This window comes from Pseudomonas sp. St29 (genome assembly GCF_001547915.1).
Lineage (GTDB): Bacteria > Pseudomonadota > Gammaproteobacteria > Pseudomonadales > Pseudomonadaceae > Aquipseudomonas.
In genome coordinates this window covers 4,593,523-5,048,453 of the sequence record NZ_AP014628.1, presented here as the reverse complement: position 1 = coordinate 5,048,453, position 454,931 = coordinate 4,593,523, and the positions used below count along the sequence as shown (strand labels likewise).

Here is a 454,931-nt window from a genome sequence, read left to right as displayed (position 1 = left end):
ACGCAGAACCCTAACGAATGGCAGACCTACACCCTGATCGATGGTCGCAACCCGGATGGTACGGCTTTCACCATGGCCAACCAGGCGCCGATCACTATCAAGTTTGACTCCTCGGGCAAGCTGCAGACCCTGACGCCGCCTGCTGCACCGGCCGTCAGCCAGTTCACCGTCAATGGCAACAATATCGCCATGACTGCCTGGACTCCGGGTGATGTGGTCAACGGTGTCTTCGTTCCCAATGGTGCAGCGCCTGCGCCGGGCGGCGTGAAGATCGATATGACCAAGACCGGTTCGGTATTCGGCGATACCAACCGCTCGGTGATCGCGCAGAACGGTTACTCCACTGGTCAGATCTCCAGCCTGACCATCGACGGCACCGGCGTCATGCTGGCCAACTTCAGCAACGAGCAGACCAAGCCGATCGGCCAGATCTCCCTGGCCAGCTTCACCAACGAGCAAGGCCTGCAGCCGGTAGGCGGCACCCAGTGGAAAGAAACCTACTCGTCGGGTATTCCAGGTTATGACGCACCGAAGACCGGAACCCTGGGCGCGGTAGTGTCCAACTCCCTGGAAGAGTCCAACGTCAACCTGACCAACGAACTGGTGAACCTGATCAAGGCCCAGAGCAACTATCAGGCGAACGCCAAGACCATCTCCACCCAGAGCACCATCATGCAGACCATCATCCAGATGACCTGATGCGGGTTGGCTGACACGCTGTACGAAAAGCCCCTCCTTGAGGGGCTTTTTTGTGCCTGTTCGATGGCGCTGTTTACCCTGCAGGAGCCTCTGCCGTAGGGGCTGGCTTGCCAGCGAGGGCGCTCTCTGAAGCAGTGCAAGGCTTCGGAGCTGTTGGCCGGCAAGCCCGCTCCTGCAGCTGTGTTGCGGGCAAAAGAAAACCCCCGATAAACCGGAGGTCTATCGGGGGTTGTGGCAGGTGCCCGCAGGCACCTGTCAGCTCAGCTTATTGGCAAGCTTCGCAATCCGGCTCGTCGATGGCGCAAGCCTTCGGCACTGGAGCAGGACCGGCAGGAGCGGCCAGGACCGAGTCGTCACCGTGGTTGCCGCCGCTGGAAACAGCGTTCAGCTTGCCGGTGTTGATGGTCGACTTCTCGGTGCTGGTGGCGGCCAGGGCGCGGAGGTAGTAAGTGGTTTTCAGGCCACGGTACCAAGCCATGCGGTAGGTCACATCGAGTTTCTTGCCCGAAGCGCCGGCGATGTACAGGTTCAGCGACTGAGCCTGATCGATCCACTTCTGGCGACGGCTGGCGGCGTCGACGATCCACTTGGTTTCCACTTCGAATGCGGTCGCGTAGAGCTCCTTGAGCTCCTGCGGGATGCGCTCGATCTGTTGTACCGAACCGTCGTAGTACTTCAGGTCGTTGATCATCACCGAGTCCCACAGGCCGCGAGCTTTCAGATCGCGTACCAGGTACGGGTTGATCACGGTGAATTCGCCCGACAGGTTCGACTTCACATACAGGTTCTGATAAGTCGGCTCGATCGATTGCGATACGCCGGTGATGTTGGCGATGGTCGCGGTCGGTGCGATGGCCATGATGTTGGAGTTACGAATGCCTTTCTGCACGCGGGCACGTACCGGCGCCCAGTCCAGGGTTTCGTTGAGGTCCACATCGATGTACTTCTGGCCACGGGCCTCGATCAGGATCTGTTGCGAGTCCAGCGGCAGGATGCCCTTGGACCACAGCGAGCCCTGGAAGGTCTCGTAGGCGCCGCGCTCATCGGCCAGGTCGCAGGAAGCCTGGATCGCGTAGTAGCTGACCGCTTCCATGGACTTGTCGGCGAACTCGACGGCCGCGTCGGAACCGTAGGCGATGTGTTGCAGGTACAAAGCGTCCTGGAAGCCCATGATGCCCAGGCCTACTGGACGGTGCTTGAAGTTGGAGTTCTTCGCTTGCGGCACCGAGTAGTAGTTGATGTCGATCACGTTGTCGAGCATGCGCACGGCGGTGTTCACGGTGCGTTGCAGCTTGGCGGTGTCGAGCTTGCCGTCCTTGATGTGGTTCGGCAGGTTGATCGAGCCCAGGTTGCAGACCGCGATCTCGTCCTTGTTGGTGTTCAAGGTGATCTCGGTGCACAGGTTCGAACTGTGGACCACGCCCACGTGCTGTTGCGGGCTGCGCAGGTTGCATGGGTCCTTGAAGGTCAGCCATGGGTGGCCGGTTTCGAACAGCATGGACAGCATCTTGCGCCACAGGTCTTTGGCCTGGACGGTCTTGAACAGCTTGATCTTGTTGTATTCGGTCAGGGCTTCGTAGTACTCGTAGCGCTCTTCGAAGGCCTTGCCGGTCAGGTCGTGCAGATCCGGCACTTCCGATGGCGAGAACAGGGTCCACTTGCCGTCATCGAAGACGCGCTTCATGAACAGGTCGGGGATCCAGTTGGCGGTGTTCATGTCGTGGGTACGACGACGATCATCACCGGTGTTCTTGCGCAGCTCGATGAACTCTTCAATGTCCATGTGCCAGGTTTCCAGGTAGGCACAGACAGCGCCCTTGCGCTTGCCACCCTGGTTCACGGCGACGGCGGTGTCGTTGACCACTTTCAGGAAAGGCACGACGCCCTGGGATTTGCCGTTGGTGCCCTTGATGTAGGAACCCAGCGCACGCACCGGCGTCCAGTCGTTGCCCAGGCCGCCGGCGAATTTCGACAGCATGGCGTTGTCGTGGATGGCGCCGTAGATGCCCGACAGGTCGTCCGGAACGGTGGTCAGGTAGCAGCTCGACAGCTGTGGACGCAGGGTGCCGGCGTTGAACAGGGTCGGAGTCGAAGCCATGTAGTCGAAGGACGACAACAGGTTGTAGAACTCGATGGCGCGGTCTTCGCGCTGTTTCTCTTCGATCGCCAGGCCCATGGCCACGCGCATGAAGAAGATCTGCGGCAGTTCGAAACGCACGCCATCCTTGTGGATGAAGTAGCGGTCGTACAGGGTTTGCAGGCCCAGGTAGGTGAACTGCTGGTCGCGTTCGTGGTTGATCGCCTTGCCGAGTTTTTCCAGGTCGAATTCGGCCAGGACCGGGTTCAGCAATTCGAACTCGATACCCTTGGCGACGTAGGCCGGCAGTGCCTTGGCGTACAGGTCGGCCATTTCGTGGTGGGTGGCGCTTTCGGCGACTTCGAGGAAGCCCAGGCCTTCGGCACGCAGGGTGTCCATCAGCAGGCGGGCGGTGACGAACGAGTAGTTCGGCTCGCGCTCCACCAGGGTGCGAGCGGTCATCACCAGAGCGGTGTTGACGTCCTTCAGGGCTACGCCGTCGTAGAGGTTCTTCAGGGTTTCGCGCTGGATCAGGTCGCCGTCGACCTCTTCCAGGCCTTCGCAGGCTTCGCTGACGATGGTGTTCAGGCGGCCCATGTCCAGGGGCGCGAGGCTGCCATCGGCGCGAGTGATGCGGATCGATGGGTGGGCCTGTACCGGCGCTTCGCTGCTGGAGCGGGTGGCGCGTTCCTTGGCGCGGGAATCGCGGTAGATCACGTAGTCGCGGGCCACTTTCTGTTCGCCGGCACGCATCAGGGCCAGTTCGACCTGATCCTGGATCTCTTCGATGTGGATGGTGCCGCCCGAAGGCATGCGACGCTTGAAGGTTGCGGTGACCTGCTCGGTCAGGCGCGCCACGGTGTCGTGGATTCGCGACGAGGCAGCGGCGGTGCCGCCTTCAACTGCGAGGAACGCTTTGGTGATAGCGACGGTGATCTTGTCGTCGGTGTAGGCAACGACAGTGCCGTTACGCTTGATCACGCGCAATTGGCCAGGGGCGGTAGCAGACAGATCCAGGTTGGAATCGGCGGCCTGCGGCGCATTGGCCTGCGGGTTCTCGCGAGTTGTGTCGGTTTGCATGGGTGTCTCCACGTTCTCTATGTTTGTTTGGGCACCAATGAGGTGCCCACCGTTCCGTCCTGAAGCACTACAACCGGCAGAGGCCGGGCATAACGACTTCGGGACAGTTCAGGAAGGGGGCTATGGGCGCCGCTTCCATGCCGAAGTCTTGGGCGTCGAGCCAGTGGCTCGGCACCTTATTCCTGGTGGGTGACAGTATTGTGGCTGCAACACCCGTACCGCTTTCTCCTGGACAGGGTGGAAAACGATGCCATCCGCACGCGCGGTGTTGGTCTTTTGAAACAGCGATTGGTTCCACCAAACGGGGCAAGAAAAGGGCTTGAGTTTCTCGTCTGAATTGTGTTTGGTTTTTTGTGTAAAACCCTAGATATAGGGATTTTTAGCCGCCGGGCTACAAGATAATGCGTTTGGGGGACTGATTGCAACGTACTGCCTGTGGATAAGGTTGTGCGTAAATTGTGTATGGACTGGGGTAAAACTCATGCAGCCCGCAGTCCCAGTGCATGCAACCGTCCGTCACTGTTTTTTATCCCTGAAAATTGCCTTGGGCGGATTTTTGCGGGCGCGAACCCTATCACAAAAAATCGCCCCGACCGAGTCGTTTTAGTCGCTTGTGTGGGGGCGCATGCCGGTTGCTACAATCCGCCGCGGTCCATGCAGCGACGACTGCGTTTTCCACGACAGGTTATCCGCCTTTTTCATGACAAAAAGACGGGTGCCTTGTGTCCAATGAGTGCTGGCAATAAAGAGGTCGAGCGTGGAGCAAGAAGCCTGGCAGGTATTGATTGTCGAGGATGACCAGCGTCTGGCTGAGTTGACCCGTGAATATCTGGAGAGCAACGGACTGCAGGTGGCGATCGAAGGCAATGGCGCCCTGGCTGCCGACAGGATCATCGCCGAGCAGCCGGACCTGGTGATCCTCGACCTGATGCTGCCCGGCGAGGACGGCCTGAGCATCTGCCGCAAGGTCCGGGATCGCTACGATGGGCCGATCCTCATGCTCACCGCCCGCACCGATGATATGGATCAGGTCATGGGGCTGGACCTGGGGGCCGATGACTACGTGTGCAAGCCCGTGCGTCCCCGCCTATTGCTGGCCAGGATCCAGGCGCTGCTGCGGCGCAGCGAGACGCCCGAGCCTGCCCCGGAGAAAAGCCGGCGCCTGCGCTTCGGGCCCTTGGTGGTGGACAGCGCCCTGCGCGAAGCCTGGCTGAGCGACGTGGGAATCGAGTTGACCAGCGCCGAATTCGATCTGCTGTGGCTGCTGGTGGTGAATGCCGGGCGGATTCTGTCCCGCGAGGAAATCTTCAATGCCCTGCGGGGGATTGGTTATGACGGCCAGGACCGCTCCATCGACGTGCGCATCTCGCGCATCCGTCCCAAGATCGGCGATGACCCGGAGCACCCGCGGCTGATCAAGACCATTCGCAGCAAGGGTTATCTGTTCGTCCCCGAAGCCGCCGCCGACATGCCCTTGTGAACTCGATCTTCCTGCGTATCTACGGCGGCATGTGTGCCGCGCTGATTCTGGTGGCGCTGCTGGGGGTGCTGGCCTTGCACCTGCTCAACGAAGTGCGCAGCGAGCAATACCGCGAACGCTTGGCCCACGGCACCTTCTCGCTGATGGCGGACAATCTGCAGCCGATGAGCGAGATCGAGCGTCGCCGGGCCTTGCTGGTGTGGCAGCGCTTGCTGGGCATTCCCCTGAGCCTGAAGACCTTCAGCCAGACCGATCTGGACAGCAGCCAGCGTGGCCGGGTGCTGCGCGGGCAGGCGCTGGTGGAGCAGACCGGCCCCTTCGCGGCCCGGGTCTACCGCCTGGTCAGCGAGCGGGAGCAGTTGCTGCTCAGTGCCGAGGTGCAGCAGATCAGCGAACAACTGGCCCGGGCCACCATCTACCTGCTGGCGGACGAGCTGGTGCGCTACCCGGTGGCCGAGCAGCCACAGCGTCTGGCGGCGCTCAAGCAGGCCAAGGGGTTTGGCTTCGACATGCACCTGGCGACCCTGGATGCCGCGGATATGGATGAGGACCAGCGCCGCCGGGTGGCCGAGGGCGATACGGTGATGGCCCTGGGCAAGGGCGGTGACTCGATCCGGGTCTTCGCCGGTCTGGTGGGCACGCCCTGGGTGCTGGAAATCGGTCCCCTGTACCAGATGAACCCTTATCCGCCGCAATGGCTGGTGTTGATTGCCGTGCTCGGGCTGAGCCTGATCGGGTTGATCGTCTACCTGTTGGTGCGCCAGTTGGAGCGCCGCCTCAGCGGCCTGGAGTCGGCAGCCACGCGGATTGCCAAGGGCAGCCTGGAAACCCGGGTGCCGGCCCGGGGCGCGGATTCGGTGGGGCGTCTGGCGGCCGCCTTCAATGGCATGGCCGAACACCTGCAACGGCTGCTGGCGATCCAGCGTGAACTGGTGCGGGCGGTGTCCCACGAATTGCGTACCCCGGTGGCGCGCCTGCGTTTTGGCCTGGAGATGATCGCCTCGGCGAGCACCGACCAGGCTCGGCAAAAGTACCTGGACGGCATGGACAACGATATTCAGGACCTCGATCGGCTGGTGGACGAGATGCTCACCTATGCCCGCCTGGAGCAGGGCTCGCCGGCCCTGAACTTCCAGCGCATCGACCTCGATGCCCTGATCAATCAGGTGATCGACGAGTTGGCGCCGTTGCGGGCCAATCTCAAGGTCCATCGCGGCCTGTGCCTGTCTGCGGTCGAGTGCGATGGCGCCTGGGTCGAGGCCGAGCCGCGTTATCTGCACCGGGCGCTGCAGAATCTGGTGAGCAACGCCATGCGCCACGCACACTCCCAGGTGACCGTCAGTTATCAGGTGGGCCAGTTGCGCTGTCGGGTGGATGTGGAGGATGACGGGCCCGGTGTACCGGAAAGTGCCTGGGAAAAAATCTTCACGCCGTTCCTGCGTCTGGACGACAGTCGAACCCGGGCTTCCGGTGGACATGGACTGGGCCTGTCCATTGTGCGGCGGATCATTCACTGGCACGACGGTCGGGCGCTGATCAGCAAGAGCAACAGTCTCGGGGGCGCCTGCTTCAGCTTGAGCTGGCCGCGGCATCAGGAGCCCCGTTGAGGACGCGCGTGTTCAGGGTTTGATCGCGATCAGGCTCAGCAACTGGCCTGCCTCGACGACGAACTGACCCAGCAGTTCGCGGCCGTGGTGCCATTCCTCGGACAGGTCGGTGAGCAGGCGCATGCGCACCTGGCCCGCTGGCGACCACTCCAGCACTTCGGCATGTTCGAAATAGAAGCTTTTCTGCACCAGCGGATACAGGGCCTTGTACAGGCTTTCCTTGATCGAGAAGGTCAGGGTCACGGCCAGGGCGTGCTGCTCGGCCGGCAAGCGGTCGCGACGCAGCAGCTCCGCCGGGGTGAGGATCTGCCCGGCCAGATTGGCTGCACGTTCCTCGCCGAGGAGCTTTTCCAGATCCATGCCCAGGGCTCGCCAGTGCTGCTTGTCGGCGACGATGGCGGCCGCCCGGCCGGTGCTGTGGGTGATCGAGCCACAGATATGTTCCGGCCAGACCGGTGCCCGGTCGGCGCCGATCGGCGGCACCCAGTCCAGTTGTTGCAGTTGGCGCAGGGCCTCCCGGGCGCACAGGCGCCCGGCGAGAAATTCCGCCTGGCGCTTGGCAACTGAGCGCTGGATGCTGGGCGGTGCGGGAATGCCGCTGCGCTGGAAATCGTCCGCAGTCAGTTGCCCGGGGTCGAACCGGGTGCTCAGCCAGCGGGTGTGGGGCAAGGCTTCCGGCAAGGGCCAGGAGGCCTCCGGAGGGGTGCAGCAGAGGGGGAGAGAGGGGAGTGCATTCATGGCCGCTAGTTTGCCGGGTTGACGGGTTCGAGGGTAGCGCTGCGTGCTGCCCAGCGAGGGGGTGGCGCTCCGTACGGGAAGCTTGTTGGGGTTAAACGCCGGTAAAAACAATCATGTGGCTCTGGTTCAGGCGAGGTTAAGGAGGTGTTCAGGGGGAGTTCAGGGCGGGCTGGTTACTCTGGCCCGGCACCCAAAAAGCCAATAGCGCAAAGGAAACTTCCTATGACTTCATTGAAAAAACTGATCCTCGCCTTTACCGTGCTCGGCGCCAGCGCCGCCGTTCAAGCCGCTGACAGCAACTTCGCCAGCCTGACCTTCGGCCAGACCAGCGACAAGGTTAAAAAGTCCAGCCAGCTCAACAGCAACCTCGGTCATCCGAATGCCGATGGCGTGATCGGCAAGGACAACACCTGGGGCGTGCGCCTGGGGCAACAGAACGACCAGGGCCGCTACTACGCCACTTACGATTACGTTTCCGGCTCTCACAACGGCATTAAACTGCGCCAGCAGAACCTGCTGGGCAGTTACGATATGTTCCTGCCGGTGACCGGTACCACCAAGCTCTTTGGCGGCGGCACGGCCGGCCTGACCAAGCTGACCCAGGAGTCCCCGGGCTTCAGCCGCGACAGTGACATCGGCTACGCGGTCGGCGTGCAGGCCGGTGTCCTGCAGCAGATTTCACAGAACACCTCGGTGGAGCTCGGCTACCGTTACCTGCGCAGCAATGCCGGGACCGAGATGAGCGAACGGGGCGGCAGCAAGCAAGGTTCACTGAGCCTGACCAGCAGCGCCCAGACCTATCTTTCGGCCAACTACGCTTTCTGATAAGCGGCCTGGCCTGAACCGCGCCGGACTATGCCTTGGGCATGGTCCGGCGCGGGTGCATTGATCATCAGGGCGCAGGGGCGCCCCTGGAGATGTCGAATTTTGCCTGGGAGAGCGTTATGAAGTTGCTGGTCGTCGAAGATGAGGCGCTGTTGCGTCATCACTTGCAAACCCGCCTCACCGACAGCGGTCACGTGGTCGAGTCCGTGGCCAACGCCGAGGAGGCGTTGTACCAGACCGAGCAGTTCAATCACGACCTGGCGGTGATCGACCTGGGCTTGCCCGGCATGGGCGGACTGGACCTGATCCGCCAGCTGCGCGCCCGGGGCAAGGCATTTCCGATCCTCATCCTCACCGCTCGCGGCAACTGGCAGGACAAGGTCGAAGGCCTGGCCGCCGGTGCCGACGACTATGTGGTCAAGCCCTTTCAGTTCGAGGAACTGGATGCGCGGCTCAATGCGTTGCTGCGCCGCTCCAGCGGCTTTACCCAGTCGACCATCGTTGCCGGGCCGCTGTTGCTGGACCTGAACCGCAAACAGGCGTCCCTGGATGAGCAGCCCCTGGCGCTGACCGCCTATGAATACCGGATCCTCGAATACCTGATGCGCCATCACCAGCAGGTGGTGGCCAAGGACCGTTTGATGGAGCAACTGTATCCAGACGACGACGAGCGCGATCCGAATGTCATCGAGGTGCTGGTGGGGCGCCTGCGGCGCAAGCTTGAAGCGCCTTCGGGCTTCAAGCCCATCGATACGGTGCGTGGGCTGGGCTACCTGTTCAACGAGCGCTGCCGATGATTCGATCGCTGCGCCTGCGCCTGATGCTGGCCGCCACCACCCTGGCGGTGCTGTTCATGCTGGCGTTGCTGCCGGCCATGCAGGGCGCGTTCAGCCTGGCGCTGCAGGACTCCATCGAGCAGCGCCTGGCCTCCGACGTCACCACCCTGATTTCGGCGGCGCGGATCGAAAACAATCGCCTGCAGATGCCCGCACAGTTGCCCGACGAGCGCTTCAACCTCGCCGACAGTCGCCTGCTGGGCTACATCTACGATCGCGAGGGGCATCTGGTCTGGCGCTCCCGGGCCACCCAGGAAGAGAACATCAACTACCGTCCGCGGTACGACGGGCGTGGCAACGAGTTCGCCAGGATCCGCGAAGCCAATGGCCAGGAGTTCTTCGTCTACGACGTCGAGATCAAGCTGCTGGGAGGCAAGAATGCGGCCTTCAGTATTGTGGCGCTGCAGCCGGTGCGCGAGTACCAGCAGACCCTCGAAGGCGTGCGGGAGAACCTCTATCTGGGATTTGGCGCGGCATTGCTGGTGCTTCTGGCGCTGCTGTGGATGGGCCTGACCTGGGGCTTGCAGGCCCTGCGACGCCTGAGTCAGGAGCTGGACCAGATCGAAAGCGGCACCCGCCAGAGCCTGAGCGAGGAACACCCGCGGGAGCTGTTGCGGCTGACCGGCTCCTTGAACCGCCTGTTGCAAAGCGAGCGCGAACAGCGCAGCCGCTATCGGGACTCCCTGGATGACCTGGCCCACAGCCTGAAAACCCCGCTGACGGTGTTGCAAGGGGTGAGCGAGGATATGGCCCAGCGGCCTCAGGATCGGGAGCAGGCCTGGGTCCTGCAAGCGCAGATCGAGCGCATGAGCCAGCAGATCAGCTATCAGTTGCAGCGTGCCAGCCTGCGCAAGAGCGGTCTGGTACGCCATCAGGTGCGTCTGCGGCCGGTGTTGCAGAGCCTGTGTGACACCCTGGACAAGGTCTATCGCGACAAGCAGGTGCGGGTGTCTTTCGATTTGCCCGAGCGCTGCTATGTGCCGATCGAGCAGGGCGCCTTGCTGGAGTTGCTCGGCAACCTGCTGGAGAACGCCTACCGCCTGTGCCTGGGCTCGGTACGCATCAGCGTGCGCGAAACCCTCGACGGCGCTGAATTGTGCGTGGAGGACGACGGTCCCGGCGTGCCGCCGGATCAGCGAGCGCGGATTCTGCAGCGCGGTGAGCGCCTGGATCGCCAGCACCCGGGGCAGGGCATTGGCCTGGCGGTGGTCAAGGACATCATCGAGAGTTACGGCGCGCAGCTGACCCTGGGGGACTCGGCCCTGGGCGGTGCGGCATTCCGCATTCACTTCCCGGCCCTCTAGCGCTACACCCTGTGCTAGCGGTCCCGGGCTCGATAGGCGCCCGGGGTCAGGCCGGTCCATTTCTTGAACGCCCGGTGAAACGCCGACGGTTCGGAAAAGCCCAGGTGCTCGGCGATCTGTTGCAACGACAGGTCGGCGCGGCCCAGGTGGAAGATGGCAATGTCGCGGCGCAGTTCATCCTTCAAGCCCTGAAAGCTCGAGCCTTCCTCGCGCAAGTGGCGGCGCAGGGTCTGCGGGCTGACGTGCAGGTGCTGCGCGACGCTTTCCAGATCGGGCCAGCGCTCGCGGTCGTGGCTGAGCAGGCGGCGTAACTGGCTGCTGAGGCTGTCGCCTTCGTCCGGCCGCGACAGCAGGTCGGCGGGGGAGCGTTCGAGGAAGTGCTTGAGGGTGCGTTCATCCTGCAGCAGCGGCATGCCCAGGTAGCGGCTGTGGAACAACAGGCTGCTGCGTTGCTGTGCGAACTCCAGGGGGCAGGGGAAAAGCAGGTCGTATTCCGCGGCGTGTTCGGGTTTCGGATAGCTGAAGCCGGCCTGCTCCAGGCGAATGCGCTGGCCGATCAACCAGCTGCCCAGGCGGTGCCAGATCACCAGCAGGCTTTCGCTGAGAAAGTGCTCGGGGTCCCACAGTTCAGAATCATCCAGGCTCAGTCGAGCCATTTCTCCCTCACGCGTCAGACTCAGACGCGGAGCTTCCGGAAACAAGCTATAAAACAATAAGCCGCGCTGCAGTGCTTTTTCCAAGGTGCGGCAATGGATCAGGGCGTGGCACATCATGGCGAACGTCCCGCGTTTGCTGGGGCCATGGGCGAAGCCGAGGTATTCGTCGTCCAGCTCCAGCCACAGTTGTTGCAGCAGGCTGGTGAACTGCTCCGGAGCGATGCGCGCCTTGGGTTGGTTCAACAGCTCCGGGCTGATGCCCAGTCGCTGCAGGAGCGGCTCGCAATCGTGGCCGCGACGGCGCGCCCCGCCTAAGGCGGCGCGGGCAAAGTGGCTGGCGATGGTGCGTTCACGCATGAGGCTGGTCCGTCCATTGAGTGGCGGATGTTAGCCAGCCCCCTCACGAGGGAACAAGGCGGATATCCGCCAAATTGTAGGACGAGGCTCGATGAATGGGCGGATATCCGCCAGCTTCACCGGGCGCAACGAATGCAAGGATCGGCCCGCCCCCCTGATGTCTAAAGGCCTGCAGGGCTTTTGGGCAAGGTGGCACGGGCTTTGCGATAGAGCCGGAAGATCTGCCAGCACGCAGTTCGACACAACAAATCCCTCCAGTGCAGGAGGGTTCGCACTTTAGGCACCGCATGCATCGACGGAAGCTGTATGCCGGGGCTCTTGAGGAACTTTGCAATGACGACTCGTCAGCCACTGTACAAATCCCTGTATTTCCAGGTGATCGTTGCCATCGCCATCGGCATCCTGCTCGGTCACTTCTACCCTCAGACCGGCGTGGCCCTCAAGCCCCTGGGTGACGGGTTCATCAAACTGATCAAGATGGTCATTGCCCCCATCATTTTCTGCACCGTGGTGAGTGGCATCGCCGGCATGCAGAACATGAAATCGGTCGGCAAGACCGGCGGCTATGCGCTGCTGTACTTCGAAATCGTCTCCACCATCGCCCTGCTGATCGGCCTGATCGTGGTCAACGTGGTGCAGCCGGGTGCCGGCATGCATATCGACGCCTCGACCCTGGATGCCTCGAAAGTCGCGGCCTATGTGACCGCAGGCAATGACCAGAGCATCGTCGGCTTCATCCTCAATGTGATTCCGACCACCATCGTCGGTGCCTTTGCCAACGGCGACATCCTGCAAGTGCTGATGTTCTCGGTGATCTTCGGTTTCGCCCTGCATCGCCTGGGTGCCTATGGCAAGCCGGTGCTGGACTTCATCGACCGCTTCGCCCACGTGATGTTCAACATCATCAACATGATCATGAAGCTGGCGCCCCTGGGTGCGCTGGGTGCCATGGCGTTCACCATCGGTGCCTACGGCGTCGGCTCCCTGGTGCAACTGGGCCAGTTGATGATCTGCTTCTACATCACCTGCGTGGTGTTCGTGCTGGTGGTCCTGGGGGCCATCTGCCGTGCCCACGGCTTCAGCGTGATCAAGCTGATCCGCTACATCCGTGAAGAGTTGCTGATCGTGCTGGGCACTTCCTCCTCGGAGTCGGCCCTGCCGCGCATGCTGATCAAGATGGAGCGCCTGGGTGCCAAGAAGTCGGTGGTCGGCCTGGTGATTCCAACCGGTTACTCGTTCAACCTCGACGGTACGTCGATCTACCTGACCATGGCCGCGGTGTTCATCGCCCAGGCCACTGATACCCACATGGACATCACCCACCAGATCACCCTGCTGCTGGTGCTGCTGCTGTCCTCCAAAGGCGCCGCGGGCGTCACCGGCAGCGGCTTCATCGTCCTGGCGGCAACCCTGTCGGCCGTGGGGCACCTGCCGGTGGCCGGCCTGGCGCTGATCCTGGGCATCGACCGCTTCATGTCCGAGGCTCGCGCCCTGACCAACCTGGTAGGCAACGCGGTGGCCACCCTGGTGGTCGCCAAGTGGGTCAAGGAGCTGGACGAAGACAAGCTGCAAGTCGAACTGGCTTCCGGTGGTCGTGCCATCAGCGACACCCGCGAAACGGATGATCTGGGTGTGGCCGAAGGTCCGGCACCCACCATCAAGTAAGCCTGGCTGAACATAAGAAACCCGCTACGGCGGGTTTTTTATGGCCTGGTGGATGAGCGCAACGGTCAGTCCGGCTGAGCATTGTGGTAATTGTTGCAGTGCTTGCGGCTGCCTACTCTCTGGCGGTCGATCAAGAGGAGAGGGCACATGCAAGGGCCGTTGGCGTCACTCAAGGTACTGGATTTCTCCACCCTGCTGCCGGGGCCGTTCGCCTCGCTGCTGCTGGCGGACATGGGCGCCGAGGTGCTGCGCATCGAGTCGCCGACCCGCATGGACCTGTTGCGGGTGCTGCCGCCCCACGATCGGGGGGTGTCCGCCAGCCACGCCTACCTCAATCGCAACAAGCGCAGCCTGGCCCTGGACCTCAAGCGGCCCGAAGCACTGGAGGTGGTGCGGCAACTGCTGCAGGAGCATGACATTCTCCTCGAACAGTTTCGCCCGGGGGTGATGGAGCGCCTGGGGCTGGGCTACGAAGCCTTGAAGGCGATCAATCCGCGGCTGATCTACGTGTCCATTACCGGCTATGGCCAGACCGGGCCCTACAAGGACCGCGCCGGACACGACATTAATTACCTGGCCCTGGCCGGACTGGCCAGCCAGACCGGGCGTCGCGATCAGGGACCCTTGCCCCTGGGCATTCAGGCGGCCGACATCGCCGGTGGCTCGCTGCACGGGGTGATTGGCCTCTTGGCGGCGGTTATCGCCCGTCAGCACAGTGGTCAGGGCCAGCACCTGGATATCAGCATGACCGACTGTGTGTTCAGTCTGAACGCCATGGCCGGCGCCGGTTATCTGGCCTGCGGGGTCGAGCCGGGGATGGAGCAGCAGGCGCTCAACGGCGGCAGTTTCTACGACTACTACCGCAGTCGGGATGGTCGCTGGCTGTCGGTGGGCAGCCTGGAGCCGGTGTTCATGCAACAGTTGTGTCAGGCCCTGGGGCGTCCGGAGCTGGCGGCCCAGGGCTTGTCGCCTGTACCGGAGCAGCAACAGGCCCTCAAGCAGGCCTTGCAGATCGAGTTCGAAAAACACGACTTCGCCGAACTCTGCCAGCTGTTCGCCGGGCTCGACGCCTGTGTCGAGCCGGTCCTGAGTCTGGCCGAGGCGGTGCAGCATCCGCAGTTGCAGGCCCGGCAACTGGTCAGCCAGGTGCCCCGTGAGGACGGCAGCCTCCAGGCGCAGATCGCCTGTCCGCTGAAGTTCTCCCAGGGCTTGCCCGAGCCGCGGCATATCGGCGCCAGGCTGGGCGCCCATTGTGTTGAGGTGCTGACGGAGCTGGGCTACAGCGCCGAGCGCATTGAGGCACTTCGAAGCGAGGGGATCATCGGTTAGGAACCGGCCGGCGAAACGCTTTGGCTTCTGTCACTCGACCCTGGTTTCCCCGCTGTACACCAGGGTGTGCCGGCAGCGTCGGCACAGGTAGCGGCGACCTTGTGCCACCAGCTTGTGGCGCTGGGCCGAAAACGGGAAATCGCTCTCGGCGCAGGGGCAGCGATAGATGTAGCGGGTCACGCTGCGACGTTTGATCGCATAGGTGTGACAGCGATTGGGCGGCAGTTCATAGACCCCGCGCATGATCAGTTGCCATTCCTCGCCATGGGGCTGGATGCGCTCGCCAAACAGTTGGTGAGCGATCAGGTGGGCCACCTCATGGGCCACCGTCTGCTTGAGGAAGTCTTCGGTGTTTTCCCGGTACAGCTGGGGATTGAAGCGCAGCAGGTTTTCATGCAAATGAGCGACCCCGGCTTTCTGGCCGCGCAACTTGAGGCTGACCACCGGGCGTTTGAAAGGACGTTTGAAAAAGGATTCAGCGAGTAGGAAACAGTCTTCGACGCGGGTATTGAGTTGCTCGGGCATGCTTAACGGCTCTCCAGAGTGGCTGAGTATGCCGCAAAGACCGGCGAATCCGAATCGTTCAGGCGCCGAATGGTCGCAGGATCGGGCCCATTAAGAAGGCCGCCTTGCGGCGGCCTGTGCTGGCAGATGGAGGATTATTATTGGTGCGGCGTCAGTTGGTGTACACGGGGCCGACGCCCAGGCCCCAGACAATCACGGTGAAGGCCATGATCGCGACCAGCACCACCAGTCCCACCGCCAGGACCGAGCTGGAAAACAGGAAGCCCTCGTCAGACGGGATGTTCATGAAGGTCGGCAGTCCGACGTAGAGCAAGTACACGGTGTAGCAGATTGCCGCGGTGCCGATGATCATCCCCAGCCACATGTGTGGATACAGGGCCGCCAGGCCGCCGACGAACAGCGGGGTCGCGGTGTAGGTGGCAAAGGCTACGCAGCGCGCCAGACTCGGGCTGGCATCGTAGGTCCGGGCCATCCAGTGAATGAACGCGCCCATCACCGCCACGCCGCAGAGCATGGCCAGGTACGACATGATTGTCATCCACAGGGCGCTTTCCATGGTCAGCATCACCGGCGCGCGGTTGCCGATGACCCAGCCGACCTGGGTGGTGCCGATAAAGGCCGAGACAGCGGGGATCGCCGCCAGAATCAGCGTGTGAGTGAGGTACATGTGACTGATGCTTTCCTCGGCATCGCCACGGATTTCTCGCCATTCCTGATCGGGGTGGGTGAAGAGTCCTACGACATGATGAATCATGGTCAGTCACTCCTTAAATGTTGCCATCGCCCCCCAACGGAGCGCTTACAGCCAAGTGGCATGGTCAGTATAGGTCTATACGGGTGTGCGACCTTATGTCGCAGTATAGGAAGGAGTTTTCCTCAGATGTGCGCCGCTTTAGAGCAAATTGCGCTGTAAAACCCGTGGGTAATCGCGGTCGTGTCGGTTACCCCCGTCTGGCTGGATAGCACCTTGCGGCGCTTTCACGGGGCCGGGGTTTTGCTTAAAATGCTCGGCTTTTCGTCACACACCTCGCGGATTCCAAGCGCCATGGGCACTCTTACGGTCAACCAGAACAAACTGCAGAAACGCCTTCGTCGACAGGCGGGCGAAGCGGTCGCCGATTTCAACATGATCGAAGAGGGCGACAAGGTCATGGTCTGCCTGTCCGGCGGCAAGGACAGCTACACCATGCTCGACGTGCTGCTGCACCTGCAGAAGGTGGCGCCGATCAAGTTCGAGATCGTCGCGGTGAACATGGACCAGAAGCAGCCCGGCTTTCCCGAGCACGTGCTGCCGGCCTACCTCAAGGAATTGGGGATCGAGTACCACATCGTCGAGAAGGACACCTACTCGGTGGTCAAGGAACTGATCCCCGAAGGCAAGACCACCTGCTCGCTGTGCTCGCGCCTGCGTCGTGGCACCCTGTACACCTTCGCCGACGAAATCGGTGCCACCAAGATGGCCCTGGGTCACCACCGTGACGACATCGTCGAGACGTTCTTCCTCAACATGTTCTACAACGGCTCGCTCAAGGCCATGCCGCCCAAGCTGCTGGCCGACGACGGGCGCAACGTGGTGATCCGGCCGCTGGCCTACTGCAGCGAGAAGGACATCCAGGCCTATTCCGACCTCAAGCAGTTCCCGATCATTCCCTGCAACCTCTGCGGCTCCCAGGAGAACCTGCAGCGCCAGGTGGTCAAGGAGATGCTTCAGGAGTGGGAGCGCAAAAGCCCTGGGCGTACCGAGAGCATCTTCCGCGGCCTGCAGAACGTGATTCCGTCGCAACTGGCGGATCGCAACCTGTTCGACTTCACCAACCTGCGCATCGATGACAACGCCACGCCGCGCTTCGTCAATGTGGTGAACCTCTGATCGGCAATCGCTGAACCAGGGCCGCGGCGTCCCGAGTCCCGGGGCGCCGCGGCCTGCCTTCAGGTGCCCGGCACCTGCGGCACGAAGGCCACGCTGCCCTCTGCGGATTTCTTCGCCAGGCGCTCACCGTGGGTGGGCCGTGTGCGGATCAGCTGATGGTCGTTGCCCAGGTATTCCAGCATCAAGGGTTGATCCTTGCTCTGCTGCACGAATATCAAGGTGCGCTGAGGATCCCAGTGCTGGCCGCTGGTCTTGTCCAGCCAGGCCATGAAGTCGGCGCTCGTGCCCGTTCGAGGAAAATCCGCGGTTTGCGGCACGTAGTAGAACGCACCTCCCTGGTTCTGCAGGTACATCGGCAATTTGTTGTCCACTTCCACCAGCACCATGCGCCATTGATTCCAGGGGGCGATCCGGCTGGCCTCGGTTTTCACCTGGGCGCCGAACTGCATCACTCCGCCACCGCCATTGCTCCAGGGATAGGCGACTCCCAGTACCAACAGCAGCACCACGGCCGCGCCGGCAAAGCCCAGGGTCCAGCGCCGGTCAGCGGGTTTGCCGCTGGCGCGTTTTTGCTGCAGGTGCCGGTTCAGCCACCAGGCCCCCAAAAGCTGGGCGAAGGGCACCAGCGGCAAGACGTAATAGCTGCGTCGGCTGCCGCTGGCGGTGAAGAACAGGAACAGCAGGCCCAGGGCCCAGACCAGCCAGCGCTCGTTGGGCTGCAACTGGCGCCAGTGGCGCACCGCAATCCACAGACCGAGCAGCCAGCAGGGAACCCAGGGCAAGGTATAGGCCGGCAGGTAGATCAGGTAGGTATAGATCGGCCCCTGATGGTCGAACGGGTCGAAAAAGCGCACCACGTTTTCCCGAAACACCAGGTCCAGGCCGCTTTGGCTGTAGGTCGGTGTGCCGTACAGGTGCGAGAGCAGGAACGGCACCATGTACAGCAGGCCGGCCACCACCAGGGCCAGGCACAGGCGCAGATTCAGGTGGCGTTTCCAGCGGCCCTGGCTGAGCAGGTGAGGCAGCAGGGCCAGCCCCGGCAAGACGAAACCTATCAGCCCCTTGAGCAGCGATGTGGCCGCCAGCAGCAGGAAGAACACCGTGTAACGACTCAGGCGGGTGTCGTCCGGATCTCGCCAGTACCACCAGATAGAGGCCAGTACGCCGCATACCGTGAGAATGTCGGCGGTGGCTACCCGCGCCCAGAACGCGAAATAGAACGTGGTGGCCAGCATCCAGCCGGCGATCAGACCGGTGCCTTTGTGGAACAGTCGCTCACCGATCAGGTACACCAGCCAGATGCTCAGCCAGGCGGCGAGTACCGACGACAGGCGCAAGGACCAGTGACCCAGTCCGCCCATCAGCCAGGCACTGGCAGTGATCAGCCAGTAGGACGGCAGGGGCTTGTCGTAGTAGGGCGTGCCTTTGAGGTACGGGTCGAAGTAATTGCCGCTCTGCAGCATCTGCAGCGCGATGTTGGCCCAGCGGGTTTCCGGGCCCCACAGCTCGCGGGAGCCCAGGCCCAGCAACAGGATCAGGGCCGATACGCCCAGGAGCAGGATCAGGGCCTTGCGCTCGCTGTGATCGAGATTCATAGACGGATTTCCATGGACTGACTCGAAAAGACTGCACGGGCCCGCAGGGCCGGACAGGCAAAAAAAACGTCAGCGCCGAACGGCTCGACGCTGACGCTGGCTGGCTCACGGGGCAGGCTACGGCTGGCTCTGTGGCACGATCAGGATCAGCAGGTTGCCCTCTTCATAGCGCTTGCCTCCCGCTGGCAGCAGCGCGACTTCCTCGTTCTCCACCACGTTCTTGACCCGCATGACCACGCCCACGGAGCCCTGCTTGCGAGCCTCGGTCATCCATTGTCCGACGTCGGCCATGCTCACCTTGCGTTGTTCCGAGTCTGGATAAGCCAGGCCGTATTTCAGCTCGCCCTCGGTGTTGTACAGCGACACCTGCGGACGTTGCAGGCGCCAGGCCAGGGCCGAGGCCGCACCCAGGTCATTGCTGAGCAGGGTCTTGGTCTGCTTGAGCTCTTGCAGATGTTCCTTGATGAACTGGTCGGGCATCTCGTTGTGCACGATCAGTCCGGGCATGCCGGCGGGCAGCAGCGCCACCAGCAGCCAGATGCCCAGGGCCGGGGCGGGCCAGTATTGCAGCGGCCTGGAGGCCGGCAGCAGGTTGGCGATGATCCAGCCCATCAGCATGATGAACACCAGGGACAGGCTGAGCATTTCGTTGTGGCCATAAACCGGCCGGGTGAGCTGGATCACCAGCAACGCCACCAGTGCCCCCACGCCGATCAGCAGATTGAGCAGGCTGTTGAGGCGAATGGCTCGACCCTGGCGATCGCTGACGCGGTCGATCAGTGCGTTACCCATGAGCACCGCCAGTGGCAGCAGGCACGGCATGATGTAGGTCGGCAGCTTGCCCCGGCTCAGGCTGAAAAACACCAGCGGCAGCAGCAACCACAACAGCAGAAAACCGCTGTTGGCCTGGCGCTTGTCCTTCCAGGCCTGCATCAGTGTGCCGGGCAGTAGCAATGCCCAGGGCAGGCAGGAGACGACCAGCAGAGGCAGGTAGAACCACCAGGGCCGGGTGTGCTGGGCGTTTTCGGCGGCAAAGCGCCGAATATGCTCGTGCCAGAAGAAAAAGCGCCAGAAGTCCGGCTCATGGGCGTGCACGCTGAGCACCCAGGGCAGGCTGATACCGATGGCCACCACTACCGCCACCAGCCCGTAGCGCAGCAGTTCGCCCAGGCGACGTTGCCAAAGCATATAGGGCAGGGCGATCAGTACCGGCAGCAGCCACGCCAGGAAGCCCTTGGTCATGAAGCCCATGCCGCACGCCGCCCCGAGCACCGCCCAGGCCAGGAGGCGAGCGCGTGTGGCCTGGCTGTCCAGGGCGAACCACAGGGCCACCAGACTCAGGTTGACCCACAGCGTGAATTGCGGGTCGAGGTTGGAGTATCCGGCTTGCCCGGCAATCAGGCCGAAGCTCATGTACAGCAGCGCCGCGGCGAAGCTCTTGCGTGGATCGTTCCACATCCGGCGCGTGATGAGATAAGCCAGCAGCACGCTCAAACCGGTGCTCAGGGCCGAGGCGATGCGCACCCCGAACAGGTTGTCGCCGAACACTGCCTGGCCGATGGCGATCATCCAGTAACCGGCAATGGGTTTTTCGAAGTAACGGATACCCATGAAGTGCGGCGCGACCCAGTCGCCGCTGAGGAGCATTTCCTGGCTGATCTGCGCATAGCGGGTTTCATCGGGAATCCACAGGCCATGGCTGGCCAGCGGCAGCAGGTAGAACAGGCTGAAGGCCAACAGCAGAAATGGCAACGCCCAACGCTTGATCATGCCGTTGCTACTCCCACGCACAGTGTTGCCTGAAAGTGTGGCGCTCGTTCCATAAGCCGGGTGGGTAAAGTGCGGTGCATTTCTGTCCTCGAAGTCAGGTAAGGATTTCAACGTGCAAGTTGCATGGCCGGGGCGAGTTGAGGATCAGCGATGACGGCATCTACAAATCGCTTGAAACTCCGTGAGTGCTGCCCGGTTTTTAATGGCTGCATTTTTTATAGCGGTTTTTATGAAAAATGCTCTGCTCTCTAATAGTGCAACTTGCAATAAAGTCAATTAAATGTGGGCTGTTAGTCTGTCGATTCGCTGAATGAAGTCTGTTGTCTAGTTGTCAAAAAGAGTTACAAATTGTTCGGCGCTTCTTTAAGTACTTGTGGCCAGCTCTTGGCGTTCAGTATTCCCAGTATTTGCAGTTTTCCGTCTGCACCGAGCGTCAGGAACAAGGAGCTGGTGTACTCGGTGGCCAGGGCATGGGCGAAGCCCATGCGGCTCTCCAGATCGCTGATGCAGCCGCTGTGGGTGACCAGGATCAGGTTGCGCCCCTGAAGCTTGTGGGCCTTTATATCGTTCTCGAAGTTGTCGGCGCAGTTCAACAACCAATCCTGAGAGCTGGTGACCTGATTGAACATGGCCTGTGCGGTTTGCAGGGTACGGGTCATGGGGCTGCTGATGACGTCGGTACGGTCCATGCCGATGCTCCGGAAGGCCTTGCCCAGGTCGGTCGCGGTAGCACTGCCCAGGCGGGTGATGCCATCTGCGGGGCCCAGGCAGGGGTTGGCCGATCGGTCACAGCGCTCGGCGTGGCGCACCAGGGCGATGACTTCTCCGGCTTTCCAGTGTTGATAGATTCCGCTGCGTTGCATCTGATGATCGCCAGCGAGATCCAGAGGAGTCGCCGGCCAGAGTACAAAACCGCTTATCAGGGCGATCAGGGTAATAGTGAGCGCGCTGATGATGATCTTTCCGGAGCGCCGAATGCGGGCGGTGTCGGCCCGGGGTCTGGTTTGTTTGATGTTGTGCACGTCGCTTACCTGAATCTATTTTTGAGAAATACTTTTAATTCGGGTTGGAACTAGTGTTCTGCAGCAGACCGACATGCGCACCGGCACCAGCGTAGTCACTGGCCCCCAACTTAAGGGAGTCCAGGTCTCAGATTGGTGAAAGCGATGTGAAAAAAACGAATGGCGCGGCACGTGCCTGTTTAAGACCAGACAGCCGTTACTCAGCCTGTTGGCTTGAAAGAAACGTTGTTATTCGTTAACCGGCGGACGCAGGGAATCTGCGCGTGGCGGCTATTTAACGCTGCTGGTCCTGGTGTCTATGACAAGCCGGAGAAACTGTAGCCTGAGAAAAAGAACGGCGTGGAAAAACTGCGCATCAGTTCAGCGTTCTGTCAGCCAAAGGAGGGAGAGGGGCGATGCAAGACTGCTTCCAGCCACTGTCCGTGGCAGAAGCAGTCAAGAGGGAGCGGGGATCAGTGGTTGACGGTGTAGGCCAGCATCGCCGACAGCTGGCACAGGGGACGACCACTTTCCTCTTGCCACTGGTTGAACACCGCTTGCACCAGCGCCTGGTCGCGTTTGCTGCTGGGCACCTTGTCGATGATGTTCTGGGCATTGAGGGCGGCCACTACGTCCCAGGTGGGGATGAAGGTGTCCTTGCCCACCATGCGCAGGAAGCGTGGCGCCGACAGGCCGCCCATCTGGTTGCCGTGCTTGGCCAGGTACTGCCAGAGCCCGGTGATGTCCTGCACCGGCCAGTCGGCTATGAAGGCGCCGAAACTGCCGTGCTGCTGTTGCACGTCGAGGATCATCTGCGCATTGCGTGGCACGCTCTTGAGCTTGCCCAGGTGACGAATGATCCGCGTGTCTTGCATCAGCCGCTCCAGATGTTCGGCGCCCATGAGCACCACCTTGTCCGGATCGAAGCCGAAGAACACCTGTTCGAACGCTGGCCATTTGGCGTCCACCAGGCTGTGTTTCAGCCCCGCGCGAAAGACCCGCAATGCCAGTGTCGACAGGTAGCGATCAGCGCTCAAGGCACGCAGATACTCGTTGCTTGCCGGGGTTGGCAGTTGGGCTTCCAGGGCCGCGGCGGAACCGAAGCGGTTGAGACAGTATTCATTCAGCCATTTGTAATCGTGCATGCCTGCTCCTGGAGGGGCGGTCGGAGAGTCGGTTGAACAGGGTTGGGGCCTTGACTGGCGATACAAGTTCCCCGGGACCGGGGAACTTGCGTCAGGTTCAGGCCGGGGTGGCGCCTTCGCCGGCGAGCCGGCGGTTGAGCTGGAAGCGCCAGCGCACGTAGAGCAGCGCCGAAGTGAACACCGCCAGGCTGGCGAACATTTCCAGCAGGCCGAACAGCTGGCGATTCGGGTCATAGGCCGCCAGCGCGCCCTTGATGAAGTACAGGTTGACCACAAAGCACATCCACGCGTGTCCCCGGGCACTGCCGCTGAGCATGCCGGGTGCCATGAGCAGCAGGGGCACCAACTCGATCAGCAGGATCACCCAGGGCCGGGCACCGTGCAGGTCGGCCACCAGCAGGTAATACCCACACAGCAGGCCCACCAGGCCGAAGAAACAGATCAGGCTGGTGATCCGGGCCAGACGCACCCGGGGTTCCAGCCATTGCACCGTCGGCAGGATCTTCGGCTTCTTAGCCACGGCCGTTCTCCAACTGCAGGGCGGTTTTCGCCAGGCGCAGGCCCAGGGCCCGGCACAGGGCGATTTCATGCTCGTCCAGCGGGCTCTTGCCGTCAGCTCCGGCGTGATGGCTGGCGCCGTAGGGGGTGCCGCCGCCACGGGTCTCCAACAGGGCCGACTCGCTGTAGGGCAGGCCGGTGATCAGCATGCCGTGATGCAGCAGCGGCAGCATCATCGACAGCAGGGTGGCTTCCTGGCCGCCGTGCAGGCTGGCGGTGGAGGTAAACACACCGGCGGGCTTGCCCACCAGCGCGCCGGTCAGCCAGAGGTTGCTGGTGCCGTCGAGAAAGTACTTCAGGGGCGCCGCCATGTTGCCGAAGCGGGTCGGGCTGCCCAGGGCCAGGCCCGAGCAGTGCTTCAGGTCGTCGAGGCTGGCGTACAAGGCACCACTGTCGGGGATGCTCGGGGCCACGGCTTCGCATTCGGTGGAAATTCCCGGGACGGTGCGCAGGCGGGCTTCCAGGCCGGCCTGTTCGACGCCGCGGGCGATCTGCCGGGCCATCTCGTTGGTCGAACCGTTGCGGCTGTAATACAGGACCAGGATGTACGGCGCGCTCAAGGCAGAATCTCCAGCACATTTTCCGGTGGGCGACCGATGATGGCCTTGTCGGCGGTTTCGAGAATCGGGCGTTCCATGAGTTTCGGGTGCCCGGCGATGGCAGCGATCAGTTGCTCTTCGCTCAGGCTCTGGTCGGCCAGGTTGAGGCTCTTGTACTCGTCCTCGCCGGTGCGCAGCAGCTGGCGCGCGCTGATGCCGAGCTTGCCCAGCAGGCGTTGCAATTGGGCGGCATCCAGTGGGGTTTCCAGGTAGCGGACCACGGTCGGGGCCAGGCCGCGTTGTTCCAGGAGTTCCAGCGCACCGCGGGATTTCGAGCAGCGCGGGTTGTGATAAAGCGTCAGATCGGTCATGTGCGGGTCGCATCTTGCGTAAGGTGGCGGCTATTCTACCCGCGCGACGGGCTCTCCTGAACCTTGGGAGTCGATAGGTCGCAGCGACCCGGGGTCGGCAGTGTTATTCAAGACATCTTTCAATACAGGAAACAGCGCATGGCAAGGCAATTGGCGGCGGCATTGGCGATCATTACAACCCTGCTGCTGAGCGGCTGTGGCAATGACTACGGGGTCGACCAATATGGCCGGAAAGTCGCCGTCGAGCGTATCGACAAGCAGTGGCTGGTGCTCAATTACTGGGCCGAGTGGTGCGGCCCTTGCCGCACCGAGATCCCTGAATTGAACGCCCTGGACGAGCAGCTCAAGGGCCAGTCGGCCACCGTGCTGGGGGTCAATTTCGACAATGTGCAGGGTGAAGAACTCAAGAACGCCAGCGAGAAGCTGGGGATCAAGTTCACCGTGCTGGCGCAGAACCCGGCGGAACTCTTCGAACTGCCACGCAGCGAGGCGCTGCCGGTGACCTACATCATCGACGACAAGGGCAAGGTGCGTGAGCAGATGATGGGGGAGCAGACGGCTGCGGGCGTGCTGGCCAAGTTGCAGGCCCTGCGCGGGCATTGATGGCGCTTGGACGCTAGCGGCTGGCCAGGCTGCGAAGGTCCTGAAGGAATGCGGGGGCCTGAAGCTCGCTGGAGATTCAGGCCCCCGGATGTGGTTCGCCGTTTGCAGGCTCGGCAGCGGCTACAGGAATATCAGCCTTCTTCCAGCCACCAGCGCAACGGTTTGCCTTCGGCGGGCCAGAAACGCACTTGCTCGATCGGCGAGACATCCCAGCGTTCGACGTTTTCCAGGGCCTGCAGAAAGCGGCGTTCCTGCTCCATCAAGGCCGGGGCACAGAGTTTGCGGGTGCTGCCGACCTTGCCGAAGCTGAGCTTCTCGCCGTCCAGGGTGTAAGGCGCGAACCAATGGTTGCAGCCGCCATTGCCGTAGGCGCGACCATCCTCGCCCAGGGTGATGGTCAGGTGGCTGTAATCGATCAGCGGACGCTCACCGATCCATTCCAGAACATAGCTGCGGTCCTGCTGCAGCTTCAGCGGCTCGGCGGCGCAGCCCAGCAGGCCGGCCCCCAGCGCCGCGGTCAGCATCAGGCGTTTCATTGGCCGGCCTGCTGGCATTTCGGGCAGCGGTGCTGCTCACCTTCGCTGCGCCAGCCAAGTTCGGCGATCCGCGCGCTGGCGGCGGGCTTCTGGGCCTTGTTGCCCAGCTTGGCATCCACCGCGAACTCGAAGTCGAGGGTGGCGGCGCAGCTGTCGCAGTTGACCTGCCACTGGTGAATCGCCAGTTCGCCGAATACCGGGCCGCGGGCCACGGCGACCCATTGGCCGACGGGATTGATCAGGTGGCGCACAGTCTCCACCGTCAGGCGCATGGACAGGTCCTTGCTGCCTTTGAGGGTGACCAGCAGCACGTCGTCGGTGCGGATGGAGCCACCGTTGCCGGTGACTTGATAGCGGCCCGGCAACAGTGCGCGGCATTCGATCAGGGTGTGTTGCGGGTTCATCAGGTTGTAGCGGAAATCGTGTTCGACCATGGGTCCTCCAAATCTGCCGCGTATGCTAGCACGGGCCCCTGCGCCGCAGGTCGCGGGCAGGCGACCTTCGATCAGCCCGCGCGGATGTCACCCCAGGACCCGATTCTGCGCTTGCCCTGCGGCCCAACTGGCGATGTTGTGCAAGGTGGTCTCGGCGATGGCGGCCAGGGCTTCGTGGGTCAGGAACGCCTGGTGCGCAGTCACAATCACGTTGGGGAAGGTCAGCAGCCGGGCCAGCACGTCGTCCTGCAGGGGCAGGTCGGAGCGGTCCTCGAAGAACAGTTGCGCCTCCTCTTCGTAGACATCCAGCCCCAGGTAGCCCAGTTGCCCGCTTTTCAGGGCGTCGATCAGCGCCGGGGTATCCACCAGGCCGCCGCGCCCGGTATTGATCAGCATTGCCCCGGGCTGCATGTGGGCCAGGCTGTCCTGGTTGATCAGGTAGCGACTGTGGTCATTGAGCGGGCAATGCAGGCTGATGATCTGCGCCTGGGCCAGCAGTTGCGGCAGCTCCAGATAACGGGCGCCGAGGGCTTCCACGGCCGGATTGGGGAAGGGGTCGTAAGCCAGCAGTTGGCAGCCAAAACCCGCCATGATCCGGGCGAAGGTGGCGCCGATCTGCCCGGTGCCGACAATGCCCACGGTCTTGCCCACCAGGTCGAAGCCGGTCAGGCCGTGCAGGGTGAAGTCGCCCTCGCGGGTGCGGTTGTAGGCTCGATGCAGGCGCCGGTTCAGCGCCAGGATCAGGGCCACCGCGTGCTCGGCCACCGCATGCGGGGAATAGGCCGGGACTCGCACCACCTCCAGGCCCAGGCGCTGCGCCGCCGCCAGGTCGACGTGGTTGTAGCCGGCCGAGCGCAGGGCGATCAGGCGAGTGCCGCCGGCGGCCAGTTGTTCCAGCACCGGGGCGCTCAGGTCATCGTTGATGAAGGCGCAGACCACTTCATGGCGTTCGGCCAGGGCCACGGTGTCCAGGCTCAGGCGGGCGGCCTGGAACTGCAGTTCGATACCCGCCGGCAGGCTGGCGCCGAGAAAACTCTCGCGGTCGTAGTTCTGGCTGCTGAATAGAATCGTGCGCATGCTTGCATCCTTGTTCGGGGCGCCCAGCATGCCTGCCGGGCACTGTTCGGGTCTTGCCCTGGGTCAGGCGTTGATCCGCGCCTCCGCGGCCAGGCGACCGATTGCGTGGTCCAGCTCGTCAAGGGCGGCAAAGGCCTTGGCGTCCTCCTGCTTGAGCAGGGTTTCGCTGCGTTGGCAGGCGGCACGCAACTGCGGCACCCCGCAATAACGAGTGGCGCCGTGCAGACGGTGCACCCGCTCGATCAAGGCGCCATGGTCGTTGGCCGCCCGGGCGGCTTTGATCGCCTCACGATCGGCTTCCAGGGATGCCAGCAACATGGCCAGCATGTCCGCTGCCAGATCGGCCTTGCCGGCGGCCAGGCGCAGGCCTTCGTCCTGATCCAGCACTTGCAGTTCCAGGCTCACTTCAGAGCGTTCGCTGGCCCGTTCCGGGCCCTGGTTGCGCAGGGCCAGGCCGGTCCATTTCAGCACCACCTGGGCCAGTTGCCGTTCGCTGATGGGCTTGGTCAGGTAGTCGTCCATGCCGCTTTGCAGCAGGGCGCGCTTCTCGTTGGCCATGGCGTGGGCGGTCAGGGCGACGATCGGCAGCGGTGTCCCGTGGCGCTCGCTTTCCCATTGGCGGATCGCCTCGGTACTTTGCCGACCGTCCATGCCGGGCATCTGCACGTCCATCATCACCAAGTCGAAAGGCTCGTTCTGGATCGCGTTCAGCGCGGCGTAACCGTTGTCCACCGCCAGCACCTTGGCGCCCATGTCTTCCAGCAAGGTCTGGATCAGCAGCAGGTTGGCCGGGTTGTCATCGACACACAGCACCCGTGGTGCGCGGCTGGAGAGGGGTTCCTCCGGCTCGCTGCGGGGCCGGCGCGGAGTGACCAGATCGGACAGGGCCCGGCGCAGTTTGCGGGTGCAGGCCGGCTTGGCCTGCAACTGACTGTGGGGATTGGGCACCGAGAGGTGGAACAGCGTCTGTTCGGTGGTCGGGCACAGCACCAGGACCTTGCAGCCCAGATGCTCCAGGTCCCAGATGTGCTGGCTCAGGCGCTCGGGAGACATGTCGTTGCTGGTGATGCCCAGCACCGCCAGGTCAATCGCCTGATCGCTCTGGTGCACCCCGGTAATGCCATTGGTCAGGGCTTCCAGGGTGTTGAACGGGGTCACCTCCAGGCCGCAGTCTTCCAATTGGTGCAGCAGGGCCTGGCGGGCCAGTTCGTGATTTTCCAGGACCGCCACCCGTCGTCCCAGCAGCGGCGGGCCGGGCAGGTCCTCGGCATCGTCGCGGGTCTTGGGCAGGTTGAGGCTGATCCAGAACTCCGAACCTTCACCCGGCGTGCTGTCGACCCCGATCTCGCCGCCCATCTGCTCGATCAGGCGCTTGGAGATCACCAGCCCGAGCCCGGTGCCGCCGGGTTGGCGCGACAGCGAGTTGTCGGCCTGGCTGAAGGCCTGGAACAGGGCGCGTACATCCTGGTTCGACAGGCCGATGCCGGTGTCCTGGATGCTGATGCGCAGTTGCACGCTGTCTTCGTGCTCTTCTTCCAGCATGGCCCGGGCGACGATGGTGCCTTCGCGGGTGAACTTGATGGCGTTGCTCACCAGGTTGGTGAGGATCTGCTTGAGTCGCAGCGGGTCACCGACCAGCGACAACGGCGTGTCGCGATAGACCAGGCTCACCAGTTCCAGCTGCTTGGCGTGGGCGGCCGGGGCGAGGATGGTCAGGGTGTCCTGCAGCAAGTCCCGCAGATTGAACGGAATGCTGTCGAGCACCAGCTTGCCGGCTTCGATTTTCGAGAAGTCGAGGATTTCGTTGATGATCCCCAGCAGGCTGTCGGCGGATTTTTCGATGGTGCCCAGGTAATCCAGCTGGCGCGGTGTCAGCTCGCTTTTCTGCAGCAGGTGGGTGAAGCCGAGGATGCCGTTGAGGGGTGTGCGGATTTCATGGCTCATGTTGGCCAGGAACTCCGACTTGATGCGGCTGGCTTCCAGGGCTTCCTTGCGCGCCAGATCCAGTTCGATGTTCTGGATCTCGATGGTTTCCAGGTTCTGGCGCACGTCTTCGGTGGCCTGGTCGATGCTGTGCTGCAGTTCTTCCTGGGCGTTCTGCAGGGTGCTGGCCATGCGATTGATGCCGGAGGCCAGTTCATCCAGTTCGTGGCTGCCCAAGGGTGGCAGGCGGGTTTCCAGGTTGCCGTCCTTGAGTTGCGCCACCGCCTGCTTGATCTGGGTCAGCGGGTTGTTGATGGTGCGCCCCATGCGCACCGCCAGCAGGGCGGTACCGGCCAGGCCGGCGGCAATCAACAGCAGGCTGGCGAACAGGCTGCGGTAGCCACGCAGCAGCATGCCGCTGTGGGACAGCTCCAGTTCCACCCAGCCCAGCAGGCGGTCGGATTCATCGGGGATCAGGTCGCCGGCCAGGTTGCGATGGCGGCCGAATACCGGCAGTTGGTAGCGGGTCGCGTCATTGCCGCTGCGCTGCATCATCTGCGTGCCGTTGCCGCTGGGTGGCGGGTTGAGCATGCTCGGTCCCGCGTGGGCCACCAGCGTGCGATCAGGGGCCAGGAAAGACACCGCGCGCACGTCCTGCTGTTCCAGGGCCTGGGTGGCGATGCGCTCGAGCATCTGCGCGTTGTGGTTGCCCATCGCCGGTGCCACCAGCGAGGCCAGTTGTTCGGCAATCATTTCGCCGCGCTGCAGGAGCTGGGCCTGCAGTTCGGAGAGCTGCATCCAGGTGAAATAGCCGCCCAGCACCAGGGCCATGAGGCTGGTGGGCAACAAGGTCAGCAACAGTACGCGGCCTTTGATTCCCAGTTTCTTGAGCACGCCACTCTCCTGCTTCCACGCTGTTTTAAAAGGTCTACGGGCACGTCCGTGATGCGCCACCCGCGCAGTGTAACGATTTGCCGAAGGCTGATCTTGGCAAATTGCGCACTGGCGGTCGGTGGCTGGAATGCCTGCGACCAAGGCATTGGTTGCCGCGCTCCGGGCAATCTTGAATAATCGCCCAACTGAGAATGACTTGCAGAAGCTAATGACTCCCGTAGCTGTTGAGCCTCCCCGTATCCTGACCATTGAAGATGACCCGGTGCTTGGTGCCTATGTGCATGAGCAGTTGGGTCGCTGCGGCTTCGCCGTGACCTGGTGCCGCAACGGCCAGGAAGGCTTGGGGATCGCCCGCAGCCAGCGCTTCGATGTGGTGCTGATGGACATCCTGCTGCCCGGCATGGATGGGCTCACTCTGCTGACCCACTTGCGCCAGAGTCATTCCACTCCGGTGCTGCTGATGTCGGCCCTGGGGGCGGAGGCCGATCGCATCAGCGGTTTTCGCCTCGGAGCCGACGACTACTTGCCCAAACCCTTCAGCCTGACCGAGTTGCGGGTACGCATCGAGGCGATCCTGCGCCGGGTGGCCCTGGATCGGCGGCCGATGTCGCCGGTACCGAGCTGCAACGTGCAGAGCCTGAGTTTCGACGACGAGCTGTGCGACGTGCAGTTTGCCGGGCAATGGGCCGGGTTGACCCGCAGCGAATATCGCCTGCTGGAAACCCTGCATCGCAACGTCGATGAGGTGCTGAGCAAGGCTTTCCTTTATCAGCATGTCCTGCAGCGCGGCTACGCGGCCCATGACCGCAGCCTGGACATGCACGTCAGCCAGATCCGCCGCAAGCTCAAAACTCTGGGCTACAGCGAGCGGGAGTTGCGCACCGTGTGGGGCAAGGGCTACGTCTTGAGTGCCGCCGATGAGCTGGCCTGAACTGCCCGGCCGGCATTCGCTGTTCTGGAAACTGGCCTGCCTGCTGGTGGCGTTCTGTCTGCTGATGATCTGGCTGAGCTGGTCCTGGGGGCGCTATGTGGAGCAGAGGAACCTGTACCTGTCCGATGACGCCCGGGCGACCTTGGAGCATTACGCCGTTGAGGCCGAGCAAGCCTGGAACAGCGGCCAGAGTGCCGGTGTCGATGCCTGGCTTGTGCAGATGGCCGGCCGTGAGCAGACCTGGGTCGGCGTCATCGGCAGCGACCTGCAATCGCTGAGCAGTCAGCCGCTGACCCCGGCCGAGGCCCAGCGCCTGACCTTCCTGCGCGGTGCGCACTGGCCGGTGAGCCGGCATGTTCATGGTCTGCCGTGGCTGAAAATTCCATTCCCCGGGGATCCGTCCCTGGGCAGCCTGGTGATCGAGCTGCCGCAGCGCTTCATGCCCGGGCGCTATCGCGTGTTCTGGCAGGTGATCACCAACGGTGTGATCCCGGGCCTGTTCACGCTTTTGCTGTGTGTCGGTCTGTACCGTTTGCTGGTGGTGCCGCTCAAGCAACTGCGCGAGCAGGCCAATGCCTGGCGTGCCGGGCAACTGAATGTGCGTCTGTCCAGCGAGACCACTGAGCGCAAGGATGAGTTGGGAGAGCTGGGGCGGGCCTTCGATCAGATGTCCGAACGCTTGCAGAGCACCGTGGCCGTGCAGCAGCAATTGCTGCGCGATCTGTCCCACGAGTTGCGTACGCCCTTGAGTCGCCTGCGGGTGGCTTGCGACAGCGAGCAGAACCTGGGGGCGCTGCGCGAGCGCCTGGCCCGTGAGGTCGATGGCATGCAGCGCCTGGTGGAAGACAGCCTGCAACTGGCCTGGCTGGACACCGAGCGCGGACCATTGCCCGTGGAGCAGATCCAGGTCCAGGCGCTGTGGGAGATGCTCAGCGAGAACGCCTGCTTCGAAAGCGGCTGGTCGGCGGCGCAGTTGTGCTGTGAGCTGGACGCCGATTGCTGGGTGCGCGGCCACCTCAATACCCTGGCCCAGGCCCTGGAAAACATCCTGCGCAATGCCATCCGCCATTCCCCGGGCGGCGCCCGGATTACGCTGGCGGGACAACGGGAAGGCGAGTATTGGCACCTGTGGCTGGACGACCAGGGGCCGGGCGTGGCCGAAGAGGACCTGGAGCGGATCTTCGCGCCGTTCATCCGTCTGGATGGATCGCGGCCGGGGGATGGCGGCTTCGGCCTGGGCCTGAGCATCGCGCGCAATGCAGTGGTGCGTCAGGGCGGGCAGTTATGGGCGCAGAACCGCGAGCATGGCTTGCGCCTGCATCTGCGCTTGCCGGGAGCCTGAGCGCGGGCCCTGGCCGGCCTTAGATCAATAAGCCATAAGTCCCACACTTTGCGTGATATGGCGCTTGGACGTTTGCCGGTATGATAGGCGCCCCCGCAGTCTGGATTGCGAATACGCCATGACCTTGCAGTACCCAACCATCGCCGATTGCGTCGGCAACACCCCGCTGGTTCGTTTGCAGCGCCTGCCTGGCGCCACCAGCAATACCTTGCTGCTCAAGCTTGAGGGCAATAACCCGGCGGGTTCGGTCAAGGACCGTCCGGCACTGTCGATGATCACTCGCGCCGAGCTGCGCGGGCAGATCCAGGCCGGCGATACCCTGATCGAAGCGACCTCGGGCAATACCGGCATCGCCCTGGCCATGGCTGCGGCGATCAAGGGCTACAAAATGATCCTGATCATGCCCGACAACTCCAGCGCCGAGCGCAAGGCGGCGATGACCGCCTATGGCGCCGAGTTGATTCTGGTCAGCCAGGAAGAGGGCATGGAAGGCGCCCGCGACCTGGCCGAACGCATGCAGGCCGAAGGCCGTGGCAAGGTGCTCGATCAGTTCGCCAACGGCGACAACCCCGAGGCCCACTACACCGGCACCGGTCCGGAAATCTGGCGCCAGACCCAGGGCAGCATCACCCACTTCATCAGCTCGATGGGCACCACCGGCACCATCATGGGCACTTCGCGCTATCTGAAAGAGCAGAACCCCGAGGTACAGATCATCGGTCTGCAACCCATGGAAGGTTCGGCCATTCCCGGCATTCGCCGCTGGCCCGAGCAATACCTGCCGAAGATCTATCAGGCCAGTCGGGTCGACCGGATTGTCGACATGGCCCAGAGCGAAGCCGAAGACGTGACCCGGCGCCTGGCCCGGGAAGAAGGCATCTTCTGCGGCGTGTCCTCCGGTGGCGCGGTGGCGGCGATGCTGCGCCTGTCCCGGGAAGTGGAAAACGCGGTCATGGTCGCGATCATCTGTGACCGTGGCGATCGTTACTTGTCGACCGGCATCTTCGATGCGCCCAACTGATGGCTAAGCAAGAGAGAGGCCTGCGCTTCCAGCCTGCGGGCGGCAGTCGGGCCCCACAGATTCCGGTGGGCAAGAAGCAGCGCCTGAACATCCAGCGTCTGGCCAACGACGGTCGTGGCATCGCCTTTGTCGATGGCCGCACCTGGTTTGTCAGCGGAGCCCTGGCCGGCGAAGAAGTCGAAGCACGGGTACTGGGCAGCCATGGCAAGGTGGTGGAGGCCCGGACCGAGCGTCTGTTCAGCGCCAGCGAGCTGCGCCGCCCGGCAGCCTGTGCCCACGCCGGGCGTTGTGGCGGTTGCCGCGTGCAGCACCTGCCCCATGCCGAACAGCTTGCCCTGAAACAGCGCATGCTCGCCGAGCAGTTGTCCAAGGTCGCGGGGGTCGAACCCGAGGTCTGGGCGGCGCCGTTGAGCGGTCCCGAGTTCGGCTATCGGCGTCGCGCCCGGGTGGCGGTGCGCTGGGACGCCAAGGGCAAGCAACTGGAGGTAGGTTTCCGTGCTGCTGGTAGCCAGGACATTGTCGCCATCGACGATTGCCCGGTGCTGGTACAGGCCTTGCAACCCATCATGAGCCGCTTGCCGGCCATGTTGCGGCGCCTGAGCAAACCGCAGGCGCTGGGACATGTCGAGTTGTTCAGCGGTTCGGCCCTGGCCCTGCTGTTGCGGCACATGGCGCCACTGTCCGAAAGCGACCTGGCGATCCTCAAGGATTTTTGCGATTTCCATCAGGCGCAGTTGTGGTTGCAGGGTGAAGGCGAGCCTCAGCCCCTGGATCCCTCGCAGACCCTGGGCTACCGCCTGGAAACCTGGGATCTGCATCTGGCGTATCGGCCGGGGGACTTTGTCCAGGTCAATGCCGGGGTCAACGAGGCGATGGTGGCCCAGGCTCTGGAGTGGCTGGCGCCGCAACCGCAGGAGCGGGTGCTGGATCTGTTCTGCGGCCTGGGCAACTTTGCCTTGCCGCTGGCCCGGCAGGTGCGGGAAGTGGTGGCGGTGGAAGGCGTGGCGGCCATGGTGGCGCGCGCCGCTGACAACGCCGCCAGCAACAATTTGCATAACACACGCTTTTTTCAAGCCGATTTATCCCAGCCTCTGAGTGCTGCCGAGTGGGTTGATGAAGGCTTTTCTGCGGTACTCTTGGACCCACCCCGTGACGGTGCTTTCGAGGTGGTTCGCCACTTGGCGAGCCTGGGTGCCAAACGGTTGGTCTACGTGTCATGCAATCCGGCAACTTTGGCCCGTGACACGGTCGAATTGATCAAGCAGGGCTACAGGTTAAAACGTGCCGGGATCCTCGATATGTTTCCTCAGACGGCGCATGTCGAGGCCATGGCGTTATTCGAAGCGAGCTAGGATGGCTTGTCTAATCCGACTGATCTTTCAGGTGTGGTTCGCTGGCCCCGCGAGCTGCCCCTGAGCGTTGAAGGTCAGCGATTTGACGCATTGAATGTGCGTCGTAGGGAAGGTAAAGCAAGATGGTACAGGTGAGAGCGCACCAGCCGATCAACACCGACGGCAGTATCAATCTCGAGGCATGGCTCGATCATACGGTCAGCGTCGATATGGCATTGGACCGTGAGGCCTTGAAAGAAGCCTGCGAGTTCGCTCGCGAGGCAGAGTTGAAACACATTGCCGCCAAGGGTCTGAACGCCGAGGACGTGTCGAGTTTCAGCACGGGCCTGGAGATTGCGGAGATCCTTGCCGACCTCAAGCTGGATCAGGATTCCCTGGTCGCCGCCGTGCTGTACCGCGGTGTCCGCGAGGGCCAGATCCAGTTGCCGGCGGTCAGCCAGCGTTTTGGTCCGGTGGTGGCCAAGCTGATCGATGGCGTGCTGCGCATGGCCGCCATCTCGGCCAGTCTCAGCCCTCGTCAATCCCTGGTACTCGGCACTCAGGCTCAGGTGGAAAACCTGCGTAAGATGCTGGTGGCCATGGTCGATGACGTGCGCGTGGCGCTGATCAAACTGGCCGAGCGGACCTGCGCCATTCGGGCGGTGAAAAGCGCCGACGAAGAGAAGCGCAACCGGGTTGCCCGGGAAGTGTTCGATATCTATGCGCCTCTGGCTCACCGCCTGGGCATCGGCCATATCAAGTGGGAACTGGAGGACCTGTCCTTCCGTTATCTGGAGCCTGAGCAATACAAGCAGATCGCCAAGCTCCTGCACGAGCGGCGTCTGGATCGCGAGCGCTTCATCAGCGACGTGATGAACCAGCTGCAGAACGAACTGAAGGCCACCGGGGTCAACGCCGACATCAGTGGGCGGGCCAAGCACATCTATTCCATCTGGCGCAAAATGCAGCGCAAGGGCCTGGAGTTCAGCCAGATCTACGATGTGCGCGCCGTGCGGGTACTGGTGCCGGAAATGCGCGACTGCTACACCGCGCTGGGTATCGTGCACACCTTGTGGCGGCATATCCCCAAAGAGTTCGACGACTACATCGCCAACCCCAAGGAAAACGGCTATCGCTCGCTGCACACCGCAGTGATCGGCCCCGAGGGCAAGGTGCTGGAAGTGCAGATTCGCACCCACGCGATGCACGAGGAAGCGGAGCTGGGGGTGTGCGCCCACTGGAAATACAAGGGCACCGACGTCAAGTCCGGCTCCAACCATTACGAAGAGAAAATCTCCTGGCTGCGTCAGGTGCTGGAATGGCACGAGGAGCTGGGGGACATCGGCGGCCTGGCCGAACAGTTGCGGGTGGATATCGAGCCGGATCGGGTGTACATCTTCACCCCCGACGGCCATGCCATCGACCTGCCCAAGGGCGCCACGCCGCTGGACTTCGCTTATCGGGTGCACACCGAGATCGGCCACAACTGCCGGGGCGCGAAGATCAACGGGCGCATCGTACCGCTCAACTACAGCCTGCAGACCGGCGAGCAGGTGGAGATCATCACCAGCAAGCACGGTACGCCAAGCCGCGACTGGCTGAACCCGAACCTGGGCTATGTCACAACATCCCGGGCGCGGGCGAAGATCGTCCACTGGTTCAAGCTGCAGGCTCGCGATCAGAACGTCGCCGCCGGCAAGACCCTGCTGGAACGCGAGCTGAGCCGTCTCGACCTGCCTCAGGTGGACTTCGACAAGCTGGCCGACAAGGCCAACATGAGGACCGCGGAGGACATGTTCGCCGCCCTGGGCGCGGGTGACTTGCGCCTGGCGCAACTGGTCAACCTGGCCCAGCAGCTGGTGGAGCCGGAGCGTGGCAACGAACAGCTGGAGCTGATCCCGCGCAAGGCCGCCGGCTACAAGCCAGGCAAGCGCGGCGATATCCAGATCCAGGGCGTGGGCAACCTGATGACCCAGATGGCGGGCTGCTGCCAGCCGCTGCCGGGGGATGCGATCGTCGGCTACATCACCCAGGGTCGTGGCGTGAGCATTCACCGCCAGGACTGTGCATCGGTGCTGCAACTGGCCGGGCGCGAGCCGGAACGGATCATCCAGGTCAGCTGGGGGCCGGTGCCGGTGCTCACCTATCCGGTGGACATCATCATTCGCGCCTACGACCGTTCCGGCCTGCTGCGTGACGTGTCCCAGGTCCTGCTCAATGAGCGGATCAACGTACTGGCGGTCAATACGCGCTCGAACAAGGAGGACAACACTGCGTTGATGTCCCTGACCATCGAGATTCCGGGCCTGGACGCATTGGGACGTTTGCTGGGGCGCATATCCCAGTTGCCGAACATCATCGAGACCCGGCGCAATCGAACCCCGTGATGCCCGCATGAAATGGATGAACTGATGTACAGCCTTGAAGACCTGTTGCACCTGATGGCGCGCCTGCGGGACCCGCAATACGGTTGCCCGTGGGACATCAAGCAGACCTACGCCAGCATCGTTCCCCATACCCTGGAGGAGGCCTACGAGGTCGCCGACGCCATCGAACGCGGCGACTTCGACCACTTGCAGGGTGAGCTGGGCGATCTGTTGTTCCAGGTGGTGTATTACAGCCAGCTGGCCAGGGAGGAGGGGCGCTTCGAATTCGATGCGGTGGTGGACAGCATCACCCGCAAGCTGATCCGTCGGCATCCCCATGTGTTCCCCACTGGCGATCTGTACGCGCCGCTGGATATCCCGCGGCTCGATGAGGAGCAGGTCAAGGAGCGCTGGGAACAGATCAAGGCCGAGGAGCGCGCAGAGAAGTCCGACGCTCCGCAGCAGCTGTCCCTGCTCGATGATGTGCCGGTGGCCCTGCCGGCCCTGTCCCGCGCGGCCAAGTTGCAAAAGCGTGCGGCGCAGGTCGGCTTCGACTGGCCGGAAGCCCTGCCGGTGGTGGACAAGGTGCGTGAAGAACTGGACGAGGTGCTGGAGGCCATGGCCGACAACGACCCGGCGGCCATCACCGATGAAATCGGTGACTTGCTGTTTGTCGTGGTCAATCTGGCCAGGCACCTCAAGGTCGACCCGGAAACCGCCCTGCGTAGCGCCAATGCCAAGTTCGATCGGCGCTTCCGATTTATCGAGCAGGCATTGCGCGACACCGGTCGTCCCGTGGAAGATTGCACCCTCGAAGACTTGGATGCCCTGTGGGGTGAAGCCAAACGTCAGGAAAAGAATTTGCCCAGCTGCGGCTGAGGCCGTTGCCTAAGTGAGTAAGCACCATGAGCCTTTCCCTTCGCGACCAGTTGCTCAAAGCAGGGCTGGTCAACCAAAAGCAGGCCAAGCAGGTCAGCAAAGACAAGCAGAAGCAGCAGCGACTGGCCCATAAAGGCCAGATCGAACTCGATGATTCCCAGCAGCGCGCAGCCCAGGAAGCCATGGCCGAGAAGGTCAAGCGTGACCAGGAGCTCAACCGTCAGCAGCAGGAGAAGGCCGAGCAGAAGGCTCGTGCAGCGCAGATCAAGCAACTGATCGAAGTCTCGCGTCTGCCCAAGCTGAACACCGAGGACTACTACAACTTCGTCGACGACAAGAAGGTCAAGCGCCTGTCGGTGAACACCCTGATGCGCAACAAGCTCAGCAGTGGTTCTCTGGCCATCGTCCACCACGGTGGTAGCTATGAGGTGATTCCGCGGGAGGCGGCGCTGAAGATCCAGGAGCGTGACCCGCGGCGTATCGTGCAACTGAACACGCCTACCGAGGCGCCGGACGAGGACGATCCGTACGCGGCCTATCAGATCCCTGATGATCTGATGTGGTAAGCACCCAGTAACCACCAACCCCGCTCATGGCGGGGTTGGTGGTTTTTGCGTGGGGGGATTTGCGTGGAATCCCGGCGCCTCTGTGTCGAGGTTGAATCAGGAGCTCTGGGACGCTCGGTTCTGCTCGAGTTTTTCCAGTTCGGCCTTGTAGCTGTGGGCATCGCTCTCGGAGTGGAACATGCCCACCAGCATGTCTTGTTGATGCACATCCCAGATCCGTACACCCGCGGCTACGCCTTCATGGGACATATGTGAATCGTCGCGTTCAGTTACTTTTACAGTCATCTGCTGGCTCCAATCTCTGTTGATCTGCAGCAAGGCGTGTGCAGGCCTCTGTTATATGTTTTGTTAGCTTGCTAAGTAAATTGCCTGGATCTGCAACAGACCTTTGCAGGATTGGCGACAATCCTGCAGCCCGCGAAAACCGTGACATTTCGCCGCAGTGGCCGATCTTTCATGACAAAAGTTTCATCTTGGCCCCATTGCGCCAGGGCCTCCGGGCGGGCTTGGCGAGTCAATTCCGGGCAAAAAAAAGCCCCGCTTTCGCGAGGCTTCCAGGGTGCTGCGGCTTAACTGCCTTTGACTGTCTTGCCGTTGACGGTGCCGTTGAGGAGCATGATGTTGTACTCCTTGCCGTCGGTTTCCACCTGTTGCAGGCGTACCAGCAGGTAATCCCAGTCCTTGGCGAACCACATCACGGTGATGCGTTTGCTTTGTGTCGGGTCGCGGACGCGCTCGACCTTGATGGCATCGATCTGGCCGGCCTTGGTGTCGACTTTTTCCGAACCCAGGACGCGGAAATCGTAGGTATCGACTTCACCGCCGTCGACCACTTGATAGCTCATGGTCTTCTTGCCGGCGGCCACGTCGTGCTGCAGGGCCAACTGGTAGGTGGACTTGTCCACCATGCCGGTGTTCAGCGGCAGCTTGACCGCATCCCCACGGTCGGTGCCGGTGACCATCTTGGCGTTCCAGTCGAAATCCAGGTCGGCTTTCTTGGCCTTGCCCAGACCGCCACGCTCGAAGTGATAGGACTGGGGCACCAGAGTGTCCTTGTCCAGGGTCAGGGTGCTTTCCTCGCTCAGGCTGGCGATCATCATCGACGCCTTGAAGCTGAGTTTCCAGGCGCCATTGGCGGTTTTTTCCAGGCTGCGTTCAGCCGTGCCGCTCATGGGCAGTTGCTTCCAGTCGGCGGTGTAGCTGGCGGAGAACGGGTGAAGGTCTGCCGCCTGCACAACCGGCAGGGCAAACAGAGCACAAGCGAAGAGCAGGGCGCGACGCATAAAATCTCCTAGGTTCGAATCAAATAGCCGCTGGCGGCCAGTAATTGACCATCCAGTAAAGCACCCTGATCGCCGAGCATCAGCCGACCTTCGGCAAACCAGCGTACGGCCATGGGGTAAATCCGGTGTTCCTGGATGTGCACTCGCTGCGCCAGGCTTTGCGGCGAGTCGTGCAACTCTACCGGGATCACAGCCTGTACGACCAGTGGCCCGCCATCGAGTTCCTCGGTAACGAAGTGCACACTGCAGCCGTGCTCAGTATCCCCGGCCTCCAGCGCCCGCTGGTGAGTGTGTAACCCTTTGTATTTGGGCAGCAGCGAGGGATGGATATTCAGCAGTCGGCCCTGGTAGTGACGAACGAATCCGGCGCTGAGGATGCGCATGAATCCGGCCAGGACCACCAGTTTCGGTTGGAAGGTGTCGATCAGCTCGATCAGCGCCTGATCGAAGGTCTCGCGGCCTTCGAAAGCGGTGTGATCGAGGAAGCGGGTCGGGATGCCCGCTTCCTGGGCGCGCTGCAGCCCATAGGCGTCGGCACGGTTGGAGATCACGGCGGCAATGCGGACCGGACTGTCGTCGGTCCGCGCGTTGTCGATCAGGGCTTGCAGGTTACTGCCGGTGCCGGACAGCAGCACCACAACATCACAGGTCGGCGACATCCGCTCTTGCATCAGTGAGCCTTGAGGTTCTTCAGCTCGACCTGGGCCGCGCCTTCGGCTGCGGTGGCGATCTGGCCGATGACCCATGGCTGTTCGCCGGCTGCACGCAGGACGTTCAGGGCATTTTCAACCTGATCCTGAGCCACGCAGATGACCATGCCGACGCCGCAGTTCAGAACCCGGTGCATTTCGTGTTCGTCGACGTTGCCTTGCTCTTGCAGCCAGTCGAAGACCGCCGGGCGTTTCCAGCTCGCCACGTCGACCACCGCCTGGGCGCCTTTTGGCAGCACGCGGGGGATGTTGTCCAGCAGGCCGCCGCCGGTGATGTGAGCCATGGCCTTGACCGCACCGGTGTCCTTGATCAGCTTGAGCAGCGGCTTGACGTAGATGCGGGTCGGGGCCATCAGCAGATCGGTCAGTGGCTTGCCGTCCAGCTGGATGCTTTCGATGTCGGCGCCGGAGACTTCGATGATCTTGCGGATCAGCGAGTAGCCGTTGGAGTGCGGGCCGGAAGACGGCAGGGCCAGCAGGGCGTCACCGGTGGCCACTTTCGAGCCGTCGATGATTTCGGCCTTTTCCACCACGCCGACGCAGAAGCCGGCCAGGTCGTAGTCTTCACCTTCGTACATGCCGGGCATTTCAGCGGTTTCGCCGCCTACCAGGGAGCAGCCGGACAGTTCGCAGCCGGCGCCGATACCAGTGACCACCTGGGCGGCGGTATCCACGTTGAGCTTGCCGGTGGCGTAGTAGTCGAGGAAGAACAGCGGTTCGGCGCCGCAGACCACCAGGTCGTTGACGCACATGGCTACCAGGTCGATGCCGATGCTGTCGTGCTTGTTCAGGTTCAGGGCCAGGCGCAGCTTGGTGCCGACGCCGTCGGTGCCGGAGACCAGTACAGGCTGCTTGTAGCCGGCCGGGATTTCGCAGAGGGCGCCGAAACCGCCCAGGCCGCCCATGACTTCCGGGCGCGCAGTGCGCTTGGCGACGCTCTTGATGCGTTCGACCAATGCTTCACCGGCGTCGATGTCTACACCGGCGTCTTTGTAGCTCAGGGAGGGTTGCTTGCTCATGATCCAGGCCTTTAGGGGGGATTCAGGGGTATCGACCGAACCAGAGAGCCTGCCCGAGCACTGGGAAAGTGTTTCAGGGTGCCCAGCTGGTGCCGGTCTGCGAAGGCGCGCGATTTTATCAGGCTTGAGGGGCAGCGGCCATCCTCGGGCCGACGGGTAGAGGCATATCCGCTTAAAAAAACCGCGATTGGCCGTGTTGGTGGTCCTGCCCATGCCTGTATAAGGTATAGCGCTCAAGTGGCTATCGTTATGACAGCGTGAAAACAGTCGGGCGACGGGTGAATGTTTTACCGGGGTTTGTGGTCACAGCCTTGCTCGCAATGGTTCATGCGCGCTGTTTCAATCGTGTTTTTTGTCGTCGGGAATCTTCCATGCGTCTGGGTCAATTTCTGTTTGTGGGCTGTTTGTCATTGGTCAGCCTGGCGAGTCATGCCGAAACCCTCAATGGCCTGTATCAAGTACGCGAGCCGGTGAGCAGTCAGTCGCCCGAGGAGCGCGACCAGGCCACCCAGCGGGCCCTGGAGACCCTGGTACTGCGCCTGACCGGCGATGCCAAGGCAGCTCAGGGGCCGGGGCTGGCGGCCATCCGCAAGGACCCGCAGCAGATCATCAGCCAATACGGCTACGACGCCGGCCCGCCGGAAAGCCTGCAAGTGGACTTTGATCCGGTCAGCACCGATCGTGCCCTGCGCCAGGCGGGCCTGCCGTTGTGGGGCAGCAACCGGCCATCGATCCTGGGCTGGTGGTTGAGCGACTCCACCGAAGGTTCGAGTCTGGTCGGCGACGGTCAGGCCAGTGCCGCGCCTTTGCGGCGTGCAGCGCAGCATCGCGGCTTGCCGCTGCGCCTGCCTCTGGGCGATCTGGATGAGCAGATCGTTGCCACGGCGCCCAACCTTGAAGGTGCCGACCCGGCTCCGCTGCGCCAGGCATCGGAGCGTTACGGTGCCGATGCGCTGTTGGCGGTGCATGCCCGTGAAGAAGGGGGGCAGTGGCAGGCCAAGTGGCGTTTGTGGCTGGGCGATCAGAAAGAGCAGGGCACTGTTCAGGGCGCGGATACGGCGGCGCTGGCCGATGGCGTGCTGCTGGCGGTGAGTCAGCGCCTGGCGCCGCGCTTCGTCACGCGGCCTGGAGTCTCCAGCGAACAATTGCTGGAAGTGCAGGGCATGACCCTGGAGCACTACGCGGCGCTGGGGCATCTGTTGGAGCCGTTTGGCGCGCAGATTCAGAGCATCGACGGTGATCGCGTCATCTATCGGGTCAACGGCAGCGCGGAGCAACTGCGGGCGCAGTTGTCCCTGGCCAAGCTGCAGGAAATTCCCGCCGGCGAGGCGCAAGCCCCTGTGCAGGGTGCTGAAGGGGCGGCGCCGGCGGTGGCTGCGCCACAAGCCGCACAATTGCGTTTTCGCTGGTAGCAGATTGGTTTCCTTCTATATAGAAGCTGGAGTGGTTTATGGCTGATACGCGGCGTTGGGTCTGGTTGGGGGGCGTGCTCCTGGTCTGTGGGTTCATCTATCTGTTGCACCCCATCCTCAGTCCGTTCCTGGTGGCGCTATTGCTGGCCTATCTGTTCGACCCGCTGGTGGATCGTCTGGAGGCGTGGGGGCTCTCGCGTACCTGGGGCGTAGTAGCGGTGTTTGCCCTGTTCACGCTGATCATCATGGCGCTGTTGCTGGTGCTGGTGCCGATGCTGGCCAAGCAGTTGCTGCGCCTCTACGAGCTGGCGCCGCAGATGCTTGATTGGGTGCAGCACACCGCCATGCCCTGGGTTCAGGCCCGGTTGGGCCTGGCGGACGGCTTCTGGAAGTTCGACAAGGTCAAGGCTGCGATCAGCGAGCATATGGGCCAGACCACCGACATTGTTGGCGTGGTGCTGAGCCAGGCGACGGCGTCGGGGCTGGCGCTGATCGGTTGGCTGGCCAACCTGGTGCTGATTCCGGTGGTCAGCTTCTATCTGCTGCGGGACTGGGACCTGATGATGGCCAAGATCCGCAGTCTGCTGCCGCGCAATCGCGAAGAGCGGGTGGTGTCCCTGGCGGGAGAGTGCCATGAGGTGCTAGGGGCGTTTGTCCGTGGGCAATTGCTGGTGATGCTGGCCCTGGGAATGATCTACGCGGCGGGACTGATGCTGGTGGGGCTCGAGTTGGGGCTGTTGATCGGCCTGATTGCCGGCTTGGCGGCGATCGTGCCGTACATGGGCTTTGTCATAGGCATTGGTGCGGCGCTGACTGCCGGCCTGTTCCAGTTCGGCGGCGACCTGTACCCCATGATCGGCATCGTTGCCGTGTTCATGGTGGGGCAGGCGCTGGAGGGGATGGTGCTGACGCCGCTGTTGGTGGGCGACCGTATTGGCCTGCATCCGGTGGCGGTGATCTTTGCCATTCTCGCCGGCGGCGAGCTGTTCGGTTTTACCGGGGTACTGCTGGCCTTGCCAGTGGCGGCGGTGATCATGGTGCTGGTGCGGCACGTGCACGATCTGTACAAGGATTCAGACCTCTATAGCGGTGCCGAAGACCCAGATCTGTAGGCCGGTGCGCAACGAGTGGCGGCAATGAGCGCTCGCGGGCGTGCGCTGGCAGGCGCTCATTGGCTGTTGCCCGGGCTGTCAAAGTTGGCGCCTGAATGCTGTTTTGCTGACGCAAACCTTTGATTTTGCTTGTGGTCTGCTGCATTGTGCGCTCGGCGTCACGGGTATAAACTTTGCAAACTTTACACAGAGGCCACTAACGGTTCCTTTGGAACTGTTCAGTCAGCATGAAACCGATTCAGCTGCCCCTAGGTGTGCGTCTGCGTGACGACGCCACCTTCATCAACTACTACCCAGGCGCCAATGCCGCTGCACTCGGCTACGTCGAGCGCCTTTGCGAAGCCGACGCCGGCTGGACCGAAAGCCTGATCTATCTCTGGGGCAAGGACGGCGTGGGCCGTACGCACTTGCTGCAGGCGGCCTGTTTGCGTTTTGAGCAGTTGGGGGAGCCTGCGGTTTATCTGCCGCTGGCGGAGCTGCTGGATCGCGGTATCGAGATTCTCGACAACCTGGAGCAGTACGAGCTGGTGTGTCTGGATGACCTGCAGGCGGTAGCGGGCAAGGCTGATTGGGAGGAGGCGCTGTTCCATCTGTTCAATCGCTTGCGTGACAGTGGCCGGCGCTTGCTGATTGCCGCTTCGACCTCGCCCCGTGAGTTGCCGGTGAAGCTGGCGGATTTGAAATCCCGCCTGACCCTGGCGCTGATTTTTCAGATGCGCCCGCTCTCCGATGAAGACAAATTGCGTGCCCTGCAACTGCGCGCGTCTCGTCGTGGGCTGCACCTGACCGATGAAGTCGGGCATTTTATTCTGACCCGTGGAACCCGCAGCATGAGTGCTCTGTTCGAGCTGCTCGAACGTCTTGATCAGGCCTCGTTGCAAGCTCAGCGCAAGCTGACCATCCCCTTTCTGAAAGAGACCCTGGGCTGGTAAAACCAAGGCCTGCAGCCGTTTTCTTGCAGGGCCTTCGGCATATTTCAGGCGTCAGAAAACGCGCCTTTGGAAGGGTTTCCAAAGAGCGTCGGACTTAAAATGGGCTTAAAGCCTTAGATGTACGGAAGAAACTCATAAGTCACATTCTGATCGATTGAATTTGCAAATGAGGGCGATAGAAGGCATAGTCGCGTCTTCATTTATTTCAAGCCACGGTCGTGCCCATGCTAAATCGCTTCGCACCCCTCGTGCCTCTCGCACTCGTTACCCTGTTGTTTGGTTGCGCTTCCCACACTCCGGTGTCTCAGCAGCAAACTGCCCAGCAGGCTCAGGTCTCCGTCAAAAATCAGTCTTCCGCTGTTTACCAGGAAGAGCTGGCAACTGAAAAGGAACTGGCAGAGTTCTCTGACAGCAAGCCTTACCAGTTGCCAGTTCTGGCTGACAGCATCCTCGAGCGTGGCATGTCCCTGATCGGTACCCGCTACCGTTTCGGTGGTACCTCGGAAGCCGGCTTCGATTGCAGCGGTTTCATCGGCTATCTGTTTCGCGAAGAGGCGGGCATGAATCTGCCACGCTCCACTCGTGAAATGATCAACGTCAAGGCTCCTCTGGTGGCGCGCAACAACCTCAAGCCGGGTGATTTGCTGTTCTTCAGCACCAACGGTCGCGGGCGCGTCAGTCATGCCGGTATCTACTTGGGCGATGATCAGTTCATCCACTCCAGCAGCCGCCGCAGTGGCGGTGTGCGGGTCGATAGCCTGGGTGACAGCTACTGGAGCAAGACCTTCATCGAAGCCAAGCGGGCTCTCGCCATGGCGCCAACCGTGGTCACCGCACGCAAATAAACAGATAGTTAGTAGGGCGAACTTAAAGTCTTACTTGAAGTTTGGCGCGTAGACGCTAGAATCCTGATCTATTGTTGAAACTAACCGCGTAAGCCCTGCTTACGCGGTTTTGTTTTCAGTACCACGGCAGAGAAAGCCGCATCCCGATCAGGATTGTTCAGCTTATGTCGACCTCGGCCCGATTTGCCCTTATTGCCCTCGCCGCGCTGCTCAGCGCTTGCGCCAGTCGTACTCCGCCACCTGTGCCTGTGGTACGTGCACCGGTTTTCAATTCCTCCCAGGCTTTTTCTCCCGTTGCTGAAGATGTGCTGTTCCGCGCCTTGGGTCTGGTCGGCACGCCTTATCGTTGGGGCGGCAATACTCCGGATTCCGGGTTCGATTGCAGCGGCCTGATTGGCTATGTCTACCGCGATGCCGCGGGTATCTCCCTGCCACGTTCGACCCGGGAAATGATCGGCATGCAGGCGCCGGACGTGGGCAAGAACGCCTTGCAAACCGGTGACCTGATCTTCTTCGCCACCAATGGCGGCTCCCAGGTCAGCCATGCCGGGATCTATGTTGGTGAGGGGCGTTTTGTCCATGCTCCGGCCACCGGCGGTACGGTGAAGCTCGACAGCCTGTCCAAGGCCTACTGGCAGAAAGCCTACCTGAGCGCCAAGCGCGTGCTGCAGCCGGAACACCTGGCGCACAATCCATAATCCACTCTGGTCGAGGTGTTTGTGACTGCGCGTACGCTCAACCTCGACGATGCCCTGTATCAATACCTGCTGGATGTTTCCCTGCGCGAAACGCCGCTGCTGCGACGTCTGCGGGATGAAACCCAGGCCCTGCCCAATGCCCGTTGGCAGGTGGCGCCGGAGCAGGGGCAGTTTCTTGCGCTACTGATCAAGTTGACCGCTGCTCGCCAAGTGCTGGAAGTGGGAACCTTTACCGGCTACAGCGCCTTATGCATGGCGCAGGCCCTTCCCGCAGACGGCTCGTTGATCTGTTGCGACCTGCCCGGCGACTACAACGCTACGGCTCGTCGTTACTGGCAGGAGGCGGGGTTAGCGCAACGCATCGAACTGCGCCTGGCTCCGGCGCTGGACACCCTGGCCGGCCTGGAACTGGCCGGCCGGCTTGAGTCTTTCGATTTGATCTTCATCGACGCTGATAAAGCCAACTACCCGGCCTATCTGGAGTCCGCGTTGCGTCTGTTGCGAGTCGGTGGCCTGGCGGTGTTCGACAACACCTTGTGGAGCGGGCGTGTGCTGGAGGTGGAGCCCGCCAGCGAAGATACCCGAGCCATCCAGGCGCTCAATCGGGCCTTGAAGGACGACTCGCGCATCGATCTGTCGCTGCTGCCCCTGGGGGACGGCTTGACCCTGTGCCGCAAGCGCTGAATCAGGGGGCTTTGGCGGCCGATACCCGCCAGATCGTATTGCCGACGTCATCGGCCACCAGCAAGTCGCCTTGCTGATCGATCACAACCCCAACCGGGCGTCCGTAAGCCTTCTCATCGGCGCTGAGAAAGCCGCTGAGCACGTCCACGGGCGGCCCTTGGGGCTTGCCGGCGCTGAAGGGGACGAAGATGACTTTGTAGCCGCTATGGGGTTTGCGGTTCCACGAGCCATGCTGACCGATGAAGGCGCCTTCGGTGAATGGAGCGGGGAGCTTGCTGCCTTGGGCGAAGGTCAGCCCCAGGGAGGCTGTGTGCGGGCCAACGGCGTAGTCCGGGGCAATGGCCTTGCTCACCAGGTCGAGGTTCTGCGGTTTGACCCGGACATCCACATGCTGCCCGTAGTAGCTGAAGGGCCAGCCGTAGAAGGCGCCGTCCTTGACCGAGGTGATGTAGTCCGGCACCAGGTCGCTGCCGATCTCGTCGCGCTCGTTCACCGCGGTCCATAGCGCCCCGCTGACCGGCTCCCAGGCCAGGCCGTTGGGATTGCGCAAGCCGGTGGCGAACAGGCGGTGCTGTCCGCTGTTCCGATCCACCTCCCAGATCGCGGCGCGGCCTTGCTCCTGGTCCAGGCCATTTTCCCCAACGTTGCTGTTGGAGCCGACGGTGACGTAGAGCTTGCTCCCGTCCGGGCTGGCGATGACGTTCTTGGTCCAGTGGTGATTGAGCGTGCCGCCGGGCAGATCGACGACCTTGGTGCCGGCCGCGGTGATCCGGGTGTCGCCGGCCTGGTATGGAAAGCGCAGCAATTTGTCGGTGTCCGCCACATACAGGTCATTGCCGACCAGGGTCATGCCGAACGGCGAGTTCAGGTTGTCCAGGAGCACGCTGCGGGTTTCGGCCACGCCGTCGTGATCCTGATCCCTCAGCAGGGTAATGCGGTTGGCGCTGGGCACCGCAGCGCCGGCGCGGCCCATGATTTTCCCGGCGATCCAGCCGCGAATGCCCCGGCTGTCATCGGGTTTGGGCGGTGCATTGGTTTCCGCCACCAGTACGTCGCCGTTGGGCAGGACATAGAGCCAGCGTGGATGATCGAGGCCTTCGGCGAAGGCATTGACCTGGGTGCCGGCTGCCGCCAATGGCTTGCTGCCCTTGGGCCAGCCAATCGCCGGGGCGATGTTCACGGTGGGGATCAGCGTCGGATTGGGCTCCGGCAGCTTGGGGGTCGGGCCGGTGCCGTCGGAAACTTGCAGGCTGGAGGTTTCGCCACAGGCCGTAAGGCCGGCGGCGATCGCGATAAGCAAAGCGTGTCGAGACTTGAGCATGCTGATTTCCCTATGAATGCACGGACGTCCTAGTCATAGAGGAGCATAGCCGGCGTATGGTTCCGCCTGATCAGCGGGCTTCCTTGAACAGTACGGCGACCCCGGGATGGTAGAGGCCGGCCTCGTTGTGCAACTTGCGATAGGCGTAGGGAAAGTACCAGGCCACCGCGCAGCAGTGTTCCTTTTGCAGCTCGTCGAGCATGTCCTGGAGTTCTTCCGGGGTGGCGCTGTGCTGAGCCTTCTGTGGGCTGACAAACAGGCAGCCGAGCCGCAGGTCGCCGGGGTAGCTGATCTTTCTCGCGTCACCGGCGATGTCGAGCAAGGCCTGGGTCAGGTGCAGGCCGTTGACCTGGGGCCAGCGCTGGGTGGCCTGAATGTAGGCGCGTTCTTCCCGGGTGGCCAGGTACAGATCGGTGCGTGCGTTGCGGGCGCCTTCTTCCTGCTGCTTTTTGCTGGGGCTGTGTTCGAGGCTGACCATCTCCGCCATCCAGGCGGCGGCGGAAAGCAATCCCAGGTTGGCCTGCTCGTCGAACCAGTAAGGGGTTTCGCTATCGCCACGAACAGCGTTGTAGCGGTCAATGCAATCAAACCAGCGTTCCAGCATCGGGCGCAGGAATTCCAGCTTTGGATTGCTGATGATCATGCCTTGCATCGGGGTCCGTCCTTATTGTTGTCTGGCGGTGGGTGGGTTGAATTATGGCTATTTGATATCAACTCGCTGAGTGTGGCACAAGATTGGCGCCAGTTTGTTGATGCGGTGCAGTTTTGTGTGCCAAGCGACGCCTGGCTTTAATTGACGCTCCACCCCCAACCCTCTAACCTTCGCGACTTGTTTCAGGTGCTCTGTGGCCGCTGGTCGACAGAGTGAAACAGGGAAGCCGGTCAGGGCCTGTTCCAGCGATGGACATGGCGACGATTCCGGCGCTGCCCCCGCAACGGTAGATGAGTCAAGGCTGCGCCAGATGCCACTGTGTCCACGACATGGGAAGGCGCGCAGTCAGGCAGCAATGCCCCTCATGAGCCCGGAGACCGGCCTGATCCATCCAACGGCATCACGGTGGGCGATGCCAGGCTTGCGCCGTCTATTCCTTTTCCTGCCCGCCGTTCCCCAGCCCCAACGGAGAGCTGCCCCATGAGTGAATCCCCCGATCGTGACGAGCGCCATGTGGCGCGCATGTTGCGCAAGAAAGCCGTGATCGATGAGCGCATCGCCAACTCGCCCAACGAATGTGGCCTGTTGCTGGTGCTGACCGGCAATGGCAAGGGCAAGAGCAGTTCGGCTTTCGGCATGTTGGCGCGGTCCATGGGCCACGGCATGCAGTGCGGCGTGGTGCAGTTCATCAAGGGTCGTAACAGCACCGGTGAAGAACTGTTCTTCCGGCGTTTTCCAGAGCAGGTGCGCTTTCATGTGATGGGCGAGGGCTTTACCTGGGAAACCCAGGATCGCCAGCGCGATATCGCCGCGGCCGAAGCGGCCTGGGCGGTATCCAGGGAACTGCTGAGCGACCCGGAGATTGGTCTTGTTGTACTCGACGAGCTGAACATCGCCCTCAAGCACGGTTACCTGGATCTGGACCAGGTGCTCAGCGACCTGCAGGCCCGTCCGCCCATGCAGCATGTGGTGGTGACCGGTCGAGGGGCCAAGCCGGAGCTGATCGAACTGGCGGATACCGTCACCGAAATGGGCATGGTCAAGCATGCCTTCCAGGCCGGCATCAAGGCGCAGAAAGGTGTTGAGCTGTGAGTGTGACTTCATGACCGATGTTCGTCATTGCCCGGCGGTATTGATTGCCGCACCGGCTTCCGGCCAGGGCAAGACCACCGTGACCGCCGCCCTGGCTCGCCTGCACCGCAATCAGGGGCGCAAGGTGCGGGTGTTCAAATGCGGTCCGGACTTTCTCGACCCGATGATTCTCGAACGCGCCAGCGGCGCTCCGGTGTACCAGCTGGACATGTGGATGGTGGGCGAGCAGGAAAGCCGGCGCTTGCTCTGGGAAGCCGCGGCTGACGCCGACCTGATCCTGATCGAAGGGGTCATGGGGCTGTTCGACGGCACGCCCTCCAGTGCCGATCTGGCACGGCATTTCGGGGTGCCGGTGCTCGCAGTGATCGATGGCACCGCCATGGCCCAGACCTTCGGGGCGCTGGCCCTGGGCTTGGCCCGTTACCAGCCGGACCTGCCGTTCGCCGGGGTGCTGGCCAACCGGGTCGGCACCTTGCGCCACGCGCAGTTGCTCGAAGGCAGCCTCACCGAAGGCTTGCGCTGGTACGGCGCCCTGTCCCGGGAAACCGATATCGAACTGCCCAGCCGGCACCTGGGGCTGGTGCAGGCCCGTGAACTGAACGATCTCGACCTGCGCCTGGATGCCGCCGCCGAGGCGTTGGCCAGCAGCTGCCAGGTGGAGCTGCCGCCTGCGGTGAGTTTTGCCGCGCCAGCGCCAGTGGCCTGCGCGCCCTTGCTGGAGGGGGTGCGCATCGCCGTGGCCCGCGACGAGGCGTTTGCCTTCACCTACGGTGCCAGCCTCGATCTGTTGCGGGCCATGGGGGCGCAGTTGCATTTCTTCTCCCCTATCCATGACACGCAGTTGCCTGAGGCGGACAGCCTGTACCTGCCCGGTGGCTACCCAGAGTTGCACCACCAGGTCCTGGCGCAGAACCGCGCCATGCTCGACGCGATTCGTGCCCACCATGGTGCGGGCAAGCCATTGCTGGCCGAGTGTGGCGGCATGCTGTACCTGCTCGACTCCCTGACCGACGTCGAAGGCCGGTGCGCCGAGCTGCTGGGGCTGCTGCCCGGCGCGGCGGTGATGCAGAAGCGTCTGGCCGCCCTGGCCTTGCAGGCCGTGGAGTTGCCGGAGGGCGGCTTGCGTGGCCATACCTACCATCACTCCCTGACCACGACCGCCCTTGAGCCGATTGCCCGTGGCATCAGTCCCAACGGTGGGCGGGGGGCAGAGGCGGTGTATCGCGACGGGCGGATGACCGCTTCTTATGTGCATTTCTACTTTCCGTCCAATCCGGCAGCGGTAGCGGCGTTGTTCGCTCCGTCTCCTGCAGGGAGTGTGAGCGGTGAGTGAGCAGGGATTTTCTGCGGCGGAGCGTGAGGCCGTGTATCGCGCCATCGCCGAACGCCGGGACATGCGGCATTTCGCTGGCGGCAGTGTCGAGCCCGAGTTGCTGCGCCGTTTGCTGGAGGCGGCGCATCAGGCGCCCAGCGTGGGGCTGATGCAGCCCTGGCGTTTTATCCGCATCAGCGATCGCCCGTTGCGCGGGCGTATCCAGCAGTTGGTGGAGGAGGAGCGGGTGCGCACCGCCGAGGCGCTGGGCGAGCGTTCCGATGAGTTCATGCAGCTTAAGGTCGAAGGCATCCATGACTGTGCCGAGGTGCTGGTGGCGGCCCTGATGGATGGCCGCGAGCGGCATGTCTTCGGCCGGCGAACCCTGCCGGAAATGGACTTGGCCTCGCTGTCCTGTGCCATTCAGAACCTCTGGCTGGCGGCGCGCAGCGAAGGCCTGGGCATGGGCTGGGTGTCGCTGTTCGAGCCCCAGGCCCTGGCCGACCTGCTGGGGTTGCCCGCCGGTGCCAAGCCCCTGGCCGTGCTGTGCCTGGGACCGGTTACCGAGTTCTATCCGGCGCCGATGCTGGCGCTGCAGGGCTGGGCGCAGCCCCGGCCATTGAGTGAGTTGCTGTATGAGAATTACTGGGGAGTGAGTCAATGAGCGTGGCGTTGCTGAGTGTCGCCGCCGTGGCGCTGGACGCGCTGCTGGGCGAACCCAAGCGCTGGCATCCGCTGGTGGCCTTCGGTCGTATGGCGGATCGTATCGAGCAACGTTTCAACGCCGCGGGCCGGGGCTGGCGCAGTCATGGCGTCAGCGCCTGGGTGCTGGCGGTACTGCCCCTGACCCTGTTGGCCACCGCGCTGTCCTGGCTGCCCTATATCGGTTGGCTGGTGGAGATCCTGGCGCTGTATTGCGCCCTGGGCCTGCGCAGCCTCGGCGAGCACGTCGAGCCGGTGGCTCAGGCCTTGCGCAGCGATGATCTGCAGGAAGCACGGCACCGGGTGGGGTTTCTGGTGAGCCGCCAGACCAGCGAACTGGACGCCACCGCCGTGGCCCGTGCGGCTACTGAATCGGTGCTGGAGAACGGCAGCGACGCCGTGTTCGCCGCGTTGTTCTGGTTTGCCGTGGCCGGCGCACCGGGGGTGGTGCTCTATCGCCTGAGCAACACCCTGGATGCGATGTGGGGCTACCGTAACGAGCGTTTCGAGCGTTTCGGCTGGGCGGCGGCGAAGATCGACGACCTGCTCAACTACATTCCTGCGCGTCTGGTGGCCCTGACCTACGCCTTGCTCGGCAAGACTCGGCTGGCGCTGAAGTGCTGGCGCCGCCAGGGCCCGACCTGGGACAGCCCGAATGCCGGCCCGGTCATGGCGGCCGGAGCGGGAGCCCTGGGAGTGGAACTGGGCGGGGCGGCGATCTATCACGGTGAGTTGCATCAGCGTCCGCCTCTGGGCGAGGGCGAGCCGGCCAGTGCCGACTCCATTGATCGTGGCTGGCAGTTGGTGCAGCGAGGTGTCTGGCTGTGGTTGTTGATTCTGTGTCTGGGGGCGGAATTCTATGCTTGAGCACGGCGGAAGGTTGCGTAAGGCGGCCCAGGAATACGGGATTGCCGAAGAGGCCTGGCTGGATCTGTCCAGCGGATTGGCGCCTTGGCCGTTTCCCATTCCGGCCATTCCCTTGCGGGCCTGGGCGCGCCTGCCGGAAACCGATGACGGTCTGGAACAGGCGGCCTGTGCCTACTACGGTGCCGACGAAGTACTGCCGGTGGCCGGTTCCCAGGCCGCGATCCAATTGCTGCCGCGACTGCGGCGGGCGGGCAAGGTCGGGGTGTTGTCGCCCTGTTATGCCGAGCACGCCGAAGCCTGGCGCCGCAGTGGCTACCGGGTGCGAGAGGTGCTGGAGCAGGAAGTGGATTTCTTTCTCGACAGCCTCGATGTGCTGGTGGTGGTCAACCCCAACAACCCCACCGGCCTGAGCCTGACTCCGGAGCGCCTGCTGGACTGGCATGCCCGCCTGGCCCAGCGCGGCGGCTGGCTGGTGGTGGATGAAGCCTTCATGGACAACACCCCGGACCTGAGCCTGGCCCGGCATGCCCATCAGGTGGGGCTGATTGTCCTGCGCTCGTTTGGCAAGTTCTTCGGCCTGGCCGGCGTGCGCCTGGGGTTTGTCCTGGCCGAGCGTCGGCTGCTCAAGCTGCTGGCGGAGCAGGTGGGGCCCTGGGCGGTCAGTGGACCGACCCGGGTGCTGGGGCAGGCGTGCCTGCGGGATGTCGACGGGCATGTGCGGCAGCGCCGGCGTAGCGAGGTAGCCAGCCAGCGCCTGAGTCAGGTCCTGGAAGGGTTCGGCTTCAAGCCCCAGGGCGGCTGTGCCCTGTTCCAATGGCTGATCTCCGCCGAGGCTGAGCAGCTTTATCAATTCATGGCACGGCGCGGCATTCTGCTGCGGCTGTTCGCCCACAACAGCAGCCTGCGCTTCGGCCTGCCCGCCGACGATGCCGACTGGGCACGCCTGGAGCAGGCGCTGCAGGCCTATCGCAAGGATTACCCATGACCACCCTGATGGTGCAGGGCACCACCTCGGATGCCGGCAAGAGCACCCTGGTTACCGCGCTGTGTCGCTGGCTGTTGCGCCAGGGCGTCAGCGTGGTGCCGTTCAAGCCGCAGAACATGGCGCTCAACAGTGCGGTGACCGCCGACGGTGGCGAAATCGGTCGGGCCCAGGCGGTCCAGGCCCAGGCGGCCAACCTGGTGCCCCACACCGACATGAACCCGGTGTTGCTCAAGCCCAACAGCGACACCGGCTCCCAGGTGATCATTCACGGTCGCGCCGTGACCACCATGAATGCCGTGGCCTATCACGACTACAAGGCCATCGCCATGCAGGCGGTGCTGGCTTCCCATGAGCGCCTGCGGGGGGCTTATGAGGTGGTGATGGTGGAGGGTGCCGGCTCGCCGGCGGAGATCAATCTGCGTGCTGGCGACATCGCCAACATGGGCTTTGCCGAGGCGGTGGACTGCCCGGTGCTGCTGATCGCCGATATCAACCGCGGCGGGGTGTTCGCGCATCTGGTGGGCACCCTGGAACTGCTGTCGCCCAGTGAGCAGGCGCGGGTCAAGGGCTTCATCATCAACCGCTTCCGAGGCGACCTGGCCCTGCTGCAACCGGGACTGGACTGGCTGGAGGCCCGCACCGGCAAACCGGTGCTCGGGGTGCTGCCCTATGTGATGGACCTGCACCTGGAAGCCGAGGACGGCATCGATCAGCGTCAGGCCGGCAAGGTCGAGCAAGTGCTCAAAGTAGTGGTGCCGGTGTTGCCGCGGATCAGCAACCACACGGATTTCGATCCGCTGCGCTTGCATCCCCAGGTCGACTTGCAATTCATCGGGCCCGGGCAGGCGATTCCTGCCGCCGACCTGATCATCCTCCCCGGTTCGAAAAGCGTGCGCGGCGACCTGGCTTACCTGCGCAGCAACGGCTGGGAGCAGGCTCTTGCCCGGCACCTGCGCTACGGCGGCAAGGTGCTGGGTATTTGCGGCGGCCTGCAGATGCTCGGCGAGCAGTTGCATGACCCGCTGGGGCTCGAGGGCGCAGCCGGTTCCAGCCCGGGCCTGGGCCTGCTGGCCTTTGCAACCGTGCTTGAAGAGGAGAAGCAGCTGCGCAACGTCAGTGGCCGCCTGACCCTGGAGAATGCGGCGGTCAGTGGCTATGAGATTCACGCCGGGGTCACTCGTGGCCCGGCCCTGGAGCAGGCCGCCGTGCAGTTGGACGATGGGCGTAGCGACGGTGCCTTGAGCGCCGACGGGCAGATTCTCGGCACCTACCTGCACGGCTTGTTCGAAACCCCGGCGGCCTGCAGCGCGCTGCTGCGCTGGGCCGGCCTGGAGGCGGTGCAGGAGGTGGACTACCACGCCTTGCGCGAGCGCGATATCGAGCGGCTGGCGGATCTGGTGGAGCAGCATCTGGACACCCGCGCGCTGCTCACGCTCTGTGGTCGCTAGAACCGCGGTGAACATTCATTTCAAAGGTGCTCAAGCATGCTGCAACTGATTCTCGGCGGTGCCCGTTCCGGCAAGAGTCGCCTGGCGGAACAACTCGCCACCGACAGCGCCCTGGCGGTCACCTATATCGCTACCAGCCAGCCTCTGGATGGCGAGATGAACCAGCGTATCGCCCATCATCGCGAGCGTCGGCCGAGTCACTGGGGCTTGATCGAAGAACCTCTGGAGCTGGCCCGGGTGCTGCAGCAAGCCGCCGCCCCCGGGCATTGCCTGCTGGTGGATTGCCTGACCCTGTGGCTGACCAACCTGCTGATGCTGGATGACCGGGAGCGTTTGCTGGCCGAGCGCGACGCCTTGTTGCAGTGCCTGCCCGGTCTGCCGGGAACGATCATTTTTGTCAGCAACGAAACCGGAATGGGTGTCGTGCCGCTGGGCGAATTGACTCGCCGTTACGTGGATGAAGCCGGTTGGCTGCATCAAGCTCTGGCCGAGCGGTGTCAGCGTGTGGTGCTGACGGTGGCCGGCCTGCCCCTGACTTTGAAAGGAACTGCGTTATGAGTAACTCCTGGTGGCTGGATCCATGCAAGGCGATCGATGCGCAGATGGTCGAGCAAGCATTGGCGCGACAGCAGCAACTGACCAAGCCGGCCGGCTCTCTTGGCCAGCTGGAGCCCCTGGCGGTGCGCCTGGCCGGTTTGCAGGGCCAGCTCAAGCCTGGCCTTGAGCGGTTGTGGATCGCGATCTTCGCCGGTGATCACGGGGTGGTCGCCGAAGGGGTGTCCGCCTATCCGCAAGAGGTCACCGGGCAGATGCTGTTGAACTTTGTCAGTGGCGGGGCGGCGATCAGCGTGCTGGCGCGGCAACTGGGGGCGCAACTGGAAGTGGTGGACCTGGGAACGGTGGCGTCCGGTTTGAACCTGCCGGGGGTGCGCCACCTGAACCTGGGCGCGGGTACGCAAAATTTTGTCCAGGGACCGGCCATGACCCCGGATCAGGGCGAGCAGGCCCTGCAGGCCGGGCGTGACAGCGTGCTGCGGGCCCGTGCCGAGGGCGCCCAGCTGTTTATCGGCGGTGAAATGGGCATTGGCAACACCACGGCTGCCAGCGCCATTGCCTGTGCCTTGCTGGATATCCCGGTGGCCCGGTTGGCCGGTCCGGGCACCGGCCTGAATGCCGCCGGAGTCAGTCACAAGGCTCAAGTGATCGAACGGGCCCTGGCGCGGCATGCCGCCTCCCGTGGCGATGCCCTGCAAACCCTGTTCAACCTGGGCGGGTTTGAAGTGGCGGCGCTGGTGGGCGCCTATCTGGCGTGTGCCCAGGAAGGCATCGCGGTGCTGGTGGATGGTTTTATCTGCAGCGTCGCGGCACTGGTGGCGGTGCGTCTGAATCCGGTCTGTCGTCCCTGGCTGCTGTTTGCCCATCAGGGTGCGGAGCCGGGACACCGGCATGTGTTGCAGACCCTTGAGGCCGAGCCGCTGCTGGACCTGGGCTTGCGTCTGGGGGAGGGCAGCGGTGCGGCGCTGGCGGTGCCATTGCTGCGTCTGGCCTGCGATCTGCACGGGCAGATGGCGACCTTCGCCGAGGCGGCGGTGGCGGATCGCCCGGCATGACCTTGCACCTGGACCTGTTGCGCCACGGGGAAACCGAACTGGGCGGCGGCCTGCGCGGCAGTCTGGATGACGCCCTGACGGAGCGTGGTTGGCAACAGATGCGCGATGGGGTTCAGGGGCGCGGGCCTTGGGACTGGATCGTCAGTTCGCCGTTGCAGCGCTGTTCGCGGTTTGCCGAGCAACTGGCTGCCCGGCTGGAGGTGCCCCTGAGTTTGGCGCCTGATCTGCAGGAGCTGCATTTTGGCGCCTGGGAAGGGCGCAGCGCGGCGGCGCTGATGGACACCGACGCCGAGGACCTGGGGCGTTTCTGGGCCGATCCCTACAGCTTCACACCGCCCCAGGGAGAGCCGGTGGCGGACTTTTCCCGGCGGGTGCTGGGGGCCATTGATGGCCTGTACCAGTCGTGGGCCGGGCAGCGGGTGCTGTTGATCAGTCATGGCGGGGTCATGCGCCTGTTGCTGGCTCGGGCGCGGGGGCTGCCCCGGGAGCAGTTGTTGAGTGTCGAAGTGAGTCATGGCGCGTTGTTCAGCCTGAAAGTCGCCCCGGGACTGCTGAGCGAGGAGGGCTGAGATGCTGCCGTTCTGGATTGCCTTGCAGTTTCTCAGCAGCTTGCCGGTGCGCTTGCCGGGCATGCCGGAACCTCAAGAGCTGGGGCGCTCCCTGTTGTTCTATCCGCTGGTGGGGCTGGTGTTTGGCCTGTTGCTGTGTGGGTGGCATGCGCTGCTTGCGGGAACACCGTTGCTGCTGCATGCAGCGCTGTTGCTGGCTGCCTGGGTCCTGCTCAGCGGCGGCCTGCACCTGGACGGGCTGGCCGACAGCGCCGATGCCTGGCTGGGGGGCTTTGGCGATCGCGAGCGCACCTTGAGCATCATGAAGGACCCGCGCAGCGGACCGATCGCGGTGGTGACTCTGGTGCTGGTGTTGCTGCTCAAGTTCGCCGCGTTGGTGGCGCTGATCGAGCAGCAGCAGGCGTTCGCCTTGTTGCTGGCGCCGCTGATCGGGCGTGCGGCGCTGCTCGGGTTGTTCCTCAGTACGCCCTATGTTCGCGCCGGCGGTCTGGGGCAGGCTCTTGCCGATCACCTGCCGCGGCTAGCGGGGCGGCAAGTGTTGGGGTTGAGCGTGCTCGGTTGTTTGCTGCTGGGCGGCTACAGCGGACTCTGGGCGCTGGTGCTGGCGCTGGTGCTGTTTGTCTGGTTGCGCCAGTTGATGATGCGGCGTTTGGGCGGCACCACCGGAGACACCGCCGGGGCGCTGCTGGAGTTGCTGGAGGTGACCGTGCTGCTGGCGGTGGTGGCATTTTGAGGCAGATCCGGATCTGCCGATTGAGTGGAAAATTCTTGCCTTGAATTAATCGCGGGTATATACACGCACCATGCTTCCCTCTCAATGTTTGTGCACCAATCTGCGTCGTGCCGCGCGTGGCGTCAGCAGGTATTACGACGGCGTCCTCGATGGCTTCGGGATTAACGTCGCCCAGTATTCCTTGCTGAACAATCTGCTGCGTCTCGATCAGCCGAGCATTTCCAGCCTGGCGGAGGCCATGGGCCTGGATCGCAGTACCCTGGGACGTAATGTGCGGGTGCTGGAGGCGGCCGGTCTGGTCCGCTTGCTGGAAGGTGATGATCAGCGCAATCGTCTGGTGCAACTGACCGAGGCGGGGCACGAGCGACTGGCGGCGGCCTTGCCGGCCTGGGAGGCGGCTCAGCAGCGACTGATCGATCGCCTGGGCGCGCAGAAGCGTGAAACCTTGTTGGCCTTGCTGAACGAACTGGCCTGATGCTGCTTCGTTCGATTACAAGCGGGTATATACCCGTAACTGGAGAATAAAAATGTCATCGATGTGGCGCACCAGTGGTTGGGTCCTCCTCGGCAGTGCATTGATCCTGGCGCTGTCCCTGGGCGTGCGGCACGGTTTTGGCCTGTTTCTGCCGCCCATGAGTGCGCAGTTCGGTTGGGGGCGTGAAGTGTTCGCCTTTGCCATTGCCCTGCAGAACCTGATCTGGGGGCTGGCCCAGCCCTTTACCGGAGCCCTGGCCGATCGCTTTGGGGCGGCCAGGGTGGTGTTGATCGGCGGCGTGCTGTACGCGGTCGGGCTGGTGTTCATGGGGCTTTCGGATTCGGCGCTGAGCCTGTCCCTGAGTGCCGGGTTGCTGATTGGCATCGGTTTGTCCGGAACCTCCTTCTCGGTGATTCTCGGGGTGGTCGGTCGTGCCTTGCCGCCGGAAAAACGCAGCATGGGCATGGGGATCGCCAGTGCTGCAGGCTCCTTCGGCCAATTCGCCATGCTCCCGGGAACCCTGGGGCTGATCGGCTGGCTGGGCTGGTCGACGGCATTGCTGGTGCTGGGGCTGCTGGTGGCGCTGATCGTGCCGCTGGTCAGCATGCTCAAGGACAAGCCGCTGCCGGTGCTGGGGTATGAACAGAGCCTGGGCGAGGCCCTGCGTGAAGCCTGTTCTCACTCGGGGTTCTGGTTGCTGGCGTTCGGCTTTTTTGTCTGTGGTTTCCAGGTGGTGTTCATCGGCGTGCACCTGCCGGCCTATCTGGTGGATCAGCATCTACCGGCGACAGTCGGAACCACGGTGCTGGCGCTGATCGGCTTGTTCAACATCTTTGGCACTTACACGGCGGGCTGGTTGGGCGGGCGGATGTCCAAGCCGCGGCTGTTGACCGGTCTGTACCTGCTGCGGGCGGTGGTGATCGGCCTGTTCCTGTGGCTGCCGGTGACCCAGACCAGTGCCTACCTGTTCGGCATGGCCATGGGCTTTCTCTGGCTGTCCACCGTGCCCTTGACCAATGGCACGGTCGCGACCCTGTTCGGGGTCAGGAACCTGTCGATGCTTGGCGGCATCGTCTTTCTGTTCCATCAGCTGGGCTCCTTCCTTGGCGGTTGGCTGGGGGGCGTGGTGTATGACCGTACCGGGAGTTATGACTTGATCTGGCAGGTGGCGATTCTTCTCAGTCTGTTGGCCGCGGCTCTCAATTGGCCGGTGCGCGAGCGGCCGGTAGCGCGCTTGCAGGCGAGTGCAGCATGAAGTCATGGCTGGGTTGGAGCGCCGGCCTGGGCGTTGGCCTTGTGCTGTTGTGGCTGGCCTGGTGGGGGTGGCATCGCGGCGGACTGGCGCTGATGCAGTTGGGCATGGGTGCTTGCTAGGTGGGCGCAGGGGCGAGTAACGTCGGTGTCCGACCACTCTTGAAGGACATTGAACATGGCTAAGCGCTGGTTTGTGGTTCCGGCATTACTCACACTGTTTGCCGGTTCGGCCTGGGCGGCGGATTGTCCAGCGTTGCTGCAGGGATCTGTGCCCAAGTTGCACGCCAAGGAATCCATCGATCTGTGTCAGCGCTTCGCCGGCAAGCCGCTGGTGGTGGTCAATACCGCGAGCTTCTGTGGGTTCGCTCCGCAATTCAAAGGCCTTGAAGTGCTGTATCAGCGTTACAAGGAGCAGGGGCTGGAGGTGGTGGGCGTGCCGTCCAACGACTTCAAGCAGGAGTCCAAGGACGGGGCCGAGACGGCCAAGGTCTGCTACGTCAACTATGGCGTGACCTTCACCATGACCGAGCCACAGAAGGTCCTGGGGATGGATGCGGTGCACCTGTTCAAGGTACTGGCGCAGCAGAGCAGCGCGCCGAAGTGGAATTTCTACAAATACGTGGTGGATCGACAGGGCAATGTGATTGCCAGCTTTTCCAGCCTGACCAAACCGGATAATCCGGAATTCCTGGAGGCGGTGGAGAAGGCGTTGGCGTCGAAGTCTTGAGCTTTTCGTCCCGGTAAATAAAAAAGCCCTGCCTTTTGAAAGGCGGGGCTTTTTTATTCAGCTCTGGAGGCGCAGGCCTCTGAACGATTAGAAGCGGTAGGTTGCACCTACGCCAAAACCGTTTGCGCTGTTTTCGTACTCGGCGTTGTACGTCTGGCCGAGTGCGTTTTTGCGGTTGACGTTGACTTTCTCTTCCTTGAGGTACGAGTAGGCCACGTCGATGGTCAGGTCGTCTGTCGGGCTCCAGCCGGCACCCAGGCTGAAGATGGTCCGGTCGCCGGTAGGGATACGAGGCGAGCGGTCAGTGTTGTTGGTCGGCGCTTGGTCAAAGGTCAGACCGGTACGCAAGATCCACTGTTTGTTCAGCTGATACGAGGTGCCGATGGCGTAAGCCCAGGTGTCGTGCCAGTTCTGCTCTTCCTTGATGGTGCCAAGGTTCAGGATTGGGGCCAGTGCACCGCCGGAGGAGGCAGTCACACCTTCGTTGTTGACGGTGATGTCCTTCAGGCGGCTCCAGCGGGTCCAGGTGGTACCGGCATAGAGCTTCCAGGCATCGTTCAGCTCTTGGGTGACCGAAAGGTCATAGGACTCTGGAGTTTCGATCTTCAGAGAGGCGTCATAGCGATTGCTTTTCAAGAGAAGCGGGTTGGTACCGGCTCCTGGAGTGACTTCGGTATGGCCTTCCAGTTTGTAGTTCACTTTGGAGTGGTAGGTCAGGCCGACACGAGTGGTGTCGGTCGCTTGGACCAGAACCCCGATGTTGTAGCCGTAACCAATGTCGTCGCCTTTGATCTGGACCCGGCCGTCATTAGGCGAGGCAGGAGTGGTCAGCGCCGATTCCAGCACGCCGGAAATCCGGTTGATGGTCGGGCCAAAACCGATGGAGACCTTATCGTTGAAGGCGTAGCTGACCGTTGGCTGGAAGGTTACGACTTTAACTTCGCTCTTACTGCCGAAGTTACGTCCCTGAAAGTTGTTTTCATAATCGGTGACTAGGCCAAACGGAGCATAAACGCCCAGGCCGAATGCCCATTGGTCATCGATTGGTTTGACGTAGAAGCCCATGGGTACGGCGGTGAAGGGCACCATATCGCCCTTGTTGGTGCCTCTGCGGCTGCCGCTGGTGTCCTTGAGGTCGGTGGATGCATCGATAGCAGCCATACCGCCAGTGACTTGCTGGCGTTTGAGGCGGGACATGCCGGCTGGGTTACCAAATACAGTACTTGCGTCATCGGCAGCGGAAGAACGTCCCGCGAAACCCGTACCCATGCCGCTAATGCTTTGTTCGTTAAGAGCAAAGCCGCTGGCAAATAGCTGAGTAGAGGCAAGTGCAACTGCGAGACTGATGGTGGATTTGAGCATGACTTTTTTCATTATTAGAACTCCTGGTGATCACCGAGGCGAAAATTACCAACATTTCGGCTACGGCGCTATAGGCTAAATCAGTAGATTTTCCGGCATTTTGTAGGACAATCCGACCAAAATCGGCTTTTTTCTCTGATTTTGTAAAAGCCGGTATCAGCAGGCGACTTGGCTCAACGGTGAAACACAGGTTTGCCAGGCACAGGCGAAATCTCTCAAACGTCCTTGTGGTTGAAAGGTCTTCCTCCAGATACGGGCCATGCCGAGCAGATCGTCGGCTGCGGGGAGCGGGGTGTGTTGTTGTTCCACCAGCAACCAGGCGATGGCGGTGGCGTAGCGCAGATTGACGGTCAGTTCCAGGTGCGGTCCGGCGAGGAACGCATGCTGGCTGGCCAGTCCTCTCACCAGGCTGGCCCGTTCCGGGTCCAGCGCGAGGTAGTGATCCCAGAGGGCCTGGTGGCGCACTTCAGTGATGCGGTACAGGCCGTGGCCACGGCGATCGTGCAGTGCCGAGCCCAGCGCCGACTGACTGGCGGCAATGCCCAGCAACAAGGCTTCAGCGGTTTTGCTATGACTGCCCAGGTACATCAGCGTCGGGCGAATGACATAGCGGCACAACTCGCTGGCGGCGATACCCATAATGCCCTCGAGGGGTGAAGGTGGCCGGCGAAACCCGAAGGTGCTTGGCAGCAATGAAGGGATCAGGTTTGCCGGAAGCGGCGCGGGCCGCCTGACTTGAAGTGTAGTGTCATATCTATGTTGTAAAGGCCTGTTTTTAAAACATTTCCGAGCTCTTGTTATAAGCCTTATATCTATTGGTGCTTTGGTTGGAGGCGGGCATTGGCGAATCGCAGGCAATAAAAAGCCCCGCGATCAGGCGAGGCTCTTGGGGTTTCAGCGCTTTGGCGTATCAGGCCACCAGGGCCTGGCGTGTACGCTCGATCACGGCCTGCAGCGGTTCGGCGCTGGAGTATTGATCGGGATACAGGCGTTCGCTGTGACGGGCGATGCCGTGTTCGTTGACCAGGGTGAAGCTGAAGCAGCCTTTGCGAGCGGCCATGATCAGGCAGTTCAACGGAGCAAAAGCGTGGGTTAGGGTGCGAATGGCATCCTGAGTCTGGAGTTGAGTGGACATAATTATTAGGTGTTCCTACAAATGACACGGTTAAGAACCGTGCAGCGTTAAAACGTTCCAGTAACGTCGACCACCATTGGTCAGACGAAGAACCCGACTGGAACAAAGCAGCCAGTTGCAGCGCTGTAATAAGGTTGCGCTAGGGGCTGGCAGGTAGGTACTTAGGAGGGCAGGCAACACAACAAGGGCAAAGGTTCTGTGCCCAGGGTGGCGATCCTGATCAATTTGCAGGTTGGTTCGGTCAGAGTAAGTAACTTGGGCACGGCCTTTGATTTCGTTTCAAGGGCGGTGTCAGTTTGAGAATTACCTGGAAACCAGCGAGGTGGTCGGTCCTTGATATTCGACGTTGTTCTCGTTAGGAGAGGTGTCGGTGGGACTTGTTCGACCAGAATTGACTTTCAGCTTGGTACTAACGGGGCGGAGTCTATTGGGTTGAAGGCCGGAATGCAAGTGTGCTAGGAAAAATATTCCCTGGGCAACGACGTCACGGGGTGACGATTGTGTCACCTGCGACACGGCGCGGTGTACGAAAGTGGTGCATTGCTGAGCTTAATGTGCGCAGGGTTGTGCACACTTGTTGCGCCACATGTCACCGGGTTGTCACCTTCCCCGGGGCGGCTCCCATAGCCTGTCTCGAGAATTTAAGTCAATGATAAACATCGTCTTTTTTTACTGGTGAAAAAATCGTCAGTTTGACTGCAAGGCCCGTCTCATGGGGCTTTGGGAGGGTTGTGGAGGGGTTGTCCACTGAGTTATCCACAGCTTCTGTGGATTGTCCCAAGCGCTTGCTCTAGCACGGGCATGCTGGCTCTTTTGGTCTTTACCCGAGCGAAAAAAGGAGTAGAGTGGCGCGCCTTCCGATCTGCCCCCACAGTGCTTTATGAAGTTTCGCTCAGTATCACCCTCTGTTACCGCCACCCCTGCCAGTGTTACCGAGCCCAAGCGCTTTTCCCTGCGGGTTGCCCTATGGCTGCTGGACAGTCCACGCCTGGGGCACAACACCAACGTCAAGTACTTTGCCGGGCGTTTGCTCAAGCAACCTGCGCGTGATGGCGTGGTAGCGGCGCAGAGTCGCCTGGGGCAGTTGATGTGCCGCGAGTGCGGCAACGCTCGGGACCGGCGAATCGGTCACGATCTCTTGCGCCAGGCTGCCCGTGCCGGCGACCGCCGTGCGCAACTTGAGCTGGGTCGCATCGAAGACTGAGCTGTCCAACCTCTGGTGGCTTGGTTAACCTTCATTTCTTATTTCGATGACAGGAATCGCTATGGCTATGGACTTGACCAGCCTGCTGCTCGGCCTGGCGGGTGCGGCGTTGCCGTTACTGATGTTGGCCTGGCAGCTGCAGCGGCGCGCCAGTTCCAGTCAGAGCGAGCTGGCGCTGCTGGAGGAGCGTCTGGCCACTGCCCAGCTGGCCCAGGAAGGCCTGGCTGCGCAGTTGGATGCCTGCCGCGATGAAGTCAGTGATCTGAGTCAGGCCAATGCCCTCAAGCAAGCGGACCTGGCCGCCTTGCGGCGTGAAGTGGAGCTGCTGCAGATCGAGCGCGATAACGCCCGTGACGCGGCCCACGCCTGGAACCTCGAGCGAGCCGCCAAGGAGAACGAACTGCGTCGCCTGGATGCCCAGGCCGCTTCGTTGCACGCCGAACTGCGCGAGCAACAGGAAAGCCACCAGCAGCGCCTGACCGATTTGCAGGGTTCCCGGGACGAACTGCGGGCCCAGTTTGCGGAACTTGCGGGCAAGATTTTCGACGAGCGCGAACAGCGTTTCGCCGAAACCAGCCAGCAGCGTCTCGGGCAGTTGCTGGACCCGCTCAAGGAGCGCATTCAATCGTTCGAGAAACGGGTCGAGGAAAGCTATCAGGCCGAGGCCCGCGAGCGCTTTTCCCTGGCCAAGGAACTGGAGCGCCTGCAGCAACTGAATCTGCGTCTGAGCGATGAGGCCACCAACCTGACTCGCGCCCTCAAGGGCCAGAAGACCCAGGGCAACTGGGGCGAACTGATACTTGAACGGGTCCTTGAGCACGCCGGCCTGGAGAAAGGGCGCGAATACCAGACCCAGGTCAGCCTCAAGGGGCCGGACGGCGAGCGTTTCCAGCCCGACGTGCTGATCATGCTGCCGGGCGACAAGCAGGTGGTGGTGGATTCCAAGGTCAGCCTCACCGCCTATCAGCAGTATGTCGGCAGCGATGACCCGCAGATTGCCCAGGCGGCCCTGAAGCAGCATGTGCTGTCGTTGCGCAATCACGTCAAAGGCCTGTCCGGCAAGGACTACAAGCGCCTTGAAGGGCTGCACAGCCTCGACTTCGTGCTGCTGTTCGTGCCCATTGAGGCGGCCTTTTCCGCGGCCCTGCAGGCCGAGCCCAATCTGTTTCAGGAAGCCTTCGATCGGCACATCGTGATTGTCAGTCCGACCACCTTGCTGGCCACTCTGCGGGTGATCGACAGCCTGTGGAAGCAGGAGCGCCAGAGTCAGAACGCCCGGGAAATCGCCGAGCGCGCAGGTTGGCTGTATGACAAGTTCGTGTTGTTTATCCAGGACCTGGATGAAGTCGGCAATCGCCTGCAGCAGCTGGACAAGGCTTATTCGGCGGCGCGCAACAAGCTTACCGAGGGCCGGGGCAACCTGGTCAGCCGCAGTGAACAGCTCAAGTTGCTGGGCGCCCGTGCCAGCAAGAGCCTGCCGAGCGATTTGCTGGAGCGCGCCATGACTGATGCCGAAGGGCGCGAGCTGGAGTTGCCGGAGTAATCCGCCACAGGCTCAGCCCAGTGGCAGATGCCGGCTCAACAGGGCGCGCAAGGCCGCCGGTTTAACCGGCTTGGCCAGATAATCCAGCCCCGCCGCGTGCACCTGGGCGACCATCTCCGGACGTCCATCGGCACTGATCACCACGCCAGGCACCGGCTCCCCCAACTGAGTGCGTAGCCAGGCCATGACGTCGGTGCCGGTTTCGCCATCGTCCAGGTGGTAGTCCACCAGCGCCAATTGTGGACGGATGCCGTCCTTGAGCAGCGCCGCGCACTCCTCGCGGTTGCGCGCGGTCCAGACCTGACACCCCCAGCGCGTCAACAGGCTATTCATGCCGATCAGAATGCTGTCTTCATTGTCCACGCAGAGCACTTGCCCGCCATTGAGCGACTGCCCGTTGAGCTCGGCGGTCTTGCCCGGGGCAATGGCGCTGCTGCGGGCCAGGGGCACGCTGACACTGAAGACGCTGCCCCGACCGGGCCAGGAACGCACCTGCAGAGGGTGGCCGAGCACCCGGCACAGGCCATCGGCAATCGCCAGGCCCAGGCCCAGGCCTTTTTCGGCGCGGGTCTGGTGACTGTCCAGGCGCTTGAACTCCTCGAAGATCACCTGCTGCTTGTCCTGGGGGATGCCCGGTCCACGGTCCCAGACTTCCAGGCTCAATGAGTCGCCGCGACGGCGTACCCCCAGCAGCACCGGCCCCTTGGCGTAGCGGAAGGCGTTGGTGAGGAAGTTCTGCAGGACCCGGCGCAAGAGCTTGCTGTCGCTGTCGACCCGCAAGCGACTGCCGCGCACCCGGAACTGCAGGTTCTGTTCCTGGGCCAGAGCCTTGAACTCCGCTCCCAGGGTGTCAAACAGCTCGTTGAGCACGAAGGGCTTGCGTTCAGGGGTGATCTTGCCGTTCTCCAGGCGCGAGATGTCCAGCAGGTCGCTGATCAGGTCCTCCGCGGAGCGCAGCGAGCTGTCCAGGTGCTGCACCAGTTGCTGGGCTTCGGGCGAGAGTCCGTCGTCCTGATGGGAGAGGGCGGCGGAGAACAGCCTTGCCGCGTTCAGCGGTTGCATCAGGTCGTGACTGACGGCGGCAAGGAAACGGGTCTTGGACTGGTTGGCGGCTTCCGCCGTGCCCTTGGCTTCGGTCAGGGCGGCGTTGAGCTGGGACAGTTCGTGGGTGCGTTCCGCCACTCGCTGCTCCAGGCCTTCGTTGGCCTCGGTGAGAGCCTGCTCGGCCTCGCGGAAGGGGGTGATGTCGGTGAAGCTCATGACGAAGCCGCCGCCGGGCATCGGATTGCCGATCAACTCGATGACCCGGCCGTTGGGGAACAGGCGCTCGGACGTATGGGCCCGTCCCTGGCGCATCCAGTGCAGGCGCCGGGCGACATGGACTTCCGCTTCCCCCGGGCCGCACAGGCCGCGTTCGGCATTGTGGCGAATGATGTCGGCAATCGGCCGGCCGACGCTGATCAGACCGTCCGGGTAATCGAACAGCTCCAGGTAGCGACGGTTCCAGGCCACCAGTTTCAGCGACTGGTCCACCACGCTGATGCCCTGGGTGATGTTTTCGATCGCCCCTTGCAGCAGGGCACGATTGAACTGCAGCACCTCCGAAGCTTCGTCGGCGATGCGCACCACGTCTTCGAGCTGCATCTCCCGGCCTTCGATGGCGGCCTTGACCACGGCACGGGTCGAGGAGGCGCCAAGAACACCGGCGAGCAGGCGTTCGGTGTGGGCGATCCATTCGCCGTCGGCGTTTTGATTCGGGTTGAAGCCTTTGCCCTGGCGATAGGCGAAGCGAATGAAGCTCTGGCGGGCGCGTTCCTCGCCGACGAAACGCGCGGCGAGCTTCAGCAGGTCATCGATCTGCACCGCCAGCATGGAGCGCGAGCTGAGGCGGCCGCTGATTTCCTGGCCGATGAAGCGTCCGGCCTGCCAGTGCTCGGAAACCCGGGTGCGGGACAGCACCGAGACCCAGGCGAACAGGGTGAAGTTGCCGGCCAGGGACAGCACCACGCCCTGGGTCAGGGGCGTGATCGGCAGGTTCAGCGGGTTGCCGTGCAGCCAGGCCAGACCGGGGAAACTGCTCAGGGACCAGCCCAGGCTGTGGGCGGCGATGGGCAGGATCAGGGTGTAGAACCAGATGAAGGTGCCGGCGGCGAGCCCGGCAAACACCCCGCGACGGTTGGCCTGCTTCCAGTACAGCGCGCCGAGCATGGCCGGCGCCAGTTGGGTCACCGCGGCAAAGGCGATCTGGCCAATGGTCGCCAGGCTTGCGGTGGAGCCCAGCAGGCGATAGCTGACATAGGCCAGCAGCAGGATGACCACGATGCTGACCCGGCGGACCGAGAGCATCCAGTGGCGGAACACTTCAAAGGGCCGCTCGGCATTCTTGTGGCGCAGCAGCCAGGGCAGCAGCATGTCGTTGGACACCATGGTCGACAGCGCCACGCTGGCCACGATCACCATGCCGGTGGCGGCCGAAGCGCCGCCGATGAACGCCAGCAGGGCCAGGGACGGATGGGCCTGGGCCAGGGGCAGGCTGATGACGAACGAGTCCGGCAGCACGCTGCTGGGCAGGAGCATCTGTCCGGCCAGGGCAATGGGCACCACAAACAGCGCCGCCAGGGCCAAATAGGCCGGGAACACCCATTTGGCCAGGCGCAGGTCCTGGGGTTCGATGTTCTCCACCACAGTGACGTGGAACTGCCGTGGCAGGCAGATGATCGCCATCATCGCCACCCCGGTCTGGACCACCATCGATGGCCAGTTGATGGTTTCCTTCCAGTATTGCTCCAGGCGCGGCGCCAGCATGGCCTGGTTGAACAGGTCGTCGAAACCGTCATACAGGCCGAAGGTGACGAAGGCGCCCACGGCGAGAAAGGCGAACAGCTTGACCAGTGACTCGAAGGCAATCGCCAGCACCATGCCGCGGTGGTGCTCGGTGGCATCCAGGTTGCGGGTGCCGAAGACGATGGTGAACAGCGCCAGGATCAGCGACACGATCAGCGCCGTGTCCTGGGCCCGGGTGCCCATGGCATCGGCCCCGGCGCCGATCAGCAGGTTGACTCCGAGGACGATGCCCTTGAGCTGCAGGGCGATGTAGGGCAGCACGCCCACCAGGCAGATCAAGGCCACCACCACCGCCAGGGATTGGGATTTGCCGTAGCGCGCGGCAATGAAGTCGGCAATCGAGGTGATGTTCTCCTGCTTGCTGATCATCACCATCTTCTGCAGCACCCAGGGCGCCAGTACCAGCAGCAGGATCGGGCCCAGGTAGATCGGCAGGAAGGCCCAGAGCTGCTCGGCGGCCTGGCCGACCGCGCCGAAGAAGGTCCAGCTGGTGCAGTAGACGGCCAGCGACAGGCTGTATACCCAGGCCCTGACCCGTGGCGGCAGGGGCGTGCTGCGCCGATCACCGTAGAAAGCGATGGCGAACATGATGGCCATATAGGCCAGGGCAACGGCGGCGATCAGCCCGCTGGACAACGACATGGAAACTCCGGAGCAAAGACACCGGGCACCTCAGCCCGGCCAGACAGTCTGGCACGATGTGTCGTTGGCGTCAGTGTCGACCAAGGTATCAGCGCGGTCTGATGTCGCAGGGCCGCGCCGCCGTATCCGCAGGCTAGGGCAGGAGGGCCAGCTCGATCAGGGCGTGCAGTTCCGGCACCGACAGCGGGGTGGCGGAGAACAGGATGCGGAACACCGTCGGGGCCACGATCAGGTTCAGCAGGCGGTCGATGTTCGGCAGGCGTTCTTCACTGTCCCGATAGCGTTCGAGGATGGTCTGCAGTTGAGCGCTGAGGATCGTCACGCAATAGCCTGGCGTGGCGCTGCTCTGCACGTCGCGCATCATGTTGCGCCCGGGTTCCGAGCTCATTTCATCCAGGTACTGCTCGGCCCAGGCGCGCAGGTCGCCTCGCAGGCTGCCGGTGTTCGCCGGTTCGCTGTCCGGACGCATGCGCGCCAGGGCGACATCGGCCAGCAGCGCCGAGAGGTCGCCCCAGCGCCGATAGATGGTCGACGGGGTGACACCGGCGCGAGTGGCAATCTGTGGCACGGTCAGGGTCGAACGCTCCTGTTCTTCAAGGAGTTCGCGAACTGCCGTATGGATCGATTCCTGAACCCGGGCGCTGCGGCCGCCGGGGCGTAAAGCTTCTTTAATGGCCATGGGGTCGAACCTTAACACAAAGAATTTGCTTTAAGCCCTGGCCGGTAGCACACTGCGCAAAAGCAAAATATTAGCTTTAGTGGAGCGTGCTCATGTCCGGTGCAATCAATGCTTGTGGGGCCAGCCGTCGCAGTCTGGTGTTTCTGGCCCTTACCCTGCTGAGTTTCCTGGCGGCGTCCAGCGTGCCGACACCGCTGTATCACCTGTATCAGGAGTCCCTGCATTTTTCTCCGGCGGTGTTGACCCTGGTGTTCGGGGTTTATGCCCTGAGCCTGTTGGCAGCGTTGTTGACCGTGGGTTCGCTGTCGGACTACCTGGGACGGCGGCCGGTGATTTTTGTCGCCCTGCTGCTCAATTGCCTGGCGATGCTGCTGTTCATCAATGAAAGCGGGGTGCAATGGTTGATTGCCGCGCGCGTGATGCAGGGCTTTGCCACCGGCATGGCCACCAGTGTGCTCGGCGCCGCGCTGCTGGATGTCGATCGTCGCCAGGGCCCGCTGGTCAACAGTGTGGCGCCCCTGCTGGGCATGGCCTGCGGCGCGATGGGGGCCAGCCTGCTGGTGGAGTTCGCACCCCTGCCGCTGCAGCTCAGTTACTGGCTGCTGTTGGGGGTGTTCGGCGTTCAGGCCCTGTATGTCTGGCGCTTGCCGGAAAGTGTCAGCGCGCAACCCGGCGCCTGGGCCTCGCTGCGCCCGAGGCTGCATGTGCCGCCGCAAGCACGTCGGGCTTTATGGCTGGCGTTGCCGGTGGATGTGGCGGTGTGGGCGGTGGGCGGTTTCTATCTGTCCCTGGCGCCATCGCTGGTTCGCGCCGCCACCGGCTCCACTTCGAACCTGATCGGCGGTGCCATGGTGGCAGTCCTGACCCTCAGTGGTGCGGCGATGATCTTTTCCTTGCGCCAGCGTCCGGCCGACAAGGTCCTGCGCTTGGGGGCCGGGTTGCTGGCGCTGGGGGTGATGCTGCTGCTCGGGGCCGTGCACAGTGCCAGCCTGACAGTGTTTTTTGTCGGCACCCTGGTGCTGGGCGGCGGCTTTGGTGCCGGTTTTCTCGGCGCGTTGCGCAGCGTGGTGCCGCTGGCCTTGCCCCATGAGCGCGCGGGCCTGATGTCGGCGTTTTATGTCTTGAGTTACCTGGCGTTCTGCCTGCCGGCCTTGCTGGCGGGAAACTTGACCCGTCGCTTCGGCCTGATTGCTACCACCGATGGTTACGGTGCGCTGCTGATCCTGTTGTCCCTCGGCGCGCTTCTGGTGCTGGTGCGTCGTCCCCTGCAGCCCTGTGCGGCGCCGGGAGCCTGAGCAAATGCTCGATTGCCCGGCAGTAGGCTTGATGGTCCATGGGCCGGTTTGCCCTGGGGGGCTGAGTGCAGGTGCGTCGGTTGGCGAAAGGGTCGTCCACGTTCACTATGGGCGCCTGTTCCCTGTTCCCTGTTCCCTGTTCCCTGTTGCCATGGAGTGCCTTATGTCCCCTGAGCCTGATCATCGGTTGTTCGACCGGCTGGCGCATCGCTGGTGTTTCACCTTACCGGTAACGGTCCGCCGCGCGGGTCGCTCAGCGTCCTGGATGCCAGGGAGGTCGGCATGAAGGTCATTCGCAGCGCAGACTTTACCGGCGAGCGGGCCTGGGCGGCCCTGGACATCGCCAACATGAACGGCATCACCACGCGCCTGCACTGGACTGACCAGCCCTACCGCTGGCACGTCAATGACGGTGAGGAGGTATTCGTGGTGCTGGGTGGCCAGGTGCAGATGCGTTATCGCCTTGAAGGGCTGGAGCAGTCAGTGCTGCTGGAGGTGGGCGACATTTTTTATGCCGACCTGGGGACCGAACATGTGGCTCATCCTCTGGGTGTTGCCAGGGTGTTGGTGATCGAATCCGCGGGTAGCGTCTAGTTATATATCTGTAAAATAGATAACAGATAGAGAAATTACCCGTTATATAGATATTCGATTCGGTTCTACTATGGGCTCCACCTCATCAGAGGACAGGAGACACGCCATGCCATGCACCCACAGCATCAAAACCGGCCGCCGGCCCTTGAGTCATCTGCAACACCCGCGCGAAGCCATTCGTCAGTTCACTCCCAACTGGTTCGCCGCCACCATGGGCACCGGAGTTCTGGCCCTGGCGCTGGCCCAATGGCCGGCCCCGGTGCCGGGCCTGCATCAGGTGGCCGAAGGCTTCTGGTGGTTGACCATCGTCCTGTTCTTGCTCTTTACCGCGATGTACACCGCGCGCTGGGTGCTGTTCTTCGATGAGGCGCGGCGGATCTTTGCTCACTCAACGGTATCGATGTTTTTCGGCACCATTCCCATGGGGCTGGCAACCCTCATCAATGGCTTGCTGCTGTTCGGCATTCCACGCTGGGGTGAGGCGGCGGTGCATCTGGCGCAAGTGTTGTGGTGGCTGGATGTGGCCATGTCCCTGGCTTGCGGGGTGTTGATCCCCTACATGATGTTCACTCGGCAGGAGCACAGCATCGATCAGATGACCGCCGTCTGGTTGCTGCCGGTGGTGGCGGCCGAAGTGGCAGCGGCCAGCGGTGGCTTGCTGGCGCCGCACCTGGCGGATGCCCATGCCCAGTGGGTGGTGCTCAGTACCAGTTACGTGTTGTGGGCTTTCTCGCTGCCGGTGGCCTTCAGCATCCTGACCATCCTGCTACTGCGCATGGCCTTGCACAAATTGCCCCACGAAAGCATGGCCGCCTCCAGCTGGCTGGCCCTGGGGCCGATCGGCACCGGCGCGTTGGGCATGCTGGTGCTGGGCGGCGACGCGCCGGCGATCTTTGCTGCCAATGGCCTGCCCGGCGTCGGTGAGATTGCCGCCGGCCTGGGGTTGGTGGCGGGCCTGACCCTTTGGGGTTTTGGCCTGTGGTGGATGTTGATGGCCGTGCTGATCACCCGCCGTTACCTGCGTGAGGGCATTCCCTTCAACCTCGGCTGGTGGGGCTTTACCTTCCCGCTGGGGGTGTATTCGCTGGCGACCCTAAAGCTGGGCAGCACCTTGCACCTGGGCTTCTTCAGTCTGTTTGGCGCGGTGCTGGTGGCGGCATTGGCGGTGATGTGGCTGATCGTGGCCAAGCGCACGCTGCAGGGCGCCTATAAGGGAGAGTTGTTTGTTTCGCCGTGCATTGCGGGCTTGGGGAAATAATCGCCAAAGATAGGTAAGGTTGTGGCCTGGATCGATATTCGACATTCCAATAACAGTATCCACGCCACTCAGGGACATGGACGATGAGTCACCCTTCGCAGTTCACCTTGCTCCGCAAGCGGCGGTTCCTGCCGTTTTTCATCACGCAATCCCTCGGCGCGTTCAACGACAACATCTTCAAGCAGTCGTTGATTCTGGCCATTCTCTACAAGCTGAGCATCGAGGGGGATCGCTCGATCTGGGTCAACCTCTGTGCCTTGCTGTTCATCCTGCCGTTCTTTCTGTTTTCTGCCCTGGCCGGGCAGTTTGGCGAGAAGTTCGCCAAGGATGCGTTGATCCGCCTGATCAAGCTGGGGGAGATCGCGATCATGGTGGTGGGGGCGGTGGGTTTCGCCTTCGATCACCTGTCGCTGATGCTGGTGGCGCTGTTCGCCATGGGGACTCACTCGGCGCTGTTCGGGCCGGTGAAGTACTCGATCCTGCCCCAGGCCCTGCACGAAGAGGAACTGGTTGGCGGCAACGGCCTGGTGGAAATGGGCACATTTCTGGCGATCCTGGCAGGCACCATTGGCGCCGGGATCATGATGTCCTCGGCGCATTACGCGCCGATTGTCTCCAGCGCCATGATCGGTGTCGCGGTGCTGGGCTACCTGGCCAGCCGGGCCATTCCCCGGGCGGCCGCTGCGACCCCGGACATGCGCTTGAACTGGAACATCTTCAGCCAGTCCTGGGCCACCTTGCGCCTGGGCCTGGGGCAGACTCCGGCTGTGTCGCGCTCCATTGTCGGCAATTCCTGGTTCTGGTTTGTCGGGGCGATCTATCTGACCCAGATTCCGGCCTATGCCAAGGAGTGGATGCACGGTGACGAGACGGTGGTGACCCTGATTCTCACCGTGTTCTCGGTGGGTATCGCGGTGGGTTCGATGCTGTGCGAGAAGCTCTCGGGGCGCAAGGTCGAGATCGGCCTGGTGCCGTTCGGCTCATTTGGCCTGACGGTGTTCGGTCTGTTGCTGTGGTGGCATTCCGGCGGAATTCCGCAGAGCGCCAGCGGACATGGCTGGCTCGAAATCCTGGGCTTTGCCCACGCCTGGTGGGTGCTGTTCGACGTGCTGGGCCTGGGGGTCTTCGGTGGCTTCTATATAGTGCCGCTGTATGCGCTGATCCAGTCACGCACTCCGGAGAACGAACGGGCTCGGGTGATCGCCGCCAACAACATTCTCAATGCGTTGTTCATGGTGGTTTCGGCGCTGGTTTCCATCGTCATGCTGAGCATGGTCGAGCTGACCATTCCTCATCTGTTCCTGGTGGTGTCGCTGCTCAATATCGCGGTCAACGTCTACATCTTCAAAGTGGTGCCGGAATTCAGCATGCGCTTCATGATCTGGCTGCTCAGCCATTCCATGTACCGTGTCGAGCATCGCAACCTGGAGCAGATCCCCGATGAAGGGGCGGCGTTGCTGGTGTGCAACCACGTGTCGTTCGTCGATGCCTTGTTGATTGGCGGCGCTGTACGTCGGCCGATTCGCTTCGTGATGTATTACAAGATCTACAACCTGCCCGTGCTGAACTTTATCTTCCGCACCGCCGGGACCATTCCTATCGCTGCACGGCATGAGGACCTGGAGATCTACGAAAAGGCCTTCAAGCGGATTGCCCAGTACCTGCGCGATGGTGAACTGGTGTGCATTTTCCCCGAGGGCAAGCTGACGGCCGATGGCGAGATCAATGAGTTCAAGGGCGGGCTGACGCGGATTCTCGAAGAAACCCCGGTGCCGGTGATTCCCATGGCCCTGCAAGGCTTGTGGGGCAGTTTCTTCAGCCGCGATCCGAGCAAGGGCTTCTTTCATCGCATCTGGTCGCGAGTGACCCTGGTGGCCGGGCCGGCAGTGGCGGTGGAAACGGCGGAGCCGGCGTACTTGCAGACCCTGGTGGCGCAGTTGCGCGGCCCGCGGCGCTAGTTTCTGCCGGATACAAAAACGCCCGCAATGCTGCGGGCGTTTTCATGTCTGCGGGGTGGCGGTCAGCTGGCGCTGACTTTCAAGCCCACCAGGCCGGCGATGATCAGCGCCACGCTGGCCAGGCGTACCAGGGCCATGGATTCGCCGAACAGGATGATCCCGGCGATAACCGTGCCGATGGCACCCACTCCGGTCCAGATGGCGTAGGCGGTGCCCAGGGGCAGCTCCTTCATGGCCAGGCCGAGCAGGCCCAGGCTGATGGCCATGGCGAGGATGGTCAGGGCGGTGGGCAACGGACGGCTGAAACCGTCGGTGTACTTCAGGCCGACGGCCCAGCCTACTTCGAATAAACCGGCAAACAACAAAATGATCCAGGACATGCTGACCTCATCGGTGGATGGGGTCGTCCCCAGAATGAATCACTCGATCGAGTGGCGAGGTCGTCCTCGCGTTGCGCAGTATACTGCCCAGTTTTGTTTGGGCGATCAGTTTTTCCGCTCAGTCGCTGAGCTGTTTTGTTTCCAGTTTTTGCTCGCTTTCGTCATTCATGCGGCGGAAGTAGGTAGAGAGCAGCGCCCCGGAAATATTGTGCCAGACGCTGAACAAGGCGCTGGGCACCGCCGCCAGGGGCGAAAAATGGGCGCTGGCCAGGGCTGCCCCCAGGCCGGAGTTCTGCATGCCGACCTCCAGCGCCAGGGATTTGCGCTGGGCCAGGGGCAGTTTGAAGACCCGGCCGGTGAAGTAGCCCAGCACGTAGCCGAAGCTGTTGTGCAGCATCACCACGGCCATGATCAGCAGTCCGGATTCGGCGATTTTCGCTTGGCTGGCCGCCACCACGGCGGTGACGATGATGACGATGCTGACCACCGACACCAGCGGCAACACCTCCACCGCGTGCTGCACCCGCTGGCCCAACAGGCGTTGGGCCAGCACGCCGAGCACGATCGGCAGCAGCACCACCTGCAGGATCGACCAGAACAGCTCCATGAACGACACCGGTAGCCAGGCCGAGGCCAGCAACCAGATCAGCGCCGGGGTCAGCAGCGGGGCGAGCAGGGTGGTCACCGCGGCAATCGCTACCGACAGCGCCAGGTCGCCCCGGGCCAGCCAGGTCATGACGTTGGAGGAGGTGCCGCTTGGGCAGCAGCCGACGAGAATCACTCCGACGGCGATTTCCGGCGGCAGGTGAAATGCCTGGCAAAGCACCCAGGCCACGCCCGGCATGATCACGAAATGCGCCACGACTCCCAGGGCCACCCGCCAGGGATGACGCGCCACTTCGGCGAAGTCTTCGAGTTTCAGGGTCAGGCCCATGCCGAACATCACCAGGCCCAGTAGCGGCACGATGGCGCCCTTGAGGCCGATGAACCAGCCGGGTTGGAAGAATGCCAGGACGGCGAAGATCAGTACCCAGTAAGCGAAGGTGTTGCCGACAAAGCGGCTGAGTGCAGCCAGTGCGCGCATGACCTGTTCCTTGTTATGTGAAAACGCCACCGAAGGCGGTGGCGTCTGGTACGGAGCGGCTATCCGGACAAGGCGTCAGATGCCTTGCGGAATCTCCTCGCCGCCCAGGGCTTCGAACAGCGCCGGCAGGAAGTCGCCGAAGGTCAGCATCATCAGGGTGAAGCTGGCGTCCTGCTGGCCGAGGGCTTCATCGCCACCGTCCTGTTCCGCCTGGTCCTGCAGCAGGTCTTCGAACTTCAGGCGTTTGACCACCATCTTGTCGTCGAGCATGAAGGACAGCTTGTCCTGCCAGGCCAGGGACAGTTGAGTGACCACCTTGCCGGTGCTCAGGTGCAGCTGGATTTCCTCGCCGGTCAGGTCCTGGCGCTTGCAACGCACAATGCCGCCGTCCTCGTGGGTGTCGCGCAGCTCGCATTCGTCGAGCACGAAGAAGTCGTCGGCGGCTTTCTGTGTCTTGACCCAGTCGGTCATGATTGCGCTCGGGGCGATCTTCACGGTCAGCGGACGTACTGGCAGGGTGCCGAGGACTTCACGCAGGGTGGAGAGCAGGTCTTCGGCGCGCTTCGGACTGGCCGAGTTGACCAGGATCAGACCCTGTTTCGGGGCGATGGCGGCGAAAGTCGAAGAGCGACGGATAAAGGCACGGGGCAGGAACGCCTGGATGATTTCATCCTTGATCTGGTCGCGCTCCTTCTTGTAGACCTTGCGCATCTGTTCGGCTTCGATCTCTTCGACCTTTTCCTTCACCGCGTCGCGCACCACGCTGCCAGGCAGGATGCGTTCTTCCTTGCGCGCGGCCACCAGCATGAAGTCCTGGCTGACGTGAACCAGCGGGGCATCTTCACCTTTGCCGAAAGGGGCGACGAAACCGTAAGTGGTCAACTCCTGGCTTGCACAGGGGCGCGCCAGTTTGGTCGCCAGTGCAGTTTCCAGCGCCTCAGCATCAAAAGGCAGATCTTGGGTCAGGCGATAGATCAGCAGGTTTTTGAACCACATGGGGTGAATCTCTCCTTTATACAAAGGAGGGCATTATTCTCTTCGCTGCTGCTCAGGCCAACCCTTCGCTAAGCCTTTGGAAGGCCTGAAAAAATTATTATAAAAAGTGCTTGCCAGAGTACGGACTGCTCCGTAGAATGCGCGCCACACCGAACGTGAAGGGTGATTAGCTCAGCTGGGAGAGCGTCTGCCTTACAAGCAGAATGTCGGCGGTTCGATCCCGTCATCACCCACCATTCGCATTCAGTGTTACGCGCAGCGGTAGTTCAGTCGGTTAGAATACCGGCCTGTCACGCCGGGGGTCGCGGGTTCGAGTCCCGTCCGCTGCGCCATATTCGGTAACCTGGAACACTGAACGCCAGGTCACCACAGAAAGCCCGCTAACGCGGGCTTTTTGCTGTAAAGAGTTGGCGGGTAGTGCGGCAAATCATGGAAATTCAGATTTTTTTGATAAATTTATCAATTAAATCAACACTTTAAGAATTTCTGTGGCATAATGCGCCCCGCAACGAAGGTAAAGGGTGATTAGCTCAGCTGGGAGAGCGTCTGCCTTACAAGCAGAATGTCGGCGGTTCGATCCCGTCATCACCCACCACTTACTTTCAACGCTACGCGCAGCGGTAGTTCAGTCGGTTAGAATACCGGCCTGTCACGCCGGGGGTCGCGGGTTCGAGTCCCGTCCGCTGCGCCATATTCGGTAACTTGGAACACTGAACGCCAAGTCACCACAGAAAGCCCGCTAACGCGGGCTTTTTGCTGTCTGGGATTTGGTTTGGTGCAGATCCTGTGCGAAAAAAAAGCGGCCCAAGGGCCGCTTTTCTCGTTTATGGCTTACTGCTCGGCGTTTCGGCTATGCCGATAGTCGCTGACCGCTTCGTACACCGCCTTGCGCAAGCGGTTGATACCGCCAATGGGGCGATGGGCTTCGATGCCGAACCAGGGGTTGAAGGATTGGTTGTCGCAGGCCAGGTTCTGCGCCGGGGTGTCGAAGTCCTGGGCTGGAATGGTCAAGCGGGCCACGGTTTCAAAGGGGGCGTCGCTTTCCTTCCATTCGATGCTGGTGTCTTCGATCGGCATGAACCGGCTCGGGTTCTGACGCTGGATCTGCAGGACGAAGCAGGCCGGAACCCGATCGGTGGAAAGTTGCTGGGTCAGGGCGCTGCGCAGGAAGTTGGGCAGGTCCTGATTCTGCGCCGGCAGGCTGTAGGCCGGGCAACTGTCAGGGTCCGGCATGACCCGGAACTTGGCGTTGGCATCGCCGAACTTGTAGGGCGAAACCGAGAAGTAAGTGCTCTGGGTCGGGCTGGCCGGTGCCGGTGACAGCGTGGCCAGGGCAATGAACAGGTGGCGGATCTGCCAACGGCGAGGATCCCAGCCAGGAAAGAAGGCACCGACTTTCTTGCCGTCCGCCTGCGCCGCGATGTTTTGCTGATACTCGGCCACATCGCTGACGAAGAAGTTCGGATGGTTGAACATCACGAAGTCCTGCTCGCGTCGCCCCGACTCCGCAGGGATCAACTGTTGACCTGGCACCTCCAACAGTTTGATTGCCATGCCGCGGGCGTCGCGAATGCTGTCGAACTGCGGATAGGCATTGCCATTGGACAAGCGCACCGTTGCTTGCCAGGTCTGGCCAGGATTGGCGAACACGCCCTGGCGCAGCTCCGGACTCAGGTCCTTGAGGACCTGGACCTCGGCTTTTACGCAGCCATGGGCCTTGGCATGGGCATCGCGCAGGTAGCGGGTGCCCTCGCGGTGCTGGTCGACGATGCGCACGGCAGTCTGGATGATGTCCTGGGTGCGCGCGGCCTCATCGGCGGGAATCTGCTCTTGTACCGCCACCGGACCGCGGTGCTGCCAGGCGAACCAGGCGCTGGACAGCGCCCAGGCCAGGAGGCCGATGACCAGCAGCAGTAGCAGCGTCCTGCCCAGCAATGCGCCAAGGCGCAGCCACAGCCTGGCCAGCAGCGACGGTCGTTTTCTTGCGAGATCGAGTTTCATGGCAGTTGTGACTCCAGCGGTCCGCCCAGCACTTTCAGGTATTCCAGCAATGCCCAGCGCTCCTCCGGCTGCAGCAGCGGGCCGATAACCCCGTTGCCTCGCTGGCCGGCGCGGAACTCGTGACCGCTGTTGTGGTTGCCGCTGATGCGGGTGTCGAATTCAAAACCGTTCTTGAAGGCTTCCGGACGATAGCCCAGGTGTTTGGGGTCGTACTCGAAGGTGCCGCGATAGAAGGTCGTCGAGCGCTCCGATTGCGGAGACAGCAGTTGATACAGGTTGGGCACCGAGCCGTTGTGCAGGTAGGGCGGGGTTGCCCAGACCCCGGCCAGCGGGCGGGCCTTGTAGGCGCGCAGCTCGCGTACCCCGATTGGCAGGCCGTAGCCGTCCAGTCGTGGGCGCTCCTCGGGGCTGACCTTGGCGTCACGGTAGGCGCGTTCTTCAACGAAAGCGGTGATGTAGGCCAGGCCCTTGGCCGCCGAGAGTTGACGCAGGTCCAGCGGTTCGGTGGGCGTCGGGTGCAGCTCGACATTGGATTTTGCCAGCTCGGCGGTATCCCACTGCAGGGCGCTGAGGTCATAGCGCAGGTCGGCGATATTGCTGGCGGAGTTCGGGTCGGTGCCAATCACGGAAACCGGGAGCATTTTCAGCTGTTGAACCGGTCGGCCGTTGGACTCGCTCACCGACGGCTGATGGCAGCCAGCGCAATGCTGGGCGAACAGCTCACGACCCTTGGCCGCCAGGGGCTTGTCGACGGCGCCCAGCAGTGTTTCCGGCCAGGCAGGGGGCTTGAGGCGCTGCAAGGTTTCTTCGATGAGGTTGAGGTCACGAACCCGCACGCTGGATGGATAGCGTGATTCGCCAGTGAGCGGCTGGCCGTTGGCGTCGAACAGGTTCAGGGTCGCGCCGACGCCTAGGGCTTCGCCGATATTGCGCGCCATGGGTTGCTGCGCCGAGCCGTTCCACTGTACCCAGTCGAATGTCCAGATATCCCACAGTTGCGGGTAGTCCACGGGGGCGTTGGCGATGCGGTAGTTCTCTGGGGAAATCGCGTCGCCGAAACTGGCGTTGGCGATGCGCCCGAATGCGTCGGTACGGCCCGGCCCTTCCTCGGTGGGATAAAGGCCGCGGTGGGTATCGTTCCAGGCCACTTGCAGGAAGTTGTCCAGTGAGCGCTTGAAGTCTTTGCGCAGTTGCGGGTGCTGCGCCTCATAGTTGTCGCCCAGGACTTTGCGAGCGAAACGCTCGAACTTCCAGGGGTTGTAGTAGGTGGCGGTAAGGCTGGCCACCAGCGCCTGGCCGAAGCTGCCGCCGCGCAGGGTCGGCACGCTTGAAGGCAGTACGTGTTGCGCCGAGCCTCCGTCGATCCGCAGGGCCTGATGGTTGAAGCGCAGTTCGCCGGTGTGACAGGCCGCGCAGGTGATGTCCAGGTATTGTTCCGGGCTGCCGGGGTTTTGGTGGCGCGCGAAGCCTACCGGAAGGTTGCCGGGATTCTGCGCTGTGGCTTTCTGTCCGGGCTCCACCAGAAAGCCGAAGCGTGCCAGGTACTCGGGAGCGGCAAAGGACTGTTCGGAGAAGGGCAGTTCCAGGGCAACAAACCATTCATAGCGCAGGCCTTTGACCTGGGTGCCTTGGGGGGTGAAATAGTAGGTCTGGCGGTCTGCTGCATCCCATTGATCCAGGTAGTGCACCTGTTCGACGGGGACATATTCAGCCAGCTTGGGGTTGGCGATGTAGTACAGGACCACGGCCAGGACTGTGCCGATCAGTACGGCGATTATCAGTAATACACGGTAGATGAGGCGCAAGATGTACGTCCTTGTCGAATTTGCCTTCCTTATGCCTGAGCGTCATTGACGCGGCAAGTAGCTATTACTTGCGCTATGGTTATTCGCGCTCGTTCCAGCGCCTCATTCAGCCGCCTGGGCGGGGCGTTCTCCACAGCACAAAAACGTGTTTAAAGACGTGAACTTATCGGACATTTACTACTCTTACGCCGGTAGCCATTGGTCGTGGTCGCCTGATAAGCTCGCGGCTTTATTCGATTGCCCTTTAGGCGCATGAACAAGGAAATAGCATGAAACAGCATCGGTTGGCGGCGGCGGTGGCCCTGGTTAGCCTGGTACTTGCGGGTTGTGATTCGCAGACCAGCGTAGAGCTGAAAACCCCGGCGCAAAAAGCTTCCTACGGTATCGGCCTGAACATGGGCAAGAGCCTGGCTCAGGAAGGCATGGATGACCTGGATTCCAAAGCCGTAGCCCAGGGCATCGAAGATGCCGTCGGCAAGAAAGAACAGAAGCTGAAAGACGAAGAACTGGTCGAAGCCTTTGCCGCGCTGCAAAAGCGTGCTGAAGAGCGTATGGCCAAGATGAGCGAAGAGTCGGCGGCTGCCGGCAAGAAATTCCTCGAAGAAAACGGCAAGAAGGCCGGCGTGACCACCACCGCTTCCGGCCTGCAGTACGAAGTGTTGAAGAAGGCCGATGGCGCTCAGCCAAAGCCGACTGACGTGGTCACCGTTCACTACACCGGTACCCTGACCAACGGCACCGTGTTCGACAGCTCGGTTGAGCGTGGCAGCCCGATCGATCTGCCGGTCAGCGGCGTGATCCCTGGTTGGGTTGAAGGCCTGCAACTGATGCACGTAGGTGAGAAGTACAAGTTGTACATCCCGAGCGATCTGGCTTATGGCGCGCAGAGCCCAAGCCCGTCGATCCCGGCCAACTCGGTGCTGGTATTCGAGTTGGAACTGCTGGGGATCAAGGATCCAGCCAAGCAGGACGCCGCCAAGTAACCTGTCTTTGCGCCTGAAGCAACGCCCCGTTTTACGGGGCGTTGTCGTTTCTGCAAGGCTCATCTGGCAATTAATCCGAACCTGCGGCCTCGCCGGTGGTCAGAACGGGTTGTCAGCTGCGGGTAGTCGTTGAGGGCTGCCAAGTCAATGAAATTATGGGTTTTTTTATGTGAGTAAAAAACGCCCGATCTGAGCTCAGCCCTTGTGAGACGGGGCTTTCAGCCGTGAAAAATAGCTCTGTTCACAAGGTTATCCACAATTTGTGTGGATAACATTTCAGTGGGAGTGATGATGAAAACACCCTGGAACTTTGCTCGCTTCCTGCCTTTGGCGGGCCGGTTGCTGAGCCGCGGTCGTTTGCCGACGCTATTGTTCGCTGTCGCCAGCAAGGGGGCGATTCAGGGAGGGCGCTTGGGCAAGGTCAAAGAGGACCTGCGCCTGCTCCAGGCGTTATGCCTGGCTTACTGGCGAGGCGAATATCGGGCAATCAGTGCCAAGTCCTTGTTGTCGGTGGTGGCGGGGCTGATGTATTTCCTCAGTCCGGTGGACGCGATTCCCGATTTCATCCCGGTGTTCGGCATGCTCGACGACATTGCCGTGCTGGCCTGGCTGATGAAGACCCTGGATGACGAGCTCAGCGCCTTCCGCGCCTGGCGTGGCCGGCAGCGGCCGGAAAAGCTGGCGGTAGTCGAACGTCTGCCGGATACACCGGAACAGCTGCGGTTGGAGGGGCCACGGCAAAATTGAGTCGATTGACTCGCAGGTTCAACAATCATGCTCCCCGCGACCGCAGCCGCTGTTAGGATTACACTTCAAAGGAAAAGTCCGACTCGATAAGTGTCGTTGTCCTACGGGGTAGTAATGGATATTCAGATTATTGAACGCGATGGCGAGCCCGAATACGCGGTTCTGCCGTGGGCTCAGTATCAAGCTTTATTGACAGCCGCAGGCCTCACCGAACCACTATCGCATGCTGGCGCTACGTCTCAGGCAGCGCCACCGGCCCAGAGTCTTCCGGGCCTGGATCAATTACGCAATCTGCGCGAAGGGAAGGGCATCGCCATCGAGGCGCTGGCCCGCAAAGTAGGTATCAGTCCGTCTTACCTGGCCCTGATTGAAAGTGGCGAGCGTCACCCTGACGCTGCGATTCGCCGCAGCCTGGCCTGGGAATTGACGGTGCCGGGGTGGAGGGAGCAATCGTGAGTGTAAGGATCAGTCGTCAGCACTGGGATGGGCTGTTGGGTGAGCTGGATCAAGCCCGTCGTCAACGTCACCTTTTAACCTATCGTGCGCTGCTGGAGCGATTGCAACTGCCCAGTCCTGCGATGCAGACCTTGACGGCCGCTCTGGAGCACCTGGCGGCCCTGGATGCCCGGGCCGAACAGCCGCTGCGCAGCTCATTGGTGATCAGCCAGGGCGCCAGTCGTTTGCCGCGGACCGGATTCTTCGAGTGTGTCGAGCGCCTGGGACGTTTTTCCGGGCCTTCCGACGGGGTGGCTGCCGCTTCATGGCACGCCTCGGAGGTGGTGCGTGTGTTCGAGTACGAATACCCCGAATCAGCGGAGGCTTGAATGTTCCTGCCACTCAAGGCGCGTCTCGGTTATTGGCTGGCGCGCCGCTTGTTTCATTGGCCCTGGTTTATCCGTCAACCCCGTATCTGGCGTTGGATGGAAGGGCAGTTCGCACGGATGGCCAATCTGGGTAACGTCGCTGCGCAGAGTTTCTATGGGCATATCCTGACCTTTCGCGGGCAAGGGCTGGGTGCGCGTGAGGAAGGTCAGCGCCTGTTGCGCCTGGCGGCATTGGCGGGTGACGGCAAAGCGGCCTATCAGCTCGGTGTGATCAGTCTGGCCGGCTCGCCCAGCAAGGCGCCCGATGCGGCCGAGGCCGCCCGTTGGTGGCGGCTTTCGGCGCAGGCCGGTCATCCTCTTGCGGAGCTCAAACTGATGCAGCTCGATCAATCGGCTGATCCCGCAGCGGCTCATTGAGGGAGTGCGTTCCCAGGCTGGCTGCGGCATCCAGGCTGTCGATCACATGGATGCTGTAGCCCTGGACGTTCTTGGCGTGATGCTTGGCCTGGGAGGCCAGTTCTGCCAGCTGACTGGAGTCCAGTTGTCCACAGGCCTCCGAATACAGGTGCACCACGCCGATAGACAGCGATAGCAGGGGAAATTCCTGGCGCACGCCCTGGCGGTTGGGCGCGACAAAACAGCCGGCTTCCAGGTGTTCGCTGCGATAGAAGCGCCGACACTGACTGTGGAAGTCGTCCAGCAGCTGATTCAGGCGCCTGCGCCAGTCTTCCGGCCCCAGCACCAGCAAGAAGTCATCGCCGCCGATATGCCCGACGAAGTCGCGGCTGGGATCGACCCGATCATTCAGGCATTGAGCCAGGCACAGCAGCACTTCATCGCCACGGCCGTAACCGTAGATATCGTTGAAGGGCTTGAAGCTGTCGATATCCACATAGCAGATCACCGATTCCCGTCCCTGCTGTAGCAAGCGCGTCAGGCACTGCTGGATGGGGACGTTGCCCGGCAGCAGGGTCAAGGGGTTGGCGTAGCGAGCCTGCTGGATTTTCAGCTCGGTGATCAGCTTGAGTACGTCTATGACCCGTCCCAGTCCCAGGTACTGGCCGTTGAGGGTGATGATGAAGTCTTCCTCGATGCGTTGTCGTGCGCGACTGGTGATCAGGCGACTGACCTGCTGCAGGGATTGGCTGAGTTCGACGGCGAGGAAATCGTCGTTCATCAGGCGACTGATGGGTTTGCGGGCAAACAGGTCGGTGGCGAAGGGTTTGAGCAGGGCGTCCGAGAGTGAATGTCGATGAACGATCCCGCAGGGCTGGCCCTGCTCGTCAAGAACAGCCAGGGAATTGAGGTTGGCTTGCCGGCGAAAGGCTTCCAGGACGTTGGCCGTGGGCGTATTGCGGGCAACCGCTGGCTGCTCGTTGAGCAAGGCGCTGAGATCGCTGCCTTCGTCGTTGAGCGCCACGCTGGGGTTGTCGTGTTTGGGCATCATCGTCCGCGCATCACGGGGCGGCTGCTCCTGCGGCCGGCACAGCAAGTAGCCCTGGACCAGATCGACCCCCATTTCCGTGAGCACCGCCAGCTCCTCGAACATCTCGATGCCTTCGGCGATGACCTGGGCGCGAGAAGCCTTGGCTATCTGCAGGATCGAACCGACGAACTCGCGTTTGAGCGCGTCCTGATGAATGCCATCGATAAAGTGTCGATCGATCTTCACATAATCCGGTCGCAACTCGGACCACAGGCGCAGGCTTGAATAGCCGGCGCCGAGGTCGTCCAGGGCGATGGAAAATCCCATGTCGCGGTAGTGATGCAGAGCATTCTGCAGCAGCTGAAAGTCGTCGATGGGCGTCTGTTCGGTGAGTTCGATCACCACCTGGCTCGGCGGGATGCCGAAGTCCTGCAGCAGTTGCAGGGTGCGCCCGGGCTGGTGGGCCGCTTCCAGCAGGGATTCGGGGGAGACGTTGAGAAACAGTTTGCCGGGCAGTTGCTGCTCGCTGAAGCGTTTGCAGGCGCTGTGGCGGCAGGCGATCTCCAGTTCGCTCAGGCGGCCGGCCTGGCGTGCCACCGCAAACAGGGCGACAGGGGAGTGCAGGGGGCTGTTGGAGGGGCCGCGACTCAAGGCTTCGTAACCCAGGATGCGCCGCTCGGAAAGGCTGATGATCGGTTGGAACAGGCTGTGCAAACCGCTTTGAGCCAGGATTGAACTCAATGCACTCAGCTGTTCGGTCGTGGTCATGGCGATCTCTGTCGATGAAAAAAGGACCGGGCGCCGCTCCAGTTCAAGAGCGGCGCCCGGTCCTTTATTTCACGACAGAATGATGACTGTTTAATGACGATCCGGGGAGCGATCGAATTAAATTGCCATCATCTTCAGTGCTTGGCCACCGAGGTGTTGAGCTTTAGATAGTCCAGCAGGATGCGCCCGGTTTCACTCAGGTAGGCGTCATCTTCCGGCTTGGTCTTGTCCGGCTCGGCAGCGGCCAGCGCGTCTTCGTCCTCTTTCTTCAGCTCTTTGAGCGGCTCTTCGCCCTTGGCCTTGCGACGAGCGTTTTCCAGGGCCAGTTGCTTGGCTTCGATGTCGGCATGTTGTGCGCGACGCTCGGCTTCGTTGAGGCTGACGGTCTTTTCCGCCATCAGTTTCTGTGCCAAGGCCAGTTTGTCGCGGATGAACACGAACTCCGGATCTTTCGCCGAACGGCTTTCGTGTTCGGCCTTGAGCTGGGCCAGGAACGGCTTGAACGGATCCATGGCGGGCTTGATGGCCGGGCGGATGGTGTCCCATGGCATGGCTTCAGGCAGGGCGCTTTCGCCGATTTCCTTGGTGTCGATGATCGATGGGTAGCCGATATCCGGCAGCACGCCTTGATGCTGGGTGCTCTGTCCGGAAACCCGGTAGAACTTGGCCAGGGTCAGCTTCAGCTCGCCGTGGTTAAGTGGCTGGATGGTCTGCACCGTGCCTTTACCGAAGGTCTGGCCACCGATGATCAGTGCGCGGTGGTAGTCCTGCATGGCGCCGGCGAAAATTTCCGAAGCCGAAGCCGAGAGGCGGTTGACCAACAGCGCCATCGGCCCTTTGTAGAAGGCGCCGGGGTTTTCGTCTTCGAGCACATCCACACGGCCATCGGCGTTGCGTACCAGGACGGTCGGGCCCTTGTCGATAAACAGGCTGGTCAGTTCGGTGGCTTCCTGGAGAGAGCCGCCGCCGTTGTTGCGCAGGTCGATGACGACACCGTCGACCTTGTCTTTCTGCAACTCGGTCAGCAGTTTCTTCACGTCGCGGGTGGTGCTCTTGTAGTCCGGATCACCGGCGCGGAAGGCCTTGAAGTCCAGGTAGAAGGCCGGGATCTCGATCACCCCGAGCTTGTAGTCCTTGCCGTCCTGCTTGAGGTTGAGGATCGACTTCTTCACTGCCTGGTCTTCGAGCTTCACCGCTTCACGGGTGATGGGCACGATCTTGCTGGTCTGATCATTTGGCGCGTTGCTTGCCGGGATCACTTCCAGGCGCACCAGGGTACCTTTCGGGCCGCGGATCAGCTTGACCACTTCGTCCAGGCGCCAGCCCACCACGTCGACCATTTCCTTGTTGCCCTGGGCAACGCCGATGATCTTGTCCGCAGGCGCTACTTGCTTGGTCTTGTCCGCCGGGCCTGCCGGCACCAGGCGCACGACCTTGACCTGGTCGTTGTCGCTCTGCAATACGGCGCCGATGCCTTCCAGCGACAGGCTCATGTTGATGTCGAAGTTTTCCGCGTTATCCGGCGACAGATAATTGGTGTGCGGATCGTAGGACATGGCGAAGGTGTTGATGTAGGCCTGGAAGATATCTTCGGCTCGGGTCTGGTCCAGGCGCGCCAGTTGGTTCTTGTAGCGCTTGGTCAGGGTTTCCTGGATCTGCTTGGGATCCTTGCCGGCGATCTTCATCCGCAGCACTTCGTCCTTGACGCGTTTGCGCCACAGGTCGTCGAGTTCTGCGGTGGTCTTGAGCCATGGCGCGTCCTTGCGGTCGATCAGCAAGGTTTCCTTGGCGTTGAAGTCGATCTTGTCGACGCCTTTGTTGAGTTCCGCGAGGGCGAAGTCCAGACGCGCTTTGACCCGGTCCAGATAACGCTTGTAGATGGTGAACCCGGCGTTCAGGTCGCCGCTCTTGAGGAAGTCGTCAAACTGGGTTTTCCATTTGTCGAATTCCGCAATGTCGCTGGCCAGAAAGTAGCTGCGCGACGGATCCAGCAGCTTCAGGTAGCTGTCATAGATGATCACCGAGCGCGCATCGTCCAGCGGCGGTTTGCTGTAATGGTGGCGTTTGAGCAGTTCTACAACATTGAGGCTGGCAATTACCTCATCGCGATCGGGCTGAAGGTTGTCCCAGCTATTGGCTGCGAACGTATTGGTCGACATCGGCAGTAAGCCGAAACCAATGAAAAGGGCGAGGGCGGTGCTGGGGAACAAATGCTTCATGCTGATTCGACGCGGGGGCAATTGATAACGCATATTAGGCCGTCTTTGAAGTCGCCGGTTCCATAAGGGCCGGTCGCATAATGCAAAAAGCCCGGTGCTACCGCTCCGGGCTCAGTCCAGACTCACTATGGAGGCACTGTGAAAGCATTGCAAGGCGTTGAAGGTCATGTGGAGTGGGTTGAAGAACCAAGTCCGGCCTGTGATGTAGGGCAAGTTCGCATTCGTGTGGCGGCTGCGGGGCTCAATCGTGCCGATCTGCTGCAGCGAGCCGGACTTTATCCGCCGCCGCCGGGAGCCAGCCCGATCCTGGGCCTGGAGTGCTCCGGGATTATCAGCGAAGTCGGCCCGGGTTCGTCCTGGCAGATCGGCGATCGGGTGTGCGCGCTGCTCGCCGGTGGCGGCATGGCCGAGGAAGTGGTGGTGGATGCGCGCCATGTGCTGCCGGTGCCTGAGGGGCTGTCCCTGGTCGAGGCGGCGGCACTGCCCGAGGTCTACGCCACCGCCTGGCTCAATCTGTTCCAACTGGCGGCGCTCAAGCCCGGGGAGAAGGTGCTGTTGCACGCCGGGGCCAGCGGTGTCGGTTCGGCCGCCATTCAATTGTGCAAGGCGTTCGGCAATCCGTGTTGGGTCAGTGTCGGTTCCGCCGATCGCCTGGCCTATTGCGAAAGCCTGGGGGCCCAGGGCGGTGTGGTACGCACCGATGGCCTGGAGGCGCTGCGGGACTTCGGCCCGTTTGATGTCGTCCTTGATCCGGTAGGCGCCAATTACGCGGCCGACAACATCAAATTGCTGGCCGTGGATGGACGTTGGGTGTTGATTGGCTTGATGGGGGGGCGCGAAGCGCAATTGGACCTGGCCCAGGTTCTGGCCAAGCGCATCCAGTTGCTGGGCTCGACCCTGCGCAGCCGCAACGAGCAGTTCAAGGCCGACCTGCTGAGCGACCTCGGGCAAAATGTCTGGCCGCTGTTCACCGAAGGGCGTCTGAGCCCGCAGTTGGCCAAGACCTTCCCGATTCAGGACGCTGAAGCCGCCTTCGCCGAACTGGCGACCAACAAGGTGTCGGGCAAGCTGGTGCTGGTGATCGACTCCAGCTTGATCTGAACCCTGTAGAAGCAGGCCTGCCGACGAAGGGGGCGTCAGGCCTGACAGGCTGCTGGCTGGCCGCCAGCTCCTGCACGAGCCAGCTTCGGGGATCTTGGGGGTGGGTCACTTCCAGTGATGGATCAGCCAGCCGGCCTTCTCGGCGTGCTCACGCAATACCGGGTCCGGGTTCACCACTTGCGGATGATCCACTCGCAGCAGCAACGGCAGGTCGTTGCGCGAGTCGGAGTAGAAGGTCGCGCCTTCCAGGTTTTCTTCCTCGGCATCCAGCCATTCCAGCAGACGGGTGATCTTGCCTTCGCGGTAAGTCAGGGTGCCAACGGTGCGGCCGCTGTAGACCCCATGCTGCACTTCCAGCTCGATGCCCAGCACTTCGTCGATGCCCAGGCGGGCCGCTATCGGCTTCACCAGATGGGTGCCCGAGGCCGAGATCACCAGGATCCGGTCGCCGGCCTGGCGATGGGCGGCAATGGCCTTGCAGGCATCGCTGAAGATGATCGGTTCGATCACCTCTTCGACCCAGGGCTCGACCAGGTGTGCGACTTCTTGCGGCGTGCGTCCGGTCATGGGCTCCAGGCTGAAGTCCATGAACTCCTCCATGGCCAGCTTGCCATGGCTGTAGGCGTCCATCAGTTCATGGTTGCGGCGCATGAACGATTCGCTGTCGACCCAGCCCAGGCGGCCCATCTGTTCGCTCCAGAGGGTGGCGCAGTCGCCGTGAATCAGGGTTTCGTCCAGATCAAAAATTGCCAAGGCCATCAGTGCCGCTCTCTCTTCAGGATCAATTGCGTGAATGCCATCAGGCTACCTCACACAGGGCTGCCGGATCGATGGTCAATGCCAGACGCTGGCCGTCTGCATGAAGGTCATCGGCCGAACGATTGAGTACATCCACCACCAGTTCCACGCCACGGGCTTCGATCCGATAGCGGATCACGTTGCCCAGTAGGCTGTGACTGCGTACCAGGGCATCGAGTTGCCCTTCCTTGCGCAGTTCGATGGCTTCCGGGCGAATGGCGATGCGCCCGTTGACCGGCCGTTGCAGCAACTTGCTGGCGCTCTCGGCGGACAGCAGGTTGTAGTTGCCGATAAAGCCCGCGGCGAAGGCATCCACCGGTGCGGTGTAGAGGGTTTCGGCGTCGCCGCTCTGGACGATCTTGCCCTGGTTCATCAGGAAGATCCGGTCGGACAGGGTCAGCGCTTCTTCCTGGTCGTGGGTGACGAAGATGGTCGTCAGTCCCAACTCCCGCTGGATGTTGCGGATCTGTTCACGCAGGTGCTTGCGGATCCGCGCATCCAGGGCCGACAGCGGTTCGTCCAGCAACAGCAGGCGCGGGCGGGTCACCAGGGAGCGGGCCAGGGCCACGCGCTGGCACTGGCCGCCGGACAGTTGATGCGGGTAGCGGCTGGCGTAGTCGTTGAGCTCCACCAGTTGCAGGGCTTCCTGCACACGCTTGTGGCTGTCGTCGGCGTTGACCTTCTGCATGCGCAGGCCAAAGGCCACGTTCTGTTCCACCGTCATGTTGGGAAACAGCGCGTAGCTCTGGAACACCATGCCGATCCCGCGTTTCTGCGGGCTCAGGGGCACGATGTCCTGGCCGTCGAGGAGGATCTTGCCGCCGTCCACCGGGGTCAGCCCGGCGATGCAGCGCAGCAGCGTGGATTTGCCGCAGCCGGACGGGCCCAGCAGGGTGACGAACTCGCCCTTGCGGATTTCGCAATTGATGTCGCTGAACACCGTGGTGCCGGCGTAGTTCTTTTGCAGGTGTTGGACGCTGACGAAGCTCATTGGCTTTTGTCCTTGTTCAAGATGTTGGCGGCCCAGGTCAGAACCAGCACAAAGAAGAAGTAGGAAATCACCAGGGCGCTGGTGAAGTGGCCGCTGCTGTTGCGCATGTTGTTCAGGTAGACCTGCAGGGTTTCATAGCGGGTGCCCACCAGGATGTTGGCGAACACGAACTCGCCGAACAGGAACGAGAACGACAGCAGCAGAGCCACCATCAGGCCCTTGCGCAGGTTCGGCAGGACCACCAGGAAGGCCGCCTGCCAGGTGCTGGCGCCGAGCAGTTGGGCGGCGTCCATCAGGTCCCGCAGGTTGATCGCCTGCAGGTTGTTGGTGATGGCCCGGTACATGAACGGCAGCGCCACGGTGAAGTAGCAGCCGATCAGGATCCAGGGCGTGCCGACCATGGCCAAGGGCCCCGAACCATAGAGCTGCAGCAGGCCCACCGAGGACACCACCGGCGGCACCGCGAAGGGCAGCAGGATCAGGATGTTCATCAGCGCATCGAGCTTGGGAAAGTGGTAGTGCACCACGAACAGCAGCGGCAGGATCAGGACCACCGACAGCACCAGCGCGCCGACGCAGACCAGCAGCGACTGGCCGAAGGCGTTGAGAAAACGCGGGTCACTCCACAGTTGCAGGTACCACTTGAAGGTCAAGCCGCTGGGCAGGATGGTGGCCGACCAACTGCTGGCGATGGAGTAGACAAAGGTCCCCAGCAGCGGCAGCAGCAGGATGGCGAACAGCAAGTAGACCACCACCCGGTGGTAGAGCGCGGCGGAGCCGGGTTCAGCGCGAGACATGGTAGCTCCTCTTCAACAGCAGCTGATGGACGATGGTCACCAGGGTCATCAGCGCTACCAGCACCACGGCCAGGGCGCTGGCCATGTTCGGATCCAGGGAGATGTCCCCCGAAACCATGGCGGCGATGCGGATCGGCAGCACGTTGAAGTTGCCGGTGGTCAGGGCATAGACCGTGGCGTAGGCGCCCAGGGCGTTGGCCAGGAGGATGACGAAGGTGCCGAGCAATGCCGGGGTCAGCACCGGCAGGCCGATATGCCGCCAGAACTGCCAGCCGCTGGCCCCCAGCAGTGCGGCGGATTCGCGCCAGTCTTCCCGCAGGGCGTCGAAGGCCGGATAGAGCAGCAGCACGCCCAGGGGGATCTGGAAGTAGGTGTAGAGGATGATCAGCCCGGTCTTGGAGTACAGGTTGAAGTCCTGAATGATCCCCGACTGCTTGAGCATGATGGTGATGGTGCCGTTGAAACCCAGGAGGATGATGAAGGCAAAGGCCAGGGGCACACCGGCGAAGTTGCTGGTCATGTTGGCGAAGGCGTTGACGAAGTTGCGCAGCCTGGAGTCCACCCGGCGCAGCGAGTAGCTGCCCAGCACGGCGATGATGATGCCGAACACGCTGGACCAGAAACTGATCTCCAGGCTGTACTGGATGGCCTGCAGATAGAACTTCGAACTGAAGATCTTGCTGAAGTTGGCCAGCCCCCAGCCGAACTCTTCCGACTGCAGGCTGTTGATCAGCACCCATGCCAGCGGGGCGATCTGGAACACGATGAAGAACAGGGCAAAGGGCACCAGGCACAGCGCCGCCAGCCATTTGCCGCGGGTCACTGAATTCACTGCAACAGCTCCCGGCAGAAAGGTTTGTCATGGGGCACGCCCAGCAGTTGGCAGACGGTGCCGCACAGCTCGGTTTGTTTGGGCGTGGCGTTGGGGTCGAGGCTGAAGGCATCGCCGAGCACGAACAGCGGGACTTCCCGCTCCTCGGCCAGCAGGCCGTTGTGCGAGCGGTCGTTGTTCATGCCGTGGTCGGCTGTCACCAGCACCTGATAGCCGGCCTCGAGCCAGCCTTGCAGATAGTCGGCGAGGATGATGTCCGCCGAGCGCGCGCTGTTGCGGTACTGGGCGCTGTCCAGGCCGTGCTTGTGCCCGGCATCGTCGATGTTCATCGGGTGCACCAGGAGCAGGTTCGGCTGATGACGCAGGCGCAGGTGCTCCGCATCGGCGAACAGGTGGGAATCGGGGTAGTGATCGCTCCAGTAGAAGTGGCCGTACTGGATCGGCAGTTCCGGGTTGGCGGTATGGCGGTCACGGGGGGCGTTGAACGGGCTGCGGTTGTAGAGCTCGCTGACCCAGTGGTAAGCCGCCGCGGCGGTGATCAGGCCGGCCTCGCGGGCATAGTGGAACAGGCTGCGCTGGGTGGACAGGCGCGAGACCTGGTTGTGCACGATGCCGCTGTCGATGGGGGCGACACCGGTGAGGATGCATTCGTACAGGGGCCGGGACAGGGCCGGCAGCTCGCATTGCAACTTGTACAGGGCGGCGCGGCCTGCGCCGACGTAGGCTTGCAGGTGGCCCATGGCGTGTCGGGCCACTTCGTGGTTGAGGCCGTCGAGCACCACAAGAATGACGTTGTGCTTCATGAACGGGGAAACTCCGGGATCAGGCGGCGCATGGAACCTGTAGGAGCGGCCGCACGGCACTGCGTATGCCGGCGAAGGCGTCTGCACATTCGTGCAGGCCTGCGCCGGCAAGCCGGCTCCTACGACTGATGCAGCGTTACGGCATGTTGATGATCACTTCTTCCTGCCACTTCTGCGGCAGGGCCTTGGAGGTTTTCTCCCAGGCATCGGCGTCCTTGATCGGAGTCACGTGCTTGTACTGTTCGTTGGGCAGCAGGTTGGCCTGCACGTCCGCCGGCAGGGTCAGGTGTTCGGCGCGGATCGGCCGGGCATTGCCGCGAGCCAGGTTGGTCTGGCCGGCATCGCTGAAGATGTATTCGCGGGTCAGCTTGGCGGCGTTGGGGTGCTTGGCGTACTTGTTGATGATGGTGGTGTAGCCGGAGATCACCGAGCCATCGGACGGGATCAGTACTTCGTAGTCGTCCTTGTTGACCATCTTGTTGCGGTAGCTCAGGCCGTTGAAGTCCCAGACCACGCCGACTTCCACTTCACCCTTTTCCATGGTGGCGATGGTCGGGTTGGCCAGGGACAGGCGACCCTGCTTGGCGATCTCGGCGAACATCAGCAGCGCCGGCTGGATGTTCTTCTCGTCGCCGCCCTTGGCGATGGCCGCTGCCAGTACGCCGTTGGCGGCCTGGGCGGCGGTGCTCACGTCACCGATGGAAACCTTGTACTTGCCTTTTTCCAGGTCGGCCCAGCTCTTGGGTGCTTCGGAACCGTGCAGCAGCTTCTTGTTGATGATGAAGGCGATGGTGCCGGTGTAGGCCAGCGCCCAATTGCCGTCCTTGTCCTTGGCCCAGTCCGGGACCTGGGCCCAGGTGCTCGGCTTGTAAGGCTGGGCCACACCCTGCTTGACCGCGATCGGACCAAAGGCTGCGCCAACGTCGCCGATGTCGGCGCTGGCGTTGTCTTTCTCGGCGGCGAACTTGGCGATCTCCTGGGCCGAGCTCATGTCGGTGTCGATGTGCTTGAGGCCGTAGGTTTTCGCCAGGTCCTCCCAGGTGCCTTTCCAGTTGGCCCAGTCATCGGGCATGCCGACGCTGTTGACCGCGCCTTCTGCTTTCGCAGCGGCTTCCAGGGTTTTCAAATCGTTGTCAGCAGCCATGGCGGCGGTGCACAAGGCAATGGTCGAGCCTAACAGTGATGCCAGGAAAAGCTGTTTCATCCGAAGCTCCTTTGGGCGTGTTCAACGCTGCGTTGTTATCGACGGTCTTGCGGTGGGTTGGTCTAGGTCAGCAATACCTGAGCCAATTTAGGCGTGTTGGATGACACTTTAATGTCGGTGCCAACGGTCGGCGCATGGATTCGGGCGCAGGTCCGGCGCTGCGAAATAAGCGTAGACCATGCCAAAACACCCGTTCTGCAAGGTTCTGGCGGGTAATTTGCAGGTTCGCCAGGGGCCCGCTCGGCGGCTTTGTCATCTCTCAGTCATATGCATTGCCTAGGCTTTGGACACGGCTGCAGAGCGCTGTCCCGGCCAATGCGCTGCCCTGAAACAGTGCTGGTCTAGTCCAGATAGGTAACGTTGATGCGTATTGATGCAACCAAAGCGGTGACAGCCATCGGCCAGGTCCTGCAGGAGCAGATCGCCCACGGTCTGTTGGCACCCGGCAGCAAGCTGCCGGCCGAGCGCAAGCTCAGCGAGTTGTTCGCCACCACCCGCATCACCGTGCGCGAGGCCCTGCTGCAATTGGAGGCCCAGGGGCAGATCTACCGCGAGGAGCGCCGTGGCTGGTTTGTTTCGCCGCCGCGGCTGGCCTACAACCTGATGCAGCGCAGTCATTTCCACGCCATGGTCAGTGCCCAGGGGCGAGTGCCTTCCACTGAGGTGATCTCGGCGCGCCTGCAACCGGCTTCGGCGGCGGTCTGCGCCTGGCTGCAATTACCGGCGCTGTCCAGCGTGATCCAGATCTGCCGGGCGCGGCGCATCGATGAGCGGCTGGTGCTGTATGTGGAGCACTACCTGAACCCCAAGTACTTTCCACACATTCTCGACCTGGATTTGAACCAGTCGATCACCGAGCTCTATGCCCGGCATTACGACCTGCATTACGGGCGGGTGCGCTTCGAGATCGTGCCCACCTCATTGCAGCCGGAAGCGGCGGCGGCCTTGAAGGTGTCGGTGGGCAGCCCCGGGCTGCGCATCGCCCGGGTCAACTATGACCAGCACGAGCGGCTGATCGATTGTGATCTGGAGTTCTGGCGGCATGATGCGATTCATGTCGGTGTCGACGTTCTTTAGATGCCGGTGCCGTTCGCCGGCAAGCCGGCTCCTACAGGGTCATTGTTTTTCCGGGGCGCTGCCGGGGGTGATCACCTGGATGCTCATGCGCGGGGTGGCCAGGTCAAGTCCGGCTTCGTCCAGGTGGCGCTTGAGGGACAGGTTGAACGCTCGGGACACTTCCCACTGTTTGATCGGTGCGGTCTTGAAGCGGGCCCGGAGGATGGCGCTGCCGGACTCGAAGCTTTCAACGCCCTGAATCTCCAGCGGTGACCAGATATTGCGCCGTTGCAACGGGTCGGTGCGCATCTTCTGGCCGACATCGCGCATCAGCTTGATCGCGTCGTCGATCTCCATGTTGTAGGGAATCGCCACGCGGAAGATCGCGTAGCCGAACTCCCGGGAGTAGTTCTTGATGCTCTTGATTTCGCTGAACGGGATGGTATGCACGATGCCGTCGATGTCCCGCAGGCGCACGGTGCGGATAGTCAGGCCCTCGACGGTGCCCAGGTGGCCGCCGACATCCACGTAGTCGTCGATGGCCAGGGAGTCCTCGATGATGATGAACAGGCCGGTGATCAGGTCCGCCACCAGCGACTGGGCGCCGAAACCGATGGCCAGACCGATGACGCCGGCACCGGCCAGCAGCGGCGTGACGTTCATGCCCATGTTGGCCAGGGCGACGATGGTGGCAATGATGAAGATCGCCACGAACAGCACGTTGCGGATCAGCGGCATCATGGTTTGCGCGCGGGCATTGGCCAGGCCCTTGCGCGAGCGGGTCAGGGCGTGATGCACCGCGGTGTCGCTCAAGATCCAGATCAGCCAGGCGAAGATCAGGGTGCCGGCGAGGCTGAACAGCTTGACGCTGACTTCATGGCCGTCGCCTTCGGTGAAGCGGATCAGCGACATGCCCCAGACCCGCAGGCCCAGTTCGATGAAGGCCAGCCATACCGCCAGGTGGGCCAGGGTATAGAAGAAGCTTTTCAGTCGTTCGGAATACAGCGCATGGCGTTTGTGCCCACGCTGGGGCTTGAGGGCATGGCGCCGCACCAGGCCGTTGATCACCATGCACAGCACCAGCAGCACCGTGCACAGCAGGGACTGGCGCAGGGCGGTGCTGGTGTCGCCGGCGGACACGAAGGTGGCGAACAGGGAAATCCCGACCAGCACCAGGGCCGGCAGATACCAGAAGGTGCCGATGATTTCGATGGTGTCGCTCAGGGCCCGGCGGGTCAGGCGCCGGGACAACGGTTGGTTGCGGATCAGGTGGGCGATTGGCCGGCGGAAACGCAGGATGAACACCCCGGTGGACAGCGCCGCCATCACATTGGCGAAGGTCGCCGCGGTATGGGCCAGGTGCTGGCCGAGGCTGGCCACCATGCGCGGGTCGCTCAGGGCTTCGCCAAAGGCGGCGAAACTGCCGATCCACCACAGCGGGCGGAAGGCCTGGCGGCGCAGGATGTACAGCGCGCGATGGCGGTGCGGGCCATCAAGCACGGAGAACGCCACCACGCAGATCGCCGAGAAACAGGTGCCTACCACCAGCGCGTAGGCCAGGACCATGGCCAGGTCCTTGCCCAGGGAAGAAGGCAGGGAATAGGTCATGTAGACGGTGATCAGCAGGGCGATCAGCCAGGGGCCGAGCTTGCGCAGGGCGAAACGCAGCAAGTCCCAGGTCTTCGGATGCTGGGGCAGTTCGTCGGTGAGGCCAAAACGCAGGCGCACCCGGTGACTGAGCCAGATCAACGCCGCCGCCAACAGGCTCCAGACCATGAGGATCAGGGCAAAGGCAAAGATGATCGGCAGCCATTGGCTGGCCGGCAGCATCAGCGCTGCCAGTTCTTCCTGGGCCAGATCGAACTCGTCGGTCCAGCGGTTGACCGGACTGTCGGCACCTGAGAACTGCTTCTCAAGGCTGCTCAGGGTGCCGCCGATCAAGCCCAGTACGCCTTCCTCGGGGGTGGGCTGAGCTTTTTTCGTGGCGTCCCGGAGCTTCTTCAGGTCCGCCAGCAGCTTGGCCCGTTGCTGGTCGTTCTCCAGGGACTTGATCACCTCGTCCAGGGATTGTCCCAGGGGTTCCTCGGCCTGGGGCTGTGCCTTGGTCTGGCTGCCCAGCAGGCCAGGCAGGCCCACCGCCTGGGCGCTGCTCAGCGGCAGCAGGGTCAGCAGGCAGACAAGTGCATAGCAGGGCAGGGCGAAAAGACGAGCAAACACTGGGCGGTCAACCTCGCAGGCAAAAGGATCGACCGAGTGTACGAGGCCACCAAATTCAATGCGAGGGCAGGCGCTGCATTTATTCCGCGAGCTTGGCCAGGATCTTGTAGACCACGGTGCCGAGAATCAGCAGCATGCCGATCCACATGCTGAACACCCCGAGGTTCTTGTCCCGGAAGTTGAAGCCGATGGCCAACAGGATCATGCCCGTGAGAATCGGGATGAGCATGGAATGGAACGAAGACATCGAGATCATGGCGACGGCCTTGTCTGAAGAGGTACTCATGAGTCTAGGTCGCTTTGTCGCGACCTGGGTTGATGTGTATCAGAAGCCGGCGGGCGTGGAGGTCCACGCCCGCCGCATGCCTTACGGCAGTTCGCGGCTGGCGTAGAAGGCGCTCAGCACTTTCACCAGGTGGGCCAGGTCATGGCTGCCGCACAGTTCGCGGATCGAATGCATGGCGAAAGTCGGCAGGCCGATATCCACGGTGCGCACCCCCAGGTGGCTGGCGGTGATCGGGCCGATGGTCGAGCCGCAGCCCATGTCGCTGCGCACCACGAAGCTCTGCACCGGCACTTCTTCGGCCATGCACAGGTGGCGGAAGAAACCGGCGGTTTCGCTGTTGGTGGCGTAACGCTGATTGCTGTTGACCTTGATCACCGGGCCGGCATTGAGTTTCGGGCCATGGTTGGCGTCGTGCTTGTCCGCGTAGTTGGGGTGCACGCCGTGGGCATTGTCGGCGGACACCAGCAGCGATTTCTGGATGGTGCGCACGAACTCGTCGCCTTCGGGCAACAGGCGACGCAAGGTCTGTTCGAGCATCGGACCGTCGGCGCCGCAGGCCGAGCAGGAGCCGACTTCCTCGTGGTCGTTGCACACCAGCACGCAGGTTTCTTCGCTGTCGGCGTTCAACAGGGCCTGCAATCCGGCGTAGCAGGACAGCAGGTTGTCCAGGCGCGCACCGGCAATGAAATCGCCATGCAGGCCGATTACCGCAGCGCTCTGGGTGTCATAGAAACTCAACTCGTAGTCCAGCACCACGTCGGCGTTCAGGCCGTGTTCCCGAGCCAGCTGGTCGGTGAGTACCGCACGGAAATCCACGCGCTCGTCGCCGGCGAACTGGGCCAGGATCGGCGGCAGTTCATTTTGTGCATTGATCGCCCAGCCCTGGTTGGCTTCCCGGTTGAGGTGAATGGCCAGGTTGGGAATGATCGCGATCGGTGCCTTGAAATCGATCAGTTGGCTTTCCACCTTGCCATCGCGACGGAAAGTCACGCGGCCGGCCAGGGACAGATCGCGGTCGAACCAGGGCGCCAGCAGCGCGCCGCCGTAGACTTCCACGCCCAGTTGCCAGAAGCCCTGGCGCTGCAGTTCCGGCTGCGGCTTGACCCGCAGGCACGGACTGTCGGTGTGCGCGCCCACCAGGCGGATACCGCCTTGCAACGGCGAGTGCCGTCCCAGCTTGAAGGCGACGATGGAGGAGTCGTTACGGGTGACGTAGTAGCGACCGTTGGCCTCGGTGGTCCATGGCTCGCGCTCGTCGAGGCGTTGATAACCGGCCGCTTCCAGACGTTGAACAAGGCTGGCAGTGGCATGGAAAGGGGTAGGGGAGGCCTTGAGGAAGTCGATCAGGCCTTGGTTCAACTCTTCGCGCATAAGTAGCTCCAGACAGCAGTGGCGCGAGTTTAACGTATTGGATCGTGGCGATGGGCAAGAGCGTTTGAAGCTGGTTGCCCATCGACAGCAGAACCCACGTCAGCGGTTCGTTGATGCCAACTGCTCGCGCAGATAATTCAGGATGGCCTCTTGGTCTTCCTGGCTCGTGGGTTTGGGCAACACCTTCGGCCAGGAGCCACTGTCGAGATTGAGCAATCGTTGTTGTTTCTGCGGATCCCAGCGCCCGATCTCCCGGGACGCGTTTTTCCACCACTCGTGCCTGCAGGCCAAGTGGTAAGGATTGCTGGACAGCGCGTTTCCATAATGCAGGTCCCGGGCAATCTTTTTTAATTCACCGTCGAGTTTACGTAGGCGCCACTTAATTTGAAGTTGTTTCCAAAGCGAGGGCTCGGGCACCTGGCGTGGAAGTTCTCGAGATAGCGAGATCAGTTCGCAACGATAGTCTTCGCCGTAAAGTGCGAAAAAGCGCGCCTGCATCGTGTGGAAGAAACGCTTTTTGGCAAAGTAGTGATAGACGTACTTCTTGGTTTCCTGCACGGGCTTGTCACGCATTGCAAATGACAAAGCAATCTGTTCGATCGTGTGGATATCGAACGGGGCCTGAGTCCACTCATCGATATAACCGATGGACTTTTCCAGCAGTGGTGTATCGCTGTTGGTCAGTCCGCACAGACCACTGTTGTAGAGCTTGAAATCGCTGTCAGGCTTTATGCCATGCGTTTGCAGGCATGCACCAAGCTTGAGGTAATTCTGACGCGTACTCACATCTCGCCAATGGTATTCAAACTCATCCATCAAGTAGTGCTGAGGACTGATCTTTTTCAGTAGCTGATGAGGGTTTTTCAGAAAAAGTGTATCGGTGTCTGCGAAAAGGGTTTTTTCCGCGAGTTTAAGTCCGGCGGCCATTGCGCAGGCTTTGCGCCGATGGTGATAGCCGTTCTGGCCTTGCCACTGGTGCAGGATTTCTTCGTTCAAAGTGACGATATCTACCGGCCAGCCAACGTAATCCTGAGGTCGGTCGGTCATTATCCTGATGCACAGCGACTCTCCGTTACTTAACAGGCTAAGTGCTGTGAGGATGCTGAATTTGGCTTCGCGCCGATAAACCTCGTGGTTACCGTAAACCAGGTAGAGCAGTTGCTCTGGAGTTTTTACCAGGGAGTGCGGGGCAAGTGCTGCTATGCACGTCATCGGTCAAGTGTCCTTACTGAGGGCGCGGGCTGATCAGGTTGTTCTCAAAACGGCGCAGGGCAGTCGAAGCGCAGGCGCTCACCGGTCTGGGGGTGGGTGAAGCTGAGCATGCTGGCGTGCAGGCACAGGCGTGGCCAGGCAGCCAGGGCTTGCGGGTGGGCGTAGAGGCCGTCGCCCAGGAGCGGGTGGCCGATGGACAGCATGTGTACCCGCAGTTGGTGGGAGCGTCCGGTGATCGGCGTCAGTTCGACCCGGCACCAGTCGCCGCAGCGCTCCAGCACGCGCCAGAAGGTCAGGGCGTGTTTGCCGAATTCGTGATCCACCACGTGCCGGGGCTTGGTTGGCGGGTCATAACGCAGGGGCAGGTCGATGCTGCCGCTGTCCAGTTCCGGCTGGCCCCAGCACAGGGCGGTGTAGGCTTTTTCGGTTTCCCGGTCATGAAACTGCCGCGACAGCTCGCGATGTGTGTCCGGGTCCCGAGCCAGGAGAATGATTCCGGAGGTTTCCCAGTCCAGTCGGTGGACGATCCGGGCTTCGGGGTAACCGTTTTCCTGCAGACGGGTGATCAGGCAGTCCTTGTTGTCGTCGGCGCGACCAGGGACTGAAAGCAGCAGGGTGGGTTTGTTCACCACCAGGACGGCGGCGTCCTGATGCAGGATGTGGATATTCGACAACGGCATTAAAACAGCCTCGTAACAAACGCCAACGGCGGCTCGCCGACCCCATTCAATGCATGAGGCCTGCGAGCCGCCGTGGCTCCTGGCGGATCAATCAGCGATCAGGCAGGGTGATATTGAGTTCCAGGATCGAGCAGCTGCCCTGGTTTTCCAGAGCGACGTGCACGTCGTCGGACCCGATATTGACGTACTTGCGGATCACTTCCACCAGTTCCTTCTGCAAGGCGGGCAAGTAATCAGGGGTGCTGCGCTGGCCGCGTTCATGCGCCACGATGATCTGTAGACGCTCTTTCGCTACCGACGCGGTGCTGACCTTTTTGCTGGCACGAAAGAAGTCAAAAAGATTCATTATCTACCTCCAAACAGGCGCTCGAAGAATCCCTTCTTCTCGACATCAAGGAACCGATGTTCCACGGTTTTGCCCAGCAGACGATCGACCGCGTCGCTGTAGGCCTGGCCCGCATCGCTCTGGTCGTCGAGAATCACCGGTACGCCCTGGTTGGAAGCCTTGAGTACCGCCTGGGATTCGGGAATCACCCCGAGCAGGGTCACTGCGAGAATTTCTTTGACGTCTTCAACGCCGAGCATTTCGCCATTGCTGACGCGCTCCGGGTTGTAGCGGGTCAGCAGCAGGTGCTCCTTGATCGCATCTTCGCCCTTTTCGGCGCGGCGGGATTTGCTGGCCAGCAGGCCGAGCATGCGGTCGGAGTCACGGACCGAGGACACTTCAGGGTTGGTCACGACGATCGCTTCGTCGGCGAAGTACATGGCCAGGTGCGCGCCTTTCTCGATACCGGCAGGCGAGTCGCAGACCACGAACTCGAAGGTTTCCTTGAGTTCCATCAGGACTTTTTCCACGCCTTCGAGGGTCAGCGCGTCCTTGTCCCGGGTCTGGCTGGCGGCCAGCACGTAGAGGTTTTCCAGGCGCTTGTCTTTGATCAGGGCTTGCTGCAGGTTGGCTTCGCCGTTCACCACGTTGACGAAGTCATACACCACGCGACGCTCGCAGCCCATGATCAGGTCGAGGTTACGCAGGCCGACGTCGAAGTCGACGATGACTGTTTTGTGACCACGCAGAGCGAGGCCGGTACCGATAGCGGCGCTGGTGGTGGTTTTACCCACGCCACCCTTGCCGGATGTAACCACGAGAATCTTGGCCAAGGTGTTTCACCCCTAAGGAAAAAGGACTTTTAGCCCCTGAAAAACATCTCTTGAAAACTACTGCAGTCGGACAGCCTTGGCTGGAGCTCGGTCAGCGGCAGGGTTCATCGTCGATAAACACTGCTGATTGCCAATTTCCTACTTCGTTTGAGCCGTAATCGCTACGTTTTAGAGATGCTTGGAAAATGCGGCAGTATCCGTTAAAGACGTGTGATGTTCAACACGTCACCCGACAGGCTGACCTGGACTCCAGAGCCCCATAGCGGGTCGCGTCGCAGGTCCTCGGAAACCTTGTACTGACCGGCGATGGAGATCAGTTCAGCGCTCAATTGCTGACAGAAAATCCGTGCCTTGGTGTCACCTTTGACGCCAGCCAGGGCCCGGCCGCGCATCGGGCCGTATACATGGATATTGCCATCGGCGAGAAGTTCCGCTCCGGGGCTGACCGAGGACACCACCACCAGATCGCCACCCTGGGCATAGATCTGCTGTCCGCCGCGTACTGGCGAAGTGATGATGCGGGTCGGTTTGACCGTAGGCTCCGGCGGCTTTTCCGGCACTTTCTTGATTTCGCTCTCGGGCGGCTCAAGTGGCCGTTCCCGGGCACCGGAAGGCGGTAGCACCGGCAGGTCGACGGCAATCGCCGCGGCAATGTCTTCTATGCGGCTGGCACGAATGGCCAGGGTGCGCAGGCCGTGCTGGCGGCAGACGCGCATCAGCCCGGGCAGATCCACCGAGCCCTCGGCGGCAGGCAGCTTGTCCAGCGCCAGCACCAGCGGCGCGTTGCTGAAGAAGTTCGGGGCCTGGGCGACTTTCGCGGCCAGTTGGCGATCAAGGCCTTCAAGGTCGTTGCGGGCCAGTTCCAGCACCGTGATGGCGAGCATGCTGCCCTTTAACTGGAACACAGGATCTTGGTCTAGCGATTCGGTTTGGCTCATGGTCTGCAGAAGGCGGCTTGTCACTAAAAGTGCCGAGACTTATAACGAGATCGCCCGCGGCCCGCAAGCCAGGGCGAACCGATGTAGAATGCGCGACCTTGTTGTCTGTCCCGGAATCTGTAATGGATCGCCCGCGTTTTCGAGCTGCATTCTTGTCTCCACGTTTCTGGCCTCTGTGGCTGGGACTTGGCGTGTTATGGCTGATCGTCCAGCTGCCTTATCCCGCGCTCCTGCAAATCGGTCGTGCCCTGGGGGCGCTGATGTACCGGGTGGCCGGTGATCGGCGGGCGATCGCCCGGCGCAATCTGGAACTGTGCTTCCCGGAAAAGTCCGCCGCAGAGCGCAAGCGCCTGCTCAAGGAGAACTTCGCGTCCACCGGGATCGCCTTCTTCGAGATGGCCATGAGCTGGTGGTGGTCCAAGCCGCGCCTGGCGCGCCTGGCCCATGTCGAAGGGCTGGAACACCTCAAGCAGGCCCAGCGCGACGGGCATGGGGTGATTCTCATGGCCCTGCACTTCACCACCCTGGAGATCGGCGCGGCGCTGCTGGGCCAGCAGCACACCATTGACGGCATGTATCGCGAACACAAGAACCCGTTGTTCGACTTCATTCAGCGCCGTGGCCGTGAACGGCACAACCTGGACTCTCTGGCCGTCGAGCGTGAGGACGTGCGTGGCATGCTCAAGCTGCTGCGGGCCGGCCGGGCGATCTGGTACGCGCCGGATCAGGACTATGGCATCAAGCAGAGCCTGTTCGTGCCGCTGTTCGGCATCCAGGCCGCGACCGTTACCGCCACCAGCAAGTTCGCGCGTCTGGGCAAGGCCTTGGTGGTGCCTTTCACCCAGGAGCGCCTGGCCGACGGCAGTGGCTACCGCCTGGTGATCCATGCGCCGCTGACGGATTTCCCTGGCGCCACGGAAGAAGAGGATTGCCTGCGGATCAATCAGTGGGTCGAAACGGCGTTGCGCGCCTGCCCCGAGCAGTACCTATGGGCCCATCGGCGCTTCAAGAGCCGGCCGCCGGGCGAGCCCAAGCTCTACACGAAGCGCGGTTGAACTTACGGGTACTGATCGGGACCTTGTGCGCCATGGATGGAGTGAATTGATGAGTGCGGCGGAACCGGTCACCGGTTTGATTCTTTCGGGTGGTGGCGCCCGGGCGGCCTATCAGGTGGGCGTGCTGGCGGCGATTGCCGAGTTGATGGGCCCCGGGGCGCGCAATCCGTTTCCCGTGATTGTCGGCACCTCGGCCGGGGCCATCAATGCCGTCAGCCTGGCCAGTGGCGCCGCGGATTTTTCCGCGGCAATCAAGCGTCTCACAGCGTTCTGGAGCAGCTTTCGCAGTGATCAGGTGATGCGCAGCGATTGGCCCGGGGTGATTCGCCAGGCCAGCCGTTTTGTCGGCCACAGTCTGCTGGGGCTTGGCGCTCAGGTGCCGGTGGCGTTGATCAACAATTCACCGTTGCGTGACCTGCTCAACCAGCACATGCACCTTTCGGGCATCAATCAGGCCATTGCCCAGGGGCAGTTGCACGCGGTGGCGGTAACGGCTTTCGGTTATGAATCCGGACAGGCGGTGACCTTCTATCAAGGGGGCGGGGTCATCAATCCCTGGTTGCGCCACCGGCGGATCGGCATTCCCACCCACCTGACGGTGGACCATCTGCTGGCCAGTGCGGCCATTCCCCTGTTGTTCGCTCCGGTCAAGCTCGACCAGGAATACTTTGGCGATGGCGCGGTGCGCCAGTCGGCGCCCATCAGTCCGGCCTTGCACCTGGGAGCCAGTCGCGTGCTGGTGGTGGGGGTCAGTGGCAACCCGCGGGGCAACGATCCGGACAGCACACTGCAGCGCACGTACACCGGGCAGCAGCCCACCCTGGCGCAGATCGGCGGCCATATGCTCAACAGCACCTTCATTGACAGCCTGGAAAGCGATATCGAGCTGCTGGAGCGACTCAATCATTTCAGTCGCCTGTTGCCGGGCAGCGCGGCGGATCGCAGCCTGGGCATTGCGCCTGTGGAAGTACTGGTGATTGCCCCGAGCCAACCGATCGACGAAATCGCGGCGCGGCACCGGCAGGAGTTGCCGGCGGCGTTGCGCCTGTTCCTGCGTGGACCCGGGGCGACCCGCACCAGCGGTGCCGGGGTCCTGAGTTATCTGCTGTTCGAGGCAGCGTACTGCAGCGAGCTGATAGAGCTGGGCCGCAGTGACGCCCTGGCCAAAGGGGAGGAGTTGGCGCGGTTTCTGGGACTCAAGGGCTTCGCGGGCACGCCCGCTCCTACAGAACCTGCGCCGTAGGAGCGTGCTTGCCCGCGAAGAGCGAGGCACGGGTCAACCGCACGTCGCCCAAAGCTCCGTACGGCATCAGCGGCTCGCCCAACAATCAGAAGTGGTACTTGACCAGCAGGCTGGCAGTGTCCTGGTTGGTCTCGAAGTTGCGCGAATCCTCGATACCGTACTTGTTCTTCCAGTAGTCGTATTCGAAACCGACGTACAACTGTTTGGCGCCCCAGTTCAGGGCCTTGCCCAAGTCATATTTGATCTGTGGGTTGAAGTGCAGGTTGGCGTGGTAAGTGCCCTTGGCGTTCTGGTCGTTGTCCACCACCCAGTCCATGAAACCGTCGATCAGGATGTCCGAGCGGCCCACGGGAATGGTGTAGGACCACACCGGAGTGATCTGCCAGACGTTGTCGCCCGGGCGGCTGCCTTCGGTGTGGCGCTGGTAGAAGTTCAGCTGGAAGTAGTCGAAGCCCGGTACTGCCAGGTCGAAGCCCGGGCCGATCAGGTAGGACTCATTGTCGCCTTCGCCGAATTCGTAAGTGAACGCCAGGAGCACGTCCTTGATCGGGCCGAATTCCAGTTTCTGGTCGAAGATCTTGCCGAACGACAAGCGTGGCGAGAACTCGCCGTAGTAGGTGTCCGGGCCGACGTTGCCGTCTTCCTTGCCGTTGTAGAAGATCCGGTCGAGGAAGAAGAAGTTGTCGCCGTACTTCCAGGCGTCGGCATGTTCGAAGGTCACCGTCTGTTGAATCTGCGGGTTGACCTCGAAGTTCTTGCCGTACAAGTAAGTCAGGCTGTTGTTCTGCCACTGCAACAGGTCGCCAGCCACGGCCTGTCCCCCCACCAGCGCACTGGCGGCCAACATCAGGCTCTTGCACATCGGTTTCATTCGGTTGCTCCCAAGTAGGTAGTTCCACGTTTTTATGGCTCGGCGCTCTGGTATGGCGCCTTTTTTCTTTGCTTTAAAAAACCATCCGATCGGTCAGCTTTGTTGCTGGTAGCAAGAGCTGAGCCAAGGCCGAAAAAAAGCAAAAAAACTCCCGGTCGGCTGTAGCAATACAGTCGAACGAGAGTGTTTCGAGCGTTGATTTCGTGCGCCTCGAGACCTGTCCTGGCCGGGATAAGTTGGCCTTCAGGTCAGGTTTTTCATCCGGACTTTTTTTTAGACCGGATTTGCGCGGCCGCGGAGAATACTGGCTCCCACGGCAGGGCTCAAGTGCTCTGCAACAGCGCACTGGCAGCCACTTTGGGGCAGGCAGACCGCACATCTCAGCGCGTTGTCCGTGCTGAGAGGCGCAGAAACCGCGCGGACGACCCGCCATCAGGGGCGCAGTGGGTGGCCGCAAGTGGGTGAGCGGCGGACAGTTGTCGGGCTGGTGCAGGCTGCATGGCGGGCTCCCTGTTTATTCTTGTTTTCAAGGCGCGGCGTTGTTGGGCAGTGATCGGTGCAGGGCTGGCGAGCACTGCACTCATGCATGAGCGGTGAGGCAGGGATCGGGGCGCCGGTCCGGCGCCCTGGTCAAGCCTTAATGCTGGTGAGCCTGTTCAGCGTTGCTGATGGCGCGCTCGGTGCCCCCGAGAATGTTGAACAGCAGGTTCAGCACCAGGGCGCTCAAGGTCGCCATGGCAATGCCGCTGTGGGTGATGGGGCTCATCCACAGCGGCAGGTGGGCAAAGAACTCCGGGCGCACCACGGGAATCAGGCCCATGCCGATACTCACCGCCACCAGCAGTTGATTGCGCCGGTCGCCAATATCGGCTTCCTGGAGGATCTTGATCCCGGTGGCGGCCACCATGCCGAACATGGCGATGGCTGCGCCGCCCAGTACCGCTGGAGGAATCGAGGCTACCAGGAACGCCGCCTTGGGCAGCAGGCTGAGGATGATCAGCAGGCCGCCGGCAACGATGGTCACGGAACGGCAGCGCACCCCGGTCATCTGCACCAGGCCGATGTTCTGGGCGAACGAAGAGTGGGTGAAGGTGTTGAGGAAACCGGCGAAGAACGAGGCGCCGGCATCACACAGCAGGCCACGGCGCAGCATGCGCGGGGTGACCTCCTGGCCGGTGATCTTGCCCAGGGCCAGGAACATCCCGGTGGATTCGACAAAGATGATCACCACCACCAGGCACATGGACAGGATGGGCGCCAGGTGGAACTGCGGCATGCCGAAGTGCAGCGGGGTGACGACCTGCAGCCAGGGCGCCTGGGCCATGCCGCTGAGGTCGACCATGCCGATCATGCCGCACAGCACGTAGCCAAGGCCCATGCCGATCAGCACGGAAATGTTCACCCAGAAACCACGCATGAAACGATGGATCAGCAGGATGGTGCCCAGCACCAGTGCAGCGATGGTCAGGTAGATGGGCGAACCGAACTGCGCGGTACTGCTGCCACCGCCGGCCCAGTTCACCGCCACCGGAAACAGTGACAGGCCGATCGAGGTGATCACCGTGCCGGTGACCAGGGGCGGGAAGAAGCGCACCACCTTGGACATGAACGGCGCAATCAGCATGCCGAAGAAGCCTGCGGCGATGGTGGCGCCAAAGATGCCCTGCATGCCGATGCCGGGCATGCCGGCCATGGCCACCATGCTGCCTACGGCGGCAAAACTGGCGCCCATCATCACCGGCATGCGAATGCCCATGGGGCCGATGCCCATCGACTGGACGATGGTGGCGATTCCGGCCACCAGCAGGTCGGCATTGATCAGGAAGGCGATTTCTTCACGACTCAGGCCCGCGGCCTGTCCGATGATCAGCGGCACCGCAATTGCACCGCCATACATCAGCAGAACGTGTTGCAGCCCCACCAGGATCAGTTGCAGGAAAGGCAAGCGCACAATGGCGGGCGCGGCGGGGACGCACTGTTCGGATGAATCGGACATGCAACACCTCGAATCTTTTTATTCTTGTGATTTAACCGCTGCGTCTTGGTGCGCAACGGGTTTGCCGCGGACGAATCTTGGACGGCTGACGGCAATCAAGCCCGCCCCTACAGATGAATCCGGTTCTGTAGGAGCGAGCTTGCTCGCGAAGCAGCCTGGGTGCAGGCACTGATCAGTGGGTCTGGGCCCCCTGGGCAATCCAGGCGCCGATCAATTCACGTTCCTGCTGGGTCATCTGGGTGATGTTGCCCAGCGGCATGATCTGGCTGGTCACGGCCTGGGCCTGGATACGCGCAGCTTGCAGGCGGATCTGTTCCGGTGTGTCGAACATCACCCCGGCAGGCGCGGCGCTGAACAGCGGGCTGGTGGGCTTGGCCGAGTGGCAGACCGCGCACCGCTCCTGTATCACGCTGTGCACCTTGTCGAAGGCCGGGCCGGCATTCGAAGCCTGCGCCGGGGCGCTGGCCGCGGCAGGCGCAGCTGGCGCTGGTGCTGGTGCTGGCTGAGCTTCGGTCGTGGTTGCCGGTTTGCCACCCAGGGCGGTTTCCGGCAATGGCTGGAACTGGGTCTGGGCAGGGGCCTTGGCCACGTCCGCAGCACTGGGCGCTGGCGTCGGACCGGTCACATAGGCCAGGCAGATCATGCCCAGCGCCGCCACGGGCAGGGTCCAGGCGAACTTGTGGCTGTCATGACGGGTGTTGAAGTAGTGACGCACCAGCACTGCCAGGACCGCGATCCCGGCCAGGATCAACCAGTTGTACTGGCTGCCGTAGGTGCTCGGGAAGTGGTTGCTGATCATGATGAACAGCACGGGCAGGGTGAAGTAGTTGTTGTGACGCGAACGCAACAGGCCCTTGGCCGGCAGGGTCGGGTCGGGGGTGCGGTTTTCCGCGATCGCCGCCACCAGCGCGCGCTGGGCCGGCATGATGATGCGGAACACGTTGCCCACCATGATGGTGCCGATGATTGCACCCACATGCAGGTACGCGCCTCGGCCGCTGAACACCTTGCTGAAGCCGTAGGCGGCGCCGATCAGCAGGAGGAACAGAATGAAGCCGAGCAGGGCGGGTTTCTTGCCCAGTGGCGAATCGCAGAGGAAGTCGTAGACGAACCAGCCGGCGATCAGCGCACCGATCCCGATGGCCACGCCTTCAGGGCCGGTCAGGCCGCTGCCGGGAGCCACCAGGTAGAGCATCGGGTTGTAGTAGAACACCAGGCACAGCAGGGCGATCCCCGACATCCAGGTGAAGTAGGCTTCCCACTTGAACCAGTGCAGGTTCTCCGGCATCGAGGGAGGGGCCAGCTTGTATTTTTCCAGGTGATAGATACCGCCACCGTGAATCGCCCAGAGGTCGCCGGACAGGCCGTCCTTGGGGTTGACGCGATTGAGGTTGTTCTCCAGCCAGACGAAGTAGAACGATGCGCCGATCCAGGCCACACCAGTGATCATATGTACCCAACGCACGCTCAGGTTGAGCCATTCCAACAGATGTGCTTCCACAGTCTTTACCTCTTGCCTGTCACCCTTGTTGTCGAGTGATCAGGCCTTCTCTTATTGGTGGGGGGCGAGGATCAAACGCTCATCCTCTTTGAAGAAATGCTCATCGCAGTTATTGCCTTTGCCACTGCGATCAACCACCAGGAAGTCATCCCGCTTTTCGATCGTCAGCACCGGGTGGTGCCAGACGCCGCGATGGTAATTGATGCCCTGCCTGCCATTGCTGACGAAGGCGCGGACCAAGCCTGATACAGGTTCATCGCCAAGTGGCGCGACCACGATCAGAAAGGGGTTGCCGAGCAGCGGGATGAAGGCCTGGCTGCCCAGCGGATGGCGTTCCAGCATGCGAATGGTCAAGGGCATTTCCAGTGCGTCGGCGCGGAAGATGCTGATGATCGCTTCGTCCTCCGGCTGGGCGGTTTCAACCGTCGCCAGGCGGTGGAAGCGCATGGTCGAACCATTGTTGATCATGAAGTGGTCGCTGCCGTCGGTCTCGATTACGTCACCGAAGGGGGCGAAGGCTTCTTTGCTCAGGGGTTCAATCACTAATGTGCGCATGCTGTTCTTCTTATGTTCTCTGATAAGGGTGTCGGTTCATCATCCCCTGGCGCCGCCGGCTTGCCGGCGACGGCGGCCTCAAGCGGAGCGGGGATGCTGAGCTGCCGCTACAGGGCCTGTAGGCGGAACAGGGCGATCTTGTTGATCTCGGCCAGCGCGCATTTGAACTCGGTATCCACGGTGTTGTGGATGCGGGTTTCGAACGCGGCGAGGATCTGGTGCCGATTGCTGCCCTTCACCGCCATGATGAAGGGAAACTTGAACTTGGCCTTGTAGGCATCGTTCAACTCGGTGAAACGCTGGAACTCTTCGGCCGTGCATTGGTGAATGCCGGCACCGGCCTGTTCGTTGGTGCTGGCTTCGGTCAGCTGGCCCTGGACGGCGGCTTTGCCGGCCAGGTCCGGGTGAGCGTTGATCAGTGCCAATTGGGCGGCGTGATCGGCGCTCAAGAGGATATCGCTCATGCGCTGGTGCAGGCCTTCGATCTGGTCGACGGAGGCGTCGAGGCCCAGGTCGTAGGCTTTTTCAGCCACCCACGGCGAATGCTCGTAGATGTCGGCGAAGGCCTTGACGAAGGCTTCACGGCTCAGGCTCGAGGGCTTGAGGCTCTGGAAGGCGGTCATTTCGTCGCTCCCTGGTAAGGATGGGTCTGTTGCCAGTGGCGGGCGATGTCGACGCGGCGGGTGAACCAGACCTGTTCATGGCCTTTGACGTACTCGATGAAGCGCTTGAGCGAAGCCAGGCGTGCAGGGCGGCCGATCAGGCGGCAGTGCAGGCCGATGGAGAGCATCTTCGGCGCTTCGGCACCTTCGGCGTAGAGCACGTCGAAAGCGTCTTTGAGGTAGTGGAAGAAGTCGTCGCCCTTGTTGAAGCCTTGCACCTGGGTGAAGCGCATGTCGTTGGTGTCCAGGGTGTAAGGGATCACCAGGTGGGGCTTGCCGGTAGGGTTGTTGGGTTCCCAGTAGGGCAGGTCATCGTCGTAGGTATCGCAGTCGTAGAGGAAACCGCCTTCCTCCATCACCAGGCGCCGGGTGTTCGGGCCGGTGCGGCCGGTGTACCAGCCCAGGGGGCGCTCGCCGGTGATCTCGGTGAGGATGCGGATGGCTTCGAGCATGTGCTCGCGTTCCTGGGCCTCGTCCATGTACTGGTAGTCGATCCAGCGGTAGCCGTGGCTGCAGATCTCGTGACCGGCTTCGACCATGGCGCGGATCACGTCCGGGTGGCGCTGGGCGGCCATGGCCACGGCGAAGATGGTCAGCGGAATGTCGAATTCCTTGAACAGCTTGAGAATCCGCCAGACGCCGGCGCGGCTGCCGTACTCGTAAAGCGATTCCATGCTCATGTTGCGCTCGCCCTGCAGCGGCTGCGCCGAAACCATTTCCGACAGAAAGGCTTCCGATTCCTTGTCGCCATGAAGAATGTTGCGCTCGCCGCCTTCTTCGTAATTGAGCACGAAGGACAGGGCGATGCGGGCATTGCCCGGCCAGTGAGGATGAGGAGGGGTGGAGCCGTAACCGATCAGGTCGCGAGGGTAGTCAGCGCTCACTGCAGTCTTCCTTCTTGTTCGTGATAACGGTGGCGTGGCGGAACCTGAAGCCGGGAAACCAGGTGGGCGTCACTGCGATGGGGCGATTGTATACAAATTTATATTCAGTTTGTAAGCCCGATTTTTTGCATTTTTCCGCTTTTGTCACGAGGGATCCTGCTTGCAAGAAACTTGCCCGGTTGGTCAGCTTATGCCTGGAGAGTCGCCTGCTGCTGAGGTTTGGAGGGTGATTCGCAAGTTGCCGGGGAGGGCACCGGTTGTGGGCATATTTGTGATTATTATTGTGTACAATTTTTTTGAAAAATGTCTTAATCGGAACCTCTCCGCAGCCTTTTCACTGCTGAAACGCCGCGGTCCCCTTTCAATCACTGACTCCGGGAGGCGCGAGGCCTGTTCACTCATTGGGCGACAGGCACGCAGAATCAATGGGACGTTTGACTACACATGTTTTGGATGCCGCACATGGCTGCCCTGGCAGCGCTATCAAGGTCGAGCTGTATCGGGTTGAAGGGACGCAGCTGGAACTGGTCGCCAGCGCCCTGACCAATAGCGATGGCCGCTGCGACAGTCCCTTGCTGCAGGGGGAAGACTACCGCTCCGGGGTCTACCAGTTGCAGTTCCATGCCGGTGACTACTACCGCGCCCGAGGCGTGCCACTGCCGCAGCCGGCCTTTCTGGATGTAGTGGTGCTGCGTTTTGGCATCAGTGCCGAGCAGGAGCATTACCACGTGCCGCTGTTGATCTCGCCTTACAGCTATTCGACCTACAGAGGAAGCTAGGACTTACCCCCAAGAATCCTGCGCAAATAGCTTCTTTTGGTCCTTGCCCGCTCACACTGCGGGCTTTTTTTCGTCCTGTTGAAAGTGCCGCCGGTGCAGGTGGCTATTGGCGGGTTGGCAACAAGCGTGTCAACGACTCAGGAGGGATGCAGCTCCAGCCGCGCCGAACAGTCCGGCGCTGAGGCGATTGAACCAACTCTGGCCCTTGCCGCTGCGCAGGTAGCCGGCGGCGCCGCGGGCGCCAAGGCCGTAGGCCAGCTTGCAGCCCAGGTCCAGCAGGGTCCAGGTGGCGAGCATGATCAGCAGTTGCGGCATAAACGGTTGCTGGGCGCTGAGAAACTGCGGCAGGAAGGCGGCGAAAAACAGAATGTCCTTCGGATTGCTCGCCCCCAGGACAAAAGCGCGCCCGAACAGTGCACGAAAGCGCGGTATCGGTGCGGCATCCATCAGCACGGCGCCTTGCTTGTGCAGCCGTGACTGCAGCCAGCTTTGCCGGGCCAGATAGAACAGGTAAAGCGCGCCGACGATCTTCAAGGTGCTGAACAGCTGTTCCGAGGCCATCAACACCGCCCCCAGGCCCAGGGCCGATGCGCTCAACAGGCAGATCGAGGCCAGCACGCCACCCAGAAACGCCGGGTAGGAGCGGCGCAGGCCATGGTTCAGGCTGTTGCTGATCATCAGCAAGGACAAGGGCCCGGGGATCAGAATCACCACCAGTGCAGCGCCACTGAACAACAGCCAGGTTTCCGGGTTCATCACGTTCTCTCCATGCGCAAAAGCCCCATCCGGCGGGATGGGGCAGGTGAAGCCGGAGCAATTTACAAGAAAATGAACTTGGCGATGAAGATTGCGCACAGCACATACAGGCTGATGGAGATTTCCTTGTGCTTGCCGGTTCCGGCCTTGAGCACCACATAGGTGATGAAGCCCAGGGCAATGCCGTCGGCAACGGAGAAGGTCAGGGGCATCATGATTGCCGTGACGATGGCCGGAATGCTGTCGGTGGCTTCGTCCCAGTTGATGTGGGCCATGCCGCCCATCATCAGCATCGCGACATAGATGAGGGCGCCGGCTGTGGCGTAGGCGGGGATCATCCCCGCCAGCGGCGCGAAGAACATGGCGGCGATGAACAGCACGCCTACGGTGACTGCCGTCAGACCGGTGCGCCCGCCGGCCGCCACCCCGGCGGCACTTTCCACATAACTGGTCACTGGCGGTACGCCGACCACGGCGCCGAAGACGCTGGAGGCGCTGTCCGCCTTGAGGGCCCGGGACAGGTTCTCGATCTTGCCGTCGGGGTTGACCAGGCCGGCGCGCTGCGCCACGCCCATCAGGGTGCCGGCGGTGTCGAACATGTGCACGAAAAGGAAGGCCAGGACCACGCTGATCATGCTGACGTTGAACACCCCGGCGATATCCATGGCCATCCAGGTTGGCGCCAGGCTCGGTGGGGTGGAGAGAATACCGTTGTAGTGCACCAGGTCCATGCCCCAGCCGGCCAGGGTCACGGCGATGATGCTGAGCAGAATGGCGCCGAACACCCGGTGGTAGCTGAGCACCGCGATCATCAGAAAGCAGATCGCCGCCAGCAGCGGGCCGGGCTCGCGCAGGGAGCCGAGCTTGATCAGGGTCGCCGGACTGTCGACGATGATGCCGGCGGTTTTCAGGCCGATCAGGCCGAGAAACAGGCCGACCCCGGCGCCCATGGCATAGCGCAGGCTCACCGGAATGCTGTTGAGCAGCCATTCACGGACCCGGGACAGGGTCAGGATCATGAACAGCACGCCGGAAATAAACACGGCTCCGAGAGCCGTTTCCCAGTGGTAGCCCATGGTGCCGACCACGGTGTAGGTGAAAAAGGCGTTCAAGCCCATGCCCGGGGCCAGGCCCACCGGCCAGTTGGCGTACAGGCCCATTAACAGGCAGCCCAGGGCGGCAGCGATGCAGGTGGCGACGAAGGCGGCGCCGTGATCGATACCGGCATCGGCCATGATGTTGGGGTTGACGAAGATGATGTAGGCCATGGTGATGAAGGTTGTCAGACCGGCAATCAGCTCGGTCTTCACCGTGGTGCCGTGCAACCTGAGTTTGAAGATGCGTTCCAGCCAGCCGCTGTTCAGCGAGGGCGAGAGGTCCAGCGGAGAGGCTTCGGATTTGCGGCTTTCCACAGCGAGTACTCCTCAAGAGTTTTATTGTTTTTTCCAGAACCGGGCATCAGAAGGTGGGCGGCGGCTCTTTGAGGCAGGCAGGGCTTGTGGGGTTTGTTGACTTTAAGGTCAAGAACTCACACGGGCGAATTATGCTTTTGTATACAAAGAAAGCAAATAATGTTTTTGCTTTTGTGTGCGAAAAATCTGAGGGCGTGGCTATATACCGGCCCCCGCTTATGCCCAGGGGCCGACCGTCGTGCGTGTGCGATAGACGCCGCCCGAGCGGACGGCGAGGGAGGGCAGGATCAGAGGTCTGCGGTTTTTCCGGCCAGGGCCTGGTTCACCGCCAGCCAGCCGTCGACGGCGCTTTCTCCAGCTTCGCTGAACGCGCGTTGCAGCAGCTTGACCTGCTCGCGGCGCAAGGCTTGTTCGAAACGCGCACCATCGGCGCTCAACTGCAGCAGGCGTTTTCGTTTGTCGCTGTCCGGGGCGACGCTGTCCACCAGGTGCATTTCCATGAGTTGGCGCAAGGGCGTGTTCAACGCCTGCTTGCTCACACCCAGCAGGTTGAGCAGCTCTTTCACGCTCAGCCCCGGGTAGCGCGCGATGAAGAACACGATGCGTTGGTGCACGCGACTCAGGCCACGGCGTTCGAGCATTTCGTCGGCCTTGGCGGTGAAGGCCTGATAGCCAAAGAAGAAGGCCTCCATGGCGGCCTGTTGCGAGGTCGGGTTTTTAAGGTCAAGCATATTGACGTATCTGCGAGAGTCGGCGTAATTTTGGTCAAGCAGTTTGACGTATTTTCTCCCTCCTTCGCTAGCGGTGATCTCCATGGCTTTCTCCGAACGTGTATCGCGCCTCAAAAGCTCCCTGATCCGTGAAATCCTGGCAGCGGCCCAGCGCCCGGAAGTGATGTCGTTCGCTGGAGGCCTGCCGGCCGAAGTGATGCTGCCCAAGGTGCAGTGGCAAGACATGCCGCTGTCCATGGGGCAGTACGGCATGAGTGAAGGCGAGCCGCAGTTGCGAGAGGCCCTGGCTGCCGAGGCGCGCAAGCTGGGTGTAGCCTGCGAGGCGAGCCAGGTCCTGGTGGTCAGCGGCTCCCAGCAGACCCTCGATCTGGCGGCCAAGCTCTACATCGACAAGGGCACGCGGATCATGCTGGAGGCCCCGACCTATCTGGCGGCCCTGCAGATCTTCCAGCTGTTCGGTGCTGATTGCCTGACGGTGCCCTTGGAGGCTGACGGTCCGGACCTGGCGCAGATGCGGGCGAACCTGGAACAGCATCGTCCGGCCTTCGTCTACCTGATTCCGACCTTCCAGAACCCATCGGCGGTGCGCTATAGCGAGAGCAAGCGCGCCGCCGTGGCGGCGTTGCTGGACGAGTTCGGGGTCACCCTGATCGAGGACGAGCCCTATCGCGAACTGACTTTCGATGGTGGCAGTGCCACGCCGATTGTCAGTCGTCTGCAGAAGGCCAGCTGGATCTACACCGGCACGGTGTCGAAAACCTTGCTCCCGGGATTGCGGGTCGGCTACCTGATTGCCAGTCCGGACCTGTTTCCCCACCTGTTGCGTCTGAAACAGTCTGCTGACCTGCACACCAACCGCGTCGGCCAGTGGCAAGCCATGCAATGGATCGGCAGCCGGCAGTTCCAGGAGCACCTGGACGCGCTGCGCAGTTTCTACCGCCAGCGACGGGATGCTTTCCAGGTGGCATTGCAGAGTCATTTCGCCGATCTGGCGGATTGGCAGGTGCCCGAGGGCGGTCTGTTTTTCTGGTTGAGCTTGAAACAGCCCCTGGATACCCGCACTTTGCTCAAGTCGGCGTTGGAGCAGGACGTGACTTTTATGCCCGGCGAACCGTTCTTCTCTGAACCGGAGCGCAATCATGGGCATCTGCGGCTGAATTTCAGCCATATCGATCCGGCGCGTCTGGACGAAGGCCTCAAGCGGCTGGCCACCGTGATACGTCAAGCACAGGCTGCACAGGCAGCCTAAGGGGAGGGCCATGTACAAGGTTTATGGCGATTACCGTTCGGGCAACTGCTACAAGATCAAGCTGATGCTCAATTTGCTGGGGCTGCCCTATGAATGGCAGGCGGTGGACATTCTCGGAGGCGATACCCAGACCGAGGCTTTCCTGGCGAAAAATCCCAACGGCAAGATTCCGGTGCTGGAACTGGAAGACGGCACTTGTCTGTGGGAGTCCAACGCGATTCTCAACTTTCTCGCCGATGGCAGCGAGTTCCTGCCCAGCGAACCGCGCCTGCGTACCCAGGTTCTGCAGTGGCAATTCTTCGAGCAATACAGCCATGAGCCCTATATCGCCGTGGCGCGTTTTATCCAAGTCTACGAAGGCTTGCCCGAAGAGCGTCGGGAGGAATACCTGAAGTTGCACAAGCGTGGCTACAAGGCACTGGATGTGATGGAAAAGCAGCTGAGCCGCACGCCTTACCTGGTGGGCGAGCACTATTCGATTGCCGATATCGCGCTCTATGCCTACACCCACGTAGCCCATGAAGGCGGCTTCGACCTGGCCCGATACCCGGGGATCCAGGCCTGGATCCAGCGAGTGCAGAGCCATCCGCGGCATGTCGGGATGTTCGATTGAACGGACCTGGCCGGATCTGCAACTGACCCGGGACGGCATCGTCCCGGGGAAGGGCCTCAGGCCGCGGAGAAGCGCTGGTTCAGGTAATCGATGATCACCTTGGATTCGTACATCCAGGTGGTCTGGCCGTTTTCTTCGATCCGCAGGCACGGCACCTTGATCTTGCCGCCCTGTTCCAGCAGGGTCTGGCGATCCTGCTCGTTGTTCTTGGCGTCGCGCAGGGCCACCGGCACGTTCAGGCGGTGCAGGGTGCGGCGGGTCTTCACGCAGAACGGGCAGGCGTGGAATTGATACAGGGTCAGGCCCTTGGCGGCCGCTTCGACGTTCGCCTGAGCAGCAGCTGTGCGCTTCTGCTTGCGCGGACGGGTGATGAAGTCGATGAAAATGATGAGTTGACCCAGGCCGACTCGCAGCGCTTTGACGATCACGGTATTGCCTCTTGCCCATGAATGAAGGGGCGGCAGCTTACCTGATTTTGCCGGGCGAAAAAAAACCGGCGATCATCGCCGGTTTCTTGTCTGCTGCCTGTCACTTGATCAGGCTGAGGAACTCGCTGCGGGTCGCCGCATTCTCGCGGAACTCACCCAGCATCACCGAGGTGATCATCGACGAGTTCTGCTTCTCCACACCGCGCATCATCATGCACATGTGCTTGGCCTCGATCACCACGGCGACGCCCAGGGCACCGGTCACTTGCTGGACGGCGTCGGCGATCTGCCGGCTGAGGTTTTCCTGGATCTGCAGGCGACGGGCATACATGTCGACGATGCGCGCCACTTTCGACAGTCCCAGAACCTTGCCGCTGGGAATGTAGGCGACGTGCGCCTTGCCGATAAACGGCAGCAGGTGGTGCTCGCACAGCGAGTAGAGCTCGATGTCCTTGACCAGCACCATTTCGCTGTTGTCGGAGCTGAACAAGGCACCGTTGGTGACCTCTTCCAGGGTTTGGGCATAACCGCGGCAAAGGTACTGCATGGCTTTGGCGGCACGCTTGGGCGTGTCGAGCAGGCCCTCGCGGGAGACGTCCTCGCCCAGTTGGCCGAGGATCGCGGTGTAATTCTGTTCCAGAGACATGAAACTACCTGTGGGATTTTACGCAAAGGGCAAGGGTACGGTGGCGGACACGACGCTGCAAGCGTGATGCAGCGGCTTTATTCGTCACGGCCTTCCATCATGGTGCGTTTGAGCATCACGTAAAGCGCACCGGTGCCGCCGTGTTTGGCCTGGCACGAAGTGAAGCCCAGCACCTGTGGATGTTGGCGCAGCCAGGTGTTGACGTGGCTCTTGATCATCGGGCGCTTGCCGTCCAGGCGCACGGCCTTGCCGTGGGTGACGCGCACGCAGCGGATCTCGAAACGGGTGGCCTCGGCAAGAAATGCCCAGAGGGTTTCCCGGGCCTTTTCCACCGTCATGCCGTGCAGGTCGAGGCTGCCTTCGAAGGGGATCTGGCCGATTTTCAGCTTGCGCATCTGGCTTTCCTGGACCCCGTCGCGGGCCCACATCAGCTCATCTTCCGGTCCTACATCGATGACGAACTGATCGGACAGCCCATCCACCGTAGTGGTTTCGCTGCGCACGGTGGCGGCCTGGCGCAGCTTGGCGATCTGCGCGCGGTCAGCCTTGGGTTTGCCTGTGTCGGCACGATCGTGCTTGATCGGCTTGACGCCGCGGATCTCGTTTTTGAACAGGGAAAAATCGTCGTCTTGCATGTCAGCCTCCGCGAAGGGCGGCTAGTTTACCCAACTCGGTACACCTTCTGGCGCGCAAATCGCGCGCAGATTCGTCAGTCGTGTTTTTTCATCAGGTGTGGCGCCATGTTCAGTGCCAGGGGCTGGCGCATGCGCCGCCGGCAACGCCGCCACAGGCGAACGCCGACATACAGCAGTAACAGGCCAACCGCCAGAATCACCGCCGACCCGGCCGGGCTGGCATTGAGTTCTCCCAGTGCCGGAGCGCGGCCCAGCAGGCTGGCCGCACCTGCCATCGCCAGCAGTACGCCGAATGTCGCCAGCAACGCGGAGAATCCCGCCCCCAGGCGCAATCGCCAGTTCCGCGGGCTTCTGGGCCGCAACCGGCGTGCGTCAAAACCATCGGATATCTTCATTCCGACCTTCCTCAATGGGTATCGGCCCTTCGACCGGGAGTTGACCGGGTGGTTCCTGAGGCTAAGGCAATTGCTGCAAATGCGAGGCGTTTATGGATGAGCGGCCCGCCAGCCGCTCACCAGGGCTGATCAGATCAGGCTTGCGGTCTGGGCGAGGGTGGCGAAGTTGTCGGCCATGATCGCCATTTCGGTCTGCTGAACATGCTCGGCACTGAGGATGCCGCCCTTGTAGGGCAGGTCGCGGGTGGCGCAGGCGTCTTCCACCAGGGTGCAGCGGAACCCCAGGTTCTTGGCTGCCCGCACGGTGGTGCTGACACTGGAGTGGCTCATGAAACCGGCCACGATCAGGTCCAGGGAACCGAGGTCTTGCAGGCGTTTTTCCAGTTCGGTGCCATGGAAGGCGCTGGGCAACAGCTTGCCGATGATGGTTTCGTCGCCTTGCGGCTCTAGGCCGGGGATGAACTCGCCGCGCTCGCCCTGGGGGTCGAACAGACCACCGACGGTGCCGAGGTGGCGCACATGCACGATAGGCCGGCCGGCTGCCCGGGCCGCCACCAGCAGTTGACGAATATTGGCTACGGCCGCGTCCATGCCGGACAGGGCCAGGGGACCGCTGAGGTACTCTTTCTGGGCGTCGATGATCACAAGGGTCGCGTGGCTCAAATTGGCCGCGGCGTAACCACGACCGCTGAGTTGAAACATCGTCTTTGGAACGGACATTCTGGGGCTCCTGTGAGTGGGGCTTTTGCGACATTGTCCTCTGGCAGAGCGCTTCTGTGAATCGCTACTAACGTAAGGTGCGCCGTTGTTGGCCTGCAGCCTTGTCAAGAGGGGCAAGGTATTGGCCGTTGAGCGGCAAAACCTGCGCGGCGGACGATTGCCTGCCTGCGGTTTTTCATTCGTCGTCGGCAGGCGTTTTGGCTGGTAGTATTGCCGGTCGTTTTGTCAGGAGTCTGTCCCGTGATCACTTCCCGCCTGCGCACCTTGCGCGACCATATCCGCTGGGCTGTCAGCCGCTTTCATGGGGAGGATCTGTTCTTCGGCCATGGCACCGACAATGCCTGGGACGAGGCCCGCCAACTGGTGCTCGGTGCCTTGCACCTGCCTTGGGAAATTGCCGACAGCTATCTGGACTGCGCTTTGGAAGAGGACGAACTGGCCCACCTGCAGCACCTGCTCAAGCGCCGTATCGAAGAGCGGGTGCCCACCGCCTACCTGTTGGGCGAGGCCTGGTTCTGCGGCATGTCGTTCATCGTCGATGAGCGGGTGCTGATTCCCCGTTCCCCTATCGGCGAACTGATCGAAAAACGCTTTGAACCCTGGCTGGGCAACGAGCCGGCGCGGATTCTCGACCTGTGCACCGGCTCCGGTTGCATCGGTATCGCCTGCGCCTACGAATTCCGCGACGCCGAAGTGGTGCTGGCGGACCTGTCCTTCGAAGCGCTGGAAGTGGCCAATCAGAACATCGAGCGGCACGGCGTCGACGAGCGAGTGTTTACCGTTCAGGGCGATGGCTTCGATGGCTTGCCGGGGCAGCGCTTCGACTTGATCGTGTCCAACCCGCCCTATGTCGATGCCGAAGACTTTGCCGACATGCCGGACGAGTACCAGCATGAACCCGAGCTGGGCCTGGCTTGTGGCGACGATGGCCTGAACCTGGTACGCCGCATGCTCGCCGAAGCTGCCGATCATCTGACCGAGAAGGGACTGCTGATCGTCGAAGTGGGCAACAGCCAGGTTCACGTCGAGGCGCTTTATCCGGAAGTGGATTTTGCCTGGCTCGACTTCGAGCGCGGTGGTCATGGCGTGTTCATGCTCACGGCAGAGCAGTGCCGCGAGCATCAGGCGCTGTTTGCTTCTCGCGTTTGAGTGATGGGCCGGCCCGCGTGATGCGGGCCTTGAGCCGTCAGCAGGATGCGACTCAGCGGTGCGTCGCAATCCAGATCAGCAGCCCCGCCTGGAATACCGCGAAGGCCACCAGGCAGGTGATGGTGAAGCGCAGGCCGGTGTCTTCACGTTTGTACTTGGTGACTTTCTCTTCCTGCTTGCGCAGATTGACTTCCAGCTCTTCCAGGTTCTGTTCGGCCTGCTGGAGCATCTGCGCCGCTTCCAGTATTTCCACGAACTGCAGCTTCTCGGTGTTCCACTGGCTCAGCAGCTCGCCTGCCTGGACATCCTTGACGCTGCCCTTGAGGTGCTGGGCGTCGGCATACACCACGTCGAAACCCTGGGTGCGCAACACATGATCGCGACGCAGGCGAGTGTCTTCGTTGAGGGCCTCCTTGTTGCCGAGGTCGAAGCCGTCCACCCGGTAATGCGGCCACTTCTTTTGCGCCCACTGCGCGGCCTGGGCCAGCAGGAAGCGCCCGATGCCCCGGTTCAGCGGTTCGATCTGCAGCCCACCCTCGGGCTCGAAGTGCACCCGGCGGGTCTCGTGCTCCACCCAGACATCCAGGTGATTCTGTTCCTTGCGCACCCGCTGACCGGGCAGGCGGATCGTCATGCGCAGCAGGCTGTGCTCTTTGTTGTTGCGTTCGGCATAACCGAACTCGACAAAGCGCAAAGGCCGCACGCCGGTGGCGCGATCGGTCTTCAGGGGCGCCAGGCGCAGCATCTTGTGATGTTCGGCCTGAACGTCCGCCCACGGCAACGGCGGCGCTTCCGGGGCGACGGCTTCCTGCTCGGAGGCGGGTGAATTCGGGGTATCAGTCATAAGGGCAAGTCCTGTCCAATCGCTGCGCGCCGACAGCAATCGAACGGCCGGCAAAGACTTATCGGCCGTTTTTTTCAGGACTGGAGGGTAAAAACAGCCTAACGGGTGTGAAGTCCGTCAATAAAACTGATGATCGACCGGCCCAGTTCTGCCGCCAGGGGCAGTTGCGGGTCCCTGTAGGACGCCAGTTGGCGCTTGAGATCGTTGGGCACGATACGCATGACGTGGTTCATGCCGTCGATCAGGGTCAGTTGGGCGTCGGGTTTCGCCGCCTTGAGCACCCGGGCGTCGTCGACGCTGACCTGGATGTCGTTGCTGCCCTGAATGATCAGCGCCGGCATTTTCAGGCGAGCGAAGGCGGCGGCCGGGTCTTCGCGAAACAGGGTGATCAGATAGGGCTGTACGCTGGGGCGGAAGATCACTTGCAGGGCCGGCGGCACATCGCTGTCCACCTGGCCGGCCTTGAGGCTGTCCAGCAGTTCATTGCTGCGCACCATCAGTGCGGGTGGCAGGCGATAACTCAATTGCTGGCGCAGGACCTGATCCACGGGCCGGGCGGTGCCGGAGATGGATATCACCCCCGCGGCATCCAGTTGCGGTGCGGCGAGGCTGGCGATCAGCGCCCCCTCACTGTGGCCCAGCACAATCAGTTGGCCCAGGCGCGGGTCGGTCTTGAGCTTCTTGCCCCAGGCCACGGCGTCGGCCACGTAGGCATCGAGCGTCAGGTTGCGTTCGTCCGGGGTCGCCGCGAGACTGGCCGCCACGCCGCGCTTGTCGTAGCGCACGCTGGCAATGTTGTGCTTGGCCAGGACCCAGGCCAGGCGCTTGAGGCTGTCGTTGCGTCCGCCGTCGGGATTGTTGCCGTCGCGGTCGGTGGGGCCCGAGCCGGAAATGATCAGCACCACCGGCACGGGTTGCTCGGACTTGGGCAGCAGCAACGAGCCATACAGCTCGCCGTGGCCGGTGTCCAGGCTGACGGGGCGTTGCAGGACGGTCGCCTGGACCAGGCCGGTGAACAGGGAAAGGCTCAAGAGAAGGGCTCGCAGCATCATCACGCCATCATGGATAAGGTGCCAGTTGGACTCAGGCAGCGGCAGAAGGTTCGAGGATGAACTAGTTGGGTAGCCTGCGTATACTTGCGCCCTTCAGTAATCCTGATTGAGTTATTTCGGCTGATTTCACGGAGCTCCCCGCATGTCCGGCAATACCTACGGCAAGCTGTTCACTGTCACCACCGCGGGCGAAAGCCATGGCCCGGCGTTGGTCGCCATTGTCGACGGCTGCCCGCCGGGTCTTGAGCTGTCCCTGGAGGATCTGCAGCGTGATCTGGATCGGCGCAAGCCCGGCACCAGTCGGCACACCACCCAGCGCCAGGAGCCCGACGAGGTCGAGATCCTTTCCGGAGTGTTCGAGGGCAAGACCACGGGCTGCGCCATTGGCCTGCTGATCCGCAACACCGACCAGAAGTCCAAGGACTATTCGGCGATCAAGGATCTGTTCCGTCCGGCTCACGCCGACTACACCTACCACCACAAGTACGGCATTCGCGACTACCGTGGCGGCGGTCGCAGCTCGGCGCGGGAAACCGCCATGCGCGTGGCGGCCGGAGCCATTGCCAAGAAATACCTGGCCACTCAGGGCATCGTGATCCGCGGCTACATGAGCCAGCTGGGGCCGATCGAGATTCCCTTCAAGACCTGGGATTCGGTGCAGGACAACGCCTTCTTCAGTCCCGATCCGGACAAGGTTCCGGAGCTTGAAGCCTACATGGACCAGTTGCGTCGAGATCAGGATTCGGTGGGAGCCAAGATCACCGTGGTGGCCGAAGGCGTGATGCCGGGCCTGGGCGAGCCGATCTTCGATCGTCTGGATGCCGAGCTGGCCCATGCGTTGATGAGCATCAATGCGGTCAAGGGCGTGGAAATCGGCGCCGGTTTCGCCTGCGTCGCCCAGCGCGGGACCGAGCACCGCGATGAACTGACCCCGCAAGGGTTCCTCAGCAATAACGCCGGCGGCATTCTGGGGGGCATTTCCTCGGGGCAACCGATCATCGCCCACCTGGCTCTCAAGCCGACGTCCAGCATCACCACGCCCGGGCGCTCGATCGACATCGATGGCAACCCGCTGGACGTGATCACCAAGGGCCGCCATGACCCCTGCGTGGGCATTCGCGCCACGCCGATCGCTGAAGCGATGATGGCCATCGTGCTGATGGATCACCTGCTGCGTCACCGCGGCCAGAATGCCGACGTGCGCGTCAGCACGCCGGTACTGGGTCAGCTGTAATGGCGGTTCTGCCAGTCGCCACGGCCTGATGGCCGGGGCGGCGCTGCCGTACTGGCGGCTTTCCAGTTTCTACCTGTTCTACTTCGCCCTGCTGGGGTCGACCGCGCCGTTCCTGGCGTTGTATTTCGATCATTTGGGTTTTTCCAGCGCGCGGATCGGCGAGCTGGTGGCCATTCCCATGCTCATGCGTTGCGTGGCGCCCAACCTGTGGGGCTGGCTCGGTGATTACACCGGCCGGCGCCTGGCAATCGTGCGTTTTGGCGCGTTCTGTACCCTGGTCTGTTTCTCCCTGATCTTCGTCAGCAAGAGCTACGCCTGGCTGGCGATGGTCATGGCGCTGCATGCCTTTTTCTGGCATGCGGTCCTGCCTCAGTTCGAGGTGATTACCCTGGCGCATCTGCAAGGGCAGGCCTCTCGCTACAGCCAGATCCGTCTCTGGGGCTCCATCGGTTTCATCCTTACGGTGGTCGCGATGGGCCGCCTGTTCGAGTGGCTGAGCCTGGATATCTATCCCGTGGCGCTGGTGATGATCATGGCGGGGATCGTGCTCAGCAGCCTGTGGGTGCCCAATGCCCGCCCCGTGGTCCAGGGGTCGCGTCTGGCCGGGGACGGCTTTCTCCAGCAGTTGCGCGGTCCCGGTGTGCTGGCGTTCTACCTGTGCGTGGCGCTGATGCAGATGAGCCACGGGCCGTATTACACCTTCCTGACTCTGCACCTGGAACGCCTGGGCTATACCCGCGGCTTGATCGGCATGCTCTGGGCCCTGGGAGTGGTGGCCGAGGTGCTGATGTTCCTGGCCATGAGCCGGATTCTCGCGCGGTTTTCCGTGCGTCGGGTGCTGTTGGCGAGTTTTCTGTTGGCGGCGCTGCGCTGGTTGCTGCTGGGCAGTCTGGCGGAGTATCTCGGGGTGCTGTTGTTGGCGCAGGTGCTGCACGCGGCCACCTTCGGCAGTTTTCACGCCGCGGCCATTCATTTTGTCCAACGCAGTTTCGGTGCGCGCCAGCAAGGCCAGGGGCAGGCGTTGTATGCCGCCCTGGCCGGAACCGGTGGTGCGCTGGGGGCCTTGTATGCCGGCTACAGCTGGAACGTCCTGGGCGCCACATTGACCTTTAGTATTGCCAGCGTCGCCGCCATGGCCGCAGCCGTTATCATTGCCACCCGCATGCAAGAGGAGTTGCCGTCATGAGCAGCCTGTCCGTCTACCACGTATCCAGCCCGGACCTGCCGAACAAGGTTCTGACCCATTTCGACGATATCGCGGCGACCCTGGCCGAGCAGGGCATTCGCTTCGAGCGCTGGCCCGCCACCACCCGCATCGTGCCGGGCGCCAGCCAGCAAGAGGTGATCGACGCCTATCGCGAGCAGATCGACCGGTTGATGACCGAGCAGGGCTATCTCAGCGTCGACGTGATCAGCCTCAACCGCGACCACCCACAGAAAGCCGAGCTGCGCGCCAGCTTTCTCGACGAACATCGTCATGGCGAGGATGAAGTGCGATTTTTCGTGGCCGGACGCGGTCTGTTTTCCCTGCACATCGACGACTACGTCTATGCCGTGCTCTGCGAAAGAAATGACCTGATCTCGCTGCCTGCGGGCACTGCGCATTGGTTCGATATGGGCGAGGAGCCGAATCTGGTGGCCATCCGCCTATTCAATAACCCGCAAGGCTGGGTTGCCAATCCGACCGGCGATCCCATCGCCAGCCAGTTCCCGCGGCTGGACGACTAGGCGCGGGGAACAACGACCGCAGGCCGGCCCACGCAACGTGGGCCGGCCAGTCGAACCATGGCAGCAGGCTTACGCGCTGTGGTAGGTCGGCAGGGCGAAGCGGTTCTGGCTTTGCAGCATGGAAATCTGAGGCAGCTCACTGGCCTGTTCGGCCAGATCCCGACGAATCGCGCTGATGACCCAGGACAGTTGGTCGGCGGCATGCAGCTGCGCGTAGGAAATCGAACGCTTGAACTGTTTGCCTTCGCTGTTGCGCAGGGTCAGCAGGATGCCGCCGTCGGGACGAGGCTGGGTGGTGACTTCGAAGTTGGAGAACAGGGAGGAGAATTTTTCTTGGATCAGGCTCATGTCTATCAGCTCCGTTAGCTCTTGAAGGGCAAGCGTGAACGGATAGGTGCAGCGATTGTGCCAGTATTGATATTTTAAAAAATCCTTTTAAATCAATGAGTTATATTTTTCATTGAAATCCTGATTCGTGCAAATTGCATGAAAGGCCATCGTGCATCCTGCATTTTGCAGGTTGGCGGCGGGGCAGGGCGGGCGTAGGTACAGAGGTGTGACCACAGGCTGCGGCGGAAAATTCAATCGCTGATGCAAGGTTTCAGGCCTCTGCCGAATCCCGCCGCAGAGATACAAAAGTTTGCAAAAACCCCGTGTACAGTCTCGCGACGGCTGACGTATTTTCCAGCCAGTCACGCCGTTTCAAGTCGGCCTTGGCACCTTGCCGAAGACCGTTGAGAGGCGTTTCTGCGACATGGAATGGTGGGGCGCGATCTTGGCGATCCAGCCCGCCAGATAATAAAAATACCAGGACGCCCTCCATGAACGGTCCCACCGCATCGATGCCGGTGCTGTCAGCAGCGCCGCGCTTGTCTTTTCTCTGTCCCGCCCCGGGAGCCATCTACCGTCCCTGCTTGCCCGTTGCCGACACCCGGGGCGCGGCGCCCGGTTGAGCTCGGTTCCGGCCCTTGTCACGCCCGACCCGTCTGGTCGGGGCACAGACTGTTGTCTTCGAACCGGAGCAAGCATGAACAAGCACAAGAGCGACATGATCACCTGGGGCATGATGCTGCGTAAGCTGCCTTCGATTGCCAGGGCGCTGCCGCGAGTGGTGCGCGGCGTCAGGGCGGGAAATATCGACAAGCCTGATCAGGCCTGTGGCCTGGGCTGGAGCTTCGAGCAGGCGACCCGGCGCAATCCCGATGGGCCGGCCTTGTTGTATGGCGATCGGATCCTCAGCTATTCCCAGGTCAATCAGTGGGCCAACCGTATCGCCGCGTACCTGCAGGATCGAGGCATCGGCAAGGGCGATGTGCTGGCAATCTTCATCGAGAACCGCCCGGAACTGCTGGTCACGGTGCTGGCGGTGGCCAAGCTCGGGGGGATCTGCGCGATGCTCAACACGGCTCAGACCCACAGCGTGCTGGCGCATAGCCTGGAGTTGGTGAGGCCGGCGGGGATCATGCTGGGCGGTGAGTTGCTGGCGGCCTACGGGGCGGTGCGCGAGCAGGTGGGGATCGACCCGCAGCGCACCTGGTTCGTGGCCGATCAGGACACCTTCGCCGATCCGGGCACTGCCCCGGACGGGATGCTCAACCTGATGGGCGAGAGTGCCGGTTATCCCGCCGACAATCTGCAGCAGACTCAGCAGATCTTCTTCAATGACCCCTGCTTCTATATCTATACCTCCGGCACTACGGGCCTGCCCAAGGCGGGGATCTTCAAGCATGGGCGCTGGATGCGCACATCCGCCGGTTTCGGCACCATCGCCCTGGATATGCAACCCGACGACGTGGTGTATTGCACCTTGCCGCTGTATCACGCCACCGGATTGTGCGTGTGCTGGGGCTCGGCCATCACCGGGGCGTCGGGATTCGCCATTCGCCGCAAGTTCAGCGCCAGTCAGTTCTGGGACGATGCGCGTCGCTACAAGGCGACGACCCTGGGCTATGTCGGTGAGCTGTGTCGCTACCTGATCGATCAGCCAGGCAGTGCGCAGGACACCGAGCATGGTGTGTTGAAGATGATCGGCAACGGCCTGCGGCCGGGAGTCTGGAGCGAGTTCAAGCAGCGTTTTGGCGTCGGTCATGTCTGTGAGCTGTACGCGGCCAGCGACGGCAATATCGGCTTCAGCAATATCCTCAACTTCGACAACACGGTGGGGTTTTCCCTGATTCCCTGGGCGTTGGTGGAATATGCCCACGACACCGGGGCGCCATTGCGCAACAGCCAGGGCTTCATGCAGAAGGTGGCCAAGGGCGGCCAGGGCCTGCTGTTGGCGAAGATCGACGACAAGGCGCCGCTGGATGGCTACACCGATCCGGAAAAGAACCTCAAGGTGATCCTCAAGGATGTGTTCGAGAAGGGCGATTGCTACTTCAACACCGGTGACTTGCTGCGCGACATCGGGTTTGGCCATGTGCAGTTCGTCGATCGGCTGGGGGACACCTATCGCTGGAAGGGCGAGAACGTTTCCACCACCGAGGTGGAGAACATTCTCCTGGGGCATCCGCAGATTGCCGAAGTGGTGGCCTATGGCGTTGAAATCCATAACACCAACGGCCGGGCGGGGATGGTGGCGATCACGCCCGCGGAGTCCCTGGCGACCCTGGATTTCGGCGAATTGTTGCAATTTGCCCGGCAGCAGATGCCGGCGTATGCCGTGCCGCTGTTTCTGCGGATCAAGGTGAAGATGGACACCACCGGCACGTTCAAATATCAGAAAAGCCGCCTCAAGGAGCAGGCATTCGACCTGGAGCAGGTGGCCGATGATCCGATCTATGCCTGGTTGCCGGGGTCGGACACTTACGTGCGGCTGACCCCGCCGATTCTGGCGGACATTCAGGCCGGACGCCTGCGTTATTGATTGTGTCTATGGCGCTTCTTGGGAAAAAAGGGATGACAGGCCGCGGCCGGCTTGGGGACACTAGCGCCTTTCCGATTTGCCGAACCTGGAGTTTCCGATGACCGACAAAAGCCGCCAGATGACTGAAGAAGAGGCCGCCCAGTTTGTCGAACAGGTATTCAACGTGGCCCGTCAGGGTGACGCACAGATGCTCGACAAGCTGGCGGCCAGTGGCCTGCCGGTCAACCTGCGCAACCACAAGGGCGACACCTTGCTGATGCTGGCCGCCTATCACGGGCATGTCGACGCCGTGCAGGTGCTGCTCAAGCACAACGCCGATCCCGAGATTCGCAACGACAATGGCCAGAGCCCGATAGCCGGCGCTGCCTTCAAGGGCGACCTGGCGGTGGTCAAGGCCTTGGTGGAGGGCGGCGCGCAAGTGGAAGGTTCGTCCTTTGACGGGCGTACTGCGCTGATGATGGCGGCGATGTTCAACCGCTGCGAAATCGTCACCTACCTGATCAGCCAGGGCGCCGATCCCAAGGCGCGCGACAGCAATGGTGTCAGTGCCCTGGAAGCCGCCAGGACCATGGGCGCGGTGGACACCGCCGCACAGCTGGAAAAACTCCTGGCCTGAGCCGTCAAGGCCCGAGGGGCGAGGGCGCCGGGTGCGCCTCACAGGCGTAGGTCTGGCCGCGCACTTTAGGCTATCCTTCGCGCCCTCGAATTTCCTTGCCTGCAGGATGTGCCCATGAAAACCGCCCTTATCGAACTCATCAGCAAAATCAGCTCCGGGTGCATGGGCGACGCCGAGATCCAGCAGATCGCCGACGAAGCAGCCCAGGCCTACGCCGATCCCCAGGCGTTCCTGGCGGCCAACCCGGACATCAACTATGACGACAGCTTCCCCATTCCCCTGGGCGAGTGGGTGGTGGTCGGCAGCTTGCCCGATACCGTGCTGTTTCAGGCCGACACTTATGTCGATCTGTTTGCACAGATCGTCGCTTCCTTCGGCAAGGACGTGCCTTTCAACATCAAGCCCAAGCAGCTGGCGAAGATCGAAGCCCTGACGGCCTTGAACCGCATCCAGATCCAGATGGGCAGCATGAACCCGGAAAACGGCGGCTATGTGCTGATGAATTTCAGCCAGTTGCTCGATGACGAGCTGCAGATGGTGCTGGTCTACGGCCATGACCTGCCGCGAGTGCTTGAGCTGTGTGCCGAGGTCGGGATCGCCGCGGCGCCGGCCCTGGAAGCGCTGAAGATTGCCGTGCACGTCTGAGCGGGTCTCCGTGCAATACAGGGGAACCCCGAAGGTGGGCGGCTATCCTAAGGAGGCACACCATCATTTGGGAGCGACACCATGGGTTCCACCTTCAATGGCCTGATTGGCCTGATCATTCTGGCCCTGGATATCTGGGCCATCATCAACGTGCTGAAAAGTGGCGCCGAAACCGGGATGAAGATCCTGTGGGTGCTGTTGATCATCTTCCTGCCGGTTTTGGGGTTGATCATCTGGGCCATTGCCGGGCCGCGAGGCAATGTGCGGCTCTGACCCGTGAAGGTTGCAAGATGAAGAAAAGGGCCGTCAGGCCCTTTTTGTGTGACTAAACATGCGTTAAACGAAATTTTCACAAAGCCTCAAAGACAATTCGCCGGCGTTTTTCCCCTGGTGTCAATCCCCGCCATCTGTTGTTCCAGAGCCGTAGGAGGTGGGCTGGTCGGTAGTGCCCACTAATCAATGGCAATGCCTTCAGTGATCGTGCAACATCTGCGCACCGCGTAATCCCCGTCGCCCTGGCGACAAAAAGAGGGCAGAACGCCGCTTTTTCTTTGCAACTTAAACTTCCAATGGGTCCTAAAACGACATGGCAAACTCGGATGCCCTGAGTCAGCAGCGATCCTCGAATCGCCTGCTGCAACCGACCGTTAAATCCCATCTGGCCTACACGCTGCTGTGTGCGCTGGTCGTGATGGTGATGCTCTCTTTGTTGCGCGTTGCGCTGCTGATCTACAACCGCGAGATGATTCTCGACACCCCGGCTTCGACCTTCCTTGAGGCGTTCGCCAATGGGCTGCGTTTTGACCTGCGGCTGGTGGTCTATCTCAGCGTTCCGCTGATCCTGGCGCTGACCAGTGCCCGGGCCATGGCGGCGCGCGGACTGTTGCGCTTCTGGCTGACGGTGACTTCCAGCATCGCGCTGTTCCTCGGCCTGATGGAGATGGACTTCTACCGTGAATTCCACCAGCGCCTCAACGGCCTGGTCTTTCAGTATGTGAAAGAAGATCCGAAAACCGTGATGAGCATGCTCTGGTACGGTTTCCCGGTGGTTCGCTACCTGCTGGCCTGGGCTGTGGGGACCTGGATTCTCAGCCTGGCATTCAAGGGCGCTGACCGCGCCACTCGGCCCCGTGGCCCGTTCAGCGGAGGCAATGTCGGTACGCGGCAGATTGCGCCCTGGTATGCGCGCATCGCGGTGTTCGTGGTCTGCCTGCTGATCTGTGTGGTCGCCGCCCGTGGCACGCTGCGGCAGGGCCCGCCCATGCGTTGGGGCGACGTCTACACCACCGAGTCGAACTTCGCCAACCAGCTGGGCCTCAACGGCACTCTGCAGTTGATGGCGGCCGCCAAGGATCGCCTGTCCGAAGACCGCAACAATATCTGGAAGGCCACCCTGCCTCAGCCCCTGGCTCAGCAGACCGTACGCGACATGCTGCTGGTGCCGAACGACAAGCTGGTGGATGCGGACATCGCCGCCGTGCGTCGTAACTACAGCCCGGATGCGGACAAGACCCTGCCGATCAAGAACGTCGTGGTGATCCTGATGGAAAGCTTCGCCGGGCACTCGGTCGGTGCTCTGGAGCGTCCGGGTCAGATCACCCCTTATTTCGACAAGCTGTCGAAGGAAGGCCTGCTGTTCGATCGCTTCTTCTCCAACGGCACCCATACCCACCAGGGCATGTTCGCCACCATGGCTTGCTTCCCCAACCTGCCGGGCTTCGAGTACCTGATGCAGACCCCGGAAGGCAGCCACAAGCTGTCTGGCTTGCCGCAGCTGCTCAGCGCCCGCAAGTACGACGATGTGTATGTCTATAACGGTGATTTCGCCTGGGACAACCAGTCGGGGTTCTTTGGCAACCAGGGCATGACCAACTTCGTCGGCCGCAATGACTTCGTCAATCCGGTGTTCTCCGACCCGACCTGGGGTGTGTCCGACCAGGACATGTTCAACCGGGGCCTGGAAGAGTTGAAGGCCCGTGATGGCAAGGGGCCGTTCTACGCCCTGTTGCAAACCCTGTCCAACCACACCCCCTATGCGTTGCCGACACCATTGCCCGTGGAGAAGGTCACCGACCGTGGCAGCCTCAACGAGCACCTGACCGCCATGCGCTACTCCGACTGGGCGCTGGGCCAGTTCTTCGAGAAGGCGCGCAAGGAGCCGTACTTCAAGGAAACGCTGTTTGTCGTGGTCGGCGACCACGGTTTTGGCAATGAGCAACAGATCACGGAAATGGACCTGGGTCGTTTCAACGTGCCGATGCTGATGATCGCACCCGGTATCCAGGAGAAGTTCGGCCAGCGCGACCACACCGTGGGCACGCAGATCGATATCGTGCCGACCATCATGGGCCGCCTCGGTGGTGATGTGTTGCACCAGTGCTGGGGGCGCGACCTGCTCAACCTGCCCGAAGGCGACAAGGGCTTTGGCGTGATCAAGCCGTCGGGTAGCGATCAGACCGTGGCGCTGCTGACGGCGGATCGGGTGCTGGTCCTGCCCAAGGAAATGCCGCCCAGGCTGTACAAGTACGAACTGGGTGCAGCACCCGGAGGCGAGCTGATTTCCGGAGCCGCCGATGAGGCGCAGCTCAAGCAGAAGCTGGAATCCTTCCTGCAGACGGCGACCAAGAGCCTGATCGACAACACCGCCGGCGTGGTCAACGGCAAGCCGGATTGACCCTTGGACTTGTCGGCGCTTGTAGAGCGTTGGCAAGACCTTGCTGATAAAGAAAACACCCCTGATGGGGTGTTTTTTTTTGCCTGTCGACAGATGAGGCCATTGATTTGTCTTGAGGTATTTCCCGTTCTTCTTGGGAAAAGTTTCTCGGTGATTAGTCGATTTCTCGCTTTTAAATGGGAAATTTCTTGGATTTTAGGATTCATCTGATGTTAGCCAATACAACAGACTGTAATGATCGCATCCGCTTCGGTCTGGACTGATACACGCAAAACTCCAGACCTGGAACGTAGCATTGATTATTAAATGGGGTGCTGGGTAGTACGCCATGATGATGGTTAAAGGGAGAGTTAAATGAAAAAGTTTCGTTTGGCGGCTGGTGTTGTATCGGCTCTACTCTTCGCGGCAAACAGTGCTTTTGCATATGATGTGCTGTTGAAGTTTGAGGGGAAGGTCGTGCCCACAACATGTCAAGTGGACGGACTTAATGAAATTGGAATGAACCCTGTTAGTACCGAGGCTCTTAAAGAACCAGGTGGTTACGCAGGTGAAAAGGTCTTTTTTATCAGCGTGTCGGGGTGTGATGGCACTAAGTTGAAAGGAATGTTTAGTCCTGATTTTTCTAAAGTTGACCATAAAACAGGCGCCCTTAAAAACAGTGTGCCCGATGGTTCCACGGCTATGATTCAACTGCTTGATCATGAAAGTAAACCTATTGATCTAATGCTCGATTCTATTAGTAAGCCCTTTTTTGCGCCTCTGTCTGTAAGTGCAAATGCCGCGCAATTCGTACTAGCTGCTCGGTACTTGGCAGGTGATGTCCCGGTGACAGCAGGGGATGTTAAAGCCGAACTAACCTTTGACCTTGTCTACGAGTGAAATCAAAGCCTTGAAGCCTGAGCTTCAAGGCTTAATCCTGTGAGCGATAGAGCCCATGTTTTGTTGTTTCTTTTCGCGTCTGATCACTTGTATCGCTATTTTGCTGTGCTCTCTCTCCGTCCAGGCCAGCGTGGTGGTTGATGCCACGCGAATTGTCTATCCAGCCAAGGAGCGCGAGGTTTCTCTCAGGCTAAGCAATCAGGGGCAACAAGCAGCGCTGGTACAGACCTGGATCGACGATGGCCGCGTCGATGCCAAGCCGGATGAGGTGGATACACCTTTCATGGTGACGCCGCCCATGGTGCGGATCGATCCCGACAAGGGGCAGTCGCTGCGGATTGCCTTTATACCGTCAACTCATTTGCCCAAGGATCGTGAGTCGGTGTTCTGGCTCAATGTGCTGGATGTACCCCCACTGGCGAGTGCGCAGGTCGGCAATCACATGCAACTGGCGTTTCGTACGCGTCTGAAGTTGTTTTTCCGCCCTGCGGATCTTCCGGGAAATTCCACTGAAAGTGCGGAGAAACTGCGCTGGAATTTATCCAGGTCTGGCAAGGGCACTGTCTTGCAGGTGCACAATGATGGAGCCTTTCATGTGTCTTTCAAGTCGGTTGAGTTAAAGCTCAACAATGGTCGGGCTCTAACAGTAAAAAGTCATATGGTCGCTCCAAAATCATCTGCTGATTTTGTTTTTGAACAAACACCCAAAGCCTCGGATGTCGGGGTGGGTGTGATGTACGAATGGATCAACGATTTTGGAACCAATATGCGCGTTGAGGCCAAGCTTCAATAGTAAAGTGCTCCAGGAAAGTTATTGGTTTTATCCCTTTCTTAATGTTCGTGCCGAGGCATTTGCCTCGGTATTTTCGTCATTGACCCATCGTACTGACTGTTCGGGCAGGTTAGATGAGTGCTTTGTCAAAAAAGTTGTCGTTAGTTATGAGTTGCGTACTTGCTTGCTCTAGAAAATGTTTGGTTGTGCGTGATGGTTTTATTCTGGGCAGCATGACGCTGATCGGATCGTGGATGGTTATTGATGTCAGCGTGGCTGACGAACCGATTCGTTTCAATCCGGCGTTCTTTGGCAGCAGTCGTGGAGAAACGCTGGACCTGTCCAGGTATGAGCAAGGTAATCCGCTGACGCCCGGGACTTATCGCCTTGACGTGTATCTCAATCAAAACCGGGTTGGGACTCAAGAGATTCTGCTCAGGACCGTGGTCGATGGTTCAAGGGTCGAGCCCTGCCTGCCACCCGCTTTGCTGGAGCAACTGGGCGTTGATTTCACCCGGTTGCCCGAGGACCAGGCCAACCGGGCCCGAGCCGCCGAGTGCCTGGGGCCCGACGAAATGGTGCCTCAGGGGCGCCTGGAAGTGGACATGGCCGACTTGCGCGCCGATCTGTCCATTCCTCAGTTGTACCTGAGCCGGACCCAGCGCGGTTATGTGTCGTCCAAAGAGTGGGATGCGGGGGTCAATGCAGGCTTTCTCGGCTACAGCAACAACCTGTCCGAGAACCGTAGCAACGGACAGCGCAGTCGCCAGTTTTATAGCGGCCTCAATACGGGGCTCAACCTGGGCCAATGGCGCCTGCGACACAATGGCTCCTACAGTTATGACGATCAGTCAGGTTCCGGCGGTCGCAGCCAGTACAACGCCTTGAGCAGCTATGTGCAGCGCGATATCACCGCGGCCCAGGCCCAGCTGACCCTGGGGGAGTTCTATACCCCCGGCAGTCTGTTCGACAGTTTTTCCTTTACCGGCGTACAACTGCGCAGCGATGAGCGCATGTTGCCTGATTCGATGCGTGGGTTTGCGCCCGTGGTGCGTGGCGTCGCCGATACCACCGCCAAGGTCAGCGTGCGCCAGGGCCAGAACCTGTTGCATGAAACTACGGTGCCCCCGGGGCCGTTTGCCATTGATGACCTGAACAGCGCCGGTTACGCCGGTGACCTCAATGTCACCATCACCGAAGCCGATGGGCGGACCAAAAGTTTTGTGGTGCCCTATGCCTCGATGGCCCAGTTACTGCGACCCGGCAGTTCGCGCTTCAGCTTGAGCGCTGGCCGCTACCGCGATGACAGCCTGGATACGCTGCCCGGTTTTGTTCAGGGAACCTATCAGTACGGTTTGTCCAATCTGTGGACCGGTTATGGCGGCAGTATCCTGGCTCAGGATTATCGAGCGTGGCAGGGCGGCGTGGCCTTGAGCACTTCCCTGGGAGCGGTGGCGCTGGATCTGACCCATTCCCAGGCCTCGGGCTTGAACGATTCAGAGGCTGACGGCCCCACGCAACTCAGTGGTCGCAGCCTGCGCTTGTCGTACAACAAGCTGATTGAAACCACTGCCACCAACTTCAGCGTGGCGGCCTATCGGTTCTCCAGTGAGGGTTATCTGAACTTCGACGAGTACGCTCGCCTGCGGGACAGCCCGTCGCAAGACCGGTCGTTCAAGCAACGCAGTCGGCTGCAGTTGAGCCTGAGCCAGCCGATAGGCGAGCGCATGGGGCAGCTGAACTTTTCCGGTCTGGCGCAGGATTACTGGCGTCGCGATCAGGGGCGGGATCTGAGCTATCAGGTGGGGTACTCCAACAGTTACAGCTGGGGGAGTTTCAGTTTCAGCGCCGCCCGCACCCGCAGCGGAGGGGGCAGCATGGACAATCAATACCTGCTCAGTATCAGTTTGCCTCTGGGACGCAGCCGCTATTCACCCTACCTGAGCTCGTCCATCAACTACGACGGCAGCGGCAATCACGGCGTCAATAGCTCCTTGAGTGGCAGTCTCGGCGAAAACGCCCAGGTCGGTTACAGCCTCTACGGTTCACGTGATCGTTATGCGGGGCAAAGCAACAGCAACTATGGCGGCAACCTGCGTTATGACGCGGCCCATGCCAACTACAACCTGAGCGCCAGCCGTGGCCAGAACTATCAGCAAGCCAGCTTCGCCATGCAAGGCACCCTGGTCGCCCACCCGGGCGGCATCAACGCCACTTCGGGGCAGGGCGAAACCATGGCCGTGCTCGAAGCCGCCGGGGCCAAGGGCGCCCAGGTCCTGAGTAACGCCAACACGCGGATCGCTGATAACGGTTATGCAGTCGTGACCGGACTTACGCCTTATCGACGCAACGATATGGCCCTGGACCCTAAGGGCACTTCCCGGGATGTCGAGCTGGAGATGACCTCGCAACAGACAGCTCCGCGTGCGGGGGCGGTGGTCATGTTGCGTTATCCGACCGTGGTGGGGACGGCCGTGCTGCTCAAACTGGTACGCGATGATGGCCAGATGATTCCCTTGGGCGCGCAAGTTCTCGGTGTCAATGGGGAGGTGTTGACGCAGGTCGGACAGGGCGGCCGAGCCTTTGTTCGGGGGTTGGAAGGTCAGGGCCAGTTGTTGATTCAGTGGGGGGCAGGGCAGAGTTGCCTGGCCTCTTATCGTATGCCCAGCGCCCCCTCCTCGAATGACGAGTATTACCAGCAATTGGAGTTGCCCTGCCATAAGGGCGGCGCAATCTTAAACAGGTAGGTAAGGGATGAGTATCAAAGTCCTGCTCAACAATCGATGGTCCTTAATGGCTTGGTTACTGCTTGCCACCATTCATGGCGGTCACGCTTGGGCCAATAAATGCATCGGAGAGCCATTGGCGACGCACTTCACCAGTGCCGATTTCGCCATGCTCAAGCCTCCGCGCGATATTCCGGTGGGCAGCACTATCCTGGTCAAGGAGATAGACCAGGGCAAAACCACCATGAACTGCAACGGCGATGGACTCTGGTTTGACTACGGCTTTGTCGGTGGCGCTACCAAGACCGCCTATGAACATGTCTATGAGACGGGAGTGCCTGGGATTGGCATGCGGATTTACTGGTACAACGAGGGAGGGGTTTATATGGACTGGCCCAGGTTCGAGCGTCGAATAACCCCCAACGCCTATTTACCACCGCACAAGTTCAAGTTCGAACTGGTGAAGACCGGCACCATCAGTTCGGGAAAGTTCATCGATCACAAGATCAGGATTTATTATCACAACCAACTGAGCAATGAGATTTTGTTCAATAACGTGTCCTACACCGCTCAGAGCAGGGGGTGTACTGTCGCCCGTCCGGTGCAAACGGTCACCATGCCCACTGTTCCACTGGGCAAGTTCAAGCCGGATGCCACTCCGATCGGCCCCAAGTCGTTTGCGATCGATCTTGAGTGTGACAAAGGCGTCAAGGTTGCCTATTACATCACCGGGCTCAACAGCAACCTGCATATTCTAAAAAATAGCGAGGGGAAGGGCATGGCCAAGGGCGTGGGCCTGTTCCTGGTACAAGGTGATGCCAGCAGCCCGATTCTGCAAGAGCTCAGCACCCGCACTGAATTCAAGACTTCGCAAACCACTGTCGATGGCGAATTGCTGAGTATCCCGCTCACCGTCTTTTATTTTCAGTACGGTCCGGAAGTAACGGCAGGCGATGTCCTGGCCAACGCCACAGTTACGTTCATGTATGAATGAACGGGGGTTCTTCACTCGTCTGTGAACCCTGCCCAGCGTCCTGTCGTCAGGACGCTGGCTGTTTCAGTAGTCAGTTCACGCTAAAGCGGTCTGGCTGATTCAAATCCTGCCCAGCAGCAATAACACCAAGAGCACCACCAGCACGACGCCGATGATTCCCGAAGGGCCATAACCCCAACTTCTGGAGTGGGGGAATACAGGCAGGCCGCCAATCAGCAGCAAAATCAGAATGACGATCAGAATGGTGCCCATGGTGGTTTCCTTGAATTGAATAGAGTTGAACAACACAGTTGTTCAAGGACAACTTGGCTTTATGAATAAAGCCAAGCGCTTAATAAATCCGACTCTGCGCCTATCGAGATAATTCCAAATTTTTTAATGCATTGCGCTGCCCGGGTTATTTCCTTTGCGTCTGTCATCGGTCGCGCGGCACCGTGCACCCGGCCAGTGGTTTGCCCGGGGCATTCAGCAGCCTGATGGTGCGTGGGTGGCGCAGGGGCCTTCGCTACACTGCGGCCCATCTTCCCCGGAACAACAAGGCAACTCTTATGCACAATCGCATGATGATCACTGGCGCGGGCTCCGGCCTGGGTCGCGAAATCGCTTTGCGCTGGGCCCGCGATGGCTGGCGGCTGGCCTTGTCCGATGTCAGCGAAGCGGGTCTGCAGGAAACCCTGAAACGGGTCCGCGAAGCTGGTGGCGACGGCTTCGTGCAGCGCTGCGACGTGCGTGACTACAGCCAGTTGACGGCGTTTGCCCAGGCTTGCGAAGTCAAGTTCGGCGGCATCGACATCATCGTCAACAACGCCGGTGTGGCTTCGGGCGGTTTCTTCAGCGAGCTGTCCCTGGAGGATTGGGACTGGCAGATCGCGATCAACCTGATGGGCGTGGTCAAGGGCTGCAAGGCCTTTCTGCCGCTGCTGGAACAGAGCAAGGGCAAGATCATCAACATCGCCTCCATGGCCGCCTTGATGCAGGGCCCGGCGATGAGCAACTACAACGTGGCCAAGGCCGGAGTGGTGGCGCTGTCCGAGAGCCTGCTGGTCGAGCTGGCGCAGCAGGAAATCGGCGTGCACGTGGTCTGCCCGTCGTTCTTCCAGACCAACCTGCTGGATTCCTTCCGTGGTCCGACCCCGGCCATGAAGGCCCAGGTGGGCAAATTGCTGGAAAGCTCGCCGATTACCGCCGCCCAGATTGCCGATTACATCCACACCCAGGTCAACGCCGGCCAGTTCATGATCCTCCCCCACGAGCAGGGGCGCATGGCCTGGGCCCTGAAGCAGAAAAACCCTCAGGCGCTGTACGACGAAATGACCCTGATGGCCGACAAGATGCGCGCCAAGGCCAAACAAGGGGCCCACTGAGCTTGCTCCACCCCCTTGGCCTCGTTAGGGTTGCCGGCACCTGGCAATCCTGACGAGACCTTGCATGCTCAATTACCTGTGGTTCTTCCTCGCCGCGCTGTTTGAAATCGTCGGCTGCTATGCCTTCTGGATGTGGCTGCGCCAGGGCAAGAGCGTCTTGTGGGTAATTCCCGCTCTGATCAGCCTGACCCTGTTCGCCCTGCTGCTGACCAAAGTCGAAGCCACTTACGCCGGACGCGCCTATGCCGCCTACGGTGGCATCTACATCGTTGCATCCATTGGCTGGCTGGCGGTGGTGGATCGGGTGCGGCCCCTGGGCTCGGACTGGCTGGGGCTGTTGCTGTGTGTGATCGGGGCCAGTGTGATTCTGTTCGGCCCGCGCTTTTCCAACGGTTGAGCATCCCGGCCCAAAGGTTTGGGCCGGTCCAGGCATCAGTCGAACAGCTCCTTGGGCACGTCGTGCTTGAGCATCAACTGGCACTGTTCGCTGTCCGGATCGAAAACGATCACCGCCTGGCCCTTGCTCAGGGCCTGACGAACCCGCAGCACACGGGTTTCCAGAGGCGTCTCATCGCCGTTGTCGGTGCCCTCGCGGGTGACGAAGTCTTCGATCAGACGGGTCAGGGTGTCGACTTCAAGTTGGTCGTGGGGAATCAGCATGGGGGCCTCCGAAAAACAATCCCGGATGCTACTGCGCCCGGGGCCGTGCCGCCAGTTGTAGCGCGCACAAACCCCGGGTCGCGGTTCAGGACCTGTTGCCCACCAGGCTGTCTACCGAGGGCACCCGCGTGTCGCTTTCCATCTGGGTGTCGTGTTCCAGCTGATGACTGAAGCGGTCCAGGGAACCCTGGGCCGGTTGTGCATCGCTGGCAAACACCGGCGGGCTGAGAATGTAGGCGCTGAGCAAGCGGCTGAGCGCCGCCAGGCTGTCGATGTGGGTGCGTTCGTAGCCGTGGGTGGCGTCGCAACCGAAGGCCAGCAAGGCGGTGCGAATGTCATGGCCGGCGGTCACGGCCGAGTGGGCGTCGCTGAAGTAGTAGCGGAACAGGTCGCGGCGCACCGGCAACTCGTGCTCGGCAGCCAGGCGCAGCAGGTGCCGGGACAGGTGATAGTCGTAAGGGCCGCCGGAGTCCTGCATGGCCACGCTGACCGCGTGTTCGCTGGAGTGCTGGCCCGGGGCGACCGGGGCGATGTCGATGCCGACGAACTCACTGACATCCCAGGGCAGGGCCGCCGCCGCGCCGCTGCCGGTTTCCTCGGTGATGGTGAACAGCGGGTGGCAATCGATCATCAACGACTCACCGCTGTCGACGATGGCCTTGAGCGCCGCCAGCAGGGCGGCGACGCCGGCCTTGTCATCCAGGTGCCGGGCGCTGATGTGGCCGCTTTCGGTGAACTCCGGCAGCGGGTCGAAGGCGACAAAGTCGCCCACGCCTATACCTAAGGATTCGCAATCGGCGCGGGTGGTGCAGTAGGCGTCCAGGCGCAGTTCGATATGGTCCCAACTGATGGGCAGCTCATCCACCGCCGTGTTGAAGGCGTGGCCGGAGGCCATCAACGGCAGCACGCTGCCGCGCAATACGCCGTTGTCGGTGAACAGGCTGACCCGGCTGCCCTCGGCAAAGCGGCTGGACCAGCAGCCCACCGGGGCCAGGGTCAGGCGGCCGTTGTCTTTCACCGCGCGAACGCTGGCACCGATGGTGTCCAGGTGCGCGGACACCGCCCGGTCCGGGCTGTTCTTCTGGCCCTTGAGGGTGGCGCGGATGGTGCCGCGCCGGGTCAGCTCGAAGGGAATGCCCAGTTCTTCCAGGCGTTCGGCAACGTAACGCACGATGGTGTCGGTAAAGCCGGTGGGGCTGGGAATGGCGAGCATTTCCAGAAGGACTTTCTGCAGGTAAGCGAGATCGGGCTGGGGGATCTGACGGGTCATGGAAACTCCGGATGAAAAAGGCCATCGATGGTTTCGATGAGGCAGTGAGAGGCCTGAAGAGGGCTTTCGCTGGCAAGCCAGCTCCTACGAATGAGGGTAGGAGCCGGCTTGCCGGCGAAGGATCAAGGCGCAGGTTGGCTGTGGGGAAACAGCAGGTCGATAAAACGCTCGGCAGTGGGTTGCGGGTCGTGGTTGGCCAGCCCGGCGCGCTCGTTGGCCTCGATGAACACGTAGTCCGGCTGGTCCGCCGCGGGCACCAGCAGATCCAGGCCGACCACCGGAATGTCCAGGGCCCGGGCCGCGCGGATGGCGGCGTCGGCCAGGGCCGGATGGAGGAGGCTGGTGACGTCTTCCAGGGTGCCGCCGGTGTGCAGGTTGGCGGTGCGTCGGACGAACAGCCGCTCCCCGGCCGGCAGCACGCTGTTGTAGTCGTAACCGGCGGCATGCAGGGTGCGCTGGGTTTCCTGGTCCAGGGGGATCTTGCTTTCGCCGCCGGTGGCCGCCTGGCGTCGGCGGCTGCGGGCCTCGATCAACGCGCCAATGGAGTGCTGGCCGTCGCCGATGATCTCGGCGGGACGGCGAATGGCCGCCGCCACCACTTCAAAGCCGATCACCAGGATGCGCAGGTCCAGCCCTTCGTGGAAGCTCTCCAGCAGCACCCGGCTGTCAAAGCGGCGGGCGTGGTCGATGGCGCGCTGCACCTCTTCAATCGTGCTCAGATCCACGGCCACGCCTTGTCCCTGTTCTCCGTCCAACGGCTTGACCACCACTCGCTGGTGCTCGTCGAGAAACTCCAGGTTGTCGTCGGCGTTGCCCGCCAATTGCTGGGCGGGCAGCTTCAGGCCGGCCTCTTTGAGCACCTTGTGGGTCAGGCTCTTGTCCTGGCACAGGCTCATGCTGATGGCACTGGTCAGGTCGCTCAGGGATTCCCGGCAGCGCACCCGGCGACCGCCGTGGCTGAGGGTGAACAGCCCGGCGTCGGCGTCATCCACCTGGACATCGATGCCACGGCGATGGGCCTCCTCGACGATGATCCGTGCATAGGGGTTGAAGTCCGCCTGGGGCCCGGGGCCGAGGAACAGCGGCTGGTTGATGCCGTTCTTGCGCTTGATGGCAAAGGTCGACAGGGTGCGAAAGCCCAGCTTGGCGTAGAGGCTCTTGGCCTGGCGGTTGTCGTGCAGCACCGACAGGTCCAGATAGCTCAGGCCGCGGCTCATGAAGTGTTCGATCAGATGCCGCACCAGCACTTCGCCCACGCCCGGGCGGCTGCAATCGGGGTCCACCGCCAGGCACCAGAGGCTGCTGCCGTGCTCCGGGTCCTGGAAGGCCTTGTGATGATCAAGGCCCATGACGCTGCCGATCACCGCGCCGCTGTCCTGGTCTTCGGCCAGCCAGTACACCGGACCGCCCTGATGGCGCGGGGTCAGCCGTTGCGGGTCGATGGGCAGCATGCCCCGCGCCTGGTACAGGCGGTTGATGGCCTGCCAGTCGGACTCGCTTTGCGCGCGACGGATGCGGAAGCCGCGAAACACCCGGGTGGCCTGGCGGTAGTCGCTGAACCACAGGCGCAGGGTGTCGGAAGGGTCGAGGAACAGCTGCGTCGGTTCCAGGCCCAGCACCTGCTGCGGCGCGGCCACATACAGAGCAATGTCGCGTTCACCGGGCTGCTCGTTGAGCAGTTCCGCGGCGAGGCTGCCGGGATCGGGAAAGGTGTGGCCGATCAGCAGTCGGCCCCAGCCGCAGTGCAGGGCAATGGGGGCGTTGCCGGGTTCGCTGCCATCTTCGGCAAAGCGCGCTTGCAGACGTTCATAGGAGGGCGCCTGGCCGCGCAGCAGGCGTTGGCTGTAAGCCGTGGCATTGGCTTTCATCGGTCAGATTCCTTGTTCGCTGAGCCACAGGTTCAAGGCCGCCAGTTGCCACAGCTTGGAGCCGCGCAGCGGGGTCAGTTGGCCCTGGGGATCGGTCAGCAGGCGATCGAGCATGGCCGGGTTGAACAGGCCGCGATCCTGGCTTGGGTCCAGCAGCAGTTCACGCACCCAGTTCAGGGTGTCGCCCTGCAAATGCTTGAGGCCCGGCACCGGGAAGTAGCCTTTCTTGCGGTCGATGACCGCGCTGGGGATCACCCGCCGCGCCGCTTCCTTGAGCACCTGCTTGCCACCGTCCGGCAGCTTGAAGCGTGCCGGCACCCGGGCCGACAGCTCCACCAGGCGGTAGTCGAGGAACGGCGTGCGCGCCTCCAGGCCCCAGGCCATGGTCATGTTATCCACACGTTTGACCGGGTCATCCACCAGCATCACCGTGCTGTCCAGGCGCAGGGCCTTGTCCACAGGCGCGTCGGCGCCTGGTTGGGCGAAATGCTCGCGGACGAAGTCGCCGGCGGCGTCGTGTGCCGTCAGCCATTGCGGCTGCACGGTGGCCGCGTAGTCGTCGTAGCTGCGATCGAAGAAGGCCGCACGGTAGGCAGCATACGGGTCGCTGGCGCCGTCTACCTGAGGGTACCAGTGGTAGCCGGCGAACAGTTCGTCGGCGCCCTGGCCGCTTTGCACCACCTTGCAGTGCTTGGCCACTTCTCGGGACAACAAATAGAAGGCGATGCAATCGTGGCTGACCATCGGTTCGCTCATGGCGCGGAACGCCGCCGGCAACTGGTCGATGATCTCGCCCTCGTCGATGCGCAACTGGTGATGCCGGGTGCCGTAGTGGCGGGCAATCAGGTCCGAGTACTGGAACTCGTCGCCGCGTTCGCCGCCGGCATCCTCGAAGCCGATGGAGAAGGTCGACAGGTCGTCCACCCCGACGTCCCGCAGCAGGCCCACCAGCAGGCTGGAATCGACACCGCCGGACAGCAGCACGCCGACATCCACCGCCGCCCGCTGACGGATGGCCACCGCCTCGCGGGTGCTCTCGAGCACCCGGTCAGTCCAGTCTTCCAGGGTCAGCTGGGTTTCGTCGGCACGGGGGCCGTAGGGCAGGGACCACCAGGTCTGCTGTTCGGTGCGGCCGTCGGCTTCGATGCGCATCCAGGTGGCCGGTGGCAGTTTCTCGATGCCCGCCAGCAAGGTGCGTGGCGCCGGCACCACGGCGTGGAAGTTCAGGTAGTGATTGAGCGCCACCGGATCGAGAATCGGGTTGATGTCGCCGCCCTTGAGCAAGGCCGGCAGGGCCGAGGCGAAGCGCAGGCGCTGGCCGGTGCGCGACAGGTACAAAGGCTTGACCCCGAGGCGGTCGCGGGCGATGAACAGGCGCTGGGCGTCGCGCTCCCAGATGGCGAAGGCGAACATGCCGTTGAGCTTGGGCAGCAGGTCGGCGCCCCAGGCGTGATAGCCCTTGAGCAGCACTTCGGTGTCACCGCCGGAATGGAAGGCATAGCCCCGGGCTTCCAGTTCGGCGCGCAATTCGGGGAAGTTGTAGATCGCGCCGTTGAAGGCCAGGGACAGGCCCAGTTGGTTGTCGATCATGGGCTGCGCCGAGCCGTCCGACAGGTCCATGATTTTCAGTCGTCGATGGCCCAGGGCGATCGGGCCCTGGCTGTGAAAGCCCCAGGCGTCGGGGCCACGGGGGGCCAGGTGATGAGTGATTCGTTCAACCGCTGCCAGGTCGGCAGGTTGATGATCAAAGCGTAATTCGCCAGCTAATCCGCACATAAGTCCTTACCGGTTTTTCCGTTGGGGAGAGTCGATCCGCAGTCGCCAAAACGGCGGCTACCTGGAAACTGACCTGTGCATAACTCGGGAGTTTTAGACCGATCGGTTATAAGCCGACCGGTGGTGCTGAGGCGTGAAGAGCGGTTTTGCGTTCGGCCAAGGGCCGGCGGCGCTCTTCAACACCCGGGGTTGGCGCTCTGTCTCAGGCCTTGCCGCGAATCAGGCGGCGCAGGGCAAAGCGATTGGGATGGCAGGCTTCGGCCACGCTCCTGGGCAGTGGCAGCGGCTCGTTTTCCAGCCAGGCGGCCAGCAGTTCGCCGGACAGTGGCGCAGTGATCAGGCCGCGAGAACCGTGGCCGCTGTTGATGTACAGGCCATCGAGCCAGGGGCAGGGCAGGTCCGGCACCTGGCGCGCGTCCTTGCCCAGGGCGGCGTAGGTGTCGGCGAACGCTGCCGGGTCCGCCAGGGGGCCGACGATGGGCAGGTAGTCCGGGCTGGTGCAACGGAAGGCCGCACGACCTTGCAGGCGGTCCAGGGGCAGTTGCTCGGCGTTCAGGCGTTGCAGCAGATCACTGGAGATTTCCCGCAGCATGTCCAGGTTGCCGGCATGCTCGGCGCTGGTCGGGGTCAGGTCCTGGCTCTTGAAGTCGAAGCTGGCGCCCAGGGTGTGCTCCCCAAGGCGCGGCGGAGCGACGTAACCCTCGGCGCAGACCACGGTGGCCAGGCTCTGGCTTTGCGCGGTCTGCGGCAGGCGGGTGATCTGCCCGCGAATGCGCTTGAGGGGCAATTCGGCACTGGCCGGGAAGCGCCTGATTTCGGCGGCACCGGCAAGGATCACCACCGCCGCACTGGCCAGCATCCGTTCGCCGTCCCAGGCTTGCCATTGCTGATCGACCCGGCGTAACTCCAGCACTTCCCGGTGCGCCAGGACCTGGATCTGCGGATGATCGGCCTGCCACTGGCACAGCGCTGGCGGATGCACCCAGCCGCCTTCGGGGTAGAACAGGCCGCCGTGTTCCAGGCCGATGCCGGCCAGGGCCTGGGCCTCTGGCTGGCCCAGCCGCCGCAGCAGGTCGGCGGGGAAGGCCGCGGCCAACTGCGCCTGGCGCTCGGCTTCCTTGGGATTGAAGGCCAGTTGCAGTACCCCGCAGCCGTCCCAGTCCAGGCCACGTTGCAGGTGTTCCAGCTGGCGCCGGGTGTAGCCGAAACCGCTGAGGATCATTTGCGATAGCGCAGTGCCGTGGGCGGAGAGCTTGAGGTAGAGCACCCCTTGCGGATTGCCCGAGGCTTCCTGGGCCAGTTGTTCGTGGCGTTCGAGCAATTGCACCTGCCAGCCGCGGGCGGCAAGGCTGGCCGCACTGGCGCAGCCGGCCAGGCCGCCGCCGATCACCAGGGCGGTTTTGGCCTGGGCCGGCGGGCGGGCGAACCACGGCTTGGCCTGTGCCGGCGATGGACTGTCCTCGGGCCAGCCCAGGAATTCGCCGCGCAGCACTTCCCACTTGCGACCGATGCCCGGGGTGCGCTTCATCTTGAAACCCGCCGCATTCAACAGGCGGCGTACCCAGCCGGTGCTGGTAAAGGTGCTGAGGGTGGAACCCGGTGCCGCCAGGCGCGCCAGTTCGGCGAACAGTTCCGGGGTCCACATGTCGGGGTTCTTCGCCGGGGCGAAGCCGTCGAGAAACCAGGCGTCGATCTGCGCGTCCAGTTGCGGCAATTGCTCCAGGGCGTCGCCGATCAGCAGGGTCAGGGTGACCCGGCCGTCGTCCAGCACGATGCGCTGGAAACCGCCGTGCACGGCGACGTAGTGCTTGAGCAACTGCTGGCTCAGTTCCGTCAGTTCCGGCCACAGGGCCAGGGCCCGTTGCAGATCGGCCGGACTCAGGGGGTACTTTTCCACGCTGACGAAATGCAGCCGTGCAGTGGTCGGCGCCTGCTGCCGGAACAACTGCCAGGCGCAGAGAAAGTTCAGCCCGGTGCCGAAGCCGGTTTCACCGATGACGAATCGCGCATCGGCATTCAAGTCGGCAAAGCGTTCCCGCAGGCGGTTCTGTTCGATGAACACATGGCGGGTTTCCTCCAGGCCCGAGTCGCTGGAGAAGTACACGTCATCAAAGACCCGCGAGCGCGGGCGTCCTTGGTCGTCCCAGTCGAGCTGGGCGTGGGGCAGTTCAGGTGTCATGTTTGGCTCGTCTGGCGCAAGGCGGCCATTCTAGCCGATCGCCGGCGCCGTGCCTGATCCACGGCAAGGCTGAGCGGGGTCGGGGATTTGTTTTCCTTGGCCGAGGCCGATCCGCTAGTCTTGGACAATTCTTGGAAGGAGCCACCCATGTTCGAATCCGCTGAAATCGGTCACGCCATCGACAAAGAAACCTACGATGCCGAAGTGCCGGCCTTGCGCGAGGCCTTGCTCGAGGCGCAGTTCGAGCTGCGCCAGAAGGCCAGGTTTCCGGTGATTGTGTTGATCAATGGCGTCGAGGGCGCGGGCAAGGGCGAGACGGTCAAGCTGCTCAACGAATGGATGGACCCGCGGCTGATCGAAGTGCGCACCTTCGACCAGCAGACCGATGAAGAACTGTCGCGACCACCGGCCTGGCGCTACTGGCGGATGCTTCCGGCCAAGGGCCGCATGGGGGTGTTCTTCGGCAACTGGTACAGCCAGATGCTCCAGGGCCGGGTGCATGGCCAGATCAAGGACCCGCGCCTGGACCAGGCGATCAATGGCGCCGAACGCCTGGAAAAGATGCTCTGCGATGAAGGCGCGCTGATCTTCAAGTTCTGGTTTCACCTGTCCAAGAAACAGATGAAGGACCGCCTCAAGTCCTTGCAGGATGATCCGCTGCACAGTTGGCGCATCAGCCCGCTGGACTGGCAGCAGTCACAAACCTACGACAAGTTCGTCAAGTACGGCGAACGGGTCCTGCGGCGTACCAGTCGCGACTATGCGCCCTGGCATGTGATCGAGGGTGTCGATCCGCATTACCGCAGCCTTACCGTGGGCCGGATCCTTCTGGAGGGCCTGCAGAATGCCTTGAACCGCCAGCCGCTGAGACCGGCCCAGGTCAACGCCGCGCCGTTGCCGACAGCGGTGGATGAGCTGAGTCTGCTGGACAGCCTGGACATGACCCAGCACCTGGACAAGGACGACTACGAGGAGCAGTTGATTACCGAGCAGGCGCGCCTGGCCGGTCTGCTGCGGGACAAGCGCATGCGCAAGCACGCCCTGGTGGCGGTCTTCGAGGGCAATGACGCGGCGGGTAAGGGCGGCGCCATTCGTCGGGTCGCCGCGGCCCTGGACCCGCGCCAATACAGCATCGTGCCGATTGCCGCGCCCACTGAAGACGAACGCGCGCAGCCCTATCTCTGGCGTTTCTGGCGGCATATTCCGGCGCGCGGCAAGTTCACCATCTTCGATCGTTCCTGGTACGGCCGGGTCCTGGTGGAGCGGGTCGAGGGCTTCTGCCAGCCCGCTGACTGGCTGCGGGCCTACAGCGAGATCAACGACTTCGAGGAGCAGTTGGCCGATGCCCGGGTGATCGTGGTGAAGTTCTGGCTGGCCATCGACAAGGACACGCAACTGGAGCGTTTCCAGGCGCGGGAGGCGATTCCCTTCAAGCGCTTCAAGATCACCGAGGACGATTGGCGCAACCGCGATAAATGGGGCGATTACCGCCTTGCCGTCGGCGACATGGTCGACCGTACCAGTACCGAAGTGGCGCCCTGGACCCTGGTGGAAGCCAACGACAAGCGCTGGGCCCGGGTCAAGGTTCTGCGCACCATCAACCGTGCCCTGGAAGCCGCCTTCGAGCGCTCCGACAAGCACGACAAGAAAGACCGGAAGGACAAGAAGTAGGCCGATGGTCGCGCATACGCCCAGTGAATGATTGTCGCGGCGGCGAGGGAGGGGCATCTATGCTCGAGGCTCTTCCTGCTGCCAACAACAATGAGGTGCGTCATGCGTGAAGTGGTGATCGTCGACAGCGTACGGACTGGCCTGGCCAAGTCCTTTCGCGGCAAGTTCAACCAGACCCGTCCGGATGACATGGCCGCGCACTGCGTCAATGCGCTGCTCGCCCGCAATGGCATCGATCCGGCCAGCGTCGAGGACTGCATCGTCGGCGCCGGTTCCAATGAAGGGGCCCAGGGCTTCAACATCGGCCGCAACGTCGCGGTGCTCTCGGCCCTGGGTACCGGCACTGCGGGCATGACCCTCAACCGTTTCTGCTCCTCGGGCCTGCAGGCGATCGCCATCGCCGCCAACCAGATCGCCTCCGGCTGCAGCGACATCATCGTTGCCGGTGGTGTCGAATCCATCAGCCTGACCATGAAGAGCGTCAACACCGACAACCTGATCAACCCGCTGCTCAAGGAGCAGGTGCCGGGCATCTACTTCCCCATGGGCCAGACCGCCGAGGTGGTGGCCCGGCGCTACAACGTCAGCCGTGAAGCCCAGGACCGGTATTCCCTGCAAAGCCAGCAGCGTACCGCCCAGGCCCAGGCCGACGGCCTGTTTCGCGACGAGATCGTGCCGATGACGGTCAAGTACCACGTCGAAGACAAGCACACCGGGCAAGTACAGATGCTCGACGGTGTAGTGGATCGTGACGACTGCAACCGCCCGGATACCACCCTGGAAAACCTTGCGGCCCTCAAGCCGGTGTTTGCCGAGGACGGTTCGGTGACCGCGGGCAACTCTTCGCAGCTGTCCGATGGCGCCTCCATGACCCTGGTGATGAGCCTGGAACGGGCCCTGGCCCTGGGGCTCAAGCCCAAGGCGTTCTTCCGTGGCTTTACCGTCGCCGGCTGCGAGCCGGACGAGATGGGCATCGGCCCGGTGTTCTCGGTGCCCAAGCTGCTCAAGGCCAAGGGCCTGAAGGTGGATGACATCGATCTGTGGGAACTCAACGAGGCATTTGCCTCGCAGTGCCTGTATGCCCGCGACCGCCTGGAGATCGACAACGCCAAGTACAACGTCAATGGCGGCTCGATCTCCATCGGCCACCCGTTCGGCATGACCGGCTCGCGCCAGGTCGGGCATCTGGTGCGTGAATTGCAGCGGCGCAACCTGCGTTACGGCATTGTCACCATGTGCGTGGGCGGTGGCATGGGCGCCACGGGGCTGTTCGAAGCCGTGCGCTAGTTTTCGCGGAGTCGGCAAGCCGGCTCCTGCGGGGCCGGTTTGCGACCTGCACAATTCTGTTTGCGCTGGGTCGCCAACTGTCACTGTGTCGAGGGTTGGCGCAGGCCTAGAATGTGCACCTCATTGGCACGGCTTTTTGGGGTTCGCATGCACGTCTCGTCCGGTCGTTGGGTCTACGGTCTGTTCCTGGCCCTGTTGACCGCGCTGTTGTGGGGCATCCTGCCCATCAAGCTCAAGCAAGTGCTGCTGGTGATGGACCCGGTCACCGTGACCTGGTTTCGCCTGCTGGTGTCCGGCGGCTGCCTGTTCCTCTATCTGGCGGCGGTCAGGCGCCTGCCACGCTGGCGCTTGCTCGGCCCGAAAGGGATATGGCTGGTACCGATCTCGGTCTTGGGCCTGGTGGGCAACTACGTGCTGTACCTGATGGGCCTGAACCTGCTGAGCCCGGGCACCGCGCAACTGGTGGTGCAGATGGGACCGATCCTGTTGCTGATTGCCAGTGTGTTTGTGTTCAAGGAGCGGTTCAGCCTGGGGCAGGGCCTGGGGTTGCTGGTGCTGCTGATTGGCTTCGGGCTGTTCTTCAATCAACGGCTGACCGAGCTGCTGACCTCGCTCAGTGACTACACCGCCGGCGTCCTGACTATTCTCGCCGCTTCCGCGGTCTGGACCTTCTATGCCCTGGGCCAGAAGCAGCTGTTGAGCGTGTGGAATTCCTTGCAGGTGATGATGGTGATCTACCTGTTCTGCGCCTTGCTGCTGACGCCCTGGGTACACCCGCTGGAAGCCCTGGAGCTGAGCCCCCTGCAAGGCTGGCTGTTGCTCGCCTGTTGCCTGAATACCCTGATCGCCTACGGTGCCTTTGCCGAGGCCCTGGCGCATTGGGAGGCGTCGCGGGTCAGCGCGACCCTGGCGATCACGCCCCTGGTGACCTTTGCCGCGGTGGCGTGGGCGGCCTGGGTCTGGCCGGAGCATGTGCAGGCCGAACAGATCAACGGCCTGGGTTATGGCGGGGCGCTGCTGGTGGTGCTGGGGTCGGCGCTGACGGCCCTGGGGCCGTCATTGATGGCGGGGTTGCGCGCCCGGCGGCAGCGGATCGCGGCGGGGTGAGCTGCGCTGGCGAGTCAGTTCCTGCAGCAACCCGTCTGTAGGGACTGGCTGGCCAGCGAACAAGACGCCGCGCTAACCCTGTTTTCCGGCCTCCAGCATGTTTTCCGGGCGGACCCAGGCATCGAACTGCTCATCGGTCAGGTAGCCCAGCTCCAGCGCCGCTTCGCGCAGGGTCAGGTTTTCGGCATAGGCCTTCTTGGCGATCTCGGCGGCCTTGTCGTAGCCGATGTGGGTGTTCAGCGCGGTCACCAGCATCAGGCCGCGTTCCAGGTGCGCGGCCATCTGCTGGGGATCCGGTTCCAGCCCGGTGATGCAGTGCTGCTGGAAGTTGCTGCAGCCGTCGGCCAGCAAGCGGATCGATTGCAACAGGTTGTGGATGATCACCGGCTTGAACACGTTCAACTGCAGATGGCCCTGGCTGGCGGCAAAGCCGATCGCCACGTCGTTGCCCATCACCTGGCAGGCGAGCATCGACAGGGCTTCGCACTGGGTCGGGTTGACCTTGCCGGGCATGATCGAGCTGCCCGGTTCGTTGGCCGGCAGCTTGACTTCGGCCAGCCCCGCCCGCGGGCCAGAGCCCAGCAGGCGCAGGTCGTTGGCGATTTTCATCAGGCACACCGCGAGGGTTTTCAGCGCGCCGGACAGGGTGGTCAGCGGCTCGTGGCCGGCCAGGGCGGCGAACTTGTTGGGGGCGGTGACGAACGGCAGGCCGGACAGCGCGGCCAGTTCGGCGGCGATGGCTTCACCGAAGCCGTGGGGCGAATTCAGCCCGGTGCCCACCGCGGTGCCGCCCTGGGCCAGTTCGCAGACTGCCGGCAAGGCGCTGCGGATGGCCCGTTCGGCGTAGCCCAGTTGAGCGATGAAGGCGGAGATTTCCTGACCGAAGGTAATGGGCGTGGCATCCATCATGTGAGTGCGTCCGGTCTTCACCAGCTTCATGTGCCGGGCCGACAGTTCGGCCAGGCCGCCGGACAGCTCGGTGATCGCCGGCAGCAGTTGGAACTGCACGGCCTGGGCCGCCGCGATGTGCATGGCGGTGGGGAAGCAGTCGTTGGAGCTTTGCGAGCGGTTGACATGATCGTTGGGGTGCACCGGAGACTTGCCGCCCCGGGGATTGCCCGCCAGTTCGTTGGCCCGCCCGGCCAGGACCTCGTTGACGTTCATGTTGCTCTGGGTGCCGCTGCCGGTCTGCCACACCACCAGGGGGAACTGATCGTCATGCTCGCCGGCCAGCACTTCGTCGGCTGCCTGTTCGATCAGCCGGGCGATGTCGGCGGGGATATCGCCATTGCGATCATTGACCCGGGCGGCGGCTTTCTTGATCAGGGCCAGGGCATGCAGCACGGCCAGGGGCATGCGCTCGTTGCCGATGGCGAAGTTGATCAGCGAGCGCTGGGTCTGTGCGCCCCAATAGGCTTGTTCCGGGACTTCAACCTGGCCCAGGCTGTCGGTTTCGATTCGATTCATCGTGACATTCCTCCAAGTCTGACTGGCCAGTTTAGGCCCTGATCTGCGGCCCGGGTTCCGTGCGTGGAGGTTTTGTGTCGGTTATCCGGGCAAAACCGGGGTCGCTGGGGCGTGGGGTTGAGGGACGCGGATTAATAGGCGCAGAATGGGCGCCCTTGGGGTTTTACCTCGCCTGCTAGAAAAGGAAACTCGATGACCCGTTTTCGTGCCATCTGTACCGCGGTTGTTCTGGTGTGTGCCAGCGGCCAGGTTCTTGCCGATACCGCCAGCCACAACGCCAGTGCCGAGGCCTTCCTGACCCTGGCCCATGCGGACAAGCTCGGTACGCCGGTGTACATGCAAGTCCAGCAAATGTTCGCCCAGCGTTTTGAACAGACCAAAGCCCCGGAATCCAAACGCGCTCTGCTGGAAACCTACCAGGCCAAGGCCAACGCCGCGCTGGATCAGGCCATTGGCTGGAACAAGCTGAAACCGGACATGGTCAAGCTCTACACCAGCAACTTCAGCGAGTCCGAGCTCAAGGACCTGGTCGCGTTCTACCAGTCGCCACTGGGCAAGAAAGTCCTGGAAAAAATGCCCCAGCTGACCCAGCAATCGGCGCAGATGACCCAGGCCAAGCTGGAAAGCGCGGTGCCGGTGGTGAACAAGCTGCTGGCCGACATGACCGCCGAGCTCGAGCCCAAGGCGGCTCCGGCGAAGAAGAAGTAAGCGGAGCCCGCAATGACCATGCAACAACGTATCGAAGCGGCGCTCGCAGCCCTGCAGCCCGAGCACCTGCAAGTGCTGGATGAAAGCCACATGCACAGCCGTGGCCTGGAAACCCACTTCAAGGCGGTACTGGTCAGCGAGCAGTTCGCCGGCCTCAACAGCGTCAAGCGTCACCAGAAGGTCTACGCCACCCTCGGTGAGCTGATGGGCCAGCTCCATGCGTTGGCGCTGCACACCTACACCCCCGAGGAGTGGTCGAAGATCGGTGTGGCTCCGGCCTCGCCGACCTGCGCCGGTGGTCGATAGGAGCGGGTGCGTCTCGCCGCAGTTCTGAGGTCACTCAGGTGCGGCTTGCCGCTTGGAGCTTGAGGCTGCCTTTCTGATAGAATCCGCAACGCGCCGCTTATGCCGGCGCGTTTTTTTTTGCATCCGGTTCACCCTTTACGAGGGTAGCCACCTGGAGAGATTTCCCATGACACAACCCATTGTCGTGGCGGCACTGTACAAGTTCGTCACCCTCGAAGATTACGTCAGCCTGCGCGAGCCCCTGTTGCAGGCCATGCTCGACAACGGCATCAAGGGCACCCTGCTGATCGCCGAAGAAGGCATCAACGGCACGGTTTCCGGCAGCCGCGAAGGCATTGACGGGCTGCTGGCCTGGCTGAAGAACGATCCGCGCATGGTCGATATCGATCACAAAGAGTCGTATTGCGACGAGCAGCCGTTCTATCGCACCAAGGTCAAGCTCAAGAAAGAGATCGTCACCCTTGGCGTGCCCGGCGTCGACCCCAACAAGAAAGTCGGGACCTATGTCGAGCCCCAGGACTGGAACGCCCTGATCAGCGATCCGGAAGTGCTGCTGATCGACACCCGTAACGACTACGAAGTGTCCATCGGCACCTTCGAAGGCGCCATCGACCCCAAGACCACCAGCTTCCGCGAGTTTCCGGACTACATCAAAGCCAACTTCGACCCAAGCAAGCACAAGAAGGTGGCGATGTTCTGCACCGGCGGCATCCGTTGCGAGAAGGCTTCGAGCTACATGCTCAGCGAGGGCTTCGACGAGGTGTTCCACCTCAAGGGCGGGATCCTCAAGTACCTCGAAGAGGTGCCTCAAGAGGAGAGCAAGTGGCAGGGCGACTGCTTCGTGTTCGACAACCGGGTCACCGTTCGCCACGACTTGAGCGAAGGCGACTACGATCAATGTCATGCCTGCCGGACTCCGGTGAGCGTCGAGGATCGGGCGTCCGAGCACTATGTGCCCGGCATCAGCTGCCCGCATTGCTGGGACAAGCTGAGCGAGAAGACCCGCCGCAGTGCCATCGACCGGCAGAAGCAGATCGAATTGGCCAAGGCGCGCAACATGCCGCACCCGATCGGTTACAACTACAAGCAATCTTCCTCCGAGGCTTGAGCCATGTCTGCCCGCCTGCTCTATGTGATGGACCCGATGTGTTCGTGGTGCTGGGGTTTTGCGCCCGTGGCCCAGGCGCTGGCAGAGCAGGCCCAGGCTGCCGGTGTCGAGCTGCATCTGGTGGTGGGCGGTTTGCGCACCGGGAGCGGCTCGGCGCTGGAACCCAACACCCGGCGCTACATTCTTGAGCACTGGCAGGCGGTGCAGCAGGCTACAGGCCAGCCGTTCACCTTCGAAGGCGCCTTGCCCGATGGCTTTGTCTACGACACCGAGCCGGCTTGCCGGGCGATCGTCACCGCCCGGAGCCTGGCCCCGGACTGCGCCTGGAGGCTGCTGGGGCTGATCCAGCGGGCGTTCTATGTCGAAGGCCGTGATGTCACCCTGGCCAGTGTGCTGGTCGAGCTGGCGGAGCAGGCCGGGGTTCCGCGGATCGAGTTCGCCGAAGCCTTCGACCGGGCCGAGCAGCACGCGGCCACGGCGGCGGACTTCACCTGGGTCCAGGACCTGGGAATCGCCGGATTTCCGACCTTGCTGGCAGAGCGCAATGGCCAGTTGGCGCTGCTGACCAATGGCTATCAGCCGCTGAGCGAGTTGTCGCCGTTGCTTGGCCGCTGGCTGGAGCGCGCCGCCTGTGCCTGAGCCGGTCGAATCCAGCATCCCCGGCAAAACCGTCGATCGTCTGAGCTGGGGTGAGATCCGCCGTCTGGCCCTGCACCACCGGAAGTCGCTGTGGATCGCCAACGGCGTGGCCGTGCTGGCAACGCTGTGCAGTGTGCCGATTCCGCTGTTGCTGCCATTGCTGGTGGACGAGGTGCTGCTGGGGCATGGCGACGCTGCGCTGCAAGTGATGAACCGCCTGCTGCCGGGCGGCTGGCAGAGCGCGGCGGGCTACATCGGCCTGATGCTGCTGGCGACCCTGATCCTGCGTTGCTCCGCCCTGGTGTTCAACGTGGTCCAGGCTCGGCTGTTTGCCGGGCTGGCCAAGGACATCGTCTACCGGATCCGGGTGCGCCTGATCGAGCGGCTCAAGCGTATTTCCCTGGGGGAATACGAAAGCCTGGGGGGCGGCACGGTGACCACCCACCTGGTCACCGATCTGGACACCGTGGACAAGTTCGTCGGGGAAACCCTGAGCCGGTTCCTGGTGGCCATGCTGACCCTAGTGGGCACGGCGGGCATCCTGATGTGGATGCACTGGAAGCTGGCGCTGCTGATCCTGCTGTTCAACCCGCTGGTGATCTTTGCCACGGTGCAACTGGGCAAGCGGGTCAAGCACCTGAAAAAACTGGAAAACGACAGCACCTCGCGGTTCACCCAGGCGCTGACCGAGACGCTGGAGGCGATTCAGGAAATTCGAGCCGGCAACCGTCAGGGCTACTTTCTCGGTCGCCTGGGGCGGCGTGCCGAAGAGGTGCGCGATTATGCCGTGGCCTCGCAGTGGAAGAGCGATGCCTCGGGCCGGGCCAGCGGCCTGCTGTTTCAGTTCGGCATCGATATCTTCCGCGCCGCCGCGATGCTCACGGTGCTGTTCTCCGACCTGTCCATCGGCCAGATGCTGGCGGTGTTCAGCTACCTGTGGTTCATGATCGGCCCGGTGGAGCAGTTGCTGAACCTGCAATACGCCTACTACGCCGCCGGCGGGGCCCTGACCCGGATCAACGAGTTGCTGGCGCGGGCCGACGAGCCGCAGTACAGCGGTGGTACGGATCCGTTCCTGGGCTGCGAAACCGTGGGCATCGAGGTCCGCGGCCTGAGCTTCGGTTATGGCGATGAACGGGTGCTGGACAACCTGAACCTGTCCATTGCGCCTGGCGAAAAGGTGGCCATCGTCGGCGCCAGTGGCGGTGGCAAGAGCACCCTGGTGCAGCTGCTGCTGGGGTTGTACACGCCGCAGACCGGAGTGATCCGTTTTGGTGGTGCGACCCAGCAGGAAATCGGCCTGGAAACCGTGCGCGATAACGTCGCCGTGGTGCTGCAGCATCCTGCGCTGTTCAACGACACCATTCGCGCCAACCTGACCATGGGGCGCGAGCGCAGTGACAGCGCCTGCTGGCAGGCTCTGGAAATTGCCCAGTTGGACGCCACCGTCAGGGCCTTGCCGCAGGGACTGGACAGCGTGGTCGGACGCTCCGGGGTGCGTTTGTCCGGTGGCCAGCGCCAGCGCCTGGCCATTGCACGGATGGTCCTGGCCGAGCCCAAGGTGGTGATCCTAGACGAGGCCACCTCAGCCCTGGATGCCGCCACCGAATACAACCTGCATCAGGCCTTGACGCGCTTTCTGCGTGGGCGGACTACGCTGATCATTGCTCATCGCCTGTCGGCGGTAAAACAGGCAGACCGGGTTTTGGTGTTCGATGGCGGGCAGATTGCCGAAGATGGCGACCATCAGCAGCTTATTGCCGATGGCGGCCTTTATGCCAAGCTTTACGGGCATCTGCAGCAGGTTCGATAGTCTTGAGTTTTATCCGGCTTTCTGTGCTTAGTGCTTGAATTTCCTGGTGGAATAACCGTTTCAGCGTGAGGCAGCGGCCGTTTCCTCCTGCTGGTCAGATCCGCTTGCAGCTCGCCTTGCGTCGGATCTGAGGAAATTGGCCTAATCTGTGCTGGCTGGGGCGGGACTACTGGGTGTTCATTTGGCAGTGCGCGAGCAAGGACCCTCATGAAGCAAAAGCGGACTTTCGCAACGCCGCGGTTGTTGGGCATCGTCTGGCCCTTTATCGCCGTGGTGTTATTCCAAGCCTTGTTGGGCGGCCTCAGCCTCTATGTCCTGTCGGCAGTGCGTGGTTACGTGGCTGGCGAAAGCCTGTGGTCCAAAGGGCAGAAGGACGCCATCTACTACCTCAATCTGTACGCCGACAGCCGCGACGAAGGCACCTTTCTCAAATACCAGAACGCCATAGCCGTGCCTCAGGGCGGGCATGAGCTGCGGGTGGCCCTGGATCGCCAGCCGCCGGATCTTGAGGCGGCGCGGCTGGGGATCCTCAAGGGCGGCAATCACCCGGATGACGTCCCCAGCCTGATCTGGCTGTATCTCAACTTCCGCCATTTCAGCTATCTGGAAAAGGCCATCGATTTGTGGACGGTGGGTGACGGCTACCTGCTGCAGCTCGATACGGTGGCCCGAGAGATGCACCAGGGGATCGGCAGCAACAGCGCCAGCGAAGCCGACGTCAAGCGCTGGAAGGGTCAGATCTTTGCCATCAACGATGGGGTGACGCCGGCGGCCAAGGCCTTCAGCGACGCCCTGGGAGAGGGCTCGCGGGTGATCTTGCGCCTGTTGCTGGTGACCAACCTGGCCACGGCGTTGGTCCTGATTGCCCTGGCGTTGCTGCGCACCCACAAGCTGCTGGCCCAGCGCCATGCCTTTGCCGACGCCTTGCAACTGGAGAAGGAGCGCGCGCAGATTACCCTGCAATCGATTGGCGATGGGGTAATCACCACGGATGTCGAGGGCGCCATTGCCTATATGAACCCGGCCGCGGAAGAGTTGACCCGCTGGAAGGCTGAGCAGGCGGTGGGATTGCCCCTGGCCGCGCTGTTCAATCTGCTGGATGAGAACGCCCAGACCGATGGGTTCACCCTGATCGAGCACATTCTCAGCGGCCAGCTCAGCGGTGGCAGCGAACATTCCAAGCTGATCCAGCGCCTGGATGGCAGCACGGTCTCGGTGACACTGGTGGGGGCGCCAATCCGTAATGCCGGCAAGGTCAGTGGCACGGTGCTGGTGCTGCATGACATGACCCAGGAGCGGCAGTACATCGCCAATCTGTCCTGGCAGGCGACCCACGATGCACTGACCGGGCTGGCCAACCGCCGCGAGTTCGAGTTCCGCCTGGAGCAGGCCCTGCACAACCTGATCCGCCAGCCGGCCCGGCACGCGTTGATGTTCCTGGATCTGGACCAGTTCAAGCTGGTCAACGACACCTGTGGTCATGCCGCCGGAGACGAGTTGCTGCGACATATTTGTGCGCTGCTGCAGTCGGGGCTGCGCGAAGGTGACACCCTGGCGCGGCTGGGGGGCGACGAGTTCGGGATTCTCCTGGAAAACTGCTCGCCGGAGGCGGCGGAAAAGATTGCCGAAGGGCTGCGTCAGACGGTGCAAAATCTGCACTTTGTCTGGAAGGGCCGGCCGTTCGTCACCACGGTGAGTATCGGTCTGGTGCACATCGCCCAGACCCCGACCACCCTTGAGGCGTCATTGCGGGCGGCGGATATGGCCTGCTACATGGCCAAGGAAAAAGGACGCAACCGGGTCCAGGTCTACCATGCCGACGATTCGGAGCTTTCCCTGCGATTCGGCGAAATGGCCTGGGTCCAGCGTCTGCACATGGCTCTCGAGGAGAACCGTTTCTGCCTCTATTCCCAGGAAATCACGGCCTTGGGTCATGCCGAGCGTGAGGGTGGGCATGTCGAGATTCTCCTGCGTCTGCACGACGAGGCGGGCAGGATGATCCTGCCGGACAGCTTTATCCCGGCGGCGGAGCGCTACGGCCTGATGACCTCTCTGGATCGCTGGGTGGTGCAGAACGTGTTCAAGGTCATTGCCCAGTGCATCGCCGAGGGGCGTGAAGGGCCCATGGCCATGTGCGCGATCAACTTGTCGGGGATCACCATTGGCGACGACGAGTTTCTCGACTTCCTGAGGGAGCAGTTCATCGTCTATGGCGTACCGCCGCAGATGATCTGTTTTGAAATTACTGAAACCAGTGCGATTGCCAATTTGGGCAGTGCGATCCGTTTTATAAATGAACTCAAGGGCTTGGGCTGTCATTTTTCCCTGGACGATTTTTGTGCGGGAATGTCGTCGTTCGCTTATCTCAAACATTTGCCTGTAGACTTCCTCAAGATCGATGGAAGTTTCGTAAAGGATATGCTGGACGACCCGATTAACCGCGCCATGGTCGAAGTGATCAACCACATCGGGCATGTCATGGGTAAGCGCACGATTGCCGAGTTTGTTGAAACACCGCAGATCGAGCAGGCCTTGCTTGAGATCGGCGTGGATTATGCTCAAGGCTACATTGTTGAACGCCCGCAATTGTTTACCTGTGACAGCCTGCAGTGTCGACCCGTGCGACCACGGCCCTTGTTATTCAAGGCGCCCGGCACCTTCCGTTGAAACCTCTTTTGGGTCCGCACATCACAATCAAAAGGAGTCCGACAGTGATCGACACATTCAACCGAACCGGCCCGCTCATGGAAGCTGCCAGCTACCCCGCCTGGACCCAGCAATTGATCCAGGACTGCAGCGAGAGCAAGCGCCGTGTGGTGGAGCATGAGCTGTACCAGCGCATGCGCGACAACAAGCTCAGCGCCAAAGTCATGCGCCAGTACCTGATCGGCGGCTGGCCGGTGGTTGAGCAGTTTGCCCTGTACATGGCGCAGAACCTGACCAAGACCCGTTTTGCCCGCCACCCCGGCGAGGACATGGCGCGCCGCTGGCTGATGCGCAACATTCGTGTCGAACTCAATCATGCCGATTACTGGGTGCACTGGAGTCGGGCCCACGGTGTGACCCTGGAGGACTTGCAGGCCCAGCAAGTGCCACCGGAACTGCATGCCCTGAGTCATTGGTGCTGGCACACCAGCTCTGCGGATTCGCTGATCGTGGCTATTGCGGCCACCAACTACGCCATCGAAGGGGCGACGGGCGAATGGTCGGCCCTGGTTTGCTCCAGTGGTGTCTACGCTGCCGCGTTCCCGGAAGAGGAGCGCAAGCGCGCCATGAAGTGGCTGAAGATGCATGCCCAGTACGATGATGCTCACCCCTGGGAAGCGTTGGAGATCATTGTCACCCTGGCGGGTCTGAATCCGAGCAAGGCGCTGCAAGCCGAGCTGCGGCAGGCGATCTGCAAAAGCTATGACTACATGTTCCTGTTCCTGGAACGTTGCATGCAGCAGGAAAAGACCACGGTAACCCGCGAGCGTCTCGCGCTGGTCGAGGGGTAAGGCAGGAGGTGCGGGCAGGTCGCTGGTCGCCGGCGCGGGGCGCTTGTGACGATGGCGTTGCCCGCCACTGCTTGTGAGGTGTGGGCCGGCGTCTAGCCGGCCATCGCCAGGCGATTGCGGCCTTCGCGCTTGGCCACGTACAGCGCGCTGTCGGCGCGACGCAACAGGCTCTCGGCGGACTCTCCCGGCAGCAGGGTCGAGCAGCCCAGACTCACCGTCAGTTCGATTGAGTGGTCATCGGCTCGATACTCCTGCGCTTGCGCGGCATGTCGCAGCCGTTCCCCCACCATTGCTGCGGCTTCGCGTCCAGTGTTGGAAAGCAGGATCAGGAACTCCTCCCCGCCAAAGCGAAACACCATGTCCACATTGCGCAACTGCGCCTTGATCGAGGCCGCCACGGCTTTGAGCACTTCGTCGCCGGTACTGTGGCCGTAGCTGTCGTTGATCCGCTTGAAGTGATCGATATCCAGCATCAGCAATGACAGTGGTAGCTGGTGGCGGCGAGCCATCTCGATTTCCCGTTGCAGGGTCTGGTCCATGGCGATGCGGTTGCCGGTGTCGGTCAGCGGATCGCGCAGTGCACTGCGGGTCGCGGCGCGATACAGCAGGGCGTTGCGCATGGGGTACAGCAGGGTGGACAGCAGCGACTCCAGGCTGCCCTGTTCGCTGTCGCTGAAACGCTGGTTGCGCCGGAACACCAGTTCGCCCATGGGCTCGCCTTCATGGCTCAGGCTGTAGCTGATGGAGTGGTGCCCGCGCTGGCCAAATTCCAGGCGCAGATCACTGGGGGCGTGCTCATAGCGCAGGGCATCAAGGGGGACCAGTCTTTGCGCTTCGCGAAAGAACAGGCCGAGGATGCGTTGTGGCTCAAGGCTGGTCTGCAGTTGCAGGCTCAGTTGCTGGCGCAATTGTCCGAGGCTGATGGGGTGCTTGACCGGCGGTGTCTGTTGGCCAAAACCCAGGCGTTGCAATTTCGCGCTATCGAAGTCAATTGCGTTGGTCTGGGAAGGTGTTTTCATCTGAGCTTGAGCCCCCTGAGCACTGTGTACGCTGTTACTGCCTGGGTGAGAGCGGCTCGGAGCTGCGCGTCATACTGTTCCTTCAGTCCCGTAGGACAATTGCGCGCATTTTATGCCGCTCGCCATTGGCTAGAAAGCCCTTGGCGCAAGCCGGTTACCACAGTGTTGATGCACTGTGCGTTGAGTGTTCTTAGAGCGAAACTCGTGCCATTCGGTTCATCTGAATAAAACTCGTTTTAATTCAAATGGTTGGTGATTGTTTCGGAAGGCATGTCGCCTCAAGCGACACTTGTTTGGCTTGAGAACCCCCGAGAACCGGGAGCGGTAGAGGCATCGCGCCAGTATTCTGGCGCGACGAACGGGAGGGGTTACTGCGCGTCGAAAGCCTGGCCGTTGATCCCGGCGCTGTCCGGGCCCATGAGGTACAGGTAGACCGGCATGATCTCTTCCGGTGTCGGGTTGTTGCTCGGGTTTTCCCCGGGGTAGGCCTGGGCCCGCATGCTGGTGCGGGTGGCGCCGGGGTTGATGCTGTTGGCGCGAACCGGGGCCACGGTATCCAGCTCATCGGCCAGGGTTTGCATCAGGCCCTCGGTGGCGAACTTGGACACGCCGTAAGCCCCCCAATAGGCCCGCCCCTTGCGTCCGACGCTGCTGGAGGTGAAGACCACCGAGGCATCCTGGGACAGCTTGAGCAAGGGCAGCAGGGTGCTGGTCAGCATGAACATCGCGTTGACGTTGACTTGCATCACCCGCATGAAGTTTTCCCCCGACAACTGCTCCAGCGGTGTGCGCGGGCCAATGATCGAGGCGTTGTGCAGCAGACCGTCGAGATGGCCGAACTCGGTCTCGATCATCGCCGCCAGCTCGTCGTATTGGTGTGGCAGGGCGGTTTCCAGGTTGAACGGGATCACCGCAGGCTGAGGGTGGCCCGCGGCTTCGATGGCGTCGTAGACCTCGGTCAGGTTGGCTTCGGTCTTGCCCAGCAACAGTACCGTGGCGCCGTGGGCAGCGAAGGTCTTGGCGGCGGCGGCGCCGATGCCGCGGCCGGCGCCGGTGACCAGGATGACCCGATCCTTGAGCAGTTCGGGGCGAGCGGAGTAATCAAACATAAAGGGCCTCAACAGAAAATGGAGCGTTCCCGGCGATTAGCCGGGAATGCCGCTGCTCAGCAGCTGCACAATGCGTTATCCAGAACCTGGCGCAGTTCCAGCGGGTGATTGATCACCACATCGGCGCCCCAGTGCCGGGGGTTATCGTCCGGATGGATGTAGCCATAGGTCACTGCGGCAGTCTTGGTGCCGGCGTCGCGGCCGGACTCGATGTCTCGCAGGTCGTCGCCGACGAACAGGACGCTGGCAGGGTCCAGGTCGAGCATCTTGCACGCCAGGATCAGCGGCTCCGGATCGGGCTTGCTGTTCTTGACGTGGTCAGGGCAGATCAGCAGCGCCGAGCGCTCGGCCAGTCCCAGTTGCTGCATGATCGGTTCGGCGAAGCGCAGCGGCTTGTTGGTGACCACGCCCCAGATCAGATTGGCTTTTTCGATATCGGCCAGCAGCTCGGCCATGCCGTCGAAGAGCCGGCTGTGCACGGCGCAATGCGCGAGGTAGCGCTCGAGGAACTCCAGGCGCAGTTCTTCGAAGCCCGGGGATTCCGGATCCATGGAGAATGTCACGGCCACCATGGCCTTGGCGCCGCCGGAGACTTCGTCGCGAATGTGCTGATCGTTGATCGGTGGCAAGCCGCGATCATGGCGCATGCCCTGGCAGACCGCGATGAAGTCCGGCGCAGTATCGAGCAGGGTGCCATCCATATCGAAAAGAACGGCTCTGATAGCCATGTCTCACTCCTCTCGCAGGGTCTGGATCATGTAGTTGACGTCAACGTCCGCCGCCAGCTTGTAGTGCTTGGTCAGCGGGTTGTAGGTCAGGCCAATGATGTCCTTGACGGTCAGGCCGGCGGAGCGGCTCCAGGCGCCAAGCTCCGAGGGGCGGATGAATTTCTTGAAATCGTGAGTGCCGCGGGGCAGCAGCTTCATGATGTATTCCGCACCGATGATGGCGAACAGGTAGGCCTTGGGGTTGCGGTTGATGGTCGAGAAGAACACCTGGCCGCCGGGCTTGACCATGCGGAAGCAGGCACGGATGACCGATGAAGGATCGGGAACGTGTTCGAGCATCTCCAGGCAGGTGACCACGTCGAATTGCTCGGGCATTTCCTCGGCCAGGGCTTCGGCGGTGATCTGCCGGTACTCGACGTTGACGCCGGATTCCAGCTGGTGCAGTTGTGCCACGGCAAGGGGGGCCTCGCCCATGTCGATGCCGGTTACGGTGGCGCCACGTTGGGCCATGGCTTCGCTGAGGATGCCGCCGCCACAGCCGACGTCGAGGACTTTCTTGCCCGCCAGGCCGACCCGCTCATCGATCCAGTTGACCCGCAGCGGGTTGATGTCGTGCAGGGGCTTGAATTCGCTTTCGCGGTCCCACCAGCGATGGGCCAGGGCTTCGAATTTGGCGATTTCAGCGTGGTCGACGTTGCTCATGGGTGGTGCTCCAAAGCTAATGAATGCTGTGTTGGGCCTCGAGCATCCGCTCAAGGCCCGGGTTATTGGGTGTGGCCGCCGATGCGCTGGCCCCAGCTGCGGGCGGTGGCGCCAAGCTGTTGTTCATCGAGGCGGGTCAGGCGCCGGTCCTCCAGCAGTTGCTTGCCGGCGACCCACAGGTGCCTGACGCAGTCCCGGCCGGTGGCGTAGATCAGTTGCGACACCGGGTCGTAAATCGGTTGCTGGGCCAGTCCGGACAGGTCGAAGGCCACCAGGTCTGCGGCCTTGCCGATTTCCAGGGAGCCGACTTCGCTTTCCAGGCCCATGGCCCTGGCGCCGTTGAGGGTGGCCATGCGCAGCGCGCGATGGGCGTCCAGAGCGGTTGCCGATCCGGCCACGGCCTTGGCCAGCAGGGCTGCGGTGCGAGTCTCCCCCAGCAGATCCAGATCGTTGTTGCTGGCCGCGCCATCGGTGCCCAGCGCAACATTGACACCGGCCTGCCACAGGCGCTCCACCGGGCAGAAGCCGCTGGCCAGTTTCAGGTTGGACTCCGGGCAATGAATGACGCTGGTGTTGGTTTCTACCAGTAAAGCCAGGTCGTCATCGCTGATTTGGGTCATGTGAACGGCCTGGAAGCGCGGTCCCAGCAGTCCGAGGCGAGCCAGGCGCGCCAGCGGCCGCTCACCGCGCTGCTCCAGGGATTGCTGCACCTCGAATGCGGTTTCATGCACGTGCATGTGGATCGAAGCGTCGAGCTCTTCAGCGATCACCCGAATCTTTTCCAGGTTTTCGTCGCCCACGGTGTAGGGGGCGTGGGGGCCGAAGGTGATCTTGATCCGTGGGTGATGCTTGAGGTCGCCAAACAGTTCCACTCCCTGACGAATGGCTTCGTCGGCGTCGTGGGCGCCGGGGATGGGGAAGTCCAGGATCGGCATGGCGATCTGTGCACGAATGCCGCTGTTGTGCACCCGTTCACTGGCAACCTTTGGGAAGAAGTACATGTCAGAGAAACAGGTGATACCGCCTTTGATCTGTTCGGCGATGGCCAGGTCGGTGCCGTCACGGACGAAGGCTTCATCCACCCACTTGGCTTCGGCGGGCCAGATGTGCTTCTCCAGCCAGGTCATCAGTGGCAGGTCGTCGGCCAGGCCACGGAACAGGGTCATGGCCGCGTGCCCATGGGCGTTGATCAGACCGGGGCTGAGCAGCATGCCGGGCAGCTCGCGGATTTCGCTGGCGCGGCACTTCAAGGCTTCGCTGCGTGGCCCGATGAAGTGGATGCGGCCGTCGCGGATGCCCAGCCCGTGGTCCTTGAGCACGACCCCGGCCGGCTCCACCGGTACCAACCAGGTCGGCAACAGCAGCAGGTCGAGCGCAATGTCACGGTTTGGCATCGAATATCGGTCCAGGGCTTCATATAAAGGATGGCGAAGTATACCCGAGCGTCCTGGCGGGGTGATCGCTATAATCGGCCGCTTTTGTTCATGAGTACGGGGTGAGGGATGCGCGATCGTCTGTTGGCTGCGGAGAAGGTCAAGGCCATTGAATGGCGAGATAGCACTCTGTATCTGCTCGATCAGCGGAAACTGCCCCGCGAGCAAGTCTGGGTTGCATGCGACAGTGTGGCCGGGGTGGTTGAGGCGATTCGCTCGATGGTGGTGCGCGGTGCGCCGGCCATTGGCATCTGCGCGGCCTATGGCGTGGTCCTGGCGGTGGGCGCGCGCCTTGCCGCGGGCGGTGACTGGCTGGCAGCCCTGGAAGAGGATTTCAACCTGCTGGCGGACTCGCGCCCAACCAGTGGTCATTTGCTCTGGACCCTGAATCGCATGCGCGAGCGCCTGGATCGGGTCAAGGATCAGGCCAGTCCACTGGCGGCCCTGGAAGCCGAGGCGCTGGCGATCCACGAAAGCGATCGGGAGGCCAATCTGACCATGGCCCAATTGGGCGTGGAGCTGATTCGCCGGCATCAGGGCAATCCCCAGGTCCTATTGACTCACTGCAACACCGGCGCCTTGGGCTCCGGCGGTTTCGGCACTGCGCTGGGCGTGATCCGTGCGGCGTGGCTGGAAGGCATGGTCGAGCGGGTCTATGTCGATGAAACGCGGCCCTGGCTGCAAGGCTCGCGCTTGACCGCCTGGGAGCTGGCCCATGAGGGGATTGCGTGCACCATCAATGCCGACTCCGCGGCCGCGCACATCATGAAGACCAAGGGGGTGACCTGGGTGGTGGTCGGCGCTGATCGGATCTGCGCCAATGGTGATGTGGCGAGCAAGATCGGCACTTATCAACTGGCGGTCAATGCCATGCACCATGGCGTGCGCTTCATGGTGGTGGCCTCCAGTTCGAGCATTGATATGACCCTGGTCAGTGGCGAGGATGTTCCTCTGGAAGAGCGCGAAGGCAGTGAGCTGCTGGATGTCGGCGGGCAACCGCTGGGTGCCTTGGTGGAAGTCTTCAATCCGGTATTCGATGTGACCCCGGCGGACCTGATCGATGCCATCGTCACCGAGAAGGGCGTTGTCGAGCGTCCGGACGCCGCCAAGATGGCGCAATTGATGTGTCGCAAGCGCTTGCATTGACCGTGGTCCGCGGAAATGGTCGGTGGCGACTTCCCTGGGCGGCTGTCCAGTCAGCAAAAACCGGTCAAATGCGTACGAATTTGTCCTCTGAGGCTCTCTCGTCTCTTATCAGGCTGTCACCGGTCAACTAACTATGCTCCATGCGCGTCTGGGGGATAGGTGCGTGGCGGCGATTGTGATAACATCCGGCGGTTTCCAAGGTGGTCCGATGCGGCCGCCTTCACTGCGCAAATCCATGGCATAACTTGTTGATTTGTCGTAAGTCGGTGCATGGCACTAGGCCTGCAGCGGCGAGCTTCGTTCGTCCCATATGGATGTGACGAAGTTTCACCAGAAAAAGGAATCAGGCTTCTCATGGGCGAACTGGCCAAAGAAATCCTCCCGGTCAATATCGAAGACGAGCTGAAACAGTCCTATCTCGACTACGCGATGAGCGTAATCGTCGGGCGGGCACTGCCTGATGCGCGCGATGGCTTGAAGCCCGTGCACCGGCGTGTGCTCTACGCGATGAGCGAGCTCGGTAACGACTGGAACAAGCCGTACAAGAAATCTGCCCGTGTTGTCGGTGACGTGATCGGTAAGTATCACCCGCATGGTGATACCGCGGTGTACGACACCATCGTTCGTATGGCCCAGCCATTCTCCCTGCGCTACCTGTTGGTAGACGGCCAGGGTAACTTCGGTTCGGTCGACGGCGACAACGCGGCGGCCATGCGATACACCGAAGTGCGCATGACCAAGCTGGCGCACGAGCTGTTGGCCGACCTGCACAAGGAAACCGTGGACTGGGTGCCGAACTACGACGGCACCGAGATGATCCCGGCGGTGATGCCGACCAAGATCCCCAACCTGCTGGTCAACGGTTCCAGCGGTATCGCCGTGGGCATGGCGACCAATATTCCGCCGCACAACCTCGGTGAAGTCATCGACGGTTGCCTGGCGCTGATCGACAACCCCGAGCTGAGCGTTGACGATCTGATGCAATACATCCCCGGTCCGGACTTTCCGACCGCGGCGATCATCAACGGTCGTGAAGGCATCATCGAGGCCTATCGTACTGGCCGTGGCCGCATCTACATGCGTGCCCGCTCGATCATCGAAGACATCGACAAGGTCGGTGGCCGCCAGCAGATCGTCATCACCGAGCTGCCTTACCAGCTGAACAAGGCTCGCCTGATCGAGAAGATCGCCGAGCTGGTGAAAGAGAAGAAGCTCGAAGGCATCACCGAGCTGCGCGATGAGTCCGACAAGGACGGTATGCGCGTAGTGATCGAGCTGCGTCGCGGCGAAGTGCCTGAGGTGATCCTCAACAACCTCTACGCCCAGACCCAGCTGCAGGCAGTGTTCGGCATCAACATCGTGGCGCTGATCGACGGTCGTCCGCGGATCCTCAACCTCAAGGACCTGCTGGAAGCCTTCGTTCGTCACCGTCGCGAAGTCGTGACCCGCCGCACCGTGTTCGAACTGCGCAAGGCCCGTGAGCGTGGCCATATCCTTGAAGGCCAGGCCGTTGCCCTGTCCAACATCGACCCGGTCATTGCCCTGATCAAGGCCTCGCCAACACCGTCGGAAGCCAAGGAAGCGCTGATCAGCACGCCGTGGGAGTCCAGCGCGGTCATGACCATGGTCGAGCGCGCCGGCGCGGATTCCTGCCGTCCGGAGAACCTTGATCCGCAGTACGGTCTGCGCGATGGCAAGTACTTCCTGTCCCCGGAGCAGGCGCAAGCCATCCTGGAGCTGCGTCTGCACCGCCTGACCGGCCTCGAGCACGAGAAACTGCTGGCCGAGTATCAGGAGATCCTCAACCAGATCGGCGAGCTGATCCGCATCCTCAACAGCGCTACGCGCTTGATGGAAGTGATCCGCGAAGAGCTGGAAGTGATCCGTGCTGAATACGGCGATGCCCGTCGCACCGAGATCCTTGATGCCCGTCTCGACCTGACCCTGGGCGACATGATTCCGGAAGAAGAGCGCGTGGTGACCATCTCCCACGGCGGCTATGCCAAGACCCAGCCGCTGGCTGCCTACCAGGCTCAGCGTCGCGGCGGTAAGGGCAAGTCGGCTACCGGCGTCAAGGATGAGGACTACATCGCTCACCTGCTGGTTGCCAACAGCCACACCACGCTGCTGCTGTTCTCCAGCAAGGGCAAGGTGTACTGGCTCAAGACTTACGAGATTCCTGAAGCATCCCGCGCCGCTCGCGGCCGTCCATTGGTGAACCTGCTGCCGCTGGACGATGGCGAATACATCACCACCATGCTGCCGGTCGAGGAATACACCGAAGGTCACTACATCTTCATGGCCACCGCCAACGGCACCGTGAAGAAGACCCCGCTGGAATCCTTCAGCCGTCAGCGCAGCGTCGGTCTGATCGCCCTGGAGCTGGACGAAGGCGATGTGCTGATCAGTGCCGCCATCACGGATGGCGAGCGCGAAGTGATGCTGTTCTCCGACGGTGGCAAGGTGACTCGCTTCAAGGAGTCCGACGTGCGTGCCATGGGCCGTACCGCCCGCGGTGTGCGCGGCATGCGTCTGGCCGAAGGCCAGAAACTGATATCCATGCTGATCCCGGAAGAAGGCAGCCAGATTCTCACCGCTTCCGAGCGTGGTTTTGGCAAGCGCACGGCCATCAGCGAGTTCCCCGAGTACAAGCGTGGCGGACAGGGCGTTATCGCCATGGTCAGCAACGAGCGTAACGGTCGCCTGGTTGGTGCGGTGCAGGTGCTGGACGGTGAGGAAATCATGCTGATTTCCGATCAGGGCACCCTGGTTCGTACTCGGGTTGACGAAGTGTCGAGCCTGGGCCGTAACACTCAGGGCGTGACCCTGATCAAGCTGGCCAACGATGAAACCCTGGTGGGCCTGGAGCGTGTGCAGGAGCCATCGGAGATCGAGGGCGAAGAGTACGAAGGTGAAGAGGGCGCTGAAATCGAGGGCACCGTGCTGGATGCGGCAGCCGAGCCGGATGATGCAACCGATAGCCAACAGGCAGACGCCGCAGGCGAAGAAGAGTCGCAAGACTAAATAAATCGTAGCAGGGCAGAGTGTTTGCTCTGTCCGCTACCGTGAATGCATAGCGAGAGTGGATGTGAGCAAACGAGCCTATAACTTCTGCGCAGGTCCCGCTGCGCTACCTGAAGCTGTCCTGTTGCGTGCCCAGGCCGAATTGCTGGATTGGCATGGCAAGGGCCTCTCGGTCATGGAGATGAGTCATCGCAGCGATGAATTCGTCTCCATTGCCACCAAGGCCGAGCAGGATCTGCGTGATCTGCTGAATATCCCCTCGAACTATAAAGTGCTGTTTCTGCAAGGCGGCGCCAGCCAGCAATTTGCCCAGATTCCACTGAACCTGCTGCCAGAAGGCGGCAAGGCTGACTACATCGACACCGGTATCTGGTCGCAGAAAGCCATCGAAGAGGCTTCCCGCTACGGTCAGGTCAATGTCGCGGCCACTGCCAAGCCTTACGACTACTTTGCGATTCCCGGCCAGAACGAATGGCAGCTGTCGAAAGACGCCGCCTACGTGCACTACGCGCCGAACGAAACCATCGGCGGCCTGGAGTTCAATTGGATCCCGCAAACCGGCGATGTTCCCCTGGTGGCCGACATGTCTTCCGACATCCTCTCGCGCCCTGTGGATATCTCCCGTTTCGGCATGATCTACGCCGGCGCGCAGAAGAACATCGGTCCTAGCGGCATCCTGGTGAACATCGTTCGCGAAGACCTGCTGGGGCGTGCCCGTTCCCTGTGCCCGACCATGCTCGACTACAAGGTCGCTGCGGATAACGGCTCGATGTACAACACGCCGCCGACCCTGGCCTGGTACCTGTCCGGCCTGGTGTTCGAATGGCTGAAGGAGCAGGGCGGGGTGGAAGCCATCGCCAAGCTCAACGAGGTCAAGCAGCGCACCCTGTATGACTTCATCGATGCCAGCGGCCTGTACAGCAACCCGATCAACAAGTCCGACCGCTCGTGGATGAACGTGCCGTTCCGCCTGGCCGACGATCGCCTGGACAAGCCGTTCCTGGCTGGCGCCGAGGCCCGCGGCCTGCTCAACCTCAAGGGCCATCGCTCGGTGGGCGGCATGCGCGCCTCCATCTACAACGCCGTGGACATCAACGCGGTCAATGCGCTGGTGGCTTACATGGCAGAGTTCGAGAAGGAACACGGCTGATGTCTGAGCAAGAACTCAAGGCCCTGCGCCTGCGCATCGATGCTCTGGACGAGAAGGTCCTGGAGTTGATCAGTGAGCGTGCGCGGTGTGCCCAGGAAGTTGCCCGGGTGAAGATGGCTTCCCTGGCAGAAGGCGAAGTGCCGGTGTTCTATCGTCCCGAGCGTGAAGCTCAGGTGCTCAAGCGTGTCATGGAGCGCAACCAGGGGCCGCTGGGCAACGAAGAGATGGCGCGTTTGTTTCGCGAAATCATGTCTTCGTGCCTGGCCTTGGAGCAGCCGCTGAAAGTGGCTTACCTCGGCCCTGAAGGTACCTTCACCCAGGCGGCGGCCATGAAGCACTTCGGTCATGCGGTGATCAGCAAGCCGATGGCGGCGATCGACGAAGTGTTCCGCGAAGTGGCGGCCGGTGCGGTGAACTTCGGTGTGGTACCCGTGGAGAACTCCACCGAGGGCGCGGTCAACCATACCCTCGACAGTTTCCTCGAACACGACATGGTGATCTGCGGCGAAGTCGAGTTGCGTATCCACCACCATCTGCTGGTGGGCGAGAACACCAAGACCGACAGCATCAGCCGTATCTACTCCCATGCCCAGTCCCTGGCCCAGTGCCGCAAGTGGCTGGACGCCCATTATCCAAATGTCGAGCGCGTGGCGGTGTCCAGCAACGCTGAGGCGGCCAAACGGGTCAAGGGCGAATGGAACTCGGCGGCCATCGCCGGCGACATGGCGGCGGGTCTGTATGGGCTGACGCGCCTGGCAGAGAAGATCGAGGATCGTCCGGACAACTCCACGCGCTTCCTGATGATCGGTAATCAGGAAGTGCCGCCGACCGGCGACGACAAGACTTCGATCATTGTCTCCATGAGCAACAAGCCTGGGGCCCTGCACGAGTTGCTGGTGCCGTTCCACGACAACGGTATCGACCTGACGCGCATCGAGACCCGACCCTCGCGTAGTGGCAAATGGACCTATGTGTTCTTCATCGACTTCGTTGGCCACCACCGTGATCCGTTGATCAAGGATGTGCTGGAGAAGATCAGTCAGGAAGCAGTGGCACTCAAGGTGCTGGGTTCCTACCCGAAAGCGGTTCTCTGAGGCTTTAACAATGAGTGGCGACTTCCTCGCACTGGCACAACCAGGCGTGCAACAACTTTCGCCTTACGTTCCGGGCAAGCCCGTGGACGAACTGGCCCGTGAGCTGGACATCGATCCGGCCACCATCGTCAAGCTGGCGAGTAATGAAAACCCGCTGGGCGCCAGCCCCAAGGCGCTGGCGGCGATTCGTGACGAGCTGGCGGAATTGACCCGTTATCCCGATGGCAACGGCTTTGCCCTCAAATCCCTGCTGGCCGAACGCTGCGGCGTGGATATCCAGCAGGTCACTCTGGGCAACGGCTCCAACGACATCCTTGAGCTGGTGGCGCGGGCCTACCTGGCGCCAGGACTGAATGCGGTGTTCAGCGAGCATGCCTTTGCCGTCTATCCCATCGTGACCCAGGCGGTGGGAGCCGCGGCGCGTGTGGTTCCGGCCAGGAATTGGGGGCATGACTTGCCGGCCATGCTCAAGGCCATCGATGAGCAGACCCGTGTGGTGTTCATTGCCAACCCGAACAACCCGACCGGTACCTGGTTCGGTGCCGAAGAACTGGATGAGTTTCTGCAGGACGTCCCGGCTCATGTGCTGGTGGTACTGGACGAAGCCTATATCGAGTACGCCGAAGGCAGCGACCTGCCGGACGGCCTGGACTTCCTGGCGGCCTACCCGAACCTGCTGGTATCGCGGACCTTCTCCAAGGCCTACGGCCTGGCGGCCCTGCGGGTCGGTTATGGTCTTTCGACCCCGGTGGTGGCGGATGTGCTGAACCGAGTCCGTCAGCCGTTCAACGTCAACAGCCTGGCCCTGGCGGCGGCTTGTGCCGCGTTGCAGGATGGGGATTACCTGGCTGAGAGCCGTCGCTTGAATGAGGCGGGCATGCAGCAGCTGGAGGCCGGGTTCGGTGATCTGGGCTTGAGCTGGATTGCGTCCAAGGGCAACTTCATTGCCGTGGATGTGGGGCGCGAGGCTGCCCCCGTGTTTCAGGGCTTGTTGCATGAAGGGGTGATTGTGCGTCCGGTGGCTAACTACGGGATGCCTAACCATTTGCGCGTCACCATCGGCTTGCCGGCGGAAAACACACGTTTCCTTGAGGCTTTGGCCAAGGTTCTGGCCCGTGGTTGATGTCATTCCAACGCAATCTGCTGTACCTATGATCGGTCGCCTGGTGGTGATCGGTCTGGGATTGATTGGCGGCTCCTTCGCTAAGGGGTTGCGCGAAAGTGGCGTGTGCCGCGAAGTGGTCGGTGTCGATCTGGACCCGCAGTCCCGCCAGTTGGCGGTTGAGCTGGGGGTTGTGGATCGCTGTGAAGAGGATCTGGCTCTGGCTTGCCAGGGGGCCGATGTGATTCAGCTGGCCGTGCCGATCCTGGCCATGGAAAAGCTTCTGGCGCTGCTGGCCAGGATGGATCTGGGGCAGGCGGTGCTGACCGATGTCGGAAGTGCCAAGGGTAATGTGGTGCGCGCGGCACAAGAAGCGTTTGCTGGCATGCCGGCGCGCTTCGTCCCCGGGCATCCGATTGCCGGCTCCGAGCAGAGCGGTGTCGAAGCCTCCAATGCCCAGCTGTTCCGTCGCCATAAAGTGATCCTGACGCCTCTGGAGCAAACCGATCCGGATGCGTTGGATCTGGTCGACAGGCTTTGGCGTGAACTGGGGGCGGATGTTGAACACATGCAGGTCGAGCGCCATGACGAGGTCCTGGCGGCCACCAGTCACTTGCCGCACTTGCTGGCATTCGGCCTGGTGGATTCGCTGGCCAAGCGCAGTGAAAATCTCGACATCTTCCGTTACGCTGCGGGCGGGTTCCGCGATTTCACGAGAATCGCCGGCAGCGACCCGGTCATGTGGCACGACATCTTCCTCGCCAATCGCGAAGCGGTTCTGCGCACACTCGATACATTTCGCAACGACCTCGACGCCCTGCGCGATGCGGTCGATGCAGGGGACGGGCATCAGTTGTTGGGCGTATTCACTCGCGCCCGGGTTGCCCGCGAGCATTTCGGTAAAATCCTGGCCCGCCGGGCCTATGTGGACGCTATGAACTCCAACGATCTGATTTTCCTGGCAAATCCTGGTGGCCGCCTGTCTGGGCGGATTCGTGTACCGGGCGACAAGTCGATTTCCCACCGTTCGATCATGCTCGGCTCCCTGGCTGAAGGCACCACTGAAGTCGAGGGTTTCCTCGAGGGTGAAGATGCCTTGGCCACGTTGCAGGCATTTCGCGACATGGGGGTGGTCATCGAGGGGCCGCACCATGGGCGTGTGACCATCCATGGCGTGGGGTTGCATGGCTTGAAGCCGGCACCGGGCCCGATCTACCTGGGCAACTCCGGTACTTCGATGCGTCTGCTCTCCGGTTTGCTGGCTGCGCAGAGCTTCGACAGCACTCTGACGGGGGATCCTTCTCTGTCCAAGCGCCCAATGAACCGCGTGGCCAATCCGCTGCGGGAAATGGGGGCGGTGATCGAGACGGCGGCCGAAGGGCGTCCACCGATGGTGATTCGCGGTGGCCACAAGCTCAAGGGGCTGACCTATACCTTGCCAATGGCCAGTGCCCAGGTTAAGTCGTGCCTGCTGTTGGCCGGTTTGTACGCCGATGGGAAGACCACCGTCACCGAGCCTGCGCCAACTCGCGATCACACCGAGCGCATGCTGCGAGGCTTCGGTTACTCGGTGAATGTCGACGGTGCAACCGCTTCGGTTGAATCCGGCGGCAAGCTCAAGGCGACTCATATTGAAGTGCCGGCAGATATCTCCTCTGCAGCGTTCTTCCTGGTCGCGGCGTCGATCGCCGAAGGTTCGGAGCTGGTGCTTGAGCACGTGGGTATCAACCCGACCCGTACTGGCGTAATCGATATCCTGCGGCTGATGGGTGCTGATATTCGTCTGGAGAACCAGCGCGAAGTCGGCGGTGAGCCTGTTGCGGATCTGCATGTGCGCGCAGCCAAACTCAAGGGGATCGAGATTCCCGAGGAATTGGTGCCGCTGGCAATTGATGAATTCCCTGTGTTGTTCGTGGCGGCGGCCTGCGCTGAAGGGCGCACTGTGCTGCGCGGCGCGGAAGAGCTGCGGGTCAAGGAATCCGACCGTATCCAGGTCATGGCTGACGGCCTGTTGACCTTGGGGGTCAAGTGCGAGCCGACTCCGGACGGCATCATCATTGATGGTGGTCAGATCGGCGGGGGCGAAGTGCACGGTCACGGCGATCACCGTATTGCCATGGCCTTCAGTGTTGCCTCGTTGCGGGCCAATGCGCCGATTCGTATTCACGACTGCGCGAACGTCGCGACTTCGTTCCCGAATTTTCTCGCGCTGTGCGCGCAGGTGGGGATTCGGGTTGCACAAGAGGCTCAGTCGTGAATATCAAGGCGCCTGTAATCACCATCGACGGGCCCAGCGGTTCCGGCAAGGGCACCATTGCCGGCAAGTTGGCCAAGCATTTGGGGTGGTGCTTGTTGGATTCCGGCGCTTTGTACCGGTTGCTGGCGTTCGCGGCACGTAATCATGGGGTCGACCTGACCAACGAAGAGTCGCTTAAGTTGCTGGCGGCGCATCTTGATGTGCAGTTTCTTGGCGCCACCGAAAATCATCCGCAGAGAATCATTCTCGAGGGCGATGATGTAACTGATGATCTGCGTAATGAGCAGGTTGGTGCCTGGGCTTCTCAGGTCGCGGCGCTGCCGGCCGTGCGTGATGCCTTGTTGCAGCGTCAACGAGCTTTTCAGGAGCCGCCGGGGCTGGTTGCGGATGGTCGCGATATGGGGACAGTGGTGTTTCCGGATGCGCCGTTAAAAATTTTCCTCACTGCCAGCGCCGAGGAGCGTGCTCGTCGACGTTACTTGCAGTTGAAGGGGAAAGTCGATGGTGTTAGTCTGTCGAGTCTGCTAGATGAGATTCGTGCGCGCGATGAGCGCGATACCCAGCGAGCGGTGGCCCCGCTCAAGCCGGCGGCCGACGCCATACAGCTGGATTCTACGGAGTTGTCCATCGATCAGGTGTTGCAACGCATTCTGAGCGAGATCGCCATTCGCGATATCGCCGGGTGAACAAGGAAGATCGCGGGGGACCAGTCATAGTCCTGCGATCTTTCTTTTATATGAACGTAACCCACATTGTCTGGGATGTGGCAGATGGGCGTATTCTTCGCCCTTATCAACAGGAATTAAAATGAGCGAAAGCTTTGCGGAACTCTTTGAAGAAAGCCTAAAAACCCTGAACCTTCAGGCAGGCTCCATCATCACCGGTGTTATCGTCGACATCGACTACCAAGCGCGTTGGGTAACCGTTCACGCTGGTCTGAAGTCTGAAGCACTGATCCCGCTTGAGCAGTTCTACAACGATGCTGGCGAACTGTCCATCAATGTTGGTGATGAAGTTCACGTTGCTCTGGATTCGGTTGAAGACGGTTTCGGTGAAACCAAGCTCTCCCGTGAAAAAGCCAAGCGCGCTGAATGCTGGATCGTTCTGGAAGCAGCCTTCGCAGCCGAAGAAGTGGTCAAGGGCGTTATCAACGGTAAGGTTAAAGGCGGCTTCACTGTCGACGTTAACGGCATCCGTGCGTTCCTGCCAGGTTCTCTGGTTGACGTCCGTCCTGTGCGCGATACCACGCACCTGGAAGGCAAAGAGCTCGAGTTTAAAGTCATCAAACTCGATCAGAAGCGCAACAACGTTGTCGTTTCCCGTCGTAGCGTCCTCGAAGCCGAGAACTCCGCTGAGCGTGAAGCTCTGCTGGAATCCCTGCAGGAAGGTCAGCAAGTCAAAGGTATCGTCAAGAACCTCACCGACTACGGCGCATTCGTTGATCTGGGCGGCGTTGACGGCCTGCTGCACATCACCGACATGGCTTGGAAGCGCATCAAGCATCCATCCGAGATCGTCAACGTTGGTGACGAGATCGATGTCAAGGTTCTGAAGTACGATCGCGAGCGCAATCGTGTTTCCTTGGGTCTGAAGCAACTGGGCGAAGATCCATGGGTCGCTATCAAGGCTCGTTACCCAGAAAGCACCCGCGTTACCGCGCGTGTAACCAACCTGACCGACTACGGCTGCTTCGCTGAGCTGGAAGAGGGTGTTGAAGGTCTGGTGCACGTTTCGGAAATGGACTGGACCAACAAGAACATCCATCCTTCGAAAGTCGTACAAGTTGGCGACGAAGTGGAAGTTATGGTTCTGGACATCGACGAAGAGCGTCGTCGTATCTCCCTCGGCATCAAACAGTGCAAGTCCAACCCATGGGAAGACTTCTCTGGCCAATTCAACAAGGGCGATAAAATCTCCGGCACCATCAAGTCGATCACCGATTTCGGTATCTTCATTGGTCTGGACGGCGGCATCGACGGTCTGGTTCACCTGTCCGACATCTCCTGGAACGAAGTGGGCGAAGAAGCCGTACGTCGCTTCAAGAAGGGCGACGAGCTGGACACCGTTATCCTGTCGGTTGACCCAGAGCGCGAGCGTATCTCCCTGGGTATCAAGCAACTGGAAAGCGATCCGTTCTCCGAGTACGTTCAAGAAAACGACAAAGGCGCAATCGTTAAGGGTGTTGTAAAAGAAGTTGACGCCAAAGGCGCCATCATCACCCTGGCTAACGATATCGAAGCTACTCTGAAAGCCTCCGAAATCAGCCGCGACCGCATCGAAGATGCGCGTAACGTTCTGAAAGAAGGCGAAGAAGTTGAAGCCAAGATCATCAGCGTTGACCGTAAGAGCCGTGTAATCCAGCTCTCGATCAAGTCGAAAGACGTTGAAGACGAGAAAGAAGCTATCCAGAGCCTGCGCGACAAGCCAGCTGCTTCGGATATCGCTGCTGGTCCTACCACTCTGGGCGACCTGCTGCGTGCACAGATGGAAAAACAGAACTAAGTTCTGTCAGACCATAAAAAGGGCGACTTCGGTCGCCCTTTTTTATGCGTGAGATTTGAGGTGAAAAGAGTGGGGAAACCAATGTCAGCAATGGGTTGTCTCTTTCTTAGCGACTGGCTCCTTTGGGTCTAAGACTTTTAGTCTAACGGTGTGTTGCCCGGGCGGCGCTGGCTGTCCTAAGGAAGAGCATGATCAGGCTGATTGTTGTTGTTTTTCTTCTTCTTCTTCTCCTGGTTAGGTGTGTGACCAATGTAAGGACCCATGAAGTCGTGAAGGGGGGGCAAGTGTTACGAAGGTGCTGAGCTTGAGTGCAGGGCTGATGCGGATACAAGGTCATCACCAAGTCCAGCGACTCTATGGGTGAGGAGGGGGATTACCCTTTTGGTTGTAATTCGGCGGGTTATCTCATTCGAACGATGTTTGGTCTGTCCCGGACCTGATGGACAGGCAATTAAGAGCTACTGCTCGCATTTCGCCGCTCAAACTCCATTGGACTGAGATAGCCCAACGTCGAGTGGCGACGGCGGTGATTGTAAAAGCGGATGTAGTCGAACAGGTCGGTTTTTGCCTCCTGGTAGCTGCCGTAGCGAGTCAGGTACACCCGATCAGCCTTCAGCGAACGGAAGAAACTCTCCATCGCGGCGTTGTCCCAGAAGTTTCCACGACGACTCATGCTCTGGCGTATGCGATAACGCCAGAGCCGCTGGCGAAAGTGGCGGCTGCCATACTGCGCCCCCTGATCCGAGTGGAACAGCAGCCCTTGAGGCTTGCCGCGCTGCTCATAAGCCATATCCAGGGCCCTGATCACCAGATCCGCGTCGGGTTTCCCTGACAATGCCCGACCCACAACACGGCGCGCGAAGAGGTTCATGACGACCGCCAGGTAATGCCATTTTCCTTGCGCTCAGATGTACGTGATATCGCCGCACCAGACCAGATTGGGCGCATGCACATCAAACTCCCGATTCAAGATATTCGGAATATCGGGCCGCTCGACCGTCGCATGCTTATACGCATGCGAGCCAGGCTGTTTGCTGACTAATGCCAACTCGCGCATCAGGCTGCGTACCTTGAACCGACCGACTTGCTCACCGTCTTCCTGCATCATCGAAACGATGCTTCGGCTACCGGCAGCGCTTCGACTTTTCGTGAATATCTCGTTGACCCGACTACGTAACCGAAGCCGTTCAACGTCTGGAGTTCGGCGTCGGAGGCTGTGGGCGTAGTAGCACGACCGAGTGACATCAAAGACCACGCAAAGCCAATCCACCGGCTCTTGGGAGCTCAGTTGATCAATCAGCGTGTGCGCTCGTGCTCTTCCGACATCAAGAGCGCGGTAGCCTTTTTTAAAATGGATTTCTCCCGCTCAAGGCGAGCGATCCGAACTTCCAGCTCCTGGATTTTCTGCTGCTCGGGCGTCAGCGCCTTGCTCTGCGGAGTAACGCCCTTGCGCTCCTGCTGAAGCTGGTTAACCCAACGACGCAATGCGGACTCGACCAGTCCAAGCGAGCGGCTGACTTCAACATGGCTATAGCCTTGATCGAGCTCGAGGCCTGCGGCCTCGCGCTTGAATTCAGTGGAAAAGGTACGGCGTTGTTTGGTCATCTGACACCTCGATCTGGCGAGCATTCTCGCCTAAATGGGTGTCCGGAGTTAGTAGACCACTACAATTTTGTATTTTTGCCGCTGCTTCTTTTATAGGCTGCTGAGTTTGTATTTGCTTAGCGCATAGGCTGTTCAAAACCTTCTGGGCGTGCTAAAACCTTTTGAGCGGTGACCTAGCTGCTTGAAAAAGAAGGGAAAAATATGACGAAGTCGGAGTTGATCGAACGAATTGTCACCCATCAAGGGCTGCTTTCATCTAAGGATGTCGAGTTGGCCATCAAGACGATGCTTGAGCAGATGTCTCAGTGTTTGGCTACAGGTGATCGGATTGAAATTAGGGGGTTTGGTAGCTTTTCTTTGCATTATCGTGCGCCTCGTGTAGGGCGTAATCCAAAGACAGGCCAGTCCGTTAGTCTTGATGGGAAGTTTGTCCCTCATTTCAAGCCTGGGAAAGAACTGCGGGATCGAGTAAATGAGGATGAGGAGCTGATTTAGGTTGGTGGGATTTAAGTAGAGGCTGGTGGTGGAGGGGCTGAACGGGACAACCACAGTAGGTAACAGAAAAGTTCAGGCGCATCGGTAACACCAAGTCAGGCCTGCACTGCCGTATTGAGCCTGATGTAGCCATCCTTGGTGTCTTTGAGATCAAAGTGTAGTGGTCAACTAATCCCGGACACGACGTTAAGTTTTTTCTCGGTCTGAGCTGGGGCCAACCCACCGCTAAACTGGCACGGCCGAATCCAATTCGTACCGTTCATCTGGTAATGACTGATGTCGTGGCGCGCTTCCTGAGCCGTCATGTGGCCTACTGTCGGTATCCATTCAGTTTTCAAACTGCGAAACACGCGCTCATCGGTGCATTATCCCAGCAGTTTCCACGACGACTCATGCTCTGGCGTATGCGATAACGCCAGAGTCGCTGGCGAAAGTGGCGGCTGCCATACTGCGCCCATCCGAGTGGAACAGCAGCCCTTGAGGCTTGCCGCGCTGCTCATAAGCCATATCCAGGGGCTTGATCACCAGATCCGCGTCGGGTTTCCCTGACAATGATCGACCCACAACACGGCGCGCGAAGAGGCTCATTACGACCGCCAGGTAATGCCATTTTCCTTGCGCTCAGATGTACGTGATATCGCCGCACCAGACCAGATTGGGCGCATGCACATCAAACTCCCGATTCAAGATATTCGGAATATCGGGCCGCTCGACCGTCGCATGCTTATACGCATGCGAGCCAGGCTGTTTGCTGACTAATGCCAACTCGCGCATCAGGCTGCGTACCTTGAACCGACCGACTTGCTCACCGCCTTCCTGCATCATCGAAACGACGCTTCGGCTACCGGCAGCGCTTCGACTTTTCGTGAATATCTCGTTGACCCGACTACGTAACCGAAGCTGTTCAACGTCTGGAGTTCGGCGTCGGAGGCTGTGGGCGTAGTAGCACGACCGAGTGACATCAAAGACCACGCAAAGCCAATCCACCGGCTCTTGGGAGCTCAGTTGATCAATCAGCGTGTGCGCTCGTGCTCTTCCGACATCAAGAGCGCGGTAGCCTTTTTTAAAATGGATTTCTCCCGCTCAAGGCGAGCGATCCGAACTTCCAGCTCCTGGATTTTCTGCTGCTCGGGCGTCAGCGCCTTGCTCTGCGGAGTCACACCATTGCGCTCCTGCTGAAGCTGGTTAACCCAACGACGCAATGCGGACTCGACCAGTCCAAGCGAGCGGCTGACTTCAACATGGCTATAGCCTTGATCGAGCTCGAGGCCTGCGGCCTCGCGCTTGAATTCAGTGGGAAAGGTACGGCGTTGTTTGGTCATCTGACACCTCGATCTGGCGAGCATTCTCGCCTAAATGGGTGTCCGGAGTTAGTAGGCCACTACAATAGGGTTCAGCTCTCGCCATGGCATAGTCAGATCCTCGAATTCGACCATGCCAGTTAAAAACTGGCACCTATATGCTTGAACTGGTTTGTTAACTATGTGGGTGAATTATATCAGGCTATGTTTTTTATCGCTTTTTGGTGTACTTTCAATCATGCTGCTGAGGTTTTTTTGCATGTCAGATACTGTATGTTATCAATGCCTTCTGCGGTTGGCTTTACCGTCTGGAATCTGATTGAATTCATAGCTTATTAAGCAGCGCACCATAGCATGATTATTTAGGCAGTACGCTGCTCGGGAGAGATGGTTAGTTATGCAACTCCATTGCGTTGAGCATAGTCTTGTTTACAAGGTGTACGTCGTACTTTTGCTCCGCTAGTTCGCGGCTTTTAAAGCCCATTTGTTTGCGCAATTCTTCTGACTCTGCCAAGCGTGCCATTGCGATAGCAAGTTTTGACGAGTCGCGTGGCTCGACAAGAAAGCCATTAACCCCTTCTACGACCGTCTCCCGGCATCCTGGTGCATCAGTGGTTATAATCGCGCGCCCGCTGGACATTGCTTCTAGCACTGAGCGCGGTGTTCCCTCCCGGTATGAAGGTAATACAAATACGCTACATGCGGCTAGGTAAGGCTTTACATCGCTTACTGCTCCATGATATTCAATTAGCCCCTCTTTTCTCCAGTTTGAAACGATATCTGCGTGAATTCCTGAAGGGTTTGGGTCCAGTGGGCCGACCAAATGGAAAGAGGCTTGGGGATGAGTAGACTTTAGTGTTCTTGCGGCCTCGACATATTCAAGTACGCCTTTATCGCGTAGTATTCTGCCTACAAACAAAAAAATTGGTTGAGAAGGTAGTGCCATTGCCGGAAAGCTTTCTACGTTAACACCTGATCCATTGATAATCCAGGTTGGAAGGTCAGTGCTGAAAAGTCCTTGGCTTTCAAAAAGCTGTCGATCGTCCGGATTCTGGAAGAGTAGTCCATTCGCAAAGCGTAATCCGAGCCAGTAAAGTCCTGATGCTACGCGTTTTACTAGGTTGCGACTGAAGCTTGCGTCGGCGTCTGTGAATGCATAGCCTAGCCCGGTAATCAGCGCATAACGTCGCTTCACACCCGCAAGGCGCGCCGCAAGCAAGCCATAAATTACTGGCTTTATCGTATACGCAAGCATTACATCCGGTTTTATTAAACGCAAGCGCCGATTAAGTTGCAGTAGGTAGCGTAGGTCAGAGAATGGATTTAATCCAGTGCGTGCCATCGAGACAACATGATACTCAATTCCTTTTTCTGCGAGCTGTTTACTTACAGACTCATTATTTTCGGCAGCAATGGCGACGACGTCATGGCCATTTGCTCGCATCGCATCCAGAAGATCCCCGCGAAACCGGATCAGCGATTCAGCGAGTCCGGCGATGATTACAATCTTAGACATGCTTATTTACGTATGCTGAGTAATAGGCGGTGGAGTTTTTTAATCCAGAAGTGATGCGGTGTGTTGGTTCATAACCAAGTAATGATTGGGCCTTGCTGATATCTGCTTGGGAGTGACGTACGTCAGCAGCCCTGAAATCTCTGTATATCGGAGTCACTTCTCTTATTTCAGGCTTGACAGCACAGGCAAGCTGGCGTATGTATGTGAACAGCTCATTCAAGGTGGTACGATCGCCTACTGCAACGTTGAAAACTTGATTTACCGCATCCTTTTTTAGGGTCGTTGCTGCAAGCAAGTTGGCTTGGACAGCGTTAGCTACGAAACAAAAGTCACGGCTAGTCTCTCCGTCACCGTTGATATAAATAGGTTCGTTGCGCAGCAAGGCGCTAAACCATTTTGGAATTACGGCTGCGTACGCACCATCAGGGTCCTGTCTTGGACCAAATACGTTGAAGTAACGCAAACCTATGGTCTGCAGTCCATAGCAGCGTGCAAAAATGTCCGCGTATAATTCATTGACGTACTTGGTCACAGCATAAGGTGATAGTGGTCGACCAATATTTTCTTCTAGTTTTGGTAATGCAGGATGATCACCATAAGTCGAACTTGATGCGGCATAGACGATGCGTTTGACGCTCGCATCTCTGCTGGCAATTAGAATATTAAGGAAGCCATCAATGTTCACGGCGTTGGTTCGAATTGGATCTTCCAGTGAGCGAGGGACGCTTCCTAATGCGGCTTGGTGAAGAACATAATCCACTTGTGATTCTAGGGCCTGCTGGCAGTCTTTCAGATTGCGGATATCACCTTGCACAAATTGAAACTGTGCCCAAGCTGTATCTGGAACGGCTAATTTCACTAAGTCTAGATTGTGCTGGTAGCCGGTTTCGAAGTTATCTAGACCGATCACGCGCTGATTCAGTTTGAGAAGCGTCTCAAGTAAATTTGAGCCGATGAAACCGGCCACTCCTGTGATAAGCCAAGTGCGCGGCGAGTCTGCTAGCTCTTGGCAGAGGGTTTCGTAAGTGTTCATACCATTCTCCATTAAAGGCGCCAGAAGCGCACGCCGGCATCTATTAGTGAGGGACCGTCGCAAGCACCTTTGACATCTATTATAACGGGTGCGTTATGCATAAGCTTGAGATATTCGCCGGTTGTCCAGTCTGCATACACGCTATGTGCAACGGCGATCACGATGGCTGCTGCGGGCTTGAGTTCATTGGGTTTGAGTAGCGATATGCCGTACTCATGTAGGGCTTCTAAGGAATTGGCCTGTGGGTCGTAAACTTGTACCTCGACGCCGAATTCTTCTAATTCTCGTATAATGTCAATTACCCGAGAGTTGCGTAGATCGGGACAATTTTCTTTGAAAGTCAATCCAAGTACAGTCACGACAGCACCAGCAATGGGATGGCCAGCATGGATCATCTGTTTGATAGTTTGCTGTGCAATAAAGGCGCCCATACTGTCGTTAATGCGGCGGCCTGCAAGAATGACCTGAGGAATGTACCCGAGCTTTTCGGCCTTGTGTGTCAAGTAGTAAGGGTCTACACCAATACAATGTCCTCCTACCAGGCCAGGCTTAAATTTTAGGAAGTTCCACTTGGTCTCAGCAGCCTCTAGAACGTCGAGTGTGTCGATGTTCATTCGGTCAAATATAAGCGCCAGCTCGTTCATTAGAGCAATGTTTAGGTCTCGTTGAGTATTCTCAATAACTTTCGCAGCTTCGGCTACTTTTATAGATTTGGCTTTATAAATTCCAGCCGTGATCACGGAGCTGTATACTTTCGCCACGATTTCAAGCGTGGCAGCGTCTTGGCCTGATACCACTTTCTTAATCTTTGTGAACGTGTGCTCTTTGTCACCAGGATTGATGCGCTCAGGGCTGTAACCTACTGTGAAATCTATGCCGCACTTTAAGTCTGATACGCGTTCAAGGATTGGAACGCAGATGTCTTCGGTGACGCCAGGATAAACAGTCGATTCATAAACAACTATATCGCCTTGCTTGAGTGCTTTGCCTACGCTTTCAGAAGCTTTAATAACTGGCGTTAGGTCCGGCTGATGAGCATCGTCAATCGGCGTAGGGACGGCAACGATATGGAAATCTGCCTGTGCAAGATTGTTTGTTTTATTCGTGAAATCGATTTGGGCTTGGGCCAATTCATCTTTGCTGATTTCATTGGTACGATCTTGTCCTGCGCGCAATTCCTGAAGGCGGGTTTCGTTGATATCGAAGCCGATTACCGGACCATGTTTGCCAAATGCAACGGCCACGGGCAAGCCGACGTAGCCTAGCCCAACCACTGATATTTTTCTCAAATGCATCGGTTTTCCTCAAGTCAATGGAGATTTTTATTCAAGTCATTCGTTTTCGATCGAGCCACGCCTGAAACATCAGTACAGGCCAAAGCTGATGCTGGTAATTTCCTTGTCCGCGTAGGTGTTTTTTCCAAATGGCCGTGATTGGTTCGGGTATGAAATAACCTTCGCTTGATAATCGATGTGGATCCAGTAAGGATTCAGCCCAACTGCGCAATGGGCCGCGGAGCCAGTCGTGCAGCGGTATGCCGAAGCCCATTTTAGGTCGTTCAATAAGTTCTCTTGGCACGTAGCTGTAGAGTAATTGACGCAGTATCCATTTGGTGCTGCCATTACGGATTTTGAGTGATATTGGCAATGATGATGCAAACTCGACTATTCGACGGTCTAGGAAGGGGACGCGTGTTTCCAAGCCTACAGCCATTGCTGCGCGATCTACCTTCGTAAGTATGTCGTCCGGCAGATATGTCATTATATCTTGGTGCATCATCCAAGAAGCGAAATCATTATCTTCGATAGATGCGCGGTTGAATGAGGAGTGTGCGCCAATAACTACGTCGGAAGCATTTTCCCACTGTGATACCACGCGATCATACATATGGCTGGGAGAGTCGTAACGCATAATGCTCGCGAGCTTGTGAAGTTTTTCGCCAGGTAGAGCCACACGTAGGTGCTTAGGGATTATTGGACTCAATCCGCTGACGATGGAGTCCCAGCGATCTGGCGACGTGGACTCTATTATTCGGGCTGCTAGCCTGCGTGCAGAAGTTGGTATGTGGCTCAATTTGTTCCAGGCGTTTGGCAGAGACTTATACCGATTATATCCGCCAAATAGTTCATCACCTGCGTCGCCAGAAAGGCTCACTTTCACGTGGTTGCGCGCCAGTTGAGAGACGAGATAGGTGGGGATCTGTGAGGAGTCGGCAAAAGGCTCACTATAGATCTCAGGCAGCTTTGAAATTACAGATATTGCGTCTGTGCCCGAAACATAGAGTTCGGTATGGTCGGTGCCGAGGTGATTGGCTACGGCTTTGGCGTGTCTGGCCTCGTTGTATCCTGGGTTGTCGAAACCGATAGTAAAGGTTTTAATTTTTTGATGAGAGAGGGATTGCATCAAACTGACAATTAGGCTCGAGTCGATGCCGCCAGACAGGAATGCGCCGAGGGGGACGTCGGCGACCATTTGCTCGCTTATCGTCGTTTTCATCAGATTATGAAGTTGGTCGGTTGCCTCGGAATCAGAAGTTGAGGGGCTTTTTTCTTTTTTTGGGGGGGGCAAGTTCCAATATGGCTGTGGTATGCCTGTCGAGCCACTTTTGAGGGTGCTAAGGTCAAGCTCTAGCCACGTACCAGGTGGTAATTTGTAAATGCCCTCGTAGATGGAGTGTGGTGATGGCACATATGCATATTTAAGGAGTAATTCCAGGCTGTTGCGCGAAACTCGCGCATCAAAATTAGGGTGTGCTTCAAGTGCTTGCAATTCTGATGCGAAGAGTAGCGCGCCGTTGTTCAGGCCATAGTAGAGTGGCTTTTCTCCGATTCTGTCACGTGCAAGCGTGAGGCATTTTCGATCACGGTCCCATACAGCTAGGGCGAACATGCCGACCAGCCTTTTTAGGGTTTTCTGTATGCCCCAGCGCTCGAATGCCGCCAATATCACTTCGGTATCCGAGTTGCTGCGCCAGGGTCGAGAGGGGGGACTAACATCAATCTCTTGGCGTAGGGTTTGAAAGTTATAGATTTCACCGTTGAACACAATAACGTAACGGCCGGTCGGAGATGCCATTGGCTGGTGCCCGGCCGAAGTTAGATCGATGATTGCAAGGCGACGGTGGCCAAGAAGCAAGCCGGCGCCATTATCCCAGGCCCCGACATCATCGGGGCCGCGGTGGAGAATAGCGTTTGTCATTCGTGTGAGGGCTGATATCTCGTCATACCTGCCTTGGCTGTTAGGGTGCCAGAACCCAGCAATACCGCACATGGAGCAATCTCGTTGTAATCAAATGGGTTGACTTTTCTGGTGCTCCGCAGTGAACCAGCCATTCCTAATTGCTAGTGCGCAGATAATCATATATAGGCTGAAAGCAGGCTGTCGGAGCATGAAGTGAGCACCAGAGAAAATCATTAAAGCAATCAGTACGGTAAGTGAATATGGATCTCGAGCTTGATACGCTCTGACGAATAGCCATAGGTATAAAGCGCCGAATAACAATGTGCCGATGATTCCAACCTGGGTAAGCAGGTCTAAGGCAAGATTGTGGGCTTCTTGCTTATCTTCCGGACTTTTCAGATAAGAAAATGCACCCGGGCCGTTCCCTATAATTGGTGACTGCAGCCATGCTTCAGTGGCACGATTGCGTAAGAGCTTTCGCACTTCGCCTTTATTTTTGTCGAAGCCGACGCCAAGCAGAGAGTCCGATTTATTGGGGCCTGAAAAATACTCTTGGCCAGGGCCGTCGGTCATAAACTTAAAAGAGCCAAATGCTAGAAGGAATGCAATTATTAATGTGGCAGATATTTTCCAATTTACTGGTTTTAACCAGCAAGATACAGTAATTACCAGAATGGGTACGCCGGCGCACCATGTGAGTAGTAATGCATCACTGCGTACGCACATCCCAATAAAAAAACAATCCATAAAAGTAAAAAATTGATGCACAAACGTGCACCCTGCCAATTCTCGTAGCGGTTTATAGCTGCTAACCAAATTGGGATTGGTATTAGAAACATTGCGAGCTGATTAGGGTTTACAGACCAAGCGGAAAGGCGTTGGGGTAGTGGAGTGATGATCCTGAACAGTTTTGCTAAATCATATGAGTGCATTAGAAAAAATAGGAGCGGAATGACTAATAATACGATAGGGGTTGTTGTCAAAGCCTTTATAAAGCTATTGAACCCTTGTTGTGAAGACTGATCGATGCAAGCTAGTGCTATAAGTGAGAAGCATGCGACATACACATATGCTCCTGCCGTATGAATAGAATTTCCGCCCTTAATAGGACTAACTAGCGCTGATACTGAGGCGATAGTAATGAAACTAATCCAGAAAAGCATAATAGGGTGCTTCAAGTAGCGGGTTGCCTGTTTATACCGTATGGCCCATGGGAGTAGGAGCACTACGACAAGCTCACTGATTCCGAATGGTAGTTCGCCGAAGCGTAGCGCTGTTGCTACAGATGCAAAAATTAGTAGAGCTGAGCCAATTGAGATTACGTTTAATTTGGGCATTTTTTCTGCCTTGGGGTGCGCATGCGCTTCGCCAAAAAGATGAGGGTGTTCATGAAAACGGTAAGTAGGAGTAGTGAGGTAGCTATGCCTTCAATGTCATAGATTGAGGTGGTTGTAATAATAATAATAACTCCTAGCCATGGCAGTAGTGCGGTGACTGATTTTCCGAGGGGAGATGATAAAAGTATACAGTTACGAATATCGACAATTATAACAGTCAAAAGCTGAGAAGCTAGCCACGCCCATCCGATTTCTTTCATTGCACAGTCATAAAAGGTGAAAAGTATTGCGGCGCCTAGGCCAAATGAGAGTAAATTGATTAATAGTGCACTTCCTGCATGTTTCTGTGCTTGTAGGATTTCATATCCGAGGCGGGCATGTCCTGACATGCATATCCCTGCTAGCAGTCCTGCGGCGAAAGGTGCTGCATCTTGCAGTATGGGAAGTTGTTTGCTCAGTAAAGGGTAGAGAGCTAGTCCTGTGAGTGTAATTGCCCCGTAAAGCAGTGCGCTTCCCAAATTTAGATAGGGTATTGTATTTCGAAGCCATTCTTTTTTATCTGCATCTGCTAGCCATTCGCAAATTCTTGGGTAGATTAAAATTGGGTAGAGAGTTGCTATGAACCAAATTTTATTTAGTATGTCGTAAATGGATCTGTACTTGCCTAGGGTTTCGGCTCCGTAGGCGTGGCTAATATAAATTGAAATGAATTCAGTTACTAGCAGTTGAGATAATGCTACTCCAATAATTGGCGATGCGTTTCGGTAGAGGGTGGTCAACAGTGGCCATGCAATAGGAGTATATTTCTCAGCTTTTAAGTTGTGCCAAAAAAGCCATAGAATCAAGTGGTCGGGGAGTTTTCTTAGTATAATGGCGGCAAGTACACACTCTATTTGCTGTGTTAGTGCTGCCACAGCTGATACTGTTAGGAAGCGACTTAGCTGAATGCATAGCTGATATTGTGCGTAGGTAAAGTGCCGTCCTCGTAGTATATTTAGCATTTGGAAATATTGGCCCGGCAATGAAAAAACATATTCAATTACTGCGGTGAGCCCAATCCAGTAAGTTAAATTGAGTTGGTTTGTGTCTAGGGGGAAAGCGCTTGAGGTGCCCTTGGCAATCAGTGGGGCAGCCAGTAATAGTAAGATGCCCATTACTATATAGGCTGCTCGAGCTGAGCTTATGAGCTGAGAGTGGAATATTTCCTTGGTTGAATGAAATTCGCTTACGGTTGACTTGGATAGTGCTGAGTCTAGGAATAGAAGAGTGCTTGAAATAATGATGTAGATTGAATAAAAGCCGTAGCCTTGGAAGCCAATATAATAAACTAAAATTGGAATAATTAAAATATTCAGTAGAAAATTTATGCCATTAGCTGAGTAGAGCGCAAGTATTTTTTTCAGCCAGCCATTCAATTTTATGTTCCTGTGCCGAATACGTACTCTTCTCAACGTTCCGGATTCCATAAGGTGCTGGCCTGAATCGAAAAGCATGTTGTGAATTGTGGGGGTCTGGAAAACGTTTTGCTAGATTTTCTATTTCTTGTATTAATGCATTGCTGAATGCCAAGCCTATCTTAAAAAAACGGTGGGCTGCACGCTTGTCTGTCAGCAGATCATCTGCGCTGTCTACATTGTCGAATCATACCGGATAGAGTGGCTCTGACAAGTAGCGCGAGTCGTTGGTTGTAGTGATGTGATGATGCTGGTCATCTGCTTAGGTAGGTAGAGCTCGCCAGATGGAGGTGCCTGATGAGCAAGCAATATTGCTCCTTTCCCACTGAATTCAAGCGCGAGGCCGCAGGCCTCGAGCTCGATCAAGGCTATAGCCATGTTGAAGTCAGCCGCTCGCTTGGACTGGTCGAGTCCGCATTGCGTCGTTGGGTTAACCAGCTTCAGCAGGAGCGCAAGGGCGTTACTCCGCAGAGCAAGGCGCTGACGCCCGAGCAGCAGAAAATCCAGGAGCTGGAAGTTCGGATCGCTCGCCTTGAGCGGGAGAAATCCATTTTAAAAAAGGCTACCGCGCTCTTGATGTCGGAAGAGCACGAGCGCACACGCTGATTGATCAACTGAGCTCCCAAGAGCCGGTGGGTTGGCTTTGCGTGGTCTTTGATGTCACTCGGTCGTGCTACTACGCCCACAGCCTCCGACGCCGAACTCCAGACGTTGAACGGCTTCGGTTACGTAGTCGGGTCAACGAGATATTCACGAAAAGTCGAAGCGCTGCCGGTAGCCGAAGCATCGTTTCGATGATGCAGGAAGACGGTGAGCAAGTCGGTCGGTTCAAGGTACGCAGCCTGATGCGCGAGTTGGCATTAGTCAGCAAACAGCCTGGCTCGCATGCGTATAAGCATGCGACGGTCGAGCGGCCCGATATTCCGAATATCTTGAATCGGGAGTTTGATGTGCATGCGCCCAATCTGGTCTGGTGCGGCGATATCACGTACATCTGAGCGCAAGGAAAATGGCATTACCTGGCGGTCGTCATGAACCTCTTCGCGCGCCGTGTTGTGGGTCGGGCATTGTCAGGGAAACCCGACGCGGATCTGGTGATCAGGGCCCTGGATATGGCTTATGAGCAGCGCGGCAAGCCTCAAGGGCTGCTGTTCCACTCGGATCAGGGGGCGCAGTATGGCAGCCGCCACTTTCGCCAGCGGCTCTGGCGTTATCGCATACGCCAGAGCATGAGTCGTCGTGGAAACTGCTGGGATAATGCACCGATGGAGTGCGTGTTTCGTAGTTTGAAAACTGAATGGATACCGACCGCAGGCCGCATGACGGCTCAGGAAGCGCACCACGACATCAGTCATTACCTGATGAACGGTACGAATTGGATTCGGCCGTGCCAGTTTAGCGGTGGGTTGGCCCCAGCTCAGGCCGAGAAAAAACTTAACGTCGTGTCCGGGTATAGTTGACCACTACACAATGGCGCCCCGCTACGATGGCTGAGTTATACTCTGGTAGCTCTCCCGCGCAACGTCTGTTAGCTTGTAATCCCGGTCGTGATCTATTTTCGGGCGGGGCGCTTCGCTCCTTATTGCGTCGTAGACTGCAGGTCGTTTCATAATTGTCTCGATCAAAGGTGTTGTGGCGACCTGTTGTATTAGCACAATATCGTAGCTGCCACTTCTATTGGCTATCGGCTATCGGCGGTTCTAGCGTTGCAGTGTGAAGCGGAGCTTGAGTCTTGGTAGATGAGTTGGGGATAATGTACCGTTGGACCCTGAAAGTTGAATGGATGCCGGGCGTGGGCTGTATGGCAGCGCGGGAAGCGCAATGAGATGGCAGTGCTATATGTGCTGGTGTTGCTGCGGCCGCCGAAATTCAACGGCGGGTTCGCTCCAGCTCCAGCTCAGAAAAAGCTCAGATTCATGCCCTAGGTTGGTTGGCTCTGACAGAGTGAACTATACATCAATTAACGAGAGTTTTTAGGCGGCTTTTTAGGGCTCGTAGGTCGTTAGTCTGAACGTGGTATGGGACTCCTAAAATTTGGTTGTATTATGTATGTGTCACAAAGTGTGGAAGTAAAAAATCATTGGAATTTTTAGTGGGATTTCAGGTGTGACAGTTCTGCGCGCGTTTTTGGTTTGGAGCTCGGATTTGCACGAATGTTTATTTTTTAATTATGGTGCTTATCGCGTTGGTCTAGTGCGCTTTGATCGAAGGGTTCAGTTTTTTCTCTGCAAACTGGGTTGGAAATTGCCGGCCAGTGGTAATGCTGAAATTTCATGATTAATCTATTAATATTCAGGTTGTCAGATGCTCAAGCGATTGATTGATATTAGCGTTTCATTGTGCGCACTTATTTTCCTAGCTCCAGTGGTTGCTGTAATTGCCTGGGCTGTTCGCAAAAAACTTGGGTCGCCGGTATTCTTTAGGCAGGTTCGTCCTGGGCTTGTCGGTAAGCCCTTCAAAATGATTAAGTTTCGCACGATGTGTGGTGAGGTGGATAGCAATGGAAGACTTTTGCCTGACTCTGAGCGAATGACCCCTTTCGGTAGCTTCCTCCGTGCTAGTAGTTTGGATGAGTTGCCGGAGTTATGGAATGTTCTAAAAGGGGACATGAGTCTGGTGGGCCCTCGACCGTTGTTGATGGAGTACCTGCCGCTTTACAACGAGGAGCAGATTCGTCGACATGAGGTTCGTCCGGGTATAACGGGGCTGGCTCAAATCAGTGGTCGAAATGCGTTAAGTTGGGATGAAAAATTTAAGTTGGATGTTTGGTATGTGGATAACCGTTCGTTTTGGCTTGATGTCAAAATCATATTCAAGACGATAATTAAGGTTGTTGTCAGAGAAGGGATTAGTGCGGATGGTGAGGTTACCATGTCTAAGTTTACTGGTAACAAAGGATGAGGCGGCTGGCTGTTCTCGGGGCAAGCGGTCACGGAAAAGTCGTGGCTGATACTGCACAATGTTGTGGTTGGAGTCAGGTGGATTTTTACGATGACTCCTGGCCATCCCTCGTGCATAACGGCAATTGGTTAGTTCTAGGAGATTCAGCGGCTTTGTATGCCCGACTGCAGAGCTATCAGGGAGTCATTGTTGCGATCGGTAATAATTTTATTCGGCATACAAAACTTATGGCACTAATGGGAGTAGAAGCTCCTATTGTTTCTCTGATACACCCTACGGCGGTTATCAGCCAATTTTCCACCATCGGGCTTGGTTCTGTCGTGTTTGCTGGGGCGGTAGTTAATGCAGGTTCTAAAATTGGGCTTGGCGCTATTCTTAATACTTGCTGTAGTGTCGACCATGATTGTGTGTTAGGTGATGCTGTCCATATTAGTCCTGGCGCCAGATTGGCTGGTGCTGTCAGTGTTGGTGAGCGGACCTGGATTGGAGTAGGTGCTAGCGTGCGGCAGCTGATTAAAATCGGCAGCGGAGTCATTGTTGGTGTCGGAGCGGCTGTGGTGCATGATGTACCTGATGGTATTACGGTCGCAGGTGTTCCGGCTAAAAATATTTCGAAGACTTGAATAAATAGGTGCCTTCCGTTGCGTGGAAGCATTGTTGCATTGAGCAAATTATTAAACTTTCCTTGATGATTTTTTGATTAATAGGAGTCGGATTGTGTTGAACTCTCCTTTTTCCCCTTGGCCTTCTTTTTCTGAAGAAGAGGCTGCTGCAGTGCGCGAAGTAATTCTTTCCAATAAGGTTAATTACTGGACTGGCCAAGAGTGTCGTGAGTTTGAGAAAGAGTTTGCAGCGTGGAGTGGAGCTACGTACGCTATCGCTTTGGCCAATGGCACTGTTGCTCTTGATCTCGCATTTCAGGCATTGGGCATCAGTGCAGGGGATGAAGTTATTGTGACTCCTCGAACATTCCTTGCATCAGTCTCATGCATCGTCAATGCAGGTGCGGTACCTGTGTTTGCCGATGTGGATCCTGACTCACAGAATATTACTGCGCAGACGATTGCCGCTGTGTTAACACCGCGTACCCGGGCTATTGTTTGTGTTCATCTTGCAGGTTGGCCTTGCGACATGGATCCGATAATGGCTCTTGCTATGAATCATGATTTAAAGGTCATCGAAGACTGTGCTCAGGCTCATGGCGCAAAGTATAAGGGGCGTTCGGTAGGCTCAATTGGTCATATTGGTGCTTGGTCGTTCTGTCAAGACAAAATTATGACCACTGGTGGTGAGGGCGGAATGGTCACGACAAACGACCGTGATTTGTGGTTGAGTATGTGGGCTTACAAGGATCATGGGAAAAGTTGGGAGGCTATTTATGAGAGAGAGCACGCCCCGGGTTTTCGTTGGGTGCATGACAGCTTTGGTACTAACTGGCGGATGATGGAAGTTCAAGGGGTATTGGGGCGCATTCAGTTGCAACGAATAGAGCGGTGGTGTGAAGCTCGTTCGATCAATGCTCGTAGGATCTGGGCAACCGCTGACCAGTGTCCAGGCTTACGAGTTCCTACTTTTCCAGTAGATTGCGTGCATGCGGCTTACAAATGCTATGTATTCCTAGAGCCTCAGGCATTGAAGATTGATTGGACTCGAGATCGTATTCTTAATGAAATTGTGGCGAGGGGAGTTCCTTGTTTTTCAGGGTCGTGCTCTGAAGTCTATCTAGAGAAGGCATTTGATAATACTCAGTGGCGCCCCATGAAGCGGCTTCCGGTTGCTCGACAGTTGGGAGAGACGAGCTTGATGTTTATGGTGCATCCGACGCTGACATCTTTGGAAATTGACAAGACTTGTCAAGTGTTGATCGATGTTATGCGAGAGGCACTAGCTTTTTGATTTTTGATGTTCTTTGGGAGAAGCTTCTTCGCTTGCTAAAGCTCTTAATTAGAAATGGATTGAAAAGAGAAACTATCGATACCTTGTTTTTAGATTTCGACTATTAGTTGATATTCAGTAGCTTGGAGTTGAGTTTTGTATTGCCTAATTTTAAGAGGGGAGAAGTCTCTTAATTTGGACTTTTAGTGCGGCTGGCAGCTATAATAAGAGCTCTAGTTGATGTTGTCTTATTTGATTGCTTTTTGATTTTTTTATGGTGGAGATGTTTAATCTAAGCTTCTAGTTTTTATTCTATTTTAGAAAGTGTGTCGGCTTGTTGTATTTTGGGGGTGGCCTCAAAAGAGGCATATTATAATTGAAGGTTTTTACTTGTTCTTTTGGTTTCTTGTCAGGTGTTTTTATTAAATTGACTTGTGGTTTTTAGACTGTTTTCTGAGGCGTTATTTATTTTTTATTTCTAAATTTTATCCTGCCTCAAACATTGCCTGGCGGATGAGTCGCCGTTGCGATTGTTCTTTTTGAACATTGCCCGCCTTGCTCTGGTCTATGTTCTGTACCTGTTCGCTGTTGAGTGTTTTGTCTTTTTTTAGCAGCGTGATGGTAATCTTCTCGTACAGCGGTTTACAATATCTTCGTTTTGATATAAGTTTTTACTTTGAAATAGCTCTGATGCGTGTTTGGAGCTTTCTATTTGGCATGGGTTTTCAATTTATAAAATTATGGGGGCACGGCCGAATCCAATTGTACCGTTCATCAGGTAATGACTGATGTCGTGGCGCGCCTCTTGAGTCGTCATGTGGCCTACGGTCGGTATCCATTCAGTTTTCAAGCTGCGAAACGCGCGCTCCATCGGCGCATTATCCCAACAGTTTCCACGACGGCTCATGCTTTGACGCATACGGTAACGCTAGAGCCGTTGGCGAAACGGGCGACTGCCATATTGCGAGCTCTGATCCGAGTGAAACAGCAGTCCTTAAGGCCTGCCACGCTGTTCGTAACCCATGCCCAACGCCCTTATGAGTAGGTCCGCATCCAGCTTGTTTGACAGCGCCCAACTCATAATTCGGCATGCGTAGAGTGGTCTGTCCCGTGCTAAGTGGACACTGACTTAAGGTGGATAATCTCCACCGCAAGGAGTGTTCATGACCCAGACTAGACGACGTTTTCCCGAATCCTTCAAACGCGAGGTGGCAGACCAGGTGCTTGCCGGTACGCCGCTTCGTCATGTAGCCGAGACGCTGGGCATCTCTGAAAGCCTGTTGGGCAAATGGAAGCGCCAGTATGAGCAGCAAGGTGACGATGCCTTTCCGGGCAACGGCAAGTAGCGGGGCGAGAACGCGGAGCTTCGTCGCTTACGTCAGCAGTTGCCGCAGGTCACCATGGAACGCGATGCATTAAAAAGGCACTCGCATCTTCTCGCAGCCCACGAAGTGAAGCTTCGTGCCATTGAGGCGTTGGCCGGTCGCTATCCCGTAGCACCGATGTGCCGGCTGCTGCAGGTATCCCGCAGCGGTTTCTATGCCTGGCAGCAGCGGCTTCCCTCGGCGAGAGAGATGGCGAATTGGCGTCTGAGCAAGGAGATCCGCAGCATCCACCACGAGGTGAAGGGGATCTATGGCCATCGCCGAATCAAGGCAGAGTTGGCGGCCATGGGGCATGCGTGTGGCCGACGCCGAGTCGCTCGACGGATGCGCGAAGCCGGCCTGCGTGTTCGTTCGCGCAAGCGTTGGCGACTGGTTTCCAGCAGTCGTCATGCTCTGCCGATTGCCCCGAATCACCCGGATCGCCAGTTCGCCTCGGATCGCGCCAATCGGCACTGGGTCTCGGACATGACCTAAGTGCGAACGGCCCGAGGATGGCTGTATCTGGCCGTCGTGCTTGATCTCTATTCACGCGCTGTCGTCGATTGGGCGATGCACTACCGGATGCAGCTGGCCCTAGTGCATGCTGCTCTGGAGATGATTGTTGTACGCAGACAGTCGAAAGAACAAGTGTTGCTGCACTCGGATCGTGGCAGCCAATACTGCGCGTACGATTACCAGGCCTTGCTTCGGTGACATCGAATCGTGCCCAGCCATTCACGTCCTGGGAACTGCTGGGACAACGCCGCGATGGAGAGTTTCTTCCGTTCGCTGAAGGCTGATCGGGTGTACCTGACTCGCTACGGCAGCTACCAGGAGGCAAAAACCGACCTGTTCGACTACATCCGCTTTTACAATCACCGCCGTCGCCACTCGACGTTGGGCTATCTCAGTCCAATGGAGTTTGAGCTGCGAAATGCGAGCAGTAGCTCTTAATTGCCTGTCCATCAGGTCCGGGACAGGCCAGAGATTCAAATAACCGCCAGCTAATGCCATTTCCCTTGAGTCCAGATGTAGGTGATATCGCCACACTAGACTTGATTCTGTGCCGGAACATCAAACTCTCGATTCAAGATGTTCGGAATATTCGGTCGCTCCACCGTCGCTTGTTTGTAGGTATGTGATCTGGGTTTTTTGCTAACCAACTCCAGTTCCCGCATCAGTCCGTGCGCCTTGAACCACCCGATTTGCTCACTGTCTTCCTGCATCATCGACACGATGCTGCGGCTACCGGCGGCGCTTCGACTTTGCGTAAACAGTTCGTTGACCCGACTGCGCGACCGAAGCAGCCCAACGTTCGGAGTTCGGCGCCTGAGGCGGAGGGAGTAGTAACACGAGCAAAGACTGTGTAAAACCAATCGACCGGCTCTTGGGGGGGGGCAGTTGATCAATCAGCGTGTGCGCTCGTGCTCTTCCGACATCAAGAGCGCGACAGCCTTTTTTAAAATGGATTTTCCCCATTCAAGGCGAGCGATCCGAGCTTCCAATTCCTGGATTTTCTGCTATTCAGGCGTCAGCGCCTTACTCTGCGGAGTAACGCCCTTACGCTCCTGCTGGAGTTGGTTAACCCTGCGACGCAATGCGGACTCGACCAGTCCAAGCGAGCGGCTGACTTCAACATGGCTATAGCCTTGATCGAGCACGAGGTCTGCGGCCTCGCGCTTGAATTCAGTGGGAAAGGAGCGGCGTTGCTTGCTCATCAGGCACCTCCATCTGGCGAGCATTCTCGCCTAAATGGGTATCCCGTTTCATTAGACCACAGCAGTGAAGTTGGTAGCGCTCGCTATCAAAATGCTTAGCTATTATCTGTAGCTTTATCGATAGTAGTATTTCCGCTTGGTGGTTTCGTGTGCCTTTTCCAGGCATAGTTACCTCTGATTATTCTGGTCGTCAAATTCCACGCAGGAGAGTCTGAAGGGGAGGGGGCGGAAATTTTTTAAGCTAGGATTTTCTAGGTGGCATAGTATGCTCTTCGACGTCAAAATATCAGGAGCCTCTTGAGTGGACGAAGAAGTGGTTATGTATAGGTTACGTGAAATTTTGTTAGGGCTTCCTAGGCGAAAGAAGCGACTGATTCAGGTATCTACTGATGTCGTGGTCCTTTGGGCTGCGTTGTGGCTTGCCTTTGTCGTGAGGTTGGGAATAGATGAGATGGTCAACCCTTTGATCTACCATTTTTGGCTGTTTCTAGCAGCGCCAGTGGTTGCTATTCCCTTGTTCGTTCGTTTTGGAATGTATCGGGCAGTCATGCGTTATTTTGGTAATGACGCGTTGGTCGCAATTGTCAAGGCGGTCACGCTTTCGTCGTTGCTGTTGGGAATTTTGGTGTATTGGTACAGTAACCACCAGCACGTTGTGCCTCGCTCAATCATCTTTAACTATTGGTGGCTCAGTATGATCATGATTGGCGGACTACGCCTTGCCATGCGTCAGTATTTTTTAGGTGATTGGTTTTCTGCTTCTCGGCATGTACTCTTTACTAACCGGGAAGACGGTCTTCTGCGAGTTGCAGTGTACGGAGCTGGTTCTGCGGGTAACCAACTGGTTGCTGCGCTGCGTATGGGACGTGTGATGCGTCCAGTAGCTTTCATTGATGATGATTTGAGCATCGCCGATAGGGTCATTTCCGGTCTGCAGGTCTACAAGCCCAAGTCTATCCAGCGTATGATTGATATAACTGGGGCTCAGGAAATACTATTGGCGATCCCGTCAGCTAGTCGTGGTCGTCGCCGTGAAATTCTCAGCTTCCTTGAAGGCTTCCCTCTTCATGTTCGAAGCGTTCCCGGTTTTATGGATTTGGCAAGTGGCCGGGTCAAGGTCGATGATATCCAAGAAGTCGACATTGCTGATTTGCTTGGGCGTGACGCGATTCCCGCTCAAAGCGAATTGCTAGAGCGCTGTGTTAAGGACCTGAGTGTTTTGGTTACTGGGGCTGGTGGCTCCATAGGTTCTGAGTTATGCCGGCAGATTCTGTCGCTACAGCCTATTGTGCTGATCCTTTTTGATCACAGTGAATTCAATCTTTATAGTATTCTTTCTGAGCTGGAACAGCGAGTCAATCGTGAATCTTTGTCGGTTAAGATATTACCGATTTTAGGGTCTGTGCGTAATTCTGAAAAGCTATTAAATATCATAAAAACTTGGAAGGTCGATACTGTTTATCATGCTGCAGCGTACAAGCATGTTCCGTTGGTTGAGCATAATATTTCCGAGGGAATAATAAATAATGTCGTAGGTACATTAAACACTGCTCAAGCTGCACTTGAGGGGGGGGTTGCAAACTTTGTATTGATATCGACGGATAAGGCAGTACGCCCGACCAATGTGATGGGTAGTACCAAACGTTTAGCCGAGTTAACTTTGCAAGCGCTCAGTCATGAGCGTGCTCCTGTATTGTTTGGTGATAATTTTAATTTATCGAAAGTTAATAAAACTCGATTCACAATGGTTCGCTTTGGTAATGTGTTGGGTTCATCAGGTTCTGTAATTCCATTGTTCCATCAGCAAATAAAAATTGGCGGTCCGATAACGGTTACTCACCCAAAAATCACTCGTTACTTTATGACTATTCCTGAAGCTGCTCAACTGGTCATCCAGGCAGGCTCTATGGGGCTGGGGGGGGATGTATTCGTCCTGGATATGGGCGAGCCGGTAAAAATCGTTGAATTAGCAGAAAAAATGGTTCATCTCTCAGGGTTGAGTATTCGCTCGGAAAAGAATCCGCATGGTGATATCTCTATCGAGTTCACGGGGCTACGTCCTGGTGAGAAGCTTTACGAAGAGTTGCTAATTGGTGATAATGTGGCAACTACTCGTCATCCGATGATCATGAGTGCAACTGAGGATTACATACCTTGGGAAATGTTAAAAGTCAAACTTTCTGACCTCCTTGCGGCACTCGAATCTAGTGATTATGTACGAGTTCGCCAGCTCCTTCGTGATACTGTCAACGGCTACTCTCCAGATACTGAAATTGTCGATTGGATTTACCAGCAACGTCAGTTTGAGCCTTAAGGCTACATAACTGGTAACCCTCTTGCTTTTGACTTGCCTCCCGCATCACCTAGGTTTGGAAGGCAGCTTCGGAAAAGCTGCTTTCCTTACTCGATGTCATGGAGCGTCATTATGCAAAACTCGTATTTCCTCTCTCTGATCTTTGCCTTCCTGGCCAGTCTTTCGCTTACCACTCAAGCGGCGCCTCTTGTCAACGCGCCGGCCAGCTCTCCCGAAATCGTGGAGCTGGCAACCGCTCAAAGTGGCAAGGTCAATATCAATACCGCTGACCAGGCCTTACTGCAGCGCGAGCTCTTCGGTATTGGCGAGGCCAAGGCCAAGGCGATTGTTGCTTATCGTGAAGAGAATGGCCCTTTTGCTTCGGTGGATGAGCTGTTGGAGGTCAAGGGGATTGGCAAGACCATCCTGGAGCGCAATCGGGACAAGCTCGAGGTCAATTGATTTGATTCTGTAATCACCAGAGGCCGGACCTCCACCGGCCTCTGGCACGTCTGAGGGCTTCTGGCTCGCAAGTGAATCTGCGGCGAAGTCATGGATGGTTTTAGCGACTCAGGGATGCCAGATCGCAAGCGTTCACTGCCTTCGAGCGTTGTCTGGAGCGGGCGGTGTTACTTAAGCTCCCGCTCCTTCAGGCCATTGGCGACAACATCCAGAATCCGCTCGCCCAATTCAGCGTTTTCCACGCTGCGCGAGAGCATCAGCGCACCCACCAGGGTCGACATGATCATCAGGCTGCGCTGCGCTTTGTTATCGCCTTCCAGGGTGTCTTCCAGTTGCGCGAGCCTGGTGTTCAGTACTGCATCGGTGATGGGGCTGGGTTGGCCACGTTGGCCGAGCTCCGCGCTCATGGTCGGTAGCGGGCAGCCCAGATGGGGGGAAGTCCGGTGCCATTCGGACAGGTAGTTGTCGATAAACGCCTGTAGCGGCTGCGCTTGTGCGAACAAGGTGGCGCAATGGGCATCCAGGTCTTGGGCCGCTGAGCTTAGTGCTTCCTCTACCAGCTCATCCTTGGATTTGAAGTGGGAGTAGAAACCGCCATGGGTCAAGCCCAGGGCCTTCATCAGGGGTTGCAACCCCGTTGCGCCTATTCCATCACGGCGAAAGCGTTCCGAAGCTTCTTTGATAATGCGTTGGTGAGTCTGGGCTTTATGGTCTGCTGAATAACGCATTTGAGAAACCTCCACATCTAGAGCGCCATTTTAACCAAGGATGGTCAGATCACGCCGCACCTTCTTGTAGGCTTTATCTGTAGGTACAGCGTTCTGACAGGTATTGCTGCTCGGAGTCTCAGGGAGGTTTGGCACGATAATTGTTCGCTGATTGATCAAAAGTTGTTGAACAATCCAGAGGCGCCTCCATGAGCAACGGTTTATCCCTGGCGGACCAGATCACCGTGGAACTGCGTGCAGACATCATCGGCGGTCGCTTGCTGCCTGACATGCCGCTGGTGGAAAGCGAGCTGGTCAACAGTTACAACGCCTCTCGCAACACCATTCGTGAAGCACTGCACCGTTTGGGTCAGGAGGGCCTGGCCCTTTATGTCCGGCATAAGGGCGTGGTGGTTCGCCGTCTCGGTCATGACGACATACGGGACCTGTTTCGGGTACGCCGCACTCTCGAGTTGCAGGCGATCGCCGGCGCCCGCCCTCTGTGTGAGCTGCAGTCCGAGCGCATGCTTGATGCCATCGAAGCGGCCGAGCTGGCCCGGGAACGTGAAGACTGGCGCGCCGTCGGTACCCATGGTTTACGCTTCCATCAGCATGTGGTGGGGTTGCTGGATTCGCCGCTGTTCGATGAGTTCTTCACCAATGTGGTCGCACAGTTGCGCCTGGTGTTTTGCAACGCGCCAGACGAAGCGCAGTTTCAGGCCCCCTGGTTGATGCGTGACCGGATCATTTACCAGTGCTTGGCAGAGGGGGACAGAACCTCCGCCGGCGAGGCCATGGAGACGTATCTGGACGACTCCGAGCGCTTGTTGTTGAGCATGTTCAGCCAATCCTTACGTCACTGAGCGAGGGCGATACCCATGTACAAAGACTATCCAGCGGCTTACCAGGTCAGTAAAGGTTCGGCGCTGCAGGTGGACACGGCGTTCTATGAACGTATTCGCGACAGCCGTGAGCAGCGTACGCTGGTCGAGCAATTTGAGGTGCCGATCCGCACTGGACGTGCCTGGAAGGTTCCCGCCGGACATGTGTTTCGCGTCACCACTCCGGCAGGGCCGCAGGTGGGCGATTTCAACGTCTGGAATGCCAACGACCCGCGGGAAAGGTTATGGGCGGCCCGGACCCGGCAATTGCAAGGGGCTCACGTCAGTACCCACGATCGACTCTGGTCAAACCTGCCTTTTCTTAGGCCCCTGGTCACCATCACCGATGACAGCCTGGCGAATTACGGCATTGATGAGCACGGCGGTCGCCTTCACGACCTGTTGGGTACCCGTTGTGATCCCTATGTCAACCGTATGCTCACCGGCGAGGACTTCCACCACCACTGTCACTCCAACCTGACCCGGGCGGTGCTGCCCCACGGGCTGACCGAGTTTGACGTGCACGATGTCTTGAACATCTTCCAGTGCACCGGCCTGAATCACGACGACATGTACTTCATGAAGGCCTGTCCGGCACAGAAGGGCGATTATCTGGAGTTCTTTGCCGAGATCGACTTGCTGTGTGCGTTGTCGACCTGCCCGGGCGGTGATCTGTCGCTACCGATGTGGGGCCCGGATGCCCAGGATCCCTTGAGCGTATGCCGGCCGCTGGGGGTCGAGATCTATCGTCTCGACGAAACCCTGCTCGAAGGCTGGAGCCAGCCGCAGCGCGCGGCCTACAAAGGATTGCACGGCTTGCATATCGCCAAGGCCGAATGGGAACAGTAGGGCACGAAATAGCCCCTTCATCCGTCGGTGAAGGGGCTGGGGATCAACGATCTCGTGCTTCCTTGGCATCCATTTCCGCGTTGCGTTGCGCCACGCGTTTACGCTGCTCATCGGTCAACTCCACCTTGTTGGCGGTGTCGCGCAGCAGCATCAAGCCGCCGACGATCGAACCGATAGCAACCACCAGGATCAACCAGGCATACCAGGGCATAGGACTCTCCTTGAACGGCAGTTCCCGAGGACGAAGGTTCGTCCTCGGTACGGCCTGTAATGCTTTGAGTTAAAGCACTGCGCAGGGGTTCCATTGTATGCCCGATTGCCCTGGCCAGTGGCGATCGATGCTTACAGCCCGGTGAGCATGGCATCCGCCGGCGCATTGGCCCGCAGTTGTGCGGTGAGTTGGAAGTAGATGAAGCCCAGCACCATGAAAGCCAGGAAGATCAGGCCGATCAGGGCGTTGAACCAGGCCATGGCAACCAGGCACACCACGGCCAGGACCAGGGCGACCCCCGGAATCAGCGGATAGCCAGGAGCACGAAAGCTGCGTGGCAGGTTCGGTTCGGCCCGGCGCAGTTTGAACAGGCTGAGCATGCTCATGATGTACATCACGATGGCGCCGAACACGGCCATGGTGATCATCGCTGCGGTGAGGGTCATGCCGCCCAGGTTGATCAGGCCGTCGCTGTAGATCGCGGCGATGCCGATCAGGCCGCCGGCGATGATTGCTCGGTGCGGTGTTTGAAAGCGCGACAGCCTGGCCAGGGAAGCGGGCAGGTAACCGGCCCGGGCCAGGGCGAAGAACTGCCGCGAATAGCCGAGGATGATCCCGTGAAAACTGGCGACCAGTCCGAACAGACCGATCCACACCAGCATGTGCAGCCAGCCGGAACTGTCGCCGACCACCGCCTTCATTGCCTGGGGCAAAGGATCGTTGATGTTCGACAGGGTGCGCCAGTCGCCCACGCCGCCGGCGAAGAACATGACACCCATGGCCAGCAGCACCAGGGTCAGAATGCCGCTGATATAGGCCTTGGGAATGGTGCGCTTGGGATCCTTGGCTTCCTCGGCGGCCATGGCGGCGCCCTCGATGGCCAGGAAGAACCAGATGGCGAAGGGAATCGCGGCGAACATCCCGGCGATCGCCGGAGCGCCGAAGGTGTCGGCCCCGGCCCAGCCATTGAGGGCAAAGTTGCTGAAGCTGAAGGCCGGGGCCACCACCCCCATGAAGACCAGGAGTTCCGCCACCGCCAACACACAGACCACCAGCTCGAAGGTGGCCGCCAGTTTCACCCCGAGAATGTTCAGGCCCATGAAGACGATGTAAGCGCCCACCGCAGCGTGCTTGGGGTCCAGCGCCGGAAACTGCACATTCAGATAGGCCCCAATCGCCAGGGCGATGGCCGGTGGGGCGAAGACGAATTCGATCAGTGTGGCCAATCCGGCGATCAAGCCGCCTTTCTCGCCGAAGGCGCGACGGCTGTAGGCAAACGGGCCTCCCGCATGGGGAATGGCGGTGGTCAGCTCGGTGAAACTGAATATAAAGCAGGTATACATGGTTGCGACCAGTAAGGAGGTCAGCAAAAAGCCCAGGGTCCCGGCGACCCCCCAGCCATAGCTCCAGCCGAAATACTCTCCGGAAATCACCAGGCCAACCGCGATTCCCCATAAATGCAGCGTGCCCAAGGTGGGTTTGAGTTGTGTGTTCATCGGTGGCTCCCTGAACGGTTGACAGTGCTCGGGACAGGCCGCTGCAGCAGCCGTGCCAGCCCAGCAACCCGCGTCGTAAAGCCGGGAAAGCTGTCGTATCGAGGATATTTCCCGCTTTTTCGCCGCTGATTCCCTTCCACCCGCGCTGTCCTCGCGCTTCTTTTTGGGGCATGTCCGCTGTTGGCCTCTCAGGCCCGTCCTGCCACCGTGCGCGGCAACCCAGTCTTTACGCTTTCTTTATGGGCTGCCCACCCCGTCGATCTCGTTCCTTTACAGGGACCCTGCGGACAATGACGGCATTCGCGGCAATCGCCGTACCTCGGAGACATTCCATGAACATTCTGGACGCGGTGTCGCTGCTGCTGGCAGTGGGCCTGTTCGTTTATCTACTGGTTGCGCTGTTGCGCGCGGACCGGAACTAGGAGCTGCGGTTATGCACAGTTATGACTATTGGCTGATCCTGGCCTTTTTCGCCCTGGTGCTGTTGCCGGCGCCCTGGCTGGGACGTTTCTACTACCGGGTCATGGAAGGTCAGCGTACCTGGCTGACGCCGCTACTGGGGCCGGTGGAGCGTGTCTGTTACCGGGTTTCCGGGGTCGATCCGCAGGTGGAGCAGAGCTGGCAGAAATACGCCCTGGCCCTGCTGGCGTTCAACTTTGCCGGCTTTGTCCTGCTGTTCGCCATCCTGCTGTTCCAGGATCACTTGCCGCTCAACCCGCAGCATCTTCCTGGGCAGGAATGGACCCTGGCGTTCAACACGGCGGTCAGTTTCATGACCAATACCAACTGGCAGTCCTACAGCGGTGAAGCCTCCCTGAGCTACCTCAGTCAGATGGTGGGCCTGACCGTGCAGAACTTCGTCAGTGCGGCCACCGGCCTGGCGGTGCTGGTTGCCCTGTGCCGCGGCATCGGCCGGCGTTCGGTTCGCACCCTGGGCAATTTCTGGGTCGACATGACCCGCGCGACCCTTTATGGCCTGCTGCCCCTGTGCCTGCTGCTGGCCCTGTTCCTGGTCTGGCAGGGCGTGCCCCAGACCTTTGCCCATTACGTGGACGCCCTGACCCTGCAAGGCAACGAGCAGGTGATCCCCCTGGGCCCGGCAGCCAGCCAGATCGCTATCAAGCAGCTGGGCACCAACGGCGGTGGCTTCTTCGGCGTCAATTCGGCGCATCCCTTCGAGAACCCCACCGCCTGGAGCAACCTGCTGGAACTGGTGTCGATCATCCTGATTCCGGTGGCCCTGGTGTTTACCTTCGGCCATTACGTCAAGGACCTGCGCCAGAGCCGCGCCATCATCGCCTGCATGTTCGCCCTGTTCCTGATCGGCGGCGCCACCTCGCTGTGGGCCGAATATCAGCCCAACCCGGCGTTGCAGAACGCTGCGGTAGAACAGACCGCCCCTCTGGAAGGCAAGGAGGCACGCTTCGGCACCACTGCCACGGTGCTCTGGTCGGTGACCACCACCGCCGCCTCCAATGGCTCGGTAAACGGCATGCATGACAGCCTCAACCCGCTCAGTGGCATGGTGGCGCTGATCAACATGATGGTCGGCGAAGTGATCTTCGGCGGCGTGGGGGCTGGTCTCTACGGCATGCTGCTGAACGTGCTGATTGCGGTGTTCCTGGCTGGATTGATGATCGGCCGCACCCCGGAATACCTGGGCAAGAAGCTTCAGGCCAAGGAAGTGCAACTGCTGGTGGTGACCCTGATGGTGATGCCGATTGGTGTCCTGGTCCTGGGCGCCCTGGCCGCCAGCCTGCCGGGCCCGGCCGCTGCCATAAGCAACCCGGGGCCCCACGGCTTCAGCCAGTTGCTGTACGCCTACACCTCGGCCAGCGCCAACAACGGTTCGGCATTTGGCGGCTTCAGCGCCAATACCCCGTTCCACAACCTGATGCTGGGCCTGGGCATGCTGATCGGGCGTTTCGGCTACATCCTGCCGGTGCTGGCCCTGGCCGGCAGCCTGGGCTTGAAGAAAACCGCGCCCATCGGCCTGAACAGTTTCCCCACCCATGGCCCGTTGTTCGTGGCCTTGCTGACCGTGACCATTTTGCTGGTGGGGGGCCTGACCTTCCTGCCGACCCTGGCGCTGGGCCCTATCGCCGAACACCTGAGCATGGGCTTCTGAGGACCTGATGATGAATATGCATGTTCCTGCCTCAAACAAGGCTGCCGATGCGCCCGCCAAGACCAAGCCGGCCAAGGCCGAAGCGTCGGGCACCGCGATCTCGGCCCTGTGGCGTCCGGCGCTGATCCAGGCCTTCGTCAAGCTCGATCCGCGCCAGTTGCAGCGCTCGCCGGTGATGCTGGTGGTGGAGTTGACGGCGCTCCTGACCAGCGTGCTGTGTTTCGTGCCGGACGCCGCGGTGCCGACTTTCGTCGCTGCCCAAATTGCCCTGTGGCTGTGGTTCACGGTGCTGTTTGCCAACTTCGCCGAAGCCCTGGCCGAAGGTCGGGGCAAGGCTCGCGCCGACAGCCTCAAGGCCGGTAGCGAGGGCTTGAGCGCTCGGCGCCGGAGCGCCGATGGCGGCTATCAGCTGGTGCCGGCGACCCAACTGCGCAAAGGCGATGTGGTTCGAGTCGAAGCCGGGGAAATGATCCCCGGGGACGGCGAGGTGATCGAGGGCATCGCCGCGGTCAACGAGGCGGCGATTACTGGTGAGTCGGCGCCGGTGATCCGCGAATCCGGTGGGGATCGTTCGGCGGTGACCGGCAATACCCGGTTGGTTTCCGACTGGCTGCTGGTGCGCATCACCAGCAACCCCGGAGAGTCGACCCTGGATCGCATGATTGCCCTGGTGGAGGGCGCCAAGCGGCAGAAGACCCCCAATGAAGTGGCCCTGGACATCTTGCTGATCGGCTTGACCCTGATTTTCCTGCTGGTGGTAGTGACCCTGCAGCCGTTCGCCCACTTCGCCAATGGCAGCCTGCCGCTGGTGTTCCTGGTGGCGTTGCTGGTGACCCTGATCCCCACCACCATTGGCGGCCTTCTGTCGGCGATCGGGATCGCCGGGATGGATCGACTGGTGCGCCTGAACGTGATCGCCAAATCCGGTCGTGCGGTGGAAGCGGCAGGGGACGTGCACGTGCTGTTGCTGGACAAGACCGGCACCATCACCTTCGGCAACCGTCGTTGCAGCGCCATCCACCCGGCTCCCGGGATCAACGCTCGGGAACTGGCGGAGGCGGCCTTGCTGGCCTCCCTGGCGGATGACACCGCCGAAGGCAAATCCATCGTCGAGTACCTGCGCGAACTTTATCCACAGCCCGAGCCGGCCAGCGATGTGTTGACCGCCGTGCCGTTCAGTGCGGAAACCCGCCTTTCCGGCGTCGATTACCAGGGGCGGATCTATCGCAAGGGCGCGGTGGATTCGGTACTGAGTTTCGTCGGCCTGGAGCGCCGCGACCTGGCCCCGGCCCTGTCCCGGGAGATCGACAAGATCGCCCAGAGCGGCGGCACGCCGCTGCTGGTCTGTGGCGAAGGCCGGATGCTCGGCGCCATTCACCTCAAGGACGTGGTCAAGCCCGGTATCCGCGAGCGTTTCGCCGAGTTGCGCAAGCTGGGGATCCGCACCGTCATGGTCACCGGCGACAACCCGCTGACCGCCGCCGCCATCGCGGCGGAGGCCGGGGTCGATGATGTGCTGGCCGAGGCCACGCCGGAAAAGAAACTGGCGCGCATCCGTCATGAGCAGAACGACGGGCGTCTGGTGGCCATGTGCGGCGACGGCGCCAACGACGCCCCGGCACTGGCCCAGGCCGATGTCGGCATGGCGATGAACGACGGCACCCAGGCGGCCCGCGAGGCGGCCAACATGGTCGACCTGGACAGCGATCCGACCAAGCTGCTGGACGTGGTGCAGATCGGCAAGGAGCTGCTGGTGACCCGTGGCGCCCTGACCACCTTTTCCATTGCCAACGACGTGGCCAAGTACTTCGCCATCCTGCCGGCGTTGTTCGCGGCGATTTATCCACAGCTGGGCGTGCTCAACATCATGCAACTGACCAGCCCGCAGAGCGCGATCCTTTCGGCGATCGTGTTCAACGCCCTGATCATCGTGGTGCTGATCCCCCTGGCGCTGCGTGGCGTGCGGGTCCAGGCGGCCAGCGCCGCTCACCTGCTGCGGCGCAACCTGCTGGTCTATGGCGTGGGCGGGATAGTGGTGCCCTTTGTCGGGATCAAGCTGATCGACATGCTGCTGACCGCGCTGCACCTGGTGTAGCCCGCCGCTGGCCGGCGCAGGACGCAGCAAGGTTTGCGACCTGATCGCCGGCAGCCGGCTCCTGCACGTGACCGAATGAATCGAGGAATGAGAAATGACTAGCGTATTGCGTCCGGCCTTGAGCCTGATGGTGTTGATGACCCTGATCACCGGTGTGGCTTATCCGCTGGTGGTCACTGGAGTGGCCCAGGTCGCGTTTGCGGACCAGGCCAACGGCAGCCTGGTGCGAGATGCCGAGGGCAAGGTGCGGGGCTCGGCCCTGATTGCCCAGGATTTTGTCGGCGATGCCTGGTTCCATCCGCGCCCTTCGGCGGGGGCCTTTGCCACGGTATCCAGCTCTGCCAGCAACCTGGCGCCGAGCAACCCGGCCCTGGCCACCCGGGTGATCGACGATGCCCGCAAGCTCCAGGTTGCGGGTCAGGGCCCGGTGCCCCTGGCCCTGCTCACCACCTCGGGCAGCGGCCTTGATCCGCACTTGCCACCCGAGGCAATTGACTATCAACTGGCGCGGGTCGCGGCGGCGCGCAATCTGCCGGCGGACCAGCTGCGGGCCCTGGTGGCGGCACATACCCAGCGGCCCCTGGTGGGGCCACCGGTGGTCAATGTGCTGACCCTGAATCAAGCCCTGGACCAGTTGTAAGCGCTGGCGCCGGTGGCGGCAGCTAGAGTGCCTGGTGAATAGAATGTTTCGTTGCAGAGAGATACCCCATGAGTGATTCCGGTCGCGCCGATGCGCTGCTCGCTGAACTGCCCCGTGACGGTCGTGGCCGGCTCAAGGTCTTTCTCGGTGCCGCTCCCGGCGTCGGCAAGACCTACGCCATGCTCCAGGCTGCCCACACGCAACTGCGCCAAGGGGTCAAGGTGCTCGCCGGGGTGGTGGAAACCCACGGACGCGCCGAGACCGAGGCGCTGCTGGCCGGTTTGCCGCAGCAGCCCCTGGTGCGTTCGGAATACCGCGGGGTGATGCTCGAGGAAATGGACCTGGACGGCCTGCTCAAGGCCAAGCCCAAGCTGGTGCTGGTGGATGAGCTGGCCCACAGCAATGCCCCCGGCAGTCGGCACGCCAAGCGCTGGCAGGATATTCAGGAACTGCTGGCGGCCGGCATCGACGTGTTCACCACGGTCAATGTCCAGCACCTGGAAAGCCTGAATGATCAGGTCCGCGGCATCACCGGGGTCCAGGTGCGTGAAACCCTGCCCGACTGGGTGCTGCAGGAAGCCTATGAACTGCTGCTGGTTGACCTGCCGCCACGAGAGCTGCTGGAGCGCCTGCGGGACGGCAAGGTCTATGTGCCGGAGCAGGCGCGGGCGGCCATCGATGCGTTCTTTACCCAGACCAATCTCACCGCCTTGCGCGAGTTGGCGATGCAGACCGCCGCGGCCCAGGTGGATAACGACCTGGCCCTGGGCTACCGCCAGCTCGGCCAGGCGGCGCCGGCGGTGCGGGGGCGTTTGCTGGTGGGCATTGACGGCGATGCCCAGGCCGAGCGCCTGGTGCGCCATGCCAGTCGCGTGGCCCAGCGTCGGCACCTGCCCTGGAGCCTGGTGCATGTGGACAATGGCCGGCTGCAGGACGAGCAATCGCGCCTGCGGTTGCAGGCGGCGCAGCAACTGGCTGAGCGCCTGGGCGGGGAGGTGGTGCTGCTGCGCGCCGGCGAGGTGGCCAAGACCTTGATCCAGCACGCCGCCGAACGCCGTGCCAGTTTGCTGCTGGTGGGGCAGTCCAGTCGTCGCTGGCGTCGGCGCTGGTTTGGCGGCGGCCTGGCGGCGCGGCTGTTGCGCAACGCCGAGGGCCTGGAGATCAATGTCCTGGACACCGATCCTCTGCCGCATCAGCCGGGCTTGCGCAGCCAGCATTCCCTGCAGTGGTTCGACTATGGCCTGGCGCTGTTGGCCACCGTTCTGGCCAGTGCCCTGGCCTGGGGGGTGGCCAGTGTCCTGCCGCTGCCGAACATCTCGCTGGTGTTTCTCGCCGCGGTGTTGCTGGTGGCGGTGCGCAGCAGCCTGGGGCCGGCCCTGGCCTGCGCCGCGCTGTCGTTTTTGGCCTATGACTTTCTGTTTATCCCGCCCAGTTTCTCGTTTGCCATCCAACGTGAAGAGGATGTGCTGACCCTGTTGTTCTTCCTGCTCATGGCGGCGCTCACCGGCAACCTGGCGGCGCGCCAGCGGCGGCAGCTGCAGGCGTTGCGTGAAACCCAGGAGGAAACCGGCGAGTTGCTCGATCTGTCGCGCAAGCTCACGGCCGCTACCGATCGGCAGGCGGTGATCAGCGCCGCAGCCCAGCACCTGCACGGTCGCGATGAATTGCGCATCTGCCTGCTCAATCGCGACGGGCAGGGCGGCTGGAAAGTCGAGACCGGCGGTTCGCTGCAGTTTTCCGAGGCCGAGCGGGCCGCGGCGGACTGGGCCTGGCAGCATGATCAACCGGCGGGCCTGGGCACCGGGACCCTGCCATTCGGACGCTGGTGGTGGTGGCCGCTCTCGGTGGACGACGGTCCCCTGGGGCTGTTGGGCGTGTGCCCCAGGGAAGGCGAGGAGTTCAGCGGTCAGCGCCGGCGCCTGCTCACGGCCCTCAGCCAGCCCCTGGCCCAGGCCCTGGCCCGGGCGCGTCTTGCCGAGGACCTGGAGGCGGCGCGCCTGCACGGCGAAACCGAACAGTTGCGCAGTGCCTTGCTGGCCTCGGTGTCTCACGACCTGCGCACGCCGCTGACGTCGATGCGCGGCAGTATCGACAGCCTGCTGGCCCTGGGGGAGGCGATCCCCCTGGAAGATCGGCGCGAATTGCTCGAAGGGACGCGGGATGAAGCCGAGCGCCTGGATCGCTATATCCAGAACCTGCTGGACATGACCCGGCTTGGGCATGGTGCGTTGAAGCTGGCCCGGGACTGGGTGGCGCCGGGGGACATAGTCGGCAGTGCCCTCAACCGTCTACGGGTGGTGCTGGCGCCGTTGCGGGTGAGCACCGAGCTGCCGCCGGACCTGCCGCTGCTCTATGTCCATGCGGCCCTGATCGAGCAGGCGCTGGTCAATGTCCTGGAAAACGCCGCACGCTTCTCGCCGCCCCAAGGGCGTTTGCAGCTGAAAGTCAGTGCCGGTGAGGGGGAGTTGAGCTTTGCCGTCAGCGACGAGGGACCGGGGATTCCCGAGGAGGAGCGGGCGAAGATCTTCGACATGTTCTACACCTCCGCCCGCGGCGACCGTGGCGGGCAGGGCACGGGCCTGGGGCTGGCGATCTGTCAGGGCATGGTCGGCGCCCATGGCGGGCATATCAGCGTCGCCGAAGGCATCGACGGCCAGGGCACTTGCATCACCTTGCACCTGCCGCTGCAAACCCAGCCGGAGCTGGAGAACGACCTGTGACAAGCCGTGATCCGCAACACTGCCAGCGCGCACGAAGGCCATTTGGATGTGGCCCGGCGTGCGCTACTCTTTTGCCTCTTATTTGCCTTGAATTGAACCCATGAGCCAGACCGCGACCATCCTGGTCATCGACGACGAGCCGCAGATCCGCAAGTTCCTGCGCATCAGCCTGGCGTCACAAGGATACAAAGTGATTGAAGCCGGAGCCGGTGCCGAAGGCCTGGCCCAGGCGGCGCTGAACAAACCGGACCTGCTGGTGCTCGATCTGGGGCTGCCGGACATGGATGGCCAGCAGGTCCTGCGCGAGTTTCGCGAGTGGTCGACAGTGCCGGTGCTGGTGCTTTCGGTGCGCGCCAGCGAAGTGCAGAAGGTCGAAGCCCTGGATGGCGGCGCCAATGACTACGTGACCAAACCCTTCGGCATCCAGGAATTCCTGGCACGCATCCGTGCCCTGCTGCGCCAGGCGCCCGCCGGCGAGGTGCAGGAAGCGGCCTTGCAGGTGGGGCCGTTGACGGTGGACCTGGCCTATCGCCGGGTACTTCTGGACGGTCTTGAAGTGGCCCTGACCCGCAAGGAATACGCCGTGCTGGCGCAGCTGGCACGGCATCCCGGGCGGGTGATCACCCAGCAGCAGTTGCTCAAGGACATCTGGGGACCGACCCACACCGAGGACAGCCACTACCTGCGGATCGTGGTCGGGCATCTGCGGCAGAAACTGGCGGACGATCCGACCCGGCCTCGGTTCATCGTGACCGAGGCGGGAGTGGGCTACCGGCTGTTGGGCGGTGATTCCTGAGCTGTCGGGCTCGGCTCTTGCTGGCTCAGTGCTGTTCCTGTTCGTAGCGGTCCAGGGTGTCGCTGGCGATTTCCCGCCCCAGGGCGATCAGCTCAGGCGCCTTGTAGAACTCGAAGAACCGGCACACGCGCTTGGGCACGTTGATCAGGATGTCCGGCGGGTAGCCGGCAATCTTGTACTGCGCCAGGGAGGTCTGCATCACCTCGAAGCTCTGGTTCACCAGGTCCAGCAGCGACGCCGGGCCGACGTTGTCGATGATGAATGAACCACTGGCGGACTTGGGCGCGCCTTCGGTTTCCGGTGCGGCCGCCGGTTGCTGGGCCTCCGGCTCGGCGCCTTCGACCCAGGGATTGATGTCGGCCGCTTCGCTCTTGAAGGCTTCCTGTTCGAGCAGCAACAGTTGCTCGGCCTGCTTGCGGCGGAACGGCAGGTGCGAGCCCAGGGAATTGATCAGGCTGTCGAAGCGGCTCTTGAACGCCGGCGGGCGCTGGATCACCGGCAACTGGTAATGGCGCTGGTTGGTGGAGTTGAGGTTGACCGCGATGATCAGGTCGCAATGACTGGACACCACCGGCACGATCGGTAGCGGGTTGAGCAGGCCGCCGTCCACCAGCATGCGATTGCCCTGCATCACTGGGGTGAACAGGCTGGGAATGGCCGCCGAGGCGCGCATGGCCTGATGCAGGCAGCCCTCCTGGAACCAGATCTCCTGTTGGTTGGTGAGGTCGGTGGCCACGGCGGTGTAGGGAATGCGCAGGTCTTCGATGTTGACGTCACCGACGATCTTGCGGATCTGGCCGAAGACCTTTTCGCCGCGAATCGCCCCCAGGCGGAAGCTCACGTCCACCAGGCGCAGCACATCGAGGTAGTCCAGGCTTTCGATCCATCCCCGGTACTCGGCGAGCTTGCCCGCCGCGTAGATGCCGCCCACCACCGCGCCCATCGAGCAACCGGCGATGCAGGCAATGTCATACCCGCGTCTTTCGATCTCCTCGATGACCCCGATATGGGCATACCCGCGTGCGCCTCCTGAGCCGAGGACCAATGCAACACGTTTGTTCATGATTCGTCCCTTCGCCAAACAGGCTGCAACAATGCACCCATAGCGCCCCGGGGTTCAATTGCTGATGCGCCTGCGGCTTGCATCAGTGTTTTTTCCTAGGGGCGATGGGGCGGTGACGCTATGCTCCTGCGGCTATATTTTCCAAAGGTCGAGTCAGGCACTTTTCGCGGCTGCCATCGTCTTAACCTGTACGACTGTTTCTTTTTCCTGAGGTGTCATTGATGAAAGCCTGGATCTGTTTGCCCCTGATTGCATTGGTTCTGACCGGTTGCGCGGGCAAGACCGCCTACCGCGACAGTTGCGGCACTCAGCTGGACGCCGCCTGGCATGAGCTGGACCTGGCCAAGGCCGAAGGGTTCGCTGGCACCGTGAGCTATTCCAAGGCCCTGTCGCTGCTGACCGGTGCCAAGACCCAGCAGCAATTCGAAGCCTTTGAAGGCTGCACCAAGAAAGCCGAGAAGGCGCGCTTCTACATTCGCGAGTCGCGTGCCGGGCGCTGAGTCGCGCCAGGCGCTACGCTGAAGCGGCAACCCTCATAGCGTGGGGCCGTGACCGGGCGCAATGCCGGTCACGGGTCCACGTTTTCATTCTTGAGCTGGATAAGCCGAATTCAGGCTTGCACGTCGTATTGGGGAACCCGTGATGTCTGCCTTGGTTGATCGATTGGTGGTTCAGATCCTGAGCCTGGAAGTGAGCTTGCTGGCTTGTCAGGCGCGCATGGCGGCGGCCACCGATGCCGAGGCGCTGCACGACTTGCGCATCACCGTGCGCCGCTTGCGCAGCCTGTTGCGCCCGTTGCGCGGCTTGCCCGGTGTCGAGCAGTTGGAGGCGGCAGCCGGCGCGGTCGGGCAACTGACAACGCCGATTCGTGATCGTGAAGTACTGGCGGCTTATCTGCACCAGCATGGCCAGCACCTTGCCGCCGAGCGGCGCACCGCCCAGTTGCGCCGGGAGTATTCGGCAGTGGCTGGCGGACCCCAGCTGGCCCAGCTGTTCCTGGTACTGGATGCGTTTCCGCGATTCCTGCGGGCTTGCCAGCGCCAGGGTTTGCTCCGAGGTTTGCGCGTGCGGATTGAGAAGCGCCTGGCCAAGCAGTGGAAAGCCCTGGGCAAGGCGCTGCAGGATCCCGCTCACGATCGCCATCGTTTGCGGCTGTTGATCAAGCGTGTGCGCTACGCGGCCGATGCCTATCCCGAGCTCGATCGTTTGCCGGCGCTGGCGATGAAACGTCTCAAGGCGGCCCAGGGCGCCCTGGGGGATTGGCATGACTGCTGGCAGTGGCTGGCTCAGGCCGAGCAGCAAGCGGATCTGCTGCCCTGTGTCGCCGTCTGGCGTCGAACCATGCTCAAGGCCGAAACCGCGGCTGACCAGGTGCTGGACCAGTTGTACGACGATTGCTTGCGAAAGTGATTGTCGTTGTGCGGCTTATCTGTCCGCTGCTTTGGCCGGAATAGTGGCTGTGCGGCTCCAAGGCGCTGGTTAAGATCCCTGAGTCTTTTTTTGCCCCCGAGGTTTTCATGCGTTTCTATGATTTGCTCGAAGCCGTTCGCAGCCAGCCCCAAGCGCTGACCATTCCGGCCGAGTGGGCTCAAGGTCGCGCCAGTTTCGGTGGCCTGGTGGTCGCCCTGCAGTACGAAGCGATGCGCGCCAAGGTTCCGGCCGACCGCCCGGTGCGCTCTTTGGCGGTCACTTTTGTCGGGCCCGTGGCGCCGGACGTTCCGGTCAGTTTTGAAGTGGATGTCCTGCGTGAAGGCAAGGCAGTCAGCCAGGTATTGGGGCGGGTGATGCAGGAAGGCCAGGTGGTGACCCTGGTGCAGGGCAGCTTTGGCGCCTCACGCGAGTCTTCGGTGACGATTGACGCCGAACCTGCGCCCGAGATGAAACACTGGGATGACTGCCAGGAGCTGCCCTACATCAAGGGCGTAACGCCGGAGTTCATGCGCCATCTGGCGATGCGCTGGAGCGTTGGCGGCCTGCCCTTTACCGGCAACCGTTCCCGGGACATGGGCGGCTGGGTGCGTTTGCGCGGGGAGGTCAAGGAAGAACCCGTGACCGAGGCGCACATCCTGGCGCTGGTGGATGCCTGGCCGCCGGCCTTGTTGCCGCACCTGAGCAAGCCGGCCGCTGGCAGCACCCTGACCTGGACCATCGAGTTCGTGCAACCGCTGCTGCCAGTCAGCACCCTGGACTGGTGCAAGTACCGGGTGGAAACCGAACATGCCCGCGACGGTTACGGCCACGCGGCGGCGGCACTCTGGAGTCCCGATGGACAACTGATTGCTCTGAGCCGGCAGACGGTGACCATCTTCGCCTGAGGCCTCAGTGCCGGTGGCGTTGCAACCAGGCCCGCCACCAGGCACCGCTGAGGACAAAGCGCGGGAAGGTCAGAAACTGTTCCACCAGCAGGCGTTGCACGGCGTCCTGGCGATCAGTGAAAGGCTCGACGGCTTGGGCTTCCAGGCTATGGCCGTGGCGTTGCAGGCCCAGGGCGGCCAATACACCGACCAGGCCGATGGCCAGACTCAGGAAACTCAGGGAAAACACGCCCGAGACAATCAGCAGAAAACCGACGATGAACAGCGGTACGGCAATCAGGTGCAACACCAGATTGGTCGGGTGCTGGTGGCTTTGCGGGTAGACGCGCCATTGCCAGGCCGGAAGATTGGGGTGACGTTTGCCCATGGTGATCATCCTCAGTTCTTGAAAACTCGTGAACCAAGAATAGGGGCGAGGTCGTAAGAGGGCGAATCAAGGCTGGCTATCGCTCCGATAGCCAGCGGGCATGTGCAGGGGATCAGAGTTTCAGTTGGCCGATGGCCTTGCTCAGTTCGCCGGCCAGGGTCGCCAGTTCACTGCTGGTGGTGGCAGAGGCCACGGTCTGTTGCACGGTGTTTTCGGTGACGTCGCGGATGCTCACCACCGCCCGGTTCATTTCTTCGGCCACCTGGCTTTGTTGTTCTGCGGCCACGGCAATCTGCGTATTGCTTTCGCGCATCTGCGCCACCGCGCCGGTGATCTCCGCCAGAGCCGCCCCGGCTTCCTGGGCCTGCTGCACGCAGTCGTCGGCCTTGAACGAGCTCTCCTGCATGAAGTCCACGGCGTCCCGGGTGCCTGCCTGTAAGGCTGCGACCATGCCGGTGATCTCGTCGGTGGAAGACTGTACGCGTTTGGCCAGGTTGCGCACCTCGTCGGCCACCACGGCAAAGCCGCGGCCCATTTCGCCGGCTCTGGCGGCTTCGATGGCGGCGTTGAGAGCCAACAGGTTGGTCTGTTCGGCGATGCTGTGGATCACGTTGACCACGCCGTTGATCTTCTGGCTGTCTTCCGCGAGCTTTTGAATCATCTCGGCGGTTTGCTGCACGCCGTTGGAGAGCCCGGCAATGGACTTCTGCACTCGGCCGACCACTTCATGGCCGGTGCCGGCCAGGGTGTCGGCGGTCTGGGACAGGTCCCGGGTGGCGCCGGCGTGCTGGGCGATGTGGAAGACGGTGGCGGACATTTCGTTGATGGCAGTGGCGGCCTGATCGGTTTCACTTTGCTGACCGAGCATGCCGTGACGCACATCGTTCATGCTCGAGGCCAGGCGCGCGGCACCCTGATCCAGCTGGCGAGCGGTGTTGGCCACGGTGTTCACCACCCGCTGGTAACCGGCCTGCATGGCATTGAAGGCGCTGGCCATCTGGCCGACTTCGTCCTTGCAGGACAGCGGCACCCGGGCCGACAGGTCGCCGGTTTTCTCCACATGCAGCATCACATCCTTGAGGGTGTTGAGCTGGCTGAGGAGAAAGCGGATCAGCAACTGCGAGGCGCAAAGCATGGCGAACATCAGGATGAAGACGGCCACGGCGTAATTGGTGAAGCGGTCGCTGAAGACCTGAGCCAGGCTCGGTGCGTGGGCCAGTACGGCAACCTGCTGGCCATTGGCGCGGCTAACGACCTCGGCACCCAGCAGCGGGTTGTCGCCGAAGAGCGGCATGTGATTGATTTCGACCCAGCCGTTGGCGCCGTTCAGTTCAGGCAAGGCCTGTTCGTTGAGGCTGGGAGTCTGGCCCTGGGAGAAGGCCAACAGGTTCTCGCCAGTGGGCAAGGGCTGTCCCGCAGGCCAGGCATTGAGCAGATGGGCCTGGCTCCGGGCTGCGGCCTGGGCGGCCTGACTACGGGCCTGCTGCTCCAGTTGCACCGCGTACAGCACCAATAACAGGGTGGTGACGAAGGCGACCGCATTGACCGCCCAGAATTTGTATTTCAGCGAGATATTGCTAAGCCAGGCACCCATAGAAGGTCTTCTCTGATTGAGCGAAACAGTATTGGCAAGGTGCCAGTATTGTGCCGCTATGATCTCGGAAAAATCTTGATATGGGTCAAGCAATTTCTGGCAAGTTGAAAAAGGCTCTGGAGCAGGCTGTGCTGTGGCTGGCCAGGTCTTGCGGCGTTTCGTCCCGGTGCAGAGCCACTTCCCGCAGGACTTCTGTCAGGTAGGCCGGTTCGTTACGGCCATTTTTCGGTTTCGGCCGCAGGCTGCGGGGCAGCAGGTAAGGGGCGTCGCTTTCCAGCATCAGGCGTCCCCGGGGGATGTTGCGCACCAGTGGATGCAGATGGGTGCCCCGGCGTTCGTCGCAAATCCAGCCGGTGATGCCGATATGCAGGTCCAGGTCGAGGTAGCTGAACAGCGCTCGTTGCTCGCCGGTAAAGCAATGCACCACGGCCGCCGGCAAACGGTCACGAAAGTCTCGCAGAATGTCCAGCAGACGCTGGTTGGCGTCGCGCTCGTGGAGGAACACCGGCAGTTGCAGTTCGGCCGCCAGGGCCAGGTGCTCTTCCAGGACCTTTTCCTGCTGCGGGCGAGGGGAGAAGTCGCGGTTGAAGTCCAGCCCGCATTCGCCCACCGCCCGTATCCGCGGCTCGCTGAGCAGGGCGCGCAAGCGCCGCGGACTGTCGGCATTCCAGTCGCTGGCAGAGTGAGGGTGCAGGCCCGCAGTGGCGAACAGTCTTTGCCCGTCGGCATCCAGTTGCTGGCACAGTTCCAGGGCCTGTTCGCTGCCATCGACGCTGGTTCCGGTGAGGATCAATTGGCAGACCCCGGCCTCATAGGCGCGATTGAGAACGGCTTGGTGTTTTTCGGCAAAACAGGGATTGGTCAGGTTGACGCCGATATCGATGAGTTGCATGGTGCTATCTCCGCCTGCGGCCGGAAAGCATATCAGAGCTGTAGATTTATAAGAAAAGCCAAGAACTACAACGAGTTAACGCTGTCTTTTGCTGCCAGAAGCACGTAGCGGCCGGGCATTGTGCCGCCGTTTCGCTGCTCTTTTGCACCTTGCCAGCGCTCAAGGCGCTCTGTTTCTGTCGATCAAGCCTTCAAAAAACGACGAAGGGTTGAACAGTATTTCCTGCGGAGAACGGATGACCCGACCCTCGATCTTGCTCGCGCTGTGCCTGTCGCTGCTGCTGCCCTTGCCGGCGCTGGCCCGTCTGGCCGGACCGCCGGAAGCCCTGGCGTCCGGCAAGGTCCGCGACCTGGCGGAGATCCGCAGCAGTCGCGTGCTGCGGGTGCTGGTCAATCAGAGCCGCAACAGCTCCGGTGAGGTCCAGGGACAGGCCATCGGCGTCGAATATCATCGCTTGCGCGCGTTCGAGCAATACCTCAATGGTCATGCCCGTGACGGACAGGAAATCAGCCTCAAGATCATTCCCAAAGCCAAGGATCAGTTGCTGGGCGCGTTGCAGCGGGGAGAGGGCGATCTGGTGGCGCCTGGGGAATTACTGGAGGCTCTGCCGGGCCATGCGGTCAGTTCCAGCGATCCCATCGTCAGCAATGTTCCGTTGCTGTTGGTGGGTATCAAGGGCGAGCGTCGTTACACGCGGATCGAACAGCTGTCCGGCAAGACGCTGACCCTGACCACCGGCAGTGCCGCCGGCGAGGCGGTGAGTCAGATCAATCAGCGACTGGCGTTGCGCAAGCTGGCGCCGATCAAGGTCGAGTGGGTGGATCCGAGTCTGGCGGTGGAGGACGTGCTGGAAATGGTCCAGGGGGGAATCTTTCACCTGACCATCGTCGAGCAGCCGATTGCCGAGCGCTGGAGCAAGATCCTGCCCAAGCTGCGTTTCGATCGACAGTTGAAGATCAGCGAGCCGGGCGAGGAGCACTGGTTTGTGCGGCGCGATGCGTCGATGCTGCGGGCCAGCATCGACCGTTTTCTCAAGAGCTATAAGACCCCGGCGGATCAGGATGTGGCGTTCCTGCGCATCTATCGGCGTCAGTATCAGGTGCATTACCCCCTGGCCCAAGCCGACCGACAGCGCCTGGAGAAACTGCGTCCGGTGCTGCAGAAGCATGCCGGGGAACAGGGCATGGACTGGCTGAATCTGGCGGCCCTGGCGTTCAAGGAGTCGGCTCTGCAACCCAGCGCCAGGAGCGGTAGCGGCCCCACCGGACTGATGCAGATCACGCCTTCGGCGGCGCAACGGGTCGGGGTCAACAATATCCAGTCCCTCGATAGCAATGTGCAGGCGGGAGCCAAGTACCTGGCGATGATTCGTCGCAAGTTTTTTGCCAGTCCCAAGCTCAACGAACGCGAGCGCATGGCTTTTGTCCTGGCCGCCTACAACATGGGGCCGGAACGGGTGCAGGGCATGCGCAGCGAAGCCCGGCGGCGAGGGCTCAATCCCAATCAGTGGTTTTTCCAGGTGGAGCGAATCGCCATGGAGCAGGTGGGTATGGGCGCGGTCAGCTATGTTAATAGCGTCAACAAATACTATCTGGCCTTCGATCGTGAACGGGACTCGCTGGAGCCTCGGGAGCGAAAAGTTGCGTCTCGCAAATAATCGAAAATACTGATTGTTATCTCGGAATTATTCCGCTTTTAACATGATAAAAACTGATTAATATGGCGACCAACTTCCCCGTCTTACACAGGACTACACAGCATGAGCACACTGATCAAAAACGTACTGAGCACTCGCGCCGGTTATGGCTTGACCGTTTTGCGGATTTTCGTCGGCATCATCTTTGCTGCCCACGGTTCGCAAAAACTCTTTGGCTGGTTCGGTGGTGGCGGCCTGGCGGGGACGGCTCAGTGGATGGAGAGCATCGGCCTGGCGCCGGGGTATCTGATGGCGTTGCTGGCCGGTGGTACCGAGTTCTTCGCGGGTCTGGCGCTGATCATTGGCCTGTTGGCGCGTCCTGCTGCGCTGGGCCTGTCGTTCACCCTGCTGGTGGCAATCTTTTCGGTGCATATCAGCCACGGTTTGTTCATGGCCAACAATGGCTATGAATTCGCCCTGGCGCTGCTGGGCGGTACCCTTGCCGTGCTGTTTGAAGGCGCCGGCAAACTGTCGCTGGATGCAACGATCGCCAAGTAATCCGTGGGCTTTGATTCGTCCGTCGCTGGTGGCTTTCGGACGCTCTGGATCAACCCTTAGGAGAAATTCCAAGGCCTTCCTGTGCAGGCCTTTTTCGTTGCTGCGAAATCTTGACACTGACCGGCCGGCTTCTCTAGGATGCTGCCCATGCGCCGATTTAAACAGCTACTTGCGGGGCGCCAGGTGAGTCGAAAGACCATCGATAGAAGCTGCAGGCAGGCTTCGAAATACCGCTAAAGCGCTGGTTCGGTGTTGCCTCTCACCTGCCCGGCAGAAACCAGAGGCAGAGACACAATACGATGAATGCACCACGCCCCCTTGTACGTCTTGCGCCGCTCACGGCGAGTCTTTCCCAGCGCAACCCGAAAATTCTTCTTGGCGGCAAGCACCAACCCACCCTGTTGCGTTATCTCGATGGCTGGCCGCGGCGTTCCGCGGGCCCGGCGGCATTTCTGATCCAGTTTGTCGAAGAAGGCGAGTCCCTGGCACGTTTTGCCAGTGACAGCTTTGATCTGGCGGTCATTCCGGCACCCAGTGCCGAGCACGCCGCTGAAGTCATCAAGCAATTGACCCGCGTCGCTCGCCAAGGGCTGATCATTCGCCGCTAGTGGTTCGGCGGCTCCGACGGCGCTGTGCAGCTTGCTGCTGACTGCGCCGTATTTAGATAGTGATTGCATCGAGCAGACAGTGGCTGGCGTATCTCCAGCTGTGGCGGATGCTCCTTGCTCATGCACTGATCGGGGCTGGCTATTCAAACAACCGCATTGCGCTTTGCCAGTTCAGCCAGTGCTACCAGGTTGGAAATGTTGAAGCGCTTGAGCAAACGCACTTTGTAGGTACTGACGGTCTTGTGGCTGATCAGCAGGGCGTCGGCAATCTGCTGATTGTTGAGGCCGGTGGCCAGCAGTTTCAGGACTGTGATCTCGCGATCGGTCAGGCGGGAGATCAGTACGCTTTCCTGGCTGGCGGCATTGGTGTTCTGCTGCAGGATATTGATAGTGTCTTCCGGGAAGTAGCTGTACCCGGACAGAATGGCCTTCACTGCATTGGCCAGTTCGTGAAGATTCTCGGTCTTGCACAGAAACCCCGCGGCTCCGGCCTGCAGGCAGCGCAAGGCGAAGTTCTTCGAGTCGCTTGAAGTCAGGACCAGGGTTTTCACATGCAGGTCCGCGGACTTGATATGGGCGATGACCGAGAACCCGTCCAGGTTGGGAATCCCCAGGTCGAGGATCAACAGGTCCGGCATGTGTTTGCGCACCAACTGCACGGCGTCCGCACCGTTGTCGGCTTCAGCGACGATGGTGTGGTGATGGGGTTCCAGCACCGACCTGATGGCCAGTCGGATCAGTGGGTGGTCATCGACGATAATGATGTTGCCCATTTAGTGCATTCCCTTTGTTTTTTAGAGGTTTTGGTCGTTGGTGGCGGGTTCTTTGCGGAGGTAGGTTGCAGGTTGTCAGGCGCGCCGAGTGCAAACTCTGTTGCTTAAAATGTGTCTGAGGCCGTAAGCCTCGGCGGTTTGGCTCTATGATTGGCCGACCTCTCTGAAATCTAAATCGGACAAATCTGATAGTGCTGCGTTAACGATGCGCGGGGAGAGCAGCCGCCCGAGATCGGCCGGGTTCAACGGTTAATTCAAATAACAGAACAGCCGCTACAAGGCTGGAAGGTGACAAGCCAATTGAGTACCAAGCTCATCACGCAGGATGGTTACGACGCACTGAAGCAGGAGCTGGATTATCTGTGGCGGGAGAAACGTCCGGACATCACCCAGAAGGTCACCTGGGCCGCGTCCCTGGGGGATCGCAGCGAGAATGCCGACTATCAGTACAACAAGAAGCTGCTGCGGGAGATTGATCGTCGGGTGCGCTACATCCGCAAGCGTCTGGAAGACATGAAAGTGGTGACCTACGCCCCGGAGCAGGAAGGCCGGGTATTTTTCGGTGCCTGGGTCGAAGTGGAAAACGAGGCCGCCGAGATCAAGCGCTTTCGTATCGTCGGTTATGACGAGATCTATCTGCGCAAGGACTACATTTCCATCGACTCGCCGATGGCCAGGGCGCTACTGAAGAAGGAAGTGGGCGACGAAGCCATTGTTCATACCCCGGCGGGTGAAACCTGCTGGTGGATCAACCAGATCGAGTACGTGAAGTAGGCTCGGCAGCCGGCGCTGGCGAGCCATGAGTCTTCATCCTTCGCGCAGGACGCTCAAGGGGCTGGCGTTCAACGCCCGGCGGGTGCCGAAAATTCCGGCTCCGCCTATCAGCAGCGCGCCAATCACCGGCAGCAGCAATAGCCAGGGGTGGGGGTGCCAGGGCAAGTCGAAGGCAAACCGGTAGAGCACCAGGCTGATCAGTTCGCTGCCCAGGGCCGCCAGCAGGCCGCTGACCGCGCCAAGCAAGCCGAACTCGATCCGTCGGGCCTTGATCAGCAACCGCCGTTCGGCACCGAGGGCGCGCAGCAGCGCACCCTGGCGAATGCGTTCGTCCAGGGTGGCTTGCAGGCCGGAAAACAGCACGGCCATTCCCGCCGCCAGGACAAACAGCAACACATATTCCACCGCCAGAGTGACCTGGGCCAGGATGCTGCGCAGCTGCTCCAGCAGGGCCTCCACTTGAAGGATGGTGACTGCCGGGAAAGCCCTGGACAGTTCGACGATCTGCTGGTCGTGACCTGGACTCAAATAGAAGCTGGTGAGGTAGGTGGCGGGCAGGTCCTTCAGGGTGCCTGGCTGGAAGATCATGAAGAAGTTCGGTTGGAAGTTGTCCCAGTTGATGCTGCGCAGGCTGGTGACCTGGGCCTCCCGATTGACTCCCGCCACGGTGAAGATCAAGCGGTCACCCAGTTTCAGCTTCAGGCTTTGCGCCACCTTGGCCTCCACGGACACGCCAGGCACCGGGTCGTCGGTCTGGCTCGACCACCATTGGCCTTCGGTGATGCTGTTGCCGGCAGGCAGATCAGCGGCCCAGGTCAGGCTCAGATCACGCTGAACGGCCCGGTCGCCACTGGAGTCCTTGCTGACAATCTCCCTCACAGGTTCGCCATTGATACTCACCAGGCGTCCGGGAACCACCGGATACAGCGGTGCCGAGGGCGCCGAGAGTTGTACCAGGCGATCGCTGAAAGCCTGCTTTTCGGCCGGCAGGATATTCAGGGCAAAGTAGTTCGGGGCATTTTTGGGCAACTGGTTCTGCCAGGTATCCAGCAACTCGCCCCGTAGCAGGGCGATCAAGGCCATGGACAGCAGAATCAGGCCGAAGGCCAGGGACTGCCCGGCCGCCGCCAGGGGGTGACGCAGTAATTGGCCCAGCCCCAGGCGCCAGGGCAGGGACGACCGGGCCAGCAGGCGACGCAGGCTTTGCAGCAGCAACAGCAGCAATCCGCCCAGGAACAGTGCGGCGATCAGGCCGCCCCCGAGCAGGGCGAAGGTCAGCAGTAGATCCAGGCTCAAGCGCCACATGATCAGGCCCAGGGCAAATAGCGCGGCGCCATAGATCATCCAGGTGCTGGAGGGAATCGGCAGCAGGTCGCGCCGCAGGACCCGCAATGGCGGGACCCGTCCCAGTGCGGCCAGGGGCGGCAAGGCGAATCCCGCCAGGGCGACCAGCCCGGTGCCAATCCCGGCGATGGCTGGCAGCAGTCCTCCAGGTGGCACGTCGTTGGGCAAAAGATCATGCAACAGGTAGAACAGGCCAAGTTGGGCCAGCCAGCCCAGCAGCGCGCCGGCGAGGCTGGCCAGCAGCCCCAGCACTGCCAACTGCACGCTGAACAGCAGCATGGTTTCCCGGCGTGACAAGCCCAGGCAGCGCAACAGGGCGCTGGCATCGAAGCGGCGGGCGGCAAAGCGATTGGCTGACAAGGCCACGGCGACACCCGACAGCAGCACTGCCACCAGGCTGGCCATGTTCAGGTAGCGCTCGGCCTTGCCCAAGGCGCCGCCGATCTGCTGGTTGCCATCCCTGGCGTCCTGCAGTCGCTGGTTGGCTGCCAGTCCCGGCTTGATCAATTGGCGGTAGTGTTCGAGGGCTGCGGCGGGGCCGCGCCAGAGTTCCTTGTAGCTGACCCGGCTGCCAGGCTGGACGACGCCGGTGGCTTGCAGGTCATCCAGGCTGATCAGCACCCGGGGCGTCAGGCTGTAGAAGTTGCCGGCCCGGTCGGGCTCATAGGTCAGGACCCGCGCCAGGCGCAGGGTCTGCAGGCCGACATCGATGCTGTCTCCGATCTTCAGGTTCAGGGCGGTCAGCAGTCGTGACTCGACCCAGGCCTCGCCCGCCTTCGGCCCCCCGCCCGATTCTTCGCTGGCGTAGGGAGCTGCTGCGCTCTTGAGCTGGCCGCGCAGCGGGTAGGCGGAGTCCACGGCCTTGATGCTCGACAGCTGGATGCCGTTGTCTGTGGCGATGACGCTGGAGAATTCGACAATGCGTGCATGCTCCAGCCCAAGTTCGCGCCCACTGTCGATTTGTTCCGGGCGTGCCGGCGAGCTGCCTTCCAACAGCAGGTCAGCGCCGAGAAACTCGGTGGCTCGCAGCAACATGGCGCCATTGAGACGGGCGCCGAAATAGCCGATGGCGGTACTTGCCGCCACGGCGACCAGCAACGCAAAGAACAATACGCGCAACTCGCCGGCGCGGGCGTCGCGCAGCAACTGGCGGACGGCGAGGCTCAGCAGGCGCAACAGTGGCATGCGTGCCATCAAGGCTCCAGAGGGGCGACCAGCAAGCCCGCTTCAAGACGGATCAGGCGCCGGCAGCGATGGGCCAGGCGTTCATCGTGGGTCACCAGCACCAGGGTGGTGCCGCTTTCCTTGTTGAGTTCGAACAATAGGTCACTGATGCGTTCGCCGGTGTGACTGTCGAGATTGCCAGTGGGTTCATCGGCAAACAGCACATCGGGTTCGGCGGCAAAGGCCCGGGCGATAGCTACTCGTTGCTGCTCGCCGCCGGACAGTTGGCGTGGCGAGTGGCTAAGGCGCTGGCCGAGGCCGACTCGCTGCAGCAACTCGGTGGCTCGCTCTCGGGCGTCACGGCGGCCATCCAGTTCCAGGGGCAGCATGACGTTTTCCAGAGCATTGAGGCTGTCGAGCAGTTGAAAGGACTGGAAGACGAATCCCACGTGTTCGGCCCTGATCCGCGCCCGCTGGTCCTCATCCAGGCGGCTCAGGGCCTGACCGGCCAGGGTCACTTCACCGCTGCTGGGCAGGTCGAGTCCGGCCAGCAGGCCGAGCAGGGTGGATTTGCCGGAGCCGGAGGCGCCGACGATGGCCAGGCTGTCGCCCTGATTCAGCTCCAGGTCGAGTTCGTGCAGGATGGTCAGTTCACCTTCCGCGCTGGGAACCACTTTGCTAAGGTTCCGCGCAGTGAGAATGCTTGCGCCCATGGAGAATCCGATGCGTGTATGGTTTTTGAGTGCCGGCCTGGCCTTGATGTGCATGGCCCAGAACGCAGCGGCGGGTACGGTCCTGATCGTGGGCGATAGTATCAGTGCGGCTTTCGGCCTGGATACCCGCGATGGTTGGGTGGCCCTGCTGGAGAAGCGGCTCAAGGACCAGGGTTTTAGCGACAAGGTCGTCAACGCCTCGGTCAGCGGCGACACCAGTGCGGGGGGGCAGGCGCGGCTGCCGGCGCTGCTTGCAGCGCATAAGCCGCAAGTGGTGATCCTTGAATTGGGTGGCAACGATGGCTTGCGCGGCCAGCCGCCACAGCAATTGCAACAAAATCTTGCGTCGATGATCGACAGTGCCCAGGCCGATGGGGCCAAGGTCCTGCTGTTGGGCATGCAGTTGCCGCCCAATTACGGTGTGCGCTACACCCGGGCGTTCGCCCAGGTCTATAGCCAGTTGGCCAGCGACAAGCAGGTGGCCCTGGTGCCGTTTTTTCTCGAAGGGGTCGGCGGTCATCCCGAACTGATGCAGGCGGACGGTTTGCACCCCGCGGCAGCGGCCCAGGGCAAGTTGCTGGAAAATGTCTGGCCGACGCTAAAACCGCTGCTTTGACGCTTTTCTAGTGGCAGTGTTTCGGCTAATGTGGCGCCCCCGATTTGGAGCCCCCGATGCCGCGTCCCGCCTGGTCCCTGTTTGCCTATCAACTGATCGAGCCTGATGAGCAGCTTGACCTGTTCGCCTGTCAGGAAGTTCGGGTGCATCTGGTGACTCGGCAGTTGGAATTGGGTGGTTCGGCCGACCGGACCTTGTGCGGCACCTTGCTGCCTGCGCAGCCACGCTGGTCGAGCGTGGATCGGACGATTTTCCAGGACCAGCGACTCTGCCCTCTGTGTCGGGCGATCCTGGAGTCACAAAAGCGCGGGACGCCACCGATCTGGCCTGAGCTGCGCTTCGAGCTGTAGGCGGTCGATCGCCGACCGTTGCGACAGGGATTTCATGTGTCTGTGCTTGTCTCCCCGCTTGGCTCCCGTAGCCTCGGGGCGGGGGTGTACAATCGCGTTTCTATCACTCGTTGTTCATGCGAAGGATTATCCGGATGTTGCCGCGCCTCCCTGCCGTCACCCGCTGCCTGACACTTGCCGCATTGTGTGTGGCCGGTCCCGTTGCAGCATTGGAATTGCCTCTACCGCCGCCCGGTGAAGATATCGTCGGCCAGGTGCAGGTAATCAAGGCCAAGTACGAAGACACCTTTGCAGATCTGGGTACCGCCTACGACCTGGGCTACCTGGAAATGGTCGCAGCCAACCCGGGGGTCGATCCCTGGTTGCCGGGAGCCGGCACCGAGGTGGTCCTGCCGACTCGCTTTGTCCTGCCTCCCGGGCCTCGTGAAGGCATCGTGATCAACCTGGCGGAGTATCGCCTGTACTACTTTCCCAAAGGGCGGAATGTGGTTTACACCTTCCCCTTGGGCATTGGGCGTGAGGGCTGGGGGTCGCCGATCGCGCACACCAGCATCACCGCGAAGACTCCGAATCCGACCTGGACGCCACCGGCGTCGATCCGGGCAGAACACGCTGCCGACGGTGACCCGTTGCCAAGCGTCGTACCTGCCGGGCCGGACAACCCCTTGGGACCATTCAAGTTCACCTTGGGCACCCCCGGCTACCTGATTCACGGTTCCAACAAGAAGTTTGGCATTGGCATGCGCACCAGCCATGGCTGTTTCCGCATGCTCAACAACAACGTGCTGGAGATGGCTGGCATGGTTCCGGTCGGAACTTCGGTGCGCATCATCAACGAGCCGTACAAGTTCGGCGTCAGTGGCGGAAAAGTCTATCTGGAAGCGCACACGCCATTGGATGACAAGGGCAATCCTTCAGTGGTCGATAAACACACTGCGGTGATCAATGCCTTGCTCAAGCGCGAAGATCTTGCCAATAACCTGCGTATGAACTGGGACGTGGTGCGTGATGTAGTGGCCGCCGAAGACGGGCTGCCAGTGGAGATCGCGGTACCGACGACCGCAGCGCCTGCGGCATCGACGTCCAACCTGTCCTACGATCTGCAGCAGTAAGCGCTGTAATAGAAACCCGCCGATGTCGACTGGCAGCGGCGGGTTTTTTATTGCCGGTGAAAAACTCCGGGCAATAAAAAAGCCGATCCAAAAAATGGATCGGCTTGTTAACAATCCCGAGGGACTATTACTTGCGGCTAGCTTTTTCCAGCATACGCAGAGCGCGCTCGTTAGCTTCGTCAGCAGTCTGTTGTGCTTTTTGAGCAGCAGCCAGAGCTTCATCAGCTTTACGGTAGGCTTCGTCTGCACGAGCCTGAGCACGAGCGGCTGCATCTTCAGTAGCAGTCAGACGAGCTTCGGTTTCTTTGGATACGCTGCTGCAACCGGTAGCCAGAACTGCGGCCAGAGCCAGAGCAGAGAATTTCAGAACGTTGTTCATCGTGTTCCCCTTCAAGGACTTTCTATTAGTAGCTATCCCCCCAGAGTGGGGAAATAACCGGCGTACATACTACCCATTACTTGTAGTAAGTAAACTGACGTAGCGCAAGAAGCAAAAAAAATTCTAGGTGGTGATTCTTTTTCGAGCAACTTTTTGGGCGGTTGTATAAAAAATATTCAATCGCAAGGCTCTGCCAGAGGGTGCTGCTCGTTTGCCAGCATTGCTCACGGACTTTTCCGATCGCTGTTTCGGAGTCTAGGCTAAAGTCGTTCTATATTGCGTGACCGACACTTTTCTTCAGATTCCGCGCAGCCTTGGCCTATCTTTATCCATCTCGCCGGTGACTTTAAGAAGCGCTGTTCGTCTTAAGTTCCAGCATCCGGCGATGTATAGCCTCAACCCATCCATGCGCTGAACCGGGCAGTGGTTCCTGTAAGGCCCGATTGGGGTATTTGCGCTGATCTGTGACGAGTGTGGCTTGAGCATTTGCGCCAAGGGCGCCTACTATTTTGTAACGTGCTCGCGATGCAAGAGCGGTAGCTTCTACTCGGCGTCCGACTGGCACGAGGTGGCGTAAGTTGTTCCTTCGCCGGAAAAACATCGGTAAGGTAGGGGTCAGCATTCCAGACCCGCAAGGAGTAGTGATGAGCGAGGCGTTGTCCATCCACCATGACCAGGCTGGTCATCAGTTCGAGACCAATGTGGACGGTCATCGTGCCTACCTGACCTATATGGACCTGGGTAAGCAAACCCTGGATATCTACCGCACCTTCGTGCCCAATGCGTTGCGTGGGCGCGGTATTGCCGCGGCGCTGACCGAGCAGGCACTGGAGTACGCCGAACGTATGGGCTACACAGTGATTCCTTCCTGCTCCTATGTAGAGCGCTATATGGAACGCCATCAGCGTCACGCCGCGAAGCTCTGATCGGGGCGACCATGAAAAACGCCGGGCTTGGCCCGCGTTTTTGTGTCTGGCGAAGGGGATCAGCTGCGATCGCGTTTCGGCAGTACATCCTTGAGCTTGGCGTGCATGCTGCGCAGGGTTTTCTCGGTGCTTTCCCAATCGATGCAGGCATCGGTAATCGACACCCCGTACTGCAGGTCCGACAAGTTTTTTGGAATTGCCTGGCAACCCCAGTTCAGATGACTTTCCACCATCAGGCCGATGATCGACTGATTGCCTTCGAGGATCTGGTTGGCGACGTTCTCCATGACCAGTGGTTGCAGTGCCGGATCCTTGTTGGAGTTGGCGTGGCTGCAATCGATCATGATGTTCGGCTTGATCTTGGCCTTGCTCAGGGCCTGTTCGCAGACCGCGACACTGACGGAGTCATAATTGGGCTTGCCATTGCCGCCACGCAGTACTACGTGGCCGTAGGCGTTGCCTTTGGTGGTGACGATCGACACGCCGCCCTGTGGGTTAATCCCCAGGAAGCGGTGGGGACTGGAAACCGATTGCAGGGCGTTGATCGCTACCGTCAGGCCGCCGTCGGTGCCGTTCTTGAAGCCCACGGCAGAGGACAGGCCGGAAGCCATCTCGCGGTGGGTCTGGGATTCCGTGGTGCGGGCACCGATGGCCGACCAACTGATCAGGTCCTGCAGGTATTGCGGGGAGATGGGGTCCAGAGCTTCAGTGGCAGTGGGCAGACCCATTTCCGCGAGGTCCAGCAGCAACTGGCGACCAATATGCAGACCGTCCTGAATCTTGAACGAGTCGTCCAGGTACGGGTCGTTGATCAGGCCTTTCCAGCCAACAGTGGTCCGCGGTTTCTCGAAGTAAACGCGCATCACCAGATACAGGGTGTCGGAAACTTCCGCCGCCAGGGCCTTGAGTCGCTCGGCGTACTCGTGGGCTGCCTTGATGTCGTGGATCGAGCAGGGCCCGATGACGATGAACAACCGATGGTCAGTGCCGTCGAGGATGTTGCGGATCACTTCGCGACCCTTGGTCACGGTGCGCAAGGCGGTGTCGCTCAGCGGGATGTCTCGTTTGAGTTGATCAGGGGTGATCAGGGTCTCGTTGGAGGCGACGTTTAGGTCGTTGATCGGTAAATCAGCCATCGTGTTACTCGTCAGGTCACGGGTGCCGGCCGCCAGCGATCCCCGCGCGGCGGAGCACAGCGGATTTGAGCGCGTCGGGGAGCGGAACCTTAGCGCGTTAGCCGGTGACTCTACAATGGGCAAGGGGCGGTTTTATTGGGCTAAGGCTGCACAAAAGCCTGGTGTACACGGTCTTGCGAATAGTCTTCTGCATGCCGTTCGACCCAATCCAGAGCCAGGGCTTCGATGCATTGCTGTTCGCTTAGCGGTTCATGCAGGCGGCAGTAGCGGGCGATCTGGCACACCTGCTCGCCCATGCGAGCGCTGAACAGGGTTTGTTCATCGACGAAGGCGATACCCACCAGATAGCCGCGCTTGCGTTTCAGGCACCAGGCAACATAACCGTTGTAGCGTGCGTTTTCCCCCAGCGAGGGCATGTGCACTTCCAGCGCGGTGCCGTGGCGCCAGGCGCGGTGGTAATTGCACGCCATGCCACCGAGGCTGATAGTGTGCAACCGCTGGCGCGAAATGCAGGCGTACTTGCGCAGGGTCAGTTCAACCGGAACATCATCAGGATGAGGCAGAAAACGTCCCATGACCGCAGACTCCGAGTGTCGTCCATTTGACATTATTTCCCCCAGTATAGTGATCGAATTGGAACTGACCGACTTCGACATCGACCAGCAATTACTGAGCCTGGATGGCGTTTCCCTGGTGGTTTTCACCTCCCCCGGTTGCTCCGGTTGTCGCTGGGCACGATCACAGCTGCCCGGGATGGGACTGCCGGTCGCGCGCCTGTGCTGGGTCGATGCGGGCGACAACGGTGGGGCAGTGGAGCGCTATCAGGTGTTTCACCTGCCGGCGCTGTTCGTGGTGCGCGACGGTGAGTTTTATGGATCCTTAGAATCGCGGCTGACGCCCAATGCGCTCATTGCGGGCCTGCGTCAGGCGCTCAATCGAATGCCAGAGGAGTTGCCTTGATGGGTGCAGACCGTAAGCCGCGTATAGGCATTATCGGAACCGGAGCGATCGGAGGTTTTTACGGGGTGATGCTGGCGCGGGCCGGTTTCGACGTGCATTTTCTGCTGCGCAGCGAGTTCTCCGCGGTGGTGGAGCAGGGACTGCGGGTCAATAGCGCCCAGCATGGGGTGTTGAGCCTGAAGCCGGTGCAGGCATACGCCAGTGCCGAAGAGATGCCACCTTGTGACTGGCTGCTGGTGGGCGCCAAGACCACCAACAATGTCCAGTTGGCGCCGGCGATCATCCAGGCGGCGGCGCCTGGGGCCAAGGTGCTGTTGCTGCAAAACGGGCTGGACGTGGAGGACGCCTTGCGTGCCGAGCTTCCCGACACGCTGCATCTATTAGGCGGCTTGTGCTTTATCTGCGTGCATCGCGCGGGCCCCGGCCAGATCGAACACCAGGCTCTGGGGGCGGTGAACCTGGGTTACCACAGTGGTCCGGCCAGTGCCGATCCGGCCCTGAGCCAGGCGCTGGTCGAGGAGGGGGCGGCGTTGTTTCGTGCTGCCGGGCTCGACTCCCAGGCCATGAACAATCTGCATCAGGCGCGCTGGCAGAAGCTGGTGTGGAATGTGCCGTACAACGGCCTGTCGGTGCTACTCAAGGCCAGCACCACGCCGCTCATGGCCGACCCGGCCAGTCGCGAGCTGATTCAGGACCTGATGCAGGAAGTCTTGCAGGGGGCTGCGGCTTGCGGTCATGTGATCCCTGAGGCTTATGCACAGCAACTGTTCAGGTCCACTGAGTACATGCCCGATTATTGGCCGAGCATGTACCACGATTTCCTGCATCAGCGCCCTCTGGAGTTGGCGGCTATTTATGCTGCACCTTTGGCAGCGGCACGGGCCGCGGGTTGCGAGTTGCCGAAAATCCGGGCGTTGTACCAGAGCCTGTGTTTTATCGACCGGCACCATGTTTGAGCTTATGACCTGAAGGGGGCGCGGTATGGCAAAGGGACTGGATGGCAAACTGGTGGTGGCAATCTCTTCGCGCGCTTTGTTCGACCTGAGTGAAAGCCATAAGGTCTATCTGGCCCAGGGCGTCGAAGCCTATCGGCAATATCAGATCGAGCACGAGGACGAGATTCTTGAGCCAGGCGATGCCTTTCCATTGGTGAAGAAACTCCTGAGCCTGAATGCCAGCCTGGGCCGGGCGCGGGTCGAGGTGGTGCTGGTGTCGCGCAACAGTGCCGACACCGGCCTGCGGGTGTTCAACTCGATTGAACATTACGGCCTGGGTATCTCCCGTGCGGCATTTGTGGGGGGGCGCAGTCCCTATCCCTACCTGGCAGCCTTCGGCAGCGATCTGTTTCTCTCCACTCATGCTGACGATGTCCGCAGCGCACTGGAGGCCGGATTCGCCGCTGCAACGATCCTTTCCGGTGGGGCCCGACGCGCTGCCAATGGCGAACTGCGCATCGCCTTCGATGGCGATGCGGTGCTGTTTTCCGACGACTCGGAACGGGTCTACCAGGCCGCAGGTCTGGAAGCGTTTCAGGCCAGTGAGCGGCAGTCGGCGCGGGAGCCTCTGCCCGGAGGACCTTTCAAGGGGTTTCTGGCGGCGCTGAATCTGCTTCAGGGCGAGTTTGCCGACGATGCCTGCCCGGTCCGCACGGCCCTGGTCACCGCCCGCTCGGCACCGGCCCATGAGCGGGTCATTCGCACCTTGCGCGAGTGGAACATCCGTCTCGACGAGTCCCTGTTCCTCGGCGGCCTGGAGAAAGCGGCCTTTCTCGAAGCCTTCGCCGCCGATGTTTTTTTCGACGACCAGGCCGGTCATTGCGAGTCCGCTCGCGAGGTGGTCGCTACCGGTCATGTGCCTCATGGCATCAGCAACGAAGCCAGGACTTGAGCCCGAAACCTGGTGGTTTTGCCTCCAGCCTCCCACAGTTCCTGGCACTGCTAAGCTGAATCCATCTCCGCCATCTTGGCAGTTGAGGAGGTCATATGATTCGTTCGATGCTGTATGCCACGGACCTCGGTCTGTACGCTCCCTTTGTCATGCAGCATGCCCTGGAGCTGGCTCGAACGTTCAATGCCGACTTACATGTAGTGCACGCTGTGGAGCCCATGGGATTGTTCGCCGAATCGGTGTTGCAGAGCTATCTGGACGAGCAGTCGCTGAACGAGTTTCATCGCCAGGGCCTGAGCACCGTGATGGCCAATATCGAACAGCGGGTACTGGACAGTTTTCGCGAGGAGCTGGGTGAAGGCATGCACGACCTGAGCTTGATCCAGTCGGTGCGGGTGCTTCAGGGGGATCCGTCCCAAGTGATTCTGGAGCAGGCGGGGAAACTCTCGGTGGATTTGCTGATCGTAGGAAGTCACAGCCACGGGGTCGGTGCGCAAACTCCTCTGGGGCGCACCGCATCACGGGTTTTGCAGTTGTCCAAAGTGCCGGTTTACCTGGTGCCGCTGGTCCAGCGTCGACGGCAGGGGGATGCCTGAGGGCGGAATGGAAAAATCTGAATAAAAGTTCTAGATTTATTCTCCTGACCATTAATATAGTTATATACCGTCGCTGATACCCGTGGCGTCTACCTGCTTTGAGGGATTCATATGAAGCTTCAACAATTGCGCTACATCTGGGAAGTGGCGCACCACGACCTCAACGTTTCAGCCACCGCGCAAAGCCTTTACACCTCGCAACCGGGTATCAGCAAGCAGATCCGTCTGCTCGAGGACGAGCTCGGGGTCGAGGTCTTCGCCCGCAGTGGCAAGCATCTGACGCGGGTGACCCCGGCCGGCGAGCGGATCATCACTACCGCTGGCGAGATCTTGCGCAAGGTCGAAAGCATCAAGCAGATCGCCCAGGAGTTCTCCAACGAGAAGAAAGGCACCCTGTCGATTGCCACTACTCACACCCAAGCGCGTTACGCCTTGCCTCCAGTGATCAGCAGCTTCATCAAGCAATACCCGGATGTGGCCCTGCACATGCACCAGGGCTCACCGATGCAGATCGCCGAAATGGCCGCCGACGGCACCGTGGATTTCGCCATCGCTACCGAGGCCCTGGAGTTGTTTGGCGATCTGGTGATGATGCCGTGCTACCGCTGGAACCGTTGCGTGGTGGTGCCGCAGGGCCACCCGCTGACCAAGTTGCCGAAACTGACTCTGGAAACCCTGGCCGAGTACCCGATCGTCACTTACGTGTTCGGTTTCACCGGCCGCTCCAAGCTCGACGAAGCCTTCAGTCATCGCGGCCTGACGCCAAAGGTGGTGTTCACCGCCGCCGACGCCGACGTGATCAAGACCTATGTGCGCCTTGGGCTGGGCGTGGGCATCGTGGCCAAGATGGCCGTCGACACCAAGCTCGACAGCGACCTGGTGGTCCTGGATGCCAGTGAGCTGTTCGAGTCGAGCATCACCAAGATCGGTTTCCGTCGCGGCACCTTCCTGCGCGGTTTCATGTGCGACTTCATCGAGAAGTTCGCTCCGCACCTGACTCGCGAAGTCATGGCCAAGGCGATTGCCTGCCACAACAAGCAGGAACTGGAAGAACTGTTCGACGGCGTCGAACTGCCGGTTCACTGATCCTAGCGGACCTCGGTGACAGTGAAGTGTTGCCGAGTCCCCGCCACCACGATTTCCACCTCATCCTCCTCGAACTTGCCCAACAGGCTTTTGCCCAGCGGGGAGCGCGGGGTGATGACGGTTACCAGCTGTCCGACCACCTGGACTTTCAAGCCCGCTCCATCCGGACCGAGAAACAGCCATTGTTCGCGGCCATTTTCATCCTCAAGTCCCAACAGCGTGCCGACCTGGATCCCTGACTGCGCGTCGTAGGGACGCAGGCCGAGGTTTTGCCAGAGGCTCAATGCCTGGCGGATCTCCTCGACCCGGCGAGCCTGCCCGGCTGCCAGGTAGGACGCCTCAAGTCCCAGCGTGTCGTACTTGTTCTCGGCGATGTTCTCTTCATGGGTGGCGGTTTCGTAGGCGGTTTGTGCGGCCCGTACCGCAACCTCCAGGTCGTCCCGGAGCTGTTGCAGAATCAGTTGGCAGACAGACTGTTTATTCATGATCAATTACAGAATTGCAGGACATTGGCCCGGCTCTTGTCACTGGGCGCGGTCTGGTCCTGCTGCAACCAGAACTGGCATTTGGGGTTGGACAGGTTGCGCGGGTTGCTGCGAGCGTTATCCAGGGATTGCAGTTCTTCGTTCTTGCGCAGGTTTTCCTGATATTGCTCGAACATCCGATTGGGTGGCTCCGGCGCCACTACCGGCGGCTTCGCCAATTGCTGTACGGCTTGCGCCACAGGGGCCAGTTGCTGGCTGAAGAGAAAGTGCGAACCCAGCCAGCAAGTCAGGGCAATCGCCAGAAAACCCAGCCACAAGCCCAGGGCAATGCTGCCGCTGAGCGCCAGGGCATTGAAGCTGATGCGCAAGGGGCGACGAGCGGGCGGGCGATAAGACATGGTTGCCTCCTGGCGGGCGGTAGTGGGCGAGGGCTGATTGTCGCACGAAGATTAATCGAGGTTGGCTCTTCTGCGCAGGAGCATTTATGCGGACAATCGGCGCCTTTGCCAATCGGGGACTGGAATGAAAGCCTCCTGGGACATTTTTTGCAGCGTCGTCGACAACTACGGCGACATCGGCGTGACCTGGCGTCTGGCCCGGCAGTTGGTGGCCGAGCATCAATGCGCGGTGCGCTTGTGGGTCGATGATCTGCGGGCCTTTGAAAGGATTTGCCCGGAAATTGACACCCAGCGGCAGCGCCAGGAACAGGATGGGGTCGAGGTGCGGCACTGGTCGGCCCAGTGGCACGCTGAGGCGGCCGCGGATGTGGTGATTGCCGCGTTCGCCTGCCAGTTGCCCCACGCCTATATGGAGGCCATGGCCGACCGCGAGCGGGCGCCGCTGTGGCTGAACCTGGATTACCTGAGTGCAGAAAACTGGGTCAGTGGCTGCCACGGCCTGCCGTCAGTGAAGTTTCGTGGCGTACAGAAGTACTTTTTCTTCCCCGGATTCCAGCCTGGTACGGGCGGTTTGCTGCGCGAAGCCGGGTTGCTTGAGCGCCGCCGGCATTTTCAGGCCGATCGCCAGGCCCAGCAGGAGTTTCTGCAGGGCCTGGGAGTGACTCCCGCCGCCGATAGCCGCTTGATGTCGCTGTTTGCCTACGAAAACGCCGGCCTTGGCAGTTGGCTGGAAGCGTTGGCCGCCGATGCGCGACCGACTCATTTGCTGGTGCCTGAAGGACGTATTCTGGGCGACGTGCAGCGCTGGCTGGGAGTGGAACCTCTGACGGTCGGCAGTCTGCAGGTACGTCAGTCGCTGACGGTCCAGGTCTTGCCCTTTGTGCGCCAGGAAGATTACGACCGTTTGCTGTGGTGCTGCGCCTTCAACGCGGTGCGCGGGGAGGATTCCTTCGTGCGCGCACAATGGGCCGGGCGGCCGATGCTCTGGCATATCTATCGCCAGGACGAAGATATTCACCTGGACAAGCTCGAGGCCTTTCTTGCCCTGTACACCCGGGCACTTTCCCCGGGCGCCAAGGCGGCGGTACTGGCCCTGTGGCAGGCCTGGAATACCGAGGCCGCGATGGCCGAACCCTGGAAAAACCTGCTGCAACACTGGCCGGAAGTCGCCGCACATGCCGAGCAATGGTGTCTGGAACAAGGCTTGCAGGCCGATCTTGCTGCGGCGCTGGTGCAGTTTTACCTAAATTGGATATGATACGCGGCCTAGATTTTTGTAAATCCCATCCAAATTCGGATATTCGCAATGAAAACTGGTAAAGAACTCAAACCCGGTACCGTGATCCGTATCGACAACGATCCTTGGCTGGTTCAGAAAGCTGAATTCACCAAGTCCGGTCGTAACAGCGCGATCATGAAGACCAAGCTGAAGAACCTGCTGACCGGTTACAAGACCGAAACCGTTTACGGTGCGGACGACAAGCTGGACGACGTGATCCTGGATCGCAAAGAAGCGACCCTGTCGTTCATCAGCGGTGACACCTACACGTTCATGGACACCACCGACTACACCATGTACGAGCTGAACGCCGAAGACATCGAAGCGGTTCTGCCGTTCATCGAAGAAGGCATGACCGACGTTTGCGAAGCCGTGTTCTTCGAAGACCGTCTGGTTTCCGTTGACCTGCCGACCACCATCGTGCGTCAGGTTGACTACACCGAAGGTTCCGCTCGCGGCGACACTTCGGGCAAGGTGATGAAGCCTGCCAAACTGAAAAACGGTACCGAGCTGAGCGTTGCGGACTTCATCGAGATCGGCGACATGATCGAGATCGATACCCGCGAAGGCGGTTCCTACAAGGGCCGCGCCAAGGTTTGATCCTGGCTCGACCTTGTACATGAAAAAGCCCGACTTCGAGTCGGGCTTTTTTATGCCTGGCGTTTGCCGTTCAGACGCTAACGTGCAAGCGCACATCGACGTTGCCGCGGGTGGCGTTGGAGTAGGGGCAGACCTGATGCGCCGCGTCCACCAGGCTTTGCGCTTCATCCTGGGCCAGGCCGGGCAGGTTTACATGCAGATCGATATCCAGGCCAAAGCCGCCAGGGATCTGACCGATGCCGACGTGGGCGGTGATCGACGCGTCGTCCGGAATCTTGCGCTTGCTCTGGCTGGCCACGAACTTCAGTGCGCCGATGAAGCAGGCGGAATAGCCGGCGGCGAACAGCTGTTCCGGGTTGGTGGCCTGCCCACCGGCACCGCCCAGCTCCTTGGGAGTGGCCAGTTTGACGTCGAGGATATTGTCACTGGAGACGGCGCGACCATCACGGCCACCCGTGGCGGTTGCAACAGCGGTGTAGAGAGTTTGCATGGCGAGAGCCTCGCATCGATTGTTTTTGCGCTAATAGTTTGCGCGCCAAGTAAGTGCGAAACAAATGTACTGCGCTAATATTTAGTGCGCAAGATAATTTTTCAGAGAACACCGCAAAAAGCCCATCAATTCGCGCCAAGCAGTTGATTTTAAAAAAGATATATTTTCATTGCGAAAACCAGCTCCCGCCGCTGAGAGCTGGTTGATCGATGCCGCCTCAAAGGCTGTCTTGCAAATGCCCCCGCAGTACCTGCAACTCCTCCTGCAACCGGCGCAACTGCTCCACCGTGCGGCCGCTGGCGCCGAGGATGCACTGGGGGATTTCCCGGGCCTGATCCTTGAGGGCGCGACCCTGCTCGGTCAGTTGCACAATCACCACCCGCTCATCTTCCCGGCTGCGGGTCCGGCTCAGCAGGCCCTCGGCTTCCAGGCGCTTGAGCAGTGGCGTCAGTGAGCCCGGATCGGTCAGCAACCGCTGGCTGATCTCGCCCACGGTCAGTCCGTCGCGCTCCCAGAGCACCAGCATGGCCAGGTACTGCGGGTAGGTCAGACCCAGTCGCTGCAGCAATGGCTTGTAGACCTTGGTCATCAGCAGCGATGTGGAATGCAGGGCGAAACATACCTGGTTATCCAGCAGCAGCTGTTCGCAAGTGTCCGCGGTAGAGGGTTGGGTGGTCATGAGGCTGGCCTTGATCATTAATGGTCCTGAATCTAGCGGGCGAGTCTTTAATGCGCCAGATAATTTTCCGCCAGGCCTAGCCCATGGCGCTTTGCAGCGCCAGGTCCCAGGGTGGAATCGGGCTGAAACGGCTCTTCAGGTATTCCAGGAGCAAGCGGCTGCGGGCATTGGGATGCTGTTCCATGCGCAAGGCGTAGATGCCGGCGGTTTCCGGCTTGGGCAGGCCGCCGTCGCAGAACAGCGGCACCAGTTCCCCCCGCAGCAGGTATTCGCTCACCAGCCAGGTCGGCAGGTGCGCAATTCCCAGGCCGGCCAGGGCCCCGGAAAGCAGGGCTTCGGCATTGTTGGCACTGAGGCGGATGCGCTGGGGGCGATGGCTCTGCACCTGGCCATCAAGCTCGAAACGCCAGGCAAACAGCGGCGCCAGCCCGTCCCAGTCCAGGCCATCGTGCTGGCTGAGTTCGGCGGGATGGGTCGGGATGCCGCGGTTTTTCAGGTAGGACGGGCTGGCGCAGGCGATGCGCACGATGCTGGCCAGGGACGTGGCGACCATTCGCGTATCCACCCGCTGGCCTGCGCGCAGGACCAGATCGACCTTGCCCAGATGCGAGCCCTGCATGTCGACGAAGCTGTCGATCAGGTGCAACTGCACGTCCAGCCCCGGATAGAGCGCCAGGAAGTCGGCAATGGCCGGTGCCAGATGGCGGCGACCGAAGGCGGCCGGGGCATCGATGCGGATCAGGCCTTCCGGGGCGTGGCTCAAGGACACCGCTTCGGCGCGAGCCAGTTGCAGTTCAGCGACGATGCGCCGGGCCCGTTCGGCGAAGGCCAGGCCCGCCGCAGTAGCGACTACCGCGTGGGTGGTGCGCATGAACAGTGGGGTGCCCACGGCATTTTCCAGGCTGTCGATGCGCCGAGCCACGGCGGAAGGGGTCAGGGGATGACGGCGGGCCGCGGCGGAAAAGCTCCCGGCTTCAAGCACATCGAGAAACAGCCCCAGTTGTTCGGTGAGGATATTGGGATTCATGATCAGGTCGCTTATGCGAAAACGGCACAGCCATTGTGCGTTGCTGTGCGTTTCCGAGCCAGGGCCGACTGCGTAGCATGCAGCTCTCGGGTGAGGAGAGACGCTTTGATCGAGTTAGTGATGTATCTGTTGTTGGGCGCAGCCCTGGGCACGGTGGGCGGTCTGTTCGGGATCGGTGGCGGTTTGATCGCCATTCCGGTGCTGGGGGTCATGTTCGGCCTGGACCAGCAGATTGCCCAGGGCACCGCGCTGGTGATGGTGGTGCCCAATGTGATGCTGGCGCTGTGGCGTTATCACCAGCGCAACCGCATCGAACTGCGCCATGCCCTGCCGCTGGCCCTGATGGGCTTTTGTTTCGCCTGGCTCGGCTCGATCTGGGCGGTGGGCATTGACGCGCAGAAGATGCGTATCGGCTTTGTCGCCTTTCTCCTGCTGCTGTCGGCCTACAACCTGCTGCGCATGTTCATGAGCAGCGCGCCGGCCAGCACGCAGATGCGTTATTCCTGGCCTTGGCTGGGGGTTCTGGGCGCCGCTTCCGGGGCCATGGGCGGTTTGTTCGGCGTGGGCGGAGCGGTAGTGGCCACGCCAGTATTGACCAGCATCTTCGGCACCACCCAGGTGGTGGCGCAGGGGCTGTCCCTGGCCCTGGCGCTGCCGAGCACCGGGGTGACCCTGGTGACCTACGGCTTGCATCATCAGGTGGACTGGATGATCGGCCTGCCGTTGGCGGCCGGCGGTCTGTTGAGCATCAGTTGGGGGGTGAAGGTGGCTCATGCCTTGCCCGAGCGCCTGTTGCGTGGGTTGTTCTGCGGTTTCCTGGTGGTGTGTGCCGTGATGCTGGCCTTCAAAGTTTGAAGCCTTCGACGATGTGCTCTGCCAGGCACTCGGTGATCGGGGAGGGATTGTTGAGGTTGCGTACCAGCATGATGCTGGCTTCCGGCAATTGCGGCAGCCCCTGTGCCTCGCCGAGGATGCGCATGTCCGGGGTGATCAGGCTTTCCAATTGGGCGGTGACCGCCAGCCCGGCGCTGACCACCGCCATGATCGCCGACAGGCTGGAACTGTTGTAGGCAATGCGGTAGTCCAGGCCCGCAGCGTCCAGAGCGTTGCAGGCCCAGAGCCGGCAGAAGCAGTCGCTGTTGAACATTGCCAGGGGCAGAGGTGTTTGCTCGTGGGGATTGAAGCACTGGGCCACGGCCCAGACGAAGCGCTCCTTGCGCAGCAGTTGGCCGATCTCGCTGCCCGGCTCGCGGGTGACGATGGACAGGTCCAGGTCCTGGCGTTGCAACAGCTGTTTGCTTGACTCGCAATGCACCTCGATCTGGATCAGCGGATAGCTTTGGGCAAAGCGCGACAGAATCCCCGGCAGAAAGCGCATCACATAGTCATCCGGGGTGCCGATGCGTACCAGGCCCACCATGTGCGGCTCGCGCAGGGTATTGAACACCTCGCTATGCAGTTTCAGGATGCGTCGGGCGTAGCCCAGCAGCACCTGGCCCTCGGCGGTGAGCTTGACCTGGCGCCCGTCGCGCTGGAACAGCTGGCGCTGCAGCACGTCTTCCTCCAGGCGCTTCATCTGCATGCTCACCGCGGATTGAGTGCGATTGACCCGCTCGCCGGCCCGGGTAAAACCGCCTTCATCGGCGATGGCGACGAAGGTGCGCAGAACTTCGGTATCGATGCTGGGGAACTGGGACATTGCATCAAATCCTGAGATGTATGGCATAAGAAACATTCGTTGGATTGATCTTAAGCCCCGGCAGACACTGTCGTCATCCCCACTGGAGGGCAAGATGATGAAAGGTCAAAAGGGTTATGTGCTGGTCCACAAGCTGTCATTTCAGGCGCTGGCCTTCAGCGGCCTGTGGCGTCGGGTCATGCGCTGGTATGAGCTTGGGCGCGAGCGCCGGATGCTGGCCGGGCTGAGCGATGAGGCGTTGAAGGACCTGGGGCTCACGCGGGTCGATGTCGAGCATGAGCGGGTCCGCCCGTTCTGGGACGACCCAATGCATAAATAGCGGCAAGGGTGCTACACAAGCCGGTTCCCGGTGCGCTAGCGTGCGGGCAGACAAGGAGACTCCCCCATGCCCGCAGAATGTTCTTTTTCACTCAAGCAAGCTCGCCGATTAGCCCTGGCCGCCCAGGGGTTCGGCGGGCGCCGGCCGCCGGCAACGATCAAGGCCGCGGGGCTCAATCGACAGATCGAGCGCCTGGGCCTGCTGCAGATCGATTCGGTCAATGCCCTGGTGCGGGCGCATTACCTGCCGCTGTTCTCCCGCCTGGGCAGTTATCCACAGGCGCTGCTCGACCAGGCCGCCTGGAGTCAGGGGCGGCAACGCACCTTGTTCGAATACTGGGGGCATGAGGCGTCGTTGCTGCCCATGTCCATGTACCCGTTGCTGCGCTGGCGGATGCAGCGGGCGCGGCAAGGGCAGGGCATCTATTCGCAGCTGGCGCGTTTTGGCCAGGAGCGCCTGGTCACGGTCCGTCGGGTTCTGGCGGCGGTCCAAGAGCAGGGCGCGCTGGGTGCCGGCAGCCTTTCCACCCGCGAGGAGCGCGCCGGGCCCTGGTGGGATTGGAGCGATGAAAAGCACGCCCTGGAATGGTTGTTCGCCGCCGGTGAAGTGACGGTGGCCGGGCGTCGTGGCTTCGAGCGGCTCTACGATTTGCCGGAGCGGGTGCTGCCGGCGGCCATTCTCCAGCAGTCGCCGCTGGACGAAGCCCAGGCCCAGCGCGGCTTGCTGGTGCACGCGGCCAGGGCCCTGGGCGTGGCCACGGAGAAGGACCTGCGAGACTACTTTCGCCTGGATCCCGGCGACAGCCGTGCGCGGCTGGCGGAGTTGCTGGAGTCCGGCGAGTTGTTGAGCTGCGAAGTGCAGGGCTGGCGCCAGCCGGCCTACTGTCTGCCGCAGGTCAGGGTGCCGCGTCAGGTCGACGCCAGTGCGTTGCTCTCACCGTTCGATTCGCTGATCTGGGAGCGCAGTCGCACCGAGCGGCTGTTCGACTTCCGCTATCGGCTGGAGATCTACACGCCAAGGCACAAGCGGGTCTATGGCTATTACGTGCTGCCGTTCCTGCACAACGAGCGGATTGTCGCCCGCATCGACCTGCGGGCGGAGCGAGCCCAAGGCTGCCTGGCGGTGCATGCGGTGCATGAGGAGGAGCCAGGCCTGGACGAGGAGGGGGTGGTGGCGTTGGCCGGGCAGCTACGGCAGATGGCCACTTGGCTGGGGCTGGAGCAGATTCAGCTCAATTGCCGACGTGACGGCGCACGCCGTCTGCGTGAGGTCATGGCGTGAAGAGCTTCGCGGGCAAGCCCGCTCCTACGCTGCCCTTGTAGGAGCGGGCTTGCCCGCGAAAGCGCTTCTCAACGCTTGACCTGTTTGAGCGTCTCGGCGATCAGGAAGGCCAGTTCCAGGGACTGGTCGGCGTTCATCCGCGGGTCGCAATGGGTGTGATAGCGGTCCGACAGGCCGTCTTCGGTGATCGGGCGGGCGCCGCCGATGCACTCGGTGACGTTCTGTCCGGTCATCTCGATATGGATGCCGCCGGCATAGCTGCCTTCGGCCTGATGCACCTGGAAGAACTCTTTGACCTCGCTCAGGATCTGCGCGAAATCCCGGGTCTTGTAGCCGCTGCTGGCCTTGATGGTGTTGCCGTGCATCGGGTCCGAGCTCCAGAGCACCTGCTTGCCTTCGCGCTCGACCGCGCGGATCAGCTGTGGCAGGTGGTCGCCGACCTTGTGGGCACCCATGCGCACGATCAGGTTGAGCCGGCCTGGATCGTTGCTCGGGTTGAGGATATCGATCAGGTGGATCAGTTCCTCGGTGTTCATGCTCGGGCCGACCTTGACCCCGATCGGGTTGTTCACCCCGCGCAGGAACTCGACGTGAGCACCGTCGAGCTGGCGGGTGCGGTCGCCGATCCACAGCATGTGGGCCGAGCAGTCGTAGTAGTCGTTGGTCAGGCTGTCGCGACGGACGAAGGCTTCCTCGTAATTGAGCAGCAGCGCTTCGTGGGCGGTGAAGAAGCTGGTTTCGCGCAGTTGCGGCGAGCTGTCCATGCCGCAGGCGCGCATGAAGGCCAGGGTTTCATCGATGCGATCCGCCAGCTGGCTGTACTTCGCGGCCAGGGCCGAGTTGGCGATGAAGTCCAGGTTCCACTTGTGCACCTGATGCAGGTCGGCAAACCCGCCCTGGGCAAAGGCCCGCAGCAGGTTCAGGGTGGCGGTGGCCTGGTGATAGGACTGCAGCAGGCGGTCCGGGTCCGGTACCCGGCTTTTCTCATCGAAACCGATGCCGTTGACGATGTCGCCACGATAGGCCGGCAAGGTCACGCCATTGATGGTTTCGTCGTTGGCCGAGCGCGGTTTGGCGAATTGCCCGGCCATGCGTCCGACCTTGACCACCGGGCAGCCGGCGGCAAAGGTCATGACAATCGCCATCTGCAGCAGCACCTTGAAGGTGTCGCGGATTTTCGCCGCGGAGAATTCGGCAAAGCTTTCGGCGCAGTCGCCGCCCTGCAGCAGGAAGGCGCGACCCTGGGTGACTTCGGCGAACTGGCGGCGCAACTCCCGGGCCTCACCGGCAAACACCAGCGGTGGATAACTGGCCAGGGTCTGCTCGACCTGCAGCAGATGTGCGGCGTCGGGGTACTGGGGTTGTTGCTGGATCGGCAGGGCGCGCCAGCTGTCGGGGCTCCAGGGTTGGCTCATCGCGGACTCGAGTGTTTTACGGTGGGAGGGGCATGTTAGCAGCAAATTAGTGCGTGACCTGCTCCTCTCGCTTGGCCGACAATCGCGCCTTTCCCGCTCGCTGCCGAGCGGTTGGTTTCTCGCGCCGGCCCGATTGCGGGCCCCGCGACTAGGAGATGAAATGACTGAGGAGCGCGTCGAGCGTGTGCTCGCCGAGGTTCATGACGAGTTCGGCATGATTCGGGTATTGGAAGTGGCGGACTACCGCTTCCTCGAATTTGGCGACGCCATCGAGCAAAGCTGCGTGTTCACCGCCGACCCCAGTTGGCTGGAGTACGACTACACCCGGGCCATGCTGATCGGTGCCCTGTGTCATGAGGCGCCGGAGAGCGCACTGTTTCTCGGCCTGGGCGCCGGGACCCTGACCCAGGCCTGCCTGAAGTTCCTGCCCCTGGAAGACGTCGAGGCCATCGAACTGCGTCCGGATGTGCCGCGCCTGGCCATCGAGTACCTGGGGCTGGACGACGATCCGCGTCTATATATAAGAATCGGCGATGCCCTGGAGCTGCTGGACAGCGCCGAATCCGCCGATCTGATCTTCGTCGACCTGTACACCGATGTCGGCCCCGGCGTCGGCCATCTGGCCTGGGGGTTTCTGGAAAACTGCCAGAAGCGCCTCAATCCCGGGGGCTGGCTGGTGATCAACCAATGGGCCACCGATGATGGCAAGCCCTTGGGCGCCGCGCTGTTGCGCGGGCTCTATCACCGGCATTACTGGGAGCTGCCGGTGAAGGAAGGCAACGTGATTTTGATCGTGCCCTCCGATCTTGATCAGACGCTCGATCTGCCAGCTCTGAATGCCCGGGCCGAAGCCCTGGCCCCGCGCCTGGGTTACTCCCTGCAGCCGCTGATCAAGGCCATTCGCCCCGCCACTTAAACCCCTGCCAGGCCACGGCTGGCCGGCGAAGACAATCCGCCGGCCAGCCGGTTCAACAGCCCTTGAACACCCCGGGGCGTTTCTCGATCATCGCTCGCACCCCTTCCTTGGCGTCCTCGCTGTTCATCAGCTTGTGCACCAGCGGCGGCAGGCCCTGAGCGGCCAGTGTTTCGCCCTCAAGCCGGGCCTGACGCGCCGACATCAGCGTCGCCTGCACGCCCAGCGGTGCTTGCCGGGCGATGCGTTCGGCCAGTTCCACGGCCCGGGGCAGCAGGTCTTCGCTGGCCATCACCTCCTGCACCAGTCCCAGGCGCAGCGCTTCATGGGCGTCGAACTCATCGCCGGTGAGCAACCAGCGCATGGCATTGCCCCAGCCGGCCAGTTGGTGCAGGCGCAGGGTCGCGCCGCCGAAGGGAAATATTCCGCGTTGCACCTCCATCTGGGCAAAGCGCGTATTGCTGGCACACAGATTGATGTCCGCCGCCAGCATCAGCTCGATACCGATGGTCAGGCAGTAGCCCTGCACGGCGACGATCACCGGCTTGCTCACCCGCGGTCCGGCGAACACGCCCCAAGGGTCGCAGCCGCCGGGTGGTGCCTGCCAGCCCTGGGCCAGGGCGGCACCGACATTGGCCAGGTCCAATCCCGCGGTGAAGTGCTCGCCGTGGCCGAACACCACGGCGATCCGCGCCTGGCTGCTGGCTTCGAACTCGCCGTAGGCCAGGCTCAGCTGGTTGAGCAGCTCCAGGTCGAAGGCATTGCGCTTGGCGACCCGGTCCAGGCCGATCAGGAATAGGTGACCGCGCAGTTCGCGGCTGACACGGCTGGCACTGGGCTGATTCATGGACGCGATCCTCAAGGGGTTAGAGGGAATGGGCGAGACGGCTTTCAAGCACCAGGGTGAATCGTTTTAGCGGTGACGACCAACAGCGGCGGGCCCAAGCAAAATAGCGCGCCCTTCGAGTCTGCGCAAAGCCCGTGACCATCGGGCGTTGAGCGGATTTTTCCGATAAAAAAAACTCCCTTTTTTTAGTAATTCCGGTATAGTGCGCGCCGGCCTTTAGCCGGGCCACGTTTAGGTAATGCAATTCCCCGAAGTCAGCTTCGGCTGCTTGTCCGCTGCGCGGACTATCCTTGACGATCCATTCATCCAATCGTTTTCGCAAATCCCCGCCGACAAAGCTGCCAGGGTGACTCTTGAGTCTTACACGGCATGCGCAGCTTTGGAGCATGGGTCTTTGCGGATGCACTTAGAGGCAGACCCATGACCCAGGAAATCGGCGGCTTCGCCGCTCTTGAACTTCATCCCAATATTGTTGCTGCAGTAGTCGCTACCGGCTATGAAGAGCCTTCGGCTATTCAGCAGCAGTCGATCCCGATCATCCTTGCCGGGCACGATATGATTGGCCAGGCGCAAACCGGTACCGGTAAAACCGCTGCCTTTGCCCTGCCTATCCTGCACCGCATTGATCCGTCCAAGCGCGAGCCGCAAGCTCTGATCCTGGCCCCAACCCGTGAGTTGGCGCTGCAAGTTGCAACCGCTTTCGAAACCTACGCCAAGCAGATGCCGGGCGTGACTGTTGTGGCCGTCTACGGCGGTGCGCCGATGGGCCCACAATTGAAAGCAATCCGGAATGGCGCACAGATCGTTGTCGCCACACCGGGCCGTCTGTGCGACCACCTGCGTCGCGACGAAAAAGTGTTGGCCACCGTGAACCACCTGGTTCTCGACGAAGCCGACGAAATGCTCAAGCTGGGCTTCATGGATGACCTGGAAGTCATCTTCAAGGCCATGCCTGAGTCCCGCCAGACCGTACTGTTTTCGGCCACCCTGCCGCAGTCGATCCGGGCCATTGCCGAGCGTCACCTGAAAGACCCGAAACACGTCAAGATCCAGAGCAAGACCCAGACCGTTACCGCGATCGAGCAGGCTCACCTGCTGGTTCACGCTGACCAGAAGACCTCTGCCGTTCTGAGCCTGCTGGAAGTTGAAGATTTCGACGCCCTGATCATGTTCGTGCGTACCAAGCAAGCGACCCTGGACCTGGCCAGTGCCCTGGAAGCCAAAGGCTACAAGGCCGCTGCGCTGAACGGTGACATTGCCCAGAACCAGCGTGAGCGCGTGATCGACTCCCTCAAGGATGGTCGTCTGGACATCGTTGTGGCCACCGACGTCGCCGCTCGCGGTCTGGACGTACCGCGCATCACCCACGTATTCAACGTGGACATGCCGTACGACCCGGAATCCTACGTGCACCGTATCGGCCGTACCGGCCGTGCCGGTCGCGAAGGTCGCGCACTGTTGCTGGTGACTCCGCGTGAGCGCCGCATGCTGCAAGTGATCGAGCGTGTGACCGGTCAGAAGGTTGCCGAAGTTCGCCTGCCAGACGCCCAGGCCGTTCTTGATGCCCGCATCAAGAAGCTGACCAACAGCCTGTCGCCGCTGGTGGCCGATGCCGAAGCGACCCACGGCGAGCTGCTGGATCGTCTGACCGCCGACATCGGTTGCAGCCCGCGTGCTCTGGCCGCGGCCCTGCTGCGCAAGGCCACCAACGGTCAGGCGCTGAACCTGGCAGCCATCGAGAAAGAGCGTCCACTGGTGCCCAACAGCGCGCCACGTGGTGATCGTCCTGAGCGTTCCGGCGATCGTCCTGATCGTGGTGACCGTGAGCGTCGCGCGCCAATGCCTCTGGGCGAAGGCCGTGCTCGCTGCCGTACCGCGCTGGGTGCCCGTGACGGTATCGCTGCCAAGAACCTCTTGGGCGCGATCCTCAACGAAGGTGGCCTGGCCCGTGAAGCCATCGGTCGCATCCAGGTGCGTGACAGCTTCAGTCTGGTCGAGCTGCCGGAAGACGGTCTTGACCGTCTGCTGACCAAGCTCAAGGACACTCGCGTAGCTGGCAAGCAGCTGAAACTGCGTCGCTACCGCGAAGATTGATCCGCCCTCGGGCTGATTGATCAGGCATAAAAAATCCCCGACTGGTTCGGGGATTTTTTTTGCCTGGAGTTCGGGCCGGGACTGTTCGCCGGCAAGCCGGCTGCTGCGCGGCGGTGTAGCAGCCTTGGCGCTGAGGCTTCAGCCAAAGCGGTAGATGTCCATGCCCAGCGCGCCCAGGGTGAAGCCCTGGTGGGCCACGCTGAATTCGCCACCGGCACCTCGGGCGAAGTACAGCGGCAGCAGGTGTTCATCGCTGGGATGGCTGCGCACGGCATGCGGTGCCTGCTGCCGGTAATCATGCAGGGCCGCTTCATCATTGGCCGCCAGTTTTTCGATCATCCAGTCACGAAAGGCCTTGGCCCAGGGTTCGACGCTTTCCGGACCGGCGTGCCAGTCCAGTTCCCGCAGGTTGTGGGTGATGCTGCCGGAGCCGATCAGCAACACGCCCTGTTGCCGCAGGCCTGCCAGGGCGTGGCCGATACGGGTCTGCAGGGCCGGGCCCAGGCGACTGGGCAGCGATAGCTGGATCACCGGGATGTCCGCTTGCGGGTACATCAGCGACAGCGGCACCCAGGCGCCGTGGTCGAAGGGGCGCTGGTTGTCCAGCTGCGCCGGCAGGCCGTCGGCCTTGAGCAGCTCCACCACTTGTGCCGCCAGTTCAGGATCGCCGGGAGCCGGGTATTGCACGGCAAACAAGGCGGCGGGGAAGCCGCCGAAGTCATGCCAGGTTTCCGGATGAGGGTGGGCGCTGACCCGCAGATCCTGGCTTTCCCAATGGGCTGAAACCACCAGGATCGCCTTGGGGCGTGGCAGCTGTGCCGCCAGGTTGGCCAGGGCGGGACCACTGGCACCGGGTTCCAGGGCCAGCATGGGAGAACCATGGGAGATAAACAGGCTGGGGAGCATGAGGAAGGTCCTGAAGGTTAAGATGCGCCATCTTCAATCAGATCATTGATCTAAATCTAATATAAGTTTTAGCGCTTTTTGATCGAATTTTAAGGACTTCTCATGCAAGCGGACTTTTGGCACAAGCGTTGGGAGCGGGATCAGATCGGCTTTCACCTGGCAGAGGTCAACCCCTACCTGCAGCAGTACTGGCCGGCTCTGGGGCTGGCAGCACAAACCCGTGTGCTGGTGCCGTTGTGCGGCAAGAGCCTGGACTTGATCTGGCTGGCCGACCAGGGCTTCGAGGTGCTGGGCATCGAGCTGGCGGAAAAGGCGGTGGAAGATTTCTTCCGTGAGCATCAGTTGCAGCCGCAGATCCGCCAGCACGGAGAGTTCAAGGTCTATGCCCAGGGTCCGATCCAGCTCTGGTGCGGCGATTTCTTTGCCCTGACTGCCGAGGACACGGCTGGTTGCACAGCCCTGTACGACCGTGCGGCCATGATCGCCTTGCCCCCGCCGATGCGGCAGCGTTACACCGCCCACCTCAATGGCCTGTTGCCGGAGGGCAGCCAGGGGCTGCTGATAACCATGGACTACGCCCAGGAGCAACTGGACGGGCCGCCATTCGCGGTGCTCGACGATGAAGTTCACCAGCGCCTGGGGGAGGTCTGGCAGCTGCAGGTCGAAACGGAGCGCGACATTCTGGGAGAGAGCTGGAAGTTTCTCCAGAGTGGCGTGACCCGGCTGGTGGAGCGGGTCTATCGCCTGAACAAGCAAGGTGTCCGTGAATAGGCTTTATTGGCGGCCATGCAAAAGGGCGACTCGCGTCGCCCTTTTGGGTATGGCCTTGCAGTGGATCAGCCGCGACGACGCAGGGCGTCGATACGCTCTTCCAGCGGCGGGTGGCTCATGAACATGCGAGCCAGGCCCTGTTTGATGCCGCCATTGATGCCGAAGGCGTTCAGGGTGTCGGGCATATGCACCGGCAGGCCCTGTTCCGAACGCAGGCGCTGTAGGGCGCCGATCATGGCGTTGGTGCCGGCCAGGCGGGCACCGGCTTCGTCGGCACGGTATTCACGCTTGCGCGAGAACCACATGACGATGGCGCTGGCCAGGAAGCCCAGGACCAGCTCGGCGAAGATGGTCGCCACGTAGTAGGCAATGCCCTGGCCTTCTTCGTTCTTGAAGATCACCTTGTCGACGAAGTTGCCGATGATCCGCGCGAAGAACATCACGAAGGTGTTCACCACGCCCTGGATCAGCGCCAGGGTCACCATGTCGCCGTTGGCAACGTGACCGATCTCGTGGGCCAGCACGGCTTTCACTTCATCGGGCGAGAAACGCTCCAGCAGGCCCTGGCTGACCGCTACCAGGGCGTCGTTCTTGTTCCAGCCGGTAGCGAAGGCGTTGGCCTCGTAGGCCGGGAAAATACCCACTTCGGGCATCTTGATCCCGGCTTCGCGGGACAGTTGCTCAACGGTTTGCAACAACCATTGCTCATGGCGGGTGCGCGGTTGAGTGATGATCTGCGTGCTGGTGCTCATCTTCGCCATCCACTTGGAGATGAACAGCGAGAACAGCGAACCGGCAAAACCAAAGACGGCACAGAAAATCAGCAGCTGATTGAGGTTGAGATCAACCCCATTGGCCGCCATGAACCCGTTGAAGCCGAAAAGGCTCAGGGTGATGCTGGCAATCAGCACGACCGCAAGGTTAGTGGCCAAAAACAGCAGGATTCGCATCATGGTTGTAGAAATCTCCTCAAGCTAAAGATGTAGCGTACTGCGGGGTATATAAGGTGCGGCAACGGCCTATTCAATACGGCTTCTATTTCAAACTGTGTCGTCTAGCCCCAGTGTTAGGCGCTTGCATTGACGCGGCGCGAGCGATTGTCGGATGGGGCAATCAACCGGCTGCGGTGCAGGGTTTGTGACCATGGGCCGGGCGGAAAGTGCAAGCTTATAGAAGGGGCGTGGTGCAGGGCAGTGAAGATGTGTTGCTGAATTAATCGCAGTGCGACCGGGTAAGGATCGCACTGCGTGATTCGGATTACTGACGGTAGGACTTGAGGAAACTTCCGATCCGACCAATGGCCTGTTCCAGGTCATCCACCCGCGGCAGGGTGACCACGCGGAAGTGATCCGGCCAAGGCCAGTTGAAGGCGGTGCCCTGGACCACCAGGAGTTTTTCCGAAAGCAGCAGGTCGAGAACGAACTTCTCGTCGTTATGGATCGGGCAGACTTTCGGGTCGATCCGGGGGAAGGCATACAGCGCGCCCATGGGTTTCACGCAGCTGACCCCGGGAATGTCGTTGAGCAGCTCCCAGGTGCGGTTGCGCTGTTCCAGCAGGCGGCCCGGCGGCAGCACCAGGTCGTTGATGCTCTGGTAGCCGCCCAGGGCGGTCTGGATCGCGTGCTGGCTGGGCACGTTGGCGCACAGGCGCATGTTGGCCAGCATGTCGATGCCTTCGATATAGCTCAGGGCATGTTGCTTGGGACCGGAAATCGCCACCCAGCCGGAACGGAAACCGGCCACGCGGTAGGACTTGGACAGGCCGTTGAAGGTCAGGCACAGCAGGTCCGGTGCCAGGGAAGCGGTGCAGATGTGCACGGCGTCGTCGTAGAGGATCTTGTCGTAGATCTCGTCCGAGAACACCACCAGGTTGTGCTGGCGGGCCAGTTCCAGCATGCCCAGCAGCACTTCCTTGGGGTACACGGCGCCGGTGGGGTTGTTCGGGTTGATGATCACCAGGGCCTTGGTGTTCGGGGTGATCTTGGCCTTGATGTCGGCCAGGTCCGGCCACCAGTTGGCCTGCTCGTCGCACAGGTAGTGCACCGGGTTGCCGCCGGCGAGGCTCACCGCGGCGGTCCACAGCGGATAGTCCGGGGCCGGCACCAGCACTTCGTCGCCGTTGTTGAGCAGGGCCTGCATGGCCATCACGATCAGCTCGGAAACACCGTTGCCCAGGTAGATGTCTTCAATGCCGATGCCTTCCACCTGCTTTTGCTGGTAGTACTGCATCACCGCCTTGCGCGCACTGAACAGGCCCTTGGAATCGCTGTAGCCCTGGGCGGTGGGCAGGTTGCGGATCACGTCCTGGAGAATCTCGTCCGGCGCTTCGAAACCAAAGGGCGCCGGGTTGCCGATGTTCAGCTTGAGGATGCGATGGCCTTCCTCTTCCAGACGCTTGGCGTGCTTGAGCACTGGGCCGCGAATGTCATAACAGACGTTGGCGAGCTTGTTCGATTTGCTGACCTGCATGGCGATGTGTTCCCGAAAATGAACGATCCAGGCGGAGGATGAACTACCGTACTGGGAATCCTGCCGTGTCACACCGGCCTGTAGCCCGCACCGGCTGCGGCAAAATCCGTTTGAATGGGTGTAACGCGGCTGCCAGACTGGCGTCTGACGAGGCGCAATCATACGTGCCGCCCGATCCGTGGAAAAGACACAGATCGGGCTTTTTCCGTTGCAGAGGAAGGACCATGGAAAAGCTGGAAAAAACCCTGGAAGAGTGGCGGGCGATGCTCGATCCGGAGCAGTACAACGTCTGCCGGCTCAAAGGCACCGAACGCCCGTTCTCGGGCAAGTACAACGCCACCAAGACCGATGGCGTCTATCACTGCATCTGCTGCAACGAGCCGCTGTTCGACTCCCGGGCCAAATTCGACTCCGGTTGCGGCTGGCCCAGTTTCTACGAGCCGATCGCCGACAGCGCCATGGTCGAGATCCGGGACATGAGCCACGGCATGATCCGCACCGAAGTGGTCTGTGCCAAGTGCGATGCCCACCTGGGCCACGTCTTTCCGGACGGTCCGCCACCCACCGGCCTGCGTTACTGCATCAACTCGGTGTGCCTGGATCTCTCGCCGCGCTAGGGCACAAGGCGACTCTTGGGTCGCCTTTTTATCAATTAAATTGCACACAATTTAATTGGGCGCTATTTTTACCGACTCTTATCCTGAGTGGAATTGCTGCCATGACCGACTCGCTGCTGACTATTCCCTGCACCACCATCAAGGGCGAACACAAGACCCTGGCGGACTTCGCCGGCAAGGCCGTGCTGGTGGTCAACACCGCCAGCAAATGTGGCTTCACCCCTCAGTACAAGGGGCTTGAGCAGTTGTGGCAGACCTACAAGGACCAGGGCCTGGTGGTGCTGGGTTTTCCCTGCAACCAGTTCGGTAAGCAGGAGCCGGGTGACGAAGGGGCGATTTCCGAGTTCTGCGAGCTGAACTATGGCGTCAGCTTCCCGCTGTTCAAGAAGATCGACGTCAATGGCGCCGCGGCCCACCCGCTGTTCGTCCAGTTGAAGAAGCGCGCGCCCGGTGTCCTCGGTTCCCAGGGCATCAAGTGGAACTTCACCAAGTTCCTGATCGGTCGGGACGGCAAGCTGGTCAAGCGCTTCGCTCCGGCGACCAAGCCCCAGGACCTGACCCGCGAGATCGAAGCCCTGCTCAAATGAACGACCTGCCCGTGGATGCCTCCCTCCAGCTCGACCGCCAGCTGTGCTTCAAGCTGTACGCCGCCTCGCGGGCGGTGGTGCGTGGTTACAAGCCGATGCTCGACCGCCTCGGCCTGACCTACCCGCAGTATCTGGTAATGCTGGTGCTGTGGGAGTGGCAGGCGACGCCTGTGCCGCAGCCGACCGTCAAAGCCCTGGGGGAGCGTCTGTTGCTCGACTCCGGAACCCTGACCCCGCTGCTCAAGCGTTTGCAGCAACTGCAGTTGGTGCAGCGCCAACGTTCCGGGCGCGATGAACGGGAAGTGCACCTGAGCCTGAGCGAAGCCGGACTGGCTCTGCGGGATCAGGTGCCGCCGCTCAAGGCGGCGCTGTTGTGCGACAGCGGCGTCGATCTCGACAACCTTGATCCCTTGCGCGACGGCCTCGATCACCTGCTGCAGCAGATCAGAGCCTTGTCGTAGTCGGCACCCACTGGTCCAGCAGGGCGATCAGTTCCTCGCGGCGAAATGGCTTGGCCAGGTAGTCGCTCATGCCCGCGGCCCGACAGCGTTCACGTTCCTCGGGCATGGCGTTGGCGGTCAGGGCAATGATCGGCAGGTCCGGCCAGCGTCCGCTGCGACGGATCTGCCGGCTGGCCTCGTAACCGTCCATGACCGGCATGTTGCAATCCATCAGCACCAGATCGAAGCGGTTGTGCTCCAGTTGGTTGAGGGCTTCGGCACCGTGGGCGGCCACGGTCACCGCGCAGCCGAGTTTGCTCAGCATGCCCTTGGCCACCAGTTGGTTCACCGGGTTGTCTTCCACCAGCAAAATGTCGGCCCGACGCCGCTGCGTCGGCATGTTCAACTGGGCGTCGTTGAGGGTGATGGTTTCCGCCAGCAATGAACGGCGCAGGGTCTGATACAGGGCATTGCGCGCCAGGGGACGGGCCTGTTGCTGCAGTGGCGCCAGGGCGCTGGCCTCCTCGCTGGGCAGGAAGCTGCCATAGGCGGTCACCAGCAGGATCGGCGCGGTGATGGCCGGGCGCAGGCCAAACAGGCATTCCGGGCAATCGGTGATCAGCAGGTCGGGATTGATCCCGGCCAGCGAGGCCTCGATGTCGTAGCGCCGGTAGTCCAGGCCCCAGGTCGGCAGCAGGGAGTCGAGCAGTTCGGCCAGGCCGCTACCGGCATCGGTAATGCCCACGACCTTTCCGGACAAGGCCGGCGGCGGGGCCGAAGGCGTATGGCAAGGCAGCGGCAGATCGGCGCAGAACTGGCTGCCGAAACCGACTTCCGAACTGATGGTCAGGCGCCCGTGCATGGCTTCGCACAGGTTGTTGGTCAGCGCCAGCCCCAGGCCGGTGCCGCCGTACTGGCGGGTGATGCCGGCGCCCGCTTGGGTATAGGGCTGGAAAATCTTCACCTGGGCTTCCTGGGCGATGCCGATGCCGGTGTCGCAGATCTCGATGCGCACCCCGTCACCCAGCGTGCTCAGGCGTACATCGACCCGGCCGAAGCGAGTGAACTTGAGGGCATTGGACAGCAGGTTGCTGACGATCTGCCGCACCCGCATCGGATCCCCCAGCACCAGGGCTGGAAAGTCCGGAGCGATCAGGCAGGCCAGTTCCACGCTGGCCGCGGCGTTCTGCGACAACAGGTTGGCGGTGTCCTCCACCAGCACCCCGAGATCGAAGGGAATGCGCTCCAGTTCCAGCTGCCCGGCGTCGAACTTGGACATGTCGAGAATATCGTTGAGCAGCTCCACCAGCACCTTGCCGGAGTCGTGGGCGATGGACAGCTGCTGGCGCTGTTCGGGGTTCAAAGGGCTGTCCAGGGCCAGGGCGATCATCCCCAACAGGCCGTTGAGCGGGGTGCGGATCTCGTGGCTCATGTTGGCCAGGAAGGCGGCGCGGGCCTGGGCCATGTCCAGCGCGGTGCGTCGGGCAAGCTCCAGTTCTTCGTTGGACTGGCTGAGCCGGGCGTTGCTGGCCTTGAGCTCGGTGGTACGCGCCGAGACGATGTTTTCCAGTTGCCCGAGGTACTCGGTCAGGCGGTTCTCGGCAATGCGGCGCTGCTGGATTTCCGTGGCCATGATCTCGAACTGCTGGTTGGCGACCTTGACCAGCACCCCGACTTCATCGTTTTCATGGCCCGGGGGGAATTCCAGCGGAGTCTGTTGCGGGCTGCGCGGATCGCGGCTGCTGAGCTCGCGGATCACCCCCACCAGCGGCTTGGTCAGCATCACGTAGAACAAGGCCAGGAGAATCCCGGTGAGGATCAGGCTGCGGGCAAAACCGTTGATCAGGGTGACCTCGGCGCGGCGCAGGAAGCGACTGCCGAAGGCATAGGTGTCCACGTCCAGGTGCAGGGTGCCCAGGGATTCTTCCGGCAGGTGGCTCAGGTACAGGCGGTCCTCGAACTGGCGGTCGGCGCCGAACAGGAAGTCGCTCAGGGCCCGGTAACCGCTCTGTTGCGGCGGGCGCTCGACGTTGGCCAGCAGGGTATTGTTGTTGTCGATCAATTGCGCGCGAATGATCGCCGGGGAGCGCAACAGGCCCAGGGTCAGCTCCTGGGCCAGTTCGGCGTCGATGTTGTAGGCAATGCGCGAGGCCGGGTTGTGGCTGATTTCCAGCAATGACTGGATTTCACGATTGATGGAGGCGTCTTCACTGGCATAATCGATGCCGATTTGCAGCAGACTGAGCGCGGTCCCCAGAATGAACCCCACCAGCACGGTGAGCCGGGCCTGTTTATAGGACAGGCGGTTGGTGAACTTGATATCCATGGGGGGCTGAACCACTTTCGTTTCCCTTCGCTGCGCAAGCATAGCTGATCATCTTTGGTTGCCGGTCGGGTCGGCAGCAGCTGACAAGGCGATAGACCCTTTGATCAGGACGGCGTTTGGTCTGTGTGCCGCATCATTACCTTGAACGTGCCTGAGGAAAAGCCGTGGATGCCCGATTGAATGCATTTCTTGAACGTGCCGACGCCGTGCTGGCCCGGATCGAACCGCTGTTGCCGACCCTGCGCCAGAACATCGACTGGAACCAGTGCCTGGCCGCGCGCTGGCAGCGCGAGGGCCGCAGCGGCTTCCTGCTGCCCCTGGAGGTCAGCCTGGACATGCGCCTGAGCGATCTGATCGGGGTCGACAAGCAGCGCGAGCAACTGGCGCGCAACACCCGGCAATTCCTCGATGGCCTGCCGGCCAACCATGCGCTGCTCTGGGGGTCGCGTGGCACGGGCAAATCCTCCCTGGTGCGCGCCTTGCTGGCCGAACATGCCAAGGGCGGCCTGCGGCTGATCGAGATCGAGCGTGATCACCTGGCGGACCTGCCGCGGGTGGTGGAGCAACTGGTCAAGCTGCCCCAGCGTTTCGTGCTGTTCTGCGATGACCTGTCGTTCGAGGCCGGCGAGGGCGATTACCGGGTGCTCAAGAGTGTGCTCGACGGCTCCCTGGAACAGGCCCCGGAAAACGTATTGCTGTACGCCACGTCGAACCGCCGGCACCTGGTGCCGGAAAAGGAAAGCGACAACGAGAACTGGAAGCGCGTCGACGGCGAGCTGCACCCCAGCGAAGCGGTGGAGGACAAGATCGCCCTGTCGGACCGCTTCGGCCTGTGGCTGTCGTTCTATCCCTTCACTCAGGAACACTTTCTCAATGTGGTGGAACACTGGATCGGCGAGCTGGCGCGCAAGGCCGGCTTGAGCTGGCAGCGCACGGAGGAGCTGGACATTCTGGCGGTACGCTGGGCCACGGGCCGGGGTAACCGCAACGGCCGGTGTGCCTATCAATTTGCCCGCTATTGGGTGGGCTTGCAGTTGTTGGAGCAAAAAGCATGATCGATTTGCAAAGTGCCGGCCAAGGTCTGGATGGCTACGGGCTGCTGTGTGCCCAGCTGGAGTCGCTGTTGGCCGATGAGCGTGACTTCATCGCCAATGCCGCGCAGTTCTCGGCGTTCCTGTTCAGCCAGCTCGACGACCTGAACTGGGCCGGCTTCTACCTCAACCGCAACCAGGAACTGGTGCTGGGTCCGTTCCAGGGCCAGATCGCCTGCGTGCGGATTCCCTTCGGCCGTGGCGTCTGCGGCACTGCCGCGGCCACCCTGCAGACTCAGCGGGTAGAGGATGTGCATGCCTTTGCCGGACACATCGCCTGTGACAGCGCGTCCAACAGCGAGCTGGTGGTGCCCCTGGTCAAGGACGGCCGGCTGATCGGCGTGCTCGACCTGGACAGCCCGAAGCTGGCCCGTTTCAGTCCGGTGGACCAGGCCGGGATCGAGCAACTGGCGGCGATCTTCCTGCGCCTGAGTGACTGCTGACCGCCATCAGGCGGTCAACCCTGCCTTTTTCAACAGCGCGTCCCGATCCACGGCATCGATCTGCTCCGGCACCAGGAAGCGCTCGGCGTAGCGCTGATAGATCTGCTCCTGGAGAAACAGCTCGAACAGCTCGGGATCGATGTGGGCGTCGCGGCACATCATGGCCATGATGTTCAGTGCTTCGCTGAGGGTCTTGCCCTTCTTGTAGGGGCGGTCCGCGGCGGTCAGGGCCTCGAAGATATCGGCGATGGCCATCATCCGCGCCGGCAGGCTCATCTGTTCGCGCCTGAGCTGCTTGGGGTAGCCGCTGCCGTCCATCTTCTCGTGATGGCCGCCGGCGATCTCCGCCACGTTCTGCAGGTGGCTGGGGAAGGGCAGGTGGTTGAGCATGATGATGGTCTGCACGATGTGGTGATTGATCACATAGCGCTCCTCGGCGGTCAGCGTGCCCCGGGGCACGCTCAGGTTGTACAGCTCGCCGCGGTTGTACTTGTGGGCCGGCACCTGGAGCTTGAAGCCCCAGGGATTGTCCGCGGTCATGATCTCCACCGCGCTGCGCTCGAACAGGTGTTCCGGCTTGTCCGCCAGCAGCCGCTCCTGCACCGGCAGGCTGGGCGCCGGCGTGCGTTCCTGGCGCCGCAGCTCTTCCCAGGACACCCCCAGGCGATCGTCCAGGGTCCGGCTCCAGGTGCGCTGGGCGATATTCTGCAGGCGCTGCTGGTCGGCCTCGGCCATGAACTCGGCCCCCAGGTTGCAGCGCGCGACAAAGGCGAAGTCATCGTCCAGGGCACGCAGGCGCTCGTCGCGGCTGGCGGCCTGGGCAGTGACTTCCGCCCCTTCGGCCACGGCCCGCCAGTAGTCGATCCAGGCATCGCGCTTGAGCACTTCGAAGCGGGTACGGATTTCATGGATCCGATCGTTCAGGGTTTCCAGCTTGGTGGCCTTGTCCACCACGTATTCCGGGGTCGTGACCTTGCCGCAATCGTGCAGCCAGGCCGCGATATGCAGGGCTTCCCATTCGTCGTCGGTGGGCTGGTAGGCGGCGAATCGCGGGTCGTGGCTGGCGGCCGCGGCCTCGGCCAGCATCAGGGTCAGGGCCGGCACCCGCTGGCAGTGACCGCCGGTGTACGGGCTCTTGGCGTCGATGGCGCCGGCCAGTAGCTGGATGAAGGCGTCCAGCAGTTGCTTCTGCTTGTTCTGCAGGCGCTGGCTTTCGATGCACAGCGCGGCGGTGGCGGACACCGCCTGGATAAAGGCGATCCGATCCGGGCTGAGTTTGTCCAGGTCCGCCTCGGTGCCGCTGTCCTCCAGAAACAGCAGGAGCATGCCCACCATTTCGTGATGGCGGTTGCGCAAGCGCAGGCCCAGCAAGTGGGCGCTGGGACTGTCCAGGGCCAGCAGCACGCTTTGCAGGCTACCGGCCTGTTCGAAGCCCAGGGTGGTGACCACGGTGTCGCTGTCGGTGAGTTGGCGCAGCCAGTCCGGCAGCCGGTGGTCGGTCAGGTCCTTGGTGGCGATATTGAAGCGCGGTAGATCCTGATGCTCGCCGTCGATGATCAGGCCATAGGGTTCCAGGCGCGCGCCCTTGCTTTCAGAGAGGTAGATCAGGCCGGCCTTGGCCTGGGCCAGCTTGACGGTTTCCGACAGCACTCGTTGCAGCAGCGGGTCGAAGCGGGTTTCCGCCGACAGGCTGGCATTGATCTCGAAAAAGCTCGCCAGGGTGTCTTTCATCCGGGCCATGGACAGGCTCAGTTGATCCACTTCCAGCACCGGCGAGCGGCGTGACATCGGCACCTTGAAGTCGAAACTGCGGATGGCGTCGGCCTCTTGCACCAGGGCGCGCAGCGGTCGCACCAGCACCCGCGAGATCAGCCAGCCCAAGGGCAGGCACAGCAGCAGGATGGTCAGGGTGATCAGCGCGCCTTGCCAGCGCAGGCGATAGGCATCGGCCAGCAGCTCATCCTCGGGCACCAGCAAGGCCAGTTGCAGGCCGCCCGGCCCGCCCTCGGCGATCCGGTTGCTGGCGGCGATCCAGCTGCGCCCCTGGGACTGCAAGTGGCCGTTTTCCGCCTGCTCTCGCAGCAGCGCGCCGAACACCGGATTCAGGGCATTGGCCTTGATCAGGCGTGCGCTGTGCTTCTCCAGGACCAGCTTGTCGCTGTCGGGATAGGCCACGACGTTGCCCCGGTCGTCGAGCAGGGCAATCTCGGTGCCGGGGGTGACCCGGTGCTTGGCCAGGGTCGAGGACAGTTGTTCCAGCGTCAGGTCGGCGCCCATCACTGCCAGGTTGCCGCTGCTCAGGGCCAGGGTGGTGCCGACGTTGTTGGTGGAATAGAAGACATAGGGCTCGGTGGTGATCTGCTCGGTTTCGCTGCGGGCGTTGGAAAACCAATCGCGGTTGCGAGGGTCGTAGCCCTCCTGCGGGTGCTCCAGGCGGCCGATCATCGAGAGCTGCGAATCGAAGAACAGTGATTGTGAGTGCATCTGTCCGGCGTTGGCGTCGCGCTCGATGCTCCAGACTTCGTAGGCACTGTTGGGCGGCGCCTGGCGCTGATTGCGGATAGCCGCGTCGCGCAGGGGCCGCACCATGAAGAAATCGCCATTGGCATACCCCAGGTACAACGAGGCCAGGTTCGGGTTGTCCTGCAGCGACTGGCTGAACGGCCTGAGCAGTGCCAGGCGTTGCTCCAGGTTGCCGCTCTGGGTCGCCGGGTCCCCGGCCAGCAGGCGCAGCAGATGGCGGATGGGTTCGTAAGTGGACTTCAGGTCGCCGCGCACATCCTGTTCGATGCGCTGGAAGAGCTTTTCGCTGCTTTGCAGGATGATGCGGGTGGTCTGTCGGTAGTTGTAGATCCCCAGGATGACCCCGGTGAGCAACATCAGCAGGGTGAACATCACGCTGATGTGGATATGAAGAGGAAAGCGACGGAGGGCAGGCGTTGGCGTGCTCGGCATTGCAATTCTCTCCGGAGGCGCATGGGGCTGGGTTCTAGGCCCAAGCATAGTTAAGGCCGGCTCTTCCTGCCTTGGCCCCGTCGGCTGCGGGTTGACGGGGCTGGCCTGCAGGGACGGGTGGCGAGGCAATACTGGCCCTTTGATATTTATCTGGCAAGCGCAGGCTTCATGGCGGATTCGTCAGCTGCGGGGCGATGCTTTTCTGCCCTGTGGCTTGCGTCTTGGAGGGCTCGGGTGGCGGGTGATCAAGGTGGCGATGCAAGGACTGGGCGAAGTGCACCAGGTCCCGGTCCAGGCGGCGGACCGCAGCGCTTATCGCCTGCTGTGCAGCCGGTTGCAGGCAAGCCTGTTCCAGAGCCTCGCACCCGGCTTGCAATGCCCCGGCCCCGACCATCAGCGCCGAGCCCTTGATCTTGTGGGCCAGGGCCACCAGCGCCCGGGGATCACTGGTCGGGATCTGCTCCAGCTGGCGCCGGTCTTCCTGGCAGCAGCGCAGCAACTCGTTGAGCATGCGCCGGGCGAACAGCGGCTTGCCACGGGTCAGGGTCCGCAAGGCGCGGATGCTGAAGCTGTCGGGCCGAGGCCGGGGCTTGAGGCTCGCCAGCCTGCGGCTCAAGTGCTCCAGGCCCAGGGGCTTGGCCAGGCAGTCGTGCATGCCGGCGTCGAGGCCGCGCTGGAGCGCTGGCGGGTCGGTGTCGGCGCTGCAGCCGATCAGGGTGGTCGCCGGTCGCTGCTCCCGTGTTTCGTGCTGGCGTATGGCCTCAGCCAGTTGGTAGCCGTCCATCGATGGCATGTTGCAGTCGAGGATCAGCAGGTCGAAGTCGCCTTGGCGCCACAACTCAAAGGCCTGGCGTCCGTCGCTGGCGCAGGTGACCCGGTGTCCGAGGTACTCCAGCTGGCCCTGCAGCAGGGTCAGGCTGGCGCGGTGATCGTCTGCCAGCAGCACATCCAGCGGCACCGCCGTGGCGGGCGGCGGCTCTGTGGCACCCGCGGCGGCTTGGGCGGTGCGGCCGCTCAGGGGGAGCCTGACCCGCGCCTCGCAGCCGGGGCCGCTGCGCCCGTGCAGGCTCAGGCTGCCGCCCATCTGCCGGCACAACTGGTGGCTGATGGGCAGGCCAAGCCCGGCGCTGTTTCGCGGCGACTGGCTGTCGGCGTCAAGCTGGGCGAAGGGCAGCAACAGCCCCTGGCGTTCCTGCTCGGGAATGCCGATACCGCTGTCTTGCACTTGCAACAGCAGCTCGTACCGATCCTGGCTTGCGGCGGGCTGCAAAGTCGCCCTGACCTGGATCGCGCCCTGCTGGGTGAACTTGATGGCGTTGCTCAACAGGTTGCCCAGCACTTGCTTGAAGCGCAGAACATCGATCAGTACCTGGGGAACGGGGCTGGGGGCGTTGAATTCCAGCTCCAGCGCCAGGTGCTTTTGCCGGGCCTGGGCGTGGAACACCCCGATCTGCCCCTCGATGCAATCGCGCAGGTCGACCCAGGTCGGGTTCAGGCGCAGGTGGCCGGACTCGATCCGGCTGATGTCCAGCAGGTCATCCAGCAGTTCCTTGAGGTCGCCGGCCGCGCCCAGCGCCAGCTCCAGCGGCGCGTGGGTTGGCGAACTGTCGCCGGTGCGGCGCAGCACCAGCTCCAGCAAGCCGATCAAGGCATTCAACGGGGTACGGAGTTCGTGGCCAAGGTGCCCGAGGAAGCGGCTCTTGTTGCGATCGGCCGCTTCGGCGCGCTGCTTGTCGGCCTCCAGGGCCGTCGCCGAGCGGGCCAGTGCCTGCAAGTGCCGGCGCTGCTGGCGCAGTTGCCGATAGAGCCGGACCTGGTTCAGCCATGAAGCCAGCAGTATCAGGCTGATGATGCCAACGGGCTGGAGCAGGGTGTCGATCATCGCTCGGCCGCTCGCCGCGACGGTGGTATCGGCAACTGGTGTCTCATATCAGTTCATTGCGCTTGGCCATGTCCACCAGTTCATTCATCGAGGTGGTGGCCAGTTTCTGCATGATGCGTTTCTTGTAAGTGCTGACGGTCTTGTGGCTGAGAAACATGCCCGTGGCAATTTCCTTATTGGTCTGGCCCATGGCGAAAAGTTGCAGAACCATCAACTCCCGATCACTCAAGGAGTTGAATTGGGCCAACTCCAAAGTTGCTCCCAGGGCGGTCCGGTCAAGGTGCAGGGCCTGGCTGGGAAAGTAGTTGTAGCCGTTGCAAATGGCTTTGACGGCACTGAGCAGTTCGCTCAGGTCTTCGCACTTGCACACATAGCCACTGGCCCCGGCGCGCATGCAGCGACTGGCAAACAGGGCCGCGGACTGGGCCGTAAGCACCAGGATGCGCATGGATGGGTGCATGTTGCTCAAGCGCTCCAGCAGCTCCAGGCCATCGAGCTTCGGGATGCAGATATCGAGGATGACCAGGCTGGGTTCGCATTCGCGGACCATTTGCAGGGCATCCACGCCGTTATCGGTTTCACCAATGATCTGATACCCCTCGTGTTCCAGCAGAATACGCACCGCCATGCGTATCACGGGATGATCGTCAATGATAAGTACTGAGCCCATGTTGGCCTCCTGCCGATAAAGGAAAGTCCGAACAGTAGCCCAGCCGCGGGAGCGGAAATAGTTGCGAAAGTGTTGAAAAAACCAATCTAAGACAGGTCTTACAACGAATAAGGGGAGGTATTACAGCCGGTTGGCTGTCACGTGAAGTTAAGGCGGAGCGCAGCGCCCCTGAACCCGGAATAAAGGCCCCGGCGCGAGTCCGTGCAGGCCGCCCCCCGCGAGGAGGGCGGCCCGGGCCTCATGGGGTTTTCTGATCGATGCCGGCTTGCAGCAGCTGGCTGTCGGTATGGCCGCCGATCCGCAGCGGACCGAGGTTGAACGCCTGGTCCTGGCGGGTGGCGTCATCCTGTTTGCGGGTCAATTCGGCCACGCTGCCGGTGGCAATGTTGACCGGTGACTTGGACAGGTTGGCGCCGACGTCCACGCGCAGTTCCGAGCCGGCCAGGTCGGTTTTGCTGACCTTGGACCCCCCCAGTTCGACGCGACCCTCGCTGGCCCCGATGCGCGCACCGGTGAGCTGGGTTTCGCCGCTGACCTTCAGGTTGACGCCCTGCTGGGTACTGATCCCCGAGGCCTGTTCCACGCGGTTCTTGCTCTCGTGGCTGACGTTCAGGTTCAAGGTCGGGGTATAGGAGGTCTGACCGCTCTTGTCGCCAAACAGCACGCCTTCAGCGGTATTGGCCACTTTGCTGCCGGTGGTGTTCTTCTCGCTGACCGAGTAGCTGTCGCTGGTTTTCGGCCAGAAGCGTTCCTTCAGGCTGGAGAAGCGATTGCCCACGGCGTCGGCCTTGTCGGCCAGGTAGTTCTTGGCCTTGTCCACGCCGTTGCCAAAGGCGCCGCGTGGCTCGGGGTTGACGTCGTAGCTGCCGCTGCGGCTGAGTTTTTCTCCCAGGCGCTCCTTGGCGTCGCTCGCCTTGGCGACCAGGTTGTCCTTCGCCGAGCCGAGTTTGTCGACGCTCTTGTCGACGGCGTTTTCCAGCTTTTCCCGGTGCTGGTCGAAGCCTTTTTCGGCCTTGGCCTTCAGGTCGTCCTTGAGCGGACCGGCCGGCTTGGCCAGCTTGTCCACCAGCCCCGGCTGGTTCTTCGCCACTTCCAGCTTGGCGTCGATATTGACCTGGGTGCTGCGCAGCCGGTCCTGGCGGCTTTCGATGTCGAGGTTGCCACCGATGGCCCCGTCGAGGCGTTGCGCGTCGATGTTGGCGCCGGCCAGGTGCACGTTGCCGGCGCTGTTGAGGGTCACCTGATCGGCCTTGATCAGGCTGTTGTGCTGAGTCGTGTTCTGGCGCTGATCGACGTCGATCTTGGCCCGGGCATTGATCCCGCGATCGACTTTCGGCGAGTCGTGCTCACCGGCATCGGCCAGGGTGGTCTTGCCCATGCTGCCACCGGCGCCCAGGGTCAGGCCCCAGTTGTTGTGGACCTGGGTGGACTGCGCCGACTCCTGGTAGATGCCGCCCTGGGCCGCATCCAGGACCACCTTGGCGGCGTCGATGCGCGTGCCCTGCAGGTGAATGGCGCTGTCGCCCTCGGCGGCGCTGGCCAGGCGTACCTGGCCCTGGCTGTAGAGCTGGGCGCCGCGCTGGCTCTGGTCGTTTTCATTGACCCGGCCGATGTTGAAGTTGGCACTGAGGTTGACGCTCTTGCCGCTGCTTTGCTCGCTGCTGGTCTTGCTGCCACCGGCCGTGAGGCCGCCACCGAGGTTGCTGCCCTGGCTGTGGTGGGTGTCCACCGCGGCTTGCAGGTCGAGCTTGCCGCCGGCGTCCAGGGTGATATCGCCGGCCGGACGCGCGGCGTTGCCGATCTGCGTGCCTTGCAGCGTCAGGTCGCTTGCACTCTTGAGGTTGACCGGTCCCTGGCCCTGGATGCTGGCGACCCGCGCCTGGCTGTCCTGCTGTTCGAGGCCCTTGTGATCCAGTTGCAAGCCGGCGCCGACATTGAGGTTGGTGCCGCTGCTACCTGGAGTGGTGCCCAGGGTCAGGGAGGCATCGCCACGCAGGCTGGAGTTGCTGCTGCTCTGGCGGTCGTTGGCCTGATTCAGCGCCAACTGGCCACCGCTCTTGAGGTCGACGCCGCCCTGGCCACCATTGAACTGGCTGCCTTCGAAGCGGGCATCGCCACCGACCTTGATGTCCACGCCCTGGCTGCCTGCGTAGCTGCCGACCTGGGCCTTCTCGGAGCTGCTGGTGACGTTGCTGCTGCCACCGGCACCGCTGCCACGGATGTTCAGGTCTTCACCGGTGTTGGTGTAGACCCGCACGCCAACCTTGGCGTCCACGGCCTGTTCGCTGCTGCTGTGGGTATCGCTGGCGGCACTGGCCAGCAGGCTGCCGGCGTCGATCTTCAGCGCGCCGTCGGTGGCGCGGTACTGGGTGCCCTGGTCCTTGAGTTGGCCGTCGGCCTTGACAGTGACCTGGGCGCCGCTCAACTGGCTGACCACGGCGGTGCTGGCGCTTTCATTGCGCTGGCGGTTTTGGTGGCTGACGTCCACATCGAGCCCGACATTGGGCTGTTCCAGGGCATCGAGTACCCCAGGCTGATGGAACTTGCGTTGGGCCACGCCCTGGATGGCTTTTTCGATGGGGCGGGTGACGCCCTTGTATTCGACGTTGGCGCCGACATCCACCGCCCAGTTGTTCTCCTTGTGGCTGCTGCTTTCGCGGTTGTGTGCGGCCTGGTTGTCGATCTCGGCTGCATTGACCTGCAATGCACCGCCAGCCTTGACCTGTGCGCCTTCGGTGGTGAGGCGGTTGCCGGCATTGATGGTCAGGTTGCCGCTGGCAGCGATGTTGCTGGTCTGGGCAGTGCTCTTGCTGCTGCTGTCCTGGCTGCTGGTGTGGGCCACTTCCAGGCCATTGCCGGCGCGGTCCAGGCCGCCGGTGTAGTAGAAGCCGCCACCGGTGGTGGTGCTGTCGGTGGTGTTGTCCGCGGCCAGCAACTGCACATTCTTGCCGCTCAGGCTGGCATCGCCGGCCGTGGCCGCAAGGTCGCTGCCTTGTACCTTGAGGTCCTCGCCGGCAGTGACCGCCAGGGTGCCGCCAGTGAGGCTGGAGGCCTGTTGCCGGGTGCTGTCGCTGCTGTCGTTGCGCTGCTCATCCTGGTAGCGCACCCCGGCCCGGTACTGGCCGGTGCCCGGAGCGTTTTCCTTGGCGTAGGCGTCGAAGCCGCGCTTCTGGGTGCTGCTGCTGTCGTGCCGGGTGTCTTCGGCTGCGACGACCTTGACCGTGCCCTTGGCGCTGGCGTCCAGGGCTCCCGCAGCGGCGACCTGGGAGCCGCTGATGGTCAGGTCCTCGGCACTTTGCAACTTCAGGTTGCTGTCCGAGCGCACCTGACTGCCGACGGTGGTGCTGCCTTGGCTCTGCTGACGGCTCTCGTCCTTGGTGATGCCAAAGAACTTGCTGTCCTTGCTGTGGCTGTTGCGATGGGAGGTGTCCTGCACGCCGTCGATGGTCAGCGAGCCTTTGTTACTGATGACGCTGGCCTGGGTGGCGCCCCGGGCCTGGCTGCCGCTGATGCGCACGCTGTCGGCACGCACGATCAGCTTGCCGTCGGCGTTGACCTTGCTGCCCTGGTTCTCGGTCTTGCCCTGGTCGCCGTCGGCGTTCTTGCCGAAGAAACCACCGCCCACCAGGTCGCCGGAGTAATGCTGGTTGCTCTGGCTCTGCTGGCGGCTGGCGCTGGTGATGTCGACGTCCTTGGCGGCCAGCTGGATGTCGCCCTTGCTGTGCAGCTCGGCGCCTTCAAGGCGCAGCTTCTGCTGGCTGTCGAGTTGCAGTTGCTGGCCGCTCTTGAGCTGGCTGGTGACGCTGCGCTGCTGGCTGCTGGCGTTGTCCCAGTTTTCCTTCCACAGGTGCTTGCGGTGCTGGCCCTGGTCGCGCTGGGTGTGGGTTTCGGTGGCGGCGGTCAGTTGCAGGTCGCCGCCACTCTGGGCGTTGAGGTTGTGGCCGGCCTCGACGCTGCTGCCCTGGATCCGGGTATTGGCGCCGGATTTCAGCTCCGCGTCATGCTGGGCCAGCACCTTGTTACCGTGCTGGCGTGTTTCGCTATCGGTCTGGGTAGCGTCGTAGGTCTCCCAGGTGATGCCGATGGTGCTCTTGTCCCACTGTTGGCGTTTTTCCTGGAGCTTGCGGCTTTCGATACTGCTCAGGGTCAGGTTGCGCCCGGCATCGAGCTTGACGTTGCGGCCGCTGACGTCGGTAGCCGCCAGGGTCAGGTCCTTGGCGCCGTGCAGTTCGATATCGCCCTGGCTGCGCACCCCGGCGCGAACCGCGTCGAGGCTGTTGTCCACGGCCTGGCCGCGGATGTCCAGGTCACCGGCGGAAGTCAGTTTGACCCCGTCGCGGCCGTCCACCTGGACGGCGCCGACGCGCACCCCGGCGCCTTCAGCGGTGCTGACGATATTGATCCGCCCGGCCTGCATGGCGCCGAACAGGCTGGCATCGATGCGCTGGTCCTGGGTGTGGCTGGTCGGGTCGACCTTCAGCACCTTGCCGCTGGGGTAGTCGAGCTGATTGCGGCCCACGGTAACGTTCAACTGGTCCCGGGCGGCGAGGCTGCCTTTGCTGTCGATGCGTGGGGCGATCAGGTTGATCGAGCCCTCGGCGTTGCGCAGGCCGCCGCCGTGGATATCCAGCTGGCCCCGGGCGTCCTGGGTGTTGAGCCCCTGCAGCTTGCCGTCCTGGAGTTCCGGGCGACCCACCACCAGGTTGGCGTTGGGGGTGTTGATGAAGCTGCCGCCATTGACCGAAATGCCGTTGGGGTTGGCCAGCACGAAGTCGGCGGCGCGGCCGAAGATTTCCTGGGCGCCATTGAGTTGCGAGGCGTTGCGGCTGATCACTTCGTTGAGGATCACGCTGGCCGCCTGGCCGTGGAGTTGCTGGTTGGCCGCCAGTTGCCCGGCCAGTTGCGACTGCCCGGCTTGCAGGGCGTTGTTCAGCACCACCCCCTGTTGCCCGACGTTGTAGTCCAGGAACTGGTTGTGGGACAGGCCGCCGGCATTGGGCGCGACGATGTTGACGATGGGCACGCCGCCCTGGTTCTGCAGTTGCGGGGTGCCGCCGGGGCCCTCGACCACGGTGATACCGCCGGCCAGGGCCAGGGGCAGATGGGATACCAGCAGCAGGCCGGCGATGGTCCAGCGCAATCTGCCCTGGGGCGAAAGGTTGAAGCGGTGAGTGTTGTCAGGCATGAGAACCTCGTTCTGAGTAAGTGAGCCGGGCGTTGCCTTCTAGAGGGGCGACGGCGCGTTGTGCTCAGGTTCGTCGGGTATTTCAGGCTAATCGGCGGTTGATCAAATCTGCAGGCTGAACCTGGCCAGCCAGACTTCCGGTTCCGTTCGGAAACCTTTTGGGGTGTTGAGGCTGTGCTGGTAATCCAGGTCGACCTGAAGGTTTTTCCAGGCCAGGTTGAGGCCCAGGCTGGCCGCGCTCAGGTGCCGACTCTGGGCACCGTGTTCGGCCTTGATCCAACCGTTGTCCAGGCCCAGGCGCGGGGTGATCTTGAGCGGCAGGTCGCTGTTGAGCGGCAGGCGCAGGGTGTTGCGCCACACCGCGCCGATGGCGCCGGAGGCGCTGTTGAGGCGGTAGCCGCGCACCGCCGAATCGTCGGTGCCCAGCAGTTGTTCGATGGCCGGCAGCGGGTCCGGGCTGTACTGCGCCGAGAGCTGGCTCTGCCACTGCCAGCGCTGCTCGCCCAGCTGGCCGTTGCGCCACTGGCTGAGGCCGGCGCGGTACTTGCGAAACTGTGCCTGGGGCAGGTTGCGCTGCACCTGTTGCGAGTCGCGGTCGGCGCCGAACCAGGTCAGGCCCTGGGCGTAATTGACATCCAGGTTCCACACCGCGCTGTCGAGCCAGAACAGGTTGAGCCCGGCCTCGGCCACGGTCAGGGTCGGACTCTGGATCTGCAGGTGGGCCTTTTGCAGGTAGCTGTCCACATCCTTGTAGGCCAGTTGCAGGTTGGCGCTGAGCTGGTGGCTCTGGTCGCGCCACAGCACCCGGTCGGCGCGGCCGCTGACCATGTCGGTGCGGCCGCTGTTGTACAGGGTGGTGCGGGCCAGCTTCAGCGGCGCGCGGTATTCGGCGTGGCTGGCGAACAGGCTGTAGGTCCAGTAGCCGTAGGGCACCGAGTAGAACAGGCTGCTGCTGCGGCTGTAGCGCGGGCCGTGGTTGAGGGTGTCGCTGTAGTTCAGGTTCAGCGCGTCGTTGATCTGCAACGGGCTGTCGAGGTTGAGGTTGATCGACTGGCGGTCACGCCCGGTGCCGGCGCTGCCGAGGTTATCCACACCCAGGCCGAGTCCCCAGCGCGCGGCGCTGCTGCGTGAACGCAGGATGATCCGCGAGGCGCCGGGCTGGCTGCCGGGGGCGATGTCGGCGGTCAGGTCCAGGGAGCGCAGGCGGTTCAACTGGTCCAGGCCCTGTTCCAGGTCCCGCAGGTTCAGCGGCTTGCCGAGCATGCCGGGGAAGGCCCCGCCCAGGGACACCGGCAGGCTCTGGTCGGCCAGTTCGATGGCTTCGACGTAGCCTTCCTCCACCAGGATATCCAGGCTGTGCCCGGCGGCCGGGGTGCTGGCCAGGTACGGGCGGCTGGCAATGTAGCCGGCCTCGACATAGAGGCGAGTGATGGCCGCCAGCAACTGGTTGATCTGATTGACCCCCATGCACGGCGCGACATACGGCTTGATGGCGTCGTTGAGCCGGGTTTTGCCGAACAGGCTGACACCGCCGATGCGGGTGCCGCTCAGGGGCCAGCAGCGCTCGTCGCTGGCGGGCTGCCGGGGCAGGTCGGGGTTGGCCGGGGTGCTGCTGAAGCTGCCGCGCTGCATCTGCCGCTGGCGCTGTTCCAATTGCAGTTGTTGCAGGTCGCGTTGCTGTTGCTGCTGCAGGCGCAGGGCTTCCTGGCCCGGTTGCACGTCGGCCAGGGCCAGGGCCGGGGTCAGGCAGATCAGGCCCAGCAACAATCCCAGGCAGCCGTTGCCCATAGGGGCGAAAAGGGAGCGGTCAGTGCGTGATGAATAGGGCACTTGGCATCCTTACTGTAAAAAGACCAAGTGACGAACAACAGAAAAGCCGATCGTTGAGGCTCAACTAGTGACGTCGCTTTAAGTTCTGCACTGTGAATATGAGGCGCCGTCGATCGCTATATCGACGACCTATCTTCAAGTGCTCGCGAGTGACAATTCCTGAGTGAGAGCCGGGTGCTTCAATCTAAAATCAGGTATGACAAAAGGGTTGAGTGAGTTGCAGTGCAAACGTTACAGCGTGGTGTGAAACTAATTTTTCCAGGGGCGGTCAGCGGGGAAATATCTTGTTGAAATCGAGACTATCCGAAACTAAAAACTCGATTTGTACGTAAATTGTAAATGCATAGAAGGCTAACAAAAAAATCCTGGCGGCCTTGATTGGCAAGGGGTTCAGGCAATTGCTGAGAATCTGCAAAGGTAGGATGTTTGGTTGAATCAAGAACAGGTGTTGGAATGTGTGAAAGCAGCGCAATATCTGCGCGCCGCACACCGAGTGTTTACGGCTAGTTGCTCTTTCTACCTGAGTAGTTGCTCTAGTCTTGTTGTTCGTTAATTGAAGTCATGTTGCTCGGGGAATGCCTTAGAGTCGGACTCTTGAATGACATGCCCGTAATGCCGAGTGTTTTTCCCCCTGTACTGGCGTATATCCGGAGTTTGTCGGCCGCTGTTGCGCCGGCCGGGCTAGGGGAATCCCTTAGTTGTCGATTGGATGTTGCCGGTCATATCAAGTGCCTGGCGCGGCCGCCAGGCACTTGATGTGCGAGGGTCATTGCGGACTTGAGCGTCCGGTCATTTCCCGGGCCATTTCACTGGCGTAGCTGTCGGTCATGCCGGCGATGAAATCGATCATGCGCAGGAACGAGGTGTGCAGCGGCCAGTTCGGATCCGGCGCGTTGTTGCCCAGCAGATCGAGGATCCGCCGGTTCTTGAACGACGGCGTCTTGCCGCCGTGCTGCTCCAGTGCCGCGCCGCAGAACGAGTTCAGCAGGATTTCCAGGGTGGTGTAGGCGCCGATCTCGTGCAGGGTCTTGCGCTTGTCCTGGAAGATCTTGCGCCGTGCCACGTCCTTGGCATTGAGCACGCAACGCTTGGCCGGGCCATGCATGTGCTCCACCAGATCGCCGTGCAGGGTGCCGGCCAGCAGGGCGTCCTGCTGTTCGACAAAGGCTCGGGCGGCAGCGTTGGTCAGGTGCTCGATGGCCTTGCCCCGCAGGATCGCCAGGCGCCGCCGGCGCGAATCCCCCGGGCCCAGCTGGCGATAGGTTTCCGGCAGGTCGTCGCCCACCAGCCCCAGCAGCAGGGACTCGACTTCGGCGTACTCCAAGAGGTCCATCTCCAGCCCGTCTTCCAGGTCGATCAGGGCGTAGCAGATGTCGTCCGCGGCTTCCATCAGGTACACCAGCGGATGCCGGGCCCAGCGCTGGTCTTCCAGTTGTGGCAGGCCGAGCTTGTGGGCGATCTGCTCCAGCAGCGGCAATTCGCTCTGGTAGCAGCCGAACTTGTGCTTCTTGTAGCCCAGGGAGTCGGCGTGGCGCGCGGTCCAGGGGTACTTGAGGTAGGTGCCGAGGGTGGCGTAGGTGAGCCGGGTGCCGCCGTCGAACTGGTGATATTCGAGCTGGGTGAGGACCCGGAAACCCTGGGCATTGCCTTCGAAATTGAGGAAGTCCTGGCGTTCGGCCTCGCTCATCGCGTCCAGCCAGCCACGCCCGGCGGCCTGCTGGAACCAGTGGCGGATGGCGTCTTCGCCGGAATGGCCGAAGGGCGGGTTGCCGATGTCATGGGCCAGGCAGGCCGACTGCACGATCATCCCCAGGTCGCTGGGTTCGCACCAGTCGGGCAGGGCGTCGCGCAGCGTCTCGCCGACACGCATGCCCAGGGAGCGACCGACGCAGCTGACTTCCAGGGAGTGGGTCAGGCGGGTGTGGATATGGTCGTTGCTGGACACCGGGTGCACCTGGGTCTTGCGTCCCAGGCGGCGAAAGGCGCCGGAGAAGATGATACGGTCATGGTCTTTATGGAAAGGGCTACGGCCGAGTTCTTCCGGGCTGTGCACTGGCTTTCCGAGGCGTTCGCGGTTGAGCAGGGTCTGCCAATCCAAGGCGGGGTCTCTCCGAAAAAAACTGAAGGGCAGAGCTTCCGGGTTCCCGGGCGCCGCCGCAAGAGGCGCATGGCCTGCGCTGGTGCATCTATAGGGCTGACGCCTTCTCTGGCAAGCCAGCTCCTACGCGGAAATGGCGTGGCCTGCGCCCCCAGCTGTAGGAGCCGGCTTGCCGGCGAAAGGGCCCGCAGCCCGTGCACCCATCGTGTCGCTGCGCGGGGCTACAAGCCGGCGGCGTCGATGTCGATCAGCAGCAGGCGCTGGCCGTTGTCGAAGAACTGGCCGGCGGTCAGGCAGTACTGGTTGCTGGTGGCGTCGCGATAGGTGCTGGACAGGGTCAGGCGCCGTTCCTCCCAGCCTTCGGCCAGCAGGTGATAGAAGTACGGCCGCCAGGACCAGTTGTGGCCGACGTAGCTGCTGTCGGCCTGCCAATGGTTGTGGCGCCATTCCAGGTTCGGGGTCAGTTGGGTGCCGTGGCGATCGCACTGGTAGAAGCGCAGCAGCCAGGGAAAGGCCGTGACCTCGGGCAACTGGCTGATGGGTGCCTGGGCTTGGGCCCAGGCCTGCAGCAGGTGCATCAGTTCCGCCAGTTGCAGGCGCATGTGCATCAGGCGATTGCGTTCAGCCAGCTTGTGCCGCACGTAGCGCTCGCGCAGGCGGGCGAAGGGCTGGACGAAGGCATCACTGGCGAACAGCTGTTCCTGGGCCCGGGCAAACAGAAAGCCCTGGACATAGCGCGAGCCGCACTCCAGGGCGAAATCCAGCTCGGCCTCGGTTTCCACCCCTTCGGCGATGATCCAGCAGCCGGTCTTTTCCGCCATCAGGGCCAGGGCCTTGACCACGTCGCTGCTGGGGCCGCCGCGGGCGGCGGCCTGGAACAGGCGCATGTCGAGCTTGAGGATGTCCGGTTGCAGGGCCAGCACCCGGTCCAGTTGCGAGTAGCCGGCGCCGAAGTCGTCGATGGCGATCCGCGCCCCGGCCTGGCGGTAGCGCGCCACCACTTCGCTCAGACGCTGGCTGTTGCCCCCCAGCTCGGTGATTTCGAAGACGATGCGCCGTGGGTCGACGGCGTTGTGCTGGATCTGCCTGAGGCTCGGCAGGGCCTGCCCGGGCCTGAGCCGGCTGATCCAGCGCGGGGAGATGTTCAGGCTCAGGAACCAGTCCGCCGGGGCCTCGTGCAGGCGCCGCAGGGCGTCGTCGCGGACCTGGCGGTCAAGGCGCCGCAAAGCGCTGGAAGGGGTACGCGGATCGGCGAACAGCGGTCCCACCGACGTCAGCTGGCCATTGCTCTGGCGCAGGCGGCCCAGGGCCTCGACCCCGGCGATCCGCCCGGTGGCGGTATCGATGAACGGCTGGAAGCAGGCGAGCGGTTGCCCGTCGATCACAGAGCCTCCTTATAAGATTCTTGTGGTTAGGAAGTCTTGGCTGCCGGGTGCACAGGCAGGAGTCGGCCCCTTGGTTAAGGGGCCGATCGGGGTTGCATAGCAAGAATGCAGCCAGATGTGGAACCGCCAGTGACAGGTCGGTTGCGCAGGGGCGATCAGGGCTTGCGCGAAGTGCCTTGCAGCGCCAGCCGGATCAGCGGCAGCAGGCTGGTGCCCAGACGAACCAGGCGCGTGAGGCCGCCGGTGCCGCCGCTCTTCGCACCCTTGCCGGTGAGGAACCCCAGCAGGGTCACCACCGCCACGCCCCAGAGTGGTGCGTGCTTGATGCCAAAGCCTTCCTGCCAGCTTTGTCCCAGGCCACGCACCCGTTGCAGGGGTTGCAGCAGTTGCTGGGACTCGTGGCGGATTTCCTGGCGGTGCATTTCCATGCGCAGGCGAATCAGTACCTTGCGCATCTCCCGGCGTGAGGTGTTCTGCGGAATGTCGGGCAAGTTCATGGCAGCAGGCGCTCCCGATCGTTGGCCAGCTCTTCGAGCGTGGCGTGGAAGGGCGAGGATTCATCGAAGATCGCCGCTTTCAGGCGCAGGCCGCAGAACAGCGCCGCCAGGGCATAGAACACGCACAGACCGATGATGCCGGCCAGGCGATAGCTGTCCCACAACAGGATCAGCACCAGCGCCGACAGCCCCACCAGCAACAGCAGGGCGAACACCAGGGCCAGCCCGGCGAACAGCAGCAGGCTGACGGTGCGGGCCTTCTGCTCCTGCAACTCGATGCCGAACAGTTCTACGTGGCTGTGCAGCAGGCCCAGAACCGCGGCTCCCAGACGCCGGGAGGACGCGCTTGGACCGCTGCCGGACGAAGTGGATTCGCCGATAGCCATATCAGCGCCGCGTCGCCAGCAGGCCGATCAGAAAGCCCACGCCGGCGGCGATCCCGACCGACTGCCAAGGGTTGCTCTGCACGTAGTCCTCGGCGGCGGTGACGGCGGCCTGGCCGCGCTGGCGCAGGGATTCCTCGGTCAGTTGCAGGGTTTCCCGGGCCTTGAGCAGGCTTTCGTGGATCTGTTCGCGCAGTTCGTCAGCCTGGTCGCCAGCCAGGGTCGCGGTGTGTTCCAGCAGACGCTCCGTGTCACTGACCAGTGCCTGAAAATCCGCCATCAGTACTTCTTGAGCCGTCTTCGCCGTTTTGCTGGCCATGGTTGTTTCTCCGTTGATTGCGTGTGTGAGCTATGAGTGTGAGCCCTGAGTGAAGGTTCACTGTAATTGCCTGGTACAGCTTTTGCTTTGTCCTGGTGCGCAAGACGTCGGGCTTGCGCCGAAAACGAGCGAGGGTGGCGCGCTAGCCCGCGTAAACCCTGGCCGAAAAATCACAACCTCAAGGTCAATCTGCTTTCCGTGGTCTTGCGTCCGCTGCCTGGCGCGCCAAAACGGTTCACCGACAGCGCGGATCGCGCACCCGGGGAGCCAACTTGGTGCAAGGTCGGCTGCAGGGTGCGGGAGATGATGGCCGATTTCGGATCTGCCTACTCCATGGAAAATCTGCAAAGCGCTGTGGACACCCTGGTCCACGGTTCCAACACCCTGTTCATCCTGATCGGGGCGGTCATGGTCCTGGCCATGCACGCCGGTTTTGCCTTCCTTGAGGTTGGCACCGTGCGCCTGAAAAATCAGGTCAATGCGCTGTCGAAGATCCTCAGTGACTTCGCCGTCTCGACCCTGGCCTATTTCTTTATAGGCTATTGGATCTCCTACGGCGTGAGCTTCCTGCAACCGGCCGCGGTCATCAGCGCCGATCACGGCTATGGCCTGGTGAAGTTCTTCTTTCTGCTGACCTTCGCCGCGGCGATCCCGGCGATTATCTCCGGCGGCATCGCCGAGCGCGCGCGTTTTGTGCCGCAATTGTGCGCCACGGTGCTGATCGTGGCCTTCGTCTACCCGTTTTTCGAGGGCCTGGTGTGGAACGGCAATTTTGGCGTGCAAGCCTGGTTGCAACAGCGCTTTGGCGCCGGGTTCCATGATTTCGCCGGGTCGGTGGTGGTGCACGCAATGGGCGGCTGGCTGGCGCTGGCGGCGGTGCTGTTGCTGGGGCCGCGCAACGGACGCTATCGCGACGGCAAGCTGGTGGCGTTCGCGCCGTCGAGCATTCCGTTCCTGGCCCTGGGCTCGTGGATCCTGATTGTCGGCTGGTTCGGCTTCAACGTGATGAGCGCCCAGACCTTGCAAGGGGTCAGCGGCCTGGTGGCGGTGAACTCGCTGATGGCCATGGTCGGCGGCACCGTGGCTGCATTGATCGTCGGGCGCAATGACCCGGGCTTTCTGCACAACGGGCCACTGGCCGGGCTGGTGGCGATCTGCGCCGGTTCTGACGTGATGCACCCGGTAGGGGCCCTGGTGACCGGGGCGATTGCCGGGGCCTTGTTCGTCTGGTGCTTCATCGCTGCCCAGAGCCGCTGGAAGATCGACGACGTGCTCGGGGTCTGGCCGTTGCATGGCCTGTGCGGCGCGTGGGGCGGGATTGCCTGCGGGATCTTCGGCCAGAGCGCGTTGGGCGGCTTGGGCGGGGTCAGCCTGGCCAGTCAGGTGTTCGGCACCGGCCTCGGGGTGCTGGTGGCGCTGCTGGGCGGTTTTACCGTGTATGGCCTGATCAAGGCCGCCTGCGGGCTGCGCCTGACCCAGGAGCAGGAGTACTACGGCGCCGACCTGTCGCTGCACAAGATCGGTGCGGTGAGTCAGGACTGAGGCACCCACGGCCCTGGCGGCGTCACGCCCAGGGCCATTGCAGGGCGGCCTCAACCGCCCTGCAGGCGGGCTTCGCAGGCCTCGATCGCGGCCTGGGAGCCGGACACCAGCACCCGGTCGCCGGCCTGCAGGCGCGGTGCCGGATTCAGCGGCAGGTCGTTGCCGTTGCGTTGCACACCTTGCACATCCACCCCCAGGGCCTCCAGGCCGAGCTCTTGCAGCAGCCGGTTGCAGGCGTGGGCGTCGGCGTCCAGGTTCACCGCGTGCATCTGCACCGCCGGCGGTTCGTGATTGTCCTGGGTCGTGCTTTGCGCGCCGTGGTAGAAACCGTGCAGCAGGCGATAGCGGCTGTGGCGCACTTCGTCCACGCTACGTTGCACCCGCTGCTCCGGCAGGCCAAGCATGATCAGTGCGTGGGAGGCCAGCATCAGGCTCGACTCCAGCAATTCGGGCACCACTTCGTTGGCACCGGCGGCCTTGAGTTCGGCCAACTGGCTGTCGTCCCGGGTCCGCACCAGGATCGGCACGTTGCGGTCCAGGCGCCGCGCGGCCTTGAGTACCGCCAGGGCGATGTCGGTCTTGTCCACGGCAATCACCAGCAGACGGGCCCGCTCCAGGCCCACCGCGGCCAGCAGGTCGCCACGGCGGCAATCGCCGTAGTGCACACAGCTCTCCGCCGCCGAGGCTTCCTGGACCCGCACCGGATCATCATCCAGGGCAATGAAACGCAGGTGCTCGTGCCGCAGGAAACGCCCGATGGACTGGCCGACCCGGCCATAGCCGCAGATCACGACATGGCCCTGCAGCTCGGCGTTCTGCGCGCTGATCTCCTCCAGCTGGGCGGCCTGGTTGGGCTTGCGGTGCAGGCTCGCGGTGATCACCGGCGCGGCCCGCAGCAACAGTGGGGTCAGCAGCATGGAGCTGAAGGTGGCGGCCAGCAGCAGGCTGCTCAAGTGGGACGGGATCATCTGGGTCTGTTGCATCTGCGCCATCAGGGCGAAGCAGAATTCGCCGCCCTGGGCCAGGGCCAGGCCGCTGCGCCAGGCCGTCTCGCCGTCGCTGCCGCGCAGCTTGAGCAGGATCGCCACCACGCTGCCCTTGATCAGCAGCAGGGCCAGGGTCAGGCCGAGGATCAGCAGGCTGTGATCGATGAACAGTTGCAGGTCGATGAGCATGCCGATGCTGACGAAGAACAGTCCGAGCAGAATGTCGCGGAACGGGCGGATATCGGCTTCGATCTGGTGCCGGTAATGGCTTTCTCCCAGGAGCATGCCGGCGAGGAAGGCGCCCAGGGCCGGCGACAGGCCGAGCAGGTGGGTGAGCCAGGCGGTCAGCAGCACGATCACCAGGGCCAGTAGCACGAAGAGCTCGGCGGAGTGGGAGGCGGCGACTTCATGGAACAAGCGCGGCAGCAGCCAGCGGCTGGCCAGCAGCAGGCCGAAGAACAGCACCAGGGTCTTGCCCAGCGTCGCCGGCAGGGCCCAGTACCAGGCGTGCTCGCTGTTGCCGGCGAAGACCGGCACCAGGGTCAGCAACAGCACCGCCACCACGTCCTGGAACAGCAGCACGCCGATGGCGTTCTGCCCGTGGCTGCTGAAGATCTCGCCGAGGCTGGTCAGCTCCTTGCTGACAATCGCGGTGGAGGACAGGGCCAGCCCGGTGCCGAGCATCAGCGCCGCGCTCAGGGGCATGCCGAACAAGGCCAGCACTCCCCCCAGGATCAGCCCGGTGCACAGCACTTGCAGGCTGCCCAGGCCAAACACCACATGGCGCAGGGCGAGCATCTTCGACAGGGAGAATTCCAGGCCCAGGGAGAACAGCAGGAACACCACGCCCAGTTCGGCCAGGTCCGGCAATTCTTCACTGTCGTTGACCCAGTCCAGGGCGGTGGGCCCGACCATCAGGCCGACGGACAGGTAGCCCAGAACCGGCGGCAGGCTCAGGCGCCGGAACAGCGCGATGACCACCAGTGACGAGGCGAGAATGATCAGCAGATTGGCAAACAACGGGCATCTCCGGACAAGGGGGCGGGCAGGGCAAAGCCTAGAGGCAAAAAAGCGGCGAGGATCGCCTGGACGGCAAAAAAACACCCTGACTCACGTCATTCTTTGTCGAGAATGCTTCATATTCATGAGCCTCAGAATCTGCCTGTCCGGGGGCTGTCCGCCTGCCGCAGCATTCTCGGAGCAGAGCCACGCAGGGGCACGGATCCCGGGTCAGCCAGGACCAGGAGCGGGTCGACGGCTTGCCTGCTCGCGCCTAAAATAGGCACCTGTTCTTCACACGGTTGCCCTGTCATGCCCCCTGAATGCCAATTGTTCGGCACCCTTGGTTGCCATTTGTGCGAACTGGCCGAGGCCGAGTTGATGCCGCTGGTGGAGCACGGCCTGATGGTCGAGCTGGTGGATATCGCCGAGAGTCAGGAGCTGTTCGAAACCTATGGCCTGCGCATTCCGGTGTTGCGCCGCGTGGACAATGGCGGCGAGCTGGGCTGGCCCTTCGATGCCGAACAGGTGGTGGCGTTCCTGCGCTGACCCCCGGGTAGCCGGGGCGCGACTTCCGCCTGTCGCCCGTCCCCGGAATTCATTGGCGAGATCCGTCGATTCGGTTACTGTATGCATATACAGCTATCGAGGAGTCTCGCCATGTCTCTCACTTTCCTGACCGGTTCCGAACGCTCACAGCCGTTGCCAGCCCGTTTCCTGGAGCAGGGTGACGGTGACTGTGCCTCCCTGGCCAGTGAGCCCATCGGCAACGGTTTTTCCCTTGACCGGACCCTGGGGCTGGGGGCTCCGCAGATCCACGGCCTGCTGGTGGATGACGACAACCTGCTGGGGTTCGGCATCTACCCCGGAGACCGGTTGATCGTCGATCGCTCGGCCACTCCGGTGGTGGATCAGTACCTGGTGGTAAGGCCCCGGGGCGCGGCTGAATACTCCCTGCGCCTGCTGGCTCCCGATCCTCGGGGCGGTCTGTTGCTCAAGGCGGCGCGGCCTTCAATTCCCTCCATGGCGCTGGATGACCCGGACTCGATCGAGATCTGGGGCGTGGTGCTGTGGGTGGTCAGTTATGTGGGGCGCAAGCAGCCCTGATGGATGTGGCGCACGCTTCGAATCGTTAAAGGAATACATGATGGTCAATGTCGAACAACTGAAAAACAGCGTGAACGGCATGTCTGCCGATGTGGTTCGGGAGGCGGTGCTGGAGCTGCGCCTGGACGGACTGGTCACCGAAGGCAAGACGCCCTTCAACAAGTTGCATTTCAATACCTGCTTTGCCGAGATCGAGGCCCTGTTCCAGCGTGCCGGTTACCATCGGCAACTGGATGTGGTGGGTTACCAGGGGCTGCTGTACGCCCTCTATGATCCGGGCCGCTGGGAGGCGGTGGATGTGCTGCGCTGGCTCAAGGAGTTCACCGAGGCTGCCGCGCAGGCCCGGCATTCGTGCGCTTGAGGCCGGGCAAACTGATCCTAGGTTTCCCGGGGGCTGCTGTTGGATAATGCCGCCTCGCATTGAACCCTCGAGCTTTGTCATGTCCTCCGCGAGTTTTTCTGCTGCACAGCATCAAGCCAGCACCTTGTACCTGCCCCCCGGCTCCTGGCCGACGGTGCTGGACTGCCTGTGCGATCACTTCAAGGCCATCAGCCGCGAGCAATGGCTGGATCGCATCGCCCGTGGTCGGGTGCTGGACGGGCAGGGCCAGCCCATCAGTGTGGACCTGGCCTATCGCGAAGGCCTGCGGATTCATTATTTCCGCGAGGTGCCGGACGAGAAGGTGATCCCGGTGCAGGAGACCATCCTCTACGCCGACGAGCATCTGGTGGTGGCGGACAAACCGCATTTCCTCCCGGTCACCCCGGCGGGCGAGTATGTCGAGCAGACCTTGCTGCGCCGTCTGATCCGGCGCCTGGACAACCCGCACCTGGTGCCCTTGCACCGCATCGACCGGCACACCGCCGGGCTGGTGCTGTTTTCCGCCGATCCGGGCAGTCGTTCGGCCTATCAGGCGCTGTTCCCCACCCGGCGGATCGAGAAACGCTACGAGGCCATTGCCGGCGCCTTGCCGCACCTGAGCTTTCCCCTGGTGCACAAGAGCCGCCTGGTGGACGGCGAGCCCTTTTTCCGCATGCAGGAAGGCGCGGGCGCAAGCAACACCGAAACCGCCATTGAGGTCAGGGAAAAGCACGGCGACCTGTGGCGTTACGCGCTGTACCCGGTGACCGGCAAGAAGCACCAGTTGCGCGTGCACATGAGCGCGCTGGGGGCGGCGATTTGCAACGACCCGTTCTACCCCGAGGTGCTCAAGGATGCCGAGGACGATCATGCCAGGCCGCTCAAGCTGCTGGCCCAGGGGCTGCGTTTCATCGATCCGCTGACCGGACAGGAACGCGAATTCGAGAGCCGCATCCGCCTGCAGTGGTGAAAACCCTTTCGCAGAAACAATAAAACCCGCACCAGGCGGGTTTCATTGCATGCAGATCGCTAGCCGTCGGACTTACAGCTCCTTGACGGTGCGGACCTGATCCTTGTTGATGCGGGTGCGCTTGCCGTCCAGCTGTTCGAACTCGTAGAAGCCCGAGTCCTTGTCGTATTGGGGGGTGTCGACGGCCTGGATTTCGCGACCGTCATTCAAGGTGATCACTGATGGCGAAGCGCAACCGGCAAGCGTGGCCAGGCCCAGTGCGAGCATGAAAGTGGCGAGGGTCCGATGAGTCATTGTGTGTCTCCGAAATGAGTACTTTTGAGTGCTGGTCTTCAGACGTATGGTGCGTCTGCAAGTTCCTTGGCCAGGTGCATTCTGCCACGTTGTCAGACAGATCGTAGGCGTTCAGCGAGTTATCTTGACTAGTGTCGCGTGCCTGGCCGCGCAGGCGGATGCCTGTTCCTGGCGGCCTGCGCAGGACCGTCCCAGGGGATTGCCGGCCGCCAGGGGCGGCGGATCGGAGCGCTGTGATATAACACCGGGCTGTTTCTCTTACCTCAGGATCGAGCCTATGAAAGCCAAGGCTGATGTACCTTTTGTTCCCCTGAACATTGCGGTGTTGACCGTCAGTGATACCCGCACCCTGGAAACCGACACTTCCGGACAGGTCTTCGTCGAGCGTCTGGGCGCCGCGGGTCATCGTCTGGCCGCACGGGTGTTGCTCAAGGACGATCTGTACAAGATCCGCGCCCAGGTCGCCACCTGGATCGCCGACGAACAGGTGCAGGTGGTGCTGATCACCGGCGGTACCGGCTTTACCGGTCGCGACAGTACCCCGGAGGCGGTGGCCTGCCTGCTGGACAAGCAGGTCGACGGTTTCGGTGAACTGTTCCGGCAGATTTCGGTGGCCGATATCGGCACCTCCACCGTGCAGTCCCGCGCGTTGGCCGGGCTGGCCAACGGTACCCTGGTGTGCTGCCTGCCGGGCTCCACCAATGCGGTGCGCACCGGCTGGGATGGCATCCTCGCCGAGCAACTGGATGCGCGCCACCGGCCGTGCAATTTCGTTCCCCATCTGAAACAGGCGGCGGCTTGTGAATCCCGTGGGTAAGCCGGGCAAGCTCGGCGCCTTGATGCCGGTTGAGCAGGCGCTGGAGCGTTTGCTGGCCATGGCCGCGGCGGCGCCGATTGTCGAGCGCGAATCATTGCCCCTGGCGGCCACTCAGGGCCGGGTGCTGGCCGAGGCGCTGATCTCCAGCCTGGACCTGCCGCCCTGGCCCAACAGCGCCATGGACGGCTACGCCTTGCGCCTGGAGGACTGGAAGGGCGAGCCCCTGCCGGTCAGCCAGCGGATCTTCGCCGGACAGTCCCCCGAGCCGTTGCAACCGGGAACCTGCGCGCGGATTTTTACCGGCGCGCCAGTGCCGGCCGGGGCGGATTGCGTTGAGATGCAGGAAAACGTCCAGGTTCAGGACGATCAGCGGGTGCTGTTCAACCAAGCCTTGAAGATCGGCCAGAACATCCGTCCCCAGGGGCAGGAAACCACGGTGGGCGAGCAGGTGCTCGCAGCTGGGACACGCTTGGGGCCGATCGAGCAGGGGCTGGCGGCTTCCCTGGGATGTGCCGAACTGGTCGTGGTGCGGCGGGTCCGGGTGGCGGTGTTGTCCACCGGTGACGAGTTGGTGGAGCCGGGCCAGGCCCTGGGCCCCGGGCAGATCTACAACAGCAACCGGGTACTGCTGTGCAGCTGGTTGCAGCGCCTGGGCTGCGAAGTGCTGGACGCTGGCATCCTGCCCGATGACCTGCCCGCGACCCGCCAGCGCCTGGCGGAGTTGGGCGAGGTCGATCTGATCCTCTCCACCGGCGGGGTGTCGGTGGGGGAGGCGGACTTTCTCGGGATGGCCCTGCGCGAAGCCGGCGAACTGACGCTGTGGAAGCTGGCGATCAAACCCGGCAAGCCCCTGACCGTCGGCCATTTTCGCGGTGTGCCGGTGATCGGTCTGCCGGGCAACCCGGCTTCCACCCTGGTGACCTTTGCCCTGCTGGCGCGGCCGTACCTGCTGCGGCGCCAGGGTGTGCAGCAGGTGCAGCCATTGCGCTTCCAGGTGCCTGCCGGTTTTGTCTGGCCCCAACCGGGCAATCGTCGCGAGTACCTGCGCGGGCGCCTGGAGAACGGGCGAGCGATCATCTATCGCAACCAGAGCTCGGGGGTGTTGCGCAGCGCGGCCTGGGCGGAAGGTCTGGTGGAAGTGCAGGAAGGCCGGACCCTGGAAGAGGGCGATTGGGTCAGCTTCATTCCGTTGAGCGAGGTGCTGGATTGATCGAGGGCGGGCCCGGTTCGGTGTCGGGCCCGCGCCTCGCGGTTCAGCGCAGCAGGAGCAACAGCAGCAGGCCGAAGCGGCTGTGGAACCCCCAGGCCACCAGCCCCGCCATTATCGAGGCCGCCAGCGTCAGCCAGCCCACGCGCTTGAGTATCGACAGCAGCCTGGAATGAGGCGCTTGCGCCTCGCAGGAGAGCGGCAGATCGAACTCCGGTGACGGGTGCCCCGTCAGCCAGGAGCTGTCCTTGATGCGGGTCAGGGGTGAATGCCCCCGTGGATAAAACCCCTTGTCGTTCATGACGATTCACTTCCCTGTATGAGGCGTCAGCGCCTGGCATGCACAGTCACTGATTGGCCCGGCAGGGTCAATTCAGGCAATTCTCATTCTGCAGTCAGAAAATTTACTTTAAGTCCTGCACCTTTTTTCAGGTCCTCGGGGCTGTTGCGCCAGACTCATGGGCTCGACGCGGTTTCAGCGAGTGCCGGGGGCGATCGGGGCCCGGCCATACAGGTCGTTGAAGCGCACGATGTCGTCTTCGCCCAGGTATTCGCCGCTCTGCACTTCAATCATGACCAGGTCGATGACCCCGGGATTGCTCAACCTGTGGGGGCGCCCGGGTTTGATAAAGGTCGATTCATTGGTGTCGAGCAGGAGTTCGTCTTCTCCGTTGGTCACCCGGGCCATGCCGCTGACCACGATCCAGTGCTCGCTGCGGTGGTGATGCATCTGCAGGGACAGTGAGGCACCGGGCTTGACCTCGATGCGCTTGATCTTGAAGCGCGGCCCTTCCTCGAGCACGGTGTAGGCGCCCCAGGGGCGGTTCACGGTGCGGTGCAGCCGGTAGGCATTGTGGCCCAGGCGCTTGAGCTCCTGGACGATCAGTTTGACGTCCTGGCTGCGCTTGCCATCGGCGATCAGCAGCGCGTCCGGGGTGTCGACGATGATCAGGTTGTCCAGGCCGACTGCGCCCACCAGGCGCTGGCGCGAATCGATGTAGCAATTGCTGACTTCGTGCAGCACGGTGTCACCGGTGCACTGGTTGCCCTGTTCGTCCGCCGGGATCAGCTCGCGCACCGCCTGCCAGGAGCCGATATCGCTCCAGCCGAGCTGGCAGGGCACCACGGCGACTTTCTCCGAGCGTTCCATCACCGCGTAGTCGATGGAGATGTCCGGCGCCTGGGCGAAGCTGTCGCTCTCCAGCTCCACTTGCAACTCGTGGGGGCCTTCCTTGCGGTAGCTCCGCTCCAGGCAGTGCTCGACGGCGCTGAGCACCTGCGGCACGAACTCCCGCAGCTCCTGAAGAATCGCGTCGGCACGCATGCAGAACATGCCGCCGTTCCACAGGTGCTGGCCGCCCTCGACGTAGCACTGGGCGGTGGCGGCATCGGGTTTCTCGACAAAGCGCCTGACCTGGAAGCTGTGGTCGTCCAGAGCCTGACCTTTCTCGATATAGCCGAAGCCGGTTTCCCCATGGGTGGGCACCAGGCCGAAGGTCACCAGCCAGCCTTGTTCGGCCAGTGGCCGGGCGCTGTCCACCGCGGCGGCGAATGCCGCGACATCCTTGATCAGGTGATCGGCGGGCAGTACCAGCAGTTGTGCGTCAGCGCCGTAGCGCTGGCTGACATGCAGCGCCGCGGCGGCGATGGCCGGCGCGGTGTTGCGACCAAAGGGTTCGAGGATGAAGTCCAGCTCGATCCGCGCCTGGTTCAGCGGGCGATAGTCGTCCAGGGTGCGGAAGAACACCTCGCGGTTGGTCACCGTCAGCAGCCGTTCGACGCCCTTGAGTGCGGCAGCGCGGGCGAAGGTCTTCTGCAGCAGGCTGTCGCCGTCGGGCAGGCGCATGAAGGGTTTGGGCGCGGCCTCGCGGGATACCGGCCACAGGCGGGCGCCGGCGCCGCCAGCAATGATGCAGGGAATGAGAGTGCTCACTCAGTGGGTCTCGCGGAACATGATGATGGGCGCCATGGTGCGCCAGCGGATGCGCAGATCAAAGCGGATTGATTGGTTTTCGCTGTGGCGCGCAGCGAATTCCAAAGGTTGAGAGATTGTTCCAGGCGGTCGCTTGAGGTCGCTCGGCCATTGGTTTGCGCCCGGCCAGGGGGAAGCGGCTGCAAGTGCTGAAGGGGCGACAGCTGACTCAGCCTGATCCGGGGCGGGCCGCCCGGACAGATCCGCGGCAGGTAAAAATTAATCGACGGGACAGACTTTTTTCGCATGGCCCGGGGTCAACATCCTTCAAGGATTCAATAATCGGAGTCATGCCTGATGAGTGAGCGCAAGGCACTGCTGATACTGCACGGCAAACAGGCCCTCAACGATGAGGTCCGCGCGGCGGTCGAGGCCAAGCGGGCCCAGGGCTGGGCGTTGTCGGTGCGGCTGACCTGGGAGGCGGGGGATGCCCGGCGCCTGGTGCATGAAGGGCTGGCCGCCGGCCACACGCGGCTGATTGCCGGGGGCGGTGATGGCACTTTGCGTGACATCGCCGAGGCCCTGGCCAATGCGCCAAATCCCGCCAGCCTGGTGCTGTTGCCTCTGGGCACGGCCAATGACTTTGCCCGGGCCGCCGGGGTGCCGCTGGAGCCGGCTGCCGCCCTGGAGTTGCTGGAGGTTGCCCCCCGGGCGGTGGATCTGGGGGAGGTGGGCGGGCAGATATTCCTCAACATGGCCACCGGCGGCTTCGGCAGTCAGGTGACCGCCAACACCTCGGAAGACCTGAAGAAAGTCCTTGGCGGCGCGGCTTATCTGTTTACCGGGCTGTCGCGCTTTGCCGAGCTGAGCGCGGCCTATGGCGAGTTGCAGGGGCCGGATTTCCACTGGCGCGGCGAACTCCTGGCCCTGGGCATTGGCAATGGCCGTCAGGCGGGGGGCGGGCATGAACTGTGTCCGGGTGCCCTGGCTGATGACGGTTTGCTGGATATCAGCATCCTGCCGGCCCCGCAGGAACTGGTGGGCACGTTGAAGAACCTGCTGGCCGGCGGCCTGGGGATCGACAACATGTTTGTCCGTGCGCGGCTGCCCTGGGTCGAGATCAAGGCTTCACGGGGGCTGGACATCAACCTCGATGGCGAGCCGCTGCAGGGCGACACCTTGCGCTTCAGCGCGCGTCCGGCGGCCTTGCAGGTGCATTTGCCGGTGGACTCGCCGTTGCTCGGCGGTACGCCTTAGGTCAGTCGTCGAGGCTGATGATGTGTTCGCGCACGGCGAACAGCACCAGGCCGGCGACGTCGAAGATCTGCAGGCGTTTCATGATCTGCGAACGGTGGGTTTCCACGGTCTTGATGCTCAGCCCCAGGCCCAGGGCGATCTCCCGGGTGGATTTGCCGCGCACGATCAGCCGCAGGATCTCCAGTTGGCGAGCGGTCAGGTTGTGATTGTCCACCGGCTGCGGCGTGTGTTTCTGGGCCCGGGTCAGGGCCTGGGTGATCACTGTGTGAGCGATGGCCGGGCTCAGGTAGCGTTCGTTGTTGCGCAGGGCTTCCAGGGCATGTTCCAGCTCGGTGGCGGTGGTGTCCTTGAGCAGGTAGCCGTGGGCGCCGGACTCCAGGGCCTGCATGATCAAGGCCGGATCGGTGTGCATCGACAGGATCAGGACCTTGCTTTGCGGGTGCAGCGCCTTGAGCCGGCGCAAGGCGTCGAGGCCGCCGATGCGCTTCATCGACAGGTCCAGCAAGATGATGTCCGGGCGCAGTTGCTCGACCAGTTCCAGCAGGTGCGCGCCGTCGTCGGCCTCGCCGATCACCGCGTATCCGGGAATGTCCATGACCAGGGCACGCACGCCAGCCCTGATGAGCGAGTGGTCATCCACCAAGAGTAAATTACAGGTCAATGGGAAACCTTATTCGTGCTGGCCCGTTCCAGAGTGCGGGGGGCCCAGGGAAAGAGTGCTTCGATCTGGGTGCCTTGGTCGGCTTCGCTGGTGACTTTCAGCAGGCCGCCCAGCTGGCTGATTCGTTCCTGCATCCCGGCCATGCCGCGCTGACCCTGGGCGCTCGGATCGCTGGCCGGGGCGAACCCCTGGCCGTCGTCGCTGATGAACAGCGAGAGGCCTTCGGGCAAGCGCTGTACGCGCACCAGCAGATTCTTGGCCCGGGCATGACGCAGCATGTTGGTCACGGCTTCCTGAGTGATGCGAAACGCCGCCACCGCCATCTCCTCGGGAATTCCCGTCAGGCGCTGGTGGCATTCAAGGCTCCAGTGCACCGAGGTGTTTTCCAGGGTCTTGAGCAGGTGGGCGCGCAGGCTGGCTTCCAGGCCCAGGCTGGTCAGTTGCCGGGGGTTGAGAATGGCGGACACGTCGCGGACCTTGGCCAGGGTCTCTTCCAGGGTGGTGGCGAGCACGGCGCAGGGTTGCTGCAAGTCGTCCGGCAGACGGCGCTTTAGCCAGTCGGTCTGCAACTTGGCCGCGGTCAGCAGTTGGCCAATGTCGTCGTGCAGTTCCCGGCTCAGGCGGTGGCGTTCATTCTCCTTGACCTTAAGCAGGCGCTCGGCCAGTTCCTGAGGCTGGAACCGGATGGACTTTCGCGAATAGCCGTATTGCATCCAGATGCAGGCCAGCGCCGCGATATTGACTGCCAGCAGGCTCATGGGCACGGGCCGGCCCAGGCTGTAGATCAGCACATTGCCCAGGCTTGAGCAGGAGCACAGCAACAGGCTGAACCAGCGCAGATGATCACGGGAGGGAGGCCAAGAGAAGAATGACTTGAGGCTGGCGTACATAGCGGATGGAGCCAATGAATGTTCGCTGCGAAGTGCCCGGTCAGGTATGGATGACGAGGCTTGTTTGAGAAACAGTGTTATTTGAATTGCCGGCTTCGATCAATGCAGTGTGTGGGTTTTGCAGAAGCCGCGTAGTGACTGTCGACATTGGAATCAAAGTGCCATTATCTGGGTCCGTTTATGCGCCGCATAATACCACCGAACATACCGTTGGTCGCGTTTATACACGCAGGTATATATGTCTTCAAAGTCAGGAATATTGGGCTCAGGCACGCTTGTGCCAGTTAGTCTGCGGGCCTTGGAGAGCCTATCGCCAATAGGAACTGTCGTTGAATTTGCGCGGGAAAATATGGATTGGAACAGTAAGTCCGGGCCCGGCATTAGTTGGTTTTTTTGCAACGATGCTGTCGTTCTTGAGTATGAAATATTCAATAACGACCTATTAGTTGTCCTTGGGCCCCAGGGTTCTATCGATGTTCTGTGTTAGCGATCGTAGATAGCGGCTTTATCGGCCATCGCTTGGCGCAAGTGCAATTTCAATGGCTGCAGGACGGGGAGGCGCAGGTGCAGTTCTGTGTCACTTGTTGGGTCAGTTCGCCGATCAGCATGAGCTGTTCGCTGTCGTCCAGATTGAGTTGGCCATTGTGCGGGTCGACCAGTTCCAGTTGCCAGGCCATCAGGGTCAGGCAGCTCCTCAAGGCATCGAGGATCGGGTCGTTGAGGTCCACCGGGTGCACGGTGCGTTTGAGCACGCCATGGATATGCAGGGCGAACTCGGCCAACGGGCTGATGGCGTGACGCGCTGCGATCTGGGCCAGGGACTGCAGGCTGGCGAGCAGGCAGTTGATGGCCTCTTCGTCGTTTCTGATCAGGTGCAGATGATTCAGGCAATCTTCCGATTTGGCCAGCAGGGCCTGGGCTTCGAGCAGGAACTCAGGCAGGGGTGGGGCGCATTCGTGGCTGTCCTTTAGCATGCTTATCTCCATGACTTCGTGTCCGATGAGGGGATAGGGCTCTGGCTGAAGGGGGTTAAGGTATGGTGCGCTTTTTCAAATTGTATATAGGATAATTCTGATTTTATTTCCGGGGTTGCAGCCGCCTGCGAGAGGCGATTTTCATCGTTTCCGAACGCTGCCCAAATACCGGCCACAGCCGTGCGGCGCATGGGCGCTGGGGCGTGATGGGCGAGGGGGTTTAGGCTTGAAAGGGTGCTGGGCCACCTTTCTGCGGTCACAAACAAAAGCCTGACTCCGTTCATGCAATGAGAATGGCGTCACATTAATGGCTATTGGATATCGCGAATATCAGGATGGTCCTGATTGTTGCTAGGGGAAACCCTTAGGCGCAGGAACTTCACGCCGTGATTAAGGTCGCGTCGTCGCAGACTGGTGTTGCTGAATTGACGGCCTCAGTAAAGCATGATGTTAATGTGACATCAATGGCTTTCATATGGCAATTTGCATGTGGGTCAAGATACGGCGCAGCCCGCCGATATCTGTCTTTAGTGAATTCATCAGAACAAGCCCAGGAGTCATTAATGGCCGGCATTCTCGACACGGTAGATCAACGCACACAGCTGGTGGGTGAGAATCGCCTGGAAATCCTCATGTTCCGCCTGGCCGGTCGGCAGTTGTTCGCCATCAACGTCTTCAAGGTTCAGGAAGTCCTGCAACTGCCCAAGCTGACCCTGATGCCCCAGCGTCACCCGTTTGTCTGCGGTGTGGTCAACCTGCGCGGCCAGACCCTGCCGGTGATCGACCTGTCTCAGGCCATCGGCATGCGCCCGCTGGTTCCGGGGCCCAACAGCACCATCATCGTCACCGAGTACAACCGCTCGGTGCAGGCGTTCCTGGTGGGTGGGGTGGACCGCATCGTCAACATGAACTGGGAAGCCATCATGCCGCCGCCCACCAGTGCCGGGCGCCAGCACTATCTGACGGCCATCAGCAAGGTTGACGAGCAACTGGTGGAGATCATCGACGTCGAGAAAGTCCTGGCCGAAATCGTCCCCTACAATGCCAAGGTTTCCCGGGACAAACTCGAAGATCCGGTGCTGGAGCGCGCGCGCGGTCGTGAAGTGCTGCTGGTGGACGACTCCAATGTGGCCCTCTCCCAGCTGCGCGATACCCTCGGCCAGCTCGGGGTGAAGATGCATATCGCCAGTGACGGCCTCAAGGCCCTGAACATGCTCAAGGCCTGGGCCGATACCGGGGTCGAGATGACCGACAAACTGCTGATGGTGTTCACCGATGCGGAAATGCCGGAAATGGACGGCTACCGCCTGACCACCGAAATTCGCAACGACCCCCGTCTGCGTGGGCTGTATGTGGTGCTGCACACCTCCTTGTCCGGCAGTTTCAACGAATCGATGGTCAAGAAGGTCGGTTGCGACAACTTCCTCTCCAAGTTCCAGCCGGACAAGCTGGTGGACGTGGTCCGTCAGCGCCTGATGCTGGACGAAGTCAGCGCCTGAACCCGGGCCGGTGTCGACAGCCGCTCTCCCTGTGCCTTTGTTTGCTCCGAGCGCTGGTATAGGGTGAGCTTTTTTGCTCACACAGGGAGCTGGACATGCGTCTTAGCGCGCTTTATCGATACCCGTTGAAATCCGCCCGGGGCGAAACCCTGCAACAGATCGGCCTGGACAAGCTCGGGCTGCAAGGGGATCGCCGTTGGATGCTGGTGGATGAAGCCAACGGGCGTTTTCTCACCCAGCGTGCGGTGGCGCGCATGAGTCAACTCTCGGCCTTGTACAACGACCAGGGCGGCCTGACCCTCAGTGCTGCCGGGTTTGCCAGCCTTGAAGTACCCCTGCCCGATGCCGCGGCGGCCTTGCGTGGGGTGACCATCTGGCAGGACAGCCTGCGGGTTCCCGATGCCGGGGATGAGGCGGCTGCCTGGGTCAGTGAGTTCGTCGGCAAGCCTACCCGCCTGGTGCAGGTGCCGCTGGAACGGGCGCGGAGCACCGCCGCCGGCTACGGCAGGGACGATGATCAAGTGGCGTTTGCCGACGGCTTTCCGCTGTTGCTGATTGGCCAGGCGTCCCTTGACGATCTGTCCAGCCGGGTCGGGCGGCCTCTGGAGATGCTGCGTTTTCGTCCCAATCTGGTGATCGAGGGCAGCCAGGCCTTTGCCGAGGACCAGTGGCGGCGCATACGGATTGGCGACCTCGAGTTTCGCGTGGTCAAGCCGTGCTCGCGCTGCATCCTGACCACCATCGACCCCCAGACCGGCGAGCGCAGCGCCGACCGCGAACCCCTGGCGACCTTGCAGAAGTACCGGGCCCAGGCCGACGGGGCGATGTTCGGGCAGAACCTGGTCAACGACGGCCCGGGTCGTCTGCAGGTGGGGATGCCGGTCACGGTGTTGGAATAACCTTTCGCCGGCCCCAAGAAAAATGCCCGTCTGTTGCGCAGACGGGCATTTTTTATCGGTGATAAAGCCGCAGCGGCTCGATCAGCCGCGGTACTCGCACAGATAAGCGGTGTCCACCGCGACTTTCAGCTGGAACTTGCTGTTGGCCGGTACGTTGAACTGGCTGCCGGCAGGGAAGGTTTCCCAATCGGCACTGTCGGGCAGGCGCACGGTCAGCGCGCCGGACACCACGTGCATGATTTCCCGCTGTGCCGTACCGAACTCGTATTCGCCCGGGGCCATGACGCCAATGGTGGCTGGGCCTTCGGCCGTGCCGAAGGCAATCGACTTGACGGTGCCGTCGAAGTACTCGTTGACTTTAAACATGGGCGATTCCTCAAGAAAGGGTCAAAAAGGCTGGCCAGTATGCACAAGGCCTCAAGGGCCGTCACCTGCCGCCATCAAGGAAGAATCAGGGGCAACAGGCGCGCGGTATTGCGCGCATCTTCCAGGGCCCGATGCTGTTGGCCGTTGAACTGCATGCCGGCCAGTTGCAGGGCCGCATTCAGGCCCAGAGGGCGCTCCAGGCGCCGGGCCTTGGCGAAGCGCTGCTTGAGGTTCATGTGCGGCACTTCATTCAACAGGCTGTGCAACTGCTGGTTGTGCCATTCCAGCTGCAACTGCTTGCGGTCGTAGTCGCCCCAGCTGGCCCAGCCCTCCAGGCGCGGCCGATGCTGGCCCAGCCAGCGCTCGAACAGGTTCCAGACCTCGCTCAGCGGTGCGGCGCTGTCGATGTTGGCCTGGGTGATATGGGTCAGTTCGCGACAGAACGGCGTCAGCCGAGGGCGCCGCAAGGGGCGGACGAAACGCTGGAAGTGGTCTTGTTCCCGGCCTTGGCGGTTGACCAGGGTGGCGCCGATTTCGATGATTTCCATCTCGCTCACCGGCCAGCCCCCTTCATCCGTCGTGGCTTCCAGATCTATTACCAGCCAGTGGGGCATCGCAAATTCCAGCCTTCAACATCCTGATGAGGCTTGAGCGTAGCCAAAGCTGCGGCATCCGCCTAGTGCTCCATTTCCGGGGCGCTGCCGAGCGCTTGCACCTCCAGAAGTATTTGCCGGTTCTTCACCTGATCCCCAAGGTTGACCTGAAGCCGGGTGATCACCCCATCGATTCCGGCCTTGAGCGGGTGTTCCATCTTCATCGCCTCCAGCACCAGCAGCAGTTGGCCCTTGCTGACGCGCATGCCCTCGGTGACCTGCACATCGACGATGGCCCCGTCCATGGGGGCCTTGACGGTGCCGCCATGGGCGTCCGACTGGCCCTGCACCGGCGCATGGCTCAGGTCCTGCAGGCGCAGGCTGGCGCTGGCGCTGCCCAGCCACAGCTCGCCATCCTGCAGACGGTAGGCGTAGTGGCGCCGGATGCCATTGACCTCCAGGCTGGCCCGGCGGCCATCGGCGGTGCAGATTCTCACCTCGTGCAGCACCTGCGCCTGCCTCACCTGCAACCGACCGGTTGCCGAGACGCTCAGTTGCAGCGACCACTGCTGCTCACCCAGGCCCAGGCGATAGAGCAGCGGCACACCGGCCTGATTGCGCCAGGCGCGAAGGGCCGCGCCGTGGTGGCTGGCGCTGTGCTGATAGAACAGTGCCGCGGCAATCGCCAGCTCCTCGTTGCCGGGCACCTGGGGTTGCAGGCTCGGGTCCTGCGCGAAGTGTTCGGCGATAAACGCGGTGCTGAACCGGCCGCTGGCGAACATTGGATGCCGGAGCAGACCGGCGAGCAGCCGGCGATTGCTCTCAAGTCCCAGCAGCACGCAGTCTTCGACTCCGCGCAAGAGCTTGCGCCGGGCTTCCTCGCGGGTGGCGCCGTGGGCGATCAGCTTGCCCAGCATCGGGTCGTAGAACGGGCTGATCCACTGGCCTTCCTGCAAACCATGGTCGGTGCGCAGCCCCGGCGCCGGCTCCCAGCGCAGGATCTGGCCGGTCTGCGGCAGGAAGTTCTGCGCCGGGTCCTCGGCGTACAGCCGTACTTCGATGGCGTGCCCCTTGAGCTGCACCTGCTCCTGGCTCAGGGGCAGCGGCTCGCCGGCGGCCACTTGCAGTTGCAGGGCCACCAGATCCAGGCCGGTCACCAGTTCGGTCACCGGATGCTCGACCTGCAAGCGGGTGTTCATTTCCAGGAAATAGAACCGGCCGCTTGCGTCCAGCAGGAACTCCACGGTGCCGGCCCCCACATAGTTCACCGCGCGCCCGGCCTTGAGCGCCGCCTCGCCCATGGCCCGCCGCAGTTCCTCGGTCATCACCGGGCAGGGGGCTTCCTCGATGACTTTCTGATGGCGGCGCTGGATCGAGCAATCCCGCTCTCCCAGGTAGATCAGATGACCGTGGTGATCGCCGAACACTTGCATTTCCACGTGCCGGGGCTCGATCAGCGCCTGTTCCAGAATCAGCTCGTCGCTGCCGAAGGCGTGCAGGGCTTCCGAGCGCGCAGTGCGGATCTGTTCCAGCAGATCCTCGTGCCGCTGCACCAGGCGCATGCCGCGCCCGCCACCGCCAGCGCTGGCCTTGATCATCAGCGGGTAACCGATGCGCTGGGCCTCGCGCTGCAGGGTCGCGTCAGCCTGGTCCTCGCCCTGATAGCCCTGGATACAGGGCACACCGGCTTCGAGCATGGCGATTTTCGAGCGGCGCTTGCTGCCCATCAACTCAATGGCGGCGGCGCTGGGGCCGATGAAGGTGATGCCGGCGGCGGCGCAGGCGGCGGCGAATTCGTGGTTTTCCGAGAGGAAGCCATAGCCCGGGTGGATGGCGTCGGCGCCGCTGCGACGGGCAGCGTCGAGGATCGCCTCGCTGTTGAGGTAGGACTGCTGCACCGGGGATGGGCCGATGTGCAGGGCTTCGTCGGCCATGTGCACGTGCAGGGACTCGGCGTCGGCGTCGCTGTACACGGCCACGGTGCGATAGCCCAGGGCCTGGGCGGTGCGCTGGATGCGGCAGGCGATTTCGCCGCGATTGGCGATCAGGATCTTGTTGAAGAGGGGCATACAGGCTCCCGGGAATCGGTGGGTGGGGCATTCGCCGGCGAACCGGCGTCTACCAGGCGCTCAACCGGCCCAGGCCGGTTGGCGTTTCTGCACGAAGGCCAGGGTGCCCTCGACGCCTTCTTCGCCCATGACTGCGTTGGCGAAGTCGCTGGCGGCCTGATCCAGCAACGGGCCCCGGGGCTGCTCGACACTGGCCAGCAGCAGGGCCTTGGTCGCCGCATTGGCCCCGGGAGCGCAGCGCAGCACCTGGGCCAGTTGCTGCTCAAGGCGTGCCTGCAGGGCCTGGGCATCGGGCTCGACAAAGTGCACCAGCCCCAGGCGCTGGGCCTCGGCACCGTCGAAGCGGGCGGCGGTCAAGGTCAGGCGCCGGGCCTGGGTCAGGCCGATGCGCTGCACCACGAACGGGGCAATCTGGGCCGGCAGCAGGCCCAGGCTGGTTTCCGGCATGCCGAACTGCGCCGATTGCTCGGTGATGGCGATGTCGCTGACACAGGCCAGGCCGAAGCCGCCTCCCAGCACCGCGCCTTGCAGCACGCAAACCAGTACCTGGGGCAGCTGTTGCGCCTCTTCCAGCAGGGCGCCGAAGGCCCGGTTCAAGTCCCGGTAGGCGCTGCTGCCGTGGGCTCGGGCGCCGGCCATGTCCTTGAGGTCGCCGCCGGCGCAGAAGTGCTCGCCAGCGCCACGCAGGACCAGGGCGCGGACGCTGCGCCGATCACGGACCGCGGCCATCACCGTGCGCAGTTCGGCGACCATCTGCAGGCTCATGGCGTTGCGGCTTTCCGGGCGGTTGAGGCGGATGAACAGCACGCCGTTGCGCGACTCCAGCAACAGCGTCTGGCAGGCAGGAAGCGGGCTCATTTCTTTTTCCCCGGCAGGATGCCCATGAGTTTGCAGATGATCCCCAGCATGATCTCGTCGGCACCACCGCCGATCGACACCAGGCGCACGTCGCGATAGGCCCGGGCCACCGGGTTGTCCCACATGAAGCCCATGCCGCCCCAGTACTGCAGGCAGCTGTCGCTGACCTCGCGGCCCAGGCGCCCGGCCTTGAGCTTGGCCATGGACGCCAGGCGGGTCACGTCCTGGCCGCGCACATACTGCTCGGTGGCCTGGTAGACCAGGGCCCGCAGGCACTCGATCTCGGTGGACAGTTCGGCCAGGCGGAAGTGGATCACCTGGTTGTCGATCAGCGGGCTGCCGAAGGTGCGGCGCTCCCTGCAGTATTCGATGGTGCTGTCGACGCAGTATTCCAGGCCCTTGATCATGTTCGCCGCGCCGAACAGCCGCTCCTCCTGGAACTGCAGCATCTGCATCATGAAACCCGCGCCTTCGTGGCCGATGCGGTTGCGCTGGGGCACCCGCACATTGTCGAAGAACACCTGGGCGGTTTCCGAGCTGCGCATGCCGAGTTTGTCCAGGTGCGAACTGAGGCTGATGCCCGGGGTGTTCATCGGCACCATGATCAGCGACTTGTTGACGTGGGGCTTGTCGTCCGAGGTGTTGGCCAGCAGACAGATGAAATCGGCGCTGGGGGAGTTGGTGATCCACATCTTGCTGCCGTTGATCACGTAGTCGTCACCGTCCTTGCGCGCATGGGTCTTGAGCCCGGCGACATCGGAGCCGGCGCCGACTTCGGAGACGCCGATGCAACCCACCTGCTCGCCGCTGATGGCCGGGCGCAGGAATTCGTCGCGCAGCTCATCGGAGCCGAAGCGCGCCAGGGCCGGGGTGCACATGTCGGTCTGCACGCCAATGGACATGGGAATGCCGCCGCAATGGATGGTGCCGAACTCCTCGGCGGCGACGATGGAGTAGCTGTAGTCCAGGCCCATGCCGCCGAATTTTTCCGGCTTGGAGATGCCCAGCAGCCCCAGCTCGCCGGCCTTGCGGAAAATCTCGTGGATGGGAAAGCGCCCGGCTTTCTCCCATTCCTCGACATGGGGATTGATCTCGCGGTCGACAAAATGGCGCACCGTGCGCCGCAGCTCTTCGTGTTCCTGGGTGAAGATCATCGTTGTTCTCCTCAAGTGGGGTCAGACCGCGAAATGCCCTATCAAAACCGTGCCACACCGAAACTGTTGGGCTGCAAGGGGCGGGCGTCCGCCTCATGGCAGATATCCAGCAGGTAGCCCAGCAGGGTGCGGGTATCCCGCGGGTCGATCAGCCCGTCGTCCCACAGGTTGGCGCTGCCATACAAGGCGGTGGACTGGCTGTCGAGCTTCTGCGCGGTGACCTGCTCCAGCATGTCGAGCATCTTCGGGTCGGCTTCCTGGCCGTTCTTCGCCTGCTTGGCCTCGGTGACGATGCGCAGCACCTTGCCGGCCTGGGCGCCGCCCATCACCGCCGTGCGGCTGTTGGGCCAGGCGAAGATGAAGCGCGGGTCCAGGCCGCGGCCGCACATGGCGTAGTTGCCGGCGCCGTAGGAGCCGCCGACGACGATGGTCAGTTTTGGCACCCGGGCATTGGCCACCGCCTGGATCATCTTCGCCCCGTGCTTGATCACCCCTTGCTGTTCGGATTCGGTGCCCACCATGAACCCGGTGGTGTTGTGGAAGAACAGCAGCGGCGTGCGGCTCTGGTCGCACAGCTGGATGAACTGCGCGGCCTTGCTCGCGCCCTGGGGCGTGATCGGGCCGTTGTTGCCGATAAAGCCGCAGGCCCGGCCCTGGATCTGCAAATGGCCGCACAGGGTCTGGGCATCGAACTCGCCCTTGAACTCCAGGAACTGCGAGCCGTCCGCCAGGCGGGCGACGATTTCCCGGGCGTCGTAGGGCTTTTTCGGGTCAGAGGGAATCAGCCCCAGCAATTCGTCGATGGGGTACAGCGGCTCGCTCCAGGTCCGCGCCGGCTGCACCGGCAATTGGGCATTCCACGGCAGCAGGCTGACGATCTCGCGGACGATGCGGATGCCATCGGCATCGTTCTGCGCCAGGTACTCGGCGGTGCCGGCGACCTGGGCGTGCATCTCGGCGCCCCCCAGTTCTTCATCGGTGGCCACTTCACCGGTGGCGGCCTTGAGCAGCGGCGGCCCGGCGAGAAACAGCTTGGCCTTGCCGCGCACCACCACCACGTAATCCGAGAGCCCGGGCTGATAGGCGCCGCCGGCGGTGGCCGAGCCGTGGACCACGGTGATCTGCGGCAGGCCCATGGCCGACATCCGTGCCTGATTGGCGAAACTGCGCGCGCCTTCGACGAAGATTTCCGCGGCGTAGTTGAGGTTGGCGCCCCCGCTTTCCGCCAGGGTCACCACCGGCAGCTTGTTCTCCATGGCGATCTGTTGCAGGCGCAGGGACTTCTTCAGGCCGCTGGGGGAAATGGTCCCGCCCTTGATTGCACTGTTGTTGGCCACCACCAGCATGCGCACCCCGCACACATAGCCGATACCGGCGATCAGCCCGCCGCCGGCCTGGCTGCCGTCCTTGTCATCGTGCAGCTTGTAACCGGCCAGGCTGGCCAGTTCGAGAAAGGGCGCCCCCGGGTCCAGCAGCAGGTTGAGGCGCTCGCGGGGCAGCAACTGGCCGCGCTGGTCGAACCTGGCCTTGGCCTCGGCCGCCTTGTTCAGCAGGTCCTGCTGCAACTGCTGCACCTGTTGCAAGCCCTTCAGCATCGCTTCGCGGTTCTCGGCGAACGACGGGCTGTGGGGATCGAGCTGGGACTGGATCACCGGCATGAGTTATTCCTCGCCCTTGAGCACATCGGGCAGGTAGGCCCGGTGAAAACCGTTGTACGACTCACTGTTGCGCGCCTTGCTCAAGGGCCAGGCACGGCTGCCGAGGCTGGCGGCACCGTCGATGCGCAGGGTGCTGCCGCTGATAAAGGCCGCGCCGGGGCTGAGCAGAAAGACAATGGCCGCGCTGACTTCCGACTCCGTGCCAATGCGCTTGAGCGGCACGTGCTCGCGTAGGGTCGGAATCACCGCCTTGAACGCGCCTTCGTAAGTGTCCATGCCGCTGGAGGCGACCCAGCCCGGGGCCACCGCATTGACCCGAACCCCGGCATGGCCCCATTCGAAGGCTGCGGTCTTGGTGAAGTTGTCCATCCCCGAGCGCGCCGCGCCGGAGTGGCCCATGCCCGGCATGCCGCCCCACATGTCGGCGAGCATGTTGACGATGCTCCCGCCGTGGCGGCTCATGGACTGGTTGAACACTTCCCGGGCCATGAGGAAACCGCCCACCAGATTGGTGCGCAGCACGGTCTCGAAGCCCTTCTGATTGATCGACGCCAGCGGCGCCGGGTATTGGCCGCCGGCATTGTTCACCAGGCCGTGGATCGGACCAAAGCGCTCGACCCACTGCCCTACCAGGGCCTTGACCGCGTCCTCGTCGCGAATGTCACAGGCCTGCCAGTGGGCCTGGCCGCCGTCCTCGGCAATCTCCCCGGCAACCTGCTGCAGTTTCTCCGCCTTGCGTCCCACCAGCAGCACCCGGGCACCCAGGGCCGCCAGTTCATGGGCGGTGCAGCGGCCGATACCGCTGCCGCCGCCGGTGACGATGACGGTCTGGCCGGCAAACAATCGGTCTTTGAAAATCGAGTCGTACACCACGGCCACTCCTTTAATTGACGGCGTCGGCGATGCGCTGCGGCACCGGGATCTGGATCTCCAGCAACTGCTGGGCGAAGGCCTTGCCTTGCGGGTCGATGCGCAGGCTGGCGACACCGCCGCCGCCCAGGGCGTTTTCCAGCAGGAAGTTGAGGCTGTGAGTGCCCGGCAGGTACCAGCGCTGCACGCGGCCATGGACCGGGTCCAGCACGTGCCCCATCCAGTCCGCCAGCACTTGCGGGCTCAGGGCTTCGGCGATCCACGGCAGGTAGTCGGGATCGCGCGCCATGACCCCGATGTTGCTGTGATTGCCCTTGTCGCCGGAGCGCGCCACCGCCAGCTTGACCAGGGGCACGCTGGCATCGGCCCGTCCCCGGGGCACGGGCAGGGCATGGGCGACGGGCAGGGCGCCGGGGTCCAGAGGTTCGGTGCGGGGCAGGGCACAGGGATACTGCTGGCCGGCAAAGTCGATGTGCAGCTGGCAGGCGTCCTTGTCCAGCAGGAACGAGAACAGTCGGATGACCGGATAGACCGTGGGCCGGCCGCCGACAATTCCGGTCAGGCCCGGGGCCATGCCGGTGGCGGCCTGGGCGATTTCCCGGGAGAACAGCACCAGCGCCGCCTTGTGCGGGTGACGCACCGCCAGCTTGATCACCACTTCGCGGCTGTCCTGGCGGCGGCCGTGGGGACCGTAGGTGGCTTCGCTGCCCAGCAGCTCGATATTGACTTCGCTGTAGTCCGGCCAGCCGCGCTGGGCAAACATCTCGCGGGTCTTGTCGATGATCGCCTGGCTGACCCGGCGCGCCTTGGCCACCGCATCGATCCCGGCCATCAGGCAACTGGCGGTGCAGCGGAAGCCGTCCGGGTAGGTGGCGCTGACCTTGTACTGATGGCTGGGGGGCAGGCCCTTGGCTCCCTGCACCGCCACGGCATTCGGCGCTTGCTGATGCAGTTGCACCTCGGAGAAGTCGCACACCACATCCGGAAGCAGGTAAGCCTGTGGATTGCCGATTTCGTACAGCAGTTGTTCGCCAACCGTCAGCGGGCTGATCAGTCCGCCGCTGCCCGGCGCCTTGCTGACCACGAACCGGCCGTCGGCGCCGACTTCCACGATGGGAAAGCCGATGTGCTCGTAGTCCGGCACGTCGCGCCAATCGGTGAAGTTGCCGCCGGTGCATTGGGCGCCGCATTCGATGATGTGTCCGGCCAGGGCGGCCTGGGCCAGGCGGTCGTAGTCCTGCCACGACCAGTTGAATTCGTGGACCAGGGCCGCACTGACCACCGCGCTGTCGACGCCGCGCCCGGTGATCACGATATCCGCCCCCAGGCCCAGGGCCTCGACGATGCCCGGGGCGCCAAGGTAGGCATTGATGGAGACACACATCGGCGGCAGGGGCGCGCCGCTGAACATCTCCTTGATCCCGGCGCCGGCCAGTTGCTTGAACTGTGGCTGCAGGTCATCGCCCAGCAGCACGGCGATCTTCAGCGGCACCCCGGCCTGCTCGCAGGCGGCGCGCAAGGCCTGGGCGCAGGCGTGGGGATTGACCCCGCCGGCATTGCTGATGACGCGGATCTTCTGTGCATGGATCGAGCCCAGCAACGGCGTGAGCACCTCGACGAAGTCCGTGGCGTAACCGGCGTTCGGGTCCTTCATGCGTGCCCCGGCCATGATCGACAGCGTGATCTCGGCCAGGTAGTCGAACACCAGGTAGTCCAGGCGTGCGCCTTGCACCAGTTGCGCGGCGGCACTGCTGGTGTCGCCCCAGAAGGCGCTGGCGCAGCCGATTCGTACAGTCTTGGTCATGGCAGGGCTCTCGGAAAAAGAACTGCGAGGAGGCTACCAAGCAAGCGCTTGGTTTGTAAATGGGCCGATGGATTCTTCTGCCCAAGCGCTTGCTTGGTGATCCCGGGGGGCTTAAATTGCGCGCGCTACAGCCGGTTTCAGGCTGGGCTCTTGATGAAGTGACGCTAGGAGAACACCGGTGGACGAGCAAAAAGCCTTGCAGGTGGTACGCGAGCTGATTGCCAGCGGGCAAGTGACCGATCCCGACAGTGCCCGGGGCAAACTGTTGCAGACCGCCGCCCATCTGTTTCGCAACAAGGGCTACGAACGCACCACGGTGCGCGACCTGGCCAGCGCGGTGGGCATCCAGTCCGGCAGCATCTTTCACCACTTCAAGAGCAAGGACGACATCCTGCGGGCGGTGATGCAGGAAACCATCCACTACAACACCGCCCTGATGCGCGCCGAGCTGGCCGAGGCCGGCAGCGTGCGTGAGCGGGTGCTGGCGCTGATCCGCTGCGAACTGCAATCGATCATGGGTGGCAGCGGTGAGGCCATGGCGGTGCTGGTGTACGAATGGCGTTCGCTTTCCGCACAAGGTCAGGCCGAGGTGCTGGCCCTGCGCGACATCTATGAACAGATCTGGCTCCAGGTGCTGGGTGAGGCCAAGGCCGCCGGGTTTATCAAGGGCGACGTGTTCATCACCCGGCGCTTTCTCACGGGCGCCTTGTCCTGGACCACCACCTGGTTTCGTGCCCAGGGCAGCATGACCCTGGAGCAGTTGGCCGAGGAGGCCCTGCTGCTGGTGCTCAAGGATCATTCGGACGCCGACTGATTCAGCAGTGCAACATTGTCGAAGAGCCTTAAAGCGCCTAGCTTTAGAGCATCATTTTTCTTTTGTCCGAGGTAGGTTGCCTTGATGTCCTTGCCGCTGCGATCAGCCTTGCGAATGCTCCTGCTGGCACTGGCAACCCTTTGGGTCTGCCCGGTCTCCTCGGCGCAACTGGTGCGGGTCGCGGCAGCGCATTTTCCGCCCTATACCGTCCGTCCCGAAACCGGCGCCGACACCGGCTTGCTGCCGCAACTGGTGGAGGCCCTGAACCAGTCCCAGAGCAAGTACCAGTTCGTCCTGGTGCCGACCTCGATTCCCCGGCGTTTCCGCGATTTCGAACAAGGCCGGGTCGACCTGGCGATCTTCGAGAACCCGGCCTGGGGCTGGAAGGACATTGACCACACCAGTGTCGACATGGGCCTTGAGGATGCGGAGATCTTCGTCGCCCAGCGCCAGCCCAATCGCGGCCAGGAATATTTCGCCGACCTCAAGGGCAAGCGCCTGGCGCTATTCAGCGGCTATCACTACGCCTTTGCCCAGTTCAACGCCGACCCCAAGTACCTGGCCGACACCTTCAACGCCACGCTCACCTATTCCCACGACAGCAACCTGCTGATGGTTCTGCGGGGCAGGGCGGACATTGCCCTGGTGACCCGCTCCTACCTCAGCGATTTCCTGGCCCGCAATGCCGAGGACAACGTCCAGTTTCTGGTGTCCCAGCGCATCGATCAGGTCTACCACCACTACAGCCTGATCCGCCCTCAAGCACCGATCAGCGCCGAGGACTTTGCCGGGCTGCTGCAAAAACTGCGGGACAACGGCCAGATGCGCAAAATCTTCGATCCCTACCGCATCGTCGTGATGCCTGTGCCCCACGCCTGAGCCCAGGGAGCCGCCCGGCTCCCCGAGGGGCACCTAAATTTCTCCCGCCGGTCCACGTCACTTGCTTGAATGCCCTTTGACGGTGAGGCCTGCCATGTCCCTTGTAAGTCCGCTGAGTGTCGAGACCCTGTCGGCGGCTGTGCTATCGGGCATCGATGAGGTCGGCGCCCGGCATCGGTTGTTCCCGGCATGGCGCAGCCAGGGCCAGGAGTCCGCAGCGCCGGATGCCCGGGCCGAGCGGCAGGAGCAGTTGGCGTTCTGGCTGTCGGCCCAGGTGCATGCGCTGTACCTGGACCCGCCGGGCACGCCGCCACCCGCCCACGCCGATGCCTGTGCCGGGCAAAACCGTTGTCGGTACTGCCGGCAGGACTTCGATCTCTTGCACAAACGTGCCGCGTTGCTGGTGCTGGGGCGCAGTGGCCTGCTGGAGGGATAAGCGGCGTTCGGCGCTCAGCGCCGGGCGAAGGTATCGGGGCGATTGCCCGAGACTTTGCGGCAATGCACCAGGGCATCGCGAATCATGAAATTGACCAGGGTCGGCGAGACGCCCAGCTCCTTGGCGATGTCCTTTTGCGGCACGCCGTGCAGGCGATACATCTCGAAGGCATAGCGGGTGCGGCTGGGCAGCTCGGTCAGGGCATCGGCAATGTGTTCCAGGGTGGAAAAGTTCATGTGCGAGGTTTCGGGCGAAGCGCCATGAATCACCACATTCAAGCCTTCCTCTTCGGTGCCCGAATACTTCTGCTCCAGCGCCTGCTTGCGGTAATGGTCGATGGCCAGATTGCGCACGATCTGGAACAGGTAGCTGAGCTGGGCCTTGAACGAGGAGGTGATTTGCGGGGCCGACTGCAGGCGGAAAAAGGCGTCCTGGACCACGTCCTCAGCCCGGGACCGGCAGCCGGTAATCCGCGCTGCGATCTTGACCAGAATCAGACGGTTGTCGACAAAAGCCTGGAGTAACGGTGAATCGCACCTGCTTGTGGATACTTGTTCCGTCATGGAAATCACCTTGTTGCAAAGAAGTTAGTGGGACGTCAGAAAAGTCTGACCCGTCCTACACATCGAGCGACAAATTAGGCTGAATGATAATGATTGTCAATTGAGAAAAAGAACTAATGCTCTCTAGCGGTGCAGATTGAGAACGGCGGCTCATTCAGGGGGCGAAGCGGGTCCTGCCAGGGCCCGTGGGGACTAATTATTTGCCGAGGCCATCCGTTCCCATGGGAGAAAGATTCCGGGCAGCAAGCCCGGGCGCGGCGCCTTGCGGATGCCTGTGACCTGTTGCCAAGCCGTTGATTTTCGGTGGTTTGCCAGGAGCATGGCAGGGCAGGGGCCGCTCTCCATCGCAAGCACACTCCTGGCAGGAAACCCCATGACGGACGCGTTCGAACTCCCCAGCACCCTGGCCCAAGCCCTTCAACGCCGGGCGGTCCTGGCCCCTGATCAAGTGGCGTTGCGGTTCCTCGCCCAAGAGCAGGAGCAGAGCGTGGTGCTCAGCTACCGGGACCTGGATCTTCGCGCGCGGACCATTGCCGCGGCCCTGCAAGCCAACGCTGAATTCGGCGACCGCGCGGTGCTGCTGTTCCCCAGTGGCCCGGACTACGTCGCAGCGTTCTTCGGTTGCCTGTACGCCGGGGTGATCGCGGTGCCGGCCTACCCGCCGGAGTCGACCCGACACCATCACCAGGAGCGGCTGCTCTCGATCCTGGCCGACGCCGAGCCACGGTTGCTGCTGACCAGCGCCGGGCTGCGCGACTCACTGTTGCAGATGGACGAACTGCAGGCCGCCGGGGCGCCGCAACTGCTCTGCGTCGACACCCTGGACCCCGCGCTGGCGCAGGACTGGCAGGCGGTGGAGCTCAAGGACCAGGACATCGCCTTCCTGCAGTACACCTCCGGTTCCACTGCGCTGCCCAAGGGCGTGCAGGTCAGCCATGGCAACCTGGTGGCCAACGAACTTCTGATCCGCCGCGGTTTTGGCATCGACCTCAACCCGGACGATGTGATCGTCAGCTGGCTGCCGCTGTACCACGACATGGGCCTGATCGGCGGCCTGCTACAGCCGATCTTCAGCGGCGTGCCCTGCGTGCTGATGTCGCCGGCCTACTTCCTGGCCCGCCCCGTGCGCTGGCTGGAAGCGATCAGCGAATACGGCGGCACCATCAGCGGCGGCCCGGATTTCGCCTACCGCCTGTGCAGCGAGCGGGTCAGCGAATCGGCCCTGGAGCGTCTCGACCTCAGCCGCTGGCGCGTGGCCTATTCCGGTTCCGAGCCGATCCGCCTCGACACCCTGGAGCGCTTTGCCGAAACCTTCGCCCCCTGCGGTTTCAGTGCCGACAATTTCCTCGCTTCCTACGGCCTGGCCGAAGCCACCCTGTTCGTCGCCGGGGGCGTGCGCGGCCAGGGCATCCCGGCCCTGCACCTGGACGACCAGGCCCTGGCGCAGAACCGCGCCGAGCCGGGGCAGGGCAGCGCCATGATGAGCTGCGGCTTCAGCCAGCCTGAGCACGCCGTGCTGCTGATGGATCCGCAGCAGCTCACGGAACTGCCTGACAACCGCATCGGCGAAGTCTGGGCCAGCGGGCCGAGCATCGCCCACGGCTATTGGCGCAATCCCGAAGCCACGGCCAAGACCTTCGTCCAGCATGCCGGCCGCACCTGGCTGCGCACCGGCGACCTGGGTTTCATGCGCGACGGCGAGCTGTTCATCACCGGGCGCCTGAAAGACCTGCTGATCGTGCGCGGGCACAACCTGTATCCCCAGGACATCGAAAAGACCATCGAGCGCGAAGTGGAAGTGGTGCGCAAGGGCCGGGTGGCGGCGTTCGCGGTCAGCGACCAGGGCCAGGAAGGCATCGGCATCGCCGCGGAAATCAGCCGCAGCGTGCAGAAGATCCTGCCCCCCGAAGCACTGATCAAGGCCATCCGCCAGGCGGTGGCCGAAGCCTGCCAGGAAGCGCCCAGCGTGGTGGTACTGCTCAACCCCGGGGCCCTGCCGAAGACCTCCAGCGGCAAGTTGCAGCGCTCTGCCTGTCGCACCCGGCTGGCCGATGGCAGCCTGGATCACTACGCGCTGTTCCCCCAGGCCGAGGCTGCACCCGCCGGCGTTCAGGACGCGTCCGACGACGCGCTGCAAAACCTGATCGGGCGGATCTGGCAGGAGCACCTGCAATGCGCCGCCGTGGCCGCCGACGATCACTTCTTCCTCCTGGGAGGCAACTCGATCGCCGCCACCCAGGTCACGGCCCGCCTGCGCGAGGAACTGGGCCTGGAACTGAGCCTGCGGCTGTTGTTCGAAGCGCCGACCCTGGGCGCCTTCACCGCCGCCGTGGCGCGTCAGCAACAGGACGGCGGCGTGGCCCAGGGCAGCATCCAGGCCCTGTCGCGCCAGCAGCCGCTGCCCCAATCCCTGGCACAGAACCGCCTGTGGATCACCTGGCAACTGGACCCCCACAGCAGCGCCTACAACATTCCCGGTGGCCTGCGCCTGCGCGGCGAGCTGGACGAAGACGCCCTGCGCGCCAGCTTCCAGCACCTGCTGCAGCGTCACGAAGCGCTGCGCACGCGGTTCTTCGAGCGCGACGGCCAGGCCCTGCAACAGGTGGACGCGGCCGGTGAGTTCAACCTGCAGGTGATCGACATCAGCGATCTGCCTGTGGCCGAGCGTGAAGCCCGGGCGCAGCAGATTCGCGAAGACGAGGCCCGCACCCAGTTCGACCTGGAAAAGGGCCCGTTGTACTGGGCGACCCTGATCCGCCTGGACGACGAAGAACATCAACTGCTGCTGACCCTGCACCACATCATCGCCGACGGCTGGTCGCTGACTGTGCTGATCGACGAGTTCTCCCGGCTCTACGCCGCCGCGGCCCAGGGCCAGCGCCTGGAGCTGGCGCCCCTGGCCCTGCAATACGCCGACTACGGCAGCTGGCAGCGCCAGTGGCTGGCCCAGGGCGAAGGCCAGCGCCAGCTGGACTACTGGAAGCAGCAACTGGCCGATGAGGCCCCGGTACTCAGCCTGGCCACCGATCACCCGCGTTCGGCCCAGGTCCGCCACAGCGCCGCGCGCCACAGCCAGCGCCTCGGCGTGAACCTCAGTGAAACCGTGCGTCAGACCGCCCAGGCCTGGCAGGTCACGCCGTTCATGCTGTTGCTGGCCACCTTCCAGACCCTGCTGCACCGCTACAGCGGGCAGACCGAGATCCGCATAGGCGTGCCCAACGCCAACCGTCCGCGCCTGGAAACCCAGGGCCTGCTGGGCTTCTTCATCAACACCCAGGTGCTGCGCGGCCAACTGGAGGCGCGCCAGACCTTCGCCGAGTTGCTGCAACAGACCCGCCGCACTGTCCTTGAGGCCCAGGCGCATCAGGACCTGCCCTTCGAACAACTGCTCGAAGCCTTCCCCGACGCCCGCGAGCAAGGCCTGTTCCAGGTCATGTTCAACCACCAGCAGCGCGACCTCAGCGCCTTGCGCCGCCTGCCGGGGCTGCTGGCCGAAGAGCTGCCGTGGCACAGCCGCGAGGCCAAGTTCGACCTGCAACTGCACAGCGAGGAAGACCGCAACGGCCGCCTGAGCCTGGCCTTCGACTATGCCGACGAGCTGTTCGATGCAGCGACCATCGAGCGTCTGGCCGGGCACTTCATCAGCCTGCTGGAGCAGGCCTGCCAGCAGCCGGACCGCGCCCTGGGCGATTTGCCGTTGCTCGGCAAGGTCGAAGCGGCGCAATTGCAGCAATGGAGCATGGCCCCCTGCGCGCGCGCCGAGCGTTGGTTGCCGGAGCGCCTGCAGGAACAACTGCAGCAGACCCCGGAGCGCACCGCGCTGGTGTGGGACGGCGGGCAACTGAGCTTTGCCGAACTGCACGCCCAGGCCAACCGCCTGGCCCATTACCTGCGGGACAAGGGCGTCGGCCCGGACGTGTGCGTGGCCATCGCCGCCGAGCGTTCGCCACAACTGCTGATCGGCCTGTTGGCGATCATCAAGGCTGGCGGCGCCTACGTGCCCCTGGACCCGGATTACCCCGCCGAGCGCCTGGCCTACATGCTCGAAGACAGCGGCGTGCAACTGCTGCTGACCCAGACCCAGCTGCTCGGCCAGATGCCCGAAGCCCCGGGCGTCAGCGCCATCGCCATGGACGGCCTCAAGCTCGACAGCTGGCCGAGCCACGCCCCGGGCCTGCACCTGGACGGCGACCACCTGGCCTACGTGATCTACACCTCCGGTTCCACCGGCCAGCCCAAGGGCGTGGGCAACACCCATCGTGCCTTGATGGAGCGCCTGCAATGGATGCAGGACAGCTATCAATTGCAGGCCGACGATGTGCTGATGCAGAAGGCCCCCATCAGCTTCGACGTCTCGGTCTGGGAATGCTTCTGGCCGTTGATCACTGGCTGCCGCCTGCTGCTCGCCGCCCCCGGCGAGCACCGCGACCCGCATCGCATCGCCCAGCTGGTTCAGGAGTACGGCGTGACCACGCTGCACTTCGTGCCGCCGCTGTTGCAGCTGTTCGTCGATGAACCGCTGAGCGCCGAATGCCACAGCCTGCGCCGGGTGTTCTCCGGTGGCGAAGCCTTGTCCGCCGAGCTGCGCAACCGCCTGCTGCAGCAGTTGCCGAACGCGCAACTGCACAACCGTTACGGCCCGACCGAAACCGCGATCAACGTCACCCACTGGCAGTGCTCGGTGGAGGACGGCGAGCGCTCGCCCATTGGCCGGCCGCTGGGCAATGTGCTGTGCCGGGTGCTGGATGCCGAGCTCAACCTGCTGCCCGCCGGGGTTCCGGGCGAGCTGTGCATCAGCGGCCAGGGCCTGGCCCGGGGTTACCTGGGACGCCCGGCGCTCACCGCCGAACGCTTTGTGGTCGACCCGCTGAGTGAGGAGGGCGCACGCCTGTACCGCACCGGTGATCGGGTGCGCTGGTGCGCCGACGGCGCCCTGGAATACCTCGGCCGCCTCGACCAGCAGGTCAAGCTGCGGGGTTTTCGGGTCGAGCCGCAGGAAATCGAAGCGCGGCTGCTGGCCCAGGACGGCGTGGCCCAGGCCGCGGTGCTGGTGCGCGACAGCGTCGCCGGCCCGCAGTTGATCGGCTACTACACCGCCCCTGCCTGCGACGAAGATGAAACCGAGCAACGCGCTCGGCTGACCACCGCCCTGGCCGCCGAGTTGCCGGAGTACATGGTGCCGGCGCAACTGCTGCGCCTGGAGGCCATGCCCCTGAGCCCCAGCGGCAAGCTCGACCGCCGCGCCTTGCCGGAGCCGCAGTGGCAGGTGCGCGAGCACGTCGAACCGAACACCGATCTGGAACGGCAGATCGCCGCCATCTGGCGCGACGTGCTGGGCCAGCCCCGGATCGGCCTCAAGGACGACTTCTTCGCCCTGGGCGGGCATTCCCTGCTGGCCACCCAGATCATTTCCCGTACCCGCCAGGCCTGCGACGTCGAGCTGCCGCTGCGGGTGCTGTTCGAAGCCAGCGAGCTGGGAGACTTTGCCGAACAGGTGCGGCTGATCCAGCAGTCCGGCGCGCGCAACCAGCAGCCGCCGATTGCCCGGGTCGACCGCAGCCAGCCGGTGCCGCTGTCCTATTCCCAGCAGCGCATGTGGTTCCTCTGGCAGATGGAGCCCGACAGCCCGGCCTACAACGTCGGCGGCATGGCGCGCTTGTCTGGCGTGCTGGACGTGGGGCGCTTCGAGGCGGCGTTGCAGGCGTTGATCCTGCGCCACGAAACCCTGCGCACCACCTTCCCCAGCATCAACGGCGTGGCCCATCAGCAGGTACACGCCGACACCGGCCTGCGCATGGCCTGGAAGGATTTCTCGGCCCTGGCCCCGGAGGCCCGGCAACAACGCCTGCAACAGCTGGCGGACAGCGAAGCGCACCAGCCCTTCGACCTGGAAACCGGCCCCTTGCTGCGCGCCTGCCTGGTCAAGGCCGGCGAGCAGGAGCACTACTTCGTCCTGACCCTGCACCACATCGTCACCGAAGGCTGGGCCATGGACATCTTTGCCCGCGAACTGAGCGCGCTGTACGAAGCCTTCCTCGACGACCGCGAATCGCCCCTGGAACCGCTGCCGGTGCAGTACCTGGACTACAGCGTGTGGCAGCGCCAGTGGCTGGAATCTGGCGAGCGCCAGCGCCAGCTGGACTACTGGACCGGGCAACTGGGCCGCGAACACCCATTGCTGGAACTGCCCAGCGACCGGCCACGGCCGGCGGTGCAAAGCCACCAGGGCGAGCTGTACCGCTTCGACTTGAGCGACGAGCTGGCGGCCCGGGTGCGCACCTTCAATGCCCAGCACGGCCTGACCCTGTTCATGACCATGACCGCGGCCCTGTCGGTGCTGCTCTATCGCTACAGCGGCCAGACCGATCTGCGCATCGGCGCGCCGGTGGCCAACCGTATCCGCCCGGAAAGCGAAGGGCTGATTGGTGCCTTCCTCAACACCCAGGTGCTGCGTTGCCAGCTCGACGGGCAGATGAGCGTCGGCCAGTTGCTGGAGCAGGTGCGCCATACGGTGATCGAGGGCCAGTCCCACCAGGACCTGCCGTTCGACCATCTGGTGGAAGCCTTGCAGCCGCCGCGCAGCGCCGCCTACAACCCGCTGTTCCAGGTGATGTGCAACGTCCAGCGCTGGGAGTTCCAGCAAAGCCGGCAACTGGCGGGCATGACCGTGGACTACCTGGTCAACGATGCCCGGGCCACCAAGTTCGACCTCAACCTGGAAGTCACCGACCTGGATCAGCGCCTGGGTTGCTGCCTGACCTACAGCACCGACCTGTTCGATGAACCGCGCATTGCGCGCATGGCCGCCCATTGGCGCAACCTGCTGCAGGCCCTGATCGACGATCCGCAGCGGCGCCTGTGCGAACTGCCGCTGCTGCACGCCGAGGAACAGCAACAGCTGCTGGACAGCCTGAGCGTCGAGCCCGGTGAGCAACGTCTGGATCAGTGCATCCATCACCTGTTCAGCGAGCAGGCCCTGGCCCGTCGCGACGCTCCGGCGCTGACCTTCGCCGGACAGACCCTGAGCTACAGCGAACTGGACAGCCGCGCCAACCGCCTGGCCTGGATGCTCCGCGAGCGTGGCGTGGGCCCGCAGGTGCGGGTCGGTCTGGCCCTGGAGCGTTCCCTGGACATGGTCGTCGGCCTGCTGGCGATCCTCAAGGCCGGTGGCGCCTATGTGCCCCTGGACCCGGAATACCCCCTGGACCGCCTGCACTACATGATCGAAGACAGCGGCCTCGGCCTGCTGCTCAGCGATGCACGGATGTTCGCCGCCCTGGGTGAGTTGCCGGCGAGTGTTGGTCGTTGGTGCCTGGAGGAGGACGGCGCGTTGCTGGCCGACTACCCGGCCAGCGAGCTGCCGTTCATCAGCCTGCCCCAGCATCAGGCGTACCTGATCTATACCTCCGGCTCCACCGGCCAGCCCAAGGGCGTGGTGGTGTCCCACGGGGAAATCGCCATGCACTGCCAGGCGGTGATCCGCCGTTTCGGCATGCGCGCGGACGATTGCGAGCTGCACTTCTATTCCATCAACTTCGACGCCGCCACCGAGCGTCTACTGGCGCCGCTGCTCAGCGGCGCCCAGGTGGTGCTGCGGGCCCAGGGCCAGTGGGATGCCGAAGAGATTTGCCAGCTGATTCGCCAGCATCGCATCAGCATCCTCGGCTTTACCCCCAGCTACGGCAGCCAGCTGGCACAGCACCTGGCCACCCAGCAGCAGACCCTGCCGGTGCGCATGTGCATCACCGGCGGCGAGGCCCTGACCGGCGAACACCTGCAGCGCATTCGCGCGGCGTTCCAGCCGAGCCTGTTCTTCAACGCCTACGGCCCCACCGAAACCGTGGTCATGCCCCTGGCCAGCCTGGCGCCGGAGCACTTGGCCGAAGGCGTGGCCAGCGTGCCCATCGGCCGCATCGTCGGGGCGCGGGTGGCTTACATTCTCGACGCTGATCTGGCGCTGGTGCCCCAAGGGGCGACCGGTGAGCTTTATGTCGGCGGCGCCGGCCTGGCCCAGGGTTATCACCGTCGTCCGGGGATGAGCGCCGAGCGTTTCGTGGCCGATCCGTTCTCCGGCGATGGCGGGCGCCTGTACCGCACCGGCGATCTGGTGCGCCAGTGCGCCGACGGTCAGCTGGAGTACATCGGCCGGGTCGACCATCAGGTGAAGATTCGCGGTTTCCGCATCGAGCTGGGAGAGATCGAAACCCGCCTGCTGGATCATCCGGCCGTGCGTGAAGCGGTGGTCCTGGCTCTCGACACCCCGGCGGGCAAACAGCTGGCCGCTTATCTGGTGACCGAGGTGGCCGAGCACAACGAGGTGCAGCAGGCCAACCTGCGGGAAGCCCTCAAGCAGCAGCTGAAAACCCAGCTGCCGGACTACATGGTGCCGACCCACCTGATCCTGCTCGACAGCATGCCGCTGACCGCCAACGGCAAGCTCGACCGCCGGGCCCTGCCGATGCCGGACCCGGAGCTCAACCGCCAGCAGTACGTGGCGCCGAGCAACGAGCTGGAACAGACCCTGGCCAAGGTCTGGGGCGAAGTGCTGAACGTGCGGCAAGTGGGCCTCAACGACAACTTCTTCGAACTGGGGGGCGACTCGATCCTGTCGATCCAGGTGGTCAGCCGCGCCCGCCAGCTGGGGCTGCACTTCACCCCGCGGGACCTGTTCCAGCACCAGACCGTGCAGACCCTGGCCCGGGTCGCCAGCCATACCCAGCGCATCAGCGCCGAGCAGGGCCCGCTCAGTGGCGAAGCGCCGCTGACGCCGATCCAGCACTGGTTCTTCGACAGCCGCATTCCCCAGCCACAGCACTGGAACCAGGCGTTGCTGCTGGAGCCGCTGGGCCTGCTCGATGCCCAGACGCTGGAACAGGCGCTGCTGGCGGTGCTGGAGCAGCACGACGCCCTGCGCCTGCGTTTCAAACCGGTGGATGGGCAGTGGCGCGCCGAGTACCTGCCGCTGTCCGACGCGCCTGTGCTGTGGCAAGTGCGGGTGCCGTCCATGGCCACCTGCGAGGCACTGTTCGCCGATGCCCAGCGCAGCCTCGACCTGGAACACGGGCCGCTGCTGCGGGCGGTGCTGGTGGACGGGCCGGAAGGCGAGCAACGCCTGCTGCTGGCGATCCACCATTTGGTGGTGGATGGCGTGTCCTGGCGCGTGCTGCTGGAGGATTTGCAGAACGCCTACCGTCAGTTGCAAGCCGGACAGAGCCTCAAGCTGCCGGCCAAGACCAGCGCCCTGCGGGACTGGTCGAGCCGCCTGCAGGCCTATGCCGGCAGCGAATCCCTGCGTGAAGAACTCGGCTGGTGGCAGCAGCAACTGGCCGGCCCGGCCGCGCAACTGCCGGGCTTGAATGCCGCCGGTAGCCAGCAGCATCAGCAGGCTCGCTGCCACAGTGTGACCCTGGATGCCGAGCGCACCCGCCAACTGCTGCAACAGGCCCCGGCGGCCTACCGTACCCAGGTCAACGACCTGCTGCTGACCGCCCTGGCCCGGGTGCTGTGCCGCTGGAGCGGGCAGCCTTCGGCCCTGGTGCAACTGGAAGGCCACGGCCGCGAGGCGCTGTTCGACGAGATCGACCTGACCCGCAGCGTCGGCTGGTTCACCAGCGCCTATCCGCTGCGCCTGACCCCGTTGCAAGTGGAAGAAGCGGCCGGGCAGGGCGCCTCGATCAAGGCCATCAAGGAACAACTGCGGGCCGTGCCGCACAAGGGCCTGGGTTACGGCGTGCTGCGCTACCTGGCCGATGACGCCTGCCGCGAGGCCCTGGCGGCGCTGCCGCTGGCGCCGGTGACCTTCAACTACCTGGGGCAGTTCGACCAGAGTTTTGGCGCCGATGCCTTGCTGCGTCCGCTGGATGAGTCCGTCGGTCCGGCCCACGCTCCCGAAGCGCCGCTGCCCAACGAGCTGAGCATCGACAGCCAGGTCTATGGCGGCGAGCTGGTACTGCGCTGGACTTACAGCGGCGAACGTTTCGACGCTGAGCTGATCGGCGAACTGGCGGACGCCTACCTGGGCGAGCTGCAGGGCCTGATTGCCCATTGCCTGAAGGACGATGCCGGTGGCCTGACGCCGTCGGACTTCCCCCTGGCGCGCCTGACCCAGGCCCAGCTCGATGGCCTGCCGGTGCCGGCTGTGCAGATCGAAGACGTCTACCCGCTCACCCCAATGCAGGAAGGCATGCTGCTGCACACCCTGCTGGAGCCGGGCACCGGCTTGTATTACATGCAGGACCGCTACCGCATCAACAGCGAGCTGGACCCGGAGCGTTTCGCCCAGGCCTGGCAGGCTGTGGTGGCGCGCCACGAGGCTCTGCGCGCGTCGTTCTGCTGGAACGTCGGCGAAGACATGCTGCAGGTTATCCACAAGCCGGGCCGCACCCCGATCGAATTCCTCGACTGGAGCGCGGTGCCCGAGGCCGAGCAGGAACCCAAGCTCCAGGCCCTGCATAAAGCCGAGCGCGAGGCCGGTTTCGATCTGCTCAACCAGGCGCCGTTCCACCTGCGACTGATCCGCGTCGGCGCCGCGCGCTACTGGTTCATGATGAGCAACCACCACATCCTCATCGATGCCTGGTGCCGCTCGCTGTTGATGAACGACTTCTTCGAGATCTACACCGCCCTGGGCGAAGGCCGCGAGGCGCAACTGGCGGTGCCGCCGCGCTACCGCGACTACATCGGCTGGCTGCAACACCAGAGCCTGTCCGAGGCGCGGCAGTGGTGGCGGCAGAACCTTGAAGGCTTTGAACGCACCACGCCGATCCCCAGCGACCGGCCGTTCCTGCGCGAACACGCCGGTGACAGCGGCGGCATGATCGTCGGCGACTGCTACACCCGCCTGGATGCCCGGGACGGCGCGCAACTGCGCGAGCTGGCGCAGCAGCATCAGCTGACCGTCAACACCTTCGCCCAGGCGGCCTGGGCCCTGGTGCTGCGGCGCATGAGCGGCGATCGCGACGTATTGTTCGGGGTCACCGTGGCTGGGCGCCCGGTGCAGATGCCGGAGATGCAACGCACCGTCGGCCTGTTCATCAACAGCATCGCGCTGCGGGTCAAGCTGCCCGATGAGGGCCAGCGTTGCAGCGTGCGCCAGTGGCTCGGCGACCTGCTCGACCGCAACATGCAACTGCGTGAATACGAATACCTGCCGCTGGTGGCGATTCAGGAATGCAGCGAGCTGCCCAAGGGCCAGCCGCTGTTCGACAGCCTGTTCGTGTTCGAAAACGCCCCGGTGGAAGTCTCGGTGCTGGACCGCGCCCAGAGCCTGAACGCCAGTTCGGATTCCGGCCGTACCCACACCAACTTCCCGATCACCGCCGTGTGCTACCCGGGGGATGACCTGGGCCTGCACCTGTCCTACGACCAGCGCTACTTCGAACAGGCCACCATCGAGCGCCTGCTCGGCGAGTTCAAGCGCCTGCTGCTGGCGCTGATGCAGGGTTTGCATGGCGACATGGCCGACCTGCCGCTGCTGGGTGAAGAGGAGCAGGATTTCCTGCTGGCCGGCTGCAACCAGAGCCGGCATGAGTACCCGCTGGAGCGCAGCTACGTGGAGCTGTTCGAGGCCCGGGTGGCGGCCCATCCGCAACGCATCGCCGCCAGTTGCCTGGAGCGGCGCTACAGCTACGCCGAGTTGAACCAGCACAGCAACCGCCTGGGCCATGCGCTGATCGCCAACGGCGTGGGCTTTGATCAACCGGTGGCCTTGCTGGCCGAGCGCGGCCTGGAACTCTTGGGCATGATCATCGGCAGCTTCAAGGCCGGAGCCGGCTACCTGCCCCTGGACCCGGGCCTGCCAAGCCAGCGCCTGGGGCGCATCATCGAACTCAGCCGCACGCCGATCCTGGTCTGCACCGCGGCTTGCCGCGAACAAGCCCAGGCCCTGCTGGACGAGTTCGCCTGTGCCGCACGGCCACGGTTGCTGGTCTGGGAAGAGCTGCAAGCCGCCGGGCATGCCGAAAGCAACCCGGGGCGCTACAGCGCGCCGGACAACCTGGCCTACGTGATCTACACCTCCGGTTCCACCGGCCTGCCCAAGGGCGTGATGGTGGAGCAGCGCGGCATGCTCAACAACCAGCTGAGCAAGGTGCCGTACCTGCACTTGAGCGAGGCTGGCGTGATCGCCCAGACCGCGTCCCAGAGCTTCGACATTTCGGTCTGGCAGTTCCTTGCCGCGCCGCTGTTCGGTGCTCGGGTCGACATCGTGCCCAACGCCATCGCTCACGATCCCCAGGGCCTGTTGGCTCACGTCCAGGAGCAGGGCATCACCGTGCTGGAGAGCGTGCCGTCGCTGATCCAGGGCATGCTCGCCCAGGACGCCATCGCCCTGGATGGCTTGCGCTGGATGCTGCCCACCGGCGAGGCCATGCCGCCGGAACTGGCGCACCAATGGCTGCTGCGTTATCCACAGATCGGTTTGGTCAACGCCTACGGTCCGGCGGAATGCTCCGATGACGTGGCCTTCTTCCGCGTGGACCTGGCTTCGACCCGGGGTACCTATCTGCCCATCGGCACGCCCACCGACAATAACCAGCTGTACCTGATGGACGATGCCCTGGCGCTGGTGCCCCTGGGCGCGGTCGGTGAGCTGTGCGTGGCCGGCACCGGGGTTGGCCGTGGTTACGTCAGCGACCCGTTGCGTACCGCGCTGGCCTTCGTGCCCCATCCGTTCGGTGCGGCGGGCGAACGCCTGTACCGCACCGGCGACCTGGCACGCCGGCGCAGCGACGGCGTACTGGAATACGTCGGCCGGATCGACCATCAGGTGAAGATCCGCGGCTACCGCATCGAGCTGGGCGAGATCGAAGCGCGCCTGCACGAACAGCCGGAAATCCGCGACGCCGCCGTGGCGGTGCAGGAAGGGGCCAACGGCAAGCACCTGGTGGGCTACCTGGTGGCCAGTGACTCAAGCCTGAGCCCGAGCGAATGCCTGGAGCGGATCAAACCGCGTCTACGCGCCGAACTGCCGGAATACATGGTGCCGCTGCACTGGCTGTGGCTTGCGCGCCTGCCCCTCAACGCCAACGGCAAGCTTGATCGCAAGGCCCTACCGGCCCTGGAGATCGGCCAGTTGCAGAGCCAGGACTACCAAGCCCCGGGCAGCGAGCTGGAGCAGACCCTGGCCGATATCTGGGCCGAGGTGCTCAAGGTCGAACGGGTGGGCGTGCGCGACAACTTCTTCGAGTTGGGCGGGCATTCCCTGCTGGCCACGCAGATCGCCTCGCGGGTACAGAAAACCCTGCAACGCAACGTACCGCTGCGGGCCATGTTCGAATGCAGCACGGTGCAGGAGTTGGCCGCGTACATCGACGGTTTGGGTGCCAATGAAATCAGCGAGGAGAAGGTCGATCGCTTGAGTGACCTGATGGCCGAGCTGGAGGGCTTGTAAGTTTTTGCGGCGGGCGCAGCCACCCCAAAGGCTGCGCCTCACTCCTTCAGGAAGGTCGCGCATTCAGGCTTTACGGCCGTTGCATAACCGAGCGGTCTCTACAGGAAGCCTATTCAGGGTGGAAATAGAAAGGCAGTATTCAGCTAAGGGTTTTTGTTTGCCCTTATCGATTGGACTGAGCATGAAGAAAAAATAACAAGGATGCACCGAATGAAAGCAGAGTTGCGAGGCGGCGAAAAAATCATCAAAGAAGGGCCGGCAAACCTTCAAAGAAATATTGAGACGGTGGGCGGAAGGCTTTTTCTGACGAACCAGCGTCTGCTATTTGTCGCGCATAAAATTAACTTCCAAAGCGCTCCTGACGAGATTGAAATCTCAAACGTCCAGTCATTGCAGCCGGCGTGGACTAGATTTTTAGGTTTTATCCCCGTTTTCCCCAACTCTTTATCTGTTTTTACAAAGCAGGGTATAGAGTCTCGATTTGTACTATTTGGCCGTGACGCATGGGCTGCTGCTATTGCTGCAACCATGAATGGGGCCAATGGCTAAATAACCTTCAGTTTGAAATAGTCCGCCGCGCATTGCCCGACAGCAGCCCTGTCGGGCTTTGTCGTTTCAGACAGTTCAAGGACCGGAACCATGGCAGAACAGCTTTACTGGCACGACATCGAAGACACCCTGGGCAACTGGAGTGGCCTCGGTGTCGAGGTCGAACCGGGTGCCACGGACAGGCCGCCGCTGCACCTGCGCACCGGCAACAATGCCCGGATCAAGCTGATGCACCACGACACGCCACTGTTCTGGGCCACCTTCGCCTGGGATCACGGCGGCGTCTGGCTGGTGCGCAACCCGCTGGCGGAAGGCGCCGAATGCCGAATGCTGGCCCCCATCGATTCACCCACAGTCCAACAGTACGCAGCCCTGGCACCTGAGCTACGGATCAAGGCCTGGAGCCGCTATTTCGTCAGCCGCCTCAGCGAAAGCGCCCGGCACTTCCTCACCCCCGGTTTCTGGCTGGCCCAGAGCCTGCTGCCGGAGCCCTCCAGCACCGCGAACGGCCTGGACCACTGGCGCTTTACCTCGGTGATCGATCCTTTGACCCACGTGCCCAGCTGGCACCTGTACGGCGAGGATTTTCTCGACAACCTGCAACCCCAGACCCTGGAGTGGATCGACTGGTGGCACGGCGGCGGCAAGCTCATCGGCCTGCACCGGGTCGATCCCCAAGCGGGGCGCTTGAAATGGTGGCGCAAGAAGGCCCGGGAAGGCAGCCTGCCGCCGATTCTGCTGTGGTACGTCGGCGGGCTGGCCTCCTATGTGGTCATCGATGGGCATTACCGCTTGCAGGCGGCCATCGCGGAAAACCTCGCGCCATCATTCATCGTCCTCAGCGCCACCCGCGAGCGCGACTTCACGCCGAGCCTGGAGCATCAGCAGCGGGTCATGGATTCACTGCGCAAGCGCGGCGACGCGGTGCCGCGCAACCCGGCGCTGAGCACCGAGCACCTCAACCGGGTGCTGATCCAGGCGTTCGATGACCGGCCGCAATACCGCAGCGCTACCCCGGCCTGGGCCGGCAACGAGCCGCAATCGCAGTGGTGTGACGAGGTGCGCCAGTGCCTGAGCGGGCAAGGGCTGGAGGACCAGATGGAGGCGGTGATTGCCCGGCGTGGATAGGGCGCTGGCCGTGTCGCTGGCAAGCCAGCTCCTACAGGGGGGCTGCGTGTAGGAGCCGGCTTGCCGGCGAACAGGTCCCCAAACACTCTGCTATATTCGCGCCCGCCCGCCGCAGGGCCGGTCATTGATTAAGGATTAGGGACAATCGTGGAACAGCTTTTCTGGCGTGACATCGAGGATTTGGCCGGCCAGTGGAACGGCCTCGGCGTGGACGTCAAACGCCCGGCCGGCGGCAAGCCCAACCTGTGCCTGCTCAGTGGCAACAACCGCCGCATGCAGCTGGTGCTGGGGGACCAGACCCTGCTCTGGGGCACCATGTCGCACTGCCGCTATGGCGTGTGGCTGTTGCGCAATGACCTGCCGGAGCAACTGCCGCAAACCCTGGTGGGACCCATCGACTCGCCTCAGGTTGAACAACAGGCGCGCCTCGACCCGGCCCTGCGCCTCAAGGCCTGGAGCCGCTTCTTCGTCGAGCAACTGATGCAGCACCAGCCGGACTTCCTCTACCCCGGCTCCTGGCTGGTGCGGGCCTTGCGCCCGGCGTCCCAGAAACCCATGCGGCCGCTGCTCAGCGGCACCGAAGCCTGGTACTTCAAGGGCGGCGAAGACGCCCAGAGCCATATGCCGCAGTGGGCGATCTACGGCCGCAACATCCTCGACAACCAGCAGCCCGGCTCGGCGCGCTGGGTCGAGTTGTACGAGTGCGGCGGGGCGGTGGTCGGCCTGCATGCCGTGGACCCCCATTCCGGACGCTTGAAATGGTGGCGCAAAAAAGCCCGCGAAGGCAGCTTGCCGCCGATCCTGCTGTGGTACGTCAGCGGCCTGAACTGCCACCTGATCCTCGACGGTCATTACCGCCTGCAGGCGGCCATCGATGAAAACCTGCCACCGGAGTTCCTGGTGCTCAGCACGCCGCGGCTCTACCACTATCGCCCCAATCCGCAAGAGCAGCAGAAAGTGCTGGGGGCGCTGCAAGTGCAGGTCCAGCGCAACAACCTGGACACCAGGCGCTTCAACCAGTTGCTGATCAGCACCTTTGACGATCGGCCATATCACGGCTTCGGCAGCCAGTCCTGGGCGGGGATTGCTTCGGAGCAGGAGTGGATCGACCAGGTCAGCGGCATCCTCAAGGCGCGCGGAGGCCTGAGCGATCTGGAGGAAATCCTCGAACGCGAGGCGCCGGAAGAATACCGCTAAGTCATGCTTGCGGCTGATGCCAATCGGTTTTTTGTAGCCGCTGCCGCAGGCTGCGTACGGCTGCGCAGCAGACGCGGCGATTTCAAGGCCGCCAGCGGTCTTTGACGGGAGATCGCCAAGCAAGGTCCTGCGGACCTTTTCGCAGCCTCGCCAAGGCTCGACAGCGGCTACAGTACCCCCTGGCGACCCTGTAGCCGCTGCCGCAGGCTGCGTACGGCTGCGCAGCAGACGCGGCGATTTCAAGGCCGCCTCAGGTCTTTGACGGGAGATCGCCAAGCAGGGTCCTGCGGGCCTTTTCGCAGCTTCGCCAAGGCTCAGCAGCGGCTACAGGGCAACAATTCCATAGGTCCATAGGCCAATGCCGATCGGGGCAAGGTGGTTTCGGAAACGGGCTGGAAGGTCGCTGGAACGGTGTTTAGTCGCTTTCTTTTGTAAGGCAAATCCGAGAAACTGCGGGCCGCTTGAATGCGCCTGGTGGGCGGGCTAGGGTTCCGGAGCCATCGCCCAATCGATGGCTCGGATGTGCAAGTCCGACCGTTACCAGACGCATAAGCGCTCAGTCATGCCTGAGCGATTTCATGTTCGCCGTGTTATGGCGGCCGTGCGCGGGAGATCTTCGGATCTGCCGGGGTTCTGGTAACTCGGTCTTGCACACCCGCGTACGGTTGCCACCTTATTCGTGTGCAAGCGAACGGTGTCAGCTCCTTGTCATTACCAGGAGTTTGACCATGAAAAAGCTCGTCCCCGATCCCCCCACGTCCTATCGCGACCCCGAACTCAAGGCCGCCAACGCCACCCTGCGCGTGGCCCTGGCCCGGCAACCGCTGGACCCCGCGCTGTTCCAGCTCACGACCCAAGCCAAAGCCGTTTCCCCCGACTCGCTGTTCAGCGTGCGCGAAGGCGTCAGCGCCGAAGAGGCCCTGGTGCATGTGGCGTTGTTGCTCAAATGCGCCGAAGAGGTCTGCGATGAAATCACCCAGCAGGGCAGCGGCCTGGAGCGCGGGCTGATCTGGTCCATGGTGCATTCGGTGGAGATGGCCCGCGCGGTGGTGGAGCCCTTGCTCGACGGCCAGCGCGGGCCGTGAATCCGGGCATTTCCTGATACGTTTTTGTCGCCCCGGTCCGATTGACTGAGCCTGGTTCACGGCACAGTCTGTCGGACCTTTTTCGTCATTCCCTACAGGAGCTAGCCGATGCCTTTCGCGACCATCGATGGACAACCGTTGCACTACCTTGACCAGGGCCAGGGGCTGGTGGTGTTCCTGGCCGGCAGTTATTTGTGGGACACCAGCATGTGGGCGCCGCAGATCGAGGCGTTGTCGGCGCAGTACCGGGTGATTGCGGTGGACCTGTGGGGCCACGGCCAGTCCGGGCCGTTGCCGCAAGGCACCGCGTCGCTGGACGATGTGGCGCGGCAGATGCTGGCCTTGCTCGATCATCTGCAGATCGAGCGGGTGACGTTGGTGGGCTTGTCGGTGGGCGGCATGTGGGGTGCCCGTCTGGCCCTGGCGGCGCCGCAGCGCATCGACGGTCTGGTGCTGATGGACACCTACCTGGGGGCCGAGCCGGAGCCGACCCGGCAATACTACTTTTCCCTGTTCCAGCAGATCGAGGACAGCGGCCTGATCGCCGAAGCGCTGCTGGATATCGTGGTGCCGATCTTCTTCCGCCCGGGTATCGATCGGCAGTCGGCGCTGTATCAGGATTTTCGTGCCAGCCTCGCGGCGCTGCCGACCGAGCGTTTGCGCGCGAGCGTGATTCCCATGGGGCGCATCACCTTCAGCCGGGCGGATGTGCTGGATCAGCTGCAGCACCTGGATGGGCCGAACACCTTGCTGCTGTGTGGCGATCAGGACCAGCCGCGGCCACCTGCGGAAACCATCGAGATGGCCGAGCGCATCGGCTGCCCTTACCAGCTGGTGCCCGAGGCCGGGCATATTTCCAGCCGTGAGAATCCGGAATTCGTGACCCGGGCCTTGTTGGCGTTTTTACAGCGCCACGGTTGAAGCCCGATTCTTCCCTCGTAGGCGCTGGCTTGCCAGCGAAGGGGCCCGCAAGTCAGGCGCCCGTTGCAAGGACGCTTTCGCCGGCAAGCCGGCTCCTACAGAGGCTGCACAATGGCGAGGTGTTCACCTGCTGTCGTAGGAGCTGGCTTGCCAGCGAAGGAGCCCGCAAGCCAGGCGCCCGTCGCAAGGACGCTTTCGCCGGCAAGCCGGCTCCTACAGAGGCTGCACAATGGCGAGGTGTTCACCTGCTGTCGTAGGAGCTGGCTTGCCAGCGAAGGGGCCCGCAAGTCAGGTGCCCGTCGCTAGGACGCTTTCGTCGGCAAGCCGGCTCCTACAGGGGCGGGGATTTATTTCGGGCCGAGAATCTGCGTCAGCTTGCTCGGGGCCGGGGCGCCCTGCTGTTGTTGCAAGTCGCCCTTGTCGTCGAGGTAGAAGATCGCCGGGGTCGCCGACAGCTCCAGTTCTTCCATCAGTTTCATGTTGGCGTCGAGCTTGGCCTGCACGGCCGCGGGAATGCTCGCCAGGGGTTTCAGGGCGCTGCCCTTGCCGGCTTTCTCATGCTCTTGCAGGGCCTGTTGCGGGTCCTTGGCGGCCAGCAGGGCGGCGGATTTGCCCGGGCTGTCTTCGCGGATGATGCCCACCATGATGTGCCGCAGCTGCACCTTGCCGGCTTTGACCCAGGGCCGGGCTTGCTCCCAGAACATGTTGCAGTAGGGGCAGTTGGGGTCGCTGAACAGATAGACGATGCGCGGTGCGTCGTCCTTGCCATCGGCGATCCAGTTGCTTTTGTCCAGCTTGTTCCAGACTTCCTTGGCCATCGGTGCGTAGACCAGTTTCTGCAAGGGTTCGGCGCTCAGGTCCTTGCCGTCGGCGTCGTACAGGTTGCCCAGCAGCACGTGCTTGCCGTCCGGGGTGAGGTACAGGGTCATGCCACGGTTCTGGTACTGCGCGGCGTAGCCCTTGAGGCCATCCGGGGCATCGAAGCTGCCGATGATCTTGGCGCCTTTTTCTTCGATCTTGCGGATCGGTGCGGGCAGTTCTTCGGCCTGCAGCAGCGGCGCGTTGAGCAGGGCTGCGCCCAGGGACAGGCTCAGCAGGTGGCGGATGAAGGGCATGGCAGTTTCCTTGCAGGGGCGACCGGGGTCGGATGGGCGTCGTCGAAGTTTTCCAGGGCACGGGCCAGGCTGGCTTCCGAGAGTTCACCCAGGTGACTGCTCAGCAGGCGGCCGTCGGCGCTGTAGAACAGTGTAGTGGGCAGGGCCATGGAGCCCACGGCCTGGCCCAGGCGGCCGCCGCTGTCGAAGAGTACGTTGTCCAGGTTGAGTTCCTGGGTGGCGAGGAAGGTGGCCACGCTTTGCATGCTTTCGCCCTGGTTGACGAACAGGAAGGTCAGGTCCGGACGTTGCTGCTGAGCGCGCTCCAGGACCGGCATTTCTCGCCGGCACGGCGGGCACCAGGTGGCCCAGAGGTTGATCACCAGTGGCCCGCCCTGGTAGTCGGTGAGTTGCACGGTGTCGCCAGTGGCATTGCGCAGGGCCACTTCCGGCAGGCGGGTGCCCTGGTCGTAGAGCGTCAGGGACAGGCTGGCCAGCAGCCAGAAGGCCAGGCCGCTGGCGATACCGGCGCCCAGCGGGCGGCGCAGCGGTGGGCGTTTCCAGCCCCAGGCCAGGGCTGCCAGGAGCATGAAGATGACCCCCGGCCAGGCCAGGAAGCCGCCGTCGCGCAGGTCGATGATCAGCCACAGGTTGTGCTGGTAGTGCTTCCAATAAGCGATGACGAAGCAGATCCGCGCCGCGAGCATGCCCAGCAGGAACAGCATGAACAGCACCGATTCCGGGTTGTCGCCGCCCCGCTTGGCCACCCGCCAGCCCACCAGGGTGGCCAGGGCCAGGGCACTGATCAGCAGCAGGTGGTTGAGGGCAATGGCGAAGGTGCCGATGGTAAAGGTCAGCATCAACGGGCTTCCCGGGTCTGGGTCCAGCGTTGCAGGAAGGTGTTGGCATCCACTTCACCGGTGATGCGCTGGCTGCGGCGTTCGCTGCCGTCCGGGCCGATCCACAGCATGCTCGGTGGCCCCGGTACCTTGTAGCGGCCCAGCAGTTCGCGGCCGTCGGCGTTGTCCAGGGTCACGTCCAGGCGCAGCAGGCGCACGTCTTTCAGGGCGTCGAGGACTTGGGGCTGGCCGAACACGGTTTTCTCCATGATCTTGCAGGACACGCACCAGTCGGCGTAGTAGTCCAGCAGCACCCATTGGCCCTGGGCCTGGGCGCTGTCCAGGGCACGTTGCAGCTCGCCGGGCGACTTGACGGTGGTGAAGGCATCGTGGGCGGTGGCGCTGCTGGCCACGCTGCCACCGCTGTAGACCTTCAGCGGTCGCCACAGGTCATCGCTGCCACCGGCGGCGCCCACCAGCAGCACGCTGCCCCACAGGCCGAACAGCACGGCGGCGGCGCCGAACAGGTGCAGCAGGCGCCCGGCGATGGCCCGTTGCTGCCAGGCGCAATAGGCCAGTACCAGGGCCAGGGCGCCCCACAGACCGATCCACAGGCTGGTGTCGAGCACCGGGCGCAACATATAGATAGCGGTGCCCAGGAACAGGAAGCCGAACACGCCCTTGAGCAGGTTCATCCAGGGCCCCGGCTTGGGCAGGAAGCGGTTGCCCAGGGTCACCAGCAACAGCAGAGGCAGGCCGATGCCCAGGCCCAGGGCGAACAGCGCCAGGCCGCCAAACAGGGCGTTGCCGGTCTGGGCGATGTACAGCAGGCCGCCGGCCAGGGGCGCGGTCATGCACGGACCCACCAACAGCGCCGACAGTGCGCCGAGAGCGCCACAGCCGATCAGGCTGCCGCCCTGGCGCTGGCGGCTGGCGCCCTCCAGGCGGTCGCGCAGAAACGCCGGCATTTGCAGTTCAAAGAAGCCGAACATCGGCAGCGCCAGCAGCACGAACAGCGCGGCGAAGCTGCCCAGCACCCAGGGCTGTTGCAACCAGGCCTGCAGGTTGCTGCCCAGCAGGGCGGCGATCACCCCCATGCCGGCATACACCAGGGCCATGCACAGCACGTAGCTGGAGGCCAGGGCCAGGCCCCGACGCGGGCTGGCGCCGCTGCCGACCACGATCCCCGCGAGGATCGGCAGCATCGGCAGTGAGCAAGGGGCGAAGGCCAGCAGCAGGCCGAAGCCGAAGAAGGCCAGCAGGCCCAGGCCCCAGGATTTTTGTTGCAGGTCGTTGGCCAGCAGTTGGTCCTGGGCCGTGCCGTTGCCGGTTGCGGCGCTGTTGCCGGCAGCAACGGCGGGGGTGCCCCCCAGGTTGACTTCCAGGGTCTGTGGCGGGTAGCACAGGCCGGCGTCGGCGCAGCCCTGCCAGCCCAGCTTGACCTTGCCGCTGGCGGCTGCCGGCAGCTTCACTTCCAGGCCCTGGCGATACACCGTCTGTTCGCCGAAGAACTCGTCGCTGTGGTGTTCGCCGTCCGGCAGGGCCGGCTGATGGTCCTGGGCCAGGCCGTCGAACTTCAGGCGCTTCTGGTACAGGTAGTAGCCGTCGGCAATCTGCCAGAACAGCTGGGTTTCCCCGGAAGGCAGGCGCTCGGAGGTGAAGGTGAAGGCCTTGTCCACCGGCAGGAAGTCAGGCTTGACCTCGAACGGATTGTTGCCGGCTTCTGCCAGGGTGGTGAACAGCATAAACAGCAAGATGAGCAATCGACGCATGGTCAAGCCTTAAACCGGTGCAAGTGGGAAGCACAATGGCGGGTCCTGATTAACCGATGATTAACCATACTTGGGTTGTTGCAGGGCGGCGCCGGGCATAATGTCCGCTTAATCCGCTGCCTGCTTAATCAACGCCTTTCGTTACAGGACCGACCATGCACGTACTTGTCTGTGAAGATGATGAGCTGATTGCCAGCGGAATAGTCGCCGGCCTCACGGCCCAGGGCCTGACGGTCGAGCATGTGGCCTCTGCCTCGGCGGCGCGGGCCATGCTCGGCGTGGCCGATTTCGACGTGATGGTACTGGACTTGGGCCTGCCGGATGAAGATGGTTTGAAGTTGCTCAAGCAACAGCGCCAGCAGGGCCTGGAGATTCCGGTGCTGATCCTCACCGCCCGCGACTCGGTGACCGATCGGGTCGACGGCCTGCAGGCCGGGGCCGACGATTACCTGCTCAAGCCCTTCGACCTGCGGGAACTGGCGGCGCGCCTGCACACCCTGTTGCGCCGGGTGGCGGGGCGCAGCGTCAACCTGATCGAGCACGGGCGCCTGACCTACGACCCCAGTACCCGGGAAACCCGCCTGGGCGGCGAACCGGTGGACCTGTCCCGGCGCGAACAGGCGCTGCTCCAGGCCCTGCTGCACAACCGCGGCCGGGTGCTGTCCAGCGAACAGCTCAAGGACAGCGTCTACGGGTTCAACGATGAGCTGGAAAGCAACGCCCTCAACGTGCACATCCACCACCTGCGGCGCAAACTCGGCAACGGCATCGTCGAGACGGTGCGCGGCCTGGGCTATCGCCTGGGGCCGGCCGATGGCCAGGAGAAGTCATAAGTGAGGAGCCTGCGCCTGCGCCTGAGCGTGACCCTGGGCGCCGCCTTCATTCTGATCTGGACCCTGGCCGCGGCCTGGATGCTCAGCGATCTGCGCAATCAGATGATGTTTTCCCTGGACCAACGCCTGGTGGCCTCGGCGCGCATGGTGGCCGGCCTGCTGGAACAGATGCCGGCGCTGCCTTCCGACACCCACGCCCATCCCATTGCCAGCGCGGCCTTGACCATTCCCGGGGGCATGGCCTGTCAGGTCAGCTCCCTGCGCGGGCAGGTCCTGGCCCGCAGCCACAGCACGCCTGAACACACCCTGGAAGCCGAGAAGCTGGGCTTTCACGACCAGATGATCGACGGCGCGCCCTGGCGCACCTTCACCCTGGTGCGCGGTGATCTGCGCATCACCACCGCCGACCGCCAGGTGGAGCGCGAGGCCCTGAACATGTCGGTGCTGCTGGCCGCTTCGGTGCCGGTGGGGGTGGCCCTGCTGGGTTGCCTGTGGCTGTTGTGGCTGGGCATCGGCCAGAGCCTGGCGCCGTTGAACCGGATTCGCGACGCGCTGATGCGCCGCAGCGCCGACTCCCTGGAGCCGTTGCAGATCCAGCCCATGCCCAGCGAATTGCGGCCGCTGGTGGACACCCAGAACCAGCTGTTCCAGCGCATCGCCAAGACCATCGAGCGCGAACGCCGGCTGACCGGCGACGCCGCCCATGAGCTGCGCAGCCCGCTGACCGCGATCAAGACTCACCTGCAAGTGGCGCGCATGACCGACGGTGCGGCCCGGGATCAATCCCTGGCCCGGGCCGAGGAGGGCGCCGACCGCCTGCACCGGACCCTGGAGCAACTGCTGTTGCTGGCTCGGGTCGAGGGCAGCCTGTCGTTCGATGACGGCGTGCACTGCAATGCCGAGCAAGTGGTTCGCCTGGCAATCCAGGATGCCGCCGTGGGCGCCCGGCAGCGGGTCAAGGTGCACCTGGGAGAGCACGCCGCCGAGGCCCCGGTAGCCATGCCCTCGACCCTGGCGATTGCCGCCTTGCGCAACCTGTTGGACAACGCCCTGCGCCACACCCCGCAAGACTGCCCGGTGGAGTTGAACCTGGAGCTGGTGGCCGGTCGCCTGCGTTTCCAGGTGCGTGACCATGGCCCGGGGATTGCCCAGGAAGACCTGCAGCACCTGACCCAGCGCTTCTGGCGCAACAGCCAGAGCACGGGGTGCGGACTGGGCCTGGCGATTGTCCAGGCCATCGTCCAGCGCTGCGGCTGCGAGCTGAACTTCGACAGCCGTCCTGACGGCCTGCGGGTCGAACTGACCCTGCCTGCCCACCCCGCCTGACCCATCACCGCCCGCTGCAGGCGCTGGCTTGCCAGCGAAGAGGCCCTTGAGACCGCCTTCGCCAGCAAGCTGGCTCCTACAGGGCCTTGTACGTTCCGCCTGCCCGCCGCAGGCGCTGGCTTGCCAGAGAAGGGGCCCTTGAGATCGCCTTCGCCAGCAAGCTGGCTCCTACAGGGCCTTGTACGTTCCGCCTGCCCACCGTAGGAGCTGGCTTGCCAGCGAAGGGGCCCGTGAGATCGCCTTCGCCAGCAAGCTGGCTCCTACGGGGCCTTGTACGTTCCGCCTGCCCACCGTAGGAGCTGGCTTGCCAGCGAAGGGGCCCGTGAGATCGCCTTCGCCAGCAAGCTGGCTCCTACGGGGCCTTGTACGTTCCGCCTGTCCACCGTAGGAGCTGGCTTGCCAGCGAAGAGGCCCTTGAGACCGCCTTCGCCAGCAAGCTGGCTCCTACGGGGCGGTATGTGCAATTTCCTCGTCCTGGGGTGTAAATCCCGACCTCGCTGGTGCGTTTTTAGAACAGGAAAACCTGTCAGTGTGCACCCGCGCTTGGGCTGCGCATTCGGCCGGTGGCCGTTTTGCTCAAATTGCAGCGCGAGGGTTCGAGACATGTCAGCCGTTACCAGCCTTATGGACGATCAGCCGGTGGCCCTTGCCGCCATCCCGGCCGAGACGCTTTACCAGTTCGACGAGTCGCCCCTGCTGGCCCGTCAGAACCGTCAGGAATCCAATGCCCGCAGCTACCCACGGCGCATCCCCCTGGCCCTGAAGCGGGCCAGTGGCATTCATGTCGAGGATGTCGAAGGCCGGCGTTTCATCGATTGCCTGGCCGGTGCCGGGACCCTGGCCCTGGGCCACAACCACCCGGTGGTGATCGCCGCGATCCGGCAGGTACTGGCCGATGAACTGCCGCTGTTGACCCTGGACCTGACCACCCCGGTCAAGGACCAGTTCGTCCAGGATCTGTTCGGCCTGTTGCCCGAGGCCCTGGCCGCCGAAGCCAGGATCCAGTTCTGCGGCCCCACCGGCACCGACGCCGTGGAAGCCGCGCTGAAACTGGTGCGCACCGCCACTGGGCGCAGCACCGTGCTGTCGTTCCAGGGCGGTTACCACGGCATGAGCCAGGGCGCGCTGAGCCTGATGGGCAGCCTGGGGCCCAAGCGGGCCCTGGCCGGCTTGCTCAACAACGGTGTGCAGTTTCTGCCGTTCCCCTACGACTACCGTTGCCCGTTCGGGCTCGGTGGCGCCGAGGGGGTCAAGGTCAACCTGCATTACCTGGAAAACCTGCTGAACGATCCTGAAGCGGGCGTGGCCCTGCCGGCGGCGGTGATCGTCGAGGCGGTGCAGGGCGAGGGCGGGGTGATCCCGGCGGACCTGGAGTGGCTGCGAGGGTTGCGGCGCATCACCGAGCAGGCCGGGGTGGCGCTGATCGTCGATGAAATCCAGAGCGGCTTCGGTCGCACCGGCAAGATGTTCGCCTTCGAGCACGCCGGGATCATTCCCGATGTGGTGGTGATGTCCAAGGCCATCGGCGGCAGCCTGCCGCTGGCGGTGATGGTCTATCGCGACTGGCTCGACACCTGGCAGCCGGGGGCGCACGCGGGCACCTTCCGCGGCAATCAGATGGCCATGGCCACCGGTTCCGCGGTGATGCGCTACCTCAAGGAACAGCGGCTGCCCGAACACGCGGCGGCCATGGGGCAGCGTTTGCGCGAGCACCTGCTGATCCTCCAGCGCGACTACCCGCAACTGGGGGATGTCCGCGGCCGTGGCCTGATGCTTGGCGTCGAGCTGGTGGACCCGGCCGGCGCGCCGGACGCCCAGGGCCATCCGCCACAGCATTTGCGCCTGGCTCCCCTGGTGCAGCGTGAATGCCTCAAGCGCGGCCTGATCCTCGAACTGGGTGGGCGCCATGGCAGCGTGGTGCGCTTCCTGCCGCCGCTGATCATCAGCGCGGCGCAGATCGATCAGGTGGCGGACATCTTCAGCAAGGCAGTGGCCGCCGCGGTGGCCAGCCTCTAATTTTTTTTGGCCCTGATTCGTTCCTTCTACACAACCGCCGCGCCTGGGGTGCGGCGTCCCTAATCAGCGATGGAGACAAGCAATGACTTCCGTATTCGACCGCGAGGACATCCTGTTCCAGGTGGTGGTCAACCACGAAGAGCAATACTCGATCTGGCCCGATTACAAGGCCGTGCCGCAAGGCTGGCGCACCGTGGGCAAGAGCGGTTTCAAGAAGGAGTGCCTGGCCTACATCGAAGAAGTCTGGACCGACATGCGCCCCCTGAGCCTGCGCCAGAAGATGGACCAGCAGCCCGTGGCCGGCTGATCTGCAAGGCCTGTAGCCGCTGCTGAGCCACGGCGAAGCTGCGCCAAGGGCCGCAGGCCCTTCAGCGATCTCAAGAGCGGCGCCTCCTACGGAGCCGTTCGCAGCCTGCGGCAGCGGCTACAAAAAACGGATCGAGATTGTTGCTGTAGCCGCTGCTGAGCCACGGCGAAGCTGCGCAAAGGGCCGCAGGCCCTTCAGCGTTCTCAAGAGCGGCGCCTCCTCGGAGCCGTTCGCAGCCTGCGGCAGCGGCTACAAAACCCGGATCGAGATTATTGCTGTAGCCGCTGCTGAGCCACGGCGAAGCTGCGCAAAGGGCCGCAGGCCCTTCAGCGTTCTCAAGAGCGGCGCCTCCTACGGAGCCGTTCGCAGCCTGCGGCAGCGGCTACAAAACCCGGATCGAGATTGTTGCTGTAGCCGCTGCTGAGCCACGGCGAAGCTGCGCAAAGGGCCACAGGCCCTTCAGCGATCTCAAGAGCAGCGCCTCCTGCGGAGTCGTTCGCAGCCTGCGGCAGCGGCTACAAAGGCGCTGGCGTCTTGAGCTTGGTGGTTTTTCATGCCGGGCGATCAGGCGCTGCGCTTGACGGCCTGCAGGGTGTAGCTCAGTGGCAGGCGCCATGGCGCTTGCTTGAGTCGCCATTCGCCGCGTTCATCCACCACCATCTGCCCGGGCAGGGCCTCCCAGGGAATGCTCTGGTGCTCCACCAGCCCGGTGATTTCCAGGCCCTGGGCCAGCAAGGCGCTGATGATTTCCCCCAGGCCGTGGTTCCATTCGTGGGTCACCGTGGCCTTGAGGCTGCTTTCGGTTTGCACGTAGGTGTTTTCGTCCTCCCAGACCAGCGGCTCGCTGCGTTCGAAGTAGGGGTATTCCACCCGCAGCGAGTCGCTGTGATCTTCATTCAGGGCCCAGAGCATCGGGTGCCCTTCGCGGATAAACAGCCGGCCACCGGGCTTGAGCAGGGCGCCGACGGTCTGTGCCCAGCGCTCGATGCTCGGCAGCCAGCACAGCGCGCCGATGCCGGTGTAGACCAGATCGAAGCTGCCCTTTGGCAACACCTCGGCGGCCAGGAACACGTCCGACTCGTGGTAGTCGATGGGTGTATGGCAGCGCTGGGCCAGGGTCCGGGCTTCAGCCAGGGACGCCGAGGAAAAATCCAACCCGCTCATCTGCGCGCCGAGGCGGGCCAGGGACAGGGTGTCGGTGCCGATATGGCATTGCAGATGCACGCCGCGCAGGCCCTGGATGTCGCCCAGCAGGGGGCGGTCGAACTGCACCACGTCGGAGAGAAACTGCGGGTCATCGACGAAGCGCTGCACCGCGTAATCCGCCGAGGCGGCGTGCAAGGGCGCGCGTTCGTCCCAATTGGTCTTGTTGAGTGTCAGGTATTCGCTCATGGCGTGGGTGTCCTGTCTGGGCATTTTTGCGAAGCGCAGACTAGCACCGGGAAATGAGCACAATCTTGAGCAAATATGTAAGCGGCCCCTGATGCCGACTGTAGCCGCTGCAGAGCCATGGCGAAGCTGCGCAAAGGTCCGCAGGACCTTGCCTGGCGATTGTCTGTCGAGCGCCGCGTCCCTGCGCCGGAGTGCCGCCCAGGCCGTTCGCAGCCTGCGGCAGCGGCTACAACAGCCCGGATCGAGATGGATGCTGTAGCCGCTGCAGAGCCATGGCGAAGCTGCGCAAAGGTCCGCAGGACCTTGCCTGGCTATCGCCCGCCGAACGCCGCGTCCCTGCGTCGGAGTGCCGCCCAGGCCGTTCGCAGCCTGCGGCAGCGGCTACAATGCCAGGGCCTGGGTGACTTTTTGCAGGTTGCCTTCCAGTTCGCCGAGCGGGTCGGCGCTGTCGGTTTCCAGCACCAGCAACTGGCTGCCACCGGCGCTGATGGCGGCTTTCAGTGCCTCGGACGGCTGGCGGTGGTGCAGGACCAGGGCCACGTCGTTGTCCTTGAGCCGGGCTTGCAGCTTCTGCAGGGCTTCGGGCGTCCATTCGTTGTCGGCGCGGGCGTCGACTTCCACCAGCTCCAGGTTCAGGCCGCTGACCAGATAGCCAAAGTGCTCGGAGAGGCTCAGCACGCTGAGGTTGTCGGCCTCGGCCAGGCGCGCTTCGCTGTCGGCGCTGAGTTTCAGCAGGCGTTGTTTCAGCCCCGCCAGGTTGCGCTCGATCTGGGGCTTGGCTTCGGGGGCCAGGCGTGCCAGGTCGGCGGCGAGCACATCCGCCATGCGCCCCAGGTTGTTGCTGGACAGCCAGGGCTGGGCGTTGAGCCCGTCGCTCTTGCCCGGTTGCAGGGCCACCCCGGGCAGGGCGCCATCCACCGGGCGGGCGGCATCGATTTCGACGATGCGGATGTTGCTGCGCCGGGCGTTGGGGTACAGCGGGTCGTCCGGCCAGATCGAGCGCAAGCCGATCGCCGCGTCGGCATCCAGCGCCAGCTTGCTCAGGGCCTGGGCGCCGCGCCCGGTGAAATAGGCGGTCTGCCGCGAGCCGGGGAGGTTGGCCGGGGCCGCCCGCTCCAGCTTGATGGGGGTGCCTTGCAGCAGGATCTGCCCCAGGCCGAAGGTCACCGGCAGCGAGGCCAGCACCGTCAGCGGTTTCTGCGAGGCGGCGCTGTGCAGCGCGGTATTGCCCATGCCATGGCTGGCGACCACGCGCATTGGTTCGAAGTGGTCGCGCTCGGCCAGGGCCGGGGTGCTGATCAGGCCGCCGAGGGCCAGGGCCAGGCTCAGCTGACGCAATGACAAGTGACGAAGTGAACTGTGCATTTATCCGATATTCCCTTTCAGGCTGGGGACGGTGCCGCGGGCGATGGCGGCCAGGGCGAAGGCCACGCCGGCCACCAGGATGATGGCCGCGCCGGAGGGCACCGGCAGGTCGAAGATGATCGGCAGCAGGATGCCGCACAGGGTGCTGACGGTGGCGATGCTCACCGAGATCCAGAAAAAGCCCTTGAGCGACTGGCTGAGCAGGCGGGCCGCTGCGGCCGGAATCACCAGCAGCGCGCCCACCAGGATCGCGCCGATGACCTTGACCGCCGCCACGGTGATCAGGGTCACCAGGATCACGAACAGGTAGTCCAGGGTCTTCACCGCCACCCCGCGCACCGCCGCCAGCTGCGGGTTGAAGCTGGCCAGCATGATGCGGTTGTACAGCGGCAGGCTCAGGCCCAGCACCAGGGCGCCGACGATCAACAGCACCAAGAGGTCGTTGCCGTTGACCGTGAGCACCGAGCCGAACAGCACGTTCTCCAGGATGTGCACGTTGATCTTGCCGGCCAGGATCAGCAGCAGGCTGGCGCCCAGGGCCAGGGACACCGAGAGAAACACCCCGATCAGGGTGTCCGGGGCCAGCCCGGTGCGGTTGCGCAGGTAGTTGAGCAGGATGCCGAACAGCAGGCAGTAGCCGAACAGGCTGCCGTAGGGACCGGTGTAGGGCTCGCCCAGCAGGATGCCGATGGCCACCCCGGTCAGTGCAGCGTGGCCCACGGCTTCGGAGAAGAAGGCGAAGCGCTTGACCACCACCAGGGTCCCCAGGCCACCGAGCACCGGCCCGATCAGCAGGCCGGCCAGCAGCGCATTGACCACGAACCCGTAGGCCAGGGCTTCGGGCAGGTAGCCGGCCGAAGCCCAGCCCTGGACCATCAGGCGAAAAGCTTCATAGGTCATCAGGCAGCGCTCCCGGCGGTTCGTGGATGAGTGGAGAACAGGCTGAGCAGGCGCTCCGGGGTCAGGGTCTGTTGCGCCGGACCGTCGAACAGCACCCGGCGGTTGAGGCCGGTGACCCGGTCTGCCAGGCGGCCCACGGCTTCCAGGTCGTGCTCGATCCACAGCAGGGTGATGCCGCTCTGGCGCCAGTCGTGGAGCAGGCGTTCGAAGACCTGGATCCCGGCCTCGTCCAGGGCCGACATCGGTTCGTCCAGCACCAGCAGTTGCGGGGCCGGGATCAGGCCCTGGGCCAGCAGCACCCGCTGGCGTTCGCCCCCGGACAGGGCGCCCATGCGTCGCTTGCGCTTGTCCTGCATGCCGACCCGTTCCAGGGCGTCGCCAATCGCCTGGGCGAAATGCTGGCTCAGGCCGAGGAAGGCCGGGCGCCGCTGGCACATGGCAGCCATGAAATCGTCCACGGTCATCGGCAGGCCACGGTCGAATTCCAGGGCCTGGGGCACGTAGCCGATGGTGCCGGGGGCGCCGGGCCATTGCAGGCGCAGTTGGCCCTGGTGCGGCATCTGCCCCAGCAGGGTCTTGATCAGCGAGCTCTTGCCGCCGCCGTTGGGGCCCACCAGCGCGTGCACGCTGCCGGGCTGCACCTGGAAGGTCACGCGGTCGAGGATGGTGGTGCGGCCCAGGGTCAGGCCGACCTGATCGAACTCGATGGCCGGGCCGCGCAGCAGGGTTTCGATGGCGGTCATGCCCCGGCCTCCTGGATGGCCCGGACAACGGTGTCGAGGTTGCCTTTCATTTCCTTCTCGTATTTGTCGGCGCTGTAGTCGCCGTAGGAAATGTGCGACAGCGGGTAGAGCTTGACCCCGGATTCGCGCTGGATGGTCTCGACGTAGGTGGAGGGGAAGTCCATCTCCGAGAAGATCACCTTGACGTCCAGTTCCCGCAGTTGGTCGATGGTCTTCTTCAACTGGCTGGGGCTGGGCTCGATGCCGTGGGCCGGTTCCACCACCGCGGTGACTTGCAGGCCGAACTCACGCAGCAGGTAGTCGTAGGCCGCGTGTACCGTGGCCACCCGCAGGTCGGCGTTGGGCGCCTGGGTCAGCTTGGCCAGGGCGTCGGCGCGCATCTGCCGCAGGCGTTTGCCGTAGGCCCGGGCGTTCTGGGTGTAGGTCTTGGCGTTGGCCGGGTCCATCTTGCCCAGCTCCCGGGCGATGTTGTTGACCTGGGCGATGGAGGCGCTGATGGACAGGAAGGTGTGCGGGTTGACCACTTTGCCGGCGCCCCGGGCGGCGACGCCGGTGGCGGCCAGCAGCGGCACGTTCTCGTTGGCTTCGATCACCGGGATGTCCGGGCGCTCGCTGGCGGCGATCATGCGGTCGGCGAAGTCATCGTGGCCCACGCCGTTGAGCACGATCACGTCCAGGCTGCCGATGCGCTTGATGTCCTCGGCCCGGGGCTCGTAGGCGTGGGGGTTGAAGCCGGCGGGAATCAGCGGCACCACCTCGGCCTTGTCGCCGACGATGTTCGTCACGTAGCTGTAGTAGGGATGCAGGGTGATGCCGATGCGTAGGCGTTTGGCCGGATCGGCGCTGACCAGCGGGCTGAGCGTCAGGGCCAGCAGGCCGATCAGCAGCCCCCGCAGAAAGGGACGGCGTTGCGATGAAATGGACATGGGCAAGCGTTCTTCTCTCGGAATGGGTTCAGTGGCGATGCTGGCGGGTCACTCCGGCATCGAATTGCGCGACCACCTGTTGCCAGCCGGCGGCGGCCAGCGTCGCGTCGCTGAGATCGACCGGCACGGCGACGGATGGGGCGCGGTTGAGCCAGATGTCCACCTTGGCCTGATTCTCGGTGTCCAGGCGCATCAGGAAGGAGCCGGCCACTTGCGGGTTCTGGCTCAGGCCCAGATAGGCCTGGTCTTGCAATTGCCAGGCATGGCCGCCGCGACTCACCGAACTGGCGTCCTGGGCGAAGGGGGCGAAGCCTTCCTCGGCCAGTTGCTCCGGGCTCGGCAGCGTCTGGCTTTCGGCCTGCAGCAGATGGATCTCGTCGAGGGTCACTCGCAGGTCGGCGTAGATGCCCTGTTCGCCGGCGCTCAGATCGCGGCGGGCGTCGAGCTGGTGGCTGGCGACGCTGGCGGTTTCGACTGTTTCGCCGCGCCACAGCACCACGCTGCCGGCGACACACAGAATCAGCAGGCACAGCAACAGGACGTAGAGGGTTTCGTGACCGGCGCCGGCGGGGCGCACGACCTGGGTGGTGGCAGGAGTCATGGGGCCTCGATATCCGCTTGGTCGATCTCGACCACGTGGCCGGGGCCTGCATCGAACAGCACGTAGAACTCGCTGGAAGGCTTCTTGAAGGTCAGGGTCGAATCGCTGCCGAGCTTGCCCGGCACGAGGATGGTTTCGTCGTAGCCGATCACGTCCAGGGTCACTCCCGGCGCGCCGCTGCCATCGGAAAAACCACCGGTGCAGCGGATCTGCTCGGCGTCGATGGCCTTGCACTCGCACATCGGGTTGTGGGCCAGGGCGCTGTGGCTGAAGGCGCCGGCCAGCAGCAACAGGGCCAGGGCGCCAAGGCGCCGGGGGGGTACTGCGCGGGTCATCGTGTGCCTCCTTGTTTTTCGAGCCAGGCCACGGTGGCGGGCGAGGCCTGGCTCAGGGGAATGGATGCCTGGTGCATGCTGCCGTCCCAGCCTTCCATGGTGATCCACAGCTCGGCGTCGGCTTTGGTCTTTTCCGGAATCGGCAGGCTGGCGCCCATGCGGTACGGGCTGCCGAAGAAGATCACCCCGGCGGCCCGCAGGCTGCGGGGCTTGCCGATGCGCAGGTAGGTGGCCTTGACCGGATCGATGCAGGCATCGCACAGGGCGGCGTTGAATTCCTTCATGTAGCCGACGGCGCTGTCATGACGCGGTGCCTGGCTGCGCATTTCCGCCAGACGCAGGCTCCAGGGGCCGACCTGGACCTCGCCGACTTCCCGTTCGCCGAGGCCGGCGTCACCGCGAAACAGCGCCCGGTCGGCGAAGTACTTGGGCATGAACCCCAGGGGAATCAGCAACAGCAGGATGTTCAGGTGAAAGCGCCACTTGTGCCAAAACCGGCTCAGGCTCGACGCGGGGGTTGCAGTATGGGGCTGGCTCACAGGGTGCCCTCCGACGTTTCGATGCTCATTGCCGGCGTGGCTGTCGGCGCGCTGGGGCTGGCGACGCGCCGTGGTCGGGCGGCTTTTTCCTCGCGCTTGAGGGCGTTGGCGGTGGCCAGGGCGGTGCGCTTGGTCCAGATCAGCAGGCCGCTGAGGACCATCATGCTCAGCACCAGGCCGAAGAAGAACCAGATCAGCTTGATCCAGATGCCGCCGAAGTCCCCGGTGTGCAGCGGGCGCATCGACTCGGTGACGAACTCCAGGGGATTGCGGTCGCCCAGCAGGTAGGCGGTGTCCAGGGAGCCGGTGTAGGGGTTGATGTTGGCGGTCTGGTACATCAGCGGATACCAACCGCGGCCACCGACCACCAGATGGCTGTAGGCGTTGCTTGGCAGGCTGACGAAGCTGATGTCGAAACCGGAGATTTTCCCGGTGGCGGTGCCTATCGCCTGTTCCAGGCCGATCATCGGTGCCGGGCTGCCGTCGACGGAGAGCGGAACCTGGTCGCGGGCGATCACCGGCACTATGGGTTCGCTGGAGATGCTGATGTTGTAGTCGGCAAGGATCGCCCGGATCAGGAACCAGATGCCGGTGACGGAGATCACGGCAATGAACCAGATCGACCAGATGCCGCTCAGGCGATGGAAGTCGCCCCAGAAGATCCGCGCGCCATGGCGCAGGCGCAGGGTCGGCTTGAGAAAGCCTTTCCAGAACTTCTTGTAGACCACCAGGCCGGTGATCAGCGAGATCAGCATCGGCACGCCGAGGAACGACACCAGGTACCAGCCCCAGCTGAAACCGTTGGTGAAGGGCACCAGCCACCAGCCGTGCAGGGCGCGGGTGAACGCCTGGAAGTCGAACTGCGGGCTGGTGCCCTGGATGGCCCCGGTATAGGGGTTGACGTAGAGCGTCGGCGAGCGGCCGTCCGGGTAGCTGACGCTGACACTCAGGGCGAAGTGGCTTTCGTCCGGGGTGACGATGGTGTCCACCCGGGTCTGGGGTTCGGCGCGCTTGATCGCCGCCACGATCTGGTCGTAGTTCAGCGCTTGCGCGTCATCGCTGGGTTTGCTGGCGCGCACGTCGGGGTTGGCCAGCCACACGATCTCCTGGCTGACCACCGCCAGGGTGCCGGTGACACAGACGATCAGCACGAAGAACCAGATGGGCAGGGCCAGCCAGCTGTGCACCAGAAACCAGATTTTTGAACGGGACTTCTTCGACATTGAATGGGCGTCTTGATTCGAGGAGTGGAGCGGCACTGGAACCTTCGGCCGGCCCCGGGGCAAAACACCCGGGGCATAGCCGTGGCCAACGCGGCCTGCTGCATCTAATTAAGACGAATGAGAATCGTGAATCCTGAAAGGCGATATGAAAGTAAATGTTACGAAGCTGGGAAAACCTGGTGAAAGCTGCTGTTTTACCGATTTGGCCAATGCCCCTGGCCCTGTAGGAGCGGGCTTGTCCGCGAACGGGCCCGCAAGGGCGCCTTCGCCGGCAAGCCGGCTCCTACAGGCCTTGGCTGGCTGGAAGGCTCAGCCGGCCTGTTGCTGGAACATCTCCCGCGCCCGCCGGGCGATTTCCTCGGCGCTCAGCGTTTCCTTGCGGCTGGCCAGGAACCACACATGGCCGAACGGATCGCGCAGGCTGCCGCTGCGGTCGCCGTAGAACTGGTCCTTGACCGCCGACACCTCGGTGCCGCCGGCGGCAATCGCCCGGGCGAAGCTGCTGTCGACATCTTCCACATACAGGTGCAGTCCGACCGAGGTCTTGTGGGTGTCCGGGCTGTCCATCGGGGTTTGTTCGCAGGGGCTGCCGAGCATGATGGCCGAGCCGCCGATGCGCAGTTCGGCATGGCCGACGCTACCGTCGGGCATGTCCAGGCGCATGCTTTCCTCGGCGCCGAAGGCCTGCTTGTAGAACTCGATGGCCTCGGCGGCGCGCTTGATGCCCAGGTACGGCGTGACGCCGCTGAAGCCTTCGGGAATGGGGTTGACGCTCATCTGGGGTTCTCCTTGATGTTGTCTGGGGCAAACCGGTCCGTCGCCGGATCGAGCCGCTTTCACTCTATACCCGGGCATCCCCGGCACTGGCATGGACCGACGAGGTGTCGTCCGGGCAACAGCATTTCACTGTTGGCCCGGCAACAGTGCTCCAGCAATTTGTCCGGTGGCCCGCTGGGCAATCCCCTGCTACGGCCGGTAAACCCTTGAATTAAAAGCCCCGATTTTTCGGCACAGAAGCTGCAATGACAGCCTGCAACCTTCATCCGCCCGAGAGCGCTGTATGTCTTCTTTGCCTGAATCCGCCTTTTATCCCCTGCACACTCCCGCCGCCCAGGTGATCCGCGATGGCGCCGAGGCCCTGGCCGTGGCCCGGCAAGTGGCGGCGGTCCTGCTGGAGCAGGACGCCGAACGCGACCGCAGTCGCCAGGTGCCGGTGGAACTGCTTGACCTGTATTCCAACAGTGGCCTGTGGGGCATCAGCGTGCCGCGGGAGTTCGGCGGCGCCCAGGTGTCCTACGCGGTACTGGCCGAGGTGATCGCGATCATTTCCGCCGCCGATCCGTCCCTGGGGCAGATCCCGCAGAACCATTACTGCCTGCTGGAAGACATTCGCCTGCAAGGCACCCCGGAGCAGCAGGCGCACTTTTTCGCCCTGGCCCTGCAAGGCCATCGCTTTGCCAATGCGCTGTCGGAAACCGGCGGCAAGAACGTGCAGGACATCCAGGCCAGCATCCGTCGTTCAGGTGACGGTTATGTGATCAACGGCCGCAAGGGCTACTGCACCGGCTCGCTGTATGCCCACTGGCTGGCGGTACTGGCCCTGGATGAACAGGGCCGGGGTCAGTTGGCCTTCGTGCCCCGGGGCAGCGCGGGGCTGGCGGTGCTCGACGACTGGGACAGCATCGGCCAGCGCACCACCTCCAGCGGCACGGTGCTGGCGCAAAACCTGCTGGTGCCGGCCTTCAACCTGTTCCCCACCTATCGCTCCTATGAAAGCCCGACCCTGGCCGGGCCCTTCGCCCAGCTGACCACGGCGGCCATCGACGCCGGGATTGCCCGGGCGGCGCTGCGCGACACCGTCGACTTCGTCACCGAGCACGCCCGGCCATGGATCGATGCCGGGGTGGACAAGGCCGGCGACGATCCGCTGACCATCATTCAGGTGGGGGCCCTGGACATTCGCCTGGAGGCCGCCGAAGCCTTGCTCGAGCGCGCTGGTCTGGCCCTGGACGCGGCGCGTCCGGCCCCCGATGAAGACAATGTCGCCCTGGCTTCCGTAGCGGTGGCCCGGGCCAAGGTGCTGACCACAGAGATCGCCATCGAGGCCAGCAACAAGCTGTTCGAACTGGGCGGCACCCGCTCGACCCTCAAGCGCCACAACTTCGACCGCCACTGGCGCAATGCCCGGGTCCACACCCTGCACGACCCGGTGCGCTGGAAGTACCACGTGGTGGGCAACTGGCTGCTCAACGGCATCAAGCCGCCGCGTCACGACTGGTCCTGACGCCATGGCCGAATGGTTCAAGCACCTCTACTGGGCCGACATCGCCCAGGCCTGTCTCGACACCCTGAGCATGCTCGGGGCGGCCCTGGGCTTCACCGTGTTGCTGGGGCTGCCCCTGGGGGTGTTGCTGTTTCTTACCGGCAAGCGCCAGCTGCACGAAACCCCGGGCCTGTATCGGCTGCTGTCGTTGATCGTCAACGTGCTGCGCTCCTTGCCCTTCATCATCCTGCTGATCGTGCTGATTCCCCTGACCACCCTGCTGGTGGGCACCTCCCTCGGCGTGCCGGGGACCATCCCGCCGCTGGTGGTGGGCTGCACGCCGTTCTTTGCCCGGCTGGTGGAAACCGCCCTGCGGGAAGTGGACCACGGGGTGGTGGAGGCGACCCAGGCCATGGGCGGCAGCACCTGGCAGATCATCCGCCACACCCTGTTGCCCGAAGCCCGGGGCGGCCTGCTGGCGGCGGTCACGGTGACCGCCATCGTGCTGGTGGACTACACCGCCATGGCCGGGGTGATCGGTGGCGGCGGCCTTGGCGACCTGGCGATCCGTTACGGCTACCAGCGCTTCCAGACCGACGTGATGCTGGTCACCGTGATCCTGCTCCTGGTGCTGGTGCAGGGCCTGCAGATGACCGGCGACCGCCTGGTGGCGCACTACAGCCGACGTTGACCCGACGTATTCACAACCTGAAAAAACCGGCCTCACGTGCACCCCACGACGGCTGTCCGTATCTGCCTTAGGAGCAACCCATGAACAAGATCCTGGCCATCCTGGCCGCCGTACTGTCCTTGAGTGTCCACGCCAACGAGAAGCTGGTGGTGGGGGCCACCCCGGTGCCCCACGCCGAGATCCTCGAGTTCGTCAAACCCGAGTTGGCCAAGGAAGGCGTGGACCTGGACATCAAGGTCTTCACCGACTTCATCCAGCCCAACCAGCAACTGGCCCTGAAGAACCTCGACGCCAACTACTACCAGTACCGGCCGTTCCTCGATGATTTCAACAAGACCCGGCACACCGACCTGGTGCCGGTGGTGGGGGTGCACATCGAGCCCTTTGGCGCCTATTCCACCAAGATCAAGACCATTGCCGAGCTCAAGGACGGCGCCACGGTGTCGATTCCCAACGACCCGGTGAACACCGGTCGCGCCCTGGTGCTGCTGCACGAAGCCGGGCTGATCAAGCTCAAGGACCCGAGCAACACCCTGGCCACCCAGCGCGACATCCTCGACAACCCCAAGCACCTGAAGATCCGTGAGCTGGAAGGCGCCTTGCTGGCCCGTTCGGTGAGCCAGGTGGACCTGGCGTTCGTCTTCGCCAACTACGCCCTGGAGGCCGGGATCGACACCAACAGCGCGCTGATCGTGGAGAAGGGCAAGGACCTGTACATCGAGTTTTTGGTGGCCCGAGCGGACAACCGCGACGACCCGCGGATCCAGAAACTGGCCAAGGCGCTGAACTCCGACGCCGTGCGCCAATTCATCCTGACCCGCTACAAGGGCCAGATTGCCCCCGGCTTCTGAGCACCGCCCGATCCCCGGTTGCTACGAAGAGGCGGATTGTAGGAGCTGGCTTGCCAGCGAAGAGGCGCGCAAATCGCCTTCGTCGGCAAGCCAGTCCTCACAGGGCGCGGCGGGTCAGGTGCGCTGTTGCGCCTGCTCCCGGTATTCCTGCTGGGCGTCGTCCAGCAGCACTTCCTTGAGCGGCACGGCGCCGACGGCCAGGGCCTTTTCGATGCTCAGGTCGTCGCCCTGGGTGGCCAGCAGGGCTTGCAGCCGCTGGAACTCACCGCACCAGATGGTCTCGATGTCCTTGTCGCGCCGGGTATCGCGCTGGGCGCTGAGGGCGACCGCTCGCACCTGCAGGCGGCCGTTGTCGGCGTTGCCCCCGACTTCCACGCCGTACCCCGGCGTGGCGCTCTTGCGCAGCACCACCCGGCCATCCTTGGCCCAGGCGGTGGCCATGCCCTCGCGGACTTCGTAGCCCAGGCCAGCCAGGCCTTCGAGCACCGCCTGACGACGGGCCAGGGCGGCGCGCTGTTGCAGTTCGGCTTCGATCAGCGTGCTGAAGCGGGCAATCAGCTCATCCACTGGCGCCATGTTGGCCAGGCTGCATTGTTCGGCCCGGGACAGTTCTTCCTCGGCGGCAGCGGGGCACACGCTCGCCACTTCGCTGGCCAGTGCCTGGAGGTGCGCCAGGCGCGCGCGGCGCTCCTGGCTGTCGCGGGTGGCCTGGGCCAGTTCCAGCACCAGGCTGTCCAGCAGCAGGTTGCGCCGTGGCTCGCGGGTTTCGGCGTCGATCAGGCGCAAGGTGGCCAGGTAGGGTTCGGCGCTGGCCTGATCATCGAGGGTCAGCAACTGGGCAATGTGCTGCTCGATGCGTTCCAGCCTGGGTTCCTTTTGTTCATGGGCGGCGCGCCATTGGGCCAGGGTCTGGGAGGGACTGTCGCCTTGCAGGCGTTGGGCCAGTTGCCGCTGTGTCTCGCTCAGGCCCTGTTCTTCGGCTGCGGCACCGAGGCTGGCGAAACCCTGGGCCAGGATCGACTCGACCGCCGCCACGGGCTGGCCTTCGGCAATCGCCTGCAACTGTTGCAGCCACTCGGCTGGAAGGGCTTTGCCTTGCAGCGCGCTCAGCAGGGTGGCGGCGTTTTCCCGCTGACGGCGGGCCAGTTGGCGCTGTTGCGCGACCTGCTGCACGGCGCGGTGTTCCCGTTGTTGCAGATCGTCCTTGAGGAAGTCGATTTCGATCGGCACCTGTTTCTGCAGATCCAGCAGGCGATCGGCTTCGATCAACTGGCGCAACTGTTGAAGACGGCCGTGGGTCGCGGCTCGTTCCTCTTCGCTCAGTTGCCCCAGGCGTTGCGCCTGTGCTTCCCAGCGGGCGATCGCCTGCTCCAGGCGCCGCAGGTGGCCGGCGCAGATGTCGAGGATTTCTTCGCGGGTGACGATTCGCACCACTTTCGGGCCGCTCATGGGGTTTGCTCCGTGTCAGCCAGGGTTTGAGGTGGCGTTGGCGCTGTGCTGCCGGCCAACGGTTGCAGGGCCTGCTCGATGGCGGCCTGCAGGCGTGCGCGTTCGCTGTGGGGATCCTGGTACCAGGCCTGGGACGAGACCCGGTGCAGGTGGGGAATGGCCCGGCGCAGCACCGACGGGCGCCAGATCTCCCGGGAGCGGGCGCGGGCCAGCAGCCCGTGGCGCGGGGTGTCGCATTCGATGCCCAGGGCATAGAGCCCGGTATCGGGGTGCTCGATGGCAAAGTCCAGGCCGAAGGCATCCCCTTCGTTGGCGCTGACCGGGCTCCAGCCCAGGGAGCGGATGAACGCCGCCACCGCCTGGGTGAAACCGTCGCTGTGGGCGGTGGGCCGGGCCCGGGCGTCCTGGCGCTCGGTAACCAGGCGCTGCAGCAGGTTGTGGCCGCTGGCGAACTCCCCGGACGACAGGGCGCGGGCGTACTCCAGGTAGCCTTGCAGGTAGTCCCGCGGGCTGGCGGGCGGGCGCTGGGTGGTGAGCATGTCGGAGATATCGGCAATCGGCATCGAGGTGATCATCACCACTTTACGCCGGGCCCGGGTTACCGCCACGTTGAGCCGGCGTTCGCCGCCGGTCTGCCCCAGCACCCCGAAGTTGCGCCGGAAGCTGCCCTGGCTGTTGCGCCCGAAGGTCGAGGAAAACACGATGATGTCGCGCTCGTCGCCCTGGACGTTCTCGACGTTCTTGACGAACACCGACATGTCTTCGCCGTCCTCGCTGCGTTCGCGTTCCTCGCTGTAGGCGGCGCGAAACAGCGGGTCCTGCTCGGCTCGCAGTTCCAGGCGTTCCTCGATCAGGTCGGCCTGCTTGCGGTTGAAGGTCACCACCCCCACCGAAGGCCGTTCGGCGTAGGGCGTCCGCCACAGCTCGGCCAGGTAGTCGACCACCCGTTGCGCTTCGTCAGGGTTGACCTGCTGCTGGTAGACGCCGTCCACGCGGATCAGCTCCAGCGGCTTGATGGCGAGGATATTGGCCTCTGGGTGACGCACCGGAATGCTCAGCCGGTTGCCATAGAACGAAGCGTTGGAAAAACCGATCAGCTCGCGGTAGGCCGAGCGGTAGTGGATCTGCAGGGTGGTGGCGGGCAAGGCGCTGCGGGCCAGTTGCAGCAGGTCCGGGCAGTCCTTGATTTCGCGGCGGTTCCAGGTGTCCTCGAAGGCCTCGCGTTGCTCTTCGTCGGCGTCGGCATCGGGCTGCTCGCCCTCGAACAGTTCGGCCTCGTCGCTTTCCACGCGGCTGGAGAAGAAGGCGGTGGGCGGCATCTGCTTTTCGTCGCCGCTGACCACCGTGACCCGGCCCCGGTACAGGGTCGGCAGGGCGAATTCCACCGGCATCTGCGAGGCTTCGTCGTAGATCACGATATCGAACAGCCCGGGCTTGAGCGGCAGCACCCGGCTGGCCACGTCCGGGTTCATCAGCCACACCGGGCGCAGGCTCATCAGCCCCAGGCCGGCGCCCATTTCCATGAATTCGCGCAAGCGGCGCGAACGCCGTCCGGTGAGGCGGGTCACGTCTTCCCATTGTTTGCGGGTGCCCAGGCGCGAGAGGTCGATGCCTTCGCTGAGCAGTTGGCGGTTGAGGTTGCGCATCTGGGTGTCGGCCTGCCCGAGGCTGGCGATCTTCGCTGCGGTTTCACTGTGCTCCAGCATCAGCTCGGGCTGGCGCTGTTCCATCTGGCGCTTCCAGCCCAGCCGCGCTTCGCGGTTGAGCATGCGCCGGACCACGGCTTCCAGCTGCTCGGCGGGAATGGCGTCGAGGGCGTCCTGGTAATCGCGCAGGATGGCCAGCCATTGCAGGTCGGCCGGTGACAGCTGGCCGGCCCGGGCGCGGAATGCCTGGTAGGCGCTCAGGGTCGGCAAGGCTTCGCGCAGGCGGTTGAGGGGCAACTGATTGCTCTGGTTGAGCTCCACGCGCTGGCGCAATTGGTCCAGCAGCTCGGGTTGCAGCCACTGATTCAGGCGTTGCAGGGCAGTCAGGCTGTCCTGGCGCACGCTGTGACGGATAAAGGCGGCGTCGTAACCGGCCAGCAGGCTGTCCAACGATTGCCGCTGGCCGGTCAGGACCACCGCGTCCAGCTGTTCCACCCGGGGAGCCTGGGCCAGGGCCAGTGCCAGGGCGCGCATCTCTTGCAGTTGCCCGAGGTCCTGGCGCACCTGCGGCAGCAGGCCCGGGCCGCAATCGTCGGCGACTTGCGCGAGGCCCAGTTGTTGATGCAGTTGCTGCAACTGGTTGCGCAAGGGCCGCCACTGGCTTTCCAGCAGGGCCGCCGCCAGCAGTTCCGGCAGGCGCTGCGACTCGGCCGCGGCGCCCTGTTCGGCGAGGAAGGCCAGCAACTGGCGCTGGCGGATCAGGCGCAGCGGGTTGAGGCGCGCCAGCCAGGAGCGGCCCTGGATCACGGCGCGGGCGCGGTGCTGAAGGGTGCGCAACTGGGCCGCGGGCAGGGCGCTGAGGCCTGGCGCCAGATCGGCCTGATGGGCCGCCGCGTCGCATTGCTCCAGTTGCTGAGCCAGGGCCTGCAGGGTCTGGATCAGCCCGTCACCTTGCGCCGCCTGCCCGGGGTGGCCACGGAACAGCGGCAGCCAGCGGGCCAGCCGTTGGCGGCGTTCATCGTCCAGGCCCAGCAGGCTGTGCACGTGCTGTTCGAGCCAGGCGCGGTAGGGCGCCGGGTCGTCCACTTCAAAGTCGGCCGGGTGCGCCTGCAGGGTTTCCAGGCGCTGCTCCTCGCAGCGCCACAGGCGTTCGAAGCCGTCGTTGAAGGCTTGCAGGGTGGCGGCATCGGTGGGAAACGGCTGGAGCTGGGCCAGGGCGCTCTGTTCATAGCGGGCCGGCAGCCACAGGCGGATCAGTGGCGCGCAGGCTTCTTCCAGACGCGTCAGGTCGGCGATGTCCAGGGCCGCCAGGTGCTGGCGCAACACCGGGACGTCCAGTGGCGCAGGCCCCTGTTCCAGGCCGATCAGCTCACCGATCAACTGGCGGTAGCTCAGGCCACAGTGTTCATCGACGCGGTGCAGGCTCTGGTGGAAACGATCCAGCTCGCCCTCCAGGGCCTCGATGCGCGCCGCCAGGCGTTCGCGCAGGTGCAGCCAGGGCTGCGGGGCGGCATCGTCCTTGAACAGGGCTTCGAGCTGTTCGCGGACACTGCGGATCACCGGTTCGCGGTCACGGTTGATGTCGTTGAGCATCACCACCCGGTTGCCCAGGCCCTCGGCCACCAGGCGCTTGTGCACCACTTCCAGGGCCGCGTGCTTCTGGCAGACGATCAGCAGGCTGCGCTGGCGACCGATGGCGTCGGCCACCATGTTGACGATGGTCTGGCTCTTGCCGGTGCCGGGAGGCCCCTCCACCAGCAGCCCGGGGGCCTGGCGCGCCTGGAGCACCGCGGCTTCCTGGGACGGGTCGCTGGCCACGGTAAAGAAGCGTTGCAGCTCCGGTGCGGGCGCAACCGCCGCGCTGTCGCCGCTGTCCTGCTCCGTCGGGTTCAGGCGCAGGGCGGTTTCCAGCCCGGTGCCGCCGGGCGGCAGGGCCTTGAGCTGGCGCAGGTCTTCGCCAATGGCCTGGCCCATGAAGGCGACATGGAACAGCACGGCGGCGTACGCCAGTTGATCCTGGTAGGGCGGCACTTCGGTACTGGCCGGCGGCAGGTTGCCCAGGACCCGGGAGCCCGGCGTGGCCAGCATGCCGAAGGCGTCCATGACATCGGCGGCCTTGAGCGCCGAGCGTCCCAGCAACTCGTCGGCGGCCTTGCGCCAGCGCTTGGCGGCCTCGATGCCCAGCAGGGTGTCGAGGCCCGGGTTGAGGCGCACCTCTTCACGCTCGCTGTCGAAGACCAGGGCCACCTTGCCGCGGCTGCCGACTTCCAGCAGCAGCTTGACCGGCCACAGCAGCAACGGCGCGATGCGGGTGCGGGTGGTGCCTCGCGGGTCCCGGGTCAGGAGGAAGGGGAAGCCCAGGTACAGGCCGTCGATCCCGGTGTCGCGCTGGTACAGCGAACTCTGGCGGTACAGGCTGTTGAGCCGTGCATCCAGCAGTGGATGCTCGGCAAAACACGCCGGGTCGAGGTGGATGGGCTGGGCGTTGCGTGCCACCAGGTGATCCAGCAGCGCCGGGGCCGGGCTGCGTTCGGAGTGCAATTCGTTGAGGTCGACCCGGGCGGTGGTCTTGCCGATGCTCATGCGCACCAGCGGGCCGCGCAGCACGCCGCTGGCGACCTTCTTCTCGAAGAAGTCGAGGATCTGCGCAACGTAATGCTGCTTTTGCGGCTCCAGCCACTGTTCGGCAGCGATGGCCAGCAGCACCAGGGCCCTGGCCAGGGGCATGCGCCGTTCCAGGCGGAACTGCTCGGCCCACTCATCGACGCTCGGCACGCCGCAGCGGGCGAAGCCGCTGATGCGTTCGTCGATCTCCCGATACAGGGTCGGGCGCGGCAACCCCAGGAGAGTCCGCGCGCTGTCGGTGTCGAAACTCAGGACCACGGCTTCGCGGGCCAGGATGGCGGCTTCTTCGAGGATCGCGTCCACCGAGCGGAACTGACCGATGGCGGCGCTCAGCAGCACGATCAGGTCTTCTTCGCTGATGGTGCGCCGGTCGGCCAGGGACAGGATGCCGTGGTGCTCGCTGTCCGGCAGCAGGCGTTGGCGTTCCTCCCATTGCGCGGCCAGACGGGCGCGGGAGCTGGAGAGCAGGTAGATGCGCAACTGCTCCTCGTCCAGTTCGATGGCCTGGTGCTGGGCGCGCTGGCGCACCTGCTCGGCCCGTAGCTTGAGCCGCAGCAGCCAGTGGTCGCTCTCCAGGCGTTCCAGCAGGTCCGGGGCCGGGCCGCTGATCAACCGGTAGCCGTCCAGGGGATGTTCCAGCAGCCAGCCCGGGGTGACGATCTCGCCGCGCAGGATCAGCGGCATTTCCGGGTTCAGCAGCTTCAGTGCCAGCATCAGCCGGGTGTCGTCTTCCAGCTCCGGGTGCTGGGCCACCTGGCGCAGGCCGGCCAGGTGCCGGGCGGACACCCCGGCCTGTTCGGCCCAGGTGACGATCACCCCGCGCAACAGGTGATCCAGGGCCTGGGGCCAGTGCTCGACCTCGGCGGCGGCCAGGGCGAACGGCCCCGGGCGGCGGAAGCGCCGGTTGCCCAGGGCAATGCTGGCGCCTTCGTCGGCGTCCTCTTCACGGGTGACCGAGTCCGGGACACTGGGGCTTTCGCCCTGCAGCCAGGCCTGCACCTGGGGCCATTGCCAGCGTTGGTGGCGATCCCGCGCCAGCAGGCCGCGCAGCAGCAGCTCCAGGCGCGGGTCGAGGTCGTCCGGCAGCAGCACGCCATTGGCCAGTACGTGGATCAGGTAGGCGTTGGCGTTGATCCCGGCGAAGCACTCGCCCTGGGTCAGCTGTTCCAGCAGGATCATCCCCAGGCTCCACCAGTCGGACGCCGCGGCCACGCCGCCGGCGATGGCTTCGGGGGCCATGTAGCGGCTGGTTTCCAGGGGCGAGACGATGTCCAGGTCGAACTCGGACAGCCGCGCCGAGCCGAAGCCGCTGATCACCAGGTCCAGGGGCTCGCGGCTGCGCACCAGCAAGGTGGCCGGGCGCAGGTCGCGGTGGCGCAGGCCGGCTTCACTGAACGCGTGCAGGGCCTGGCCCAGTTCTCTGACGATGTGTTGGACCGCCGCCCGATCGCTGACCACGATCCCCAGCTCGGCCAGGGTGCCGCCGGTGAGCTCCTCGGCCACTTCGAAGGCGCGTTCGTCCCAGCGGCCGGTGAGGATGATCTCCGGCACGTGTTCCCGGGGCAGGCGCCTGAGGGCTTCGTACACCGAAGGGTCGGGTTCGGCGCCGGCCTGGTAGAGGGTCAGCACCGCCTGATGGGCGGTTTCACGGTGCTCGGCGATAAAGCGTTCGCGCACGCCACCGCTGCCGATCTGCCGCAGCAGGCGCCAGCCTTCGATCACGGTTTCACTGTCGGCGGCGGCTGGGGGCGCGGTGGCTGGCTGTTGCTCCGCGGCGAGCGGGTCGGCGCCGCAGACCAGGCACATCAGGTCGCCATCCGCCATGGCGTGGCCGTTGCTGCAGACCAGGGTTGAGCTGCTGTGCGCTGCGACCTCGGGCTGGGGTTCCAGTGCTTCGGCGGTGATCACCGGCTGCGGGCGCCAGCCCTCGGGGTGAATCGCTTCGGCGGACAGTTCCCAGCCGCAGGCCCGGTGGTCCACCTGGCCTTCGCAGAAGATTTCGGCCAGGGAACGTTCAGTCTGGCAATTGGGGCAAAAACGTATCATCGGTGGCGGTTCCGGTTAACGGCGGCGTGAGGTGTGGGCGCTGATCTGCAGTTGGTGGCCCTGGGCGTGCAGCAGGTCGCGCAGACGCAGCACGTCGTCACGCCGGGGAATGCCAGCCATCCAGACACTGCCGTCGTCGTCGAACATCACATCCAGCGCGCGGTCGCCTTGGTGCAACGGGCGCTGGTAGCTGGACAGACGCTGGCGGCCCAGCTCGGTCAAGAGGATCAGGCGCTGGTTGTCGCTGCCCCGTAGGACCAGCGTTTGCGCCTGTTGTTGCTCGAAGGGGTCGCAGATCAGTGCATCCAGCAGGCCTTCGGCTTGTTCGAGCAGCGGTTGCAGGTGCTCCAGGGAATGGCCGCTGTAGACCAGGATGTCCACCGCGGTGCGTTCGCGCAGGGCGCGCAGCAGGGCCAGCAGCGCCTCGGGCTGGTCGAAGGGCTCGCCGCCGGACAGGGTGATGCCTTCGGCCCGGGCCAGCCAGGGTTGCAGGTCCTCTAGCACCTGGTGCAACGGCAGTGGTTGCTTGCCCGGGCCCCAGGTATCCGCGGAAATGCAGCCCTGGCAACGAATGCTGCACCCCTGGAACCACAGGCCCAGGCGCTGCCCCGGCCCCAGGGTGGTGACCGGGAAGTGCACCCGCGACAGGCTGATGTTCACGAGGCGCGGGCAAGCAGTTGCAGGCTGCCGGCCTGCAACTGGCGGACTTCGAAGGATTGGCCGGGCTGCGCGTCCTGGTCGAACAGGGCCCGGGCCAGGGGATTGAGCAGGTGCGCTTCCAGCTGGTTGCGAATGCCCCGGCCACCGTTGGACAAATCCTGCAGGCACAGCTGGCGCAGGGTGCCCAGAGAGGCGTCATCGAGCTGCACATGCAGGGCCTGGGCCGCCAGGTCGGCGAGGATGTTGCCGACCATCTGCTGGAATATCTGCTCGGCGATGTCCGGGCGGATGAAGTCGAAGACGATGATGTTCTCGCCGATCCGGTTGAGGATTTCCGGACGGTTGAGCACCAGCTTGAAGTGGCGCTCGATCTCGCCCTGGACCTTGCTCTGCACGGCCTCGAAGGCTTCGCCGGGCTGCACGTTGGCGACGCGTTCGCCGTGGTCGCCCTGGCGGTAGATGCCCAGGTTGGAGGTGAAGACGATCAGCGCCTCGGAAAAGTACACCCGATCGCCGCGGCCGGAGGTGAGTACACCGTCGTCGAGGATCTGCAGGAACTTGTCGAGGATCCGTGGGTGAGCCTTCTCGATCTCGTCGAACAGCACCACGCTGAAGGGCTTTTCGCGGATCGCGTTGGTCAGCTCGCCGCCAACGTCGTAGCCGACATAGCCGGGCGGGGCACCGACCAGGCGCTGGTCGGCGTGTTCGGCACAAAACTCCGACATATCGAAGCGGATGTAGGCGCTTTCATCGCCAAACAGCAGGCTGGTGATGGTCTTGGCCAGTTCGGTCTTGCCGACCCCGGTGGGCCCGGCGAGAAAGGCCACGCCCCGGGGGCGATTGCCCTTGCGGCTGGCGCCGACCCCGGTCATGGCGCGTTTGACGATATCCAGCATGTGGGTCACCGCGTGGCCCTGGCCCTTGACCCGCTGGCGGATGAAATCGTCGGCCTGGCGGATGCGCTGGCGGTCGATCTTCAACCAGGGGTCTTCGGTGACCCCGACCTTATAGCGGCGCACCGCGTCGCCGATGCGCTCCATGGCCAGGCCTTCGACCCGGGCCAGTTGCACGATCGCATTGAGGTCGAGCAGCAGCAGGCCTTCGGTGTTTTCGACGAAGGCCCGCACCGCCTGGTCGCGGCTTGCGTCGCTGGCTTCCTGGGCCCCGGGCAGGCCGCGCAACAGTGCCGGTGCCAGTGCCTGGCGGGCTTGCTGGTCGGGTTTGGACACGGGAATGGGGCGCAGGCGCGGGTTGTCGATCAGCAGCCAGTCGGGCAGGTCGCCTTCCTTCTCCACCACCCAGAGGATGCTGTTGAAGAACGGCGTGCGCTGTTCCCCGGCCGGTCGGCTGCGGGCCTGATGGGACAGCACCAGGGCCTGGGTGAACAGCTGGTGCTCGGCGGCGCTCAGGGCGTCGTTGCGGACCACCAGGCGGGAGGCGAAATCGACAATCAGGGCCAGGGGCGCGCCTTGGCGTTCCACCAGGCGCGGCAAGGTCGCCGACAGCAGGTCGAGGCCCGCTGGCGCCGCGCCTTCCACCGGGGTCAGGCCCAGTTCGCGCAGCAGGTTGTCGGCCTGGGTCGGCTCGCTGCCCGGGGGCAGCAGCACCCGCAGCCCGCCGAGGGGATCCCAGCTCAGGACCTGGGCATAACCTGCCGCCAGCAGTTCGTCGCGCAGATTGAGATTGAAGGGTTGGGGGGTGATCACCCCGGGGGCGACTTCGCTGGCTTGCAGGTCGCGGACGTTGCCAGACAGTACGAACTGGCTTTTCAGCGGAAGAAAGCGCAGCAGATCACGCAGCCAGCGTGGCTTTTCGAAAGAGGCAGTCCTTGGCATGGAAGTGAAGCTCGTCGTAGGAAGCAGGACGCGACATTAGCATAGGGAAGTTTTTCCTTACGATGCTCCACAGGTTTTCTTACCTGCCAGCGCTGAGTGGGCATCTGCCTTGCGAGGGAAGAGGCCTGTGAGATCGCCTTCGCCGGCAAGCCGGCTCCTACGGGTATGAAGGCGATGTCGCTGTAGGAGCTGGCTTGCCAGCGAAAAAGCCCGTGAGATCGCCTTCGCCGGCAAGCCGGCTCCTACGGGTATGAAGGCGATGTCGCTGTAGGAGCTGGCTTGCCAGCGAAGAGGCCCGAGAGTCAGCCTTGGCCGGCAAGCCGGTTCCTACGAGGGAAGCCAGCTATGGGGTGTCGGTGGCGGCGTCGGGCGCCAGCAGGCGGGCGCCCGGGCCGGCTTCACCCAGCACGTCCCCTTGGTTGCGCAACGGGCAACCCTCCATGGACAGGCAGCCGCAACCAATGCACTGGTTCAGCCGCTCGCGCAGCAGGCTCAGTTGGCGGATGCGTTCGTCCAGTTCGCGGCTCCACTGTTCCGACAGGCGCTGCCAGTCCGCGGCGCTGGGGGCGCGGTCGGCGGGCAGGGTCGCCAGGGCCTGGCCGATTTCCGCCAGGGGAATGCCCAGGCGCTGGGCCACCTTGATCAGGGACACGCGACGCAGCACCGAACGCGGATAGCGCCGCTGGTTGCCGGCGTTGCGGTTGCTCTTGATCAGGCCTTTGCTTTCGTAGAAGTGCAGCGCGGTCACGGCCACGCCGCTGCGGGCCGCGAGCTGGCCCACTGTCAGTTCTTTGTGCAGGGCTTCAGGTTCGATCATGGAGGGGTACCGGAATGAAAAACGTGCTTGACCTTGACTTAACTAGAGGTTTTACCCTGCGGCGCATTCCATCGCAAGATTCTGTCCGACCGCCTTAGGGAGCCGTTCATGGCCGCATTTGAGAGAAACCGCAGCTTCACCCAGTTGATCGAGTTCGAGATCGAGCCGCACCAGCAGCAGGCCTTGGTATCGGCCCTGTCCGCGCAGACCGAGCGCCTGGCCCAGGGGTATGGCGGCTTTCTCAGCGCCAGCGTGCAGGTCAGCGATGACGGGCGGCGAGTGCTCAACTACCTGCAGTGGCAGTCGCGGGAGGCGGGCGAGGCGGCCTTCCGGAGTTTCGAGAGCGGCGAGCAGGATTTCTGGCAGTTGATCCTGGCCCATCAGGCCAGGACCGTGACCTTCGGCTCGTTCCAGGTGCTGAGCAGCATTGCCCGCAGTCAGGACAATGCCTTGCATTGCAAGCTGTCGGGCTAGATCGACAGTTGCAGGGTGCGCTCGTTGGGCGCGGCGGCCGGGCGGCGTTTGTTGACCGCCAGTTCGCCGATCTTGATCAGCCGGGTGCGGGTGACGTTGCGGCTCAGGCCCAGCAGATTGGCGGTGTGGACCTGGTTGTAGTGGCTGAAGCGATAGGCCGCGCGCAGCAGGGCGTCCTCGACTTTTTCGTGCAGGGCGCCGGCCTGTTCCTCGAAGAGTTTGTGGAAGGCCCGCTCCAGCAGGGCTTCGGTGGAGTCGTCGTGACTTGGCTGGTTGTCGTCGGCGCGTTCGATGCGCATGTGGGACAGGCGCAGGTCGCCCTGTTCGATCACGCCGTTGCGGCAGATCAGCAGGGTGTGGTGGATGACGTTTTCCAGTTCGCGGATGTTGCCCGGCCAGCTGTAGCTCTTGAGTTTGTGTTCGGCCTCCTTGCTGATGCTGATGTTGCCGTAGCCCAGGCGCTGGCTGTAGGCCTCGATGAAGTGTCGGGTCAGGGGCAGGATGTCGCCGGGACGTTCGCGCAGCGGGCTCAGTTCCAGGCTGACCACGTCCAGGCGGTAATACAGGTCCTCGCGGAAATGCCCGGCATTGATGGCCTTTTCCAGCTGGACGTTGGTGGCCGCCAGGACCCGCACGTCGATGGGGATGCTTTTGCGCGAGCCCAGGCGTACCACTTCCCGTTCCTGCAGCACCCGCAGCAGCTTGACCTGGATGGCCATGGGCAAATCGCCGATCTCGTCGAGGAACAGGGTGCCGCCGTCGGCCTCCTCGAACCAGCCGGCCTTGGCGCTGAGGGCGCCGGTGAAGGCGCCTTTTTCATGGCCGAACAGTTCCGCTTCCACCAGGGATTCGGAGAAGGCGCCGCAGTTCACCGCGACGAACGGCCGGTTGCGCCGGGCGCTGAGGTTGTGGATATGCCGTGCCACCAGCTCTTTGCCGGTCCCGGTTTCACCGATGATCAGTACGCTGGCTTCGCTCGGTGCCACCTGTTGCAGGTGTGCCAGCAGGGCCTGGGATTTCGGGTCCTCGAACACCTGGGCGGTGGCGCGGATCGAGGTCGCCAGGGCGGGCGAGGGGGGTAGGGTCAGCAGCTGCATCGGCACTCTCCGGAAATCGGCAACTAGGAGTAGAAGGTCGGGGTCGGCAGGGACTGGTTCAGTGCCCAGTCGCCCAGTTCGTGGAGCTTGTAGTCCAGCGGGTCATGCAGGGTCTGGGTGCGCAGGTTGCGCCAGTGGCGGTCCAGGCGCAGGGAGGCGTGGGTCGAGCGCGCACCGGTGACTTCGAACAGCCGGCTGCACAGGTCCAGGCCCTGGCGGCTGGCGGCGACCTTGGCGGTGGCGATCGCCGTGGCCAGGTGCCCGCGCTCTTCGGCGCTGAGGTTCGGGCCTTTGGCCCAGGCCTGGTCCAGCAGGGCGGCGGCCCGTTCCACCAGCAGGCGGATGCCTTCCAGGGCGACCCAGAACTCGCCGTAGTGGCTGAGGATGTAGGGGTCCTGGCGCACGTCCTGGGCGCTGGACTTATGCCAGACCCGGGTTTCGCTCAGGGTGTATTGCCGGGCTTCCTCGAAGGCGCCTTCGGCGATGCCGAGGAACATGTGGGTGAAGGTCAGTTGGGCGATCAGCGGGCGCAGGCAGGCGAAGGGGGTGCTCAAGGGACCCGGGTCCAGCAGCAGCTCCGATTCCTCGACCCGCACCCGTTCGAAGGTGGCGCTGCCACTGTCGGTCTGGCGCTGGCCCATGTTGTTCCAGTCGTTGTGCAGGGTGATGCCGCTGCGACCGCTGGGGATGGCGGCGATCAGCAACTTGCCGCCGTTGCTTTCATCCACTGCCGAGGCGATGAGCATTTCCGAGTCGCTGGCCCCGGAGCAGAAGCTTTTCTTCCCGGAGAACTCGCGCCAGCCGCCCAGGTTCTTGACCAGGGTGCGGGTGTCCAGAGGGTTGAGGGCGTTGCCCCAGAACCAGTTCTTGCGGGCGGTCTGCTCGAACCAGGGCTGCCACTGCTCGGGTTTGGCGAACAGGCGCACGGTGGCCAGCATCAGGTGATGGAAGCCGAAGACGTGGGCGATGGAACTGTCGACCTTGGCGAATTCGCGAACGATGCTCAGGGTCTCGCTCCAGGGCGCGCCCAGGCCGCCGAACTGGCGGGGAATGCTCAGGGCCAACAGGCCGCTCAGGCGCAGGGCGTCGCGTTCGGCCTTCGGGGTGCCGCCGCGCTCGTCGCGTTCGACGGCGGTCAGGGCAAACTCGGCGGCCAGTTGGCGGGCGGTCTGCAAGGGGGACAACAGGGCGCTTTGCGGTTTGGCAGTCACGCGGTGTTCCTCGTGGGTGGCCGTTTGCGGCGGCCCGGGAAAAGGGGGGGCACCTGTCTTAGGTGCTGGCTTGCCAGCGAAGAGCCGCGCAAATCGCCTTCGCCGGCAAGCCGGCTCCTACAGTCACAGGGGGTCAGGAGCGGTTGGGCAGCACGTCGTTGGCGATCATTTCGCCAAACGGTCCGGTGAGGTTGGTCACGCCGCGTCCGGCCAGGCTGGCATAGGGTTCGGGCAACAGCGGGAACACCAGTTCGGCGAAGCGATAGGCCTCTTCCAGGTGCGGGTAGCCGGAGAAGATGAAGCTCTCGATCCCCAGGTCGGCGTATTCCTTGATCCGTTCGGCCACTTGTTGCGGGTTGCCCACCAGGGCGGTGCCGGCACCGCCACGCACCAGGCCGACCCCGGCCCAGAGGTTGGGGGCGATCTGCAGTTGATCGCGGCGACCGCCGTGCAGCGCGGCCATGCGCCGCTGGCCTTCGGAGTCGAAGCGCGCGAAGGATTGCTGGGCGGCGGCGATGGTTTCGTCGCTGATGTGTTCGATCAGCTTGTCCGCGGCTTGCCAGGCTTCGGCCTCGGTCTCGCGCACGATCACGTGCAGGCGGATGCCGAACTTCACCGTGCGGCCCTTGCGTGCCGCGCGTTCACGCACGTCGGCGAGCTTTTGCGCCACGGCTGCCGGCGGCTCGCCCCAGGTCAGGTAGACGTCCACCTGATCGGCGGCCAGTTCGTGGGCGGCTTCGGAGGAGCCGCCGAAGTACAGCGGCGGGTAGGGCTTCTGCACCGGGGGGTAGAGCGCCTTGGCGTTCTGTACGTGCAGGTGCTTGCCTTCGAAGTCCACGGCTTCGCCCTGCAGCACCCGGCGCCAGATCTGCAGGAATTCGTCGGTGACTTCGTAGCGTTCGCTGTGGCTGAGGAAGCTGCCGTCGCCACGGTTCTCGTCCGGGTCGCCGCCGGTCACCACATTGATCAGCAGGCGGCCGTTGGACAGCCGGTCCAGGGTGGCGGCCATGCGCGCCGAGACGGTGGGGGAAATGATCCCCGGACGGATTGCCACCAGGTAGCGCAGGCGTTCGGTCAGGGGCACCAGGGCCGAGGCGATGACCCAGGAGTCCTCGCAGGAGCGCCCGGTGGGAATCAGCACGCCCTGGTAGCCCAGGCTGTCGGCGGCCTGGGCCACTTGCTTGAGGTAGTTGAGGGTGACCGGGCGCGCGCCCTGGGCGGTGCCGAGGAAGTGGCCATCGCCGTGGGTCGGAAGAAACCAGAACACATCCATGACAGTTCCTTAAGCGATTTTCAGCAGGTTGTTCGGTTGCGCGCCAAACAGTGGCGCAGCGCGTTCGGCAGCCAGCTGGATGCGGGCTTTGAGCAGGTCGCTGGTGATCTGGTAGTGGCTGAAGTCGGCTTCGGTGGCGTAGACGCCGATGGGCAGGGTCAGGGCCTGGAAGAAGCTGAACAGCGGACGCAGTTGGTGATCCAGGACCAGGGCGTGGCGTTCGCTGCCGCCGGTGGCGGCCAGCAGCACCGGGGTGTTGATCAGGGCGTTGAGGTCGATCAGGTCGAACAGGTGCTTGAGCAGCCCCGGATAGGAGCCGCGGTACACCGGGGCGGCAACGATCAGCAGGTCGGCGTTCTCGATGGCTTGCAGCTCGGCTTCGACCTCGGCCGGCAGTTCCTGGCGCGACAGGGCGCCGCCCAGGGGACGGGCGATGTCGCCCAGTTCAATCAGGTGGCTGTTGATGGGCAGGTGGTTGGACAGCTCGCTCAACAGGGCCTGGGTCAGTACCAGGGTCCGGGACGGGCGCCAGGTTCCACCGGAGAGGGCAACGACGTTCAGGGGACGGGACATGATCGGTTCCTTTTTAAACAGTGGCTCAACGAGCAATGACTGGTGTACCTGCACGGGAGCAAGAGCTGTACCAACCGGCCGAAGCCCGGTAATCCGGGGGCTTGGCCGGGTGTGCCGGCGCTGGCTGTTGTTGTTCGGACACTGTTTTGTTGATCGGCTGTTGCCTGGCCAACAGTTGCTCCGGCAACAGTTGGGCAACGGGATGTCGCTGTTATAAAGGCTTGTTGTTATTCCTCAAAAGATCTTGTTTCCATATTTATAGGTCTTTATGGAATATGAGAGGGCTGTCCGAGCCCTCGGAAAAGTCGATAGCGACTATCGAGCGGGATGATTTTTGCCACTGACGGTGCGCGAGTAGCCTGTGTTCATTGTTCGCAACCCGCTTCAGGTGCTCGTCATGAAGGCTTACTCCGTTGTTCTGCTGCTGTTGATTTCCAGCGTGCTGGCCGGCTGTGCCAGCACGGGCGCACCGGAATTGCGTCCCTACACGGCCGAGGAAAGCCGCGAGCTGGCGCTGGAAGCCCTGAACCGGCGTGGTCTGTCGTTCGATGAGTACCAGCAGGAAAAAGCCCGGCTGCTGGCGCGTCCTGCGGCGTTCGACCGTCAGGGCGAGATGAGCGCCCAGCGCAATATCAGTCGTCACCAACCGGCCAGTTGATGAAAACTGTACGGGTCAAAGTTTTCAGCAACTGTCCGTGAGTTCCGGGCCGGTGCTGGGTTAGGGTCGAGGCCTGATCGACCTTGCCCAGGACCTTGCCCCCATGAGCCTTTCCCCTGACCTGCTGTTGGCGTTCGCGCTGTTTGCCCTGGTCACGTCCATCACCCCCGGCCCCAACAACACCATGTTGCTGGCCTCGGGCCTGAACTTCGGTTTCAACCGCTCCATCCCGCATATCCTCGGCATCAGCTGTGGTTTCTTCGTGCTGGTGCTGGCGGTCGGCCTGGGCCTGGGGGCGGTGTTCGAAGCCTATCCGGTGCTGTACCGCGTGCTGCGTTATGTCGGCGCGGCCTACCTGCTGTACCTGGCGTGGAACATCGCTCGTTCCGGGCCCATGAACGACGACCAGCGGGGCCAGGGGCAGCCTTTGGGCTACTGGGGCGCGGCGGCTTTTCAGTGGGTCAATCCCAAGGCCTGGGTCATGGCGGTGGGCGCCATCAGCACTTACACGCCGTTGCAGGGCTATTTCACCAATGTGCTGGTGATTGCGGCGGTCTTCGCCCTGATCAATGCGCCGACGGTGAGTCTCTGGGCGGCGTGCGGCAGCCTGTTGCGCAATGTGTTGCGCAATCCGCGCTGGCTGCGCCTGTTCAATCTGGCCATGGCCGGCCTGCTGGTGATTTCCCTGGCGCCGCTGGTGCTGGAAAACATCAGTTGAGCGGTGCTTCAACGCTTTGCCCCGAGCCTGTTAAGCTGCGCGCCAGGAGCGTTCCTACGCACTTTTAGACGAAGTTGTGCTTCTTTAACTGCATCCGATCGGCCATTGCTCAGTGCCTGCCGTCGACGCGTCGTCCCGGTACGGCGCGTTCCTGCGTTTTGCTCTTTGGGCCAATGCCGATCCTGGAACCAGCTCTGCGGGTCTTTCTGTCATGAACAAACGTCCTCTTTATTTCGACTATGCCGCTACCACGCCGGTGGATGAGCGGGTCATTCAAGTGATGCTGGAGTGCCTGGGGTTCAACGCCAACTTTGGCAACCCGGCCTCCAGTTCCCATGCTTTTGGCCAGGCGGCGCGACGCTGTGTCGAGCAGGCCCGGCAGCAAGTGGCGCAGTTGGTGGGCGCGCAGCCAGAGCAGATCGTCTGGACGTCCGGCGCCACCGAATCCAACAACCTGGCGCTCAAGGGCGTGATGCAGGCCCGGGGGCTGGAGGGCGGGCACATCATCACCAGCCAGATCGAGCACAAGGCCGTGCTGGACACCGCTCGACAGTTGCAGGAAAGCGGTGTGGCGGTGACCTACCTGCTGCCCGATGCACAGGGGTTGATCAGCGCCCAGGCGGTGAGCGAGGCCTTGAGGGATGACACCGTTCTGGTGTCGCTGATGCTGGTCAACAACGAATTGGGCACCCTCAACGACATTCCGGCGATTGGCCAGGTGGTGCGTGAGCATGGCGCCCTGTTGCATGTGGATGCGGCTCAGGGCGTGGGCAAGGTGGCCATAGATCTTGAGCGCTGGCCGGTGGATCTGATGTCGTTTTCGGCGCACAAGGTGTACGGCCCCAAGGGCATCGGCGCGCTGTATGTCGGACCGCGGGCGCAGCGCCGCTTGCAGGCGCAGATCCATGGTGGCGGGCATGAGGGCGGCTTGCGTTCCGGCACCCTGGCCACTCACCAGATCGCCGCCATGGGCGCAGCCTTTGCGCTGGCCGGTGAGTTGTTCGACGAGGAAACCGCCACCATCGTCCGCTTGCGCCAACGCTTGCTGGAGCAACTGGCGGGGGTGGCCGGCCTGCGCTTGAATGGCAGTGCCACCCAGCGCATTCCCCATACCCTGAGCCTGACGTTCAGCGAGGGTGGCTTTGACGCCGCCGCGTTGAGTGTGTCCCTGGCGTTTTCCGCGACCTCGGCCTGCAACTCGGCCAGCAATGCCCCGTCCCATGTGCTGCTGGCCCTGGGGCATGACCCGTTGCAGGCCGGCCGCACCATTCGCCTGAGTCTGGGACGCTTCACCCGCGAAGAGGACGTGGATCGCGCTGCACAATTGATCAAGGCGTCATGCGCCGCTGCTCCGGCATTCTGGGCCGGAGCCCAGTCTTGAGGGGCGAGCGATCTCGACCTTCCATAACAATGATTAAGCCGGTTAAGGAGTCACAATGAGTACCCAGCCAACGCCCCATGGAGTGGTCCCCCAGCGCCTGGCGCATGTGCGTCAGTTGATGAGCCGCGAGGGCATTCATGCCTTGCTGGTGCCTTCGGCCGATCCGCATCTGTCGGAGTACCTGCCGGGTTACTGGCAGGGGCGCCAGTGGCTGTCGGGCTTCCACGGCTCGGTGGGCACTCTGATCGTGACGGCGGAGTTCGCCGGGCTCTGGGCCGACAGCCGCTACTGGGAACAGGCGAGCAAGGAACTCAAGGGCAGCGGCATCGATCTGGTGAAGTTGCAGCCGGGTCAGCCCGGGCCCCTGGACTGGCTGGCGGAACAGACCCCGTCCGGCGCGGTGGTGGCGGTGGACGGCGCGGTCATGGCGCTGGCTTCGGCCCGTACCCTGGGCAGCAGGTTGCAGGAACGCGGGGCCAGCCTGCGCACCGATATCGATCTGCTGCAGCAGGTGTGGAGCGATCGCCCTGGCCTGCCGGATCAACCGGTCTACCCGCACTTGCCGCCCCAGGCCACGCAGAGCCGGGTGGAGAAGCTGGCCAAGCTGCGCGAAACCCTGAGCGAACGTGGCGCGCAGTGGCATTTCATTGCCACCCTCGATGACATCGCCTGGCTGTTCAACCTGCGGGGGGCGGATGTTTCGTTCAACCCGGTGTTTGTCTCTTTCGCCCTGATCAGCCAGCAGCAGGCCACTTTGTTCGTGGCCCTGAACAAGATCGATGAGCCGTTGCGCAGGGTGCTGGAAGCCGACGGCGTCAGCCTGCGGGATTACACGGAGGTGGCGGCGGCCTTGGCCGATGTGCCGGAAGGCGCGACGTTGCAGATCGACCCGGCGCGGGTGACCACCGGATTGCTGAACAACTTGCGTTCGGGGGTGAAGCTGGTGGAGGGGCTCAATCCCACCACCCTGGCCAAGTCGCGCAAGAGCCCGGCGGATGCCGAGCATATTCGTCGGGCCATGGAGCAGGACGGCGCGGCGCTGTGCGAGTTCTTTGCCTGGCTGGAGAGTGCCCTGGGGCGCGAGCGCGTCACCGAACTGACCATTGATGAACACCTGACTGCCGCCCGTGAACGGCGTCCGGGCTATGTGTCCTTGAGCTTCAATACCATCGCGGCCTTCAATGCCAACGGGGCGATGCCTCACTACCACGCCACCCCCGAAGAGCATGCGGTGATCGAGGGCGATGGCCTGCTGCTGATCGACTCTGGCGGTCAGTACCTGGGAGGCACCACCGACATTACCCGGATGGTGCCGATCGGCACCCCGAGCGCCGAGCAGAAGCGCGATTGCACCCGGGTGCTCAAGGGTGTGATCGCCTTGTCTCGGGCGCAGTTCCCGCGGGGCATTCTTTCGCCGTTGCTCGATGCCATCGCCCGGGCGCCGATCTGGGCCGAAGGCGTGGATTACGGACACGGCACCGGGCATGGCGTGGGCTACTTCCTCAATGTGCATGAAGGGCCGCAGGTGATCGCCTATCAGGCCGCGCCGGCACCGCAAACGGCGATGCAGCCGGGGATGATCACGTCCATCGAGCCGGGGACCTATCGTCCCGGGCGTTGGGGGGTACGAATCGAGAACCTGGTGTTGAACCGCGAGGTCGGTAGCAGCGAGTTTGGTGAGTTCCTCGGTTTTGAAACCCTGACCCTGTGCCCGATCGACAGCCGTTGTCTGGAACCCGGGTTGCTCACCCAGGAGGAGCGGGACTGGTTCAACGGCTATCACGCGCAGGTGCGCCAGCGTCTCGCTCCGCTGCTGGAAGGCGCCGCGCTGGAGTGGCTGAACCTTCGCACCGCGGCGATCTGAAGCGCTGCACAAAGGCTTGGGTCATGCAATGTGGCCAAGGCCGCAGGCCCTGTCCGTGGCGACTGGCTGGCGCCACGGAGCAGGGGGGTTAGTCTGCGCTCAAGGCTTCCCGGACAAAATCCAGACGGTCCTGGCCGAAGAACAACTGGTCCCCCACGAACATGCTGGGGGCCCCGAACACACCCCGTTGCAATGCCTGGTCGGTGTTGTCCTTGAGCCGGGCCTTGACCTGTTCGTCATGGCTCAGGTCGAGGATCTGCTGTGGGTCGAAACCGCCTTGCTCCAGGACCTGGGTGACGGTGGCTGCGTCGTTCAGGTTGCGTTTGTCGACCCAGAGGGCGCGGAACAGGCAGTCGATGAATTCGACGAAGCGCTCCGGCATGTGCCACTGCACCCCGGTCGCGGCGCGCATCAGTAGCAGGGTGTTGATGGGAAAGTGCGGGTTGAAGTTGAGTTCAACCTGATAGCGTCGGGCAAAACGCGCCAGGTCCTGGAGCATGTAGCGGCCCTTGGCGGGAACGCTGATGGGGGAGGCGTTGCCGGTGCTCTTGAAGACCCCGCCCAGCAGCATGGGGTGGTACTCCAGTTGACTGCCGGTCTGGGCGCAGATGTTCGGCAATTGGGTATAGGCCAGGTAGCTGGTCGGGCTGCCCAGGTCGAAGAAGAACTCCACTTTTTGGCTCATGTCGTGAACGCTCTGATTGTTGTGGGGGGCAGTGGCTTACCAGCGCTCGTTCCAGGGGCGCAGGTCCAGTTCGAAAGTCCAGGCATCCCTGGGCTGGCTGTGCAGGTACCAGTAGTTCTCGGCGATGTGTTCGGGGTTGAGGATGCCGTCCTGGTCCTTGAGGGCGTACTTCTCGGGAAAGCTGGTACGTATGAAATCGGTGTCGATGGCGCCGTCGACGATGATATGGCCGACATGGATGTTCAGCGGCCCCAGTTCCCGGGCCATGCTCTGGGCCAGGGCGCGGATACCGTGCTTGGCACCGGCGAAGGCGGCGAAACCGGCGGCGCCGCGCACCCCGGCGGTGGCGCCGGTGAACAGGATGGTGCCGCGTTGGCGGGGCACCATGCGCTTGGCCACTTCGCGGGCATTGAGGAAGCCGGAGAAACAGGCCATCTCCCAGATCTTGAAGTACTTGCGGGCGGTTTCCTCAAGGATGCTGCAGGGCACGTTGGCGCCGATGTTGAAGACGAATGCCTCGATGGGTCCGATCTGGGTTTCGATCTGTTCGATCAGTGCTACCACGTCCTCTTCTTTGCGCGCGTCGCAGGCAAAGCCATGGGCCTGGCCACCGGTTTGCCGGATGGCATCCACCAGCGGTTGCAGTTTGTCTGCGCTGCGTCGGGTGACGCAGGCGGTGAAACCTTGCGCGGCAAAACGCTTGGCTATGGCACCGCCGGTAGCATCGCCGGCGCCGACCACCAGTACCACTTTGTTGTTGTTCAAGGCTGTAGTCATGGGAGGTTCGCTCTTTGGTAAACGATCGTTAACTAAACGGACGTTATGCTATGATCCTGCGGTCGTCAAGCCGGCAGGGGAGAGCTTCAGCCATGCGTTATTCAGCCAGTCACAAGCAGGAAACCCGCGAACGCCTGTTGCAGAGCAGTGCGATCCAGGCCAAGAACGAGGGGTTTTCTACCGTCGGCGTGGATGCCCTGATGAAGGCCATTGGTCTTAGTGGCGGGGCTTTTTACACTCACTTCGGGTCCAAGGATGAGCTGTTCGGTTCCATCGTCGAGCGCGAGTTGAGCCGGAGCCTGGAGCGTCTGGGAGGGGAAGGCCGGCAGAATCGGGATAAATTGCGCCGTTGCCTGAAGCAATACCTGAGCGTGGCGCATCTGCAGCAGCCAGGAGCCGGGTGTGCATTGCCGGCGTTGGGCGCGGAGATTGCCCGGGGCAGTGTGCCAGTGCGGCAGGAGGCGCAAGACTGGATCTGTCGTCTGCATCGGGCGTGGGCGCAGACCTTGGGCAGTGAGAGCCTGGCCTGGTCGATTCTGTCGCAGTGTGTTGGCGCGCTGGTGGTTGCACGAATGCTGGTGAGCCCGGATATCCAGCAGCAGGTGCTGGCGTCGAGCCATGAGCAGATCATTGGGCAGCTGGAGCGGCTGCCCGAAGAGTGAACGCTACTGCTACTTGCAGATGACGATCATGCTGCGACTGGTATAACCGGCTGGGTTCAGGCCGAAAGGGTAGTCTCCCGGGTCTTCCACGGTGTCACCGGACTTGGCGATCACCTTGTAGCCTTTGGGGCCGCAGGACTGGGTCGCCTTGGCGTAGCACTTGTCCCAGGAAGAAGACAGACCGGAGCAGTTGATGTGGAGCCCTTTCTTGCCTCGTTTGACTTCGGTTTTCGCGGTCGCAGCGCAGCCTGCAATGGCAAGTACGGCCAACAGTATCAAAAATCGTTTCATCCCCGTCCTTATCGCTAGCCTCGGATCTGACGTCCGAGTGTGACTGCATTACCTATGGTTTTTGCGTTTGCGATATCCCTGTCTGACAACTCCATGGCCGACGTTGAGTAGCCGGCTAAACATGGCCTAATTGAGCGCCAATTACCAGAGTTGAATGTTAATCGGCTGCAACTATGGGCTTGGATTCGCGGCGCATGGTCATGGTTGCTCCGACAGATGCCAGGATGATGCAGGCGATCGCCATCCACTGCGCCAGGGAGAGGTATTCGTGCAGAAACAGCAGGCCGGACAGCGCGCCGACAGCCGGCTCGACACTCATCAGGGTGCCAAAGGTACGGGCGGGCATTCGGGTCAGGGCGACCATTTCCAGGCTGTAAGGCAGGGCGGTGGACAAGACCGCGACGCCCAGGGCGATAGGGATCAGGGATGGGGTGAGTAATGCGGCGCCGGCATGGACGATGCCTATGGGCGCGACGAAGAGCGCGGCGATCATGACGCCCAGGGCGGCGGTCTGGATGCCGTTCTCGGCACCAGCTTTTTGTCCGAACAGAATGTACAGCGCCCAGCAGACACCGGCACCCAGGGCGTAGCCTGCACCGACCAGGTCGATGGCGGTTGCGGTGGCGCCTGTGGGAATCAGCAATAGCAGGCCGATGATGGCCAGGGCGATCCACAGAAAATCGATCGCCTTGCGTGAGGCATAGAGGGCCACTGCCAGTGGGCCGGTGAATTCTAGGGCGACGGCGATCCCCAGGGGCACGCTTCTCAGGGACATATAGAAGAGGAAGTTCATCCCGCCCAGGGCCATTCCGTAGACAACCACGGTGCGCAGGGTCTTGGCAGTGAACTTGGCGCGCCAGGGTCTTAGTAGAAGCAGCATGATGATGCTGGCGAAGATCAATCGAAGAGTAGTGGTGCCTTGGGCCCCGACAATGGGGAACATGCTCTTGGCCAATGAGGCGCCCGATTGAATCGAGGCCATGGCGATCAGTAGCAGCCCCACGGGAAACAGGGTCGAGGCAAGGCTGCGCGGTTGGTCGTTCATGCAGGGGATCATCCAGAGTGTGGGGAGGGGGGGACGCTGGAAGCATGATGCTTAAGTAATGAGAAATGAGCAATATAGTGCGCAAAGTCTTTTTGCTTCTCTATATATGAGGCTGCGGGTATGGGGTGCGGGTTGGGATCATAGAAAATTCAAATTAAAGGTTGACGGCAGATTCTACAGGTCTATAATTCGCCCCACTTCCGGCGCAGTCGAAACGGAAAACTCCTTGAGATTCAACGAGTTACGCGGTTTTCGGCAGCGGTTACGCTTCAGTTCATCGAAGTCAGAAGCAGTTAGTAAGGCAGTGTGTTTTCGCCTTGTTAACGATTCGATCGTCTCGGTCGAAAGCGGTTAAAAAGAGGTGTTGACAGCAGCGTGTAACGCTGTAGAATTCGCCTCCCGCTAACGAGAGATCGAAAGCGCAAGTGGTTGAAGTTGTTGAGGAAATCTTCAAAAACTTCTTAAAAAATCGCTTGACAGCAAATGAGGCTGCTGTAGAATGCGCGCCTCGGTTGAGATGAAAGATCTTAACCAATCGCTCTTTAACAACTGAATCAAGCAATTCGTGTGGGTGCTTGTGGAGTCAGACTGATAGTCAAAAAGATTATCAGCATCACAAGTTACTCCGCGAGAAATCAAAGATGTAACCAACGATTGCTGAGCCAAGTTTAGGGTTTTCTCAAAACCCAAAGATGTTTGAACTGAAGAGTTTGATCATGGCTCAGATTGAACGCTGGCGGCAGGCCTAACACATGCAAGTCGAGCGGCAGCACGGGTACTTGTATCTGGTGGCGAGCGGCGGACGGGTGAGTAATGCCTAGGAATCTGCCTGGTAGTGGGGGATAACGTCCGGAAACGGGCGCTAATACCGCATACGTCCTACGGGAGAAAGTGGGGGATCTTCGGACCTCACGCTATCAGATGAGCCTAGGTCGGATTAGCTAGTTGGTGAGGTAATGGCTCACCAAGGCTACGATCCGTAACTGGTCTGAGAGGATGATCAGTCACACTGGAACTGAGACACGGTCCAGACTCCTACGGGAGGCAGCAGTGGGGAATATTGGACAATGGGCGAAAGCCTGATCCAGCCATGCCGCGTGTGTGAAGAAGGTCTTCGGATTGTAAAGCACTTTAAGTTGGGAGGAAGGGTACTTACCTAATACGTGAGTATTTTGACGTTACCGACAGAATAAGCACCGGCTAACTCTGTGCCAGCAGCCGCGGTAATACAGAGGGTGCAAGCGTTAATCGGAATTACTGGGCGTAAAGCGCGCGTAGGTGGTTTGTTAAGTTGGATGTGAAAGCCCCGGGCTCAACCTGGGAACTGCATCCAAAACTGGCAAGCTAGAGTATGGTAGAGGGTGGTGGAATTTCCTGTGTAGCGGTGAAATGCGTAGATATAGGAAGGAACACCAGTGGCGAAGGCGACCACCTGGACTGATACTGACACTGAGGTGCGAAAGCGTGGGGAGCAAACAGGATTAGATACCCTGGTAGTCCACGCCGTAAACGATGTCAACTAGCCGTTGGGAGCCTTGAGCTCTTAGTGGCGCAGCTAACGCATTAAGTTGACCGCCTGGGGAGTACGGCCGCAAGGTTAAAACTCAAATGAATTGACGGGGGCCCGCACAAGCGGTGGAGCATGTGGTTTAATTCGAAGCAACGCGAAGAACCTTACCAGGCCTTGACATCCAATGAACTTTCCAGAGATGGATTGGTGCCTTCGGGAACATTGAGACAGGTGCTGCATGGCTGTCGTCAGCTCGTGTCGTGAGATGTTGGGTTAAGTCCCGTAACGAGCGCAACCCTTGTCCTTAGTTACCAGCACGTTATGGTGGGCACTCTAAGGAGACTGCCGGTGACAAACCGGAGGAAGGTGGGGATGACGTCAAGTCATCATGGCCCTTACGGCCTGGGCTACACACGTGCTACAATGGTCGGTACAAAGGGTTGCCAAGCCGCGAGGTGGAGCTAATCCCATAAAACCGATCGTAGTCCGGATCGCAGTCTGCAACTCGACTGCGTGAAGTCGGAATCGCTAGTAATCGCGAATCAGAATGTCGCGGTGAATACGTTCCCGGGCCTTGTACACACCGCCCGTCACACCATGGGAGTGGGTTGCACCAGAAGTAGCTAGTCTAACCTTCGGGGGGACGGTTACCACGGTGTGATTCATGACTGGGGTGAAGTCGTAACAAGGTAGCCGTAGGGGAACCTGCGGCTGGATCACCTCCTTAATCGACGACATCAGCTGCTTCATAAGCTCCCACACGAATTGCTTGATTCATTGAAGAAGACGATAGAAGCAGCTTTAAGCTCCAAGCTGATAGCTCCAAGCTAACAGTTACAAGCTCGAAATTGGGTCTGTAGCTCAGTTGGTTAGAGCGCACCCCTGATAAGGGTGAGGTCGGCAGTTCGAATCTGCCCAGACCCACCAATTTTGTTATGGGGCCATAGCTCAGCTGGGAGAGCGCCTGCCTTGCACGCAGGAGGTCAGCGGTTCGATCCCGCTTGGCTCCACCATAAACTGCTTCTGAAAGCTTAGAAATGAGCATTCACATTGAATGTTGATTTCTAGTCTTTTGATTAGATCGTTCTTTAAAAATTTGGGTATGTGATAGAAAGATAGACTGAACGTTACTTTCACTGGTAACGGATCAGGCTAAGGTAAAATTTGTGAGTTAAATTGCAAATTTTCGGCGAATGTCGTCTTCATAGTATAACCAGATTGCTTGGGGTTATATGGTCAAGTGAAGAAGCGCATACGGTGGATGCCTTGGCAGTCAGAGGCGATGAAAGACGTGGTAGCCTGCGATAAGCTTCGGGGAGTCGGCAAACAGACTTTGATCCGGAGATCTCTGAATGGGGGAACCCAGCCATCATAAGATGGTTATCTTGTACTGAATACATAGGTGCAAGAGGCGAACCAGGGGAACTGAAACATCTAAGTACCCTGAGGAAAAGAAATCAACCGAGATTCCCTTAGTAGTGGCGAGCGAACGGGGACTAGCCCTTAAGTGGCTTTGAGATTAGCGGAACGCTCTGGAAAGTGCGGCCATAGTGGGTGATAGCCCTGTACGCGAAAATCTCTTAGTCATGAAATCGAGTAGGACGGGGCACGAGAAACCTTGTCTGAATATGGGGGGACCATCCTCCAAGGCTAAATACTACTGACTGACCGATAGTGAACTAGTACCGTGAGGGAAAGGCGAAAAGAACCCCGGAGAGGGGAGTGAAATAGATCCTGAAACCGTATGCGTACAAGCAGTGGGAGCAGACTTTGTTCTGTGACTGCGTACCTTTTGTATAATGGGTCAGCGACTTATTTTCAGTGGCGAGCTTAACCGAATAGGGGAGGCGTAGCGAAAGCGAGTCTTAATAGGGCGTCTAGTCGCTGGGAATAGACCCGAAACCGGGCGATCTATCCATGGGCAGGTTGAAGGTTAGGTAACACTGACTGGAGGACCGAACCGACTACCGTTGAAAAGTTAGCGGATGACCTGTGGATCGGAGTGAAAGGCTAATCAAGCTCGGAGATAGCTGGTTCTCCTCGAAAGCTATTTAGGTAGCGCCTCATGTATCACTGTAGGGGGTAGAGCACTGTTTCGGCTAGGGGGTCATCCCGACTTACCAAACCGATGCAAACTCCGAATACCTACAAGTGCCGAGCATGGGAGACACACGGCGGGTGCTAACGTCCGTCGTGAAAAGGGAAACAACCCAGACCGTCAGCTAAGGTCCCAAAGTTATGGTTAAGTGGGAAACGATGTGGGAAGGCTTAGACAGCTAGGAGGTTGGCTTAGAAGCAGCCACCCTTTAAAGAAAGCGTAATAGCTCACTAGTCGAGTCGGCCTGCGCGGAAGATGTAACGGGGCTCAAACCATACACCGAAGCTACGGGTATCACGTAAGTGATGCGGTAGAGGAGCGTTCTGTAAGCCTGTGAAGGTGAGTTGAGAAGCTTGCTGGAGGTATCAGAAGTGCGAATGCTGACATGAGTAACGACAATGGGTGTGAAAAACACCCACGCCGAAAGACCAAGGTTTCCTGCGCAACGTTAATCGACGCAGGGTTAGTCGGTCCCTAAGGCGAGGCTGAAAAGCGTAGTCGATGGAAAACAGGTTAATATTCCTGTACTTCTAGTTATTGCGATGGAGGGACGGAGAAGGCTAGGCCAGCTTGGCGTTGGTTGTCCAAGTTTAAGGTGGTAGGCTGGAATCTTAGGTAAATCCGGGGTTCTAAGGCCGAGAGCTGATGACGAGTTACCTTTTAGGTGACGAAGTGGTTGATGCCATGCTTCCAAGAAAAGCTTCTAAGCTTCAGATAACTAGGAACCGTACCCCAAACCGACACAGGTGGTTGGGTAGAGAATACCAAGGCGCTTGAGAGAACTCGGGTGAAGGAACTAGGCAAAATGGCACCGTAACTTCGGGAGAAGGTGCGCCGGTGAGGGTGAAGGACTTGCTCCGTAAGCTCATGCCGGTCGAAGATACCAGGCCGCTGCGACTGTTTATTAAAAACACAGCACTCTGCAAACACGAAAGTGGACGTATAGGGTGTGACGCCTGCCCGGTGCCGGAAGGTTAATTGATGGGGTTAGCTAACGCGAAGCTCTTGATCGAAGCCCCGGTAAACGGCGGCCGTAACTATAACGGTCCTAAGGTAGCGAAATTCCTTGTCGGGTAAGTTCCGACCTGCACGAATGGCGTAACGATGGCGGCGCTGTCTCCACCCGAGACTCAGTGAAATTGAAATCGCTGTGAAGATGCAGTGTATCCGCGGCTAGACGGAAAGACCCCGTGAACCTTTACTATAGCTTTGCACTGGACTTTGAATTTGCTTGTGTAGGATAGGTGGGAGGCTTTGAAGCGTGAACGCCAGTTTGCGTGGAGCCATCCTTGAAATACCACCCTGGCAACTTTGAGGTTCTAACTCAGGTCCGTTATCCGGATCGAGGACAGTGTATGGTGGGTAGTTTGACTGGGGCGGTCTCCTCCTAAAGAGTAACGGAGGAGTACGAAGGTGCGCTCAGACCGGTCGGAAATCGGTCGTAGAGTATAAAGGCAAAAGCGCGCTTGACTGCGAGACAGACACGTCGAGCAGGTACGAAAGTAGGTCTTAGTGATCCGGTGGTTCTGTATGGAAGGGCCATCGCTCAACGGATAAAAGGTACTCCGGGGATAACAGGCTGATACCGCCCAAGAGTTCATATCGACGGCGGTGTTTGGCACCTCGATGTCGGCTCATCACATCCTGGGGCTGAAGCCGGTCCCAAGGGTATGGCTGTTCGCCATTTAAAGTGGTACGCGAGCTGGGTTTAGAACGTCGTGAGACAGTTCGGTCCCTATCTGCCGTGGACGTTTGAGATTTGAGAGGGGCTGCTCCTAGTACGAGAGGACCGGAGTGGACGAACCTCTGGTGTTCCGGTTGTCACGCCAGTGGCATTGCCGGGTAGCTATGTTCGGAAAAGATAACCGCTGAAAGCATCTAAGCGGGAAACTTGCCTCAAGATGAGATCTCACTGGGATCTTGAATCCCCTAAAGGGCCGTCGAAGACTACGACGTTGATAGGTTGGGTGTGTAAGCGCTGTGAGGCGTTGAGCTAACCAATACTAATTGCCCGTGAGGCTTGACCATATAACACCCAAGCAATTTGCTTAAGAAGCGAGTTGCGGTGTGTGAAGACGAAACGAACCGAAAGTTTGCAAACACACAAACCTATTGCATACCCATTCGCTGGCACGTTGCACAAGCAACGGACTGGCTACCGAATTTCTTGACGACCATAGAGCGTTGGAACCACCTGATCCCATCCCGAACTCAGAAGTGAAACGATGCATCGCCGATGGTAGTGTGGGGTTTCCCCATGTGAGAGTAGGTCATCGTCAAGATTAAATTCCGAAACCCCAATTGCGAAAGCAGTTGGGGTTTTGTTTTTGCGCTGCAGAAAAGCTGCGCTGCTGCGGCCGGCCATGACCGCTCGGCTGCGGCTGCCAGCATCCCGCGACAGTGCCAGGGTTGCGGCCTACCCCCGCTGTAGCGGGCTCTACCGCCATCGGCTTATACCCTGGTGCTGGAGGACCGGCACCACTGATCAGTGACGAGGGAAATCCCCTCAAAATCGATGGGCAGTTTTTGGTATGGTGCAGCTCTTTTTTAGGGACTTGAGTTCATCCGCACGGATCAGCGTCGACCTCTATTCAACGAGAAGCTGTAGCAATGCCCGAAGCGATTCCGATCAAGGACCACGAAAAAGAAAACCGCCTGGTCAATAAGCGCCTGCTGGCCTGCGCGGTGCTGGTGGTGGCCATCACCTGTGCCCTGGTAGGACGCATGTATTTCCTCCAGGTGGTTGAGTTCGACTATCACTCCACCATCTCGGAAAACAACCGCGTCCACGTGCTGCCGATCACCCCAACCCGCGGGTTGATCTATGACCGCAATGGCGTGGTCCTGGCCGACAACCGCCCCAGCTTCAACCTGACCATCACCCGCGAACGCACCACCGATCTCAAGGGCGAGCTGGACACCGTGGTCGACCTGCTGCACCTGCCGCCAGAAGACCGCAGCCTGTTCGACAAGGAAATGAAGCAGGCCCGCCACCCCTTCGTTCCCGTGACCCTGTTCTACGAGCTCACTGAAGAGCAGATCGCCGTATTGGCAGTCAACGAATACCGCCTGCCGGGCCTGGATGTCGAAGCCCAGTTCGTTCGCCACTACCCCATGGGCGCGCACTTTGCCCACTCCATCGGCTACGTCGGACGGATCAACGAAAAGGAAGCCAAGACCCTGGATTCGGTGGAGTACCGTGGCACTCAATCCATCGGCAAGACCGGCATCGAGAAGTTCTACGAGTCCGAACTGCACGGCCACGTGGGCTACGAAGAAGTCGAAACCAACGCCCAGGGCCGGGTGATGCGTGTGCTCAGGCACACCGATCCGATCCCCGGCAAGAACATCGTCCTGAGCCTGGACATCAAGCTCCAGGAAGCCGCCGAAGAAGCCCTCGGGGATCGCCGCGGCTCCGTGGTCGCCCTGGATCCGGCCACCGGTGAAGTGCTGGCCATGGTCAGCAAGCCCAGCTTCGACCCCAACCTGTTCGTCACCGGCATCAGCTTCAAGGAATACGCGGCGCTGCACGATTCCATCGACCGCCCCTTGTTCAACCGGGTGCTGCGCGGCCTCTATGCCCCAGGCTCCACCATCAAGCCGGAAGTGGCGATTGCCGGCCTTGATACCGGCGTAGTCACCGCATCGACCCGCGTCTTCGATCCTGGCTACTACCAACTGCCGGACTTCGACCACAAATACCGCAACTGGAACCACAGCGGCGATGGCTGGGTGGACATGGACGCCGCGATCATGCGCTCCAACGACACCTACTTCTACGACCTGGCGCACAAGCTCGGCATCGACCGCCTGCACGACTACATGGCGATGTTCGGCCTCGGCGAAAAAGTCTCCCTGGACATGTTCGAAGAATCCCCCGGCCTGATGCCGTCCCAGGCCTGGAAGCGCGCCACTCGCCGCCAGCCCTGGTTCCCGGGGGAAACCGTGATCCTCGGCATCGGCCAGGGCTACATGCAGGTCACCCCGCTGCAACTGGCCCAGGCCACCGCGCTGATTGCCAACAAGGGCGTGTGGAACCGCCCGCACCTGGCCAAGACCATCGACGGCGTGGCCCCGGTGGATGAGCACCCGATGCCCAACATCCTGCTGAAGAATCCCCATGACTGGGATCAGGTCAACCATGGCATGCAAATGGTCATGCACGACCCGCGCGGCATTGCCCGCGCCGCAGCCGCCGGAGCGCAATACCGCATTGCCGGCAAGAGTGGCACCGCCCAGGTGGTGGCGATCAAGCAGGGCGAACGCTACGACCGCCTCAAGACCCGCGAGCGCAACCGCGACAACGCCCTGTTCGTCGGCTTCGCCCCCGCCGAACACCCGCAGATCGTGATCTCGGTGATGATCGAGAATGGCGAAGCCGGCGGCCGGGTCGCCGGCCCCGTGGTGCGGCAGATCATGGACGCCTGGCTGCTGGACCAGAACGGCCACCTCAAGCCGCAATACGCCGCCCCGGCCAAGGCCCCGGGTGATCCCCACGTCTGAGTCATTTCACCTCCGGCGATCCGCGATCTGTCGCAAGCTTCCTGTGCCGCTCCAGCATCCATGGCATGGCCGTGGCCGGAGGATGGTCGGACCATGCGGTACTTGCCATTTGCTTGACGTAAACGTCAAGATGCCCGAGCGCCAACACCGACTGGCGCAGGTTTTGCTTGATCTTGAAGGAACAGCAGAGCAATGCAGGGCGACCCGCTGATCCGGGTCAGACCCCTTTACTGCCCCCTGAACCCGGTGTAGACATTGACCACGGCTTGCGTGCCTCGCGCAATCCAAGGGAGTGGAGCGGGTACAGCGGGCGGACCGATTCGGAGCGCTTGATGACTCTTATAAAAACAATAAAGGGTGAGCAGCAACACGAAGCCCGGCTGGCCCGGGAGCGGCTGCACCTGGAAGGCGAGATCCCCGACGGGGTCCTGCGTGCGGAAATCGATGCTTCATGGCGGCGCAGCCTGAGCCATGGCGTGCACTTTGGCAGCCAGCATCAACTGACCCTGGAATCTGGCGCCAGCCTCGACGTGCTGCTGGCCAGCAACCGCCTGTTGCTGGACGCGGCGCTCCCGGCCATCGATTACCTGAACCAGCATCAAGGCAAGGACGGCCTGATCATCCTGGCCAATGCCGACGCCACCATCCTGGCCATCGAAGGCCGCGCCGACCGGCTCAAGGACTGCGGCGTGCAGGACATCACCCTCGGCGCCTGCTGGAGCGAGGCCACCCGTGGCACCAACGCCCTGGGCACGGCCCTGGTGGAAGCGCGGCCGACCCTGATCGATTGCGGTGAGCATTACCTGGACCGCCTCAGCCATTTTTCCTGCACCTCGGTGCCGATCCAGTGCCCCCAGGGCGAGATGATCGGGGTGCTCGACCTGACCCGCGAAGGCCCGCTGGGGCGGGCCCAGGACAGCACCGCGCTGTTGTCCATGGCGGTCAGCCAGATCGAGGCGCGGGTGTTCCATGCCTCCTATCCGGAGCAGATCGTCCTGGCCTTCCACAGTCGTCGGCAATACCTCGAATCGCCGTGGCAGGGGCTGCTGGCCCTGAGCCTGGGCGGGCAGATCCTCGCGGTCAGCGGCCAGGCCTGCCAGTTGCTCAACACCCCGCGCGCGGCCCTGGTGGGGCGGCGCTGCGAAGAGTTCCTCGGAGTCGATGGCCTGCAATTGCTGGCACGCCTGCAACAAGGGGCGGTAGGTAGCCTGCAGACCGCCAAGGGCGAGCTGTTCTACAAGGCCCTGCGGGCGCCGCAACCGTCGCTGAACCTGCATCGCGCGCCGCGCAGCGCCGCGAAAACCGCGCCGCTGCCCCAGGACCTGGAAGCCCTGGCCGGCGGCAACAGCCGCTACGCCCGCACCTTGCGCATGGCCCGCCAGGGCCTGGCCAATGGCTTGCCGGTGTTGCTGCTGGGCGAGACCGGCACCGGCAAGGAGGTGCTGGCCCGGGCCCTGCACCGCGCCGGCAGCCGGGCTGAAAAACCCTTTGTCGCGGTCAACTGCGCGGCCATCCCCGAAGGCCTGATCGAGTCGGAACTGTTCGGCTACCGCGAAGGCGCCTTTACCGGCTCACGTCGCGGCGGCATGATCGGGCGCCTGCAACAGGCCCATGGCGGCACCCTGTTCCTCGATGAGATCGGCGACATGCCCCTGGCCCTGCAAGCCCGGCTGCTACGGGTCCTGCAAGACCGCAAGGTGGCGCCTCTGGGGGCCGGCGAAGAACAGGACATCGACATCGCGCTGATCTGCGCCACCCACCGCGACCTCAAGCAGCAAGTGCAGGACAAGGCCTTTCGCGAAGACCTGTTCTACCGGGTCAACGGCATCAGCGTGCTGCTGCCGGCCCTGCGTGAACGCGAAGACCTGCAGCCGCTGGTGGACAGCCTGCTGGCCAGGCTCGGCGGCGCCGACGTGAGCCTTAGCGACGAACTGCGCCGGTTGCTGGCGGACTACCATTGGCCGGGCAATATCCGTCAGTTGGAGATGGTCCTGCGCACCGCCCTGGCCCTGCGCGAAGAGGGCGAACGGCAGATCGGCCTGGAGCACCTGCCCGACAGCATGCTCGACGACCTCAACGCCCATGCACGACCGCCCACCGGAAGCATCCGCGAGAACGAGCTGGAGCTGATCCGCAGTGCCCTGGACAACCACCAGGGCAATGTCTCGGCGGCGGCGGACGCCCTGGGCATCAGCCGCGCGACCCTGTACCGCAAGCTCAAACAGTTGCGCGCCTGATGCGGCGCCTGATCACCCGGCTGGTGGACAGCCGCGATCCCCAGGCACTGAGTGCGGCCCTGGGCTGGCTCTACGGTTTCGTCCGGCCGCATCGGCTGGCCATTGGCGGGCTGTTGGGGCTGTCGGTGTGCGCCTCCCTGCTGGTGCTGGTGCAACCCTGGCTGACCAAGCTGCTGATCGACGACGGCCTGCTGGCCCGGGACTTTCCCCGGCTGGTGCTGATCGCCGGCCTGATGATCGGCGCCGGGCTACTGGGCACGCTGCTCTCCGGAGTCAATCGCTACCTGCATACGCGGTTGTCCGGGCGCATCCTGTTCGCCCTGCGCGACGATCTCTACCGGCACTTGCAGCGCCTGTCGCCGGGCTTCTACGGGCAAAGGCGGATCGGTGACCTGATGTCGCGCCTGGACGGTGACGTCGCGGAGATCCAGCGCTTTGCCGTGGACTCGCTGTTCTCCGCGGTGTCCAGCGTGATCGGCCTGGTGGTGGCGCTGGCCATGCTGCTGACCCTGTCCTGGCAACTCTCGCTCCTGGCCCTGCTGCTGATCCCCCTGGACGTGCTCTGGCTGCGCTGGATGCGGCGCAAGGTCGAGCGCGATGTGCGCCAGTTGCGCGAGCGTTCGGCGGACATGTCCTCGTTCCTGGTGGAAACCCTGCCGGTGATGAAATTCATCCAGAGCGCCGGCCAGCAGCAGCGCGAAGCACAGCGCCTGGACCGCCTCGGCCAGGGCTACCTGAACCAGTTGCTGAAGCTGCAAGTCACCGAGTTCTTCACCCAGGCGGTGCCCGGCACCCTGACCTCATTGTCCCGGGCCTGCGCCTTCCTGATCGGCGGCTACTGGGTGGTGCAGGGCACCTGGCAACTGGGGGCGCTGATTGCCTTTTCCACTTACCTGGGCATGGCGGTGGGCCCGGTGCAGAGCCTGCTCGGGCTGTACGTGGCGATCCAGCGCATGACCGTGAGCCTGGGCCGGGTCATGGAGCTGCGCGGTGAAGAGCCGGGCATCACCAACCCCGAGGCGCCGCTGCCGGTGCCGGAGCAGGGCGAGCTGCATTTGCACGCCGTGCACTTTTGCCATCCGGGGCGCGGGATGACCTTGCAGGGCATCGAAGCGCGGATTCCCTACGGCCGCAAAGTGGCGCTCAGCGGCAGCTCGGGGGCGGGCAAGAGCACCCTGATCGACCTGTTGCAGCGCCACCACGACCCGCAATCCGGGCAGGTGCTGCTGGGCGGCATCGACCTGCGCCAACTGGACCTGACGCAACTGCGACGGCGGGTGGCGGTGGTCAGCCAGGACATCGTGCTGTTTCGCGGCAGCCTGGCGGACAACCTGGCCTACAGCGTGCCCGACGCCAGCCGCGAGGCCGTGGCCGAAGTGGCGCGGCTGGCGCAACTGCAGAGCCTGATCGAGGCCCTGCCCGAAGGCCTGGACAGCCCCCTGGGCGAGCGCGGCCAGCAGTTGTCCGGCGGGCAGAAACAACGTATCGCCATCGCTCGGGCCCTGCTTCAGGACCCGATGATCCTGGTGCTGGACGAAGCCACTTCGGCGGTGGACGAGGCCACCGAGCGCGAGGTGATCGAGGCCATCGACCGACTGTTCGCCGGGCGCACGCGCATCCTCATCAGCCACCGGCCTTCGACCCTGGCCGACGCCGAGCTGCGATTCGAGTTGCGCGAGGGTGTACTGCACGTGCTGGAGGCAACCCATGAAACCTGAACTGCGCATTGGCGTGATCGACAGCGGCCATGCCGCCCACCAGCGGATAGCGGCCGGGCGCCGATTCTTCCTGCAAGCCGAAGGGGTGGGCGAGGGGCCGTTGCAGGAGGACGCCCTCGGCCACGGCAGCGCGATCATCCAGGCCATCGGCCAGCGCGCGCCGGCGGCCCGGCTCTATGTGGCCCAGGTGTTCGATGCCCGTGGGGTCACCAGCGCCGCGCAGGTCAGCGCCGCCTTGTACTGGCTGCTGGAACAGCAGGTGCGGCTGATCAACCTGAGCCTGGGCCTGCGCCAGGATCGTGACCTGCTGCGCCAGGCCTGTGCCGCGGCCGCAGCCCGTGGAGTGCTGTTGTGCGCGTCCAGCCCGGCCCAGGGCGAACCGGTGTTTCCGGCCAGCTACCCCGGGGTGTGGCGGGTCACGGGCGATGCGCGATGCAGCGCGCAGCAGTGGTCATGGCTGAACACCGCGCAGGCGGATTTTGCCGCCTGCGTGCGTGGCAGCAGCCCGGGGCAATCCGGCGCCAGCCTGGGCTGCGCGGCCCTGAGCGGGCACATCGCCGCCTACCTGGGCGCCCACCCGGACGCCAGCAACACCCAGGTCCAGCAGTGGCTGCAAGACAACGCCCGGTACCAGGGCCCGGAACGGCGGCAGTGGCCATGCACGGCATCCTGATCCTGGGGGCGGGCCCGGCGGGGGCCGCGGTGGCGCTGGGGCTGCGACGCCTCGGCTACCCGGTGACCCTGGTCAGCGACTGGCGGCGCTTTGCGGCCCTGGAAGGGGTTTCGCTGCGGGTGCTGGAAGCACTGCGCGGGGCCGGCCTGGAACAGGCGCTGGCCCAGGCCCTGCAGGCGTCCCAGCGACGGGTGGCGTGGAACGGTGAGGAGCATGCACAGAACATCGAGTACCTGCTGGACCGCCCGGCCTTCGACCGTGGTCTGCGCGAGGCCCTGCGCGAGGCCGGGGTGCAGCTGATCGAGGGCCGGGTGCTGGGGGTACAGTCCAGCGAGGCCGGGCACCGGGTCCAGGTCCAGGGACAGGCGGAGCTGGTCGGCGAGTTCCTGGTCGAGGCCCGCGGGCGCCAGGCGCCGGTGCTGGGGAAAACGCTGCGCCATGGCGACGGCCAGGCACTGCGCGGGGCGCCAACCCTGAGCCTGCTCAACCGCTGGCAGGGCCCCGGCGGCAGCGCCGCCAGCGCGGTGTACAGCCTGGAAGACGGCTGGGCCTGGATGGCCCGGCGCGAAGATGGCCAGTGCTACTGGCAACTGACCCTGGATGTGGCCAGCGCCGGGCTGCCGGGCAAGGCGCAGTTGCTGAACTACTGTCGCCAGCGCCGCCAGGCGTCGGCCCTGGCCCGGGAGTTCTTTGCCGGTGGCGAGGAACGGCAACTGCACCTGCATGCCCGCAGCAGCACGGCGATTCTCAGCCCCCAGGTGTGTGGCGCCAACTGGCTGCGGGTCGGCGATGCGGCGATGGCGGTGGACCCCTTGTCCGGCAACGGCATTTTCCAGTCCCTGTCCTCGGCCCTGCAGGCCCCGGCGGTGATCAACACCCTGTTGCAGCGGCCACAGCGTGCAGCGCTGGCGCAGCGCTTCCATGGGCAGCGGGTGGAGCAGCTGTTCCTGCGTTTTGCGCGCATTGGCCGGGACTTCTACGCCGCTGAACAGCGCTGGCCCGAACAGCCGTTCTGGCAGGCCCGGCGATGCTGGCCGGACCCGCAGCCGGCACACGCCGCCGCGGACTTTGCAGCCTTGCGCATCGAGCGCGCCCCGGTATTGCGCGATGGCCTGGTGGATGAAGCCGACGTGGTGATCACCCCGGACCAGCCCCTGGGCATCTGGCATGTGCAGGGCGTGGAACTGGCACCGCTGTTGCGGCGCTTGCAACAGCAACCGGCGGCCCAGGCCCTGGCGGACCTCGGCCCGGAGCAGGGGCGGGGCGTGCGGGGCTGGTTACTGGCACAGGGATACCGACCCTAACTGTCCCCAACAGAAACTGTAGGAGCGAGCTTGCTCGCGAACCGCGCAGCGGCCATCCACGACATCAGGCCCTTTTCGCCGGCAAGCCGGCTCCTACAAGGTGTACCGGGGGCTTGAGCAACCCCCGGCTTGCATTGGCGCGGTCAGTTTCGGGGGTTGAGGTACACCCGTTGGCCGCCTTTCCAGGTTTCGCGGATCTGGATGTCGCGAATCTGGGTGGCCGGGACCTTCTCGTCCAACGGGTCCTGATCGAGGATCACCAAGTCGGCGAAGTTCCCGTCCTGCAGCGACCCGGTCCAGGCCTCGGCATGACACTGCCAGGCGGCGTCGTAGGTGATGGCCTTCAGCGCCTGTTGGCGGGTCAGGCATTCGGCTTCATTGAGGATGGGTTGCAGGCGTGGGTCGTTGACGAACTGCTGGTCGTGATTGCGGATGCCCTCCATCTTGCGGGTCACCGCCTGTTCCATCGAGCGCAGGGGCCCCAGTGGGGTCACTGAATAGTCGCTGTGCAGGGAAATCCGCAGCTTGTGGTCCAGGGCCGACTTGCACAGGTCGAGCATCTTCTGGGCCTTGCTCTCGAAAATGGCTTTATCGAAGGCATAGCCCCAGTAGCCGACATGACCAATCAGGAAGCTCGGTGACAGACCCAGGCGCTGCATGGTTTCCAGGGTGTTCGGGGTGAGCAGGGAGCAGTGTTCGATGCGATGGCGCTTGTCCAGGCCGCTCTGGCCCTGCAGGGCCAGGTCATAGGCTTGCAGAGTGAATTCGATGGCCCGATCGCCGTTGGCATGGATCATCAGCGGCCAACCCTTTTTCACCGCCGCGTGGATGAAGTCCTTGTAGCGATCCGGAAGCTGTTGCGGGCTGTCGTTGCCCTCGTCGCAGAGGTTGAAGTTGCCCACGGGGCGGTCTGTCTTGCAGCAGTAGTCCTCGACCTGATAGCCGGTCAGGCCCTGGTTGGACCCGTCCGAGATCACCTTGATCGAGCCCTGATACAGGTGCTTGGCCTCTTCCCGCGTGGCCGGCCGATAGTCCGGCAGCCGTTTGAGGGCTTCGAGCGAGTTGTTGCAGGCGGCGGCGTAGCCGATCCGCAGCTTTCTGGGGTGGGTCAGGAAGTAGGCGTTCAAAACCAGTTTTGACAGGGGATCCATCATCGCGTCGTACAGCAGGGTGATCCCGCGGCTGACAGCGGTCTCGAAGAAGGTATCGAGGCGCTTGAAGATCTTCAGCATCTCCAGCTTCTGCTTGGCGGGAATCGACAGGATCCCGGCCACTATCTGGGTTTCCTGCAGAACACCGTTCTCGACCATGATCCCGGTTTTTTCATGCACCAGATCCCTGGCCGCCGTGTTCATGTAGGCGGTGTGCATGGACGCGCTGATCAGCAGCATCGGCCGCTTGGCCTCGATGCTGTCCAGGTAGCCTTCTTCGGGCCCGTCGCCACATTGCAGGGTAATGAGCTGGTTCAGGCCACCCGGCACCACTTTGAAGGGCATCAGCGCCGGATCCACCAGATGCCCGAGAATCCAGCTGGAACTGTCCTCTGGCAGGTTGCTCTGGATGGTTTCCTTCAGCCAGGTCCAGTTGTAGACAGGTCGCAGCCGCTGGCTGCGGTGGTCTTGCTGCGGATCGCTGTCGAGCGGGTCGGGCTCGAGGGCGCCCAGGTTCAGCCAGCCGTCCATGGCGCAGCTTTGCACGATGTGGGCGTGTGGCTCGACCAGGCCGGGCAGCAGGGTCTTGCCATGCAGCGACTGCTTCTTGTACTCGATGCCCAGGGCCTGCATGCGGGCTTCGACGGCGGCCAGGGTGCCCGACGCAACCACGTCGCCGGCATGGATGCCCAGGGCTTCGACCCGGTCCTCCATGTTGCCGTCGCGCAAGGGGTAGATGATGCCGTCATGAAAAACCAGGGACTCGCCGCTCGGATCCTTGGCGGGGCCATGCGCGGCGTTGGCATGGCTGGCGATATAGCTGGCGGGGTCGAGGGTGTCTTTCAGGGCTTCCCAGACGGGATTGTGGCAGCCGCACTGGATGTAATCGTGATCATTTCCATTTGATCCCATGATGCATTCCTCAGGTTTTCGGGGGTGATGAGGCGTTGTGGGGAAGGCGAGCCCGGGCCCTTGACGCTGGGCTGCGAGCCGGCTCGGGCTCAGCGTAGCAGCGCTTGGCCCGCTGAACAGGGCGGTCGTCGGGGGCGCCGGACCCCCTCCGGCGCCCCGGAGTGGGGCGGTTGGCCGGGGTGCGGATCAGAGCTTGATCAGCACCGATTTCAGCTCGGTGTAGTGCTCGATGGCGGCATGGCCCATTTCCCGGCCGACCCCGGACATCTTGTAGCCGCCAAACGGCAGCGCCGGGTCCAGGGCGCTGTGGCAGTTGACCCACACCGAACCGGACTTGATCTTCGGAATCATCCGGTGCACCTCCGCCAGGTCGTTGGACCAGATGCTCGCGCCCAGGCCGTAGGGGCTGTCGTTGGCCAGGCGCAGGGCGTCGGCTTCATCGTCGAAGGGAATCGCCACCAGCACCGGGCCGAAGATTTCTTCCTGAACCAGGGCATGCTGCTGGTCGACATCGGCGATCACCGTAGGCTGGACGAAATACCCCGGGCCGAACTGTTCGCCGCCGCAGGCAATGGTGGCGCCGCTGTCGCGGCCCATCTCGATGTAGCGATAGACCCGCTCCTGCTGGCGCGCGGAAATCAGCGGGCCCATGTCGACGCTGCTGTCCAGGCCGTTGCCCAGCTTCATGGCGTTGGCGATGCCGGCAATGTCGGCCACCACCTTGTCAAAATGCTTGCGCTGCACATACAGCCGCGAACCGGCGCAGCACACCTGGCCCTGGTTGAAGAAGATCGCGCTGGCGGCCCCGGCGGCGGCGCTGGCCAGGTCGGCGTCGGCCATGACGATGGTCGGTGACTTGCCCCCCAGTTCCAGGGTCACCCGGGTCATGGAGTCCATGGCGATCTTGCCGATTTCCTTGCCCACCGCGGTGGAGCCGGTGAAGGTCAGCTTGTCCACCAGGGGGTTGCGGGTCAGGGCGGAGCCGGCGGTGATGCCGGTGCCGGTGACCACGTTGAACACGCTGTCGGGGTAGCCGGCTTCCTGCACCAGTTCCGCCAGCTTCAGGGCGCTGAGCGGGGTTTCGTCGGCCGGCTTGAGCACCAGGGTGCAGCCGGTGGCCAGGGCCGGGCCGAGCTTCCAGCAGGCCAGCAGCAGGGGGAAGTTCCAGGCGACGATGGCACCGACCACGCCCACCGCCTCGCGGCGGATGAAACTGTGGAACTGATCGTTGGGCATCAGCGGCAGCGACACCTCGACGCTGGCGCCTTCGATCTTGGTGGCCCAGCCGGCCATGTAGCGCAGATAGTCGATGGACAGTTGCACGTCCATGGCCTGGGCCACGGCGGCGCTCTTGCCGTTGTTCAGGCATTCCAGCTGGGCCAGCAGTTCGGCGTCGCGCTGCATCAGGTCGGCGAGCTTCCACAGCAGGTTCTGCCGCTCCCGGGGGCGGGTGCGGCTCCAGGGCGAATCATCGAACGCCTGGCGCGCCGCCAATACGGCGCGGTCGACGTCATCCACCGTGGCCCGTGGCACCAGGCACAGCTGTTCGCCGGTGGCGGGGTTGCGCAGGGGCATGGTCTGGCCGTCGGCGGCCTCGACCCAGTGGGCGCCGATCAACATGCGCGGGGCGCGCTGGATAAACGCCGTGGTAGCGGCGAGCAGGGGGGCAATAGCCATGGCGAAGCCTCTTGTTGTAGGTGAGGCAGGGGCTTTCGCAATGGCTGTGCCAGGTCTGCAGAAGTCGCGCAGCCCCGGGATCCGGGGCTCTGGCCGTCGCTGGCGGGATCATCCGAGCCGGACGGTTTCGCAAACTGCGACAGCCGGTGAGAATCCGCGGACGCTGCGACGCAGGGCGCTGCGGGTTGCTGCGCAGGGGGTTCTAGATGTGCAGCCAGGCCAGGGTGCCCAGCAGCACACTGCCGCCGGCCGCGCCGTAGGCGAGTTTCTTCAGCCATTCCTTGCGGGTCAGCAGGGTGATGGCGGCCATCGAGATGGCAATCTGGATCGCCATCATCGCCTGGGCCCAGCGATGGTGCTGGTGCAGCTCGACTTCGGACTGTTCGTCCCAGTCCCGGGCCTCGGCTTCCAGGGCTTCGGCTTTCAGGCGCACGGCTTCCTTCTCTTTCTGGTAGCGCTGGGCCTCGATGCTGTAGTGCCCGGCATCGACCCCGGGAATGTGGGTCGCCAGCTCCGCCAGGTTCTGTCGGCTGGACTTGGCCTGGTAGTAGCTCCACTGGTTGGCGGCTTCGGTCTTCTTCATCGCCGCGTTGTTCTTGTCCATCGCCGCCTGGCTCTCCGTGGAGCCGGCCTGATAGCTCAGGAGCGCCCCCAGGGTGGCCATGATCGCGGTCATCACCGCGATCTTGCTGGCGAAGTTGTCATTGCGGCGGTGGGCGTGTTCGGTCACGTGTTCCAGGTGCTTTTCGTGGGGGCTGGGCACTTCGAAGTCTTCAGTCATGGCGTCGATCTGGAGAGGGGGGGTAAAGGTTTCAAATTGTATCTATGGCCATGGGCGGCGGCAGGGCTGGTGCGACTTCGTTCAGCTGGCCGACAGCCTGGGGCTCGTGCCCCTGCAAGGCGCTTGCTCTGGCAAAAAAAAGCCCGCAACAAGGCGGGCCAAATGGGATTCGTTCAGGAGTGACTATCAATCTAAGGGGGGCGAGGTGAAAGACCTGTGAAAAAAAGGTGGTCCTGAGGAAAAAGCGCAAAGGTATTTGTCCGAATCGCACTGGCTTTTAGGATCTGTCCGATAGGACGGCCCTCGGCAGCCACGTATATTCCTCCCTGCTCGCCCAGCCAAAGGGGGTACTTCGGCTTAGGTGCCACTGCCGAAGTGATGGGCGAGCACTTTTTCCCTTCTGCTGTTTTCTCCCGGTGAGGTTCGCGCCCACCGTCTCGCTGCAATCGCCAGCGACATTCCTTTCAACTCAGGCTGCAACGGTGCTCAGGGCCCCGGCGGATCCGCGGCCGGCTTCCGGTGGTTCAGGCTCGCCCGAGCCGGCGCTGGATCTCGGCCCACAGCTGCGGGTCGTCGAAGTCGCGGATCACCCGGTGGGCGCCAGCATCGAGCAGGGTGTGCGGTTGCTGGCTGGTGGCCAGGCCGAAGGTGCTGATGCCGGCGTTGACCGCGGCGGTCAGCCCGGGCACCGAGTCCTCGAAGGCCAGGGCCTGTTCGGCCGTGGCGTGCAGGCATTCCAGGCCGCTGAGGTAGGGCAGGGGATCGGGCTTGGCCCGGGGCAACTCCTCGGCCACCAGCACCGTCTGGAAGCGCTCCTGCAGGCCCAGCGCCTTGAGCATGTGCTCGGCGTTGGCCCGTGGCGCGTTGGTCACCACGCACACGCCGATGCCGTGCTCGGCAGCGAAGTCCAGCAGGCGCGGCAGGCCGGGCAGGGGCTTGAGTTGCGGGGAGAGTTGGCGAAAACGCACTTCCTTGCGTTCGGCAAAGGCCAGATGTTCGGCCACGCTGCGTTCGGGAAACAGGTAGCGGCACATGTTGGCGTTGGCCTGGCCACTGACGTGGGCGGCAAACTCTGCCTCGGTGAAGGTCCGGCGGTCTTCTTCCCACAACAGTTGTTGCAGGGCCAGCAGGTGCAGGGCGTCGGTGTCGGTCAGGGTGCCGTCGAGGTCGAAAAGCAGAGCGTTGAGCATGGGACAGTTCCTGTCGGGCCCCATCCGGGCCGGTTGGCTGAATCGATCAAGCCCGCATCCTAGCAGGCTTGATCGCTACCGTGACCGGCTCGCCCAGGGCCTTAGCCCTGTGCGTTGTCGCCTTCGCCCTGGTCTTCTTCTTCGTCCGGTTGCGGGCAGTGGTCCTGCGGGTTGGCCGGCCACAGCACCTTGTCCTGGCCGTCACGCACCTGCTCGGCGCCACATTCCACCTGGCTGACCTGGAAGCTCGGGGTGCCGTCCAGGCGGTACAGGGCCTTGAGGCTGCGGGACTGATCGTCGCCGACGCCTTCCACGGCGTAGCCGAAGATCGCGCCACGGGCTTCGTCCACCACCAGTTCCTGCCATTTGCTGGCAATCAGGCGCTTGCCCTTGAGGTCATACAGCGCCGAGGTGGCCAGGGGCGAAGTGTCGTCGGTGGCCAGCAGGTAGTGGCCGCTGGCATCCAGGCGAATGTCGACGTACTGGCCCGGCTCCAGCAGCACCTTGCCGCTGGCGTCCATCAGGCCCACGGTGTGCATCTGCGTGGCCTGGCCGAACAGGGTGGCCTGCTTGGTCGGGCTGTTGGCGGTGCTGAACACGAACAGGTCGGCGTTGAGCGCGCCGATCTGCGCGTAGGTCGGCTTGAACAGCTCCACGCCCTTGTCCACATCGAAGATGCCGAAGGTGGCGCTGAACACGTTCTGCAGCACCGCGACCTGGTTCAGCCCCGATACCTGCTTGAACATCCCCAGGGGGCTGAAGCCTGCCGGGTCCGCCGAGTCATAGACCGGCTGCACCTTCCACTGGCCCTGACGGTCAATGAACCCGGCCTTGCCGGAGCTGCCGTCGGCATTCTTGGCGGTGACCAGCGCGCCCTGCTTGCCGAAGACCTGGCAGGTGCCGAACTGGGCCTGGATCACGGTCTTGCCCTGGAAGTCCATGTAGCCGCAGGGGCTGTCATACTTTTCGCGGAAGGCCACCAGGCCGTCTCCCGGCTCGCCCATCCAGTTGTAGGTGGCGGCGCTGATCAACTGCGCATTGGCATCGGCCAGGGCCTTGCCCTGTTCGGTGTTGACCACCAGATGCTGGTTGGCAAAGTAGTCGATGCTGTCGAACTCGACCTTCTTCTGCTCGCCGGTCTTGAGGTTGAGCGCCCACTTCTGATCGCCGCGCTCGGCGCCCATCCAGCCGCCGCGCTTGGCGAAGTCGTCGCGCACCACGCTGCTGTCATACAGCGCTTCGGTGATCACTTCGCCCTTGGCGCTGAGGATGCCGCGCTTGCCGCCGATCTCGTAGACGATGAACTCATCGGCGCCGCCGACATACAGGTCGTCGAAGCGCGGGGGCTGAATCTGCTTGCCGCTCTGGTCGATGATGCCCAGCTTGCCGTCCTGGCCGAAGCCGAAATAGCCCGGGGTCAAGAGGCGCAGGTCGTCGGTGAAGGCGGCCTTGAGGATCTGCTTGCCGTCGGCGCTGGCGAGGTTCCAGGTGCCGTCCTTGGCGAACAGGAAGGTCTTGTCCAGGGGCAGGGCGACCACGGCGTCGTAGTCGTTGTCGGCGCTGACCAGCACCTTGCCGTCCTGGTCCAGCACAGCGCATTCGCCGTTGGCGCAGATCGGCATGATCATGGCCGCAGGCGCCGGGGCCGGTGCGATGGCGGCCGTCTTGGGGCTGGTTTCTTCCTTGCAACCGACCAGGGTCAGGGCAGACAACGAGAGGATCAGCGAGCCGAGACGGGCACAGGCGCTTCTATCCATGAACTTCAGGTTCCTTGTAATGAGGGGGAGTGCAGAGCGCCCCGCACAGCGGGGTGGGCAAAGCGCGGGTGATTTTGCGGCGGCGCCGGATAAATGCAAGATCCAATTGCAAAGAAAACCACCGATACAGGTGAGGGCGGATGCCAGCGCGGCGATCTGCGCCCCGCGGTGGGATGTCTCAGACTGAGACGTCTGTCGCGAAATTGAACGTCGGGTAACACCCTGGCGCCGGCCAATGCCCGGGGTTTTCACCTAAGTCATTGATTCGGAGTCTTTTAATAAGCTGGCACGCTCCGTGTATTGCTTACCCTCAGACGTTTCTCCTGCCTCCATGCCCGGTATCGCCGGGCATGGCAGAAACCATAAAAACGACTCGCTAACAATAAGAAAGCACCGAGGGAGGTTCGACCCTGATGAAGAGAAAACTCCGCCTGAGGCTCAGCGCCAGCCTGCTGGCCATCGCCACCTGTACCGCCTTGCACGCGCCATCGAGTTTTGCCGCCCGGGATGCCGGCAGCATCCTCAAGGAAACCTGCCAGGGCTGTCACACCCCCGAGGCCGGGGATGCCCTGAGCCGCATCAGCCACCAGCGCAAGACCCCGGAAGGCTGGCTGATGAGCATTGCCCGCATGCAGACCATGCACGGCCTGAAGATCAGCGATGAGGACCGCCGCACCCTGGTCAAGTACCTGGCCGACACCCAGGGCCTGGCCCCCAGCGAGACCGACGGCGTGCGCTATGCCCTGGAGCGGCGCTTGAACACCGTCGAGCACTTCGACGAGCAGACTACCCAGATGTGCGCCCGGTGCCACTCCGGCGCGCGGATCGCCCTGCAACGCCGCCCGGCCCAGGAATGGGAGCGGCTGGTGAACTTCCACCTCGGGCAATGGCCGTCCCTGGAGTACCAGGCGCTGTCCCGCGACCGCGAATGGCTGCCCACCGCGCTCAAGGACATGGTGCCGTTGCTGGCCCAGCGTTATCCCCTCGACAACCCGGCCTGGAAGGCCTGGCAGCAAGCGCGTCCTTCAGCGGCGTCGCTGGTCGGGGACTGGAGTTTCAGCGGCCACCTGCCGGGCAAGGGCGAGCTGGCCGGGGTGATGAGCGTCAGCGCCGGCGAGGGCGATCAGTTCAAGGTCAGCGTCAAGGGCCAGTACGCCGATGGCAGCCCGTTCAATGGCCAGGGCAGCGCGATTCTCTACAACGGTTATGAATGGCGCGGCAATGTCACGGTCGACGGCGTGGTCATGCGCCAGGTGCTGGCGGCCCAGGGCAACGCCCTGCAAGGGCGGATGTTCGAGGCCGAGCACGATGAGCGCGGCCTGGATTTCATCGCCGCCAAACAGGGCAGCCAGCGTCTGCTGGCGGTGCAGCCGGGTTACCTGAAGGCCGGCGCAGAGGCTGAAGTGACCCTGGTGGGCGCGGGCCTCTCCGGCACCCCGAGCTTCGGCAAGGACGTGGAGGTGCTGCAGGTGCTGGAGCAGAGCCCGGAGCGCATCCGCCTCAAGCTCAAGGCCGCGGCCAGCGCCCAGCCGGGGCTGCGCGAAGTCAGTGTCGGCAGCCTCAAGGGCGCCACGCTGGCGGTGTACCAGCGCATCGCCGAGGTCAAGGTGGTGCCGGCGTTCTCGGTGGCGCGGATTGGCGACGGTGGCGGTTCGACGCCCAAGGTCCAGGGCCGCTTCGATGCCGAAGCCTGGGGCCAGGGCGCCGACGGCAAGGCCTATCGTATCGGCGTGATGCCGGCGCAGTGGAAGGTCGAGGCTTTCGACGAGCAGGCGGCCAAGGATGAAGACGTCAAGTACGCCGGCAGCATGCAGGCCGACAGCGGCGTATTCACCCCCGGCGACGCCGGGCCCAACCCGCAGCGCAAGATGTCCACCAACAACGCCGGCAACCTCAAGGTGATCGCCGCCGTGGAGGAGGGGGGCAAGGCCCTGACCGGTGAAGGCCAGCTGATCGTCACCGTGCAACGCTGGAACAATCCACCCATTCCCTGAGGGTCGTCGAGCGATAGCGACAGACACTTTCAGGCAATGACCGCAGGCCCCGACAGCGGGGCGTGCACAGGAGGTTGTAATGGGCGCAATTCTCAATCTGGTGGAGCGCAACCTGCATGAAGTGCAGGTCGACGCCGACCGCATGCTGTTCCATATCCCCAGCAGTTCGCTGTTCGCCAGCGATGCCCTGACCGGCAGCATCATCGATGCCCTGCGCGGCCCGGGCTGTACCCCGCAAGAGCTGATCCAGCGCCTGGGCGGCCGCTATGACGGTGCCGAAATCAGCGACACCCTGCGCGAGCTGATCGCCCTGGAGCTGGTCAGCGATGGCTCGCCCCTGACCCCGGAAATCGGCGTCAAGCGGGTCGAGCGCACGGCGATCAATACCGTGGTGCTCAACGTCAACACCGGCTGCAACCTGAGCTGCACCTACTGCTACAAGGAAGACCTGGACAAGCCCTCGGCGGGCAAGAAGATGGGCCTGGACACGGCCATCGCCTCGGTGGAAATGCTGCTGCAGGAATCCCCCGACGAGGAGCGCTACACCGTGGTGTTCTTCGGCGGCGAGCCGCTGAGCAACCGGCCGCTGATCGAGGCCATGGTGGACTACTGCGAACAGCGCTTTGCCGCTGCCGGCAAGTTCGTCGAGTTCGTCATGACCACCAACGCCACGCTGTTGACCGAGGAGGTGGTGGACTACCTCAACGCCCACCGTTTCGGGCTCTCGGTGAGCATCGACGGGCCCAAGACCGTGCACGACCGCAACCGCATCACCGTGGGCGGGCAGGGCACCTATGATGTGGTGCGGCGCAAGGCGCAAATGCTCCTGGCGCGCTACAACAGTCGCCCGGTGGGTGCCCGGGTGACCCTGACCACCGGCATCACCGACCTTGAGACGATCTGGGATCACCTGTTCAACGAGCTGGGGTTTGCCGAGGTGGGGTTCGCCCCGGTGACCTCCGGGGACATCAGCAGCTTCAACCTCAGCAGCGATGAGCTGATCGAAGTCTTCGCCAGCATGAAACGCCTGGGGCGGCGTTACCTGGACGCGGCGCTGGAGCACCGCAACATCGGTTTCTCCAACCTGCACCAGTTGATCACCGACATCCACGAAGGCCACAAGAAAGCGCTGCCCTGCGGCGCCGGGCTGAAGATGCTGGCGGTGGACCACAAGGGCGAGCTGAACCTGTGCCACCGTTTTACCGGCTCGTCCTTGCCGACCTTCGGCAACGTGCATGACGGCGGGGTCAAGCAGGTGCAGCTCAACGACTTCCTGTCCCAGCGCCTGGACCGCAGCAACACCGGCTGCGACAGCTGCCGCATCCGCAACCTGTGTTCCGGGGGCTGCTACCACGAGAGCTACGCCCGCTACGGCGACCCGGCGCACCCGACCTATCACTACTGCGAACTGATGCGTGACTGGGTGGATTTCGGCATCGAAGTCTACAGCCGGATCATGGCGCACAACCCTGCGTTCATCAGCACTTACATCACTCCGCGCAAGGCTCACTGACATGAAACATCTCAAGCCAATCAACAACAAAGCTCAGAAACTGACCGCGGCGGCCGCCGAGGACCGGATCGAAGAAGTGCTGGCGATGAACTCCGTGGCCGGCTGCGCCTCGACCACCGACCCGGGCTGGGAAATCGACGCCTTTGGCGGCGTCTCGTCGCTGTGCCAGCCGATGGAGGCCGACCTCTACGGCTGCTCCGACCCATGCTGGTGGCCGGCCCAGGTGCCCGACATGATGAGCACCTACCCCGACTGGAACAAGGACGCCCAGGCCTCCAACGACAACTGGCGCAACCTCGGCACTGTCTTCCCGAAAGACAAGTGATGAACAACAAGAAGGATTCCAGCATGCACAGCATCAAAGCCTGCGGCCTGGTCGCACTCGCGGTTCTCGGCGTCTGCTCGTTCAGCGTTCTGGCCGATGAGGGGCTGGCCCTCAACACTGGCCACGAGTACCTGGTGACCACCAACTACCCGAACAACCTGCACGTCATCGATCTGGCCAGCGACAGCCTGTACAAGACCTGCAAGATGCCCGACGCCTTCGGCCCCGGCACCGTGCAACTGTCGCCGGACCGCAAGATCGCCTACGTGTTGAACAACCACTACGCGGATGTCTACGGCGTCGAGCTCGACAGCTGCAAGCAGGTGTTCCACGCCAGCATCACCCAGCACCCGGGGGAGAAGGCGCGCTCGATGTTCGCCTTCACCGTCAGCCACGACGGCAAGGAGCTGTACACCGTGGCCAACCCGACCCTGCTGCTCAATGATCGCTACGAGGTCAAGGAGCCGCGGCTGGATGTCTACGCCACCGATGCCGGGCTCAATGCCAAGCCGGTGCGCAGCTTCCCCGCGCCGCGCCAGCTGACCATCATGCAGAGCGGCGACGACGGCAGCCTGTATGTGGCCGGGCCGGACCTGTACAAGGTCAACGTGCAGACCGGCAAGTTCGACGTGCTGATTCCCAGCCGGCACTGGAAACGCCCCAACTACAGCGCCCCGGACGTGCTCTACATCTGGAACCAGCAGACCTACCGCCACGACTTCTCGCTGCTCTACACCGCGGCGAAATTCAAGGACAAGCAGCAGGACCCGGCGACCGCCGAGCCGCTGTACGGGCTGTTCAGCATTGACTTGAAGACCGGCAAGACGGAAACCACCGACTTCGGCCCCCTGACCGAGATCTACTTCAGCGGCATGCGCTCGCCCAAGGACCCGAACCTGATGTTCGGCGTGCTCAACCGCCTGGCCAAGTACGACATCAAGCAGAAGAAACTGCTCCAGGCCGCGACCCTGGACCATTCCTACTACTGCCTGTCGTTCAACAAGGCCGGGAGCAAGATCTACCTGACGGGGACCTTCAACGACGTGGCGATCTTCGACGCCGAGAGCCTCAAGCAGGTGGGCAAGATCACCCTGCCCGGTGGCGACATGGCGGCCACCACGACGCAGATCTTCATCCGCTGACCCGCCTCCATCGGCCTGCCCGGCTCCTTATGCAGGAGCCGGCTTGCCGGCGAACAGGCCGGCAAGCCGTGCAGCGCCCCCGCTTACGCCTTCGCGGCCCCGCCCGCTCCTACAAGTGGGGCAAGCAATAGGTATCCGTAGGAGCCGGCTTGCCGACGAATGGGCCGGCAAGCCATTCAGCGCCCCCACTGACGCCTTCGCGGGCCAGCCCGCTCCTACAAGGGAGGCGAGCAATACGTACCCGTAGGAGCCGGCTTGCCGGCGAACAGGCCGGCAAGCCATGCAGCGCCCCAGCTGACGCCTTCGCGGGCCAGCCCGCTCCTACAAGGGTGGCGAGCAATAGGTATCCGTAGGAGCCGGCTTGCCGGCGAATGGGCCGGCAAGCCATGCAGCGCCCCCGCTGACGCCTTCGCGGGCCCGCCTGCTCCTACAAGGGAGGCGAGCAATAGGTATCCGTAGGAGCCGGCTGGCCGGCGAATGGGCCGGCAAGTCAGGCAGCGCCCCCACCAACGCAGTCGCGGGCCCGCCCGTTCCTAGAGGCCCGGTACCGGGCAGCTCAAATCGCCTTCCTGGCATTTGAGGTAGGTCTTGAAGTTTTCCACCCGGGCCTTGGTCAAGGCCGTGGTGCAGTTGCTGTAGACCAGTGGATACACGCTGCCACCTTCGACCCCCGAGGACGAGAACTCGCACTCGGCATCCCGGAACGCCACCCAGGCCCGTTGTGCACTGACCAGCAGTTTCTTGGCCTGTGGCTGGTCTTTCAGGCGCAGGTTGATCTGCTGGTAGAGGTTGTTCAGTTGCTTGTCGGCCGCCTGGAATTGCCGGCCGGCGCACTGGTTCATATCGCTTTGGGTGGTGGCACTGTCGCACTCGTCGGCCTGGGCCAACGGGGCGAGCAGCAGCGGCGCAAGGGCCAGGAACAGGATCGCACGCATGGAACATCTCGCTATCGGGTCAAGGGGTGGACATGCAGTCTAGTCGCGGCTGGGTTGCCATTCGGGCCAGCGCTCCAGCGCCTCGTGGGCCAGCCAGGGCACATCGTGGGCGGTCCAGATATGCACCTGCGGGGTTTGCCCCGGATCATCGTCCAGGGTCGCCACCCGCAGGATCACATGGGGCTGGCCCGGTCGCTCGGCCAGCAGATGAGAACCGCACACCGAGCAGAAGTGCCGCAGCTTGCCCGGCGACGATTCGAACGCACGCAGCAGCTCCTGGCCACGGGTCCAGCGAAAATGCTCGCGCATGACCCCGGCGGTGGAGGCGAAGGCCGCGGCATGGGCCTTGCGGCAGGTCTGGCAGTGACAATGGCCGATGGGCATGTCCAGGCGATCGACCTGGTATTGCACGCCCCGGCACAGGCAACTGCCGTTGAGGGGCCGGGCCGGTTGTTGGCGCTGGGCGGCCTGCAGCAATTGATCGGCCATGGCCTGGATCTCCTCGGCCATGTGCAGGCAGGCCAGCCAGTGCGGCGGTATGCCCTGGACCCCGTAGAAGGCGCCTGCCAACTGGCCGACGATGGCCGCGGTGGTGTCGGCGTCCTCCCCCAGGTTGGCGGCGGCGAGCACTGCGTCGGCGAAGCTGTCGCTGTGCTGGAAGCACCACAGCGCCGCCTCCAGGGAGTCGACGCAATAACCGTTGCCACGGATCTGCTCACGGGTTTTGTGCAGATAACCGCCCTGGGCCAGGGCCACGACCTTGCTCTGGCTCAACCCCGTGGTATCGAGCCGTTGCAGTTCAAGCTTGCTGGCGCCGCCCAGGGCCTTGGCGATCAACCCGGCCAGCAACTGGCAGCATTCGACGGCTTCGGCGGCGCCATGGGTGGTGCGCGAACTGGCGCCGGCCAATTCGCGCACCCGCTGCAGATCGGGGTAGTGGAACAGCACCACCGGCGTCAGGCGCATCAACGACCCATTGCCCGCGGTCTGCGGGTCGGTGGAACCGGCAAAGGGCCGGCCGTGCTCCTGAAAGTCGATCAGGGCCTGGCGCACGGTCATGCCGATGTCGAAGCATTCGCCGGTGGCGCTCAGGTAGCCCCATTGCCACCAGTTGAGGTAGCGGCCCATCTGGTCGGTCGGGTCGAAGCCGTTCTTGTGCAGCAGGCTCTCACCCAGGCACAGGGCCATGGAGGTGTCGTCGGTCCACTGTCCGGGCTTGAGGTTGAACGGCCCGCCACCCAGCAGATCGGTGAGCGGCGCGAAGCTGCCGCGGGGCTTGAATTCGACGCTGGTGCCGACGGCGTCACCACAGGCCAGGCCCAGGAGGCTGCCGCGGTAGCGGTCGATAAGAGAGAGGGGCATGGCAAATCCTTTGCAGAGACAGGTGCGCCGGCGACAGTAGCATTTTTCATGGCGCGCGATCAGGCGTGCCTTCGGCCGGATAAAGGTTGCGCTCGAAGCAGAGCGGTCTAGTGTTCATCACTGGAGGTGACTTATGAACGCTTCAGATCGCATTGAACGCAAGATCCTGCTGCATGCCCGTCCGGCGCAGGTGTGGGCGGCGCTGAGCGAGGCCGAGCAATTTGGCCGCTGGTTCGGCGTGGCCCTGCAGGGCCAGCATTTCATCCCCGGCCAGCGTGTCCGCGGTGCCGTCACTTACCAAGGCTACGAACACCTGACCTGGGATGCGCAGGTGGAACAGATGCTGCCCGAGGAGTTGTTCTCCTTCCGCTGGCACCCTTACGCCATCGACCCGACGCATGACTACTCGGCCGAGCCCACCACCCTGGTGCAGTTCGAACTGGAGGAGCATGGCGGCGGCACCTTGCTGCGGGTCATCGAGTCGGGCTTCGACGGCATTCCCGGTGAGCGCCGGCTCAAGGCCTTTCGCATGAACAGCCGGGGCTGGGACGAACAGATGGGCAATATCGAGAACTACCTGCAGCAGGGCTGAAGTACAGCCGCATTCAGCCGCAACTGGCGGGTTGCAGATCAGGCCGCACAGCTTGAAACTCGCCGCTCGCCGCTCGCCGCTCGCCGCTCGCCGCTTATCGCTTATCGCCTGGAGCTGTCCCCTTGTTTGCAACCTATGTAGACCGCTGGCGCCTGACGGCGGATGGCGAGCCCATCGTCACCTCGGGCAGCCGGCTGTTGCCAGTGCGTCTGCAAGACGGTGCGCCGGCCATGTTGAAGATTGCCCTGGACGAAGATGAGCGGGCCGGCAATCGCTTGATGGTCTGGTGGGCCGGGGAGGGCGCGGCGCGGGTCCATGCCCAGGAGGACGATGCACTGTTGATGGAGCGCGCCATGGGCACGGCGTCATTGATGCGCATGGCCCAGGCTGGCCAGCACGATGAGGTCAGCCATATCGTCTGCGCCACCCTGCAGAAGCTGCACCGGCCACGGGCGCAACCCCAGCCATCGCTGGTGCCGCTGGATCGCTGGTTTAGCGACCTGCGCGAGGCGGCGGCGCAGCAGGGCGGGTTGTTCCGGCGCTGCCTGGCGCAAGCCGATCAACTGCTGGCCACGCCCCGGGAACCGGTGGTGCTGCACGGAGATGTACACCACGACAATGTGCTGGATTTCGCCGAGGGCGGCTGGCGGGTGATCGACCCCAAGCGGGTCCATGGCGAACGCACCTTCGATTTCGCCAACCTGATCTGCAACCCGGATTTGCCCAACGCCACCGACCCGGTGCGCTTTGCCCGCCAGGTGCAGGTGATTGCCCGGGCCGCGCAACTGGAGCCGCGACGCCTGGTGCAATGGGTGCTGGCCTTCAGTGGTCTGTCCGCTGCCTGGTTTCTCCAGGACGATCATCAGCCCGGGGCGCAGCACCAGCTCAAGCTCGCGGCGTTGGCCGCACAGGCACTGGAGGGCTGAGCTGGGGGTTTGCGTAGGTGCGGTATAGCGAATTTCCTACACGCGCTGTAATTCAATGCGCCTTCTGCGCCCCCGGCTTTGTGTTTAATCTTCTTTCCCACAACTGCAGCGCAGGAAGCGCTCAGGATCAGGGAAGGTCGACCATTAGCACGGATGCTGCAGACAGGAAGTCATGATGGTCTTGGAAAAAACCCGCTTCGGCGGGTTTTTTTTCGTCCGGCCATTGACGCCCTTCAGCGGGTGATTTCGTTACGGACCTTCTCCAGGGCCTGCTGCAGCAGCGGCAGGCCGATGGAGCCCAGGGCCAGGCGCAACGCCTGGGGTACGTGGGCGGTGGTGGCGAAGGGTTCGGCCGAGGTCACGGTGATTCCCTGCTGCTCCAGGGCCGTCACGACCCCATCGGCCCGCAGCCCTTCCGGCAGTTTCAGCCAGAGAAAATACGATGAAGGGTAGGCCTGGTAGTCGCAGCCCTTGAGCACCCGCGCGGCCAGTTGCTGGCGGCGCCGGGCGTCGTTGCGTTTCTGCTCTTCCAGGCTGTCCACCAGCCCCGACTCGATCCAGCGGCAGCCCAGGGTCACGGTCAGCGATGGCGTGCTCCAGGTCGACACGCGAATCGCTCGCTCCAGGGCCGGGATCATCTCCAGCGGCGCGACGATGAACCCCAGGCGCAATCCCGACGCCACGCTTTTCGACAGCCCGGAAATGTACAGCGTGCGTTCCGGGGCCAGGGTCTGCAGCGGCACCGGCGCCGGTTCGGCGAGAAAGGCATAGGCGCCGTCCTCGATCAGCAGCAGGTCATGCTCGCGAGCCAGTTGCACCAGGCGCCGGCGTTCGGCCAGGGGCATCACCGTGCCCAGCGGGTTGTGCAGGGTCGGCATGCAGTACAGCGCCCGCACCGGGCGCCGGCGGCACAGGGCCTGCAGGGCGTCGAGGTCCATCTGCCCGTTGTGCTGGGGCAGCGGCTCCAGATCCAGGCGCTGGACCTGGGCCAGGGCCTTGAGCCCCGGGTAGGTCAGGGCGTCCACCGCCAGGATGTCCCCGGGCTGCAGCTGCGCCAGCAAGCTCACCGCCAGCCCTTGCTGGGCGCCATTGACGATCAGCACCTGTTCGCCCGCGACACGGATCTCACGGTTGCGCAGGTGGCGCGCGGCGGTCTGCCGTTCGTGGGGGCGACCGCCCTGGGGCGCCGAGTGCAGCAGCGCATCCAGGTCGCCGGAGGCGGCCATCGCCCGCAGCCCCTCGCGCAGGCTTTCTGCCTGGCCGGGCAGGGACGGGTAGTTGAACGCCAGGTCCACCGAGGCGGCGCTGGCCGGGTGCTGCTCCAGGCCCATGCCCCGCGGCAGGCTGGTGTCGCGGACAAAGGTGCCGCGCCCGGGCTCGCCGACCACCAGGCCGATGGCCTCCAGCTCGTGATAGACCCGCAGCGCCGTGGCCAGGGCCACCTGCTCGCTGGCCATCAGCGCACGCACCGTGGGCAGTTGGGTGCCGGGGCACAGCTGACCGCTGCGGATGCGCTGGGCGAAGTGGTCGACGATGGTTTTGTAGCGGGTACGGCGCATGTTCGACCACCTTATGTATCTAGAACACTTTTTTGTTTGTATCAGATAGGGACTCTAATCTAGCGACTTTTGCGCAGGAGCACACGGGCATGCCGGACCTGACCACCCTGTCGATCTTCCTGGGCGCGGTGCTGCTGTTGCTGCTGTCGCCGGGACCGAACATGGCGTTTGTCATCAGCCACGGCGTGGCCTACGGCTGGCGCGGTGGCGTGGCTTCGGGGCTGGGCATCGGCGCGGCGGATATCGGCCTGACCCTGCTCACGGCCACCGGGGTGACCGCCGTGGTGGCCAGCTGGCCCCCAGCGTTCGAGCTGATGCGCTATGCCGGGGTCGCCTACCTGCTGTGGCTGGCCTGGAAGGCCCTGGGCAAGCGCGGCGCCCTGCACCTGGCCGAGCCGGCGCGGGTGCCGCTGAGCACGGTGTTTGTCCGGGCCCTGTGCAACAGCCTGCTGAACCCCAAGGCGCTGTTGTTCTTCATGGTCTTCCTGCCGCAGTTCGTACGCCCCGAGCGCGGCAGCATCGCCGTGCAACTGGTGGTCCTGGGCTTGCTGCTGACCCTGGTCAGCGGGGTCTTTCACACCAGCCTGGGGATCTTCGGCGCGGCCCTGGGTCGGGGCCTGCCCAGCGGCGATTCGCGGCTGGCCCGCTGGCAATCCTGGCTGCTGGCGGCGGTGCTGCTGGCCCTGGCCCTGCGCCTGGCGCTGCTGGCGCGCCCGGTCTGATCCATCACCCCCCAAGGAGTTTGCCCATGTACATCGCCGCCTTTATCTACCAGCCGGGCCAGCGCGACGAGGAGTTCCACCGCCTCAGCGCGCTGATCGATGAAATTGCCATCAGCCTGCCGGGCTTCGTCGGCGCCCAATCCTGGACCAGCGCCGACCAGGGGCTGATCAACGCCAGCTACTACTGGGAGGACGAAGCCTCGATCCAGGCCTTCGCCAGCCACCCCAGGCACCTCGAGGCCAAGCGCCAGTACCGGCGCTGGTACGCCGGTTATCAGGTGGTGATTTCCAGGGTCGAGCGCACCTATGGCGATGGCGCCATTACCCAGTTGCTCGGCAATGCCCGCCAGGGCCCAGTGCTGCGTGCCTGAGCCGTGCCCGGAGCCTCAGTCGGCGTGGTCAGCCGGCGTGCAACCTGGCCGCCGCGCGCAGGGTGATTTCCCGGCGCTTGTGCAGCGACTCCGTGGTGCGCTGGCGGGCGAGCTGCACCACGCTGGCCGGCGCGGTGTCCGGGCTGCCGGCCTCGAACGGCGGCGCCGGGGCGTATTCCAGTTGCAACTGCACCAGTTGCGCGGTGGCGGCGTCGAACAGTTCGGCGGCCAGGGTCAGGGCGAAGTCGATGCCGGCGGTGATGCCGCCGCCGGTCAGCAGGTTGCCGTCGCGCACCACCCGTTCGCGCACCGGGATCGCCCCCAGCGGCGCCAGCAGGTCGTGGTAGGCCCAGTGGGTGGTGGCGCGCTTGCCCTGCAGCAGGCCGGCGGCGCCGAGCACCAGGGCGCCGGTGCACACCGAGGTCAGGTAGCGCACCCGGGCCGCCTGCTGGCGGATGAAGGCCAGGGTCTGCGGGTCTTCCATCAGCGCCCCGACCCCGGCGCCACCGGGGATGCAGAGCACATCCAGCGGCGGGCAGTCGGCAAAACCGGTGCTGGCCTGCAGCACCAGCCCGGAGCTGGTCACCACCGGCCCCGGCTCCTTCCAGATCAGATGCACCTGCACATCCGGCAGCGAGGCCAGCACGTCGTGGGGACCGGTCAGGTCCAGCTGCTGGACCTCTGGAAACAACAGAAAACCTATCTGTAACGCCATGGCCTGTTCCTTGTGTCGATGAAGTGGACGGCCTGACTCTAGCGCTCTAGGCTTTGGCGTATTCGCCAACCTGCCCTCGATTTACGCCAATCATGTCCACTGCGCCGAAAAACGTATTTGTCCTGGCTTTTGCCAATCACCAGTTGCTGGACGTCACCGGCCCCTTGCAGGTGTTCGCGTCGGCCAATGACCGGGCCCGCGGCCTGGGTCTGCCCTTGCCCTACCATCCGCGGGTGATCGCCAGCCCGGGTGGGGCGACCCTGAGTTCATCGGGGCTGGCGCTGCTGGCCGATGCCTTGCCAGCGCCGGAAGTGGCCTGCGACACCTTGATCGTTGCCGGCGGTTGGGGCGTCTACGAGGCGGCTCGGGACCCGCAGTTGGTGGCCTGGGTCGCTCAGCGCGCGGCGACCTCGCGGCGCGTGGCCTCGGTCTGCACCGGGGCCTTTCTGCTGGCGGCCAGCGGCTGGCTGGACGGGCGCCGGGTGGTCACCCACTGGACCCGCTGCGAGCAGTTGGCCGAGCAATACCCGCAGCTGCAGGTGGAGCCCAACCCGATCTTCATCAACGACGGCCCGGTGTGGACTTCGGCTGGGGTCACCGCCGGCATCGACCTGGCCCTGGCCCTGGTGGAGGCCGACCTGGGCCGCGAGGCGGCGCTGGAGGTGGCCCGGCAACTGGTGGTGTTTCTCAAGCGTCCGGGCGGCCAGTCGCAGTTCAGCGTGACCCTGTCGCTGCAAAACCAGGGCGGGCGTTTCGATGGGCTGCACGCCTGGATCGCCGAGAATCTCGGTCGCGAGCTGACGCTGCCGGTGCTGGCCCAGCAGGCGGGCATGAGCGAGCGCAGTTTCGTTCGCCACTACCGCGCCGACACCGGCCGGACCCCGGCCCGGGCGATCGAGCAGATCCGGGTGGAAACCGCGCGACGCCTGCTGGTCGACACCGGCCTGCCGATCAAGCGCATCGCCGCGCAATGCGGTTTTGGCAGTGAAGAAACCCTGCGCCGCAGCCTGCTGCGAGCCCTGGGGGTGACGCCCCAGGCCTACCGCGAACGTTTCGCCGCCACCGAGCAGGCCTGAGCCTGGGGCGCGGGGGTCAGCCTTCGACCAGGCTCAGCTGGCCGTCGCTATACAGCACTTCGCGACCGACCCAGGCCGGGTCGACCTGGGGCAGCACCGCCGAGGGCTTGCGCAGCTCGCGCAGCAGGGTCGAGCCGTGGGACAGGCGCCCGCCCATGCGCGCGATCACCGCTCGGGCCTGTTGGTAGTGGGCATGGCGCCCGGGGTCGAGGGTGTCTTCCAGGAGAATGTCGACCCCCAATACGCCCTGGACCTGCCCCGGATAGATCATGAAGCCCGCGGCCTGTTCGCTGCCTTCGCGGCCGTCCTGCCAGAAGCTGCCGCCGCGGCTGCGCACCTGCTCGTGGGGGGCGAACCAGTAGTCGCGATCGGCCTCGGGCACGGCGTGGTGCAGGCGGAAAAAGATCCGCATCAGGTTGTCCCGGTACCACTCGCGCACTTGCAGGTAGTAGCCGCGCATGCCCGGCAAACCCAGGCGGTGGGCCAGGATGATGGCCGGGCTCCAGTACGGGAAAGCCTGCAGCGGCAACTCGGTGCAGGGCGGGCGCGGGGTGCCGGGGTCGGTTTCCCAGGGCAGGCGATGGGGGCTGTGGTCCAGGTTGTCGTAGGCGGTGGGCGGGCGCCCCAGCAGTGCGCCGCCGCTGCTGGCCAGGGCGGTGGCGATGCACAGGTTGCCCTGCACCACGAACACGTAGAAGCGGCTGAACCAGTCCGCCAGTTGCTGGCCGTCGGCAGCACCCTGGTGCAACTGCGCCAACTCGTCATCGAAGCGCCGCAGGCCGCGTTCCAGGGTCAGCAGATGGCCGCGGGCGATGTGCTGCATGCGCAGGAAACGCGGCAGCGAACGCAGCAGTCGCAGCGGGCGCAAAGGCAGCTCCGGGGTGGCGCCACCGACTTCCCCGGCGTAGCTGGAGGAGGGCAGGCCCCAGTCGGCCAGGCGCGCCAGGAACAGGTCGTTGTTGATGTAGGAAGCACCGCCGAACACCGCGGTGAAGGGTTCGTTGTCCTGCAGCACCCGGCTGTCCCAGCGGGCCATGATCGCCGGAATGCTCGCCGCCGCGCGGCGCTGGCCGTACTCGACGAAACGGCTGGGCTGGGGCGGCAGGATCTCGGCGATATTGGCCGCGGTCAGGTGCCGGCGCCAGCCGTAGTCGCTGATCGGGCGGTACTGTAGCAGCCACAGTTGCTGGCCGTCCCAGGCCCATTCGACATCGCCGGGCACGTAGTGAAAGGTCTTCAGCACCCCTTGCAGGAAGTCCCACAAGGCCCTGGCGCTCAGGCCCTGGGTGCTGGCGAAGGCGCCGCTTTCCCAGGCCGGGCCCAGGCGCGAAAGAATCGCCCGCTGCGGGCTGACCTGGCCGTCGGCGAGGCGTTCCAGATGGCCTTCGACCCATTCCAGTTCCACCGAGAGATGGCGCACGAAGGCGATACCCGAAAGGGTCGGCTGGATGAAACGCTGCACCACCACTTCCTCGACCCCGGCGTCGCGCAGCTCGCTGATGCGCGCCGGCACGTCCGCGCTGGCGACCCGCAGGTAAGTGGTGCTCAGGCCGGCATTGGCCGAGTCGGCCTGATCCTCGCCGTAGCTGGAGGAACGCACCGCCCACAGCGCCGCGGGCTGGCTGCCGAGCAGGGCCGGCAGGCGCGGGTCGCCGGCGCTGTCCAGGGACAGGGCGCTGGGCACCGGCTGGCCGGCCAGTTGCGCCAGGTGCAGGCGGCCGCCCTTGGTGTGGGCGACAAAGCCCGGATCGGCGGACTCCAGCCAGGCGACGAACTGGGCCGGTGCATCGACCCAGGGGTAATGGCCCCAACCCGGCTGCAGGCTGACCCGCAGGTCGGCCCGGGCCAGGATCGCCGACCAGGCCGCGGCCTGGGCCACTCCCAGCAGCCGGTCCTGATCGCCCCAGACCAGGTGCACCGGGTCCTTGATCCACTCCAGCAGCGGCAGCGCGGTGTCGGCCCGCAGCTGTTGCCACAGCGGCACGAACGCCCGGCAGCGGGCATAGCCCGAACCCATGCGCCGGTATTGCTCCTGGGTCCATGGCTGGCGCGAGAACTTGCCGGCGAACAGGGTCGGTTTATGGCTCAGCAGGCCATGAATCAGCAGGCGCGCCGGCAGCGGCGACATCAGCGCCGGCAAGCGCCGTTGCCAGAGAAAGGCCCCCACCGGCGACAGCAGCACGCTGCGGCAGAAATGCCCGGGGCGGCGTTGCAAGGCGTGCAGCACGATCAGCGCGCTGACCCCCACCGCGACAATCGCGTTGCCCGGCGCCGTCATGCCCAGCAGGGCCTCGGCGTATTCACCCAGGTCCTGGCAGGGCGGCAGCGGGTTGTCGCCAAACCCCGGCAGCTCCAGGGGTTGCACCTGATAGCGCTGGAAGTGCGGCAGGGCATCGTCCCACCAGTCGGCGGCGCTGCCATTGCCCGCCATCAGGTACAACAGGGGCTTGCTCATGGGCATTCCTCAGCTCAGGTCAGGTCGCGCAGGGCCGCGTCCAGGGTCGGGTAACGGAAGCGGTAGCCGGCCTGCAGCAGGCGCGCGGGCACCACCTTCTGGCCGTCGAAGAACAGCTCGGCCATTTCCCCGGCCAGGGCCCGCACCGGCGCGGCCGGCACATGCAGCCACACCGGGCGCTTGAGCACCTTGCCGGCGGTGGCGGCGAAGGTGCCCTGGCTCACCGCTTCCGGCGCCACCATGTTGTAGGTGCCGGACAGCGACGTGTCGTTGATCGCCCGGGCCATCACCTGCAACACGTCGTCGCGGTGCACCCAGCTCATGATCTGCCGACCATCGCCCATGCGTCCGCCAAAGCCGAAATGGAAGGGCAGCAGCAGCGGCTTCAGGGCGCCGCCGGGACCGAACACGATGCCCAGGCGCAGCACCACCTGCCGCACGCCGAAGCGGGTCGCCGGCTCCGCCGAGGATTCCCAGCGCGCGCACAGGTCGGCCATGAAGCCTTCGCCGCGCTCGGCGTTTTCATCCAGGCTCTGGCTGGCGTCGCGCACCCCGTAGAAACCGATGGCCGACGCCTGGATCCACAGCTCCGGCTTGTGCTGGGCGTGTTGCAGCCAGTTGAGCAGGGCTTCGGTGGTGCCGACCCGGCTGGCCAGCAGTTGCGCCTGGCGCTTGGCGGTCCAGCGTGGTCCGGCCACCGGGGCGCCGGCCAGGTTGATGATCACGTCGAAGGCTTCGCCATGGCCCAGCTTGCTCAACGAGCGCAAGCAGCGGGCGCGGCCGTCGAACAGGTAGGCGGCGCGCAGCGGGTCGCGGGCCAGCACGCTGACCGTGTGCCCGGCATCCAGCAGTTGGTTGACCAGGGTTTCACCGATAAAGCCGGTGCCGCCGGTGACCAGCACGCGCTTGCCGCGGCCGCCGGCAAAGGGATTGGCGCCCTGGCCCTGGCGTTGCAGGCGCAAGGCCGCCAGGCCGTCACGAATCCCCGAGGCCGTCACACCGACGGCGAACAGGCTCAGGGCCCAGCCTTGCCAACCCAGGTCGATAGGGCTCAAGGCGCTGGGCAGGCGCGACCACTCCAGCAGTTGCAGGCCGTACAGGGCGAAGAAGGCCCCGGCATTGATCGCCAGCACCGTGTGCATGATGCGTTCGATGGCCGGCAGCTTGCGGCTGCGGTCCTCGACCACGAAGTCCCACAGGGTCAGGCCGATTTCCAGGGCGAACAGCACCGCGATCACCAGCGCCCAGATGCCCTGGAACGCCAGGTGGGCGATGCCCATGAACAGCACGCCGTAGAAGCACGAGCGCAGGGCATGGATCGCCAGCTCCTTGCGCGCACCATGGCGTTGCGGCAGGGCCACGGTGAGTTCGTGATGGTAGATCGTATCCAGGGCGCCGAGCACGCCCTGGGCGAGCAACAGGGCGATGGCCCACTGCAGGATTGGCAAATCAGCCACGATGGTGAAGTCCTTTTACGAGGGAAGACGAGAGGTACGGCGGTCGTGGCGCTGCAGCCACAGTAACGGTGGCAGCAGCACCAGCAGGGCGAAGCTGTCGATCCACAGGTGCGCGGTCATGTTCATCTGCCAGGACAGCCACATGTCCTGGGGCGCCCACAGCACGATCCCGGCCATCAGCCAGGTCCAGGCCGCCGGCGCGCGCAGGCGGTTGCCCAGGTGCACCAGGCCCAGCAGGTACAGCGAGTAGCTTTGCAGGGTGGCGCCGAACAGGCCCAGCCACCAGACCTGCTGGGCCCGGGCCGGTGCCGGCGCGGCGGCGCCCCAGAAGGCCTGTTCGATGCCGCCGAGGTAGTCGTTGAACAGGCCGCTGTGGCCGGCCCAGGTCAGCAGCAGCCCGGCCAGCAAGTGGCCGGTGCCGACGGCGTAGAGCCAGAGCACCAGGGCCCGGCGAAGGCCGGGGCGGGGAGAGGTCGCGGCGGGTAACATTCCATGTCCTGTGGAGGATCAAAGCCGCGGAGTGTACCGATTTTTCCCCCCGCGTGGCGTGCGCCGGTTGCCACTTCTCACCTGTTCTGAAGCAACTCCAGCAGTGCGTCGAGGGTGGCTTGCGGGGCCTCCTGGGGCAGGTTGTGGCCGACCCCGGGCAGGATCCGGCGTTGATAAGGCCCGCTGAACAGGCCGATATCGGGGTCCGGCTCAATGGCCGGGCCGACCCCGTCGTCGGCGCCACAGAGGGCGATGGTCGGCACGCGGATCGGCGGTTGCGCCTGCAAGGCCTGCTCGATGCTTTCCAGGCTGGGGTCGCCGGGTACGTAGCCGAAGCGATGGCGGTAGGAATGGATCACCACGTCGACAAAGTCCGGGTTGTCGAAGGACGGCGCGGTAAGGCCATAGCACTGCGGCCCCTGCTTCCAGGTCGGCGACCACTGGCGCCACAACAGCTCGCAGAACGCCCGGCGATTGGCCGTCAGCCCATCCACCCCGCGCTGGGTGTTGAAGTAGTACTGGTACCACAACCGGTGCTCGGTCTCCGGCGCCCTGGGTTCGCAGGCCTTGGGGATGTCCTGGATGTTGTAGCCGTCGGCGCTCATCAGGCCCTTGACCCGCTGCGGCCACAGGGCGGCGACGATGCACGCGGCGCGACCGCCCCAGTCGTAGCCGGCGAGAGTGGCCCGGGGCAGGTGCAGCGCGTCCATCAGCTCCAGCAGGTCCCGGGCCAGGGCGGCCTGCTGCCCGGAGCGCATGATCTGCTCACTGACAAAGCGTGTCGGGCCGTAGCCCCGCAGGTAGGGAACGATGACCCGGTAGCCGCGTTCGGCCAGGGGCGGGGCGATCTCGTCGTAGGCCCGCACGTCGTAGGGAAAACCGTGGAGCAGGATCACCGGCTCGCCAGTGGCCGGGCCGTGAGCTTCGTAGGCAAGGTGCAGGCTGGGGGTCGTGACCTGATGCAGGGCGGCTGAGCTGGGCATGGTGGCTCCGGGGTTCGGTGACTTGAAACACCCTAGCTCAAAACGATTACGGCTGATCTAGAGCGACTCGTACTGGCCGTCCTGGTCGACGTAGAACACTTCGCTGAGGTACCAGCGCTGGCCGCTGAAGATCAGGTGGTAGTGGTAATCGGCGGCAAAGCCCTCGCCGGGGCTGATTGCTCGGGTTTTCACTAGCGCGCGATCTGCGGTTCGGCTGCTGGAGAGGATCTGCTCGTACGCCGTGCCGTGGCTGGCCGGGGAGCTGAAGGCAATGGGCTGGCCCTGAAAGCCCGGCAGGCAGAACTTGGCCAGCAACCGGGCGTACTCCTGCTGTGCCAGATCCATCGATTGCAGCGGCGCGTTGTCCGCTTGGCGGGCGCTGGCCCTGTCGCTCCACTGCTGATAGTCGGCAATGAATTGCCGTACCAGCGCTTCGGGTGAGTCGCTGAACGAGGCGCTCAAGGCCGGGGTGCTGAACAGCAGGGCCAGCAGGGCGAAGAGTTTTTTCATCGGGCTGCAATCACTCCAGTGTGTTTTCGCGGCTCAGGCTTCACACAGTCCGCCAGCATCGCGCCAGTAAAGGGTGGATTCGTATTGGAACGAGAGGATGAATCGCGCCTCGCAGTGCTGGGCGATGGTTTCCAGTAAGCGGCGGATGTCATCCAGAGAGTGATGGTCTTCGGGCTCGGGGCCCTTGATCCGCAGGTGGCAGCGCAGGCCGACTGCGAAGTCGCAGCCCTTGCGGTCTTCGGCGCGGATCTCGGGTTCCAGGCTGGAGTCTTCGCTTTGCAGGCTCAGGCCTGAGGGGAACCAGGCCTGGACCGCGCCGGGCAGGTAGTGCACTTCGGTGCCCGGGAAGCCTTGCAGTAAACGGCCGAGCAGCGCCGAAGTCAGGCATTGGTCGGCTTCAAGGTGCAGGTCCAGGCTCATGGGGATTCCTTGTCGAGACGATGGGGCGAGGTGCGGATGCTAGCGCAGTGTCGCTCGCAAGATCGCTTCCGGTAAGCCGGCTTCTACAGTTCGTCGCTGCGGATCAGGTGCTTGAAGTGATGCCGCCACAGGTCAATGCCCAGGCCGCCGCTGCGGTCCAGGGAGGAGCCCACCGTCAGGTCGGTGAGCAGGGTCGGCTGCAGGCCGGCATCGAACAGGGCAAAACCCGCGGCCAGGACGCAGGTGTCGGTCTGGATGCCGCACACCAGCACCCGCTGGGGACTGAGGCTTTTCAGGTAATCGAGGAGTTCCGTCGTCGGCCCGTAGCCGTGCTTGATAAAGACCTTGTCGGCCGCCACCAGGCTCTGGTCGTCCACCGGCGGTTGCCAACCCAGTTGCCGGGCGAAGGGCGTGCGGCTTTCATCATGGCGTTCCACCGTGGCCACCGAGGGCATGCGCCCGAGCAAGCGGTTGATGCCCTCCACCAGCCATGGCGGCGGGTTGAAGCAGGGTTGTACGTCGATGATCAGCAGCACCTGATGCATGCCGTTTCTCCTTGGGGCTCGGGTGAAAAGCTCGTCAGTGTGCCGCCAGATACCGCGTCAGGCGAGCGTCGCCGGCTGGCGCAGGCCGATGCAGTTGCCCCAGGGGTCCTGCACCTGGCAGATCCATTCGCCGCCGTCGATGGCCATCGGCCCGCGGTACAGGCGCGCGCCCAGGGCGCTCAGGCGCTGCACTTCGCCGGGCAGGTCGCTGACGTGCCAATACACCACCGTGCCCGCCGGGCCCTGGCCGACCTTGGCGTCACAGGGAACGATTTCCAGGGACAGGCCGTCGAGCTGCAAATGGCCGAAATCATCCGGCTCATGCACGACCCGGCGGGCCCGGGGGAAGGCCTGGGCGTACCGCAAGGTGGCGGCGCGCCAGTCGGCGGCGTGGATCATCACGGCAATGATCGGCGAATCGGGCATGGGGCGACTTCCATGGCGGTCAGGCACAAAGGCCCGCAGTCGGCACCGGGGGCGGGCGCAAGGTTGCCAGAGGCTCTTGTCGCCATTCAAGGGGCGTTCAAGCACACGGGCGGTGCGGAGCAGCAGCGGCGGCAAGCGCCGTTCAGTGCCCTGGCCGCAGCCCGCGCAGCAGCAGTTCAAGCCCCTGCAGGGACGCTTGCAGGCGCTGCTCGCCGGGCTCGGCGGCGGCAATCCACAGCGCCGCGTCCACCAGGCTGCCGTTGATCAGGCGCGCCAGGGCGTGGCTCGGCGCGGGCTCGATCAGCCCGGCGGCGCTCAGGGCCTGCAAACGTTGGCTCAGGGAGTCGATGCAATGCTCCTGCGCCGGCCGCCGTTCCCCCAGCACTGCCCGGGCATCCTGCAGGACGATGCGCTGGATCTCCGTTTCCTGGGCCATTTCCAGGTAGGCCCGGCAGCGCTGGGCAAAGCCGTGCCACGGGTCGTCGGACGCGACGGAGATGGCCTCCAGGCGCTCATCCATTTCACTGTCGATCTGCTCCACCACCGCCGCCAGCAATCCCTGCTTGTCACCAAAATGGTGATACAGCGCGCCCCGGGTCAGCCCGGCTTCGGCGGTCAGGTCGTCCATCGAGGTCCGGGCGTAGCCCAGCCGGGCAAAGGCCTGGCGTGCACTAGCAATCAACTTGGCGCGGGTTTCTTCGATCATCTCGGCGCGGGGACGGCTGCTCATGAAGACGCTTCTCCAACAAATGACGGGTTGACATACGCGGCGTATGTTCCCATGCTTTTTAACATACGAGGCGTATGTGTTTCTACTGCCTGGCTACTTTATGGCAAGTTGCAGCCCCTCCAAGGAGTCGTTTCAATGGCAAACCCCTACCGCGAATTGTTCAAGGCCCCCGGCAGCCGGGCCTTCGTCCTGGCCGGGATGCTGGCGCGCATGCCGATCTCCATGACCGGCATCGGCCTGATCACCATGCTTGCCCAGTTGCACGGCGGCTACGCCCTGGCCGGCTCGGTGGCGGCGACCTTCGCCCTGGCCACGGCGTTTTGCGCGCCCCAGGTTTCGCGGCTGGTGGACCGTTTCGGCCAGGGACGGGTGCTGCCCCTGGCCGCGACCCTGGGGGGCGGTGCATTGCTGGCCCTGTTGCTGTGCACGCGCTTGCAGGCCCCGCACTGGACCCTGTTCATCTGTGCCGCCCTGGCCGGCTGCATGCCCAGCATGTCGGCCATGGTCCGTGCCCGCTGGACCGAGCTGTACCGCGGCCAGCCGCAACTGCAGACCGCCTACGCCCTGGAATCGGTGCTCGACGAAGTCTGCTTCATCATCGGTCCGCCGTTGTCGGTGGGCCTGTGCGTCGGCCTGTTTCCCGAGGCCGGGCCGCTGGGGGCGCTGCTGACGCTGGCCCTGGGGGTGGGGGTGTTCGTCATGCAAAAGAGCACCGAGCCCCCGGTGCATCCCCATGAGCAGGGGGGCGGCGGCTCGATCATCCGCTCCGGGGAGATCCGCCTGCTGATGCTGCTGATGACCGCCATGGGCACCATTGTCGGGGTGGTGGACGTGGTCAGCGTGGCCTTCGCCCAGCAGCAGGGACAGCCGGCGGCGGCGAGCATCGTGCTTTCGGTGTACGCCATCGGTTCGTGCCTGGCAGGCATTGCCTTCGGAGCCCTGAAACTGGCCACGCCCTTGCCCCGGTTGTTCATGTATGGCGGTATCGCCACGGCCCTGGCCACCTTGCCGCTGCTGTGGGCGAGCAACATCTTCGGCCTGTCCCTGGCGGTGTTCGTCGCCGGGCTGTTTTTCTCCCCGACCCTGATCGTCGCCATGGCCCTGGTGGAGCGCATCGTGCCGCCGGCCAAGCTCACCGAGGGCCTGACCTGGCTGGTCACCGGCCTGAGCATCGGCGTGGCCCTGGGGGCCGCCGGCTCCGGTGCGCTGGTGGACCATTTCGGTGCCCGCAGCGGCTTCTGGCTGGCCCTGGCCGGCGGCGCGGTGGTGCTGGGGGCGGCGTTGCAGAGCTATCGACGCCTGCGCTGAGGCCCGTGCCGGACTAATTTCTCCGCCTGCTGCCGCGTTGTTCCTAACAGATGATCTGTCGAGGGATAAACCGTGACTCAGTTGAACCTGCTGTGCCTGCCGTACTCCGGCGCCAGCGCCATGGTCTACAGCCGCTGGCGGCGCAAGCTGCCGAGCTGGCTGCACCTGCAACCGGTGGAGTTGCCCGGACGAGGCAGCCGCTACGCCGAACCCCTGCACACCGACATGCGGGTGCTGGCGATGCAGCTTGCCCGGGAACTCCAGAGCACGTTGCGCGCGCCCTATGCCCTGTTCGGCCACAGCCTGGGGGCCTTGCTGGCCTGCGAACTGGCCCATGCCCTGCGCGCCCTGGGCTGTCCGGAACCGGTGGCGCTGTTCGCTTCCGGGACGGCGGCACCGACCTTGCGCAGCGAATACGACCGAGGGTTTGCCGAGGCCAAGACTGACCCACAGTTGATCGAGCAGCTGCGCACCCTCAATGGCACCAGCGAAGAGGTGCTGGCCAACCAGGAACTGATGAGCCTGACCTTGCCGATCCTGCGGGCCGACTTCCTGCTGTGCGGCCGTTTTCGCCCGCTGCAGCGCCCGTTGCTCAATTGCCCGGTGCATGTGCTGGGGGGCACGACCGACCGCGCCACCCGCGAACAACTGATTGGCTGGAGCCAGGAAACCTGCGGCAGTTTCTCCGTGGACATGCTCGCGGGCGGGCACTTCTTCATCCACGAACAGGAAACCAAGGTGCTGAGCCTGATCAAGGGCCACCTGGAAGTGCATCGCCGCCGCCACCTGCAACCGGTAGCCGCGCTTTCCTAGCGGCTACAGACATGCTCCCCGTAGCCGCTGCCGCAGGCTGCGCACGGCCCGCAGGGACGCAAAAAACCTGAGGGCTCCAAAGGGTCGACTGGCGATCGCCAAGCAAGGCCCTTCGGGCCTTTGCGCAGCTTGGCGGGCTCGGCAGCGGCTATAGGGAATAGGGGGCAGTTGGTGGGCTCAACCCAGGGACATACCCAGGCGCCAGTAACCCATCAGGGTCAGGTTGCGACGCTCCTGGCCGCGCTCGTTGATCAGGTGGCGGCGGATGCTCATCACCGTCGCCGATTCTCCGGCGACCCAGGCGTAGAAGCGGTTGTCCGCCGGCTTGGCGGTTTCCCAGGGACGTTGCTCAAGGTCGCGATCGGCGACCTTGAGCGGCCGACGCCCGGTGCTGGGCGGCGGCAGCTCGGCCAGCTCCCGGGCGGCATGGATCAGCGGTTCGCCATGTTGCGCCCCCAGCACGTCCCGGGGCAGCCAACTGAGCCGGGTCTGCGGATGGCAGCGCAGGTCGATGCAGTCGCTCTCATGGGGCACTTCGATGAACACCTGCACGTCCGGGTAATCCGGGTAATCCTGCAACTCCTCGAGAATCCCGGCGATGGCGGGCAGGGCGGTTTCATCGCCCATCAGCAGCACCTTGCCAATCCCCGACGGCGGCAGCCACTCATAACCGCCGGGGTCGCCGCTGTAGGCCTTGTTCGGCACCACCATCTGCAGACAGTCGCCGGGCCGGGCATGGGTGGCCCAGGCCGAGGCCGGGCCATTGACCCCGTGCAGGACGAAATCCACATCCAGCTCCGCCGGATGCAAGCGCAAGGCGCGGATGGTGTAGGTGCGCATCGGCGGCTGGCGCTCGGCCGGCAACTGGCGCCGGGCCGCCTGCCAGTCGCCTTCCACCGGCAATTGCGCAGGCGTGCCGTCGGCCCCGGGAAACAGCAGCTTGATGCGCTGGTCCGGGGCCAGGGTGCGGGCCTGGGCGATGTCGGCGCCGCCGAACACCAGGCGGGTCATGGAGGGGCTGAGGTCGATGCGTTGCTTGAGCTCGACGTTGATCAGCCGGTAGCCCCGGGGTGACTGGGCGCCGGCGCCTACCAGTTTGCGCAGGCCTTGGGCCAGGGAGCTGGCCAGAGAAGTGGCTGAGGACATGATCGCGACCTTGTTCAGGAGAAGGTCCTGATTTGACGAGCCGCGGCCTGCGCAATTTACCGTGGCGATGCCCCTGCGTCCGCGCTGGGCGGGGTTAATTTTTCTCCTGGGCCATCCGTTTCGTAGGGATAGCCGAGCCATTGCTCGATACCCAACATGTACGGATGAACCCCCGATGAACGCTGAAAAGTCCCTGAAACTCGCACGCCGGTTTATCGAGCTGCCGCTGGAGAAGCGCCGGTTATTCCTCGATAGCCTGCGAGCGGAAAACATCGACTTTTCGTTGTTTCCAATTCCGGCCGAGGTGGCCGTCGAGGACCGTCAGGAACTGTCCTACGCCCAGCGGCGCATGTGGTTTCTCTGGCAGTTGGACCCGCAGAGCGGCGCCTACAACCTGCCGGGGGCGGTGCGCCTGAACGGAGCGCTGGATCGCCAGGCGCTGGAGCAGGCGTTCGCCGCCCTGGTGGCGCGCCACGAAACCCTGCGCACGGTGTTCAAGCGCCATGCCGACGACCGCCTGGAGCAGGCGCCGGCGACGGGCTCGCTGTCGGTGGAGTTTCTCGATCTCGGCGCCATCGACGCCCCCGGCCGCGAGCAGGCGGTGGCGGCCGAGGCCCAGCGCCAGTCGCTGCTGCCGTTCGACCTGGACCGCGGTCCGCTGCTGCGGGTCAAGCTGCTGCAACTCGATGAGCAGGAGCATGTGTTGCTGCTGACCCTGCACCACATCGTCTCCGACGGCTGGTCGATGAACGTGCTGATCGACGAGTTCATCCGCTGCTACGACGCCTTCGAGCGGGGCGAGGCGCCGCAACTGCCGCCGCTGCCGATCCAGTACAGCGACTACGCCCTGTGGCAGCGCCGCTGGCTGGAAGCGGGGGAGCAGGCGCGGCAGTTGGAGTACTGGCAGGCGCAGTTGGGCGACGAGCATCCGGTGCTGGAACTGCCCACCGATCATCCGCGGCCGGCGGTGCCCAGTTACCACGGCACCCGCTATGACTTTGCCGTGGCGCCGGAGCTGGCCGAACAGTTGCGGACCCTGGCCAGGCAGCACAACGTCACCCTGTTCATGCTGTTGCTCGGCGCCTTCAATGTGCTGCTGCACCGCTACACCGGCCAGGGCGATATCCGCGTCGGCGTGCCCATCGCCAACCGCAATCGCGCCGAAGTCGAAGGGCTGATCGGTTTCTTCGTCAACACTCAAGTACTGCGCACCCGGCTCACCGGCCAGACCCGGGTCGGCGAGCTGCTGCAGGCGGTCAAGGATGCAGCGCTGGGGGCCCAGGCCCACCAGGACCTGCCGTTCGAGCAACTGGTCGAGGCGCTCAAGCTGGAGCGCAACCTGAGCCACACGCCGCTGTTCCAGGTGATGTACAACCACCAGCCGCAAGTGGCGGATATCAGCACGGTGCAGACCGCGTCCGGCCTGGAGCTGGGCCTGGTGCAGTGGCAGAGCCGCACCACCCAGTTCGACCTGACCCTGGACACCTACGAGAAGTCCGGCACGCTGCACGCCGCCCTGACCTACGCCGACGATCTGTTCGAGGCCGCCACCATTGCCCGCATGGCGCGCCACTGGCTCGGCCTGCTGCAGGCCATGCTGGGGGATGCCGAGCAGCGCATAGGCGAGTTGCCGCTGCTCGATGCCCGTGAGCAGCAGACCCTGGTGCACGACTGGAACGCCACGGCGCAGGCTTACCCCACCGGGTTGAGCATGCCGCAACTGATCGAAGCTCAGGCCCGGCGTACCCCCGACGCCTGCGCCTTGGTGTTCGGCGAGCAGCAACTGAGCTACGCCGAACTGGATGCCCGAGCCAACCGCCTGGCCCGCTTGCTGCGTGAGCAGGGTGTGGCGGCGGATGTGCTGGTGGGCATCTGCATCGAACGCTCCATCGAAATGGTCGTGGGCCTGCTGGCGATCCACAAGGCCGGTGGCGCTTACGTGCCCCTGGACCCGGAATACCCCCGGGACCGCTTGGCCTACATGATCGAGGACAGCGGCATCCGCCTCTTGCTGAGCCAGCGTTCGCTGCTGCCGCTGCTGGATTTCCAAGCCGATGCGCAGGCGCTCAAGGTCATCGTCCTGGACCAGGATCAGGACGCGCTGCTGGCTTATGACAGCGGCCCGCTGGAGACGCTGGTCGACCCGCTGAACCTGGCCTATGTGATCTACACCTCGGGTTCCACCGGCAAGCCCAAGGGCGCAGGCAACAGCCACGCGGCGCTGGTCAACCGCCTGTACTGGATGCAGCAGGCCTACGGCCTGGACGCCAGTGATGCGGTGCTGCAGAAAACCCCGTTCAGCTTCGACGTCTCGGTCTGGGAGTTTTTCTGGCCGCTGATGACCGGCGCGCGGCTGGTGGTGGCGGCCCCGGGCGCCCACCGGGAACCGGCGCAACTGATCCGCATCATTACCGAACAGCGGATCAGCACCCTGCACTTTGTGCCGTCGATGCTCCAGGCCTTTATCCATGACAGTGGGGTATCGGCCTGCAGCAGCCTCACGCGCATTGTCTGCAGTGGCGAGGCCCTGCCCCTGGAAGCCCAGCAGCAGGTCTTTGCCCGACTGCCCGGTGCGGCCCTGTACAACCTGTACGGCCCGACCGAAGCCGCAATCGATGTCACCCACTGGACCTGTGTCGACGAAGGCGCGAGCAGCGTGCCGATCGGCCGGCCGATCGCCAACCTGCGCACCCATGTGCTGGATGCTCAGTTGCAACCGGTGCCGGCCGGCGTCGCCGGCGAACTCTACCTGGGCGGCAGCGGCCTGGCGCGCAGCTACCACCGGCGCCCGGCCCTGACCGCCGAGCGCTTTGTCCCTTGCCCGTTCCACCAGGGGGCGCGGCTGTATCGCACCGGCGACCGGGTGCGCCAGCGCGCCGATGGGGTGATCGAGTACCTGGGGCGCCTGGATCATCAGGTCAAGTTGCGCGGCCTGCGCATCGAATTGGGGGAGATCGAGGCTCGGCTGCTGGAGCATCCGCAGGTCCGTGAGGTCACGGTACTGGTGGTGGATGGCCGGCAGTTGGTGGCCTACCTGGTGTTGCAGGAATCCACCGAGGACTGGCAAGAAGCGCTGGTGATTCATCTGGGGCGCAGCTTGCCGGACTACATGGTGCCGGCGCAGTGGATTGCCATGGAGCACATGCCTCTGACCCCCAACGGCAAGCTCGATCGCAAGGCTCTGTTGAATCAGGCCGGCGACGTGCAGCAAGCCCCTTACAGCGCGCCGCGCGAGGGCGCCGAGCAGACCCTGGCGCAGATCTGGAGCGCCGTGCTGGGCGTGGCGCAGGTTGGCCTCGACGACAACTTCTTCGCCCTGGGCGGCGACTCGATCATCTCGATCCAGGTGGTCAGCCGTGCCCGTCAGGCCGGGCTGCTGCTCAGCCCGCGGGACTTGTTCCAGTACCAGACCCTGCGCAGCCTGGCCCAGGCCGCCAAGCCCGTGGCCAGCGTGCAAGTGGCGGACGGCCCGGCCAGCGGCGCCGTGGCGCTGACCCCGGTACAGCATTGGTTCATGGAACAGCCGGTGCCCGCGCGGCATCACTGGAACCAGTCGCTGCTGTTGCAGGCCCGCCAGCCTCTGGACGCCGATCGGCTGAACCAGGCTTTGACGCGTTTGCTGGCGCACCACGACGCCCTGCGTCTGCGCGTGCGGCAGGGCGCCGACGGTTGGCAGCAGGCCTATGCCGAACAAACGGGCGAGCTGCTGTGGCAGCGCACGGCCGCCAGCGTCGAGCAATTGACCGAATTCTGCGACGCCGCTCAGCGCAGCCTGGACCTGGAGCACGGCCCGTTGTTGCGCGCGCTGCTGGTCCAGCTTGCCGACGGCAGCCAGCGGTTGTTGCTGGTGATTCATCACTGGGTGGTGGACGGGGTGTCCTGGCGGGTCTTGCTGGAAGACCTGCAACAGCTCTATACCCAGCCGCAGCAGGCCCTGGCGCCGCGTACCAGTGCCTATCAGGCCTGGTCCGAGCATTTGCAGCAGGCCGCGACCCTGCGCAGCGGCGAACTGGACTACTGGCAGGCGCAGATTCCGGACCAGGTCGCTGACCTGCCGGTGGATCACCCGGGCGCGGCCCTGGAAAACCGCCATGAGCAGAAAATCACCCTGACCCTGGATGCCCAGCGCACCGCCCAATTGCTGCAACAGGCCCCCGCGGCTTATCGCACGCAGATCAACGACCTGTTGCTCACCGCCCTGGCCCGCACCCTGAGCCGCTGGACCGGCGCCGAGGGCGCCCTGGTGCAACTGGAAGGCCACGGCCGCGAGGCCCTGGGCAGCGACCTGGACCTGAGCCGCAGTGTCGGCTGGTTCACCAGCCTGTTCCCGCTGTACCTGCGCGGCGCCGGCGAGCCCGGCGCCGCGCTCAAGGCGATCAAGGAACAACTGCGCGGCGTGCCGGACAAGGGCCTGGGCTACGGCCTGCTGCGCTACCTGGGCGACGACGCCAGCCGTCAGGCCATGGCCCGGCTGGCGCAGCCACGGGTCACCTTCAATTACCTGGGGCAGTTCGATCGCCAGTTCGATGCCGAGGCGCTGCTGGTGCCGGCCACCGAGAAGGCCGGGCAGGCCCAGGACCCGCGCGCGCCGCTGGCCAACTGGCTGGTGATCGAAGGGCAGGTCTACGGCGGCGAACTGAGCCTGAGCTGGGCCTTCAGCCGCGAGATGTTCGAGCCCGCCACCATCCAGCGCCTGGTGGACGATTACCAGGAGCAGTTGCTGCTGCTGATCGAGCATTGCCTGGACCCGCAGCAGGGCGGCCTGACCCCGGCCGATGTCACCCTGGCCCGCCTGAGCCAGGCGCAACTGGACGACCTGGCGCTGCCGGCCCGCGAGGTGCAGGACCTCTACCCACTGTCGCCGATGCAGCAGGGCATGCTCTTCCACAGCCTGTATCAACAGGGCCAGGGCGACGTCTATGTCAGCCAGTTGCGCGCCGATGTGCAGGGCCTGGACGTGGCGCAGTTCCAGCGCGCCTGGGAACAGGTACTGGCCCGGCACGACATGCTGCGCACCGGTTTTGTCTGGCAGGACGACCAGGGGCAGGCCCTGCAAGTGGTCTATCGCCAGGTCGGCCTGCCGTTCATCGAGCACGACTGGCGCGGGCGCGAGGATCTGCAAGCCGCGCTGGATGCCCTGGCCGTGGAGCAGCATCGGCAGGGCTTCGAGCTGGCTCGTCCGCCGTTGCTGCGGGTGGTGCTGGTGCGCACCGCCGAGGACGGCTGGCACCTGCTGTACACCAGCCACCACATCCTGATGGACGGCTGGAGCAACGCCCTGGTGCTCAACGAGGTGTTGCAGGCCTGCAAGGGCCAGCCATTACCGCCGGTGGGCGCGGGATTCTCCCAGCACATTGCCTGGCTGCAACGGCAAGACCCGGCCGTGGGTGAAGCCTTCTGGCGCCAGCGCCTGGCGCAGCTGGACGAACCCTGCCATCTGGCTCGCAGCGTGGCCAAGGCCGCACTGCCGGCGCTGGACGAGTACGGCGAGCTGCTCCACGTGCTCGACGAGGTGCAGACCGCGCGCCTGAACCGTTTTGCCCGGGCCCATCAGGTGACCCTCAATACCCTGGTGCAATCGGCCTGGCTGCTGTTGCTGCAACGCTACACCGGGCAGTCCAGCGTCGCCTGCGGGGTCACGGTCTCCGGGCGTCCGGCGGAGCTGGCGGATGTCGAGCAACAGGTCGGCCTGTTCATCAACACTCTGCCGTTGATCGCCACGGTTGACCCGGCGCAGAGCGTCAGTGACTGGGTGCGTGGGGTGCAGGCGCTGAACCTGGAACTGCGCGAGCACGAACACACCCCGCTGTTCGATATCCAGCGCTGGGCCGGTTCTGCCGGTGAAGCCCTGTTCGACACCCTGGTGGTGTTCGAGAACTTCCCGGTGGCCAAGAGCCTGGAGCAGGCCGGCGACGCGGGCCTGCGCTTCAGCGCCGTGAAGAGCCAGGAACGCACCAACTACCCGCTGACCCTCACCGTGCACGGCGGTCAACGCCTGAGCCTGCACCTGGAGTACCTCCAGGCACACTTCGGCGCGGATGCGCTGCAGCGCCTGGGGGCTTATCTGCAGGCGCTGCTGCTGCGCTTCATCGACGCCCCGGAGCAGGCCGTCGGCGCGCTGCCATTGCTGCTGCCAGAGGAACAGCAACGCCTGCTGCATGACTGGAACCCGCCCCATGCCGCGCAACCGGCCCAGGCCTGCGTGCTGCAACGCTTCGAACAGCAAGCGCTGTTGCAGCCGCAAAACATTGCCCTGGTCCTCGATCGACAGCGCCTGAGCTACGCCGAGCTCAACCTGCGGGCCAACCGCCTGGCCCATCGCCTGATCGAGCTGGGCGTTGGCGCCGACACCCTGGTGGGGGTCGCGGTGGACCGCTCCCTGGAAATGATCGTGGGCCTGCTGGCGGTGCTCAAGGCCGGCGGTGCCTATGTGCCGCTGGACCCGCAATACCCTCGCGAGCGCCTGCAATGCATGATCGAGGACAGCGGGCTGCACCTGCTGCTGACCCAGCAGGCACTGTTGGCGCAGTTGCCGATCAGCGACGAGCTGGCGTGGGTCTGCCTGGAGTCCGATCCGCAGTGGCTGGCCGACTACAGCGTGCAGAACCCGGCCGCCCGCGCGCAGCCGGGCAACCTGGCGTATGTGATGTTCACCTCCGGTTCCACCGGCCGCCCCAAGGGCGTGGGTATCGACCGCGCTTCCCTGGCGCGGCATGTGGAAGTGTTCGGCGAACTGTTTGCACTCAAGGCCGATGACCGGGTGCTGCAGTTCGGCACCTTCAACTTCGACGGTTTCGTCGAGCAGCTGTACCCGGCCCTGTGCTGTGGTGCCGGGGTGGTGGTCCGTGGTGGCGAGCTGTGGGACAGCGACACCTTCTACCAGCAGTTGATCGAGCAGGAGATCTCGGTGGTCGACCTGACCACCGCCTACTGGTACTTGCTGGTGCGCGATTTCGCCGACCGTGGCCCGCGCGACTATGGCCGTTTGCGCCAGCTGCACATCGGCGGCGAAGCCATGCCGCCCGAGGGCCTCAATGCCTGGCGCGCGGCGGGCCTGGCGCATGTGCGCCTGCTCAATACCTACGGCCCCACCGAAGCCACCGTCACCGCCACCGCTCTGGATTGCGCCGGCTACGTCGACGGCCGAGAGGCGCTGCCGCCGGTGATGCCGATCGGTCGGGTGCTGGATGGCCGCGCCATCTACCTGCTGGATGCGCACCTCAACCCGGTGCCGGTGGGCGTGGCCGGCGAGCTGGTGATTGCCGGGCCGTTGCTTGCCCGTGGCTACTTCAAGCGTCCCGAGCTGACCGCCGAACGCTTCATTCCCGACCCTTTTGCCGTGGATGGCCCGGGGCGCCTGTATCGCACCGGCGACCTGGCGCGCTATCGCGCCGACGGGGTGATCGAGTACATCGGGCGTATCGACCATCAGGTCAAGGTCCGCGGGTTCCGTATCGAACTGGGGGAAATCGAAGCGCGCCTGCTGGCCCAGGCCAGCGTCCGCGAAGCCCTGGTGCTCGCCGCCGACAATCAGTTGCTCAGCTACCTGGTGCCCAGTCAGCCGCTGGCCGAGGCCGCGCAGGGAGCGTTGCGCGAGCAGCTCAAGGCGACCCTGCGCGCCGAGCTGCCGGACTACATGGTGCCGACGCATATGCTGTTCCTCGATCACCTGCCCCTGAGCCCCAACGGCAAGCTCGACCGCGCGGCGCTGCCCAAGCCCGATGCCAGCCAGCCCCTGGCCGATTGGATCGCCCCGGTGAGCGAAGTGGAGCAACAAGTGGCGGCCATCTGGGCCCAGGTCCTGGGCGCCGAACGGGTCGGCCTCAACGACCACTTCTTTGAAATGGGCGGCCACTCGTTGCTGGCCACGCAGATGGTGTCCCGGGTGCGCCATGGCCTGGGGGTCGAGGTCGGCCTCAGGACCCTGTTCGAACAGCCGCTGCTGGGGGATTTCGTTCGCGCCCTGGGCGCCGTCGGCGCCTCGGCGCCGGCCATGCTGGCGCTGGAGCGTGATGAGCCGTTGCGGCTGTCCTATGCCCAGGAGCGCCAGTGGTTCCTCTGGCAACTGGACCCTGCCAGTGCCGCCTACCACGTGCCCAGTGCCCTGCGCCTGAAAGGCCGCCTGGACCTGGCGGCCTTGCAGCGCAGTTTCGACACCCTGGTGGCGCGTCATGAAAGCCTGCGCACCCATGTGCGCCAGGACGCCGAGCACACGTTGCAGGTGATCGAGCCGCATGCCCGCCTTGAACTGGCCCTGGCCGACGCCGATGAGGCCGGCCTGCAGGCGCAGGTGGAAGCCCTGATCGCCCAGCCCTTCGACCTGCGCCAGGGCCCGCTGATGCGCGTTAGCCTGTTGCGCCTGGCCGAGGACGAGCATGTGCTGGTGCTGGTGCAGCACCACATCGTGTCCGATGGCTGGTCGATGCAGGTGATGGTGGATGAGCTGGTGCAGTTGTACGCCGCCTACAGCCAGGGCCAGGACCTGCAACTGCCGGCGCTGCCGGTTCAATATGCCGACTACGCGGTCTGGCAGCGTCACTGGATGGAAGCCGGGGAGAAGGCCCGGCAACTGGATTACTGGCGCACCCTGCTGGGGGGCGAGCAGCCGGTGCTGGAACTGCCGTTCGACCATCAGCGCCCGGCCGTGCCGAGCCATCGCGGCGCGCGTCTGCAGGTGCCGCTGGCGGCAACCCTGGTGGCCGATCTCAAGGCCATGGCCCAGGCCCAGGGCGTGACCCAGTTCATGCTGTTGCTGGCGTCCTACCAGACCTTGCTGCATCGCTACAGTGGCCAGCAGGACATCCGTGTCGGCGTACCGATCGCCAACCGCAACCGCATGGAAACCGAGCGCCTTATCGGTTTCTTCGTCAACACCCAGGTGCTCAAGGCCGATATCGATGAGCAACTGACGGTCAGTCAGCTGCTGCAACAGGTCAAGCAACGGGCCCTGGAAGCCCAGGCCCACCAGGACCTGCCGTTCGAGCAGTTGGTCGAGGCCCTGCAACCGGAGCGCAGCCTGAGCCTGAGCCCGTTGTTCCAGGTGCTGTTCAACCACCACATCAGCCTGGCGGGCAGTCATTTGCAGCGCCTGCCGCACCTGGACATGAGCCCGGTGAGCTGGGACGAAGGCGTGGCGCAGTTCGACCTGATTCTGGATATCGAAGAGTCCCAGGAGCAGGTACGGGCCTCGCTGAGCTACGCCAGCGACCTGTTCGAGGCCGCGACCATCCAGCGCATGGCCCGGCATTGGCAGAACCTGCTGCAGGCCATGGTGGCCGATCCGCAGCAGAACATCGCCCAGCTGAAGTTGCTGGATGCTGACGAACAGCAGCAGATTCTCGCGCTCTGGGACCGCACGGACTCTGGCTTCCCGGCCACGCGCCTGGTGCATGAACTGGTGGCCGACCGCGCCCGGGAAACCCCCGAGGCGGTGGCGGTGATCTTCGATACCCAGCAACTGACCTACGGCGAGCTCGATCGCAGCGCCAACCGCCTGGCCCGGGCGCTGATCGCCCGTGGCGTGGGCCCGGAAGTGCGGGTGGCGATTGCCATGCCGCGCAGCGCCGAGATCATGGTGGCGTTCCTCGCGGTGCTGAAAGCCGGCGGCGTGTACGTGCCGCTGGACGTGGAATACCCCGAGGATCGCCTGCTGTACATGCTGCAGGACAGCCGCGCCAAGCTGCTGCTGACCCATTCGGCGGTGGCCCATAAGCTGCCGATTCCGGATGGCCTGGACGGCTTGTCGGTCGACCGTCGTGAAACCTGGGCCGACCACAGCGATACCGCCCCCGAAGTGGCCCTGGATGGCGACAACCTGGCCTACGTGATCTACACCTCGGGCTCAACCGGCATGCCCAAGGGCGTGGCGGTGTCCCACGGGCCGCTGGTGGCACACATCATCGCCACCGGCGAGCGTTATGAAATGACCCCGGCGGACTGCGAACTGCACTTCATGTCGTTCGCCTTCGACGGCTCCCACGAAGGCTGGATGCACCCGTTGATCAACGGTGCCCGGGTGCTGATCCGCGACGACAGCCTGTGGCTGCCGGAATACACCTACGCGCAAATGCACCGCCATGGCGTCACCGTCGGCGTGTTCCCGCCGGTGTACCTGCAACAGCTGGCCGAACACGCCGAGCGCGATGGCAACCCGCCGGCAGTGCGGGTCTACTGCTTCGGCGGCGACGCGGTGGCGCAGTCCAGCTACGACCTGGCCTGGCGCGCGCTGCGCCCGACCTACCTGTTCAACGGCTACGGCCCGACGGAAACCGTGGTCACGCCGTTGCTGTGGAAGGCGCACAAGGGCACTGCCTGTGGTGCTGCCTACATGCCGATCGGCACCTTGCTGGGCAACCGCAGCGGCTACGTGCTGGACGCGCACCTGAACCTGCAACCGATCGGTGTGGCCGGTGAGTTGTACCTGGGCGGCGAGGGCGTGGCCCGCGGCTACCTGGAGCGCCCGGCACTGACTGCCGAACGCTTCGTGCCCGACCCGTTCGGCGCGCCGGGCAGCCGGGTGTACCGCAGTGGCGACCTGACCCGGGGCCGCGCCGATGGCGTGGTGGACTACCTGGGCCGGGTCGATCATCAGGTGAAGATCCGCGGCTTCCGTATCGAGCTGGGCGAGATCGAAGCGCGCCTGCGCGAGCAGCAAACGGTGCGCGAAGCGGTGGTGGTGGCCCAGGACGGGCCGACCGGCAAGCAACTGGTGGGTTATGTGGTGGCCGTGGACCCGGCAGTGGCCGCCGATCCGGCTGCCCAGGCCAGTGCCCGCGAGGCCTTGCGCCGGGCCCTGAAGACTCGCCTGCCGGACTACATGGTGCCCAGCCACCTGATGTTCCTGGCGCAGATGCCGCTGACGCCGAACGGCAAGCTCGATCGCAAGGGCCTGCCGCAGCCGGATGCGAGCCAGTTGCAGCAAGCCTACGAGGCGCCGCACAGCGAGCTGGAGCAACAGCTCGCGGCCATCTGGGCCGAGGTCCTGCGCCTGCCCCGAGTCGGGCTGAACGACAACTTCTTTGAAGTCGGCGGTCACTCCCTGCTGGCGATCCAGATCACCTCCCGGGTCCAGGCCGAACTGGGCCTGGAGGTGCCGCTGGCGCAACTGTTCCAGACCGAATCGCTGCGCGCCTATGCCGAAGCGGCGGCGGGTTGCCGGGTGGGCAGCGCGGCCGATTTTGATGATCTTCGTGAATTCTTAAGCGAACTAGAGGCGATTTGAACCATGCTTTCCAACCCTAATCTCGATCTGGTATCGCGCTTTCTTCGCCTGCCTCTGGAACAGCGCCAGCAGTTTTACCAGCGTCTGCAAAGCCGTGGCATGAGCTTCGCTCAACTGCCCATCGCCTCGATTCGTGAAGAGGGGCAGAGCCTGCCTCTGTCCTATGCCCAGGAACGCCAGTGGTTTCTCTGGCAGCTGGACCCCGAGAGTTCGGCCTATCACGTGCCCGGGGCCCTGCGTCTGAGCGGGCGCCTGGACAAGATGGCCCTGCGGCGCAGCTTCCAGACCCTGGTGGCGCGCCACGAAAGCCTGCGCACTCGCCTGCATCGCCAGGGCGAGCAGCTGATGCAGGAGGTGCTGGCCGAAGGGCTGATCGAGATCGCCGAAGCGCAGGTCGACGAGGCGCAGCTCAAGGCACAGGTGGAAGCCGAAGTCGAACGCCCCTTCGATCTGCAACAGGGGCCGTTGCTGCGGGTCAGCCTGCTGTGCCTGGGCCCAGAGGAGCATGTGCTGGTGCTGGTGCAGCACCACATCGTGTCCGATGGCTGGTCGATGCAGGTGATGGTCCAGGAGCTGATGCAGCTGTACGCCGCCTACAGCCAGGGCCAGGACCTGCAACTGCCGGCGCTGCCGATCCAGTATGCGGACTACGCCCTCTGGCAGCGGCGCTGGATGGAGGCGGGGGAGAAGGAGCGCCAACTGGCTTACTGGTGTGCGCTGCTCAGCGGCGAGCAGCCGGTGCTGGAACTGCCGTTCGATCAGCCGCGCCCGGCCCGGCAGAACTACCGCGGCGCGCGCCTCGACGTCGCCCTCGAACCGGCCCTGGTGGCGGGCCTCAAAGGCATGGCCCAGCGTGAGGGGGCGACCCTGTTCATGGTGCTGCTGGCCTCGTTCCAGGCATTGCTGTACCGCTACAGCGGCCAGTCGGACATCCGCATCGGCGTGCCGATCGCCAACCGCAACCGGGTCGAGACCGAGCACCTGATCGGTTTTTTCGTCAACACCCAGGTGATGAAGGCCGACCTCGACGGGCAGATGACCTTTGCCCAGTTGCTGGCGCAGGCCAAGCGTCGTTCGCTGGAAGCCCAGGCCCACCAGGACCTGCCGTTCGAGCAATTGGTCGAGGCCCTGCAACCGGAGCGCAGCCTGAGCCACAACCCGCTGTTCCAGGTGATGTTCAACCACCAGGCGGGCGGCGCCCAGGCCAGCGAAGGCGCGCAGCAACTGCCGGGCCTGCGGGTCGGCAACCTGGAATGGGACAGCCAGAGCGCCCAGTTCGACCTGAGCCTGGATACCCAGGAAGCCGGGGAAGGCATCTGGGCTTCCCTGACCTACGCCACCGACCTGTTCTGCGCCGCGACCGTCGAACGCATGAGCCAGCACTGGTTGAACCTGCTGCGCGCGGCCGTGGCCGATAGCGCCCTGCGCCTGCAGGACCTGAAGCTGCTGGACGCCGAGCAGCGCCAGCAGATGATCGGGCAATGGAACGCCACCGAGCGCGACTACCCGCTGGCGTGCACCGTGCAGCAGTTGATCGAAGAGCAGGTGGCGCGCCGCCCCGAGGCGCCGGCCCTGGTCTTTGCCGAGCAGAGCCTGAGCTACGCCGAGCTCAACCGTCGCGCCAACCGCCTGGCCCATCGCCTGATCGCGGCCGGTGTCGGTCCGGATGTGCTGGTGGGTCTGGCGCTGGAGCGTTCGATCGAAATGGTCGTGGGCCTGCTGGCGGTACTCAAGGCCGGCGGCGCCTATGTGCCCCTGGACCCGGAATACCCCCGCGAGCGCCTGGCCTACATGCTTGAAGACAGCGCGGTGAAACTGCTGCTGACCCAGGCCCATCTGCTGGAGCAACTGCCGATCCCGCAGAGCCTGCACAGCCTGGTCCTGGACCAGGACGACGCCGGGCTCGACGGCTACGGCGAACACAACCCGGACATTGTTCTGGACGGCGAAAACCTCGCCTATGTGATCTACACCTCCGGTTCCACCGGGCAGCCCAAGGGCGCCGGCAACCGCCATTCGGCGCTGACCAACCGGCTGTGCTGGATGCAGGAGGCCTATCAGCTGGATGCCAGCGACAGCGTGCTGCAAAAGACCCCGTTCAGCTTCGACGTGTCGGTGTGGGAGTTCTTCTGGCCGCTGATGACCGGTGCCCGGCTGGTGGTGGCCGCGCCTGGCGAGCATCGTGACCCGGCGCGCCTGGTGAGCCTGATCAACCGGCAGCAGATCAGCACCCTGCACTTTGTCCCATCGATGCTGCAGGTGTTCCTGCAGGACCCGGGCGCGGCCTCCTGCCAGAGCCTGCGGCGCATCGTCTGCAGCGGCGAAGCGTTGCCGGTGGACGCCCAGCAGCAGGTGTTCGCCAAGCTGCCGCGCGCCGCGCTGTACAACCTGTACGGCCCCACCGAAGCGGCGATCGACGTGACCCATTGGACCTGCGTCGAGGAAGGCCGGGACGGGGTGCCGATCGGCTGCCCGATCGCCAACCTGGGCTGCTACATCCTCGACAGTAACTTCGAGCCGGTGCCGGTGGGTGTGCTCGGCGAGTTGTACCTGGGTGGGGAGGGCCTGGCCCGGGGTTACCACCGCCGTGGGGCGCTGACCGCCGAGCGTTTCGTGGCCCATCCCTTCGTGGCCGGGCAGCGCCTGTACCGCACCGGCGACCTGGCGCGTTACCGCGCCGATGGGGTGATCGAATACGCCGGGCGCATCGACCACCAGGTGAAGCTGCGGGGCCTGCGCATCGAACTGGGCGAGATCGAGGCCCGCCTGCTGGAGCACGACTGGGTGCGCGAGGCGGCGGTGCTGGCGCTGGAAGGCAAGACCCTGGTGGGTTACCTGGTGCTGCAAGGGCAGGGCGAGGATTGGCGCGAGGTGCTGGCCGCGCACCTGGCCAGCCACTTGCCGGAGTACATGGTGCCGGCGCAGTGGGTGCTGTTGCAGCAGATGCCCCTGAGCCCCAACGGCAAGCTGGAGCGCAAGGCCCTGCCACGCCCGGATGCCAGCCAGGCCAGGGCGCAGTGGGTGGCACCGGTGAGTGCCATCGAGCAACAGGTGGCGGCGATCTGGGCCGATATCCTCGGGGTCGAGCGGGTTGGCCTGACGGATCACTTCTTTGAGCTGGGCGGCCATTCGCTGCTGGCCATGCAGGTGATGTCGCGCCTGCGCCAGGGCCTGGCGCTGGAAGTGCCGCTGCGCACGCTTTTCGAACAACCGCGCCTGGGCGGCTTTGTCGCCGCGGCGCAGGCCCTGGGGGACAGTGCCGGGCCGCAGGTGCCACCGATGGTCGCCGTGCCCCGGGATCAGCCCCTGGCCCTGTCCTACGCCCAGGAGCGGCAATGGTTTCTCTGGCAGCTGGAGCCCGCGAGCACGGCCTACCACGTGCCCGCTGCCCTGCGCCTGAAAGGCCGCCTGGACCTGGCGGCCTTGCAGCGCAGTTTCGACACCCTGGTGGCGCGTCATGAAAGCCTGCGCACCCATGTGCGCCAGGATGCCGAGCGCGCGGTGCAGGTGATCCAGGCACCGCAGCCGTTGCAGATCCTGCACGGCGAGATTGCCGAAGAGCGGCTCAAGGCCGAGATCGAGGCCGAGATTGGCCGGCCCTTCAACTTGGAGCAGGGACCGTTGCTGCGGGTCAAGCTGCTGCGTTTGGCCGAGGACGAGCACGTACTGGTGCTGGTGCAGCACCACATCGTGTCCGATGGCTGGTCGATGCAGGTGATGGTGGATGAGCTGGTGCAGTTGTACGCCGCCTACAGCCAGGGCCAGGACCTGCAACTGCCGGCGCTGCCTGTTCAATATGCCGACTACGCGGTCTGGCAGCGGCAGTGGATGGAGGCCGGAGAAAAACAGCGCCAGCTCGATTACTGGGTCCAGCTGCTGGGCGGTGAACAACCGGTGCTGCAACTGCCTTTGGATCATCCGCGGCCGGCGGCGCAAAGCCACCGTGGCGCGCGCCTGAATCTGCGCTTGCAGACTGCCCTGGCCGAGGACCTCAAGGCGCTGGCCCAGGCCCAGGGGGTAACCCTGTTCATGCTCCTGCTGGCCTCGTTCCAGACCCTGTTGCACCGTTACAGCGGCCAGCAGGATGTGCGCGTCGGGGTGCCAGTGGCCAACCGCAACCGCATGGAAACCGAGCGTCTCATCGGTTTCTTCGTCAACACCCAGGTGTTCAAGGCCGATATCGACGGGCAGATGAGCGTGGCCCAGGTGCTGGCCCAGGTGAAGCAGCGAGCCCTGGAGGCCCAGGCCCACCAGGACCTGCCGTTCGAGCAGTTGGTCGAAGCCCTGCAACCGGAGCGCAGCCTGAGCCTCAACCCGCTGTTCCAGGTGATGTTCAACCTCCAGACCGATCGCCGGCGCCTGCAGGCCGGGCAACAGCTCAGCGACCTGCGGGTGGAAGGCCTGGAGTGGGACAGCCACACCGTGCACTTCGATCTGGACCTGGACATCCATGAATCGGCCAATGGCCTGTGGGCTTCACTGGGGTATGCCAGCGACCTGTTCGAGGCCGCGACCATCCAGCGCATGGCCCGGCATTGGCAGAACCTGTTGCAGGCCATGGTGGCCGACCCGCAGCAGAGCATCGCCCAGCTGAAGTTGCTGGATGCCGATGAACAGCAGCAGACTCTCGCGCTCTGGGACCGCACGGACTCCGGCTTCCCGGCCACGCGCCTGGTGCATGAGCTGGTGGCCGACCGCGCCCGGGAAACCCCCGAGGCGGTGGCGGTGATCTTCGATACCCAGCAACTGACCTACGGCGAGCTCGATCGCAGCGCCAACCGCCTGGCCCGGGCGCTGATCGCCCGTGGCGTGGGCCCGGAAGTGCGGGTGGCGATTGCCATGCCGCGCAGCGCCGAGATCATGGTGGCGTTCCTTGCGGTGCTGAAAGCCGGCGGCGTGTACGTGCCGCTGGACGTGGAATACCCCGAGGATCGCCTGCTGTACATGCTGCAGGACAGCCGCGCCAAGCTGCTGCTGACCCACAGCGCCGTGGCGCACAAGCTGCCGATTCCGGATGGCCTGGACAGTCTGGTCGTGGATCGCAAAGAGGATTGGGCCGACCACAGCGATACCGCCCCCGAAGTGGCCCTGGATGGCGACAACCTGGCCTACGTGATCTACACCTCGGGCTCCACCGGCATGCCCAAGGGCGTGGCGGTGTCCCACGGGCCGCTGGTGGCACACATCATCGCCACCGGCGAGCGTTATGAAATGACTCCGGCGGACTGCGAACTGCACTTCATGTCGTTCGCCTTCGACGGCTCCCACGAAGGCTGGATGCACCCGTTGATCAACGGTGCCCGGGTGCTGATCCGCGACGACAGCCTGTGGCTGCCGGAATACACCTACGCGCAAATGCACCGCCATGGCGTCACCGTCGGCGTGTTCCCGCCGGTGTACCTGCAACAGCTGGCCGAACACGCCGAGCGTGACGGCAACCCGCCGGCGGTGCGGGTCTACTGCTTCGGCGGTGACGCGGTGGCGCAGTCCAGCTACGACCTGGCCTGGCGCGCGCTGCGCCCGACCTACCTGTTCAACGGCTACGGCCCGACGGAAACCGTGGTCACGCCGTTGCTGTGGAAGGCCCGCAAGGGTGACCCGTGCGGCGCGGTGTATGCGCCGATCGGCACCTTGCTGGGCAACCGCAGCGGCTATGTGCTGGACGCGCACCTGAACCTGCAACCGATCGGTGTGGCCGGTGAGTTGTACCTGGGCGGCGAGGGCGTGGCCCGCGGCTACCTGGAGCGCCCGGCACTGACTGCCGAACGCTTCGTGCCCGACCCGTTCGGCGCGCCGGGCAGCCGGGTGTACCGCAGTGGCGACCTGACCCGGGGCCGCGCCGATGGCGTGGTGGACTACCTGGGCCGGGTCGATCATCAGGTGAAGATCCGCGGCTTCCGTATCGAGCTGGGCGAGATCGAAGCGCGCCTGCGCGAACAGCAAACGGTGCGCGAAGCGGTGGTGGTGGCCCAGGATGGGCCGAGCGGCAAACAGCTGGTGGGTTACCTGGTGCCGCTGGACCCTACGCTGATCGAGGACGCCACGGCCCAGGCCCGTTGCCGTGAAGCCGTGCGCCAGGCATTGCGTGAGCACCTGCCCGATTACATGGTGCCGGTGCACCTGCTGTTCCTGGCGCAGATGCCGCTGACGCCGAACGGCAAGCTCGATCGCAAGGGCCTGCCGCAGGCGGATGCAAGCCTGATGCAGCAAGCCTATGTGGCCCCGCAGAGCGAACTGGAGCAGCGTATCGCGGCCATCTGGGCCGAGGTCCTGCGCGTGCCCCAGGTGGGCCTGAACGACAATTTCTTCGAGCTGGGCGGGGACTCGATCATCTCCATCCAGGCGGTCAGCCGGGCCCGCCAGGCGGGCATCCGCTTCAGCCCCAAGGACCTGTTCCAGCACCAGACCGTGCACAGCCTGGCGGCGGTCGCGCGCCAGGGCGAGCAGGGGCTGGTCATCGATCAGTCGCCATTGAGCGGCGAGCTGCTGTTGCTGCCGATCCAGCAAGCGTTTTTCGAGGACGCCATCGTCGAGCGCCACCACTGGAACCAGTCGGTGGCACTGCGTACCCATGAGCACCTGGACCCGCTGCTGCTGACCCAGGCCCTGCAGGCGTTGATCGTCCACCACGACGCCCTGCGTTCGCAGTATGTGCGGCAAGGGCAGGGCTGGCAGGCCAGCTATCGCCCCGCACAGCAGCACCAGGCCGAAGAGCTGCTGTGGACCCGAACAGTGGCGGACGCCGAGGCCCTGACGGCCCTGGGCGAGCAGGCCCAGCGCAGCCTGGACCTGGAGCGGGGGCCGTTGCTGCGGGCGGTCCTCGCCGAGCTGGGTGACGGCTCCCAGCGCCTGCTGCTGGCGATCCATCACCTGGTGGTGGATGGCGTGTCCTGGCGGATCCTGCTGGAAGACTTGCAGAACGCCTATCGCCAGTTGGCCCAGGGGCGCCCCGTGAGCCTGCCGGCCAAGACCAGTTCGACTCGGGCCTGGGCCCAGCGTTTGCAGAGCCATGCCCAGGGCGACGCCCTGCAACGGGAACTGGCGTGGTGGCAGGAGCAGTTGCAGGGGGCCGAGGCCGATCTGCCGGGGGCCGATCCGGCAGCCAGCCTGAGCAACCGTCACGCCGTGAATGTCACCACGCACCTGGACCAGGCCTATACCCGCCAGCTGTTGCAGGATGCGCCGGCGGCCTATCGCACGCAGATCAACGATCTGCTGCTGACCGCCCTGGCGCGGGTCATGGGGCGCTGGACCGGACAGGCCTCGACCCTGATCCGCCTGGAAGGGCATGGCCGCGAAGACCTGTTCGACGACGTCGACCTGACACGCACCGTGGGCTGGTTCACCAGCCTCTATCCGGTGAAGCTGGTGCCGGCGCCGAGCCTGGCGGACTCGCTCAAGGGCATCAAGGAACAACTGCGGGCGATTCCCGACAAGGGCATCGGCTTTGGCGCCCTGCGTTACCTGGGCAGCGCGCCGATTCGCGAGGCCTTGAGCCAGTTGCCGCGTCCGCGCATCACCTTCAACTACCTCGGACAGTTCGATGGCAGTTTCGACGCGGGGCCGCGCGAGGGGCTGTTTTCGCCCTCTGGCGATGACATGGGGGCCGAGCAGAGCCCTGATGCGGACCTGGGCAACTGGCTGGAAATCAACGGTCAGGTCTATGCCGGCGAATTGAACCTGAACTGGAGTTTCAGCCGGCAGATGTTCGAGCAGGCGACCATCCAGCACCTGGCCGACGACTACGCCCGGGAACTCAAGTTGCTGATCGAGCATTGCTGCCAGCCGCAGAACCACGGCGCGACCCCGGCGGACTTCCCCCTGGCGGGCCTCTGCCAGGAGCAACTGGATGCCTTGCCGCTGGCGCTGGAGCAGGTCGAGGACCTGTACCCGCTGGCACCGATGCAGCAGAGCATGCTCAACCAGTTGCTGCACGCGCCGCGCGCCGGCGACTACATCAACCAGATGCGCATCGACGTTCAGGGCCTGGACCTTGCGCGCTTTTGCGCCGCCTGGCAGGCGGCCATGGACCAGCATGCGATTCTGCGCACCGGCTTCCTCTGGCAGGCTGGCCAGCCGCCGCTGCAAGTGGTCTACAAACAGCGCCCACTGCCGTGGGTGGAGCATGACTGGGAGCATCGCAGCGATCAGGCTCACGCCCTGGAAACCCTGGCCCGGACCACCCGCAGCCAGGGCTTTGCCCTCGATCAGGCCCCGCTGTTGAGCCTGGTGGCGGTGCGTACCGCAGCCGACCGTTACCACCTGATCTACACCAGCCACCATCTGCTGCTGGATGGCTGGAGTGGCTCGCAGCTGTTTGGCGAGGTGCTCCAGCATTACGCCGGCGAGCCCCTGCCGTCGCGCACCACCCGCTATCGCGACTACATTGCCTGGCTGCAGCGTCGCGACCAGGAAGCCAGCCGGGCCTTCTGGACCGAGCACCTGGCGCCACTGCACGCGCCTACGCGCCTGCCCGGCAATGCCGTGGTGCTGCCCGGACAGGCGCGGGAGGCCAATGCCGATCACCGGCTGACCTTCGACCTCAAGCAGACGGCGCAACTCAAGGCCGCCGCGCAGCGCTACAAGGTCACCCTCAATACCCTGGTGCAAAGTGCCTGGCTGCTGCTGTTGCAGCGCCATAGCGGACAGGACAGCGTGGCCTTCGGTGCCACGGTGTCGGGGCGCCCGGTGGAGTTGCCGGGGATCGAGCAGCAGGTCGGGTTGTTCATCAACACCTTGCCGGTGATCGCGGCGCCGCGTGCGGCCCTGGCAATCGGCGATTGGGTGCAGCAGGTCCAGGCGCAGAACGTGCGCCTGCGCGAGCATGAGCAGACCGCGTTATCGGACATCCAGCGCTGGGCCGGGCTGGCCGGCCAGGAACTGTTCGACAGCGTACTGGTGTTCGAGAACTACCCGGTGTCCGAAGCGCTGGAGCAAGGCGCGCCTTCGGGGTTGCAGTTCGTCGACGTGCAGAGCCTGGAGCAGACCCACTACCCGTTGACCGTCATGCTCTGGTCCGCGGACACCCTGCGGCTGGAGTTCAACTACGACCGCAAGGTCTTCAACGCGGCGGACATGCGTCACCTGGCCGGGGACTTCCAGCAGTTGCTGCTGGGCCTGGCGGACAGGACGCTGCACTGCCTGGGTGATCTGCCTGCACCGGAGCGCGTCGAGCCTGAGCCGCTGCAGGTGTAGCACCACGAGCGGCTCCGGCCACCCAGCAGCCCCCGGTCACTGACAGTGAGCGGGGGCTTTTTATTGGCTGGGGATGGCCTTCAAAGCGTTGCGGCCGCTGCGCCCGATCGCAGCCTGCGGCAGCGGCTACACAGAGTGGCTTGCGCACGATGGCATCGCATGGGGTGGTGCTTGAGGTGCGGCCCAGGAGCGGCAGGAGTGAACGCAGGCACGCCGGTGTAGCCGCTGCCGAGCCACGGCGAGGCTGCGCAAAGGCCCGCAGGGCCTTGCTTGAGGATGCCGTGTCGGTAGCAAAGGGATAGAAGGGCGAGGTGAAAACAGACGCGCCGCTGAACAAGAGCCTTGTCCAGCGGCGCGGGAGGAAGCCGGAATCAGAAGTCCCAGCGGGTGGTGACCATGAAGCTGCGGGGTTCGCCGTAGAAGTAGGAGTTGAAGAAACCGGTGTTGGAGTAGTAGGTCTTGTCGAGCACGTTGTTGACGTTGAGCGTGGTCGAGACGTTATCGGTGATCTGGTAACGGGCCATCAGGTCCACCACCGAGTAGGGGTCCTGGCTGACTTTCACGTTGTTGCCGTTGACGCTGAGAACGTTCCACGCCTTGCCTTGCCAGCGCAGCCCGCCACCCAGGGTCAGGCGGTCCAGGTCACCCGTCAGCTTGTAGCTGGTGTACAGGCTGACCAGGTCCTGGGGTTCCCAGGTGGAGACCTTGGTGCCGGTCTGGTCGCGGATCACTTTGTGGGTGTAGCCAGCCTTCAGCTGCCAGCCCGGGGCCAGCTCGCCGGAGACTTCCGCCTCGTAGCCTTTGGTCTTGGCGGTGATCCCCATGGAGGCATAGGCGTTCTCGTGGGAGCCGTTGTAGACGACGTCGTCCACAGCGCGGTTTTCCTGGTGCAGTTCGAAGTAGGCCAGGCTGGAGTTCAGGCGGCCTTCAAAGAACTCGCCCTTGATCCCCAGCTCGTAGCTCTTGCCTTCATCGGGCTCCAGAACCTTGTTGCTGGAGTCGCGATAGTTCTGCGGGTTGAAGATCTCGCTGTAGTTGGCGTAGGCAGAGAAGTGCTCATCGATGTCGTAGATCAGGCCGGCATAAGGCAGGACCTTGCCGGTGTCCTTGAGGTCGGTGGTGCCGGTCAGGCTGTAATAGACCACGCGGCTGCCGAGCAACAGCTTGAGGTCATCCATCAGGCTGAACTGCGCGGTGATATAGCCGGCGTTCTGGCGGGTGATCTCATCGGCCTTGACGCTCAACGGGCCCCAGCTCGAGGGCTTGGCCGCCTTGCCGTCCCAGTTGTAGAAGTCGTAGCTGTTGGTCTGGGAGAGCCGTGGGTTCCAGTAGTCGTAACCCTTCTTGTGGGCACGGGAACTGGCGGCACCGACCACCAGCTGATGCTCGCGCCCGAACAGGCTGAAGGGGCCGGTGGCGTACATGTCGAGGCTGTCGCTCTTGGTCTCGCCATCGAAGCTGTTGATGTTGATGGTGGTCATACCGTCCGCGGTTGGCGGCCGCAGGGTGTTCACGTGGGCGTCATAGCCACTGATCATGTGGCTGTACTGGCCCTTGGCGACCCAGCCGTTGGCGAAGCTGTGTTCCAGGGTGGCGAACACGTTGCGCGTGTACTGCTCCCAGGAAGCCCAGCGGGCGCCACTGTTGAAGGACCGCGGCATGTCCAGGCGATTGCCGGCCTTGTCGAACAGCGGCGCGGCACCGGCCCAGCTGGAACCCTTGGGAATGCTGTCCTGGTAGTCGACGCCGACGCTCAACTGGGTGTCCGGCGACAGGTCGAAGTCGAGAATGCCGTAGTAGACATTGGTCTTGTTCGAGAAGTGGTCCATGTAGGAGTCTTTCTGCTGATACGCCGCCACCGCCCGGCCACGGACGTTGCCGGTTTCGGTCAAGGGACCGCTGACATCGATCTCGGTGCGGTAGTTGTTCCAGGAGCCGAACCCCTGGCTGGCATGGCCCTGGAATTGGCTGGTGGGCTTCTTGCGGATCAGGTTGATGGTGCCGCCGGGGTCGCCGGCGCCGGTCAGCAGGCCGCTGGCGCCCTTGAGCACTTCCACCCGATCGTAGATCGCCATGTCGCTCAGGGTCTGGCCGCTGGCATAGACCGCGTCGCGAATGGTCGGGATGCCATCGATCTGGAAGTTCTGCACCGAGAAGCCGCGCGAGAAGTAGTCGCTGCGCTGGGTGTCGTAGGCATTCACGGTGATGCCCGGGGTGTGGCGCATCACGTCGTTGATCGAGGTGAAGTTGAAGTCGTCCATGGCCTGGCGGGTGGTCACCGAGATCGACTGCGGGGTTTCCCGTGGGCTCAGCACCAGGCGTGTTGCGGTGGCGATGGTGCCCGGGGTGTAGGAGCCCGAGCCTTCGGTGATGGTCCCCAGCTGGTCGGCACTGACGTTGGTCATGCCCAGTTCCAGCGGGCCGCTGGAGGTGGCGGCATTGATGGTCAGCGAGCTGCCGCTGAGGTTGTAGGTGGTGCGGGTGCCGTTGAGCAGGGTCTTGATTGCCTGCTGCGGTTCCAGCTTGCCCTTGACCGCGGTGCTGCGCTGGCTCTGGATATCGCTCGGGTTGTAGAGAACCTGCAGGTTGGCCTGGCGGCCGAACTCTTGCAGGGCGCTGCCTAAAGGTTGCGCAGGAATGTCCAGCTCGATCTCCTGGGCCTGGACATAGCCGGCTACCGGTAGCGCCACGGCAAGGGCCAGGGCACTGGGCAGGAGGTTGATGTTCAGGGCCCGTCGCATGGATAGCGCTTTACTCAGGGGACTGAGACCGAGTAGTGCAGACATGGGTGTTTTCTCTTCTATGTTTTAGTGGGCAGATGGATATTTATTGCGTCTAATTCTCATTACCAATAGTGAGACGTTCATCCTTGAACAAACCGGAAAAAAATTTCAGGCCGGCTGCAGGTCCCTTTCGTGCACGACCTTGCCGGCGCGCAGGCGCACCAGTTGGTCGGCGATGTCGAAGTAACGGTCGTCGTGACTGATGACGATGATGGTCTTGCCCAGGCGCTTCAGGTCCGGCAGCAGCTCGGTGTAGAAGATCCGCCGGAAGACCGGGTCCTGGTCGGCGGCCCATTCGTCGAACACCAGCACCGGGCGTTCTTCCAGCCAGGCATTGACCAGGGCCAGGCGCTTGCGCTGGCCGGTGGACAGGTCGGTGGTGCTGAAGGCGCCGTCCTTGATGCTGACCTTGTGGGCGATTTCCAGGCGGTCGAGGTATTGCGCGGCGCTGTCCAGCGAGCCTTGGCCACCGCCCTGGACCAGATCGTCGAACAGGAAATAGTCGGCGAATACCGTGGTGAACAGTTGGCGGTAGTCGTCCCGAGTGCGGGCGACCACCGGCTCGCCATTGAGCTGGATCTCGCCCGAGTGGGGCTGGTAGAGGCCCAGTAGCAGCTTGATCAGGGTGGTCTTGCCGCAGCCGTTTTCACCGACGATGAACACGATGTCGCCCTGCTTGATGCTCAGGTTGATCGGCCCCAGGTGGAACGGCTCGCTGCCTTCCACGGCGGGCGGGCTGTAGCTCACGCCGCGCAGTTCCAGGCTGTGCACCACGGGTTTGGGGGCTTCGGAATCGTCCATCAGCAGGTGCGGTTCGGGGGAGGAGAAGCGCTCGGACAGCTCGCGGATGCGTTCGAAGGCGATCTTGGCCCGGCCGATGATCGGCAGGTAGCCCACCACATGCTCCAGGGGGCCTTTCATGTACAGCAGCACCAGCACGAAACCGGTGATCACCGCCGGGTCCGGGTTGGGGTTGTAGGCCTGCATCGCCAGGGCCAGGCCGATGACCACGAAGAACAGCATCGAGCCGAAGGTCTTGGCCATGATGTAGATGTTCACCGAGCGCACCTGGATGTCGCTGATCAGGTCTGCGGTTTCCTGGATCCTGTGGGTGTTCATCCGGTAGCGCCGGGGCCGGTGCATGCGCAGTTCCTTGGCCCCGGAAGCAATGGCGGAGTAGTAGCGCTGCAGCTCGTCTTCCTGGTCGCGGGCTTCGTCGAAACCGCGGATGCCCTTGGCTCCGGCGATGAACTGCACGCTGCTGCCGATGATGATGGCCACGATCATCAGCAAGAACATCGGCACCGACAGGTACGCCAGGTAGCCCAGGCAGCCCAGGGTCACGGTGAAGGCGATGGCCAGCGGGGTGAAGGCGAAGGAGAACTCACTGATGGTGTCGACGTCGTGGGTCAGCACCGGGATCAGGCGGTGGCTGCGATAGCGCTCGATCTGCTCGATGGGCGCCGAAAGCACTTTTTCGCCCAGGTCCTTGCGCAGGGCGGCAATGATCCGCTGGCCCACGTAGTTGGTGCCGATATCCGAGACGATCGAACTGGTCAGTGCCAGCAGGCACAGGGCGGCGAAGGTCAGGATCACCGCCTGGCTCATGCCCGTGGGTGAGTGCAGGGCATTGTTGATGGTGGCCAGCAACAGGGTGATCGCCAGGCCGCCGGTCATGCCCAGGGCCACGGAAATCACCACCGTGGTGCGAAAGGGCCTGAGCAATGCGAGCAGTCCGCTGGAGGCGCCGCGCTTAGGGTCGGTCATAAGTACTTCCCAAAATGGTGGATAGAGGGTCGAGGCAGGCAGACCCTTACCCATGACAAACGAAAGATTGGCGCGAGTATTTAGCTCGGCGTGCCCAGGGGCGCGTACGGCGCGGATAAATCCCCCGGGGCCTGGTTCGTTCTTGTTCTGTGGGCACAGGCGTATCCACGCGGTGCCTGATCCATTGAGCGAGAGCGAGCAAATGACGAAGAAGAATCTGGTGTATGTCTGGTCCCTGCGAAACGCTGCCGCCGACAAGGCCGGGCAGCCGGTGGCCTACAAGGACCACGAGCGTTACATGAAATCGGTGCTGGAGTTCCTGGTGGAGTCGCTGAACCAGACGCCCCTGGGCGAGGCCTACAACCTGGTGGGCGTGGTCTACGACGATGACCCGCAGTCGCCTCGCGACCAGCAACTGGTGCGTGACTACGGCTTTGCCTACCAGCCGGGCCGGCAGTGGCTGTACCCGGCAGACCTGGAGGTGCAGGGCAAGCGGGTCAACGACTTGCTGCTGAGCGTGCCGTCCACCTACCGCCGCCATCCCAGGGGCAGCGCCGAGCACATCGCCGGCAAGCAGGATTTCGAACGCCGCCTGCACGACACCCTGGTGGAGCTTGAGGCTGACATCGTGGTGCTCGACGGCCTGCTGGTGATCCTCGATGAACTGGTACGCCCGGGGGCGCCGTTCGCCCGGCGGATCATGAACATCCACCCGGGCATCACCCGCCTCGAATCGCCTTATGAGCGGCGCGGTGCCTATGCCACCTGGAATGCCCTGTACGGCGCCCGTGGGCAGAAGGTGGTGGACTGGAACACCCGGGAAACCGTGCCGACCGAGCCGCTGTACCTGACCGGTGCCTCGTTCCACTACGTGGACAACGGCATCGACTCCGGCGAAGTCTTCCATGATGTGCTCAAGACCGAGATCTCGCCCGACGACACGATCCTCGAACTGCGCTGGAACAACTTCAACAACAGCCTGTTCCCGGCCCTGCACGAAGGCCTGACCCTGCTGGCCAGGCAAGCCTGAGCCGGCCTGCGGCGCGTCCTGTAGCCGCTGCCGCAGGCTGCGACCGGCTCCGCAGGAGTCGCCGCTCATGAGAGCACCGAAAGTCCTGCGGCCCCGCCGGCCGCGGGGTCGTCAAGCTGGGGTCAGAGCAGGCGCACGACGCGAAAGCCGATCCAGTCGCCGCGGGTCTGTGGGTAGATGTTGTTGCGGTTGCCCGAGCGCGAGAAGACCGGTGCTTCGCCCCAGTCGTTGCCGCGGATCTGCAATGACGGGCAGCCCGGCTCGACCCAGGCGCTGCCATCGGTCGGCGCGCCGACGTAGTTGGGGTGTTCGCAGTCGGCGATCCATTCATAGACGTTGCCGTGCATGTCGTACATGCCAAAGGCGTTGGGCGGGTAGCTGCCCACGGGCGAGCTGTAGCTGTAGCCGTCCGCCGGACCATAGGTGTTGGCGTGCTGGGCGATGCTGTAGCCCTTGCCTTCGTCGAAGGGAAAGGGGAACGGCCCACTGGAACCGGCGCGGGCGGCATATTCGCGCTGGGCTTCGCTGACCATCTGGTAGCGGTGGCCGGTCTTCTGCGACAGCCAGGCGACATAGGCCTGCACCTCGGGGAAGTTCATGCACACCGCCGGCTGGCGCGGGCCCTGTGGGTAGCGCGGCTTGCTGGCCACGCATTCGCGACCAGGGCGGGTATCGCCGTTGGGGATCTTGACCCCGGTCTGGCGCAGGTAGCTGTCCCACTCTGCCGCCGTGATCTGGAAGCGGCTCATGGCGAAGGGGCTGGCGAAGGTCACCTCGTGCATCGGGCCCTCATCGGGTTCGCGGCCGACTTCGTCCTCCGGGGTGCCCATGGTGAAGGTGCCGGCCGGCAGCACGACCATTTCCGGACAGTCCTTGCAGTCCTTGAAGACCGTGCCCGGCTGCGGTTCGTCCGCCTGTGCGGAATGGGGCAGCAGGCCGGCGAGGAGGGCGCCCAGGGCCAGGGTGGCCAGTGGCTTGAACGGTGGGCGGGACGGTGGCTGGTTCATCAGTCATCTCGATCAAGGGAGGGGGAAACGGGCGCGCGGGCGCCCGGTCAGAATTTGTTCTGCAGCAGGGCCATGAACCGCTCGATCTCGCCTTCGTGGTTGAGCAGCCCGGGCGCGGCGCGGACCACCGGGCCGACATCGCGATCCACGGCGTCGGCCACCACGCGGTTGCGCATCAGGTAGGCCGCCACCTGATCGCAGTTCTGCGCCTTGACCCGGAAGAAGGTGAAGCCTGCGGAAAGCTCCGGGCTCAGGGGCGTCACCAGTTCGATGGCGGAGTGCGCCTGCAGCCGTTGCTTGAGGTCGCTGTTGAGCTGATGGATGCGCGCCTGGACCTGCTCCTTGCCCAGTTGCAGGTGCAGCTTGAAGGCCTCGTTCAGCGCCCAGCGATGCTCGAAGGCGTGGTAGCCGCCGGGGGTCATCGAGGTGGCGAAGTTGTTGTCTTCGGAGAAGGTGGGGACGGTCGGCGTCAGGTCCTTGAGCTTCTCGGAGCGGGCGCAGATGATCCCGGTGCCGCGAGGGCCGAACATCCACTTGTGAGTGCCGGAAATGAAGTAGTCGCAGTGCATGTCGGGGAAGTCCAGGTTGTCCACGCCAAACCCGTGGACCCCATCCACCACATAGATGATTCGGTCTTTGTCGTCGCGGTTGCGGTTGAACTCATCCACCAACTGGCCGATCTCGCCGATCGGCAGCTTCACGCCACTGCCCGACTGCACCCAGGTCATGCCCAGGACTCGGGTATTGGGGCGGATGCTGCGCTTGATCGAGCCCAGGATTTCATCCTTGGACACCCGGTGCGGGTCCTTGAACAGGCTGATCTTGCGCACCTGGGTGCCTTGTTTGGCCACGCGGAAATTCAGGCTGTATTCGGTGGCGTAGTGTTCGTGGACCGTGGTCAGGATCTCTTGATCGGGCCGCACGTGAAGGCCGCCGTAAATCATCGCCAAGCCTTCGCTGGTGCTGCCGGTGAGGGCGATCTGGCCGGGCTTGGCCTTGAGGTAGCGTCCGGCCCAGAGGCGGACCTCGGCTTCGCGCTTCCAGGTTTCCTGCAGGTCCCAGTCCATGGCCAGCCCCGGGTTACGGTCTATCCGCGCGCGGTGTTGCTCGATGGCATCACGCACGGGCTTGGGGTGCGAGGTCACCAGGAAGTTGGAGAAGTGGATGTAGTCCGGGTCCTGGTCGAACAGCAGGCGCAGTTGCGCCCATGGATCTTTGGGCATGGGGGCCGGAGTGCTAGCACCGGTGCTGGTGCCGGAGGCAGCCAGGGCGCCAGCGCCCAGAGGCAGGCCGGCGGCAAGGATGCCGGCCTGTTTGAGGAATGTACGGCGATCGGTCATGAGCTCATTTCACTGGTTGGCAGAAGGGGGGATCAACGATTGGCCACAGGCTTGGCGGACTGCTGTACCTGTGCCCAGACCCGCAGGAAATTGCCGCCCCAGAGCTTGGCGATGTCCGCTTCGCTGTAGCCGCGCTGCAGTAGCTCGGCGGTGATGTTGCGGCCCTCGCTGACATCCTTCCAGCCATTCAAGCCGCCGCCGTCGTTGAAGTCCGAGCTGATGCCGACATGGTCGATACCGATCTTCTTCACGGCGTAGTCGATGGCGTCGCCGAAGTCCTTGAGGGTGGCCTTGGGTTCCTTGTCGAGGATCGCGTACAGGGCGCTGGCGTATTCGCCAAAGCGCTGCTCGGGCCACACGGTGATGATGGCGTCGCCGGGCATCAGGGCCATTTCCAGCCCGGTCAAGGGCTGCAGGTCGAAGCGCGCGCGCAGGGCGTTGAGCTTGTCCCGGGTCGCTTGGCTCAGGGGGCGGAGATAGGCGCCGAAGCCGACGATCTGCACCACGCCGCCGCTGTCCTTGATCAGCTGCATTTCCTTGTCGCTGAGGTTGCGCGGGATATCCACCAGGGCCCGGGGCGCCGAGTGCGAGGCGACGAAGGGCGCGCGGCTGAGCTGGCTGACCTGCTCCAGGGCCTGGGTCGACATCTGCGAGACGTCGATGATCACCCCCAGGTCGTTGAGTCGGTGCACCGCCTGCCGGCCCAGCTCGGACAGGCCGCCCAGGGCATCCGGGGTGTCGTTGAAGAACGGCAGCGGGCGCGAGGAGTCAGACCAGGCGTTGTTGCCCACGTAGCTGAAGCCGAACATGCGCATGCCCCGGGCCGCCCAGTGATCGAGCTGGTCGAGATCGGTGCCCAGCGGATAGGCGTTGAGTATGCTGAGGAACACCGCGAACTTGCCTTCACCGTTGAGGCGTCGGAAGTCGTCCGGGGTATAGGCAATGCCCACCTGGTTGGGGAAGTCGCGGACCATGCCGGTGAGGATCTTGTAGCGCGCTTCCTGCTCGTTGCGCGCGGCGTCGACAAACCCCGCCGTGGGGCGATGGGGGGCATTGGGCCCGTTCCAGATTTCCGGCCAGCCGAAGATCGTCAGGGCTGCGCCGGACAGGCGTCCGCGTCCGGCCTTGGCCAGGTCGAACTGGCCGCTGCCGTCCTTGTCGGCCTCGTTGCCGGTGCTGCCGAAATCCAGGGGCACGGTGATGTGGCTGTCGAAGGAGAGGATGCGCTCCTGCAATTCTTCGGCCTGCTTCATCACCTTGACCGGGTAGCCCGGGTTGTCCCTGAACCAGTAGTCCCAGGCCAGGAAGCCGGCGCCGGCGCCAATCGCCAGGGCCAGCGGCAGGCCGATGTAAAGAGCCTTCTTCGAACGTGGTTTTGTCATTGCCATCTCAGTCGGATTCGCCGTCAAGGTGCAGGCACGGGGGCCTTTGCTATCTGGGAAGGACGAGCCAGTGGCGAGAAAATTTAACCGCCCCGCGCGGGCGCTAAATTTCCTGGGGCAACAAACGTCCTAGCTTGGATAAAGCCTGCATCAGGGCTGACACAGGTAGGGCAATGACGATTTCTCGACGAGGGTTCATGGCGGGCCTGGCGCTGACTGGCGCTGCGGTGCCGGCGGCGTTTTACGTGCATCGCGAGTTGACGCGCGAGGAATTCCCGGTCACCCCGGGCGAGGCCACGGTGGACCTGGCGGATACCGCCGGACAACGCTTGGCGGACCAGTTGCGAGGCATCTGGAGCATTCGCTTCGAGGGCGCCGATGCCGGGCTTGACGGCTTGCCGTCACTGGGCCTGGAGCTGTTCCTCGATGTCGCCCAGCGCGGTCGCGGCCTGTGCGGCTACCTGGATAGTGCCGAGGCGCTGCGTGCTGAGGCCGAGCCGCGCTATCGGATCGTCGGCGACCTGGTGAACCCGCAGCCGGCTGAACTGTACTGGCGGCTGATCCCGGCCAGCGCGCTGGACGGTGCTGCCGCTTATGAATTCAAGATGAGCCTGGATGAGGTCTGGGCCGACTTCGCCAATGCCGGCAGCGGCACCCTCAGTGGTCGTGTCGAGCGCTTGGACCGGCCCCTGGCGCTGCCGGCCCGGGACAATCGCTTTGTCGCCACCAAGCAGATGTTTCCCGAGGCCCGCCAGCGTATCGGCCTCAACCCCACCTTGCTGGCCTGGCTGGTTTCCCCCGAGCATCGGTTGTTCCACCAGCTATGGCACGCGACCCGGGACAAGTGGCACCGGCTGTCCGAAGAGAAGCGCGACGCGCTGCGCGGCATCGGCTGGCAGCCCGGTCCTCGGGGGCAGGAGCGCGATGCGCGCGGTCCGAAGAAGGACCGCAACGGCTCGGGCATCGATTTTTTCTTCATGCACCGGCACATGCTCGGCACGGCGCGCTCCATGCAGGACTTGCCGTCCTGGCAGCATTTCCCCCTGCCGCAGCCGGAACTGCTGCGCGATCGCCCGGGGTTCGCCCGCTACTTCGACAACCATGACGGTGGCTCCCTGCCGCCGACCTGGCTGGCCCATGACGATGACGAGTACAGCCAGTGGGTCAGCGACATCAAGGCCGGTGAGACTTACCACAGCAACTTCCAGGTCTGGGAATCGCAATACCGTGACCCGCGCTACCTGGCGAACCTGACCTTGGGCCAGTTCGGCTCGGAAATCGAACTGGGCCTGCACGACTGGCTGCACATGCGCTGGGCCTCGGTGCCGCGGGATCCCTCCAGCGGTGCGCCGGTGCCCATGGCCCGCGATCCGGCGGATTTTTCCCCGCGCTGGTACCAGCCGGAAAACGACTTTCTCGGCGATCCGTTCTCCTCCCATGTCAGCCCGGTGTTCTGGCGTTTTCATGGCTGGATCGACGACCGCCTGGAGGACTGGTTCCGCGCCCACGAGCGTTTCCATCCCGGCGAACTCAAGCGCCTGGAAGTCAACGGCGTGCCCTGGTTCGCCCCGGGGCGCTGGGTCGAGGCCGGCGATCCCTGGCTGGGGCCGGTGACCCATGGTTGCAGCACCATCCCCGGATTGCAGCCTGGCAAGACCGTGGAGATGGACCCGGAAACCATGAAGCTGGCCCTGCGCATCACCTTTATCGATGACGAGAAAAAACTCGCCGATCTGCTGCGCAAGGTGCCGCGCCGGCCCTGGTATGCGCGGCATCTGAAGGTCAGGCAGCGGCTGCTGTAGCGGCGCCGGACTGATCGTGAACTTCGAATCTGGAGGTCGTTGCTAGGGGGGGGGCAGATCGAAAGGGCCACCTCGGCCAGGAAGCTGAACAGTTCTGGATATCCAGTCTGCTGCCATGCCTGGGTTTCATGATCGAAGAAGCACACCTCTGCCAGGCATTGGTTATTTTCAATCCGGAAGCCGTAGAAGTCGCCGCAGCCGTTTTCTGAAAACAACAGATGACACTTGCCAATCAGTGGGTGTTGTCGATTGATTCTGGCCAGGTTGAAATCGCTGTCTCTGTCCAGTGAGTAAACGATTGCGAAGGCAAAGTAGCCGCCCCCATATTTTTGCAGGAACTGGCTGTACTCGGCAGGAAGTCGCAGCGCCAGGTCATTTTGAGCCTCGGTGATGTCCTCCTCGGTGGCGGCGCTGTCCGAAGGGAGCTCAAACCAGATCGGATGGAGGCTCTTCTTGGCATCCAGCAGTTGTTCAAATTCACTGAAGTTCATTGTCCTGGCCTTCTTGAGGGGCGAGGCATCAGGTGTCGGCCAGTGTTTCAGACGCTCCGTGATGGTTCAGGAGCCGAGCTAGCGATGCTATGTCCTGAGCTTTCGGTTTCTTGCAGGTCACGGCCTCGTAGATCTCGTTGAGCACCAGATCCGGATCCTTGTGGGTGAGCTGTGAGATGACATTCGCCAGGTTTCGATCTGACAGATGTTCATATAGCGCTGCCAGAAGAGGGCGGTAATCGGTTGGGCTGACTCCGTTCGGGAATGCTCTTTTCAGCATCGACAGTACGTCTGCCAGGGAGGCGTCCAGCTCGGTTCCGATGGGCATGGTAGGGGTGTTGCTTGCGTCGTTGGTGGGCGCACGATTCTAGGTCATCAGGACCCTGGCCGTCGCTGCGACGATGGCCAGTGGTGATGCCGCTGGCCATGCGAGCCTTTGGTGATTCAGTGATTCCAGCCGCCACCCAGGGCCTTGTACAGGGCAATGCTGGACTGCAGCCGCGACAGCCGCAGTTGCACGTGCTGATCCTGGGCGGCGTACAGGGTGCGCTGGGTTTCCAGCATGGTCAGCAGGTCTTCGGCGCCGGCCTGGTGGGAAGCCGTCATGAGCTTGTCGCGCTTTCTTGCAGCGCCTGTTCTTGTCGGTCGATAGCCTGTTCCAACTCAGCAGAGCGGCGAGCCCATTGTTCGGGCGGCAGTGGTTTGGACCATTCGATGATGGCAGGGTCAGTTAGATCGGGAGGACTGCCCAGTTTCCAGTTTTGCAACTTTTCGGCCAGATAAGTGCCGAGAAAGACGATAAAGAACAGGCCTTTTAATACGTCAAGAATCTCGCCTTTGAAGAGGCTGGTGACCACCGAGCCAATTTGAGTTTCCGCATAAGGTCGATGACCTAAACGGCTGTTGGGAACAGCCTCCGGCCCAACCTCCATGTAGCTGCGCATGCATTCCCACAGGCTCATGGCTGTTTCCCCACCGCCACAGCTGAACCCCAGGCTGAAGTTGCGTTCCTTTTCCGGAGCGTCGGGATCGGGGTTACGAAAGCCCACCACCAGCAGCCCTTGAGTGGTTTTGCCGTGTTGTCCAGCGGAAGACATGGCGATGGCCTGGGCGGTGGCTTGTTCCCACGGCACGATCCAGTAACGGCCGTCGGCAAAGGGCACACAGACTTCGCGGCGTTGGCGGTTGAAGCGGACAGGCGGCGGGACGGGGCGGCTCAACATGTAACTCAGCAACAACAGCGGGACGCCACAAAAGCACATGAAGCCGTACCAGTACGCAATATCGAACTCCTGAAAATTGATGGAAGGCATGATCCAGATGAAGATCAATATCACTGGCCAGAGCACCATCACGAACGAGCCAATGCTGTATGACCCGATATCCAGAAAGACATCGTTCTTGCGCCAGATGGTGTTGAGCACATCTTTCGGTGGCTGTCCGGTGGGGATCGCCGGCGGCGCCAGGTAGTCCCCTCTTGAGAGGAAACCTAGGCGGCGTGGTGTGGGAGTTGTCATGAGTTGACCGTGCCTTCTTGCAGCGCCTGTTCTTGTCGGTCGATAGCCTGCTCCAACTCAGCAGAGCGGCGAGCCCATTGTTCGGGCGGAAGTGGTTTGGACCATTCGATGATCGCGGGGTTGGTCAGATCAGGAGGAGGAGAAAGCTTCCAAGCCTGAACCATCATGATCAGCGGAGTGCCAAAAATAAAAATGGAGACGAAAAACCAAAGAGCTTGGCCAAACTCCTTGGCGAGCAGGTGATCGCGAATCTCCGTCACGAATCCCCACAACGAGCCCCAGAAAACCCCCTTTTTTCCAAGCTTTGCCCTTAGGTCCTCCAGATCACTATCACGCGGCACTGCATCCGGTCCGATCTCCATGTAACTGCGCATGCATTCCCACAAACTCATTGCTGTTTCCCCTCCGCCGCAACTGAACGCCAGGCTGAAGTCGCGCTCCTTTTCCGGAGCGTCGGGGTCGGGATTGCGAAAGCCCACCACCAGCAGCCCTTGAGTGGTTTTGCCGTGTTGTCCAGCGGAAGACATGGCGACGGCCTGGGCGGTGACGTGCTCCCACGGCACGATCCAGTAACGGCCGTCGGCAAAGGGCACACAGACTTCGCGGCGTTGGCGGTTGAAGCGAACAGGTAAAGGGACGGGGCGGCTTAGAAGGTAAATGAGCATCAATATCGGGAAGCCGCAAAAACACATGAACAAAAACCAGTACGGGGCGTTGATTTCTTCTAAAGGCTCAGACGGCATGAACCATAAGATAATCAATAGCGGTGGCCACATCACCATCACGAATGAACCAATACTGTACGACCCGATATCCAGAAAGACATCGTTCTTGCGCCAGATGGTGTTGAGCACATCTTTCGGTGATTGGCCGGTGGGAATGGCCGGCGGCGCCAGGTAGTCCTCTCTGGAGAGGAAACCTCGGCGGCTGCGTGGGGTAGTTGAAGTCATGCCCGTTCCTTGGGATCCAGATAGTTGAGGGGCTGGCCGGCACCCAGCCGGTAAATAGCGGCGCGATCCAGCTCCGGAGTCGGTTCGCCAGGACGCAAGGTGATGATTTCGCCGTCCGGGCTCAATAGCCCGCCATTGGGGGCCAGCGCATAGGCCATGCCCTTTGGGCCGCCGATGGTTGCACCGCCCCCAGCCAGCAAGGCCATGGGGTTGTGATAGCGGATGCGCAAGGAGAGGCGGGTCAGGGATCGTGGAAAGCTGGCCGTCAGACGCAACCCCTGACCTTCATCGGCAGGAATCCATTGGCATTTGCTGGCCCGCAACCAGTCTGCTCCCAGGTCGATCGATGTGCCTTGGGTGCCGGTGTTGAAGTGGGCCGTGTAAGGAGTGGGGTTGCCGCTCATGGCCAGATCGACTTCCGTCGACTCGGGAGCCGCGCCGGGCAGGTCGATGGTGAGCCGGGAGATGCCGGTCCTGGGTAAGGGTGTCGCCCAACGCTCCGCTGATTCTTGCTTGGCGCGTTTCCATCCCCAGGCGAGGCTGGTACAGCAGGGTAAACAGCAGGTTGAGTTCATTGAGTTGGGTTTGCGGATCGATAGTCTGGTTGGATGCGGCTCGGCGATGGCTCCAGCAGCACCAGCTTCTGGCTCTCGGGATGATCCTTGCCAATCACCTGGACGATCAGTTTGCCGGCTTCGCAGGCCGGGCCCGGGCTCAGGCTACCGATGGGGGCGCTCATGTCAGTGACTCCTTGTCTTGCCAATGCCGACGTAACAGTTCCAGGCGGTTCTCATTGCTGGTGTGTGAAACCAGACGCGGCAGGTCGTGGTGGGCATATCGCAGCCGCAGGTCGAGAAAACGCTGCAGTTCCTCGGCCTGGACGAAGCCCAGATCCATGCCCAGCTCCAGGTACTCACTCGCTTGGGTGAATGACAGGTCGCGCTGCCGCTTCCACCATTGATAACTGCATGGGCGTGCCGCCCTTGCGCTTCTGGCATAGCTCCACCAGAGGCAGGTGTTCCTTGAGGCGTTGTTGTAGAAGCGCCCCCGACAACAGTGACGCCGGAGCTGGCGATTCAATCTGGCTTTTCAGGCGATTGGCGTTGCTGTTCAAGATTCTTTTTTTGTTCGATATCGATGAGTCGAGTGGTAGGGCCATTTGGCTCTAAACGTTCCATCACCAGTTTTGGCCAGAGCTTACGACTGCGGCGTTTGGCGACGCTGTAGGTGAACTTCTGAATGGTATTCATAGGACTAAACAATATGCCCATTATTAATAGGTAGAAATCCGCAAAATCCAGAAAATTTTTACCATCGTTTCTTTTGTACTCAGTAAAAATTCGCTCCCACGTATTTTTGAAAAGCTTCGTTCCACTTCCAGAAATCTCCAGCTGACTTTTAATAAATACATCAGAGTCGCTATGTCTACCATGCTCATCAAACCATGGTCCATTATTCATGTATGCACGCAGATACTCCCAAGAGCTTTCCTGCAATTCAAGGCTTTTACCCATAGGTAATCCTAGGCTTAGCATCAACTGTTTTTCCGGATGACAAAAACATTGAACTAAAATCTCCAACGAGGCATGACGCATGTCTCCGGTATAAGGTCCCATCATCTGAGATTGGTATGCAACCGCAGCTATACCATCCCAAGGAGTATGAAATAATTCGTCATCGTGCTGAAAGTAGACTTCACGAGTACGTCGATTGAAAAGTATAGGGGGGGGCACAGAGCGGAGTACTTCCCAAAGAAAAGGCACGATGAATAGAGAAATCGCGATCAAGAGCACTTCCAGTGCAGGCTGATATCTGCCATGCCAAAAAAAATACGCAGATATACATAAAAACATCAACCCAGACATTCCACCCAACATACCTGTCAACATCCCTTTATATGAATCCCCTCCATTGGCAACTTCTAAATAAATTTCATTATGCTCCTCAATATCGAGCAAATTCATGGGCGACCTGCCTGTGGATCTATCCGAATACAAAATCGCACTACTATTTTTCCCGCTTAGCTTGTCCCCTAACAACTTTATAAGTTTTCCTTTAGTCATAATTTCAACTCAAATTAACATCAATGAGTGGCAAATAAATTTCCTCAATGGGTTGATATATTAAATTACCGCGAATACCAGTTAGCTTCATCGCACCGTTCTGATGATAGGCTGCGCTAAGGCACAGTACGCAAGGTTCTTGTCGGATGCGGCTACCAAATTCTTGTTTTAAGGGATTGGGGTCTTCCTCCCCCCACTCCAATGGATAGGAAATCTTGCGGGGTGGGCTGAAGTCCATAAGGGGTTGTTCTTGGGTCCACTCCTCGACTCCGCTAAAAATCACCATGCCATGTTGATAACGTGTTTGGCCCTCCAGCAAAAGAACTAATCGAACTTCATCGACCCACTCACCACTTACCGGGTTGATATCGTTCCAGCGCTGCAACTGCATTGTTGCGGCGCACGTGGAAAATAACAAATCGCATAGTACGCCGATAAGAGTGTGTTTAATCATGCCTGGTCCCTTTATAGACAGACGTTATTTAACGTTCGATAACGCGTTGTACGGCTCCAATATATTGATTGTTACTCCGACTCACTCAAGTAAAAGGTCAATATCCGTAAACAGGCACAAAGTAAGAGAGTGGAGGATGTGTCTTCTCCCACTCTTCTGCAAAAGCCACGCCTTGTTTTATTTCATCAGGCGTCATCTTTGCGGCTATTTTTACAAGGCTTTTTTTGCCAAAATCAGCTATCCCTGCTCCACCTCCCGCCCCTCCACCTTCAAACTTTGATATCAAATAGGTAAGCCCGTAGCCTTTTATTAAGTCAATCGGGTATCCAAACCCGTTGGGGATATGGGCGACGTGGAGGGCGTAAGTACTGACTGAGCCAATATGGCCGCCTTCGGCAGCTTTTTTGAGCCAATACCCAATTTCTTCCTTACTACCGTTATTTTCGAATAAATAGTTGGCATAAGAAAACATACCTAATGGATAGCCGCCCTCTGCCGATGCCTTAAACCATTTTTTAACCGCCTTTTGGCGATTGCCCGGAATGAAAAACCAGCCGCCACCGTCCTCATAGACGCCAGCCAATAATTTCTGCGCATAACTGTCTCCAGCCTCGGCAGCCTTTTCCAGCCATCCCAGGCCTTGGCTGGCGGTGTACAGCACAGTCATGGCCTCGGTGTCGCCCTGTTCAGCGCGCTCATGGGCTAGTTTCAAGGCGTTTTTCCGCCACTCTGGGCCGGCTTTGCCAGTGCAGGTGCCCATCTGATGGCACAGGTCACTGCTGTTGCTCAAGCGCAGCATTGCGTAGAGGTCGCCCTGCTCAGCGGCGGCCTCATACCATTTCCTTGCTTCGACAGTGGTGTAGCGTTTGCTAAGGCGAATCGCCTCGGCCAGGTAATACTGCGCGGTGCGGTCACCGGCCGCAGCGGCCACTTGCAGCAGGGGTTGGGAGTCATGCCAGTCACTTTGTTGATAAAGCACCAGGCCTTTATCTCGAGCGGCTTGCTGCGACTCGGTTAGCTGGGCCACGGCGATGGTGGAAAACAGCAGGGCGCATAGCGCGCCAATAAGAGTGCACTTAATCATGCTTTGTCCTTTTATAGACAGGCGTTATTTAACGTTCGATAACTCGTCGGGCAGGGCCCGATATAGTGACCGCCGCTCCGACTCATTCAAGTAAAAGATCAATATCCGTAAACAGGCACAAAGTAAGAAAGTGGCGGATGTGTCTTCTCCCACTCTTTCGCAAAAGCCACGCCTTGTTTTATTTCATCAGGCGTCATCTTTGCGGCTATTTTTACAAGGCTTTTTTTGCCAAAATCAGCTATCCCTGCGCCACCTCCCGCCCCCCCGCCTTCAAACTTTGATATTAAGTAGGTAAGTCCATAGCCTTTTATTAAGTCAATCGGGTATCCAAATTCATTGGGCATACCGGCAACGTGTAGGGCGTAAGTACTTAATGAATCAATATGGCCGCCTTCAGCAGCTTTTTTGAGCCAATATCCAATTTCTTCTTTACTACCGTTATTTTCATATAAATAGTCGGCATAAAAGAACATCCCCAACGGATAGCCCCCTTCTGCTGAAGCCTTAAACCATTTTTTAACCGCCTTTTGGCGATTGCCCGGAATGAAAAACCAACCCGCGCCATCTTGATAGCGGCCAGCCAGAACTTTCTGCGCATAACTGTCTCCACCTTCGGCGGCCTTTTCCAGCCATCCCAAGCCTTGGTTGGCGATGTACAGCACGATCATGGCTTCGGTGTCACCCCGCTCGGCGCGCTCATGGGCTAGTTTCAAGGCGGTTTTCCGCCACTCTGGGCCGGCTTTGCCAGTGCAGGTGCCCATTTGATGGCACAGGTCGCTGCTACTGCTTAGGCGCAGCATCGCGTACAGATCGCCCTGCTCAGCGGCAGCCTCATACCATTTCCTTGCTTCGACAGTGGTGTAGCTGCTGCTAAGGCGAATCGCCTCGGCCAGGTAATACTGCGCGGTGCGATCACCGGCCGCAGCGGCCACTTGCAGCAGGGGTTGGGAGTCGTACCAGTCACTTTGCTGGTACAGCACCAGCCCTTTATCTCGGGCGGCTTGCTGCTGCGCCGTTAGTTGGGCCATGGCGGTGGTGGAAAGCAGCAGGGCGCATAGTGCGCCGATAAGAGTGCGCTTAATCATACTTTGTCCTTTTATAGACAGGCGTTATTTAACGTTCGATAACGCGCCGTACAGCTCCAATATATTGGCTGTCACTCCGACTCACTTAAGTAAAAGGTCAATATCCGTAGACAGGCACAAAGTAAGAAAGTGGTGGATGTGTCTTCTCCCACTCTTTTGCAAAAGCCACGCCTTGTTTTATTTCATCAGGCGTCATCTTTGCGGCTATTTTTACAAGGCTTTTTTTACCAAAATCAGCTATCCCTGCTCCACCTCCCGCCCCTCCACCTTCAAACTTTGATATCAAATAGGTAAGCCCGTAGCCTTTTATTAAATCCAGAGGGTAACCATGCCTATCTGGAAGATGTGCAACATTGAGAGCATAGGTACTCACTGCATCAATATAACCAGCTTCAGCAGCTTTTTTTAGCCAATATCCGACTTCGGCCTTACTTTCATTATTTTCATATAAATAGTTCGCGTACATGGCCATCCCCAATGGATAGCCGCCCTCTGCCGAGGCCTTAAACCATTTTCTAACCGCTTTTTGGCGATTGCCCGGAATGAAAAACCAACCCGCGCCATCTTGATAGCGGCCAGCCAGAACTTTCTGCGCATAACTGTCTCCACCTTCGGCGGCCTTTTCCAGCCATCCCAAGCCTTGGTTGGCGATGTACAGCACGATCATGGCTTCGGTGTCACCCCGCTCGGCGCGCTCATGGGCTAGTTTCAAGGCGGTTTTCCGCCACTCTGGGCCGGCTTTGCCGGTGCAGGTGCCCATTTGATGGCACAGGTCGCTGCTACTGCTTAGGCGCAGCATGGCGTACAGATCGCCCTGCTCAGCGGCGGCCTCATACCATTTCCTTGCTTCGACAGTGGTGTAGCTGCTGCTAAGGCGAATCGCTTCGGCCAGGTAATACTGCGCAGTGCGATCACCGGCCGCAGCGGCCACTTGCAGCAGGGTTTGGGAGTCGTACCAGTCACTTTGCTGGTACAGCACCAGGCCTTTATCGCGGGCGGCTTGTTGTGGCGCCGTTAGTTGGGCCATGGCGGTGGTGGAAAGCAGCAGGGCGCATAGCGCGCCGATAAGAGTATGTTTAACCATGCCTGGCACCTTTATAGCAAAACGCCATCCAGCTTTAGATAACGCGCCGTACAGTTCCAATATATTGGCCGCCGCTCCGACTCACTTAAGTAAACGGTCAATATCCGTAAACAGGCACAAAGTAAGAAAGTGGAGGGTGTGTCTTCTCCCACTCCTCCGCAAAAGCCACTCCTTGTTTGATTTCATCAGAAGTTAATTGTGCAGATATTTTTCCCAGAACTTTTTTACTAAAGTCGGCTATCCCTGCGCCGCCTCCCGCCCCCCCTCCTTCAAACTTTGACATTAAGTAAGTAAGCCCGTAATCCTCAATTAAGTTGAGCGGATAATCAAGTTCATTCGGTAGATGAGCTAGATTGCTAGCGTAGGTGCTTACTGAGTCTATATGCCCGCCTTCAGCACCCTTTTTTACCCAATAGCCTATCTCTTCTTTGCTACCGTTATTTTCATATAAGTAGTTGGCATAAGAAAACATACCCAAAGGATAGCCGCCCTCTGCCGATGCCTTAAACCATTTTTTAACCGCCTTTTGGCGATTGCCCGGAATGAAAAACCAGCCGGCACCATCCTCATAGACTCCAGCCAATAATTTCTGCGCATAACTGTCTCCAGCCTCGGCGGCTTTTTCCAGCCATCCCAGGCCTTGGCGAGCGGTGTACAAAACAGTCATGGCCTCGGTATCACCCTGCTCGGCGCGCTCATGGGCTAGTTTCAAAGCGGTTTTCCGCCACTCTGGGCCGGCTTTGCCGGTGCAGGTGCCCATCTGGTGGCACAGGTCGCTGCTGTTGCTCAAGCGCAGCATGGCGTACAGATCGCCCTGCTCGGCGGCGGCTTCGTACCATTGGCGGGCTTCGAGGGTGGTGTAGCTGCTGCTAAGGCGAATCGCCTCGGCCAGGTAATACTGCGCGGTGCGGTCACCGGCCGCGGCGGCCACTTGCAGCAGGGGTTGGGAGTCGTACCAGTCGCTTTGCTGGTACAGCACCAGGCCTTTATCTCG

At 62.6% G+C, this 454,931-nt stretch carries 383 protein-coding genes, 6 tRNA genes, 3 rRNA genes, 10 pseudogenes and 1 riboswitch (2 of these 403 only partly in view); of the genes and pseudogenes, 197 read left to right on the top strand and 205 right to left on the bottom strand.

Annotation, left to right across the window (positions count from 1 at the left end; all coding sequences use genetic code 11):
- Positions 1–699, top strand: the 3' portion of a protein-coding gene (flgE, locus tag PST29_RS22235; protein ID WP_060840575.1) for a flagellar hook protein FlgE. The gene continues 645 nt to the left of window position 1, outside the view; 699 of the gene's 1,344 nt are visible here — the last part of the coding sequence; its start codon lies beyond the left edge, outside the window; its stop codon occupies positions 697–699.
- 265 nt (positions 700–964) lie between these two features.
- On the opposite strand, the gene PST29_RS22230 is transcribed toward flgE, so the two are convergent.
- A complete protein-coding gene (locus tag PST29_RS22230; protein ID WP_060840574.1) occupies positions 965–3,856 on the bottom strand; it encodes a ribonucleoside-diphosphate reductase subunit alpha in 2,892 nt (963 codons plus the stop codon).
- A 757-nt stretch (positions 3,857–4,613) separates the two neighbouring features.
- Between PST29_RS22230 and PST29_RS22225 the strand changes: the two genes are divergently transcribed.
- On the top strand, positions 4,614–5,336 hold the full coding sequence (locus PST29_RS22225) for a response regulator (protein ID WP_060844365.1): 723 nt from the start codon (positions 4,614–4,616) through the stop codon (positions 5,334–5,336).
- The gene (locus PST29_RS22220; RefSeq protein WP_060840572.1) at positions 5,333–6,943 is read left to right on the top strand and encodes an ATP-binding protein; all 1,611 of its coding nucleotides are present in this window, start codon (positions 5,333–5,335) and stop codon (positions 6,941–6,943) included. Before PST29_RS22225 ends, PST29_RS22220 begins: the two co-directional genes overlap by 4 nt.
- A 12-nt stretch (positions 6,944–6,955) precedes the next feature.
- On the opposite strand, the gene PST29_RS22215 is transcribed toward PST29_RS22220, so the two are convergent.
- Positions 6,956–7,681 (bottom strand): 4'-phosphopantetheinyl transferase family protein, encoded by a 726-nt coding sequence (locus PST29_RS22215; protein WP_060840571.1) that lies wholly within the window; start codon positions 7,679–7,681, stop codon positions 6,956–6,958.
- Between the two features lie 222 nt (positions 7,682–7,903).
- Between PST29_RS22215 and PST29_RS22210 the strand changes: the two genes are divergently transcribed.
- The 3 genes from PST29_RS22210 (at position 7,904) to PST29_RS22200 (ending at position 10,646) form a co-directional block, all read left to right on the top strand.
- Positions 7,904–8,506 carry a hypothetical protein gene (locus PST29_RS22210; protein ID WP_060840570.1) on the top strand — a complete coding sequence of 201 codons (603 nt, stop codon included), beginning with the start codon at positions 7,904–7,906 and terminating at the stop codon, positions 8,504–8,506.
- A gap of 119 nt (positions 8,507–8,625) precedes the next feature.
- Positions 8,626–9,303, top strand: a complete 678-nt coding sequence (locus PST29_RS22205) for a response regulator (RefSeq protein ID WP_016967571.1) — start codon at positions 8,626–8,628, stop codon at positions 9,301–9,303.
- Positions 9,300–10,646 (top strand): ATP-binding protein, encoded by a 1,347-nt coding sequence (locus tag PST29_RS22200; protein ID WP_060840569.1) that lies wholly within the window; start codon positions 9,300–9,302, stop codon positions 10,644–10,646. Before PST29_RS22205 ends, PST29_RS22200 begins: the two co-directional genes overlap by 4 nt.
- A 14-nt stretch (positions 10,647–10,660) precedes the next feature.
- On the opposite strand, the gene PST29_RS22195 is transcribed toward PST29_RS22200, so the two are convergent.
- The gene (locus PST29_RS22195) at positions 10,661–11,659 is read right to left on the bottom strand and encodes an AraC family transcriptional regulator (RefSeq protein WP_060840568.1); all 999 of its coding nucleotides are present in this window, start codon (positions 11,657–11,659) and stop codon (positions 10,661–10,663) included.
- Positions 11,660–11,992: 333 nt separating this feature from the next.
- Between PST29_RS22195 and PST29_RS22190 the strand changes: the two genes are divergently transcribed.
- Together PST29_RS22190 and PST29_RS22185 are read left to right on the top strand one after the other, a co-directional pair.
- Positions 11,993–13,324, top strand: a complete 1,332-nt coding sequence (locus PST29_RS22190) for a dicarboxylate/amino acid:cation symporter (protein ID WP_060840567.1) — start codon at positions 11,993–11,995, stop codon at positions 13,322–13,324.
- Between the two features lie 147 nt (positions 13,325–13,471).
- Complete coding sequence (locus PST29_RS22185; RefSeq protein WP_060840566.1) at positions 13,472–14,653, top strand: CaiB/BaiF CoA transferase family protein; 1,182 nt, start codon at positions 13,472–13,474, stop codon at positions 14,651–14,653.
- A gap of 30 nt (positions 14,654–14,683) precedes the next feature.
- Here PST29_RS22185 and PST29_RS22180 read toward each other — a convergent pair whose 3' ends face one another.
- Positions 14,684–15,178: a SprT family zinc-dependent metalloprotease gene (locus tag PST29_RS22180; RefSeq protein ID WP_016967576.1), complete on the bottom strand. Its 495-nt coding sequence runs from the start codon at positions 15,176–15,178 to the stop codon at positions 14,684–14,686.
- A gap of 151 nt (positions 15,179–15,329) precedes the next feature.
- Positions 15,330–15,932: a Yip1 family protein gene (locus tag PST29_RS22175; protein WP_016967577.1), complete on the bottom strand. Its 603-nt coding sequence runs from the start codon at positions 15,930–15,932 to the stop codon at positions 15,330–15,332.
- A gap of 291 nt (positions 15,933–16,223) precedes the next feature.
- On the opposite strand from PST29_RS22175, the gene ttcA reads away from it, so the two are divergent.
- Positions 16,224–17,048 carry a tRNA 2-thiocytidine(32) synthetase TtcA gene (ttcA, locus tag PST29_RS22170; protein WP_060840565.1) on the top strand — a complete coding sequence of 275 codons (825 nt, stop codon included), beginning with the start codon at positions 16,224–16,226 and terminating at the stop codon, positions 17,046–17,048.
- Between the two features lie 59 nt (positions 17,049–17,107).
- Here ttcA and PST29_RS22165 read toward each other — a convergent pair whose 3' ends face one another.
- From PST29_RS22165 to arsC, 7 genes are all read right to left on the bottom strand, one after another.
- On the bottom strand, positions 17,108–18,643 hold the full coding sequence (locus PST29_RS22165) for an ArnT family glycosyltransferase (protein WP_060844364.1): 1,536 nt from the start codon (positions 18,641–18,643) through the stop codon (positions 17,108–17,110).
- A 117-nt stretch (positions 18,644–18,760) separates the two neighbouring features.
- Complete coding sequence (gene arnT, locus PST29_RS22160; RefSeq protein WP_060844363.1) at positions 18,761–20,413, bottom strand: lipid IV(A) 4-amino-4-deoxy-L-arabinosyltransferase; 1,653 nt, start codon at positions 20,411–20,413, stop codon at positions 18,761–18,763.
- 341 nt (positions 20,414–20,754) lie between these two features.
- Positions 20,755–21,276, bottom strand: a complete 522-nt coding sequence (locus PST29_RS22155; protein WP_082729341.1) for a histidine phosphatase family protein — start codon at positions 21,274–21,276, stop codon at positions 20,755–20,757.
- A gap of 611 nt (positions 21,277–21,887) precedes the next feature.
- On the bottom strand, positions 21,888–22,559 hold the full coding sequence (locus PST29_RS22150) for a DNA-3-methyladenine glycosylase I (protein ID WP_060840562.1): 672 nt from the start codon (positions 22,557–22,559) through the stop codon (positions 21,888–21,890).
- A gap of 97 nt (positions 22,560–22,656) precedes the next feature.
- Positions 22,657–23,079 carry a DUF2069 domain-containing protein gene (locus tag PST29_RS22145; RefSeq protein WP_060840561.1) on the bottom strand — a complete coding sequence of 141 codons (423 nt, stop codon included), beginning with the start codon at positions 23,077–23,079 and terminating at the stop codon, positions 22,657–22,659.
- Positions 23,072–23,677: an NAD(P)H:quinone oxidoreductase gene (gene wrbA, locus PST29_RS22140; RefSeq protein ID WP_060840560.1), complete on the bottom strand. Its 606-nt coding sequence runs from the start codon at positions 23,675–23,677 to the stop codon at positions 23,072–23,074. The genes PST29_RS22145 and wrbA overlap by 8 nt, the downstream gene beginning before the upstream one ends.
- Entirely contained in the window at positions 23,674–24,027 is a 354-nt protein-coding gene (gene arsC / locus PST29_RS22135; protein ID WP_060840559.1) for an arsenate reductase (glutaredoxin), read from the bottom strand. Before arsC ends, wrbA begins: the two co-directional genes overlap by 4 nt.
- A gap of 138 nt (positions 24,028–24,165) precedes the next feature.
- Between arsC and PST29_RS22130 the strand changes: the two genes are divergently transcribed.
- Entirely contained in the window at positions 24,166–24,630 is a 465-nt protein-coding gene (locus tag PST29_RS22130; RefSeq protein WP_060844362.1) for a TlpA disulfide reductase family protein, read from the top strand.
- A 131-nt stretch (positions 24,631–24,761) separates the two neighbouring features.
- Here the strand turns inward: PST29_RS22130 and PST29_RS22125 are convergent, their stop codons facing one another.
- The 4 genes from PST29_RS22125 to PST29_RS22110 all read right to left on the bottom strand — a co-directional run bounded on the left by PST29_RS22125 (position 24,762) and on the right by PST29_RS22110 (position 29,494).
- A complete protein-coding gene (locus PST29_RS22125) occupies positions 24,762–25,166 on the bottom strand; it encodes an META domain-containing protein (RefSeq protein ID WP_060840557.1) in 405 nt (134 codons plus the stop codon).
- Positions 25,163–25,600: a hypothetical protein gene (locus tag PST29_RS22120; RefSeq protein ID WP_060844361.1), complete on the bottom strand. Its 438-nt coding sequence runs from the start codon at positions 25,598–25,600 to the stop codon at positions 25,163–25,165. Before PST29_RS22120 ends, PST29_RS22125 begins: the two co-directional genes overlap by 4 nt.
- An 87-nt stretch (positions 25,601–25,687) precedes the next feature.
- A complete protein-coding gene (locus tag PST29_RS22115) occupies positions 25,688–26,677 on the bottom strand; it encodes a 2-hydroxyacid dehydrogenase (protein ID WP_060844360.1) in 990 nt (329 codons plus the stop codon).
- Positions 26,678–26,740: 63 nt separating this feature from the next.
- The gene (locus PST29_RS22110) at positions 26,741–29,494 is read right to left on the bottom strand and encodes a response regulator (protein ID WP_060840554.1); all 2,754 of its coding nucleotides are present in this window, start codon (positions 29,492–29,494) and stop codon (positions 26,741–26,743) included.
- A 208-nt stretch (positions 29,495–29,702) separates the two neighbouring features.
- On the opposite strand from PST29_RS22110, the gene PST29_RS22105 reads away from it, so the two are divergent.
- The 7 genes from PST29_RS22105 (at position 29,703) to PST29_RS22075 (ending at position 37,930) form a co-directional block, all read left to right on the top strand.
- Positions 29,703–30,425 (top strand): response regulator transcription factor, encoded by a 723-nt coding sequence (locus tag PST29_RS22105; RefSeq protein WP_060840553.1) that lies wholly within the window; start codon positions 29,703–29,705, stop codon positions 30,423–30,425.
- Positions 30,412–31,767, top strand: coding sequence for a sensor histidine kinase (locus PST29_RS22100; protein ID WP_060844359.1), 1,356 nt, complete (start codon positions 30,412–30,414; stop codon positions 31,765–31,767). Before PST29_RS22105 ends, PST29_RS22100 begins: the two co-directional genes overlap by 14 nt.
- A 118-nt stretch (positions 31,768–31,885) precedes the next feature.
- Positions 31,886–32,788 carry a cysteine synthase CysM gene (gene cysM / locus PST29_RS22095; protein WP_060840551.1) on the top strand — a complete coding sequence of 301 codons (903 nt, stop codon included), beginning with the start codon at positions 31,886–31,888 and terminating at the stop codon, positions 32,786–32,788.
- Positions 32,788–34,140 carry a 23S rRNA (uracil(1939)-C(5))-methyltransferase RlmD gene (rlmD, locus tag PST29_RS22090; RefSeq protein ID WP_060844358.1) on the top strand — a complete coding sequence of 451 codons (1,353 nt, stop codon included), beginning with the start codon at positions 32,788–32,790 and terminating at the stop codon, positions 34,138–34,140. The genes cysM and rlmD overlap by 1 nt, the downstream gene beginning before the upstream one ends.
- A gap of 122 nt (positions 34,141–34,262) precedes the next feature.
- Entirely contained in the window at positions 34,263–36,506 is a 2,244-nt protein-coding gene (gene relA, locus PST29_RS22085) for a GTP diphosphokinase (RefSeq protein ID WP_060840549.1), read from the top strand.
- A 24-nt stretch (positions 36,507–36,530) separates the two neighbouring features.
- Positions 36,531–37,364: a nucleoside triphosphate pyrophosphohydrolase gene (gene mazG, locus PST29_RS22080; protein ID WP_060841998.1), complete on the top strand. Its 834-nt coding sequence runs from the start codon at positions 36,531–36,533 to the stop codon at positions 37,362–37,364.
- A 26-nt stretch (positions 37,365–37,390) separates the two neighbouring features.
- Positions 37,391–37,930, top strand: a complete 540-nt coding sequence (locus tag PST29_RS22075) for a DUF2058 domain-containing protein (protein WP_060844357.1) — start codon at positions 37,391–37,393, stop codon at positions 37,928–37,930.
- Between the two features lie 96 nt (positions 37,931–38,026).
- On the opposite strand, the gene PST29_RS22070 is transcribed toward PST29_RS22075, so the two are convergent.
- From PST29_RS22070 to purM, 4 genes are all read right to left on the bottom strand, one after another.
- Positions 38,027–38,215 carry a hypothetical protein gene (locus PST29_RS22070; RefSeq protein ID WP_060840547.1) on the bottom strand — a complete coding sequence of 63 codons (189 nt, stop codon included), beginning with the start codon at positions 38,213–38,215 and terminating at the stop codon, positions 38,027–38,029.
- A 284-nt stretch (positions 38,216–38,499) separates the two neighbouring features.
- Positions 38,500–39,213, bottom strand: coding sequence for a DUF3108 domain-containing protein (locus PST29_RS22065; RefSeq protein WP_047305628.1), 714 nt, complete (start codon positions 39,211–39,213; stop codon positions 38,500–38,502).
- An 8-nt stretch (positions 39,214–39,221) separates the two neighbouring features.
- Positions 39,222–39,872, bottom strand: coding sequence for a phosphoribosylglycinamide formyltransferase (gene purN, locus PST29_RS22060; protein ID WP_060845169.1), 651 nt, complete (start codon positions 39,870–39,872; stop codon positions 39,222–39,224).
- 11 nt (positions 39,873–39,883) lie between these two features.
- Positions 39,884–40,942 (bottom strand): phosphoribosylformylglycinamidine cyclo-ligase, encoded by a 1,059-nt coding sequence (gene purM, locus PST29_RS22055; RefSeq protein ID WP_060840546.1) that lies wholly within the window; start codon positions 40,940–40,942, stop codon positions 39,884–39,886.
- Between the two features lie 371 nt (positions 40,943–41,313).
- On the opposite strand from purM, the gene PST29_RS22050 reads away from it, so the two are divergent.
- From PST29_RS22050 to PST29_RS22025, 6 genes are all read left to right on the top strand, one after another.
- Positions 41,314–42,354: a DUF2066 domain-containing protein gene (locus PST29_RS22050; RefSeq protein WP_060840545.1), complete on the top strand. Its 1,041-nt coding sequence runs from the start codon at positions 41,314–41,316 to the stop codon at positions 42,352–42,354.
- A 38-nt stretch (positions 42,355–42,392) separates the two neighbouring features.
- Complete coding sequence (locus tag PST29_RS22045) at positions 42,393–43,466, top strand: AI-2E family transporter (RefSeq protein ID WP_060840544.1); 1,074 nt, start codon at positions 42,393–42,395, stop codon at positions 43,464–43,466.
- Positions 43,467–43,693: 227 nt separating this feature from the next.
- Entirely contained in the window at positions 43,694–44,398 is a 705-nt protein-coding gene (hda, locus tag PST29_RS22040; protein WP_007898944.1) for a DnaA regulatory inactivator Hda, read from the top strand.
- A 224-nt stretch (positions 44,399–44,622) separates the two neighbouring features.
- On the top strand, positions 44,623–45,243 hold the full coding sequence (locus tag PST29_RS22035; protein ID WP_016966222.1) for a C40 family peptidase: 621 nt from the start codon (positions 44,623–44,625) through the stop codon (positions 45,241–45,243).
- A gap of 164 nt (positions 45,244–45,407) precedes the next feature.
- Positions 45,408–45,941 carry a C40 family peptidase gene (locus PST29_RS22030; RefSeq protein ID WP_060840543.1) on the top strand — a complete coding sequence of 178 codons (534 nt, stop codon included), beginning with the start codon at positions 45,408–45,410 and terminating at the stop codon, positions 45,939–45,941.
- A gap of 21 nt (positions 45,942–45,962) precedes the next feature.
- Positions 45,963–46,625, top strand: a complete 663-nt coding sequence (locus tag PST29_RS22025; protein WP_060840542.1) for a class I SAM-dependent methyltransferase — start codon at positions 45,963–45,965, stop codon at positions 46,623–46,625.
- A 1-nt stretch (position 46,626) separates the two neighbouring features.
- Here the strand turns inward: PST29_RS22025 and PST29_RS22020 are convergent, their stop codons facing one another.
- Together PST29_RS22020 and PST29_RS22015 are read right to left on the bottom strand one after the other, a co-directional pair.
- Positions 46,627–47,946: a PQQ-dependent sugar dehydrogenase gene (locus PST29_RS22020; RefSeq protein WP_060840541.1), complete on the bottom strand. Its 1,320-nt coding sequence runs from the start codon at positions 47,944–47,946 to the stop codon at positions 46,627–46,629.
- 70 nt (positions 47,947–48,016) lie between these two features.
- The gene (locus tag PST29_RS22015) at positions 48,017–48,598 is read right to left on the bottom strand and encodes a hypothetical protein (protein WP_060844356.1); all 582 of its coding nucleotides are present in this window, start codon (positions 48,596–48,598) and stop codon (positions 48,017–48,019) included.
- Positions 48,599–48,765: 167 nt separating this feature from the next.
- Positions 48,766–48,998, top strand: a riboswitch (cobalamin riboswitch).
- A gap of 80 nt (positions 48,999–49,078) precedes the next feature.
- On the opposite strand from PST29_RS22015, the gene cobO reads away from it, so the two are divergent.
- From cobO to PST29_RS21950, 14 genes are all read left to right on the top strand, one after another.
- A complete protein-coding gene (gene cobO, locus PST29_RS22010; RefSeq protein WP_060840539.1) occupies positions 49,079–49,690 on the top strand; it encodes a cob(I)yrinic acid a,c-diamide adenosyltransferase in 612 nt (203 codons plus the stop codon).
- 10 nt (positions 49,691–49,700) lie between these two features.
- Positions 49,701–51,023 (top strand): cobyrinate a,c-diamide synthase, encoded by a 1,323-nt coding sequence (locus PST29_RS22005; protein WP_060844355.1) that lies wholly within the window; start codon positions 49,701–49,703, stop codon positions 51,021–51,023.
- On the top strand, positions 51,016–51,666 hold the full coding sequence (bluB, locus tag PST29_RS22000; protein ID WP_060840537.1) for a 5,6-dimethylbenzimidazole synthase: 651 nt from the start codon (positions 51,016–51,018) through the stop codon (positions 51,664–51,666). The genes PST29_RS22005 and bluB overlap by 8 nt, the downstream gene beginning before the upstream one ends.
- Positions 51,663–52,571 (top strand): adenosylcobinamide-phosphate synthase CbiB, encoded by a 909-nt coding sequence (gene cbiB, locus PST29_RS21995; RefSeq protein ID WP_060840536.1) that lies wholly within the window; start codon positions 51,663–51,665, stop codon positions 52,569–52,571. The genes bluB and cbiB overlap by 4 nt, the downstream gene beginning before the upstream one ends.
- Positions 52,564–53,556 carry a threonine-phosphate decarboxylase CobD gene (gene cobD, locus PST29_RS21990; RefSeq protein WP_060844354.1) on the top strand — a complete coding sequence of 331 codons (993 nt, stop codon included), beginning with the start codon at positions 52,564–52,566 and terminating at the stop codon, positions 53,554–53,556. Before cbiB ends, cobD begins: the two co-directional genes overlap by 8 nt.
- Positions 53,553–55,004, top strand: coding sequence for a cobyric acid synthase (locus tag PST29_RS21985; protein ID WP_060844353.1), 1,452 nt, complete (start codon positions 53,553–53,555; stop codon positions 55,002–55,004). The genes cobD and PST29_RS21985 overlap by 4 nt, the downstream gene beginning before the upstream one ends.
- 36 nt (positions 55,005–55,040) lie before the next feature.
- Positions 55,041–55,562 carry a bifunctional adenosylcobinamide kinase/adenosylcobinamide-phosphate guanylyltransferase gene (gene cobU / locus PST29_RS21980; protein ID WP_060840533.1) on the top strand — a complete coding sequence of 174 codons (522 nt, stop codon included), beginning with the start codon at positions 55,041–55,043 and terminating at the stop codon, positions 55,560–55,562.
- Positions 55,559–56,614 (top strand): nicotinate-nucleotide--dimethylbenzimidazole phosphoribosyltransferase, encoded by a 1,056-nt coding sequence (gene cobT / locus PST29_RS21975; RefSeq protein WP_060844352.1) that lies wholly within the window; start codon positions 55,559–55,561, stop codon positions 56,612–56,614. Before cobU ends, cobT begins: the two co-directional genes overlap by 4 nt.
- Positions 56,611–57,183 carry an alpha-ribazole phosphatase family protein gene (gene cobC / locus PST29_RS21970; protein WP_060844351.1) on the top strand — a complete coding sequence of 191 codons (573 nt, stop codon included), beginning with the start codon at positions 56,611–56,613 and terminating at the stop codon, positions 57,181–57,183. The genes cobT and cobC overlap by 4 nt, the downstream gene beginning before the upstream one ends.
- Before the next feature lies 1 nt (position 57,184).
- Positions 57,185–57,916 (top strand): adenosylcobinamide-GDP ribazoletransferase, encoded by a 732-nt coding sequence (locus tag PST29_RS21965; protein ID WP_060844350.1) that lies wholly within the window; start codon positions 57,185–57,187, stop codon positions 57,914–57,916.
- A 70-nt stretch (positions 57,917–57,986) separates the two neighbouring features.
- Positions 57,987–58,391, top strand: coding sequence for a MarR family winged helix-turn-helix transcriptional regulator (locus PST29_RS21960; RefSeq protein WP_047305612.1), 405 nt, complete (start codon positions 57,987–57,989; stop codon positions 58,389–58,391).
- Between the two features lie 52 nt (positions 58,392–58,443).
- Complete coding sequence (locus tag PST29_RS21955; protein ID WP_060844349.1) at positions 58,444–59,646, top strand: MFS transporter; 1,203 nt, start codon at positions 58,444–58,446, stop codon at positions 59,644–59,646.
- On the top strand, positions 59,643–59,765 hold the full coding sequence (locus PST29_RS32545) for a hypothetical protein (protein ID WP_016967461.1): 123 nt from the start codon (positions 59,643–59,645) through the stop codon (positions 59,763–59,765). Before PST29_RS21955 ends, PST29_RS32545 begins: the two co-directional genes overlap by 4 nt.
- A 55-nt stretch (positions 59,766–59,820) precedes the next feature.
- Complete coding sequence (locus tag PST29_RS21950; RefSeq protein WP_060844348.1) at positions 59,821–60,372, top strand: glutathione peroxidase; 552 nt, start codon at positions 59,821–59,823, stop codon at positions 60,370–60,372.
- An 87-nt stretch (positions 60,373–60,459) separates the two neighbouring features.
- On the opposite strand, the gene PST29_RS21945 is transcribed toward PST29_RS21950, so the two are convergent.
- The 3 genes from PST29_RS21945 to PST29_RS21935 form a co-directional block, all read right to left on the bottom strand.
- Positions 60,460–61,746 carry an OmpP1/FadL family transporter gene (locus tag PST29_RS21945; RefSeq protein WP_060844347.1) on the bottom strand — a complete coding sequence of 429 codons (1,287 nt, stop codon included), beginning with the start codon at positions 61,744–61,746 and terminating at the stop codon, positions 60,460–60,462.
- Positions 61,747–61,890: 144 nt separating this feature from the next.
- The gene (locus PST29_RS21940; RefSeq protein WP_016967458.1) at positions 61,891–62,373 is read right to left on the bottom strand and encodes a hypothetical protein; all 483 of its coding nucleotides are present in this window, start codon (positions 62,371–62,373) and stop codon (positions 61,891–61,893) included.
- A 271-nt stretch (positions 62,374–62,644) separates the two neighbouring features.
- Positions 62,645–62,869 carry a hypothetical protein gene (locus PST29_RS21935; RefSeq protein WP_060840529.1) on the bottom strand — a complete coding sequence of 75 codons (225 nt, stop codon included), beginning with the start codon at positions 62,867–62,869 and terminating at the stop codon, positions 62,645–62,647.
- A gap of 880 nt (positions 62,870–63,749) precedes the next feature.
- Between PST29_RS21935 and PST29_RS31270 the strand changes: the two genes are divergently transcribed.
- On the top strand, positions 63,750–64,073 hold the full coding sequence (locus PST29_RS31270) for a hypothetical protein (RefSeq protein ID WP_082729289.1): 324 nt from the start codon (positions 63,750–63,752) through the stop codon (positions 64,071–64,073).
- Between the two features lie 175 nt (positions 64,074–64,248).
- A complete protein-coding gene (rmuC, locus tag PST29_RS21925; RefSeq protein WP_164990747.1) occupies positions 64,249–65,616 on the top strand; it encodes a DNA recombination protein RmuC in 1,368 nt (455 codons plus the stop codon).
- Positions 65,617–65,628: 12 nt separating this feature from the next.
- Here rmuC and PST29_RS21920 read toward each other — a convergent pair whose 3' ends face one another.
- Together PST29_RS21920 and PST29_RS21915 are read right to left on the bottom strand one after the other, a co-directional pair.
- Positions 65,629–69,102 carry a hybrid sensor histidine kinase/response regulator gene (locus PST29_RS21920; protein WP_060844345.1) on the bottom strand — a complete coding sequence of 1,158 codons (3,474 nt, stop codon included), beginning with the start codon at positions 69,100–69,102 and terminating at the stop codon, positions 65,629–65,631.
- 133 nt (positions 69,103–69,235) lie between these two features.
- Positions 69,236–69,781 (bottom strand): TetR/AcrR family transcriptional regulator, encoded by a 546-nt coding sequence (locus tag PST29_RS21915; protein WP_060844344.1) that lies wholly within the window; start codon positions 69,779–69,781, stop codon positions 69,236–69,238.
- 92 nt (positions 69,782–69,873) lie between these two features.
- Here PST29_RS21915 and PST29_RS21910 point away from each other — a divergent pair, with 92 nt between their 5' ends.
- The 4 genes from PST29_RS21910 (at position 69,874) to PST29_RS21895 (ending at position 74,886) form a co-directional block, all read left to right on the top strand.
- Complete coding sequence (locus PST29_RS21910; RefSeq protein WP_060844343.1) at positions 69,874–71,076, top strand: MFS transporter; 1,203 nt, start codon at positions 69,874–69,876, stop codon at positions 71,074–71,076.
- Between the two features lie 282 nt (positions 71,077–71,358).
- On the top strand, positions 71,359–71,670 hold the full coding sequence (locus PST29_RS21905) for a cupin domain-containing protein (RefSeq protein WP_060844342.1): 312 nt from the start codon (positions 71,359–71,361) through the stop codon (positions 71,668–71,670).
- A gap of 106 nt (positions 71,671–71,776) precedes the next feature.
- Entirely contained in the window at positions 71,777–72,928 is a 1,152-nt protein-coding gene (locus tag PST29_RS21900) for a TDT family transporter (protein WP_060840522.1), read from the top strand.
- A gap of 83 nt (positions 72,929–73,011) precedes the next feature.
- Entirely contained in the window at positions 73,012–74,886 is a 1,875-nt protein-coding gene (locus tag PST29_RS21895) for an MFS transporter (RefSeq protein ID WP_060844341.1), read from the top strand.
- A gap of 62 nt (positions 74,887–74,948) precedes the next feature.
- Here the strand turns inward: PST29_RS21895 and sugE are convergent, their stop codons facing one another.
- The 3 genes from sugE to rdgC all read right to left on the bottom strand — a co-directional run bounded on the left by sugE (position 74,949) and on the right by rdgC (position 77,346).
- Positions 74,949–75,266 (bottom strand): quaternary ammonium compound efflux SMR transporter SugE, encoded by a 318-nt coding sequence (gene sugE, locus PST29_RS21890; RefSeq protein ID WP_016967450.1) that lies wholly within the window; start codon positions 75,264–75,266, stop codon positions 74,949–74,951.
- A 118-nt stretch (positions 75,267–75,384) separates the two neighbouring features.
- On the bottom strand, positions 75,385–76,350 hold the full coding sequence (locus tag PST29_RS21885) for a bile acid:sodium symporter family protein (protein ID WP_060844340.1): 966 nt from the start codon (positions 76,348–76,350) through the stop codon (positions 75,385–75,387).
- Positions 76,351–76,425: 75 nt separating this feature from the next.
- Positions 76,426–77,346: a recombination-associated protein RdgC gene (gene rdgC / locus PST29_RS21880; RefSeq protein WP_016967448.1), complete on the bottom strand. Its 921-nt coding sequence runs from the start codon at positions 77,344–77,346 to the stop codon at positions 76,426–76,428.
- A 160-nt stretch (positions 77,347–77,506) separates the two neighbouring features.
- Between rdgC and PST29_RS21875 the strand changes: the two genes are divergently transcribed.
- The 4 genes from PST29_RS21875 to PST29_RS21860 all read left to right on the top strand — a co-directional run bounded on the left by PST29_RS21875 (position 77,507) and on the right by PST29_RS21860 (position 78,037).
- A tRNA-Val gene (locus PST29_RS21875) sits at positions 77,507–77,582 on the top strand.
- Between the two features lie 19 nt (positions 77,583–77,601).
- Positions 77,602–77,678: transfer RNA gene (locus PST29_RS21870), tRNA-Asp, on the top strand.
- A gap of 187 nt (positions 77,679–77,865) precedes the next feature.
- A tRNA-Val gene (locus tag PST29_RS21865) sits at positions 77,866–77,941 on the top strand.
- Positions 77,942–77,960: 19 nt separating this feature from the next.
- Positions 77,961–78,037: transfer RNA gene (locus PST29_RS21860), tRNA-Asp, on the top strand.
- A 140-nt stretch (positions 78,038–78,177) separates the two neighbouring features.
- Here the strand turns inward: PST29_RS21860 and PST29_RS21855 are convergent.
- Together PST29_RS21855 and PST29_RS21850 are read right to left on the bottom strand one after the other, a co-directional pair.
- Positions 78,178–79,347: a catalase family protein gene (locus PST29_RS21855; RefSeq protein ID WP_060844339.1), complete on the bottom strand. Its 1,170-nt coding sequence runs from the start codon at positions 79,345–79,347 to the stop codon at positions 78,178–78,180.
- Positions 79,344–81,152, bottom strand: a complete 1,809-nt coding sequence (locus PST29_RS21850; RefSeq protein WP_060844338.1) for a di-heme-cytochrome C peroxidase — start codon at positions 81,150–81,152, stop codon at positions 79,344–79,346. Before PST29_RS21850 ends, PST29_RS21855 begins: the two co-directional genes overlap by 4 nt.
- A gap of 269 nt (positions 81,153–81,421) precedes the next feature.
- Here PST29_RS21850 and PST29_RS21845 point away from each other — a divergent pair, with 269 nt between their 5' ends.
- The 5 genes from PST29_RS21845 (at position 81,422) to PST29_RS21825 (ending at position 84,123) form a co-directional block, all read left to right on the top strand.
- Complete coding sequence (locus tag PST29_RS21845; RefSeq protein ID WP_016963891.1) at positions 81,422–82,135, top strand: FKBP-type peptidyl-prolyl cis-trans isomerase; 714 nt, start codon at positions 81,422–81,424, stop codon at positions 82,133–82,135.
- Positions 82,136–82,426: 291 nt separating this feature from the next.
- Positions 82,427–82,882, top strand: a complete 456-nt coding sequence (locus PST29_RS21840) for a YkvA family protein (RefSeq protein ID WP_060844337.1) — start codon at positions 82,427–82,429, stop codon at positions 82,880–82,882.
- A 114-nt stretch (positions 82,883–82,996) separates the two neighbouring features.
- The gene (locus PST29_RS21835; RefSeq protein ID WP_060845168.1) at positions 82,997–83,338 is read left to right on the top strand and encodes a helix-turn-helix domain-containing protein; all 342 of its coding nucleotides are present in this window, start codon (positions 82,997–82,999) and stop codon (positions 83,336–83,338) included.
- Complete coding sequence (locus PST29_RS21830) at positions 83,335–83,706, top strand: hypothetical protein (RefSeq protein WP_003179080.1); 372 nt, start codon at positions 83,335–83,337, stop codon at positions 83,704–83,706. Before PST29_RS21835 ends, PST29_RS21830 begins: the two co-directional genes overlap by 4 nt.
- Positions 83,707–84,123 carry a sel1 repeat family protein gene (locus tag PST29_RS21825; RefSeq protein WP_060840516.1) on the top strand — a complete coding sequence of 139 codons (417 nt, stop codon included), beginning with the start codon at positions 83,707–83,709 and terminating at the stop codon, positions 84,121–84,123. It begins immediately after the preceding gene.
- On the opposite strand, the gene PST29_RS21820 is transcribed toward PST29_RS21825, so the two are convergent.
- Both PST29_RS21820 and PST29_RS21815 read right to left on the bottom strand, forming a co-directional pair.
- Positions 84,074–85,900, bottom strand: a complete 1,827-nt coding sequence (locus tag PST29_RS21820) for a bifunctional diguanylate cyclase/phosphodiesterase (protein WP_060844336.1) — start codon at positions 85,898–85,900, stop codon at positions 84,074–84,076. The genes PST29_RS21825 and PST29_RS21820 overlap by 50 nt on opposite strands.
- 134 nt (positions 85,901–86,034) lie before the next feature.
- Positions 86,035–88,119 (bottom strand): carboxy terminal-processing peptidase, encoded by a 2,085-nt coding sequence (locus tag PST29_RS21815; protein ID WP_164990745.1) that lies wholly within the window; start codon positions 88,117–88,119, stop codon positions 86,035–86,037.
- A gap of 138 nt (positions 88,120–88,257) precedes the next feature.
- Between PST29_RS21815 and PST29_RS21810 the strand changes: the two genes are divergently transcribed.
- Positions 88,258–89,220: an NAD(P)H-quinone oxidoreductase gene (locus tag PST29_RS21810; protein ID WP_060840513.1), complete on the top strand. Its 963-nt coding sequence runs from the start codon at positions 88,258–88,260 to the stop codon at positions 89,218–89,220.
- Positions 89,221–89,325: 105 nt separating this feature from the next.
- On the opposite strand, the gene PST29_RS21805 is transcribed toward PST29_RS21810, so the two are convergent.
- From PST29_RS21805 to PST29_RS21780, 6 genes are all read right to left on the bottom strand, one after another.
- Positions 89,326–89,979: an HAD family hydrolase gene (locus tag PST29_RS21805; RefSeq protein WP_060840512.1), complete on the bottom strand. Its 654-nt coding sequence runs from the start codon at positions 89,977–89,979 to the stop codon at positions 89,326–89,328.
- A gap of 40 nt (positions 89,980–90,019) precedes the next feature.
- The gene (locus PST29_RS21800; RefSeq protein ID WP_060840511.1) at positions 90,020–91,009 is read right to left on the bottom strand and encodes an ABC transporter ATP-binding protein; all 990 of its coding nucleotides are present in this window, start codon (positions 91,007–91,009) and stop codon (positions 90,020–90,022) included.
- Positions 91,006–91,806, bottom strand: coding sequence for an ABC transporter permease (locus PST29_RS21795; RefSeq protein WP_060840510.1), 801 nt, complete (start codon positions 91,804–91,806; stop codon positions 91,006–91,008). Before PST29_RS21795 ends, PST29_RS21800 begins: the two co-directional genes overlap by 4 nt.
- Positions 91,793–92,638 (bottom strand): ABC transporter permease, encoded by an 846-nt coding sequence (locus PST29_RS21790; RefSeq protein ID WP_060840509.1) that lies wholly within the window; start codon positions 92,636–92,638, stop codon positions 91,793–91,795. The genes PST29_RS21795 and PST29_RS21790 overlap by 14 nt, the downstream gene beginning before the upstream one ends.
- The gene (locus PST29_RS21785) at positions 92,635–93,441 is read right to left on the bottom strand and encodes an alkaline phosphatase family protein (protein WP_060844335.1); all 807 of its coding nucleotides are present in this window, start codon (positions 93,439–93,441) and stop codon (positions 92,635–92,637) included. Before PST29_RS21785 ends, PST29_RS21790 begins: the two co-directional genes overlap by 4 nt.
- A gap of 136 nt (positions 93,442–93,577) precedes the next feature.
- Positions 93,578–94,645: an ABC transporter substrate-binding protein gene (locus tag PST29_RS21780; RefSeq protein WP_016963880.1), complete on the bottom strand. Its 1,068-nt coding sequence runs from the start codon at positions 94,643–94,645 to the stop codon at positions 93,578–93,580.
- A 363-nt stretch (positions 94,646–95,008) separates the two neighbouring features.
- Between PST29_RS21780 and PST29_RS21775 the strand changes: the two genes are divergently transcribed.
- Positions 95,009–95,722: a UTRA domain-containing protein gene (locus tag PST29_RS21775; protein WP_060844334.1), complete on the top strand. Its 714-nt coding sequence runs from the start codon at positions 95,009–95,011 to the stop codon at positions 95,720–95,722.
- 39 nt (positions 95,723–95,761) lie between these two features.
- Here the strand turns inward: PST29_RS21775 and PST29_RS21770 are convergent, their stop codons facing one another.
- The 8 genes from PST29_RS21770 to minC form a co-directional block, all read right to left on the bottom strand.
- Complete coding sequence (locus tag PST29_RS21770) at positions 95,762–97,918, bottom strand: mechanosensitive ion channel family protein (protein ID WP_060844333.1); 2,157 nt, start codon at positions 97,916–97,918, stop codon at positions 95,762–95,764.
- Between the two features lie 79 nt (positions 97,919–97,997).
- Positions 97,998–98,204 (bottom strand): hypothetical protein, encoded by a 207-nt coding sequence (locus PST29_RS31965; protein ID WP_129406377.1) that lies wholly within the window; start codon positions 98,202–98,204, stop codon positions 97,998–98,000.
- 81 nt (positions 98,205–98,285) lie between these two features.
- Positions 98,286–99,575 (bottom strand): M18 family aminopeptidase, encoded by a 1,290-nt coding sequence (locus PST29_RS21765; RefSeq protein WP_016963877.1) that lies wholly within the window; start codon positions 99,573–99,575, stop codon positions 98,286–98,288.
- A 99-nt stretch (positions 99,576–99,674) separates the two neighbouring features.
- Complete coding sequence (locus PST29_RS21760; RefSeq protein WP_060844332.1) at positions 99,675–100,787, bottom strand: hypothetical protein; 1,113 nt, start codon at positions 100,785–100,787, stop codon at positions 99,675–99,677.
- Between the two features lie 44 nt (positions 100,788–100,831).
- Complete coding sequence (locus tag PST29_RS21755) at positions 100,832–101,467, bottom strand: RluA family pseudouridine synthase (RefSeq protein WP_060840505.1); 636 nt, start codon at positions 101,465–101,467, stop codon at positions 100,832–100,834.
- Positions 101,468–101,558: 91 nt separating this feature from the next.
- Positions 101,559–101,813 carry a cell division topological specificity factor MinE gene (gene minE, locus PST29_RS21750; RefSeq protein ID WP_007898843.1) on the bottom strand — a complete coding sequence of 85 codons (255 nt, stop codon included), beginning with the start codon at positions 101,811–101,813 and terminating at the stop codon, positions 101,559–101,561.
- Positions 101,813–102,625: a septum site-determining protein MinD gene (gene minD / locus PST29_RS21745; protein WP_011062650.1), complete on the bottom strand. Its 813-nt coding sequence runs from the start codon at positions 102,623–102,625 to the stop codon at positions 101,813–101,815. The genes minE and minD overlap by 1 nt, the downstream gene beginning before the upstream one ends.
- A gap of 200 nt (positions 102,626–102,825) precedes the next feature.
- Positions 102,826–103,563, bottom strand: coding sequence for a septum site-determining protein MinC (minC, locus tag PST29_RS21740; protein WP_060840504.1), 738 nt, complete (start codon positions 103,561–103,563; stop codon positions 102,826–102,828).
- Positions 103,564–103,685: 122 nt separating this feature from the next.
- Here minC and PST29_RS21735 point away from each other — a divergent pair, with 122 nt between their 5' ends.
- Both PST29_RS21735 and PST29_RS21730 read left to right on the top strand, forming a co-directional pair.
- On the top strand, positions 103,686–104,618 hold the full coding sequence (locus PST29_RS21735; RefSeq protein WP_060844331.1) for a lipid A biosynthesis lauroyl acyltransferase: 933 nt from the start codon (positions 103,686–103,688) through the stop codon (positions 104,616–104,618).
- Positions 104,619–104,667: 49 nt separating this feature from the next.
- Positions 104,668–105,861: a patatin-like phospholipase family protein gene (locus PST29_RS21730; protein ID WP_060844330.1), complete on the top strand. Its 1,194-nt coding sequence runs from the start codon at positions 104,668–104,670 to the stop codon at positions 105,859–105,861.
- An 85-nt stretch (positions 105,862–105,946) separates the two neighbouring features.
- Here PST29_RS21730 and PST29_RS21725 read toward each other — a convergent pair whose 3' ends face one another.
- The 6 genes from PST29_RS21725 to puuE all read right to left on the bottom strand — a co-directional run bounded on the left by PST29_RS21725 (position 105,947) and on the right by puuE (position 112,330).
- Positions 105,947–106,732: an outer membrane protein OmpK gene (locus tag PST29_RS21725; RefSeq protein ID WP_060844329.1), complete on the bottom strand. Its 786-nt coding sequence runs from the start codon at positions 106,730–106,732 to the stop codon at positions 105,947–105,949.
- A gap of 637 nt (positions 106,733–107,369) precedes the next feature.
- Positions 107,370–108,728, bottom strand: a complete 1,359-nt coding sequence (locus PST29_RS21720; RefSeq protein ID WP_060844328.1) for a nucleobase:cation symporter-2 family protein — start codon at positions 108,726–108,728, stop codon at positions 107,370–107,372.
- Between the two features lie 172 nt (positions 108,729–108,900).
- The gene (locus PST29_RS21715; RefSeq protein ID WP_060844327.1) at positions 108,901–110,229 is read right to left on the bottom strand and encodes a urate hydroxylase PuuD; all 1,329 of its coding nucleotides are present in this window, start codon (positions 110,227–110,229) and stop codon (positions 108,901–108,903) included.
- A 51-nt stretch (positions 110,230–110,280) separates the two neighbouring features.
- Entirely contained in the window at positions 110,281–110,784 is a 504-nt protein-coding gene (locus PST29_RS21710) for an ureidoglycolate lyase (RefSeq protein WP_016962791.1), read from the bottom strand.
- A 107-nt stretch (positions 110,785–110,891) separates the two neighbouring features.
- Positions 110,892–111,407, bottom strand: coding sequence for a 2-oxo-4-hydroxy-4-carboxy-5-ureidoimidazoline decarboxylase (gene uraD / locus PST29_RS21705; protein ID WP_060840498.1), 516 nt, complete (start codon positions 111,405–111,407; stop codon positions 110,892–110,894).
- A complete protein-coding gene (gene puuE, locus PST29_RS21700; protein ID WP_060840497.1) occupies positions 111,404–112,330 on the bottom strand; it encodes an allantoinase PuuE in 927 nt (308 codons plus the stop codon). Before puuE ends, uraD begins: the two co-directional genes overlap by 4 nt.
- A 425-nt stretch (positions 112,331–112,755) precedes the next feature.
- On the opposite strand from puuE, the gene uraH reads away from it, so the two are divergent.
- Positions 112,756–113,109, top strand: a complete 354-nt coding sequence (gene uraH / locus PST29_RS21695; protein ID WP_060840496.1) for a hydroxyisourate hydrolase — start codon at positions 112,756–112,758, stop codon at positions 113,107–113,109.
- Between the two features lie 129 nt (positions 113,110–113,238).
- Here uraH and PST29_RS21690 read toward each other — a convergent pair whose 3' ends face one another.
- From PST29_RS21690 to PST29_RS21680, 3 genes are all read right to left on the bottom strand, one after another.
- Positions 113,239–113,865, bottom strand: a complete 627-nt coding sequence (locus PST29_RS21690; RefSeq protein WP_060840495.1) for a LysE family translocator — start codon at positions 113,863–113,865, stop codon at positions 113,239–113,241.
- A 62-nt stretch (positions 113,866–113,927) separates the two neighbouring features.
- A complete protein-coding gene (locus tag PST29_RS21685; RefSeq protein ID WP_060840494.1) occupies positions 113,928–115,277 on the bottom strand; it encodes an NCS2 family permease in 1,350 nt (449 codons plus the stop codon).
- Positions 115,278–115,564: 287 nt separating this feature from the next.
- A complete protein-coding gene (locus tag PST29_RS21680) occupies positions 115,565–116,008 on the bottom strand; it encodes a MarR family transcriptional regulator (protein ID WP_060840493.1) in 444 nt (147 codons plus the stop codon).
- 82 nt (positions 116,009–116,090) lie between these two features.
- Between PST29_RS21680 and PST29_RS21675 the strand changes: the two genes are divergently transcribed.
- Together PST29_RS21675 and PST29_RS21670 are read left to right on the top strand one after the other, a co-directional pair.
- A complete protein-coding gene (locus PST29_RS21675) occupies positions 116,091–117,257 on the top strand; it encodes an aminotransferase-like domain-containing protein (RefSeq protein WP_060840492.1) in 1,167 nt (388 codons plus the stop codon).
- 10 nt (positions 117,258–117,267) lie between these two features.
- Entirely contained in the window at positions 117,268–117,870 is a 603-nt protein-coding gene (locus PST29_RS21670; protein ID WP_060840491.1) for a glutathione S-transferase family protein, read from the top strand.
- A 56-nt stretch (positions 117,871–117,926) separates the two neighbouring features.
- Here the strand turns inward: PST29_RS21670 and PST29_RS21665 are convergent, their stop codons facing one another.
- The 5 genes from PST29_RS21665 to PST29_RS21645 all read right to left on the bottom strand — a co-directional run bounded on the left by PST29_RS21665 (position 117,927) and on the right by PST29_RS21645 (position 120,694).
- Positions 117,927–118,298, bottom strand: a complete 372-nt coding sequence (locus PST29_RS21665) for a glutathione S-transferase N-terminal domain-containing protein (RefSeq protein WP_060840490.1) — start codon at positions 118,296–118,298, stop codon at positions 117,927–117,929.
- A 100-nt stretch (positions 118,299–118,398) separates the two neighbouring features.
- On the bottom strand, positions 118,399–118,944 hold the full coding sequence (gene folE, locus PST29_RS21660; RefSeq protein ID WP_011062625.1) for a GTP cyclohydrolase I FolE: 546 nt from the start codon (positions 118,942–118,944) through the stop codon (positions 118,399–118,401).
- Positions 118,945–119,021: 77 nt separating this feature from the next.
- Entirely contained in the window at positions 119,022–119,579 is a 558-nt protein-coding gene (locus PST29_RS21655) for a Smr/MutS family protein (protein WP_060840489.1), read from the bottom strand.
- 74 nt (positions 119,580–119,653) lie between these two features.
- On the bottom strand, positions 119,654–119,974 hold the full coding sequence (locus PST29_RS21650; RefSeq protein WP_060840488.1) for a hypothetical protein: 321 nt from the start codon (positions 119,972–119,974) through the stop codon (positions 119,654–119,656).
- 129 nt (positions 119,975–120,103) lie between these two features.
- Complete coding sequence (locus PST29_RS21645; RefSeq protein WP_060840487.1) at positions 120,104–120,694, bottom strand: cysteine hydrolase family protein; 591 nt, start codon at positions 120,692–120,694, stop codon at positions 120,104–120,106.
- 240 nt (positions 120,695–120,934) lie between these two features.
- Between PST29_RS21645 and prmB the strand changes: the two genes are divergently transcribed.
- Positions 120,935–121,843, top strand: coding sequence for a 50S ribosomal protein L3 N(5)-glutamine methyltransferase (gene prmB / locus PST29_RS21640; protein WP_016962780.1), 909 nt, complete (start codon positions 120,935–120,937; stop codon positions 121,841–121,843).
- Positions 121,844–121,895: 52 nt separating this feature from the next.
- On the opposite strand, the gene PST29_RS21635 is transcribed toward prmB, so the two are convergent.
- Both PST29_RS21635 and PST29_RS21630 read right to left on the bottom strand, forming a co-directional pair.
- Complete coding sequence (locus PST29_RS21635) at positions 121,896–122,687, bottom strand: hypothetical protein (RefSeq protein WP_060844326.1); 792 nt, start codon at positions 122,685–122,687, stop codon at positions 121,896–121,898.
- Between the two features lie 98 nt (positions 122,688–122,785).
- Complete coding sequence (locus PST29_RS21630) at positions 122,786–123,739, bottom strand: alpha/beta hydrolase (RefSeq protein ID WP_060844325.1); 954 nt, start codon at positions 123,737–123,739, stop codon at positions 122,786–122,788.
- Positions 123,740–123,881: 142 nt separating this feature from the next.
- Between PST29_RS21630 and aroC the strand changes: the two genes are divergently transcribed.
- The 3 genes from aroC to PST29_RS21615 are packed head-to-tail and all read left to right on the top strand — an operon-like array spanning position 123,882 to position 126,701.
- Positions 123,882–124,973: a chorismate synthase gene (gene aroC / locus PST29_RS21625; RefSeq protein WP_060844324.1), complete on the top strand. Its 1,092-nt coding sequence runs from the start codon at positions 123,882–123,884 to the stop codon at positions 124,971–124,973.
- 28 nt (positions 124,974–125,001) lie between these two features.
- Positions 125,002–126,159: an MFS transporter gene (locus PST29_RS21620; RefSeq protein WP_060844323.1), complete on the top strand. Its 1,158-nt coding sequence runs from the start codon at positions 125,002–125,004 to the stop codon at positions 126,157–126,159.
- Positions 126,156–126,701, top strand: coding sequence for a 1,2-dihydroxy-3-keto-5-methylthiopentene dioxygenase (locus PST29_RS21615; protein ID WP_060840482.1), 546 nt, complete (start codon positions 126,156–126,158; stop codon positions 126,699–126,701). The genes PST29_RS21620 and PST29_RS21615 overlap by 4 nt, the downstream gene beginning before the upstream one ends.
- Before the next feature lie 69 nt (positions 126,702–126,770).
- Here PST29_RS21615 and PST29_RS21610 read toward each other — a convergent pair whose 3' ends face one another.
- Both PST29_RS21610 and PST29_RS31960 read right to left on the bottom strand, forming a co-directional pair.
- A complete protein-coding gene (locus tag PST29_RS21610; RefSeq protein WP_019093389.1) occupies positions 126,771–127,049 on the bottom strand; it encodes a DUF3509 domain-containing protein in 279 nt (92 codons plus the stop codon).
- A gap of 253 nt (positions 127,050–127,302) precedes the next feature.
- Positions 127,303–127,602, bottom strand: a complete 300-nt coding sequence (locus PST29_RS31960; RefSeq protein WP_060840481.1) for a hypothetical protein — start codon at positions 127,600–127,602, stop codon at positions 127,303–127,305.
- A gap of 126 nt (positions 127,603–127,728) precedes the next feature.
- On the opposite strand from PST29_RS31960, the gene PST29_RS21605 reads away from it, so the two are divergent.
- The 9 genes from PST29_RS21605 to PST29_RS21570 all read left to right on the top strand — a co-directional run bounded on the left by PST29_RS21605 (position 127,729) and on the right by PST29_RS21570 (position 138,873).
- Positions 127,729–129,567 carry a long-chain-acyl-CoA synthetase gene (locus PST29_RS21605; protein ID WP_060844322.1) on the top strand — a complete coding sequence of 613 codons (1,839 nt, stop codon included), beginning with the start codon at positions 127,729–127,731 and terminating at the stop codon, positions 129,565–129,567.
- 97 nt (positions 129,568–129,664) lie between these two features.
- The gene (locus PST29_RS21600; RefSeq protein WP_060844321.1) at positions 129,665–130,183 is read left to right on the top strand and encodes an ankyrin repeat domain-containing protein; all 519 of its coding nucleotides are present in this window, start codon (positions 129,665–129,667) and stop codon (positions 130,181–130,183) included.
- Positions 130,184–130,297: 114 nt separating this feature from the next.
- A complete protein-coding gene (locus PST29_RS21595; RefSeq protein ID WP_060840478.1) occupies positions 130,298–130,828 on the top strand; it encodes a hypothetical protein in 531 nt (176 codons plus the stop codon).
- An 81-nt stretch (positions 130,829–130,909) separates the two neighbouring features.
- Positions 130,910–131,101 (top strand): PLDc N-terminal domain-containing protein, encoded by a 192-nt coding sequence (locus PST29_RS21590; protein WP_060840477.1) that lies wholly within the window; start codon positions 130,910–130,912, stop codon positions 131,099–131,101.
- Between the two features lie 313 nt (positions 131,102–131,414).
- Complete coding sequence (locus PST29_RS21585; RefSeq protein ID WP_060840476.1) at positions 131,415–133,502, top strand: LTA synthase family protein; 2,088 nt, start codon at positions 131,415–131,417, stop codon at positions 133,500–133,502.
- Positions 133,503–133,856: 354 nt separating this feature from the next.
- Positions 133,857–134,381, top strand: a complete 525-nt coding sequence (locus PST29_RS31955; RefSeq protein ID WP_148659669.1) for a fimbrial protein — start codon at positions 133,857–133,859, stop codon at positions 134,379–134,381.
- Between the two features lie 55 nt (positions 134,382–134,436).
- The gene (locus PST29_RS21580; protein WP_060844320.1) at positions 134,437–135,174 is read left to right on the top strand and encodes a fimbria/pilus periplasmic chaperone; all 738 of its coding nucleotides are present in this window, start codon (positions 134,437–134,439) and stop codon (positions 135,172–135,174) included.
- A gap of 233 nt (positions 135,175–135,407) precedes the next feature.
- Complete coding sequence (locus PST29_RS21575) at positions 135,408–137,900, top strand: fimbria/pilus outer membrane usher protein (RefSeq protein ID WP_159426287.1); 2,493 nt, start codon at positions 135,408–135,410, stop codon at positions 137,898–137,900.
- A 7-nt stretch (positions 137,901–137,907) separates the two neighbouring features.
- On the top strand, positions 137,908–138,873 hold the full coding sequence (locus tag PST29_RS21570; RefSeq protein ID WP_060844319.1) for a fimbrial protein: 966 nt from the start codon (positions 137,908–137,910) through the stop codon (positions 138,871–138,873).
- Positions 138,874–138,972: 99 nt separating this feature from the next.
- On the opposite strand, the gene PST29_RS21565 is transcribed toward PST29_RS21570, so the two are convergent.
- Positions 138,973–139,125 (bottom strand): DUF3309 family protein, encoded by a 153-nt coding sequence (locus PST29_RS21565; protein WP_007945780.1) that lies wholly within the window; start codon positions 139,123–139,125, stop codon positions 138,973–138,975.
- A 296-nt stretch (positions 139,126–139,421) separates the two neighbouring features.
- Here PST29_RS21565 and PST29_RS21560 point away from each other — a divergent pair, with 296 nt between their 5' ends.
- Entirely contained in the window at positions 139,422–140,237 is an 816-nt protein-coding gene (locus PST29_RS21560) for an SDR family oxidoreductase (RefSeq protein WP_060844318.1), read from the top strand.
- A 64-nt stretch (positions 140,238–140,301) separates the two neighbouring features.
- On the top strand, positions 140,302–140,634 hold the full coding sequence (locus tag PST29_RS21555; RefSeq protein WP_060844317.1) for a YnfA family protein: 333 nt from the start codon (positions 140,302–140,304) through the stop codon (positions 140,632–140,634).
- A 35-nt stretch (positions 140,635–140,669) separates the two neighbouring features.
- On the opposite strand, the gene PST29_RS21550 is transcribed toward PST29_RS21555, so the two are convergent.
- The 5 genes from PST29_RS21550 to mnmC all read right to left on the bottom strand — a co-directional run bounded on the left by PST29_RS21550 (position 140,670) and on the right by mnmC (position 147,990).
- Entirely contained in the window at positions 140,670–140,897 is a 228-nt protein-coding gene (locus tag PST29_RS21550) for a YheU family protein (RefSeq protein ID WP_025127101.1), read from the bottom strand.
- Positions 140,898–140,982: 85 nt separating this feature from the next.
- Positions 140,983–142,167: an osmoprotectant NAGGN system M42 family peptidase gene (locus PST29_RS21545; RefSeq protein ID WP_060840470.1), complete on the bottom strand. Its 1,185-nt coding sequence runs from the start codon at positions 142,165–142,167 to the stop codon at positions 140,983–140,985.
- A gap of 122 nt (positions 142,168–142,289) precedes the next feature.
- Entirely contained in the window at positions 142,290–144,035 is a 1,746-nt protein-coding gene (gene ngg, locus PST29_RS21540) for an N-acetylglutaminylglutamine synthetase (RefSeq protein ID WP_060844316.1), read from the bottom strand.
- Between the two features lie 3 nt (positions 144,036–144,038).
- Entirely contained in the window at positions 144,039–145,811 is a 1,773-nt protein-coding gene (locus PST29_RS21535) for an N-acetylglutaminylglutamine amidotransferase (protein ID WP_060840468.1), read from the bottom strand.
- A 202-nt stretch (positions 145,812–146,013) separates the two neighbouring features.
- Complete coding sequence (gene mnmC / locus PST29_RS21530) at positions 146,014–147,990, bottom strand: bifunctional tRNA (5-methylaminomethyl-2-thiouridine)(34)-methyltransferase MnmD/FAD-dependent 5-carboxymethylaminomethyl-2-thiouridine(34) oxidoreductase MnmC (RefSeq protein ID WP_060844315.1); 1,977 nt, start codon at positions 147,988–147,990, stop codon at positions 146,014–146,016.
- Positions 147,991–148,137: 147 nt separating this feature from the next.
- On the opposite strand from mnmC, the gene pap reads away from it, so the two are divergent.
- The 3 genes from pap (at position 148,138) to PST29_RS21515 (ending at position 152,055) form a co-directional block, all read left to right on the top strand.
- Entirely contained in the window at positions 148,138–149,661 is a 1,524-nt protein-coding gene (gene pap, locus PST29_RS21525) for a polyphosphate:AMP phosphotransferase (RefSeq protein WP_060844314.1), read from the top strand.
- A gap of 102 nt (positions 149,662–149,763) precedes the next feature.
- On the top strand, positions 149,764–150,948 hold the full coding sequence (locus PST29_RS21520; protein ID WP_060840465.1) for a thiolase family protein: 1,185 nt from the start codon (positions 149,764–149,766) through the stop codon (positions 150,946–150,948).
- A 147-nt stretch (positions 150,949–151,095) separates the two neighbouring features.
- Complete coding sequence (locus PST29_RS21515) at positions 151,096–152,055, top strand: DMT family transporter (protein ID WP_060840464.1); 960 nt, start codon at positions 151,096–151,098, stop codon at positions 152,053–152,055.
- Between the two features lie 72 nt (positions 152,056–152,127).
- Here PST29_RS21515 and PST29_RS21510 read toward each other — a convergent pair whose 3' ends face one another.
- Entirely contained in the window at positions 152,128–153,522 is a 1,395-nt protein-coding gene (locus PST29_RS21510) for a class II fumarate hydratase (protein ID WP_060844313.1), read from the bottom strand.
- A 192-nt stretch (positions 153,523–153,714) separates the two neighbouring features.
- Here PST29_RS21510 and PST29_RS21505 point away from each other — a divergent pair, with 192 nt between their 5' ends.
- The 7 genes from PST29_RS21505 (at position 153,715) to PST29_RS21475 (ending at position 161,593) form a co-directional block, all read left to right on the top strand.
- Entirely contained in the window at positions 153,715–154,230 is a 516-nt protein-coding gene (locus PST29_RS21505) for a DUF2059 domain-containing protein (protein WP_042940787.1), read from the top strand.
- 12 nt (positions 154,231–154,242) lie between these two features.
- On the top strand, positions 154,243–154,536 hold the full coding sequence (locus PST29_RS21500; RefSeq protein WP_060844312.1) for a BolA family protein: 294 nt from the start codon (positions 154,243–154,245) through the stop codon (positions 154,534–154,536).
- A 166-nt stretch (positions 154,537–154,702) separates the two neighbouring features.
- Positions 154,703–155,644 carry an oxygen-dependent tRNA uridine(34) hydroxylase TrhO gene (gene trhO / locus PST29_RS21495; protein ID WP_060844311.1) on the top strand — a complete coding sequence of 314 codons (942 nt, stop codon included), beginning with the start codon at positions 154,703–154,705 and terminating at the stop codon, positions 155,642–155,644.
- A 36-nt stretch (positions 155,645–155,680) separates the two neighbouring features.
- Positions 155,681–156,283, top strand: coding sequence for a DsbA family protein (locus PST29_RS21490; protein WP_173655954.1), 603 nt, complete (start codon positions 155,681–155,683; stop codon positions 156,281–156,283).
- Between the two features lie 16 nt (positions 156,284–156,299).
- On the top strand, positions 156,300–158,096 hold the full coding sequence (locus tag PST29_RS21485) for an ABC transporter ATP-binding protein (RefSeq protein ID WP_173664442.1): 1,797 nt from the start codon (positions 156,300–156,302) through the stop codon (positions 158,094–158,096).
- A 207-nt stretch (positions 158,097–158,303) separates the two neighbouring features.
- Entirely contained in the window at positions 158,304–160,763 is a 2,460-nt protein-coding gene (locus PST29_RS21480) for an EAL domain-containing protein (protein ID WP_060840458.1), read from the top strand.
- Between the two features lie 77 nt (positions 160,764–160,840).
- Positions 160,841–161,593, top strand: a complete 753-nt coding sequence (locus PST29_RS21475; RefSeq protein ID WP_375136276.1) for a TenA family transcriptional regulator — start codon at positions 160,841–160,843, stop codon at positions 161,591–161,593.
- A gap of 92 nt (positions 161,594–161,685) precedes the next feature.
- Here PST29_RS21475 and PST29_RS21470 read toward each other — a convergent pair whose 3' ends face one another.
- The 5 genes from PST29_RS21470 to PST29_RS21450 all read right to left on the bottom strand — a co-directional run bounded on the left by PST29_RS21470 (position 161,686) and on the right by PST29_RS21450 (position 166,545).
- Positions 161,686–162,612, bottom strand: coding sequence for a GGDEF domain-containing protein (locus PST29_RS21470; protein WP_060840456.1), 927 nt, complete (start codon positions 162,610–162,612; stop codon positions 161,686–161,688).
- Positions 162,613–162,980: 368 nt separating this feature from the next.
- Positions 162,981–163,721 (bottom strand): YciK family oxidoreductase, encoded by a 741-nt coding sequence (locus PST29_RS21465; RefSeq protein ID WP_016964099.1) that lies wholly within the window; start codon positions 163,719–163,721, stop codon positions 162,981–162,983.
- Positions 163,722–163,777: 56 nt separating this feature from the next.
- Positions 163,778–164,449, bottom strand: coding sequence for an N-acetylmuramic acid 6-phosphate phosphatase MupP (gene mupP / locus PST29_RS21460; protein WP_060840454.1), 672 nt, complete (start codon positions 164,447–164,449; stop codon positions 163,778–163,780).
- Positions 164,450–164,452: 3 nt separating this feature from the next.
- Positions 164,453–165,151 carry a bifunctional 2-polyprenyl-6-hydroxyphenol methylase/3-demethylubiquinol 3-O-methyltransferase UbiG gene (gene ubiG, locus PST29_RS21455; protein ID WP_016964097.1) on the bottom strand — a complete coding sequence of 233 codons (699 nt, stop codon included), beginning with the start codon at positions 165,149–165,151 and terminating at the stop codon, positions 164,453–164,455.
- Between the two features lie 62 nt (positions 165,152–165,213).
- Complete coding sequence (locus PST29_RS21450; RefSeq protein WP_060840453.1) at positions 165,214–166,545, bottom strand: TRZ/ATZ family hydrolase; 1,332 nt, start codon at positions 166,543–166,545, stop codon at positions 165,214–165,216.
- A 108-nt stretch (positions 166,546–166,653) separates the two neighbouring features.
- On the opposite strand from PST29_RS21450, the gene mtnA reads away from it, so the two are divergent.
- From mtnA to rpsA, 8 genes are all read left to right on the top strand, one after another.
- Positions 166,654–167,730 carry an S-methyl-5-thioribose-1-phosphate isomerase gene (mtnA, locus tag PST29_RS21445; RefSeq protein ID WP_060844309.1) on the top strand — a complete coding sequence of 359 codons (1,077 nt, stop codon included), beginning with the start codon at positions 166,654–166,656 and terminating at the stop codon, positions 167,728–167,730.
- 354 nt (positions 167,731–168,084) lie between these two features.
- Complete coding sequence (gene gyrA / locus PST29_RS21440) at positions 168,085–170,754, top strand: DNA gyrase subunit A (protein ID WP_060840451.1); 2,670 nt, start codon at positions 168,085–168,087, stop codon at positions 170,752–170,754.
- Positions 170,755–170,818: 64 nt separating this feature from the next.
- Positions 170,819–171,904, top strand: a complete 1,086-nt coding sequence (serC, locus tag PST29_RS21435) for a 3-phosphoserine/phosphohydroxythreonine transaminase (protein ID WP_060845166.1) — start codon at positions 170,819–170,821, stop codon at positions 171,902–171,904.
- Complete coding sequence (pheA, locus tag PST29_RS21430) at positions 171,904–172,998, top strand: prephenate dehydratase (RefSeq protein ID WP_016964092.1); 1,095 nt, start codon at positions 171,904–171,906, stop codon at positions 172,996–172,998. Before serC ends, pheA begins: the two co-directional genes overlap by 1 nt.
- 10 nt (positions 172,999–173,008) lie before the next feature.
- Positions 173,009–174,121 (top strand): histidinol-phosphate transaminase, encoded by a 1,113-nt coding sequence (gene hisC, locus PST29_RS21425; protein ID WP_060844308.1) that lies wholly within the window; start codon positions 173,009–173,011, stop codon positions 174,119–174,121.
- 28 nt (positions 174,122–174,149) lie between these two features.
- A complete protein-coding gene (locus PST29_RS21420) occupies positions 174,150–176,357 on the top strand; it encodes a bifunctional prephenate dehydrogenase/3-phosphoshikimate 1-carboxyvinyltransferase (protein WP_016964090.1) in 2,208 nt (735 codons plus the stop codon).
- Positions 176,354–177,043, top strand: coding sequence for a (d)CMP kinase (cmk, locus tag PST29_RS21415; protein WP_011062580.1), 690 nt, complete (start codon positions 176,354–176,356; stop codon positions 177,041–177,043). Before PST29_RS21420 ends, cmk begins: the two co-directional genes overlap by 4 nt.
- Before the next feature lie 121 nt (positions 177,044–177,164).
- Positions 177,165–178,859 carry a 30S ribosomal protein S1 gene (gene rpsA / locus PST29_RS21410; RefSeq protein ID WP_007931318.1) on the top strand — a complete coding sequence of 565 codons (1,695 nt, stop codon included), beginning with the start codon at positions 177,165–177,167 and terminating at the stop codon, positions 178,857–178,859.
- 451 nt (positions 178,860–179,310) lie between these two features.
- Here the strand turns inward: rpsA and PST29_RS21405 are convergent.
- A pseudogene (locus tag PST29_RS21405) lies at positions 179,311–180,464 on the bottom strand (IS3 family transposase).
- A gap of 201 nt (positions 180,465–180,665) precedes the next feature.
- Between PST29_RS21405 and ihfB the strand changes: the two are divergent.
- A complete protein-coding gene (gene ihfB / locus PST29_RS21395) occupies positions 180,666–180,959 on the top strand; it encodes an integration host factor subunit beta (RefSeq protein ID WP_060844306.1) in 294 nt (97 codons plus the stop codon).
- 164 nt (positions 180,960–181,123) lie between these two features.
- On the opposite strand, the pseudogene PST29_RS31260 reads toward ihfB, so the two are convergent.
- From PST29_RS31260 to PST29_RS31245, 7 genes and pseudogenes are all read right to left on the bottom strand, one after another.
- Positions 181,124–182,281 (bottom strand): annotated as a pseudogene (locus PST29_RS31260) (IS3 family transposase).
- A gap of 370 nt (positions 182,282–182,651) precedes the next feature.
- Positions 182,652–183,776: a glycosyltransferase family 4 protein gene (locus tag PST29_RS21380; protein ID WP_060844304.1), complete on the bottom strand. Its 1,125-nt coding sequence runs from the start codon at positions 183,774–183,776 to the stop codon at positions 182,652–182,654.
- Positions 183,769–184,809 (bottom strand): NAD-dependent epimerase/dehydratase family protein, encoded by a 1,041-nt coding sequence (locus PST29_RS31255; protein WP_082729288.1) that lies wholly within the window; start codon positions 184,807–184,809, stop codon positions 183,769–183,771. The genes PST29_RS21380 and PST29_RS31255 overlap by 8 nt, the downstream gene beginning before the upstream one ends.
- Before the next feature lie 11 nt (positions 184,810–184,820).
- On the bottom strand, positions 184,821–186,104 hold the full coding sequence (locus tag PST29_RS21375) for a nucleotide sugar dehydrogenase (RefSeq protein ID WP_060844303.1): 1,284 nt from the start codon (positions 186,102–186,104) through the stop codon (positions 184,821–184,823).
- A gap of 31 nt (positions 186,105–186,135) precedes the next feature.
- Entirely contained in the window at positions 186,136–188,079 is a 1,944-nt protein-coding gene (asnB, locus tag PST29_RS21370; protein ID WP_060844302.1) for an asparagine synthase (glutamine-hydrolyzing), read from the bottom strand.
- An 18-nt stretch (positions 188,080–188,097) separates the two neighbouring features.
- Entirely contained in the window at positions 188,098–188,757 is a 660-nt protein-coding gene (locus tag PST29_RS31250; protein WP_148659667.1) for an O-antigen ligase family protein, read from the bottom strand.
- Positions 188,758–189,313: 556 nt separating this feature from the next.
- Positions 189,314–190,741, bottom strand: coding sequence for an oligosaccharide flippase family protein (locus PST29_RS31245; protein WP_159426286.1), 1,428 nt, complete (start codon positions 190,739–190,741; stop codon positions 189,314–189,316).
- Positions 190,742–191,077: 336 nt separating this feature from the next.
- Here PST29_RS31245 and PST29_RS31240 point away from each other — a divergent pair.
- The 4 genes and pseudogenes from PST29_RS31240 to PST29_RS31230 all read left to right on the top strand — a co-directional run bounded on the left by PST29_RS31240 (position 191,078) and on the right by PST29_RS31230 (position 195,577).
- A pseudogene (locus tag PST29_RS31240) lies at positions 191,078–192,240 on the top strand (IS3 family transposase).
- Between the two features lie 844 nt (positions 192,241–193,084).
- Positions 193,085–193,681, top strand: a complete 597-nt coding sequence (locus PST29_RS21355) for a sugar transferase (RefSeq protein WP_060844300.1) — start codon at positions 193,085–193,087, stop codon at positions 193,679–193,681.
- The gene (locus PST29_RS31235) at positions 193,678–194,304 is read left to right on the top strand and encodes an acetyltransferase (protein WP_082729285.1); all 627 of its coding nucleotides are present in this window, start codon (positions 193,678–193,680) and stop codon (positions 194,302–194,304) included. Before PST29_RS21355 ends, PST29_RS31235 begins: the two co-directional genes overlap by 4 nt.
- Before the next feature lie 94 nt (positions 194,305–194,398).
- Entirely contained in the window at positions 194,399–195,577 is a 1,179-nt protein-coding gene (locus PST29_RS31230) for a DegT/DnrJ/EryC1/StrS family aminotransferase (protein ID WP_082729284.1), read from the top strand.
- 704 nt (positions 195,578–196,281) lie between these two features.
- Here the strand turns inward: PST29_RS31230 and PST29_RS31950 are convergent.
- Positions 196,282–196,643 (bottom strand): annotated as a pseudogene (locus PST29_RS31950) (DDE-type integrase/transposase/recombinase); the annotation flags it as partial.
- A gap of 76 nt (positions 196,644–196,719) precedes the next feature.
- Between PST29_RS31950 and PST29_RS31225 the strand changes: the two are divergent.
- The 4 genes from PST29_RS31225 to PST29_RS32840 are packed head-to-tail and all read left to right on the top strand — an operon-like array spanning position 196,720 to position 197,874.
- Positions 196,720–196,902: a transposase gene (locus tag PST29_RS31225; RefSeq protein WP_082729205.1), complete on the top strand. Its 183-nt coding sequence runs from the start codon at positions 196,720–196,722 to the stop codon at positions 196,900–196,902.
- Between the two features lie 54 nt (positions 196,903–196,956).
- Entirely contained in the window at positions 196,957–197,415 is a 459-nt protein-coding gene (locus PST29_RS31220; RefSeq protein ID WP_082729204.1) for an IS3 family transposase, read from the top strand.
- Positions 197,416–197,634 (top strand): DDE-type integrase/transposase/recombinase, encoded by a 219-nt coding sequence (locus PST29_RS32845; RefSeq protein ID WP_082729203.1) that lies wholly within the window; start codon positions 197,416–197,418, stop codon positions 197,632–197,634. It begins immediately after the preceding gene.
- A gap of 9 nt (positions 197,635–197,643) precedes the next feature.
- Entirely contained in the window at positions 197,644–197,874 is a 231-nt protein-coding gene (locus tag PST29_RS32840) for an IS3 family transposase (RefSeq protein ID WP_159426277.1), read from the top strand.
- A 98-nt stretch (positions 197,875–197,972) separates the two neighbouring features.
- On the opposite strand, the pseudogene PST29_RS31945 reads toward PST29_RS32840, so the two are convergent.
- Positions 197,973–198,638: pseudogene (locus PST29_RS31945) on the bottom strand (transposase); the annotation flags it as partial.
- Positions 198,639–198,957: 319 nt separating this feature from the next.
- On the opposite strand from PST29_RS31945, the gene PST29_RS21330 reads away from it, so the two are divergent.
- Positions 198,958–200,952 carry a polysaccharide biosynthesis protein gene (locus tag PST29_RS21330; protein WP_060845165.1) on the top strand — a complete coding sequence of 665 codons (1,995 nt, stop codon included), beginning with the start codon at positions 198,958–198,960 and terminating at the stop codon, positions 200,950–200,952.
- Between the two features lie 111 nt (positions 200,953–201,063).
- Positions 201,064–201,393, top strand: coding sequence for a ComEA family DNA-binding protein (locus PST29_RS21325; protein ID WP_060840447.1), 330 nt, complete (start codon positions 201,064–201,066; stop codon positions 201,391–201,393).
- Positions 201,394–201,560: 167 nt separating this feature from the next.
- On the opposite strand, the gene PST29_RS21320 is transcribed toward PST29_RS21325, so the two are convergent.
- The gene (locus PST29_RS21320) at positions 201,561–202,121 is read right to left on the bottom strand and encodes a TetR/AcrR family transcriptional regulator (RefSeq protein ID WP_060844298.1); all 561 of its coding nucleotides are present in this window, start codon (positions 202,119–202,121) and stop codon (positions 201,561–201,563) included.
- A gap of 188 nt (positions 202,122–202,309) precedes the next feature.
- Between PST29_RS21320 and PST29_RS21315 the strand changes: the two genes are divergently transcribed.
- Together PST29_RS21315 and PST29_RS21310 are read left to right on the top strand one after the other, a co-directional pair.
- Positions 202,310–202,963, top strand: a complete 654-nt coding sequence (locus PST29_RS21315) for a GntR family transcriptional regulator (protein ID WP_060844297.1) — start codon at positions 202,310–202,312, stop codon at positions 202,961–202,963.
- Between the two features lie 15 nt (positions 202,964–202,978).
- A complete protein-coding gene (locus PST29_RS21310; protein WP_060844296.1) occupies positions 202,979–203,830 on the top strand; it encodes an urea carboxylase-associated family protein in 852 nt (283 codons plus the stop codon).
- A gap of 43 nt (positions 203,831–203,873) precedes the next feature.
- On the opposite strand, the gene PST29_RS31195 is transcribed toward PST29_RS21310, so the two are convergent.
- On the bottom strand, positions 203,874–204,041 hold the full coding sequence (locus PST29_RS31195) for a DUF2897 family protein (RefSeq protein WP_082729282.1): 168 nt from the start codon (positions 204,039–204,041) through the stop codon (positions 203,874–203,876).
- Between the two features lie 131 nt (positions 204,042–204,172).
- Entirely contained in the window at positions 204,173–205,537 is a 1,365-nt protein-coding gene (gene eat, locus PST29_RS21305) for an ethanolamine permease (RefSeq protein ID WP_060844295.1), read from the bottom strand.
- Positions 205,538–205,869: 332 nt separating this feature from the next.
- Between eat and kdpF the strand changes: the two genes are divergently transcribed.
- The 6 genes from kdpF (at position 205,870) to PST29_RS21275 (ending at position 213,916) form a co-directional block, all read left to right on the top strand.
- Entirely contained in the window at positions 205,870–205,959 is a 90-nt protein-coding gene (gene kdpF, locus PST29_RS21300) for a K(+)-transporting ATPase subunit F (RefSeq protein ID WP_016964080.1), read from the top strand.
- Between the two features lie 11 nt (positions 205,960–205,970).
- Positions 205,971–207,665: a potassium-transporting ATPase subunit KdpA gene (gene kdpA, locus PST29_RS21295; RefSeq protein ID WP_060840442.1), complete on the top strand. Its 1,695-nt coding sequence runs from the start codon at positions 205,971–205,973 to the stop codon at positions 207,663–207,665.
- 10 nt (positions 207,666–207,675) lie between these two features.
- Positions 207,676–209,760: a potassium-transporting ATPase subunit KdpB gene (gene kdpB / locus PST29_RS21290; protein ID WP_060844294.1), complete on the top strand. Its 2,085-nt coding sequence runs from the start codon at positions 207,676–207,678 to the stop codon at positions 209,758–209,760.
- A 94-nt stretch (positions 209,761–209,854) separates the two neighbouring features.
- Complete coding sequence (gene kdpC / locus PST29_RS21285) at positions 209,855–210,400, top strand: potassium-transporting ATPase subunit KdpC (protein WP_060844293.1); 546 nt, start codon at positions 209,855–209,857, stop codon at positions 210,398–210,400.
- Between the two features lie 68 nt (positions 210,401–210,468).
- Positions 210,469–213,120 carry a sensor histidine kinase gene (locus PST29_RS21280; protein WP_060840439.1) on the top strand — a complete coding sequence of 884 codons (2,652 nt, stop codon included), beginning with the start codon at positions 210,469–210,471 and terminating at the stop codon, positions 213,118–213,120.
- A gap of 100 nt (positions 213,121–213,220) precedes the next feature.
- The gene (locus PST29_RS21275; protein ID WP_060840438.1) at positions 213,221–213,916 is read left to right on the top strand and encodes a response regulator; all 696 of its coding nucleotides are present in this window, start codon (positions 213,221–213,223) and stop codon (positions 213,914–213,916) included.
- Positions 213,917–213,941: 25 nt separating this feature from the next.
- Here the strand turns inward: PST29_RS21275 and PST29_RS21270 are convergent, their stop codons facing one another.
- Positions 213,942–214,979, bottom strand: coding sequence for a patatin-like phospholipase family protein (locus PST29_RS21270; protein WP_060844292.1), 1,038 nt, complete (start codon positions 214,977–214,979; stop codon positions 213,942–213,944).
- A gap of 221 nt (positions 214,980–215,200) precedes the next feature.
- Here PST29_RS21270 and PST29_RS21265 point away from each other — a divergent pair, with 221 nt between their 5' ends.
- The 3 genes from PST29_RS21265 (at position 215,201) to PST29_RS21255 (ending at position 217,294) form a co-directional block, all read left to right on the top strand.
- Positions 215,201–215,479, top strand: coding sequence for a hypothetical protein (locus PST29_RS21265; protein WP_016964073.1), 279 nt, complete (start codon positions 215,201–215,203; stop codon positions 215,477–215,479).
- Positions 215,480–215,621: 142 nt separating this feature from the next.
- Complete coding sequence (locus tag PST29_RS21260; protein WP_060844291.1) at positions 215,622–216,389, top strand: CHAD domain-containing protein; 768 nt, start codon at positions 215,622–215,624, stop codon at positions 216,387–216,389.
- Between the two features lie 107 nt (positions 216,390–216,496).
- The gene (locus PST29_RS21255) at positions 216,497–217,294 is read left to right on the top strand and encodes an acyl-CoA thioesterase (protein WP_060840435.1); all 798 of its coding nucleotides are present in this window, start codon (positions 216,497–216,499) and stop codon (positions 217,292–217,294) included.
- Between the two features lie 4 nt (positions 217,295–217,298).
- Here the strand turns inward: PST29_RS21255 and PST29_RS21250 are convergent, their stop codons facing one another.
- From PST29_RS21250 to PST29_RS21240, 3 genes are all read right to left on the bottom strand, one after another.
- Positions 217,299–217,661, bottom strand: coding sequence for a terminase (locus PST29_RS21250; protein ID WP_060841993.1), 363 nt, complete (start codon positions 217,659–217,661; stop codon positions 217,299–217,301).
- A gap of 112 nt (positions 217,662–217,773) precedes the next feature.
- The gene (locus PST29_RS21245; protein WP_060844290.1) at positions 217,774–219,255 is read right to left on the bottom strand and encodes a methyl-accepting chemotaxis protein; all 1,482 of its coding nucleotides are present in this window, start codon (positions 219,253–219,255) and stop codon (positions 217,774–217,776) included.
- 85 nt (positions 219,256–219,340) lie between these two features.
- Positions 219,341–220,147 (bottom strand): TatD family hydrolase, encoded by an 807-nt coding sequence (locus PST29_RS21240; RefSeq protein WP_060840433.1) that lies wholly within the window; start codon positions 220,145–220,147, stop codon positions 219,341–219,343.
- Between the two features lie 235 nt (positions 220,148–220,382).
- Between PST29_RS21240 and PST29_RS21235 the strand changes: the two genes are divergently transcribed.
- The 3 genes from PST29_RS21235 (at position 220,383) to PST29_RS21225 (ending at position 222,949) form a co-directional block, all read left to right on the top strand.
- A complete protein-coding gene (locus PST29_RS21235; RefSeq protein WP_060844289.1) occupies positions 220,383–221,804 on the top strand; it encodes a transglycosylase SLT domain-containing protein in 1,422 nt (473 codons plus the stop codon).
- Between the two features lie 102 nt (positions 221,805–221,906).
- Positions 221,907–222,341 carry a DoxX family protein gene (locus PST29_RS21230; RefSeq protein WP_060840431.1) on the top strand — a complete coding sequence of 145 codons (435 nt, stop codon included), beginning with the start codon at positions 221,907–221,909 and terminating at the stop codon, positions 222,339–222,341.
- 299 nt (positions 222,342–222,640) lie between these two features.
- Positions 222,641–222,949, top strand: coding sequence for a hypothetical protein (locus PST29_RS21225; protein WP_060840430.1), 309 nt, complete (start codon positions 222,641–222,643; stop codon positions 222,947–222,949).
- Between the two features lie 143 nt (positions 222,950–223,092).
- On the opposite strand, the gene PST29_RS21220 is transcribed toward PST29_RS21225, so the two are convergent.
- Positions 223,093–223,722, bottom strand: coding sequence for a response regulator transcription factor (locus PST29_RS21220; RefSeq protein WP_016967435.1), 630 nt, complete (start codon positions 223,720–223,722; stop codon positions 223,093–223,095).
- Positions 223,723–224,022: 300 nt separating this feature from the next.
- On the opposite strand from PST29_RS21220, the gene greB reads away from it, so the two are divergent.
- Positions 224,023–224,496: a transcription elongation factor GreB gene (gene greB / locus PST29_RS21215; RefSeq protein WP_060840429.1), complete on the top strand. Its 474-nt coding sequence runs from the start codon at positions 224,023–224,025 to the stop codon at positions 224,494–224,496.
- 33 nt (positions 224,497–224,529) lie between these two features.
- Here greB and PST29_RS21210 read toward each other — a convergent pair whose 3' ends face one another.
- Both PST29_RS21210 and PST29_RS21205 read right to left on the bottom strand, forming a co-directional pair.
- Positions 224,530–227,034, bottom strand: coding sequence for an ABC transporter permease (locus PST29_RS21210; protein ID WP_060840428.1), 2,505 nt, complete (start codon positions 227,032–227,034; stop codon positions 224,530–224,532).
- On the bottom strand, positions 227,034–227,717 hold the full coding sequence (locus tag PST29_RS21205; protein WP_016967432.1) for an ABC transporter ATP-binding protein: 684 nt from the start codon (positions 227,715–227,717) through the stop codon (positions 227,034–227,036). The genes PST29_RS21210 and PST29_RS21205 overlap by 1 nt, the downstream gene beginning before the upstream one ends.
- A gap of 10 nt (positions 227,718–227,727) precedes the next feature.
- Between PST29_RS21205 and PST29_RS21200 the strand changes: the two genes are divergently transcribed.
- The 3 genes from PST29_RS21200 (at position 227,728) to PST29_RS21190 (ending at position 229,795) form a co-directional block, all read left to right on the top strand.
- Complete coding sequence (locus PST29_RS21200; protein WP_060840427.1) at positions 227,728–228,333, top strand: arylesterase; 606 nt, start codon at positions 227,728–227,730, stop codon at positions 228,331–228,333.
- A 56-nt stretch (positions 228,334–228,389) separates the two neighbouring features.
- Positions 228,390–228,683 (top strand): hypothetical protein, encoded by a 294-nt coding sequence (locus tag PST29_RS21195; protein WP_007931378.1) that lies wholly within the window; start codon positions 228,390–228,392, stop codon positions 228,681–228,683.
- A 134-nt stretch (positions 228,684–228,817) separates the two neighbouring features.
- Entirely contained in the window at positions 228,818–229,795 is a 978-nt protein-coding gene (locus PST29_RS21190; protein WP_060840426.1) for a L,D-transpeptidase family protein, read from the top strand.
- 127 nt (positions 229,796–229,922) lie between these two features.
- Here PST29_RS21190 and oprI read toward each other — a convergent pair whose 3' ends face one another.
- Complete coding sequence (oprI, locus tag PST29_RS31190; RefSeq protein ID WP_003448337.1) at positions 229,923–230,174, bottom strand: outer membrane lipoprotei OprI; 252 nt, start codon at positions 230,172–230,174, stop codon at positions 229,923–229,925.
- A gap of 644 nt (positions 230,175–230,818) precedes the next feature.
- Between oprI and PST29_RS21180 the strand changes: the two genes are divergently transcribed.
- On the top strand, positions 230,819–231,100 hold the full coding sequence (locus PST29_RS21180) for a GNAT family N-acetyltransferase (protein WP_011062548.1): 282 nt from the start codon (positions 230,819–230,821) through the stop codon (positions 231,098–231,100).
- 59 nt (positions 231,101–231,159) lie between these two features.
- Here PST29_RS21180 and PST29_RS21175 read toward each other — a convergent pair whose 3' ends face one another.
- Together PST29_RS21175 and PST29_RS21170 are read right to left on the bottom strand one after the other, a co-directional pair.
- Positions 231,160–232,236 (bottom strand): 3-deoxy-7-phosphoheptulonate synthase, encoded by a 1,077-nt coding sequence (locus PST29_RS21175; protein WP_060844288.1) that lies wholly within the window; start codon positions 232,234–232,236, stop codon positions 231,160–231,162.
- 140 nt (positions 232,237–232,376) lie between these two features.
- Positions 232,377–232,811: a PilZ domain-containing protein gene (locus PST29_RS21170; RefSeq protein ID WP_060840425.1), complete on the bottom strand. Its 435-nt coding sequence runs from the start codon at positions 232,809–232,811 to the stop codon at positions 232,377–232,379.
- Between PST29_RS21170 and PST29_RS21165 the strand changes: the two genes are divergently transcribed.
- The 5 genes from PST29_RS21165 (at position 232,810) to cysB (ending at position 236,765) form a co-directional block, all read left to right on the top strand.
- A complete protein-coding gene (locus tag PST29_RS21165; RefSeq protein WP_060844287.1) occupies positions 232,810–233,196 on the top strand; it encodes a thioredoxin family protein in 387 nt (128 codons plus the stop codon). The genes PST29_RS21170 and PST29_RS21165 overlap by 2 nt on opposite strands.
- Complete coding sequence (locus PST29_RS21160) at positions 233,196–234,152, top strand: putative 2-dehydropantoate 2-reductase (RefSeq protein WP_060844286.1); 957 nt, start codon at positions 233,196–233,198, stop codon at positions 234,150–234,152. Before PST29_RS21165 ends, PST29_RS21160 begins: the two co-directional genes overlap by 1 nt.
- Before the next feature lie 25 nt (positions 234,153–234,177).
- A complete protein-coding gene (locus tag PST29_RS21155) occupies positions 234,178–235,083 on the top strand; it encodes a 5'-nucleotidase (RefSeq protein ID WP_060840422.1) in 906 nt (301 codons plus the stop codon).
- 95 nt (positions 235,084–235,178) lie between these two features.
- Positions 235,179–235,679, top strand: coding sequence for a universal stress protein (locus PST29_RS21150; protein WP_060840421.1), 501 nt, complete (start codon positions 235,179–235,181; stop codon positions 235,677–235,679).
- Between the two features lie 111 nt (positions 235,680–235,790).
- Positions 235,791–236,765, top strand: coding sequence for an HTH-type transcriptional regulator CysB (gene cysB / locus PST29_RS21145; protein WP_011062541.1), 975 nt, complete (start codon positions 235,791–235,793; stop codon positions 236,763–236,765).
- A 2-nt stretch (positions 236,766–236,767) separates the two neighbouring features.
- Here the strand turns inward: cysB and PST29_RS21140 are convergent, their stop codons facing one another.
- Together PST29_RS21140 and PST29_RS21135 are read right to left on the bottom strand one after the other, a co-directional pair.
- Positions 236,768–237,250, bottom strand: coding sequence for a GreA/GreB family elongation factor (locus tag PST29_RS21140; RefSeq protein WP_060840420.1), 483 nt, complete (start codon positions 237,248–237,250; stop codon positions 236,768–236,770).
- A gap of 2 nt (positions 237,251–237,252) precedes the next feature.
- Entirely contained in the window at positions 237,253–237,648 is a 396-nt protein-coding gene (locus PST29_RS21135; protein WP_060844285.1) for a hypothetical protein, read from the bottom strand.
- 124 nt (positions 237,649–237,772) lie between these two features.
- On the opposite strand from PST29_RS21135, the gene earP reads away from it, so the two are divergent.
- Positions 237,773–238,906, top strand: a complete 1,134-nt coding sequence (earP, locus tag PST29_RS21130) for an elongation factor P maturation arginine rhamnosyltransferase EarP (protein ID WP_060844284.1) — start codon at positions 237,773–237,775, stop codon at positions 238,904–238,906.
- A gap of 48 nt (positions 238,907–238,954) precedes the next feature.
- Positions 238,955–239,527, top strand: a complete 573-nt coding sequence (locus PST29_RS21125; RefSeq protein ID WP_007931398.1) for an elongation factor P — start codon at positions 238,955–238,957, stop codon at positions 239,525–239,527.
- Positions 239,528–239,597: 70 nt separating this feature from the next.
- On the opposite strand, the gene PST29_RS21120 is transcribed toward PST29_RS21125, so the two are convergent.
- From PST29_RS21120 to PST29_RS21110, 3 genes are all read right to left on the bottom strand, one after another.
- The gene (locus PST29_RS21120; protein ID WP_060844283.1) at positions 239,598–240,017 is read right to left on the bottom strand and encodes an organic hydroperoxide resistance protein; all 420 of its coding nucleotides are present in this window, start codon (positions 240,015–240,017) and stop codon (positions 239,598–239,600) included.
- 217 nt (positions 240,018–240,234) lie between these two features.
- Complete coding sequence (locus PST29_RS21115; RefSeq protein ID WP_060841991.1) at positions 240,235–240,696, bottom strand: MarR family winged helix-turn-helix transcriptional regulator; 462 nt, start codon at positions 240,694–240,696, stop codon at positions 240,235–240,237.
- Positions 240,697–240,772: 76 nt separating this feature from the next.
- On the bottom strand, positions 240,773–241,723 hold the full coding sequence (locus tag PST29_RS21110) for a LysR family transcriptional regulator (RefSeq protein ID WP_060840416.1): 951 nt from the start codon (positions 241,721–241,723) through the stop codon (positions 240,773–240,775).
- A 105-nt stretch (positions 241,724–241,828) separates the two neighbouring features.
- On the opposite strand from PST29_RS21110, the gene PST29_RS21105 reads away from it, so the two are divergent.
- Entirely contained in the window at positions 241,829–242,578 is a 750-nt protein-coding gene (locus tag PST29_RS21105) for a sulfite exporter TauE/SafE family protein (RefSeq protein WP_060844282.1), read from the top strand.
- On the opposite strand, the gene PST29_RS21100 is transcribed toward PST29_RS21105, so the two are convergent.
- Positions 242,568–243,422, bottom strand: a complete 855-nt coding sequence (locus tag PST29_RS21100; RefSeq protein ID WP_060840414.1) for a LysR substrate-binding domain-containing protein — start codon at positions 243,420–243,422, stop codon at positions 242,568–242,570. The two genes, PST29_RS21105 and PST29_RS21100, sit on opposite strands and share 11 nt — an antisense overlap.
- Positions 243,423–243,519: 97 nt before the next feature.
- On the opposite strand from PST29_RS21100, the gene PST29_RS21095 reads away from it, so the two are divergent.
- A complete protein-coding gene (locus PST29_RS21095; protein WP_060841990.1) occupies positions 243,520–243,741 on the top strand; it encodes a DUF1127 domain-containing protein in 222 nt (73 codons plus the stop codon).
- 66 nt (positions 243,742–243,807) lie between these two features.
- Positions 243,808–245,022, top strand: coding sequence for a winged helix-turn-helix domain-containing protein (locus tag PST29_RS21090; RefSeq protein WP_060844281.1), 1,215 nt, complete (start codon positions 243,808–243,810; stop codon positions 245,020–245,022).
- 68 nt (positions 245,023–245,090) lie between these two features.
- Here the strand turns inward: PST29_RS21090 and PST29_RS21085 are convergent, their stop codons facing one another.
- On the bottom strand, positions 245,091–246,437 hold the full coding sequence (locus PST29_RS21085; protein WP_060844280.1) for a class II 3-deoxy-7-phosphoheptulonate synthase: 1,347 nt from the start codon (positions 246,435–246,437) through the stop codon (positions 245,091–245,093).
- Between the two features lie 160 nt (positions 246,438–246,597).
- Here PST29_RS21085 and PST29_RS21080 point away from each other — a divergent pair, with 160 nt between their 5' ends.
- Positions 246,598–247,353: a spermidine synthase gene (locus PST29_RS21080; protein WP_060840411.1), complete on the top strand. Its 756-nt coding sequence runs from the start codon at positions 246,598–246,600 to the stop codon at positions 247,351–247,353.
- A 52-nt stretch (positions 247,354–247,405) separates the two neighbouring features.
- On the opposite strand, the gene PST29_RS21075 is transcribed toward PST29_RS21080, so the two are convergent.
- Positions 247,406–248,197, bottom strand: a complete 792-nt coding sequence (locus PST29_RS21075) for a crotonase/enoyl-CoA hydratase family protein (protein WP_016968523.1) — start codon at positions 248,195–248,197, stop codon at positions 247,406–247,408.
- Positions 248,198–248,216: 19 nt separating this feature from the next.
- Positions 248,217–248,507, bottom strand: coding sequence for a hypothetical protein (locus tag PST29_RS32190; protein WP_162492867.1), 291 nt, complete (start codon positions 248,505–248,507; stop codon positions 248,217–248,219).
- 76 nt (positions 248,508–248,583) lie between these two features.
- Here PST29_RS32190 and PST29_RS21070 point away from each other — a divergent pair.
- Positions 248,584–250,291, top strand: a pseudogene (locus PST29_RS21070) (DEAD/DEAH box helicase).
- Between the two features lie 138 nt (positions 250,292–250,429).
- Here PST29_RS21070 and PST29_RS21065 read toward each other — a convergent pair.
- Complete coding sequence (locus PST29_RS21065) at positions 250,430–251,197, bottom strand: DODA-type extradiol aromatic ring-opening family dioxygenase (protein WP_060844279.1); 768 nt, start codon at positions 251,195–251,197, stop codon at positions 250,430–250,432.
- A 102-nt stretch (positions 251,198–251,299) separates the two neighbouring features.
- Here PST29_RS21065 and PST29_RS21060 point away from each other — a divergent pair, with 102 nt between their 5' ends.
- Positions 251,300–251,968: a thiopurine S-methyltransferase gene (locus tag PST29_RS21060; protein ID WP_060844278.1), complete on the top strand. Its 669-nt coding sequence runs from the start codon at positions 251,300–251,302 to the stop codon at positions 251,966–251,968.
- Between the two features lie 65 nt (positions 251,969–252,033).
- Here the strand turns inward: PST29_RS21060 and htpX are convergent, their stop codons facing one another.
- Positions 252,034–252,921, bottom strand: coding sequence for a protease HtpX (gene htpX, locus PST29_RS21055; protein WP_016965069.1), 888 nt, complete (start codon positions 252,919–252,921; stop codon positions 252,034–252,036).
- A 304-nt stretch (positions 252,922–253,225) separates the two neighbouring features.
- Positions 253,226–254,437: a pyridoxal phosphate-dependent aminotransferase gene (locus PST29_RS21050; RefSeq protein WP_016965070.1), complete on the bottom strand. Its 1,212-nt coding sequence runs from the start codon at positions 254,435–254,437 to the stop codon at positions 253,226–253,228.
- 224 nt (positions 254,438–254,661) lie between these two features.
- Here PST29_RS21050 and msrB point away from each other — a divergent pair, with 224 nt between their 5' ends.
- The 3 genes from msrB to PST29_RS21035 all read left to right on the top strand — a co-directional run bounded on the left by msrB (position 254,662) and on the right by PST29_RS21035 (position 256,102).
- Positions 254,662–255,054, top strand: coding sequence for a peptide-methionine (R)-S-oxide reductase MsrB (msrB, locus tag PST29_RS21045; protein WP_060840408.1), 393 nt, complete (start codon positions 254,662–254,664; stop codon positions 255,052–255,054).
- 101 nt (positions 255,055–255,155) lie between these two features.
- Positions 255,156–255,641, top strand: coding sequence for a glutathione peroxidase (locus PST29_RS21040; protein WP_060840407.1), 486 nt, complete (start codon positions 255,156–255,158; stop codon positions 255,639–255,641).
- Positions 255,638–256,102: a MarR family winged helix-turn-helix transcriptional regulator gene (locus PST29_RS21035; protein WP_060840406.1), complete on the top strand. Its 465-nt coding sequence runs from the start codon at positions 255,638–255,640 to the stop codon at positions 256,100–256,102. Before PST29_RS21040 ends, PST29_RS21035 begins: the two co-directional genes overlap by 4 nt.
- Here PST29_RS21035 and PST29_RS21030 read toward each other — a convergent pair.
- The gene (locus tag PST29_RS21030; RefSeq protein ID WP_060844277.1) at positions 256,086–258,407 is read right to left on the bottom strand and encodes a hybrid sensor histidine kinase/response regulator; all 2,322 of its coding nucleotides are present in this window, start codon (positions 258,405–258,407) and stop codon (positions 256,086–256,088) included. The two genes, PST29_RS21035 and PST29_RS21030, sit on opposite strands and share 17 nt — an antisense overlap.
- 164 nt (positions 258,408–258,571) lie before the next feature.
- On the opposite strand from PST29_RS21030, the gene PST29_RS21025 reads away from it, so the two are divergent.
- Positions 258,572–259,462 carry an ATP-binding protein gene (locus PST29_RS21025; protein WP_060840404.1) on the top strand — a complete coding sequence of 297 codons (891 nt, stop codon included), beginning with the start codon at positions 258,572–258,574 and terminating at the stop codon, positions 259,460–259,462.
- Entirely contained in the window at positions 259,459–259,941 is a 483-nt protein-coding gene (locus PST29_RS21020) for a GAF domain-containing protein (RefSeq protein ID WP_060844276.1), read from the top strand. The genes PST29_RS21025 and PST29_RS21020 overlap by 4 nt, the downstream gene beginning before the upstream one ends.
- Before the next feature lie 6 nt (positions 259,942–259,947).
- On the opposite strand, the gene PST29_RS21015 is transcribed toward PST29_RS21020, so the two are convergent.
- From PST29_RS21015 to PST29_RS20965, 10 genes are all read right to left on the bottom strand, one after another.
- Positions 259,948–262,896, bottom strand: a complete 2,949-nt coding sequence (locus tag PST29_RS21015) for an HD domain-containing phosphohydrolase (RefSeq protein WP_060844275.1) — start codon at positions 262,894–262,896, stop codon at positions 259,948–259,950.
- A gap of 166 nt (positions 262,897–263,062) precedes the next feature.
- A complete protein-coding gene (locus PST29_RS21010) occupies positions 263,063–264,778 on the bottom strand; it encodes a response regulator (RefSeq protein ID WP_060844274.1) in 1,716 nt (571 codons plus the stop codon).
- 43 nt (positions 264,779–264,821) lie between these two features.
- On the bottom strand, positions 264,822–265,448 hold the full coding sequence (locus PST29_RS21005; protein WP_060844273.1) for a response regulator transcription factor: 627 nt from the start codon (positions 265,446–265,448) through the stop codon (positions 264,822–264,824).
- 238 nt (positions 265,449–265,686) lie between these two features.
- On the bottom strand, positions 265,687–270,633 hold the full coding sequence (locus PST29_RS21000; protein WP_060844272.1) for a hemagglutinin repeat-containing protein: 4,947 nt from the start codon (positions 270,631–270,633) through the stop codon (positions 265,687–265,689).
- Positions 270,634–270,735: 102 nt separating this feature from the next.
- Positions 270,736–272,463, bottom strand: a complete 1,728-nt coding sequence (locus tag PST29_RS20995; protein ID WP_060844271.1) for a ShlB/FhaC/HecB family hemolysin secretion/activation protein — start codon at positions 272,461–272,463, stop codon at positions 270,736–270,738.
- 766 nt (positions 272,464–273,229) lie between these two features.
- Positions 273,230–274,561 carry a deoxyguanosinetriphosphate triphosphohydrolase gene (locus PST29_RS20985; protein WP_060840397.1) on the bottom strand — a complete coding sequence of 444 codons (1,332 nt, stop codon included), beginning with the start codon at positions 274,559–274,561 and terminating at the stop codon, positions 273,230–273,232.
- 221 nt (positions 274,562–274,782) lie between these two features.
- Positions 274,783–275,946, bottom strand: a complete 1,164-nt coding sequence (locus tag PST29_RS20980; protein ID WP_060840396.1) for an EAL domain-containing protein — start codon at positions 275,944–275,946, stop codon at positions 274,783–274,785.
- A 155-nt stretch (positions 275,947–276,101) separates the two neighbouring features.
- Positions 276,102–276,443, bottom strand: a complete 342-nt coding sequence (locus PST29_RS20975) for a hypothetical protein (protein WP_060840395.1) — start codon at positions 276,441–276,443, stop codon at positions 276,102–276,104.
- A complete protein-coding gene (locus PST29_RS20970) occupies positions 276,440–276,829 on the bottom strand; it encodes a phage holin family protein (protein WP_016965309.1) in 390 nt (129 codons plus the stop codon). The genes PST29_RS20975 and PST29_RS20970 overlap by 4 nt, the downstream gene beginning before the upstream one ends.
- Before the next feature lies 1 nt (position 276,830).
- Positions 276,831–277,145: a DUF883 family protein gene (locus PST29_RS20965; RefSeq protein ID WP_060840393.1), complete on the bottom strand. Its 315-nt coding sequence runs from the start codon at positions 277,143–277,145 to the stop codon at positions 276,831–276,833.
- 333 nt (positions 277,146–277,478) lie between these two features.
- On the opposite strand from PST29_RS20965, the gene PST29_RS20960 reads away from it, so the two are divergent.
- Complete coding sequence (locus PST29_RS20960; protein WP_060845164.1) at positions 277,479–278,687, top strand: ammonium transporter; 1,209 nt, start codon at positions 277,479–277,481, stop codon at positions 278,685–278,687.
- Positions 278,688–278,737: 50 nt separating this feature from the next.
- Here PST29_RS20960 and PST29_RS20955 read toward each other — a convergent pair whose 3' ends face one another.
- The gene (locus tag PST29_RS20955) at positions 278,738–280,693 is read right to left on the bottom strand and encodes a monovalent cation:proton antiporter family protein (RefSeq protein ID WP_060844270.1); all 1,956 of its coding nucleotides are present in this window, start codon (positions 280,691–280,693) and stop codon (positions 278,738–278,740) included.
- A gap of 291 nt (positions 280,694–280,984) precedes the next feature.
- On the opposite strand from PST29_RS20955, the gene PST29_RS20950 reads away from it, so the two are divergent.
- The 4 genes from PST29_RS20950 to PST29_RS20935 all read left to right on the top strand — a co-directional run bounded on the left by PST29_RS20950 (position 280,985) and on the right by PST29_RS20935 (position 283,110).
- A complete protein-coding gene (locus tag PST29_RS20950; protein ID WP_060840391.1) occupies positions 280,985–281,221 on the top strand; it encodes a glutaredoxin family protein in 237 nt (78 codons plus the stop codon).
- Positions 281,222–281,332: 111 nt separating this feature from the next.
- On the top strand, positions 281,333–281,779 hold the full coding sequence (locus tag PST29_RS20945; RefSeq protein WP_060840390.1) for a S24 family peptidase: 447 nt from the start codon (positions 281,333–281,335) through the stop codon (positions 281,777–281,779).
- A gap of 40 nt (positions 281,780–281,819) precedes the next feature.
- Positions 281,820–282,140, top strand: coding sequence for a hypothetical protein (locus PST29_RS20940; protein ID WP_060840389.1), 321 nt, complete (start codon positions 281,820–281,822; stop codon positions 282,138–282,140).
- Positions 282,141–282,219: 79 nt separating this feature from the next.
- Positions 282,220–283,110, top strand: coding sequence for a pseudouridine synthase (locus PST29_RS20935; RefSeq protein WP_060844269.1), 891 nt, complete (start codon positions 282,220–282,222; stop codon positions 283,108–283,110).
- 72 nt (positions 283,111–283,182) lie between these two features.
- On the opposite strand, the gene PST29_RS20930 is transcribed toward PST29_RS20935, so the two are convergent.
- Positions 283,183–283,404: a YgdI/YgdR family lipoprotein gene (locus PST29_RS20930; protein WP_060840387.1), complete on the bottom strand. Its 222-nt coding sequence runs from the start codon at positions 283,402–283,404 to the stop codon at positions 283,183–283,185.
- Between the two features lie 277 nt (positions 283,405–283,681).
- Between PST29_RS20930 and moaB the strand changes: the two genes are divergently transcribed.
- Both moaB and PST29_RS20920 read left to right on the top strand, forming a co-directional pair.
- Complete coding sequence (gene moaB / locus PST29_RS20925; RefSeq protein ID WP_060840386.1) at positions 283,682–284,221, top strand: molybdenum cofactor biosynthesis protein B; 540 nt, start codon at positions 283,682–283,684, stop codon at positions 284,219–284,221.
- 22 nt (positions 284,222–284,243) lie between these two features.
- Entirely contained in the window at positions 284,244–285,431 is a 1,188-nt protein-coding gene (locus PST29_RS20920; RefSeq protein ID WP_162492871.1) for a molybdopterin molybdotransferase MoeA, read from the top strand.
- 43 nt (positions 285,432–285,474) lie between these two features.
- Here the strand turns inward: PST29_RS20920 and PST29_RS20915 are convergent, their stop codons facing one another.
- Positions 285,475–285,729, bottom strand: coding sequence for a hypothetical protein (locus PST29_RS20915; protein ID WP_060844267.1), 255 nt, complete (start codon positions 285,727–285,729; stop codon positions 285,475–285,477).
- Positions 285,730–285,903: 174 nt separating this feature from the next.
- Positions 285,904–287,361, bottom strand: coding sequence for a mannose-1-phosphate guanylyltransferase/mannose-6-phosphate isomerase (locus PST29_RS20910; RefSeq protein ID WP_060844266.1), 1,458 nt, complete (start codon positions 287,359–287,361; stop codon positions 285,904–285,906).
- 336 nt (positions 287,362–287,697) lie between these two features.
- On the opposite strand from PST29_RS20910, the gene yegS reads away from it, so the two are divergent.
- Positions 287,698–288,597: a lipid kinase YegS gene (yegS, locus tag PST29_RS20905; RefSeq protein WP_060840382.1), complete on the top strand. Its 900-nt coding sequence runs from the start codon at positions 287,698–287,700 to the stop codon at positions 288,595–288,597.
- 1 nt (position 288,598) lies between these two features.
- Here the strand turns inward: yegS and PST29_RS20900 are convergent, their stop codons facing one another.
- The 3 genes from PST29_RS20900 to PST29_RS20890 form a co-directional block, all read right to left on the bottom strand.
- A complete protein-coding gene (locus PST29_RS20900) occupies positions 288,599–289,258 on the bottom strand; it encodes a response regulator transcription factor (RefSeq protein ID WP_060840381.1) in 660 nt (219 codons plus the stop codon).
- Positions 289,255–290,148: a sensor histidine kinase gene (locus PST29_RS20895; protein ID WP_060844265.1), complete on the bottom strand. Its 894-nt coding sequence runs from the start codon at positions 290,146–290,148 to the stop codon at positions 289,255–289,257. The genes PST29_RS20900 and PST29_RS20895 overlap by 4 nt, the downstream gene beginning before the upstream one ends.
- Before the next feature lie 536 nt (positions 290,149–290,684).
- Entirely contained in the window at positions 290,685–291,122 is a 438-nt protein-coding gene (locus tag PST29_RS20890) for a hypothetical protein (protein ID WP_060844264.1), read from the bottom strand.
- Between the two features lie 563 nt (positions 291,123–291,685).
- Between PST29_RS20890 and PST29_RS20885 the strand changes: the two genes are divergently transcribed.
- The gene (locus PST29_RS20885) at positions 291,686–292,621 is read left to right on the top strand and encodes a chemotaxis protein CheV (protein WP_060840378.1); all 936 of its coding nucleotides are present in this window, start codon (positions 291,686–291,688) and stop codon (positions 292,619–292,621) included.
- Between the two features lie 95 nt (positions 292,622–292,716).
- On the top strand, positions 292,717–293,520 hold the full coding sequence (locus tag PST29_RS20880) for an MOSC domain-containing protein (protein WP_060844263.1): 804 nt from the start codon (positions 292,717–292,719) through the stop codon (positions 293,518–293,520).
- Between the two features lie 81 nt (positions 293,521–293,601).
- On the opposite strand, the gene ppnP is transcribed toward PST29_RS20880, so the two are convergent.
- The 8 genes from ppnP to PST29_RS20840 form a co-directional block, all read right to left on the bottom strand.
- Positions 293,602–293,886, bottom strand: coding sequence for a pyrimidine/purine nucleoside phosphorylase (ppnP, locus tag PST29_RS20875; protein WP_011062476.1), 285 nt, complete (start codon positions 293,884–293,886; stop codon positions 293,602–293,604).
- Positions 293,887–293,960: 74 nt separating this feature from the next.
- Positions 293,961–294,500: an exonuclease domain-containing protein gene (locus tag PST29_RS20870; protein ID WP_047305507.1), complete on the bottom strand. Its 540-nt coding sequence runs from the start codon at positions 294,498–294,500 to the stop codon at positions 293,961–293,963.
- A gap of 62 nt (positions 294,501–294,562) precedes the next feature.
- Entirely contained in the window at positions 294,563–296,548 is a 1,986-nt protein-coding gene (locus tag PST29_RS20865; protein ID WP_060844262.1) for an acetyl/propionyl/methylcrotonyl-CoA carboxylase subunit alpha, read from the bottom strand.
- 60 nt (positions 296,549–296,608) lie between these two features.
- Positions 296,609–297,406 (bottom strand): enoyl-CoA hydratase/isomerase family protein, encoded by a 798-nt coding sequence (locus PST29_RS20860; RefSeq protein ID WP_060840375.1) that lies wholly within the window; start codon positions 297,404–297,406, stop codon positions 296,609–296,611.
- The gene (atuD, locus tag PST29_RS20855; protein ID WP_060840374.1) at positions 297,403–298,560 is read right to left on the bottom strand and encodes a citronellyl-CoA dehydrogenase; all 1,158 of its coding nucleotides are present in this window, start codon (positions 298,558–298,560) and stop codon (positions 297,403–297,405) included. Before atuD ends, PST29_RS20860 begins: the two co-directional genes overlap by 4 nt.
- A 41-nt stretch (positions 298,561–298,601) precedes the next feature.
- Entirely contained in the window at positions 298,602–300,218 is a 1,617-nt protein-coding gene (gene atuC, locus PST29_RS20850) for a geranyl-CoA carboxylase subunit beta (protein ID WP_060844261.1), read from the bottom strand.
- A gap of 3 nt (positions 300,219–300,221) precedes the next feature.
- Complete coding sequence (locus tag PST29_RS20845) at positions 300,222–301,091, bottom strand: SDR family oxidoreductase (RefSeq protein ID WP_060844260.1); 870 nt, start codon at positions 301,089–301,091, stop codon at positions 300,222–300,224.
- Between the two features lie 10 nt (positions 301,092–301,101).
- Positions 301,102–302,892: an acyclic terpene utilization AtuA family protein gene (locus PST29_RS20840; protein WP_060844259.1), complete on the bottom strand. Its 1,791-nt coding sequence runs from the start codon at positions 302,890–302,892 to the stop codon at positions 301,102–301,104.
- Positions 302,893–303,070: 178 nt separating this feature from the next.
- Here PST29_RS20840 and PST29_RS20835 point away from each other — a divergent pair, with 178 nt between their 5' ends.
- The 3 genes from PST29_RS20835 (at position 303,071) to PST29_RS20825 (ending at position 305,021) form a co-directional block, all read left to right on the top strand.
- Positions 303,071–303,706 (top strand): TetR/AcrR family transcriptional regulator, encoded by a 636-nt coding sequence (locus PST29_RS20835; RefSeq protein WP_060840370.1) that lies wholly within the window; start codon positions 303,071–303,073, stop codon positions 303,704–303,706.
- 84 nt (positions 303,707–303,790) lie between these two features.
- The gene (locus PST29_RS20830) at positions 303,791–304,585 is read left to right on the top strand and encodes a substrate-binding periplasmic protein (protein ID WP_060840369.1); all 795 of its coding nucleotides are present in this window, start codon (positions 303,791–303,793) and stop codon (positions 304,583–304,585) included.
- A 94-nt stretch (positions 304,586–304,679) separates the two neighbouring features.
- Positions 304,680–305,021, top strand: coding sequence for a hypothetical protein (locus PST29_RS20825; protein WP_060840368.1), 342 nt, complete (start codon positions 304,680–304,682; stop codon positions 305,019–305,021).
- Between the two features lie 14 nt (positions 305,022–305,035).
- Here PST29_RS20825 and PST29_RS20820 read toward each other — a convergent pair whose 3' ends face one another.
- On the bottom strand, positions 305,036–305,584 hold the full coding sequence (locus PST29_RS20820; RefSeq protein WP_060840367.1) for an RNA polymerase factor sigma-70: 549 nt from the start codon (positions 305,582–305,584) through the stop codon (positions 305,036–305,038).
- Positions 305,585–305,957: 373 nt separating this feature from the next.
- Between PST29_RS20820 and PST29_RS20815 the strand changes: the two genes are divergently transcribed.
- The 6 genes from PST29_RS20815 (at position 305,958) to PST29_RS20790 (ending at position 323,854) form a co-directional block, all read left to right on the top strand.
- Entirely contained in the window at positions 305,958–318,974 is a 13,017-nt protein-coding gene (locus tag PST29_RS20815) for a non-ribosomal peptide synthetase (RefSeq protein ID WP_060844258.1), read from the top strand.
- A gap of 210 nt (positions 318,975–319,184) precedes the next feature.
- Positions 319,185–319,523: a hypothetical protein gene (locus PST29_RS20810; protein WP_060840365.1), complete on the top strand. Its 339-nt coding sequence runs from the start codon at positions 319,185–319,187 to the stop codon at positions 319,521–319,523.
- A gap of 90 nt (positions 319,524–319,613) precedes the next feature.
- Positions 319,614–320,651, top strand: coding sequence for a ParB/Srx family N-terminal domain-containing protein (locus PST29_RS20805; RefSeq protein ID WP_060844257.1), 1,038 nt, complete (start codon positions 319,614–319,616; stop codon positions 320,649–320,651).
- Positions 320,652–320,798: 147 nt separating this feature from the next.
- Complete coding sequence (locus PST29_RS20800) at positions 320,799–321,848, top strand: hypothetical protein (protein ID WP_060844256.1); 1,050 nt, start codon at positions 320,799–320,801, stop codon at positions 321,846–321,848.
- A gap of 728 nt (positions 321,849–322,576) precedes the next feature.
- Positions 322,577–322,933, top strand: a complete 357-nt coding sequence (locus PST29_RS20795; protein ID WP_060844255.1) for a DUF6124 family protein — start codon at positions 322,577–322,579, stop codon at positions 322,931–322,933.
- Between the two features lie 108 nt (positions 322,934–323,041).
- Entirely contained in the window at positions 323,042–323,854 is an 813-nt protein-coding gene (locus tag PST29_RS20790) for an alpha/beta fold hydrolase (protein ID WP_060844254.1), read from the top strand.
- Between the two features lie 347 nt (positions 323,855–324,201).
- On the opposite strand, the gene dsbG is transcribed toward PST29_RS20790, so the two are convergent.
- From dsbG to dsbD, 3 genes are read right to left on the bottom strand one after another with little or no spacing between them, the layout of a single operon-like run.
- Entirely contained in the window at positions 324,202–324,969 is a 768-nt protein-coding gene (gene dsbG, locus PST29_RS20785; protein ID WP_060844253.1) for a thiol:disulfide interchange protein DsbG, read from the bottom strand.
- Entirely contained in the window at positions 324,945–325,808 is an 864-nt protein-coding gene (locus PST29_RS20780; protein ID WP_060844252.1) for a TlpA disulfide reductase family protein, read from the bottom strand. Before PST29_RS20780 ends, dsbG begins: the two co-directional genes overlap by 25 nt.
- Complete coding sequence (gene dsbD / locus PST29_RS20775) at positions 325,808–327,559, bottom strand: protein-disulfide reductase DsbD (protein ID WP_060844251.1); 1,752 nt, start codon at positions 327,557–327,559, stop codon at positions 325,808–325,810. Before dsbD ends, PST29_RS20780 begins: the two co-directional genes overlap by 1 nt.
- Before the next feature lie 155 nt (positions 327,560–327,714).
- Here dsbD and PST29_RS20770 point away from each other — a divergent pair, with 155 nt between their 5' ends.
- The 4 genes from PST29_RS20770 to PST29_RS20755 all read left to right on the top strand — a co-directional run bounded on the left by PST29_RS20770 (position 327,715) and on the right by PST29_RS20755 (position 332,041).
- The gene (locus tag PST29_RS20770) at positions 327,715–328,392 is read left to right on the top strand and encodes a response regulator (protein ID WP_016965114.1); all 678 of its coding nucleotides are present in this window, start codon (positions 327,715–327,717) and stop codon (positions 328,390–328,392) included.
- Positions 328,393–329,718 (top strand): ATP-binding protein, encoded by a 1,326-nt coding sequence (locus tag PST29_RS20765; protein WP_060840356.1) that lies wholly within the window; start codon positions 328,393–328,395, stop codon positions 329,716–329,718. It abuts the gene before it with no gap.
- A 603-nt stretch (positions 329,719–330,321) separates the two neighbouring features.
- On the top strand, positions 330,322–331,734 hold the full coding sequence (locus PST29_RS20760; RefSeq protein ID WP_060844250.1) for an aspartate aminotransferase family protein: 1,413 nt from the start codon (positions 330,322–330,324) through the stop codon (positions 331,732–331,734).
- Positions 331,735–331,816: 82 nt separating this feature from the next.
- Positions 331,817–332,041 carry an MbtH family protein gene (locus tag PST29_RS20755; protein WP_060840354.1) on the top strand — a complete coding sequence of 75 codons (225 nt, stop codon included), beginning with the start codon at positions 331,817–331,819 and terminating at the stop codon, positions 332,039–332,041.
- A 564-nt stretch (positions 332,042–332,605) separates the two neighbouring features.
- Here the strand turns inward: PST29_RS20755 and PST29_RS20750 are convergent.
- From PST29_RS20750 to PST29_RS20705, 10 genes are all read right to left on the bottom strand, one after another.
- Positions 332,606–333,433 carry a class I SAM-dependent methyltransferase gene (locus PST29_RS20750; protein WP_060844249.1) on the bottom strand — a complete coding sequence of 276 codons (828 nt, stop codon included), beginning with the start codon at positions 333,431–333,433 and terminating at the stop codon, positions 332,606–332,608.
- A 381-nt stretch (positions 333,434–333,814) separates the two neighbouring features.
- Positions 333,815–334,798 (bottom strand): metal ABC transporter solute-binding protein, Zn/Mn family, encoded by a 984-nt coding sequence (locus PST29_RS20745; protein WP_060844248.1) that lies wholly within the window; start codon positions 334,796–334,798, stop codon positions 333,815–333,817.
- Positions 334,799–335,698 carry a metal ABC transporter permease gene (locus tag PST29_RS20740; RefSeq protein ID WP_060844247.1) on the bottom strand — a complete coding sequence of 300 codons (900 nt, stop codon included), beginning with the start codon at positions 335,696–335,698 and terminating at the stop codon, positions 334,799–334,801.
- A complete protein-coding gene (locus tag PST29_RS20735; protein WP_060844246.1) occupies positions 335,698–336,441 on the bottom strand; it encodes a metal ABC transporter ATP-binding protein in 744 nt (247 codons plus the stop codon). The genes PST29_RS20740 and PST29_RS20735 overlap by 1 nt, the downstream gene beginning before the upstream one ends.
- Positions 336,438–337,367 carry a metal ABC transporter substrate-binding protein gene (locus PST29_RS20730; protein ID WP_060844245.1) on the bottom strand — a complete coding sequence of 310 codons (930 nt, stop codon included), beginning with the start codon at positions 337,365–337,367 and terminating at the stop codon, positions 336,438–336,440. The genes PST29_RS20735 and PST29_RS20730 overlap by 4 nt, the downstream gene beginning before the upstream one ends.
- A 28-nt stretch (positions 337,368–337,395) precedes the next feature.
- Positions 337,396–337,968 carry a DUF6162 family protein gene (locus tag PST29_RS20725; protein ID WP_060844244.1) on the bottom strand — a complete coding sequence of 191 codons (573 nt, stop codon included), beginning with the start codon at positions 337,966–337,968 and terminating at the stop codon, positions 337,396–337,398.
- Positions 337,965–338,303 carry a hypothetical protein gene (locus PST29_RS20720; protein WP_060844243.1) on the bottom strand — a complete coding sequence of 113 codons (339 nt, stop codon included), beginning with the start codon at positions 338,301–338,303 and terminating at the stop codon, positions 337,965–337,967. Before PST29_RS20720 ends, PST29_RS20725 begins: the two co-directional genes overlap by 4 nt.
- Positions 338,300–338,842: a hypothetical protein gene (locus PST29_RS20715; RefSeq protein ID WP_060844242.1), complete on the bottom strand. Its 543-nt coding sequence runs from the start codon at positions 338,840–338,842 to the stop codon at positions 338,300–338,302. The genes PST29_RS20720 and PST29_RS20715 overlap by 4 nt, the downstream gene beginning before the upstream one ends.
- Positions 338,839–340,065 carry a PepSY-associated TM helix domain-containing protein gene (locus PST29_RS20710; RefSeq protein WP_060844241.1) on the bottom strand — a complete coding sequence of 409 codons (1,227 nt, stop codon included), beginning with the start codon at positions 340,063–340,065 and terminating at the stop codon, positions 338,839–338,841. The genes PST29_RS20715 and PST29_RS20710 overlap by 4 nt, the downstream gene beginning before the upstream one ends.
- Before the next feature lie 309 nt (positions 340,066–340,374).
- Positions 340,375–340,842, bottom strand: a complete 468-nt coding sequence (locus tag PST29_RS20705) for a VOC family protein (RefSeq protein ID WP_060840344.1) — start codon at positions 340,840–340,842, stop codon at positions 340,375–340,377.
- Positions 340,843–341,125: 283 nt separating this feature from the next.
- On the opposite strand from PST29_RS20705, the gene PST29_RS20700 reads away from it, so the two are divergent.
- The 3 genes from PST29_RS20700 to PST29_RS20690 all read left to right on the top strand — a co-directional run bounded on the left by PST29_RS20700 (position 341,126) and on the right by PST29_RS20690 (position 343,870).
- Positions 341,126–342,349 (top strand): SfnB family sulfur acquisition oxidoreductase, encoded by a 1,224-nt coding sequence (locus PST29_RS20700; RefSeq protein WP_060844240.1) that lies wholly within the window; start codon positions 341,126–341,128, stop codon positions 342,347–342,349.
- 4 nt (positions 342,350–342,353) lie between these two features.
- Positions 342,354–343,019, top strand: a complete 666-nt coding sequence (locus PST29_RS20695; RefSeq protein ID WP_060844239.1) for a methionine ABC transporter permease — start codon at positions 342,354–342,356, stop codon at positions 343,017–343,019.
- A gap of 80 nt (positions 343,020–343,099) precedes the next feature.
- Entirely contained in the window at positions 343,100–343,870 is a 771-nt protein-coding gene (locus PST29_RS20690; RefSeq protein ID WP_060844238.1) for a MetQ/NlpA family ABC transporter substrate-binding protein, read from the top strand.
- Positions 343,871–343,984: 114 nt separating this feature from the next.
- Here the strand turns inward: PST29_RS20690 and PST29_RS20685 are convergent, their stop codons facing one another.
- From PST29_RS20685 to soxR, 5 genes are all read right to left on the bottom strand, one after another.
- Positions 343,985–345,319 (bottom strand): hypothetical protein, encoded by a 1,335-nt coding sequence (locus tag PST29_RS20685; RefSeq protein ID WP_060844237.1) that lies wholly within the window; start codon positions 345,317–345,319, stop codon positions 343,985–343,987.
- The gene (locus tag PST29_RS20680) at positions 345,316–351,636 is read right to left on the bottom strand and encodes an AAA domain-containing protein (protein ID WP_060844236.1); all 6,321 of its coding nucleotides are present in this window, start codon (positions 351,634–351,636) and stop codon (positions 345,316–345,318) included. The genes PST29_RS20685 and PST29_RS20680 overlap by 4 nt, the downstream gene beginning before the upstream one ends.
- Positions 351,637–351,651: 15 nt before the next feature.
- On the bottom strand, positions 351,652–352,296 hold the full coding sequence (locus PST29_RS20675; RefSeq protein WP_060844235.1) for a 4Fe-4S cluster-binding domain-containing protein: 645 nt from the start codon (positions 352,294–352,296) through the stop codon (positions 351,652–351,654).
- Positions 352,293–354,131 (bottom strand): AAA family ATPase, encoded by a 1,839-nt coding sequence (locus PST29_RS20670; protein WP_060844234.1) that lies wholly within the window; start codon positions 354,129–354,131, stop codon positions 352,293–352,295. The genes PST29_RS20675 and PST29_RS20670 overlap by 4 nt, the downstream gene beginning before the upstream one ends.
- Before the next feature lie 343 nt (positions 354,132–354,474).
- Complete coding sequence (soxR, locus tag PST29_RS20665; RefSeq protein ID WP_060840336.1) at positions 354,475–354,948, bottom strand: redox-sensitive transcriptional activator SoxR; 474 nt, start codon at positions 354,946–354,948, stop codon at positions 354,475–354,477.
- Between the two features lie 108 nt (positions 354,949–355,056).
- On the opposite strand from soxR, the gene PST29_RS20660 reads away from it, so the two are divergent.
- Positions 355,057–355,422, top strand: a complete 366-nt coding sequence (locus PST29_RS20660) for an antibiotic biosynthesis monooxygenase (protein WP_060840335.1) — start codon at positions 355,057–355,059, stop codon at positions 355,420–355,422.
- Here the strand turns inward: PST29_RS20660 and PST29_RS20655 are convergent.
- The 4 genes from PST29_RS20655 to msuE all read right to left on the bottom strand — a co-directional run bounded on the left by PST29_RS20655 (position 355,419) and on the right by msuE (position 359,576).
- Positions 355,419–356,519 carry a sigma-54 interaction domain-containing protein gene (locus tag PST29_RS20655; protein ID WP_060840334.1) on the bottom strand — a complete coding sequence of 367 codons (1,101 nt, stop codon included), beginning with the start codon at positions 356,517–356,519 and terminating at the stop codon, positions 355,419–355,421. The genes PST29_RS20660 and PST29_RS20655 overlap by 4 nt on opposite strands.
- A 23-nt stretch (positions 356,520–356,542) precedes the next feature.
- Positions 356,543–357,730 (bottom strand): acyl-CoA dehydrogenase family protein, encoded by a 1,188-nt coding sequence (locus tag PST29_RS20650; protein ID WP_060840333.1) that lies wholly within the window; start codon positions 357,728–357,730, stop codon positions 356,543–356,545.
- A gap of 133 nt (positions 357,731–357,863) precedes the next feature.
- Positions 357,864–359,003, bottom strand: a complete 1,140-nt coding sequence (ssuD, locus tag PST29_RS20645) for an FMNH2-dependent alkanesulfonate monooxygenase (RefSeq protein ID WP_060844233.1) — start codon at positions 359,001–359,003, stop codon at positions 357,864–357,866.
- A gap of 9 nt (positions 359,004–359,012) precedes the next feature.
- A complete protein-coding gene (gene msuE, locus PST29_RS20640; RefSeq protein WP_060840331.1) occupies positions 359,013–359,576 on the bottom strand; it encodes an FMN reductase in 564 nt (187 codons plus the stop codon).
- 397 nt (positions 359,577–359,973) lie between these two features.
- On the opposite strand from msuE, the gene PST29_RS20635 reads away from it, so the two are divergent.
- The 4 genes from PST29_RS20635 to PST29_RS20620 all read left to right on the top strand — a co-directional run bounded on the left by PST29_RS20635 (position 359,974) and on the right by PST29_RS20620 (position 364,197).
- Entirely contained in the window at positions 359,974–360,234 is a 261-nt protein-coding gene (locus tag PST29_RS20635; protein ID WP_060840330.1) for a hypothetical protein, read from the top strand.
- Between the two features lie 103 nt (positions 360,235–360,337).
- Complete coding sequence (locus PST29_RS20630; protein ID WP_060840329.1) at positions 360,338–360,952, top strand: LysE family translocator; 615 nt, start codon at positions 360,338–360,340, stop codon at positions 360,950–360,952.
- Positions 360,953–361,163: 211 nt separating this feature from the next.
- Positions 361,164–362,333 carry a cysteine desulfurase family protein gene (locus tag PST29_RS20625; RefSeq protein WP_060844232.1) on the top strand — a complete coding sequence of 390 codons (1,170 nt, stop codon included), beginning with the start codon at positions 361,164–361,166 and terminating at the stop codon, positions 362,331–362,333.
- Between the two features lie 55 nt (positions 362,334–362,388).
- The gene (locus tag PST29_RS20620) at positions 362,389–364,197 is read left to right on the top strand and encodes an aminopeptidase P family protein (RefSeq protein WP_060840327.1); all 1,809 of its coding nucleotides are present in this window, start codon (positions 362,389–362,391) and stop codon (positions 364,195–364,197) included.
- A gap of 88 nt (positions 364,198–364,285) precedes the next feature.
- Here PST29_RS20620 and PST29_RS20615 read toward each other — a convergent pair whose 3' ends face one another.
- Together PST29_RS20615 and PST29_RS20610 are read right to left on the bottom strand one after the other, a co-directional pair.
- The gene (locus PST29_RS20615; RefSeq protein WP_060840326.1) at positions 364,286–364,882 is read right to left on the bottom strand and encodes a 2-hydroxychromene-2-carboxylate isomerase; all 597 of its coding nucleotides are present in this window, start codon (positions 364,880–364,882) and stop codon (positions 364,286–364,288) included.
- 36 nt (positions 364,883–364,918) lie between these two features.
- Positions 364,919–365,659 (bottom strand): SDR family oxidoreductase, encoded by a 741-nt coding sequence (locus PST29_RS20610; protein ID WP_060840325.1) that lies wholly within the window; start codon positions 365,657–365,659, stop codon positions 364,919–364,921.
- A gap of 92 nt (positions 365,660–365,751) precedes the next feature.
- Here PST29_RS20610 and PST29_RS20605 point away from each other — a divergent pair, with 92 nt between their 5' ends.
- Complete coding sequence (locus PST29_RS20605) at positions 365,752–366,321, top strand: TetR/AcrR family transcriptional regulator (RefSeq protein WP_060844231.1); 570 nt, start codon at positions 365,752–365,754, stop codon at positions 366,319–366,321.
- A 9-nt stretch (positions 366,322–366,330) separates the two neighbouring features.
- Here PST29_RS20605 and PST29_RS20600 read toward each other — a convergent pair whose 3' ends face one another.
- Together PST29_RS20600 and rhtA are read right to left on the bottom strand one after the other, a co-directional pair.
- Complete coding sequence (locus tag PST29_RS20600) at positions 366,331–366,612, bottom strand: hypothetical protein (protein WP_060840323.1); 282 nt, start codon at positions 366,610–366,612, stop codon at positions 366,331–366,333.
- A 157-nt stretch (positions 366,613–366,769) separates the two neighbouring features.
- Complete coding sequence (rhtA, locus tag PST29_RS20595; protein WP_060844230.1) at positions 366,770–367,657, bottom strand: threonine/homoserine exporter RhtA; 888 nt, start codon at positions 367,655–367,657, stop codon at positions 366,770–366,772.
- Positions 367,658–368,355: 698 nt separating this feature from the next.
- Between rhtA and PST29_RS20590 the strand changes: the two genes are divergently transcribed.
- From PST29_RS20590 to qhpG, 10 genes are all read left to right on the top strand, one after another.
- Positions 368,356–369,894, top strand: a 16S ribosomal RNA gene (locus tag PST29_RS20590).
- Between the two features lie 123 nt (positions 369,895–370,017).
- A tRNA-Ile gene (locus tag PST29_RS20585) sits at positions 370,018–370,094 on the top strand.
- Between the two features lie 10 nt (positions 370,095–370,104).
- Positions 370,105–370,180: transfer RNA gene (locus tag PST29_RS20580), tRNA-Ala, on the top strand.
- 221 nt (positions 370,181–370,401) lie between these two features.
- Positions 370,402–373,293 (top strand): 23S ribosomal RNA (locus PST29_RS20575).
- A gap of 138 nt (positions 373,294–373,431) precedes the next feature.
- Positions 373,432–373,547 (top strand): 5S ribosomal RNA (gene rrf / locus PST29_RS20570).
- The 16S, 23S and 5S rRNA genes sit together here with 2 tRNA genes alongside, the layout of an rRNA operon.
- Positions 373,548–373,875: 328 nt before the next feature.
- Positions 373,876–375,768, top strand: coding sequence for a penicillin-binding protein 2 (gene mrdA, locus PST29_RS20565; RefSeq protein WP_060844229.1), 1,893 nt, complete (start codon positions 373,876–373,878; stop codon positions 375,766–375,768).
- A gap of 332 nt (positions 375,769–376,100) precedes the next feature.
- Positions 376,101–378,005 carry a sigma-54-dependent Fis family transcriptional regulator gene (locus PST29_RS20560; protein WP_060844228.1) on the top strand — a complete coding sequence of 635 codons (1,905 nt, stop codon included), beginning with the start codon at positions 376,101–376,103 and terminating at the stop codon, positions 378,003–378,005.
- Positions 378,005–379,723: an ABC transporter ATP-binding protein gene (locus PST29_RS20555; RefSeq protein WP_060844227.1), complete on the top strand. Its 1,719-nt coding sequence runs from the start codon at positions 378,005–378,007 to the stop codon at positions 379,721–379,723. The genes PST29_RS20560 and PST29_RS20555 overlap by 1 nt, the downstream gene beginning before the upstream one ends.
- Positions 379,713–380,396 (top strand): subtilisin-like serine protease QhpE, encoded by a 684-nt coding sequence (qhpE, locus tag PST29_RS20550; RefSeq protein ID WP_060844226.1) that lies wholly within the window; start codon positions 379,713–379,715, stop codon positions 380,394–380,396. Before PST29_RS20555 ends, qhpE begins: the two co-directional genes overlap by 11 nt.
- Positions 380,381–381,700 carry a flavin-dependent monooxygenase QhpG gene (gene qhpG, locus PST29_RS20545; protein ID WP_060845163.1) on the top strand — a complete coding sequence of 440 codons (1,320 nt, stop codon included), beginning with the start codon at positions 380,381–380,383 and terminating at the stop codon, positions 381,698–381,700. Before qhpE ends, qhpG begins: the two co-directional genes overlap by 16 nt.
- A 143-nt stretch (positions 381,701–381,843) precedes the next feature.
- Here the strand turns inward: qhpG and PST29_RS20540 are convergent, their stop codons facing one another.
- From PST29_RS20540 to PST29_RS20520, 5 genes are all read right to left on the bottom strand, one after another.
- Positions 381,844–383,763 (bottom strand): amidohydrolase, encoded by a 1,920-nt coding sequence (locus PST29_RS20540; RefSeq protein ID WP_060844225.1) that lies wholly within the window; start codon positions 383,761–383,763, stop codon positions 381,844–381,846.
- A gap of 186 nt (positions 383,764–383,949) precedes the next feature.
- Entirely contained in the window at positions 383,950–385,440 is a 1,491-nt protein-coding gene (locus tag PST29_RS20535) for an aldehyde dehydrogenase family protein (protein WP_060844224.1), read from the bottom strand.
- A gap of 202 nt (positions 385,441–385,642) precedes the next feature.
- A complete protein-coding gene (locus PST29_RS20530; RefSeq protein WP_060840315.1) occupies positions 385,643–386,221 on the bottom strand; it encodes a DUF4337 domain-containing protein in 579 nt (192 codons plus the stop codon).
- 524 nt (positions 386,222–386,745) lie between these two features.
- Positions 386,746–387,411, bottom strand: a complete 666-nt coding sequence (locus tag PST29_RS20525; RefSeq protein WP_060844223.1) for an HAD family hydrolase — start codon at positions 387,409–387,411, stop codon at positions 386,746–386,748.
- A gap of 101 nt (positions 387,412–387,512) precedes the next feature.
- Positions 387,513–389,168 carry a WG repeat-containing protein gene (locus PST29_RS20520; RefSeq protein WP_060844222.1) on the bottom strand — a complete coding sequence of 552 codons (1,656 nt, stop codon included), beginning with the start codon at positions 389,166–389,168 and terminating at the stop codon, positions 387,513–387,515.
- A 413-nt stretch (positions 389,169–389,581) separates the two neighbouring features.
- Here PST29_RS20520 and peaA point away from each other — a divergent pair, with 413 nt between their 5' ends.
- From peaA to peaD, 4 genes are all read left to right on the top strand, one after another.
- Complete coding sequence (gene peaA / locus PST29_RS20515) at positions 389,582–391,162, top strand: quinohemoprotein amine dehydrogenase subunit alpha (RefSeq protein WP_060844221.1); 1,581 nt, start codon at positions 389,582–389,584, stop codon at positions 391,160–391,162.
- A 79-nt stretch (positions 391,163–391,241) separates the two neighbouring features.
- A complete protein-coding gene (gene peaB / locus PST29_RS20510) occupies positions 391,242–392,675 on the top strand; it encodes a quinohemoprotein amine dehydrogenase maturation protein (protein ID WP_060844220.1) in 1,434 nt (477 codons plus the stop codon).
- Between the two features lies 1 nt (position 392,676).
- Positions 392,677–393,000, top strand: coding sequence for a quinohemoprotein amine dehydrogenase subunit gamma (gene qhpC / locus PST29_RS20505; RefSeq protein WP_060840310.1), 324 nt, complete (start codon positions 392,677–392,679; stop codon positions 392,998–393,000).
- Between the two features lie 23 nt (positions 393,001–393,023).
- On the top strand, positions 393,024–394,142 hold the full coding sequence (gene peaD, locus PST29_RS20500) for a quinohemoprotein amine dehydrogenase subunit beta (RefSeq protein ID WP_060845162.1): 1,119 nt from the start codon (positions 393,024–393,026) through the stop codon (positions 394,140–394,142).
- A gap of 533 nt (positions 394,143–394,675) precedes the next feature.
- On the opposite strand, the gene PST29_RS20495 is transcribed toward peaD, so the two are convergent.
- The 3 genes and pseudogenes from PST29_RS20495 to PST29_RS20490 form a co-directional block, all read right to left on the bottom strand.
- Entirely contained in the window at positions 394,676–395,077 is a 402-nt protein-coding gene (locus PST29_RS20495) for a lysozyme inhibitor LprI family protein (RefSeq protein WP_047305444.1), read from the bottom strand.
- 39 nt (positions 395,078–395,116) lie between these two features.
- A complete protein-coding gene (locus PST29_RS32460; RefSeq protein WP_442966413.1) occupies positions 395,117–395,551 on the bottom strand; it encodes a GFA family protein in 435 nt (144 codons plus the stop codon).
- A pseudogene (locus PST29_RS20490) lies at positions 395,525–396,439 on the bottom strand (ADP-ribosylglycohydrolase family protein); the annotation flags it as partial. The pseudogene PST29_RS20490 and the gene PST29_RS32460, both read right to left, overlap by 27 nt.
- Positions 396,440–396,572: 133 nt before the next feature.
- On the opposite strand from PST29_RS20490, the gene PST29_RS20485 reads away from it, so the two are divergent.
- Both PST29_RS20485 and PST29_RS20480 read left to right on the top strand, forming a co-directional pair.
- On the top strand, positions 396,573–397,031 hold the full coding sequence (locus PST29_RS20485; RefSeq protein ID WP_060840307.1) for an SRPBCC family protein: 459 nt from the start codon (positions 396,573–396,575) through the stop codon (positions 397,029–397,031).
- Between the two features lie 122 nt (positions 397,032–397,153).
- Positions 397,154–397,957: an aminoglycoside phosphotransferase family protein gene (locus PST29_RS20480; RefSeq protein ID WP_060844218.1), complete on the top strand. Its 804-nt coding sequence runs from the start codon at positions 397,154–397,156 to the stop codon at positions 397,955–397,957.
- Between the two features lie 233 nt (positions 397,958–398,190).
- Here the strand turns inward: PST29_RS20480 and PST29_RS20475 are convergent, their stop codons facing one another.
- Positions 398,191–399,516 (bottom strand): aminotransferase-like domain-containing protein, encoded by a 1,326-nt coding sequence (locus PST29_RS20475; RefSeq protein ID WP_060840305.1) that lies wholly within the window; start codon positions 399,514–399,516, stop codon positions 398,191–398,193.
- Positions 399,517–399,605: 89 nt separating this feature from the next.
- Here PST29_RS20475 and PST29_RS20470 point away from each other — a divergent pair, with 89 nt between their 5' ends.
- Together PST29_RS20470 and PST29_RS20465 are read left to right on the top strand one after the other, a co-directional pair.
- On the top strand, positions 399,606–400,238 hold the full coding sequence (locus tag PST29_RS20470) for a LysE family translocator (protein ID WP_060844217.1): 633 nt from the start codon (positions 399,606–399,608) through the stop codon (positions 400,236–400,238).
- A 26-nt stretch (positions 400,239–400,264) separates the two neighbouring features.
- A complete protein-coding gene (locus PST29_RS20465; RefSeq protein ID WP_060840303.1) occupies positions 400,265–400,609 on the top strand; it encodes an antibiotic biosynthesis monooxygenase family protein in 345 nt (114 codons plus the stop codon).
- Positions 400,610–400,637: 28 nt separating this feature from the next.
- Here the strand turns inward: PST29_RS20465 and inhA are convergent, their stop codons facing one another.
- Positions 400,638–401,324 carry an isonitrile hydratase gene (inhA, locus tag PST29_RS20460; protein WP_060840302.1) on the bottom strand — a complete coding sequence of 229 codons (687 nt, stop codon included), beginning with the start codon at positions 401,322–401,324 and terminating at the stop codon, positions 400,638–400,640.
- A 92-nt stretch (positions 401,325–401,416) separates the two neighbouring features.
- Here inhA and PST29_RS20455 point away from each other — a divergent pair, with 92 nt between their 5' ends.
- Positions 401,417–402,400: a GlxA family transcriptional regulator gene (locus PST29_RS20455; RefSeq protein WP_060844216.1), complete on the top strand. Its 984-nt coding sequence runs from the start codon at positions 401,417–401,419 to the stop codon at positions 402,398–402,400.
- Positions 402,401–402,416: 16 nt separating this feature from the next.
- On the opposite strand, the gene PST29_RS20450 is transcribed toward PST29_RS20455, so the two are convergent.
- The 9 genes from PST29_RS20450 to PST29_RS20410 form a co-directional block, all read right to left on the bottom strand.
- Positions 402,417–404,855 (bottom strand): alpha/beta hydrolase, encoded by a 2,439-nt coding sequence (locus PST29_RS20450; protein ID WP_060844215.1) that lies wholly within the window; start codon positions 404,853–404,855, stop codon positions 402,417–402,419.
- 14 nt (positions 404,856–404,869) lie between these two features.
- Positions 404,870–406,312, bottom strand: coding sequence for a TIGR01777 family oxidoreductase (locus tag PST29_RS20445; RefSeq protein ID WP_060840299.1), 1,443 nt, complete (start codon positions 406,310–406,312; stop codon positions 404,870–404,872).
- A gap of 15 nt (positions 406,313–406,327) precedes the next feature.
- Entirely contained in the window at positions 406,328–406,801 is a 474-nt protein-coding gene (locus PST29_RS20440; protein WP_060844214.1) for a hypothetical protein, read from the bottom strand.
- A 77-nt stretch (positions 406,802–406,878) separates the two neighbouring features.
- Positions 406,879–407,784 (bottom strand): alpha/beta fold hydrolase, encoded by a 906-nt coding sequence (locus PST29_RS20435; RefSeq protein ID WP_060844213.1) that lies wholly within the window; start codon positions 407,782–407,784, stop codon positions 406,879–406,881.
- Positions 407,785–407,841: 57 nt separating this feature from the next.
- Positions 407,842–408,294, bottom strand: coding sequence for a hypothetical protein (locus PST29_RS20430; RefSeq protein ID WP_060840296.1), 453 nt, complete (start codon positions 408,292–408,294; stop codon positions 407,842–407,844).
- 33 nt (positions 408,295–408,327) lie between these two features.
- Positions 408,328–408,714 (bottom strand): hypothetical protein, encoded by a 387-nt coding sequence (locus tag PST29_RS20425; protein WP_060844212.1) that lies wholly within the window; start codon positions 408,712–408,714, stop codon positions 408,328–408,330.
- A gap of 83 nt (positions 408,715–408,797) precedes the next feature.
- Positions 408,798–409,259: a cysteine hydrolase family protein gene (locus PST29_RS20420; protein WP_060840294.1), complete on the bottom strand. Its 462-nt coding sequence runs from the start codon at positions 409,257–409,259 to the stop codon at positions 408,798–408,800.
- Between the two features lie 57 nt (positions 409,260–409,316).
- Positions 409,317–409,685, bottom strand: coding sequence for a VOC family protein (locus PST29_RS20415; RefSeq protein ID WP_060844211.1), 369 nt, complete (start codon positions 409,683–409,685; stop codon positions 409,317–409,319).
- A gap of 142 nt (positions 409,686–409,827) precedes the next feature.
- Positions 409,828–410,415: a TetR/AcrR family transcriptional regulator gene (locus tag PST29_RS20410; protein ID WP_060844210.1), complete on the bottom strand. Its 588-nt coding sequence runs from the start codon at positions 410,413–410,415 to the stop codon at positions 409,828–409,830.
- 135 nt (positions 410,416–410,550) lie between these two features.
- Between PST29_RS20410 and PST29_RS20405 the strand changes: the two genes are divergently transcribed.
- Together PST29_RS20405 and PST29_RS20400 are read left to right on the top strand one after the other, a co-directional pair.
- Positions 410,551–411,723 carry an MFS transporter gene (locus tag PST29_RS20405; RefSeq protein ID WP_060844209.1) on the top strand — a complete coding sequence of 391 codons (1,173 nt, stop codon included), beginning with the start codon at positions 410,551–410,553 and terminating at the stop codon, positions 411,721–411,723.
- Between the two features lie 72 nt (positions 411,724–411,795).
- Positions 411,796–412,536, top strand: a complete 741-nt coding sequence (locus tag PST29_RS20400; RefSeq protein WP_060844208.1) for a thioesterase II family protein — start codon at positions 411,796–411,798, stop codon at positions 412,534–412,536.
- Positions 412,537–412,713: 177 nt separating this feature from the next.
- Here the strand turns inward: PST29_RS20400 and PST29_RS20395 are convergent, their stop codons facing one another.
- Entirely contained in the window at positions 412,714–413,682 is a 969-nt protein-coding gene (locus tag PST29_RS20395; protein WP_060844207.1) for a siderophore-interacting protein, read from the bottom strand.
- A 175-nt stretch (positions 413,683–413,857) separates the two neighbouring features.
- On the opposite strand from PST29_RS20395, the gene PST29_RS20390 reads away from it, so the two are divergent.
- Both PST29_RS20390 and PST29_RS20385 read left to right on the top strand, forming a co-directional pair.
- On the top strand, positions 413,858–424,903 hold the full coding sequence (locus tag PST29_RS20390; protein WP_060844206.1) for a non-ribosomal peptide synthase/polyketide synthase: 11,046 nt from the start codon (positions 413,858–413,860) through the stop codon (positions 424,901–424,903).
- A 141-nt stretch (positions 424,904–425,044) separates the two neighbouring features.
- Positions 425,045–434,056: pseudogene (locus PST29_RS20385) on the top strand (amino acid adenylation domain-containing protein); the annotation flags it as partial.
- A gap of 413 nt (positions 434,057–434,469) precedes the next feature.
- Here the strand turns inward: PST29_RS20385 and PST29_RS20380 are convergent.
- Both PST29_RS20380 and PST29_RS20375 read right to left on the bottom strand, forming a co-directional pair.
- Positions 434,470–436,839 carry a TonB-dependent siderophore receptor gene (locus PST29_RS20380; protein ID WP_148659665.1) on the bottom strand — a complete coding sequence of 790 codons (2,370 nt, stop codon included), beginning with the start codon at positions 436,837–436,839 and terminating at the stop codon, positions 434,470–434,472.
- A gap of 150 nt (positions 436,840–436,989) precedes the next feature.
- Positions 436,990–438,648, bottom strand: coding sequence for a cyclic peptide export ABC transporter (locus tag PST29_RS20375; protein WP_060844204.1), 1,659 nt, complete (start codon positions 438,646–438,648; stop codon positions 436,990–436,992).
- Between the two features lie 202 nt (positions 438,649–438,850).
- Here PST29_RS20375 and PST29_RS20370 point away from each other — a divergent pair, with 202 nt between their 5' ends.
- Positions 438,851–439,678 (top strand): formyltransferase family protein, encoded by an 828-nt coding sequence (locus PST29_RS20370; RefSeq protein ID WP_060844203.1) that lies wholly within the window; start codon positions 438,851–438,853, stop codon positions 439,676–439,678.
- A gap of 122 nt (positions 439,679–439,800) precedes the next feature.
- Here PST29_RS20370 and pvdO read toward each other — a convergent pair whose 3' ends face one another.
- Genes pvdO through pvdM form a run of 3 tightly spaced genes read right to left on the bottom strand, consistent with a single transcriptional unit; the run spans position 439,801 to position 443,407 of the window.
- A complete protein-coding gene (gene pvdO / locus PST29_RS20365; RefSeq protein WP_060844202.1) occupies positions 439,801–440,685 on the bottom strand; it encodes a dihydropyoverdine dehydrogenase in 885 nt (294 codons plus the stop codon).
- Positions 440,686–440,732: 47 nt separating this feature from the next.
- On the bottom strand, positions 440,733–442,025 hold the full coding sequence (gene pvdN, locus PST29_RS20360; RefSeq protein WP_060844201.1) for a pyoverdine-tailoring periplasmic protein PvdN: 1,293 nt from the start codon (positions 442,023–442,025) through the stop codon (positions 440,733–440,735).
- Between the two features lie 32 nt (positions 442,026–442,057).
- Positions 442,058–443,407 (bottom strand): pyoverdine-tailoring dipeptidase-like protein PvdM, encoded by a 1,350-nt coding sequence (pvdM, locus tag PST29_RS20355; protein WP_060844200.1) that lies wholly within the window; start codon positions 443,405–443,407, stop codon positions 442,058–442,060.
- A gap of 173 nt (positions 443,408–443,580) precedes the next feature.
- Here pvdM and pvdP point away from each other — a divergent pair, with 173 nt between their 5' ends.
- Positions 443,581–445,209, top strand: coding sequence for a pyoverdine maturation tyrosinase PvdP (gene pvdP, locus PST29_RS20350; protein ID WP_060844199.1), 1,629 nt, complete (start codon positions 443,581–443,583; stop codon positions 445,207–445,209).
- 80 nt (positions 445,210–445,289) lie between these two features.
- Here the strand turns inward: pvdP and PST29_RS31175 are convergent.
- The 14 genes and pseudogenes from PST29_RS31175 to PST29_RS20310 form a co-directional block, all read right to left on the bottom strand.
- Positions 445,290–445,700, bottom strand: a pseudogene (locus PST29_RS31175) (SMI1/KNR4 family protein); the annotation flags it as partial.
- A 28-nt stretch (positions 445,701–445,728) separates the two neighbouring features.
- Positions 445,729–446,028, bottom strand: coding sequence for a DUF3349 domain-containing protein (locus PST29_RS20345; RefSeq protein WP_060844198.1), 300 nt, complete (start codon positions 446,026–446,028; stop codon positions 445,729–445,731).
- 116 nt (positions 446,029–446,144) lie between these two features.
- A pseudogene (locus PST29_RS31930) lies at positions 446,145–446,294 on the bottom strand (RND transporter); the annotation flags it as partial.
- A gap of 8 nt (positions 446,295–446,302) precedes the next feature.
- Positions 446,303–447,217 carry a hypothetical protein gene (locus PST29_RS20340; protein WP_060844197.1) on the bottom strand — a complete coding sequence of 305 codons (915 nt, stop codon included), beginning with the start codon at positions 447,215–447,217 and terminating at the stop codon, positions 446,303–446,305.
- Entirely contained in the window at positions 447,214–448,167 is a 954-nt protein-coding gene (locus PST29_RS20335) for a DUF6708 domain-containing protein (protein WP_060844196.1), read from the bottom strand. Before PST29_RS20335 ends, PST29_RS20340 begins: the two co-directional genes overlap by 4 nt.
- Positions 448,164–448,571 carry a hypothetical protein gene (locus PST29_RS20330; RefSeq protein WP_060844195.1) on the bottom strand — a complete coding sequence of 136 codons (408 nt, stop codon included), beginning with the start codon at positions 448,569–448,571 and terminating at the stop codon, positions 448,164–448,166. The genes PST29_RS20335 and PST29_RS20330 overlap by 4 nt, the downstream gene beginning before the upstream one ends.
- A gap of 167 nt (positions 448,572–448,738) precedes the next feature.
- Positions 448,739–448,906, bottom strand: a complete 168-nt coding sequence (locus PST29_RS32160; RefSeq protein ID WP_159426285.1) for a hypothetical protein — start codon at positions 448,904–448,906, stop codon at positions 448,739–448,741.
- Entirely contained in the window at positions 448,903–449,064 is a 162-nt protein-coding gene (locus PST29_RS32155) for a hypothetical protein (RefSeq protein ID WP_159426284.1), read from the bottom strand. The genes PST29_RS32160 and PST29_RS32155 overlap by 4 nt, the downstream gene beginning before the upstream one ends.
- Before the next feature lie 179 nt (positions 449,065–449,243).
- The gene (locus tag PST29_RS31170; RefSeq protein WP_232513177.1) at positions 449,244–450,131 is read right to left on the bottom strand and encodes a hypothetical protein; all 888 of its coding nucleotides are present in this window, start codon (positions 450,129–450,131) and stop codon (positions 449,244–449,246) included.
- Positions 450,132–450,234: 103 nt separating this feature from the next.
- On the bottom strand, positions 450,235–450,684 hold the full coding sequence (locus PST29_RS31925) for a hypothetical protein (RefSeq protein WP_148659664.1): 450 nt from the start codon (positions 450,682–450,684) through the stop codon (positions 450,235–450,237).
- Positions 450,685–450,781: 97 nt separating this feature from the next.
- A complete protein-coding gene (locus PST29_RS20325) occupies positions 450,782–451,768 on the bottom strand; it encodes a tetratricopeptide repeat protein (protein ID WP_060844194.1) in 987 nt (328 codons plus the stop codon).
- Positions 451,769–451,866: 98 nt separating this feature from the next.
- Positions 451,867–452,853: a tetratricopeptide repeat protein gene (locus PST29_RS20320; protein WP_060844193.1), complete on the bottom strand. Its 987-nt coding sequence runs from the start codon at positions 452,851–452,853 to the stop codon at positions 451,867–451,869.
- 97 nt (positions 452,854–452,950) lie between these two features.
- Positions 452,951–453,937: a tetratricopeptide repeat protein gene (locus PST29_RS20315; protein ID WP_060844192.1), complete on the bottom strand. Its 987-nt coding sequence runs from the start codon at positions 453,935–453,937 to the stop codon at positions 452,951–452,953.
- 97 nt (positions 453,938–454,034) lie between these two features.
- Positions 454,035–454,931, bottom strand: partial view of a tetratricopeptide repeat protein gene (locus PST29_RS20310; RefSeq protein WP_060845161.1) — the 3' portion only. The gene runs 90 nt beyond the window's last position; 897 of the gene's 987 nt are visible here — the last part of the coding sequence; the start codon falls outside the window, past its right edge — the gene reads right to left on this strand; its stop codon occupies positions 454,035–454,037.

Excerpts from the sequence above, each read along its gene's own strand:
- PST29_RS22230 (WP_060840574.1), bottom strand. The coding sequence starts at position 3,856 with ATGCAAACCGACACAACTCGCGAGAACCCGCAGGCCAATGCGCCGCAG.
- PST29_RS22215 (WP_060840571.1), bottom strand. The coding sequence starts at position 7,681 with ATGAATGCACTCCCCTCTCTCCCCCTCTGCTGCACCCCTCCGGAGGCC.
- PST29_RS22210 (WP_060840570.1), top strand. The coding sequence starts at position 7,904 with ATGACTTCATTGAAAAAACTGATCCTCGCCTTTACCGTGCTCGGCGCC.
- PST29_RS22205 (WP_016967571.1), top strand. The coding sequence starts at position 8,626 with ATGAAGTTGCTGGTCGTCGAAGATGAGGCGCTGTTGCGTCATCACTTG.
- PST29_RS22200 (WP_060840569.1), top strand. The coding sequence starts at position 9,300 with ATGATTCGATCGCTGCGCCTGCGCCTGATGCTGGCCGCCACCACCCTG.
- PST29_RS22195 (WP_060840568.1), bottom strand. The coding sequence starts at position 11,659 with ATGCGTGAACGCACCATCGCCAGCCACTTTGCCCGCGCCGCCTTAGGC.
- PST29_RS22190 (WP_060840567.1), top strand. The coding sequence starts at position 11,993 with ATGACGACTCGTCAGCCACTGTACAAATCCCTGTATTTCCAGGTGATC.
- PST29_RS22185 (WP_060840566.1), top strand. The coding sequence starts at position 13,472 with ATGCAAGGGCCGTTGGCGTCACTCAAGGTACTGGATTTCTCCACCCTG.
- PST29_RS22180 (WP_016967576.1), bottom strand. The coding sequence starts at position 15,178 with ATGCCCGAGCAACTCAATACCCGCGTCGAAGACTGTTTCCTACTCGCT.
- PST29_RS22175 (WP_016967577.1), bottom strand. The coding sequence starts at position 15,932 with ATGATTCATCATGTCGTAGGACTCTTCACCCACCCCGATCAGGAATGG.
- ttcA (WP_060840565.1), top strand. The coding sequence starts at position 16,224 with ATGGGCACTCTTACGGTCAACCAGAACAAACTGCAGAAACGCCTTCGT.
- PST29_RS22165 (WP_060844364.1), bottom strand. The coding sequence starts at position 18,643 with ATGAATCTCGATCACAGCGAGCGCAAGGCCCTGATCCTGCTCCTGGGC.
- arnT (WP_060844363.1), bottom strand. The coding sequence starts at position 20,413 with ATGATCAAGCGTTGGGCGTTGCCATTTCTGCTGTTGGCCTTCAGCCTG.
- PST29_RS22155 (WP_082729341.1), bottom strand. The coding sequence starts at position 21,276 with ATGCAACGCAGCGGAATCTATCAACACTGGAAAGCCGGAGAAGTCATC.
- PST29_RS22150 (WP_060840562.1), bottom strand. The coding sequence starts at position 22,559 with ATGCACGATTACAAATGGCTGAATGAATACTGTCTCAACCGCTTCGGT.
- arsC (WP_060840559.1), bottom strand. The coding sequence starts at position 24,027 with ATGACCGATCTGACGCTTTATCACAACCCGCGCTGCTCGAAATCCCGC.
- PST29_RS22130 (WP_060844362.1), top strand. The coding sequence starts at position 24,166 with ATGGCAAGGCAATTGGCGGCGGCATTGGCGATCATTACAACCCTGCTG.
- PST29_RS22125 (WP_060840557.1), bottom strand. The coding sequence starts at position 25,166 with ATGAAACGCCTGATGCTGACCGCGGCGCTGGGGGCCGGCCTGCTGGGC.
- PST29_RS22120 (WP_060844361.1), bottom strand. The coding sequence starts at position 25,600 with ATGGTCGAACACGATTTCCGCTACAACCTGATGAACCCGCAACACACC.
- PST29_RS22115 (WP_060844360.1), bottom strand. The coding sequence starts at position 26,677 with ATGCGCACGATTCTATTCAGCAGCCAGAACTACGACCGCGAGAGTTTT.
- PST29_RS22105 (WP_060840553.1), top strand. The coding sequence starts at position 29,703 with ATGACTCCCGTAGCTGTTGAGCCTCCCCGTATCCTGACCATTGAAGAT.
- PST29_RS22100 (WP_060844359.1), top strand. The coding sequence starts at position 30,412 with ATGAGCTGGCCTGAACTGCCCGGCCGGCATTCGCTGTTCTGGAAACTG.
- cysM (WP_060840551.1), top strand. The coding sequence starts at position 31,886 with ATGACCTTGCAGTACCCAACCATCGCCGATTGCGTCGGCAACACCCCG.
- rlmD (WP_060844358.1), top strand. The coding sequence starts at position 32,788 with ATGGCTAAGCAAGAGAGAGGCCTGCGCTTCCAGCCTGCGGGCGGCAGT.
- relA (WP_060840549.1), top strand. The coding sequence starts at position 34,263 with ATGGTACAGGTGAGAGCGCACCAGCCGATCAACACCGACGGCAGTATC.
- mazG (WP_060841998.1), top strand. The coding sequence starts at position 36,531 with ATGTACAGCCTTGAAGACCTGTTGCACCTGATGGCGCGCCTGCGGGAC.
- PST29_RS22075 (WP_060844357.1), top strand. The coding sequence starts at position 37,391 with ATGAGCCTTTCCCTTCGCGACCAGTTGCTCAAAGCAGGGCTGGTCAAC.
- PST29_RS22070 (WP_060840547.1), bottom strand. The coding sequence starts at position 38,215 with ATGACTGTAAAAGTAACTGAACGCGACGATTCACATATGTCCCATGAA.
- PST29_RS22065 (WP_047305628.1), bottom strand. The coding sequence starts at position 39,213 with ATGCGTCGCGCCCTGCTCTTCGCTTGTGCTCTGTTTGCCCTGCCGGTT.
- purN (WP_060845169.1), bottom strand. The coding sequence starts at position 39,872 with ATGTCGCCGACCTGTGATGTTGTGGTGCTGCTGTCCGGCACCGGCAGT.
- purM (WP_060840546.1), bottom strand. The coding sequence starts at position 40,942 with ATGAGCAAGCAACCCTCCCTGAGCTACAAAGACGCCGGTGTAGACATC.
- PST29_RS22050 (WP_060840545.1), top strand. The coding sequence starts at position 41,314 with ATGCGTCTGGGTCAATTTCTGTTTGTGGGCTGTTTGTCATTGGTCAGC.
- PST29_RS22045 (WP_060840544.1), top strand. The coding sequence starts at position 42,393 with ATGGCTGATACGCGGCGTTGGGTCTGGTTGGGGGGCGTGCTCCTGGTC.
- hda (WP_007898944.1), top strand. The coding sequence starts at position 43,694 with ATGAAACCGATTCAGCTGCCCCTAGGTGTGCGTCTGCGTGACGACGCC.
- PST29_RS22035 (WP_016966222.1), top strand. The coding sequence starts at position 44,623 with ATGCTAAATCGCTTCGCACCCCTCGTGCCTCTCGCACTCGTTACCCTG.
- PST29_RS22030 (WP_060840543.1), top strand. The coding sequence starts at position 45,408 with ATGTCGACCTCGGCCCGATTTGCCCTTATTGCCCTCGCCGCGCTGCTC.
- PST29_RS22020 (WP_060840541.1), bottom strand. The coding sequence starts at position 47,946 with ATGCTCAAGTCTCGACACGCTTTGCTTATCGCGATCGCCGCCGGCCTT.
- PST29_RS22015 (WP_060844356.1), bottom strand. The coding sequence starts at position 48,598 with ATGCAAGGCATGATCATCAGCAATCCAAAGCTGGAATTCCTGCGCCCG.
- cobO (WP_060840539.1), top strand. The coding sequence starts at position 49,079 with ATGAGTGAATCCCCCGATCGTGACGAGCGCCATGTGGCGCGCATGTTG.
- PST29_RS22005 (WP_060844355.1), top strand. The coding sequence starts at position 49,701 with ATGACCGATGTTCGTCATTGCCCGGCGGTATTGATTGCCGCACCGGCT.
- cbiB (WP_060840536.1), top strand. The coding sequence starts at position 51,663 with ATGAGCGTGGCGTTGCTGAGTGTCGCCGCCGTGGCGCTGGACGCGCTG.
- cobD (WP_060844354.1), top strand. The coding sequence starts at position 52,564 with ATGCTTGAGCACGGCGGAAGGTTGCGTAAGGCGGCCCAGGAATACGGG.
- PST29_RS21985 (WP_060844353.1), top strand. The coding sequence starts at position 53,553 with ATGACCACCCTGATGGTGCAGGGCACCACCTCGGATGCCGGCAAGAGC.
- cobU (WP_060840533.1), top strand. The coding sequence starts at position 55,041 with ATGCTGCAACTGATTCTCGGCGGTGCCCGTTCCGGCAAGAGTCGCCTG.
- cobT (WP_060844352.1), top strand. The coding sequence starts at position 55,559 with ATGAGTAACTCCTGGTGGCTGGATCCATGCAAGGCGATCGATGCGCAG.
- cobC (WP_060844351.1), top strand. The coding sequence starts at position 56,611 with ATGACCTTGCACCTGGACCTGTTGCGCCACGGGGAAACCGAACTGGGC.
- PST29_RS21965 (WP_060844350.1), top strand. The coding sequence starts at position 57,185 with ATGCTGCCGTTCTGGATTGCCTTGCAGTTTCTCAGCAGCTTGCCGGTG.
- PST29_RS21960 (WP_047305612.1), top strand. The coding sequence starts at position 57,987 with ATGCTTCCCTCTCAATGTTTGTGCACCAATCTGCGTCGTGCCGCGCGT.
- PST29_RS21955 (WP_060844349.1), top strand. The coding sequence starts at position 58,444 with ATGTCATCGATGTGGCGCACCAGTGGTTGGGTCCTCCTCGGCAGTGCA.
- PST29_RS32545 (WP_016967461.1), top strand. The coding sequence starts at position 59,643 with ATGAAGTCATGGCTGGGTTGGAGCGCCGGCCTGGGCGTTGGCCTTGTG.
- PST29_RS21950 (WP_060844348.1), top strand. The coding sequence starts at position 59,821 with ATGGCTAAGCGCTGGTTTGTGGTTCCGGCATTACTCACACTGTTTGCC.
- PST29_RS21945 (WP_060844347.1), bottom strand. The coding sequence starts at position 61,746 with ATGAAAAAAGTCATGCTCAAATCCACCATCAGTCTCGCAGTTGCACTT.
- PST29_RS21940 (WP_016967458.1), bottom strand. The coding sequence starts at position 62,373 with ATGGGTATCGCCGCCAGCGAGTTGTGCCGCTATGTCATTCGCCCGACG.
- PST29_RS21935 (WP_060840529.1), bottom strand. The coding sequence starts at position 62,869 with ATGTCCACTCAACTCCAGACTCAGGATGCCATTCGCACCCTAACCCAC.
- PST29_RS31270 (WP_082729289.1), top strand. The coding sequence starts at position 63,750 with ATGAAGTTTCGCTCAGTATCACCCTCTGTTACCGCCACCCCTGCCAGT.
- PST29_RS21920 (WP_060844345.1), bottom strand. The coding sequence starts at position 69,102 with ATGTCGTTGTCCAGCGGGCTGATCGCCGCCGTTGCCCTGGCCTATATG.
- PST29_RS21915 (WP_060844344.1), bottom strand. The coding sequence starts at position 69,781 with ATGGCCATTAAAGAAGCTTTACGCCCCGGCGGCCGCAGCGCCCGGGTT.
- PST29_RS21910 (WP_060844343.1), top strand. The coding sequence starts at position 69,874 with ATGTCCGGTGCAATCAATGCTTGTGGGGCCAGCCGTCGCAGTCTGGTG.
- PST29_RS21905 (WP_060844342.1), top strand. The coding sequence starts at position 71,359 with ATGAAGGTCATTCGCAGCGCAGACTTTACCGGCGAGCGGGCCTGGGCG.
- PST29_RS21900 (WP_060840522.1), top strand. The coding sequence starts at position 71,777 with ATGCCATGCACCCACAGCATCAAAACCGGCCGCCGGCCCTTGAGTCAT.
- PST29_RS21895 (WP_060844341.1), top strand. The coding sequence starts at position 73,012 with ATGAGTCACCCTTCGCAGTTCACCTTGCTCCGCAAGCGGCGGTTCCTG.
- sugE (WP_016967450.1), bottom strand. The coding sequence starts at position 75,266 with ATGTCCTGGATCATTTTGTTGTTTGCCGGTTTATTCGAAGTAGGCTGG.
- PST29_RS21885 (WP_060844340.1), bottom strand. The coding sequence starts at position 76,350 with ATGCGCGCACTGGCTGCACTCAGCCGCTTTGTCGGCAACACCTTCGCT.
- rdgC (WP_016967448.1), bottom strand. The coding sequence starts at position 77,346 with ATGTGGTTCAAAAACCTGCTGATCTATCGCCTGACCCAAGATCTGCCT.
- PST29_RS21855 (WP_060844339.1), bottom strand. The coding sequence starts at position 79,347 with ATGAAACTCGATCTCGCAAGAAAACGACCGTCGCTGCTGGCCAGGCTG.
- PST29_RS21845 (WP_016963891.1), top strand. The coding sequence starts at position 81,422 with ATGAAACAGCATCGGTTGGCGGCGGCGGTGGCCCTGGTTAGCCTGGTA.
- PST29_RS21840 (WP_060844337.1), top strand. The coding sequence starts at position 82,427 with ATGAAAACACCCTGGAACTTTGCTCGCTTCCTGCCTTTGGCGGGCCGG.
- PST29_RS21835 (WP_060845168.1), top strand. The coding sequence starts at position 82,997 with ATGGATATTCAGATTATTGAACGCGATGGCGAGCCCGAATACGCGGTT.
- PST29_RS21825 (WP_060840516.1), top strand. The coding sequence starts at position 83,707 with ATGTTCCTGCCACTCAAGGCGCGTCTCGGTTATTGGCTGGCGCGCCGC.
- PST29_RS21820 (WP_060844336.1), bottom strand. The coding sequence starts at position 85,900 with ATGACCACGACCGAACAGCTGAGTGCATTGAGTTCAATCCTGGCTCAA.
- PST29_RS21815 (WP_164990745.1), bottom strand. The coding sequence starts at position 88,119 with ATGAAGCATTTGTTCCCCAGCACCGCCCTCGCCCTTTTCATTGGTTTC.
- PST29_RS21805 (WP_060840512.1), bottom strand. The coding sequence starts at position 89,979 with ATGGCCTTGGCAATTTTTGATCTGGACGAAACCCTGATTCACGGCGAC.
- PST29_RS21800 (WP_060840511.1), bottom strand. The coding sequence starts at position 91,009 with ATGAGCTTCGTCAGCGTCCAACACCTGCAAAAGAACTACGCCGGCACC.
- PST29_RS21795 (WP_060840510.1), bottom strand. The coding sequence starts at position 91,806 with ATGTCTCGCGCTGAACCCGGCTCCGCCGCGCTCTACCACCGGGTGGTG.
- PST29_RS21785 (WP_060844335.1), bottom strand. The coding sequence starts at position 93,441 with ATGAAGCACAACGTCATTCTTGTGGTGCTCGACGGCCTCAACCACGAA.
- PST29_RS21780 (WP_016963880.1), bottom strand. The coding sequence starts at position 94,645 with ATGAAACAGCTTTTCCTGGCATCACTGTTAGGCTCGACCATTGCCTTG.
- PST29_RS21775 (WP_060844334.1), top strand. The coding sequence starts at position 95,009 with ATGCGTATTGATGCAACCAAAGCGGTGACAGCCATCGGCCAGGTCCTG.
- PST29_RS31965 (WP_129406377.1), bottom strand. The coding sequence starts at position 98,204 with ATGAGTACCTCTTCAGACAAGGCCGTCGCCATGATCTCGATGTCTTCG.
- PST29_RS21765 (WP_016963877.1), bottom strand. The coding sequence starts at position 99,575 with ATGCGCGAAGAGTTGAACCAAGGCCTGATCGACTTCCTCAAGGCCTCC.
- PST29_RS21760 (WP_060844332.1), bottom strand. The coding sequence starts at position 100,787 with ATGACGTGCATAGCAGCACTTGCCCCGCACTCCCTGGTAAAAACTCCA.
- PST29_RS21755 (WP_060840505.1), bottom strand. The coding sequence starts at position 101,467 with ATGCCGTTGTCGAATATCCACATCCTGCATCAGGACGCCGCCGTCCTG.
- minE (WP_007898843.1), bottom strand. The coding sequence starts at position 101,813 with ATGAATCTTTTTGACTTCTTTCGTGCCAGCAAAAAGGTCAGCACCGCG.
- minC (WP_060840504.1), bottom strand. The coding sequence starts at position 103,563 with ATGAGCCAAACCGAATCGCTAGACCAAGATCCTGTGTTCCAGTTAAAG.
- PST29_RS21735 (WP_060844331.1), top strand. The coding sequence starts at position 103,686 with ATGGATCGCCCGCGTTTTCGAGCTGCATTCTTGTCTCCACGTTTCTGG.
- PST29_RS21730 (WP_060844330.1), top strand. The coding sequence starts at position 104,668 with ATGAGTGCGGCGGAACCGGTCACCGGTTTGATTCTTTCGGGTGGTGGC.
- PST29_RS21725 (WP_060844329.1), bottom strand. The coding sequence starts at position 106,732 with ATGAAACCGATGTGCAAGAGCCTGATGTTGGCCGCCAGTGCGCTGGTG.
- PST29_RS21720 (WP_060844328.1), bottom strand. The coding sequence starts at position 108,728 with ATGTCCGATTCATCCGAACAGTGCGTCCCCGCCGCGCCCGCCATTGTG.
- PST29_RS21710 (WP_016962791.1), bottom strand. The coding sequence starts at position 110,784 with ATGCGCACATTAGTGATTGAACCCCTGAGCAAAGAAGCCTTCGCCCCC.
- uraD (WP_060840498.1), bottom strand. The coding sequence starts at position 111,407 with ATGACCGCCTTCCAGAGCCTCAAGCCCTCGAGCCTGAGCCGTGAAGCC.
- uraH (WP_060840496.1), top strand. The coding sequence starts at position 112,756 with ATGGGACGTTTGACTACACATGTTTTGGATGCCGCACATGGCTGCCCT.
- PST29_RS21690 (WP_060840495.1), bottom strand. The coding sequence starts at position 113,865 with ATGAACCCGGAAACCTGGCTGTTGTTCAGTGGCGCTGCACTGGTGGTG.
- PST29_RS21680 (WP_060840493.1), bottom strand. The coding sequence starts at position 116,008 with ATGCTTGACCTTAAAAACCCGACCTCGCAACAGGCCGCCATGGAGGCC.
- PST29_RS21675 (WP_060840492.1), top strand. The coding sequence starts at position 116,091 with ATGGCTTTCTCCGAACGTGTATCGCGCCTCAAAAGCTCCCTGATCCGT.
- PST29_RS21670 (WP_060840491.1), top strand. The coding sequence starts at position 117,268 with ATGTACAAGGTTTATGGCGATTACCGTTCGGGCAACTGCTACAAGATC.
- folE (WP_011062625.1), bottom strand. The coding sequence starts at position 118,944 with ATGTCTCTGGAACAGAATTACACCGCGATCCTCGGCCAACTGGGCGAG.
- PST29_RS21655 (WP_060840489.1), bottom strand. The coding sequence starts at position 119,579 with ATGCAAGACGACGATTTTTCCCTGTTCAAAAACGAGATCCGCGGCGTC.
- PST29_RS21650 (WP_060840488.1), bottom strand. The coding sequence starts at position 119,974 with ATGAAGATATCCGATGGTTTTGACGCACGCCGGTTGCGGCCCAGAAGC.
- PST29_RS21645 (WP_060840487.1), bottom strand. The coding sequence starts at position 120,694 with ATGTCCGTTCCAAAGACGATGTTTCAACTCAGCGGTCGTGGTTACGCC.
- PST29_RS21635 (WP_060844326.1), bottom strand. The coding sequence starts at position 122,687 with ATGACTGATACCCCGAATTCACCCGCCTCCGAGCAGGAAGCCGTCGCC.
- PST29_RS21630 (WP_060844325.1), bottom strand. The coding sequence starts at position 123,739 with ATGATGCTGCGAGCCCTTCTCTTGAGCCTTTCCCTGTTCACCGGCCTG.
- aroC (WP_060844324.1), top strand. The coding sequence starts at position 123,882 with ATGTCCGGCAATACCTACGGCAAGCTGTTCACTGTCACCACCGCGGGC.
- PST29_RS21620 (WP_060844323.1), top strand. The coding sequence starts at position 125,002 with ATGGCCGGGGCGGCGCTGCCGTACTGGCGGCTTTCCAGTTTCTACCTG.
- PST29_RS21615 (WP_060840482.1), top strand. The coding sequence starts at position 126,156 with ATGAGCAGCCTGTCCGTCTACCACGTATCCAGCCCGGACCTGCCGAAC.
- PST29_RS21610 (WP_019093389.1), bottom strand. The coding sequence starts at position 127,049 with ATGAGCCTGATCCAAGAAAAATTCTCCTCCCTGTTCTCCAACTTCGAA.
- PST29_RS31960 (WP_060840481.1), bottom strand. The coding sequence starts at position 127,602 with ATGGCTCCCGGGGCGGGACAGAGAAAAGACAAGCGCGGCGCTGCTGAC.
- PST29_RS21605 (WP_060844322.1), top strand. The coding sequence starts at position 127,729 with ATGAACAAGCACAAGAGCGACATGATCACCTGGGGCATGATGCTGCGT.
- PST29_RS21600 (WP_060844321.1), top strand. The coding sequence starts at position 129,665 with ATGACCGACAAAAGCCGCCAGATGACTGAAGAAGAGGCCGCCCAGTTT.
- PST29_RS21595 (WP_060840478.1), top strand. The coding sequence starts at position 130,298 with ATGAAAACCGCCCTTATCGAACTCATCAGCAAAATCAGCTCCGGGTGC.
- PST29_RS21590 (WP_060840477.1), top strand. The coding sequence starts at position 130,910 with ATGGGTTCCACCTTCAATGGCCTGATTGGCCTGATCATTCTGGCCCTG.
- PST29_RS21585 (WP_060840476.1), top strand. The coding sequence starts at position 131,415 with ATGGCAAACTCGGATGCCCTGAGTCAGCAGCGATCCTCGAATCGCCTG.
- PST29_RS31955 (WP_148659669.1), top strand. The coding sequence starts at position 133,857 with ATGAAAAAGTTTCGTTTGGCGGCTGGTGTTGTATCGGCTCTACTCTTC.
- PST29_RS21580 (WP_060844320.1), top strand. The coding sequence starts at position 134,437 with ATGTTTTGTTGTTTCTTTTCGCGTCTGATCACTTGTATCGCTATTTTG.
- PST29_RS21575 (WP_159426287.1), top strand. The coding sequence starts at position 135,408 with ATGGTTATTGATGTCAGCGTGGCTGACGAACCGATTCGTTTCAATCCG.
- PST29_RS21570 (WP_060844319.1), top strand. The coding sequence starts at position 137,908 with ATGAGTATCAAAGTCCTGCTCAACAATCGATGGTCCTTAATGGCTTGG.
- PST29_RS21565 (WP_007945780.1), bottom strand. The coding sequence starts at position 139,125 with ATGGGCACCATTCTGATCGTCATTCTGATTTTGCTGCTGATTGGCGGC.
- PST29_RS21560 (WP_060844318.1), top strand. The coding sequence starts at position 139,422 with ATGCACAATCGCATGATGATCACTGGCGCGGGCTCCGGCCTGGGTCGC.
- PST29_RS21555 (WP_060844317.1), top strand. The coding sequence starts at position 140,302 with ATGCTCAATTACCTGTGGTTCTTCCTCGCCGCGCTGTTTGAAATCGTC.
- PST29_RS21550 (WP_025127101.1), bottom strand. The coding sequence starts at position 140,897 with ATGCTGATTCCCCACGACCAACTTGAAGTCGACACCCTGACCCGTCTG.
- PST29_RS21545 (WP_060840470.1), bottom strand. The coding sequence starts at position 142,167 with ATGACCCGTCAGATCCCCCAGCCCGATCTCGCTTACCTGCAGAAAGTC.
- ngg (WP_060844316.1), bottom strand. The coding sequence starts at position 144,035 with ATGAAAGCCAATGCCACGGCTTACAGCCAACGCCTGCTGCGCGGCCAG.
- PST29_RS21535 (WP_060840468.1), bottom strand. The coding sequence starts at position 145,811 with ATGTGCGGATTAGCTGGCGAATTACGCTTTGATCATCAACCTGCCGAC.
- mnmC (WP_060844315.1), bottom strand. The coding sequence starts at position 147,990 with ATGACACCTGAACTGCCCCACGCCCAGCTCGACTGGGACGACCAAGGA.
- pap (WP_060844314.1), top strand. The coding sequence starts at position 148,138 with ATGTTCGAATCCGCTGAAATCGGTCACGCCATCGACAAAGAAACCTAC.
- PST29_RS21520 (WP_060840465.1), top strand. The coding sequence starts at position 149,764 with ATGCGTGAAGTGGTGATCGTCGACAGCGTACGGACTGGCCTGGCCAAG.
- PST29_RS21515 (WP_060840464.1), top strand. The coding sequence starts at position 151,096 with ATGCACGTCTCGTCCGGTCGTTGGGTCTACGGTCTGTTCCTGGCCCTG.
- PST29_RS21510 (WP_060844313.1), bottom strand. The coding sequence starts at position 153,522 with ATGAATCGAATCGAAACCGACAGCCTGGGCCAGGTTGAAGTCCCGGAA.
- PST29_RS21505 (WP_042940787.1), top strand. The coding sequence starts at position 153,715 with ATGACCCGTTTTCGTGCCATCTGTACCGCGGTTGTTCTGGTGTGTGCC.
- PST29_RS21500 (WP_060844312.1), top strand. The coding sequence starts at position 154,243 with ATGACCATGCAACAACGTATCGAAGCGGCGCTCGCAGCCCTGCAGCCC.
- trhO (WP_060844311.1), top strand. The coding sequence starts at position 154,703 with ATGACACAACCCATTGTCGTGGCGGCACTGTACAAGTTCGTCACCCTC.
- PST29_RS21490 (WP_173655954.1), top strand. The coding sequence starts at position 155,681 with ATGTGTTCGTGGTGCTGGGGTTTTGCGCCCGTGGCCCAGGCGCTGGCA.
- PST29_RS21480 (WP_060840458.1), top strand. The coding sequence starts at position 158,304 with ATGAAGCAAAAGCGGACTTTCGCAACGCCGCGGTTGTTGGGCATCGTC.
- PST29_RS21475 (WP_375136276.1), top strand. The coding sequence starts at position 160,841 with ATGGAAGCTGCCAGCTACCCCGCCTGGACCCAGCAATTGATCCAGGAC.
- PST29_RS21470 (WP_060840456.1), bottom strand. The coding sequence starts at position 162,612 with ATGAAAACACCTTCCCAGACCAACGCAATTGACTTCGATAGCGCGAAA.
- PST29_RS21465 (WP_016964099.1), bottom strand. The coding sequence starts at position 163,721 with ATGTTTGATTACTCCGCTCGCCCCGAACTGCTCAAGGATCGGGTCATC.
- mupP (WP_060840454.1), bottom strand. The coding sequence starts at position 164,449 with ATGGCTATCAGAGCCGTTCTTTTCGATATGGATGGCACCCTGCTCGAT.
- ubiG (WP_016964097.1), bottom strand. The coding sequence starts at position 165,151 with ATGAGCAACGTCGACCACGCTGAAATCGCCAAATTCGAAGCCCTGGCC.
- PST29_RS21450 (WP_060840453.1), bottom strand. The coding sequence starts at position 166,545 with ATGCCAAACCGTGACATTGCGCTCGACCTGCTGCTGTTGCCGACCTGG.
- mtnA (WP_060844309.1), top strand. The coding sequence starts at position 166,654 with ATGCGCGATCGTCTGTTGGCTGCGGAGAAGGTCAAGGCCATTGAATGG.
- gyrA (WP_060840451.1), top strand. The coding sequence starts at position 168,085 with ATGGGCGAACTGGCCAAAGAAATCCTCCCGGTCAATATCGAAGACGAG.
- pheA (WP_016964092.1), top strand. The coding sequence starts at position 171,904 with ATGTCTGAGCAAGAACTCAAGGCCCTGCGCCTGCGCATCGATGCTCTG.
- hisC (WP_060844308.1), top strand. The coding sequence starts at position 173,009 with ATGAGTGGCGACTTCCTCGCACTGGCACAACCAGGCGTGCAACAACTT.
- PST29_RS21420 (WP_016964090.1), top strand. The coding sequence starts at position 174,150 with ATGATCGGTCGCCTGGTGGTGATCGGTCTGGGATTGATTGGCGGCTCC.
- rpsA (WP_007931318.1), top strand. The coding sequence starts at position 177,165 with ATGAGCGAAAGCTTTGCGGAACTCTTTGAAGAAAGCCTAAAAACCCTG.
- ihfB (WP_060844306.1), top strand. The coding sequence starts at position 180,666 with ATGACGAAGTCGGAGTTGATCGAACGAATTGTCACCCATCAAGGGCTG.
- PST29_RS21380 (WP_060844304.1), bottom strand. The coding sequence starts at position 183,776 with ATGTCTAAGATTGTAATCATCGCCGGACTCGCTGAATCGCTGATCCGG.
- PST29_RS31255 (WP_082729288.1), bottom strand. The coding sequence starts at position 184,809 with ATGAACACTTACGAAACCCTCTGCCAAGAGCTAGCAGACTCGCCGCGC.
- PST29_RS21375 (WP_060844303.1), bottom strand. The coding sequence starts at position 186,104 with ATGCATTTGAGAAAAATATCAGTGGTTGGGCTAGGCTACGTCGGCTTG.
- asnB (WP_060844302.1), bottom strand. The coding sequence starts at position 188,079 with ATGTGCGGTATTGCTGGGTTCTGGCACCCTAACAGCCAAGGCAGGTAT.
- PST29_RS21355 (WP_060844300.1), top strand. The coding sequence starts at position 193,085 with ATGCTCAAGCGATTGATTGATATTAGCGTTTCATTGTGCGCACTTATT.
- PST29_RS31235 (WP_082729285.1), top strand. The coding sequence starts at position 193,678 with ATGAGGCGGCTGGCTGTTCTCGGGGCAAGCGGTCACGGAAAAGTCGTG.
- PST29_RS31225 (WP_082729205.1), top strand. The coding sequence starts at position 196,720 with ATGACCCAGACTAGACGACGTTTTCCCGAATCCTTCAAACGCGAGGTG.
- PST29_RS31220 (WP_082729204.1), top strand. The coding sequence starts at position 196,957 with ATGGAACGCGATGCATTAAAAAGGCACTCGCATCTTCTCGCAGCCCAC.
- PST29_RS21330 (WP_060845165.1), top strand. The coding sequence starts at position 198,958 with ATGTATAGGTTACGTGAAATTTTGTTAGGGCTTCCTAGGCGAAAGAAG.
- PST29_RS21325 (WP_060840447.1), top strand. The coding sequence starts at position 201,064 with ATGCAAAACTCGTATTTCCTCTCTCTGATCTTTGCCTTCCTGGCCAGT.
- PST29_RS21320 (WP_060844298.1), bottom strand. The coding sequence starts at position 202,121 with ATGCGTTATTCAGCAGACCATAAAGCCCAGACTCACCAACGCATTATC.
- PST29_RS21315 (WP_060844297.1), top strand. The coding sequence starts at position 202,310 with ATGAGCAACGGTTTATCCCTGGCGGACCAGATCACCGTGGAACTGCGT.
- PST29_RS21310 (WP_060844296.1), top strand. The coding sequence starts at position 202,979 with ATGTACAAAGACTATCCAGCGGCTTACCAGGTCAGTAAAGGTTCGGCG.
- PST29_RS31195 (WP_082729282.1), bottom strand. The coding sequence starts at position 204,041 with ATGCCCTGGTATGCCTGGTTGATCCTGGTGGTTGCTATCGGTTCGATC.
- eat (WP_060844295.1), bottom strand. The coding sequence starts at position 205,537 with ATGAACACACAACTCAAACCCACCTTGGGCACGCTGCATTTATGGGGA.
- kdpF (WP_016964080.1), top strand. The coding sequence starts at position 205,870 with ATGAACATTCTGGACGCGGTGTCGCTGCTGCTGGCAGTGGGCCTGTTC.
- kdpA (WP_060840442.1), top strand. The coding sequence starts at position 205,971 with ATGCACAGTTATGACTATTGGCTGATCCTGGCCTTTTTCGCCCTGGTG.
- kdpB (WP_060844294.1), top strand. The coding sequence starts at position 207,676 with ATGAATATGCATGTTCCTGCCTCAAACAAGGCTGCCGATGCGCCCGCC.
- kdpC (WP_060844293.1), top strand. The coding sequence starts at position 209,855 with ATGACTAGCGTATTGCGTCCGGCCTTGAGCCTGATGGTGTTGATGACC.
- PST29_RS21280 (WP_060840439.1), top strand. The coding sequence starts at position 210,469 with ATGAGTGATTCCGGTCGCGCCGATGCGCTGCTCGCTGAACTGCCCCGT.
- PST29_RS21275 (WP_060840438.1), top strand. The coding sequence starts at position 213,221 with ATGAGCCAGACCGCGACCATCCTGGTCATCGACGACGAGCCGCAGATC.
- PST29_RS21270 (WP_060844292.1), bottom strand. The coding sequence starts at position 214,979 with ATGAACAAACGTGTTGCATTGGTCCTCGGCTCAGGAGGCGCACGCGGG.
- PST29_RS21265 (WP_016964073.1), top strand. The coding sequence starts at position 215,201 with ATGAAAGCCTGGATCTGTTTGCCCCTGATTGCATTGGTTCTGACCGGT.
- PST29_RS21260 (WP_060844291.1), top strand. The coding sequence starts at position 215,622 with ATGTCTGCCTTGGTTGATCGATTGGTGGTTCAGATCCTGAGCCTGGAA.
- PST29_RS21255 (WP_060840435.1), top strand. The coding sequence starts at position 216,497 with ATGCGTTTCTATGATTTGCTCGAAGCCGTTCGCAGCCAGCCCCAAGCG.
- PST29_RS21250 (WP_060841993.1), bottom strand. The coding sequence starts at position 217,661 with ATGGGCAAACGTCACCCCAATCTTCCGGCCTGGCAATGGCGCGTCTAC.
- PST29_RS21245 (WP_060844290.1), bottom strand. The coding sequence starts at position 219,255 with ATGGGTGCCTGGCTTAGCAATATCTCGCTGAAATACAAATTCTGGGCG.
- PST29_RS21240 (WP_060840433.1), bottom strand. The coding sequence starts at position 220,147 with ATGCAACTCATCGATATCGGCGTCAACCTGACCAATCCCTGTTTTGCC.
- PST29_RS21235 (WP_060844289.1), top strand. The coding sequence starts at position 220,383 with ATGACCCGACCCTCGATCTTGCTCGCGCTGTGCCTGTCGCTGCTGCTG.
- PST29_RS21230 (WP_060840431.1), top strand. The coding sequence starts at position 221,907 with ATGAGCACACTGATCAAAAACGTACTGAGCACTCGCGCCGGTTATGGC.
- PST29_RS21225 (WP_060840430.1), top strand. The coding sequence starts at position 222,641 with ATGAATGCACCACGCCCCCTTGTACGTCTTGCGCCGCTCACGGCGAGT.
- PST29_RS21220 (WP_016967435.1), bottom strand. The coding sequence starts at position 223,722 with ATGGGCAACATCATTATCGTCGATGACCACCCACTGATCCGACTGGCC.
- PST29_RS21210 (WP_060840428.1), bottom strand. The coding sequence starts at position 227,034 with ATGGCACGCATGCCACTGTTGCGCCTGCTGAGCCTCGCCGTCCGCCAG.
- PST29_RS21205 (WP_016967432.1), bottom strand. The coding sequence starts at position 227,717 with ATGGGCGCAAGCATTCTCACTGCGCGGAACCTTAGCAAAGTGGTTCCC.
- PST29_RS21200 (WP_060840427.1), top strand. The coding sequence starts at position 227,728 with ATGCGTGTATGGTTTTTGAGTGCCGGCCTGGCCTTGATGTGCATGGCC.
- PST29_RS21195 (WP_007931378.1), top strand. The coding sequence starts at position 228,390 with ATGCCGCGTCCCGCCTGGTCCCTGTTTGCCTATCAACTGATCGAGCCT.
- PST29_RS21190 (WP_060840426.1), top strand. The coding sequence starts at position 228,818 with ATGTTGCCGCGCCTCCCTGCCGTCACCCGCTGCCTGACACTTGCCGCA.
- oprI (WP_003448337.1), bottom strand. The coding sequence starts at position 230,174 with ATGAACAACGTTCTGAAATTCTCTGCTCTGGCTCTGGCCGCAGTTCTG.
- PST29_RS21180 (WP_011062548.1), top strand. The coding sequence starts at position 230,819 with ATGAGCGAGGCGTTGTCCATCCACCATGACCAGGCTGGTCATCAGTTC.
- PST29_RS21175 (WP_060844288.1), bottom strand. The coding sequence starts at position 232,236 with ATGGCTGATTTACCGATCAACGACCTAAACGTCGCCTCCAACGAGACC.
- PST29_RS21165 (WP_060844287.1), top strand. The coding sequence starts at position 232,810 with ATGACCGCAGACTCCGAGTGTCGTCCATTTGACATTATTTCCCCCAGT.
- PST29_RS21170 (WP_060840425.1), bottom strand. The coding sequence starts at position 232,811 with ATGGGACGTTTTCTGCCTCATCCTGATGATGTTCCGGTTGAACTGACC.
- PST29_RS21160 (WP_060844286.1), top strand. The coding sequence starts at position 233,196 with ATGGGTGCAGACCGTAAGCCGCGTATAGGCATTATCGGAACCGGAGCG.
- PST29_RS21155 (WP_060840422.1), top strand. The coding sequence starts at position 234,178 with ATGGCAAAGGGACTGGATGGCAAACTGGTGGTGGCAATCTCTTCGCGC.
- PST29_RS21150 (WP_060840421.1), top strand. The coding sequence starts at position 235,179 with ATGATTCGTTCGATGCTGTATGCCACGGACCTCGGTCTGTACGCTCCC.
- cysB (WP_011062541.1), top strand. The coding sequence starts at position 235,791 with ATGAAGCTTCAACAATTGCGCTACATCTGGGAAGTGGCGCACCACGAC.
- PST29_RS21140 (WP_060840420.1), bottom strand. The coding sequence starts at position 237,250 with ATGAATAAACAGTCTGTCTGCCAACTGATTCTGCAACAGCTCCGGGAC.
- PST29_RS21135 (WP_060844285.1), bottom strand. The coding sequence starts at position 237,648 with ATGTCTTATCGCCCGCCCGCTCGTCGCCCCTTGCGCATCAGCTTCAAT.
- earP (WP_060844284.1), top strand. The coding sequence starts at position 237,773 with ATGAAAGCCTCCTGGGACATTTTTTGCAGCGTCGTCGACAACTACGGC.
- PST29_RS21125 (WP_007931398.1), top strand. The coding sequence starts at position 238,955 with ATGAAAACTGGTAAAGAACTCAAACCCGGTACCGTGATCCGTATCGAC.
- PST29_RS21120 (WP_060844283.1), bottom strand. The coding sequence starts at position 240,017 with ATGCAAACTCTCTACACCGCTGTTGCAACCGCCACGGGTGGCCGTGAT.
- PST29_RS21115 (WP_060841991.1), bottom strand. The coding sequence starts at position 240,696 with ATGACCACCCAACCCTCTACCGCGGACACTTGCGAACAGCTGCTGCTG.
- PST29_RS21110 (WP_060840416.1), bottom strand. The coding sequence starts at position 241,723 with ATGAATCCCAATATCCTCACCGAACAACTGGGGCTGTTTCTCGATGTG.
- PST29_RS21100 (WP_060840414.1), bottom strand. The coding sequence starts at position 243,422 with ATGTCCCAGTTCCCCAGCATCGATACCGAAGTTCTGCGCACCTTCGTC.
- PST29_RS21095 (WP_060841990.1), top strand. The coding sequence starts at position 243,520 with ATGAAAGGTCAAAAGGGTTATGTGCTGGTCCACAAGCTGTCATTTCAG.
- PST29_RS21090 (WP_060844281.1), top strand. The coding sequence starts at position 243,808 with ATGCCCGCAGAATGTTCTTTTTCACTCAAGCAAGCTCGCCGATTAGCC.
- PST29_RS21085 (WP_060844280.1), bottom strand. The coding sequence starts at position 246,437 with ATGAGCCAACCCTGGAGCCCCGACAGCTGGCGCGCCCTGCCGATCCAG.
- PST29_RS21080 (WP_060840411.1), top strand. The coding sequence starts at position 246,598 with ATGACTGAGGAGCGCGTCGAGCGTGTGCTCGCCGAGGTTCATGACGAG.
- PST29_RS21075 (WP_016968523.1), bottom strand. The coding sequence starts at position 248,197 with ATGAATCAGCCCAGTGCCAGCCGTGTCAGCCGCGAACTGCGCGGTCAC.
- PST29_RS21065 (WP_060844279.1), bottom strand. The coding sequence starts at position 251,197 with ATGCTCCCCAGCCTGTTTATCTCCCATGGTTCTCCCATGCTGGCCCTG.
- PST29_RS21060 (WP_060844278.1), top strand. The coding sequence starts at position 251,300 with ATGCAAGCGGACTTTTGGCACAAGCGTTGGGAGCGGGATCAGATCGGC.
- htpX (WP_016965069.1), bottom strand. The coding sequence starts at position 252,921 with ATGATGCGAATCCTGCTGTTTTTGGCCACTAACCTTGCGGTCGTGCTG.
- PST29_RS21050 (WP_016965070.1), bottom strand. The coding sequence starts at position 254,437 with ATGCAGGTCAGCAAATCGAACAAGCTCGCCAACGTCTGTTATGACATT.
- msrB (WP_060840408.1), top strand. The coding sequence starts at position 254,662 with ATGGAAAAGCTGGAAAAAACCCTGGAAGAGTGGCGGGCGATGCTCGAT.
- PST29_RS21040 (WP_060840407.1), top strand. The coding sequence starts at position 255,156 with ATGACCGACTCGCTGCTGACTATTCCCTGCACCACCATCAAGGGCGAA.
- PST29_RS21035 (WP_060840406.1), top strand. The coding sequence starts at position 255,638 with ATGAACGACCTGCCCGTGGATGCCTCCCTCCAGCTCGACCGCCAGCTG.
- PST29_RS21030 (WP_060844277.1), bottom strand. The coding sequence starts at position 258,407 with ATGGATATCAAGTTCACCAACCGCCTGTCCTATAAACAGGCCCGGCTC.
- PST29_RS21020 (WP_060844276.1), top strand. The coding sequence starts at position 259,459 with ATGATCGATTTGCAAAGTGCCGGCCAAGGTCTGGATGGCTACGGGCTG.
- PST29_RS21015 (WP_060844275.1), bottom strand. The coding sequence starts at position 262,896 with ATGCCGAGCACGCCAACGCCTGCCCTCCGTCGCTTTCCTCTTCATATC.
- PST29_RS21010 (WP_060844274.1), bottom strand. The coding sequence starts at position 264,778 with ATGATCGACACCCTGCTCCAGCCCGTTGGCATCATCAGCCTGATACTG.
- PST29_RS21005 (WP_060844273.1), bottom strand. The coding sequence starts at position 265,448 with ATGGGCTCAGTACTTATCATTGACGATCATCCCGTGATACGCATGGCG.
- PST29_RS21000 (WP_060844272.1), bottom strand. The coding sequence starts at position 270,633 with ATGCCTGACAACACTCACCGCTTCAACCTTTCGCCCCAGGGCAGATTG.
- PST29_RS20975 (WP_060840395.1), bottom strand. The coding sequence starts at position 276,443 with ATGAACTTGCCCGACATTCCGCAGAACACCTCACGCCGGGAGATGCGC.
- PST29_RS20970 (WP_016965309.1), bottom strand. The coding sequence starts at position 276,829 with ATGGCTATCGGCGAATCCACTTCGTCCGGCAGCGGTCCAAGCGCGTCC.
- PST29_RS20965 (WP_060840393.1), bottom strand. The coding sequence starts at position 277,145 with ATGGCCAGCAAAACGGCGAAGACGGCTCAAGAAGTACTGATGGCGGAT.
- PST29_RS20960 (WP_060845164.1), top strand. The coding sequence starts at position 277,479 with ATGGAAAATCTGCAAAGCGCTGTGGACACCCTGGTCCACGGTTCCAAC.
- PST29_RS20950 (WP_060840391.1), top strand. The coding sequence starts at position 280,985 with ATGCCCCCTGAATGCCAATTGTTCGGCACCCTTGGTTGCCATTTGTGC.
- PST29_RS20945 (WP_060840390.1), top strand. The coding sequence starts at position 281,333 with ATGTCTCTCACTTTCCTGACCGGTTCCGAACGCTCACAGCCGTTGCCA.
- PST29_RS20940 (WP_060840389.1), top strand. The coding sequence starts at position 281,820 with ATGGTCAATGTCGAACAACTGAAAAACAGCGTGAACGGCATGTCTGCC.
- PST29_RS20935 (WP_060844269.1), top strand. The coding sequence starts at position 282,220 with ATGTCCTCCGCGAGTTTTTCTGCTGCACAGCATCAAGCCAGCACCTTG.
- PST29_RS20930 (WP_060840387.1), bottom strand. The coding sequence starts at position 283,404 with ATGACTCATCGGACCCTCGCCACTTTCATGCTCGCACTGGGCCTGGCC.
- moaB (WP_060840386.1), top strand. The coding sequence starts at position 283,682 with ATGAAAGCCAAGGCTGATGTACCTTTTGTTCCCCTGAACATTGCGGTG.
- PST29_RS20920 (WP_162492871.1), top strand. The coding sequence starts at position 284,244 with ATGCCGGTTGAGCAGGCGCTGGAGCGTTTGCTGGCCATGGCCGCGGCG.
- PST29_RS20915 (WP_060844267.1), bottom strand. The coding sequence starts at position 285,729 with ATGAACGACAAGGGGTTTTATCCACGGGGGCATTCACCCCTGACCCGC.
- yegS (WP_060840382.1), top strand. The coding sequence starts at position 287,698 with ATGAGTGAGCGCAAGGCACTGCTGATACTGCACGGCAAACAGGCCCTC.
- PST29_RS20895 (WP_060844265.1), bottom strand. The coding sequence starts at position 290,148 with ATGTACGCCAGCCTCAAGTCATTCTTCTCTTGGCCTCCCTCCCGTGAT.
- PST29_RS20890 (WP_060844264.1), bottom strand. The coding sequence starts at position 291,122 with ATGCTAAAGGACAGCCACGAATGCGCCCCACCCCTGCCTGAGTTCCTG.
- PST29_RS20885 (WP_060840378.1), top strand. The coding sequence starts at position 291,686 with ATGGCCGGCATTCTCGACACGGTAGATCAACGCACACAGCTGGTGGGT.
- PST29_RS20880 (WP_060844263.1), top strand. The coding sequence starts at position 292,717 with ATGCGTCTTAGCGCGCTTTATCGATACCCGTTGAAATCCGCCCGGGGC.
- ppnP (WP_011062476.1), bottom strand. The coding sequence starts at position 293,886 with ATGTTTAAAGTCAACGAGTACTTCGACGGCACCGTCAAGTCGATTGCC.
- PST29_RS20870 (WP_047305507.1), bottom strand. The coding sequence starts at position 294,500 with ATGCCCCACTGGCTGGTAATAGATCTGGAAGCCACGACGGATGAAGGG.
- PST29_RS20865 (WP_060844262.1), bottom strand. The coding sequence starts at position 296,548 with ATGCCCCTCTTCAACAAGATCCTGATCGCCAATCGCGGCGAAATCGCC.
- PST29_RS20860 (WP_060840375.1), bottom strand. The coding sequence starts at position 297,406 with ATGAGCCCGCTTCCTGCCTGCCAGACGCTGTTGCTGGAGTCGCGCAAC.
- atuD (WP_060840374.1), bottom strand. The coding sequence starts at position 298,560 with ATGATCTTCACCCAGGAACACGAAGAGCTGCGGCGCACGGTGCGCCAT.
- atuC (WP_060844261.1), bottom strand. The coding sequence starts at position 300,218 with ATGCCGGTGATCCAGTCCCAGCTCGATCCCCACAGCCCGTCGTTCGCC.
- PST29_RS20840 (WP_060844259.1), bottom strand. The coding sequence starts at position 302,892 with ATGACCAAGACTGTACGAATCGGCTGCGCCAGCGCCTTCTGGGGCGAC.
- PST29_RS20830 (WP_060840369.1), top strand. The coding sequence starts at position 303,791 with ATGTCCTTGCCGCTGCGATCAGCCTTGCGAATGCTCCTGCTGGCACTG.
- PST29_RS20825 (WP_060840368.1), top strand. The coding sequence starts at position 304,680 with ATGTCCCTTGTAAGTCCGCTGAGTGTCGAGACCCTGTCGGCGGCTGTG.
- PST29_RS20820 (WP_060840367.1), bottom strand. The coding sequence starts at position 305,584 with ATGACGGAACAAGTATCCACAAGCAGGTGCGATTCACCGTTACTCCAG.
- PST29_RS20815 (WP_060844258.1), top strand. The coding sequence starts at position 305,958 with ATGACGGACGCGTTCGAACTCCCCAGCACCCTGGCCCAAGCCCTTCAA.
- PST29_RS20810 (WP_060840365.1), top strand. The coding sequence starts at position 319,185 with ATGAAAGCAGAGTTGCGAGGCGGCGAAAAAATCATCAAAGAAGGGCCG.
- PST29_RS20805 (WP_060844257.1), top strand. The coding sequence starts at position 319,614 with ATGGCAGAACAGCTTTACTGGCACGACATCGAAGACACCCTGGGCAAC.
- PST29_RS20795 (WP_060844255.1), top strand. The coding sequence starts at position 322,577 with ATGAAAAAGCTCGTCCCCGATCCCCCCACGTCCTATCGCGACCCCGAA.
- PST29_RS20790 (WP_060844254.1), top strand. The coding sequence starts at position 323,042 with ATGCCTTTCGCGACCATCGATGGACAACCGTTGCACTACCTTGACCAG.
- dsbG (WP_060844253.1), bottom strand. The coding sequence starts at position 324,969 with ATGCCCTTCATCCGCCACCTGCTGAGCCTGTCCCTGGGCGCAGCCCTG.
- PST29_RS20780 (WP_060844252.1), bottom strand. The coding sequence starts at position 325,808 with ATGCTGACCTTTACCATCGGCACCTTCGCCATTGCCCTCAACCACCTG.
- dsbD (WP_060844251.1), bottom strand. The coding sequence starts at position 327,559 with ATGCGTCGATTGCTCATCTTGCTGTTTATGCTGTTCACCACCCTGGCA.
- PST29_RS20770 (WP_016965114.1), top strand. The coding sequence starts at position 327,715 with ATGCACGTACTTGTCTGTGAAGATGATGAGCTGATTGCCAGCGGAATA.
- PST29_RS20760 (WP_060844250.1), top strand. The coding sequence starts at position 330,322 with ATGTCAGCCGTTACCAGCCTTATGGACGATCAGCCGGTGGCCCTTGCC.
- PST29_RS20755 (WP_060840354.1), top strand. The coding sequence starts at position 331,817 with ATGACTTCCGTATTCGACCGCGAGGACATCCTGTTCCAGGTGGTGGTC.
- PST29_RS20750 (WP_060844249.1), bottom strand. The coding sequence starts at position 333,433 with ATGAGCGAATACCTGACACTCAACAAGACCAATTGGGACGAACGCGCG.
- PST29_RS20745 (WP_060844248.1), bottom strand. The coding sequence starts at position 334,798 with ATGCACAGTTCACTTCGTCACTTGTCATTGCGTCAGCTGAGCCTGGCC.
- PST29_RS20740 (WP_060844247.1), bottom strand. The coding sequence starts at position 335,698 with ATGACCTATGAAGCTTTTCGCCTGATGGTCCAGGGCTGGGCTTCGGCC.
- PST29_RS20735 (WP_060844246.1), bottom strand. The coding sequence starts at position 336,441 with ATGACCGCCATCGAAACCCTGCTGCGCGGCCCGGCCATCGAGTTCGAT.
- PST29_RS20730 (WP_060844245.1), bottom strand. The coding sequence starts at position 337,367 with ATGTCCATTTCATCGCAACGCCGTCCCTTTCTGCGGGGGCTGCTGATC.
- PST29_RS20725 (WP_060844244.1), bottom strand. The coding sequence starts at position 337,968 with ATGACTCCTGCCACCACCCAGGTCGTGCGCCCCGCCGGCGCCGGTCAC.
- PST29_RS20720 (WP_060844243.1), bottom strand. The coding sequence starts at position 338,303 with ATGACCCGCGCAGTACCCCCCCGGCGCCTTGGCGCCCTGGCCCTGTTG.
- PST29_RS20710 (WP_060844241.1), bottom strand. The coding sequence starts at position 340,065 with ATGTCGAAGAAGTCCCGTTCAAAAATCTGGTTTCTGGTGCACAGCTGG.
- PST29_RS20705 (WP_060840344.1), bottom strand. The coding sequence starts at position 340,842 with ATGAGCGTCAACCCCATTCCCGAAGGCTTCAGCGGCGTCACGCCGTAC.
- PST29_RS20700 (WP_060844240.1), top strand. The coding sequence starts at position 341,126 with ATGTCTTCTTTGCCTGAATCCGCCTTTTATCCCCTGCACACTCCCGCC.
- PST29_RS20695 (WP_060844239.1), top strand. The coding sequence starts at position 342,354 with ATGGCCGAATGGTTCAAGCACCTCTACTGGGCCGACATCGCCCAGGCC.
- PST29_RS20690 (WP_060844238.1), top strand. The coding sequence starts at position 343,100 with ATGAACAAGATCCTGGCCATCCTGGCCGCCGTACTGTCCTTGAGTGTC.
- PST29_RS20685 (WP_060844237.1), bottom strand. The coding sequence starts at position 345,319 with ATGAGCGGCCCGAAAGTGGTGCGAATCGTCACCCGCGAAGAAATCCTC.
- PST29_RS20680 (WP_060844236.1), bottom strand. The coding sequence starts at position 351,636 with ATGATACGTTTTTGCCCCAATTGCCAGACTGAACGTTCCCTGGCCGAA.
- PST29_RS20670 (WP_060844234.1), bottom strand. The coding sequence starts at position 354,131 with ATGCCAAGGACTGCCTCTTTCGAAAAGCCACGCTGGCTGCGTGATCTG.
- soxR (WP_060840336.1), bottom strand. The coding sequence starts at position 354,948 with ATGATCGAACCTGAAGCCCTGCACAAAGAACTGACAGTGGGCCAGCTC.
- PST29_RS20660 (WP_060840335.1), top strand. The coding sequence starts at position 355,057 with ATGGCCGCATTTGAGAGAAACCGCAGCTTCACCCAGTTGATCGAGTTC.
- PST29_RS20655 (WP_060840334.1), bottom strand. The coding sequence starts at position 356,519 with ATGCAGCTGCTGACCCTACCCCCCTCGCCCGCCCTGGCGACCTCGATC.
- ssuD (WP_060844233.1), bottom strand. The coding sequence starts at position 359,003 with ATGGATGTGTTCTGGTTTCTTCCGACCCACGGCGATGGCCACTTCCTC.
- msuE (WP_060840331.1), bottom strand. The coding sequence starts at position 359,576 with ATGTCCCGTCCCCTGAACGTCGTTGCCCTCTCCGGTGGAACCTGGCGC.
- PST29_RS20635 (WP_060840330.1), top strand. The coding sequence starts at position 359,974 with ATGAAGGCTTACTCCGTTGTTCTGCTGCTGTTGATTTCCAGCGTGCTG.
- PST29_RS20630 (WP_060840329.1), top strand. The coding sequence starts at position 360,338 with ATGAGCCTTTCCCCTGACCTGCTGTTGGCGTTCGCGCTGTTTGCCCTG.
- PST29_RS20625 (WP_060844232.1), top strand. The coding sequence starts at position 361,164 with ATGAACAAACGTCCTCTTTATTTCGACTATGCCGCTACCACGCCGGTG.
- PST29_RS20620 (WP_060840327.1), top strand. The coding sequence starts at position 362,389 with ATGAGTACCCAGCCAACGCCCCATGGAGTGGTCCCCCAGCGCCTGGCG.
- PST29_RS20615 (WP_060840326.1), bottom strand. The coding sequence starts at position 364,882 with ATGAGCCAAAAAGTGGAGTTCTTCTTCGACCTGGGCAGCCCGACCAGC.
- PST29_RS20610 (WP_060840325.1), bottom strand. The coding sequence starts at position 365,659 with ATGACTACAGCCTTGAACAACAACAAAGTGGTACTGGTGGTCGGCGCC.
- PST29_RS20605 (WP_060844231.1), top strand. The coding sequence starts at position 365,752 with ATGCGTTATTCAGCCAGTCACAAGCAGGAAACCCGCGAACGCCTGTTG.
- PST29_RS20600 (WP_060840323.1), bottom strand. The coding sequence starts at position 366,612 with ATGAAACGATTTTTGATACTGTTGGCCGTACTTGCCATTGCAGGCTGC.
- rhtA (WP_060844230.1), bottom strand. The coding sequence starts at position 367,657 with ATGAACGACCAACCGCGCAGCCTTGCCTCGACCCTGTTTCCCGTGGGG.
- mrdA (WP_060844229.1), top strand. The coding sequence starts at position 373,876 with ATGCCCGAAGCGATTCCGATCAAGGACCACGAAAAAGAAAACCGCCTG.
- PST29_RS20560 (WP_060844228.1), top strand. The coding sequence starts at position 376,101 with ATGACTCTTATAAAAACAATAAAGGGTGAGCAGCAACACGAAGCCCGG.
- PST29_RS20555 (WP_060844227.1), top strand. The coding sequence starts at position 378,005 with ATGCGGCGCCTGATCACCCGGCTGGTGGACAGCCGCGATCCCCAGGCA.
- qhpE (WP_060844226.1), top strand. The coding sequence starts at position 379,713 with ATGAAACCTGAACTGCGCATTGGCGTGATCGACAGCGGCCATGCCGCC.
- qhpG (WP_060845163.1), top strand. The coding sequence starts at position 380,381 with ATGCACGGCATCCTGATCCTGGGGGCGGGCCCGGCGGGGGCCGCGGTG.
- PST29_RS20540 (WP_060844225.1), bottom strand. The coding sequence starts at position 383,763 with ATGGGATCAAATGGAAATGATCACGATTACATCCAGTGCGGCTGCCAC.
- PST29_RS20535 (WP_060844224.1), bottom strand. The coding sequence starts at position 385,440 with ATGGCTATTGCCCCCCTGCTCGCCGCTACCACGGCGTTTATCCAGCGC.
- PST29_RS20530 (WP_060840315.1), bottom strand. The coding sequence starts at position 386,221 with ATGACTGAAGACTTCGAAGTGCCCAGCCCCCACGAAAAGCACCTGGAA.
- PST29_RS20525 (WP_060844223.1), bottom strand. The coding sequence starts at position 387,411 with ATGCTCAACGCTCTGCTTTTCGACCTCGACGGCACCCTGACCGACACC.
- PST29_RS20520 (WP_060844222.1), bottom strand. The coding sequence starts at position 389,168 with ATGGATAGAAGCGCCTGTGCCCGTCTCGGCTCGCTGATCCTCTCGTTG.
- peaA (WP_060844221.1), top strand. The coding sequence starts at position 389,582 with ATGAAGAGAAAACTCCGCCTGAGGCTCAGCGCCAGCCTGCTGGCCATC.
- peaB (WP_060844220.1), top strand. The coding sequence starts at position 391,242 with ATGGGCGCAATTCTCAATCTGGTGGAGCGCAACCTGCATGAAGTGCAG.
- qhpC (WP_060840310.1), top strand. The coding sequence starts at position 392,677 with ATGAAACATCTCAAGCCAATCAACAACAAAGCTCAGAAACTGACCGCG.
- peaD (WP_060845162.1), top strand. The coding sequence starts at position 393,024 with ATGCACAGCATCAAAGCCTGCGGCCTGGTCGCACTCGCGGTTCTCGGC.
- PST29_RS20495 (WP_047305444.1), bottom strand. The coding sequence starts at position 395,077 with ATGCGTGCGATCCTGTTCCTGGCCCTTGCGCCGCTGCTGCTCGCCCCG.
- PST29_RS20485 (WP_060840307.1), top strand. The coding sequence starts at position 396,573 with ATGAACGCTTCAGATCGCATTGAACGCAAGATCCTGCTGCATGCCCGT.
- PST29_RS20475 (WP_060840305.1), bottom strand. The coding sequence starts at position 399,516 with ATGCGCCGTACCCGCTACAAAACCATCGTCGACCACTTCGCCCAGCGC.
- PST29_RS20470 (WP_060844217.1), top strand. The coding sequence starts at position 399,606 with ATGCCGGACCTGACCACCCTGTCGATCTTCCTGGGCGCGGTGCTGCTG.
- PST29_RS20465 (WP_060840303.1), top strand. The coding sequence starts at position 400,265 with ATGTACATCGCCGCCTTTATCTACCAGCCGGGCCAGCGCGACGAGGAG.
- inhA (WP_060840302.1), bottom strand. The coding sequence starts at position 401,324 with ATGGCGTTACAGATAGGTTTTCTGTTGTTTCCAGAGGTCCAGCAGCTG.
- PST29_RS20455 (WP_060844216.1), top strand. The coding sequence starts at position 401,417 with ATGTCCACTGCGCCGAAAAACGTATTTGTCCTGGCTTTTGCCAATCAC.
- PST29_RS20450 (WP_060844215.1), bottom strand. The coding sequence starts at position 404,855 with ATGAGCAAGCCCCTGTTGTACCTGATGGCGGGCAATGGCAGCGCCGCC.
- PST29_RS20440 (WP_060844214.1), bottom strand. The coding sequence starts at position 406,801 with ATGTTACCCGCCGCGACCTCTCCCCGCCCCGGCCTTCGCCGGGCCCTG.
- PST29_RS20435 (WP_060844213.1), bottom strand. The coding sequence starts at position 407,784 with ATGCCCAGCTCAGCCGCCCTGCATCAGGTCACGACCCCCAGCCTGCAC.
- PST29_RS20430 (WP_060840296.1), bottom strand. The coding sequence starts at position 408,294 with ATGAAAAAACTCTTCGCCCTGCTGGCCCTGCTGTTCAGCACCCCGGCC.
- PST29_RS20425 (WP_060844212.1), bottom strand. The coding sequence starts at position 408,714 with ATGAGCCTGGACCTGCACCTTGAAGCCGACCAATGCCTGACTTCGGCG.
- PST29_RS20420 (WP_060840294.1), bottom strand. The coding sequence starts at position 409,259 with ATGCATCAGGTGCTGCTGATCATCGACGTACAACCCTGCTTCAACCCG.
- PST29_RS20415 (WP_060844211.1), bottom strand. The coding sequence starts at position 409,685 with ATGCCCGATTCGCCGATCATTGCCGTGATGATCCACGCCGCCGACTGG.
- PST29_RS20410 (WP_060844210.1), bottom strand. The coding sequence starts at position 410,415 with ATGAGCAGCCGTCCCCGCGCCGAGATGATCGAAGAAACCCGCGCCAAG.
- PST29_RS20405 (WP_060844209.1), top strand. The coding sequence starts at position 410,551 with ATGGCAAACCCCTACCGCGAATTGTTCAAGGCCCCCGGCAGCCGGGCC.
- PST29_RS20395 (WP_060844207.1), bottom strand. The coding sequence starts at position 413,682 with ATGTCCTCAGCCACTTCTCTGGCCAGCTCCCTGGCCCAAGGCCTGCGC.
- PST29_RS20390 (WP_060844206.1), top strand. The coding sequence starts at position 413,858 with ATGAACGCTGAAAAGTCCCTGAAACTCGCACGCCGGTTTATCGAGCTG.
- PST29_RS20380 (WP_148659665.1), bottom strand. The coding sequence starts at position 436,839 with ATGCGACGGGCCCTGAACATCAACCTCCTGCCCAGTGCCCTGGCCCTT.
- PST29_RS20375 (WP_060844204.1), bottom strand. The coding sequence starts at position 438,648 with ATGACCGACCCTAAGCGCGGCGCCTCCAGCGGACTGCTCGCATTGCTC.
- PST29_RS20370 (WP_060844203.1), top strand. The coding sequence starts at position 438,851 with ATGACGAAGAAGAATCTGGTGTATGTCTGGTCCCTGCGAAACGCTGCC.
- pvdO (WP_060844202.1), bottom strand. The coding sequence starts at position 440,685 with ATGAACCAGCCACCGTCCCGCCCACCGTTCAAGCCACTGGCCACCCTG.
- pvdN (WP_060844201.1), bottom strand. The coding sequence starts at position 442,025 with ATGACCGATCGCCGTACATTCCTCAAACAGGCCGGCATCCTTGCCGCC.
- pvdM (WP_060844200.1), bottom strand. The coding sequence starts at position 443,407 with ATGACAAAACCACGTTCGAAGAAGGCTCTTTACATCGGCCTGCCGCTG.
- pvdP (WP_060844199.1), top strand. The coding sequence starts at position 443,581 with ATGACGATTTCTCGACGAGGGTTCATGGCGGGCCTGGCGCTGACTGGC.
- PST29_RS20345 (WP_060844198.1), bottom strand. The coding sequence starts at position 446,028 with ATGCCCATCGGAACCGAGCTGGACGCCTCCCTGGCAGACGTACTGTCG.
- PST29_RS20340 (WP_060844197.1), bottom strand. The coding sequence starts at position 447,217 with ATGACAACTCCCACACCACGCCGCCTAGGTTTCCTCTCAAGAGGGGAC.
- PST29_RS20335 (WP_060844196.1), bottom strand. The coding sequence starts at position 448,167 with ATGACTTCAACTACCCCACGCAGCCGCCGAGGTTTCCTCTCCAGAGAG.
- PST29_RS20330 (WP_060844195.1), bottom strand. The coding sequence starts at position 448,571 with ATGAGCGGCAACCCCACTCCTTACACGGCCCACTTCAACACCGGCACC.
- PST29_RS32160 (WP_159426285.1), bottom strand. The coding sequence starts at position 448,906 with ATGAGCGCCCCCATCGGTAGCCTGAGCCCGGGCCCGGCCTGCGAAGCC.
- PST29_RS32155 (WP_159426284.1), bottom strand. The coding sequence starts at position 449,064 with ATGGATCTGGGCTTCGTCCAGGCCGAGGAACTGCAGCGTTTTCTCGAC.
- PST29_RS31170 (WP_232513177.1), bottom strand. The coding sequence starts at position 450,131 with ATGAATTTGCTCGATATTGAGGAGCATAATGAAATTTATTTAGAAGTT.
- PST29_RS31925 (WP_148659664.1), bottom strand. The coding sequence starts at position 450,684 with ATGATTAAACACACTCTTATCGGCGTACTATGCGATTTGTTATTTTCC.
- PST29_RS20325 (WP_060844194.1), bottom strand. The coding sequence starts at position 451,768 with ATGATTAAGTGCACTCTTATTGGCGCGCTATGCGCCCTGCTGTTTTCC.
- PST29_RS20320 (WP_060844193.1), bottom strand. The coding sequence starts at position 452,853 with ATGATTAAGCGCACTCTTATCGGCGCACTATGCGCCCTGCTGCTTTCC.
- PST29_RS20315 (WP_060844192.1), bottom strand. The coding sequence starts at position 453,937 with ATGGTTAAACATACTCTTATCGGCGCGCTATGCGCCCTGCTGCTTTCC.